Here is a 348,446-nt window from a genome sequence, read left to right as displayed (position 1 = left end):
ATCGTCGTCGCCGCAAACGGCATGCTTAAATCCGGCCAGCCTTGGCAAAAACCCGCTTGACCCAACACAGTCGCCGGCTCTCCGCTGCGCCGCGGCCGGGATGACGGCGGATTGATTGCTCAGCACACACACTGTCGTCACCCCGTCACGGCCCTCCGCCACCATTGGGCCTTCACCCTCCGGAAAAATTCTGCGCTAGACTGAGGCCCATGACCGACGCTGCCGCCCTTCCGAACCCGACTCCGCAACTCGCGCCGCTGGCGCCCGCCGCGCCCGAGATCCCCGTTCCGCAGACCGGCCTTGTGCTCGACGCCGAGCTGATGGCCTCGCCGGAGCGGTTCTTCAACCGCGAGATCTCGTGGCTGGCCTTCAATCAGCGGGTGCTGGAAGAGAGCGGCAATCCGCGCCACCCGCTGCTGGAGCGCCTGCGGTTCCTGTCGATCAGCGCCAACAACCTCGACGAATTCTACATGGTCCGCGTGGCCGGCCTGAAGGGCCAGGTGCGCGAGGGCGTGCGGGTGATCAGCCAGGACGGCCTGACCCCCGGCGAGCAGCTGGCGCGCATCAACGCCTCGGCCGCCGAGCTGATGGGCGAGCAGCAGAAGATCTGGCGTCAGGTCCGCACCGAGCTGCGGGACGAGGGGCTGAAGCTGCTCGACGCCAAGGACATCGAAAGCGCCGACCGGGCCAAGGCCGAGGACATCTTCCTCAGCCAGATCTTCCCGGTGATGACGCCGCTGGCCATCGACCCGGCCCACCCGTTCCCGTTCATTCCGAATCTCGGCTTCTGCCTGGCTTTGAAGCTGCGGCGGATCGCCGACGACAAGCACCTCTACGCCCTGGCGCCGATCCCCTCGCAGGTGCGGCGGTTCTGGGAGCTGTCGTCGGTGGTGACGCGCGGCAAGAAGCGCCAGCGCAAGATCATGGCGCTGGAAAGCTTCATCATCCTGTTCCTGGACCACCTGTTCCCCGGCTACGAGGTCGAGGGCCGGGGCCTGTTCCGCCTGATCCGCGACAGCGATCTGGAGATCGAGGAAGAGGCCGAGGACCTGGTGCGCGAGTTCGAGGCGCGGCTGAAGAAGCGTCGCCTGGGCCGGGTGGTGCGGGTCAAGATCCAGACCACCATGCCGCCAGACCTGCGCGACTTCATCATCGAGGGCCTGCGCGCCGAGCCGGAGGACGTGATCCTGGTCGACGGCAAGCTGGGCCTGGCCCAGATGTCGGAGCTGATCCCGCCGGACCGTCCGGACCTGAAGTTCCCGCCCTACAACGCCCGCTTCCCCGAGCGCGTGCGCGACCACGGCGGCGACTGCTTCGCGGCGATCCGCGAGAAGGACATCCTGGTCCACCACCCGTTCGAGAGCTTCGACGTGGTGGTGCAGTTCATCCGCCAGGCCGCGCGCGATCCGAACGTGCTGGCGATCAAGCAGACCCTGTACCGCACCTCCAAGGACAGCCCGATCGTGGCGGCCCTGATCGAGGCGGCCGACAACGGCAAGAACGTCACGGCCCTGGTCGAGATCAAGGCCCGCTTCGACGAGGAGAATAACCTGAAGTGGGCGCGCGACCTGGAGCGGGCGGGCGTGCACGTGGTGTTCGGCTTCGTCGACTGGAAGACCCACGCCAAGCTGTCGGTGGTGGTGCGCCGCGAGGGCGAGGGCCTGCGCACCTACTGCCACTTCGGCACCGGCAACTATCACCCGCAGACGGCGCGGATCTATACGGACCTGTCGTTGTTCACCTGCGACCCGGCCCTGGGCCGCGACGGGGGCAAGCTGTTCAACTTCATCACCGGCTACGCCCAGCCTGGAAGGCTGGAGAAGCTGTCCTTCTCGCCGATGACGCTGAAGCCGGACCTGCTGAAGATGATCGCGGCCGAGGCCGACAACGCCCGGGCCGGCAAGCCGGCGGGCGTCTGGGCCAAGATGAACGCCGTGGTCGATCCGCAGATCATCGACGCCCTCTACGCCGCCAGCCAGGCGGGCGTGCAGATCGAGCTGGTCGTGCGCGGCATCTGCTGCCTGCGCCCGGGGATCAAGGGGCTGTCGGAGAACATCCGGGTCAAGTCGATCGTCGGCCGCTTCCTGGAGCACTCGCGCGTGGTGGCCTTCGCCAACGGCGCGGCCATGCCCGGCGCACAGACGCGGGTGTTCATCAGCTCGGCCGACTGGATGCCGCGCAACCTGGACCGCCGCGTCGAGACCCTGGTCCCGGTCGAGAACCCGACCGTGCACCAGCAGGTGCTGGACCAGATCATGGTCGCCAACCTTAATGACGAGGCCCAGAGCTGGCGCCTCGACAGCGAGGGCGACTACACCCGCGATCCGGCCTGGAAGACCAAGGGCGCCTTCTCGGCCCACGACTACTTCATGACCAATCCCAGTCTGTCGGGCCGCGGCCACAAGACCAACGACATGCCCCGGGCCTTCGACCACGTCGGCACCAAGCGCAAGCGTTGAGGCTTTCGGCGCTTCTGGTCCTGCCGCTCCTGGGACCGCTGGCCGCGTGCGGACCGGCGCCGGGGCGGCAGGCCGAGATCTGCGCCGTCCAGGCCCTGCCCGCCCGTCCCGGCGTCGACCGCTTCGGCGTCGCGCCGGGCGTCGAGCGCAAGGCCCAGGCGGTGGCCGAGGTCTACGGCCCCGGCTTGCTTAGCGGCTACCACATCCGCTGGTGGGGCCTGTGCGGGCGTAAGGCCGAGACCACCGACATGCTGCTGCTCGGCCCCGCGCCCTGGGCTCTGACCAAGGGCGGTCAGCGCGCCCACGGCCGCCAGGTCAGCTACGGCACCTGCTATCACCGACGCGAGGGCGAGCGCTGGCGCACGGTGGCCTGCCGGATCAATCCCTAGGTCGCGATCGACGCGGCTTCCACGAAGGCGCCCGAAGCCAGGTTCGCCCTCACCACTCGCAGCCTCGCCAGCCCATAGGCCAGCCGTCCTTGCTCCGTCGCCAGCAGCGGCTCGCCCAGCGCCAGGCGCTGGTGGAGGGCGTCGAGGTCCGGACCGTCCAGCCGCTCCGCCCTCGCCCGCCCCGCCACGCCTGCGACGAACACCGCCGCGTGGAAGACGTGGCTGACCTGCCGGAACAGCCACAGCCGCGCCCGCTCGCCGTCCGTCGCCGCGCGCCCGAAATAGGTCCGCAGCAGCAGGGCCTCGCTCTCCGGGTCGGCGGCATAGGTGTTGGCGATCGCGGCCAGATCGACATAGCGGTCGGCCCGGAACGCCGCCTCCCAGTCGACCAGCCAGATGCGCCGGCCGTCATAGACGAGGTTGCCGGGATTGAGGTCGTTGTGGCTGGACACCGGCTGCGGCGCCAGACGCTTGCAGACCTCGCGCAGCCGCGCCCAGTCGTCGAACGCGCCGATCGGGACCACGCCCGCGCGCGCCGCCGCGTCGACCAGGGCGTCGAGGCCGTCCAGATAGTCGACCAGCGGTGGAAAACCCTCGATGGCGTGCAGCGCCCGCGCGGCCTGCGCCAGTTCAACCACGAGGTCGGCGCGGGTCCCGGCATAGTCCAGGGCCAGCGAGCGGGCCTCGATGAAGTCGCTGATCACCACCCCGTCGTCCGGATCGGCGTAGCGCACGCGCGGCGCCAGGCAGGCCCGCGCCGCCAGCTTCAGGCAGGCATAGCCGCGATGCGGGTCGCGCAGGCCGTCACGCCCGGCCTCGATCCGCAGCAGATAGGCGATGCCGCCGACCCGGACCTTGTAGACCCCCGCCCCCGACAGCCCGCCGGACACCGGCGTCCAGCCGTCCAGGGTCTCGGTCCCGAACGTGGCGCGCAGGGCCTTGCGGACGGCGGGGAGCTGGTCGGGGGAAACGGACATCGGCGGAACCTCTTGAAGATCGCCGCCTTATTTACCCGGATAGAATATGAGTCAATATCATCCGGATAATAATAGCGGAAAAGATCAAGGCGTTTTCCGACAAGCCTTTCCGCGCGTTCTTCCTCATCGAAAACGATCGTGACCGCTTCCCCCAACCCGCGAATACGCTAAACCGTCCCCATGCCCTTCCAGGCGCCGCGCGACGCGGCCGTGATCGATATCGGTTCAAACTCGGTCCGCCTGGTGGTGTACCGGCTGGAAGGCCGCGCCATCTGGACCGTCTTCAACGAGAAGGTCCTGGCGGGCCTGGGCCGCGACCTGGCCAAGACCGGCCGCCTGTCGCCCGAGGGCGTCATCCAGACCCTGCAGGCGCTGAAGCGCTTCCGCGCGGTGCTGGAGGCGGTCAATCCCGCCGAGACCTTCGTCGTCGCCACCGCCGCCGCCCGCGACGCCAAGGACGGCCAGGACTTCATCGACCGCGTGCGCGACGAGACCGGCTTCATCGTCCGGGTGCTGTCCGGTGAGGAAGAGGCCCACTACGCCGCCGTCGGCGTGCTGGCCGGCGCGCCCGACGCCGAGGGCGTGGTCGGCGACCTGGGCGGCGCCAGCCTGGAGCTGGTCCGGCTGTCGTCCACCGGCGCGGGCCGGGGCGTGACCCTGCCGCTAGGCCCGTTCAGCCTGGCCGGCCCCAACGGCGCCGCGCATGGCGTCTTCGACGGCGAGCGCGTCCGCCGCCTGGCCCGCGAGCGTCTGGCCCCGGTGGCCGCCGACTTCCGGAGCGACACCTTCCACGCCGTGGGCGGCGCCTGGCGCAATCTCGCCCTGCTGCACATGCGGCTGTCGGGCTACCCGCTGCACGTCGTGCACCAGTACGAGATCAGCGCCGGCGAGGCCCTGGACGCCGCCCGCCTGGTCGCCCACCAGTCGAAGAGCTCGCTGGAGCGCATCGAGGGCATGAGCAAGAAGCGCTCGGAGACCCTGCCCTACGCCGCCGTGGTGCTGGAGGCCCTGATCGAGCAGCTGCATCTCAAGCGCATCGAGATCTCGGCCTATGGCGTGCGCGAGGGCCTGCTATTCGAGGCCATGCCGCCGCGCGTGCGGGGTTTGGACCCGCTGATCGAGGGCTGCTACGCCCTGGGCCACCGCCAGGGCGTCGCCGACGACCTGGGCCCGGCCCTCGACGCCTGGATCGCGCCCGCCTTCCGCACCCTGCCCGCGCTGTTCGGCGAACGCGACGGCATCCTGGTCTCGGCCGCCTGCCGCCTGTCGGACGTCGGCGCGCGCCTGCATCCCGATCATCGCGCCGACCTGGTGTTCGAGCAGGTGCTGCGCGCCCCGATCGCCGGCCAGAACCACGCCGAACGCTGCTTCGTGGCGGTCGCCTCGCACGCCCGTCACGCCACCAACTTCCATCCGCCCGAACTGCCGACCCTGGAGCGCCTGCTGAGCCCCGCCCAGCTGAAGCGGGCCCGCGCCCTGGGGGCCACGATCCGCCTGGCCTGCGACCTCTCGGGCCGCAGCCCCAGCCTGCTGGCCCGCTCGCGCCTGACCCTGGACAAGACGCATCTGATCCTGACGGCGGAGCCCGGCTATGCCAATCTGCTGCTCGGCGAACAGACCAGCAAGCGCGCCAATACCGCCGCGCAACATCTGAATCTGAAGCCAAAGATTATCACGGCGTAAATTCAGGTATAGACGAACCTCTCAACATACTTAACCGGCCATGAACCTCCCCGATACGGGGAAATAGACAAGCTGTCGCAGACTAGCGGCATCGACACTGCACATTTTGTTAGCAATGCTTCCGTAGCTTGACCTCAACGAAATAAACGGAGGTCAGTGATGTTGAAGCGTAAGGTCGACTACCTGGATGCTATCGCTCCGGCTCCCGAGGCCCGCAAGCGTCCCGAGCTGCATGTCGCCAACGATCACGACGCGCCCGTAGCCAGCGCCGCCCGCACCCTGCAATCGGAAATCGGCCGCGTCTTCGCCCAGGAAAACACCTGGTCGGTCCGCCGCACCGTCGCCATCGGCGTCGTCTTCCACCTCGGCGTCTTCTGCGCCCTGGGCCTGGCCGCCGGCGGCGCGTTGAGCCAGTTCGCGCAGCACTAGGGGTTTCTGGGGCGTATACCGTTTCCCTCTCTCTTTGAGAGAGGTTTCGGTAAGCGCATACTCTCAATCCGACAGCGACGCCTCCGCGCCAGGCTGGCCGGAGTCCAGGTCCAGATAGTCCGTGAACGGGATCCGGTAGACGCGGTCGAAGAACTCGCCCTGGAAGCGGAAAGGCAGGTTGGCGTCGCTGTTCCACAGCATGACGATGCCGGTCTTGGTCGCCGGGTCGAACATCATGGTCGAGCGATAACCCGAGACGCCGCCGCTGTGGCCGACCAGGCGATGGCCCTTGTAGGTAAAGCTGCGCATCCCCAGACCATAGGCGGGGTTCTTCAGCTCGCGAGCGATGTTCAGGCGGCCGTAGGGCCGGCCGGTGGCGACGCGGGGACGCTGCACCTCGTCCAGAACCGTAGACGACAGGACGTTGGGCTTGAGCCCCATCTGGGCCTGCATCCAGGTGGCCAGATCCACGATGGTCGAGTTGACGCCGGCCGCGGCGGGCACGTGATAGTAGGCGTCCGACAGCTTCAGCTCCCGGCGAGCGCGGTCGTGGGGCCGGGCCCAATGCGCGGCCGAGGTCAGGCCGGCCATGCCGATCGAGGCCCCGGTCATGCCCAGGGGGCCGAACAGCTTGCGCCGCACGGTCTGCGCGTAGGGCTCGCCGGTCTTGCCCTGGATGACCTCGGTGATCGTGTCGTAGGCGACGTTCTGGTAGCTGTGGCAGGTGCCCGGCGGGCAGACCGGCTTCAGCGCGCCATAGGAGGCTCGGATCTTGGCCGGATCGACGCCGTCCTCCAGCTGGCCGTCATAGGCGTTCTTGCCAAGGCCGGTGCGCTGCGACAGCAGGTCCTCGACCGTCAGGGTGTTCTGCGCGTCGCCCGGCAGGCGCAGGCTGGTGTTGAAGGCCACCAGCGGCTCGGTCAGCGACAAGGCGCCGTCGGCCGCCATCCGGGCGCTGAGGGTCGACGAAACAGTCTTGGACAGCGACGCCCAGCGGAACACGGTGCGGGCGTCGACCTTCGCGCCGCCTTCGGTGGTGCGGCCATAGCCGTGGACGAAGGACAACCGCCCCTTCTCGACGACGGCGACGGCCAGGCCCTCCATGGTCTTGTCGGCGGCCATCGCGGCGATGCGGGCGTTCAGGGCGTCATAGTCGACGTCGCCATGCCAGGCGGACGGCTTTTCGGGCGTGTTCAGCGCCGCCTGCTCGATCGCCTCGGACACCGCCTTGGGCGCTTTCTTCAGGAACGGCAAGGTCGCCAGGCCGCCGACAAGGACGAGGCCCGCCGCGCCGGCGGCGATCCATTTCAGGCGCCGACGCTTTTCCCAGTCGCTTAGCCAGATCCTCGACACGGCGCGTAAACTCTTGAAACTGGATTGGAAACCGATCGCGGCGAGACGCGCGCGGCGACTCATTCGTTGCGCTTCCTTCTAGCGAGAACGCCCGCGATATGCGCCGAAAAAGGGGCGAGGCGGCAGGTTCTAGCCGAACAGGGCCGTGTAGAGATCACGCGGGTTGACCGGCTTTTCCACCCAGCCCGTCATGCCCGCCTCGCGGCAAGCGGCGACTTCGTCGGGCGAGGCGGCGCCGGTGACGGCGATGATCGGCGTCTGGCTATTGGCGCCGTCCTCGCGCAGCCGGCGAGCGGCTTCCAGCCCGTCCATGCCGGGCATGCGCACGTCCATCAGAATGGCGTCGAAGATCTGCCGCTCGGCCGCCAGCAGGGCCGCTTGGGCATCCTCGGCGGTCTCCACCCGGGCGCCGAACGCCTCCAGCATCTGGCGCAGGGCCCGGCGGTTGATGTCATGGTCGTCGACGACCAGAACCACCGGCGCCTCATCGCGCACGGCCAGGGCCTGGACCTCGTCCTCCGCCGGTTCGACCGGCGCGGCGCCGTCGGGCGCGGGCAGGCGCAGGGTGAAGCGCGCGCCGCCTTCCGGAGCGTTGGCCGCCGTCAGCTCGCCGCCCATCAGCCGGGCCAGATCGCGGCTGATCGACAGGCCAAGACCCGTGCCGCCGAAGGCGCGGGCGGTCCCGGCGCCCAGCTGCTCGTAGGGGCTGAACAGGCGCTCGATCTGGTCGTCCTTCAAGCCGGGGCCGGTGTCGCGCACGACGATGGCCACCTGGCGCGGCCGTTCGCGCTCGACGCCGACGTCGACGCTGACCTGGCCCTGACCATCCCCCTTGCTTTCAGGAGTGAACTTGATGGCGTTGCTGAGCAGGTTGTTGAGGATCTGGCGGGTGCGCATCGGGTCGCCTCTCACCCATTGCGGCAGGGTCTCGACGCCGGTCAGGGTCAGCGCGACGCCCTTGGCCGAGGCGGCGCAGCGCCAGAACTCGACGGCGTCGCCGACCACGGCCGGCAGGTCGTAGTCGACCATCTCGACACCCATGCGCCCGGCCTCGATCTTGGAAAGGTCCAGCAGGTCGTTGAGCATGGCGCGCATCATCACCCCGGCGTCGGTGACCAGGGCGGCCGAGCCTTCGCGGTCCAGGGCCGCCGCGCCGTTCAGGATGGCGTTGATCGGGGTGCGCAGCTCGTGGCTGACCATGGCGATGAAGGCCGACTTGGCGGCCGTCTGGCGCTCGGCCGCTCGCCTGGCGGCGCGCTCGGCGACCATGGTCCGCTCCGACCACAGGAAGACTATCGACAGCGTCAGGCAGAAGAGCCCGCAGCCGATCAGGAAGAACACCGTGATCGGATCGCGCGCATCGCCGGCGACCAGCGGCGTGACGAACAGGTAGATGATGTGCGGGGCCGCCGCCGCGATGAAGGCGACCAGGCAGCCCTCCGCGCCCATCAGGGCGGTGAAGATCGAGCCGGACAGCAGCAGCACGGCGCCGGCCGAGCCCATCTGCGTATCCATCGCCCACAGCGGGATGGCCAGCCAGCCGAAGATCGCCGCCATCAGGAAATCGCCGACGAGGTTCAGCGCCACGGCGCGTCCAGGGGCCGGCGCGTTCAGAAAATGGCGCAAGGCCAGGAACTTGGCCGCCTGGACGACGACGAAAACGCCCGACCATGCGAACAGGAAGTGCAGGCTTGGCCACACCAGCGCCATCGCGCAGAGGACCAGCACGACGAAGAGGCGAAGGGGGATCAGGCGTCGCCGCGACACCGCGGCGGGGCGGTAGGCGTCCGCCAGGTTGTCCCAGAATGCACTCAACGCAACCCCCGTACACGGCGCGTTCTACTCCCGGGGGAGCGGCGCGGCGGGGCCTTGTACGCCAGCAACCCCTTGCGCGCACGGGAAAATGGCTCGATCCGAGTAGCAAAGGGGCGCGACAACCTTAGCGGTCGCCGCGCCCTTTGATCCCTTCGGTCGTAAGGCCTACTCGGCCTTCGGAGCCCGTCGGACCTCGACGACGCGGACCTTGGCGCCGTCCAGCACCAGGGCCAGCTCGCCGCGCTTGATCTTCAGGGCGTCGGCCCCGAAGGCGTCGCGGCGCCAACCGGTCAGGGCCGGCGTCATGGCGTTGTCGTCGGCGGCGATCTTCTCCAGGTCCGAGACCGTGGCGATCAGCTTGGAGGCGACGCCCGCCTCTTCCGCCCGCGCCTTCAGCAGCACCTTGAGCAACTCGACCACGGCGCCGGCATTCTGGGGCGGCGGCGGACCGGGCTTGTCGACGGTCGGGGCGTAGCCCTCCGGATCGGCCAGCGCCGCCTTGATCGCGGCCAGCAGGTCCGGCCCGAACTTGCTGCCGCCAAAGCCCTTGGGCACGCCGCGGAGGTTGTTCAGGGCTTCCAGGCTGGTCGGCGCCTGGGTGGCCAGTTCGTCGATGGCCTCGTCCTTGAGGATGCGGCCGCGCGGCTGGTCGCGGCTTTGGGCGGTGCGCTCGCGCCAGGCGGCGACGGCCTTGAACACGGCCAGATACTTGGAAGCCGTCTTGCGCGGACGCAGGCGACGCCAGGCCTTTTCCGGATCGACGTCGTAGGCGGCGGGATCCGAGATGGCGGACATCTCCTCCTCGACCCAGGCCAGGCGACCCGAGGTCTCCAGGCGCTCACGCAGGGTCGGGAACAGGGCCGCCAGGTGGGTGACGTCGGCCAGCGCGTAGGTCAGCTGGGCTTCGGTCAGCGGCCGGCGGGCCCAGTCGGTGAACCGGCTGGACTTGTCGAGCTCGATGCGCAGCATCTGTCGGACCAGGGCGTCATAGGCGATCTGCTCGCCGAAGCCCGCCGCCATGCCCGCCACCTGAGTGTCGAACAACGGCCTCGGCATGGCCTTCAGGTTGTTGAAGATCTCAACGTCCTGACGGGCGGCGTGGAACACCTTGAGGATGCTCTCGTCGCGCATGACGGCCAGCAGCGGCTCGAGGTCGATGCCCTCGGCCAGTGGATCAATGACGGCTTCGTGCGTGGGCGAGGCGACCTGGATCAGGCACAATTTGGGCCAGTAGGTCGTCTCGCGCATGAACTCGGTGTCGACGGCGACGAAAGGCTCGCCCGCGAGCGCATTACAGAACGCCGCCAGCTCGGCGGTGGTGGTGATCGGCTTCATCGGCTGCTAATAGCCTCGCGCCCCCCCGAGTCTGCAAGCGTCAAGACGCGCTTAGCGGCGCCGGGGAGCGAATTTTCCGCGAGTTCGGACGGGTTCACCGCCCTCCGATAGACCAGAGCGAGCGCCAGAGCGACCATGAGCGATCAGCCGAACGGCCTTACCTACGCCCAGGCGGGTGTCGATATCGACGCGGGCAACGCCCTGGTGGACGCCATCAAACCCCTGGCCAAGGCCACCCGCCGCCCCGGCGCGGAAGCCAGCCTGGGCGGCTTCGGGGCCCTGTTCGACCTCAAGGCGGCCGGCTACGAGGACGCCCTGCTGGTCACCACCACCGACGGCGTCGGCACCAAGCTGCGCATCGCCATCGACGCGGGCATGCACGCCACGGTCGGCATCGATCTCGTGGCCATGTGCGTCAACGACCTGCTCGCGCAAGGCGCCGAGCCGCTGATGTTCCTGGACTATTTCGCCACCGGCAAGCTGGACATCGAGGTCGCCAAGAGCGTCGTCGCCGGCATCGCCGAGGGCTGCAAGCTGGCCGGCGCGGCCCTGGTCGGCGGCGAGACCGCCGAGATGCCGGGCATGTACAGCGACGGAGAGTACGATCTCGCGGGCTTCTCCGTTGGAGCCGTCGAACGCGACGGCGTCCTGCCCAAGCTGGACAAGCAGCGCGCCGGCGACATCATCATCGGCCTGGGCTCCTCGGGTCCGCACTCCAACGGCTATTCGCTGGTGCGCCGCGTGGTCGAGCGCTCGGGCCTGGCCTGGGACGCCCCCTGCCCCTTCGAGGACGGCAAGACGCTGGCCGAGGCCCTGATGGCCCCGACCCGCATCTATGTGAAGTCGCTGCTGCCCCTGCTGCAGTCGGGTCGCGTCAAGGGCGGCGCGCACATCACCGGCGGCGGCCTGATCGAGAACCCGCCGCGCGCCATCGCCGAAGGCCTGGCGGCCGAGTTCGACTGGAACGCCTGGGCCCTGCCTCCGGTGTTCGAGTGGATGGCCAAGGTTGGCGGCGTCTCCGAGCACGAGATGCGCCGCACCTTCAACTGCGGGGTGGGCTTCATCATCATCGTGGCGCAAGGCGACGCCGAGCCGGTCCTGGCCGCCCTGCTGAACGCCGGCGAGGACGCCTTCATCTGCGGCCAGCTGGTCAAGACTTGATGCTGAAGAAGACCAAGGTCGCCGTCCTGATCTCGGGCCGGGGCTCCAATATGGAGGCCCTGGTCCGCGCGGCGAAATCGCCGGCCTGCCCGTTCGAGATCGCCCTCGTCCTGGCCAACAAGCCGGACGCCGGCGGCCTGGCCACGGCGGCGGCCGAAGGCGTCGAGGCCCTCTGCGTCGACCAGAAGCCGTTCGGCAAGGACCGCGAGACCCACGAACGCGCCATCGACGCGGCCCTGCGCGAGCGCGGGATCGAGGTGATCGCCCTGGCCGGCTACATGCGGATCCTGACGCCGTTCCTGGTCGACGCCTGGGAAGGCCGGATGCTGAACATCCACCCCTCCCTGCTGCCGGCCTATCCGGGGCTGGACACCCACGCCCGCGCCATCGCGGCCGGCGAGGTCGAGGCGGGCTGCACCGTCCACCTGGTCACGGCCGGCGTCGACGAGGGCCCGATCCTGGGCCAGGCTCGCGTGCCGATCCTGCCCGACGACGACGACCACAGCCTGGCCGCCCGCGTGCTGGAGCAGGAGCACCGGCTCTATGCCCAGACCCTGGCCGAGTTCGTGCGAACCCTCGGGCCAGGCGCCGCGAGCTGATTGCTAATCTCCCGATCTTGATGCTTCATACATCACACGGGACATCCAGATGATCACTGGGCCTCAGATCCGCGCCGCCCGCGCCTTACTCGGCATAGACCAGAAGCAGCTGGCGCGGCTGTCCGGGCTGTCGGTTCCGACCATCCAGCGGATGGAGGCTTGCGAAGGCTCGGTCCGCGCGGTCGTCGACAGCCTGGAGAAGGTCATGAAGGCCCTGGCCTCGGCCGGGATCGAGTTGATCGTCGAGGACGCCCCCAGCCAGGGGGTCGGGCGCGGGGTCCGGCTGCTGGAGAAGCGCTGAGGGTCGAGCCATGGGCCTGAACTGGCGGTTGTTCGAACCCAAGACGGCGACGGTGCTTCGCCAGGGCTACGCGGCCGCCGACTTTCGCGCCGACCTGATCGCGGGCCTCACGGTCGCCATCGTCGCCCTGCCCCTGTCCATGGCCCTGGCCATCGCCTCGGGAACCACGCCGGACCGCGGCCTGGTCACGGCGGTGGTCGCCGGTTTCCTGATCTCGCTGCTAGGCGGCAGCCGTTTCCAGATCGGGGGCCCAACCGGGGCCTTCGTCGTCGTGGTCTACGGGGTGATCGCCCAGCACGGCTATGACGGCCTGCTGATGGCGACCCTGATGGCCGGGGGCATCCTGGTCCTAGCCGGACTGTCGGGCCTGGGAACCTTCATCAAGTACATTCCCGACCCGGTCACCACGGGCTTCACCACCGGCATAGCGGTGATCATCTTCACCAGCCAGATCAAGGACTTCCTGGGTCTGACGGCGGAGAACGTCCCGGCGGACTTCCTGCCGAAGCTCGCGGCCCTGTGGGAAGCCCGCGCCAGCCTCAGTCCGCCCACCATCGTCCTGGCGCTGGCCTGCCTGGCCCTGATCCTGGCCCTGCGTCACTGGGCGCCCAAGGCGCCTGGGTTCCTCGTCGCGACCATCGCCGGGGGTGTTTTCGTCGCCCTGGCCCATCCGCCGATCGAGACCATCGGATCGCGCTTTGGCGGCGTGCCCTCCAGCCTGCCGGCTCCCAGCCTGGCGTTCTGGTCCATGGCCAAGGCCCAGGCGGTGGCGCCCAGCGCCTTCACCATCGCCTTGCTCGCCGGGGTGGAGTCGCTGCTGTCGGCCGTCGTCGCCGACCAGATGACCGGCCGTCGGCACCGGTCGGGCGCAGAGCTGGTCGCCCAGGGCGTGGCCAACATCGGCGCGACCTTGTTTGGCGGCATGCCGGCCACCGGAGCCATCGCCCGCACGGCCACCAACATCCGGGCCGGCGCCCGCTCGCCAGTGGCCGGCATGGCCCACGCCGCCTTCCTGCTGCTGTTCATGCTGCTGGCCGCCCCGCTGATGCGGTTCGTACCGCTGGCGGCCCTGGCGGCGATCCTGATGATCGTGGCCTTTAACATGGCCGAACTGCACCGGTTCGCGGCCCTGCTGCGCGCCTCGAACGGCGAGCGGGCCATCCTGCTGGCCACCTTCGCCCTGACCGTGCTGGTCGACCTGACCCTCGCCATCGAGGTAGGCATGGTGCTGGCCGCCTTCGTGTTCATGCATCGCATGGCCCGGCTGGCAGAGGTGCGGCACGGCGAGGGGCCGATCGCCCTCGACGGCCTGGAGGGTGACTCGCGCGAGCCCTACGCCCCCAATTTCGGCCTGCCCGACGATGTGGCCGTGATCACGTTCCGCGGCGCGCTATTCTTCGGCAGCGCCAGCCTGGTCAAGGACGCACTGGAGGACGTCGCCGGCCGCAAGCGCTGTTACATCCTGCGCCTGGAGGATACGCCGATGGTCGACCCGACCGGTGCCTTCGCCCTGGCCGACCTGCTGCGCCGCACCCTGGCCGACGGCGAGGTGATCCTCTGCGGCGCCTCGCGGCAGGTCTTGCGCGACCTGCTGCGGACGATCGGCGCGCCGCTGCTGCGTCGCACACGCATAGCCGCCGACTTCGACATGGCCAAGCGGATAGCGATGGCGGGCGAGATCGAGAAATCCTAGAGCCCTTTAGCTTTAGATGGAATCATCTAAAGCTAAAGGGCTCTAAACGCTTGATTCTAGAGCCTGTTTATCTCGTTTAGACGGTTCCATCTAAACGAGACAGGCTCTAGACCGACCGCCAGCGCCGCTCGGTCCACAGGGCCGCGCCGGTTAGGATCGCCACGCCAACCCACAAGGACGACGCTCCGATCGTCAGGTAGGTCAGGGCGCCCAGCGCCCCGCCAGCGGTCAGGCCCATCCACAGAAGGACGAACCGCGGCCAGTCGTTCGGCTCGCCGCCGGCCAGGGCGCCAGCGATACGCTGGCCGGCCCGCACAAGAGTGCCAGTCATGTAGGTCAGGCCCACGGCCACGTCGCCGTTGCGCTGGAAGACCGCGTTCTCGGCGCCCATGGCCATGGCGACGCAGGTGACCCCGGCCGTATCGAATCCGGCCGTCAGAAGGCCTGCGCCCACGGCCAGCAGCGCCGCCTCCAAGACCAGCACCGGCGATCGACGATTCTCGCCGAACACGCGGGCCGTCAGCGCCCCCAGCACCACCCCGCCGACGAACGAGCCCACCAGGGTGATCGCCGTCAGGACTCCCTTCCAGTCCATCGTCGCCAGCGCCACGCCCAGCCGCGTGGAGTTGCCGCTCATGAACGAGACGAAGAACCCGCCCAGTTTCAGGAAACCGATCGCATCCACATAGCCGGCCACGCCCGAAAGGGTGATCGCCAGCGCCACTTCGCCGCGCCTGTAGTCTTTCAACGCCAGCCCCGATATTCGATTCAAAAGAAAACGCCCGGATCGTCACCGATCCGGGCGCTTGGCGTCATCCGAAAATGACAGGCTGGATCAGCCGACGATCTGGTCGTCCGTGAAGAACTGGGCGATTTCGATCGCGGCGTTCTCCTGGCTGTCCGAACCGTGGACCGAGTTTTCGCCGATCGACAGGGCGAACTGCTTGCGGATGGTGCCTTCGGCGGCGTCCTTGGGGTTGGTGGCGCCCATGACTTCGCGGTACTTGGCCACGGCGTTGTCGCCTTCCAGCACCTGCACGACGACCGGCTCGGCGGTCATCTGGGCGACGAGTTCGCCGTAGAACGGACGCTCGGCGTGGACTTCGTAGAACTTCTTGGCTTGTTCTTCGGTCAGGCGCACGCGGCGCTGAGCGACGATGCGCAGGCCAGCGGCCTCGATCACCGCGTTGATGGCGCCGGTCAGGTTACGACGGGTGGCGTCCGGCTTGATGATCGAGAAGGTGCGTTCGGTCACGGAGTGATCTCACAGAAAAGTTGTGGATTGGGAGGTTGCGGGCTTATAGCCGGGCGCCTCCTCCCCGCCAACCCCGACGCGTAACCTTCATAAAATGCTTCAGATCCGTGACCTGACCTTCAACGCCTGGGGTCGGAAGTTCTTCGACCACGCCAGCGTCAGCCTGCCGCCGGGTGCCAAGGTCGGTCTGATCGGCCGCAATGGCGTCGGCAAGTCGACCCTGTTCAAGCTGATCCTCGGCCAACTTCACGCCGGCGACGACGAGATCAGCCTGCCCAAGTCCGCGCGGATCGGCTCGGTGGACCAGGAGCACCCGGCCACGCCGTTCACCCTGCTAGATACGGTGCTGGAGGCCGACGAGGAGCGTCACGACCTGCTGACCCGGCTGGAGACGGCCGATCCCGAGGCGATGGGCGAGATCTGGGCCCGGCTGATCGAGATCGATTCCGACGCCGCCCCCGCCAAGGCCTCGGAAATCCTGGTGGGCCTCGGCTTCACGCAAGATGACCTGGCGCGGCCGATGAGCGAGTTCTCCGGCGGCTGGCGGATGCGCGTGGCCCTGGCCGCGGCGCTGTTCGCCGAGCCGGACATGCTGCTGCTGGACGAACCGACCAACTATCTCGACCTGGAAGGCGCGCTCTGGCTGGAAGCGAGGCTCCAGAAGTACCCGCACACCGCCCTGATCGTCAGCCACGACCGCGAGCTGCTCAACAACAGCTGTACGCACATGCTGCACCTGGCCGGCGGCAAGCTGGAACTCTACACCGGCGGCTACGACGACTTCGAGAAGCGCCGCGCCGAGAAAGCCCGCCTGCAGCTGTCGGCCAAGGCCAAGCAGGACGCCGAGCGCGCCCACCTGCAGGCCTTCGTCGACCGCTTCAAGGCCAAGGCCTCCAAAGCGGCGCAAGCGCAGTCCCGCATGAAGCGCCTGGCCAAGATGGAGCCGGTTGCCACCACGATCGAGGAGCGCGTCGCGCCCTTCACCCTGCCCTCGCCGCCGCGCCCGCTGGCGCCGCCGCTGATCCGCCTTGAGCGGGCCAATGTCGGCTATGAGGAAGGCCGCTCGATCCTCAGGAACCTCAACCTGCGCATGGACCTGGACGACCGCATCGGCCTGCTGGGCGTCAACGGCGCGGGCAAGTCGACCTTCGCCAAGATGATCGCCGGCGCGCTGGGCGTGCAGTCGGGCGAGTTCCACCGCGACCGCAAGATGAAGGTCGGCTGGTTCCACCAGCACCAGATCGAGGCGATGGATCCGGTGGACACCCCGCTGGAGATCATCCGCCGGGCCATGCCGGACGCCTCGGAGAGCTCGCGCCGCTCGAAACTGGCCCAGTTCGGCCTCGGCTTCGAGAAGCAGGAGACCACGGTCGCCAACCTGTCGGGCGGCGAGCGGGCCCGCCTGCTGCTCAACATGGTGGCGATGGACGCGCCGCACATGCTGATCCTGGACGAGCCGACCAACCACCTGGACATCGACAGCCGCCGCGCTCTGCTGGACGCGCTGAACGACTATATGGGCGCGGTGATCCTGATCACCCACGACCGCTCGCTGATGGAGCTGGTCGCCGACCGCCTGTGGCTGGCCGCCGACGGCACGGTGAAGCCGTTCGACGGCGACATGGACGACTACGCCAAGTTCGTGCTGGACCGCGCCAAGCAGGCCGTGAAGCCGACCCAGGTCGCCCGCGAGCCCGAGCCAGCGGCTTCGGCGCCGAAGAAGTCCGTCGCCATCGAGCCCCTGAAGCGCAAGATCGAGGCCGCCGAGCAGGTCGTCATGCGCACGACGCGGCAGGTGAACGAGCTGGAAGCCCAGTTGGCCGACCCGCAGCTTTATAAGAATCCCACCAAGGTGGCCGAGCTGACCAAGCGCCGCGACAACGCCAAGGCCAAGCTGGACGACGCCGAGGCGACCTGGATGACCCTGGCCGAGGAACTGGCGGCGGCGGAGGCCTGAGCTTCACCAGAGACATCGAGGGTTTAGGGTAAACCCGCGTGAACCAAGAAGTTTAGCGCTTCCGCGACACCTGTGGGCGCAGGGTGCCCGCCATGAGCACCGCCCATCCTCGCAACCATGTCGTGGCCAATCCGGAAGGTTTGTCCGCGTCCGTCGTCCTGGAAGCGTTCGCCGACTGGGTGAACGCCCGGATCGGCGAGGCCATGCGGATCGAGATGGACCTGGCGTTCCGCGACCGTCCGTTCGACATCGAGGTCGGCCGCGCGCCGCCCCTGGTCGGCTGGGAGCATAGGTTCATCCAGCCCGGCGCGGCCGCGCCGAAGGGCAAGATGTGGACCGTCTACCGCCTGCACGACCAGGAAGGCCGCCCCGCTCACCTGCCCCACTCGGGCGACATGGCCGAGGACCTGACGCCGCTGCTGGGCGAGTTGGGCTATCTGGGCGTGTTCGAGGACGGCGTGGCGATGTTTCCGGGCGTCGGCAAGCGCTAGCCGCCTATTGGTCCCAGGGCGGCGTTCCCTTGAACCTCCACGACAGCCTCGCCTAGACGGTGGCGGGGATCGGTTCGCTCATGGCCTGGGCCAGGGTGGACAGCAGCGACATCACCGTCAGCGGCTTGGGCGTCGCGCCGTCGAACACCGGGTCCAGCGGTCCCGACCGCACATCGGCCGAGAAGGCGATGATCGGCGCGCCGGCGCTGGGCCCCCGCTCGGCCCGGATCCGCTGGGCGGCCGAGACGCCGTCCAGCCGCGGCATGCGCAGATCCATCAGGATGGCGTCGTAGGTCTCCGCGGCCGCCGCGGCGACGCCCTCCTCGCCGTCTCGGGCCTCGGCGACCTCGACCCCGACGGCTTCGAGCACCGAGCGGACCAGTTCGCGGTTGCCGGCGTTGTCATCGACCACCAGCACGCGGCTGCCCGGCGGCGGTAACGGAACGAGGTCGTCATGAGAGGCCTCATCGTCGGTCTGGGCGACATCGGCCGGAATCTCGAACCAGAAGCGCGCGCCCTTGCCCTCCTCGCTCTCGACACCGATCTCGCCGCCCATCAGTTCGACCAGCCCCTTCGAGATAGCGAGGCCCAGGCCTGCGCCGCCGTGCTGGCGGTTCAGGGCCGCGTCGATTTGCGAGAAACGGGCGAACAGCAGCGCCTGGTCCTCGGCCGCCACGCCGCGCCCGGTGTCGACCACGGCGACGCGCAGCCGGTTCTCGTGGTGAAAGGCGGCAAGGCTGACCTTGCCGGCGTCGGTGAACTTCACGGCGTTGCCGACCAGATTGACCAGCACCTGGCGCACGCGCTCGGGGTCGATCATCACCTGGGCCGGCAACGTCGCGAGGCCATCGGCGTCCAGGGTCAGGCCCTTGGCCATCGCCCCGGCGCTCGTCAGCTCCAGCACCTCGGCGACCAGATCGGCGACGCCGGTCGGGCGGACGTTCAGCGCGATGCGTCCGGCCTCCAGCCGCGAGAAGTCGAGGATGTCGTTGATCGTCGTCAGCAGGGTCTGTCCCCCGGCGGCGATGCGGTCGAGGTAGCGCCGGGCGCGCGGCGACAGGTCGGGCTCGTCAGCCGCCAGGTTGGCGAAGCCGATCACGGCGGTCAGCGGCGTGCGCAACTCGTGGCTCATATTGGCCAGGAACTCGCCCTTCACGGCGGCCGCGGTCTCGGCCTCGGCCCGGGCGGCGCGTAGGTCCAGCTCCAGGGTCTTGCGGGCGGTGACGTCGCGGATGATGTCGGTGATGCCGGTGGGGACGCCGGTCAGCGGGTCAAAGGCCAGGGTCGGGCGCGACTCCAGCCAGATCATGTCGCCGTCCTCGCGGAAGGCGCGGTACTCGACGGTGGCGGCCGGAGGGGCCAAGGCCGCGTCGCGGCACTCGCGCTGAACGCGGACCACCTCGCCGATCTTGGCCAGGTCGTCGGGGTGCAGGGTCTTCATATAGCCCGTGCCCAGCAGGTCCTCGGGCGGATAGCCCATGATCGAAAGGGCGGCCGGCGAGATGTAGGTCATCTGCCCGTGCAGGTCGCTGTGGGCGATGATGTCCAGGGCGCTCTCGGCCAGCAGGCGGAACTTGGCCTCGCTGCGTTCGGCCGCGGCGCTGGTCTCGACCAGCTCGGTTATGATCGCGCGGCGCTGGCGCTGGAACGCGGCGACCGGCAGGGCGACGAAGGTCGAGACGGCCAGGAACAGCTGCAGCACGGCCGACTGCGTGGCCGGGCCCGACAGGATCAGGTGGATGGGTCCGTGGCCCGCGATGGTCAAGACGAGCGCGATCGCCGCCACCAGCACCACGCCCAGGACCGCACCCAGCACCTCCTGGCGCCACGCCGCCAGCAACATGACTGGCGGCACCAGGAACAGGAACGGATACTTGGTTTGGCCGAAGACGGCGGCGGTCATCAGGCCGCAGGCGACGATCGACAGCGCCCCGTCGCGGGTCAGGGGGCGCTCGCGCAGATAGAATTTGGCCTTGAACAGGACCAGCAGGCAGGGGCCGACGGTCAACATGCCCAGGATGTCGTTCAGCACCCAGCCGGTGACGTTGCTCAGGAGGTCGCCGCCGCGCAGCAGCGTGTAGATCGACGACGCGGCCCCCCCCACGATCACCGGGGCCATGAACCCGCCCAGCAGGACGAAGGCCAGCATGTCGCGCGGCCGGCCCAGGTCGATCGCCTCGCCCGTCATACGGCGCACGGCGACCGCGGCCAACAGCGCCTCGGAGATGTTCAGCGTCACCAGGATGGCGTTGATCGTCGGGCTGTCGCCCGCGTGGGCGCCGGCCGCCAGGGCGCCCAGAAGCCCGCCGACCACCAGAGCCGGCCAGCGCCGCGAAGGCGACGACAACAGACACGCGGCCAGGAAGCCGTTCGACAGCCAGATCGGCGAGATTTGACTATAAGCGCGGGGAATCTCGACGCAGAGATAGGCCAGGCCGGCAAAGCCAAATGCGACGCCCAAAGCGGCCAGAAGCGTGGCCGCTAAGTCATCGCGAGTCTTGGGCTCGATCGTTGGCTGGTCGACCATGCTCTGAACCGGCCGGTCAGGAATCTCCGGTGGATTCGGTTATTTCATCCGATCCGGGAAAACGCCAGAAAAGCTTGGCACAACGCGATTTCTAACCGCATTTGACCTCTTGGACGACGCCGGTGTCGGCGTTGAATAGGATGTTCAGGCGGTCGGCGCGGTAGTCCATCGTCACCGGGCAGGTCGTGCAGGCCACGCGCCAGCGGGAGGGGTCGACCGGAGCCGGCAGGCTGGTGCGCGACTTGCCGACGAAGGCCTGGGCGTCCTTCAGTCCGCACTGATCCCTGGCGGCCTCGGCGACCGGCGGCTTGGCGGGCAGCGCGATGGCCGGCGGCGCGGTGGGCGTGCTGGGCGGCGGCGGCGGGGCCGGCTCGGGCGCGCTGGAGCACGAGGCCAGGATCAGACCCAGCGCCATCGCCGACAGCACCCGCTTCATGCCTGCTTCTCCCAACCGCGTTCGGCGCCCTGGCGCCAGTAGGACACCGGATGCCCGGCCTTCTTGAAGACGGACCAGCGTCCGCGCGCCATGGCCAGCGCCTGGTCATCCCGGCCGTCGAACAGCAGGATGCAGCGCGACACCCCGGTCAGATCGCCCGGCTCGGCGCCGTCGATCAGGAACAGCGCGTCACCGGCGTTCGGGTTGCCGTCCTCGGCGGTCAGCAGCACCGGCTGGCGCTCGGCCATCGGCTCGCTGGACAGGCCATGCGGCAGGAAGCTGTCCTCGCGCCAGGTCCAGAGGTGCTGGTCCAGCGCCTCGATGCGCCGAGGATCTCCGCCGCGCACCAGCGCCTTCCAGCCCCTGCCCAGCGTCTTTTCCAGAAGCTCGGGCAGCACCGCCTCGAGCGGCGAACGCTCCAGGTGGTAGAACCAGACCTCGCACGGCGCGGCGGTCATGCTCAGCCTTCGTAGGCGTCGGCGACGAGGCGGTTGAGCAAACGAACGCCGTAGCCGGCCGCGCCGTCCGGCACGGTCGGGTCGGTCGAGGGCTTCTTCCAGGCGACCGAGGCGATGTCCAGGTGCGCCCACGGCACGCCGTTGACGAACTTCTGCAGGAACAGGCCCGCCGTGATCGAGCCGGCCGGACGGCCGCCGATGTTCTTCATGTCGGCGATCGGGCTTTCGATCTGCTTCTCGTAGGCGGCCGGCAGCGGCAGACGCCACAGGCTCTCGCGCTCGGCCTTGCCGGCGGCGAGAAGTTTTTCCGACAAGCCATCGTTATTGCTGAACAAACCGGCGTAGTCATGACCCAGCGAGATGATGATCGCGCCGGTCAGGGTGGCTAGGTCGATCATGAACTGCGGCTTGAAGCGGTCCTGGCAGTACCAGAGGGCGTCGGCCAGCACGAGGCGGCCTTCGGCGTCGGTGTTGATGACCTCGATCGTCTGCCCCGACATCGAGGTGACCACGTCCCCGGGACGCTGGGCGTTACCGTCCGGCATGTTCTCGACGAGACCGAGAATACCGATGGCGTTGACCTTGGCCTTGCGGCCGGCCAGGGCGTGCATGACGCCGGTCACGGCGGCCGCGCCGCCCATGTCCCACTTCATGTCTTCCATGCCGTCGGCCGGCTTGATCGAGATGCCGCCGGTGTCGAAGGTGACGCCCTTGCCGACGAAGGCGATCGGCTGGGCCGATTTGTCGGCCGCGCCCGTCCACTTCATGATGACCAGCTGGCTCTCGCGGCGGCTGCCCTGGCCGACGCCCAGCAGGCTGCCCATCCCCAGCTCGGCCATCTGGGCCTCGCCGAGAACCTCGACCTCCAGGCCCAGGCTCTCCAGGCTCTTGGCCCGGGCGGCGAACTCTTCCGGATGCAGGATGTTGGCCGGTTCGGAAACGAGGTCGCGGCTGAAGACGATGGCGTCGGCCAGGGCGGCCAGCGGCTCATAGGCCTTCTGGGCCTTGACCGGATCGGCGGCGGCGACCTTCACCACCTGGACCGAGGGCTTCTTGTCAGCCTTCTCGGTGGTGCGGTACTTGTCGAAGCGATAAGCGGCCAGGCGCGCGCCGAAGGCGGCGCGGGCGGCGCTCTCGGCGTCGGCGCCCAGCTTCAGGACCAGCTCGGTGACGCCCGTGGTCTTGATGGCCTGATAGGCCGAGGCGGCGGCGGTCTCCACCGCTTCCGGCTCCACCGCGCCCGAACCGTCGACGCCGACCAGCACCAGGCGGGCGGCTTCCAGGCCATGAGGCGCGACGACGTCCAGCGTCTGGCCCTTGGCGCCGGTGAAGCGGCCGCCGGCGATGGCGCGCGCCAGGGCGCCGCCAGTCGACTCGTTGGCGGCCTTGGCCTCCGGCGACAGGGCCGCGCCCTCATGGGCCAGGACCGCGATGGCGGCCGTGGCGCCGGCCTGGGTGTCGACGGGGACGAACTCGATACGCATGCCGCGCTCCTGCAGTTGGGCGACTTCCAGGTGGCGCGTCACGACGCGCCGCCACTCAATCTTGAACTAGGCGGCATAGTCCAATGCCGCGCCATAGAAAAGGCTCCGTTGGGCCGCACTCGGCACAGCTAAGTCAGGTCCCCCGTTGTGTCGACGCGAAGCCCCCGTGTAGAACGACCCATCTTCGGGGTTCGTCCCACGAATCCATCCGCCCGAACCCCCACTCGATGCGCCTCATAGAACGCTATCTCTTCCGGCAGTTGCTAGGCCCGACGCTGCTGGCGACGGCGGCCCTGGTGGCGCTCGCGCTGTTGGCGCGCAGCCTGTCGGAGTTCGACGTGCTGGTGGAACAGCGCCAGAGCGCGCTGGTGTTCCTGAAGATCATCGTCCTGGCCCTGCCCCAGCTTCTCGGCATCATGATGCCGCTGGCCCTGTTCGTGGCCGCGCTGGTGGCGCTGAACCGTCTGCATACCGAGCAGGAAATCGTCGTCTGCTTCGCCGGCGGCATGAGCCGCTGGAGCGTCATCTCGCCGGCCATGCGCCTGGCGGTGATCGCGGCCCTGGTGTCGCTGGTCTCGGGCCTGTGGCTGCAGCCCTGGAGCGCCCGCCAGATCCGCGAGACGTCCTTCGACATCAAGACCGATGTCGCCTCGACGCTGGTCCAGCCAGGCCAGTTCACCGAACCGGGTCCGGGCCTGACGGTCTATGCCCAGTCGATCGACCGCGACAACAAGATCCAGAACCTGTTCATCCACCAGGACACGGCCAACGGCGGCGCCTCGACCTATTCGTCGCGCGAAGCCGAGATCGCCACCCGCCGGGGCGAGCCGGTGCTGATCATGCGCCATGGCTCCAACCAGCAGTTCTCGCGCCAGGGCGTGCTGCAGTACACCTCGTTCGACGAGTACACCTTCGACCTCTCCAGCCTGTCGCACACCGACGAGCTGCTGCACTACAAGATCGCCGACCGCTATCCGCACGAGTTGTTCTTTCCCGACCTGACCCAGGACTGGGAGCAGCGGAACAAGGGCAAGCTGCTGGCGGAAGGCCATTCGCGCTTCGCCGCCCCGCTCTACAACATCGCCCTGATGACCATGGCCCTGGCGGCCGTGCTGGGCGGCTCGTTCAGCCGCATGGGCTACGGCAAGCGGATGGCCGCCGTCGGCGCCGCCGCGGCCGTGGTCCGCATCGTCGGCTTCGGCGTGCAGGCCGCGTGCGAGGACAACGCCTGGCTGAACGTCCTGCAGTACATGGCGCCGCTGGCCGCCACGTGGTGGGGCCTGTCGCAGGTCTTCCGCCAGAAGGTCTCGCCGCGCCGCGCCGCCCGGATGGCCAAGGCCGCCCCCGCCCTGTCGGGGGCCGCGTGATGCTGACCATGGGCATGCTGGAACGCTACGTCCTCAAGCGCACCATGAGCGCCCTGGTGGCGGCCCTGGCCGTGCTGGGCGCGATGGTGATGCTGATCGCCTTCGTCGACATCGCCCGCAACGTCGGCACGCGGGCGGACGCCAGTTTTTTCCAGCTTCTGTATCTGACCTTCCTGCAGGCTCCCGCCACCATCCTGGTGCTGGCCCCGTTCGTGTTCCTGTTCGGCACCATGTGGGCCTTCGTCGAGCTGAACCGGCGCAGCGAGCTGATCGCCATGCGCGCGGCCGGGGTCTCGGCCTGGCGGTTCATCATGCCCGCCGCGATGGCCTCGTTCTTCATCGGCCTGCTGAGCATCACCCTGCTCAACCCGCTGACCACGGCCATGACCGCCAAGTTCGAGACCGAGCGCGATCGGGTCATGAACGGCTACCTGAAAGAGGCTCCCAAGGGCACCTGGCTGCGTCAGGGCGACGACAAGACCCAGATCGTCATCCGCGCCCGGGACCGGGACCTGATCGACGGCTCGGTGCGCCTGCGGGGCGTGTCGCTGTTCGTCTACACCCTGAACAACAAGGGCGTGATGGACTTCACCCGCCGCATCGAGGCCAACGAGGCGCGGCTTGAGCCGGGCTTCTGGCGCTTGACCGGCGTGCGCGAGGCCACGCCCGGCGCCGGGGCGATCCGCTCCGACAGCCTGTCGATCCCCTCCAATCTCGACGACCGCACCGCGTCGGAGCGCTTCAATACGCCCCAGGCCGTGGCCCTGTGGCGGCTGCCGGCGACGATCCAGCGAACCGAGGACGCCGGCTTTTCGGCCGCGCCGTTCAAGCTGCGGCTGCAGCAGGACCTGGCCACGCCGATCCTGTTCGCCGCCATGTCGGTGCTGGCGGCGGCCTTTTCGCTTCGCCTGATGCGGCTTGGCGGCCTGGCCGCCCTGGCCGGTTCTGGCGTCGCGCTGGGCTTTGGGTTCTTTTTCTTCAACGAGCTATGCAGCACCTTGGGCAAGGCCGACGTTCTGGCCCCGTTCATCGCCGCATGGACACCGCCAACCGTCGCGCTTTTGGCGGGCTTCACTTTGCTTTGCTATACGGAAGATGGGTGAGTCATTGCTGCCAGGGTCATTCATGACTGAAACGCGTCCCAGCGTCCCGTCCGCCTGCCGCGCGCTGCTGTTCAGCGGCGCGGCCTGGCTGGCGTTCGCCTGCGCGGGCGCGGCCCACGCTCAGCAAAGCCTGGCCACGATCCCGCCGACGCCGGTGGTTCCCGCCGCCCCTTCCGACGGCCTGACGGACGAGGGCTATTACCTCGAATCCGACCTGCTGATCCGGGACGACGTCAACCAGATCATGACGGCGCGCGGCAAGGTGCAGAGCCGCTATCAGGGCCGCACGCTGCGCGCCGACGAGGTGATCTACAACGCCAAGACCGGCGAGATCACGGCCAACGGCCACGTCCAGTTGATCAATCCGGACGGCACCGCCGAGTTCGCCGACCACATGGAAGTCGACAAGGACATGAAGGCGGGCTTCGCCCAGAACTTCGCGGCCCGTCTCGACCAGAACATGAAGATCGCGTCGGTCACGGCCGTGCGGCGCAACGCCAACATCCAGGAACTGAACCGGGCGATCTACACCCCCTGCGAGGTCTGCGCCGAAAAGCCGACGCCGACCTGGTCGGTCTCGGCCGACAAGATCGTGCAGGATAAGCAGAAGCAGCTGATCTACTACAAGAACGCCACCATCCGTCTGTGGGGCGCGCCGATCCTGTACATGCCGCTGTTCTGGCACCCGGATCCTCAAGCCAAGCGCAGCTCGGGCTTCCTGGCGCCGAAGATCGACTTCTCCAAGGGCCGGGGCACCTCGTACAACCAGCCCTACTATTACGTGATCTCGCCGTCGTCGGACGTGATCATCGCCCCGCAGATCAGCACGGGCGTCAATCCGTTCCTGAACGTGAACTACCGCAAGCGCTTCTACTCGGGGGCGATCGAGGCGCGCGGCGGCTTCACCTACGACAAGGATTTCGACATCCACGGCGACCGATTCGGTCAGTCGACCGCCCGCAGCTACATCCTGGCCAACGGCAAGTTCGACATCAACGAGAAGTGGAAGTGGGGTTTCACGGCCGAGCGCGTCTCCGACGCCCTGCTGTTCGACAAGTACAAGATCAACGACGTCTATGTGCAGCGCGGCCTGTTCACGAGCGACGACCACCGTCTGACCTCGCAGATCTACGCCACCCGCCAGGACGCCCGGTCGTGGTTCTCGGTGACAGCCGTCTCGATCCAGGGCCTGCGCGTCGTGGGCATCAATCCGACGACCAACTCGGCGAACGCCTTCGAGAACAGCGGCGCCTTCCCGTTGATCGGCCCGCTGGTCGAAGCCCGCTGGGAACCCGACACCCCCGTCCTGGGCGGTCGTCTGCGCCTGCAAGGCTCGGGCGTCATGCTCAACCGCTCGGAGTCGCAATACGGCGAACCGCCCTACTACCTGCCCGACTACAAGGGCCAGAACGGTGTCGATTCCAGCCGCGCCAGCTTCAAGGCCGACTGGCGCTCCAGCACCATCGTCGGCAACGGCCTGAAGGTCTCGCCCTTCGCCCAGGCCCGCGGTGACGCCTATTCGATCAAATCGTACATCACGCCGGCCGCGGCGGCCTTGGGCGACAGCGACAACGACACCTACACCCGCGCCCTGGGCGTGGGCGGCGTGGACCTGAGCCTGCCGTTCTACAAGCCGCTGAAGAACGGCGGCAACGTCGTGCTGGAGCCCCTGGCTCAGGTGGCCGTGGGTTCGGACAGTTCGCGCGTGCCCACCATCGTGGCCCGCAACGGGACCACGACCTACCTCTACAACGAGGACAGCGCGACGCTGGAGTTCGACGAAACCAACCTTTTCTCGGCCAACAAGTCGCCTGGCTTCGACCTCTATGAGGGCGGCCAGCGCCTGAACCTCGGCGGCCGCGCCACCTACACCCTGCCGGGCGGCCGCAGCGGCAGCATTCTGGTGGGCCGCAGCTTCCGGTCGAAGTTCGATCCCCTCCTGCCGGCCCGCACCGGCCTGCAGGAAAAGTCGTCCGATTGGGTGGTGGCCGCGACGGTCACGCCGGTCCGCGGCATCACCGCCTTCGCCCGCACGCGCCTCGACTCGGACACCCAGGAGATCAAGCGCCTGGAAACCGGCGTCGACGCCTTCACCACCCGTGGCTACGCCTCGGTCCGCTACCTGAAGGACGAGCTCGATTCCAACGGCAGCCGCCAGGAGAGCTTCGAGGCCCGCGGCGAACTGAAGGTGACCAAGCACTGGTCGCTGACCACCTACGGCGCGCGCGACATGGTCGCCGACGTCTGGCGCCGCCGCGACCTGGGCGTCGCCTACCAGGACGACTGCATCCGCATCGACGTGATCTACCAGCAGCAGGACCGCTACGCCTCGACGGCCACCGGTCTGCGCCTGCAGCCTGACCATACGATCGTGTTCAGCCTTTCGTTCGCCACATTGGGCGCAGCAGGATACGTGACCAAATGAGTGAACACGTCTTGGGGGGGCGTGCCGCGTCCGCGCGCGTCCGCCCGGTGTGTCTCGGGGGCGACGACCGCTCGGTCGACCAGGGGGAAACGTCAGATTTGGCGTTCGTCACTTCGGAAAACGTGATAACCGACCGCGCCCGCCGGGTGCGGCCAGGGACTAGAGGAACGACACTATCCATGCGGTCTGCGCGTAGCGTCACGACTTTCGCGGCCGGCGCCGCGTCCATTCTCGCCCTGACCGTGGCGAGCCTCGGCCTGCCCGCGCAAGCTCTTCAGGCGCAAGAGGCGACTCCGCCTCAGGTCGCGGCCCCGCCGGCTCCGGCCGCCGCGCCGCCGGCGCCCACCAACCCGCTGTCGGAAAGCGTGGCGGCGGTCGTCAACGACGAGATCGTCTCCAGCTATGACCTGATGCAGCGCATGCGCCTGCTGATGGCCACCTCGGGCATGCAGGCCACCCCGGAGAACCTGCCGCAGATCGAGCAGGAAGCCCTGCGCTCTCTGATCGACGAGCACCTGCAGATGCAGGAGCTCAAGCGCGTCGAGAAGCAGCAGAAGATCTCGATCATCTCGACCGACAAGGAAGTCGACGAGCAGATCGGCGACATCGCCCAGTCCAACAAGATGACCGCCGAGCAGCTGAAGCAGTCGCTGGTCCAGCAGGGCATCGGCCTGGACACCTGGCGCGCCCAGCTGCGCGCCGACTCTTCGTGGCAGGGCTGGATCCAGGGCCGCTACGGTTCGCGCCTGCGCATCGGCGAAGACCAGATCAAGGCTTATCAGCGCCGCCTGGCCGACGCGGCGGCCAAGCCGCAGTACCAGGTCAGCGAGGTCTTCCTCGACGCCGCCCGCGTCGGCGGGATGGAGGTGGCGACCAACGGCGCCGCCCAGCTGGTCAACCAGATGCAGCAAGGCGCGCCCTTCGCCGCTGTCGCCCGTCAGTTCTCGGCCTCGGCCACGGCGGCCAACGGCGGCGACGTGGGCTGGGTCAGCCCGGGCGAGATGCCGCCGGAAGTCGACGCCGCGCTCGAAGAACTGCGCCCCGGCCAGCTGTCCAAGCCGATCGCGGTCAAGGACGGCGTCTATATCGTCTATCTGCGCGACAAGCGCGCCGGCTCGAAGACCGCGATCGTCGACCTCAAGCAGGTCGCCGCCCCGCTGGCCGCCGACGCCACCGAGGCCCAGGTCGCCGCGGCCACCAAGCTGCTGACCGACCTGAAGCCCAAGATCGCCAACTGCACGAGCCTGGAAGCCACCGCCGGCAAGGTGGACGGCCTGGTCGCCGGCGACCTCGGCGAGGCCGAGATCACCGACCTGGCCCCCGCCTTCCAGGAAGCGGCCAACAAGCTGGACGTCGGCCAGATCTCGGATCCGATCCGCACCGACGCCGGCATGCACCTGATCGCGGTCTGCGGTAAGCGCCAGGGCGGCGCCAACGCCCCGTCGCACGACCAGATCGAGAACCGCCTGCGCGGCCAGCAGTTGGCGCTGATCTCCAAGCGCTACCTGCGCGACCTGCGCAACCAGGCGACCATCGAGACCCGATAGGCCAAAACCCAATGACACTCCGCCCGCTCGCCCTCAGCGCTGGTGATCCCGCCGGCGTCGGCGCGGAGATCATCGCCAAGGCCTGGGCCGCCCTGCGCCAGGACGGTCCGGTCTTCGTGGTGGTGGGTGACGCCCAACTGCTGGCCTCGGCCGGCGGCGGGGTGAAGGTCCGCGCCGTGACGGGTCCCCACGAGGCCGCAGGCGTCTTCGCCGAAGCCCTGCCGGTTATCGACATCCCCCTGCTCTCCCCGGTCGTCTCGGGCCAGCCCTCGCCGACCTATGCGCCGCAGGTGATCCGCTGGATCGAGACCGGCGTGGGCCTGGCCTTGTCCGGCGCCGTCTCGGGCCTGGTCACCGCGCCGATCGCCAAGGCCCCGCTCTACGAGGCCGGCTTCAAGTTACCAGGCCACACCGAGTTCCTGGCCGAGCTGACCGCCGCGGCGACCTTCGACGGCGCGCGCGGCCCGGTGATGATGCTGGCCGCCGGCGACCTGCGGGCGACGCTGGTGACCATCCACACCGCCATCGCCAAGGTCCCGGCCGCCCTGACCGTCGAGAGCATCGTCAACAGCGGCCTCGTCACCGCCCAGGCCCTGCGCCAGGACTTCGGCGTCGAGCGGCCCCGCCTGGCCGTCGCCGCCCTCAACCCGCACGCCGGCGAAGGCGGAGCCCTGGGTCGCGAGGAGATCGAGATCATCGCCCCGGCCGTCCGCACCCTGAAGGACCTGGGCGTCGACGCCTTCGGGCCAGCCCCGGCCGACAGCCTGTTCCACCCGGCCGCCCGCCTCGGCTACGACGGGGTGCTGTGCATGTACCACGACCAGGCCCTGATCCCGGTCAAGATGCTGGACTTCTGGGGCGGCGTGAACATCACCCTGGGGTTGCCGATCGTGCGCACCTCGCCCGACCACGGCACCGGCTTCGACATCGCTGGACGCGGCCTCGCCCGTCCCGATAGCCTGATCGCCGCCATCAAGCTGGCGGCCGACATCGCCGCCCGCCGCGGCGCCTGAAAGATAGAGACGATGAGCCTGGCCGACCTGCCGCCCCTGCGCGAGGCCCTGGAGCGCCACGACCTGCTGGCGCGCAAGAGCTTCGGCCAGCACTTCCTGCTGGACCTGAACATCACCCGCAAGATCGCCCGCCTGGCGCAAATCGGCGAAGGGGATGTCGTGGTCGAGGTCGGTCCGGGCCCCGGCGGCCTGACCCGCGCCCTGCTGGAGACTGGCGCCAGGGTCGTGGCCATCGAGAAGGACAGCCGCTTCCTGCCCCTGCTGTCCGACCTCGCCGAGGTCGCCGACGGCCGCCTGGAGCTGGTCGAGGGCGACGCCCTGAAGGTCGACGCGCTGAAGGCCGCCGGCGGGCCGGCCCACGTCGTCTCCAACCTCCCCTACAACGTCGGCACCCAGCTTCTGATCAACTGGCTCACGGGGCCCTTCAAGCCGCTGTCGATGACCCTGATGTTCCAGAAGGAAGTCGCCGACCGCATCGTCGCGCATACCGACGACGACGCTTACGGCCGCTTGGCCGTGATCTCCCAGGTGCTGTGCGACGCCAAGACGGTCATGGACCTGCCCGCCAAGGCCTTCACCCCGCCGCCCAAGGTCGCCTCGGCCGTGGTCCGCCTTGTGCCCAAGGCCGACCCGCCGCCGGCCGACCTGATCGCCGCCCTCGAACGCGTCACCGCCGCCGCCTTCGGCCAACGCCGCAAGATGCTACGCTCCAGCCTCAAGGGGCTGGGCGGCGGCGAGCTGTGCGAAAAGGCCGGCATCAGCCCCGACGCCCGCGCGGAGGTCATCGACCTGGCCGGCTTCCTGGCGCTGGCGCGGGCGAGCGTGAGCCAAGCTTCAGCTTAGGTTCATCTGGACGGATGCTTCCTGGCTCAACACCGCCAGGGAGGCTCCCATGATCGTCCGCCTGTCCATCGCCTGCGCCCTGCTCGGCTTCTCGGCCCTGGCGATCTTGGTCTAGGCGCCCTCGAACGCCGCGATGATCGGGCACGGGCCAGCGTCGGACGCCGCGCAGGCGCGCGCCAGCTTGTCGAGGGAGGCCCGCGCCGCCCGCAGCTCGGCGATCTTCTCATCCAGCGCCGCGATCCGTTCCCGCGCCATGGCCCTGGCGCGCGCGCGGTCCTCGCCGGAGTCCAGCGCCAGCAGTTCGCCGATCTGTTCCAGCGTGAACCCGGCGCCCTGCGCGGCGCGTATGAACTTCAGCCGCCGCAGGTCCTCGGCGTCGTAGCGCCGGACGCCGCCGGACAGCGCCGAACCGCCGGACTTGTCGGGCGTTCGCAACAGACCCCGCCGCTGGTAGTAGCGCACCGTCTCCACCCCGACTCCGCCTTCGCGCGCCAAGGTCGCGATCGTGTTGGCCATGCCTTGACTCCGTACCATGGTACGGACCCCACATGGGGCGGACCCAGTCGCGCGCCAAGGAGTTCAAGCGATGAGTCCCGTGAAAACCGCCGTGTTGTATCGCATGGTCATGCCAGGGCACGTCTGCCCCTATGGCCTGAAGGCGATGCACCTGCTGAAGGCCAAAGGCTATGTCGTCGAGGATCATTGGCTGAAGACTCGCGCCGAGACCGACGCCTTCAAGGCCGAGCACGACGTCAAGACCACGCCCCAGGCCTTCATCGACGGACAGCGGATCGGCGGCTACGACGATCTGCGCCGGCATTTCGGCGCGAGGGTCCGCGATCCCAAGGCCCTGACCTACACCCCGGTGATCGCCGTCTTCGCCGTCGCCGCCCTGATCGCCCTGGCGGCCAGCCAGGCGGCCTTCCATACGCCCCTGACGGCACGGGCCGCCGAGTGGTTCGTGGCCTTCTCCATGAGCCTGCTGGCCATGCTCAAGCTGCGCGACGTCGAAACCTTCTCGACCATGTTCCTGAACTACGACCTGCTGGCCCGCCGCTGGGTTCCATACGGCTATGTCTATCCTTTCGCCGAGCTGACGGCCGGGGTGTTGATGGCGGCCGGCGTGCTGACGGGATTTGCCGCGCCCTTGGGCCTGTTCATCGGCGGCGTGGGCGCGGTTTCGGTGTTCAAGGCGGTCTATATCGACAAGCGCGAGCTGAAATGCGCCTGCGTTGGCGGAGACACCAACGTGCCGCTGGGCTTCGTGTCCCTGACCGAAAATTTGCTGATGGTGGCGATGGCCCTCTGGATGCTGACCCGTCACCACGGCTAATCTGCCCCGAAGTCTATTGACGGTGGGGCCGGCGCTCTCGAGCCTTGGCCAGGGCGAAGTGGGGCGAATGTGACTATCAAAAGCGCGGTGAAGGCGCCATCGACGGTTGCGCGGCGCTTGCTCTTCATGGCGCTGACCCTCGCGGCCCCCGCCATCCTGCTGATGGGCGCGCTGGCGGCCCAGCAGTATGCGGAGGGTCAGCGCCGCTTTTCCACCCAGTTGATCGCCATGACCCGGGCCCTCTCCCTGGCCACCGATCGCCAGATCGGCCAGGGACAGAGCATTCTGCAAGGCCTGGCCGTCTCGCCCGCCCTGGCCCAAGGCGACCTCGCCACCTTCGAAAAGCAGGCTCGCGAGGCCGTGGAGGGGCGCGAAGGCTGGATCGTGCTGATGACCCACGACGCCCAGTTGATCAACACGCGGATAGCCCCGGGCCGGCCGACGCCCTACGCCCCCGTCTCGCCCACGTCCTGGCGCGAGATGACCACGGGCAAGTCGAACGTCAGCAACCTGATCCCGCGCCGGGGGGCCGGTCCGATCATCGGCGTGAACATGCCCGTCCTGGTCAACGGCAAGCTGCTGGTGCTGGCCTACATGCAGCAACCGGCGGCCTTCCACGCCCTGATGACCGCCCAGACGTTTCCCGAGACCTGGACCGCCAGCATCGTCGACCGCAACGCGGCCCTGGTGGCGCGCTCGCGTGATCAGGAAAGTATGGTGGGCAAACACGCCAGCCTGGACATGCGGCAGGCCATGGCGCGGGCGAACGACGGCGTCGTGCGGACCCACACCCTCGACGGCGTCCAGACCCTGTCGGCCTTCAGCCGCTCGCCGACCTATGGGTGGACCTTCATCGTCGGGGTGCCGCGCGAGGAGCTGAACAGGACGGTGCTGACCTCGCTAGGCCCCGCCATCGCCGGCGCCGCCCTGCTGATCGCCCTGGGCGTGGCGGCGGCGCTCGCCTTTGCCCGCCCCATCTCGCGCGACGTCCGGGGCCTGGTGGCCGAGGCCGAGGCCCTGGCCTCCGGCCGGCCGCTGGATCCGGCCCCCTCGCACCTGCAGGAGATCGCCGAGGTGCGCGGCTCGCTGCGGGCCGCCGCCGCCATCCTGCGGGCGCGTGACGACGACGCCCGCCGCGCCGCCGAGCGCCAGCAGCTGATGATCAACGAGCTGAACCACCGGGTGAAGAACACCCTGGTGGTGGTCCAGTCCCTCGCCCGCCACAGCCTCCGTGAAGGCGACCAGAACGGCCTCGCCCAGTTCAACGATCGCGTCTACGCCCTGGCCTCCGCCCACGACCTGCTCACCCGCCGCAACTGGGAAGGCGCGGACCTGGGCGAGTTGCTGGCCGAGGCGCTGAAACCCTATGCCAGCCAGGTGAGACTGGACGGGCCGCCCCTGCCCCTGGCGCCGAACGCCGCCCTCGCCCTGGCGATGATCTTCCACGAGTTGGCCACGAACGCCTCGAAATACGGCGCGCTGTCGATCGAGACCGGCCAAGTCGCCATATCCTGGAGTCTGGGCGGCCATACCCTGTTGACCGTCGAGTGGCGCGAACGCGGCGGCCCGCTGGTCAGGCCGCCCGAACGCGGCGGGTTCGGCTCGCGCCTGATCGCCGCCAGCCTCAAGGGCGACCTGGCCGGCTCGGCGACCTTCGACTACGCCCCCGAGGGCCTGACCTGCGTGATGAGCATCATCGCGCCCCCCCAGGCCTCTTTGGCGAAAGGCGCCGCCTGAGCGGGCGAAGCCAAGACCGATCGTCGCAGCGCCCCCTTGTCGCCTTGGCTTGGCCACAGCGCGTCTGCAATAGCTCTCTCAATCATCTTTGTTTGACGCGCGATGGCCGCCGAACCCGGCGTCCACTTTCGGCTATCGCGCTCCCGAGGAAGTAGCGATGGACCTGACATTCCTGATCGGAGCCGTTCTGGGCTCGGGGCTCTTCATCGCGTTCGGCCGACCGCCGGCCGAAAAACTGATCGCCCTCGTGCAGGCGCGCATACGCGGGAACTAACGTGACCGTCCGGGACTTGATTGGGCAAGGCCGCACAGGGCGGCCGCTCACGGAGTCCCTACGATGTCCATTCTCGCCTGGCTCCTTCTGGGCCTGATCGCTGGCTTCATCGCCAGCAAGCTCGTCAACCGTTCCGGCAGCGGCGTGCTGCTCGATATCGTGCTCGGCATCGTCGGCGCGTTCGTCGGCGGCTGGCTGTTCAATCAGTTCGGCAATGGCGGCGTGTCGGGTTTCAACCTGTACAGCCTCGCCGTCGCCACGATCGGCGCCGTCGTCATCCTGGCGCTGTACCACCTGATCTTCGGCCGTCGCGCACTTTAGGGCGAACGGCCTCGGCGGCGGGTGAAAGCCCGCCGCCGAGCTTAGATCTCTTCCTTGAGAAGATCGCCCACCAGGTCGCCGATCCACGGGTTGCGGGCCCGCTTCAGACGTTCGGCGTGATAGATGTGGGCCAGGTCCGAATAGGCCCGATCGAAATCCTCGTTGAGAATGACATAGTCGAAGCGTTCCCAGTCGGCGACCTCGTCCTTGGCGCGCGACAGACGGCGATGGATGACTTCCTCGCTGTCCTGGCTGCGCGCGTGCAGGCGGCGGCTCATCTCGGCCAGCGACGGCGGCAGGATATAGACCAGCACGCTGTCTTCCCCGGCCTGGGCATGGACCTTCATGGCGCCCTGGAAATCGATGTCGAACAGGGCGCTTTCGCCCCGCTCCAGGGCCTGCATGATCGGCGGCTTGGGGCTGCCGTAGAAGTTTCCGTAGACCTCGGCCCACTCCAGGAACGCGTCCTGGTCGATCATGGCCTGGAACGCTTCACGGGTGACGAAGTGATAGTCGCGGCCATCGTGCTCGCCCGGCCGCGGCTCGCGCGTGGTGTAGCTGATCGACAGGTGCAGGTCGTTGTGGTCGGCCACCAGGCGGCGGGTCAGCGAGGTCTTGCCGACGCCCGAGGGCGCGACGACCATCAACAGCAGGCCGCGGGTATTGTGGTGGGGCTTATTCAACGTTCTGGACCTGCTCGCGGAACTGTTCGATCACGGCCTTCAGCTCCAGACCGATCGCGGTCAGAGCGGTCAGGGCCGATTTCGAGCAGAGGGTGTTGGATTCTCGCATGAATTCCTGGGAGAGGAAGTCGAGCCTGCGGCCCGACGCGCCCTCGCCCGACAACAGACCGCGCGCGGCGACGATGTGGCTGGCCAGGCGGTCGAGCTCCTCGCGCACGTCGGCCTTCACGGCCTGGACGGCGGCTTCCTGGACGATGCGCTCTTCGGAAGCGGCCTCGCCGATCAGATCTGCCATGCGGCGGGCGAAGCGATCCTTCAGAATGGCGGGCTGACCGGCTGCCTCGTGTTCAGCCTGGCGGGTCAGATCCTCGATTCTGTCGATCAGGCCGTTCAGCACCGGATCGAGGGCCGCGCCTTCCTCCAGGCGGGCGATTTTCAGGCCATCAAGGGCCTGGCCGATCGAGGCGGCCATGCCGGCCTCGACGGCGGCGCGGGTCTCGGCGTCGTCCTCGTCCTCGCGGGCCTCGATGACGCCCTTCAGGGCCAGCAGGCCGTCCAGGGCGGGCTTGGCGACCATGCCGGTGGCCACATAGGGCCCACCGGCGGTCAGATAGCGCTCCAAGACCGCGATATTGACCTGGGTCTCGCCCGAGGTCTCGGCGCGCTTGGCCTGGACGTTGAGCGTCAGCTGGCCACGCTGGAAGCGGCCTTGGGAGCCTTCACGCGCGGCGCGCTCCAGGCTCTCGAAGCCGGGCGGACCGCGAAAGCGGGTCTCGAGATTGCGGCCGTTGACGCTGCGGGCCTCGACCGCCCAGGTCCAGGCGCCGTGGGCGCCTTCGACCCGGGCGAAGCCCGTCATCCCCGAAATCGACATGCCTAGCCCCCCGCCAGCGGCTTGGCGGCCGGCGGGGCCGCAACCACGGGCGCGCCGGCGCCGGCGCGGTTGCGTTCGATCTGGCGCCACTTGGCGACGTTGGCGTTGTGCTGCTCCAGCGTCGAGGCGAACACGTGGCCGCCCGTGCCGTCGGCGACGAAATAGAGGTCGTTGGTCCTGGCCGGGTTCAGCGCCGCCTCCAGGGCCGCGCGGCCTGGGTTGGCGATCGGCGTCGGCGGCAGGCCTTCGATCTTGTAGGTGTTGTAGGGCGTGAACGCATCCAGCTCGGACCGGCGCAGGCCGCGGCCCAGCGGACGGCCGCGCGAGATGCCGTAGATCACGGTCGGGTCGGTATCCAGGCGCATGCCGGTGCGCAGCCGGTTGATGAACACCGCGGCCACCTGCGGCCGCTCCCCCTTCACGCCCGTTTCCTTCTCGACGATCGAGGCCATGATCACGGCCTCGTCCTTCGACTGGTAGGGTAGGCCAGACTGGCGGTTGGCCCACAGCTGGTTCAGCAGCTTGTCACGGTCGTCCATCATCCGCTTGAGCACGGCGGCGCGGTCCTCGCCACGCTGGACCTCGTAGGTCTCGGGCAGGATCGCGCCCTCGGGCGGGGTCGCGGCGCTGCCTTCCAGGATGTCCGACTTGGCCAGGATGTCCATGACCATGTCCGAGGTCAGGCCTTCGGGAATGGTGATCCAGTGACGGACGATACGGCCGTGGCGGACGGCGTCCAGCACCTGGGCCATCGAGGCGCGGCTGGCGAACGCGTATTCGCCGGCCTTCAGCGTCCGGGCCGCGCCCGTGACCTTGGCGGCGGTCATGAAGATCGACGAGGAGCGGATCACCCCGCCCCGCTCCAGGCTGGAGGCGATCTCCGGCAGGCTGGCGCCCTTGCGCAGGACGACGGTGGTCTTGTCGCCGGCCTTGGCGGCGGGACCGGGGCCGTTATAGATCCAGGCCGCGCCGAGCAAGGCGACCATGCCGATCACGACCAAGGTCGCGACGGCGCCGAAGACGGCGCGGATCAGCCGCCGCCCCACGGATGCGGTTTCGCGACGGTTCGTCCGGGGGGACGAACGCTTCGGGGCGCGAGGGGCCCGAGGGGCTGACGGCTTCTTGCTCACGAGACCTTCTTGAACACCACGGTGGCGTTGGTGCCGCCGAAGCCGAAGCTGTTGGACACCGCCACGTCGATCTTCATCGGCACGGCCTTGTTCGGCGCCAGGTTCATGGCGACGTGAACGTCGGGATTGTCGAGGTTGATCGTCGGCGGGGCGATCTGGTCGCGGATCGCCAGGATCGAGAAGATCCCCTCGATCGCGCCGGCCGCGCCCAGCAAGTGGCCCGTCATCGACTTGGTCGAGGACATGACGACATTCTTAGCGTGATCGCCCAGGAAGCGCTCGACGGCGCCGGCTTCCAGGCCGTCGGCCATGGTCGAGGTGCCGTGGGCGTTGATGTAGTCGATGTCCGAGGGCTTGAGGCCCGCGTCCTTGATCGCCGACGCCAGCGCCCGGCCGCCGCCTTCGCCGTCTTCCGACGGCGCGGTGATGTGATGGGCGTCGCCCGACAGGCCATAGCCGACCACTTCGGCGTAGATCTTCGCCCCGCGCGCCTTGGCGTGCTCGTATTCTTCCAGCACGAGGGCGCCGGCGCCCTCGCCCATCACGAAGCCGTCGCGGTCCTTGTCATACGGACGCGAGGCCTTTTCGGGGGTGTCGTTCCAGTCGGTGGAGACGGCGCGGCAGGCTATGAAGCCGGCGATGCCGACCTTGCAGATCGCCGCTTCGGCGCCGCCGGCCACCATCACGTCGGCGTCGCCGTACTTGATCAGGCGCATGGCGTCGCCGATGGCGTGGGCGCCGGTGGCGCAGGCCGTCACGACCGCGTGGTTGGGGCCCTTGAAGCCGTACTTGATCGAGACCTGGCCCGAGATCAGGTTGATCAGGGCCGAGGAGATGAAGAACGGGCTGACCCGGCGGGGCCCCTTGGCTTCCAGCTCGAGCGCGGTGTCGGCGATCGTCGACAGGCCGCCGATCCCCGAACCGAGGATGACGCCCGTGCGCCACCGGTCCTCGTCGGTCTCCGGAACCCAGCCCGAATCCTTGACGGCCTCGTCGGCCGCGGCGATGCCGTACAGGATGAAATCGTCCACGCGCTTCTGGTCGCGCGGGCTCATGGTCAGGTCGGGGTTGAACGAGCCCTCGACATCCGGACCGCCGCCGCCGCGTCCATCGACGCGCGGAACCTCGCAGGCGACCTTGCAGGCATAGTCGGTCGGATCGAAGGCCGTGATGCGGTTGGCGCCGGACTTGCCGGCGAGGATGTTCTTCCAGGTAACGTCAACGCCGTGGCCCAGAGGGGTCAGCAGGCCGATACCCGTGACGACAACTCTACGCATGGATCACTCCCAAACCTTCGATGCGGGACGCGGGATGTGGGGAACTTCCCCTGTCCACGCCAGCCGCGAATCCCTGGCCTAAAGTATTTTGAGCCTCAAACGAAAACCGCCGCGCGCACGATGGCAAGAGCCCGTGCGACGCGGCGGAAATGGTCAGGTTCGACTAGCGAACTCGACGCCTTTTAGGCGGTCTTTTCCGTGATGAACTTCACGGCGTCGCCAACGGTCTGGATGTGCTCGGCGGCGTCGTCCGGGATTTCGATGTCGAACTCTTCTTCGAACGCCATCACCAGCTCAACGTTGTCGAGGCTGTCGGCGCCCAGGTCATCGATGAAGGAAGCCTTCTCGGTGACCTTCTCGGGATCGGCATCCAGGTGTTCGATGACGATCTTACGCACGCGCTCGAGAATGTCGGACATTCTGTTCAGTCCCTCATTATGAAATTTCGGCCCTCGGACATTGAGGCTGCGCCTCGCGATCCGCGGGAAGTGTCGGGCTCCGCCTATCATGTTCCTTTTCGGCTTGCTAGCGGCAGACCGAAGGAGCGACAGCGGTTTTAGATCATGGCCATGCCGCCGTTGACGTGCAAGGTCTGACCGGTGACGTAGCCGGCCTGGTCGCTGGCGAGATAAACGCAAGCCGCCGCGATGTCGCTCCCCTCGCCAAGCTTGCCGGCGGGAATGGTCGCCAGGATGCCGGCCTTCTGCTGCTCGTTCAGCGAGTCGGTCATCGGGCTGGCGATGAAACCGGGGGCCACGCAGTTGACGGTCACGCCGCGGCTGGCCAGTTCCTGGGCCAAGGCCTTGGAAAAGCCGATCATGCCGGCCTTGGAGGCCGCGTAGTTGGTCTGGCCGGCGTTGCCGGTCACGCCGACCACCGAGGTGATGCCGATGATGCGACCAGCGCGGCGCTTCATCATGCCCTTGGCGGCGGCGCGTGAAAGACGGAAATAGCCTTCCAGATTGACCTTGATGACGGTTTCCCAGTCCTCGTCCTTCATGCGGACAAGCAGGCCGTCACGGGTCACGCCGGCGTTGGCGATCAGGATGTCCAGCGGCGCGCCGGCGGCTTCCTCGGCCTTGGCGACCAGACCGTCGACGGCGGCGGAGTCGGAGAGATTCGCCGCCACGAACGACACGCGCTCGCCGAACTGGGCGGCCAGCTCCGACAGAGCCGATTCGCGGGTGCCCGAGAGCACGACATGCGCGCCCTGCTCATGCAGGGCCTTGGCGATGGCGCCGCCGATGCCGCCGGTGGCCCCGGTGACGAGAGCGGTCTTGCCGGTCAGATCGAACATTTGAAGTTCTCCGTGTCGGAGGGAAGTGGGTGAAATCCTCGTCCTTCGACAAGCTCAGGATGAGGATTTCAAACAAGCCGCCGATGCAATCGTCCTCATCCTGAGCCTGTCGAAGGACGAGGACGACGCAATGCGGTTCAGAGCGAGGCCGCGAAGGCTTCGAGATCGGCGGGCGTGTTGAGCGGGGTCGCCTCGGAGTCCGGAGCGATCCGCTTGGCCATGCCCGACAGCACCTTGCCGGCGCCGGCCTCGGCGAAGCGCGTGATACCGCCCTCGGTCGCCAGCCAGGTCATGCTCTCGCGCCAGCGGACGCGGCCGGTGACCTGCTCGACCAGCAGCTTGCGGATGACGTCCGGGTCGTGGACCGGGGCGGCGGTGATGTTGGCGACCAGCGGCGCGCGCGGGGCGATGATGGTGGTCTTTGCGAGAGCCTCGGCCATCTCGTCGGCCGCCGGCTGCATCAGCGGGCAGTGGAACGGCGCCGAGACGTTCAGCGGAATGGCCCGCGCGCCCAGCTCCTTGGCCTTCTCGATGGCCTTGTCGACGGCGGCTTTGGAACCGGAGATCACGACATTGCCGTTGTTATTGTCGTTGGCGACGACGCAGACGCCAACTTCCGCGCCCGCCGCGGCGGCGGCTTCGGCCAGAGCCAGGTCGGTCTTCGGACCGATCAGCGAGGCCATCGCGCCCTCGCCCACCGGCACGGCGCGCTGCATGGCCTGGCCGCGCAATTTCAGCAGGCGGGCGGTGTCGGCCAGGGTGATGGCGCCGGCGGCGGCCAGGGCCGAGTACTCACCCAGCGAGTGGCCGGCCACGAAGGCGGCGCGATCGATCCCGACGCCGAACTCCTTTTCCAGCGTGCGGGTGACCGCGAGGCTGACGGCCATCAGGGCCGGCTGGGCGTTCTCGGTCAGGGTCAGGTCGCCTTCGGGACCGTCCTTCATCAGCGCGAACAACTTCTGGCCCAGGGCGTCGTCGACCTCCTGGAAGACCTCGCGGGCGCTGGCGAAGGCCTCGGCGAGATCGACGCCCATGCCGACCGACTGGCTGCCCTGGCCGGGGAAAATGAAGGCGATGCTCATGGTGGCCCGCTCCGTCTTTGCAGATTCAAGGGCCGGAGGGTTAGGCGAAAGGCCCCATCGGGGCAAGTGCGGCGGGCGGGCGCCCAGTGCTTGCAATTAAGAGGCGGCCACATCCAAAGTGCGCCCGCCAGCGTAGCTGGGCCATCCTTCCTCGGAGTCGCGCCATGAAACTCATCCTCGCCGGCGTCGCCGCGTTCGCCCTCGCCGCCGCTTCGCCCGCCCTCGCCGCCCTCAAGGTCGGCGACAAGGCCCCCGACTTCACCGCCAAGGCCGCCCTGGCCGGCAAGGACTTCGACTTCACGCTGGCCAAGGCCCTGAAGAAGGGCCCCGTGGTGCTGTACTTCTTCCCGGCGGCCTACACCTCGGGCTGCACCGCCGAGGCTCACGAGTTCGCCGAGGCCACGCCGGAATTCGAAAAGCTGGGCGCCACGGTGATCGGCGTCACGGCCGGCAATGTCGACCGTATCAAGGACTTCTCCAAGGAGCACTGCCGCGACAAGTTCGCGGTGGCCGCCGCCGACAAGGCGCTGATCAAGAGCTACGACGTGGCGCTGATGGTGAAGCCGGACTGGTCGAACCGCACGTCCTATGTGATCGCCCCGGACGGCAAGATCCTGATGTCGTACACCGACGGCAACTTCGCCGGCCACGTCACCCAGACCATGGACGCCGTGAAGGCCTACAAGGCCAAGAAGTAGCAGGGCCAGGAAATAACCAGCCTTTTCGGGTTCCGGCCAGCCGCGCGGGTTGAGGCTCGCGCGGTCTGGGGGAGATGATCGGTCGATGATCGACCTCGCCCATATCGACCTTTCCGGCCTCGAGTTGGGGCTGCGCGGCGTCGCCATCGGCGCCTTCGCCGCCACCGGCGTATCCCTGGCCGCCAGCCGCAAGATGACGCCGACGCGCTGGGTCGGCGTGCTGCTGATGGCCTGCGCCATAGCCCACGGCTTCGAGAGCCATTTCTACTACACGACACGCCTGCACTTCAGCCTGCTGACATGGTTCCTGAGTTCGATGGCCGCCGGGGTGCTCTGGCTGTTCTGCTCGGTGCTGTTCGAGGACGAGCCGAAAATCCCGGCCTGGCGCTTAGCCGTGCCCGCGGCGGTCATAGCGCTCTGGATCCCAGGCGCTTTTCTGCCTCCCTCGCACGCCCGCGCGATCGCCTGGTGGATCTTCGCGGCCGCCTCGCTGGCGATCAACGCGCACATCCTGCTGATGACCTGGCGCGGCTGGCGGATCGACCTCGTGGAGCGCCGCCGACATCTGCGCGCGCCGATCGCGGCGGCGGCGACCGGTTACATGCTTGTCCAGACCCTGTGCGACTTCGGCTTGGGCAAGGGACCCGTGCTGCCCAGCCTCATCCAGGCCATCGCCCTGGCCGCCCTGGGCGTCGGCTCGGCCCTGGCCCTGCTGCGCGCCGAGCCGGTGCTGGTCCAGGCCCGGCCCGCGGCCGGCGAGCCGCCCGTGGTCAAGCCCGTCGAGACCCTCGACCTCACCCCCGCCGACCGCCTGGTCCTGGCCCGCCTGGACAAGGCGATGAACGAGAACGAAGTCTGGCGCGGCGAGGACCTGTCGATCGGCGCTCTGGCGGCCCTGGTCGGCGCGCCCGAGCACCGCCTGCGCAAGCTGATCAACGGCACGCTGGGCCACCGAAACTTCGCCGACTACGTCAACGGCCGGCGGATCGAGGCGGCCAAGGTCGCCCTGGCCGATCCGGAGCAGGCGCTGAAGTCGGTGTCGACCATCGCCTACGACCTGGGCTTCGCGTCGCTGGGTCCGTTCAACCGCGCCTTCCGCGCCGCCACCGGCGTCACCCCGACCGCCTGGCGCCAGGACGTCACGCCCGCCCACCCGCGACCGCGGCTGGTCGAAACCGGCGAAGGTCGGTCGAAAAGCGACAAACAGGCCTGATTTCGAGTTCGGCGCGACGGCGCGAGGTTCGGAAGCTTCCTTGGCGAGGTCTTTCGCTCTGGAGCCCGGATAAATGCTCGACACTTTCCTCCCCTTCGCCAGCAATTGGCTGGCCAGCGTGTGGGGCGACGTCACCCGCTACGTGATCTTCTCGGTCGGCGTCTGGCTGGTGCTCTGGGTCGCTCTGGCCGCGCCCCTCGCCAGCCGCAAGATCCGTGAGAACCGCCCGCCTCCGCGCCAGTTGCTGATCGAGTTCGCCGTCTCGATCCGCTCGATCATGATCTTTTCGACCGTGGGCCTGCTGACCTTCGGCCTGTTCCGCGCCGGTTGGCTGCCGGGACCCGATATCGCCAAGCGCTGGGGTCCGGCCTGGTTCTGGACCAGTCTCGTTCTGATGATCGTCGCCCACGACGCCTGGTTCTACTGGACCCACCGGTTGATCCACGACCGCCGCCTGTTCCGGCGCTTCCACCGCCGGCACCATCGCTCGAACAACCCCTCGCCGTTCACCGCCTACAGCTTCGACCTGGGCGAAGCCTTCATCAACGGCGTGTTCGTGCCGCTATGGATGATCCTTGTCCCGACCCAATGGCCGGTGATCGGTCTGTTCATGCTGCACCAGATCGTCCGCAACACGATCGGCCACTCGGGCTACGAGCTGTTCCCCGCCCGCAAGGACGGCCGGCCGCTGTTTCCGTTCCTGACGACCGTGACCCACCACGACCTGCACCACGCCCAGGCGGGGTGGAACTACGGCCTCTACTTCACCTTCTGGGACAAGGTCATGGGCACCGAGCACCCGGAATATCTGAAGCGCTTCGCGGCCGTCACCGCCAAAAAGCCGAAGAACGACGGGGATCGCGAGCTGGAGGCTACCAGCCGACCTTCACCAGCTTGATCATGGCGCGGGCGTCCTGCAGCCGCCAGCTTTCGCGCTGATTGCTGACGCCCCGCACGCTGACGGTGAACTCGGCGGGGATGTCGAACGGCCGGGTCAGGCTGAGGTCGACGCCCTCGTCGCCCGTGGAGCCGCCGCCAAACGCGATCGAGCCGACCGGCTTGCCGTCCAGGGTCAGGGACGAGCGGATATTGGCGCGGGCCACGGGGATCTTGCCGGGCACGGCGATGGCCTGGCTGGCGTCCATGTCCATCGAGACGCGGACATAGTTGGCGCGCGGCAGGAGGCCGAAGCCGAACGCCTTGGACATCGACGAGCGCAGCTTGGCCTCGTTCTCGTTCCACGAGGCGCCCAACGCCACCGACCGCTGGCCAACGCGCTGGTCGTCGGGCTTCTGGGTCAGGTTGAGGTCGAAATCATAGGTCGGGTTCTCGATCATGCCCGAGGACCTGACCGTCAGGGCGACCTTCTCGGTGTCGGTGGACAGATCCAGCGGCAGGGCCGCCGAATAGCCGGCGAACCGGCCTTCGCGCGCCGCGACCGACGTGACGGGCTTCTGAATGATCTCGGCGTGCGCCGTCCCGGCGGCCAAGGCCGCTGCGAATGCCACTAAGAGACGATCACCGATCCCCATGTTCGCCTGCTAGCATAGTTGGGCGCCCGGATGGAACCCGGCCAATGTCAATTATCAGACACTGCCCCGCATCGCCTGGTTCGGCGGCAAACCTCGACGCGGCTTGCCTTCCCGCCCCATCTTCTGTAATAGCGCGCGTTCTCACGGAAGAGCGGTCTTGCACGCACCCATCCGGGACCGGGGATTTCCCCGCTCGGTGTGCAGGAACCATCGTGGTCGACGGACTTCCGCCGACGACCGCGCCGCCTTCCCCAACGGAAGAAGGAAAACATGGCGTTCTACGAACACGTGGTCATCGCGCGGCAGGATATCTCGCCGCAACAGGCCGAAGCTCTGAACGAGCAACTGAAGACCCTCATCGAAGAGAATGGCGGCCACATCGCCAAGATCGAGTACTGGGGCCTTCGCAACCTCACCTACCGCATCAAGAAGAACCGCAAGGGCCACTACTCCCTGCTCGCGATCGACGCCCCGGCGCCGGCCGTGAAGGAAATGGAGCGTCAGCTGCTCATCAACGAAGATGTGCTGCGCTTCATGACCATCCGCGTGGAAGAGCTGGATCTGGAACTGTCGCCGGTTCTCGCCCGTCGTGACCGTGGCGATCGCCCGGAACGTCCGCGCGAAGACTTCGCGCCCCAGGCTCAAGCGTAAGGGAGAGATAGATCATGACCGATACGACCGCTCCCGAAGCCGGCGCTCCGGCCGCCGCCGCTGGCGGCGCTCGCCGCCCGTTCTTCCGTCGCCGCAAGGTTTGCCCGTTCTCGGGCGCCAACGCGCCGAAGATCGACTACAAGGACGTGAAGCTGCTGCAGCGTTACGTTTCCGAACGCGGCAAGATCGTCCCGTCGCGCATCACCGCGGTGTCGGCCAAGAAGCAACGCGAGCTGGCCAAGGCCATCAAGCGCGCCCGCTTCCTGGCTCTGCTCCCCTACGTCGTGAAGTAAGGGAGACACCACGATGAAAGTCATTCTGCTCGAACGCGTTGAAGGCACTGGCGTCCTCGGCGACGTGGTCACCGTGAAGGACGGCTTCGCCCGTAACTTCCTGCTGCCGCGCCACAAGGCTCTGCGCGCCACCAAGGCCAACGAAGCGACCTTCGAAGCGCAACGCGCCGAGATCGAAGCCCGCAACGTCCGCAACCGCGAAGCCGCCGGCAAGAACGGTGAATCGCTGGACGGCACGCAATACGTCCTGATCCGTCAGGCTGGCGAAAGCGGCCAGCTGTACGGTTCGGTCGCGGGCCGCGACGTCGCCGACGCCATCAAGGCCGAAGGCGGCAAGGTCGACCGCTCGATGATCGTGCTGGACAAGCCGATCAAGACGCTGGGCGTCCACGAAGTGAAGGTGAAGCTGCACGCTGAAGTGACCGTCACGGTCACCCTCAACATCGCGCGCAGCCAGGACGAAGCCGATCGCCAAGCGCGCGGCGAAAACGTGATCAACTCGCAATTCGAGGAAGATCGCGCGGCCGAAGCCGAAGCCGCCCAAGATATGGCGGAAGGCGGCGCCGGCTCGTTCGAAGGCGACCACTACGAAGCCTAGTCCCTTCCGGGATCGGAGCTTTTTATCGAGAAACGGCGCGGAGCGATCCGCGCCGTTTTTTTCTGCGCCGCAGCACAGAAATGTTCAGCTTGTGTGCAGAACGCTGAAATCCCATGTTCGGTTTGGGGGCGATCAAGACCCCCGCTTCGGGGCATGAGGACACGCGCCTCATCCCCAGCCAAGACAGGGGATATTCATGCGTTACAGAAGCTTACTGCTGACGGCCGCGTCGCTGACGGCCTTCGCCGCCACCGCCCATGCCCAAACCGCCGCGCCAGCGACCGACAACACCAATGTCGACGAGATCGTCGTCACCGGCACTCGCACCGTCGGCCGCTCGCGCCTGGACACCCTGGCGCCGGTCGACGTCGTCACCGCCAAGACCCTGCAGCAGCGCGGCAGCACCGAGCTGGCCACGGCCCTGGCCGCCACGGTCCCGTCGATCACCTTCCCGCGCCCGTCGAACACCGACGGCACGGACTCGGTCCGCCCGGCCGTGCTGCGCGGCCAAGGTCCCGACCAGACCCTGGTGCTGGTCAACGGCACGCGCCGCCACGCCACGGCGCTGGTGAACCTGAACGGTTCGGTCGGCCGCGGCTCGGCCGCCGTCGACCTCAACGCCATCCCTTCGGTCGCCCTGGACCGCATCGAAGTCCTGCGCGACGGCGCCGCGGCCCAGTACGGCTCTGACGCCATCGCCGGCGTCATCAACCTGCGCCTGCGCGAAGCCGACCACGGCGGCGGCGTCACGGTCACGGCCGGCAAGTACATCACCAGCTTCGACGGCCTGCAGACCGGCGCCAAGCAGAAGCGTCGCGACGGCGCGACCAAGACCGTGGCCGGCTGGCAAGGCTTGAAGCTCGGTTCGGACGGCTTCCTGACGCTGTCGGCCGAGTATGTGGACCGCGACTTCACCAATCGCAGCGACATCGACACTCGCGTCACGCCGCGGCGCGTCACCTCGCGCTTCGGCGATCCCGAGGTCGAACAGGTCAGCTTCTACGCCAACGCCGGCAAGCCGATCGGCGACAACTGGCAGCTCTACGGCTGGTACGGCTATCAGCAGCGCGACAGCGAGGCCTCGGCCACCTACCGCCTGCCGACCGACGCCCAGCAGACCATCACCAGCGTCTATCCCAACGGCTATCTGCCGCTGATCACCACCAACACCGAGGACGTCACCGCGGCCATCGGCCTGCGCGGTGACCTGGCCGGCTGGAAGATCGACACCAACCTGGTCTACGGCAAGAACGACCTCGATTTCGGGGTGAAGAACACCCTCAACCCGTCGTATGGCCCGACCTCGCCGACCAACTTCCAGGCCGGCGGCCTGACCTATGACCAACTGGTCTTCGGCATCGACGCCAGCCAGGAATTCGATGTCGGCCTCGCCGGCCCGCTGAACGTCGCCTTCGGCGTGGAAGCCCGTCGCGAGACCTACAAGATCAACGCCGGCGAAGTGGCGTCCTATGCCCGCGGCACGGTCTCGCCGACCCTGGCCTTCGGTTCGCGCGGCTTCACCGGCTTCACGCCCAGCAACGTCATCGACGTCGATCGCGACGCCGTCGGCGCCTATCTGGACCTGGAAGGCAAGCTGACCGAGAAGCTGACCGCCTCGGCGGCCGTCCGTCGTGAGCACTATTCGGACTTCGGCAACAACACGAGCTGGAAGCTGTCGGGCCGCTACGACTTCACCGACGCCTTCGCCCTCCGCGGCGCGGTCTCGACCGGCTTCCGCGCCCCGAGCCTGCAGCAGCAGTACTTCACCTCGACCTCGATCCTCTACATCAACCAGCTGGTCGGCGGCGTGACCACGGCCGTGCCATTCGAGACCGGCACCTATCCGTCGGTCAGCACGGTCGGCCAGGCCCTGGGCGGCAAGCCGCTGGAGCCGGAGAAGTCCAAGAACTTCTCGCTGGGCGCGGTCTACCACAAGGGTCCGTTCGAACTGACGATCGACGCCTACCAGATCAATGTCGACAACCGCATCGTCCTGTCGGAAACCCTGACGGGCAGCGCCACCGCCGCGGCGGGCACCAACGCCCGGGTGATCTTCGACCTGCTGTCGCGATACGGCGCGTCGGCCGGCCGCATCTTCACCAACGGCGTCGACACCAAGACCAAGGGCGTCGACATCGTGGCCCGCTACCGGATCCTCGACGACCAAGCCGGCACGTTCGACCTGACGGCGGCGGCCAACGTCAACGACTTCAAGGTCAACCGCACGCCGTCCACCACGGTGCTGCCGACCCCGACCACGCTGTTCGGCCGTCAGGCCACGCTGCGCTTCGAGGAAGGCACGCCGCGCAACAAGGTTTCGCTGCAAGGCGACTGGAGCAAGGGCCCCTGGGGCGCGACCCTGCGCACCACCCTCTATGGCAATGTCCTGTCGCCGGGCACCGCCGCCGACGGCAGCGGCGACTGGCACACGGGCTCGCAGGGCATCGTCGACCTGGAGGCCCGCCGTCGATTCGGCGAGCACACCACGGTGTCGCTGGGCGCGGACAACCTGTTCGACCAGTATCCCGACCAGGTGCCGCCGAACCTCAACACCAGCGGCGGCAACCCGTTCTCCAGCTTCTCGCCGTTCGGCTTCAACGGTCGCTTCCTCTACGGGCGTCTGGCGATCAACTGGTAGGCCGAAAACCGCGCAAACGTTTGGGCCCGGAGAGCGATCTCCGGGCCCTTTCTTATGCAAAGGTGCAAGCGCACAGGCCTTGGATAGACGTCCGTTTCTGACGTAAGGCGGTCAGAACATACACAGAATATCCCCATTCATCTGGAGCCGCGCGGCCATCCGACCCGAGCGTCCGAAGCCCCGTGGCGTTAATATCCGTCGATGTCTCTCGTACCCGCGCTCGACCTTGTTCTCCCCGGTCTTCCCGAGCCCACGATCAACGTGGCGCCGCACAACATGGAAGCCGAGCAAGCGCTGCTGGGCATCCTGCTCTACGACAACGCCGCCTACGAACGGTTGAGCGACAACCTGCAGGCCCGCTGCTTCTACGAACCCTTCCACCAGCGCCTATTCCAGTCGATCGAGACCCACGTCCGCAAGGGCCAGCTGGCCGAGCCGATCCTGCTGGCCGACGAGTTCAAGAAGGACCCCGCGTTCGAGGAGCTGGGCGGCCTGCGCTACCTGGCCGACCTCGTCGACCGCGCCCCGCCGGCGGCCAATGTCGGCGACTACGCCCGGGTGATCTTCGACCTGTCGCTGCGTCGCGAACTGATCCGCATCGGCGGCGACATCGCCACGGCCGCGCAAGGCGGCAACGAGGAAAAGCGCACCGCCCGCGACCAGATCGAGTCGGCCGAACAGAGCCTCTACAGCCTGGCCGAAAGCGGCGCGGCCTCATCGGGCTTCGTCAGCTTCGGCGACGCCCTGCGCGGCGCGGTCGAGATGACGGCCGAGGCCTACAGCCGCGAAGGCGGCATGTCGGGCGTCGCGACCGACCTGATCGATCTCGACCAGAAGATCGGCGGTCTGCACCCCTCCGACCTTGTGGTCCTGGCCGGTCGGCCGTCGATGGGCAAGACGGCGCTGGCGACCAACATCGCCTTCAACATCGCCAAAAAATACGCCTACGAGATCCAGCCCGACGGCACCAAGAAGACCGTCCAGGGCGGCGTCGTGGCCTTCTACTCGCTGGAAATGAGCGCCGAACAGCTGGCCCTGCGTATGCTGGCCGACGCTTCGGGCGTGTCGGGCGACCGCCTCCGCAAGGGCGAGATCGACGCCAGCGAGTTCGGCCGGGTCCGCGACGCGGCCATGGAGCTGCAGGAAGCGCCGCTCTACATCGACGCCACCGGCGGTATCTCGATCGCCAAGCTGACCGCCCGGGCCCGCCGCCTGAAGCGCCAGGTCGGCCTTGACCTGGTCGTGGTCGACTATCTTCAGCTGGTCACCGGCTCGGACCTCGGCGCCAACGCCAACCGGGTGCAGGAGGTCTCGCAGATCACCATGGGCCTGAAGGCCCTGGCCAAGGAACTGGCCTGCCCGGTCATCGCCCTCTCACAGCTGTCGCGTCAGGTGGAAGCACGCGACGACAAGCGGCCCCAGCTCTCCGACCTTCGGGAATCGGGCTCGATCGAACAGGACGCCGACATGGTCTGGTTCGTGTATCGCGAGGCCTACTATGTCGGCCGCGCCGAGCCGCGCGAGGGCACGCCCGAGCACCTGACCTGGCAGGAAGAGATGGACCGCCTGCACGGCCTGGCCGAGGTCATCATCGCCAAACAGCGTCACGGCCCCATCGGCACCGTGCGCCTGTCGTTCAACAGCGACACCACCCGCTTCGGCAACCTGGCCAAGGACCACTACTTCGCCCAGGCGCGGAACATTCCGTCGGACGAATAATCTTTATCGCCGATCTCCCCGGGAAGGCCGGGAAGATCGGAATAGGGGGATGGGCATTTGACCTCGCCCCCATGACCGGGCGAGTTTGCCCGCCTCGCCCCCTGTTCCGACGAGTCACATGGACTTCAGCCCCCTGCCCACCTCCAGCCTGGTCGGCGCCTTCCTGCTGGCGTTTCCGGCGCTGTTCTCGATCGTCAATCCGGTCGGGGCCTCGCTGATCTTCGACCAGGCGATGGCGGGCCGGGATCGGTCCGAGCGGTTGCGGCTGGCACGGCTGATCGGACTGTACGCCTTCCTGGTGCTTCTGGGGTCGCTGCTGCTGGGCGGCTATATTCTCAACTTCTTCGGCGTCAGCCTGGGGGCCCTGCGGGTGGCCGGCGGGCTCGTCGTGGCGATCCGCGCCTGGGGCCTGCTGATGGACCCGCAGGAGCACGAGGACCGCAAGACCAGCCAGACCGAGTCGGCCCAGCGCCACGAGGCCAAAGGGCAGGACGATGTCGCGTTCTTCCCGCTGACCATGCCGTTCACCACCGGCCCGGGCTCGATCTCGGTGGCCATCGCCCTGTCGTCCCAGCGCCCGACCGAAGGCAGCGGCGTGGCGCCCTTCTTCATCGGCGCCAGTCTGGCCGCGGCCCTGGTGGCGATCCTGGTCTGGCTGCTCTACAGCGCCTCGGGCCGGGTCATGCGGCTGCTGGGCCCCGGCGGCGCGCGGGTGCTGTCGCGGCTGGTGGCGTTCCTGCTGCTGTGCATCGGCGTGCAGATCATCGCCTCGGGCGCGGAGAACCTGGTGGCGCGGTTCCTGGCCACCCATCACGGTTAAGGCGTTGAACCGCCTGCCCGCGTCCGGTACGTCGGCCTCGTGACCGACTTCACCGACACCCGCATCACCATCGACCTCGACGCCCTGGCCGCGAACCACGCGGCCCTGCGCGCCCGCGCGGGCGGGGCCGAGGTGGCGCCAGCGGTCAAGGCCGACGCCTATGGCCTGGGCGCGGCCCAGGTCGCCGACCGCCTGTGGGCCGAGGGCGCGCGGAGCTTCTATGTCGCCCGCCTGTCCGAGGGCGTGGCCCTGCGCCAGGCGCTGGGCGACCGCGAGGCGATCATCCACGTGCTGGACGGCGTCACGCCCGGCTCCGGCGACACGTTGGAGGGCGCCCGGCTCACGCCCGTGCTCAACAGCCTGCCCCAGGTCGAGGCCTGGAACGCCCAGGCCCGTGCGGGTCGGCTGAAGGCGGCCCTGCACGTCGACACCGGCATGAACCGCCTGGGCCTGCGCCCCGAGGAGCTGAAGGTGCTGGTCAGCGCCTTTGATCGCCTCAAGCGGCTCGACATCGAGCTGGTCGTCAGCCACCTGGCCTGCGCCGACGAGCCGGCCCATCCGCTGAACGCGATCCAGCTGGAACGCTTCCAGGAGGCCGTCGCCCTGCTGCCGAACGCCCGACGCAGCCTGGCCGCCTCGGCGGGCCTGTTCCTGGGCGAGGCCTGGCGCTTCGACCAGGCCCGTCCAGGGATCAGCCTTTATGGCGGCGGGCCCGAGGGCCGGCCGCATCCGGAGATCCGCGCCGTCGCGACGGTAGAGGCGCCGATCCTGCAAGTCCGGGTCGTGCCGCGCGGCGAGAGCATCGGCTACGGCGCCGGCTGGACGGCGACCGAGACCACCCGTGTCGCCATCGTCGCGGCCGGCTACGCGGACGGGATTCCACGCGCCGCCTACCCGCGCGGCGCGGTCTGGTTCGACGGCGCGCGCCGGCCGATGCTGGGCCGCGTCTCCATGGATCTGATCGCGGTCGACATCACCGACTGCGACGCCGCCCGCCCCGGCGCGATGGTCGAGCTGTTCGGTCCGAACCTGCCGATCGACGACGCGGCCGAGGCCGCCGGCACTTCGGCCTACGAGCGGTTGACGCGATTGACGCTCCGCGCGACGCGCCGCTATGTGGGGCTGCGGGGCGGGTGAGGCTCAGCCTGTAATAGAGTTACGCTCGGGGGCGCGTCGATGTCGGACCTGTACGAAGAAGCCAAGCGCGCCTTGCTGACCGCCGCGCGCCAGGAGGCGGGCTGGCGCTGGGTCGCCCTGGCCGTCGTGGTCGCCGCCGTCGGCCTATTCCAACACCTGATCGGCTTCAAGCTGGTCGGCGCCCACGCCGACTTCTGGCGCGCGCCGCACAACGACATGGCCACCATGCTGGCCGGCCAGGAGGCGGTGTTCCGCCAGGCCTGGCGCTTCCCGCTGGTCGTCACCGACCGCCTGCTGTCCCCGGCCCTGCTGTCGGTCGTCTATACCGACAGCATCCCCTGGATGACGGTCGTGCTGAAGGCCACCGGCCTGTGGCATTGGCTGAACGGCCTGGGCCTGTTCTTCCTGATTTCCTACGCCCTGCAGCCGGTGGCGATGATCACCCTGCTGCGCACCCTGGACGTGCGCCAGGTCGTGCTGCTGGCGATGGGCGGTCTGCTGGCCCTGCTCACGCCCGCCTTCCTGATGCGCCACGGCCACGTGGCCCTGAGCGGCCACTGGGTGGTGATCTTCGCCCTGGCCGCCGCGGCCGACAGCATCCGTCACGGCCTGACCCTGCGCCGCGCCGGCGTCTTCGCCGGTCTGGCGGCGCTGGCCATGGGCGTGCACGCCTATCACCTGCCGCCGATCGGCTTCTGCTTCGCCGCCGCCATGGCTTCGGAGATCGCCCAGAAGCGCCCGCGAGCCTGGGCGAACTGCGCCAAGGCCGCGGGCCTGGTGCTACTCTGCATGGCCCTCACCGCCTTCGTGCTGGGCTATGGCGTCGGCCAGGGCGCCGGCGGCGGCAAGAGCCCGATCATCGGCTACTACTCGATGAACATCCTGGGTCCGATCCTGCCCCAGGGCTCGGCGTTGTTCGGCCAGACCTTCGAGGGCGGCTGGTTCAAGCAGACCCTGGACCCCAACGGCGGCCAGTGGTTCGAGGGCTATAACTACCTGGGCGCGGGCGTGCTGTTCACGATCGCCGCCGGCGTCTTCCTGTCGGTGCGCCACGGCTGGCTGCCGACGCCCGCCCGCGTGTGGAGCCGCCGCTGGCTGCCGCTGACCGTGGCCATGGTCGTCCTGACCCTCTGGGCCATCGGTCCCAACCCGTACCTCGCCCAGCGCCTGCTGTTCACCGGTCCGAAGCTGTCGGGCGTGTTCGAGTGGCTGAGCCTGTTCCGCGCCCACGGCCGCCTGTTCTGGGCCGCCGGTTATCTGCTGACCGCCGTCTCGATCGCGCAGATCGGCCGCTACGCACGCCCCATCACCCTGCTGGCTATCGCCGTCATCGCCGTCGGCCTGCAATGGGGCGACAGTCACGAGATGCGGGCCGGCGTGCGCCACACCTTCAGCGAAGGCGCGCCGTCCTATCATCCGGTCAATCTCGAGAAGTCGACGGTGCTGCACAACCGGCCCTGGGTGTTCGCGCCGACCTATTTCTGCGCCAACAACGTCATCGACCAGATGGAGATCTCGCAGCTGACCCTGGCGGCGGTGCGCACCGGCGGTACGTCGAACAGCGCCTCGACGGCCCGCGACCAGGGCATCGCGTGCCAGACGCCGGAAGACCTGTTCAAGGTCGCCGCGCCGAGCGATCCGCGCATCACCGTGGTCATGGAGGAAAGCGCCGGCGCCGAATACGGCCGCTTCACCCAGCGCACCGACTGCCGCCGCTTCCTGCGCGGCCTGATCTGCGGCCAGGGGCTGGACAAGGTTCCGGGCCTGACCGAGATCGCGCCCTATGTCCCGAACGGCAGCCGCGTGCTGGCCCAGGTCAATTTCGACCAGGGTGTCAGCCCGCCAGAGCTGATCTCGGGCTGGTCGGCCGCCGATCCCAAGGGGATCTGGTCCAATGGCCCGCATTCGGTGATGACGATCAACGTCCCCGGCGTCGCGCCCGGAGCGCCGCTGATCGTCGAACTGCACGCCATGAGCTTCAACAAGCCGCCCGAGGTGATGCAGAAGATCGAGGTGTCGGTGAAGGGCCGCAAGCTGGTCACCTGGAACGTCGAGAAGGCCAACTGGCGCCCGTATCGCGTCAGCATCCCGGCCGATCTCGTCACGCCGGGCCAGCCGCTGACGCTGGAGTACACGATCGGCGCCCCCAATCCCCCGACGCCGGAAGACCCGCGCAGCATCGGCCTGGGCGTCGAGAAGGTGATCATCAGCCAGTAGGCGTCGCGCGCTACGGGACGGCCAGGGCCCGCAGCCGCGCGGCGTTGACCGTCTCGACGGCCGCCTTCAGCACGGCCGCGCTGTCGGCGGCGCCGTCGGCGGCGATGCTGTAGCGGTCGGCGGCGACCACGGCGTAGCGGCCGGACTTGGCGGCCTCGTCCCACTGCTCGGTGACGGTGCGACCGCCGGCCGTGGTGACGGTCTCATAGCCGGTGGCCGTCCGGCGCGTACTGTGCGCGCCGACCGCATCGTCGCTGGCCCCGACCGAGCCGATCGCGCCCAGGTCCACGACCTCCAGCGTGAAGGCCGCGCCATCCTTGACGTAGCGGGCGCTGACCTTGGTCATGCCCGGCTCGGTCCCGGCCTGGCTCCGGACATCGGTGCGCGCGAAGCCGCCGACCGTGGCCGGCAGCAGGGCTGGCAGGCTGCCCGGGGTCAGAGGCTTGGTTCCCTTAGCCGCCGCCATCTCTGCGCGCGCGGAATCCTTCCGCAGTTGGCCGACGGTGACTTCGCCGCCATTGACCTCGACGCGGGCGGAGGCGTCCGGGTCCTTGGGCTGGGCGCGACCACAGGCCGTCAGAGCCGCCGTCGCCAGGATCGCCGCCCACCAAGCCTTGTTCATCGTCGCGCTCCTCGACACCTGCCTTGATGCAAACGCATCGGCCCACAGCTTGGCTGCGTCCGGCTTTGGCGCAGCGTCTCGCCAACCTGTAGTCTCCCGCTATCCGAGAATCAGGAGACTCCATGGCCCGCGACGGCGCCGTCTACGCCTGCCAGTCCTGCGGCGCGGTCCAGACCAAATGGTCCGGACAGTGCCCCGCCTGCCAGAGCTGGAACACCCTGGTCGAGGAGGTCGGCGCCAAGCCGCCCGGCGCCCTGGCGACGACCAAGGCCACCCGCGTGCGCGGCTTGCAGTTCACCGGCCTGCAGAGCGACACCGCCCCGCCTCCGCGCATCATGACGGGCGTCGACGAGTTCGACCGGGTCTGCGGCGGCGGCGTGGTGCCCGGCTCGGCCATCCTGATCGGCGGCGACCCGGGCGTCGGCAAGTCCACCCTGCTGCTGCAGGTCTGCGCCAGCGCCGCCCTGCGGGGCGTCTCCTGCGCCTATATCTCCGGCGAGGAAGCCGTCGAGCAGATCCGCGGCCGCGCCGACCGCATGGGCCTCGCCCAAGCCAATGTCAGCCTGGCGGCCGAGACTTCGCTGCGCGACATCCTGGATGGCCTGAAGCGCGACAACTTCGATCTGGTGGTCATCGATTCGATCCAGACGATGTGGAGCGACGCCCACGAGGCCGGGCCCGGCACGGTCACCCAGGTCCGCGCCTGCGCCACCGAGCTGGTGCGCCTGGCCAAGAAGAAGGGCGTGGCGATCCTGCTGGTCGGCCACGTGACCAAGGACGGCCAGATCGCCGGTCCGCGCGTGGTCGAGCACCTGGTCGACGCGGTCCTGGCCTTCGAAGGCGAGCGTGGCTATCCGTTCCGCATCCTGCGCGGGGCCAAGAACCGCTTCGGAGCCACCGACGAGATCGGCGTCTTCGAGATGGGCGATGTCGGCCTGCGCGAGGTCAAGAATCCCTCGGCGCTGTTCCTCAACGAGGGCGGCGAACGCTCGGCCGGCGCGGCGGTGTTCGCCGGCATCGAGGGCTCGCGACCCGTCCTGGTGGAATTCCAGGCCCTGGTCGCGCCTTCCGCGTACGGAACGCCGCGCCGCGCCGTGGTCGGATGGGACTCCGGACGGCTCGCCATGGTGCTGGCGATCCTGGAATCCCGATGCGGCCTTGGTTTTGGCGACAAGGACGTCTATCTGAACGTCGCTGGCGGCCTCCGGATCACGGAGCCGGCGGCGGATCTCGCCGCGGCGGCGGCCCTGGCCTCCTCCGCCCTGGACGTCGCCCTGCCCCAGGACTGCGTCGTGTTCGGCGAACTCAGCCTGTCGGGTGAAGTACGGCCCGTCAGCCGGATGGAGACGCGTTTGAAGGAAGCCGCGAAACTGGGATTTGGCCGGGCGCTCGGACCGCTCTCCGGCCTCCCTGAAGGCGGCGGAGCCTTGCCGGTCGCGGGCGTCGCCCGTGTCGCCGACGCCGTCCGCCGGATCGGCGACGAGATCTGGAGCAGCCTGACGTGACGCCGTTCGACATCATCGCCGGGCTCCTGCTGCTGGTCTCCGGCGTCACCGGGTGGGTGCGCGGCGCGTCGCGCGAGCTGACCTCGGCCCTGTCGTTCATCATCGCCGCCGCCATCTCATTGTTTGGCCTGCGGATCTCCGGCCCGATCTTCCGCAACCTCATGGACCCCGACTGGGCCGCCACGGCGGCGGCCATAGTGGTGGTTTTCGTCGTCTTCTTCCTGATCATCCGCCTGATCGGCGGCCAGCTGACCGCCGGCCTGCACGAGACCTCGGCCGGAACCCTGGACCGCGCGGTCGGCGCGACCTTCGGGGTGATCCGGGCCGTGTTGATTCTGGGCGTCTTCAACCTGCTGCTGCACCTGGCGACGCCGCCGGATCGCATGCCGCACTGGGTCCAGGATTCGATGTTCTATCCCTTGTCCGAAGCCAGCGGCGCGGTGCTCAAGGTCTTCGCCCCGAAGGGCAAGGCCCTGGCCGGCAAGCTGGCCCCGGCGATCAAGGAAGCCGTTCATGAGGGCGGCGACAATACGTCCGGCGAGAAGTCGTCGGATAAAGGCTATGATGATGACCAGCGTCGGAAGCTCGACGACCTGGTGGAGAAATCACGATGACCTTCCTAGGCCAGTCGACCGACCGCTATTCCTCGTCGCCGTGGCGCGATCCCGAGGACGACACCCTGCGCCTGGAGTGCGGCGTGTTCGGCGTCTTCGGCGTCCGTGACGCCGCCGCCATCGCGGCGCTGGGCCTGCACGCCCTGCAGCATCGCGGCCAGGAGGCCTGCGGCATCGCCGCCTTCGACGGCAATCGCTTCCATACCGAACGCCACATGGGCCACGTCGGCGACGCCTTCACCGGGGCCGACCTCGTCCAGCGTCTGCCGGGCGCCCTGGCCATCGGCCACACCCGCTACTCCACGGCCGGCGGCAGCGGCATCCGTAACGTCCAGCCGATGTTCGCCGATCTGGAAACCGGCGGCGTGGCCATCGCCCACAACGGCAACCTGACAAACTTCCTGACCCTGCGCGAGCGTCTGGTGCAGGAAGGCGCGATCTTCCAGTCGACCTCGGACTCCGAAGTCATCCTTCACCTGATCGCCCGTTCGCGGAAGGCCAAGATCGTCGACCGCTTCATCGACGCCGTCGGCCAGATCGAAGGCGGCTACGCCCTGGTGGCCATCACCAACAAGAAGATGATCGGCCTGCGCGACCCGCTGGGCATCCGCCCGCTGGTGCTGGGCGACCTGGAGGGCAAGCCTGTTCTGGCGTCCGAGACCTGCGCCCTCGACATGATCGGCGCCCGCTTCGTCCGCGACATCGAGCACGGCGAGATGGTGGTGATCGAGGAAACCGGCATCACCTCGACCAAGCCCTTCCAGACCCAGGCCGCGCGCCCCTGCGTGTTCGAATATGTCTATTTCGCCCGTCCCGACAGCGTCGTGAACGGCCGCTCGGTCTATGGCGTGCGCAAGCGCATGGGCCGGAACCTGGCCAAGGAAACCGGCGTCGAGGCCGACGTCGTGGTGCCGGTGCCGGACTCGGGCGTGCCCGCGGCCCTGGGCTTCGCCCAGGAGAGCGGCATCCCGTTCGAGATGGGCATCATCCGCAACCACTATGTGGGCCGCACCTTCATCCAGCCGACCCAGGGCGTGCGCGAACTGGGCGTGCGCATGAAGCACAGCCCCAACCGCGCCATCCTGGCCGGCAAGCGCGTCGTCCTGATCGACGACTCGATCGTGCGCGGCACCACCTCGCTGAAGATCGTCCGCATGGTCCGCGAGGCCGGCGCCACGGAAGTCCACCTCCGCTCGGCCAGCCCGCCGATCAAGTGGCCCGACTTCTACGGCATTGACATGCCCGAGCGCGAACAGCTGCTGGCGGCCAACAAGTCGCTGGAAGAGATGGCCAAGTTCCTGGAAGTGGACAGCCTGGGCTTCCTGTCGGTCGAGGGCCTGTACGACGCCCTGGAAGCTGGCCCGCGCGATCCGGCCGCCCCGCAGTTCACCGACCACTACTTCACCGGCGACTATCCGACCCGCCTGACGGACCGCGAGATCGCCGAGGGTCGCAACGAGACCAACGACAAGCAGCTTTCGCTGCTCAGCGCCTAAGTCTTTCCGTGACCCTGAAGAGCGTTCTCGAGAAGCTGAAGCTCGAGCCGTACGTCCTCGCCCTGTTCGGCATGGTCGTGCTGGCCTCGATCCTGCCCGTGCGTGGCGAGGCGGCGCACGGCCTGAACATCGTCGTCAAGCTGGCCATCGCGCTGCTGTTCTTCCTGCACGGGGCCAAGTTGTCGCGCGACAACGTTGTGGCGGGTCTGACCCACTGGCGGCTGCACCTGCTGATCCTGGCCTTCACCTTCGTGATGTTCCCGATCCTGGGCCTGCTGGCCAGCAAGCTCAATTTGTTGCCGCCGACCCTGGCGGCCGGGATTCTGTTCCTGTGCTGCCTGCCCTCCACCGTGCAGTCGTCGATCGCCTTCACCTCGATCGCGCGCGGCAATGTCGCGGCCGCCGTCGTGGCGGCCAGCGCCTCCAACCTGTTCGGCATCTTCATCACCCCGGTCCTGGTCGGCCTGCTGATGCACACCCAGGGCGGCGCGGCGGGCGGCTGGACATCGGTGCGGGACATCGTCGTCCAGCTGCTGCTGCCGTTCATCGCCGGCCAGTTGGCCCGGCCGCTGGTCGCCGGGTGGATCCAGCGGCACAAGTCGCTGATCGGCTATGTCGATCGCGGCTCGATCCTGCTGGTCGTCTACGCCGCCTTCAGCGAGGCCGTGGTCGGCGGCATCTGGCACAAGATCTCGCCGCTGCAGCTGGCGATCCTGCTGGCGGTCTGCGGCGTGCTGCTGGCCGTCGTGCTGGCCGCCACCACCTTCGGGGCGCGGGCGCTGGGCTTCTCGCCCGAGGACGAAAGGGCCATCACCTTCTGCGGCTCCAAGAAGAGCCTGGCCACCGGCGTGCCGATGGCGGGCATCCTGTTCCCCGGTCCGACGGCCGGCATCATCGTGCTGCCGCTGATGATCTTCCACCAGATCCAGCTGATGGCCTGTTCGGTCATCGCCCAGCACTACGCCCGTAAGGCCGCCGAACAGGAGATGGAAGCTTAAGGGCTTGCCCCGGTTTCCGTCCGCCCTCGCCTGTTCTAGAACCCGCCCATGACTTCCGACTCCCAAAAGCCGCTGGCCGGCCGCATCGCCCTCGTCACCGGCGCCACGCGCGGCATCGGCGGGGCGGTCGCCCTGGGCCTGGCCCAGGCCGGCGCCCACGTGATCGCGGTGGGCCGCACGCAAGGCGCCCTCGAGGCCCTGGACGACGCTATCCTGGAGGCCACCGGCGAGCGCGCCACCCTGGTCCCACTGGACCTGCGTGAGCCTGACGGCCTGGACCATCTGGGCGCGGCCATCCATCAGCGTTGGGGCAAGCTGGACATCCTGGTCGGCGCGGCCGGCCTGCTGGGTCCCCTCACCCCGGTGAGCCACCTGGAGCCCAAGGGCTGGGACATGATCCTGTCCACCAACCTGACGGCCAACTGGCGCCTGATCCGCGCCATGGATCCGCTGCTGCGCGCCTCGGACGCCGGCCGGGCGCTGTTCTTCTCCAGCAGCGTCGCCAAGACCCGGCCGGCCTTCTGGGGCGCCTACTCGGCCACCAAGGCGGCCCTCGAGGCCATTGTCGATGTCTATGCCGACGAGATGGAGAACACCGCCGTCCGCGCTCTGTGCGTCGATCCGGGCGCCATGCGCACCCGGATGCGCTCCGGCGCGTTCCCGGGCGAGGATCCCCAGACCGTTCCCGCGCCAGAAACCATCGTGCCGTTCATCATCGACCTGGTCCGCCCCGATCGCGAACCGCCCAAGGGCGTGGTTCGCTTCAAGGATCGGGGCCAGGAAGCGCCCAGCATCGACGCCTAGAAATCCGAGACCGGCAGGCCGAACGGAAAGCTTTCTAACGGCGAAGCTGCTTCAGCAGCAGGTTCGCCGTGGCCGTCGCCGAGCCATCTCCGGTCAGGGCGGCGGCCACGATCGCTTGGTCCCTGACCGAATAGGCCACCACGGCGCTCGCGCCCGGCGTACCGCCCAGATGTCCTAGCCAAAGGCCTTTAGAGCCGTCGGCCTCCGGAACTTCGATGACCATCGCGCCCAGGCCGTAGAAGCTGCCGGCGTCGAACATCGGATAAAGCTGGCCGAACATCGCCGTCAGCGTCTCCTGCTTCAGCAGCTTACCGCCCAGCAGCGCCGCCCAGACCCGAGCCATGTCCTCGGCGGAGCCCACGGCGCCGCCCGCCGCGCCGGCCCAGGCGGGCTCGATCGGGGTTTCCTTGGCCGAGACCAGCTTGGCGACGTCCTCGGCCCTGTCACCGTCAGCCAGCATCCGCAGCGACTTCAGGCCCAGCGGCTTGATGACCCGCGCCTCGACGGCGGCCTGCCACGTCTGACCATCGACCGTCTCGATCACCTTGCCCAGCAGCGCGTAGCCGGTGTTGGAATACCGCCAGCGCTCGCCGGGACACGACATGGCCCCATGGCGAGCGATGATCTTCACATCCTCGTCCAGGGTATGGGCGCGGCGCTCGGCCCGAGCTTTCAGATCCTCGTTGGCGCTGAACAGGCCGCCGGTGTGGGCCAGCAGGTCGCGGAGGGTCACCACGTCGCCGTTGGGCACGCCGGCCACGTATTTCGAGATCGGATCTTCCAGCTTGAGCTTGCCGGCCTCGGCCAGCTGCAGGACGACGATGGCGACCAGGCTCTTGCCGGCGCTGGCCCAGAACAGCATCGGCGGCTGCTCACCACTGTCGGTGCGGCTCCAGGCGCCCCTGCCGGGGATCAGCACGGCGGCGGTCATGGCCGGCGCCTTGGTCGCGGCCTTGGCCTGAACGAACGCCGCCTCCAGCCGCGCGACCGCTTCTGGATCAAGCGCGGCCTTGGGAACCTCGGTCAGCAGCGGCGGCGCGACGGCCGGATGCCACGGCGGGCCGGCATAGGTCACCGCGCTGGTGCAGACCACGGGCTTGTAGTCGGCCGCCGACGCCGCCAACGGCAGCGCCATCAAGATCAAAGCCAGCCCCAAGCCTCGCATCGCCGTCCCTCCACGTTCAGCCCACAAGGCTGAACGCGTATGGCGAAGTTTAGGCTCTCAGCGCCCCTTCGGCTTGCCCGGACCGGTGTTGCCACGCACGGTGCGCGCGCCGGACACCGGACGCTTGGGCCCCGCCGCCTTGCCGCCCGCCGACTTGGCCCCGACCTTGTAGCTGGGCGCGGTCGAGACCTTCTTCTGGACCTTGGGGCCCAGCTTCTTGACCGACTTGACCGCGGCCTTGCCCGGTTCGGCGGCCACGGCGCTTTCGACCGCCGGAGCCGCCTTGGCGGCGGGCGCCTTCTTCTTGACCGGCTTGGCCTCGCGGGGGTCGGGCAGGCCCGCCTCGATCGCGGCCTTGGCGGCGGCTTCGTCGGCCAGGCGCTTGGACTTCTTGACCGTGTTGCGGGAGGCGCGGATGCGTTCCTCCTCGCGTTCGCGGCGTTCGAACTCGCGCTTGCCCCGGCCGCTGTGGCCCTTGGCCTCGCCGTCGGCATAGGGGTTGGCGCCCGACTTGATGGTGATGCGCAGCGGCACCCCCGGCAGGTCGAAGCTCTCGCGCAAGGAGTTGATCAGATAGCGCCGATAGTGGTCGGGCATCTGGTCGGCGCGACTGGAGAACAGCACGAAGGTCGGCGGACGGGCCTTGGTCTGGGCCATGTACTTGGGTTTCACGCGGCGGCCGCTGACGGCGGGCGGCGGGTGGCGCTGCATGGCCATCTGCAGCCAGTCGTTCAGGTCGCGCGTCTTGACCTTGGTCGACCAGTCCTTGTGGATCTTCAGCACGGCCGGCATCAGCTTGTTGACGCCGCTGCCGGTCTCGCCCGACAGCGCCACCACCGGCGCGCCGCGCACCTGGGGCAGCATGCGCTCGGCGTGCTCGCGGAAAGCGGCCAAGGTCGCGGCCTGGTCCTCGACCAGATCCCACTTGGCCAGCACGAACACCAGGGCCCGCCCTTCCCGCTCGCTCAGGTCGGCGATCTGCAGATCCTGGATCTCGAAGGGGTGGGTGGCGTCCATCACCAGCACCACCACCTCGGCGAAGGTGATGGCGCGGATGGTGTCCTGGGTGGAGAGCTTCTCCAGCTTCTCCTGGACCTTGGCCTTCTTGCGCAGGCCGGCGGTGTCGACCAGGCGGACCTTCTTGTCGCCCCATATCCAGTCGACCGAGATCGAGTCGCGGGTGATGCCGGCCTCGGGGCCGGTCAGCAAGCGCTGCTCGCCGATCAGGCGGTTGATTAGGGTGGACTTGCCGGCGTTCGGACGGCCGACGATGGCCAGCCGGATCGGCTTGTCCTCGTCATCCTCGTCGTCGGAATACTGGTCCTCGGGAACGGCTTCCAGCATGGCGGCGTACAGCTCGGCCATGCCTTCGCCGTGCTCGCCCGAGATCGGGATCGGCTCGCCCAGGCCCAGCTTGTAGGCCTCGCCGATGCCCGACTGGCCGGCTTTGCCCTCGGCCTTGTTGGCGGCGATGATCACCGGCTTGCCGCGACGGCGCAGCAGGGCGGCGAACACCTCGTCCAGCGGCGTGACGCCTTCGCGAGCGTCGTAGATGAACAGCGAGAGGTCGGCTTCCTCGATCGCCAGTTCGGTCTGGGCGCGCATGCGCGCTTCCAGGCTCTCGTCGGCGACGTCCTCGAAGCCGGCGGTGTCGATCAGGTGCAGGTCGAGGTCGCCCAGGCGGCCGTCGGCGTAGCGGCGGTCACGGGTGACCCCCGGCTGGTCGTCGACGATGGCCAGCTTCTTGCCAGCCAGACGGTTGAACAGCGTGGACTTGCCCACATTGGGGCGGCCGACGATGGCGAGTTTCAAAGGCATAGGGCGTCCAGTAGTCGATTTTCACGTTTCCCGCAAAAGGCGTTGGAAAAGCGAACGCCCGGGCCAGCTTTCGCGGACCCGGGCTCAAGAGCGTTTCAAGTTGTCGAGCGAGCCCGAAGGCGCACCTTCTTGGCTTAGCGGATGGCGATCAGTTCCGCGTCATCCGTGACGAGGTAGATCATGTCGCCGACCGCGATCGGATTGATCAGCACCGAGGAACCGACCTTGAGGGTCTTTTCCTTGGCGCCGGTCTTGGCGTTCAAGGCGACGGCCTCGCCGGCGCTGGACACCGTGATCAGGCGGCCATTGGCCAGGATCGGGGTCGACCACAGGATAGGATGCTTGGCCCGCTTCTTCTTCTGCTTCTTGGACAGGGCCTCGGTGTTGTTGAGGTCCTGGATCCAATAGACCGAGCCGTTTTCGCGCGAGACGCAGATGACCTGGCCGGCCTTGTCGACGACATAGACCACGTCGCCGGCGACCCACGGGGTGGTGATGGCGGTGACCGGCAGGCTCCAGCGGGCCTGGCCCGAGCGCAGATCGGTGGCGGCGAAGACGCCCGAGTGGCTGACGGCGAAGACGTCGCCCTTGTAGATCACCGGGCGGCCCGGGATATCGCGGATTTCCGACAGCGCGTTGGTGCGGCTGGCGCGGCTGAGGGCCTCGCTCCACAGGTCGTTGCCGTTGGTCGCGCGCAGGGCCACCAGCTCGCCCGAGGCGAAGCCGGCCACGACGGTGTCACCGCTGACGGCGGGGGTCGAGGCGGCCAGGATGCGGGCCGGTTCGCTGAGGGCCTGGTAGGTCCAGCCCGGCGCGCCGGTGGCGGCGTCGAAGGTCAGCAGTTCATTGTCGGTCGAGACCACGAACACGCGGCCGTCGGCGACGGTGGGGGCGGCGTGGATCGGAGTGGTGACCGGCTGCGTCCAGTTCAGATTGCCCGAGGCGGCGTCGATCTGGGCCACCAAGCGGAAGCCCGAGGCGACATAGAGCTTGTTGTCGGCCCCGACGGCGAGGCCGCCACCGAAGCCCGTGCGGTCGTTCTTCTTGGGCAGCAGGCCCATGAAGCCGGCCTTCTTGATCGAACCGGCGGCCGGGCGCAGGTCCTTACGCCAGATCTGCGAACCCGACTTGGCGTCGATCGCCACGACGTCGGCCTCGCCGTCCATCACGAAGATGCGGCCCTCGGCCGAGACCGGCGGCGCGGTGACGTGGAAGGTCTTGCCGCTCTTCTTGCCGAAGCCCTTCTTCCAGGCGATCTGGAAACCCTTGCCGGCGTCGACGTGTTCGATCGACTGCTCGGCGTTGCCGCCCGGCAGGCGCCATTCGGTCTGGACGACCGGCTCGGGCAGGAAGAAGTCCGCGCCCTTCAGCGTCTCGTTGGCCTCGACCTTCTGGTCGAAGGCGATGATCGAGATGCGCTGCCCCTGGCTGGCCGTGGACTTGTTCTTGTCCTTGCCGTGGAACGGATTGAGCTTCGAAACCGTCGAACAGCCGGTGACGGCCATGGACGCCGACATCAGCGCGACCAGGGCGACGGAACGCTTGGAGATCATCAGGCGGCTCATTGGGCGTTAGGGGCGGCTTGCGGAGCGAGGCCCGCGGGCAGTTGGCTCATCGGCGGCATGGGCGGCAGGGCGGCGGCGGCCTTCACGGCGGCGGCCAGGTCCTTGGCGGTGCCCGAGTCGATCAGTTGCATGGCCGCCTGGGCGCGCTGGCGCACCTCTTCGGACGTGCTGCTGTCCAGCGAATTGGCCAGGATCACGAAGTCGGCGCGCGCGCCCTTCAGGTCGCCGGCCTGCAGCTTGGCGAAGGCCAGCGCTTCCTTGGCGTACACGCGGTACGGACTCTTTTCCCCCGCCAAAGGCGTCAACCTCGACTCAAGATCCTTGTAGGGAGCCGTGTCCATCAGGGCGAAGGCGGATTTGAGGCGGGCCAGGTCGCCCAGCAGGGCGTTCGGCGCGGCCTTGGCGGCCTCGTCGAAATAGCCGACGGCCTCCTTGGTCTTGTTTTCTTCCAGACGGATGTCGCCCATCTGCAGCAGGGCCAGGGCCTTGTAGCCCGCGGCGCCGCCGTCGGCGACGGTCTTGAACTGGCCGAAGGCAGCCGCCGGACCCTGCTTCTGAGCGGTTTCCAGCGCGGACTGATAGCCTTCCGAGGCCTTGTTGGCCTGGGTCGTCTGGTACGAGGTCCAGCCCCAGTAGCCGCCGACGCCGATCACCACGGCCACCACGGCCGCCGCCACGAACGGCAGCGATTTCACCGCCAGCGTACGATAGCGCTCGGAGCGAAGCTGTTCTTCGACTTCGTCAAAAACATCGACCACGAAACGAGGCTCCGAAACAGGCGCTAGCCCAGGCACGCCGCCCGCACTGGAGCGACGCCGCTGGGTTGAAGACAGATTGTGGCGGGCGGAGGGCCGCTCGCCGAGGCGGCGAACCTATAGCGTGCCGCGCCGGGCCGCAACGCCCGCTGGAGCGGCGATTTCGATCGTCAGACGACGCTTTCCCGCAACGGGTCGGCGAAGGGCACGTCGATCGCCTCAAATCGCTGTTCAAGCGCCTCGGTTCCGTGTGCTTTCTTGAAATCGACCTCTCGTTCGGTGATTGGCAGCAGCCAGTAGCACCGGGTCGTCTTCAATCCCGCGCGGAAGATCTCCAGCCTGGGCCCGTCGCGATAGGGCAGCGAGATCAGAGCGTGGTCGCACGACGAATTGCCCAACCACCCGCGCCCAAGATTGACCGAATGATGCAGGCCCAACGGCGCGCCGGTCATGTGGTAGTGGGCTGTCACCGTCAGCACCTCGGCGATCTCGGCCGACTCGACTTGGCTGAACATGTGCAGTTCGATTGGGCGGCCCGCACGCAGGCGGGACATTCCCACGGTCGCATAGACCCAAAGACCGTCTGCGCTGCCCGGCGCGAACTTCACGATCGAGAAGGCGCCCGGCATGGAGCTCGTAGGATTGCGCGGCATGACACAGGGCTGCGCCGGACGCCCCCAGACGGCTTCGTAGTGCCGTCGCAGAGCCGCGTCTCGACGCTCGCCCAGTCCGAACATGGCTAGCTCTTCTTGGCGTAATAGGTCTCGGCGTCGCCTGGGAAGCTGCGATCCTTCACGTCACGGGCGAATTCGGCCGCGGCGCGCTCGATCTCGCCCTTCAGGTCGGCGTAGCGGCGGACGAACTTCGGGGTCCAGTCGAACAGGCCCAGCATGTCGTCGACGACCAGCACCTGGCCGTCGCAGCCGGCCGAGGCGCCGATGCCGATGGTGGGGACAGAGACCGCTTCCGTAACCTCGCGGGCCAGGCTCTCGGCCACGCCCTCGACGACGATGGCGAAGGCGCCGGCCTCCGCCGTCAGGCGGGCCTCTTCCAGCACCTTGGCGCGGCCGGCCTCGTCCCGGCCCTTGGCCTTGAAGCCGCCCTCCAGTAGCACGGCCTGGGGGCGCAGGCCGACATGGCCCATGACCGGCACGCCGCGCTGGGTCAGGTAGGCGATGGTCGCCGGCACGGTCAGGCCGCTCTCGACCTTCACGGCCTGGGCGCCGGTCTCCTTCATGATCCGCACGGCGTTGGCGTAGGCCTCTTCGTGCGAGTTCTCGTACGAGCCGAACGGCATGTCGACGACGACCATGGCCTTCTTGGAGCCGCGCATCACCGCCTGGCCATGCAGGATCATCATGTCCAGGGTCACGCCGACGGTGTTGGGCAAGCCGTGGACCACCATGCCCAGCGAATCTCCCACCAGCAGCAGATCGCAGGCGTCGTCGAGCGCGGCGGCGACCGGGGCGGTGTAGGCCGTCAGGCAGACGATCGGTACGCCGCCCTTGCGGGCGGTGATGTCGGGGGCGGCCAGACGGCGGACCGTCTCTTCACGATGGGCGGACACGGCGAGCGCTCCCTAAGCGGCTTCTTCTAGAGCGCCGTTTGTGGGCCGGATCGCGCCGCACCGCAACATGAACGGCGATAACACCGTCAAGGCGGCGCGGCGCGGCGGACCTTCAGTCCGCGGCGTCAGAAGTCCTCGACCGCGCGCGTCACGAAGAACGCCAGCGCCACCACCGCCAGACCCGCGGCCAGCCAGACCGCCTCGGCGCTGGACGGAGTCGCCAGCACCGCGTTGAACTTGGCCACGCCGGCGTTGATCTCGTTCTCCAGCGTGTGGCTGCCATTCTTCGACAGTTGCGCGACTTCGTTGGAGAAGCGGGTCGACAGCAGCTGGAAGGCCGCGATCAGGCCCGCCGCGCCACCGGCCACGGCGATGAACATGCGCCGCATCGCCCATCCGCGGTCCAGCTTGGCCGCGACCTCGGCGTTGAACAGGGCCGCGTCGGGAAACGACGGCGGCTCGGCGAACATGCGGCTTAGTTGGGCTTCGAAATCGGGTTCAGCCATGTGCTTCCCTCCTCGCCCCTTCCTCTGGCCGGGCGAGCCTCGCCCGGAGTTTATCCAAACCACGTTTGACATGGGATTTGACCGTGCCGATCGGGATATTCAAGGCCTCGGCCGCTTCGGCGTGAGACCAGTCGGCGCCGTAGCACAGGGAAACGCACAGGCGCTCCCCGCGTGACAGCGACTTCAGGGCCTCGTCGAGGTCGATGCGGCTGGCCGCGTCCTTCGACGCGTCGCGCACCATGACATCCTCGACCGGCTCGACGGTGTCCGAGAAGATCAGCCGCGCCTCGCGCTTGACCTTCTTCAGGTAGAGCCGCGCGGCGATCCTTCTGATCCAGGCCCCGAAGGTCCCCTCCCCACGGAACTCGGCGGCCTGTTCGAAGCCCGTCATGAAGGCGTCCTGGGCCAGGTCGTCGGCGGTGGCCGAGTCGGCGCCCATGCGTCTCAAGAGACCCCGGACAGCCGAGCCGTGCCTGCGCACCAGCTCCCCGTAGGCCCGGCGGTCGCCCGCCGCCGCTTGCGCGGCGAGCTCGACATCATGGCCAGTTGGTGGGCGTTCCATGCCCATTGGATCAAGCCCCTCCCAAGGCTCGCGAGCCGCCTAGACCCGCTCTTCCTTGTTGGGATTGAAGAAGCTGAGCACGATGAAGGCCACGCCGATCACCACCGGGATGCAGGCGATCCCGAAGCCGTCGAAGTCGTCGCCGCCGTGAATGAAGTCGCCGAAATAGGTGGCGCCGGCGATGCCGATGCCGATCGCCAGCCAGATCACGCCGGTGCGCAGGTCGCGCAGGCGGGTCGGCGGGGTCTTCACGCTGCGGCTCATCGCCTCGATCACCTCGGGCGGGATCGGCTGGCCCTTTTCGATGGCGACACGCAGGGTGCGCTGCATTTCGCGACGCTCGCGGCTCTTGAAGTAGAACGGCAGGCAGACGATGGCGACGATCATGGCGAAGGCGCCGATCGGAACGATGATTTCAGGACCCATTTTAAATCCTCCAACGAGTTGTTTGGACGACGCCCCCGCGCCGCCTTCACTGGTAAGAGGCGTTCACGGTCCTGATTGGAGGCGCCCGCCGGGATGAAACTTTCGTAAGGCCAACAAAAGCTCGACGATCGTGAGGGCCGGACGACGCCATACCGAAGGGCCGCCGACCATCAGGACCGCGGCGCAACGAAACCCCAAGAGCTACGGCAGGCGCCCTCGAAGGCTAGTCGCCGCCGACCGCAGGTCTGGACGCGCCAACGTACGAGATGATTTCGGACATCGTGGCGAACGACACCGTGGGCTGGTGCTGGGCCAGGATCGCGGGCTTGGCGTAGCCCCAGCCGACGGCGCCGCAGTCCAGGCCCACCGCGCGGGCGGCCTCGATGTCGCGGGTCTCGTCGCCGATGCAGATGACCTTGTCGCGGCTGACGCCTCGGGCCGTGACCTGCTTGAACTTGCGGGCCTTGCCGAACAGCGACGCGCCGCAGGCATAGAGACTGATCAGTTCGCCCAACTCCTCGCCCAGTACGCGACGGATCACCGCCTCGCTATTGGAGCTGACCACAGCGATCTTCACGCCCGCCGCGTGCAGGGCGCGCAGCATCCGGGCGGTCTCGGGGAACAGCGGGATGGTGTGAGCGTCGGCGGCCATCAGCTTCTTGCCGGCGCGAGCGATCAAGGGGAGCTTCCAGGGCGAGACGCCCAGATAGCGGATGACCTCGCGGGTGCTGCGGCCGCGCAGCATCTCGATCTCTTCGTTGGTGACGGTCTTGAAGCCGTACCGGCGCGCCATCGGATTGACAGCCCGCATCATCCAGGCCGCGCTGTCGGCCAGCGTGCCGTCGAAGTCAAAGATGACCAGCTCGTATCGCGAGACAGCGTCCCCCACGCGTCAAAAACCCCCTCATGGCTCGCGACAACGCGAGACCTTCCGTCCAGTGATAGACCGATCTCCTGGAAATTGTCGTCTTAAACTTCGCTCGCGGCGCGAGGGAAACGCGGACTAGCCGATCGCGGCTTCGTAGATCTCAGGCTTGAAGCCGACCAGCCGGCGGTCGCCCAGGTCGAGCACCGGGCGTTTGATCATCGAAGGCTGGGCCAGCATCAGGGCGATGGCCTTGTCGGCGTTCAGGTTCTGGCGATCGGCCTCGTCCAGCTTGCGGAAGGTCGTGCCCGCGCGGTTCAGGATCGTCTCCCAGCCGTGCTCCTGGACCCAGCCTTCCAACGTCGCGCGATCGATCCCGACCGCCTTGTAGTCGTGGAAGTCATAGGCCTGGCCGCGCGCTTCCAGCCACTTGCGCGCCTTGGCGACCGTGTCGCAGTTCTTGATGCCGTACATCGTCGGGGTCATGACCGGGCCTCTTGCAGCGAATCTCCGTGATCCTACCCGGTCAGGTCCCAGGCCTGGAGCACGATGTGCTGGGTCTGGCCCAGCTTGCTTTGCACCAGCACGAAGCGATCGACCGTCCAGCGGATCGGGGCGATGGCCTGGGCCGGGACCACCTGGCCGTCGTAGAGCAGCGTGATATGCGGTGTGAAGCTGCTGTCGGGCTTCAGCTTAACCCAAGCCATGGCCTCGCCGAGCGCCTTCTGGAACGCGATCAGATCCCGCACGCCCTCCGCGCCCTGCAGCGTGAAGGGGTTGTTGCCCGGCCGGTTCGCGAAGCTGATGGCCTGGTCGAACGTGACCTCGAACGGCGCGGCCTTCACAGCCGCGCCCGCGTCCTTGCCCTTCGCCGCCACGTCATTGGGCAGCCCGACATAGTCGCCCAGGTGATGCAGGGTGATGTGGAAGCGATCGGTCAGCAGCGGCTGGCCGCGCAGGCCCAGGGCCGCCTTCAGCCGGCGCGCCTTGGTCGCGATCCGCTCGGCCGTCGCGGGGTCCGGATACAGCAGGAACATCAGCCGGTCGGTCGGCGTCGGCGGGTCGAAGCCCGGCAGGCCCATCTGCAATGTCTCGACCATCCGGCCCTCCTGTCTCGCCCGCCAGGGTTAAGCCGCTTCGGCTTCGCGTCCAACCGCTGCATTACAATTCGTTTACGCGCGTAATCGATGGCTTGACTGGAACGTTTACGTGCGTAATCGTTAGACCATGGATACGAACCCGCAACGCATCAGCGCCGCCGAAAGCGAAGTCATGAAGGTGCTTTGGGCCGACAGCCCCAAGCCCGCCGAGGACGTCCTGGCCATCCTGGCCAAGGACCACGGCTGGGCCGAGGGCACGGTGAAGACCCTGCTGAACCGCCTGCTGAAGAAGGGCGTGATCGCCGCCGACAAGGATGGCCGCCGCTTCCTCTACCGTCCGCTGGTCGGCCGCGAGGACTATGTGGATTCCGAGAGCCAGGGCCTGCTGGACCGTCTGTTCGACGGCCGCCTGGCGCCCTTGGTCAGCCACTTCTCCAAGCGCGAGAAGCTGAACCCCGAGGACATCGCGGAACTGCGCCGCCTGCTGGACAAGATCGACGATGACCAGTGACCTGATCCTCTTCCTGGCCAAGGCCAACCTGGCCCTGGCGGCGGCCGTGCTGCTGGCGCTGGTCCTGCGCAAGCCGGTCCGCGCCGCGTTCGGGGCCCGCAGCGCCTACGCGCTGTGGCTGATCGTACCGCTGTCGATCCTGGCCCTACTGATCCCGGCCCGCACTATCACACGGCACGCGCCGGTCATCGCCAGACCGGACGTCGCGACCGCCACGGCGGAAGCCCCGTCGTCGCCCACGACCGCGCCGTCTTCGCCGTCCGCCCCAAACCAAGTCCGCGCCCTGCCGATCACCGAGATCGTGTTGGGCCTCTGGGGCCTCGTCGCCGTGGCCGGCCTGATCGTCCAGGCCGAGCGCCAGCGCCGGTTCGTGCGGTCGCTGGGCCGGCTCAGCGTCACCGACGACGCCAGCCTGTTGCTCGCCGAGCGCCCCGGCGTCGGTCCGGCCGTGATCGGCGCGCTGGCGCCGTGCGTGGTGCTGCCCGCCGACTTCGCCGAGCGCTTCACGCCCGAGGAGCAGGCCCTGATCATCGCCCACGAGCGCAATCACCTGGCCGTCGGCGACGCCCAGATCAACGCCGTGGTCACCGGCCTGCGGTGCCTGTTCTGGGTCAACCCCCTCGTCCATCTCGGCGCGGCCGTGCTGCGGATCGATCAGGAGATCGCCTGCGACGCCGCCGTGCTGGCCCGTCATCCCAAGACCCGCCGCGCCTATGGCGAAGCCATGCTGAAGACCCAGCTGGCCGCCTTCGCCCCGCCGCTGGGCTGCCATTGGCCCGCCTCGGCCAACAACCAACTGAAGGAGCGCTTCACCTTGCTCACCCGTCACCATGCCCATCGCGGCCGCCACCTGGCCGGCGCGGCCGTCGTCGCGGTCCTCGGCCTCTCGGCCGGGGTCGCCGCCTGGGCCGCCCAGCCGGCCCAGGTCGTCCAGCGGAGCCCCGGCCAAGCCAAGGCAGCCGCCGCCCGTCACCTGGGCCAACCGCTGTTCGAGGCCGTGCGCGCCAAGGACATCGCCGCCGTGCGCGAACTGATCGCCCTGGGGGCCGATGTGAACACGGTGGTCGTCGGCGACGGCTCGCCGCTGATCGAAGCCGCCCGTCGCGGCCGCATGGACATCGTCCAGGCCCTGCTGGCGGCCGGCGCCGATCCGAACCTAGCCGTGCGCGGCGACGGCGCCCCGCTGATCCAGGCCTCGCTGTCCGGCCACCTCGACATCGTCCAGGCCCTGGTGGCGCGCGGCGCCAATGTCGAGATCTTCGTCCCCGGCGACGAGACCCCGCTGATCAACGCCGCCCAGGCGGGAAGCCTGCCCATCGTCGCCTATCTGGTCGAGCACGGCGCCGACGTGAACCGCTCGGTCGAGGCCAATGAAGGCGAGATGCGCTCGCCGCTCGGTCAGGCCCGCAAGAACGGCCACGGCGCCGTCGTCGACTACCTGAAGAGCCGGGGCGCGCGGTCCTAAGGGACCGCCCCCAAACTTCCCCAATAAAATCAGCGAGTTTTTCAACGATGGCGATCATCGACGCCCGGACTTTGCCTGACGCCAGCCGGATTGAAGCCGATCTGGTGATCATCGGCGGCGGCCTGGCCGGCATCACCCTGGCCAAGGAGCTGGCCGGCGGTCCGCTGAAGGTCGCGATCCTGGAGAGCGGTGGCCTGGAGATCGACATGGAGAACCAAGCCCTCTACGCCGGCTCCGGCGTCCAGAAAGCGCCCGGCAATCCCGACCGGCCATTCGACAACTATCCGGTCCAGTCCCGCATCAGGGCCCTGGGCGGCTCGGGCCACGTGTGGGGCGGCAAGTGCGGACCGCTGGACCCCGCCGACTTCGCCGAGCGGCCTTGGATCCCCTACAGCGGCTGGCCCGTCACCCGCCCCCAGATGCAGGCCTACTACGACCGGGCCTGCGACCTGCTGGAGATCCCGCGCTTCCCGCTGGAGATGGCCAAGCCGACCGAACCCGATCGCCAGCCCCTGGCGCTGGACCCGGCCGACGGCTTCTTCCCGGCCCCGCGGGTGTTCTCGAAACTCTCCGGCGGCGGCGACAAGGCGGCTTTCGACGCCTGGCGCACGAAGTTCGCCGACGCGCCGAACATCACCGTCTATCTCTACGCCAACGTCGTGAAAATTCGCCGGCAAGGCGCTGAAATCGTTGGCCTGGACGTCGCCTGCCTCAAGGGCTCGCACCACACCGCAAAGGCCAGGCGTTACGTGCTGGCGACCGGCGGCATCGAAAACGTCCGCCTACTGCTGGCCTCCGACGACCTGGGCAACGGCCACGATCTGGTCGGCCGGTTCTTCCAGGGCCACGTCACCTATTCGAACGACGGCGACGCCGAGACCGAAGGCTCGGTCGTGGCCGTCACGCGCGCCACGCCGCTGGAGCTCTATGCGCCGACCAAGCGATTGTCGCCCCACTGCGTGATCGGCTCGGGCCTGAAGGCCCAGGCGCGGATGAAGACCGGCAACTTCACCGCCACGCTCTACAAGGCCACGCCCTCCGGGACCGACACCAAGGTCGGCGCCGACACGCAGGCGATCCGTCGGACCAGCGGCCGCATCGCCGGCCAGGACGAGGCCCAACTGCTGGGCTACTTCGCCATGACCGAGCACTTCCCCAATCCCGACAGCCGCGTGACCCTGGACCCAGAGCACAAGGATCCTTTGGGCATGCCGCGCGTGCGCCTGACCTGGACCTATGGCGAGAAGGACTATGCCGACCTGGAGCTGTCGGTGGCGGGGCTTGCCGACGCGTTCGGGGCCTCGGGCCAGGGCCGGCTGTGCTGGTCGATCCCGCGTGACAAGCTGCTGGCGACGTCCAGCGCCTCGCGTCACCACATGGGCGCGACGCGGATGCACGTCGATCCAAGGAAGGGCGTCGTCGACGCGAACCTGCGCCTGCACGAGGCGAAGAACCTCTACGTCGCCGGCAGCTCGGTCTTCCCGACCTCCGGCATCGTCAACCCGACCCTGACCATCCTGGCGCTGTGCATGCGGCTGGCCGATCACCTGAAGAGCGAGACTGTACAATGACCAGCCGCCGCGACCTCCTGGCCGCACTGGTGGCGCTGGCCGCCACGCCGGCCCTGGCCCGCGCCGCCACGCCCGACGTCCTCGCCGGCCTAGACCCCGCCGCCGTCCAGCGGATCGGCAAGGCCTGGCGCGAGCAGCACCCGACCGTCACCGCCAGCGCCCTCGGCAAGCGCCTCTTCCCGGCCGGACGCGGCCTCGCCGCCCTGCCCCGCCTGCGCGACCAGGCCGCCGCCGATTTCCGCAAGGGCGCGGTCTTCGCCTATCGCGGCTGGCGGCTCTCGGACACCGAGGGGGCGTTGCTGGCGCTACTCTCGTTCGAAGCTTAGCCCGAGGAACTCGGACGGACATGGCCGGTTAGGTCCTCAGCAGAGGAGTTCCGCCATGCCCCAGGGCGACAAGAGCAAGTACACCGACAAGCAGGAACGCAAGGCCGACCACATCGCCGAAGGCTACGAGGCCAAGGGCGTCTCGGAAAAGGAAGCCGAACGCCGGGCCTGGGCCACTGTCAACAAGCAGGACGGCGGCGGCAAGAAACCCGGCGGCTCGGGTCGCCATCCCTGAGCCCGATCAGGACGCCTTGGCCGTACTCGCCGTGGTGGTGTCCACTCGTGTCCAGGTCTGCGACTTGCAGAGGAAGTTGGGCAGCAGACAGCCCTTGGCCTTCAGCGAGGCGCGGTCCAGCAGCTTGACCTGGCCCGAGAAGGTCATATCCAGGTCGGGTACATAGACCCGGCCCTTCCATTCGTTGGGATCGGCGGCGGAAAAATCGCGCAGCAACTGCATGCCGACCAGATCCTGGTTGTTCTTCTTCTTCACGTCGGCGCGCGCGTGCTCATTGGCCCAGACGACGACGCCGCAGGTGCGGGCCTCGCACGGCTTGATCTCGATATGGACGCTGCCCTTGGGATTACGCCAGACACCGTAGATGTCCCCCGGACGCGGCGCGGCGCCGGTCTGGGCGAAGGCGGCTCCGCCCCCAGCCCACAGCGCTAACGCCACAGCCAGTCCACGCGACATGCTTCGGCTCATCACGGCCGTCCTTCTCTCAGCGGCTACGCCAACCCGTACCCCATCGGGGCGCGAAGCTAGCCGCTCGGAAAGACGAGGTGAAGCCGTCAGAATTGAGGCGGGCCCATCCCGGGTCAGCCGGTGCGCCAATCGGCCCCGGTCGCGGCGAACAGGCGGATGGCGTCGACGAGGCGTTGGCCCTGCGCGCGGGCCTGGGCCGAGCGCGCGGCGTTGAGCGTGCGCTGGGCGTCGACGACTTCCAGCAGCGTGCCGCCGCCCTTGTCGAAGGCGACCCTGGCCAGACGCAGGCGTTCGGTCGCCTGCTGCTCGGTGCGGGCGTAGGCGGCGAGCGCCGCTTCATCGGCCGAAAGGGCCGAAAGGGCGTCGGCGACCTGGCCGAAGGCGGTCAGCACGGTCTGCTGATAGCGGGCGCTGGCGGCGCGGGCGGCCTCGCGGGCCTGCTGGCGACGGGCCTTCAGGGCGCCGCCGTCGAAGATCGGCGCGGTCAGGCCGGCCCCGATGTCCCAGCCGCTGGCGTCGTACGAGAAGAGGTCGGCCGGCTTCAGCGCGCCCTGGGTCAGCGACGCGCTCAGCTTGATGTTCGGATAGAGGTCGGCCGTCGTGACGCCGATATCGGCGGTGGCGGCGTGCAACTCGGCCTCGGCGGCCAGGATGTCGGGACGCTTGCGAACCAGTTGCGACGGCAGGGCCACCGGCACGGGGGCGCCGAGCGCCATGGTCGACAGATCGAAGGCCGGGGCGCTCCAGTCGGCCGGGGCCTTGCCGATCAGCACGGCCAGGGCGTGGCGGGCGGCGGCCAGTTCGCCCTGCAGGGCCGGCAGTTGGGCGCGGTCCTCTTCCAGCTGGCTTGCGGCCGAGACCTTGGCCAGGCTGGTCGAGCCGCCCAGGGCGTTGGCCTTGCGGATCAGCTCGATATTGGCCTGGTCGTCGGCGATCATCCGCTCGACACTGGCGATCTGGGCCCGCAGCGTGGCGATGGTCGCCGCCTGAAGGGCGACATTGGCGGTGAGACTGAGATAGGCCGCCTCGGCGCGGCGCCCCTGGGCTTCGACGCGCGCGGCGGCGCCCTCGATGCGGCGTCTATTGCCGCCCCACAGGTCGAGGTCGTAGCTGACCGCGCCGCCGACCGAATAGAGGCTGAAGGTCGGGTTGCTGAGCTTGATGTCGCCAAAGCCCGTGAAGCCGAACGACTGCAGGTTGGCGCGTTCGCGGGCGACGCCGGCGTTGCCTGTGACCTGAGGTCCGGCCACGCCGCGCGCCTGGGCCAGGGCCGATTGGGACTGAGCCAGGGTGGCGTCGGTCTCGGCGAGCGTCGGGCTATCCTTCAGCGCCTGGCGGATGACGGCGTCCAGTTCGGGCGAGTTCAGCGCCGTCCACCACGGACCAGCGTTGGCCGTGTCGGCGTCGAGGCGCGCGGCGGCGGGGACCGTCTCGCCCGCGCCCAGGGTCGAGGCGGCTTTGGGCGCGTCCGGCGCCTGAAAGTTCGGCCCCACGGTCGCGCAGGCGGACAGGCTAGTCGCCGCCAGCAAGGCGGTCAGGAACTTAGTGGTCGGAGACATTGGCGGCCTTCGCCCCGGGCTTCGGGGTACGCATGAGAAGGATGAGCGGCGCGCAGGCGATGGTGATCACCAGCATCAGCCGGAAGTCGTCGAGATAGGACAGCATCGCCGCCTGCCGGCCGATCACGCCGTTGAACGCGGCCATGGCGGCCTCGGTCGAGAACACGTTCGGAGCGTAGGCCTGGTACAGCGGGTTGTCGGGCCGGGCGTGCTCGACCAGCACCGCGTGGTGCTTCTCGATGCCGCTGACGAACAGGGCCTGCATGATCGAGATGCCCGCCGCCGAGCCGATGTTGCGGATCAGGGTGAAGAGCCCCGCCCCTTCCGCCCGATGCTGCGGCATGACCTTGGCGAAGGCGATCGTGCTGAGGGGCACGAAGATCAGGCCGGTGCCGACCCCCGACAGGAAACCCGAAACCACGAGCAGGGTCGTGTCCATCTCCAGATTGTAGTGGCTCATCTGCCAGAGCGAGAGCGCGCTGATCGCCAGGCCGATGCTGAGCAGCAGCTTGATGTTCATCCGCCCCATCAGCTGGCCCACCGCGAACATGGCGATGAAGGAGCCCAGACCTCTAGGCATGGAGACCAGGCCCGTGAAGGCGACCGGATAGCCCAGCAGGGTCTGCATCAGCGGCGGCAGCAAGGCCAGGGTGCTATAGAGCAGGATGCCGATGAAGAAGCCGAACAGGCAGCAGGTGATGAAGTTGCCATCGGCCAGCAGTTCCCGCGCCACGAACGGCTTCTCGGCCGTGGCCAGCTGCACGCCGAACACCCACAGGGCGATGACGGCGACGATCAGCTCGACCCAGATCTCGCGTGAGCCGAACCAGTCCTGGCTGGGGCCGCGGTCCAGCATCAGCTGGAAGGCTCCGATGGCGATGGCCAGGGCCAGAAAGCCCAGGGTGTCGAACTTGCGCTTCTCGCTGCTTCTTTTTTCGGAGAGGAAGAAGAACACGCCGCAGAAGGCCAGGATGCCGATCGGCAGGTTGATGAAGAACACCCATCGCCAGTCGAGATTGTCGGTCAGCCAGCCGCCCAGGCCAGGCCCCAGCAGCGGACCGAGCACCGCGCCCGCGCCCCAGACGGCCATCGCCTGGCCGTGGCGCTCGGGCGGATTGATGTCCAACAGCACGGCCTGGGACAGCGGGATCAGCGCGGCTCCAAACAGACCTTGCAGCAGGCGGAACAGCACGATCTCGACCAGGTTCTGCGCCGCGCCGCACAGCATCGAGGCGGCGGTGAAACCGATGATCGAGACGATCAGCACCATCTTGCGGCCCATCCGCTCGGTCAGGAAGCCGGTCAGCGGCGTCATGATCGTCGAGGCCACGATGTAGGAGGTCAGCACCCAGGTGATCTGGTCGGTCGAGGCCGAGACGCTGCCCTGGATGTGCGGCAGGGCGACGTTGGCGATCGTGGTGTCCAGCGAGATCATGATCGTCGCCAGCATCACCGAGATGGTGATCGGCAAGCGATTGGCGACGTCGCGGGCGTGACCCTCCTGGAGCGCCTTGGGGGTCATCAGCGCTTGCCCGAGCGAATGTCCACCTTCGCCTGGGCGCTGAGCCCCGCCGAGAGGTTGCTGGGCGCGGCGTCGTCCAGGGTCAGGCGCACGGGCACGCGCTGCACGACCTTGACCCAGTTGCCGGTGGCGTTCTCGGCCGGCAGCAGGGCGAAGCTGGCGCCCGTGCCGGGGCTGAAGCTGGCGACATGGGCCTTCAGCGGCTTGTCATAGGCGTCGACCTTGATCGTGGCCGGCTGGCCGACGCGCATATGGGCCAGCTGGTCTTCCTTGAAGTTGGCCTCGATCCAGGGCTTGCCCGAGATCAGGAAGAACAGCGGCCTGGACGCCTCGACCCGCTGGCCGACCTGCAACTGCTCGACCTTGGCGATGACGCCGTCGGTCGGGGCGACCACGGCGGCGTAGGAACGATCCAGCTTGGCGCGCTCGAGCTTGGCGGACGCTTCCAGCACGCCGGGCTGCTGCTCGGTGGCGATGTCGGCGCGACCGCCGAGGTCGGCCAGGGCCGTGGCGATCTGTTGCCGGACGACGGCGACCTGGCGCTGGGCCTGGTCGGCGGCGTGGCGGGCCTCGTCGGCCTGGGCCTTGGTGGCGACGCCGGCGGCGGCGAGGTCCCGCTGGCGGGCGGCCTCGCGCTGCGCATAGCCGGCGGTCTCCTGCACGGCGGCCAGATCGGCCAGGCGCTGGTTATAGACCGCGCGCTTGCCCTGGACGTCGAAGCGGGCCTGTGCCAGGGCGGCCTCGGCCTGAGACACCGCCACCTGGTAGTCGGCCGGATCGAGGCGGAACAGCACCTGCCCCTTGGCCACGCGCTGGTTTTCCTGCACGTCGATCTCGACCACGCGGCCGTCGATGCTGGTGCTGATGCCCGTGCGGCTGGACTGAACGTAGGCGTTGTCGGTGGTCTCTGACTTGCCGCCCGTCAGCACGACGAAGGCGCCGATGCCCGCGAGAACGACCAGCGGCGCGCCGATCATCAGCGGCCAGCGCAGGTGCTGGCCCAGGCTCCGCTCTCGCCGCCTGCTGGCCGCGTTCGCCTCGGCGCCGGCTATAGCCTCGTAACCTTCAGCGTCGCTCACGCGCTGCTCCACGTCTCGATAGGTTTTGGGGAATCGTTGGGTTCGTTCGGGTCGCGAACCTTGGCCCTCAGATAGGGCTCGGCCTGTCATGAGAGAAATGATATATACTCACGACAGCCATGAACGCCGTGAATTTCAGAACCGCCGACCTCAACCTCTTCCGGGTGTTCGTCACCCTGCTGGAAGAGAAGAACGCCACGCGCGCCGGCGAGCGGCTGGGGCTCTCGCAATCCGCTGTGAGCCATTCGCTGCGGCGCCTACGCGAAATGGTCGGAGACGACCTTTTCGTCAGAGGCCAGACAGGCCTGCGGCCGACGCCGCGCGCGCTGGAGATCGCCGACACCGCGCGCACCGCCCTGAAGCTGCTGGAGAGCGCCGTCACCAGCCAGCGGTTCGATCCGGCGGTCGACGCGCATACCTTCAACATCGCGGCCGGGACCTATATTTCCTATGTCCTGGGCCCGCTGATCGCCGAGCGCGTGATCGCCAGCGCGCCAAACGTCCAGATCCATTTCCACAACCTCTATGCGGGCATGACCGAGGACCTCGACACCGGGCGGCTGGACATGGTCGTCGGCTGCTTCGAGGCGATCCCCGGCCGCTTCTCCTATAGTCCGCTGTTCGAGGAGACCGGGGTGTGGGTGCTGCGCGCCGACCACCCGATGGTCGCCAGCGGCGTCGACTACGACGCCCTGGCCCGCCTGCCGCGCCTGGGCGTCTCGGGTGGCGGCAACGATGATCCCGACCGCACCTCGGCCGGGCACCTGGGCCTGCGGCGCGCGACCTCGTGGGGAGACACCTACGCCCTGGGCGACACTCCCTATCAGCCGTTCACGGTGCAGGACTCGTTCAGCGCCATGAACATGGTCGGCCGCTCTGACATGACCTGCATCCTGCCGCGCCGCCTGGCCCAGCTGGCCGCCGACCGCGGCAAGGTGTTCATGGTCGAACCGCCAAGCGCGCCGCCCCCCATGCCGTTCGGCGCGGTGCTACGCGCCAGCGACGCGGCGGACTCGCCCAATGGCTGGCTGCTGGACCTCTGCCGGGAAGCAGCGGCCCAGCTATAACCCTCTATTCGACCTGGCTGACGTCGCGCACCGCGCCGCGGGCGGCGTTGGTGGTCATGGCCGCGTAGGCGCGCAGGGCGGGGCTGACTTCGCGCTTGCGGTCGAGAGGTTTCCAGGCCTTCGACCCACGGGCCAGTTGAGCGTCGCGGCGCTCGGCCAGGACCGCGTCGGAGACTTCGAGCGTGATGCCGCGATTGGGGATGTCGATCAGGATCGAGTCGCCGGTCTCGACCAGGGCGATCAGGCCGCCCTCGCCCGCTTCCGGCGAAACGTGGCCGATCGACAGGCCCGAGGTGCCGCCCGAGAAGCGGCCATCGGTGATCAGGGCGCAGGCCGCGCCCAGGCCCTTCGATTTCAGATAGGTGGTCGGGTACAGCATCTCCTGCATGCCCGGACCGCCCTTGGGTCCTTCGTAGCGGATGACCACGACCTCGCCGGCCACGACCTTGCCGCCCAGGATGCCACTGACCGCCGCCTCCTGGCTCTCGAAGACACGCGCCGTGCCCCGGAAGGTCAGGATGGAGTCGTCGACCCCAGCCGTCTTCACGATACAGCCCTCGGGGGCGAGATTGCCAAACAGCACGGCCAGGCCGCCGTCCTTCGAGAACGGATGCTCGACCGAGCGGATGACGCCCTTCTCGCGGTCCAGGTCCAGGCTCTCCCAGCGGGCGGCCTGGCTGAAGGCGATCTGGGTCGGCTTGCCGCCCGGCGCGGCGCGAAAGAGCTCGTGAGCGACGGCGCTGTTGGTGCGGCCGATGTCCCAACGCGCCAGGGCCTCGGCCATGGTGGTGGCGTGGACGGTCGGCTGGGTCGTGTCGATCAGACCGCCACGCTCCAGTTCGCCCAGGATGGCCATGACGCCGCCGGCCCGGTGGACGTCCTCCATGTGCACGTCGGCCTTGGCCGGGGCCACCTTGGACAGACACGGCACCCGGCGCGACAGGCGGTCGATGTCTTCCATCTTGAAGTCGACCCCGCCCTCCTGGGCGGCGGCCAGAAGGTGCAGCACGGTGTTGGTCGAGCCGCCCATGGCGATGTCCAGGCTCATGGCGTTCTCGAACGCGGCCCGGGTGGCGATGCCGCGCGGCAGGGCCGTGGCGTCGTCCTGCTCGTACCAGCGCTGGCAGAGGTCGACGACCAGGCGGCCGGCCTCCTTGAACAGCGCTTCGCGGTCGGCGTGGGTGGCCAGGACCGAGCCGTTGCCCGGCAGCGACAGACCCAGGGCCTCGGTCAGGCAGTTCATCGAGTTGGCGGTGAACATGCCCGAGCACGAGCCGCAGGTCGGGCACGCGGCCTTCTCGATCGCGTTGACTTCTTCGTCGGTGTATTTGTCGTCGGCGGCGACGACCATGGCGTCGACCAGATCCAGCGCGCGGATCTCGCCCTTCACCCGCACCTTGCCGGCCTCCATCGGACCGCCCGAGACGAAGACCACCGGAATGTTCAGCCGCATGGCGGCCATCAGCATGCCGGGCGTGATCTTGTCGCAGTTGGAGATGCAGACGATGGCGTCGGCGCAGTGGGCGTTGACCATGTACTCGACGCTGTCGGCGATCAGCTCGCGGCTGGGCAGCGAGTACAGCATCCCGCCGTGGCCCATGGCGATGCCGTCGTCGACGGCGATGGTGTTGAACTCCTTGGCCACGCCGCCGGCGGCCTCGATCTCGCGGGCGACCAGTTGGCCCAGGTCCTTCAGGTGCACGTGGCCCGGGACGAACTGGGTGAAGCTGTTGGCCACGGCGATGATCGGCTTGCCGAAGTCCTCGTCCTTCATCCCCGTCGCGCGCCAGAGGCCGCGGGCCCCCGCCATGTTGCGGCCGTGGGTCGAGGTGCGTGAGCGATAAGGAGGCATGGCAAATCTCAATGTCGGCGATGGGGTTATTTAGGGCCGTTTCGCTCGCTCTCAAAATATATTAGTTCAGCCAAATTAGGTCGCTGAGAATATCAATGGACGCTCGCCCGCTCCGCCACTTCGTCGCCGTGGCTCAGACCCTGCACTTCGGCCGCGCGGCGGAGCGGCTGGGCATGACCCAGCCGCCGCTCAGCCAGTCGATCATGAGCCTGGAGCGCGACCTGGGCGCGCCGCTGTTCGAGCGAACCAAGCGCAGCGTCCGCCTGACCGCCCTGGGCGAGCAATGGCTTCCGCATGTTCTGGAAGTCCTGGCGGCGCTTGACGGCCTGCCTGGCCTGGCCCAGCGGATGCGCGATGGACAGACCGGCTATCTGGCGCTGTCGTTCGTCAGCACGGCCGACTACAGCGTCCTGCCGTCGCTGGTGCGGCGCTACTCCCAGGCCTATCCGGACGTCGAGATCCGCCTGTTCGAGGCCACCAGCGATGTGCAGATCCCGGCCATCGTCAGCGGCGAGCGCCATGCCGGCATCATCATCCCGCCCGCCGATCATCCCCTGCCGCCGGCCCTCGCCTACCGCCGCCTGCTGCGCGAGCCGCTGGTCGCCGCCGTGCCCAGCGCCTGGATCGAGGACGGCCGCATCGCCCGCGAGACCGAGATGTCCAGCGCCGAGGTGCTGGCCTCGCCGCTGATCCTGTTCCCCAAGCACGTGGCTCCGGCCTTCCACGACCTGGTCACCGGCTATTTCGCATCGCTGGGCGGGGCGGCTCGGATCATCCAGGAGGCCATCCAGATGCAGACCATGATCAGCCTGGTCTCCAGCGGTCTGGGGATCGCCCTCGTGCCAGCTTCGCTGCGAAACCTGGCGCGAGCGGGGGTCGCCTATGTCCCCCTGGCCGGCGCGGCGCCGATGCTGGAGACCGGCTTGGCCTGGCGGCGCGACGATCTCGCCCCCACCCTGGCCAACGTCCTGGCCCTGCTCGACGAAACCTAGCGAGAACCGCCGGTCAACGCTTGGGCGTAGTGCTGGCGGTCGATGATCGGCCGACAGAAGATCAGCGCGCCGTCGATGACAGCGTCCTCGGTCAGGAGGGTTCTGAACCACGCATTGGCTTCGGCCATGCCGCGATGCAGGGCGATGACCCGGTAGCTGTGCTTGCCGGTCACGGCGGCGGCGGTCGAGACGCATGGGTCGTCCCGCAGCCGCGACTCCAGCCGGTCCAGCGCGCCGCCGTCGGTCAGCCGGGTGCGCAGGTCGGCGATGCAGTGGCAGACATCGGCCGGCAGCCTTACGCGGTCGACCAGCTTCAGCAGGCCGCTCTGCTTGAAGCGGGTGATGATCCTAAAGGCCGTGGTCTGCGAGACCTCCAGCATCTGGGCCAGCTCGACCACGGTCGGCAGCGGCTTGCCCTCCAGCCGGGCCATGATCGCCAGATCGGCCTCCAGGGCGGCGCCCGGCCCGGGCGTCACCCTTAAAGATTGCAGCGACGCGGGTTTGACGTGGTTCACGGCGCGCCCTTGGGCGTGAACAGCAGGTCGTGATAATCCCAGCTGAAGTCGGCGATCGGCGACACCGCCCTCATCGTCACCCGCGTGATCTTGCCGTCGGGGTCGAGGTTGAAGGTGACGTAGGCCGGCTCCAGCGTCTTGTCGTCGAAGCGGGTGACGAAGGTGTCGTACTGCCAGTGCTCCAGCTTGCCGGCCATGCGCGGGGTCGACTTGAAGTCGATGCGCAAGGCCCCGTCGCCCTCGGTTACCGCGATGTCCCCGTACCAGGGGTCGGCATAGGTCCCGGCGTACTTGGCCGCGGGCAGCGAAGGCCCGACGCCGGCCGGCTTGACCTGGACGCCGCCCAGGGTCTTCAGCGCGCCGGCGATCAACTGCTTTTTGTAGGCGATGTAGCGCTCGGTCCACGGCTCGGGCTTGACCCCCAGATAGTGGTCCAGCAGCTCCAGCATCATGCCGCGCGGCAGCTCGCCGTCCTCGCTGTTCAGCTCGATCGAGAAGCCGGCGTTGCGGTCGGGAATCAGCACCACCACCGTCTTGAAGCCCAGCACCGCGCCGCTGTGCCAGACGATCTGAGTTCCGCGGTAGTCCTGAATCTCCCAGCCCAGGCCATAGGCCTGGAAGTTGGGCTTGGTGACCTCCATGCCGGGGGGCGCGGGGTCGATCGGCTCGATAACCGTCGGCTGCCACATGGCCTGACTCTGAGCCTCGCTGAACAGCCGCTTGCCGTCCGGCAGGGCGCCGCGGGCCAGTTGCAGCTTCAGCCACTTGGCCATGTCGTTGGCGCTGACGGCCATGCCGCCGGCCGGGGCGGCGCTGCGCGCCAGCTCGTCGCGCTCGTCGAGGATCTCCTGATCGCCGGCCCCGCGCAGGCCTCCGTTCAGTCGCGCGTGCGGCTGTGCGCGGTTGGGGTTGTCGAAGCGGCGCTCGTCGGTGGTCGAGGCGTTCATGCCGGCCGGGACCAGTACATGATCGCGCGTATAGGCCTCCCAGGTCTGACCGGTCACCGCCTCGATCAGCTGGCCGGCCACCATGTAGAGGACGTTGTCGTAGGCGTAGCCGCTGCGGAAACTGGTGGCGGGCTTCAGATAGCGCAAGCGGCGCACGGCCTCGGCGCGCGGGATGTTGCTGCGTGGCACGAACAGCAGGTCGCCCTGCCCCAGGCCGAGGCCGCTGCGGTGGACCAGCAGGTCGCGCACGGTCAGCTCGCGCGTCACCCACGGGTCGTACATCTGGAAGCCCGGCAGGCGATCGGCGACCTTGTCGTCCCAGGACAGCCTGCCAGCGTCGACCAGGGTGGCCAGGGCCGCCGTGGTGAAGGCCTTGCCGGTCGAGCCGATCATGAACAGCGTATCGGCGTCGACCTTGGCCGGGTCGCCCAGCTTGCGGACGCCATAACCCTTGGCGAGCACGGTTTGCCCCTCGTCGACGATGGTGATCGACAGGCCCGGCGCGCCGACCTTTTGGCGCAGGGCCTCGACATGGGCGTCGAAGCCCTTGGGCGGCTGGACGACGGGGCCGGCGGCAAGCGCCGCGGCGAGAATGAGGCTGATCATGGGACCTCCGGCTGGAAGACGGGACGTCGGGCGAAACGAACAAGGCTGACCAGCGCCAGCGGCGCGACGTAGAGCGCGATCAGGGCGTAGGCCAGCAGGCGATAGCCGCCGGCGATCAGGCTCACCAGCCCGACCCGATCGGCCAGCACCATGCAGAACACGAGCAGCGCCAGGGCGCAGGCGGCGCGGGCGCGGACGCCGAACGGCCGTCCCATCCGGACCTGGAAGGCTACGGCGACGCGCTCATTGATGGCGTGGACCGCGCCCGTACCGCTCTCCAGCAGCGCCGCGAAGACCATGAGTTGGAACAGCGCGCGGAAGACCGGCAGGTTCAGCTTGGCCAGCAGCACGTCCGATGGCAGGGCCGCGCCCGTGACGGCTGGCGCATAGGCGCACATGCAGACGAAGAAGACGAAGGCCGGGATCATCGCCAGAGGCCCGGCGATCAGGCCGGCCGTCACCGCGTCCCGATCACTGAGCAGGCGCCGGGTCACCGGCAGGATGATCACCGCGCCGATGATGTTGTAGCCGGCGTAGGTGGTTCCGCCGATCAGGGCGTCGGCCCCGACCTGGACCGGAACCGCGAAGGCGGCGGCGATGTCGGAGCCGAAGGTCGTCAGGGCCAGAACGAGAAACAAGCCATAGACGCCGTAGAGCAGGATCGAGACCCAGGCGAACAACTGCTCGACCACCTTGCTGCCGAAGGCGACGAACCCGGTGACGCCCAGCAGCAGGGCCAGCATCCCCGCCCACTTCGGCGCGCCGAACACCGCATGGCCGATTTCGCCGGCCGCCGCGCCGAACACGGCCAGCACCAGGACGACAAAGAAGGCGTAGGCCAGCTCGAAGGCGATCCAGCCGCGCCCCAGCAGGGCCTGGAAGAAACTCCGATAGTCCCGCGCCCCGGTCGCTCGCGCGAACAGGAAGGTCAGGACGCACATGCCGCTCCAGATCAGCGTCGCCAGGGCCAGGCCGACGAGGCCGCCCCAGGGACCAGCGGGCAGGAAGAACTCGGCGATCTCGCGGCCGGTGGCGTAGCCGCCGCCGATGACGGCGGCCTTGAACGCCAGGCCTGGCAGCAGCCAGCGGCTGAACCAGCCTGGGGCCGCCTTCCCGCTCATGCGAGGCAGGCGTCCAGCAGCCGCTCGAAGGCCGGGCCTCCCCGCAGCGGGTCGGCGGTCGGCAGGCCCAGGCGCTGAGCCACGGCAGCAATTTCGGCCTGGGCGGTCTCGGGCGACAGCTTGCCGGTGTTGAGGCTGATCCCCGCGCAGCGGATATTCGGATTGGTCACCCGCCCCATCAGGACGGTCGCCTCGATCACCGCCTCGATCGACGGCACGGCGTGACCGGGATAGCCGAGGATCTGGGTGCGGCCCGGCTCGTGACAGACCACGAAGACGTCGGGCTGGCTGCCTTGCAACAGACCCAGCGACACCGCGCCGTAGGCGGGGTGCATCAAGGACCCCTGCCCTTCGATCACGTCGACATGGCTGGCCAGCGCGGCGGGACTGAGCATCTCGGCCGCCCCGGCGATGAAATCGGAGACCACCGCGTCGATCGGTATGCCGGCGCCGGCGATCATGATCCCGGTCTGGCCGGTGGCCCGGAAGTCGACATCGACGCCACGTCCACGCAGTCCTCGGGCGATGGCCAGGGCCGCGTACTTCTTGCCGAGAGCGCAATCGGTGCCGACGGTCAGGATCCGGCGGCCCGAGCGGCGCTTGCCCGAGCCGACGGGAATCCCTGTCGGCGGAGTGCGCACGTCGATCAGCCGGCGGCCGGTCCGCTGGGCGGCGGCCTTCAACTCCGGGATATCTCCCAGCTTGGCGTGCATGCCGGAGATGAGGTCGAGCCCCGCCTCCAGCGCCTCGACCAGACCGGCGATCCAGGCTGGCGGGATGATCCCGCCGGCGTTGGCCACGCCGATCACCATGCCCCGCGCGCCCTCGGCCACGGCCTGGGCCGGCGCCAGGGCTGGCAGGCCGGTGCTGACCCGGGCGCCCGGCAGGACGAACTCGCCGACGCAGCGCTCGCCGACCCAGTCGCGCAGGCCGAACGCGGTCTTGGCGTAGCCGGGCTCGACCGTGTCGCCGAGGAACAGGAGGTAGGGCGACGGCAAGGCGCCCTCCATAGCTTCATCGGCCTTCTCGTCCTGGGCGGTTCTGGCGATAGCGGTCATGTGATCAGAAGCCGGCCGTCAGGCTGAGGCCGATCGTGCGCGGCCGGATCACGCCCGTGCCGATCGCGCCGCCCGGATAGACCGGCAGGCCATTGGCGGTGACCGCGCCGGTCGAGATCTTGCCGTCCGAGTCGAAGGCGTTCTTGACGTACGCCTCCAGGTCCACCTTGCCGAAACTGACCCCAACCCGCAGGTCGACGACCTCGTACGAGGGAAGCTGGCGCTGCTGGCTGTGCGCGGCGCGGTACTCGGCGTCGAACATGCCGCTCTGCTTGCCCATCACTCGCAGCGAGGCGCCGACATAGGCCTGCTTGTCGCCGATCGTCCAAGTATAGTCGCCGTTGAAGCCCAGGCTGAGCTTGGGGGTGAACGGCAGCTGATCGCCCTTCTTGCCGCCGACCAGGGCGCTGGTGTCGCCCGAAAGCTTGGCGTCGGTATAGGCGCCGTTGGCCGATACGGTCAGGCCGCTGGCGAGGCGCGCCGTGGCGGTGAACTCGACGCCATCGCTTTTCGCGTCCGCGCCATTGGTGTTGACGCCGAAATTGTTGACCACGGTCAGCAGTTGGACGCCCTTCCAGTCGATGTGGAAGGCGGCGACGTCCAGGCTGAGGCGACGGTCGGCGCTCTCGCCCTTGAAGCCGGCTTCGTAGCTGGTGACCTTGTCCGGCGCGAAGGTGGCCGGGGTGTCGGCCGGCGCGCTGGGCGGGATCACGTTCGGACCGCCCGGACGATAGCCCTTGGCGACGCGGGCATAGACCGCGCGGCGATCGTCGATCTTGAACTTCGGGGCCAGCGAGTAGGTGAAGACGTTGTCCGACGACTTCAGGCCGCTGTTGATCGGCGTACCGCCGGCCAGCACACCCGTGGCCGACTGCCCGGCGACCTGCTTGTTGTGGCTGTAGCGGCCGCCCAGATCGACATCGACCCGCTCGCCCAGATGCACGGTGGCGTTGGCGAAGCCGGCATATTCCTTGTAGCGCGAATTGAGGTCGAGGTTGGCCAGAAGCGGCAGACCGGTAAGCTGGGTCAGCGTGCCCGGCTGGACGGCGATGTACTCCTGGTGGATCAGGCCCTTCTCGTCGGTGAAATAGCCGCCGACCAGCCACTCGAACGGCGCGCCGGCGTTCGAGGCCAGGCGCACTTCCTCGGTATATTTCCGGTTGTTGGTCTTCTGGCCCAGGTAGAGGTCGTTGGCGGGACCGAACACGCTCTCGATCAGGCCGCTGAGGTTGAAAGAGGCGTCGTCGCGCTTGGTCTGGTTCTGCTTGTTGTAGCTGCTTGACGCGGTCAGCGTGCCAAAACCCAGGTCGTAGTTCACCACCGCGTTGTAGATGCGGTATTCGACGTCCGAGAAGGCCGGCGCGAACTGCGACAGGGTCGGGCCGCCGTGCAGGGTCTTCAGGGTGTCGGGATCGCTCTCGACCACGGTCGGGGCGTCGGCCTTGATGTCCTGCAGCACCGCCGTCAGGCGCAGGTCGAATTTGTCGGTCGGCTTGAACAGCAGCGAGGCGCGGCCGCCATAGACCTTGGCGTCGTTGATGTTCCGCTCGACGTCCGAACCGCCGGTTCCGATCGAATCGATGAAGCCGCCGTCCTTGCGGTAGAAGCCCGAGGCGCGGACCGCGACGGTCTCGCCGAGCGGGATGTTGACCATCGCCGTCGTGCGATACGACATCGCGCCGCCCTTGGTGTCCTCGAGCGCGACGCGGGCGCGAGCGATGAAGCCCTTGGTGTCAGGCGTGTTGGTCACGAACTTCAACAGGCCGCCCATCGAGCTCGCGCCATATAGCGTGCCCTGTGGGCCGCGCAGCACCTCGATGCGGGCGATGTCGAACGTATCGAAGTCGCCGGCCAGCACCGCGCCGTTGACGAGGGCGCTGCTCGAGCCGAACGGGGTCTCGTCCATATAGACGGCCACGGTCGAGGCCACGCCCCCCGTGTTGACGCCCCGCATGACCAGGCGACCCTCGCCGGGCGTGCTCTGGTCCAGCTGCAGGCCCGGAACCAGCTTCAGATAGTCGCTGAAATTGGTCGCCTGGTAGGCTTCCAGCGTGTCCCCCGACACGACCGAGATGGCCTGCGGAATGTCGATCAGGGTCTGTTCCCGCTTCTGGGCGGTGACGACGATCTCTTCGACGGTGGAGACGGGCTTGGGACCTTCGTCGGCCGCGAAGGCCGGAGCCCGCATCATCAGGGCGCCGACGGCGCTGGAGATCAGCAGGGTCGCACGATTGAGCTTCATCCAAATTCCCCCTCGTTAAAGCGCCGGCGGCCCCGGTGAGACATCCCCTCCGCCGCGCGCTGCGGCCGCTCGGATTTTTCCGTGCTCGGCCCGCTTGCCATTACGCAAATGTAATCCTGATTAGGACAATGTTATCCCAATCAGAGAATTGTCAACGGCAATCGTGGGGTCAGCCCGCCTCGGCCTTGCGCGCCCAGGGATCGATCAGACGCAGGAGGATCGCCGCGGTCACGGCCAGCCCCGCCAGCAGCGCGAAATAGGCCGTGTGGCTCACCCGGCTCCACAAAGTGCCGACCAGACCCGCGCTAAGGCTGCCCGCGAAGATGGTCAGGTACCAGGCCGCTACGGTGGTCGCGCCGAACCCGGGCGGAGCCAGGCGGGCGAACAGGCCGAGGCCCGTGGGCAGGATGAAAAGTTCGCCGAAGGTGTAGATCCCGAAGAACGCCACCAGCCACAGCCAGTGCGCCCTGCCCCCGCTGAACGCGTCGACGGCGCACAGCAGCAGGAAGGCTCCCGCCACGATCAGCGCGCCGGTCGCCATCCGCTGGGCCGGCGACGCATCCCGTCCGCCGTCGGCGCGTCTCTTCCAGCCGGCCAGCAGTATCGGCGTCATCGCCATGACCAGCAGAGGGTTCAGGGACTGGAACCAGGTCATCGGCACGCGCCAGGATCCGAGCGTCCGGTCGACGCCGGCGTCGGCCCACAAGGCCACGGTGTTGCCGGCCTGCTCGTAGGCGCCGCGGAAGACGGTGACCGACAGCGCGACGCCGGCCAGGGCCAGCACGGTCGGCAAGCCCATGCGCCCCTTGGCGGCGCCGGGCGCGACGTGGGTCTTCTTCTGCTCGGCCGGCAGGTAGCGCTGGCCCCACAGATAGATCAGCAGGCCCGCCAGCATCCCGAAGCCCGCCACGGCGAAGCCGACGTGCCAGCCGAACAGCTCGCCGAGCGTTCCGCACAGAAGCGGCGCGAGAAAACCGCCGATATTGATGCCCAGATAGTAGACGTTGTAGGCCCAGCCGCGCCGGGGATCCCCCTCCGCATAGAGGTCGTTGATCTGGCTGGGCAGGGTCGGCAGGAACAGGCCGTTGCCCAGGGCGATGGTGGCCAGGGCGACATAGAGCAGGTTCGGAAAACCCATCATGAAATGGCCCAGCGCCATGACACTGGCCCCGATGATGATCGCCCGCCGCTTGCCCAGCAGCCGGTCGGCGATCACCCCGCCGACGATGGGCGTGAAATAGGCGCAGGCCGTGTAGGTCCCGTAGATCAGGGACGAGGTCCCCTGGGCGATCAGCAGCTCCTTGGTCATGTAGTAGACCAGCAGGGCGCGCATGCCGAAATAGGAGAACTGCTCCCACATGTTCGTCAGGAACAGGACGGTCAGGCCGCGCGGCTGACCGAACCATGGCGAGGCGTCGAGCGCCTTGCGGCTCATGCGGCCGCCGCCGCGGTCGGGGCGCCCCAGACGCTTTCGCCAGCCCAGACCGCGCCGTCGCGATAGACCACGCTCGGCGGCCGATCCTTCGCCAGGAAGGTCGGGCCATCCAGGTCGACCAGATCGCAGACCTGGCCCAGCACGAAGCCCGGCCCGGTGGCCAGACTCGTGCCCACCATGGTCCCGACCATGACGCCCAGGCCCAGGCGCCGGGCCTTGGCGGCCATCAGCAGGCCTTCCGTCAGCCCGCCGCACTTGTCGAGCTTGATGTTGATGACCTGGAAGCGGCCCACCGCGGCCGAGACATCGGCCAGCGAGACGCAACTCTCGTCGGCGGCGATCGGGATCGGACTGTGGAAGCCTTCCAGCTCGTGCTCGTGGCCACGCGCCAGGGGTTGCTCCAGCAGAGAGACGCGTTCTTCGACCAGCGTTTCGACCAAGCTCTCCAGGTCGGCGCGGACGAAGCCCTGGTTGCCGTCTACGCCCAGCCAAGCGTCTGGTCGCGCGGCGCGGATGGCCCGCACCCGCGCCTGATCCAGCGGCAGGTCGCCGGTCAGCTTGATCTTGATCGATTTGGCCTGGACGTAAGCCGTCGCGCCCTTGGCCATGGCTTCCGGCGTATCGGCGCCGAGGGTGAAGGTGGTGCGCAACGGCTGAGGCGCGTCCAGTCCCGCCAGCCGCCAGACCGGCAAGCCGGTCCGCGCGGCTTCCAGCTCCCACAGGGCGCAGTCGACGGCGTTACGGGCCCCGCCGGGCGGCAGAATGAAACGCAGCGCCTCCCGCGTCGGCCCGGCCTCGATCGCCTCGCGGACGGCCTCGAGCTGAGCCCGCATGCTGTCGACGGTCTCCTTCAGAAAGAAGACCCCGGACGCTTCTCCCCTACCCTTCTGGCCGGCCTCCGACAGCGTCACGACGATGATGTCGGACGTGTCGAAGACGTGGCCGGCGATGCGGAAGGGCTGAGCCAGCCGGAGCGTCTCGTCGGCGATGTCCAGGGTCAGCCGGCCCATCAGTAGTTCACCGACATGCCCAGGAGGTGGAAAGCCAGGGCGACGTAGAACAGCAGCAGGGTCGAGAGCAGCAGCAGCACGCTCCACAGCTTGCGCGCCCAGCTACGGCCGTCGGTCCAGGTCAGCCAGGCGTTCCAGCCGGCCGTGACAAGCGCCACCGGGAAGATGACCCAGCCCAACCCCTGCAGGAGCAGCATCACGCCGTCCATGGCGCCGGCCAGGGCCGCGGCGCTGGAGGTCAGCTGGATCATGCCCACGACCCAGCCGATCAGCAGGGCCAGCAGCAGGCCGGCGCCGATCCGCGAGGCGCGCGAGGCCGTCAGGGCCTTGCCCGAGATGTCCGGGCTGGCCTTGTAGCGGCGACGCACCAGGGCCACGACCGGCCAGTAGAGGAAGGTCAGGACCAGGACGCCGATGCTGACGAGCATCGCCGGCAGCGCCCAGGTCATGTCGCGGGCGGCCGGGGCGCGGTCGAACACCATGAACGGCGAGCCGAAATCCCAGCTCCAGCGGACCGGCTTGCCGTCCGCCACCTGGGCGGCCAGGCGATCGTGGCCGCCGACCTCGCGCCAGACGTACGGGGCGATCTCGACCCATTCCTTGGGACGGCCATTGGCCCCCAGCACGCTGGGGATGATTAGCTCGCCCTTGGGGCCAACGGCGATCTTGGCCTGACCCACGGCGTAGAACAGCGACAGGAAGCTGCTGTCGGCCCGCCGGCTGGCCCACCATGCGCCGGCCATGGCCTTGGCGTGCTCGGCCGAGACCTTGGCGTCGACCTTGCCGTCGGGGGCGCCGGCATAGGGCAGATAGCGGTCTGAAAAGTCACGGAAGATGGCGGTGCGCAACGTCCCCGCCGCGCCCTCTCGACCGCCGCTGTTCAGCGACAGATAGAGGCCGACGTGCTCGTCCATGTAGAGGTGCAGCGAGGAGTGGAAGCCCTCGGTGTCGCCAAGATGGCCGATAACGTAGCGGCCGTTGATCGAGGTCTGGAAGAAACCCAGCTCCATGCGGTCCAGCGGCGGGATCAGCGACTTGGGATCCACCTTGTCCAGGGGGCTGTAGTGCATCGTGCGGGCCGTCTCGGGCGACAGGATGCGCGCGCCGTCCAGTTCGCCGCCCTGCAGATGGGCGATCATGAAGCGGCCCATGTCCGCGCCCGTTGACGAGGCCGAGCCGGCCGGAGCCGGGCCGACGATCTCGAAGCCCTTCGCGGGCTTGCCAGGCTTTGAATAGCCCTGGGCGTCCGTGCCGGTCAGGTTGGCGGGCAGCGGCTGGCGGAACGTGGTGTTGGCCATCTTCAGCGGGCCGATGACGTGGCGGTCGAGATAGTCGTTGAATGTCTCGCCCGTCACGCGCTCGACGATGTAGGCCGCCAGGGCCGTGCCGTAGTTCGAATAGGCCGGCGTGGTCCCCGCGTCGAAGATACGATGCGGCAGGTGCTTCTTGAGATAGTCGCCCAGCGCCGGCTCGCGCTGACCATAGAAGATGAGCGCCTTGGCGACTTCCTCGAAGCCGGCCGTATGGGTCATCAACTGGCGCGTGGTGATCGGCTTGCCGTGGTAAGGTGGGATTTTGAAGTCGAGGTACTGGTTGACGTCGGCGTCCAGGTCGATCTTGCCGGCCTCGACCTGCTGCATCACCGCCGTCCAGGTGAACAGCTTCGAGATCGAGCCGGGGCGGAACAGGGTCTTGTAGGGATCGACCGCCGTGCGCTTGTCGCGATCGGCATAGCCGAAGCCGCGCGTCGTCAGGATCTGGCCGTCCTTGACCACCGTGACCACCGCGCCGGGAATATCGCCGGTGCGCAGGGCGTAGGGCATGTAGCCGTCCAGCCACAGGTCGACATCGGCCTTGGTCAGGGCGGGCGCTGTCGCCATCGCCACCGGAACCGAGACGGACGGGGTGGCCTTCGCCGGCGCGATCGCCCTGGCGACCGGCGGCGACGCCGTTTCCTGTCGCGTCTGCCCTTGTGCGGAGCCCAGCCCCGCGAGCAGCGCGACGATCGCGACGGCTGCCCCCTTGATCGCCCGCATGCGTTCTCTCCCCTCGCCTGACGGCAGGATTGCCCCCGCACGGCCAAGCCGATAAATTGGAAGCAACAATCCTGATTAGGACAATTGCTATCCTGATTGGAGAATTCGTCAACCGCCTTCGAGGAGTCGCGGCGCGTGCCTGCTAATGTCCACACGCTTGGAACCCTGCTTCGTGGACTGAGAGATCGCGAGGGCTGGACCCTCAAGCAGATGAGCGAGAAGAGCGGTATCCCCGTCTCGACGCTCTCCAAGGTCGAGCACGACCGCCTGACCCTGACCTACGACAAGCTGCAGCAGCTTTCGCAGCGGTTGGGCATGCGCATGTCGGAGCTGTTCGCCGAGGATCAGGCCGCCCCGCCGCCGGCGGTCATGGCGCGCCGCAGCCTGGGCGATATCGAGCGCGCCGTGCGCGTCCAGACCCCTAACTACGACTACTACTACCTGTGCACCGAACTGCGCGGGAAACGGATGATCCCGGTGATCACCAAGATCCGCGCCAAGAGCGCCGAGCAGTTCGGCGACCTCGTGCGTCACGCCGGCGAGGAATACATCTTCGTCCTGAAGGGTCGGATCGTCGTGACCACCGAGTTCTACGACCCCGTGATCCTGGAGGCCGGCCAGTCGATCTATCTCGACTCAGCCATGGGCCACGCCTACCTCGCCGCGGAAGGCTGCGACGAGGCCGAGGTGTTGGGGGTCATGTCCAGCGAAGACGAGGAACTGATGAAAGCGCTCCTCGACATCCACGAGGACCAGAAGCAGGCGCGGCGTTAGGCGGGGCGATCAACCCCGCGGTTGCGTCGTTGGTCACGCCCGCGCCCGCCCGAGGGCGGCGGACGCGACACGGATCTCTCCTGGAGGTTCAAAGGGCCAGATGCAGCGCCTCGCCTTCGGCGGCCGGAACGGCGCAGCAGATCAGCGCCTCGTCCTCGGCGACCGAAGCGGTCGGCGACGTGAGATAGGAGACAGCGCCTTGCAGCACCCTGGTCTTGCATGAACCGCAAGTTCCGGCTCGGCAGCTGAACTCAGGCTGCAGACCCCGCGCCTCGGCCAACTCCAGCAACGTGCCCGAGCCGGGCTCCCAACGGGCCTCCTTGGACGACTCCATGAAGAACACCGGCTTGGAGCTGGTCGCCGGCGGCGGGCCGGCCGTCGCGGGCGCGACGCCAAGGTCCGACGTGCGTTGCAGCGAGGCGGGGCCGAACGCCTCGGCGTGGATGCGCCTGTCGGCGACGTTCAGGCCGCGCAAGCCGTCATAGACCGCCTGCATGAAGCCCGGCGGCCCGCACAGATAGAAGTCGTAGTCGTCGAACGGCAACTCGGCGCGCAGGACGTCCATGTCGAGGCGACCCACCAGGTCGTAGTCGTCGCTCTCCGCGCCTTCCGCATCGCTGAGGATGCGCGTCAGGCGGATCGCCCCCTGCCCCGCCTCGACCAGGGCCGCGAGCTCCTCGTCGAACGCCCGCTCGGCCTTGGTCCGCGCGGTCTGGAAGATCCAGGTCGGCCGCACGCCGCGCGTACGGAAGCCCTCGAACAGGAGGTGTCGGGCCATGGCGATCATCGGGGTGATGCCGACGCCGGCCGCCAACAGCACCGCCGGGCGCTTTTCGCTGGCGTCGATGATGAAGTCGCCGGCCGGGGCGCGGGCCTCGATCAGGTCGCCCTCGCGGATCTGGTCGTGGAGGTATCGGGAGACCGCGCCCTCGCGCTTGACGCTGATCCGGTAGAACGGATCCGACGGCGCGACCGACAGGGTGTAGGTGCGGATGACGGGCCGCCGATCGCCCGGAAGTTGGACGCGGATGGGCAGGTGCTGGCCGGCCAGGTGCGGGATAGCCACCACGCCGTCGGCGGGCTCCAGTTCGAACGAACGGATCGTCGCGCTCTCGCGAGTGATCTTCCTGACCCGGAACGGCCGCCAGCGACCGGCCAGCTCGGCGGCCTTGAGCCGGGCCGCCGTCGCGTCCCAGTCGCCGGTGATCAGGGCGTTGGGCGAGGCGCCGTTCGCACGGTCCGTCCAGCGAACCGGCAGGACGCTCCGACGACGGACAATCGTAGTCGGGCGCACCCGCCACAGACGCTCCGCGCCCTGGAACGCCGCGATCTCGGGCGAGTCCAGCACCACCTCGGCCTCGCCGGTCAGCTGCAGCATGTCGCCCGTCGCGAAATCGACGAACACCAGACCCGCCTTGCCGTTCAGCCGGATGTTGCCCAGCGTGTTGAAGAACAGATTGCCGGCGAAGTCCGGGATGGTCAGGACGCCGTCCTCGCCGATCCGCACGAAGCCGGGCTTGCCGCCCCGGTGCGAGACATCGACCTGCCGGCCGTTCTCGTCGCTGTAGGACGCCACGAAGAAGGCGTCGGCCGCGCCAATCACCCGGCGAGCATCGGCGTCCAGGTCCGCGAAGGTCTCGACCTGGCCGGCAAAGGGCGCGGTCGGATCGCCCGCCACCGCGAAGTCGCGCAGCTGGATGTATTGCGGGCAGTTGCCGTAGCTCTGACCGACCGTGACGTCGAAGCCGTAGGCCTGACGGCGCGCGGTTCCGTTCATGCGGTTACGGCGGCGCGTATGCAGCTCGATGCCCAGCAGGCCAACGGGATCGCCGTCCTCCAAGCCCGCGTCGGCCGGATCGCTGGGTTGGCGCACGGCCTTGATCGCCAGGGTGTGGATGTCAGGCGAGCTGATGAAACCCGGCTGACCGGCGACGATCGTCGCCCAGGGCGCGCCCGCCGGATCGACACCGCCGACCACCAGGAACGGCAGCTGCGGGAAGAACGCGCGGTGCTGGTCCAGCAGGAAGTCGCGGATCACGCGACGGCCGACGTCTTCCATCCGCGCCTCGACGCCGACGCTGCGCTGGATCTCGACCTCGCCGCGATGCCAGGGAGAGGGCTTTTCGGTGGTGGTCATGGCCCGCTCCCCGGCGCCCGACGTTACGCGGCCAGGCCGACGGGCGTCTGGCGGAACGGCACGAAGCCCGGCAGGGCCTCGATGCGCGCCAGCCACGCGCGGACGGCCGGATAGGGCTGAAGGTCGACGTTCCCCTCGGGGGCGCGGGCCGTGTAGCTGTAGAGCGCCACATCCGCGATCGTCGGGCGGCCGGCGACCAGCCAGGCCTGCCCAGCCAGCAGACCTTCCAGTATGGTCAGCAGCGCGGCGCCGCGCCCGATGACCTCGTCGGCGTCGCGCTTGGCCCCGAACACGGTGATCAGGCGAGCGGCGGCGGCGCCGTAGGCCAGTTCGCCGGCGGCCACTGACAGCCAGCGCTGGACCTGGGCGGCCTCGATGACACCCTCCGGCAGCCAGTCCGTCTTGCCGAACTTGCGAGCCAGATAGACCATGATGCCGTTGGAATCCGAGACGATGACGCCGTCGTCGTCCAGCACGGGCACCTGGCCGAACGGGTTCAGCTTCAGGAATTCCGGCGTCTTGTGCGCGCCCGAGGCCAGGTCGACCTCGACCAGCTCGAAGTCCGCGCCGATCAGCGACAGGAACAGGTGGGCCCGGTGAGCGTGGCCCGACAGCGGATGATAGTAGAGGCGCATCGTCGTGTCCTTTGCGGAACGGCTGGACACGGCGTCCATCCGATGAGCCAAGGACACTCCATCTGCCGGGCGGGCTGAAGCCGCGACAGGAGAAAGGCACTGTTGCGCGTAGCGGAATGGTCGGCATTCCGAGAACCGGAACAATCCATTCCTCCGGTTCGCCGTTCTGGCGGCGATGGCCGAGCGCCATCCTCCGAGGAGTTCCCCCGCCTGGAGGCGACGATGAAGAGCGCGCTACTCAATGGCCGGTTTCGCGGGTCAATCGGCGAGACGAAGCCGGCTTCTCGCTTCCGCCTCGGATCATGGAAGCCGGAGGCCAGGCTGCACGACATGTTTCTGAAACTCGGCGAGGGCCAGACTGTCGATGCAATCTCCTGGATGGGCCTGCTCTAGCCTAGTTGATCCGCCGATCCGCCCGCAGCCGCCCGGCCGCGAAGTCGATGAAGGTGCGGACCTTGGCCGGCGCGTGCCGGCCTTCGGGGTGGACGATGTGGACCGGCAGTGGATGCTCCTCATAGGCCGGGAGCACCGTGCGCAGCGCGCCGGACTCCAGCGACGGCGCCGCCTGGTAGGACAGCACGCGCGTCAGGCCAAACCCGTTGATCGCCGCCTGCAGCGCCGCGTCGTTGGTGTTGCAGTAGAGGCGAGGATGAACGTGGACGATGGTCTTCTGATCCTGGCCGAAGCGCCATTCCGTCGAGGCCCAGGCGCTGGTCGCCGCGATCACCGAATGGTTGGCGAGGTCCGCCGGCGTGGCCGGAACGCCATTCTTCTCGAAATAGTCGGGCGAACCGCAAACGACCCGGCGCACCGAGCCGACCCGCAAGGCGCTGAACCCTGAATTGGGAAGGTTGCCGATCCGCACGGCCAGATCCACGCCCTCGTCGACAAGGTTGACCATCCGGTCGACGAACAGGGTGCGGATGCTGACCCCCGGATATTCGGCCAGGTAGTCCATGATGATCGGCAGGATGTACTGTTGGCCGAACATCACCGAGGCGGTGATGGTCAGCGTGCCGCTGGGCGTGGCGAAACTGCCCGCGGCGCTGGCTTCGGCCTCGGAGAGTTCGGCCAGGATCCGCGAGCAGTCGTCGAAGAACCGCGCGCCGGCGTCGGTCAGAGTCACCGAGCGGGTCGTGCGGACCAGCAGGCGCGCGCCGATCGTCTCTTCCAGCGCCGCGACCGCGCGGGTCACGGCGGGCGGACTGATGTGCAGGTGTCGCGCGGCCTCGGCGAAGCCCTTGGTCTCGGCGACCTTCACGAACACTCTCATCGCCTGCCAGCGATCCATGATCGTCCGCCCCTGTTCCCGAGTCCCAGGCATTATATCCGGGACGCGATACCCTAGGCCACGCCTTCGCGGCCGGTCGCCGCTTCGGGATCCGGGCGGGAGGCTTTGCATCGCGCTTCGTCGCCAATGCGCGCAATCTGATCATATCGACTACGATATACGGGAAAGATTTGACCTCGGCGGCGGGGCGCTACAGAACTTCGTTCGCGCAAGATTCCCGCCGTGAGGGGGGTCACGCGAGCGCCTGTGTTGTTGGGCCGTTGGGGAGAAGAAACTTGGATAGACGTCAGTTCCTTGCCGCCTGCGGGATCGGCGCCGGCGGCGTGCTGCTGCCCGGCTTCGGCCGCGCCATCGCCGCCGAACAGCTGGTCGAGACCCTCGACGTGGCCGTCAAGAAGCGCCTGGCCGACGCGGCCATGAGCGCCGCCAAGGCCGCCGGGGCCAGCTATTGCGACGTGCGCGTGGGCCGCTACCTGCGCCAGTTCATCCAGACGCGCGAAGCCAATGTGCAGGGCGTGACCAACACCGAATCCAGCGGCGTCGGCGTGCGCGTCATCGCCGGCGGGGCCTGGGGCTTCGCGGCGACCAACAGCCTCTCGGCGGAGGCCGTGGCCGACACCGCCCGCCTGGCGGTCGCCATCGCCAAGGCCAACGCCAAGAACCAGACCGCGCCAGTGCAGTTAGCCCCGACCAAGGGCGTCGGCGAGGTGAAGTGGGCCACGCCGCTGCGCCGCAACGGCATGGAAGTCTCGCTGCAGGAAAAGGTCGACCTTCTGATGCGCGTCAACGGCGCGGCGATGAAGGCCGGCGCCAACTTCGTCAATTCCAGCCTGTTCCTGATCAACGAGCAAAAGTACTTCGCCAGCACCGACGGCTCGTACATCGACCAGGACGTTCACCGCATCTGGTCGCCGTTCACGGTCACGGCCGTCGACAAGACCACCGGCAAGTTCCGCTCGCGCGAAGGCCTCTCGGCCCCGATGGGCATGGGCTACGAATACCTGGACCCGCAGGCCAAGGATAAGACCCTCTCGCCCAACGGCATCATCAGCTACGGCCGCTCCTACGACATGGTCGAGGACGCCCAGGCCGCCGCCGTGCAGGCGCGCGAGAAGCTGACCGCCAAGTCGGTCAAGCCGGGCCGCTACGACCTGGTGCTGGATCCCAATCACCTGGGCCTGACTATCCACGAGTCGGTCGGCCACCCGCTCGAGCTGGACCGCGTGCTGGGCTACGAGGCCAACTACGCCGGCACCAGCTTCGCCACGCTGGACAAGCGCGCGGCGCACTTCAAGTACGGCAGCGACCTCGTCAACATCATGGCCGACAAGCTGCAGCCGGGCAGCCTCGGGGCCGTGGGCTTCGACGACGAGGGCGTCCAGACCAAGCAGTGGCCGCTGATCCAGGATGGCAAGCTGGTCGACTACCAGGCCACCCGCGACCAGGCCCATATCCTGGGCAAGACCGAGAGCGACGGCTGCTCCTACGCCGACTCCTGGTCGACCGTGCAGTTCCAGCGGATGCCCAACGTCTCGCTGCGGCCGGGCAAGACGCCGCTGAGCCTCAACGACATGATCGCGGGCGTCGAGGATGGCATCTACATCCTGGGCCGCGGCTCGTTCTCGATCGACCAGCAGCGCTACAACGCCCAGTTCGGCGGCACGCTGTTCTACGAGATCAAGAACGGCAAGATCACCCAGCCGCTGGAAGACGTCGCCTACCAGATGCGCACGCCCGAGTTCTGGAACGCCTGCTCGGCGATCTGCGACGAGCGCGACTATCGCCTGTTCGGTTCCTTCTTCGACGGCAAGGGCCAGCCCAGCCAGGTCTCGGCCGTAAGCCACGGCTCATCGACCACGCGGTTCAACGGCATCAACGTCATCAACACCGCGCGTTCGCTCGGTTGATCGGTTCGGGGAAGATTATCCAATGAGCATCATGACCGAAGCCGAGGCCAAGACGATCCTCGCGAAAGTCATCAAGCTGTCGACGGCCGATGAGTGCACCGCGCAGCTGACCGGTTCGATCGAGGGCAATATCCGCTTCGCCCTGAACAACGTCTCCACCAGTGGCGTCGTCAGCAACATCGACCTGGCCGTCACCGTCGCCTTCGGGCGTCGCGTCGGCACGGCGACGATCAACGAGTTCTCGGACTCGGCCCTGGCCCGCGTGGTCAAGCGCGCCGAGGAGCTGGCCAAGCTGGCGCCCGAGAACCCCGAGTTCGTCCCGGCCGTCGAGGCCACGACCTACAAGCCCAGCGACACCTTCAGCCCGGCGACCGCGGCGATCACGCCCGACCAGCGGGCCGAGGTGGCCCGCGCCTCGATCGCCCCGTGCCGCGCCCAGAAGCTGGTCGCCGCCGGCTTCCTGCAGGACGAGCAGAGCTTCGTGGCTTTCGCCAACAGCAAGGGCGCGTTCGGCTATCAGCGCGCCACGGCGATGGACTACACCTGCACCGTGCGCACGGCCGACGGCCGCGGCTCGGGCTGGGTCGCCCGCAACCTGCAGGATTCCAGCGGGTTCAAGCCGGCCAGCGACATCGAGATCGCCATGCGCAAGGCCAGCGCCTCGGCCGAGGCCCAGGCGCTGGAGCCGGGCAAGTATACGGTGATCCTGGAGCCGAACGCGGCCTCGGGCCTGATCTCGTTCATGTTCAACTACTTCGACGCCCGCCAGGCCGACGAAGGCCGCAGCTTCCTGTCCAAGAAGGGCGGCGGCAACAAGCTCGGCGAACAAGTCTTCGATCCGCGCGTCACCTTCATGGCCGACCCGTGGGACAAGGAACTGCCGGTGTTCCCGTGGGACGAACAGGGCCGCCCGCGCGAGCGCATGCCTCTGGTCGAGAACGGCAAGATCGCCAACCTGCTCTACAGCCCCTACTGGGCCCAGAAGCAGGGCAAGAAGGTCACCGGCCGGCCGGGCAACATCGTCATGTCGGGCGGTACGAAATCGACCGCCGACCTGGTGCGCGAGACCGAGCGCGGCATCCTGGTGACCCGCACCTGGTATATCCGCATGGTCGACCCGCAGACCGTGCTGCTGACCGGCCTGACCCGCGACGGCACCTTCTACATCGAGAACGGCCAGCTGAAGCACCCGGTGAAGAACTTCCGCTTCAACGAGTCGCCGGTGATCATGCTGAACAACATCGACGACCTGGGCCGCCCGGTCCGCGTCAGCGAAGGTGGTCGCATGCAGATGATGATCCCCGCCATGCGCCTGCGGGACTTCACCTTCACCTCGCTGTCGGACGCCGTCTGACGTTCGACATGCCGAGTAGAAGCGTAACGCGTACCGAGTGCCTGCGTCTGCTGGCGGGCGGCGCGATGGGAAGCTGGCTCGCCAGCCGCCCGTCGGCCGTCCAGGCCGCGCCGACCTACGACTTCTGGTTCACGCGCCTGCGCTACGATTCCGGCGACTGGGACGTCGACCAGCGGATGCCGTCCAACATCCTGACCTCGCTGGTCGACTACACCAACCTGCGCGTGGACACCGAGGAGCGCGTCGTGCGCCTCTCGGACCCGGCCATGCTGACCGCGCCGTTCTGCTATCTGGCCGGCCACAAGCTGGTCGAATTCAGCCCCGCCGAGGCCGCGAACTTCCAGCGCTACGTCCGCAATGGCGGCTTCGTTCTGGTCGACGACTGCAACCACGACATCGACGGCCTGTTCGCCAAGTCGTTCGAGCGGCAGATGGCCAAGCTGTTCGGCGGCGACGCCCTGAAGAAGCTGCCCAAGGACCACGCGATCTATCGCAGCTTCTTCAAGTTCGACGGCCCGCCCGCCACCAGCTTCGAGCTGAACGGCTGGGGCGACGATCTCGTCCATGACTACCTGAAGGGCATCGAGATCAACGGGCGCCTCGGGGTGCTCTACAGCAACAAGGATTACGGCTGCGAGTGGGATTACGACTGGCGCAACAAGCGCTTCCTGGCCGAGGACAACACCAAGTTCGCGGTCAACATCGTCCTCTACGCCCTGACGGCCTGATCCGCCTTACGACCTGTCCGGAGTTCCGATGAGCGTCACCCCCACCGAAGCCGATATCGCGGAGAAGCTCGAGCGCCTGGGCCAGCTGCGCGCGGCGATCGGCCAGGCCATCATCGGCCAGGACGAGGTCGTCGAGCAGTTGCTGATCGGCCTGCTGGCTGGCGGTCACTGCCTGATCGAGGGCGTGCCGGGCCTGGGCAAGACCCTGCTGGTCCGCACCCTGGGCCAGGCGCTGTCGCTGGACTTCCGCCGCGTGCAGTTCACCCCCGACCTGATGCCCAGCGACATCCTCGGCACCGAGGTGCTGGAAGAGGACCATGGCACCGGCCACCGTCACTTCCGCTTCCAGCCCGGCCCGGTCTTCACCCACCTGCTGCTGGCCGACGAACTGAACCGCACGCCGCCCAAGACCCAGGCCGCCCTGCTGGAGGCCATGCAGGAGCACCAGGTCAGCTACGCCGGCGTCACCCACCGGCTGTCCGAGCCGTTCTTCGTGCTGGCCACCCAGAACCCTCTGGAGCAGGCCGGCACCTACCCCCTGCCCGAGGCCCAGCTCGATCGCTTCCTGCTCAACATCCGGGTCGGCTATCCGACCGCCGAGGAAGAGCGCGCCATCCTGACCCTGACCACCGGCGGCGCCATCGCCGCCCCGGCGGCGGTGATGACGGGTGAAGACATCGTCGAACTTCAGAAGTGGGTGCGCCAGGTGCATGTCAGCGAGGGCCTGCTGACCTGGATCACCGCGCTGGTCCGCGGCACCCGCCCAGGTCCGGACGCCCCCGCCGCCGTCCAAGACTACGTCCGCTGGGGCGCTGGCCCCCGCGCCGGCCAGGCCCTGGTGCTCGCCGCCAAGGCCCGCGCCCTGCTGCACGGACGCCTGGCCGCCACGCGTGAAGACGTCAAGGCCCTGGCCGCGCCGGTCATGCGCCACCGCATCCTCTTGTCCTTCGCCGCGGAGGCCGAACGCAAGTCGACCGACGACGTGGTCGCCGCCCTACTGGCCGCCCTGCCCGCGCCGGCGCGTGACTAGCGGACAATGTCTCCGTTCGACCTGCCCCCGGACCTGCGTAGCCGTCTGCGACGTCTGTCGCTGACGCCGCGCGCGGCCGCGGTGCTGAACGGGGATGGCCACCACGCCAGCCGCAATCGCGGCGGGGCCATGGAGTTCGCCCAGTACCGCGCCTACGAGCGTGGCGACGACCTGCGGCGCATCGACTGGAAACTCTATTCGCGCTCGGACAAGTTCTTCGTCCGCGACGCCGAGCGTGAGAGCCCCGTGGCGATCTGGGTCGTGCTGGACGCCAGCGCCTCCATGGGCCAGGCCGATCTCGCCAAGCCTAGCTGGACGCGCTTCGACGCCGCCCGCCGCCTGACCGCCGCGATCATCGAGGTCGCGCTCCAGCAGAGCGACCGCTTCGGGGTGATCGTCGCCCAGGCCGAGGGCGCGATCGTTCTGCCGCCGTCCAGCGACAGCCGCCATCGCGACCGTATCCGGCTGGCGCTGAGTCCGCTCCATCCCAAGGGCGTCCCCCAATGGGATCGGGACCTGAAGTTGCTGGGCGAACGGATCGCGCCCGGCGACCTGGCGATCTTCATCTCCGACGGCTTCGACGACACCTGTGTCGCGGCCGCCGAACGGCTGGCCGCGTCCGGTCGCGACGTCTCGTTCGTCCAACTCCTGACCGGCGACGAGCGCGACTTCCCGTTCGATCGGAGCCTGCTGTTCCGCGATCCGGAGAGCGACATCGCACTGGCCGGCGACGGCCGCGGCCTGCGCGCCGACTTCCTGACGCGCTTCGCCGAGGCTCGCGCCGCTCTGCGCGCGCGGCTGGAGGCCAAGGGCGCGCGGTTCGTCGAACACTTCAGCGATCGGGATCCTGACCAGCCGATCCAGGATCTCTCCCGCCCGGCGACGCGCGGATGATCCCCGCCCTGCTCGCCCCCGCCGCGCTGGGCGCCCTGCTCGCGGTCCTGGTCCCGCTGGCGATCCACATCGCCCGCCGCACCGAGACGCAAGTCATCGACTTCGCCGCCCTGCGCTGGCTGAACCCGAACCCCAGGCCGGTCCGTCGCCTGCGCCTCGACGAGAGGCTGCTGCTGGCGGTGCGGATCGTGCTGGTGGTCGCCATCGTGCTAGCGCTGGCCGAGCCCGCGCTGCGGCCAACCGGCGATGGCCGCGCCGTGATCGCCGTCTCGCCGGCCGTCGACGCCAGGAGCGTCCCGGACCATGGCGAGCGGCGCGTCTGGCTCGCGCCCGGTTTCCCTAGCCTCGACCGACCCGCGCCCGCGCCATCGGCGGACTTCGCCAGCCTCGTGCGCCAACTGGACGCCGAGACGCCCGGCAGGACGGCGATCACGATCGTCGCGCCGCCGGAACTGACCGGCGACGCTGAACGGCTCTACCTGTCACGCAAGGTGGACTGGCGGGTGGGCGCGGCGGCCGCGCGCGCGAAGACGGTCACCGCGCCCGCGCCGCCCGCGCTGACGGTGCGCTACGCCCCGGGCAAGGAACGCGCCGTCGGCTATTTCCGCGCGGCGGCGACCGCCTACGCCGAGGCCGGCAAGCCGCCCGCCTTCGACGCCGCGCTCGTCGACAGCCCCCCGCCGCGCGATGCGCGCTATCTCGTCTGGCTTTCCGGCGCGCCCATGCCGGCGGCGACGCTCGACTGGATCGAGGCTGGCGGCGTCGCCTTGCTGGCTCACGACGCGCCCTCGCCCGTCGAAGGTTCCCAGCCCACGATCTGGCGCGACGCCGAAGGCGCGCCGCAGGCCACGGCCGGCCGCTTCGGCAAGGGCCGCGTGCTGCGCCTGACCCGCCCCCTCGAACCTAGCGCCATGCCGGTCTTGGTCGAGCCGGACTTCCCCATCCAGCTCTGGACGCTGCTGGCCCCGCCGCCCGCGCCAAGCCGGGTCGCGGCGGTCGACTATGCCCCCGGCGTTCGCCCAGCGGCGGGCGGCGGGACTTACAACCCGCATCCCGTCGGCCTGAGGCCTTGGCTGGCCCTGATCATCGCTCTGATCTTCGCCGTCGAGCGCTGGCTGGCGACGCGACGCGACCGGCCGGTGGCCGCATGATCGCCGCTCTCGCCCATCATCTACGCGCGGCCCGACAACGGAGCGTTCTCGACACGCTGGCCGTCGGCCTGCCCGTCGTCCTGGCAATCGCCGCGCTGGCTCTGCGCGGGTTCGAGGTCGTGGGGGCGGTCGTCGCGCTCGTGATCGGCGCCCTCGTGCTGGGCTGGATCGCCATCCGACGCAGTCGACGCTTCGACCAGGCCTGGCTCATCGCCGCCCTCGACGCCCACGCGCCCGGCCTGGAGGACAGCAGCGCCCTCCTGTTCGAGTCCTCCGTCGACGGCCTGGCCGCCCTGCAGCGCGCCCGCCTGGAGGCCCGCCTCGCCGAAGCCGCCGCCGTGGACCTGCGGCCAGACTGGTCCCGTCGCTGGATCCCCGGGACCGCCGGCTTCGGCGCGCTGGTGATCCTCGCCGCCTTGTTCTGGCCGCCCGCATCGGGCATCGCTCTCGGCCCAGAGGAAGCCGAAACCGCGGCGGTGCCCGGTGCGCCCAGGGTCACCAACGCCAAGCTGCGGGTCACGCCGCCGGCCTATACCGGCCAGCGCCCTTACGACCAGGGCGGCCTGGACGCGCGGGCCCCGGAGGGGTCGCGCATCGAGTGGACGATCACCCTCCGGCCGTATCCCGACGCCGCCAGCCTCAACTTCCCAGGCGAGGCCTCGCTGTCGCTGCGCCGCGACGGCGGACGCTGGCTGGGCGGGCGTGCGTTCGAGCGCTCGGCGCTCTATCGCGTCGAGGCCCCTGGACTGGCCCGCCAGCGCCTGCACCGCCTGGAGATCGTCCCCGACGCTCCGCCGGTCGTCCGCGTCGTGACGCCCGACAGTTCGCTATCCCTCATTGCGCCCGGCCAGAGCCGGTGGGCGCCGGTGTTCGAGGTCCGCGACGACTACGGCGTCGACGGCGCCGCCCAACTGCGCATCACCGTCACTAAGGGCGAGGGTGAGAACATCACCACCACCCAGCGGCTCCAGCCTCTCGCCGGCCAGGGCGCCGCGCGGCTCAAGCGCTTCACCGCTGCCCTCGACCTGGCGCGCGAAGGCCTGGCGCCGGGTGGCGACATGATCGTGCAGCTGGTGGTCAGCGACAATCGCAGCCCGCGCCGCCAGACGGTCGAGAGCCCCAGCGTGATCCTGCGCTGGCCCGCCGCCATGGGCCTGGCCGAGGGTCTGGACGGCATGGCCAAGCAGGTCATGCCCGTCTATTTCCGCAGCCAGCGCCAGATCATCATCGACGCCGAGGCCCTGGTCGCCCAGCGCGGCAAGATCACGCCCGACGCCTTCCTGGACCGCTCGAACAGCCTTGGCGCCGACCAGGCCCAGCTGCGCCTGCGCTACGGCCAGTTCATGGGCGAGAAGGCCGAAGGCGAAAGCGGCGGCGGCGGCCTCGACCTGCCGACCAATGACGCTCCCGCCCTGCCGACCGACGACGCTCCTGCCGCGCCGGCCAAGGCCGAGCATCACGACGACGATGACGGCCACGACCATGGCGGCGGGGCCAATCTCAACGACATGACCGACGTCGTCGCCAAGTACGGCCACGCCCACGACACGGGGGACGCCGCGACGCTGTTCGACCCGGGCACGCGCTCGACCCTAGCCCAGGCGCTGGACGCCATGTGGGATTCCGAGCGCGCCCTGCGCCAGGGCAGGCCGAAGGACGCCTTGCCCCACGCCTACAAGGCCCTGAACCTGCTGAAGACCGCCCAGCAGGCCGGACGCATCTTTCTCGCGCGCACGCCGCCGAAGCTGCCGCCGGTCGACCTGTCCCGCCGCCTGTCCGGCAAGCGCGAGGGCATCGCGCCGGGTCGTTTGGCGCCAGCGACGCGCGATCCCGCCGATGCGCCGGCCGGCGAGGTCTGGCGCGCGCTGGGGGACCGCCCCGACGCACCGCTGCAGCTCGAGGCCCTGGCCCGCTGGGTGAACGCCAACCAAAAGCGCCTGGCCGATCCTCTGGCCCTGTCCGCCGCGATCGATACGGTCCGCAACGAACCCCAGTGCCAGGACTGCCGCCGCAAACTGCGCGCCCTGCTGTGGACCGCGCTGGAGCGCCCGCCCGCCGCCGTCAGCCGCCGCGATCCGGCCGACGCGCGCGGCCGGCGCTATCTGGACGCTTTGCGATGACGGGCGGCTTCGAACTCTGGACGGCGATCCTGATCGCGGTCGCCACGATGGGCGGGATCGCGCGAACGATTCTGCGGCGGAGGTCAACCGACACCCGCGGCCCCGCCTGGCGGTTCGCCGCGCTGATCGCTCTGCAGGTCCTGGGCGGCGCGCTGTTCTACCCGACGCTCTTTCCGCCTTCGGTGGGAGCCGCGCCCGGTCGCCTCGTGGTCGCCACGCACGGCGCGAAGCCGGCGGCGCGCGCCTCGGGCGACGTGCTCGTCGCCCTGCCTGAAGCCGGCCCGCTGCCCGGCGCGGTCCGCCTGCCCGACCTCGGCTCGGCCCTGCGGCTCTATCCCGAGCCTGGCCGCCTTCTGATCGAGGGCGACGGCCTGACGCCGCGCGACCGGATTCCGCTCGACCGCCCCGCCGCGTTCGCGCCTTCGCCGCCCCCGCGCGGCCTTGTCGACCTGATGCCGCCGAAGCCCGTCGCTCCAGGCGCGCGCTTCACGGTCGCCGGACAGGTCGGGGGCGCCGGAACCGTCGAACTGCTCGATCCGTCCGGCGCCGTGGTCGACCAGATCACCGTGACCGCCAACAGCCGCTTCCAGCTGTCGGCCGTCGCCCGCGTGTCCGGCCTGGCCCTGTTCGACCTGCGCCTGAGGGACAGCGCCGGTCGTCTGGTCGAGCACATCGACATCCCGGTCGAGACCCGCGCTCAGCGCCAGCCGCGCGTGCTGGTCCTGGCCGGCGCGCCGAGCGCCGAGACCAAGTATCTGCGCCGCTGGGCCCAGGACGCCGGCGTCGCCCTGAGCCTCGACGTCGACGTTGGCGGCGGCGTGGTCCTGGGCGATCCGCCGACGCCGGTCACGCGCGCGAGCCTGGCCGAGATCGACCTCGTGGTGGTCGACGATCGGCGCTGGGAAAGCCTGTCGCCCGACGCCCGGACCAACCTGACCGCGGCGACGCAGGACGGCCTCGGCCTGCTGCTGCGTCCGACTGGCCCGCTCTCGGCCGCCACCCGACGCGACTGGACGAATCTCGGCATGGCGACCTCGGGCGACGGCGAGGTCCGGGCTTTCCGGCTCGGCGGTCCGACCGACTTGGAACTCAGCCGCTACGACCTGGCGCAAGCCGAACGCGAGGGCGTGCCGTTGATCCGCGACAAGGCCGGCGCGCCGCTGGCCGCCTGGCGGCCGCGCGGCCTGGGCCGCGTGGGCCTCTGGATCGTGGCCGACAGCTACAGTCTTGCCTTGACCGGGCACGCCGATCGCTACGGAGAGCTTTGGAGCGAACTGTTCTCGGCCGTGGCGCGTCCCAGCGATGCCCCGGGCGTGCGCTTGGACGGCATAGCCCGGGCGGGCCAACGCGCGGCGCTCTGCGGCGTCACCGGACCGATCCGAGTCGTCGACCCCGATGGCGTCGAAAGCCGGCCTGTCGTCGATCCGGCGACCGGCCCCTCCGCCTGCGCCGCCTACTGGCCTCGCCAGGCCGGATGGCGCAGGGTCTCGGACGGCGCGAGCTTCTACGTCCATCCCGCCGACGCCGCGCCTTCGCTGGCGCGGGCCGCCGACCGCCAGGCGACGCTCGACGCGGTGGCGGCCAGCGTCACGCGCGACGCCCGCGTCCTCCGCAGGACACCGGGTTCGTCCTGGCCCTGGGCCGTCGGCCTTCTGGCCGTGCTCGGCCTACTATGGTGGCTGGAGCGACGATCACGCGCTTGAGGGGGCTAGCGGCCGACGGCGCGATCGCGTCAAATCGGATCGACGCATCGACGCCCAGACCGTCGAGCAGCCCTGGGGAGCGAACCATGCCGCACTACGGCGACTACCAGACCGAGATCTATTTTCAGGGTCTGCACGGCGTGCTGCCGAAGTATCCCGTCGACTTCGCCGGCCTCCTGGCGCGGGCCCAGGCGGCGATGCCGCCCTCGACCCTGAAATATGTGCAGGGCGGCTGCGGCGACGAGCACACCCAGGACAGCAACGCCTCGGCCTTCAAGCACTGGGGGCTGATCCCGCGGATGATGGTCGACTGCTCGGCGCGCGACCTCTCCATCGACCTGTTCGGCATGAAGCTGGCCAGCCCGCTGTTCATGGCCCCGATCGGCGTGACCGGGCTCTGCACCCAGGACGGTCACGGCGACCTGGCCGCCGCGAGGGCCGCCGCGACCACGGGTGTGCCGCTCGTGGTCTCGACCCTGACCAACGACCCGCTGGAGGACGTCGCCGCCGCCATGGGCGACACGCCCGGGATGTTCCAGCTCTACACGCCCAAGGACCCGGAACTGGCCGCCAGCCTGGTCAGCCGCGCCGAAGCCGCAGGCTATAAGGCCATCGTCGTCACCCTCGACACCTGGGTCACCGGCTGGCGCCCGCGCGACCTTAACGACTCCAACTTCCCGCAACTGCGCGGCGCCGTACTGGCCAACTATTTCTCGGACCCGCGCTTTCGCGCCATGGTCGGCAAGGACCCGAAGTCGGACCTCCAGACCTCGATCATGACCTGGGCGGCGACCTTCGGCAAGGTGCTGACCTGGACCGATCTGCCGTGGCTGCGGTCGCTGACCAAGCTGCCGATCGTGCTGAAGGGCATCTGCCATCCCGACGACGTACGCCGCGCCAAGGACGAGGGCGTCGACGGCGTCTACTGCTCCAACCACGGCGGCCGGCAGGCCAATGGCGGCATCGCCGCGATCGACATGCTGCCGGGCGTGGTCGAGGCGGCGGGCGACACGCCGGTGCTGTTCGACTCCGGCGTCCGCTCGGGCAGCGACGTCGCCAAGGCCCTGGCGATCGGCGCGACAGCGGTCGGCGTCGGCCGTCCGTATTCGTACGGCCTGGCCCTGGGCGGGACCGAAGGCGCGGTCCATGTCCTGCGCTCGCTGCTGGCCGAGGCGGACCTGCTGATGGCGGTCGACGGCTTCCCGACGATCAAGGCCCTGCGCGAGGCCGGAGCGGTGCGCCTGCCGGCATAGCCTCAGGCCTTTCGGCGAGCCGGCCTCGCCTGTCACGCTTTGTCACAATCGCGATGCAGAGCCGCAAGGCGACCTCGCCACTCTCGAACCGTTGAAAGGCCGCACCCGATGGCGCGGCCCCTGTTCGGGAGAACAAGGATGCGCAAGACCCACACCCGCGTGTTGGCCCTGGCCGCCGTCGCAGGACTCGCCGTCGCCGGCGCCGCGAGCGCCGAAACCGTCCGCCTGCCCGCCAAGCAGACCGCCCTGACCGCCGACCACTTCCACGCCCGCGCTCAAGTCATCGACGACCCGTTGGACATCGAGACGGTGATCAGCACCGAGCGCGGCTTCCAGACGGGCAAGGGTGTCTTCAAGTCGCCCAGAAACGACAACCACCTGCGGGCGATCGTCGACAAGCGCTCGGGCGCCACGCGCTTCGAGGTGCGTCAGACCCTGACCTATCCAGGCTCGATCCGCGGCTACAGCGAAGTCTCGCACCAGACGGGCCAATGGCCGGTCGCGGCGCCGCTGACCAAGATCCGTGACAACGCCAGCCACTGCTTCCTGTTCGAAGCGCCGGAAGTCTGCCGCGAGGAGGTCTCGTTCGGCGTCGCCGAGAACGAACTGCGCCGCGCCGCCGCGACGCCGGGCGCCTGGGCCTTCAAGTTCACCTCGGCCAAGGGCTACGAGCACCGTACCGCCATCACCCACGCCGAGATCGAGGGCCTGCTGAAGGCCGTCGACACCTACCGGCGCGCCCTGCCCGCCATCCAGGCGCAAGTCGACACCGCCGCTGGCGGCTGAGTTTCCTCGTTCAAGTTCCCGGAGTCTGTTTCGTATGAAAGTCCTCGCGTCCCTCGGCCTCGCCGCCGCCTGCCTGCTGGCCTCTCCGGCCCTGGCGGGTCCCGCCGGCACCGGTCTGACCTTCACCGAGGAGGTCGCCAAGAAGAACCTCCAGAAGCGCGCCGCCAAGGCCCAGACGGCCCTCGCTTGCGCCAAGCCCAAGGCTCCCGCGACCAACGTCGCGCCCGGAGGAGTCACCCCCGACACCTGCCGCGCCAGCTAGCGCGGCGTACAGAACGGTCGCCGTAGCTTCATCGTCGGCGGCGGCCCGCCCTCGCGTGCTCCCCTACCTGCAAAATGCGCGCGAGGGCCCAGTTTCGCTGGGATGCCAGGGTATCCCCAGTTTAGGCGCGGAGCCGGCGAGAAATCGTCGGCTCCGGCCTTGTTCCCGGCGCCATGGCGCCTAACTAGCCCGAGCATATGGATACTTCAGGCCACGGAATGATCGCGCTGCCGCGCGACTTGGCGACCGCGCCGCTCGCCTCCACGGTGCTCGTTGTCGAGGACGATCCGGCCCTTCGCACGCTGTTGATGCGTCTGCTGCGCGAGGAAGGCTTCCAGCCGCTCAGCGCGTCCCACGGCGCGGAAATGGCCCGGGTTCTGGAAACCAACACGGTCGACCTGATTCTGCTGGACGTCATGCTGCCGGGCAGCAACGGCTTCGATCTTTGCCGCCTGGTGCGCCGCGAGAGCGACGTGCCGATCGTCATGCTCAGCGCCCGCCATGACGAGACCGACCGTCTGATCGGCCTGGAGCTCGGCGCCGACGACTATATCGGCAAGCCCTTCAGCAAGAAGGAGCTGATCGCCCGTATCCGCGCCATCCTGCGCCGGACTCAGGCCGGCTCGCAATCGAGCCAGCCACGCGGCCACCAGCGGATGACGTTCTCAGGCTGGAGCCTGGATCCCGGCCGCCGCGAGCTGCTGTCGCCGGACGGGGCCTTCGTCGACCTGTCGGGCGCCGAGTTCGACCTGCTGCTGGCCTTCGTCAGCTCGCCCCAGCGGGTGATCGGCCGCGAGCGCCTGCTCGAGATGTCCCGCGCCCGTCTTTCCGACGCCTCGGACCGCAGCATCGACGTGCTGGTCAGCCGCCTGCGCCGCAAGCTGGCCGTCGTTGGCCAGTCCGAACCTCTGCTGCGCACCGTGCGCGGCGTCGGCTATATCTTCACCGCCGCCGTCGAGCGCCGATGAAGTCCTGGCGGCTATGGCCGCAGCGTCTTGTCGGCCAGGTCACCCTGGTCCTGATGCTGGCCGTGGCCCTGGAGTTCATCGGCAGTTCGATCCTGTTCGAGAACAGCCGCCTCTATCCCGACCGCGAGAACCAGATCCGACGCGTGGCCGAGCAACTGGTGGCCGCGACGGGCATCCTGGAGTCGTCGTCCCCCGACGAGCGCGGGGTGCGGGCCGCGGTGATTTCCAATCGCGCCACTCAGCTGACCTGGTCGGTCCTGCCCAGTCTGGTCGACGGCGGCAGAGCGGTCGAAAACGACTACCGCGAGGAGTTGTTCGAGGCCGAGCCAAGCCTGCGGGACCGCGATCTGCGCGTCCACGCCGACATCGACCGCGCCCTGCCGCGCGACACGCACCTGAAAGTGGCCGTCAAGTTGCGCGACGGCAGTTGGATGGCGTTGAGCACCAAGATACGCGTCGCGCCCTGGGCCGTGCTGCTGAGCGGCTTCGGCTCGGCCTTTACGTTGGGCCTTGGCGTGATCATCGCCGCGGCGCTGGTGCTGCGCAATCTCAGCCGCCCCTTGCGGGCGCTGGCCGAGGCGGCCGACAAGGTCGGTAAGGGCGCTCAGGTCCGCATCGCCGAGAGCGGGGCCGGCGATCTCAAGCTGGTGGCCAAGGCCTTCAACGCCATGCAGGACCGCATCGCCGGCCTGCTGCAAGCCCGCACCGAGGCCCTGGCCGCGGTCGGCCATGATCTGCGCACGCCTCTGGCCCGCCTGCGGCTGAGGGCCGGTTTCGTGACGGACGCCGACGCTCGCGAAGCCCTGGAGGCCGACGTCGACGAGATGACGTCCATGCTGGACTCCCTGCTGGCCTATCTGGGCGGCCAGGAGGATCCCGAGCCCCGGCGACGGACGGACCTGGCCGCCATCGCCATGACCGTCGTCGACGACGCCGCCGACGCCGAGCGGCCAGCGACCTATGCCGGCCTCGACCACCTGCCCGTGCTGGCCCGGCCGCTGTCGGTGAAACGGGCGATCAGCAACATCGTCGAGAACGCCTTGCACTATGGCGGCGACGCCACGCTGACCCTGACACGCGAGGGCGACGCGGCGGTGCTGGCCATCGAGGACAACGGTCCCGGCATCCCCGAGGCCGAGCTGGCTCATGTGCTGCAGCCGTTCCATCGTCTCGACGACGCCCGGGCCCGCAACACCGGCGGTCTCGGCCTGGGCCTGACCATCGTCCAGCAGATCCTGCAACGCGAGAATGGAACCCTGGCCCTGAAGAACCGCCCTCAAGGCGGACTGCGCGTCGAGATCCGCCTACCCGCGCTTTAGCGCGCCCAAGACGTCCCTCCCAAAGACATCTCCCAAGACATCCTTTGTCACAAAGCCGCTGCACCGCAGCAAAGACCCCAAACGACCTTCGTCGACGCATCCGGCGCTTCTCGCCGTGACGCTCGCCGCGGCGCCCGCCCCCCCTTTTGGGCGTCGCGGCGATCAGTTCATGGAGGTCCCTTGGAACAGTTTCTCGAACGCGCCGCGCTCTTTCGCGGCCAGGTCTTCCCCGCCCAGAGCGCCCTCTACGAACGCCTGGCCAGCCACGGCCAGAGCCCCTCGGCCCTGATGATCTCGTGCGCAGACTCGCGCGTGGTCCCCGAACTGATCACCCAGGCCGCCCCCGGCGACCTGTTCGTCTGCCGCAACGCCGGCAACATCGTTCCGCCGTTCAGCCAAGCCAATGGCGGCGTCTCGTCGGCGGTTGAATACGCCGTCATGGCCCTGGGCGTTCGCGACATCGTCGTCTGCGGCCACTCCGACTGCGGCGCGATGAAGGCGTTCTCGAACCCGGCGGCTCTGGAAAAGATGCCGAACGTGGCCGCCTGGCTGCGCCACGCCCACGCCGCCCACAGCGTCGTCTGCAACGCCTATCACGGCCTGGACGAGCACGGCACGACCCGCGCCCTGTCGCTGGAAAACGTCGTCGTCCAGTTGAACCACCTGCGCACCCACCCGTCGGTGGCGTCGGCCATCGCCCAAGGCAAATTGACCCTGCACGGCTGGTTCTTCGAGATCGAGACCGGCCAGATCCAGGCCTACAATGGCGACACCGGCCAGTTCGAGCAGGTCTACGAAGGCGCTCCGCTGCCCGTCGCCCAGCGCCCCTCGCGCCGCATGGTCGCCGCCGATCACCTGGGCATCGCCGCCGAATGACCCAAGCTGTCGCCTCCTCTCCCCAGGGCGTGAAGCCTGGCTTCTCGACGATCCTGTCGCGTGACTTCATCGCCTCGATAGTCGTCTTCCTCGTGGCGATGCCGCTGTGCATGGGCATCGCCGTCGCCTCGGGCGTCCCGGCCGAGCGCGGCCTCGTCACCGGCATCATCGGCGGCGTCATCGTCGGCGCCCTGGCTGGTTCGCCGCTACAGGTCAGCGGCCCCGCCGCCGGCCTGGCGGTCATCGTCTTCGAGATCGTCGCCAAGCACGGCCTATCCATGCTGGGTCCGATCCTGGTCGTCGCCGGGCTGATCCAGTTGATCGCCGGCGCCGCCAAGCTGGGCAACTGGTTCCGCGCCATCTCGCCCGCCGTCGTGCACGGCATGCTGGCGGGCATCGGCGTGCTGATCGTGGCGGGCCAGTTCCACGTTCTGTTCGGCGACTCGCCCAAGGCCCACGGCCTGCAGAATCTGGCGGCCATCCCGTCGGCCCTGGCCGGCGTTCAGTTCGCCACCCTGACCCAGGTCGAAGCCGCCCTGGCGGTCGGCGTGGTGACCATCGGCTCGATCCTGCTGTGGGAGAAATTCCGCCCCAAGGCGCTGAAGCTGGTCCCGGGCGCCCTGCTGGGCGTCATCGCCAGCACCGTGCTGGCCACGGTCCTGGGCCTGGACGTCCAGAAGATCGTCGTGCCGGAATCGATCGCCGCGGCGATCGCCATTCCTGGCGTCGGCGACTTCGCCCGCATGGCCGATCCGATGCTGCTGGTGACCGCCATCGCGGTGGCCTTCATCGCCTCGGCCGAGACCCTGCTGTCGGCCGCCGCCGTCGATCGCATGCACGACGGCGAGCGCACCAAGTACAACAAGGAGCTGGGCGCCCAGGGCGTCGGCAATATGCTGTGCGGCCTGGTCGGCGCCCTGCCGATGACCGGCGTGATCGTGCGTAGCTCCGCCAACGTCCAGGCCGGCGCCATGACCCGCCTGTCGGCGATCCTGCACGGCGTCTGGATCCTGGCCTTCGTCGCCCTGCTGCCCTGGCTGCTGCGCATGGTGCCCAGCGCGGCCCTCGCCGGCGTGCTGGTCGTCACGGGCTGGAAGCTGGTCAGCCTGGACCATGTCCGCCACCTCTTCGCCCGCTACGGTCTGCTACCGGCGATGATCTGGGCGGCGACCTTCGTGATGGTCGTGGCGACGGACCTCCTGACCGGCGTGCTGGTCGGCATGGGCCTGACGCTGCTTGAGCTGGTCCCCAACCTCAAGAAGATGCGCCTCAGCGTCTCCCAGCACGAACTGGGTCCCGACGAGAGCGAGATCCGACTGGAGGGTGCGGCCACGTTCATTCAGTTGCCGAAGATCGCCAAGGTCCTCGACGGCGCGCCGAACAATGGCCGGGTGAAACTGGACACGCGCGGCCTCACCAGCCTGGACCACACCGTCGCCGAGGCTCTCAGCGACTGGCTGAAAGGCAAGGCGCGCGCCGGGGTGAAGGTCGAGCTGCCGCCAGCCTGCGCCTTCGGCGATCGTCTCCGAGCCGCGGGCGCGCACTGACCCACCGTTCGCCCGCCAACTGACCCAGGGGCGCGATCCCAGCGCCCCTGGGTTTCTTCTCAACGTCCCGAGCTATTCTCATGACCAAGGCCCAGGAACGCGCCGCCGAGATCGCCGCCCAGGTGCTGTGCGCCTATCTCAGCCGCAACACCGTGTCGGCGGACGATCTGCCCGCCCTCAGCGCGCGCACCTACGCCGCGCTTGAAGCCGTCTTCGCCGGCCCGGGGACCATCGCCCCGCCGATCGAGCCGCCGACGCCCGACCAGATCGCCGCCAGCATCACCCCCGACGCCATCGTCAGCTTCGAGAACGGCCGCCGCTATCGTTCGCTGCGCCGGCACCTGAACCAGCTGGGGCTGAGCGAAGAGCAGTACCGCGCCAAGTGGGGCCTGCCCGCCGACTATCCGCTGGTCGCCCAGAGCTTCTCGGACCTGCGCTCTAGCGCCGCCCGCGCCCAGCGCTTCGGCGGCGCGGCGGTGGCGGCCGAGTAACGCCGCCGGGAGCCTAGGCCGCCGGGCGCTCGCCGCGTTCGATCCTGGTCGCGATATCGGCCAGGACGGGCCCTAGCCCGGCGACGCTCTCGACCACGTAGTGGGCGCCGGCGTCGCGCAGGGCCTGAGCGGAGGCTTCGATCCGGGCGGCGCGCTCGGCTTCCGGCAGCAGGTCGAGGTCCTCGCGCGACAGTCCGACACCATTGCCCGAGGCCGACAGGCCCACGGTCCAGGCGCCGACCTCCAGCCCCTCGCCGATGCCGACGACCGCGTCGTCGACCTTGACACAGGTCCGCGCCGGCCAGGCGCCCAGTTCGACCAGGGCCTTCCACATCATCAGGGGCGAAGGCCGTCCCGCCGCCGTCTCGCCAGCGCAGACCACCACTTCGGGCGCATAACCCTGTTCGGCGGCCAGCGGCAGGATGTCGGCCATCATCGGGCGGGTGTAGCCGGTCGTGGAGCCGATCTTCACGCCTCGCGCCCGCAGGTCGGCGACGAGATCGGCCGCGCCGGGGATCAGCCGGGCGCAGTCGCGAGCGGCGGCGCGCATCTTCGGCTCGACGGCGTCGTGCAGGCGGTCGACATCGGCCTCCGTCGAGGCCGCGCCGTGGAGCGTCGTCCAGAGGCTGGCGACGCGCGGCAAGGCCAGCAACGCCCGCACATGATCGCGCTTGGCCTTGCCCATGTCGGCGCGGACGTCCGCCTCCGAGATCTCGATCCCCGCCTCGGCGAAGACCTCGCGCAGGGCCATGACCGGCGCCCGGCAGCCGAAGTCGATCATGGTGCCGGCCCAGTCGAAGATGACGGCCTGGATCGGGCTCATGCGACGGCTCCTTGCCGGGGAAGGTCATAGAGGCCGGCGATCACGTCCTCGGCCAGACCGAAAGCCGTCGAGGCGCCAGTGCCGCCGGTCACGGTCACCAGGCGAACGCGCGGCATCGGGGCCTCGATCAGGCTGTGACCGGCCGCCGACGCGTAGGTGCCGGTCCAGCGCTCCAGAACCGGCGGCGGAGCCTGGCCGAACACCTTGGCGAACTCGTCGAGGATCAGGGCGTCGACGTCGTCCCGGGCGAAGGGATCGGGCGTGGGGGCATAGTGGTGGCTGTCGCCGACCACCAGCGAGCCGTCGGCGCTCTGCGCCACGATCAGGTGGACGCCGTGCTCCAGGTGCGCCGGCTGCTCGGTCTCAAGCCGCGCGCGCAGGGCCGGCGCTTCGGGCAAGGCGGCATAGCCGAGGTAGCGAACCAGACCCAGGTCGGACATGACCGGCCCGGGCAGCCGCCAGCCCGGGGCGGCCAGGCGCAGCATCTGCAGCTTGCAACGCGTCACCTCGGCCTGGGCGAAGGCGTCGGGAAACAGGGTGACGAGATCGTCCCCCGGACAGACCACGATGGTCTCGGCGTGGATCGTCCCGACGGAGGCCTCCAGGCGACCGGTCTCGACGCCGCGCACGGCGACGCCACGCAGGAAGGTCACGCCATGCGCCGCCTCCAGCCAGGCGGCCAGGCGCGGAATGGCGGTGCGGGATTCCACCCGCAGGTCGACCGAACTGGTCAGCGCGCCCAGCACCTCACCCCGAACCGGCAGTCGGTCGTCGAGGTCGCCGGCGTCGCGCCAGGCGCAGCCTTCGGCCATCTCGGTTTTAAGGAAGGCCTCCAGCACAGCCTTGGCCTCGGTCCGGCGGGCGACCATGGTCAGGCCGCGCTGCACGACCTCGATTCCGGCCGGCCCGGCGATCTCGGCCCAGACCCGCGCCGAGCGCCGCGCCCGTCGCCAGACCTCGCCTCGCGCCTGGCCCGTGACGGTCACGAAGCCGAAATTGCGCACCGAGGCGCCGTTGGCCTGGGCGTCGCGGTCGATCACCACGACACGCTTGCCAAGGCGCGCGGCGGCCAGGGCATGGGCTAGGCCGACAATGCCCGCGCCGACAACGGCGAGATCGAAGGGGCGCTCCAAGGTCACGGCTCGACGACCTGACCGGCGGCCGGGAAGGCCACCGCGCCCTGCCCGCTGACGGACGTCTTCCGCCGGCGCAGGAAATAGAGGCCCGCGAACAGCGTGCAGACCGCGCCGACGGCGCTGGTCGCATAGGCGCTGTTGACGAAGAAGCTCAGCCAGTCGAGGTCGACCATGGCGAAGTTGCGCCAGACCAGCAGCGCCACGCTGCCCAGATACCCCGAGGCGTCGGCCACATAGATCAGGAAGCCGGCCGTGCCGACCTGGCCGCTGAAGGCGATCATGCGGTCGAACAGCATGGCGTTGAACGGGGTGTAGGCCATGTACAGCCCCGCGCCGGTGAGGATCATCCAGGTCAGGGGCGTGAGCATGTGCGCCTGAAACGCCAGGGTCGAGCCGCCCAGCACCAGGAAGCCGGCCAGGATCACGCCGTGCATGACCAGCAAGGCCCGCAGGTTGTCGCGCACCAGCATCACCGCGCCCATCACGGCCAGCGAGACGACCGCGACCGGCAGCTCGCTGGCGGTGAACACGCCCGAGGCCTGGCCGAAGCCCAGGGCGGTCCATATCTCGGCGGCGAAGTTGTCGCGGAAGTCGCGCAAGGCCGTCAGCAGGATATAGGCCAGCACCAGCAGCACGATGCCCGGCGCGTAAGAGCCCAGGAAGGCGCGGCGCTGGGCCTTGTCCATCGGCTCCCGGCGCACGCGAGCGGCCTCGTCGGCGGCGCTGGGCGGCGGCATCTGGACCAGCGCCCAGACCGAGATCGCCAGCAGCGGCATGAAGATCGCGCCGGTGGCGGCCGGCATCCAGAACGGTGAAACGTGCAAGTCGACCATCAGCCATTTGCCGACCGACTTCACCACGCCCGACGAAAGGATGAAGCTGGCGCAGAGGATGGCGCCCAGCACCTCCGAGGTGCGGCGCCCCTCCATGAAGCCGAACACCAGGCCCCAGATCATGCCCAGCGGCAGGCCGTTCAGGAACAGCGCCGCGACGTTCCAGGGCGCGGGCACGACCGCGAAGGCCAGCAGCGCCAGCCACGAGAGGCCGATCAGGCCCAGGATGGCGACACCGCGATGGCGGGGCGCGATCTCGGAGATCACCTTGACTCCGATCATCTTGGACAGGGCGTAGCCGGCGACCTGAGCCAGCACGAGAGCGATCTTGTAGTCGACCGCGAAGCTCCAGCCCTCGACCGCGCCGAAGGTCGCCGCCGCGAACGGCTTGCGGAAGGCGTACATCGAGAAATAGGCGCAGAATCCGGCAAGGCCCGCGAACAGGGTGAAGGCCAGCGGATTGGCGCGCTCCAGCCAGCGCTTTGGACCAGTTGTCATGAGACGCCCTCTTTGGAGCGCACTGGTCTAGACCAAGTCCACGACAACTGGATGACGGCCGCGTAGGTCCGGGTTCCCCCGCTTCACGGGTCAGCGCACGCGTATGTCGACGCTGATCTTCAGGGCGTCGTGACGCCAGTGCTCGCGGTCGAACTCGACCACGCGACCTTGCGCGTCGTAACAGGTGCGGACCAGATTAAGCCCTGGCAAACCGGACTTGACCCGCAGGGCCTCGGCCTCCTCGCCAGTCAGGGCGCAAGGTCTCATATCGACCTTGTTGCGCGCCACGCCGATGCCATAGACCGACTTCAGCAAGCTGGTCAGCGAGCCGTTCAGGTCGTGGTCTATAAGACCCTGCGTCAGCGACGCGTCGACGATGATGCTCTCGAACAGCACCGCCCGACCATCGACCGAACGCCGGCGGCGGATCCAGTACATGGGCGCCCCGATCGGGCGCGAAAAGATCTCGGCCAGCACGCCGTCACAGGCGATCTCGATCTTGCTGAGGGTCTCGGTCGACGGCTGCCGCCCCTGCGCCTCGACATAGGACATGAAGCCTTCCCAGCGGGTCGGATCATACACCACCGGCGGCGGCGAGACATACCAGCCGCTGCGCTCCTTGCGGTAGATGACCCCCTCGGCCTCCAGTTGAAAGAGGGCTTCGCGCACGGTGCCGCGAGCGACGCCGCCGCCGATCTGCATCTGGCGCTCGGACGGAAGGCGCTCGCCTGGCTTGAACTCTCCGCCAGCGATGCGCGCGGCGATGTCGTCGCGCACGCCGATATACTGAAGGCTTTCGGGTTGCTGCATCGGGCGACCTGGCCAGCGGTCGAATCCCGCCATGCCGTGAGGATGGGAGGGCGCTCCCCCAGGGTCAAGGAACTGGATCGGACCAACGGTCCCGCAAGCATGACCCGCGCCTTGGTGTCACGAAAGTTTCGCCGAAGCCCCAAACTACCTGGTCTATACCAAAAATCGAATCTCGGGAGATGGGCCGATGACGACCGACCGCCGCTCTTTCCTGCGCGCCGCCGCCACGGCCAGCGCGGCGGCTAGCCTATTGCCGACCACCGTCGCCAGGGCCTTGGCCATCCCCGCGCGCCATCGCACTGGCACGATCATGGATGTCGAGCACGTCGTGATCTTCATGCAGGAGAACCGGTCGTTCGATCACTATTTCGGAGCGCTGAACGGCGTGCGTGGCCTGGGCGATCCGCGTCCGCAGCGCCTGCCCGGCGGCGCCTCGGTGTGGCGACAATCAAGTCAAGAGCATCCCGACGGCTTCGTCGCCCCGTTCCACGGCGACGCCTCGGCGACCAACGCCTACACCGTCGACGGCTCGGACCAGGGCCATCAGGCGGCGATCACCATCGTCAACGGCGGCCGCTACGATCAGTGGGGACACTCGGGCGAGCTGCACAAGCGGATGGTCTACTACAAGGCCTCCGACCTGCCCTTCTACCACGCCCTGGCCAGCGCCTTCACGGTCTGCGACGCCTATCACTGCTCGACCCTGACCCAGACCTACCCGAACCGCCTGCACCTCTGGACGGGCTGCAACGGCGGCGGCAAGGTCGGCGGCGATCCGGAAATGAGCAACTACGGCGAGGACGAGACGCCCAGCGCCGACATGGCCGAAGACAAGGTCATGGCCAAGGGGCCGCACGACTGGACGACCTATGCCGAACGCCTGCAGGCGGCCGGCGTCAGCTGGAAGGTCTACCAGGAGTATGACAATTTCGGCGACAACATCCTGTCGGTGTTCAAGACCTTCCGCCCCTGCGCCAAGGACTCCGAGTTCTACGCGCGCGGCCGCTCCTGGGTGGGCGAAGGCAAGTCCGGCGCCGATCGCAAGCGGTCGGATGGCGAGCAGCTGGTCCAGGCTTTCCGCGCCGACGTCGCCGCCGACCGGTTGCCGCAAGTCTCGTGGATCGTCACCGCCGCCGACCTCTCCGAACATCCCTCGGCCGAGCCGTCCAAGGGCGAGCATGTCTGCGCCGAACTGATCAAGGCCCTGGTCGACCACCCCGAGGTGTTCGCCAAGACGGTCTTCATCGTCAACTACGACGAGGCCGGCGGCTTCTACGACCACATGCAGCCGCCGATGCCGCCACTGACGCCCGAGCAAGGCTGGAGTTCGGTGTCGGTGGCTGGCGAGGCCAAGACCTACGGCCCGGACGCCGAGGGCGCCAACAAGGGCGCCTATCCGCTGGGCCTGGGCATCCGCGTGCCGGCCATCATCGTCTCGCCCTGGAGCCGGGGCGGCTTCGTCTGCTCGGAGGTGTTCGACCACACCTCGACCCTGAAGTTCCTGGAGCGGCGGTTCGGCGTACGCGAGGACAACATCAGCGACTGGCGCCGGACGGTCTGCGGCGACCTGACCTCGGCCTTCGACTTCGCCACGCCGAACCAGGACTGGACGGCCCTGACCCTGCCGGCCACCGCCGACTACATGCAGCGCGTGGCCCACTCCAAGGCGGCGCCGAGCCTGAGGATTCCCCAAACCCAAGGTCCATCGGCCCAGGACGGCCCACAGCGTGGCGCGCGTCCCCTGCCCTACGTCCTGTCGGCCGACGCTCGCGTCTCGGGCGGCGCGCTGTGGATCGACCTGGTCAATGCCGGGCGGGTGGGCGCGGTCTTCCAGGTCTTCGACAACACCGACCGCGAAAGCCCCTGGCGCTTCACCCTGGCGGCCGGCCGGAAATACGCCGCCGGTCACTGGAACAAGGCCGGCCTCCCGCCGGGCCCCTATGACCTGACCGTCCACGGCCCGAACGGCTTCTACCGTCGCTTCGTCGGCGACACGTCACGGCCGCAGCCGGTCGTCACGGTCGCCGCCGACGCCCGCGCGCGCCTGGTCGTCAGCCTGCAAGGCGCCGGCCTGGCGACCCTGCGCATGGCCGAGGACTATCCGCTGGCCGAGGGCGAGGCGCGCCAGACCGTGATGCTGAAGCCCCGGGGCGTCGTCCGCTCGATCTGGGATCTGCGCGGCAGCGACCACTGGTACGACCTGACCCTGACCCTGGCCGACGATCCATCGTTCACCCAGCGCCTGGCCGGGCACCTGGAAACCGGCCGCGCCAGCCGCACCGATCCCGGCATCGGCCGTATGCGCCTCTAAGCCTTCAGTTCACGGATATTCGATGACCTCTCGTCCCGCGGTCGACGCTTTCGTGGCCGAACTGACCGACCTTTTCACGCGCCTGGGCGGCCTGCACTACGGCGAGGGCGTCAGCCAGCTGGAGCACGCGCTGCAGACCGCGCACCATGCCAAGCTGGACGGCGCGCCGCCGGAACTGGTCGCCGCCGCCCTGCTGCACGACGTCGGCCACATGATGCAGAAGGTCGGCGAGAACGCCGCCGACCTCGGCATCGATACCCGGCACGAGCACATCGGCGCCGGCTATCTGGCCCGCGCCTTCAGCCCGGCGGTCACCGAGCCGATCCGCCTGCACGTGGCGGCCAAGCGCTATCGGGTCGCGGTCGATCCGGCCTATCTGGAGAGTCTCAGCCCCGCCTCGCTGCAGAGTCTGGCCTTGCAGGGCGGTCCGTTGTCCGCCGCCGAGATCGAGGACTTTCTGGCAGATCCGGCGGCGCGGCCCGCCCTGCGGCTACGCGGCTATGATGAGGCTGGCAAGGCGCCCGACGCCGAGATCGCGGGCCTGGAGACCTATCAGGGTCTCCTCCGCGACCTGATCGATCGCGCGGACGGGACCTAGTCCACGACGAGGTGCTGCAGCACGCGCTTTTCCAGCACCAGCAAGGCGCTGGCGTCGTTGGTGCGCATCACCAGCCCCTCGGCCAGCGGCCCGGCGGCCTGGCGCACAGCGTCGACCAACCGCTGGAAGTCCTCCAGCCCTCGCCCGCCGACGCCGTGGAGAGCGCACAGCTGGCGCCAGTCGAACATGAAGCTCTCCAGCAGCTTGCCGAACCGCGCGGCGCGCGCCCTGGCGTCGGCGGTGTCGTCGGCGAGCGCCAGCTCCGCGCACAGGTCATCGATCAGCCATTGCGCCTCTGCGGCGGGCATTACGGGGGAGCGCTGGTCGTCCTCGGTGAGCAGGTCCGGAGAGGCGCCGGGATCCCAGGCCACCGTCCGCCATTGCGCGCGCGGCGGCGTCGGCCCGCAGGCGAGCCGCCAGAACGCCGCCGTGCCGGTGGTGTCGGCGACCAGGTGGATACGCTCGGCGTCGGCGTTGTTCTCGACATGGTGCCGGCGCCAGTTGTCGAAGATCCAGGCCTCGCCGGCGCCCATGTGCACCGCCTCGCCGTCGCAATGGAAGCGGACCGCCGGCTGGGTGAAGACCGGAATGTGGACCCGCACGCGCGTGTGCCAGTGGTAGTTGATATCAGCGTGCTCGGGCACGCCCGCGCCAGGCGCCAGGCGCATCAGCCGCGAGCGGCTCCAGACCACGCCGAAGCCCGCCAGGACCTGTTGAAGGTAGGGCATGCTCTGCAGCCAGCGTGTCGGCAGCATCTGTCCGTGCACGGCGTCGGTCTCGCCCCCGCCTGCGCTGATCAGGCGCGCCGCGCTGTTGCCCGGCAGGCGATCCGGATGCGCAACCCAGGCCTCGCCCGGCAACGCCGCGACCTCGGCCTGCAGGCGCGCCACGTCGAAGAGCACGGGAATCTGGAAGAAGGGGCGCGATAGCCGCATCGGATCAGCTCCTGTAGGTCGCCCGGGCGTCGCCCAGCGCATCGGCCAGCGGAGCCAGCCACGGCGCGTAGTGCTCCCACTGGGTCAGTCCGTCCCTGCCGAGGGGCTGGCGCACCTGTTCGGAGCTTGGCGTGCGCACGCTGCGACGGGTTTCGTGGAAGGTCAGGCAGGCCGGTTCGAACGGCAACCCGGCATGGGCCAGCATCCGGCGCACGCCGCCTTCGATATCCTCGATCACGTCCTCGTACGAGACCCTCAGCACCCGGCCCGGCAGCACCGCGTTCCAGTGCCGCATGACGTCGAGATAGGTTCGGTAGTAGCGGGCGATATCGTCGACCCCGTAGGTGAATTCCTGGTTCGTCGTGCCGAACAGCTGCTTGAGATTGCTGAAGCCGCAGGCCATCGGCTCGCGCCGGACGTCGAGGATCGTCGCGCGCGGCAGGATCAGGTGGATCAGGCCGATGTGCCAGAAGTTGTTCGGCATCTTGTCGACGAAGAACGGTCGACCCAGCCGGCGATAGGTCCGCGTCTCGGTCAGAAAGCGCTCGCCCAGCGCCCTCGCTTCTCCGGCCGTCAGGTCCAGCAGCGCCTCTGGCTCCAGCGGCAAGCCGCAATCCGCATCGCGGCCGCAGAGCTCCCCGGCATAGCGGCCGATCTCGGTCAGTTCCTGCGTGCCCTCGACCTGGGAATGGGAGGCCAGGATCTGCTCGATCAGGGTCGAGCCCGAACGCGGCAGGCCCAGGACGAAGATCGGGGCGGGATCGTCCGCCCCCCAGCCGGCGCGTTCGGCGAAGACCTCGGCGGTAAAGACCTTCCTCAGCCGAGCGGCGCAGGCCTCCGCCGCCTCTGGGCGCCACCGAGCGAGGTCGCGACGCACCGCATTTCCGCGCGCGTAGGATCGCCACGAGGCCTCGTAGTCGCCCCGATCTTCCAGCGCCTTGCCCAGGGCGAAGCCCAGATAGACGCGGTCCATGTCCGGGAGATCGTTCCGAGCCTCCAGGGCGCCCATCCGCGCGACCTCGTCGTCGGAGAACCGATAGGTCTTGAGGTTGGCGAGACTGAACCAGGCCACGCCATTGTCCGGCCGCGCCGCCAGCGAAGCCTGGTAGTCGGCGATGGCCTCCTCCCGCCGGCCCGTGACCTTCAACGCGTTGGCCCGCCACAGGCGTAGGTCGGCGACCTCCGGTCCCGTCGGGGGCAGACCGTCCAGCAGCCGCGCATAGAGATCGATCACCGGCTCGTGGTCACCCAGCGCGACGCAGGCCGCGCCGTACTGCTTGAGGTAGTCGCGGTTGTCGGGATCGTCCCGCAGCAGGCGCTCGGCCTCCTGCCGCGCTTGGGCCGGCTTCTGCCGCTGCAGCAGCACCATCCCGTAGTCGAAGCGGGCGGCATGGTAGTCCGGCGCGCGCTCGACGACCGACTGCAGCAGCGCCTCTGCCTCGGCGAGATCGCCACGCTCCAGACGAATTCGGGCGAAGAGGCGCAAGGCGCCGACATTGAGATTGTCCTGGCGCAGGTAGTCGCGCAGCACCGCCTCCGCCGGTTCCAGGTCGCCGTCGGCCAGCAGGCTACTGGCCATCACCACTGCCGGCGGCAGCTGCTTCAAGATCGCCAGATGCTGGGCCGCCGTGGCCGACTGGGCGGCGTCGCCCGCCATGCGGTAGAGCTGCTCCAGCATGTCCCAACTGGCCGGCAGGCTCGGGTTGAGGCGCACGGCCTCATGCAGCGCCGCGATCGCCGCCGGCCCATCGCGCAGCAGGATGTGGCAGTGACCCCGCTCCTGGTGGAGGCGGCTGAACCGGGGATGCAGCGCCTCCAGCCGCGCCAGCGTGGCCAGGGCGTCCGGGACGCGCTGCCCAGCGCGCAGGTGCTGGGCTTCACGCAGCAAGGCGTCGCGTTCCGTCACCGCGGCGCGCTCGCCGCCAGGAACGGCGCCAGCCAGTCAGGGTCAGGCTGGTCGGCGTCGTAATATTCGAAGATCAGGTGGATGCGGTCCGTGGCGCCGTCATTGCGCACCCAGTGGGGGCCGAGGTTGTCGACCTCCACCGCCTCGCCGACCGGAAAATGGCGTTCTTCGCCGCCGAAGAACGACACGACGCCGGGATTGGTCGTCAGCGGCACGTGGATCTTGTGCGGCCATTTCGCGGCGGGGTTGGCGTCGATGTGTGGATGGATCACCCCGCCCGAGGGCACGCGGGCCAGCATCACCCGCGGAAACACCCCGCGCGCATAGCCGTAGTCGCGCACCGCCTGGGCGAGCACCGGCTCCAGCAGGTCGCGCCATGGGGCCCAGGCCCGACGATCATGCGACCCGCGCCAGTCGCGCGGACTGTCGATGAAACGGAAGACGATGTGACGGGTCGCGCCCAACGCCTCGAACCTGTTCGGCTTGGCGGCGTTCTCCGCCGCCCAGATGTCCTCGGGGATCGCCAGCACGGCCGTCCGCAAGGCGGCGATGTCGACGAGGCCGAGCTTGCGGACCGCCGCGGTCTTGCGCGGATTGGCGGCCGGCATGGCGCTCATCGCAGGCCTTCGAAGGTGTAGCCGAACAGCTCAAGATCCTGGGCGTAGCGGGCCGCGACGCCGTCGGTCAGGGCCTGATCGTAGTATTGGCGATAGTCGCCGTGCTGGCTGCCGTTGACGCGCTCGAGCGGCTGGGAGGGAATGCCGATCCGCGCGCAGATGGCGTCGTAGGACCCCTGCATGTCCTCCACGCGACCGACCTCATCAGCCAGCAGGGTGTAGCCATCCGCGTCGACCAGCAGTGAAGCTTGCGGTTGGAACAGGACATGTTGTTCAGGCGGGTCGACGAACAGGAAGTGGCGCATCGCCTCGCGCGGTTGCCGGTCGAAGACGTCGCCACCGCGCAGCATGAAGGCGCAGTACGAGACGAAACGGTCGAATGGATTGCGCACAAAGGCGAACTTGAAATAGTCGCCGAAGGCCGCCTCGCCGACATACGGCCGCACCTGCCGCAGGGACAGGTGACCATGCCGGATCGCCGCCAGGTCCTCCCACGGGAAGCGCTTGTCGACGAAAAGACCCACCTGCTCGACGTCGCCGTCGTCCAGGTGCTCGCGCAGGGCCCGTCGCACGGCATGGGTGCCTGTCTTGGGCACCGCGGCGAAGATGAAGCGATGTCGATGCGAGACAATCACGTTCGAGCCCACGCAAAGGGGCGCCCCTCCCCGCCGGAAAGGCGGGTCGGGGCGCGGTATTGACCAAGTTTAATCGTCTTAGAACTTGTAGCGAAGACCGACCATGTAGGTCGCACCGCTCTGGGTCTGGTTATAGAGATACTCGTTCTGACCCCAGAACTGGGTGTCCTTCTGGTTCGTCAGGTTGATCGCGTTCAGCGTGAGCTGGAGCGCGCTCGAGACGTTGAGGAAGGCCGAGGCGTCCACATAGGTGGATCCCTGGAACCCGCGCGTGCTGGCGCTCATCAGGCTGTCGCTGTGGCCGGTGAACCACTTGTTGCGATGGCTCAAGGAGCCCCGCAGGCCCCAGCGCTCGGTTTCATAGTAGAGCGTGGCGTTATAGCTGGTGTTCGAGATGCCGGTGAGCGCCTCGTCGGCGTCCACATAGGTATAGTTCACCACCGCGCCCAGCTTGTCGAACGGCGCCGGCAGGAACGAGAATTGCCCCTGCGCGGCCAGTTCCACACCCGTCAGTTGCTTCGTACCGGCGATATTGACCGGCATCTCGAACTCTTTGACGATCGTGTTGGCCGTCGCACCCGGGATCGTGGTGTAGGGCACGCCCGTCTGGCTGAACGGGATCTTCTCGAGCGTCTGCGTGCCGATGAAGTTCTTCAGGCTCTTGTGGAACACGCTCGCCGACAGCAACCCGTCCTGGCCGAAGTAGTATTCCGCCGCCAGGTCCAGCGTGCTGTCCTTGTAGGGCTTCAGGTTGGGGTTGCCGCGCGACGCCGTGATATCGCCGCTGTCGGCCTGGAACGCGCTGCCCTTGGCCGCCATCGAGCCCAGACCCGGACGGTTCAGGTTTTGCGTGGCGGAGAAGCGCACCATCACCTGCGGCGTCAGTTCCAGAACCGAGTTCATGGCCGGCAGCACGCCGTCATAGCTGCCCTTCACGTCCGTCGTGCCCAGATAGGCGTAAGCGTCGCCCTGGATCCAGCCGGTGCCGTGAGTGTCGGTCTGATAGCCGCGCAGGCCGATATTGCCGCGGAAGCGCTTGCCGAAAAGGTCGCTGTCCCAGTCCGCCTGCACGTACTCGGACACGGTCGCTTCCGAGGTCTCGTAGACGTTCTCGATGTCCTGCAGCGCGCCGCCCGTGCCGTCCTTGTTGGGGCCGAACCGGTGGTACTCGTTGAACTTGGCGAAGGTCTTGTCATAGTCGCCAACCAGCCACGAACCGAACTCGTTGGTGAAGACGGTGGTGACGTCGGCGACCGACTTGCCGCGCATCTTGGACCGGGTTCCATTGACGTTGTCGTCATAGAACAGGTCCCGGCCGCCTTGCGTGAACTTGTGGTAGGCCACGCCAGCGCGCAGGGTCCACACGTCGTTCAGCGCATACTGGACGTTCAGAACGCCTTCCTTCAGCTCCGACTGGTTGTTGAAGCCGCGATAATAGAAGGAATCCAACGCGTAGTTGGCCGGGTTGGTGGCGTCGAAATTCGGGTAGGAGAACGTCGCCGATTGGCCATCAGCGCCATAGTTGGCGACCATATTGCCTTTGGCGCGCATATACAGCTTGTCGTCATAGGGGGTCTTGTAGGTCGACTTCTCGTAGCCGACGTGACCATCGATCTTGAGGCGATCGGACAGGTCCCACTTGCCGGTCAGCGCGACCTGGTTGAAGCGGTTTTCGTTCAACGACCGGCGATGCTCGCTGCCGAAGGTCGTGCCCGTGACATCGGTCATGGTGACGTAGTTGCTGCTGTCCCACGCCAGGTTGTTGAGCACCGAACCCTTCTGGAACTGCGACGGCCAGACGCCGCCCGCCGGGGTGTCGAACGCGAAGGACTTCGTCCCCGACCCCAGCGGCCGCGTGGCCAGGTGATATTCGTTGCGGTGGGTCGTGAACTCGCCGTGCAACACGTCCAGCGTCAGGAGGAGATTGTCCGCCGGCTTCCACTGCACGGCGCCCGTCAGACCCAGGCGCTCGGCCTTTGAGTTCCAGGAGGAGATGCGGTTGCCGTCCGCGATATACAGGTCGCCGGAAAGGAACTTGCTCTGCTGCGCGGCGGACAGGTGGGAGATGTCCAAGCCGTTGGCGACCAGCTTGCCCATGTCAGAGGCGCTGAGCTTGTCGTAGTTATAGGTGTTGTGACCTTGCTCGGTGGTCTCGCGCTTGCTGTAGGCGACCGACACCGCCACGCCGAACCTGTTGTCCCAGTTGTAGCTGAACAGGCCGGCGACGCGCGGCTGGGTGTCCTTGGTATATTGGTTGGTGCCGGCCTTGACCGAGATGGCGCCCTTGGCGCCGGGCGCGTAGTCGAACGGCTTGCCGGTGAACAGGCCGACCGTGCCGGCCATGCCGCCCTCGTTCTGGGCGGCCTGGAAGGTCTTCTCGACCTCGACCTTCGAGAACAGTTCCGAAGCGAAGATGTTGAAGTCGAAGGCGCGGTCGCGCGAGCGCTGGCCGCGGCTGTCCTGCGCCGAGTCGACATTGCCCAGCACTTCCATGCCGTTCAGCTGCACGCGCGCGAAGTCGGGACCCAGGCCCCGCAGCGAGATGCGGCGACCTTCGCCGGCCTCGCGGGTGATCTGCACGCCCGGCAGGCGCTGCAGCGACTCGGCCAGGTTCAGTTCCGGGAACTTTGCCATGTCCTCGGCGACGATCACGTCCTTCTGGATGACCGAGTCGCGCTTGATGGCGCGCGCGTCGCTCAGCGACTTGCGGAAGCCGGTGACGACGACCGCGTCGACCGTGTCGGCCGAGGCCGATTCATTGGCGGTCTGTTGCGCGAACGCGGCCGATGAATGAGCGCCAACGGCCAGAGCCGCGACGGTCGCCAACAAAAAGCTCTTCAGGTTCGGGCGCGCGGCTCGAACGGGATATAGCGTCGACATGATTGGTTCCCCTGCCCCAACTGGTATGGACCAGAGCGCTTTAAGCGCTTGCCACGACATCAGCGTGACAGTCGGCGTCGAAGCCCCGGAAATTCCGCCCCCCTGGCTGACGCGCCAGTAACGGCCCTTGCCGCAAGCTCAAGCTGAGACCCAGGATCCGATCGAATGGGCCCTCACAGGCGAATTTCATCGCATACGGATGAACACCGCGCCGCGACATCCATGCCCAGGCGACGCCTCCTCCACCAGACATGCTGGCAGGCGCGTGCGCGCTATGCCTCGTCATCTCCGCGAGATCAGCGAGAAACTCTACTTTTGGACTATACCAAATGAGATCAGGGAGCCCTTCCCCGCCGCCGGCGCGTCGGCGGGCGAAGACCGTCGGCCGACTCCGGGCGGCGCGCCCCAGGACGGCGACTTGGCCCGCGCCTGGAGCTCAGCGCGTCGCGACAGGCCGAGCGCCAGGAGTTTGCGATCGTCCAACACTCATGCCCGCCGACCCAGCTTCCGCATGGCGTAGAAGATCAGCAGACTGGTCACCAGCAGCACGGCCGCCAGGGCCAGCATGGGCGCTAGGTTGCTGCCGGTGGCGTCGCGCACCATCGGCACCATGTTCTGGGCGATGAAGCCGCCCAGATTGCCGATCGCGTTGATCGCCGCGATGCCGGCCGCCGCTCTGGGACCGCTGAGGAAGCTCGGCGGCAGGCTCCAGAACACCGGCTGGGCGGCGAAGATGGCCGGCGCGGCGATGCACAACGCGGCGAACTTCAGCACCGGGCCGGGCAGGATCACGCTGAGGACGAGACAGAGGGCGCCCAGCAGAACCGGTCCGGCGATATGCCAGGCGCTGGCCCCATGGCGCGCGGCATGGCGCGGCACCGCCCAAAGCGCCACGGCGACCATCAGCCAGGGAATGACGTTGATCAGACCGTTTGTCGTATTGGAGACGCCGAACGACTTGACGATGGTCGGCAGCCAGTAGCTCAGACCGTAGGCCCCCAGCGGCATGCCGATGTAGAGGCCGGCCAGCAGCAGAACGCGCGGATCGAACATCGCCTTCCAGGCGCCGCGATGGTCGTCGACCACCCCGCCCCGCTCGGTGTCGAGCACCTTGGCGAGCCAAGCCTTCTGGTCGTCCGGCAGCCAACGGGCATGGGCCGGGCCATTGGGCAGCTTCCACAGCACGTAGGGCGTCAGGAGGATCGCCGGCGCGCCGGTGGCCAGGAACACCCACTGCCAGCCGGCCAGTCCCAGCAGGCCGTCCAGATCGAGCAGCAGGCCGCCCACGACCGCGCCGACGGCGTTGGCGATGGCGCTGGCGATCATGAACAGTCCCACCATCCGCGCCCGGTGCGATTGAGGATACCAAAGCGTCAGGACATAGAGCACGCCGGGGAAGAACCCCGCCTCGGTGACCCCGAGCAGGAAGCGCAGCACGTAGAACATCGTCGCGTTCTGGGTGAAGCCCAGGGCCAGAGTGACCAGACCCCACGTGAACATGATCCGCGCGAACCATACCCGCGCTCCCACCTTGGCCAGGATCAGGTTCGACGGCGCCTCGAACAGGAAGTAGCCGATGAAGAACAGAGACGCGCCAAGGCCATAGGAGGCTTCGCTGAGACCCAGGGCCTGAACCATGTCCAGCTTGGCGTAGGAGACGTTCTGCCGGTCGATATAGGCGATCAGGTACATCAGGCAGAACAGCGGCATCAGCCGCGCGGTGACCCGCCGGACGGTCGCGACTTCCAGATCGGGAGACGGATCAGACATTCGAGGGCCTCTTGTCAGGACGTCGGGGAGGAGCGGTAGAGTCCCGCTGGATCAGTACATGGTCCAGCACGTGATCCGCATAGACCTCCGCCGAGGGCGCGGGCGAACGCAACGCGCGCAGCAGAAGATCGAGGGCCACCGCGGCCATCTGGCGGACGGGCTGGCGAATGGTGGTCAGCGGCGGCCACAACGTAGTGGCCACGGTCGTGTCGTCGAACCCGACGATGGTCAGGTCGCCCGGCACGTCCAGGTGTCGGCGGTGAGCGACCGACACGGCCGCGGCGGCCATGTCGTCGTTGCTGGCGAAGATGGCGGTCGGCAGCCGGTCGCCGTCCAGCAGCGCCTCGGCGGCGCGCAGACCCGAGTCGTAGGTGAACGCGCCGTGCGCCAGGACAAGCTCGGCGCCTTCGACGGTCGCGATGGCCGCCCGGGCGCCGTCCAGGCGCGCGGCGCTGGCGGTCTGGTTGGGGTTGCCGACGATGAAGCCGATCCGGCGATGACCCAGATCCAGAAGATGCCGGGTCATGGCCTGGCTAGCCTGACGATCATCGATCCGGACATTGATCGCGTCCATCGGGGGACGGCCCGCGGCGACCACGGCGACGGGCAGATTGGCGGCGCGCAGGACATCCAGCACCACGGCGGACTCGCCGAGCGGCGGCGCCAGCACCACGCCATGAACGCCGCCGTTCAGCAGTGGCCGCAGCTCGTGGAGCGAAGGGACAGCCCCGTTCTCGCCGCGAACCAGGATCAGCCGCGCGCCGGCGCTGGTGGCCTCCTCGAACACACCGACCAGGAAGTCGCTCATGAACGCGGCGCTGGGATTGGAATAGACGACGCCGATGCGCAGCTCGCCGGCCGTGACCAGATTGCGGGCCGCCTGGTTAGGTTGGAAATTCAGGTCGCGGATGGCGTCGAGCACCGCCCGCCGGGTGGCGTCACGGACCTTGGCGCCGTCGTTGATGACCCGTGACACGGTCATCCGCGAGACGCCCGCCCGTTCGGCGACGTCGGCCATGGTGGCGTCCCGGAGGCGGTCCGGCCTGCTCAACGGGCGCCCCCTATGCTGATCTCTCTCGTCACCAGAATCATCAACTCGATCTCCCCGGCTGGGCCGCCTCGGGCGCCCCAGCCGGTTTCAGTCTGTAGCGCAAAGAAAGACGCCCGAGCCACGATCCGGCGCTTGGCCGGATTCGGGCCCGGGCGAGGCCGCCCTGGGGAAGGAGAGGCGGAGACAGGGTCTAGAATGCGTAACGCAGACCGACGTGGTAGAAGCGGCCCAGCAGGTCATAGAGCGCCGGGTTGGCGTCCAGGCCGGTGTTGGTCTGCGGCGACGGCGTCGGATCGCGGTCCAGCAGGTTGTCGACCTTGCCGTAGATCTGCAGCCCCTTGCCGAACTTGTACGAGGCGCTGATGTCGACGTAGGTCGCGCCGCTCATGTGGTTGTAGTCGATGGTCGGGTTGCTGCCGGTCGAGACTGGGCAGCTACCGACCTTGCATTCGACGTAGTCGGTGGTCGTGCCGCCGAACCTGCCGTCGCTGAACCAGCGCTCCTGAACGCTGAAGGCGAAGCGGTCGGTGTCCCAGGACTGAATGGCCAGGAACTTCCAGTCCGGCGTGGCGCCAGAGTTCTGGCCGGCCGAGTCGACGGCGACCGCGCCGGGGATGCCGGGGTTGGTGACGAACTTGTGGGTGTTGGTGGCCAGGCCACGGACCGTGAAGCGGCCCGGAACGCTGGGCAGTTCGAAGCGGTAGCTGCTCTCGATGTCGAAGCCGCTGGTCTTGATCGAAGCCAGATTGAACGTCTGCGAGTTGACGAAGGCCGTCGCGCCGCCAGAGGGGCTGAAATTGAAGGCGCCACAGAACTGGGTCATGCCCGCATAGCAGAAGTTGACGATCTGCTGAGCGCCCAGGCTGGAGATGCCCCCATTGAGGACGATGTTGTACCAGTCGACCGAAACGCTGAAGCCCGGCAGCCATTGCGGGTTCGACAGCACCGCGCCGATGGTCACGTTCTTGGCGATTTCCGGCTTCAGGTCCGGGTTCCCCACCACATTCTGCAGAACCGTCAGCGCGCCGCCCGAGGGCTGGCCGGCTGGGGGCGTGCCGTTTGAGGGGACGGTGAAGTTCGGCAGCGTGGTCGTCACCGGCGCGGCGAACAGTTCCGACAGGTTCGGCGCGCGGACGTCCCGCGAGGTGACGGCCCGCAGGCGGACGCCATCGATCGGCGTATCCCAGGTGGCCCCGACCTTCCAGGTGTAGACGGTGCCGGAGGTGCTGTAGTCGGTCCAGCGGCCGGCCATGTTGAGATTGGCCCTGCCCGCCGCTTCCGAATTGACCAGCGGGATGTTCACTTCGGCATAGGCTTCCTTGACCGAATACTCGCCGGCGCCGGAGTGGTAGTTGCCCGCGAACCAGTTGGAGCCCGACGCGGTCAGGACCGGGTCGGCGGGATAGTCCGCGGTGTTGGGCGAGTCCGTGTTGCCATCGCCGTAGGGGTCGCCTTTGACGTGGTACTGCTCCTTGCGCCACTCGCCGCCGAAGGCCAGCGACACCGGACCGGCCCACAGCGAGAAGGGCTCGCCGCTGAAGTTGATGCTGGCGACGTCCTGTTTCTGCACCGAGTGCTGATACGGGCCGTTCTTGGGCGTGATGTAGGCCAGGGCCGCTTCGCTCGGCGGCTTGCCGCCGAAGATGTTGATCGGCACGCAGCCATTGGCGCGGGCGATCGGGTCGGCGCAGACGATCTGGCCGCCCACCGTCGTGGCCTGGATGGCCGCGCGATAGCGCGGCATCAGCAGGATGTCGCGAACGTGGATGTTCGTCGTGTTCTGGCCGTGGGTGTAATAGGCGTCGTAACGCCATTCCTTGCCCAGGGCGTTGAACTTGCCGTCGGCGCCGATCACCGCCCGGACTTGGGTCCGCGTCGGATGGACCGAGATGTTCCGCGGCAGCAGCGCGTTGCTGGTGCCGAAGTTGAAGGTTGTGACGCCATTGGCCGCGCAGGCGGCCACGACCGAGGCCGGCAGATACGGGTTCGAGCACGACATCGAGAGGTTGGTGGTGGCGGCGCCCGGGTTAGGCTGGTTGCTGCTTTCCACACGGGCGACGTTCAGGGTCGCGTAGATCTCGTTGTTGTCGTCCAGGTCGTAGCCGATGCGACCATAGCTGCCCATCCGCTTGATCCGGGATTGCAGCGAGGTGCCGACGCCGACATTGCCCGACAGGTCGCCGCCAACGCAGAAGCCGCCGTTCGTGTAGCAGCCGCTGACCGCGCCGTTGGCCGCCTTGGACGGCACGCCGCCACCGCCATACTGGAACTGGAACGGATTGCCGGCCTGGTCGAACGCCGTGCCTTGCAGCGGGCCGTTACTGATCAGGCCATATTTGGTGTACTGATAAGCTTGGGCGTGCTCGCGATAGAGGTACTGAGGCGAACCGTCGTTGGTGACCCCACGATTGACCAGGGTGGCGGTCGTGTACCAGTCGCGGCTGCCCGGCGCGTCCTCGCCGAAGCCACCCGCCGGAACGCCTTCTTCCCAGTCATATTCGCCGCTGACCTGCACATGCAGGCGGTCATTCATGAAGTTCTTGCCCGCGGCGACCTGCGCCAGCCACTGGTGGTTGTCGCCATAGGTGGTGACGCCACCCATGACGTTGGCCTTGAAGCCCACGAACTTCTTGTTGGTGATGAAGTTGACCACGCCGCCAACGGCGTCCGAGCCGTAGGAGGCCGAGGCGCCCCCGGTGACCACGTCGACCCGCTCAACCAGCAGCTGGGGGAACAGGCTGATGTCCGGCACGCCGGTGACATTGGCCGGCACGACCCGCTGGCCGTCCAGCAGGGTCAGGGTGCGGATGGTGCCAAGGCCGCGCAGCGAGAACGAGGACAGGCCCTGCTGACCGCTCGAGGTGCTGAACGTGCCGGTGGTGGCGCCGCTGGAGCCCTGCAGAGAGGGCAGCTGGGTGATGGCGGTGAAGATGTTCGGCTGGGCGGCGCGCTCGAGGTCGGCCGTGCCCAGAACCTGGGTCGGAGTCGGCGCGGTGAAGCCGGTCGACCGGATCCGCGTGCCCGTGACGATGATTTCGGTCAGCGCCGTCGAGTCGGACGATCCCCCGGCGGAAGCCGGCGCCGTCTGGGCGTTGGCCGCTCCGGCCGCCAAGACCATCGCGACCGCGCTGGTCGCGAGCAACACGCTCAAAACGGGCGATCGCCCCCGCAGGCTACCGACAGCGCTCATCCTACACCCTCCCATTTTTCATTGAGACCATCGTTCGATGGTCTGATCGGACTATCTCAGACGATGGGACCGCTAACTATACGACCATGGTCGTATGCCCTGCGGGCTGGAGCTTCGGGCCAACGCCAACAGCCCCGCACGCGGCGCGCCCGGGGCTGCTTTGCCGTCCGTCATCGGGGCTTTATCGCGGGCGAACCGCGTAGAGCGCGTGGTGGGTCAGCACGAACAGAGTCTGCTTGTCGGGGCCGCCGAACAGCAGCTGCAGCGGCCGTTCGGGGACGTCGACGCGCCCCAGTTCCTGGCCGTCCGGCGCGTAGACGAATACCTGGCCATTGGCGACATAGACCCGGCCCTGGCCGTCCGTCGCGACGCTCTCGCCGCCCCGGTCGGCGAAGGGTTTCAGGTCGGTGATCGCCCCGCCCTTCCCAACCACGCCGCTGTAGGTCTTGTTCTCGGAGCTGTTGGCCAGGAACACTCGCTGCCCCGGCTTCGCCGTCGTGAAGCCATAGGTGTCCAGCGAGTCGGAGAACCGCAGGCCGCGATAGTCCGGCGGTCCCTGCTGAAAGACGCGGTAGGCCGGCAGCACCAGGCTGCCGTCAGGCGAGACGTATTCGCGCGACTTCGAGCCGGCCATGCCACGGACGAAGAGCTCGGCCAGGGTCGGGTACTGGTAGGTCTCCGGGTCGATCTGGTCCTTGAACTCGCCATTGCTCCACCAGTTGACCGGCAGCACGGTCGCAGCGCCGGTATGGTCGGCGGTCGGCGTCGCGGGGATCACCGTCACCTCGGTGTCCGGGCTGCCCGGCCTGAAGCTATAGACCGAGCCGTTGCGGCCGTCCGACGACAGCACCAGCAAATTGCCCGAGGCGTCGACCGCCAGGTTGACCGGATCCAGCGTGTTGTCGCGCACGATCGACAGCTTGCGGGCGTCCGACCAGCTGTAGATGCGCTGATGTTTGCGATCGGCGAAGTACAGTGTCCCGGCCGCGTCTACGGCCCCGCCGCCCAGCGAGTAGAAACCGTCGGCCAGCTTCTCCACCGTCGCGCCAACCGGGAAAACAGAGGGCGCGACCGGCTTCGAGACCGCCGGCAGGTCCAGCACCGCGAACTGGCGCTCGCGCACCTCCAGGCCGTTGGTGACGTCCTGGATCGCGTTCTCGTAGGGATACTTGGTCAGGCGCAGGAAGGTCGCGCAGCCGTTCTCGTCGCAGGTTCCCAGACCACTCTCGCCATTGACCGCCACGTTACGGAACCGGATGTCGTGCGAGTTATAGACCCGCACCGCCGCCGCCGCCGGCTTGCGCGTCCGGGTGACGCGATAGCCGTGATAGTTGGCCAGCAGGATGTTGTGGGAGTCGCGGATCTCCAGCGAGACGGTGTCCTCGCCCTCCCCGGCCTCCTCTTCGGTCTGCGGGGCCAGGAACTCCCAGTTGGCGACGCGGTTCAGCGTGATCTCGGTGCGCACGTGGTGCTCGACCGACGTCTGGTACACGTGGCCGGGCGTCGTGGTGTCGGAGACGTAGATGCCCGTATAGGCGTAGGTATTGGGGCTCCAGACATTGGAGAACGTCCCGCCGCCGCCATTGGTCACCCACAGACTGGGATACTGACCCGCCCAGCGCTTGGCCGGATCGGCGTCGCCGGTTCCGTTGGCGTTGTAGGGGATGACCCGAGTCCCATCGAACAGGTTGGTGCCGTGGCCGCCCTGGAACTTGACGTCGTTGACCATCGAGGTCGCGCCGGCCGTCCACAGCAGCGCCGTGGCGCGCGGATTGGCGCCGTCGGTGTAGAGGCCCAGGCCGAAAACGATATTGTCGCCCCCCTTCGCCGACTCCACCAGGGCCTTGGGCGCGCCAACGCCCTGATAGCCGGGCGTGCCGTGGGGCAACACGATCTGGGTCAGGCTGGGATGCAGACCGATCAGCACGGTGTCGGGCTTGAGCTTCAGGGTGTCGGTGACGCGGTAGAAGCCTGTCGGGAAATAGACCACGCGATGGGCGTCGATCGCCTTCTGGATGGCGGCGGTGTCGTCGGTGGCGTTGTCGCCCCTGGCGCCCTGTGTCCGGACATTCGTCCAATCGGCGGTCGGCGGCAGCGCCCGGATCGCGGGCGCGTTGGGCTTGGGAAAGGCCTTCAAGGGTTCGGCCTGGAGGTTCGTGCGGTACTCGCCCATCTGGCCGGGCGCCGGCACGGTCAGGCCGTGGTTGAAGGCGGAAACGTGGTAGGTCGCCCCCTTGCCGGCGACCGTCTTGCCGCTGTCGCGGAAGCGGGCGAACACCGGGGTGTTGGACGCCACGGCGTTCTCGAAGCCGACCTGGGTATAGACGTTGCGCTCGTTGGAAATGACGACGCCGGTCTTGGAGACGTTCTCGAAGCGGACGTCCTTGCCCCACAGCCAATCGCCATAGCCCTTGTCGATCTCGATGCCGATCGGCGTGTCGCGCATCGTGACATTGACCAGGGTCAGGCCCGCCTCGTGCTCGCGGATCGCCGCGTCGCGCTGGCCTTCGAAGGTCGAGTCCAGCAGCACGAAGCCCCAGGCCGGCGACGGTTTCTCGGCCAGGATGCCATAGCGACCGCCCTTGAAGTGCAGGTCCTCGGCCTCATTGGCGACGTGGTAGAGACCCGCCAGGCCCGAGCCGATGTCGAACTCCATGTGGGTCAGTACGGCGTGCTGGGCGGCGTGGAAACGGATCGCCGTGGCGGCCGGATTGCCCTTGCCGATCTTGAAGTCGATGTTGCTCATCGCGCTGTAGAAGGTGCCGGGATTGGCATCCGGCACGTTCTTGTCGAACGGCACGCTGCCCGGCGGCGGGAAGGCCACCGGACGGCCCGCCGGGTCGCGCTTGGCGCCGGCGAAGATCACCATGTTAGCGACGCCCTTCTGGAAGCCCGGCGTGGCGTCGGGGAGCTCGATCAGCGGCCGCGTGGCGCCGACGCCGAACACCCGCACGCCCGGCCACAGGAACAAGGTCCTGGTGATCCGATAGCGCCCCGAGGGCAGGAAGACGAGGCCGCCGCCCGGCTTGGCCGCCGCCGCGTCGATCGCCGCCTGGATCGCCGCGCCGTCATCGGTCTTCCCGTCGCCCTTGGCCTTGACCATGATGGCGGCCGGGTCGTCGGGGACCGTGGCCAGGACCGAGGTCGAGGCCCAGGCGGGATCGGTCGCCAAGCTCAACGCGATCGAAGCCGCGCCCAACACAAGCCAATGCTTCATGGCAGCCTCCTTCACCCGCGACCTAAGGGTTCACAGCGTAGAGCGAATGGTGGGTCAGGACGAACAGGGTCTTGCCGCCCTCCCCGCCGAAGATCAGTTGCAGCGGCCGCTCGGGCACGTCGATGCGACCGGCCGGCTGGCCATCGGCGCCGTACTGGAAGATCTGACCATTGGCGACGAACACCCTGCCCTGCCCGTCCACCGCGACGCTCTCGCCGCCGCGATTGGCGAAGACCTTCAGATCGGTCAGCGTCCCCCCGGGACCGACTTGGCCGCTATAGGTCTTGTTCTCCGAGCCGTTGGTGAAGAACAAGCGCTCGCCAACCGCGCCGCCGATCAGGCCGTGGGTCTGCAGGCTGTCGGCCCAGCGCCAGCCGACATGGTCCGGCGGCCCCTGCTGCCAGACCCGGAAGGCCGGCAGTGAGACGCTGCCGTCGGGCGAGACATATTCCTGGGCTTTGGGCGTTCCGACATCGCGGGCGAACATCTGCGCCAGGGTCGTGAACTCGCCCCTGGCCGGGTCGTACTGGTCGCGGAATTCGCCATTGTTCCACCAGTTGACCGGCAGCAGCGTCTTGGTCCCGGCGCACGAGGACACGGCCGTCGGCGCGATCATCGTCATCTGGTCCTTGGGACCGTTCGGATCGATCGAATAGACGCTGGCCTGCGGGCCGTACGAGGACACCACGAGCAGGTTGCCCGAGCGGTCGACGGCCAGGTTCGTCGGGTCCAGCGAGCTGTCGCGGACGATCTCCAGGCCCTTGGCCGCCGTCCAGCGATAGATCCGCTGGAAGCGCTTCTCGACGAAGTACAGCGCCCCGTCCGCGCCCACCGTCGCGCCCGAGATCGACCTGAAACCGGTCTCCAGCTTCTTGACGTTCGGATTGGCCGGAGGCGGCGCCGGCTGGTCATCCTTCACATCCAGCACCGCGAACTCGCGCTCGCGCACCTCCAGCTTGCGGGTCTTGTCCTGGATGGCGTTCTCGAACGGATACTTGCTGGCCCGCAGATACGTGCCGCAGCCTATTGTGTCGCAAAGGGCCACGCCGCTCTCGGCGTTGATGTGAACGTTGCGGAAGCGGATGTCGGTCGAGTTGAACAGCTTCACCGCCGTCTCGGCCGGGTGGTACGACCGCGTCACCCGATAGCCGTGATAGTTAGCGAACAGGATGTTCTTCGAGTTGCGGATCTCCAGCGACACCGCGTCGGGGCCGTCGCCGACCTCCTGCTCGGTCTGCGGCGCGAGGAACTCCCAGTTCTCGACATTGTCGAGCACGAACTCGTTGCGCACGTGGTGCTCGACCGAGACCTCATAGATGTGGCCCGGCGTCTTGGTGTCGCTGATGTAGAACCCGGCCGAGGCGAAGGTGTTCGGACTCCAGACATTGGCGAAGGTGCCGCCGCCACCGTCGGTCACCCAGATGCTGGGGTACTGAGCGTCCCAGCGGCCGTCGGCCACGGGATCGCCGCTGCGGGCCTGGGCCGCGCCCAGCGGCTTGCCGTCGGCGGTGGGCGTGCCGCCGCCGCCCATGATCTTGACGTCCGTGACCAGGGACTTCTCGCCCGACCGCCACAGCAGCGCCGAGGCGCGCGGGTTGATGCGGCCGGTGAAGAGCCCGATGCCGGACAGGATGTTGTCGCCGCCCTTCGGCGTCTCCAGGATCGGCTTCACCGCCCCGACGCCGGCGTGGCGGGAATTGCCGTCCGGGATGACCAGTTGGGTCAGGGCTGGATGCAGGCCGATCAGCACGGTGTCGGCTTTCAGCTTCAGCGTGTCGCTGACCCTGTAGAAGCCGATCGGCAGGTAGAGCACCCGGTGGCTGTCGATGGCCTTCTGAAGCGCGATGGTGTCGTCGGTCACGCCATCGCCCTTGACGCCCAGCGTCTTGACGTTGGTCCACTCGCCGATCGGCGGTGTGGCGCGCAGCGCCGGCGCCGTGACGGCCGGCAGCGCCTTCACCGGCGCGATGTCCGCGATCGTCTTGTACTCGCCCACGTGCCCCAGGCCCGGCAGGGTCAGGCCGTAGGTGAAATTGGCGACCCGATAGGCCTTGCCCTTGCCCGTCACCGTCTTGCCGCTGTCGCGGAAGCGCGCGAACACCGGCGTGTTGGACGCCACGGCATTGTCGAAGCCGACCTGGGTAAAGACGTTGTCCTCCGCCGAGATGACCACGCCGGCCTTGGAGACGTTCTCGAAGCGGACGTTCTTGCCCCAAAGGCTGTCGCTGTAGCCCTTGTCGATCTCGATGCCGACCGGGGTGTTCCTGATCGCGACATTGACCAAGGTCAGGTCGACCTCGTGCTCGCGGATCGCCGCGTCGCGCTGGCCGTCGAAAGTTGAGTCCACCAGGGTGAACTGCCAGGCGGGCGAGGTCTTCTCGGTGACGATGCCGTAGCGGCCGCCGTGGAAGTGCACATCCTCCATGATGTTGCCGGCCTGGTAGACGCCGGCGAAGCCCGAGCCCAGGCGGAAGTCCATGTGGCTGAGGAAGGCGTGCTGGGCCATCCGGAAGCGGACCCCGGCCGCGGCCGGATTGCCGTCGCCGATCTCGATGTCGACATTGCTCATCGACGAATAGAAGGTGCCCGAATTGGCGTCGCGGACCTTGGCGGTCGCGGGCCGAACGGTCGGCACCGGCACGGGGATGTCGCCGACCTGATACTGGTCGCCGCCGGTGAACACGACCATCGTGCCCACGCCCTCCTGGAAGCCCGGCGTGTTAGCGCCGAGCACGAAGGCGGGACGCGTCGGGCCAACGCCGAAAACGCGGACGCCCGGCGGCACCAGCAGGCTTCGGCTGATGCGATAGCGACCCGACGGCAGGAAGACCAGGCCATGACCCGTGCCGTCGCGCGCGGCGTCGATGGCCTTCTGGACGGCGTCGGTGTCGTCGGCCTTGCCGTCGCCCACGCCCTTGACGGTAATCGCCTTGGGATCCTCCGGCGCTTTCGGCAGGAAGGAATTCGAAGCCGCGGCTTCCGCCACGATGGGGCACGCGGCCACCAGGATCGCCGACAACAGGATCGCTCTCATGCCACTCCCCAAATCTACTTTGGGACCAGTGATAGAGCCGTCGGCGTTGGCGACCACCGCGACCATGGTCGTAGTTACGGCCCGTCGAGACGTCGCTAGAACCCCAACCTCGGCGTGTCGATCTCCGACACCTTCGGTCGAGGAAACCGCTTGCCGCCATCGCGCCCAGCACGCTTCGCAGGTTTCGCCGTCGTCGTCATGGGCGTCAGCGGTTGCGGAAAGTCGACCCTGGGCGCCCTGCTGGCCGGCGCGCTGGATTGCCCGTTCCTGGAGGGCGACGAATTCCACGCCGCCAGCGCCGTCGCCAAGATGCGGGCGGGGCAGCCCCTGTCCGATGACGACCGCTGGCCTTGGCTCGACCGGCTGGGCGCGGCCATCGGCGAGTCCTTGGCGACGCAGGGCGGCGTCGTGGCGGCCTGCTCGGCGCTGAAACGCGGCTATCGCGAGCGACTGCGCGAGGCCATAGGCGCGCCCACGCGGTTCATCCTCCTGGACGCACAACCGGACGAGCTCCTGCGCCGCCTCACCCAACGCGCGGACCACTACATGCCAGCCAGCCTGCTGGACAGCCAGTTGGCCACCCTGGAGCGCCCGGACGCCGACGAGACCATCCTCACGCTCGACGCGACCACCTCGCCCGAACGTCTGCGGGAACTGGCGCAGACCTGGCTGGAGACCGTAGCACGGCCCGTCAGCGCCACGCGCCTAGGGCATGAGCCGCTTTCGCCCCCTGGATAGATGCCAGCGCATCGCCAGGGCCGCGCCGTCGCCGTCCTGCGCCCTGATCGCTTCGACGATCATCTCGTGCTCGCGCATCATCTCGGCGATCGCTTCCGGCGGCCTTGACCGCGAGATGTCGACGCCGGCGCGCATGATGCGGTCGACATCGGCCTCCAGCGCCTCGAAGGCGGCAAGGAAGGCCGGGTTGGCGGTCGCCAGCACGATCTCGCGATGCAACGCCATGTCCTCGGCGTGGGCCGGCGCGCTGGACATCAAGGCGCTGCGCAGCTTCGACAGCGCCGCCTCGATCGCCACCATCTCCTCGGCCGAGCGTCGCACCGCCGCCAGCCGCGCGGCCTCGGCCTCCAGCACGAAGCGCACCTCATAGCTGCCCATGGTCGACGGCAACTCGGACAGCGGCATGTAAGCGCCCAGCTTGTCCGACGGCCGGTTCTTGATGAACGACCCCGCGCCGCGCCGCGCCTCGGTGATACTGTCGGCGGCGAGGCGCACAAGGGCTTCGCGCACGACGGTGCGCGACATGCCGAACATCTCGGCCAGCCGCGCCTCGGACGGCAGCCGGTCGCCGACCTCCAGGCCGTCGCTGTTGATCATCTCGACGATGCCCGTATAGGCCCTATCAGCCAGGCGGCCTTCGCTCATCGCTCTCCCCTTTGCTGACGCCACCATCGGGCCATTCGCGTCGCGAGGCCAACCCCAGCGCCCCGTCACCGTGCGTCACCCCAAAACCTGTATGACAGATTTGGAAGATATGACGACACCAACGCGATGTTCACGCTCACATTGCTAAAATCTCTTGAATTGGTCCAACAGATAACGCTAACATCTGAAATAGGCGAACCGGGCCCAGCCGACTCACAGCGGCAGCGAGAAAGCCGGTCGCCGCACCTCCGAACACGGAGGCGCAGGGAAGAGACAGAGGGGTTGACGCATGACCACGATGGACATCCGCGGCGCGGACCAAGGCATCGAGACCGGGCTGGGCGCGCTGACGCCGACCCAGATGAAAGTCCTGGAAGGCGTCAATCTGGGACTGTTGAACAAACAGATCGCCCACGACCTCGGCATTGCCGAGGCCACGGTGAAGGCGCACATGACCGCGCTGATGCGCAAGCTCAACGTCCACAACCGCACCCAGGCCGCCATCGCCGCACAGTCCCTGACTCAAGGCCTGCGGTCCGCCGGACGCTAAGCCCGCGCTTGCCAAGCAGGACGACCTCGCGCTAGCGCAGGGGCATGCCCCTATTCTCGGACATCTGGCGCGTCGGCGTGATCGAAAGCTCCATCCAGGCGGTGGCCGCGGCCGGCGGCCTGCATGCCGCCCCGGTGCGCTGGCTGCCAGAGGAGCCGTCCTACACCTTCCTGGCCGATCCGTTCGGCCTGTGGCGCGACGGCCGCCTGCACCTGTTCGCCGAGGCCTACGACTACCGCACACGGCATGGCGTCATCGATCATCTCGAACTGGACGCCGACTATCGGCCGGTCCGCCGCAGCACGGTGATCCGCGAACCCTGGCACCTCTCGTACCCCATGGTGTTCGAGGCCGACGGCCAGACCTGGATGACGCCAGAGGCCTTCCGGTCCGGGACTTTCACGCTCTATCGCGCCAAGCGCTTCCCCGACGTCTGGGAGCCGGCGGCCAAGATCGCCTTCGACACCCCCGCCATCGACCCGACCTTCTTCCAGTGGGAGGGCCGCTGGTGGTGCGCCTATTCGCCGGACGGCACGCAGCGTGATAAGCAGGGCAAGCTGCATCTGGCCCATGCGGACCGCCTCGAAGGCCCCTGGACGACCCATCCGGGCAATCCGGTGCGGATCGACCTGGCCAGCAGCCGGCCGGGCGGCACGCCCTTCATCCACGAGAGCCGCCTGCATCTGCCGGTCCAGGACTGCACCCGCACCTATGGCGGCGACCTGCGCCTGCTGGTCGTCAACGTCCTGACCCCCGACCGTTTCGAGGCCGAGGCGACGACGCCCCTCAAAGCCCCGCTCGACGCCGGCCGCTACGCCGGCGGACGCCACACCCTGGCCGCCTGCGGGCCTGTGACCCTGTTCGACGCCAAGCGGCTGAAGGCCTCGCCGCGCGGTCTGGCTATCGATATCGTCCGCAAGATCCGCGCGCGGGGGGCGAAGGCCGGGCGCTCCGCCTGACGCTTTTCCCCCTACGGTGAGACCCGGCGAGACGTCGCGGTCACGGTTTTTTTAGGAACCAGTACGGCTTCGCCCGATCGGTGTCGTCTGACTGGTATGCGGATTTGTTTCCTCTTCAATCACGACCAAGTCCATCAGGTGGCGCACAGCCTGCCGATCGCCCTGGCGATGCTGGACGCCAATCTCGACGCCGAGATCATCATCGCGACGTCGAACGCCCGGCTGACCGCCGAAGTGACGCGATTGAGCGCGGGGCGACCCGGCCTGCCCGTCGTGGAACTGGGCCTGACGCGCAGGTCCAGCCAGCTCGCGAACCAGATGCTGGAGCGATTGCTGCCCGCCGGGAAACTGCTGTTCTATCGCGACAACCTCGACTTCTTCCGCTCGGTGGACGTGCTGGTGGTCGCCGAGAAAACCTCGCTGATCCTCAAGACCAAGTTCGGTCTGGATAACCTGAAAATCGTTCACACCCGCCACGGCGCTGGGGACCGGGCCGTCGGCTTCGACCCCGCCAGCGCTCTCTTCGACCATGTGCTGGTCTCGGGTCCGAAGATTCGCGAGCGGCTGGTCAGCGACACCGGCGTGCGCCCCGAGGCGATCTCGGTGGTCGGCTATCCGAAATTCGACCTGGCCTCGGCTCAGCCCACCCGGCCGCTGCCGAACGACGGTCGCCCGCTGGTGCTGTATAACCCGCACGTCTCGCCGCACCTGTCGTCGTGGTTCACCGTCGGCCGTCAGGTTCTCGACTGGTTCGTCGACCACCCCGAGTATCAGCTGATCTTCGCGCCGCATGTCATGCTGTTCGAGCGCCCCTTCGTGATCAGCGTCGACAAGCTGCGCATCGACCGGCCCGGCCGCATGGCGGCGCGACACCTGAACGCGCCGAACATCCATATCGACCTGGGCAGCCGCGCCTCGACGACCATGACCTACACCCAGGCCGCCGATATCTATCTTGGCGACGCCAGCAGCCAGGTCTACGAGTTCCTGCTGCGCTCGCGTCCCTGCATCTTCCTGAACCCGCAGGGCCACGACTGGCAGGACGACAAGAACTTCGGACACTGGAAAATGGGCCGGGTGATCAACGGCGTCGATCAGCTGGGCGGCGCGCTCGAAACGGCCTCGGCCGACCACGCCGCCGGCTATAGCCAGGTCCAGCGCGAGCAGTTCGAGAACAGTTTCGACCTGACCGAAGAGCCCTCGGCCCGTCGCGCGGCTCGGGCCGTGGCGGCGTTCGCGGGCCTGACCGCGCCTCTTCTGCAGCCGATCGCCGAGTTCGCCCGTGTCGCCAATGGCTGAGGATCGCGGCGCGTTGCGCGGCATCTTCGGCAATACCTTGCGTCTCCTGAGCGGCAAGGCCGGGGCCGGGATCATCAGCCTTGTCTATATCGCCCTGGCCGCCCACGCCCTGGGTCCGAAGGACTACGGCATTCTCGTGCTGGTCCACACCTATGTGCTGGCCGTCGGGGGGATTATCGAGTTCCCTGGCTGGCACGCGGTGGTGCGCTATGGCGCGCAGGCTCTGCTGGCCGGCGACGAACAGCGACTGGGCCGCCTTTTGAAACTCGCGACGGCGCTGGAGCTGGTCTGCGGCGTGGTCGCTGTCGGGATCGCCGCGCTGCTGGCCCCATGGGTCGGCGCCAAGCTCGGCTGGTCGCCCCGCGCCATCGAACTGAGTCTGCCCTATAGCCTGGCGGTGCTGGCCACGGTGCGCGCGACGGCCGCCGGCTATCTGCAGGTCACCGGACGCTTCGGCCTGCTGGGCGCCCACAGCCTGGTCCCGCCCGTCGTGCGCCTGATCGGCGCCGTCGTCGCCTGGGCCGGCGGCTGGGGCCTGGTCGGCTTCCTGTGGGCCTGGCTGGCCGCGGCGTTGCTGGAATGGGCGGTCATGTGGATCATGGCCTTCGCCGTCATGCCGAGTTCGCTGCGCAGGCTGGCCGTGACCGCCGACCTTCATGGCGTGCGGGCCGAAAACCCCGGCATCGTCCGCTTCATGCTGGGCGCCAACGCCGACGTGACCTTCGCCGAACTGGCCGCGCGGGCGACGCCCCTGGCCATCGGCTGGCTGGGCGGCCCGACCGCCGCCGGCCTCTTCGCCATCGCCCAGCGCGCCACCACCGTGATCGCCCAACCCGCCCAGAGCCTGGGCCAGGCGGCCTATGCCGAGCTGGCGAAGCTGGCGGCCAAGGGGCAAACGACGCTGGTCATCTCGACGATCGCCCGGGCCAGCGGCGTGACCATGGCTATCGCCGTCCCGGTCTGTGTCCTGTTCGGTCTGTTCGGAGACACATTCGCCCGGCTGATGGGCGGCGACGGGTTCGCCGCGGCCGGCGGGCTGATGCTGTGGCTGGCCATCGCCCGCACCCTGCTGCTTTGCGCCCCACCGCTAAGCGCGGCCCTGACCGCCCTCGGCCGTCCCGGCCTGTCGGCCGGCATGAACCTGGCGGGCAGTTTCAGCCTGGTCGCCATGCTGTCGATCGCCTTGCCCAACTGGGGCCAGGGCGCGATCGGTCCTTGCATCGTCGCGCAGGCGGTGCTGACCATGGCTCTGCTGGCCGCGGCGCTGGCCACCCAGGCTCGCCCGTCCGCGAGCACGCCCCAAACCGCCTAGCCTGGCCGCCTGACATGCGTATCGCCTATGTGATCAACTCCGTCGAAGGCGGCGGCGCTCAATCGCCTGTTCCCGCCATCGCCAGGGTGCTGCGCGACGAAGGCGCGGAGGTCGCGGTGTTCGCGCTCAGCCGCCGCGACGGCCGAGGCGCCGTCGCTATGGAGGCCGCAGGCCTGGACGTGCGCGTCTGTCCGGCCAGTGAAAGGCAGCAGGTCACCGCCCTGCGCTGGCTGCACGCCGAGCTGAAGGCCTGGAAGCCCGATGTCGTCTGGACGTCCCTGACCCGCGCCACCCTGCTGGGCCAGATCGTCGGCGGGTGGCTGGGCAAGCCGGTGGTCAGCTGGCAGCACGCCGCCTTCCTCAAGCCCGCCAACCGCGCGCTGCTGCGCTGGCGTCGCTCAGCCTCGGCGCTGTGGATCGGCGATTCCGAAAGCGTCACCGCCCTGACCGCCGAGCGGATCGCCCCCGATCCGGACAAGCTGGTCTGCTGGCCGATCTTCTCGATGGACGCCAACGCGCCCCAGGCCGCGCCGTGGCGTCCGGGTCAGACCCTGCGCCTCGGCGCGCTGGGCCGGCTGCACCCGGTGAAGGGCTATGACATCCTGCTCGAGGCTCTGGCCCAGTTGAAGACCCGGGGCTTCGCGCCCGCCACGCCGTTCGAGGTGCTGATCGCCGGCGATGGCGGCGAGCTGGAGCGGCTCGAGACGCAGAGGGCGGAAGCCGGTCTCGACAATGTCCGGTTCGTCGGCTTCTGTCAGGATCCGCCCAGCTTCCTGGCGACCTTGCATCTCTACCTGCAGCCGTCACGCTCGGAGGGCCTGTGCGTCGCCGCCCACGAAGCGATGCAGGCGGGCCTGCCGGTGCTGGCCTCGGCGGTCGGCGAGCTGCCCTACAGCATCGTGGACGGCGAGACGGGTTTCCTCGTTCCGCCGCGCGACCCCGCCGCACTGGCCGCCGCCCTCGCCCAGGCGCTGTCGAATCCAGAGCGCTTGGCGCGCATGGGTCAGGCCGCCCGCGCCCGGATCGAGGCGCGCTTCGGCGCCGAACAGTTCGCGGCGCGCGGCGCGGCGATCGTCCAGCGCTTGAAGCGCCTGAGCGCCTGACATGAGAATCCTCGTCGTCCTGCACGACCTGCCCCTAGGCGGCACCGAGCGCGTCGCCCTGCGCCTGACCGCAGCCTGGGCCGAGGCCGGCCATCAGGTCACCCTGCTGTGCGGCTCGGCGACCGGCGCCCAGGCGGGTTTGGTGTCGGAGGCTGTCGAGTTGGTCGAGTGCGCCCCGCCGATTCCGCGCGGCTTCGGCTCACGGATCCGCCTGGGTCGCGCGGTGGCCGAGCATTTGCGCCGCCATCCCGCCGACGTGCTGTTCGTACCGGGAAACTTCCACTGGTCGGTCTGCCGGTCTGTCGCCAAGGGCCTGGGCGACGACCGCCCGGCCGTCGTCGCCCAGGTCAGCTCTCCGATCTTCAAGCGTGGTCGCGACGGCTTGAAGCAATGGGGTTTCGAGGTTGGCGCCCGCCGCCGACTGCGCGACGCCGACGCGATAGTGACGTTGTCACCCCAGACCCTTCCGCAGATCGACCGGCTGCTGGGCCGCCGCATCGCCACGGCCATCCCCCTTCCCGCGCTCGACGACATCGTCCATCCCGCCGAGACGGCCTCGGGTAAGTTGATCGTCGCGGCCGGACGCCTCGCGCTGGAGAAGGGCTACGACATCGCGCTGAAGGCGTTCGCCAAGGTCGCCGATCCGGAAGCCCGCCTGGCCTTCGTCGGTGATGGCCCGCTGCGCTCGCAGCTCGAGGCCCTGGCCGACAGCCTCGGCGTCCGGGAGCGCGTGACCTTCGCCGGCTACGCGCCCGACATCGGGCCATGGCTGGACCGCGCGCGGCTGCTGCTGCTCAGTTCCTGGCACGAAGGCTTCGGCGCGGTCATCGTCGAGGCCCTAGGGCGCGGCCGCCCGGTCGTCGCCACCGACTGCACCCCGGCGGTCCGGGACCTTCTCGACACGCCCGGGCGCGGACGTGTCGCGGCGCCGGGCGATGTGGACGGCCTCGCCAGGGCGCTCGAAGCCGAACTCGTCGCCGCGCCGCCGGAGCCCTCCGCCCTGATCGCCGCGGTTCAGGCCTATCGGATCACGCCGGTGGCGAACGCCTATCTCGCCGTCTTCGAGGCGAGCCGGACGCGGCGTCGGACTTCCGTCGCCTAGGCGCCACCGCCCAAACAAGCGGTTGCGAGCAGCCTGACGAGATCCTCCGCCGCCTTCAGGCGTCGGGGGCGCGCCGCTCCGACCCGCGCCAGAAGCCACGGATCAGATCGACAGCGGAAAGTCCGAGGATGACGGCAAGATGCAGGCCAAGCGTCATGAGCGCCAGCGCCGCCAGCAATACCGCGACCGAGGACTGCGCGCCCAAGAGCAGAAGCATGAGGTTTCCGAACACCAGATCCTTGTTCGAGATCAGCGGGAGGCGCGAAACGAGATAGCGGATCGCCAGCAGGACGAGCCACAGCCCCGGGGCGACGTCCGGCAACGCCATCCGCCAGATCAGAACGATCAGGGCCGTCGACACCACGAGCCGGAGCCCGTGGGCGGCGGCGATATAGGCCAGTTGCCCCAGGCGAAGAGAGAACACCCGGCGCCCGAAGACCAGAAGGCCGACGGAGATCACCACGGGAACAAGCCCCGACCAAAGCGCCGGCCCCAGCCGCTGGGCGAAGTCGAGATCCTGAAGCCGCGTGGCGCTGATCGCCGCCAGGGCCAGGGTCAGGAGATTACCCAGCAGCGCCGAGACGATGTTGGCGTCCTTGATGGCCCCGAAAGGCGCGGCGGCGCCGACCGCGCGCCGCGCCCAAACGTAGAGATAGGCCTCGCCGCTGTAGCCGAGCACGACCTCGTTGATCACGGTCTTGCGTAGCAGGGCCTCGAACCCGGCCAGGGGCAGCCTCCACAGACGCCGGAAGACCGCGAAATCACAAAGTGGCTGCGTCAGGTAGAGCAGCACCAAGACCGGCCAGACGAGGAGCGGGAGCCGATCTATGGTCTTCAGGACGTCCGAGGTCGCGCCGTCCAGCTGCAGGACGATCGCGACGACCAGGCCGACCGACAGGGCGCCGCCCAGCAGAGTCCACCAAGGCGACGCCTTGTTCGTCGCGACCTCCGGGGTGACGCCGGAGGGGGCGCAATCGGCTTGCGTCACGCGAGTCAAGCGCCCGCGCCGACCGCCTGCGGGAGTCGGGGCGCGGGGCGCGGCTCGACCGACCCGCCCCTGTCCGCGACGACTTGATAGTGCTCGAACAGGTCCGCGAAGTGGTCGGTGTCGCGCCGGACCCCAGCGGCCGCCTCGATCGCCGCGGCCTTCAACGCGCCCGGATCGCGCGAGAACAGACGACGGATGGCCGCCGCCGCCGCTTTGGTGTCACCGGAGCGATAGACTTCCGAGGTCGACGGCTGGGCGAGGTCGGCGAAGCCGCCGCGATCCGGCCCCACCAGAGGAAGGCCGCTGGCCATCGCCTCGGCCGGAAGCAGGCCGAAAGTCTCCGAGTCGCAGCCGTGCACCAGCACATCCGCGCTGGCCAGGTGAGCGGCCAGCACGCCCCGGTCGCGGATCGGCGGGATCAGGTGGACGTGAGTCTTTCCGGCGGCCGCGCGCAAGACCCTGACGCGATCGATACCATCGCCCACCACGACGAGGCCGATCGGGACATCGGCGCGGGCTCTTGTCGCGGCCTCGATCACCATCGGCCAGCGCTTTTCCGGATGGAAGCGTCCCACCGCCAGGGCCAGCTTCGCATCGCCGGGGCATGAACAGGCCTTGAGCAGTTCCGACCTCAGACGCGCGTCCCGCAGTCCCGGGGAAAAGGAGCCCCGATCCACGCCGAGCGGGATGCTCGTCACGGCCTGCAGGCCGTGTTGCTCGAAGCGCCGACCGAGCCAATGCCCTCCGGTCACGACGGAGGCGAAGCGTCCCGTCAGCTTGCGAAGATAGCTCCAGAACCAGTCGAAGAGCTGGTCGATCCAAGCCGGGCTGGCGACGGAGGCCAACCACCTTTGGGGATAGATCGCCACCGGGTCGGCGTGCATGAACATGGCGCGGGCGACGGGCGCGGGCCAATTGGCGACGATCCAGGCCCCACGCCAAGGCGAGGACGCCTCGACCAGATCCGGCGACAGCGAATCGAGCCAGCGATGCACCGGCTCCGCCTCCCAGAACATGTGATAGTTCGCGTCGAACGGCAGCCGAGGCGAGCGAACCTGGATCAGACCTCCCGAGGCGCGTGGTTCGAATCCGTCCTCCGGCCCGGGTGCGATGACGAAGAGTTCGTGACCCAACAGGGCGGCCGCCTCGAACTTGCGATCGATATAGGTTCGCACGCCCCCGCCGGTGGGCGAATAGAACTCGGCGACATCCACTACCCGCATCGCGTTTCCCGAAAATAGTCCGCCCTCACCGTTAAAGCATCACCATGACGGTGATGCGGCTGACGACCTTCACAAAAAGACGACGTTAGCGGGTGTAGGTCTCATCGCATTCGAGATTCCTTGTGGTGGTGGGGCAAGCGCGTCGTCGTAGTGGCCGGGGGGCCAGAGCGCGCTCGTGGAAGGACTGATATGGATATCAAGGCGTTGACGCGCACCGATGGTGTGCGCCCGTTGCGGATTGCCTTGTTTTCGGGGAACTACAACTACACCCTCGATGGCGCGAACAAGTCGCTGAACCGGTTGGTCGGCCACCTGCAGAGCACGGTGGATGCGCAGGTGCGGGTCTATTCTCCGACCGGACCGAACCCCGCGTTCGAGCCGATGGGCGAGCTGATCTCGGTGCCGTCGGTGAAGATCCCGTTCCGGCGGGACTATCGCCTGGCCCTGGGCCTGCCGCGCGCTTTGCGACGCGATGTCGAGGCGTTCAAGCCCGACCTGATCCACCTGTCCGCGCCGGACCTTCTGGGTTCGGCGGCCTTGAAGTTGGCGCGCGCCCTGAAGGTCCCGGTGGTCGCCAGCTTGCACACGCTGTTCGACACCTATCTTGACTACTACGGCCTTGGCCGGCTGCGCCCGCTGGTGCGCCGCCAGCTCTGGAACTTCTATGGGGCGTGCGACTATGTCCTGGCCCCGACCGAGGCGATCGGCGACGAGCTTCGCGCCCAGAATCTTCCGGCCCGCATCCGAACCTGGGCGCGCGGCGTCGATCCCGAACTGTTCCATCCCGGACGTCGCAGCGAGGCTTGGCGGCTGAGCCAGGGTTTCGCCCCTGATCGTCCGGTGATCGTCTTTCTGGGGCGGATCGTCATGGAAAAAGGTCTGGCGGCGTTCGCCGAGACCATCGGCCAACTGGAGACGGCGGGTCACGCCCCGCAGGTGGTGGTGATCGGCGACGGTCCCGGCCGGTCGTGGTTCCAGGAGCGGATGCCCTCGGCGGTCTTCACCGGCTTCCTGACCGGAGAGACCCTGGCCACGGCCCTGGCCAGCGGCGACATCTTCCTCAATCCCAGCACCACCGAGACCTTCGGCAACGTCAATCTGGAAGCGATGGCCTGCGGCCTGGCGATGGTCTGCGCCGACGCGCCCAACACGCGCGCGCTGCTGCGCCACGGCCGCAACGCCCTCCTCTGCGCGGATCATCCTTCCGCCTATGCCGACGCCCTGTCGGGCCTGCTCATCCACCCGGAAGAACAACGGCGCCTGGGCGCCGCCGCGCTCGAGCGCAGCGGCGCCTATCGCTGGACGGAGATTCTGGACGAAGTGCTGGACGTCTACGCCGAGGCCCTGGACGCGCGCCCCGCCCTGCAAGCATCCCGCGCGCGCGCGTGGCGCTCGACGGCCACGGTCGAGCCGCGGGCCGCCGGCCTGCCGGCGCTTTGAAGCCCCGCGCGTATCGCCCATGATCCCGACCACGCTCGACCGCTACCTGCTGCGGCGGACCTTGACGCCGATGGCCGCCGTGCTGATCAGCACGATGGTGGCGTTCCTGATGGAGCGTCTGATGCGGTCCTTCCAGTTGCTGTCGCAGACGACGGAGGGTTTCAAGTTCCTGACCGAACTGCTGGTCAATCTCGTCCCGCACTATGTGGGCCTGACCCTGCCCGGGGGCTTCTTCATCGGCTTGTTCGTGGTCGTCAACGGGCTCAACAAGAGTTCGGAGATCGACGCGATCCTGGCCAGCGGCATATCTCTGGGCCGGTTCGCCGCGCCCTTCGTCGGCCTTGGCGTCCTGCTGATGGTCTTCAGCGTGATACTGTTCGGCTTCATCCAGCCCTACAGCCGCTACGCCTATCACGCGGTCCTGCACGCCGCCGAGAACGCCGGTTGGAACGGCGACGTCAGGCCTAAGGCCCTGCTCACCGCTGGCCCCGACGTCTTCCTGACCGCTGATGACGCCGACGCCAGCGGACGCCGGCTCGAGCACGTCTTCATCCGCAAGATCGGCCCCGACGGCCGCGAGGACGTCCTGACGGCGATCTCGGCGGAGGTCAGCAAGGACGCGGGCGATCAAAGCGTGAGGCTGGAACTGCGCGACGGTCGACAGGTCAGCACGACCCGCGACGCCCGGGTCTATGTCGCCAACTTCTCGCGTTTCGCGTTCGACCTTCCCCTGTCGCAATCAGCCAAGCTGCTGCGGCTCCGGGGCGACGAAGTCAGCGAACTGACCCTGATCGAGCTTGCCCAGCAGGGTTTTGGCGCCGCGCGGCCCGCCATCCCCCGACAGACCCTGCTGGCCGAACTCTATGCTCGGTCCTCGCGAGCGCTGATCCTGCCCCTGCTGCCGCTCCTGGCCGTTCCGTTCGGCCTGAGCGCCAAGCGCGCGGGCTCGGGGTCGGCCATGGCCACCGGCGGGATTCTGCTGTTCCTCTTCGAGACCTCGATGATCCTCGGCCAGGCCATGGTGTCGGCGGCTCACCTGCCGGCGGTGGTCACGGTCGGCGGACCGGCCGCGCTTTTCGCGATCATCTGCGTCGCCACCTGGATGGCCAGCCGCCGGCGCCCCGGCGAGAATCCCGTCAGCTGGCTGACCGAGCACGTCGCCGCCGCCTTCGCCGCCGTCGCAAGGGCGCTCCGCATGCGTCGCGTCGCGCCGTAGCCGACCGCCTCCAGGCGCGCCGGAAGAAGGACGCCTCCCCGAACTCTCGCCACTGACGGCGGTCTATCCGCGGCGGTCACGATAGAACGCTGGTCTTGACGGTCCAGCTCAATCGCTCATGGTGATCACGCGAACTTCGGCCATACACACGCTATAATAGCAGTGTCGAGTCGAAGGCGCTTCAGGAGAAAGTGGGCGCATGTCTCTGATCACCTACGACACCTTCCGGAAATTCGTACCCAAGATCGGACCTCAGAGCGCGGAGGCCTGGTTTGCGGCGCTGGCGCGGGCAGGCGATACGTGTGGCGTCACCGGCCGGCGCGCGACCGTTCACTGGCTCGGCCAGATGGCCCACGAGTCCATGGGATTTCGCACGTTCGAGGAGGATCTGTGGTACTCGGCCGCGCAAATTCGCAAGACCTGGCCCGGGCGTTTCAAGACCGTCGACCCCACGCCATTCGCCGGAAACCCAAAGGCGCTCGCCAACAAGGTCTACAACGGCCGCATGGGCAATCGCGAGGGTTCGGACGACGGCTATTACTTCCGAGGCCGGGGCCCCAAGCAACTGACCGGGCGCGACAACTACACGCTCTTTGGCGCCTGGTTGGCGTCTCGACGACCCGATGTTGGCGATATTCGACTGAAGCCTGAGTTGGTCGCCGGCCCGGATATCGGGTCCCTCGCCGCGGCCTGGTTCTGGGACAAGAACCACCTCTCGGAGATCTTGCAGACCGACAGCAACGAAGAAAGCGCGAGCAGGAAGATCACCCAGGCGATCAACAACGGCCAAACCGGCTGGGAGTCGCGATGGACCTGGACCCAAAGGGCCATGACGATCTGGTAGCCCGCGTCCCGTCAACCGCACCGGACGGTCCGAGAGCGGGACCGGTGCACGTCAACGGAGGTCTGCACGCCAGGGTTAAGTATTGTTCCCAATAGTGTGGCTGGGCCGCCCGGCCTTATCCCTGTCATCGATCCGCAGGGAGAGCCACGATGTCGATACACGCCTTACCGAGATCCGCCGCCGCTCCAGCGATGACGTCGCTGTATCCGCCCACGGCCGACATGTTCGGCGACATGGGCGTCAGCATCGCCTATGCCTGCGACGAGGAGATCTACGCCCAGGGCGAAGAGACCGATCTCGTCTATCAGGTGCAGAGCGGCGCGGTGCGCGCCTCGCGCCTGACCAGCGACGGTCGCCGCCAGATCGCCGGCTTCTATTATCCGGGCGATCTCTTCGGCCTGGAAACCGGGCCCGCGCACCTGTCCTCGGCCGAGGCGCTGGGGCCGACCCGGGTCCTGGTCGCTCGGCGCTCAGCTATGCGTCATCACGGCGAGGCCGGCCACAGCCTGGAACGAGCCATCTGGCGGGCCACCGGCTCGGAGCTGGAACGGGCTCACGAACACATGATGCTCCTGGCCCGCAAAAGCGCCTTTGAGAAAGTCGCCGGCTTCCTGTCCGACGTGGCCAAGCGACAGCGGGCCGTCTGGAGCGAGTTGGCGATGAGCCGCCAGGACATCGCCGACCATCTGGGCCTGAGCATCGAGACCGTCTCGCGCATGTTCAGCCAGTTGCAGAGCGAGGGTCTTATCGCCCTGGAAGGCTGCCGACGCTTTCGCGTGATGGCCCCTACCCGGCTGGCCGCCCTCGCCGCGCTCTAGGTATTCTTGGGCCCATGACCCGATGCGGTTCCGCTCTTCCCGCCGTGCGCGCCAAGATGCAGCAGAACCATGCCGGGCGCCATTGGCGTCCACAGGGTTAGCAGGCGCAACAGCACCGTCGAGGCGAACGCCTGCTCCAGTGGCACGCCCAGCAGATGCAGGGTCGCCGTGCAGGTGGCCTCGAAGGCGCCCAGCCCCAACGGGATCGGCCCCAAGGTGGCGACGATCGAAGCCATGATCAGCGCGATGAAGCTCGTGGCCGGCGCCATCCCTCCCCCCAGCGCTAGAAGGCACGCCTGAAGGGTCGCCGCGTCGATCATGAAGACCAGGCCATTGCAGAGCGTCACACGGGCTAGCAGCGCCTTGTCGGCCAGGAGATCCGCGGGCGCTTGCGCCAGGGTGTCGAGCAGAAGACGCACTGGAGCCAGACGCTCAAGGTAAGCTGGCAAGGGCTGACTGCCGCGCCGTCGCAACCACAGGGCCAGCGCCGGTATGGCCAGGGCGACCAGCAGGAAGGTCGTGACCAGCCCCACCATCAGAGGGGTGGCGTGATCGTGCAGCCACAACATGAACAGCATGAGGACGGCGAAGGCGGCATAGGCGGCGTAGTAGCCGATCAGGGACATGATCAGCGCCGCGACCGCCGCGCCCTTCGGAACGCCCAGCCGGACCAGTTGATCGATCAGCACGACATTGCCGCCCAGGCCCGCCGTCGGAACGGCTTGATCGGCGAAGAGCTTGGTCACGGCGATCGGGGCCAGGCGTGAGACCTTCTGTGGCGCCCCGGCGCGGGCCAGCACCAAGGCCCAGCCACCGGCGACGCTGACATAGGTCATGACCTGAAGGCCCAGCGCCGCGGCGAGCCAGAGCGGCCGGGCCCGGGCCAGGAGCTGGCCGAACGCCGCCAACTCGCCGAAGTGAAGAATAGCCCAGACCAGGGCCGCCGCGGTCAGGACGCCGAGCGACCACCGTCGCCAGGCGCCGCCGAGGCCCAGGGACGGGCGCGAGGACGGCGCGAGCTTGGCTTGTGCTGCTTCCCGGAGGTCAGCGTTCGAGGACATAGCGCCCCGGCGCGGGCGCGCGGCTGCCCTTCCCGGGCTGGTCCGCCCGTTCCAGCGTCTGGGCCGGAACGGCCGGACCCGAGCGATCGGCCAGCCACTGCGCCCATTGCGGCCACCAGGATCCCTCCCCCTGCTCGGCCTGACAAAGCCAGGTCTCGGGATCGACATAGCGGCCGTCGGTGGGCCGCGTCCGGCGCCGCCAGCGCCGGCCAGGACGCTGCGGTTCGGAGACGATACCGGCATTGTGTCCGCCACTGGTCAGCAGGAAGGTGACTTCCGCGCCGGTCAGCAGATGGATCTTGAAGACCGAGCGCCACGGCGCGACGTGATCCCATTCAGCGCCGACCGCGAAGATCGGGACCCGGATATCCTCCAGGGCGATGGGGCGCCCCTCGACCAGGAACCGGCCCTCGGCCAGATCGTCGTTCAAGAACAATGAATGAAGATATTGGCTGTGCATCGCGTAGGGCAGTCTGGTGCCATCGCTGTTCCAGGCCATCAGATCGCTCATGGGCGCGCGCTCGCCCATCAGGTAGTCGCGCACCAGGCGCGACCAGACCAGATCGTTGGAGCGCAGGATCTGGAACGCCCCGCTCATCTGACGGGGGTCGAGATAGCCGCGCGACCACATCAGGTCCTCCAGGAACCGCACCTGGCCCGCATCGATGAAGAGACCCAGTTCGCCGGGCTCGCTGAACTCCGTCTGCGCGGCCAGCAGCGTCACGCTCGCCAGTCGCTCATCGCCGTCGCGCGCCATGGCCGCGGCGGCGATGGCGAGCAGGGTGCCGCCCAGGCAGTATCCTACCGCGTGAACGGCGCGGGCTCCGGTCTCCGCGACCACCGCGTCCAGCGCCGCCAGGAAACCTTGACGCCGGTAGTCCTCCAGGTCGCGGCCACGATCCGAAGGGCCAGGATTGCGCCAGGAGATCATGAAGACGCAGAAGCCCTGATCCACCAGCCAACGCACCAGGGAATTTTCGGGCGACAGGTCCAGGATGTAGAACTTCATGATCCAGGCCGGGGTGATCAGCACCGGCTCGGGCCGGACCTGCTCGGTGGCGGGCGCGTAGCGGATCAGCTCGATCAGGTCGTTGCGGAACACCACCTGCCCCGGCGTGATCGCCACCTCGTGGCCGGGACGAAAGGCCTCCGCCCCGGCCGGCGGCTCGCCGGAGAGCGCGCGGCGGACATCGTCGAGGAGATTGGCCGCGCCCTGGGCCAGGCAGACGCCGCCCGTCTTGGCGACCTTGGCTTGGACGACGGGATTGGTGAGCACGAAGTTCGACGGCGCTAGGACATCCAGCATCTGGCGCGCGGCGAAGCGCGCCATCGCCTCGTGCGGCGCGGTGACGCCCGGCACGCCGGTCAAGGCGGCATCCCACCATTGTTGTTGCAGCAGGAAGCCCTGCTCAAGCAGATTGAAGGGCCAGGTTCGCCAAGCCGGATCATCGAACCGGTGGTCCTGGGGCAAGGGCGTGATCGCCGGCGCGGCGGCCGATCCTTCCAGAAGGGCGCGCCCGGTGAAGTCGGCCAAGCGCGACATCTTGCGTCCAGCCTTGACGCCCATGCGCCACTGGCGGCCGGGCGAAAGAGCCAGGTGAGTGGCCCAGTCGGCATAGGCGGACAGGATCGACAGCGGCGAGAGCCCGCCAGTCATCCGCGCCAACCCCGCGCTGGTCAGACGATCCAGACGTTCAGCCCAAGCCTCGGAGGGATCGTCGTCGGCCTCTGCGGCTGGCGAGTGGCGGGTGTCGATCGCAAGAGCGGCGGTCACGGCGGGCTCTCCTCCACCAAGGCGGCGAGCGCTTGACCTACCGCGACGTCGGCTCGGGCGAACCTCGCAAATCTACGTAGCTTTCCCAATTGGGTGCGGCGGTCGCCCCGACCACCCTCTGTCCGTCTGGTTCGCGACCCGTCGACGCTCGTCTGGCGCCGGCGGCGACAGCGGAGGAGAATGGGATGTTCAGGCGCGGAGACGACCCGGACCTTGGCGCGGCCTTGTCGGCGCCGCCTGATCTGGCGAGGGGGTTCATGACCTCTGTCTGGTGCTGGATGGCTGGCGGCGTGCTGATCTCGGCGGGCGCGGCCTGGGGCGCGGCCTATCTGCCGGCCGTTTCGCGGGTCCTGTTCACCGACCAAGGTCTGACGGGCGTCGGCTGGGTGGTGACCCTGGCGCCCCTGCTGATCGTGCTGACCCTCAGCGCCTCGGTCACCCGCCTTTCCCCCACCGCGGCGGCGATCCTGTTCCTGGGCTACGCCGCGCTGGTCGGACTGTCCCTGGGCGGAATGGTGATGGCCTATTCCGGCCATGACCTGGCCCTGGCCCTGGTCGCCGTCGCGGCTGGCTTTGGCGTCATGGCCGCGCTCGGCGCGGTGACACGGATCGATCTTGGCGGCCTGGGCGCCTTCATGACCATGAGCGTCGTTGGCTTGCTCGTGGCCATGCTCGCCAACCTCTTTCTGCGATCTTCGCCGCTGGATCTCGCGATCTGCGCGATGGGCGCCCTGACCTTCGCCGGCCTGACGGCCTTCGATGTCCAGCGTTTGCGGCGCCTCGCCGCCGAAGGCTGGGATGGCGACGCGCGGCCGGCGGTGATGGGCGCCCTGACGCTCTATCTCGATCTGCTGAACCTCTTCCTGTTCGCGCTTCGCCTGACCGGACGTCGGCGGTGAGCGCCAAGCCCCCGCCCTTCTGGCGGCAAGGCGCCGACGTCCTGCTCAAGGCCCTGGGGAGCGATCTCCAGGGTCTTTCAACGCGGGAAGCCCTGCGCCGACTGGCCGTGGACGGTCCCAACGCCATCGCCCAACGCGCCCGTCGCCATCCCCTGACGGAGCTTCTGCGTCGCCTGGCGAACCCGTTGGTGGCCATCCTGCTGGTGGCCGCCGCGATCGCCGGGGCGACGGGCGATTTGCCCAGCTTCGTGATCATTGTCGCCGTCGTCCTGGCCTCCACCGGACTGGACATGATCCAGGAACATCGCGCCCAGGCCAGCGCAGAAGCGTTGCGCCAGACGATCGCGTTGCGCGCCTGCGCCTGGCGAGACGGCAAGGCCGGCGAAGTTCCCGTCGCCCAGCTGGTGGCGGGCGATGTCGTCGACTTGGCGGCCGGCGACCTCGTGCCAGCCGACGGCGTGGTGCTTGCCGTCAACAACGTCCAGGTCAACCAGGCCCTGCTGACCGGCGAGCCCTATCCGGTGGAGAAGGCCGTCGAGCCGGCCGCGACCGAAGCCACCCTGGCGGACGCGCGCAACGCCCTGTTCGAAGGCGCCTCGGTGGTCGCCGGCACGGCCAGGATGCTGGTGACCGCCACCGGCCCGCGCACCCGGCTTGGCGCCATCGCCGGCGCGTTGGGCAAGACGCAGCCGCCCACCGCGTTCGAGCGCGGCGTTCACCAACTGGGCGTCCTGATCGTGCGCCTGACCCTGTTCCTGGTGCTCTTCGTGCTCCTGGCTCACCTGGCGCTCGGCCGACCAGCCTTGCAGTCGTTCCTGTTCGCCATGGCCCTGGCGGTCGGGCTGACGCCCGAACTCCTGCCGATGATCATGACCGTGGCCCTGTCACGCGGCGCCCAGCGCATGGCCGCCGCCAAGGTGGTGGTCAAACGCCTGTCGGCCATCCACGACCTTGGCCAGATGGACATACTGTGCACCGACAAGACGGGCACGCTGACCCAGGCGCGCATCACGCTAGTCGCCCATCCCGGAATCGACGGGGACGACGATGACCAGGTGGCCGAATGGGCGGCGATCAACGCGCGCTTCGAGACTGGTCTGAAGAGCCCTCTGGACGAGGCGTTGCTCCTGCACATGTCCGGCCGCAGCCTCGACGGCTGGCGCAAGCTTGACGAGCGCCCCTTCGATTTCGAACGGCGGCGGGTCTCGGTTCTCGTCGAGCGCGCGGTCGACGGCGTTCGGCTCGAGATCGTCAAGGGCGCGCCCGAAACCCTGTTGACGCTTTGCACGGACGCGCGGGATCGCTCGGGGGTGATCCGGCCGCTCGATGCGGCGCTCCGTCAGCGCCTGACCGACCTCCAGGCCGACCGCGCCGCCCAGGGCCTGCGCCTCTTGGGCGTGGCGTTCAAGCCTGCCACAGGACGCGACACCATCGGCCAGGATGGCGATACCGGCCTTGTGTTCCTAGGCTTCTGCGTCTTCGTCGACCCGCCCAAGGCCAGCGCCACCCAGGCGATCTCGCGGCTCCAGGCGGCCGGTGTGCGGGTCAAGGTGATCTCGGGCGACGCCGCCGCCGTCGTACAGCATCTGGTCGCCACGCTGAACCTGCCGGTCGAGGGCCTGTTGACCGGGGAGATGATCGACAAGCTCGACGACCAAGCCCTGGCCGTCAGGGTCGAGCACGCCGATCTGTTCGCCCGCGTCACGCCCGACCAGAAGACGCGGATCGTCCGCGCCTTGCGCGCGCGCGGCCACACGGTCGGGTTCATCGGCGATGGGATCAACGACGCCCCGGCGATCAAGGCCGCCGATGTCGGCCTGTCGGTCGACGGCGCCACGGACGTGGCGCGCGAGGCGGCCGATATGATCCTGCTAGCGCCGGACCTTTCCGTCCTTGCCGACGGGGTGGCCGAGGGACGGCGCACCTACGCCAACATCATGAAATACGTGCGCATGGGCACCAGCTCCAACTTCGGCAACATGCTGACCATGGCGCTGGCCTCGCTGGTCTTGCCATTCCTGCCGCTGACCGCCGTCCAGGTGCTGCTCAACAACCTGATCTACGATCTGGCGCAGGTCGGCATTCCGTTCGATGGGGCGGACGCTTCGGATCTGGCGCGTCCCAAGGCCTGGGACATGCGCGGCCTCTTGCGGTTCACCGCTATCATGGGACCTCTGTCTTCGGTGTTCGATGTCGCCACCTTCGCCCTGCTGCTGTGGGTGTTCCACGCCGATGTGGCCCAGTTTCGCGCCGCCTGGTTCATCGAATCGATGGCCAGCCAGATCCTGGTGATCTTCGTGATCCGGACGGCGGGTCCGGCCCTGGCGAGCCGCGCGCATCCGGCCCTGACCGCCACGGCGCTCGCCGGCCTGGCCCTCGCCCTGGCCTTGCCGTTCCTGCCATGGGGCGTAGTGCTGGGCTTCGCGCCGCCGACCGGGGCGACCCTGGCGGCCATCGCCGGGCTGGTGGGCGCCTATCTCGTCTGCGCCGAGGGGCTGAAGCGCCTGGCGCTGGGTCAAGCTCGCGGCGGGAGGATCTTCTAGGCCCAGCGCCGGCGTGAGCGCTAAGCTGAACCGAAGGCCCCCGCGACCAGATACCTAGCCAAAGGCGATCCTCGCGCCACCGGCGGCGATCATCAAGGCCAGTCCTCGGCCTTCGAGGCGTAAGCGGATCTCCACACCCTTGCCGTTGCGCAAGATCGCCGCGCCGTGGCCCAGGATCAAGGCGCCGCCCGCCCCCGCGCCCCAATAGACACCCTCGAAATCGGCCAGGGACTTCAAGTTGCGGACCTCGGCGGTTCCTTCGAGACGCTCGGCGCCGAGGCCGACCGCAGCCAGGCCGTTGACGCGAAAGTCATAGCGCCGCCCCCGGAAGGTCAGCCGCCCCGAGCCGGACTGATAGCCGATCACCAAGGCCAGGTTCTCGCCCCTGAATGTGGCTTGCGCCGTATCCGAACGGCCCTGGCCGAAGGCCTTTGGCGCCAGCGGCAGGATCGCGGCCAAGGTCATCAAGGTTCTGCGGGTGAGACATCGGGGCATGGCGGGAGCTTCTCCAGGGCGCGCGGCGGGGTTCGTCAACTTCGCGCCGCCTGGCGCTCGACCGCATGATCTTGATCAATCCCGGCCGCCCCAGCCCGTGTCATCACCCTCCAAGGCCGGCGTCCGGCGGCCTTTTGGATTGGCCCTTGGCCTGATGGACACGCCCCTCCCACGCTCCGCCGCGGCGCCAAAGACGGCCAATCCCGCGCCGGTGGCCGCGCCGATCTCCGCCAAGGCAGGATCGCGCCGGCTATGGGTCTTTGGCGCGTGCCTGCTCGTGCTGATCGCGGCGCTCGCCGCCGCGGCGTTCTATCTGAAGCCGCCGCGGGTCGTCGTCGCTCGAGCCGTCGTGGGCCAGGCCGTCGATGTCGTGTATGCCTCTGGCGTGGTCGACTATGTGCGCCAGGCTCACGTCGCGCCCGTCGTCAGCGCGCCAATCCGCGAGGTCATGGTCGCCGAAGGCCAATGGGTCACAGCGGGCCAACGACTGGCCCAGCTCGAGGATGGTCCGGCGCAAGGTACGGCTCTGCAGTTAGCCGCCCAAGCGGTGCAGGCCCGCATCGTGGCCGGTCGTACGCGACGCCTGCTGGAAGCGGGTTTCGCCGCGCGCGCCGCCGATGACGACGCTCAAGCCCAGGCTCGCGCCGCGGGGGCGGCCGCCGATGGCGCCATGGCCCGCCTGCGCGACTATCGCCTGACCGCGCCGTTCGCCGGCCAGATCCTGAGGCGGGAGGCCGAGCCCGGCGATCTGGCGGCGGTGGGAACGATGCTGTTCCTGCTGGCCGATCCGCGCACCTTGCGCATCACCGCCGATGTCGACGAGCGTGACATCGCCCGCCTGAAGCTAGGCGCCCAGGCCCTGATCCGCGCCGACGCCTTTCCCGGGCGGACATTCCAGGGATCCATCGCTCAGATCACCCCGGCCGGGGACGCCACGGGCCGGGTATTTCGCGTCCGCATCGCCCTGCCCGCCGACTGCCCGCTCTCGCCCGGCATGACCGTCGAGACCAACCTCGTCGCCGCCCGGCGCGAGCATGCGATCCTCGTCCCCGCCACGGCGGTCCAGAACGGCAAGGTGTGGCGCGTGGAAAATGGGCGCGCGCGCCAAGTCCCAGTGGTCGTCGGCGCGATTGGCGCGGCCCAGACCGAACTCAGGTCAGGCGTGGCGGCCGGTGACACCGTCATCGTGGCGCCCGACCGGCTGCGGGACGGTCAACGCGTGAGCGTGGCCGCGCGCCCATGAGTTCGGTCGCCAGCGTTCTGGCCGGGGTCGCCCTGGCGCATGTTCGAGTTCGAGCCCGTCAGACCCTCGTGGCCACCTTGGGCGTGGCGATCGGCGTCGGGTTCTTCCTGGCCGTCTCGGGCATGATGGTTGGCTCCCAGAAGGATTTCATCAAGACGCTGGTGGACTCCGCGCCACACATCATCGTCCGCGACGAGCAGCGTAAGCCGGTTCGACAGCCCGCCCTGGACGCCTTTCCCGGCGCCGCGATCGCCATCCACGGCCTGCGCCCCCAAGAGGAGGTGCGCGGCCTGAAGGATTGGTCCGCCATGCTCGCCGACGCCCGCGCGATCCCCGGCGCCGTGGCCGCCGCGTCGCTGAGCGGCGCGGTGACCATCGCCTACGCCGGCAGGACCGCGGCGGTGGCGCTCAATGGCGTTGACCCACGGCTGGAAGGACGCTTGGCCAAGATCAGCGAAACTCTGGTCGGTGGCGCGCTGACGGATCTGGAGGCTCGACCCGACGGGATCATTATCAGCCGCCCCCTGGCCGAGCGTCTGGGCGCGCGGTTGGGTGACACCCTGGTCGTGACCGCCTCCAGCGGAACCCTCCAGCGCATGCGGATCCTGGCGCTGATCGAGCCCGACGCCCAAGCCGGCTTCTATGCCGGCGACACTGTGGCCTATGGTCTGCTGCGCACCGCCCAGGTCCTGTTCACACGGCCCAATATCGTCAACCAGATCCACATCCGGCTTGCCCGGTCCGACGACGCCCAGGCGCAGGCCAATCGCCTGGAAGGTCGATGGGGCTACAAGTGGGAGTCCTGGCAGGAGCGCTCGGCCGACATCCTCAACCTGCTCGTCGTGCGCAACGTCATCATGTACGCGGTGATCCTGGCCATCCTGATCGTGGCCAGCTTCGGCATCTACACCGCCGTTTCCAACAGCGTCGCCGACAAGCGCCGCGACATCGCCATCCTGCGCGCGATGGGTTTCACGGCCGGCGACATCCAGGCGATCTTCCTGATGGAGGGCCTGCTGGTGGGACTGTTGGGCGCGCTCGTCGGCTTCGCGGTCGGCACGGGCCTTCTGCAGATCCTGGCCAGCCTGCCTTTGACCATGGGCGGCAAGCCGCTCGTGCTACCGCTCGACCGCAGCCTGCCGCAGTATCTCCTGGCCGGCGGCGCGTCGCTCGCCGCGGCCCTGATCGCCGCCTGGCTGCCAGCGCGCAAGGCCGCGCGGGTGGATCCGGTCGCCATCCTCCGAGGGGCGACATGAGCGCCCTGATCGAAGCGCGCGCGGTCACGCGGGTTCTCGCGGATCCCGAGCCCTTCACCCTGGTCGACGCGGCGACCCTGAAGATCGAAGCCGGCGCCCTGGTGGCGATCGTGGGACCGTCCGGGTGCGGCAAGTCTTCGCTGCTCTACCTGCTGGGTCTCCTGGATCGACCCGATCAGGGCGAGGTGCTGATCGCCGGACAGCCGACGACCAATCTGGGCGAAGCGGCCCGCACGCGGCTGCGTCTGGAGCGGATCGGCTATGTCTTCCAGTTCCACTTCCTGCTGCCGGAGCTGACGGCCCACGCCAACGTCGCCCTGCCAATGCGACGCCTGGGACGTCGCAGTCCTCTAGAGATCGATCAGGCCGTCCTTACCCTGCTTGAGAAGCTCGGCTTGGCCCAACAGGCCGGGCGGCGGCCTGACCGCCTCTCGGGCGGTCAGCGGCAGCGCGTAGCGATCGCGCGCGCCTTGGCCAACGACCCGGCCATCGTGCTATGCGATGAGCCGACGGGAAATCTCGACAGCGTCAACACTCGCCTGGTGATCGAGGAGTTCCAGCGTCTAGCCCATGCCGAACAGCGCGCGGTGGTGTGCGTGACCCACGACGAAGGTTTCGCCGAGGCCGCCGATCGCCGTATCCGCATGCTGGACGGCCGGATCGTCGAGGATCGCTAGATCGGGGCAAGGTCGCGTTTGACGCAAAACAACTTGGCCAATACGCCTAGCGTTCGTCGCATGCTGGTCATCGGCGCTTATTGGAGGCGCCATGTGGCGTGATGTTCCCCCCTCCATCGCAGCGACCAACTTGCCCGCCCCCGCCCCCCTTGGCTCGGTCGGGCTGGTCGACACGACGATGCTCTACGCGCCGGCCAGCGGCGGCGTGCGACGCTATCTGAGCGCCAAGACGGACTGGCTGGCCCAGCACCGACCCGGCCTGCGCCATCGGCAGGTGCTGCCTGGGCCGGCCGATCGTGACGAGGCTCACATCGCCTTTGTTCAGTCGGCCAAGCTGCCCTTCACGCACGGCTATCGCTGGCCGATGAACCTGACGGCCTGGACCGAACGCATCGTGCGTGACACGCCCGCCCTGATCGAAGCCGAGGACCCTTACTTACCCGGCAAGGCGGCGCTACGGGCCGGCCAAGTCCTCGGCGTCCCCGTGGTCGGCTTCTGTCACAGCGACGTGGCGGCCCTGACCCGGCTCCTTCTGGAGGGGCGCGGGGCCACCGCGTTTCGCAAGCTTTGGGCGCGCCGTTTTCGCCGCTTTGACCAAGTGCTGGCGCCGAGTCGATACATGGCCCAGATCCTCGGCGAAGCCGGCGTGGAAGATGTCCAGGCCGTGTCGCTGGGCGTCGATACCGACGTCTTCCATCCCTATCCGCAGGCCCGCGCGCCGCTGCGCGCGGCGCTTGGCCTGAGCGCGCGAGAACGGTTGCTGGTCTTCGCCGGAAGGCCCGCGCCAGAGAAGCGACTGGACGTGCTGGTCGAGGCCGTGGAGCGCCTGGGCCCGGACTATCGCCTGCTCCTGATCGGCGGAGGCGCATCGCGCTCTAGGCAGGTGCTGACGCTGCCGTTCCAAAACGACCCTGCAAGGCTGGCCAGGATTCTCTCGGGTTGCGACGCCCTGGTGCATGCCAATCCCTTCGAAACCCTCGGCCTGGTGGTGCTCGAAGCCATGGCCTGCGGCGTGCCGGTGGTGGGGGTCGCCCATGGGGGGGTGGGCGAGACCGTGGACGAGACGTTCGGCCAGTTGGCCGCGCGGGCCACGCCCGAGGCCATGGCCGGCGCGATCACGGCGCTGTTTGATCGCGACCTGTCGGTTCTAGGAGCATGCGCCAGGGCGCGAGCCGTCGAGCGATATCGCTGGGACACCACCTTCGAACACCTGACGCGCCTCTATCAGCGCCTGACAGGACTGCGCGCGTTCACCGCCGGCCCAGGCTAGAGCCTTCTCCGATCCAACCGGATCGGTAAAATGCTCTAGCTTCCTGTTTTTGCGCGTTTTTTTGCCGACGCACCGGCGTCCACTTCGTCGAAAAATGCTCTAGGTTCAATCCACATTCAGGGATTCACGCGGGGCCAGATGCGTGATTCATAGGTTTCCGCTTTTTGCGGAGGTCTAGGTGTGGGTGTGAAGCGCTATGAGTTGACGCAGGCGCAGTGGGAACGGATCGCGCCGCTGCTTCCTGGCAAGGTTGGCGATCCGGGCAGGAGCGGCGCCGACAACCGGTTGTTCGTAAACGGGGTCTTGTGGGTCCTGCGGTCGGGCGCGTTCTGGCAGCACCTGCCGGAACGGTACGGCAAGTGGAAGACCGTTCACGCCCGCTTCACGCGTTGGGCCAGGGCCGGGGTCTGGGAAAAGGTCTTCGAGGACCTGATCAAGGATCGGCGCAACGAATATCTGATGCTCGACTCCACTCTGGTCAGGGCTCATCAGCAGGCGACCACAGGTCGGGGCTCCGGCTCAAAAAAGGGGGTCCCGATCCGGCTGTGGGGCGTTCCCGAGGCGGACTGACCACCAAGGTTCATATGGCTTGCGACAGCTTGGGACGGCCCGTGCGCTTGCTCATCGCGCCAGGCCAGAGCCACGATATACTCGCCGTTCCCGCCCTGCTCGAAGGCCAAGCTCCCAAAGCCGTCCTGGCCGACCGCGCCTATGACACCAACAATTTCAGGCGGCTTCTGGATCGCATCGGGGCCCAGGCCATCATCCCCTCAACCCGCTCGCGCAAGGTTCCCATCCCCCACGATCCAATCATCTACAAACTCAGAAACCGCATCGAGCGCTGCTTCAACAAGCTCAAGCACTTCCGACGCTTCGCGACCCGCTACGACCGCATCGCCACACACTACTTGGCCTTCGCACACCTCGCCGCCATCATGCTCTGGCTGCGGTGAATGTGGATTCGTCCTAGCCCCTGATCGCGAGGACCGCCGCGCCGGTGAAGGCGCCGGCGCGCAAGTCGGCCAGGGCCTTTCCGGCCTGGCGCAACCCGTAGGTCGTGATGTGCGCGCGCACTCCCGCCGCGGCGGCGCGCTTCAGGTAATCCGCGCCATCGGCGCGAGTGAGATTGGCCACCGACAGGACCCGGCGCTCTTCCCACAGGTCGTTATAGTCGAGGGCTGGAATGGTGCTCATGTGGATGCCGGCGCACACCACCGCGCACCCTCGGTCGACCGCGCGCAGCGCCAAGGGGACGAGGGCCCCGTCGGCGGCGAAGATGATCGCCCCGTCCAGCGGCTGAGGCGGCCGCTCGGCGGAAGAGCCGGCCCAGACGCAGCCGAGCGAGCGCGCCAGAGCCTGCGCCGCGGTGTCCCCGGGCCGCGTGAAGGCGTAAACTTCCTGGCCTTCAAAGATCGCCAGCTGCGCCAGGAGATGCGCCGCCGCGCCGAAGCCGTAGAGACCCAGGCGTCGGATGGAGCGCCCCTGGCCAGCCATGCGCCAAGCCCGAAAGCCAATCGCTCCGGCGCAAAGCAGAGGCGCGGCCTCGAGGTCGCTGAACGCGTCGGGCAACGGCAGGCAGAAGGCGGCGTCGGCCAAGACCTGGTCGGCGTAGCCGCCGTCCCGGGTCCATCCGGTGAACTCGGCGCGTTTGCAGAGGTTCTCGAGCCCCTCGCGGCAAAGGTTGCAGCGGCCACAGGCTCTGCCCAGCCAGGACACGCCGACGCGTTGACCGAGCGCCAGCGTCGTGACGCCCTCGCCCAGCGCCGCGACGGTCCCGACGACCTGATGGCCCGGCACGACGGGGCCGGACGTGGAGAGTTCGCCGTCGAGCAGATGCAAATCGGTGCGGCAGACTCCACAGGCGCGGACCTCCAGCCGCACCTGCCCTGCGCCCGGTTCGGGAACCGGGCGCAGGGTCGCCGTCAGCCGACCGTCCTGCAGGACCATGGCCAGCATGGTCAGGCGGCCGGTGAAGCGGCTTGGATGGGGATGGTGCGTCCGGCGTGCCCGTTGGTCTTCGGCGCGACGATAGTCAGCACGCCGTCCTTGAGATTGGCGGTGAAACCCTCGGCGTCGACCGTCCGCGGCAAGGTGACCTGGCGCGTGAATTCGCCGGAGCGCCGTTCGAGCACGCGATAGGTCTTATCGCCGCTCTCGGTCTGATCTGTCTTGTGGCCATGGACGATCAGACGGTCGTCTTCGACCGTCACGGTCAATTCGTCCTCGGTGTAGCCCGGCACATCGAGCTTCAGTTCGATGTCCTTGGCGGTCTCGCTGAAGTCGAGACTGGGAACGGTGAAATTCTCGGCGATGCCGAAGCCTCGGCCGAAATCGCTGAACACGCGATCGATCTCGCGCTGAAGCGGCGCGAAGATGTGGCTGGCCTGTTGTCCGATGGTCGGCAGAGTGGATTTGATCTCAGGCTGGGACATTAGAAAGTTCCTTGCGCAAGACACGCCCAAACGGCGCACGCCAATGATCGCGCTGGCTGGCCGGTGCGGATTGATCCCCGTCAAAACGGTCCTTTTTGAGCGGCGCATCCTGGCCGCCTCAACCCGGAGATAGTCCAATGGCCAAGACCGATACCCCAAAGGTCGCGGAGTCCGTCTTCGACACCGTGATCGCCGCCGCGCAAAACGGCCAAACCCAGATGGCCCGCGACTGGTCGCAAAGTTGCGAACGATACGCGCGTTATTTCGCCAGCCTGGCCAAGGCGCGCGGCCCTGAAGATCTGATGGCCGCCAACGCGGACCTGGTGATCGGAGGGCTGGACGCCGTGGCCCGCCGAACCGCCGTCCTGCCGGGCTTCGACGGGGCGCGCCCGCCGGCCGCTTGACACTGGGTCGACTTGGCCTTGTCAGGACCAACCGCCGCCTGGGATCCGCGGCTCGGCTGAGACGCGGCGTGGCGAACGACCATTCGTCATGATCATCCCTGGCAAGCCAGTTGACGCAGATCAGTTTCACGCGCTCTGGCCGACCTAGGGTTGGTCGTCATCGTCGCGAGGCCCGCCGTGCGCCACTTCATCGATACCCAGGATTTCACCAAGAGCGAGCTGGTCTGGCTCATGGACCTCATCGGGCTGCTGAAAGCGGCCGACCGCGAGCGCGCCCTGCCTCCGCTGCTGGCCGGCGCATCGCTGGGGATGATCTTCGAGGAGCCCTCCACCCGGACGCGGATTTCGTTCGAGGTGGCGATGACCAAGCTTGGCGGGCACGCGCTCTATCTCAAGCCTGGCGAAATCCATCTGGGCGTGCGCGAAAGCATCAAGGATTCCGCGCGCGTGATCAGCCGCATGGTCGACGCCATCGAGGCGCGCACGCTCAAGCACGCCACGGTCACGGAACTCGCCCGCTACGCCGACGTGCCGGTGATCAACGGCCTGACCGACTACAACCATCCCACCCAGGTGCTCTGCGACGTCTTCACCATGCGAGAGCATCGGCCGGCCGGCAAACCGCTCGAGGCGCTCAAGGTCGCCTTCATCGGTGACGCCACCAACGTCTGCTCCTCGTTGATGATGATCTGCACCCAGATGGGCATGGAGTTCGTCCACTGCGCGCCGGCGCGCTACCAGGCGCCCGAGGCCTGGCAGTCGATCGCCCGCGCCAATTGCGCCCAGTCCGGGGGGCGGTTCTCGGTGACCGAGGACCCGGCCCAGGCCGTCGCCGACGCCGACTTCATCTACACCGATCTCTGGTGGTGGGTGGGCCAGGAGGCCGAGATCCCCGAGCGGCAGGCCGCCTTCATGCCGCGCTATCAGGTCAACGAAGCCCTACTGGACAAGGCGCCGTCCCACGCCAAGTTCATGCACTGCCTGCCGGCCTCGCGGGGCGTCGAGGTCACCGACGCCGTCATGGATGGGCCTCGGGCCATCATCTACGATCAGGCTGAGAACCGGCTGCACGCCGAGAAGGCGATCCTCGTGGCCTTCGTGCGGCCGCACCTGAAACTCCCCAGCGCAAAGCGCTCGGCCCGTCACGCACACGCGATCGGGGCCTTCCTTCACGATCATAGACTGGACGGCGCGGCGACGCCCGCCGCCGCTCAGGAGGCTTGAGCCATGGACAAATCCCCCGCCGCCCCCGTCCGCGCGCGCTTCGCCCGCGTCATGGGCCTGCTCGACGTGACCCTGTTCACGGTCTGCGCGATCCTGGTCATCGACACCCTGGCCGCATCAGCGGCGATTGGACCTTCGGCCCTGAGCTGGTGGGTGATCACCTTTGCCCTGTTTTTCATTCCCTACGGCCTGATCACCGCTGAACTCGGCGCGGCCTATCCCGGCGAAGGCGGCATCCAGACCTGGATCCGTCGCGCCTTCGGCGACCGCTGGGCCGCGCGCACCACCTGGTACTATTGGGTCAATGTCGCGCTGTGGATGCCATCGGGCTACATCCTGCTGGCGGGCCTGATCGCGCAGATCGCCGGCGTCGAGATGGGCCTGTGGTCGAAGATCCTGATCGGCGTGGGCGCGACCTGGCTGACCGTGCTGATCGGCGTCACCAGTCTGGCCGCGGCCAAGTGGGTGCCCAATGTCGGCGCCTTCATCAAGGCCGGCATCATGGTGCTGATCGGCGGCGGCGGGATCTACGTCCTCGTCACCCGTGGCGCGGCCAACGACCTGTCCTGGGCCAGCCTGGTCCCGCATTGGAGCGCGGGTTTGGGTTTCCTTCCGGTCATCGTCTATAACTTCATGGGTTTTGAACTGGTCTCCGGCGCTGGCGAAGAGATGCGCAATCCCGCCCGCGACGTGCCCATCGCGGTGATCACCGCTGGCCTGCTGATCTCGGCCTTCTATCTCCTGGCCACGTTCGGCATTCTGGTCGCCCTGCCCGTCAAGGACATCGGCCTGATCAAGGGTCTGCTGGACACCCTGCGCTCGCTGCTGGCCGGCGCGCCTGGCCTGAACATGATCATCATTGTCGTCGGCGTCGGCGCGGTGTTCACGATCCTGGCCAATCTGGTGACCTGGTCGATGGGCGCCAACCGCGCGGCCCAGTCCGCCGCCGCCGACGGCGAACTGCCCAAGGTCTTTGGCTGGCAGCGCAAATCCAACCAGACGCCGATCGGGGCCTACCTGCTCACCGGTCTGGTCTCGACGGTGGTGATCATCGCCTATGGCGTCTTCGCCCGTAGCGCCGAGGATCTGTTCTGGTCGCTGTTCGCCTTCAGTTCGGTGATCTTCCTGCTGCCCTACCTGGTGCTGTTTCCAGCCTTCCTCACCTTGCGACGCAAGGATCCCGCAACGCCACGCCCCTACCGGGTTCCCGGCGGGGCGATCGGCGCCGGAATCCTGGCGAGCGTCTGCACCCTGTTCATCGTCCAGGCGATCGTCTTCTTCCTGTGGGTTCCAGGGGTGGCGATCGACTGGAGCAAGACCGGGCCGATCCTGGGCGGCGTCATTGTCACCCTGGTGCTCGGCGAACTGGTGATCGGGACGATGAAAGCCAATCGCCGCGCGCCCGCGCCGGAGTCGCGCCCGCCCGCCGAACCCGTCAGTCCGCGCTGATTTCTCAGCCCGTCGCTCACTCACATTCGGAAGATCCCGCCATGAGCCGTCTCCTCACCACCACGCCGCGCGCCGACGGCTTCCGCATGCCCGCCGAATGGGAACCCCACGCCGGATGTTGGATGCTGTGGCCCGAACGCTCCGACAACTGGCGCGGCGGCGCCAAGCCGGCCCAGCATGCCTTCGTCGCCGTCGCCGCCGCCATTGCTCAAGGCGAACCGGTCACGGTCTGCGTCTCGCCGGCGCAGTACGTCATCGCCCGTGAAATGCTCGACCCGGCCGTGCGCGTGGTCGAGATGACCAGCAACGACAGCTGGATCCGTGACTGCGGACCGACCTTCGTGGTCAACGCGGCCGGAGAGGTTCGCGGGGTCGACTGGAAGTTCAACGCCTGGGGAGGTCTGATCGGGGGCCTTTATTTCCCGTGGGATCAAGATGACCTGGTCGGCGAGAAAGTCGTCGAGCTGGAGGGTGACGACCGCTACGGCCCGGATTTCATTCTCGAAGGCGGCTCGATCGATGTCGATGGCCAGGGCTCCGTCCTGGCGACCAAGGAGTGCCTGCTCAACCCCAATCGCAACCCCGGCCTTCGTCAGGACGAGATCGAGCAACGGCTGCGCGACTATCTCGGGGTCGAGACTGTGATCTGGCTTGATCAGGGGGTCTATCTCGACGAGACCGACGGCCACGTCGACAACATGTGCCGGTTCGTGGCACCCGGCGAGGTCGTGCTGACCTGGACCGACGACCAAGCCGATCCGCAATATGCCCGCTCGGCCGCCGCGCTCGAGCGACTGACCGCCGCGCGTGACGCTCGCGGCCGCCCCTTGCGGGTCCATAAGCTGCATCAGCCGGCCCCCGTCCTGATCACGGCCGCGGAGGCCGCCGGCGTCGACAAGGTCCCGGGCACCCTGCCCCGCGAGCCCGGCGACCGGATGGCCGCCTCCTACGTCAACTTCTATATCGGCAACGGCGTGGTGGTCGCCCCCGCCTTCGACGACCCGATGGACGCGCCCGCCCAGGCGCTGCTGGCCAAGCTCTTTCCCGGCCGAAAAATCCTGCCGGTTCCGGCCCGCGAAATTCTCCTGGGCGGCGGCAACATCCACTGCATCACTCAGCAGGAGCCGTCGGGACAACGGCCGGCGGCGATCCTGCGGCAGGCCTGATGCGCCAGGTCATCGCCCTTGGCGGCAACGCCCTGCTCAAGCGCGGCGAGGTCGCCTCGGCGGACAATCAACGCCGCAACGTGGCGCGGGCGGCCGCCAGCCTGGCGACGGCCTGCGACGGCGTCCAGACCGTGCTTGTCCACGGCAACGGCCCACAGATCGGCCTGCTCGCGCTGCAAGCGGAGGCTTACGCGGCCGCGCCAGCTTACCCGCTCGACATGCTGGGCGCGGAGTCGCAGGGCATGATCGGCTACGTGCTGGCCCAGGAACTCCGCAACGCGCGGCCCGAGCGTCAGGTCGCGGCCTTGCTGACCCAGACCCTGGTCGATCGCCATGATCCGGCCTTTCAGCGCCCCACCAAACCGATCGGGCCGGTTTACACAGCCGAGCAGGTTCTGGCCTTGGGCGAGACACGCGGCTGGTCCTTTGCCGTGGATGGCGCCGGTCAACGCCGTGTCGTCGCCTCGCCCGCGCCGATCGAGGTCATCGAACAGTCGATCATCGAGCGCCTGATGACCGAAGGAATGCTGGTGATCTGCGCGGGCGGCGGAGGCGTTCCGGTCGCCAGAGACACGGCCGGCCGCTTGATCGGCCTGGAGGCGGTGATCGACAAGGATCTGGTCGCGGCCCTGCTGGCGATAGGGCTGAACGCCGACCGACTTGTCATCCTGACGGACGTGGAGGCGGTCTATCGCGACTGGGGCGGCCCCAACGCGACGCCTCTGAGAATAATCCGCGCCGACGATCCCGCGGGGGAGACCTATGCCGAAGGCTCGATGGGCCCAAAGGTGCGGGCCGCCCGACAGTTCGCGTTGGCGACCGGACGCGAGGCCCTTGTCGGCTCGCTTGATGACGTCTCGGGCCTGCTGGCCGGCGTGAGCGGGACGCGGATCACGCCTTGAGCCGAAAGGGGCGACGGGCCTTCGAGCGAGCCCTTGCAGAAGCGGCTCGAAAGACGAGACGGTGGCGCTCGCTCCCGTCCGAGGCGAGAGGCCAGGACCGCCTGCGCGCCTCTGCTCGGGCGGGACCTAGCGTTGATAGGCCACCTTGCCATCCAACACCGTCATGTCGACCGGAATGTCGGCCAACCTGGCCTTCGGCGCGGTCAGCGGGTCCTGCGCCAGGACCACGAAGTCAGCCAATTTGCCGACCTCGATGCTGCCTTGGGTCTTTTCCATGAAGTTGGCGTAGGCGGCCCAGGCGGTGAACATGCGGATGCCATCCATCACCGAAATCGCCTCTTCGGGCTGGGTGACCGTGCCGTACTTGGTGTCGCGGTTTACCGCACGGGCGATCGAGAACATCGGATAGGTCGCGAAGTTCTGCGTGCCCACGGTGTCGACGCCGCCCGCCGGGTGGAAGCCGCGATCGATCAAGGTCTTCATCGGGAAGAACTTCACGTCCGGCTCCTTGACGTTGACGTCCGTCAGTCGCCACAGGAAAGCCGGCTGCGGCGAGGGAATGACGTGGTCGTCCTTCATCCGCTTCAGCCGCGCCTCGGTCCGTTCCGGGTCCTGGACCAGGAAATGGCCGAAATGTTCGATGCGATAGCGCGGGTCGGGACGCGGGTAGGCCTTCTGCGCGGCCTCGTAGGCCGTCAGAACCATGTCCTGGGCCCTGTCGCCGTTGGCGTGGATCTGCACCTGCCAACCGTCCTTGGCCGCCTCGATCACCGCCGCGGTCATCTCCTCCTGGGTCATGCCGGTTCCGCCGTAATTGTTCGGCGTCCAGGTGGTGCCCGCCCCATTCCAGACCGGCTTGTAGACCGCCGCCGTCGTGCCCCAGACGCCGTCGGCGATGTACTTGATAGCGCCCGCGCGCAGCCAGTCATCGCCCTTGCCGGGCGCGACGCCAGCGGCCCGTAGCGAGGCCAGAGGCGAGACGGACGGATCCGTCGCGGTATTGACGCCGGGAACGCTCTTGAGACCGCGCAGCATGTAGTTCATGCGCACCCGGGTCGGGAGGCGGCCCTCGGCCTTGAGCTCGGCATAGGCCTTGTAGGAGTCCATGTCCGACATGTCCGACACCGTCGTCACGCCGCGCTTGAGGTAGAAGTCGCTGAGGATGTAGCGCACCGCCTCCTTGAGTTCCGCGGGGTTGAAGGCCGGCGACTTGTCCTTGGGCCAGGGCGCGGGCGCGTCGCGGATGATCGCCACCTCGCCCTCGGCGGTGCGCTCGTAGCGCCCCGTCGCGCCGGCCGCAGGATCGGGGAAGGCCTTGCCCATGCCCATCACCATCGCGGCCTTGTGGTTGATCAGGTGGTCGTGGACGCTCCACTGCAGGTCGACAGGATTATCCGGGAACGCCGCGTCGATCTCGGCGCGGGTCGGCATGACCTGGTTGTACGTCCCCTGCCCGGTCAGCCAGGCCCCGGGCGGCAGCTTGGCGGCGACGTCCTTGAGGCGAGCTATGACCGCGGCTCCATCCTTCAGCGGCGGAACCTGGATGTTGATGTAGTGCGCCTCGACATTGGCCATGCCCGCCACATGCGAGTGTGAGTCGATGAACCCCGGCAGCAGCGCCCGACCCTTCAGGTCGATGACCTTGGTCTGGGGACCGCGCCAGGCCGTCACGTCGCCGACCGCGGCGATCTTGTTGCCGACCACCGCGACGCCCGTGGCCACCGTGTCCTTGTCGTCGACCGTGATGACCTTGCCGTTGATGAACATCAGGTCGGCCTTCGGCGCGGCGAACGCCGGCGCGCCAAGGGCCGAGGTCGCCAGCAGGGCGAGGCCCACGAGAACGGATTGGGCTGGACGGCGCACGCGAAGCTCCCCTGATCTTTTCAAATCTATGACGCCGATCATGTCCCGCGCCGCCGCCGAGGCGGAGTTGCCATTCGAGCCATGGGCGGTGTTGTTTCGACACCGCCCATGGCTCGAAGTCGTCACCGCATGGTGGGGATGACGAAACTCTGGTCCAGCACCGCCCCGCCCTTGGGCCAGCGCTGGGTGACGGTCTTGGTCCGCGTATAGAAGCGCACGCCATCCATGCCGTACTGGTTGAGATCGCCGAAGCCCGAGCGCTTCCAGCCGCCGAAGCTGTGATAGGCGACCGGCACCGGGATCGGGACATTGATACCGACCATGCCCACCTCGACCTGGTCGGCGAACTCGCGGGCGGCGTCGCCGTTGCGAGTGAAGATCGCCACGCCGTTGCCATACTGGTGGCGCGAGGCCCGCGCGACGCCTTCGGCCAGACTTTTGGCGCGGACCATCTGCAGCACCGGGCCGAAGATCTCATCTTGGTACGAGCGGCTGGTCGGCTCGACGTGGTCGAACAGGGTCGGGCCGACGAAGAAGCCGTCCTCGTGCCCCTGCAGAGTAAAGCCGCGGCCGTCGACGACCAGCTCCGCGCCCTCGTCGACGCCCATCTGGATGTAGCTTTCGATCCGCGCCTTGTGGGCGGCGCTGACCACCGGGCCATAGTGGGCGTCCTGGTCGGTGCTGACGCCCACGCGCAAGGACCCGATGGCGGCGACCAGCTTCTCGCGCAGAGCCAAGGCGGTCTTCTCCCCGACCGGCACGACCACCGGCAGAGCCATGCAGCGTTCACCGGCCGAACCGTAGGCCGCGCCGATGATGTCGGCCGTCGCCTGGTCGAGGTCGGCGTCGGGCAGGACCAGACCGTGGTTCTTGGCCCCGCCCATGGCCTGGACCCGCTTGCCGGCCGCGCCGGCGCGCTGGAACACCGACTGGGCGATGTCGGAGCTCCCCACGAAGCTGACGGCCTTGATGTCCGGATGGTCGAGAATGCCTTCCACGCAGTCCTTGTCGCCGTGGACGACGTTCAGGATCCCCGGCGGCAGGCCGGCCTCCATCATCAGTTCGGCCAAGCGGACCGGCACGGACGGGTCCCGCTCGGAGGGCTTGAGGATGAACGCGTTCCCGCAGGCGATGGCTGGCCCCATCATCCACATCGGGATCATGGCCGGGAAGTTGAACGGGGTGATCCCCGCCACCACGCCCAGGGCCTGGCGCATCGAATAGACGTCGATGCCTGGGCCCGCGCCCTGGGTGTATTCGCCCTTTAGCAGGTGCGGAATTCCGCAGGCGAATTCAATGACTTCAAGGCCGCGTTGAATGTCACCCTTGCTGTCGGCGACGACCTTGCCGTGTTCGGACGACAGCAGTTCCGCCAATTCGTCCATGTGGACGTCCAGCAGGCGCTTGAACTCGAACATCACCCGGGCGCGGCGCTGCGGATTGGTCGCCGCCCAGGCCGGCTGGGCCGCCTTGGCGTTGGCGATGGCGGAGTCCAGCTCCGAGGCCGAGGCCAGGGCGACGCGCGCCTGGACCTTGCCGGTGTTGGGGTCGAAGACGTCGCCAAAACGGCCGGACGTGCCCTCGACGGCGCTACCGCCGACGAAGTGGGGAATGGTGCGCATGGCGGCTCCTGAGGTTACCCCTCTCGACTAGCCATGCGCACCTGTGCAGCAATAGTGCTCAAAATCGCGTGGCAATCTGCAAAAATGCAAACACTCAATTGGAACGACCTTCGTTTCTTTCTGGCGGCGGCGCGAGGGGGCGGCCTGCTGGCGGCGGCTCGGCGTTTGGGCGTGGATCAGACGACGGTCGCCCGACGTCTATCGGCCTTGGAGGCGGCGGTGGGCGCGCGGCTGGTCGACCGCTCGCCCCGCGGCGTGACCCTGACCGGCCAGGGCCAGGCCTTGGTGGAATATGCCGAGCGCATCGAGGCCGAAACCATCGCGGCGGCCGAGCGACTGGGGATCAAGGGCCAGCCCCTCTCCGGCACGGTGCGCCTGGCCACGCCCGAGGCCTTCGGCGCCTGGCTGGTCGCCCCCGCCGCCAAGGCCTTTCACGACCAGTATCCGGGCCTGCAGTTGGAGCTGGTTCCGGAATCACGGTCGGTGAATCTCTCCCGGCGCGAGGCCGATATCGCCATCATGCTCAGCAGGCCGACCCAGGGCCGCCTGGTCGCCCGGCGGCTGGCGGACTACACCCTGGGCCTCTACGCCTCGCGCAGCTATCTCGAGGCGCACGGCGCCCTCGAAAGCCTCGCCGACCTGCCCGGCCGGCCACTGGTCTGGTATATCGACGAGCTGATCGACGTGCCCGAGCTTCGCTACCTGGACCAGGTCGCCGACGGCGCGCCGACCATGTTCCGGTCCAACTCGATCACCGCTCAGCAGGCGGCGATCGCGTCGGGGCTCGGCTTCGGCGTCCTGCACAAATTTGCGGCATCGCAAGACCCCCGGCTGGTGAGGGTGCTACCAGAGGCCCTCGATCTGAAGCGCAGCTACTGGCTCTGCGCGCACGCCGACCAGGCCAGGATCCCCCGTGTTCGCGCCGTGATGGACTTTCTGGCCGACCAGACAGCCGCGCACCACAGGGACCTGTGACGAATAGAGGCTCCTGAAGATCAGGGGGTTCATCGAACAGTGGTGTCGGTTTGACACCACCGCCGTCCTGTTTCTCACCTTACGCAAAGCGATCTTGCTGGAACTCTCATGGGGACTGAGAGGCGAGCCTTCGTGGGCTTTCCGATGAAGGGCCGAACCCTTCTGGCGCCGGCTCAGCGTTCGCAACTGGCGCATGACAAGGGGGATAGCGATGCTTCGCGACAGAATTTCAAAGCAGGTGCTGCTGTGCGGCGCGGCCGCGGCGATCATCGGCGGCGGACAAGCCATGGCGCAGACGGCTGCGGGAGCCGACAGCATCGAGGAAATCATCGTCACCGCCACCAAGCAAAGCACGGTTCTCTCCAAGACCCCGATCTCGATCGCCGCCTATTCTCAGGAAGCGTTGGACAAGCGCGGCGTTCGCGACATCCGCGACGTGATCAACCAGACTCCGGGCGTCGACATCACCCGCAGCGGCGCGACCCGCGTCACCATTCGCGGCATCGACTCTACGGCCGGCGCGGCGACCTCGGCGATCTATATCGACGACACGCCGATCCAGGCCCGCAACGCCTCCCTGAACTACAACGGCAGCACCCTGCCCTACATCTTCGACCTCGAGCGCGTGGAAGTGCTGCGGGGTCCCCAGGGCACGTTGTTCGGCGCCAGCTCGCAGGGCGGCGCCATCCGCTTCATCACGCCCACGCCCAGCCTGACCAGCTACAGCGGCTATGGCCGCGCCGCCGTCAGCAAGACCAAGAACGGCGGCGAGGGCTATGAACTGGGCGTGGCCGTCGGCGGCCCGATCATTCAGGACAAGGTCGGGGCGCGGATCAGCTTCTACCATCGCGAGGACGCCGGCTGGATCGATCGCCAGAGCTGGCAGAACGCCGCCAGCCGCGACGAGGACGTCAACAGCAGCGCCGCGACCGTCTTCCGCGCCGTTGTGACCATCCAGCCTACCGACTGGTTGACGATCACGCCCAGCGTCTACCACCAGAACAGCAAGTTCGACGACCGCACGGCGCTGACCACGCGGTGCCCAGCAACGACCGGTTCGGTGATCAACCCGACCCTGAACCCCTGCCCGCTCGGCGTCTCTGACCCCGACAACGGCAAGTTCCTCAGCTACGCCTCTATCCCACAGCCCAGCAGCGACCACTTCACGGTGCCGGCGCTGAAGATGGTGGCCGCGACCGACGACCTGAACTTCACCAGCGTCAGCTCGTTCTTCAAGCGCCACGTGAAGGAGACGAACGACGCCACCCACGGCAACGACCGCACCTCGTTCGGCAACGCCTATCTCTATCCTGTCACGCCGGGCTTCCCCCAGTCGATCACCTGGCAGAACCCCAACATTTATCAGAACCTGTTCACCCAAGAGTTTCGGGTCAACAACACCAATCCCGACGCGCGCCTGAAATGGAGCGTAGGCGCCTACTTCTCGCGAAGCTCGCTGCGCTCGGACCTGCCGATCAACGAGCCGCATTACAACGCGCTCTACCTGGTCCGCTATGGGCGCACGCCGCAGGCCGCGGGCGTCTCGCCCCTGGTCAATGGCGTCGCCCGCTACTACGGCAACGAATGGACGGTCGAGAAGACCACCGCCATCTTCGCCAACCTCGACTACAAGATCCTCGACAACCTGACCCTGACCCTGGGGGGCCGGTATTCCAAGGACATCCTCGACTTCGATGTGTTGGAACGCGGGGTTTCTTACGCCGGCGGCGTGTCGCGCGCGTCGGGCTCTATGACCACCAAGCCGTTCACGCCCAAGGTCGCCCTGTCGTGGCAAGCCACGCCGGCGGCGCTCTACTATGCCTCCTATGCTCGCGGCTATCGGACGGGCGGCGTCAACAAGGCGCTGCCGGACGTCTGCGCGGCGGAATCTTCGGCTCTGGGCCTGGGCAAGGCCGCCACCTATCAACCGGACACCACCGACAGCTACGAGATCGGCTCTAAGAACCGGCTCTTCGGCGGCAAGGTCCAGTTCGAGGCCAGCGCCTATTATATCGAATGGAAGAACATCCAGCAGCAACTGCGCCTGACCTGCGCCTTCAGCCTGGTGGCCAACACCGCCAGCGCCACCAGCAAGGGCGTGGACGTCAATCTCAACGTCCGACCGGTCGAGAACCTGCTGCTCGGCCTGGGCCTGGGCTATAACGACGCGACCTACGACAAGACCATCCAGATCGGTACAGCCCCGGTGGTCATCGCCGGCCAGACGCTGGGCCAGACGCCCTGGACGGTCAATCTCAGCGCCGAGTACCGCTTCACGGTCGCCGGCCGCGAGAGCTTCGTACGCGCGCAGTACAACTATCGCAGCGTCAATGACGGACGGTTCCTCTATCAGGTCCCGACCGCGACGACCTACGACCCTCGCCGCCCGCTGCCGTCCGAGCCCACGACCCTGGACCTGCGCGCCGGCGTTGACTTGGGCCGGGTCAACCTCTCCATTTACGGGGAGAACATTCTGAACAATGTCGACTACATCGCCGAGTCGTCGACCTATGTGAACGGTCCGCTCTGGACCGGCGCCACGCTTCGCCCCCGGACGATCGGCCTTCAGGCCATCGCCCGCTACTAGGCAGACGCAGGGGCGCTGGACCGGAGCCTCCTCCCCGGCCCGGTCCAGCGCCCCCGGCCCAAATGCGCCGACACCAAGAGGCCCGAGTGAATACCCAAACCCTTCCTACCCGCCGGACCTTGATGGCGATGAGCGGCGCCGCCTTGGCGCTCAGCGCCTGCGGCCGCAAGCCCGGCGCGCCTGGCGCGCTGGTCGTCGGCTCGACCGCCACCGGCGCTCCGTTCAGCTTCCTGGACCTCAAGACCAACCAGTTGACCGGGGCGATGATCGACATCGCCCACGCGGTCGCGGCCAAGGCCGGACTCGCCATCCGCATCCAGACCACCACCTTCGCGGCGCTGGTGCCGTCGCTGACTGCCCGCAAGATCGACATGGTCGCGGCCGGCATTTTGCGCACGCCGGAACGCGAGAAGGTCGTGGCCTTCACCGATCCCGTCTATGCCTATGGCGGCGGCGTGGTCACGACCCCGGGCCAGACCCGTCCGATCCGCGCGCTGGCGGACCTCAAGGGCCTGACCGTCGGCGCCCAGGTTGGCACCCGTTTCGTCGACCAACTGGCCCAGGCCGGCGTCACCGAGGTCAAGACCTATGACAATCTGGGCGATATCCTGCAGGACCTGGGCAACGGTCGCATCGCGGCCGGCTACGGCGACGCGCCGATCCTGTCCTACCGGTTGCGCACCACGCCCAGCGCCGCGCTGCGCCTGGCCCCGGACTTCACGCCCCCCTCGCGCGAGGACGTCTGCCTGCTGGTGCGCCGCGATGATCCGGCCCTGCTGGCCAAGCTGAACGCCGCCATCGGCCAGATCAAGGCGACGGAAATCGCCGCGATCCTGACCAAGTGGTCCCTCTGATGGACCAGTTCCTCACCGACGCGGTGAAGTTCCTGCCCATCCTGATGTCGGGGCTTGGGGTGACGATCGCCGTCACCCTGGCCGCGCTCGTGATCAGCGTGATCCTGGGCCTGGTCTGGGCCCTGATGGGCATCTCCAGGAATCGCGTGCTGCGCGCGATCAGCCGGGTGGTGATCAACACCGTCCGCGGCGTTCCGATCATCGTGCAGCTGTTCTACGTCTACTTCGTACTGCCGGAGCTGGGCGTCCAGCTGGACGCCTTCGTGGCCGGCGCGATCGGCCTGGGCGTGGCCTACTCCGTCTATCAGGCCGAGAACTTCCGGGCCGGCTTCTCGTCTGTCGATCCGATGTTGATCGAGACCGCCCAGTCCCTGGGCATGAGCGAGCGCAAGATCATGCTGCGCGTGATCATGCCGCTGGCCATCCGCGTCACGCTTCCGCCGTTTGGCAACACCGCGGTGATGCTGCTCAAGGATTCCTCGATCGCCTCGACGATCACCGTCGCCGAACTCACGCGCGCCGGTCAGCTCCTGGCCGTCAGCACCTTCCAGAACATGTCGGTCTACACCCTGATCGCCCTGCTCTACCTGGCCATGAGCCTGCCCTTGACCTACCTCGTCGGCCGCCTCGAACGCAGGTTCGCCCGCAAATGATCAGCCTCAAGAACGTCAGCAAGTCCTTCGGCGACACCCAGGTGCTGAAGGACATCAGCTTCGAGATCCAGCGCGGCGAGGTGGTCTGCCTGATCGGGCCGTCCGGCTCGGGCAAGTCGACCATCCTGCGCTGCATCAACGGCCTGGAGCGGCACGACGGCGGCGAGATCGTGGTCGATGGGTCCGTGCTCGGCGAAAAGTCCCTGCCGGCCATTCGCGCCAAGGTCGCCATGGTGTTCCAGAGGTTCAACCTCTTCCCCCACCGCACGGCCCGGGAAAACGTCGCCGAAGGTCCGATCCATGTCGCCAGCCGGCCGATCGCCGAAGCCATGGCCGAGGCGCGAGACCTGCTCGAACGGGTCGGCCTGGGCGACAAGTGCGACGCCTACCCCGCCAAGCTCTCCGGCGGGCAGCAGCAGCGGGTCGGCATCGCCCGCGCCCTGGCCATGAAGCCGCAAGCGATCCTGTTCGACGAACCGACCTCGGCGCTGGACCCCGAACGGGTCGGCGAGGTGCTGAAGGTGATGCGGACCCTGGCCGACGAGGGCATGACCATGGTCATCGTCACGCACGAGATCGGCTTTGCTCGCGAAGTCGCCGACCGTGTTCTGTTCATGGACGGCGGCCGCATCGTCGAGAGTGGTCCGGCGCGGGAAGTCCTGACCGCGCCCAAGGTCGAGCGCACGCGCGTGTTCCTCGACCGGGTTCTCAATCCGCTCTAGCGCCGGGAGGTCCAGGCATGATCGATCGACGCAAACTGCTGACCGGCGCCATGACCACGGCGGCCCTGGCGCCGATGTCACGCGCCTTGGCCCATCCCGGCGGTGATGAGCAGGATATCTCGCGCGATCCGCTCTGGGCCGTACTGGGCGCCACGACGCTCAGCCAGTCGCCGCCGGACTATGCCTACCGGGCGCGCTATCCCGCGGCCGTCCTGACGATGAGCGGCCGCGAGATCGAGATCTCCGGTTTCATCACGCCCCTGACCATGGAGCGCCAGGCGCGGCAGTTCATCGTCTCGCGCTACTCGATCGAGTGCTGCCCCGAGGGGCGACCCAACGAGATCATCGAGGTCTTCGCCGATGAGCCGGTCCTGCAGCAGAAGAGCCAGGAAATCCGCCTGCGCGGGCGGTTCGATGTGCAGGACAACGGCCAGGTCGGCCTGCTCTTCCGGCTCAGTGGCGCACGCCTGGCTTAATAGCCCGCGCCCCGGTCCACGAGGTCGAGCAGCGCCTCGCCAGCAAGATGCCGGCGAATATTGGCCACGATCGTCGGCCCGGCCGTCCCTGGCGGCGTCAGGGCCGAGGCGTGCGGCGTCACGGCGATGCGGGGGTCCGACCAGAACGGATGACCGGCCGGCAAGGGTTCGGTGGCGAAGACGTCCAGGGTGGCGTTGGACAGGTGGCCGGCGTCGAGCGCGGGGATGAGATCGGCCTCAACCAGATGCGCGCCGCGGCCGACATTGATCAGGCTGGCGCCCGACAGATGCGACAGGGTCCCGGCGTTCAGCACGCCGCGGGTCGCCGGCGTCAGGGGCAGCAGACAGACCACCACCTCACAGGGCTCGAGAAAGGCCTCGATGGGTCCGTCGAACGCGGCGACGCCGGGCAGATCCTTTGGTGTCCGGCTCCAGCCGCGCACGGAAAAGCCGTTGGCGGCCAGGCTGGCGGCGCAGGCTCCGCCCAACTGGCCCAGACCCAGGACGCCGACCGTTCGCTCCCCCGCCAGCGGCGCGGCCAGCTGGCGCCAGACACCCTCGCGCTGCTGGGCCTCATAGGCCGGCATCAGACGGTGATAGTGCAGGACCCGGGCGAGCACGAACTCGACCATGCCCTGGGTGAGTCCCTCATCGCGCATGCGGGCGATCGGCACGTCCGGCAGGTCGCTGTCCTGCAGGATCCGATCCACCCCAGCGCCGATGCACAACACCGCGCGCAGATTGGGAAATTGACGCAGGAAACCGTTAGGCTGGGCCCAGACGACGACGTAATCGACCTCGTCCTTCGCGCCGCTGTCGGGCCAGACGCGCCAGTCGAAGTCCGGCGCGGTCTGATCGAAAGCCGCCAGCCATGGCTCGGGCCGGACGCCGAAGCAGGCGAACAGCACAACCGTCTTGCCCTGAGCGTCCATGGAATCCCCGCCGCCGCGTCTCGGGCCTGCCCTACTGCTTGCTGAGCCGGCGCACCAGGGGGGCGTCAAGCGGCGCGGGACGTTTGGCCTTCATCGCCGCATCCATGCGGGCGAAGCCCTCCTGGACGTAGCGCACGCCCAGCCAGCGCGCCGGCTCGGGCTCCCAGTCGGGCGAGCGGTTCCCGACGCTGGGCAGGAACTCAAAGCCCGTCGGCTTGCCGGTGATCATCCCGGCCAGGATGCGCGCGGAGATGTTCGTCGTCGACACGCCCCGGCCGGTATAGCCGAACAGCTGGCCGATCTTGGTGCGCGGATCGAAGCTGATCGTCGGCGTCCAGTCGCGTGACACCCCCAGATAACCCGCCCAACTATGGGAGAAGGCGACGCCTTCAAGGGTGGGAAACCACTCGACCAGGGTCTCGCGCATGGTCTTGGCCGTGGCCGCGTCCCAGGGCTGATCCATGTTGGAGTTCAGGTGATAGGGCGCGCCGCGGCTGCCGTAGAGAATGCGGCCGTCGGTGGTCTTGGTGAAGTAGTCGACCATGTTGACCTGCGAGCCCAGCCCCTCCCCCTCCGCCCAGCCGATGCTGGCCCACTGCGCGGCGCTCAAAGGCTCGGTCAGCACGATCAGCGACGACATCGGCAGAAGCTTGCGGCGGAAGCGCGGTTGCTGGGTCAGATAGGCTTCGCCCGCCGCGACGATCGCCTTGCGAGCCACCAGCACGCCGCTGTCGGTGTGCAGGCGAGGCGTCTCGCCCGGCTCGAAGCGGGTCACCGGCGATCGCTCGTAGATCACCCCGCCCAGGCGCTCGACCGCTTGGGCGAGACCGCGCACCAGCTTGGCCGGATGCACGGTGGCGCTCTTGGGCGAGAACAGCGCGCCTTCGATCTCGGTGGCGCGCACCTTCTCCCGGGCGGCTTCCGCGCCGAGCAGCAGGTTCTGATCCGCCAGGCCCAGGCGTTCGTAGGCGCGATGGGAGGCTTGGACCGCCGGAAGTTGAGCCTTGCCGCGCGCCAGGCTGAGAATGCCGGTCTGGCGGTACTCCGCGTCGATACCTTCGCGCGCGCAGACGCGCCCGACCTCCTCGACGGCGTCATACATGGCCAGAAGGGTCTTGCGGCCGATCTCGACGCCGTAGCGCCTGGCCAGGGTGCTCGCATCGAGCGGGTAGCGTGACGAGCACCAGCCGCCGTTGCGCCCCGAGGCCCCGTAGCCGCAGACGTCCTTCTCGAGGATCGCGACCTGCAAACCGGGATTGTCGCGCATCAGATAATAGGCGGTCCACAGGCCGGAGAAGCCGCCGCCCAGGATCGCCACATCGACGCTCACCTGGCCCTTGAGCGAGGCGCGGGGCGTCAGATCATCGTTGCAGGTCTCCAGCCAGAAGCTGGTGTCGCGATAGGCCTGCGTTTCCGCGACGGCCGTGAGAGGTTGTGGCCGCATGTTCATCGCGCTTCATCGAAGATGACATAGGCCTTGCGGGCCTTGGTCTCGATCGTCCAGACTCCGGCGGTGTTGGCCGGAAAATAGACCGCCTCGCCCGGGGCGATACGGATCGGCTCCCCCTCGTCCGGCTCGAACACGCACTCGCCTTCGAGAAAGACGCAGAACTCGGCGGCCAGCACCTGCCGGCGCCAGCGTCCCGGACTGCACTCCCAGACGCCGGTGCGCGTGGAGGCGGCGGCCTGCGAGGCGAAGCCGCGCACGGCGATCTGCGAGACCGGATCGCCGATCGGAACCGGCGCGGGATTGGCCGGCGGCATGGCGGCGAAGAGCTCGGCCGGCGCGAATTTGATGATCATGGCCTAGTCCCCCGCAATATCGCTGCACAGAAGTTTGAGTTCGACGAACTCGTCGACGCCGTGGCGAGAACCTTCGCGGCCCAGGCCCGACTCCTTGACCCCGCCAAAGGGCGCGACCTCGGTGGAGATCAGGCCGGTGTTCAGCCCGACCATGCCGTATTCCAGCGCCTCGCCGACCCTCCACGAGCGGTCCAGGTCACGCGTGAAGAGGTACGCCGCCAGGCCGGCGCTGGTGTCGTTGGCGATCGCGACGGCCTCGGCTTCGGTCTCGAACCGGATCAGGCCGGCGACTGGGCCGAAGGTCTCTTCCCTGGCCATGGCCATGTCGCCGGTGACGCCGGTCAGCACGGTTGGCGCATAGAAGAAGCCCGTCCCCGGTAGCGCTTGGCCGCCGGTGCGGACGACCGCGCCGCCCGCTACGGCGTTCTCGACATGGCGACCGACCTTGGCGGCGGCGGCGGCGTTGATCAGCGGCCCCTGGTCGGTAGGACCGGCCAGCCCGTCGCCCACGACCAGCTTTTCGACACGCGCCGTCAGCTTCCGCGCGAAGGCCTCGTAGACGCCGGCCTGCACCAGCAGGCGGTTGGCGCAGACGCAGGTCTGGCCGGTGTTGCGGAACTTCGAGGCCATCGCGCCCTCGACGGCCTTGTCCAGGTCGGCGTCGTCGAAGACGATGAAGGGCGCGTTGCCGCCCAACTCCAGCGACACGCGCTTGACCGTGGCCATGCAGCGGGCGGCCAGCATCTTCCCGACCGGCGTCGACCCTGTGAAGGTGAACTTGCGCACCCGCGGATCGCCGGTCAGCACCTCGCCGATCGGCGCGGCCTGCCCCGTCACGACGTTAAACACGCCCCGCGGCACGCCCGCTTCCTCGCCCAAGGCCGCCAGGGCCAGGGCGGAGAACGGGGTCAGCTCGGACGGCTTGAGCACCACGGTGCAGCCCACCGCGAGGGCGGGCGCGACCTTGCGGGTGATCATCGCCGCCGGAAAGTTCCACGGCGTCACCGCCGCCACCACGCCGATCGGCTGCTTCAGGACCAGCAGGCGCTTGCCGGCGTCATGCCCCGGAATGACATCGCCGTAGACGCGCTTGGCCTCCTCGGAAAACCATTCGAGGAAGCTGGCCGCATAGGCCACCTCACCGCGCGCCTCGGCCAGGGGCTTGCCCTGCTCGGCGGTCATCAGCCGGGCCAGATCCTCCACGTTCTCCAGGATCAGGTCGCGCCAGCGCCGCAGGATGGCGCCCCGCGCCTTAGCGCTCAGCTTGCGCCAAGGCCCGAAGGCGGCTTGGGCCGCGGTCACCGCCCGGGTCGCGGTCTCCGCGCCAAGGTCGGGCACGCCGCCAAGACGTTGACCCGTGGCGGGCGATGTCACGACGATCTCTTCAGGGCCGTCGATCCATTGGCCGTCGACATAGGCGGCCTGGCGCAGCAGGTCGGGCCGTCTCAGCGCCAGGATCGGAAGGTGGGTCGCGCCGTCCATCAGGCGAGGTCCAGGCGCAGGCTGTGCTCGAGGATGTCGAGACCCTCGTCCAATTGCTCAAGGGGGATGGTCAACGGCGCCAGCACTCGGATCGTTTCGCCGCCGACCCCGCAGGTCAGCAGGATCAAGCCGCGCTCCAGGGCTCGCCCCGCCACGGCCCTGGCGCCAGCGCCGTCGGGCCGTCCGTCGGCGGTGACGATGTCGAAGCCGATCATCGCGCCCGGGCCGCGCAGACCACGGGTCGGGATCAGGTCGTTGCGGCCCGCGAAGCCCGCGATGCGCTCACGCAGCCGTGCGCCTATGACGTCGGCGCGCGCGCACAACGCCTCGTCCTCCATCACGTCGAGCACCGCCAGGGCCGCGGCGCAGGCGACCGGGGAACCGCCATAGGTGCCGCCCAGGCCACCGGGTTCGACACCGTCCATCAGCGCCGCCCGTCCGATGACGCCGGACAGGGGAAAGCCGCCCGCCAGCGACTTGGCCACGGTGATGAGGTCGGGCCGCACGCTCCAGTGCTCGGCGCCGAACATCTTGCCCGTACGGCCGAAGCCAGTCTGCACCTCGTCGGCGATCAGCAGGATGCCGTGCGCGTCGCAGATCGCCCGCAGCGCGGTCATCAGAGCGTCGGGCGCGGGGTGGAAACCGCCCTCGCCCTGCACGGGCTCGATGATGATCGCCGCCACGGAACTGGGATGCAGGTCGGCGGCGAACAGGAAGTCGAGGGCCTTCAGGCTATCCTCGACGTCGACGCCGTGCGCCGCGATCGGAAACGGCGCATGGAAGATATTGGCCGGCGCGCCCCCGAACATGCGCTTGTAGGGCGCGACCTTGCCGGTCAGGGCCGAGGACAGGGTCGTGCGGCCGTGGAACGCGCCAGTGAAGGCGATCACCCCAGGCCGGCCGGTCACCGCGCGAGCGATCTTGACCGCGTTCTCGACCGCCTCGGCGCCGCTGGTGAAAAAGATCGTCTTGGCCGGCCCGTCGATCGGGGCCAAGGCGTTCAGGCGCTCGGCCAACGCCACGTAGGGTTCGTAGGCCAGCACTTGGAAAGCCGTGTGGGAAAAACGCTCCAGCTGGTTCTGGACCGCCGCCATCACCCGAGGGTGACGATGACCGACGTTGAGGACGGCGATGCCGCCCGCGAAATCGACGTAGCGACGCCCCTCCACGTCCCAGATCTCGGCATTGAGCGCTCTATCCGCATAGATGGCCGTCGAGCTGGCCACGCCCGAGGACACCGCCGCGCGGCGACGCTCCAGAAGGGATTCGTTGGAGACGGGAGCGGTCGCGAAGGCGGACAAGGCAACTCTCTCAGGAAACAAAACACCTGAGATGATGCTCGGCCACAACCGGCGCGATGCGGAGATGACAACTCCGCTGCGAGTGGTGACGAAACGTCACCGACGTGGGCTACCAGCGCGCCGCTTCCCCGGCGGCCTCGCGCACCAGCCATCGCCGGAAGGCCAGCAGCGCCGGGGTGCGCCAGCGGTCCCGACGGGCCGAAAACATATAGCGCCCCATCACGATCGGCTGCGCGCCGATCAACGCGCCAACATCCACCAATCGGCCAGCCTTGAAATCCTCGCCGACCAGGAAGGCGTTGGCCAGGACCAGGCCCTCCCCGCGACGGGCGGCGTCGACGGCCAAGTGGGCATGCCAGAGCCTGTGCCCGGGCAGATCCGGCTCTGGGATCACGCCGTTGGCCTCGAACCAGGCGGTCCATTGCCGGGCGTTTTCCTCGTGCAGCAACGGCCCCTTCAAGAGATCCGCCGCGGTCGAGGGCTGGCCCAGGGCCTCCAGGCGCGCCGGACTGGCGACGGCCAGAACCGGTGGGCGGGCCAGTTGAACGGATTCGACCTCTCCGGCGGGCGGCTTGTCCGGCGCGGCGTCGATCACGTAGCGGATGTCGCCGTCCATATCGCGGCGGGTGAAGTCCGGGGCGGTGTCCGACGGACGCAGCACCAGTTGGATCTCGGGATGGGATTGGCGAAAGTCGGCCAGGCGCGCCAACAGCCAGTTGGAGGCCAGGCCGGGGATGCAGGAAATCTGCAACGTGCGCTCGTCCGAGCCATGCAGGAGATCGGCGGACGCCGCGGCGATTTCGTTGAGGGCGGAAGTTATGCGGGCGTGAAACTTGGCGCCCTCCGGCGTCAGCTTGCCGCCGTTGGCGCCGCGCTCGACCAGCGGGACGCCGGCCCAGACCTCCAAACCGCGAAGGTGCCGACTGACCGCGGCGTGGTCCAGCTCCAGCACGGCCGCGGCCTTACGGATGCCGCCAAATTCGCCGACGGCCGCGAACGCACGCAAGGCCGTGAAAGGCGGCGTCGAGCGGCGGTTCCAAAAGACCAAGCGGGGATCTTCGGGGGACGTTGCACGCGGCGACATTCGGAACTCCAATACCGCCGTCAGGCTAGGGCAAGCGCCGCGTCATGTCATCTTGAGCGTCCGCGTCGAGCTGAACGTTCCCGAAACCGGTCCCGTGGGCGTCGCCTCCAAAGGGCGTTTGGACCGTAGGCGCGCGAGACCGATGATGTTCTTGCGCTTTCCAAAGACCGGAGCGTTGGTCAATCCGCCGCTGTGTTGGGCGGGGAGCTTTCCTCGACCCTTTCAGTTTCACGCAGCGGAGCGATCGGCTTGAACGGCTCGGCCCGCTCGTCCCCGGATTCGGCGGCTAGGACCTTGTCGCCGCTCTGGGCGCTTCACTCGGCCATTGGTTCGCGGGCATCGTGATCGTGAAGGCTGAAAGGCCGTCACGTCGCTCGTAGGTCGCTCGCCCGCCATGGGCCTCGGCGATGCCGCGCACCACGGCCAGGCCCAGACCCGATCCGCTCTTGAGATCGACGTCGTCTCCGCGCCGGAAAGGCTCGAACGCGCGCTTCGAGAGGCCTTCCGGCATTCCGGGGCCCCTGTCGATGACGCTGATTAGGACCTCAGTGTCCGACACGTGCGTCGCGATTTCCAGGACACAAGGCTCCGCATACTTCAACGCATTGTCGACGAGGGCCAGCACCGCTTGTCGCAGGCGGACGGGATCGGCCACGCACCGGCCGCTCGTAAGGACCATGCGCAGGCCAAAGCCCGCCCTGTCCAGATCACGCTCGACGAGCCGCGCCAGACCTTCCAGTTCCGAGGCCAGGTCGATCTCGACCAGCCGCAGATGCAGGCGGCCGCTGTCCAGCAGGCTGACGACCCGCAGATCCTCGACCAGCCGCGCCAGGGCGTCTGCCTGTTGATGCAGCGATTGGAGAAGCCCCGGTTCGGGTTGGAACACCCCTTCGGCGAGCCCCTGAAGCCGGCCCTTGAGGATCGTGACCGGCGTCCGCAATTCGTGGGCGATCAGGCTGTTCCAGGTGACGATGTCATCGACGGCCTTCTCTAGCCGATCAGCCATGGCGTTGAAGTCGGCGATCATCTGGCTGGCTTCGGTCGGGGCCGGGGCGGTCAAGTTCGCCCGCGCCGCCAGGTCTCCCCCGGCGATCTGGCGAGCGGCCTGCGCCAGCGCCTCGAGCGGTTCGACCATCCGTCGAGCGACCCGCGTCGCGACGACGCTGGCGGCGATGCTGCCCAGCACGATGCAGACCGAGTACATCGCCCACTCCACGGGGCCGGGCAGGATCGCGTCCTCGGCCGACAGCAGCTTGGGCGCGAACTCGAAGAGCAGACCGTAGGCGAAGGCGATGAAGATTAGACTGAGGATCAAGGTCGCCAGGGTGATGCCGACGACGGCGAGGTTCAGGCGCTGCGAAAGGCTCTGGGCTTTCATTGGTCCCCCAGCAGGCGATAGCCGAGGCCTCGGACATTGCCGAGCATGCCGGGCGCGCCCGCCACCTCGAGCTTCTTACGCAGCTTGCTCAGATGGCTGTCGACCGTCCGTTCCAGCGCGTCGCCGCCGGAGAGGCAGGCGTCCAGCAGCTCGGCCCGCGTGTAGAGGCGCATCGGCGCCTGGGCCATGTGGAGGAGCAGTCTGAACTCGGTCAGGGTCAGGGTCAGCCGGCGCGGCCCCTCCGGTGTATTCACCGTCGCGATGTGGTTGACGGGATCGACGTCAAGCGGTCCTGAGCGCGCCACCGACGCCGCGTCCCTTCCCGTGGCGCGACGCAACACGGCCTTGGCGCGGGCGGCGACCTCCAGCGGGTTGAAGGGCTTGACGACATAGTCGTCCGCGCCGATCCGCAACGCTTGCAGCTTGTCCAGGTCCTGGTCCAAGGCCGTCAGCATGATGACGGGCGTCGCACCGCGCCTGCGCAGTTGCGCCAGGACCTCCCAGCCATCCAGCTTGGGCAGACCCACGTCCAGCAAGACGATATCGGGCCGAAGCGCCTGATGCAGCTCGACCGCGGTCTGACCATCCCGCGCCGTGACGGTCCTGAACCCCTCGCGTTCAAGATAGCCCACGAGGATTTCCGCGATCTCGGACTCGTCCTCGACGATCAGAACTAAGGCGTTCACGGGATCTCCAATGCGGCCGCGACCGGATCGCCAAGGCAATAATCATCCTTCCGCGGGCGACGCCAGGGCCCTCCACGAAGTCGCAACATTCGCTCCACGATCGCGCAACCGCGCTCGGGCATAGCCGCCCAGCGCCCCAAAAGGCGCGACTTTGGGAGCTTGATTTTCATGGACCGCCACCGTCGTCGCATCGCCGCGGCTCTCCTGCTGGGGAGCACGATGCTGGCCGCTTGCCGTCATCCCGAGGTCGCCGCCGCCCCGCCGCCGCCCGAGGTTGCGGTGGCGACCGCCGAGGCGGCCACGGTCACGCCCGTGGATGAGCTGCCAGCGCGCGTCGTGGCGTTCCGAACCGCCGAGATCCGCCCCCAGGTGTCGGGCGTCGTAACCCGTCGGCTCTTCACCCAGGGGGGTGATGTCACGGCCGGCCAGCCCCTGTTCCAGATCGATCCCACGCCCTATCGGGCCGAAGCCGCCGGAGCCCAGGCGGCGCTATCGCGCGCGATCGCCGTCGCCGAACGCGCCAGGGCCCAGGTGACGCGCCTGGCCCCGCTGGTAGAGGCCGACGCCATCAGCCGCCAGAGCTATGATGACGCGGTCTCGGCCAAGGCGCAGGCGGAGGCGGATCTGGCCGAAGCGCGCGCGACCCTGCGCCGCCGTGGGATCGAGCTGAGTTTCGCGACGGTCACGGCGCCGATCTCCGGCCGGATCGGCGAGGCCCAGGTCACGGAGGGGGCCCTGGTCGCCGTCGGCGGCGTGGGTCCGATGGCGACCATCCAGCAGATCGACCGAGTCTATATCGACGTCCGTCAGCCGACCGCGCGCCTTGAAGCCTTGCGCGCCATGGCGGGCGGCGGCGCCGGCCGCGAGGTCGAGATCCTGACGCCGTCCGGCGCGCCCTATCCCCGCAAAGGGAAGATCTTGTTCTCGGGCGTGGCGGTCGATCCCGCGACGGGCGACGCGGTCGCGCGCGTCGAGATCGACAATCCTGACCGCGCGCTTCTGCCCGGCATGTTCGTCCGCGCCCGCCTGCCGCGCGCCCCGATCCATGGCGCGGTCATGACCCCTCAGCAGGCCGTGCTGCGCGACAGCGGCGGCAAACCGATCGTCAGCCTGGTGAACGCCAAGGGCGTGGTCGAGACCCGCGCCGTCGAGGTCGGCGACGTGGTGGACGGCCGCTACGTGGTGACTCGCGGCTTGAAGGTCGGCGAGCGCGTCATCGTCGAGGGCCAGGACCGCGTCAGGGCCGGCGCCGGGGTCAAAACCGTTCCGTTCCAGATGGGAGCGCGCTAGTCGGATGCCCAAGTTCTTCATCGAGCGGCCGATCTTCGCCTGGGTCATCGCCATCGCCATCGTTCTGGCGGGCCTGATGGCCATCCCCCGCATGCCGGTGGCGCGCTATCCCGTCGTCGCCCCTCCCACGGTCAGCATCTACGCCAGCTATCCCGGCGCCACGCCGCAGGCCATGAACGACTCGGTCGTGAGCCTGATCGAGCGTGAGCTCTCTAGCGTCAAGAACCTGCTCTACTTCGAGTCCTCGACCGACACCTCGGGCTCGGCCACGATCACGGCGACCTTCAAGCCGGGCACGAATCCGGAGCTTGCCCAGGTCGACGTCCAGAACCGCCTGAAGACCATCGAGCCTCGCCTGCCCCAGACCGTGCGGCAGACCGGCGTCGGCGTCGAGAGCGCCGCGTCCAACTTCCTGCTGATGGTCAGCCTGCGGAGCGTCGACGGACGGGACGACGAAGTGGCGCTCAGCGACTACATGGTCCGCAACATCGCCGACGAGCTCAAGCGCATTCCAGGCGTGGGGCGCGTGCAGATGTTCGGCTCCGAGCGCGCGATGCGGATCTGGGTCGATCCCAACAAGCTCACGGGCTTCAACTTGACGCTGAGCGACGTCACCGGAGCGATCGCGGCGCAGAACCAGCAGTTGGCCCCCGGCGCCCTGGGCGGCGAGCCCACGATCGAGGACCAGCGCGTAACCGTGCCGCTGACCGCCGACGGCCAATTGCGGACCGTCGAACAGTTCGCCGCCATTTTGCTGCGCGCCAACACCTCGGGCTCGCGCGTCACCTTGGGCGACGTCGCCCGCCTCGAACTGAACTCGGCCAATTTCAACTTCACGACCCGCGAGAACGGTCAGGCGGCGACGGCCCTGGGCGTCCAGCTGTCGCCCGGCGGCAACGCGGTGCGGACCGCCGCCGCGATCCAGACCCGTCTCGACGAGCTGCAGAAAGCCGCGCCGCCCGGGATGCAATTGGGCGTCCCGTTCAATACCGCGCCATTCGTCCGCGTCTCGATCGAGAAGGTCGTCCAGACCCTGGTCGAGGCCATGGCGCTGGTGTTCCTGGTGATGTTCCTGTTCCTGCAGAAGATCCGCTACACGCTGATTCCCGCCATCGTCGCGCCGATCGCCTTGATGGGCACGTTCACCGTGATGCTGGCCGCGGGCTTCTCGATCAACGTGCTGACCATGTTCGGCATGGTGCTGGCGATCGGCATCATCGTTGACGACGCCATTGTCGTAGTCGAGGCGGTGGAACGGATCATGGCGACCGAGGGACTTTCTCCCAAGGACGCGACTCGCAAGGCCATGTCTGAGATGACCAGCGCGATCATCGGCATCACCGCCGTGCTGGCGGCGGTGTTCATTCCCATGGCCCTGGCGGATGGCTCGGTCGGCGCGATCTATCGCCAGTTCACCCTGTCCATGGCCGTCTCGATCCTGTTCTCGGCTTTCCTAGCCCTGTCCTTGACGCCGGCCCTGTGCGCCACCTTGCTGAAGCCCATCGACGCCCACACGCCGAAAAAGGGCTTCTTCGCCTGGTTCGACCAGCGCTTCGACCGCCTCACCGAGGGCTACACCCGCCTGCTGGGCGCGGTGTTGCGACGCGGCGGTCGCGCCATGGCCGCCTTCGGCGTGGTCGTCGCGATCGTGGCGGCAGCGTTCATGCTCCTGCCCTCGGCCTTCCTTCCCGAGGAGGACCAGGGCTACTTCATGACCTCTTTCCAATTGCCCGCCGACGCCACGGCGCAGCGCACCAGCGAAGCGGTCTCGCGCTTCGAGCACTACGCGCGCACGCGCCCCGCCATCGATACCACCCAGGCGGTCACCGGCTTCAGCTTCGCCGGCCAGGGACCCAACGCGGCCATCATCTTCACGATGCTCAAGGACTGGAACAAGCGCGACGGCGCGACGAGCGCCAGCGAGGTCCAGGCCGCGACCGAGGCCATGGGAGCTCAGCGCGAGGGCGAGATCATGTCGGTGATGCCGCCTTCGATCGACGAGCTGGGCAATTCCTCGGGCTTCACCCTGGCGCTTCAGGACCACGCCAATCGCGGCCCGGAGGCCCTGATCGCGGCCCAGACGCGACTGCTGGAACTGGCCGCGCTGAGCAAGCAGGTGACGGGCGTCTATCCCGATGGCCTGCCCCCCGGCTCGACGGTGCGGCTGGATATCGACCGCCAGAAGGCCCAAGCCCTGGGCGTCTCCTTCGCGGCGATCGGCGACACCCTGTCGACCGCCCTGGGATCCAGCTACGTCAACGACTTCGTCAACGCCGGCCGCCTGCAGCAGGTGATCGTTCAGGCCGACGCGCCCTTCCGGATGCAGCTCGGCGACGTGCTGAAGCTCTACGTCCGCAACGAGACCGGAGGCATGGTCGCGCTCTCTGAAGTTGTCACGCCGGTCTGGACCCGGGCGCCGGCCCAGATGATGCGATTCAACGGCTATCCGTCGGTTCGCCTCACGGGGTCGGCCGCGCCCGGCGTTTCGAGCGGCCAGGCCATGGCCGAGATGGAGCGTCTGGCGGCGCAGCTTCCACAGGGTTACGCCGTCGCGTGGACCGGGCAGTCGCTGCAGGAAAAACTGGCGGGTACCCAAGCCCCCGCGCTGCTCGCCTTGTCGATGCTGGTCGTCTTCCTGGTGCTGGCGGCGCTTTATGAGAGCTGGTCGATCCCGCTGTCGGTCATGCTGGCCATTCCGCTCGGCCTGATCGGCGCCTTGGCGGCGGTGCTGCTGCGAGGCCTGCCCAACGACGTTTTCTTCAAGGTCGGACTGATCACCATCATCGGCCTGTCGGCCAAGAACGCCATCCTGATCGTCGAGTTCGCCAAGGCCAATCGAGCGAACGGTATGAGCCTGACGGAGGCGGCCCTACACGCGGCCAAGCTGCGCCTGCGCCCCATCCTGATGACGAGTCTGGCCTTCACGCTGGGGGTCGTCCCGCTGGTGATCGCGTCCGGCGCCAGCGCCGAGACCCAGCACGCCATCGGCACCGGCGTGTTCGGCGGGATGATCACCGGCACCCTGCTCGCGATCATCCTGGTTCCCACCTTCTTCGTCCTGGTCGTCGGCGCGGCGGAGCGCCTGTCCAGACGGAACAAAGCCACGCCTGAGATGGAGGCCTGATTCATGCGTCGTCTGATCCTCTGCGGCGCCGCGCTGCTCGGCGCGTGTTCCGTCACGCCGCGTCTGGACCTTCCAGCGGCTCCAGTGGCGGCGGCCTATCCCGTCGTCGAAGGCGGCGTGGCGGCGGACATGCCCATGGCCAGGTCGCTTGCCTGGAAGCAGGTCTATACCGATCCCAGGCTGGCGGCCCTCATCGACCAGGCGCTGGACCAGAGCCGCGATCTTCGCGCCGCCCTGCTGAACGTCGAGGCCGCCCGCGCGGAGAACCGGATCGCGCGCGGCGCGCTGGGGCCAAGCCTCGACGCCAATCTTTCTCGGACCCAAGAGCGCTCGCTGGCCCAGGGGCGGTCCGAGACATACGCGGCCAATCTTGGGCTCACCGCCTTCGAACTGGACGTGTTCGGACGGCTCCGGGCGCAGTCCAGCGCGGCCTATGAGCGCTATCTGGCCAGCGAGACCGGCGCGCGCGCCGCCCGGATCGCGTTGATCTCGGCCGTCGCCACGGCCTATCTCGACGAGCGGCTCGCCGAGGAGCAGTTGGCGTTGAGCGAAGCGACGCTGTCGGACTGGCGGGCCTCTCTCGACATCGCCCAACGGCTCAAGGCGGCCTCGCAAGCCGGCGGCCTCGACATCGCCCAGGCGGAGGGCCTGGTTCGCCAGGCGGAGGCCGATCGCGAGGCGGGCCGGCGCGGGCTCGCCCAGGCGCGCAACGCCCTTGAGCTCATTGTCGGCGGGCCGGAACCAGCTTCGCTGCCTCCGCCGATCCCCCTCGCCGGTCAGCCGCTTCCGACGCAGCTTGAGCCGGGCTTGCCGGCCGAGCTGCTGACCCTGCGCCCCGACATCGCCCAGGCCGAGCATGTCCTGCGCGCCGCCAACGCCGACATCGGCGCCGCGCGCGCGGCCTTCCTGCCCAGGGTTACGCTTAGCGGCGCGATCGGCGGCGCCAGTCCGGACCTCGGCGCACTGTTCGACCGAGGCAGCAAAGCCTGGACGTTCATGCCGCAGATCACCCAACCGATCTTTCGGAGCGGCCAGTTGAGGGGCGCTCTGGCGCTAAGCGAGGCGCGCAAATCGCTCGCCGTCGCGGCCTACGAACGCCAGATCCAGATCGCCTTCCGCGAGGTCGCCGACGGCTTGGCCGCGCAGGCCACTTTCGCCAGCCAGATCCATGTTCAGGAAGGTGTGGCCGAGGCCGCGCGCCGGCGCTTCCGGCTATCGGATCTGCGTTACCGCGCCGGGCTCGACGGGCGGCTGGAACGCCTCGACGCGCAACGCGCCGACTACGCCGCCCGTCAGGTTCTGCTGTCGCTCAGGCGCGACCAACTGGCGGCCATGGTAGCGCTCTACGCCGCGCTCGGCGGCGGTCTGGAGGCGACGTCGTGATGGAGAAGCTGATATCGAAGGACGGAATTCAATGACGCCGCCCCCCCTGCACGGACACTCCAAGCGATGCATTAGAGCGATGTGTCCACACCGCTCGGCCTTGAAGTGACGATCAATCGGCTTAGGCGTCGCCTTGGGACATGTCTCCATCGAAGACATTGGCCGGCAAGGGCAAGGCGGCGCCCATCACCGGTCCTGTCGCGTGGCGAATTTAGCCGCCAACCATCCGAAGGTGAGACCTTGGGCCAGGACCGAGAAGATCACGACCGCGAAGGTCGTCGATAGGATCAAGGACCGAGCCTCACCCGGCGGCAAGGTTAGCGCGAGCGCCAGGGACAAGGCGCCATGAAGTCCGCCCCACCCCAGCAGCAGACTGGCGCCGCGTTGCTGTTCCCGGCGGCGGAAGAAGGCGCCCCAGGGCGCGACGACGATCAATCGCGCCAGGATCACCAGCAGGATGGCCACCAGCCAGAGGCCCGCCATCCTCGAATCGAACGGCACCACCACCAATTCCAGGCCCAGCAGAAGGAAGAGCAAGGCGTTGAGGATTTCGTCGACCAGGGTCCAAAAGCCGTGCACGTGCCTCTGGGTCATGTCGCTCATGGCCGTGCGCATGCCCAGATTGCCGACCATCAGGCCCGCGACGACCACCGCGATCGGACCGCTCACGTGCAGCGCGTCGGCCAGGGCGTAGACGCCAACCGCCAGCGCGATGGAGAGCCCGACCTCGACCGCGTAGTCGTCGATGGCCCTCATGCCGGCGATGACCAAGAGCGAAGCGGCCAACCCTAGGGCCAGGCCGCCGATCGCCTCGACGGCGACCTGACCGATGGCCTGCAGTGGGTGGAGCTCTCCCCCTCCACTGGCGATCGCGACCGCGGCGGTAAACACCACGATGCCGATCCCGTCATTGAACAAGGCCTCGCCCTGCAGCACCGCCTCCAGGGTCTTTGACAGACTGCCCTGTCGCACCGCCGCCAGCACGGCGATCGGATCGGTCGGGCTAATGAGGGCGCCGAACACGAACGCCCAAGGCAAAGTCAGCGGCAAGTCGAGCAGACGCGCGGTCAGCCAGAGGCCGCCGCCGACGATCAAGGTCGAGGCCAGCACGCCGACGGTGGCCAGGCTGCCGATGGCCAGCAGTCGCTTGCGAAGCTCGGCGAGACTGACCTGCATGGCGCCGGCGAACAGCAGGAAGGCCAGCATGTAGCCCAGCACGGTCTTGGGAAAATCCACCCCCGCGATCGCGCTAACGAGCTGCCCCGCGGCGTTGGGGCCGGGAAGCCAGGCCCGCGCGGCGAGCAATAGGCCCGCGCCGGCAAGACCGGCCAGGACCATCGCCGTGGCGGTCGGCAAGTGGAAGAACCGGACGTTCAACCAGCCAACCAGCCAACCAGCCCCACCAGGGCCAGGAAAATCGCGGCAAGATCGAAGGCGGTCATGGGGACCTCGTAAAGTCTACGGCCTCGAGGAGAATGGTCGGAGCGGCGCGTTGGGTCTTATCGAAGGTCCAGTTGCCCGTCGTCCGCCAGGGTTGCGGCGTGACGTTCGCTTTCGGGCGCATCGGACTTGGAAACTCGCAGGATCAGCATGCCGAGCAAAGCCGAGGCCAGGGAGCCGGCCAGCACGCCGATCTTCGTCTCATCGACCAGATGGTCTTGCCGAAAGGCCAGGTTGCCGATGAACAGGCTCATGGTGAAGCCTATGCCGCAAAGCACAGCCACGCCGTAGAGCTGGCCGGTCGAGGCGTATTTGGGCATGTCGGCCCAGCCCAGCCGCACGATCGTCCAGGCGGTGAGGAACACGCCCAGTTGCTTGCCGACGAAGAGACCCAAGGCCACCCCGAGCGGAACCGGGTCCAGCAGATTGGCCAGGCTGACGCCCGTGAAGGACAGGCCCGCATTGGCGAAACCAAACAGTGGGACGATCACGAACGCCACCGGCTTGTGGAGGGCGTGCTCGAGCCGATGCAAGGGTGAGGTCACGTCGTCGGGACAGGCCGGGCTCCTGCGCAGCGGGATGACCATGGCCAGCGCCACCCCGGCGAGGGTCGCGTGCACGCCCGACTCCAAAACGAAGAACCATAGAAGAAGCCCGCCCAGCAGATAGGGCCAAAGCGCCTTCACACCGAGACGGTTGAGGAGGATCAGAACCGCCAGGATGCCGGCCGACACCGCCAAGGCGCCCAGGTGAAGCTGGGCGGTGTAAAAGATGGCGATAATCACAATGGCGGCCAGGTCGTCCATGATGGCGATGGCGGTCAGGAAGATCTTCAGCGAGGTCGGCACGCGGGGACCTAGCAAGGCCAGAACGCCGAGCGCGAAGGCGATGTCGGTCGCCGAGGGAATGGCCCAGCCCGACCGGGTATCGGGATTGGCGGCGTTGAACACCAGATAGATCAGGGCCGGCGCGGCGACCCCGCCAAGAGCGGCCAGCCCCGGCAGGATGATGCGCGACGGTCGCGAGAGCTGTCCGTCGAGGACCTCGCGCTTGATCTCCAATCCGACCAGCAGGAAGAAGACGGCCATCAGGCCGTCATTGATCCAATGCAGCACGCTCTCGTCGAGCGACACCGGGCCCAATGAAAAGCCCAGGTGATGGCCCAGCACCGAGAAATAGGCGTCGGCCAGGGGCGTATTGGCGACAATGAGCGCCAGCGCGGCGGCCGCCATCAAGACATAGCCGCCCGACGCCTCGTGCTGGAGAAAAGCGCGCAGCGCCGACATGGGGCGAGCCCGGTCCGTCTGGAAAGGGGTCATGGCGTCAGGCCTCCGAAATAGGAAACGAGGGCGCAAGGCGGCCATCCGTCATTCGGCTTCTAAGGGCCAAGAGGTGCTTCAAGATGGATCGTGCAAGGGTCAGGTGTTCTGCCACGGCGGCCTCCAGACTGGATCGAGCTGTCGTGGCGTCAGGTTATCGACGGACGCCGGACCGTATTCGCCCGAAGGCGCGGCCTGGCCGCAACCGCAGCCTGATATCTGGCCGGAAACTTGTCGCAACCTCCGCCAAGGTCAAGCAAAACCGGCTTCGGGTGGTTCGTTTTGCCTGCGCCGGCCACTTTGCGCACCCCCGCCAAAAGCACTTACATCGTGTCGCGATCTTTTTTGGCGCCGCTTGGCGGTCTCACGCATTGTCTGTGGTGCGCGGCCGCTCAACGTCGCTCGCGCCCTTTGCCGCGTCCTAGATTCCAGTCGGAACGTCCCATGACGAACACCTCCAAGACCTTGGTCCAAGGCCACGCCTGGTTCGCACGCACCGTGGGCGTCATCCTGGTGTTGATCGGCGCGATCTTGTCGGCGGGCGGCCTTTGGCTCGCGCTCGTGCGGGGATCGCCCTACTATCTGCTGGCCGGACTGGGCTTGGTCGGCTCCGGCGCGCTGATGGTCCGCCGGCGCGTCCGGGGCGCCTGGCTCTATGCCGGGGTCTTCGCCGCGACCCTGGTCTGGGCGCTCTGGGAATCGGGACTCAACGGGTGGGCGCTAACCCCAAGGCTTGTGGGGCCCTTCATTCTGCTGCTGCTGGTCATGGCCAGCGTGCCCAACCTGACGCGGGACCGCACGCCCCGGCAGGTGAGTCTGGGGGTTGCGGTCGGGGCCAGCGCGCTAATGGCCGTGCTGGTGATCGCCGTGCTCCTGGCGGGGCGTCCCCCCGCCCCTGGAACGCCGACGCTCGGTCCAGGCCCGCTGGCGGCGGGATCGGCCGGCGCCGACTGGCCCGCCTATGGCGGTACTTACGGCGCCCAACGCTACTCGACCCTCTCCCAGATCACGCCGGCCAATGTCGGCAAGCTCGAGCGCGCCTGGCTGATCCACACGGGCGACCTACCAGCCTCCGCCCAGGCGCGGTCGCAATACGGCGCGGAGACCACGCCGTTGAAGGTGGGCGACAGCCTCTATCTCTGCACGCCAAAAAACATCCTGATGTCCCTCGACGCGGCCACCGGCAGGACGCGCTGGCGCTTCGACCCCAAGGTCGCCGACATCCACATCCCCTATACCGCCGCCTGCCGCGGGGTGGCCTACTACGCCGTGCCCGGCGCCAAGTCCGGCGAGGTCTGCGCCACCCGGATCATCGAAGGCGCCTTGGATGCGCGGTTGATCGCGGTCGACGCGGCCACCGGCCGCCCCTGCCCCGACTTCGGGTTCGGCGGCCAGGTCGATACGACCCAAGGGATCGGCCAGCACGTGCCGGGCATGTTCTCCATCACCTCGGCGCCCACCATCGTGCGTGGCGTGGTGGTCACGGGCCATCAGGTGCTCGATGGGCAAAAGCGCGACGCGCCATCCGGTGTGATCCAGGGCTATGACGCCGTCACCGGCAAGCTGGCCTGGGCCTGGGACATGGTGCGGCCCGAGCGGACCGGCGCGCCGCCTCCCGGCGAGACCTACACCCGCGGAACCCCCAATATGTGGACGACGGCGACGGCTGACGAGGCCCTTGGCCTGGTCTATCTGCCGCTCGGCAATTCGGCGGTCGACTATTGGAGCGGGCTGCGCACCTCGCGTGAAAAGGCCCATTCCACCTCCCTGGTGGCCCTGGACGCGGCGACTGGACGCAAGGTCTGGTCGTTCCAAGCCGTGCGCAACGACGTCTGGGACTATGACCTTGGATCGCAAGCCACCCTGGTGGACTTCCCAACCCGGCAGGGCTCGGTTCCGGCCCTGATCCTCCCCAGCAAACAGGGCGACATCTATGTCCTGAACCGTCGCACCGGCGCGCCCCTGACAGGCGTAGCCGAGCGACGCGTGCCCACGGGCGGCGTCGAGCCTCAGGAGCGCTCGGCCACCCAACCGTTTTCGCTCTATCACACCCTGCGCAAGCCCGACCTGACCGAACGGTCGATGTGGGGCATGTCGCCGATCGACCAGATGATCTGCCGGATCCAGTTCCGGTTGGCCACCTACAAGGGCTTCTACACCCCGCCCGAGACCAAGAGCCGCTACGTCGAATATCCTGGCTACAACGGCGGCTCGGACTGGGGCGGCGTCGCCGTCGATCCCGTTCACGGCGTCATCGTCGCCAACTACAACGACATGCCCAACTACAATCGTCTGGTGCCGCGCGCCGAAGCCGACAAAAAGGGCTGGGCGCCGCGCGGCCAGGAACGCGGCGGCTCGATGAAGAAGGGCGCCGAGGGCGCGGGCGATCCGCAGGCCGGCACGCCCTACGCCATCGACGTCAACGCCGGCTGGCGCCTGCCGCTCACGGGCCTTTTGTGCAAGCAACCGCCCTATGGCGGCCTGCGGGCCATCGACCTGCTCAGCGGCAAGACTCTATGGGATCGTCCTCTGGGCACGGCGCGCACCAACGGTCCGTTCGGCATCCCCTCGCACCTGCCCTTGACCATCGGCACACCCAACAATGGCGGTTCGGTCGTCACGGCCGGCGGAGTGATCTTCATCGCCGCGACCACCGACAATCTGATCCGAGCGGTCGATCTGAAGACCGGCCGCACTCTGTGGCAGGACGTGTTGCCGGCCGGCGGCCAGGCCACGCCGATGACCTATGAGGTCGGCGGCAAGCAATATCTGGTGATCATGGCCGGCGGCCACCACTTCATGGAAACCCCGATCGGCGACGCCCTGGTCGCCTACGCCCTGCCCGGCCCGGCGTCGTCGAGCGCGAAAGGCGCCAACCCATGACCCGCAAAGCTGGCCTGGCCCTCTTGCTTGTTCTGCCGCTCTTGGCGAGCGGAGCCCGCGCCCAGAGCGCGCCTTTCGAGCAACAGGGCGGCGCAGCTCTGGCTGGCGCGGCGCCCCTGGGCCTGACCGGCGTCCAGGCCCTCATTGGTCAAGAGCTGCCATCGCTGGCGCGCGCGCCTCTGGTCTGTGGCGCGCCGCGGCCCGATGGCGCCAAGGCCTGCCGCGTGGCGCGTCGCTACGGCCAATATGTGATCGACGACCCAGCGCCGCTCACGGCCAAGGTGCGACTAGACCGCCTCACCCTGATTGTTCGTGGACAGATCGTCGAGGCGGTCGCGCTCGAAACCTCGCCTGACAATTTCCATGCGGTGACGCACCTGCTCACGACGCGGCTTGGCGCGCCGGCGCGGACAAAAAGCGCTCGGGTGCGCCTTTCGGCCAGTTTCCAGCCGCGCGTGACCATGACCTGGCGGGCCGATGGCGCGGTGGTCAGCCTGACCGACCCCACGCCGCACCAGACCCTGTCGGTCCTCATCGGCCATGATGACGCCGCCGCCAAGACCGCCAGCGGCGCCTGAGCGACCCAGCGACCGCCTAGCCAGTCAAGAGATCGTGAGGCGCGCGCGGAACGGGGCCGGGCCGGGCCGGGCCGCCAGGAATTGGAAAAGGGGAAAGAAAGGCTGTTCACATGCAACGCCCCCACCCTTTTCAGGCCCTCGGGCCCTTCGATCATCCTGGCCAGGATCGCCGCGGGCGCAGGCGCGGGCCTCTTGCTGGGCCTGGCGTCCGCCGCCAGCGCCGCAGGCGACGACCAGACACTCAGGACCGGCGCGCAGGTCAGCCGCGACAGCCGGCGGCGCGGTTTGTGAACAGGCCACGGATTCATCTTAGGTCCGCCCCAAGGGTTCGTGAACACGAAAACATCGTGTAGCGATATTTTTGTCCCAAATCTTCAGATCACGTTAACTAGGCTGCCGGCGACATGGGCCACACCTTCTTGCCCAGTTCAGGGACCGCCGCCCGGCAGACTGCCCATGATTTTGTCGTCGCGCTTGCGCCTTGCGCTGATCAAGCTCCTGGCCGCCATGGTCGTGATGGTCTGCGCCCCAGCCCAAGCGATGGCCGACAGCCCGGTCGAGCAACGCTTCGCGGCGATCGTCATCGATGCGCAGACCGGCGAGACGCTTTATGCCCGCCACGCCGACGCGCGACGCTACCCAGCCTCGCTGACGAAGGTGATGACGCTCTATCTGGCGTTCGACGCTCTGGACGCCGGTCGCGTCAAATCGGCCGATCCGGTGGTCATTTCGCGGCGCGCCGCCGCCCGCCCCCCTTCGCGGCTTGGCCTGCGGGCCGGAGAGCGCCTGAGCATGCGGGAGGCCATGGACGTGCTGGTCGTCAAGTCAGCCAATGATGTCGCCACGGCCCTGGCCGAGCATTTGGCCGGCAACGAGGCCGCCTTCGCGCGCGCGATGACCGCCAAGGCCAAAAGCCTTGGCCTGGAGCATACCCGATTTCTCAACGCCTCGGGCTTGCCCCAAGCGGGCCATTTCAGCACCGCGCGGGATCTGGCGCTGCTGGGCCGGGCTTTTCTGCGCGACCATCCCGACGACTACGCCATTTTCGACCAGGAGCAGACGGTGTTCCGCGGACGGCTGATCCAGGGGCACAATCGCCTGCTGTCCCGCCCGGGCATCGACGGCTTCAAGACCGGCTTCGTCAACGCCTCCGGCTACAATCTGCTGACCTCTGGCGTGCGCGACGGTCGGCGGGTGATCGCCGTGGTGCTGGGCGGTCGCTCGGCGCGGTCGCGCGACGCGTTCATGGCCAAACTGGTCCAGGCCAGCTTTTCCAGCCTCGCGATCCGCTCGGCCGGCTTCGAGCTGACGGTCGCGGACCTGATGGCCCAACCCGCCGCGCCTCTTTCGTATGCCTCGGTCGCTTCGGACGAGGTCGCCTCGCGGCCCGTCATCCAGGCGGCCCTGACCCAGGCCGAACCGACGACGGCCCAGGGCGACGCCTCGCCGCCGTCTCGCCTTTGGGTGCAGGTTGGCGCGTTCCGCTCCAAGGCGCGCGGCCAGGCGCGCCTGGCCGATGTCGTCAAACGTCATCCCCGCCGTTTCGGGAGCGGTCGCGGGACGTAGCCCGGATCGGCGGCCTCTTCGCGGCGCGCTTTGCGGCCCGCACCGCCGAGGGCGCCGACGCGGCCTGCGCCCTCCTGGCCGCCGAGGGCGAGGATTGCCGGGTGCTGACGGAATGAGCCCGCCTGATGCATCGTCCTTAAGGTTCGCGCGCTTGAACCGCGATCCTTGGCGCGCTGGAGGCAGCCTGATGCGGCCCTGGCGAGGATGACATGACCCAGATCGTCACCGATGCGACCGACAGCCATGCCGCGCCGTCGGCCGAACGCTTCTGGCCCCTGGCCTTGGGCGCCATCGGGGTCGTCTTCGGCGACATTGGGACAAGCCCGCTTTACGCGATGCGCGAAGCCCTGGCCCATTCGCGTTCGGGCGGGACCGCGCCCCTGGCGGTGCTGGGGGTGGTGTCTTTGGTGACCTGGGCGCTCATCCTCGTGGTGACGCTCAAATATGTCGTCTTCCTGATGCGCGCCGACAACAAGGGCGAAGGCGGCACCCTGGCCCTGATGGCCCTGGCCCAGCGCGCCTTGGCCAAGACCCCGGGGCGGCGGCGCTCGTTCGCGGTCTTGGTCCTGGGCATTTTGGGCGCCGCCTTTTTCTACGCCGACGGCATCATCACGCCCGCCGTGTCGGTGCTCGGCGCGATGGAAGGTTTGCGGGAGGTCCCCAAGTTCGGACGTACCTTGTCATTCCTGATCATGCCCTTGACGATTGGCGTCCTGGTCAGTCTGTTCATGGTCCAGTCGCGCGGCACCGCCAGCGTCGCCCGGCTGTTTGGGCCCGTCACCGCGCTTTGGTTCCTGACCTTGGCCGGGCTTGGCCTGCTCCACATCCGGGACGACCCGGGCATTCTGCGCGGCCTGTCACCCCACTACGGCGCGCTGTTCCTGCTCGACAACGGCCTGCTTGGCTTTGCTATTCTCGGCAGCGTCTTCCTGGCCGTGACCGGAGCCGAGGCGCTCTACGCCGACATGGGGCATTTTGGCAAAACGCCGATCCGGATCGCATGGCTGGCCTTCGTCCTACCCTGCCTACTGCTCAACTATCTTGGCCAGGGCGCCTTCGTGCTGAGCCACCCGGAGGCCCGCACCAACCCGTTCTTCCAGATGATCCCGCACGCGGTCTATTGGCCCGTCTGGCTGCTGTCGATCGCCGCGACGGTGATCGCCAGCCAGGCGGTGATCACCGGGGCGTTCTCGATGACCCAACAGGCGGTTCAGCTGGGTCTGTTGCCCCGTATCGTCATCCGGCGCACCAGCGAGACCCAGGCGGGGCAGATCTTCGTGCCGGGCGTCAACACCCTGCTGCTGATCGGGGTTCTGATGTTGCTGGTGATGTTCAAGACCTCATCGAACCTGGCCGCAGCCTACGGCATCGCGGTGACTGGCGCGATGCTGATCGACAGCCTGTTGTTCTTCGTCATCATCCGCCGGCTGTGGGACCGCCCGCTCTGGAACGCCGTCGCCGCCTTGGTGGTGTTTGGCGGGCTGGACGTGGTGTTCGTCGGCGCCAATCTGCTGAAGATCCCGCAAGGGGCTTGGTTGCCGTTGCTGCTGGCCGGCGGCTTGGTGACGGCAATGCTGACCTGGGCGCGCGGCGCGCGACGCTTGGCGCTGCGCGCCCAGCAGGAAACCCTCCCCCTGACCGCGCTGGCCAAGAGCCTCGCGGCCAAGCCGCCGCACCGCACCGCCGGCACCGCGATCTTCCTGACCTCCGAGCCCGACCAAGCGCCCTTGGCGCTGTTGCACAACCTCAAGCACAACAGAGTGCTTCACGCCCAGAATGTCATCCTGACGGTGCGCACGGCCGCCATGCCACGGGTCGATGACGCCGCGCGCCTGCGTCTTGAGCCCGTCAATGACGACTTCAAGAGGCTCATCGTCACCTACGGTTTCATGGAGAGCCCCAACCTCCCCCAAGCGCTCAACCAAAGCCGCCGATTGGGTTTGAAGTTCGACATCATGGAAACGAGCTTCTTCCTGGGCCGGCGCACCATCATCCCCTCGCCCAAGGGCATGCCCATCTGGCAGGATAAGCTCTTCGCGTTCATGATGGGCGTGGCCGCTAATCCCACCAGCTTCTTTCGGATCCCGCCGGGCCGTGTCGTTGAGATGGGAACCCAGACCACCGTCTAGGCCACACCGTGCTTTTGAGCTGGGGCCGGGAAATATATCGCTCCACGATCATTGAGCCAGGGCGCGGTCCGCGCCAAAGCCTGGAGGGAGCCATGAGCCATCTGCGTTTCGCGGCGATGGTCGCGACCTCGACGGTGCTGATGTACGGCCTGATGTATCTGAACACCTACAGCCTCGATCACGTCGCCTTCAGCCAGACCCGGGCCTGGATGGCTGTGGTGATGGGCGCGGCCATGGCGATCGTCATGCTGCTGTTCATGCGCAAGATGTATTCCAACCGGCGCCTGAACGCGGCCATATCCGCGATCCCCGCGTGCGCCAACTGGCCGATGGGATCCTCACCGCCCAAGTGCGCGAGATCGGGCGGATGAAGGCGTTGGTCAGAGATCCGCAGAGCCATCCGACGCCAAGGGGCGCGCCGGATCTGCCCCCGCCTCCAGCCCGGTGAGCCCACGCTCGTACGGGGCGAGCTCGGGGTGACCCGGCGGCCGTGGCGGCAGCGTTCCGGCGACGCGTCGCAAGCCCGCCACGACGAAGGCCAGCACCGCGACGGCGGCGACCACGGCGCTGAAGACGCCAGCGATGTGGCTCGCCATCAACCAAGCGTCATGGGTCATGACACTGACGCCGATCGCTCCGATCATGATCAAGGCGCTGGCGCACAGGAGCCTTCGCGCCAGGTGAAGAAGGCTCATGCCGCGCCGTCTCCCGGAGGAAGCGCCGGGCCGCCCGCAGGCGTGGCCTGGGCCGCGCGACGGCGCGGCCCCGTCCAGGCTCGGGCCAGGGCGTGGTAAAGCGGGGTCGGGGCCACCGCTTCTGAGCAGCGCCGGGCGATCAGGGTGCAAAGCAGCAGCGGCCCGACGAGGCCCGGATCGCGGGTCATCTCCATCAGGATCACCGCGCTGGTCAGCGGCGCCTGGACGACGCCGGCGAGGTAGCCGGCCATACCCAAGGTGACGGCCTCGCGGCCGCCGGCCCAGGGCGCCAGGTGCGCGAACAGCGCCCCGATCCCCGCGCCCGTGGCCAGAGACGGCGCGAAGATCCCGCCTGGCGCGCCGCTGGCCGCCGCCGAAAGGGTCGCCAGCCACTTGCCGGCCGCCAGATCCCAGCCCGAAGCGAAGCGACCAAACAGCAGCGACTTGGCTTCGGCATAGCCGGCGCCGTAGGTGACGCCGCCGCTCAGGACCGCCGCAGCGGCCGCCGCCACGCCACAAAGGGCGGCGAAGCGCACGGGTCGAGCATCCTTCCACCGGCGCACGGGATTGTCGCCGACCAGTATGGCGGCCATCAACCGCGAGAACAGGCCTCCGGCCAGCCCCGACACCACGCCGATCAGCGCCGCGCTGAACCACGCCTTCCAGCCGGCCGCGCCCGACATGTCGCCGAAGTAGGCGTAGTTGCCGCCGAGCGCGTAGGCCGCCACCCCCGCCGACACCACGGCCAGGATGACCACGGTGTTGGCGCGCTTGTCGAAACCGCGGGCCAGTTCCTCGACGGCGAAGACGATGCCCGCGATGGGCGTGTTGAAAGCGGCCGAGACTCCCGCCGCGCCCCCGGCGATCAGCAGGGTGCGCCGCCCGGGGCCGCCGCGCAGCCAGCTGGTCAGGAACACCATGACCGCGGCGACGACCTGCACGGTGGGTCCTTCGCGCCCGATCGAGCCGCCGCAAACCAGCAGCAAGGCCGCCAGCACGATCTTGACCAGGGCGGTGCGCATGGAAACGCGGTCATCATGGATCTTCTCGCCGTCGAGACCCCGTCCCCGGCCGATTTCGCCGGCGGCGATCACCTGGGGAATGCCGCTGCCGGCGGCGGCGGGCGCCAGGCGGCGCATCAGCCAGACGCACAGCGGCAAACCCACGATCAGGAGCGCGGGGCCAAGCCAGGGCCAGGCCGCGACGAGATGAGCATGGGCGGCCATGGCCGCATCGCAGAGCTTGGCGAATCCGACGGCGGCGGCGCCCGCCACCACGGCGGCGGCCACCACCGCCCCGGTACGCATCGAGCGCCGGGCGCGCAGGCTCACGAGCTTGCGCTGACGATCGAGCCTTTCGAGCGGCGAGGGTTTTAACACGGACGTTTCGCTGCCTGGCGCGAGGAATAGAGCATTGGCGACGATTGCATCGCCATACGATGTTTATGCCCTAGGGGCGCCCGGCGTCGGGGTCAAGCCGGCAGGCCTACAGCCGGCGCCGGGGCGGCAAGTTCTTGATGAGGATGGCCGCGACGACCCCTTGGCGAAGCCCGGACTTCCCGAACGCGGCCTCTAAAGCCCCGCTCCGTCGCCGGCTCTTGGCAATCTACGCGAACCGCCCGTCCTATGACCCGCTCAAATCCATGCCCAAGGTGGGGCCGATCCCGTCGGGATGATCCCCGAACGGATTGGCCGGCGCGCGGCGACGGGCTAGGTCGTCCAGTCGCGCCCTCAAGCTGGCGTCGAGCCCGGCCGTGGCGTCGGCTTGGGCCCCACCGTCGTGCCCCACGGCCGGAGCGCCGGCCAACACGCGAAAGAGCGCCTGATCGAATCGCTTACCGTCCTCGGTATCCGCGTCGGGGGGCGACTCCAGGAAACCCACGACGATTTCGAGCGCATCTTCCCAGTCAAGATGAGTCATGCGACGTCTACTCCAATCCTGTTTTGCAGCGCTCTTAACCCGCCAGGCGCAGCGACATCGCCGCCAGGCACCCCACTGCGGCCAAGGCCACGATAATCACCTCAAGCGGAACACCGCCGTTGCGCTTCATGAGCGTTTCCTCCCGACTGGCGACACTGACGGTCGCCTTTTTCGATTTAGGATCGATCAGTACATCGTATCACGATGCTTTTCGACTGTCGCCGTGCTCTTGATCGCCATCGGCCTTTCCCCGGTCGAGCGCGTTGACGTAGGCGTCGCGCCAGGCCGCCACGTCATCGCGCGACACCCCGTCCATCAACCGCCGCCAGCGGGCGATCCGCTCGGCGCGGGACATGGCCAGGGCCTGGCCGAGCGCCTCGGAGGTCTCCTCGCGGCTGAACGGATTGATGATCAGGGCGTCCTGCATCTGCTCGGCCGCCCCAGCGTAGCGTGACAGCACCAGGACCCCGGGGTCATCGGGGTCCTGGGCGGCGACATATTCCTTGGCCACCAGGTTCATCCCGTCGCGCAAGGGCGTGACCAGGCCGACATGGGCGGCGCGATAAATACCCGCCAGTTCGTCGCGGCGATGGGCGCGGTTGACGTAGCGGATCGGCACCCAGTCGACCGTGGCGTAGGCGCCGTTGATGCGCCCCGACACCCCGTCCAGGCGAGCGCGGATTTCCTGATAGGCCTCCACCGCGTCCCGACTAGGGGTGGCGATCTGCAGCAGGAACACGCGCTCGGCCCAATCGGGATGGTCGGCCAGAAGCTGCTCATAGGCCAGGAAACGCTCTTCGAGACCTTTGGAATAGTCGAGCCGGTCGACGCCCAGGATCATCTTGCGCCCGGTCTGGCTCACCCGCACCCGCTCGAACGCCGCTTGCGCGGTGTCCCCGCACGCCAGCTGCGCGAAGGCGTCGCCCTCGATGCCGATCGGAAACGCCCCGATCCGCGTGGAGCGGCCTTCGGCCGCGATCACGCCGTCCGCGATCGTCAGGTTCAGGTCGCGTTCGACATAGTCGCTGAACGCCTCCAGAGCGTCCCGCGTCTGGAAGCCCACCAGATCGTAGGCCAGCAGAGATTCCACCAGCTCCCGGTGTTGGGGCAAGGTCGTCAGCAGCCGCCGGCTCGGCCAGGGTATGTGCAGGAAAAAGCCGATCCGATTGGCCACGCCCAGACGACGCAGCTCCTGGGCCAGGGGGATCAGGTGATAGTCGTGGATCCACACCCGGTCGCCCGGTCCGATCAGCGGCGCCAGGGTCTCGGCGAACCGGCGATTGACCCGCTGATAGCCTTCCCCGAACGAACGCTCATAGGCGGCCAGATCGGTCCGCGAATGAAAGATCGGCCACAGCGTGCGGTTGGCGTAGCCGTCGTAATATTCCTCCCGGTCCTGCTCCTCCAGATCGAGGAGCGCCACGGTGACTCCGCCGACCTTCTGCATGGAGATCTGGCCGGTGAAGCTCTCGGTCGTCTCACCGCTCCAGCCGAACCAGACGCCGGAATATTCGCGCAGCGCCGCCGCCAGGGCCATGGCTAGACCGCCCGCGGTGCCCACGCCCTCGTCGCTGGGCGGATTGACCCGGTTGGAGACCACGATGAGCCGGCTCATGCGACACCTCCGGGAATGGCCGCCTCCAACCAGTCCAACACGGCGGGGACGTCCGGCAGACGATGACGCGCCAGGGTCTGGCGGCTGGAGGGACCGACCAGCACGCCGAAGCCGCCCGCGGCCTCGGCGGCCATGAACCCATCCTCGTCGGTGAGGTCATCGCCCACGAAGATCGGCCGCGCGCCTTGGAACGGCCATTCGCCCAGGAAGGCTCGCACCGCCTGGCCCTTGTCGGCGCCGGCCGTTCGCAGTTCGGCGACCATGTCGCCTTCCTGCAGGACCAGGCCGGTGGCCGCCTCCAGGCGCCGCGCGGCCTCGCGCACCGCCTCGCAGGCGCTGGGACAGGCGCGGTAGTGCAGCGCCACGCTCAGGCCTTTCTCTTCGACCAACAAGAGCGGCTGGGCCCGGGCCAGCGCCCTGAACACCGCCGCGGCGTCGGCCAGATCGGCGTCGGGCAGCGCGGCGATCTCGTCGCCTAAGACCGTGCGTCTCTGTAAGCCGTGAACGCCGGCGACAGCCGCGACGGCGTCCTCGGTGATCGCGGAGACCTCGGCGACGGTGCGCCCGCTAACGATGGCGAGCCGTCGCTGCAGGCGCTCGGCCAGACGGCGCAGGATGAAGGTCCTTCGCGGGTCGGGTCCGACGTCCTGGGGCCTATCGACGATCGGGGCCAGCACGCCGTCAAGATCCAGAAACAAGGCGCAACCGGTGGTATTCAACGGCGGCGGCGGCGGCAAGGGGTCGGGAAAGGTGATGATTTGGGCCGTCATGGCGAGCTCCATGGCAGGCGCCGGAATGGTCAAATTCGGACGCAAGAACGCCGGCGCGCCGGTGGAGACCGACGGCGGCTCAGGGGGCGGCGCGCAAGCGCGCCGAGCGATCGAAAGGCCTAAGGCTTGGGCGACTGGCCGGCGGGGCGCGACGAGGCGCGGCGGCGGGCGAGCGGAAGGCGTGGTTCGCCTGGCGAGATCGATGATGGCATGACGGGCCCCTTGTGAATGCGAGCGCCGTGCGCGGCGCGGTGGTTCTCCAACGATGAGGGATCGGCCGAGCGGGCAGGCGATCCTGTCGCACGATGCGACGAAAGCGTGACAGGTCCCGACCTAAGCGTCAGGACCCGCCGCAGCCTAACAGGCAGGGTGGCGAATGGGAGACGGGTCACGGGATAGTGACGCTGGCTTTACCGCCCTGCCCGGGCAGCACGCGCAGATGCGGTCCGCGAGGCGGTCGCAATTCTAGATCGTCCAGGCCAAGCCGGGCGCCAGCCCAAGCGCCCGCGGCCGCCATCAGGACGGCCCCGACCAAGGCGATCATCAGGCGTTTGCCCCGAAACGCCGATGCGAACCAGACCATGAACGTCCGCCTCGGCGCCCCCGTGACCGAGTCGCTCTGGGGTGTGCGATCAATCATGGCTCATGAATATCGTGCCACGATGTGATGTCAAATCGAGGGCCCGCCCCCTCTCCCGCGACTCGGCAGGCATGCTAAAAAGCCCAGCGCGACGCGAGTGTTTCGCGCGCCAGGACCTTGCCCGTGACCGCGCCCGACCAGCCCGCCTTCCCTCCTGTCGATAGCCCCGTCGATAGCAATGCAGAAGGCGAGCCGAGCCAGCCTCTCACCGCCGATGACTATCAAGCCTTGGGAGAGTTTCGCCGGGCCATCCGCCAGTTCCTGGCGTTCAGTGAAGAAGGCGCGCGGGCCTATGGCCTGACCAGTCAGCAGCATCAGGCTTTGCTCGCCATCAAGGCCCATCGTGGCCCCGATCCCATCTCGATCGGCGAACTAGCCCAGTGTCTGTTGATCAAGAACCACAGCGCCGTCGAACTGGTCGCGCGTCTGATTGAACGAGACCTCGTCTCGCGACGCGATGACGACGCCGATCGCCGCCGGGTGGTTCTGGCGCTGCGACCGCGCGGCGCGGACATCCTGGAAACCATCTCCAGGCGCAATCTGGGCCAACTGCGGCAAGGCGCCGACATCCTGGCCGAAATCATCGAGGCGGCTCACCGCGCCGCGCCGGCCGCGCGGTAATCCAAGACGAGCAACTCTATCGCGGCCAATCGGCCAGGACCGCTCCGTCCCTGTCCTCGAAGGCGACGCGATCGAGATCGATCGCAAAGAGGCACACGGGCCGATGCTCGGCCGACTCGCTCCAGCAATGGGCCGCCGCGCCATCGGCGAAGCCGGATATCCGCCCCTCCAGGACCAGCTCGAACACCCGGCCCTGGGCTGTGCTGTCGGGCGGCAGTTTCAGGACATGCTCATAGGGGCGCTGGCCTCGACGCTCGGTCCGGGCGGCGTCCTGACCATGCAGGACCGCCAAGCCAAGGCTTGGCTGCTCGACCGGCGTGGGCGTGGCGGGCGGCGCGACCTCTCGCCGCTTGGGGCACTGGTCGCCCGTCAGCCACGGGCGCGGAATCCAGAACCCTTCGACGGTCTCGGTGCCCGCCGGCGTGGGCGCGGCGCGGACGAGCGGCAGGTCCGTCCAGATCGAAGGCCTGGCGACGAGACGCAGGGACGAAGCCTTGGCGTCGACCTGGTAGTAGGCCTGGGCGGGGCCGGGATCGGCGAGAGGGCCAGCGCAACCAAACGCCAGACGCACGGAAAACCGTCGGCCGATCAGATCGGCGCCCTGGCTGGGCGCTCCCGAGGCGTAGGCGTCGGCGGCCTTGGCCGCCGCCTGGATAAGGTCGGCGCGAGAGACGACCGCGGCGGGCGCGACCTTGGCCGGCGGCGCGGCGACCACGGGCGGCGGCGGCTCAGGAGCCGGCGGCGCGGGCGCGGGGCGCGTCAGCACCAGGACCAGCACGACGATCGCCGCGGCCCCGATGGCCAGGGGCGCGATCAGGGCGAACTTGCGGTCCGGGGACCTCTGTCTATTGTCGCTCATGGCTTGAGCCTAGCAGAAGACAAGGTCCCGATTGCAATCGCCTTCGCCCCGGTTCGCGCCTGACGTCCTCTCCGCCGGGTCCGCGCGCCGGCCATGACGCCTGGTCAGATCATCGCCCTGGCCGTGTTGGCGGCGGTCGTGGCCGGCCTCATTCACGGTAAGCTGCGCTCGGACGTCGTGGCCCTGGCCGGGGCGGCGGTGCTGTTGGGCACGCGGACCGTGCGTCCGGTCGAGGTGCAGGCCGCCTTCGCCAGTCCGGCCATCCTGGCCTTGGCGTCGTTGTTCGTCATCGCCTACGCCATGGAGCTGTCGGGTTTGCTGGGCTTGGTGATCCGCAGGGCGACGCGGCTGTGCGCGCACCTGGGCGCCACAGGCCTGTGGCTGGTGATCGTGCTTTGCGGTCTGGCCTCGGCGTTCCTGAACAATACTCCAATCGTCGTGCTGGGCGCGCCGGTGGTGCGCGATGTCGCCCGGTCGATGAACCTGTCGCCCAAACGGTTCCTGATCCCGCTGTCCTACGCCACGATCCTGGGCGGGGCCTGCACGCTGATCGGCACCTCGACCAATCTCCTGGTCAACGACATGGCCCGTAACGCCGGCCAGCCGACGTTCAGCCTGTTCGAGGTCACCCCCGTGGCCTTGATCATCGCCGCCGTCGCCGGCGTCTACATGGTGGTGTTCGGTCCTCGGCTGCTGTCGGCCGCGCCCTCCCCCAACGCGCAGGACGCCCCCGCCCCGCTCGCGGGGATCAATCCCCTCGCCGGTGAAGACCCCGCCCTCTATCCGGTCGACGCGCCGTTCGATCCCTTGCGGGCCGGCGCGGCCTTGGGCGTCTTCGTCCTGGTCGTCACGGTCGCGGCCCTGGGCCTGCTGCCGATCGCGGCGGCGGCGTTCGCGGGGGCCGTGCTGCTGGTGGTCACCGGCATGATCGGCGTCGACGACGCCTATAAGGGCCTGCGGCCCGAGATCCTGTTGCTGATCGCCGGCATGGTCGTGGTGGGCCTGTCGATGGAGGTCACCGGCCTTGCGGCCCTGGCCACCGACGCGCTGGTCGGCTGGCTGCGGCAACTGGGGCCGCTCTACGCCCTGGCCCTGATCTATGGCGCGACCCTGCTGCTGACCGAGATCCTCTCCAACGCGGCGGTGGCGGTGCTGTTGACGCCCATCGCCGTGGCCTTGGCCGAGAGCCTGGGCGTCAGCCCTCGTCCCTTCCTGGTGGCGGTGATGATGGCCGCCAGCGCCGCCTTCGCCACGCCGTTCGGCTACCAGACCAACGTCTTGGTCTACCAGATGGGCGGTTATCGCTATCTGGATTTCGTACGCATCGGCGCGCCGCTCAATCTGATCACCTGGGCGGTGGGGCTGGCTGTGATCCCGATGTTCTTTCCGTTCTGACCGCCAAGGTTCCCGGCCAAAGCCTCACAATATTGTCAGGCCATCGTGTTTCCGCGCCCGATTAGATCGCTCTACGATGCTTCTTGACCGCAACCGGCTGGAGGGAACATGGACGATCCTATCAACGAAACCATTCTGCTGATCTGCGACGACGAGGATCGCGCCACACGTCTGATGGCCGCCCTCGACGAGGCGCAGGTGAGCGTCATCGGCCCCTTCACCACCGCGGGCCTGGCCTTGGCGGTGACGGCCCACACCGGTCCCACCGTGGCGCTGCTGGCCAGCCAGACCACCGGCCAGCGCAGCGCCGAGCAGCTGGCTCAGACCCTGAACGACAATTGGGGGGTCCGCTCGATGCTGCTGGACGAGACCGCCCACGCCGCGGTCGAAACGGTGGGGTGGCGGGCGCCCGACGAGCAGGTGGCGCGCGTGCGCCGAGCGCTGGCCAAAGCGTTCGCGCCGGCCTGACCCGGCCCGCCAATCACACACCCTGCAAGGAGACCCGCTCCCGATGACGGCCAGCGAACGCATCCTGGCGGCCTTGACCGGCCTGCTGTCCCATTTCGCCCAGCTCAGCGCCTTGGCCTGGGCGCTCAATCTGCTTCTGACCCTGCTCGTCGTCGGCCTGTCGATCGCGGCCGGACGTTTGGCCAGGCGTATCGCCAAGGTCGGCGCCCACCGCCTGCCCGGGCCCGCCGACGCGGAGATGACCGTCCGCGCCAACCGCCTGGCGCGGCTGGCCGGCTGGATCGTCCAGGCCCTCGCCGGGGTCGCCGCCGTGCTGGTCATCGCCGACATCTGGGGCTTCAACCTGCTGGCCTGGACCGCGACGCCGCTGGGGGCGCGGATGTTGGCCGGCGTGATCCGCCTGGGGCTCTTGCTGATCGCGACGGTGGCGGTGTTCGAGGTGGTCAGCCTGGCGATCGGGCGGGGCATGGAGGGCTTCGCCGACCATGCGGTGGAACCGCGCCGGCGCGCCCAACTGGCCACGCTCGCGCCCCTGCTGCGGGGCGTGGCCCAAACGGCGATAGTCATCGTGGCGATCCTGATGGCCCTGAGCGAGTTGGGCGTGAAGATCGGCCCGCTTCTGGCCGGGGCCGGCGTCGTCGGCGTGGCCCTGGGCTTTGGCGCCCAGACCCTGGTCAAGGACTTCCTGACCGGCATCTTCCTGATCGTCGAGGACATCGTCTCGGTCGGCGACATCATTCGCATCGGCGACAGCGGCGGGCTGGTCGAGCAGATGACCTTGCGCACCATCCGGCTGCGGGACTTCGACGGCACCGTGCACGTCTTTCCCTATAGCGAGGCGCAGGTGCTGCATAACCTGACCAAGAGCTTCTCCTACTACGTCTTCGACCTGCAGGTATCCTATGGCTCGGACTTGGACGCGGCCCTGGCGATCATGAAGCGGGTTGGGGCGCGCCTGAAATCCGATCCTGACTTCGCAGACAAGATCCTCGAGCCCATCGAGGTCGTCGGGGTCGACAGCCTGGCCGACAGCGGCGTGGTGCTCAAGGCGCGGATCAAGACCCAGCCCCTCCAACAGTGGAACGTCGGGCGCGAGTACAACCGCCGGATCAAGCTGGCCTTCGACGAGGCCGGGGTCGAGATCCCCTTCCCGCACCTGAAAGTGGTGATGCCCGAGCGCCAAGTCTCGGAACTCGCTGGCTTGCGGGCCGCGGCCAACTGACGGGCGTCCCGCGCCGGGGTCGAGCGGATCTCGGGGCGCGCGCCATCACTCAAGCCGGCGAGCGCGCCGTGGGTCGGCCCCGCGGGCGATTCGCCGACGGAACCTCGGCCCTATTGCGACGCTCTCGTCCGACAGCCCCGGGAGCCAGGCCCATGACCTCAGAAACACCTTCGCGCAGCGAGGGCGCGCGCCGCACGATCTCGACGGGCACGCTCGTCCGCGCCGCCGTGGCGCTGGTCGTCACCTATGGCCTAGCCCATATCGCGGCGAAGCTGGCCAACTTGTGGATCCTGATCTTCGGCTCGATCGTGGTCGCGGTGGTCCTGCGGTCCATCGCTGATCCGTTGGTCAAGCGGCTGAGATTGCCAAGCGGACTCGCGGTCGGCCTGGCCGTTCTGATCGTCCTGTCGATCTTGAGCGGGATCGGCTTTCTGTTTGGCCGCCAGATCTTCAATCAGGTGGAGGATCTTTCCACGACCCTGCCCCGCGCCTGGGCGACGGTGCAGGCGCGGTGGGCGGCTTGGCCCTTCGCGAGCGTGGTGCTCGACCAATTGAAGGGCCTGGGGGCCGAGGTCGGGCCCGCGTTGGCGCGCGCCCCCGGGGTCGCCCTGGCGATGGTCTCCGGCTTTGCGACGCTGCTGCTGGTCCTGGTGGCGGGGGTGTTCCTCGCCGTCCATCCCCAAGCCAGCCGCGAGGGTGTGCTGGCCATGATTCCCATGGCGCGCCGAGCCCGGCTGCGCGCGGTGCTGAACGCATGCGGCGCGGCCCTGAACGGCTGGCTGCGGGCCCAATTGGCGTCGATGACGCTTGTCGGCGGGCTCGTGGGCCTTGGGCTTTGGGCGATCGGCGTGCCCGCGCCGGTGGCGCTTGGCCTGATCACCGGCGTCGCCCAGTTCGTGCCGATCGTGGGGCCCATCGCCTCGGCCGCGCCAGCCTTGATCCTGGCCGCGATGCAAGGCGGCCAGACCTTCTGGCTGACCCTGGCCCTTTATGCCGGGGTGTCGCAACTGGAGGCCAATGTCATCACACCGATGGTGCAGAAGAACCTGGCGTCCCTTCCGGTCGTGCTCGGCATCTTCGCGGTCGTGGGTTTGGGTATTGTCTTCGGGCCGCTCGGGGTGCTGTTCGCCACGCCGCTGTGCCTCGTGGCCTACACCGTCATCACCATGCTCTACCGGCAGGACGTCTTGCATGACAAGGACGCCCACGCCCCCGGCCAGGCCAAACCCTAGTTGGCTGCTCAAGACTCGATGCCCGCCGAAGCCGGACGGAGCAGGCCAAGCGTGCAGCATCTTCCCGCTCCAAGCGTTGCCTTCCCAGGAGCGCGCCACGTCCCGCCACACGCCCAGGAGTCCGGCCCATGAGATCCAAATTGCTCAAGCTGGTCGACGACCTGCAGGGCAGCTACTGGTTCTTGCCCTCGATCATGGTCCTGGCCGCTATCGGCCTTGCCAGTGGGATGATCTTCGCCGACACCCACGCTGGATCGGGCTGGATGGACGGGTTGCCCTGGCTCTACGCCGCGCGCCCCAACGGCGCGCGACAGGTGCTCTCGGTGATCAGCAGTTCGATGATCACCGTGGCCGGGACGGTGTTTTCGGTGACCATCGCCGCGGTCGTCTACGCCTCGGGTCAATATGGCCCCCGACTGCTCAGCAACTTCATGAGCGATCGCGGCAACCAAGTCACCCTGGGCACCTTCATCGCGACCTTCGTCTATTGCCTGCTGATCCTGCGGACGATCCGTTCGGCCGACGAGGCCGGCGCTCAAGGCGACTTCGTCCCGAACCTCGCCCTTCTGGTCGGGGTGGCCCTGGCCCTCTGTTCGATCGCTGTCCTGATCTTCTTTATCCACCATGTGCCGCGCCAACTGCATATCAACCACGTCGTCGAGGACGTTGGCGACCGCCTGCTCGCGAGTATCGGCCGCAGCTATCCTGGGGTCGTCGGCGCCCCGGCTCCCGCGCACGCCGCCGACAACGCGCCGCCGTCCATTCCCGCCGCGTTCCGGCCGGACGCCAGCGTGGCCGACGCCGCCAACCGAGCCCTGATCGCCGCCCCAAGCACCGGCTACCTGCAGGTGGTGGAGGACGAGACCCTGATGGCTTTCGCCCGCCAGCACGATCTGGTGCTGCGCCTGCAGCATCAGCCGGGCGATTTCGTCCAGGAGGGTCGTACGATCGTGGAGGCCTGGCCACCGGAACGCTACGACGAGGCCTGCGCCGGGTCGGTGACCCAAGCTTTCGCGGTCGGCTCCAGGCGCACGGCGCTGCAGGATCTGCGGTTCCTGATCGACGAACTCGTCGAGATCGCCGGCCGTGCGCTGTCGCCGGGCGTCAATGACCCGTTCACGGCCCTGACCTGCCTGGACTGGCTGGGAGCGGCCTGCTCGGATTTGGCGCAACGGCGACTGCCGTCACCGCTGAGAGTGGATGAGGACGGCGCGTTACGGGTGATCACCCATCCCATAACCTTCGAGACCTACATGGAGCGCGGCTTCGGAGCCCTGGCCCAGTACTGCGCCGGGGACATGGTCGCCGCGCTCGGCTTCCTCCGGGCGTTGGGCGCGGTGTCGCTCGGCTGCGATGACCCCGCCCGGCTCAAGGGGAGCGCGTAGCCTGCTCCGATTGCACATACGCAGCCGATGTCTCGCGCCCGTGGCGACCGGCCAGTTCATCACTTCCACGAGCAATGTCCTTCGCGCCTATCCCGACGGCAAGGTTAGGGTGCAATCGAAGGGGCCGCTGCTGGGCGTCGATGGTCGGCGGTCGATCCCTGACCCCGTCAACCTTGGCTGAGAGGACTTAAATCTCACCGACTGCGGGATCCGCCTCGGCGAGTTGTTGCCGACGCCAGAAAGCGGCCCCTTCAAAGAGCCATCGATGAGTCAGGCGCGGTAGCCCCTCCTGACTCATCGATCTCGATCTCCCAGCGGTCGTCGCCGGAGCCGCCCATGTAAGTGTGAGACGCCGGATGCAAATCCAGCGAATACGGCATTATATTACCGTCACTCCCACTCAATCATGATTTTAAGCCCAGTGAATTGAAATCACTGGGCTTTTTTAATAACGCGTTTGTGTTTACCCGTGATCAATACCGGTAAATAATAGCGTTTTGATTTTAAATAGGAATTTCTACATTTGACAAATACACATCACTATGATCGCGCACTTTAGTTTCGCCTACAAGCTGGCTCCGCCTATGCGCGTTTACTTTCAAGAACGTTCGCTGACATTCGCCAGCCAGCACGCCATGCTGATCTGATCAGGCAGCCGTCCCCAGGTACTCGCCGTTAGCGAGAATTGGGATCGACGGACGTGAAAAGCCCTTGTGCAAATTGCGTTGCGGATCAGCTTCCAACTTGATCAGTAGCGCTTGAAATTCCTCAAGCGAGCGTACCGCCAGTACGGGAGCAAGACGGGCGAAGAAGGCGGCGGATTCAGCCCGGCTGAAGAGCGCGAAGGGGTGACGACGACGTGAGGCGTAAACCAGAGTCTCGGGATGCCAACTCCCCCATTGGGAGCGCGGTCGCTGGGTGGCGTTGGACCGCAGATAGATCACGAACTCTGCCTGCATGATGTCTTCGAAACTGATCGCATGGCCTTCATAGTCCTCGCGGTAGAGATCGGCGCGGGGGTCGGCGCTGCCAAGGTTCAAGACCGCGTTGCGTCGCTCCAGCATCATCGAATGGCGTTGGAATCCCGTGAAGTCGTGCGCCGAGCGTCCAACGCCATAGTCGGCGTCACGCATCAGATAGGAACGCGACAAAGCGCGCTCGACCAGATCGAAGCGTTCTTCGCGCAGACCAAGGGCGATGGTGGTCAGGAAGAGTTCGCCGACGACGATCTTATGGGCGTCTTGGTCCTCGTCGGAAAACGCGCCGGGGCGGTCCGGTCGCGCCATCAAGTCAGCGAGAACCTCCAGACCGCGCAGTAACTCGTCGGCCAAACGGATGTCGTTGGTGAAGCGCATCACGGCCAGGGCCACGTCCTGGGCCTGCCGCACATACGGACGCATCAGGCCAACGGCCTCCAGGATGTCGTCCCCTCGTGCCTGACCTTCCTTTTCGACGGGCTGGATCAGTGCCAGTTCGTCCCTCAAGCCTTCATAAAATTCACGCAAGAGGCCCAGGGCATGGGGTCGCTCGTTGCGAACGGCATCCTCCAGTCGCTTGGCTCGAGAAGCCAGGGCTGAAGCGATCGGCGCGTTGGCGGCGATGTGGGCCGGCAGCTTGCCGAGCTTGGGTTTCACATATTGTGGTTTGTCGACCAGCCAGCGCAGCAGTTCCTCATAGGCGGTCTCGAAGAGGTCATCCGACTGGAAATTGAAATAGATGCGGCCGCCATAAAACACCGGGACATAGGCCTTGCCGTCGGGGTCCAACTCCCTGATCACCGCGGCGTATTTGTCCTGGGCACTCCGCCCATAAAGTTCAGGGGAGATGATTTGGCTTTCGACGCCGACGCCGCCGGACCGGCCGTTGGCCTTTTCGGCGTAGATCCTGTCGCAGACCATGACCACCTTCCGGATGGTCTTGTCCGTGACCATCTGCTCCATAAAGGCATAGGCGTCGTGGCCCGGCTTGAGGTCCCATTTGTCCACGATGACATCGACGCCGTCTTCTCGCAGTCGCGTCGCCAGGGCCAGGACCCACGAGGAATGCATGGCCGACGACCAAGAGTAGGAGATGAAGGCGCGGGCGGGCGCCTCGGCGTCTTGGTCGGTCATCTTTGGGCCCACCCTAAGGATTCGCCCCCAAGCTTAACGATGAAACCCGGGTGGACCAGAGCAAGCCGAGCTCTCCAACCCTATGGCGCCGTGGGTCGAAGCCGGTCCACCGTTCCCAGCAGGACGAAGACGCTGGCCGCAGACGCGAAGCACGATAAAGCGGACCCATGCCTGCTCCCCTGCTCCTCGCCGCCGCCATCATCGCCTGCAACGCGCCCAAGGTTCATGATGGCGATACGCTGCGCTGCGGATCGGAAAGCGTCCGGCTGTTCGGCGTCGACGCCCCGGAAGTCCGCCGCGGCGCGACACCGGCCGAACCCCTGGCCTACGAGGCCCGCGACGAACTCGTGCGCCTGACGCGAGGACGGGTCGGTTGCCGCTTCGTGGACCGGGACCGCTACGGCCGGTTCGTAGGCCGCTGTTGGTCGGACGCTTCGCCCGACCTGAACGCGGCGCTGATCCGCTCTGGCTTGGCCACGGAATACCGCCGCTACAGCAAGGGCCTCTATGCGGCGGCGGAGGCCAAGGCCCGCGCCGAGGGCCGCGGCGCATGGGCCGCCCCAACGCCCGTCCCGTTGAAATCGCCCGCCACGCCCTGACCCACGAATTCGTGAGGATGACGGCCGCCGACCAATCCGGACCCGAGGCGTTATCGACCGCGAGACTGGACGAGGACGGGAGACCCAGCATGATCGAGCGGACCTTCGAGCCCGGAGAACAGGTGCTGCGCACGGGCGCGGACCTGCCCCATCTCGGCGTTTTCAACGGCCAAGTTTACGAGGTCGAGGACTTCGCGCGCCACCATGCCGAAGGCCTCTATGTCCGGGGCGTGCCCGAGGGCCTGGACCCGGCCTGTTTCCAGCCGCACGAACTCTAGCGTTCGCGGCCCCGGGGGCCTTCGCTAGGAACGCTTGGCGAGTCCCGGGCGGCGAGCCCCGCCGTTGTCGGTCAGCACAGGCAGGATGTCGGCGCGCCGCATCGCCTCGGCGCGAACAGCTTTGACATGCCGGGTGTGGGCCTCGCACGGATTGTCCCTGACGTTCAACGGCAAGGGCAGGCCCGAGGCGAGGATGCGCCGCTCCAGCAGCCAGGGCTGATCGGTCTCCTGCCAGGTCACGAAGGCATGCTGGTCCATCCAGCGATCCAGGACCTGTTCGCCGGCATTGCCGAAGGTGTAGCGCTCGCCCGACCCGACGCGCCGCAAGGCGATGCCGAGGGTGTCGCCGAGCAGGCAGCCCAGCGTCTTGCGCAAGGTCGAGCCGGCGGCGTTGCCCGCATAGTGGGTGCGCAGCCGCTGGCGCAGGGTCGATCGGGACGGCGCCCGGCCGTTGGCCGGCGGTTCCTTGGGCGAGATGCCGACATAGAGCAGGCAGAGATCGCCATCCTGGTGGCAGCCGGTCCGATCGACCGCACCTAGAGGGCCATCGAAGTACCAGGCGTAGACACCTGCCGCCGCCGGCGCGAGGGATGGCCTTGCGAGGACGTCCTGGCGCGACCACAGCCGCGCGCCGGCGCCGACACCGGGAAAGGTCGCCAGGTTCAGCACCGATCCGAGAACCGGTCATAGGCTTCGATCCGCCGGCTGAGCAGCTCGATCTCCCCGCGATAGATCTCCTTCTGTAGAAACGACAGTTCCTCGTCCTTTTGCGCGTCGGCCACGTCGATGTACCAGCAGCGCGGCGGCACGCCATCGTCGCCATTCCAGCGATAGCCGCGAGCCTTGAGCAGGTCCTTCATCGCGAATGGCGAGTTCTCGGCCCAGATGCGCCAGGTGGGCGTGCGCGCGGTTTCGAGAAGCTTGGCCAGCGCTGGAACGCCACTCTTGGGCAGGTCGATGGCCAGCAGTTCGATCGCCGCCGCGCAGTCGTTGACCGCCCGGTGGCGGTCGTAGAAGAAGCCAGCCCCGGCGGCGAGGTAGCCGAGTTTCACCCCCTCGTGACCCTCGGCGCTCCAGTCGACCTGGGTCATCGAGCAGGCCCAGGGCTTGGTCCGGAACACCTCGCAGAACCGCTCCAGGAAGCGGCGGTCGAAGGCGGCGTTGTGGGCGATGACCAGGGCGGCCGGCGCCGCCGCGGCGGTCACGGCGTCCGGGTCGATGGACTTGCCCGCCACCATGGCGTCGTCGATGCCGGTCAGGGCGGTGATTTCCGCAGGGATCGGCTCGGCCGGCTGGCGAAAACCGTGGAAGGGCTCGCCGGTCTCGTAGATCCGGCCGTCGAGACCGTAGCGGAACGGGACCATGGCCAGTTCGATGATCTCGTCGCGGCGCGGATCCAACCCCGTGGTCTCGACGTCGACGAACAGGCCCCAGCGGGTGGCGATCCCATCGGGAACGACGATCGGCGGCCTTGGACCCAGCCGGCGCAGCACCCGGTATTCGCCGCTGGCCCGCAGGGCCGCCGCCATCGCCTCCAGATCCAAGTCCTGCTCCGCCATCTCCTCCGCATATCACCGCTGACGCGGGCCAGACCAGCCGCGCGCCGCCCCCGCCAGCCGAGGTTTCGCGCTCCGGTCGATTGACTCCGCTCGATCATTTGGAACATTTAGAGAACATTCTGGAAATCCGCCATGTCCCCTCCCCTTCGCCGTGGGCGCCTCGCCGCGCCCACCGGCCAGCCACCTCGCGTCTGGCGCCGCTGCATCGAGATGCTGACCCGCCAGCGCGAGCGAACGGGCGATCTTTCGAGCCGAACGCTCTATTTCACCTTCCCGGGCGCCAACGGCCATGCCCGCAGCCGCGTGACGTTCGTCTCGCCCGAGCACGTCCCCGATTTCGCCGGCGAGACGGCTTGGTTCGAGATGGAACTGACGGCCGGGGTTCCCTGGTCCTATTGGCGCGCCGCGCGCCAAGTCGATCCGCCCGCGTCCTCGTCGACCGCGAAACGCGAGGCTCCCTGATGAGCCTTCAGCCCAGTCTCTTTGACCTGCCGCCGCCTCCGCCCAAGGCCATGCCCGCGGGCTTCCGATACCAGCCCGACCTGATCACCGCCGAGGAGGAAGGCGACCTGGCGCGGCGGTTCGCGGCCCTGGACTTCAAGCCCTACGAACATCTGGGTTATCTCGGACACCGGCGCATCGCCGCGTTCGGCTGGCGACGCGACGCCGGTGGCGCCCTGGTCGAGACCGGCGAGGCCCTGCCTGATTTCCTCATGCTCCTGTTGGACCGGGTCGCGGCGTTCACGGGCCTGGCCCGCGAGACCTTCCGGCACGCCCTGATCACCGAATATGCGCCGGGGGCCGGGATCGGCTGGCATCGCGACCGCGCCCCGGCCGTCGCCATCGCCGGCGTCTCGCTGCTGTCGCCCTGTACCTTCCGCCTGCGCCGCAAGACCGGCGACAAATGGCACCGCGCCTCGATCCTCGCCGCACCGCGTTCGGCCTATCTGATGAGCGGGCCATCCCGCAGCGACTGGCAGCACAGCATCCCGCCAGTCGAGGCCCTGCGCTATTCGGTGACCTTCCGGACGGTTCGCGCCTGAGGCAAACCGCTCAAGCATGGTCCCCTTTCGTTCGGACACCGCTACACTCGCCATCATGGCCGGCGACGGGATTCGCAAGATCATTCATATCGACATGGACGCCTTCTATGCGTCGGTCGAACAGCGCGACGATCCCAGCCTGAAAGGGCGACCGCTGGCGGTCGGCCATGGCGCCCGGCGCGGCGTGGTCGCCGCCGCCAGCTACGAGGCCCGCAAGTTCGGTGTCCGCTCGGCCATGCCCTCGACGACCGCCCTGGCCAAGTGTCCGGACCTGGTGTTCGTGCCGCCGCGCTTCGAGGTCTACAAGGCCGTCTCGCGCCAGATCCACGCGATCTTCGCCGACTACACCGACCTGATCGAGCCGCTGTCGCTGGACGAGGCCTATCTCGACGTCACCGAAAACCGCCGCGGCCTGACGACCGCCACCGACACCGCCCAGGAGATCCGGGCGCGGATCCTGGCCGAGACCGGCCTGACCGCCTCGGCAGGGATCTCCTACAACAAGTTCCTGGCCAAGCTGGCCTCGGACCAGCGCAAGCCCAACGGCCAGTTCGTCGTGCCCCCGGGCAAGGGCGAGACCTTCGTCCAGTCCCTGCCGATCGGCCGATTCCACGGGGTCGGCGCGGTGACCGAGGCCAAGATGAAGCGGCTGGGCGTCCACACCGGCGAGGACCTGCATCGCCAGAGCCTGGCCTTCCTGCAGCATCATTTCGGCAAGTCGGGGCCTTGGTACTACGGCATCGCGCGCGGCGAGGACCATCGCGCCGTCAATCCCGACCGGGTGCGCAAGTCGTCGGGTTCGGAGACCACCTTCGACCAGGACCACACCGAACCCGAACCCATCGAGGCCGGCGTCCTAGCCATGGCCGACGACGTCTGGGCCTGGTGCGAGAAGACCGGCGCCCGGGCCCGAACGGTCACGGTGAAGATCAAATGGGCCGATTTCCAGCAGGCGACCCGCAGCCGCTCCCTGCCCTCGCCCGTCGCCGACCGCCAGACTCTGCGTCAGGCGAGCCTGGACCTGATCCGCTCGGTCTATCCGCCCCGCCTGGGCATCCGCCTGGTCGGGGTCACCCTGTCGAACTTCGATCAGGAGATTGCCCTTCGGGACGAGCAACTGGGGCTGGGCTTCGACGCGGCCTGCGTCAATCAGCCCGCAGCGCGGGTCGCCCACCATGCTTAAGGTTCAAACCATGCCGCCAAGACGCCGCCCGACCGCCCGCCTGCTCACGCCCGTCGGCTTGGCGGGCCTGCTGGCGGCCGCCGCCCTGGCCGCCGTCATCGGCCTGGGCCTGATGGTCGTCTTCCAGCCGCGCTAGCCGAAATCCGACATGCGGCGCGCGGCGCTCAACGGATCGACCAGGGTTTGACCGCCGCCAGCATCAGGCCCAGCGACACCGCATAGGCGACCGCGACGACACCCGGCGGCGCCTGGTTGAACACCAGGGTCCAGCCGCCGACGATCACCCCGGCCGGCAGGACGGCGACTAGCAGGCAGCCGATCCAGATCATCGGCGGGATAGCCCACGCCGGCAGCCAAGCCGCTTCCTCGTCGTCATACCAGCCCATGGCCGCCCCCGGATCCACAACCCGGAAGAATAATACACGCTTGAGGCGACCTGAACATCACCTCACGACCCGGCGTGAACCCGGCCCCGCCGAAGCGGGGCCGAACCGTTCAATAGTCCTGCGCCAACATGATCGTCAGCACCCGGCGCGTCACCGCCGGATCGGCCGGATCGGGCGAGCCGAACGCCAGGGCCAGATCGTAATAGTCGATCTTCCAGAACAGCGCCTGGCCCTCGACCGTCACCGCGCCGAAGTCGTGCTCGCCATAGGGGTCGTTCCCGGCGTCGAAGCGGTCCTGGGCCCGCACGGCCCGCACCGCCGCGCCGATGAAGGCCAGGCCCAGGGCGTGGACCCCAGCCGTCATGACCCAGCCCGGACCCGGCTGGCGGCGGAAGGCGTCGTTGAGGGCGGCGATGGCCTTGGACTTGGCGTCGGCGGCTTGGGGATCGGCGGACATGGCTTGCGCTCCTTTCGGGCGCGCCCCTGCGGCGCGCCGGACGCAAGCGGGTCCGGCCGGCAAAGCCGGCGCCGGCCAGGCCGGGCCGAAGGCCCGCCGCGCAGCGGGGCGCGCTGCACGCAGCGAAGCGAAGGAAGCAAGCCGCCTTGCGGGCGCCGGCGCCGCCGGCCAGGGACCAGCGTCCGGCGCGCCGCAGGGGCAAGTCCCGCGCGCGCACCCTTCGCCAAAGCCCTGGATCGCCGACGCCGCCGAAGTGTCCTAGACCGGCTTGGCTAGACCGGCTTGGCGCCGGGCGTGCCGCACTTGGCGAACTTGCCCTTGGCGTCGCGACATTGGGCGGCAAAGGACGGACTGGAGACAGCCAAGGTCAGTAAGGCAGCTGCGGCCAGGGCGAGAGTACGGCGCATCGATCAGTCTCCGGTCGGGGGATCCGACATCGGAGGCCGACCCAGGTTCGATGACGCTTTCGAGGCGCAACTCGCCGCATCCGTGCGTTTTCGAATTGAGTCCCGCCCAGATCGGAATAGCGTCGCCGTGCCGACACCAGATCGGCTCGGGGAAACGTCATGAAGCTGATCGTCGCCGCCACGCTAGTCGCCTTGGTCGCCACGCAAGGGAACGCCTCCTTTCTCGCGCGGTACAAAAATCGTCTCGCAGGTCGAACTCTTTTGGTATGACGCTGGAAGGTTTTGCGGCCCAGCCTAGGATGCAAGATGATCGCAGTCAGGTCGTTACGCGCGAAACTCTCTCGCTTCGTGCATGGCTAGGCGCCAGGGAAACGCGACATGGCTTATGACATCAGCATCGACAAGTCCGACAACCTTGGTGACATCGAGACCAAGCTCGGACAAGCCAAAGCGCAAGCTGGCGCGACATCGCAGATGTTTCGCGCCCGAGTTCCCAGCGACCATAGGTCGGCCTTTTTCAAGGACATCTGGACGGCTACGGCAGTGGCCTCGGGAATGAACGGCCATTCCGCCGCCGAATTGGTCGCCTGGGGCTTGAAAGACTGGTCCAATCAGGACGACGAGGAGGGCTTCGCGCTTTCCTATCCGTGCCTTATCGCGCTGCAACGCGGCGCGCGGGTGATCGCGGACGCAAAATCACACCCGGAGCTCGATGGCCTGCATGTCAAACGCTCCATCAGCCGCCTGGGCGGTGTGATCGGCGCGGGCGCTCGTCAGCGCACAGTTGTGGAACTTGATCCCGACTTTCCCAGCGCGGCGCGACTGACCAGCGGTCCTAGACGTCGCGACGTCTTTTTTGAGTTCGTTCGGGGCGTTCTGGTGGACTTGGAAATCGGCCCCATGGCGCGCAAACCTTTTGCGCCCACCGCACGGGAAAACCCCGCCAAGGGTACTATCCTTGAGTTTCTGTATGAGTTGCACGCCAACGCCTCCGAACACGGCCGGGCAAGTTCGAACGCCCGCTTCTTGCGTTTGCAGAAGCACCAATACCCACATCGTGATGTGGCGATGTCGCGCGCGCCCCATTTCGAGGAGCTGACGGCCTATCTGGCGTCTCAGCCGGCCAAGCCCTCCAATGGAATGTTCAACCTCGTCGAGGCCAGTGTCTCGGATTTTGGCCCTGGGATCGTCGACGGTTTCCTTCCGAGTTTCGCCGGCGGCGGGCATCGGCAACGCCGCCGAGAAGACGTGCTGGAAGATCTCCTCCACAAGCAGCTCAGCAGCAAAAGCAGCGACCCCAATGCCGGCCTAGGCATCGGGCAGGCCTTGGCCGCGGCGCGCGAAATGGACGCCTTCGTGTCCTTGAGGACGGGCGAGTTCTGGCTGACGATGCAAGGCCGGGCGAGCGATGGCGCACGACTGAAGTTCCGTCCAGGTCCGTTCCCACAGGTCGTCGGCACGCACTGGCAATTGCTCTTGCCAGACCGGTCCGCCGGCGCGGACCGTGCATAGCTTCACCTTACATTTCGACGGCGACGACGATGCGCTTGTCGAGGCCCAGGTGGTGCAAGCCCACAAGGGCATGTCACTGCGCACGGTCTTCGACGAGATCTACGATCTCAATCTCGATGGCCGCCTCCGCACGGAGATGCTCATCGTGCGCCTTCCGGTCGACGAGCAGTGGACATTGAGCGATCTCGAGGCCCTCGACGACGAGCGCACAAAGGTCTTGTTCGAGGGACGAGAGGCGGATGTCTTCAGCCGCATTCGTGATCGCGCGGTGCATATTCTGATGTCGCACGGCGGGCACCATGCCCTGACGGGCAATCTCAATCCCCATTGGACCGACGATCCGCTGGCGACATACGGCATTATCCCCGCAGACGCGCTCACGGCTATCCGCAAGGCTGAGTTCGAACACATCCTGGAGCGATCGCGCGCCATCCTCACGGGACCATCGGGATCTCGATTTCGAGCGCCCAGCGGCCGGCTGCTCAAGAGTTTCGTGCGCGTGGGCAACATCCAGTACGATCGCGACGCCGTTGACGCGATCTTCTTTTGGATGCTGCCCCATATGGAGGGCGTCGGCGCCATTCTCACCGACACTTGGTCCATCTCCTCAATCGGCTTCAACTTGGCTCGACTGGCGAGTGTCTATTTCGGCGGACCGCCGCGCGTAGTCGAAATGCTGCCCAGCTACAATGACGGTTCCGATGCGGCGAAGCTGAGAGCCCGCGCCGTGATCGAACGCCTGGACGCGGACTATGTCGCGACGGGATCGGATCTCAGCACTGTGCTCTGTGTCATTAGCGCGACCCAGACCGGCAGCCTGGAACGGCACCTGACCAACATCTTCAGTACCTCCGAGCATGTCTTGGAACCACGGTTTGTCGCCATTTTCGCTCTTGGCGATACGAACCTGCCCAGCCTGCACGACCTGCATCTCGATCCACGCTTCACCGTGCTGGAAGAGGAAAAGGAGCTTCCGAGCGCGCCGGTCGCCATAGACCCGCAAGTCTATTTCCCCCTGCAATTCGAAGACACGATCATCGACATCAACAAGGCAATTGCCGACAAGTCCCGAGATTTCTTCGATCGATACGTGGGCGCTGGATTGATCGAGGTGCACCGCACGCATGAGGAAATCAGCCGGTCACGACACCATGCGATCCACCTGGCGACGGAACGCCTCCTGAACGTCACCGAGTTTGTTACGCTCTACGAGGCCGAGCTCGCCAAATTGCCGAGCCCGCCTCGCCTGATCATCAGCCCGCCGCACCCGGCGGGCTGCGCGCTCGCCAGTCATGCCCAAGACTATTTCAAGCGCCACGGGACCGACGTCGATCGATACGAGCACCCCAATCTCTACTTCCCGCAGGATCATTTGACGGAGGAGGATACGGCTCTTCGCGCGTTCCTCGCCGACGCCACCCCGGATGACGCCCTGTTGATCGTGGACGACGTCTGCATCACTGGCACCCGTTTGTCACAGTATCAGCGCTATATCCGGACCGAAGGCTATCGCGGACGCATCGACTACCTGGTGGGCGTGTCTCGCCCTGCGCACCCCGATGCCTGGAACAACCTGCAACGCTGCTTGCGCTTCAGGCCAGATGGCCTGCCGCGGCATACCGTTAGCAGCGTCGACACCGTCCTTCTGCCCGACTGGCGCGACGACGAGTGTCCCTGGTGCCGAGAAAGACGCCTCTATGAATCCTGGAATGCCAAGGCAGCGCTGCCGGAGGCTTTGCTCGAGCGTCTTGAAGCTTTGTCGCTGGGCGCCGCAACCGGCCTCACCGAAGACCTCTACCTGAGACTTCCCGGCCTTGAGCCTCTGACGCTGGGCCCTCAATCCTTGTTTGCCAACGAGGGCGCGGCCCAGGCGGAAGTGTTCACTGCCATCGCCGCAGCCCTCCAGCATCTCCGCTCGTCGCCACCCGCCGATCGCCTGCCGCTGGGACCACGCCGCTTCCCCGTTTCGACGGTTCTGGATCACAGCGACTACCTGACGAAGAAGTGGACCGACTCCATCCTCCGGGCGACGATGCTGCGCGCCGCGACGGCCGACGAACTGGTGTATGCCTCGAACGCCACCGAGGCGGAGCGCACCAAGGCTCTAACCGATCTCGTCATCGCGCCAGGTCAAGGTGAGCACGAGATCGCACTGGAAGTCCTGCTGGCGGCCAACCTCGGAAAATGCCAGCTGGATGTCGACGGCAACATGATCGCCGCAGTGGGCAGATTTGGTTCCGCAGATGTCACGTCCTACCTGTTTGCGCGACTGGGGAGCGAACAGTGAGCCCTGTCGATGGGCTCAGCTTGCCAAGACCCCATAGACTTCCTAGCGTCCCACCCTATGGCCCTATCCGCTCCCCCCGACGACACCGCCAAGGCGGAACCTGTCTTCCAGACGCGGCGTGCGACCGTGCCTGCGATGGAGGCGTTGCTCTTCGAGACGCTTCCGGTGCTGGATCACGGCTTCCTGCGGGTCATCGACTATATGGGCGACGACAACGCGATCGTTCAGGCCGCGCGAGTGTCCTATGGCCGCGGAACGAAGGCGACTCGCGAGGACCGCGGCCTCATTCGCTACCTGATGCGTCACTGGCACACGACGCCGTTCGAGATGTGCGAAATCAAGCTGCACGTGAAGCTGCCGATCTTCGTGGCCAGGCAGTGGATTCGGCATCGCACCGCGAACGTAAACGAGTATTCGGCGCGTTATTCCGTGCTCGACAAGGAATTCTATATCCCCGCCCCAGAGCATCTGGCGGCGCAATCGACCGGTAACCGGCAGGGTCGCAGCGCGATCCTCAGTGGAAATGAGGCCGACCAAGTGGTCCGTCTCCTTCGGGAGGACTCTGAGCGAAGCTACGAGAGCTACCAGTGGCTTCTCAATGATGGTGACGAAGGGGGTTCCGCCGACCCCGACAGGCTGGGACTGACGCGCGAATTGGCGCGGATCGGACTTTCACTCAACACCTACACCCAATGGTATTGGAAGACCGATCTCCACAACCTGCTTCACTTCCTGAGACTAAGGGCGGATCCGCACGCACAGTACGAAATTCGAGCTTACGCCGACTCTCTTCTCGATGTTGTGCGCCAGTGGGTCCCCCACACGTATGAAGCCTTCCAGGACTACCAACTCAACGCTGCGACTCTATCGTCGATGGCCCTGGAGCTGGTGCGCCGCCGCTTGCGAGGCGAAACCGTCACCTTCGAAAACTCTGGGCTCTCCAAGCGGGAATGGGATGAATTTCTAGTGCTGTTCGATTTCGCCCCGACCGCGTGACGCCGTCCTGGACCGGCGCACGCAAACGTCCCAGAGCCGTCATATCTCACCCGTCCCCTCCACGCTCGCCGCCACGGATCGGTCCAGCGACGCCGCCGAGATGATCGCCCGGAATTCGTCGAGGATCTCCGGATGCCGCGAGCGCAAATAGCGCTCGATCTCCTCGTTGTTGACCAGCCTGGCCAGATAGCCCGACGCGATGACCAGATGCAGAACGTCGTCGCCGTAGGAGGCTTCCAGCGCCTTGAAGTCCTGGGTCAGGGACGACATCTCCCGCTCCATCCGCGCCATCTGCTCGGAGGTCATGCCGCCGATCTTCTTAGGTCTGTCCGGGTTCACCAGATCGAGCTGACGCGTCGCGGCCAACAGGGCCTTGGCATAGGCGGAGGTGAAGTTCCCGGCCGAGATCATCAGTTCGGCGACCTCGATCTGGCGCATGGCCTTCATCTTGCGCAGCACCTCGAAGGTCACCGGATTGACCAACCGGTCCTTGAGGAGTTCGATCACCTCGGGCGCGACGCCGTCAAGCAGGGTTCGACGACGCTTGATGGACCGGACATCAACGTCCAGGGCGCGGGCCAGCTTCTCCTCGGAGACCCCGCGCTCCAGCGCCCTGACGATCATGTAGTGCTCCTGGATGGTCGCCAGGCGGTTGACGCGCTTGTTGTAGGTGAAGGCCTCGTCGTCGGCCGCCAGCAGGCAACGGGTCTCCCGTTCGCCAAGGTCGCGCAGGATGGCGTGGCGAACATGGCCGTCGAGCAGCATGTAGGGCCCGCCGCCCGGCGAGCGGACGACGACCAGCGGCTCGATGACCCCGACCTCGGCGACCGACTGGGCGATGCGCCGATACTTGACCGAGGCCCTGACCTTGTCGGCGAGCTTGCGCATCGGCAGGATTTCATCGAGCGGGATGGTGAGCAGATCCCGCTCGAAGGCGACCTTGACCTCGTCCATCGTCAAGCCCCGGCCACGCCGAGCCGCTCGGCCAGTGGTTTGGGCAGGGTGTGCATGGCCTCGGCGCGCAGCAGAGTGACGAAGTGCTCGTCGCCGAGCAGGCGACGCAGGCCGTTGACCACGAACAGCAGCCGGCTCTGGGCCAGAGCGGCCTTCTTGACCAACAGCTTCTGGCGATCGGTTTCCTTGCGATAGGCGCGGACCAGAGAGTCGGCCGTCACCCGCACCCGCAGCCCGCCGCCCCGCGAGCCGCTGTGGCCGGCCTTGCCGCTGGTCTTGCGCTGCTCGATGATCCGGCGGATCGCCAACACCTGATTGCCCGGCAGCGCCTTGTTCTCATAGGCCTCAGTCAAGGCGCCCTGCACCTCGGCGTCCCCGGCCTTGGCGATCTCCATGGCGACGCTGTGCGGGATCAGGCCGCGTTCGACGGCGTTGATCAGCCGCTCCTCGCCGTTCTCCAGCAGAAAGCAGATGGCCCAGATATATTCGGGACTGAAGTCAGTCTTGCGTGCGATCTCCGCCGTCGAGTAGCCGCGCTCCTTGAGGGCGCCGATCTCGCGAACCAGTTCCAGGGGCGTGTGCTGGCGCCTGGCGAGGTTCTCCACCAGGCTCATCACGAAGCAGTCCTCCTCGGAGGCCTCCGTGACGATCGCCGGGATATGCGACTGGCCCAGCGCCAGGAAGGCCTCCAGCCGCCCCTGACCGCAGATCAGGTCATAGCCCGAGCCGTCTGGCCGCTGGCTGACGGTGATCGGCTTCTTCAGGCCCAGATTGGCGATGCTGGTGACCAGTTCCTGGAACACCCGCTTGTTGCGCGAGCGCGGATTGAGAACGGTGATGTCGGCGATAGCGATCGATTGGATTTCGGGGGCGTGGTCGCTCATGCCGCGCTCCTCAGGCTGGCGCGGCGCGTCAGGTCAAAGAAGGGGTCGAGGTCGTCGAAGCGATAGGCGTCAAGGAAGACGCCGTTCTCCTCGCTGAGCCGCAACTTGGCCGCTGCGCCCAGATCGATCCACGGCAGCAGATAGTAGTCTTGGACGGCGGCGTTCTCGCCATCCATGCGCGCGACGATGGTGATGTCGGGCTTGAGGCTGGTGTCGAGCCGGATCTTCCATCGCGAATGGCCCGCCGCGGTGCGGGCGCAGCGCACGATGGCCAGGGAGGCCGAAAACTCCTCGTTGATGGTCAGAAGATCGGTGACGGGATCGACGCGAACGCTGGCCCCGAGCGCCTCGATGCTGGCGATGGTCCGCTCGACGACCTGCGGATGCAGCAGGCGCAGGGCCCGGTTGGTCTCCAGATAGCGATAGTCGCGGCTCGTGGCGTAGCCGACCATCTGATAGGCGCGCACCAGACTGCCGAAGCGGTGGCGATAGGTCGAACTGGACGGCATGTCCTCCAACTCGTCGATGATCAGGCCGGAAAGGCACCCTCGCTGCGCCAGCAGCCCGGTCAGACGTTCCAGAAGCTCGGCGTCGGTGAACCGGCGGCTGCGCTCCTCGATGATCCGGCGGGCGGCGATGAAGAAGTCCGGATCGACGATGCCCTCGAACGCGGCCTCGGCCCGGATCCATTGCTCCGGCTCGTTGACCACCCGCCGCTTCTTCAGCTTGAAGGAGACGCGGTTGTAGACGTTGTTGCCGACATATTTTTCGTTGGTCAGGACCTGATGGACGGTGCCGCGCGTCCAGGGCCGTTCAAGATCGGTCAGGACGCCCTCCCCGTTCAGCAACAGGGCGATCTCGCGCTCGGACCGACGGTGCAGCACGAACATCCGGTAGATGCGCTGGACGACCTCGATCTCTTCGGCCGGACCGGGCACGAGCACGACCCGATCGGTCTGCAGGCTCTTGTGCTCGCCGCGATCCAGCAACGCCTTGGGTCGGCGGTGCTCGTCGACCAGCTGCCGGCGCAAACCAAAGCCGGCGGGCCCGCCCTGACGGAAGCCGAGATTGATCAGCCGGCACTGACCGGTGAAGACCTTCACCGACAGTTCGCGGCTGTACTCGCCGGCCATGGCCCGCTTCATGCTTTTGATGATCGTGGCGCTGAGGCTGCCGTCGTTCTCGAACTGCTCGGCGCAGTAGTGGACGGTGATCCCCGCCTCGCGGCACAGGAACTCGTAATAGGCGCCCTCATCGGCGTCCTGGAACCGTCCCCAGCGGCTGACGTCATAGACGAGGATGGCGGAGAAGTCGGCGCGGCCGGCCTGGACGTCGGCGATCAGCCGTTGGAGCGCCTCGCGGCCATCGAGCCGCAGACCGCTCTTGCCCTCGTCGGCATAGGTCTTGACGATCTCGAACCCTCGGGTCTCGGCATAGCGCTCGATGATCTGGGCCTGGTTCTCCGTCGAATACTTCTGATGTTCGGTGCTCATCCGGACGTACTGGGCGGCGCGCGCACGCCCCCCGCCCGGCAGATCACCGCTCAGCTCACTTTTCATGTCCCAACACCACCTGGTTTGCTCGTCACCCGATCGGAGCACATCGGCTCCGGTCGAACCGTAGGTTGGTAGGCGTGGGTATGTCGCGTTCGCAGAAGGACCGAAAACTTCGGTCAGATTCGGGAAAAACTTTTCCGCCGAGCCCTCAGTCGGCTCACGGTTTCGACTTCGTGGAGGCCATCGCCCAGGCCTTGCGGCGCGAGTTCGGCGGCAGTCCGGCGGCGGTGAAGGTCGTGGTGCGGCTGACCCGCGCCAACCCCCGCGCGGTGCGCAACTGGTTCGCCGCCAACAACGGTCCCAGCGGCGAAAACCTGGTCGTGCTCCTGCGTCACTCCGAGGAAGTGCTTGAGACCGTCCTGTTCCTGGCCGGCCGCCACGACCTGATCACGGCCCGCAAGCTGGCCGGGGCCCGAGAGAAGCTGCGGGAGATGATCGAGATGATCGACGATCTCCAGGCCGGATGAGGCGGCAGCACATGCAAAGCCAACATCGCCTGCCTGGTGCATGGACTTGGAAACTTCACGCCAGCCGCTACCAGACGCCCCCGTCTCGTCCGTCAGCCAGGGACGAACAAACGGAGCGCCCGCACCTTGGCCAACCCCACACCCCACCCCGTCGACCTGCATGTCGGGTCGCGCATCCGCCTGCGCCGCAAGATGGCTGGCATCAGCCAGAGCCAGCTTGGCGAGGCGCTGGGCCTGACCTTCCAGCAATTGCAGAAATACGAGCGCGGCTCCAACCGGATCAGCGCCTCCAAGCTGCATGCCGTGGCGCTGCACCTGCAGACGCCCATCGCCTGGTTCTTCGAGGGTCTGGCCGATCCGGCGACCGACGACGAAGCCGGCCAGCGCCTGGCCGACATGCACGGCTTCCTGAACAGCCCCGAGGGCGCCGAACTGGCCGTGGCGCTTCCGCGCCTGCCGCCCCGCCAGCGCCGCCAGGTCCTGGCCCTGGTCAAGAGCCTGGCCGGCCTGGACGATCTGGCGCAAAGCGCCTGATCTTCAGGCCTTGCGGGTCTTGCGCCCTCGGGTGAAGCCCCGGTCGGTCTCCATGAACCGCGCCAGCATCGGCACGATCAGCTTGACGGGTTCTGCGACCTTGGTCCCGGTCTCGGCGGCCAGCACCTTGCCGTAATCGACAAGGTCGCGATGGATGGCGGCCGGCAGGTCGAGGGTGATCTTGACCGGCGCGTCGTCCTCGATGGGACCCAGCTTCAATGTCATGGGGCGGTCCTTTCCGCATAGGGTTCGAGCACCAGGTCGCGGGTCAACAGCACGCGTAGCGGCGCGCCGGGCCGGATCGTCAAGGTCGGGGCGCGGGCCAGGCTTGAGCCGACCATCTGGCGGCCGACATCGCCGGCCGCGTCCGAGACGCCCCGCCGCACGGCGCGGGCCAGGTCGGACTCGTCCGACGCCCCCGCCTCGGCTCCGACGGCCAGCAGGGTGCTCAGGGCGGCGGCCGCCAGCACGTCGCGGCCATGGCGATCGACGCCGTCCTGCAGGCCGGTCATGCCCTGGAGGTCGGCGGCCGGCAGCTTGTCGAGCAGGATCGATCGGCCCGAGGGCAGGATCAGCCGCGTCCAGACCACGCCCAGCCGGCTCTGGCCGGCGGCCAGGCCGCTGTCGTATTCGCCCAGCAGCCGCGCCCCGGCCGGGATCAACAGCACCCCGCCGCCCAGACTGTCGAACACGTCCTGAGTGACTTGAGCAATGGCCGGCCCCTTGATGTCGGACCGCAAGCCCGTGACCAGGGCGGCGGGAATGATCGCCCCGGCCTGCAGCACATAGGGCGAAGCCGGGGCTTGCAGCCGCTCGGCGCTGACCATCCTCGGATCGAACGCCGAGGCGACCTCCGTCCCCGGCAGGGGCGAGACGATCGCTCCGCCGGCCCCGTCACGCCGCACGCCGCCGGCGGTGAACAGTCCGCTGCCGGCCGCCGCCACGCGCGCGGCCCGCGCGGCCGCCACGTCCGGATCGATCCTCCGGGACGGCTGCGCGGCCTCGACACCGACCGGGGCCGCCGTCGGCGCGTCATCGCGCCGCGCGACCTGGCTGGCCAGCATCGGTCGCCCCAGATCCCCGGGCAGCGGCGGCCCCAGCACCGGCGCGCCGGCCGGTCCGGCATAGCCGCGCGGCGCATTGACCACCGGCTCCGGCGGCGGCGCGGCCGGCGCATAGGCCGGCTCGGGCGGGGCCTTGTGGCGCTCGACCAGCGACCAGCCCAGCGCCCCGGCCAGGCCCAGGCCCAGCACCGCCCCGCCGACCACCAGGGCCCGGCGCGAGACCTGGGCGACCGGCGGCGGCGAGGCCCGCAGGCGCAAGGTCTGGGCGATGGCCTTTTCCTCCTCGTCGATCGGCCCGCTCATCGGCCCGCCTCCCGCAGGATGCGGACCCGGCGCGCCCAACGCCCCTGGCCCAGGCGCAGTTCGGCCCGATCGAGGATGCGGTCCACGACGATCCGCCGGCCGACGACGCGATAATTGATCAGCTCGGAGGTCTTGCCGTCGGCGCCCGCCACGAACAGCGGCGGCAGGTCGCCCAGCGCCACGCTCGGCCCGAACTCAACATAGGTCCGCCGGCCGTCGTCGAAGACCCGCAGCGGCCGCCAGGCGACGCGCGGCCCCTTGATCCGATAGGCCAGGTTCAGCTGCGCCAGGTCCGGCTCGGCCGCGACGACCGGGGCGGCCGGCGGCGCGGCGACCAGGACGATCGGCGGCGCGGCATAGCGCCAGCGCACCTCGGTGTCGGCCCCGCGCGCGACGGCGCGAAGATCCAGGTGATAGGTGCGCAGCGCGGTGTTGATGATCAGGTTGGTCGCCAGGCCCAGGGCCGAGGGCTTGACCAGCACATGGACCCGCTGCTCGGCCCCGGTCCCGCTGACCGTGTCACCAATGATCCACCGGGCGGTGTCGCCGGCCGCCAGGGCGCCGGATCCGACCAGCCGCTCGCCAGGCTGCAGGACCAGATCGGTGATTCGGCCGGGACTGGCCAGCACCGGATAGACCGCGCCGTCCTCGTAAGGATAGGTCCGCCGCGCCGTCGCGACCGGCCCCGAGACCGCCGGCTCCCCGACGCCGAACGCCAAGGCCGACCCAGGCGAACCCAGACCTAGAAGGACCATCGCCAGGGCCAAGCGCCGCGCCGTCATGACGTGAACTCCTTGGACCAGGCTATTGAATGGATGAAGATTCCCAGTGGATTTTTGCGCAAGCCCTCGATCGCGCGCGGCGGCCGCAGGGCCAGGGTGAGGATGCCGCTCCAGCGTTCGGTGGCGGCCAGTTGGCCGTTCTCGTAGCGCCGCTCGATCCAGGCGATGCGGAAGCTGTCGGGCGAGGCCCGCACAACGCTGGAGACCTCGACGGTGACCTGGACCTTGCCGACCTGGTCGAAGGGATCGGCGCCGCGCGCGTGATCCGACAGGGCGATGGCCCCGGCGTCATCGACGAAGTCATAGGCCCGCCGCCAGGCCTCGCCCAGCACGACCGGATCGGCCGGCAGCGACCGGACGCCTTCGATCCAGCGGGCCAGGCTCCAGGCGATCATTGGATCGGTCGGCCGCACGCCCTGGGCGGCCGGCGCAACGACGCGCGGCTCGCCGAGATGATCGACCTGGACGACCCAGGGCGTCACCGAGCCGCGCGTCGCCAGCCAGGCCAGGCTGCCGCAAAGCGCGGTGTTGGCCATCAGCAGGCCAACGGCCATCAGCCGCCAGCCGGCCGCCTGGGCGCGCCAGGTCCCCAGGCGCTCGTCCCAGGCCTGGCCGGCCCGCTGATAGGGGGTTTGGGGAACGGGCGTCGCGCCAAGGCGCGGCGAGCCCTTGAACGGGTTCATCAGCGATCCTCCGAGAGAGATGGACTGGCGCCGGCGCTGTGGTCGTCGCCGCTGCCGGCGGCGTGCAGGACCAGGCCCGCGCCATGAGCCAAGGCCTGGCGATGTTGCAGATCGCGAGCCCAAGCCGGCGGCGCGCCGCCCCGCCCGCCCTCGTCCGAGTCGCCGGACGAACCGTTGCTCGAACCGCCCGAAGGGTTCGAGGCGGGCGTCGGCGCGGCCGACCCGCCGCCCGGCGCGGGTCCCGGACTGGGCCCGGAGCCTTGGGGTCCTGACGGCGGCCGCAGATCCCCGCCGCCGCCCGACGGCCCAGGCCGCCCGCCCGCCGCCCCGGCGGCCCCAGCGGCCAGGCTCGCGCCGCCGCCGGCCACCAGCTGGGCGGCAGCGGCGCCGGCCATCGCCATGCCCCCGACCATCAGGCCGGTCCCGACCGCGGCGCCGGCGCCCAGTTGCGGCGCGCCCGAGACCAGGCCCGAGGCGATCCCCGGTCCGAAGATCGACAGGCCCAGCAGGGTCAGGGACGCCAAAGCCAGGGCGAGGACGGTCTCGAGATTGGGCTGGCCTGGCCCGATGGCGGCGGTGAACTCGGAAAACAGCGACGAACCGATGCCGGTGATCACCGCCAGCACCAGGACCTTGACCCCGGCGGCGATGACATTGCCCAGCACGCGTTCGGCCAGGAAGGCGGTGCGGCCAAACAGGCCGAACGGGACGAGCACGAAGCCCGCCAGGGTCGTCAGCTTGAATTCCAGAATACAAACAAAGATCTGGACAGAAATTACAAAGAAGGCGACCACGACCAGCAGCCAGCCGATCAGCAGCACGACGACCTGGACGATGTTCTCGAAGAAGGCCGGAAAGCCGCTCAGCTCGGCAGCGGCCTCCAGCATCGGCTTGGCCGCCGAGATGCCGGCCGCCGCCACCCGGCCCGGTCGCAGAAAGTCCTCGGCCGACAGGCCGCCGCCGGCCGCCTTCAGGCCCAGGCCCGAGAAGCTGGCCAGGATGATGGTCGAGAGCGCCTGGAAGTTGCCGATGATGAAGGCGAAGAACCCGACATAGAGGGTCTTCTTGATCAGCCGAGCCAGGACGTCCTCGCCCGGGGCCCAGGCCCAGAACAGCGCGGCCAGGGTGACGTCGATGGCCACCAGGGTGGTCGACAGGAAGGCGACCTCGCCGCCGAGCAGGCCGAAGCCTGAATCGATGTAGCGGCTGAAGACCTGAAAGAAGCGGTCGATGACGCCGGTGTCGTTCATGACCCGGCCTCCGGCGACGTGCCGAAGAACCGGGCCCGCGCCGCGTCCCACACCTTCCGGCAGGCCGGGTCGTCCAGGGCCGCCTCCCCGGCCGCCCGGCAGCGCGCCAGGGCCGGATCCCCTGACGGTGTCGCCGTCAGGACCGGAGTGGGTTTCGGCGCGGCCCGACCCGCCAGGATCGCAGCGCCGAAGATGATGATCAGTGCGGTCCCCCAAACGAGGGCCCGAGGGAAGGCAGAATGCGTCATGGCTGGGGTGAAGCCTCCGGCGCACGGCCCATGAACTTGGCGAACCGCGCCCTGGCGTCGGCGCGGGCCGCAGCGCGGTCGGCCGCCTCCAGCGCGTCGGCCCGGCCCTGCGCCGCGACCAGGGCGGTCAGGGCCGAGAGCTGCTGGGCCTGGAGCGCCAGGAGCTGATTGCCGGCCTGGGCGGCCTGCAGGGCGCCGCTGGCCCCCTGGCTGGCCGAGACCAGGGCCTGCATCTCGCCGCGCCCCGTCTCCAGCCCGCCGATCACCCCGGCCTGGACCTTCAGGGCGTCTTCGAACCCGGCCACCGAGGTGGCCCAGCGCTGATCGGCGCGCGCGGTCAGATCAAGATCGCTGGCGTTCAGCGGGACCGCGCCATAGCGACCCTTGAACGCCTCCTGGATCTGGCCGACGTCATAGGCCAGGCCCCGCGCCTGGCCGATCAGGGCCTGGGTCTCACGCACCTGGGCCTGCAAGGCGGCCAGGGACGAATAGGGCAGACCCGCCAGGTTGCGCGCCTGACCGATCAGCATCTGGGCCTGGTTCTGCAGCGAGGCGATCTGGTTGTTGACGCTCTGCAAGGCGCGCGCCGCCTGCAGGACGTTCTGGGCGTAGTTGCTGGGATCATAGACGGCGACCTGGGCCAGGGCCGGCGGCGCGGCCGCCAGGCCTAGCATCAGGGCCGCCGCCAGACGGCGTCGGGTCAGGGTCATCACAGGGTCTCCGGAAAGAAGGGCGTGTCGGCGCCGGGCTGGCCCGGCAGCAGGTCGGCGGCCCAGCCAAGGCCGCGATGAACCAGCCAGGCCCGCGCGAAGCCGGCCGCGCCGTGCTCGGCGAACAGAGCGGCGATGGCGGCCTGGTCGGGCTTGGAGGCGGCCGCGCAGAAGGCCAGGGCCACCGGGCCCAGATCGAGTTCGAACAGGCGATCACCAGCGGCGGTGCGCAGGTAGTAGTCGCGCTTGGGCGTGGCTCGCGCCAGGATCTCGATCTGGCGGTCGTTGAAGCCGAACCGCCGATAGGTCGCCGCCCCCTGCGGATCCATGGCCCAGGCGTTGGGCAGGAAGATCCGGGTCAGGCACAGCTCGGCGATCGACGAGGCGATGGCGCTCTTCTCGACCTGGGCCAGCGACAGGGTCGACAGCACCACCGAGCCGTTCTTCTTGCGGACCGTGCCCAGCCAGGTTTCCAGCTGCGCGCCGAAGGCCGGGTCATCCAGGGCCAGCCAGGCCTCGTCGACCAGGATCAGGGCGGGCCGACCGTCGAGCCGGCGCGCCACGCGGTGAAAGAGGTAGGCCAGGACGGCGGGCGCGGCGGCCGTTCCCAGCAAGCCCTCGGTCTCGAAAGCCTGGACGTCGTCGGTCCCGACGCTCTCATGGTCGCCGTCGAGCAGACCGCCCCAGGGTCCGCCCAGGCCATAGGGGGCCAGGGCCGCCTTCAGCTCGCGCGAGGCCAGCAAGGCGATCAGGCCGCTGATCGTCCGCTCATGGACCGGGGCCGAACCCAGGCTGGCCAGGGCCGACCAGACGTGATCGCGCACGGCCGGGGTAATGGCGACGCCTTCGCGCGCCAGGATGGCGACCAGCCAGTCGACCGCCCAGGTCCGCTCGGCTGCCTCGTCGATCCGGGCCAGGGGCTGGAGCGCCACCGCCCCGCCCTGCCCGGCCAAGACGCCGCCGAGGTCATGGAAGGCGCCGCCCATCCCCAAGGCCGCCGCCCGGATCGAGCCGCCGAAGTCGAAGGCGAAAATCCGCGCCCCGGCATAGCGCCGAAACGACAGGACGATCAGGGCCAGCAGCACGCTCTTGCCGGCCCCGGTCGGCCCGACCACCAGGGCGTGGCCGACATCGCCGACATGCAGGCTCAATCGAAACGGCGTCGAACCCTCGGTGCGGGCCATCAGCAAGGGCGGCCCGCCCAGATGGGCGTTCTCGCGCGGTCCGGCCCAGACCGCCGACAGCGGCGCGATATGGGCCAGGTTCAGGGTCGAGAGCGGCGGCTGGCGGACATTGGCGTAGACCTGCCCCGGAACGGTCCCGAGCCAGGCCTCCACGGCGTTGATCCGCTCGGCGATCACCGTGAAGTCACGCCCCTGGATGACCTTTTCGGCCAGGGCCAGCTTGGCGTCGGCGATGGCCGGATCGGCGTCCCAGACCACCAGGCTGGCGGTGACATAGGCATAGGCGACCGCGTCGCCGCCGAGATCCTGCAGGGCCAGGTCGGCCTCGCCGGCCTTGTTGGCCGCGTCGCTGTCGATCAGGGCCGAAGGCTCCTGGGTCAGGGCCTCCTTCAGCAGGGCCGCGATCGACTTGCGCTTGGCGAACCACTGGCGCCGGATCCGTCCCAGCAGGGCCGCGGCGGCCGGCTTGTCCAGGCAGATGGCGCGGGTGGTCCAGCGATAGGCGAAGGCCAGGCGGTTGAGCTCGTCGAGCACGCCCGGAACCGTCTGGGTGGGTAATCCCACGAGGGTCAGGACCCGCAGGTGGGCCCCGCCCAGACGTGGCTCCAGCCCGCCGTCCAAGGCTTGCGTGGCCAGCAGGGCGTCCAGTTGCATGGGCGTCTCGGGCAGGCGCACTCGCTGGCGGACCGTGGAGATCGAGCCGTGCAGGAAGCTCAGGGTCGCCGCGTCATCCAGCCAGGCGGCCAGGGGCATCAATCCCTCGATCAGGGCCAACAATCGGTCGGAGCGATCGACGAAGCCCTCAAGCTCGCCGCGCCAATCGATCCGGCTGGAAGCCCGCCCCTCGACGAACAGGCCCTCCAGCCTGCCGGTCCGCTCGGCCGGCGGCAGATAGACCAAGGTCAGGAAATAGCGGCTCTCGAAGTGCGCCCCGGCGCGCCGGAACCGCGCCTTGCGTTCCTCGTCGACCAGGGCCGAGACCGGATCGGCGAAGGCGCTGTCGGGATAGGCCATGGCCGGATCGCGGCGGGCCTCGACGAACAGGGCCCAGCCCGAACCCAGCCGCCGCAACGCCCCGTTCAGCCGCGCGGCCACGGCGGCGACCTCGGCCGAACTGGCCGAAGCCAGGTCCGGGCCTCGGAACTCGGCGGTGCGCTGGAAGGCCCCGTCCTTGTTGAGCACCACGCTCGGCGCGACGAGGGCCGCCCAGGGCAGGTAGTCGACGAGCGCCTTGCCGCGCCGCTGATAGTCGCGAAGGTCGAGCACGGCTCAGACCTCCAGCCGGGCCGGCAGGCGGACATGCCGCCGGCCGACCTCGAAGATCAGGGGGTCGCGGCGCGCGGCCCAGACCGCCAGGCCGTGGCCGACGATCCAGACGCCGATCCCGACCAGCCACAGCCGCAGGCCCACGCCGAGGGCCGCGGCCAGGGTGCCGTTGACCAGGGCGATGGCGCGCGGCGCCCCGGCCAGCAGCATCGGCTCGATCAGGGCCCGATGGACCGGCGCGGCGAAACCGGGAATCTGATCGGTCATCAGACCAGCGCCCCGCCGCCGAACGAGAAGAACGACAGGAAGAAGGAACTGGCGGCGAAGGCGATCGACAGCCCGAACACGATCTGGATCAGCTTGCGCGAGCCGCCCGAGGTGTCGCCGAAAGCCAGGGTCAGGCCGGTGACGATGATGATGATCACCGCGATGATCTTGGCGACCGGCCCCTCGATCGACTCCAGGATCCGTTGCAGCGGCTCCTCCCAGGGCATGGACGAGCCGGCGGCCTGGGCCTTGGTGGCCAGCAGCGCGGCGATCGCCAGGGGCGTGAAGCGGGCGACGTGGCCGAGCGGGTCGAGCATCGAACCCGACAGCAGGCGTTGGCGCAGCGACGGAATACGGGCGGCAAGGGGCATCGGGTCTCTCCAAGGATCAGGGGTTCAGGGTGGGGGTGAGCCGGTAGGCGCCGTCGGCGGCGAGGCCCGTCAGGCGCGAGAGTTCGACCAGGCGGCGCTGGCGGCCACGACCGGCCAGGACAGCGATCAGATCGACGGTGTCGGCGATCAGGGCGCGCGGCACGGTGACCACCGCCTCCTGGATCAGCTGTTCGAGGCGCAGCAGCGCGCCCAGGCTCGATCCGGCGTGCAGCGTGCCGACCCCGCCCGGATGGCCCGTGCCCCAGGCCTTGATCAGGTCCAGAGCCTCGGCCCCCCGCACCTCGCCGATGATGATGCGGTCGGGCCGCAGGCGTAGGGCCGAGCGGACCAGTTCACCAAGGGTCGCCGTCCCCTCTCCGGTTCGCAGCGCCACGAGATTGGGCGCGGCGCATTGCAGTTCGCGCACGTCCTCGATCATCACCACCCGGTCGCCGCCGGCCGCGACTTCGGCGAGCAGCGCATTGACCAGGGTGGTCTTGCCGCTGGAGGTCGGCCCGACCACCAGGATGTTCATCCGATCGCGAACGGCCCCGGCCAGCAACTCGGCCTGCTCGGCGCTCATCACGCCGGCGGCGACGTAGTCCGGAAGCGGAAAGACCCGGCTGGCGGGCTTGCGCAGGGAAAAGGCCGGCCCCGCCACCAGGGGCGGCATCAGCCCCTCGAAACGCTCACCGGTCCCGGGCAGTTCGGCGGCCAGGCGCGGCCGGCCGGCATGGACCTCGGCGCCGACATGGTGGGCGACCAGGCGCAGAATCCGCTCGCCGTCGGCGGCCGACAGCACCAGGCCAGCGTCGGCCAGACCACCCTCGAAGCGATCGACCCAGACCCGGCCGTCCGGATTCAGCATCACCTCGGCGACGCCGGGATCCTCGAGCCTGGCCAGTAGCAGCGGCCCCAGGGCGGTGCGCAGCATCTTGCGGCTGCGCGACAGTTCGATTTCAGGCTGGGAGGGTTCCACGGTCATCCCCATTGCTCACGGGGATGAGTAAGAAGACCGCGTTCAGGCCGATCTCAACAGCCAAATCGGCGCGTCGTACTGTGGCGCGGAAAGGCAGGCGCGGTGCGGCGACGGCCTGTCGCGCGCCAATTCCAGACTCTCGCACCGTTCCAGAAACACGATGGCTGGTCGCGGGCCACGCCCTCATGCAGATCCTTGAGCCGCGGTCGCGGGCGTCTCGCGCTAGGCGCCGGTTGATGTCCCCGTCAGGCCTTTCGCTGGTGCGAATGGCCCCCAATTTACGTGTGGCACCGCCAGCTCCCCGTCGCGATCGGGATCTGCAGCTTGGGCCCCGTCCGGCGCAAAGACGGTAGGATGCTCCGCAATGCCGCCTCAAAAATCCTGCTCGCGAAGCAGAACACTGAACTCACGAAAGTTCGGGGTTCATTGTACGAGTCGATCCACGAGACCATTCGAGTGATGATTTCGACGTCGCACCGCTATTATCGTGCCTTCCCAATCTTACTGGTACTGCTTCTATGAAGCGCAGGGGCAGTATCTTGGCCGGGATTCTCAGAACTATCTCGTGTTCGGCGCGCTGAATTCAGGACGGCTCTGGGCCGTTCCGGGCGCGCAAATAGGCCCCTTGGTTGACGCGATGAGAGTTACGACGCGGCCGAACGCGTCAGGTCTATCGGCACATCTGAGCAAGCTGATGGGCGAGCGGTGCATCGTAAAGGCCGGAAACCGCGAGTTTGAGGAATTAGAGCATGAGATGCGGGCATCGTTGGCTATCATCTTGAGATGGCCGCGCCGACGAATCATGATCCGACACCTCCCGCCGCCGGATCTCTTATGGCGCGCGTCAGAAATGCGATCGTCGAGCGCGGTACGACGGAGAGGGCCGCCGCCGCTGAGATCGGTGTCGGTGTAGCGACCCTGCAGATACACCTTGCTGGCGAGCATGTTCGCAGCGATTCTGCTCGGAAATACGAAGACTGGCTGGCAGGAAGACGCGCGGCATCAAACGTGTTCGTTCTGCAGAAGCAGGATGCGGACGAAGAACCGGAGACGGATCGCGAAGCGCCACCGCCCTCGCCCGCCAAGCCACGTCTGGTCGTTGATATTTTCTCTGGCTGCGGTGGCTTGAGCCTGGGCTTTGATCTGTTCGGCGCTGGCGAACACTTCCGCACGATCCTGGCGCTCGACATCCAGCCCGCGCCTATCGCCACGCTCAATCGCAACGCCGAGCTGATGGGCCATGGCGACCACCCAGTCGGCCGAACCACGGATCTGACGGAGTTCATGAACGAGGCCGAGTTCCTGGCCTTCTATCTGCAGCATGCAGGCGGAGCGCTTGGCGACAACGATCTGCTCGCTTCGCTTAAGAACCTGCAGAGTGGCGCCTTCCCAGCGTTCCTGGACGCGGTTGCGCGGGCCGATCAGATCTTCCTCGAGGAACTCAACGAGGTTCGGGCCGGGTCCGACTGGCGGGACGCCTACGAAAACATTGACCAGCAGGCGCTGAGCCAGACCTCGGTCACCAATTTTCACGACCAGCTCCGCCTGCCGCGGCCCTCATCTAAGGTGGCGGCCATGCCCACGATCTTGTGGGGTGAGCTATCGGGGGATCTAGGGAAGGTCAGAGCGCCCAAGCCGACGATCGACATGCCGCGACTTCAGCAGGCGGAGTGGGAATGGAACGATCAGGTCGCGAACGTGTCCCTGAAGCGGGAGGCTAGCGGGCGCGGCCAGCTAAACGCTTCAGCGCGCCGGGTCTCGAGCTTCGTCAGATTCCTCGAAACGCCCGGCATGCAGGCCGTGCGAAAGGTTTGGGTTCGCTGGCGCGCGCGACGTCTGGTGCTGCGCAGCCAGCTTTTCGAGAATGAAGCGTTCGGCCTCGGCCTGCGGGATCTCTATCTGAAAACCTCAAAGGTCTCTGTGCTTGTCGGCGGTCCGCCTTGCCAGGGGTTCAGTCGGATCGGTCGTGGCAAAATTCGCAGCCTGCGTGACGCTCGCGTGCATGCGCATGGCAGCGCCGAGGCGGGCGACGCCAGGAATCTTCTCTTCCAGCAATATGTAATGGTGTTGGGCGCATTGCGCCCTGACGTCTTCGTTTTTGAAAACGTTCAGCATTTTCAATCTGTTGTAAAAGCGGACGGGGTTGAGTTCCAGGCTACGGATGTTCTGGCCGAAGCGATCGCCAATGTGTCCGATGGCGAGGCCAACTACCGCGTTTCTTCCGACGTACTCGACGCCTCCAAGTATGGCGTGCCGCAGAACCGCCAGCGATACTTCATGACCGGCGTCCTCGCCCGGACCGACGGGAACGCCGCCAGCACGGATGCCATCAGCTGTCTGAATCTGCGCCGGGATCGCGAAGCGCCTTTATCGCTGGCGCTGGCCGGTCTGCCGGCGCCAGCCGCGGGCGGAAGCGTGATCAAGAGCAGCTCCGTCATGTCCGAGCGCGTACTGGTCGATGAAACCGCGCTGGGCGAGCATCCCTTTTCGAAATGGATCCGCCAGCCACGACCTGGAACTGCGGCCCCGCCGACCTGGGTCGACGCGCATGCGGCCCGAGCGCCCAGAGCCGACGACGCGGCCTTCTTTGCTCTGATGGGGCCCGGCAAGCGCTGGATGGATTATCGCGCGGATGATTCTGAAACCATCGGCCAGCTCGCGGCCGTCATCCGCTCTCTCCTGGCCTTGTCGGACGGTCACTATGAGCAGCTTGCGAAGGTGACCGCCAGGGCGGGGGAACCCATGCCGAATCGGGACGGATTGCGAGATCTGCAGAGGCACATCAATGGGTCGTTGCCGCTACGCCTCCTGCTGGAGCAGGCGGGAGAGAAGCTCGGCGCGCCGCACCATCTCCTGGGCGAGGGCTATCTCGCCAAGCGGGAGGGTAACCACGGCGACTGGGTGTCGCGCATGGACGCTTCTCGCCCGGCCAAGACGATGGTTAGCCACATGAACAAGGACACCTACGCCTATGTTCATCCGTCGGCACCTCGAACCATTTCCGTGCGCGAAGCTGCTCGCATCCAAAGCTTTCCGGACTGGTTTTCCTTTGGTGACGCGGCGCTGACAGACGCGTTCAAGATGATCGGCAACGCCGTGCCGCCGATGCTCAGCCATGCGATCGCTGGCCGGGTGGCCCAGGTCCTGAGCCGACGTGAGGCGATCGGGAAGCGGCGCAAGGCCTGATTGCGCCAGGAGGCAACCCCGGCAGGGAGCGCAGGAACGACGATGGCGGAAAAGGTCAACAGGCGAACCGCGCAAAACCCCGATCCGCTGACTCCTGAACAGCGTCGCCGAAACATGTCGCGGATCAGGGCGCGTGACACAAAGCCCGAGCTGCTGTTGAGAAGAGGTCTGCATGCGGCGGGACTTCGATATCGGCTACACGACGCCCGCCTAGCCGGCAGGCCCGACATCGTTATGTCCGGGCGACGCGTAGCGATCTTCGTGCACGGATGCTTCTGGCACGGGCACGGCTGTCCCAAGGGCGTCACGCCGGGTGTCAATACCGCTTTCTGGAGCGACAAGTTCGCGCGCAACCAGGCTCGTGACGCCGCCGCCGCGCTCGCGCTAGAACGCGCCGGCTGGCGGGTGCTCACGGTCTGGGAGTGCGCTTTGGTCGGCAGAGCCAGAAGGGATTTGGCAGACGTCGTCGGCGAAATTCGCGTGTGGCTTGCCGACAAAATATCATCGCACGAGATCGCAGGCCGCTGGTGAACTGCGGCCCTGCGGGCACGGAGAGTCTGCGACATGACCATTTTGGGAGTGACCGTCGCTATCCGCAGCTTGACTGCAAACCCGCGCGGCAGTCTCTTCAACCGAGGGGCTAGTGACCGTCGGTGTTCGCGGCGGGCCGGGGGGCGGAATTGGTTTGAATTCGTCGGGAGACATTACCAGCGGCCTTGCGCTGGGACCGGTCGGAAGCCGCGCGGCACCGCTACCGCAGTGGATTGGCCTGCTCACCGACGCTGCCTGCGCGCCGCCACAGGCCCCACTGGCGCTGCTTCTGCCGGAGACCCGGCTGGCAGTCGAGACCGTCGCCCTGCTGTGCGCGCGGCATCTGGCGGCCAGTTCGGTTTCCTCATCCGATCTCATCCTTGACGGACTGAAGGTCGGCAGCCGCGTCAGAGTGCTTCCGGACGAGGGCGTCTACGGGTTCGATGGCTGCGAAAACGGCGGGTTCTGGCTGCGCCTGCTGGAGCAGGCCAGCGGCCGCAGTGACGGCCGCTTCTGGGCGCCGGCCCGCGATGCGATCCGCATCGAGCCGACGCTGCGCAAACGTCCGCACGGCACAGGAAACCGGGCCGGCTGGGCCAAGCCCCCGCCGACCATGTGGGATCTCTTCTCTGGGTCCCGGCTGGGCGGCAACGCCATGCTCGCCCGCACGAGGGTGGTGCTGATCGGCTCGCAGAAGGAGTTCCGGCGCGCGACGCAGACCCTCGGCTTCGCCAGCGTTGTCGGAGACCCGAGCCTGGCCGTCGCGGTCGGGCTGCCGTGGGGCGTGGTCGAGGACGACGGCGAGCTGCGCCTGATCGAACCGGCCGGCTCGCTGGGCCAGCCGATGATCGTGGTGGCCCGCGATCACGCCAGCGCCCGCCGTCTGGCGGTCCAATCCGAGCCGGGCTCGCTCACTTTCGTCTCGGCGCGCCCTGAAGACGCCCTAGCCGACCGCACGAGCGTGGGAGTGATCGCCGATCGGCACTCCCTTCTGATTATCGCACCGGGGCGCCTGCGCGAGGCTTTCGCCCCGACCCGTTCGCAGGGGTGGCAGGTCTCAGAGCTCAGCGGCTCGCCGGCCCTGAGCGCGGCCGCCACCGGCGTGCCGGACATCGATCGGATAGCCGAGACCTCGGCCTGGGTCGGTCGTCATCCGTCGGTCATGGCGCAGCCCAATCCGGAGCTGGAAGAGGCCTTCCGGCTCCTCAATGTGTTTTCGGGCGCGGTGGGTGAGCATCTCGAGGAAGACGACATCGCCGAGGCCGACGCGCTGCTGCGGCAGTGCTTCTTCGAAGCCTCAGACTGGCTGGGCGCGCCCGATGCTCAGGATCTGGAGGACCTGCGCCACGCCGGGGGGCGGCTCACCGAGCTGGCGCGAATGATCCGTTCGGTGGCGGGGACGACCGCCGGCCAGGCGGCCACGGGCCTGATCGCTAGGCTCAACGATTTCAGCACCCGTGCGATCAGCGCGGGCATGACACCCAAGGGCGACTGCGTGCTGCGCCTGGCCCGGGCTGCGGCCGCCGCGCCGACCTATCGGCAGGCCCTGGTGGTGGGTCATCGGCGGGTCGCGGTTCTGGTGGAGCGGTTCTTGGTCGGTGCCGGATCGCCGATGACCTGCGTCACCCCCGGAGAACTGCCGGGCTTGGGGCCGATTGAACGAGTGAATGTGCTTTCGGTGATGCGGCGCGAGGCCTTCATGCGCCTGATCGATCCCGGCGCGGCGGGCCAGATCATGTTCGTGGGCTATCAGCACGAGGTTGAGATCTATCAGCGCCGGGTCCGTATTAGGCAGAAGCTGATCGAGGGACTGCGCCCGGACGCGGCGCTGCTGGAGCGTCTTCCGCAGTTGCGCATCGCCGCGTCGGCGCCGGGGACGCCGCGTCCCGATCCCGCTGCCCCGATGGAGCCCGATCCGCTGACGACCGCGGGCCGTCCCATGCGGCGGCCGCCGGTGCTCCGGCCCGGTGAACAAGGACGCCCAGCGCGCTTCTGCCGGTTTTCGGGCCGCTCATGGATGGCCCTGACTGACGACCACAGCGTCGCGCGGGTGGTTCCCGGCGCGGACGGAAAGGCGCAGGTGCACACCGTGCTCTGCCGCGATCTGCAGAACGGGGACCTGATTCTCGTGCGGGACGGCGCCGATCGCGACATCGTGCGCGACATGGCCGAGCAGGTGCTTGGACGTGAGGTCTATGCGCGTCGGCGGCAGGACGCCGAGTACTGGCGACGCGCTCTGTTAGGCCTTGGTCTTGCTCCTGACAAGCTCCGCCGCAGGCTTAGTGAGGAAGGCCTCGACCGCGGCCTGCAGTCGCTTCGCCAGTGGCTGTCGGACGAAGGCCCCATCGGCCCGAGCGAACCCGAACATTCCCTGCCGATGATCGCTGCGGCGGTCGGCGAGGCCTTCACCATCACGAACTGGCAGAACTGCCTAGAGGGCGTGCAGGCCGTGCGGCGGGCCCACGTTCACGCTGGCTTTCGGCTGACCCAGATGCTGATGGCCGAATGTGGTGCGTCGATCCTTGAACACTCCGAGCACGAGACGCCCTTCGAGCTTGATCTGGGCACGGTCTGGCTGCTGGAGATCGATCAGATCGACACCGAGCGGCGGGATTGGCCCTACACCCGGATCAACCGGCTGACCTGGGACTCGGAGACCTGGAAGCAGCGGCTGCTGCGCCGCCGCTCGCCGACGCCCGGGAGCGCCGCGCGAGCTGAGATCGACGCCCTGCTCGACGAGCTCCTGGCGAAGGAGGAGGTCGACGCATGGCCCGAATGATTCCCGACGTGGTCGACCCGGCCACCCCCTCCTCCGAGCGCAGGGTGTTCGAGCTCCTGCGGCATGACCCGGCGACGGCGGGCTGGACGGTCTATCATTCGGTGGGTCTTTCGAGCGCCTATACCGGTGTCTACGGCGAGATCGACTTCGTGGCGCTCATCCCGGAACTGGGCCTGCTCTGCATCGAGGTCAAGGGCGGACGCGTCGAGTGCCAGGAAGGTGTATGGACGACAACCAATCGTCACGGCGACACCGCCAGCTACCAGCGCAGCCCGTTCGTCCAGGCACGTGAGGGCATGTTCAAGCTGCTTGCGGCGATAAAGGCTACGTTCGGCAACGGCGCGGCCGAGGCCCGCTGTCCCATGGGCTGGACGGTGATCTTCACCGATACCTTCGCACCGCCGGCCTCGCCCGATTTCGTGCGCGCCGAACTGATCGATCAGCTAGACCTGGCCAGACAGCCCTTGGTGCGGCTTCAGAACGCCCCTTCCCTTCAGGCGGCGGTCGGGCGCCTTGGCGCGCCGACCGGCGAGACCCTCGCCTCGCTCGGCCGGTTCCTCCGTCCTGATTTCGACAGGGTGGCCTCGCTGACCAGCACCCTCTGGGACGCGGAGCGGCAGCTGATAGTGCTGACCGAGGACCAGTATGCGGTGCTCGACAATGTCGCTGGCAACGAGTTCAGCCTGGTCACCGGCGGTGCGGGTACGGGCAAGACGATGCTGGCGGTCGAGCTGGCCCGTCGCGCGGCGGCCGCCGGCCGTAGGGTGCTGCTGACCTGCTTCAACCGCGAGCTGGGCGCCTGGCTTGAGGAACGGGCCGCAGAGCTGGGCGATCTGGTGACGGCGGGAAATCTGCACCGACTGCTGCGGCCGCGGATCGAAGCGGCCGGTCTGATGGGCGCGGCCGACGAGCATGACCTCTCAGACTGGCTTGAAGCGGCGGCCATGGCGATCGAAGCCTCCGGGGAGCGGTTTGATCTGATCATCGTCGATGAGGCCCAGGACTTTGCGGCCGAAAGGCTCGTGCCGCTGGTGCGGGCCTGGCTGGCGTCCGAAGAGGCGTGCCCGGCGCTGTGCCTGTTCGGGGACTTCTCCCGCCAGGCTCTCTACTCGGCGCCGGAAGCCAATCTGGCGACGCTGCGCAGGATGCTTCGGCCCGCAACGCTGCCGCTGCGCCGCAACTGCCGCAACACCCGCAAGATCGCCACCGAGACCCAGGCGATTATCGGCGCTTTCGATGTCCTGACCTCGGAGCACCAGCCGGTCGGTCCCGCCGTGGAGCGCATCTTCTTCGCCGACGCCGAAGGGCAGCTGGCCGCTGTCGACAGGGCCCTTTCGACCCTTTCACGGGAGGGCTTCAACGCTCGGGACATCGTCATTCTGGGGCCGCGGCGGCGCGAGCGTTCGGTGCTGGCGGGAGTCACGACCTGCGGCGGCTTGCGCATCGTCGACCGGGAAAACCGCAAGGGTGCGGCCGGCGTAACCTGCACCACCATCCAGGCCTTCAAGGGTCTTGAGAGCCCGGCGGTGATCTTGGTGGACCTCGAACCGGGTCCCGGGCATGAAACGGACGCCCTGCTCTATGTCGGCATGACGCGGGCGCGCACCCGTCTGGTGATGATCCTGCCGCAGACCTCGCGGCCCGAGATCGCCCGACGCGAAAAGCAAAATCTCGTTGCAGCCCTGTCGGGAGGATGACCGTGTCCGAGACGCTCTTCGTACGTGATCACCTGATCGACAGCCTGCGCCGGGAGCTGGTCGGCCCCGATCCCGGGCCGCCCCTAGTTCAGTGGGGCGGGCCGGGCTCGCCGCTGAACGGCGAGGAGATCCTGCGCCCGCAGGACCGCCCCCGGGTTCGCTACGGCGCGGGCATCCTCTTCCCCAACGGCATGACCTATTCGGGGCTGCTGGATGCGGGCCAGGACCGCCCCCCTGCCGACGAGGAAGATCCCGAAGGAGAGACGCCTCTCGACGAACCGATGGGCGGCGACAGCGAAGACGAGCCCGACGATGATGACGAGGTTCCGGTTCTCAATTCCTTCGTCCCCAGCAGCCTGGGCGTCAGCTTCCTGGCCGACACGCGCGAAGGCCTGGTGATCGAGGCTCGCTGGGCGACCTATTCGCCTGAGCACGTCGCCGGCTGGCCCTCCCGTCCCGGCGAGGACGATCATCTCTGGTTCCGCCGTCCCGCCGTCGAAACCGTTGCGATCGCGCCTGGCGGCCGACCGGTGGTCACTCAGAACGAGACTCCCCTGGGCAAGGGTGCGGGCCCGCATCTGGCCGTCATCGAGCGTCCGTGGGGGGATGGACGCAGGCTGATCACCGCTACCCTGATCAACCGCCGCACCGCCAAGGGCGGCGGCGACGACATCGAATGCTTCTTTCAGTGCGAGCTATACATCCGGCCCGAAGGGACAAGCCGCATCCTGCCCTACCCTTCACGGCGCGAGGAGGATCTGGACGACGAAGAGCTGAAGCTGGCGCTGCTCTACAGGCACCGGCCGGCCTATGCGGTGGGCCATGGCTGCGCCGCCGACTGGACCGAAGCCGATGGCAGGATCACGCAGGTCCGGTCCGAGACCCTGCCGGTTTTCACGCAACATCCAATCCTGCCGCGCGACAAGCTCAGCGGCGTCAGTCTGTCGATGCTCGATATGGCCGGCGCACCGGAGGCCGAGGTGCTCGGCGTCTGCCGCCGGCTAACCGACGCCTATGACCAGTGGATCGGCGAGCAGCGCAGAGCCGTCGTGACGGAAGGCCTGTCACTGCATCTGCAGCGCGTGGCGGGCGAGCACCTGGCCCGGTGCGACGAGAGCCTGGCGCGCATGCGCCGTGGGATCCGGGTGCTGGAGGATGACGGCGACGCCATGAAGGCGTTCCGATGGATGAATCTGGCGATGGTTCAGCAGCGCAGCCACTACGGCCTTTCGGCGGATAAGGAAAAGCGCCGAAGCTGGGTTGAAACCTCCACCGGTCCTGCGCCCGAGCGGCCCTTTGCGACCCCGCAGTATCCGCAATCCGTCTCCTGGCGTCCGTTTCAGTTGGCCTTCATCCTGATGAACCTGACGGGCATGGCCGGCGATGGCGACGAGGCCCGCGCCGAGCGTGATCTGGTCGACGTCATCTGGTTCCCGACCGGTGGCGGCAAGACCGAGGCCTATCTGGGCCTGGCGGCCTGGTCAATGCTGCACCGCCGACTGATCGATCCAGCCAACGGCGGGGTCAGCGTGCTGATGCGCTACACGCTGCGGTTGCTGACGGCGCAGCAGTTCCAGCGCGCCTCCTCCCTTGTCTGCGCACTAGAGCTTCTGCGCCGCGACAACACCGCACGGCTCGGAGCCGAGCCCTTCACCATCGGTCTGTGGGTCGGGCGGGGCGTGACGCCCAACCGCGACGCCGATGCGATCACCAGGCTGGCGGATCTGGACTCAGGCGAGGGCAAGAACCCGTTCGTGGTGCTGTCCTGCCCCTGGTGCGGCATCGAGATGGGCCGACGCCAGGTCGGCCATAGCCACAGAGTGTTCGGCTATCAGAAGGTGCGCGACCCGCAGGCCTCGGTCCGGCTGGTTTGCGAGGACCCGGGCTGTCCGTTCAACACCGGACTGCCACTTGAGGTGATCGACGACCGCATCTACCGACGCCTGCCAACGCTGCTGATCGGCACGGTCGACAAGTTCGCCATGATCGCCTGGACGCCGGAGGCCCGGAAGATCTTCGGCATCGATAACGGAACGGCCGGCGCTCCGGACCTGATCATTCAGGACGAGCTGCATCTGATCTCTGGGCCGCTGGGCTCGATGGTCGGTCACTATGAGACGCTGATTGACGAGCTCTGCGCGCGGGAGGTCGATGGCCGCCGCATAACCCCCAAGATCGTCGCGTCGACCGCAACCATCGCCCGCGCCGATGAGCAGGTCGAAGCACTGTATGCCCGCAAGGCGAGACTTTTCCCGCCCCAGGCCCTGAAGGCCGGAGACTCGTTCTTCGCCGAGGAGCGCAGCGAGATTCCCGGCCGCACCTATGTCGGCGTCCTGGGCTCGGGCCTGTCATCGCATGTGGTGGCCCAGATCCGCACGATCGCCGCCCTGGTCCAGGCCCCGGCCGGTCTGCGCGGCCAGGTCAGCCCCGCCGCGCTCGACCCCTACTGGTCGCTGGTGGCTTATTTCAACAGCCTGCGTGAGCTTGGCCGGGCCTCGACCCTGATCCAGGCCGACATCCGCGAATATCTGAACTGGATCTGGCAGCGGGCCGGCATCAGCGACAGCCGTGGACAGGCCGTTGACCTGCGGCGGTTCATCAATGAGCCGGTGGAGCTGACCAGTCGTGTACCCAGCGCCGAGATCCCCGAGGTTCTGGAACAGATGTTCACCGCCCTGCCAGATAAGGCCGTGGTGGATGTCTGCTTCGCGACCAACATGATCCAAGTCGGCCTTGATGTTCCGCGCCTGAGCCTGATGACCATTGTGGGTCAGCCCAAGGGGGCCTCGGAGTACATCCAGGCCTCCAGCCGTGTTGGCCGCGACACCTCAAAGCCAGGCCTGGTGGTGACCAACTACAACCCCTTCAAGCCGCGCGACCGCTCTCACTTCGAGACCTTCCGCCCCTATCACGAGGCGATCTACCGTCACGTGGAGCCCACCAGCGTCACGCCGTTCGCCCTGCCGGTTTCGGAACGGGCAATCCACGCCCTGGCCATCGCTCTGATCCGCTGCCTGGAGCCGGCCCTGCGCGACAGTCCCGGCCAGGGACCACCTGAAGCGCTGCGCGCCAGGATCCGGGAGATCATCGCACGACGCATCGCCACGGTCGCTGGCGACGAGGCCGATCGGTCGGGCAAGGTACTGGACGCCTTCTTCCGCAACTGGGAGCGGATCCTGCCTCCACGCTACGGGGACTTCTTCAACACCTCCGAAGACCGTCCGCTGATGGTGCCTGCGGGACGGATCTGGATGGACGGGGAAGCCCCCATTCCGCGTTCGACGCCGACCTCGATGCGAAATGTCGACGCTGAGAGCGAGGCGCGCCTTATCCATGCCCTGGCCGGCGAAGGAGGCTGAACGATGGTCCGATCGGTCCGGGGGAAAACAGCCGGCAAGGTGCCCAGGAAGAAGCCCAAGGAGCGGCCGCTGCGCCGCTCCCAACTGATCAGCCCGTTCGGCGTGGGCGCGATCAGCGACTTCCGCGGCGACGAGGCCCTGATGTGCGCGGGGCTGGAGGAGTGGTTCGCCTATGAGAGCGACATTCCCGCCCATCTTCGCCTTGAGGAACCGCGCCTGCAGCGCAGGCTCGGACGCGGCTTCTTCGTGCGCCCCCCGGAGTTCAAGGGGCCCGACGAAAAGCAACGCAAGGTTCCGTTCCTGCGGTTTCCGCTCTGGCACTACTGCCCTCAGTGCTTCCGCATGCAGAAGGCGAGCTACTTCCAAGACCAACCCTATTGCGATCCGTGCAAGTCGGGTCGCCGGCAGATGATCCCCGTCCGGATCGTGGCGGCCTGCGAGGGCGGTCATATCGAGGACTTCCCGTTCCGCCAGTGGATCCGCTGCACCTGCGCAAGTGACGCCGGCGCCCGGTTGATGTTCCGCGCCGGCCGCAGCTCGGCGGGCCTGGGCGGGATCTTCGTCAGCTGCGAGGCCTGCGGCAAGGTCCGCTCCCTGCAGGGCGCGATGAGCGCCGACACCCTGAAGAACGCCGGATGCAGCTGCCAAGGCGGACGCCCCTGGTTCGCCGAGGAGGTGACAAGCTGCGGCCGCGACATCCAAGGCGTCCAGCGCGGCGGATCAAACGTCTATTTCCCTGTGATCGTCAGCTCTATCTATGTGCCCGACGAACAGGCGGGCGTCGACGAGCGCATCCTGGCGGTCTTGGACAACCCTGACCTCTGGGATGTCCTCACCTCCTCGGTGGAGGACGGCCGCATCGACCCCACCCGCTGCGAGGTGGTGGCGGCGATGAAGAAGGTCGACGCCGCGCGTCTGCTGGTCCTGGCCCAGCGCAAGCTCGACGGCGAGACGGCTGCCGACGACGGCCCGCTGAGCGAGGAGCAGTACCGCCAGCAGGAATATGCGCTTCTCAGGAAGTCGCTGACCAATCCGGACGCCGAGCTCGTCACCGATTGGCTGGAAGGCGCGCAGTTCGGGGACTTCGGCCGCTACATCAAAGGGGTCGGCCTGGTGCGCAAGCTGCGCGAAACCCGGGTGCTTTGCGGGTTTTCGCGGCTGAAGCCGGTCGCCGATCCCGACGACGCCGACGTCCAGCCTGTCGCTCGCACCGGCGAGGTCAACTGGCTGCCCGGCATCGATGTCTACGGGGAGGGCATTTTCATCGAGTTTGATCGCGACCAGCTGGAAACGTGGGCCGCCTCGCCTGCGGTGACGGCGCGCTTGCAAAAGCCCCTGCAGCGGTTTGAACAGATCAGGCTGCAGCGCGGTCAGCAGGCCTTCGGGGCTCATCCGCGCTTCGTGTTCCTGCACAGCTTTGCTCATGCGCTGATCAAAGAGCTGACCTTCACCTGCGGCTATGGCTCTTCGTCGCTGCGTGAGCGACTTTACGCCGACATCGAGGATCCGCAGTCCCCGATGGCCGGCGTGTTGATCTACACTGCCTCGGGGGACGCCGACGGCACGCTAGGCGGTCTTGTCGCGCAAGGCGCACCCGCACGCTTGCCTCGCATTGTCACCGAGGCGCTGCGCCGCTCGACTTGGTGCTCGAACGATCCGGTCTGCATGGAGGGGGCAGGACGTCAACCGGACACAGGCAACCTGGCCGCGTGCCACAGTTGCGGCTTGGTTCCGGAGACCAGTTGCGAACAGGGAAACCGAATGCTCGATCGGGCGACTCTGGTGGGCGCCGTTGATGACGCGGCCGTCGGCTTCCTCAGCGCGCTAACGCCGGGGGCAGGTGAGCTGGTGACGCCGCCCTAGCAGGCTGCCCCGGCAGGGCTTTGCGGTCTGAGCCTCGAAACGTGCAGTTAAGTGGAGGGAATTCCTCATCCTAAGGCAAGCTCCCTATAGTCGCCAGGTTTGCGCCAAGAACATACGGATTTCTTTACGAAATGAACCATCAATAGTATGGATGAAATATCCTCAAGGTACAGATATCAAGTTCCGCTGGATAATTACTGAGCGTAGTGAATAAGTTTTTATAGAACAGGATCGCATTGACGGTCCGAAGCACCGTAATACCGCACCTTGATTAAAATGATCTCGACACTCTTGACAGAGACCACGGGAGACGCCTTTGGCCAGGACGCTATCGAACGCCGGAAGCGGTCGTCCCGACCGGACCAATTTCGCAAGATTTGTGGCCGCCTTGCCGGAATCGAATTTCCGCCTCGGACTGACTCACGTAACGACCGGCTATTTCCTGCGCGATATCCTAGACACCAAGACGATCACGCCCGTCGAAGACTGCCCTGTTCTCAAGAAGCCACTCGTCTATGCGTTCTATGGACGCCCAGCCTACCGAAACAGGTCAGACGATACACCAACGGATCTGGCTTTCCTTTTTCCCGTGGTGATGCTGCTCAATCCCGATAAGGCACCCAAGCCTGCACATGTCTTCGGCTTCGACACGGGGGCGTTCATGGCAGGCCTGATGGATGACTACCTTGATCCGCACATGCCGCTCTTCGACTTCCACTTAGAGCCGGATATCGGATCGGCCGCGCGGCTTGCTCAGGCGTTTTTTGGCTCGCCCAAGGCTTTCCTAGATGGTGATGCGGCCCCCAATATGAAGGTGCCCAGCGGCGAGTTCGAGGCGGTGAGCTATAGCAAGATGGTCGCCTCGGGCGGGCGAGGAACCAACAAACTCGACGATCGCATTTCGACGCCGGAAATCATCTTTACCGAGATCCCGATCGAGGACTGCGTCGAGGCGGTCATCCTGCCCGACATCCTTGCTTCGGATCCGACGATTGGCGGCCGCATTGGGGCAATGGGAGTGAAGGTTCGAGAGTACGAGTGGTCGTCGGGAGCTTCCCGCCCATCGGAGTATCACCGGGTGATCCGCCAGATCGCGCATGGGGTATTCAGGGATCTCGGATGGCTTTGAGTAATGGGGACCTGTTCACACCCGGCGCATGGCCAGTTCCTGCTGAGGCCGCCGTTCGGTTCGTCGCGGCGGCGACCCAGGTAAGGCCCTGCTTCGCCGTTCCCTTGGTCAGCTTCCACGCCGGCGCCAACACCCTCTATCTCCAGGATATCGATCCTCATGATCGGATCGCCGCCTTCAACGCGGTCGATCTTCGAGCGGAAGAGTTGATAGCGCTCTCCCCCGAAGTCAGCGGCCTGGACTACGGCCGTATGGCCGTGCATGCCATCCTGGCGCCGGACGGTCAGCCTTTGGCCGGCACGCGGGAGGAGCTCTGGCCGTCGCTGGCGCAGTGGGTAGACGAGATCACCTGGCCAGTAACGCGCCTGGCGTTCGCCGACTTCATGGATGATGACACGGCGATCATAAGCGCAGCGGACGCAGCGCTCAGCCAGATGGCGAGCTCGGAAGGTGATCGCGCTGCTGCTGCCTGGTTCGGCAATGCCGTGGTTTTTCGTCGGCTTCAGCGCGGCGCTCTTATGGCGGCGACTACCCCGGCGAGGCTCTCGGAACTTGAACGAGGGCTTGAGCAGGCCAGGATCGAAGTATGCGATGGCGAGCTCGTCGCCCACCTGCCAGATGTATTGATGGACCTCTTCGATGGCGCGAACGCCAGAGCCCTTCCATGCCTGTCCATGGCGTCGAGACTGGCCGCTTTGGTGTCACCATCCGGGCTCTCACTCGTGCGGATGGCTCCAAGGCCGCCCGAAGAGAGGCGCGAATCCCCCCGCAATTCGAAGCCCGCCGATACCGCTTTCTCCGACGCTGGCGGGAATTCGGCGGCGCGCTCGCCGCCCGAGGTCGCTGGGCAGTCTGACGATGCAGTTCCTACCAATCAACAGACGGCCAGAATGCTCCGCGATCTTGCCGTTGAACGGCTATCTGCGAAGCTGAACGTCAAACTCAACAGAGTACGGGGCTCCCTGTACCAGTCCTCGGATGGAACCGTCCGAGCGATGATCTCGACATCGCGCCGCTATCATCGGTCCTATCAGTCCTACTGGTACTGCTTCTACAACTCTCAGAGGCAATATCTTGGACAGGATCCCGCGAGCTACCTCGTTCTTGGCGCACTGGATTCAGGACGGCTTTGGGCTGTGCCCGTTCCGGAAATCGGACCTTTGATCGACGAGATGACGGCTACGACCCGGCCGAATGGTCAGGTCTATAAACACATCCTAAGCAAGCTGGAGGGAGAGCGCTGTATCCTGAAAACCGTAGCCAAGGACTTCGATCTCTCACCATTTGAGCTGTGATCCCTAGGTCAAGCTCGTGGACAACCGCCGGAACTTCTCCGAGAGGCCCTTGACCCGGAGAGTCCTTTCGGTCACGGATTTGGCAAAAATGAAAAACCAACGTTCTTCGTGATGGAATTATTGCTGCGACTCTGTTCGCTTTAGCTAGAACGGCTTCGAGCAGGCAGCATGAAATTCCGATAAGATGGACGACCGAGTATTGACGGCGGAGAAGACGACTTCGTTTCTCGCCGACATCGCGCGCCCGGACGCGCCCGGTCCAAAGCCCTCCAATTCGATGCCGGTCTCCTCTCCTCGTCGCCCGAAGGGAATCGACCTCTTCGCGGGCGCGGGCGGCTTTTCGCTCGGCGCGATCGAGGCCGGGATCGATATCGTCGGCGCGTTGGAAATTCAAAAGAACGCGGCGTTGACCTATGAGGCCAATATCCGCAACGCCGACGGAACGCGGGTTGACCTCATCCAAGACGACATTCTCGATATCGCCCCACAGTCCGCCATGGAGCGCTGGGGCATCGGGGCGGGTGAGATCGACATCGTCATGGGTGGGCCGCCCTGCCAAGGCTTTTCCAGTCACCGCATCAACGACGCTGGCGTTGATGATCCCAGGAATAAGCTCCTAGGTCGCTACTTCGAATACGTTGAGGCTATTAGGCCGCGCGTATTTATCGTCGAGAACGTGCCCGGGCTCCTGTGGGATCGCCACAAGGCGTACCTGAAGGCGTTTTACAAACGTGGCGAGGAGGCCGACTACGACGTTCGCCCGGCCGAAACGATTAATGCCCGAGACTTCGGCGTGCCGCAAAATCGGCGTCGCGTTTTCATCCTCGGAATCGACAAGCGTCGCCCGCTCGACTTGATATGGCCGCCGACGTCCACGTACGTATCCCCAGCAACGGTAGAACCCGAACGGCAAGGACGCCAGAGTTGGCGCACCGCCGAAGATGTATTCGATCCTGCGGCACCCGATGATCCGAACGACGTGCACATGCAGCACTCCGCCGCTCTCGTGGAGCTTTTCAAGAACACGCCACACAATGGCGGTAGCCGCTCCCAGTCGGGTCGCGTCTTAGAGTGCCACAAGAATTACAACGGCCACAGCGACGTCTATGGGCGCATCGACCCCAAGCGCCCTGGTCCGACGATGACGACGGCCTGCATCAACCCTTCGAAGGGTCGCTTCGTTCATCCGACAGAGGACCACGGCATAACGTTGCGCCAAGCCGCGCGCCTTCAAACCTTCCCAGAGACGTTCATTTTTCAGGGCGGATTGATGTCGGGAGGCGAGCAAATTGGAAACGCCGTTCCCATGGTTCTTGCGGTCGCTCTGCTGAAGCCATTCGTTCATACGCTGGCGGCCACGGAAGCGACCGTCTCCGACTAGGCCTGATTGGCTGGCGGCTTGGGCAGATTAAAGAAATCGACGCCAATGCGGGAACGCTGCTGGCCAGATTGCGTCAGCAGCCGATTGGCGTAGTCCGGCCGAAGCTTGGCAAGCACGCGGAAGTCGACGACAGCGAAGACGGGTCGCCCCCCCTCGCCCAAGTCGACGACGTGTCCGCGGAACGCGCCTTCAACGATCCGCCCATCGTTCTCCAGCAGGACCGTTTCCAGCTCCATTTGCCTGGAGTTTTCCTCCGCGACCTCGAAGGCCAACGTCCTATCATCGACAAGGAGGAAGATGTGCCTGCCGATGGTGGCCTGTTCCAAAGCCTTCGTTATCGCCGCCGTCGCGCGGACGGGCTTCAATCGAGTAACCGACACGGGCCTTAGGGGCGTCAAATCGCCATCCCATCCGCGCAGATTCTGGCCCGGCACGAGATCGCATGCCGGCGACGTGCAGAGCCAATACTGTTCCCGGTCGCCTCGCAGCCCCTTGAAGATCACGCCCGTTGTCATCAGTCCATCGGGGCACACGTCCGACGAGATGTGCTCGTTCAAAGCATGGTAGACTTGGTCGGCGCCGAGGTTGTGAACGGCGCCCGCCAAAATCTTGGCGCGCGCCACTGGATCCTCGCCCTGTTCGGAGGTGATGAGGCGAACGCCGAAATCGACGATTGACGGCTCAACCTTGTGCGCGAGCCGCTCGAATAAGCGGCCATATAGTTCGCCGACGATGTCGCGGCGCTCCATCTCGGTCTTACCCAGCAAAATGCGCAGCAGCCAACCGGCCTGAAGCCTCGGTGCCTCCAGCACGGTTTGGTCGGCGAGGCTGCCGGCCTTCTCCATCGCTGCACGGGCGTGCATCATCATCACGCGGAGTGGGCTGGGATCCCAGGCTTCCAGCGCCTCCATGAGACGATCGAGCAGAGCGGCCTCTTCCTCCCGCTTGTTTACGATCGTGACGAAGACATTGTCCTGCGTCACCCAGTGGGGAGCTCCCAACCGTCCCAAGCTGCTGTCGATCGATCGGTTGGGTCGCCTCGCCGCCAAGACCTCGGGCTTCACCCGTCGACGCATGCGCTCCCGAGCCATGCGCGTCACGACCTTGGCTTGATCGCCATTCCCCACGCCTGCGGCGCCCAGTTGGGCACGAAGGTCAGCAGCGCTGATGCGCGGATTCAGATCGCGAAGATAGTCATCGATCGTCACCCAACTCAGGGCCTGCTCGATTGCCTCAACACCATCGTCCAACTCCTCCCAAATTTCCAGCGCCGCTGTCTCGTCGGCCTGACTCAGATCACGGCCGCCCCCCAAAGCGAAAGCTATGTCGCGGGCCACCAAGATGGGATCCGCATTGGTGTAGACGATCACAAGGTTGAAATGATCCGACGCCGCCAACCGCTGGATAATTCTAAGCGCGGCGGTCGGATCGTCCTGATCCAGGGGATCAAGATTGAAGTCCAGGATCAGTAGGTCAGACTGGTGGAGGTGCTTGTTGACCTCGAACTCTTCAGCCACGGCTCCGCGATTATCGATATCGCAGAGCCATCCGCGTCCTCGGCAGAGATCGAAAAGCGCCCTGGCGCGCGCGTTGTCCAAAGCACCGTCGAACTGATTGTCGGCCAACGCCGGATAGGTCGGGAACTTATCGTCAAGAAGCAGCGCGAACCGGATCGGTTCGATAAAGGCTTCCCGGAGCAACGCGCTCGCGACCTTAGCCATCGAAGCCGTTCCTCAGCGTGATAATGAAGCTCGCGCCCTGCTTGGATTTGCCCGCAGGGTCGGCAGCGACGTACTCGATCCGATGACCACCAGCGGCCAGAGTTTGCCGGCAGAGGTAGAGGCCAACGCCCCGCCCACGCACACGGCGCGTGAAGAAGAGTTCGAACAGGTTGGATTGATCGTCGGGATCCACGCCCGGCCCGGTATCGGAAATCTTGAGGAGACCGTCACCAGCGTCAAGAATGATACGGCGATCGGGGCGCCCCGCCAGCCAGTAGACGGAATTGTTCACCAGATTGATGAAGACGGGAAATATACGCGACGGGAATTCCTGGAACGCGGCTTTCCTGAATGCTGGCGTCGCCTCAAGCTCAATACCCCGCTCCTCCAGCAGGTTCCTGAAGAAGGTGCCGAGATAGGCTTCGATATCCTGGCCGGTGATCCGTTGACGCGTATCGCCGCCGGAAACCTGCACCTGTGACAGGAAGCGCAGCCGTTCCACGAGCTCGGCGCCTGCGCGTTGCGCTTCGCGCATCGCGGGCGTCTCCTCCATCGAGGCGGCCAAGGTCGACAGCCCCGAGGTAAGCCTTCGCTCAAGCGTGTTGAGTTCGTGGCTCAAGATCTCGACGCTGATACCGATCTGGGCGAGACCTTGAATCTGTTCGAGACGACGCTCCAACGTCGCTTCACGGGCCCCCGCGTAGGCGAATGCTCCCTCCAGATCGACGCCGTCCGAGAGTTGCGTCAGCGCCCGCAGATAGGGATCATAAACCTCCGTGAACTGCCTGGTGAGGCGGTCCCTGACCTCGTCCATTTCGTCCAGCGCCGCGCGCAATCCCATGCGCCCGGTCTCGACCTCGTCCAGCAGCGGCGAGACGAGCTTGTAGAACTCCTTGAGATCCAAATCGACCTGAGCGTCGATACGGGCAGACTCGTCCCTGAGGAGCTCTCCGATTGATCGACGCCAGCGGGTCAACCGATCAGTGACGGCCTTTTGGTCTCTGCCGAGCTGAGACCGCGCGACGTCTATCGCCGGCCGGGCCTGCAGCTTCTCGCTCTGGGCCGTCCATTGGAGCCGAATGTCGTCGACGCGCGCCGCTAGGGACACGTAACGGTCGCGATACTCCCGATAGCGATCCTCGAAGGTGCCGAGATTGCGCGGCTTGGGCGGAAGCCGAAGATCCGCGCGCCAAGTTACGGCTTCATCGACGCGTGACGCCAGCTGCCAGATCGCATCGGGATCCTGACTCTTGGCGGCGGCCTCGAGATCACCCCACAGCGCCTCGACCTTTTCAGCGGCCTGCTCCAACAGCGTTGCTTGTTCGCGCACGAGCTTGCGAAACGCGCCGAGCTGCCGCGTTCGAGCCACCTTGGACTTAGCAGCGGCGGCGTCGTTCTCGGCCTCGACTCCCGGCAGAAGTTCAGCGCGATAGGTGGACTCGCCACCGTAGTATCGCCGCGCCGTGGTCCGTAGCAGATCCTTGACAAGGATCTGTATCGCCCGGCTTGCGGAGTTGTCGATCAGTCCCTCACGGCCGGCTTTGTCCCGGAGGTTGGGGTTATCATCGCGGCTGATCGCGATACGGCCGAAAAGACGACGGCTGGCCCAGAACTCGCGGCCGGCATGCATCTGTCGACGTTCCTCGATTTTGAAGAAGTCGTTCTCCGGACGACCGTAAGGCATGACCCGCAAGCCGTCCCTGTAGATCGCGAGACCGGAATGCGTCTGCGCCCGCTCGGAAACCTGCCGGTGCACGTCGGGATCGAGAATCGAAGAGCGCGCGATTGGTTCGAATGCGCCGATGGCGATCGAGAAGCGTCCGATGCGGTCGCGCGGCGCCGTCGGCGGTGCCTGGGCCGGAATGAGCTCGACGTCCCCAAGATCGTGACCGAATGCTCGAATCCGGCCCCGGAAGATTCCCTGCTCGTCGATCTCGCCCTCGAAGCAGTGATCAAGGGTACGGAGGAAATCTAGGCCATAGCCGTCCTCGCGGCTGACGACGCTGATATCTCCCTGGCGCGTGTGATTGACAACCCCATAGTCCATCGCGTTGTCGGACTCGTCCGCGTATGGGTCCGAAAAGCCCGTGAGGGTGCGAACTAGAGAGTCCCTGATCGACGAAGCCTCCTCGCGATCGCTCGCCTCGCCTTCGAGCGTCCAAGCCAGAAGCGCGCTGTTGAGCTCCGACATCACCAACGCTGTACCGCTCGCGTGACGCCCGCTCCAAACAGGCCAATCCGCCAGATAGGACTCGTTCGGTATCTTGGTTTCCGCCGCCCGCTTAATGGCGGCCGAAGTGGTGATGTTCGCAGCTTGGCTCGTTTCCACCCCGTCAAAGGCGATCCAAGCGGCGGCGAGGCGATCCGCGCGCCCCTGATCCACCGCAGAGCCCGTGAAATTTTCGAGCACCCCATTTCTCAGATCAGAGAGACGATCGACCAGTTCACCCCTGCTTTGGAACTCGACGACCGGAAGCCGAATATCGTGCAGATAGAGGAACGGGTTTTCGAATAGTCGCCAGTCGATCAGGCAGGCGACAAAGGGGCTGTCCGCTCGCTTGGAGACGACAAGCACGGTCGATCCGAGCGCGGCCACGGACAACCGCCCGATACCTTTCTGCCCCTGCTTCGGACGCGGCTTGAGCCCTTGACGTTGGTCTGCCGGCAGATCGTCGAGGCCCACCTTGGATTCCGTGCCCACGACTAGCCAGCGGTTCACGAACTGGTCCCGGCTCATTCCCGTGCCGTCGTCAAAAATGGCGGCGGCGGGCTGCCCCTTTCCGTAGATGTGCAGGCTGACGCTCCTGGCGTAGGCGTCGTAGGCGTTCTTCCAGAGTTCGCTCACGGCGGTCGGAACGTCGGCGATCTGTTCCCGACCAAGGTGATCGATCGTCCGCGCACGCGTCTGGAAGGAAACTGAATCCGTCATCGGGCTTTGTATGTTCTCGTCGGGGCTTGGCTCGCGATTAGGCCATCAAGCTCATGAAGGCCAATGGCTAGTTCGCTCCCCCTACATATTCTTGCTTCGCATCGTCGATTCCTCCCCCAGGAACAGGCGCCATCACGAAGCATCCTTCCATTCACGGCAGGCCACAGGTCACTCTCGCGAATGGCGAAGCTTCACCGAGCGCAATCTGCATTGCAAGCGATTGAACTAACAAACTTGTCCCCAAGGCTGGCCTTGGTCTGCATCCAAGATGCGGACATTCCCAACTTCGGCCGCAAGTCAGGCCTGCACATTCCCTGGCAGCGATTCGCCCTCTGCCGAATGGTCGACCGCTACGTCATCGCGCAGGAGTTTGCCGGTAGAAAGCCGTTTGGCCAGGGTGTCGACGAACCGCGCATACCGCTCCCGCCCAACATCGGCAGCCGCCTGATCATCAGCGGAATTCATCGCCGGCGCATTGCGCAGCCAGGTCCGCACGAACAACGCCACCGCCTCATTCGAAATCGTCACGTCCCACTCCAGCCGCTCGATCTGCCGACTCATCCGATCCAGGCGCCGCGTCACCGCCGCCTCCATCGCCTCGGCGCTGTCTGGCGACAGGTAGCTCGCCAGCGCCGCGACCATGATCTCGGACTTGGATCGCCGCGTTCGCCGCGCGGTCTCATCCAAGGCACGGGCGACATCGCCGGGGAGAAAGACCTTGGCCTGAACCTTCATCGCCTCGGCCTCACAGCGGAATGCCGTCGTCAGGATCAAGCGCCGCTTGGCGCGCCGCGCTCCTGAATCGGCGCTGCACCTCCGCCGCCTGCTGAGTTTCGTCCCCCTCTCCATCCAGATCTAGATCGACCCGCGGTTCTGGCGTCGGCGCGGGCTTCGGCTCCTGACCCGCCAGTTCAGGCTCGATCCGATGGCCGCCTTCGTCGGCGGTCGCCGCCCGATCGGCGCCGCCGTCGGAGGTGGCCGACAGAGCCGTAGCCCAATCGTCGCCCGTACTCGCGGCGGGCAAACGCATTCGGCTCGTGGGCGGCGGCCCTACCCTGCCCGCCAGTCGCCGGTCCAAATAGTACCGCACCTTGCGCGCCCTGATTGGCGGCGCCCCCGACACCTGAACCACTTCCTCGTCCGGCGGCAGCTGCATCACCTCGCCTGGCGTCAGCAGCGGCCGCGCCGTTTCCTGACGACTGACCATCAGATGGCTGAGCCATGGCGCCAGTCGGTTTCCGGCATAATTCTTCATCGCCCGCAGCTCGGTGGCGGTGCCCAGGCTGTCGCTGATCCGGCGCGCGGTGCGCTCGTCATTGGTCGAGAACGCGACGCGGACATGGCAGTTGTCGAGAATAGCGTTGTTGGGGCCATAGGCCGCCTCGATCTGGTTGAGGCTCTGCACAATCAGGAAGGCCTTGATCCGGTATCCGGCCATGAAGGCCAGGGCCTGTTCGAAGAACTCCAGCCGCCCGAGCGCCCGAAACTCGTCGAGCATCAGCAGCAGCCGGCGCCGTGATCGTGACGCCTCCAGGCCTTCGGTCAGCCGCCGGCCGATCTGGTTGAGGATCAGGCGGATCAATGGCTTGGTGCGGCTGATGTCGGACGGCGGCACGACCAGATAGAGACTGACGGGTCGATCGGCCTCGACCAGATCGGCGATGCGCCAGTCGCAGCGGCTCGTGACCTCGGCCACCACCGGATCCCGGTAGAGTCCCAGAAAGCTCATCGCCGTCGACAGCACCCCTGAGCGCTCGTTGTCGCTCTTGTTGAGCAGTTCCCGCGCGGCGCTGGCGACCACGGGATGGACCCGGTCGCCCAGGTGCCTGGTGGTCATCATGGCCCGCAGGGTGGCCTCAATGGTTCGCTGGGGATCGGCCAGGAAGCTGGCGACGCCGGCCAGGGTCTTGTCGGCCTCGGCATAGAGGACGTGCAGGATCACCCCGACCAGCAGGCTGTGACTGGTCTTCTCCCAGTGGTTTCGCCGCTCAAGCGCCCCTTCGATCTCGGCACCAACTGGAAGAAGGTCAGCAAAGACGAGGCGGACTACATCTCGATCGAACTGGACGATCCGAGCCTCGGCAAGGCGACGAACACCGCCTGATGGCGACCTCCGACAGCTACGCCCAGGTCTGGTCGAGACCCAAGGCCAGGACGGCGGAGACCGAAGAGGACTGACCGGCTGGGCCGCTGCGCCGAAAGGCGGGGCGGTCTTCGCCGTCCAGCGGTCATCCCGAGATCCGACGCACGCGCCGCAAGGCCCGCCCCCGGTTTCAGGCCGGTTCCGGGGCCCGAACGCGCTTGGGAAAGATGGCTCCCCTTTTGGCGAACTCGTCCTCGCCTCGGTGATCCAGGCCGGGATTCTCCCCGAACCGCGCGCCTTCTAAGTCGGCGTTGTCGAACGCCTCCTTGCGGATGGCGCATCCGAAGAAGTTGCTCTCCGCCAGGCGCGCGTAGTCGAAGTGACAGGTCGTCAAATCCAGGCCGCTCAGATCGCAGGACGTCATGATCGACGCATCAAAGCGCACGTCCCGCAGGCTCATGCCCGTGAAAACCGTCCGCGAAATCTCGGCCGTGGCGAACTGTGTGCCGACGATCTGCCCCCCGCGAAATTCGGAGGTGTTCAGGTAGGCCTCCCGAAAGTCCATAGCCAGAAGCGCGGAGTTGTAGATCCTGGCACCATGCAGCTGGGTTCCGCGGAAATCGCAGTCGTGGATGTTGCTGTCGGTGACGGTCAGATTGTCGAACTGGGTTTGGGCGAAAACGCTGTCGCGGACGGTGGCGGCGGCGAAGCGGGTCGAACGCCCCCTGGCATCCGAAAACCGGCACGTCCGAAGCTCGCTTTCCAGGAACTCGGTGTTGTTCAACAGGGTATGGGTGAAGTTGACTTCGGCGATGTCACAGGCGTCGAAGGAAAAGCCCGACACGTCGTTGGCTCCGAAGTCGCGTGCATGCAGTTCCGCTCCGCGAAAAATATCGCGATCGATACCGCAGGCGTTGACCATGGCGATCAGCGACAGCCCTTCGGGCAGGTCGAGGATCCGCAGGAGCTGAAGGAACTCCGCATCGGCCTTGCTCGTGCTCAGTTCAAGCTGTTTGACGAGCTGGGCCCTGACCGCAAAATCACTCATTGCCACCCTCCCTGATCGCGCGCTGGTCGGTGATGACGGCCTGCTCGCCCGTGGCGGCCTGATCGGCGGTGTCGATCACGATCAGCGTCTGGCTTTCGCAGATCTCCCGGATGAGCGGGATGATGTTCAGCTCGATCAGCGAAAGGTGCTTCTTCCAGTCGAGGAAACGCAGCGCGTACTGGCGGATCAAGAAGGCCTTGTCCGGCGACACGGTCGCCGGCCAGATGCCGCCGACGCCGCTGATCATTATGTCCTTCTGGGAGACCTTGAGGGCGGCTGTGATCCGGCCGGCCCCTGGCCCCAGAACAACCCTGCACCAGTCCTCCGGCGATACGCGCCCCCTGAGCGGCGCGGTCGGCAGCGGCGGGTCGAAGGAGAAGCGCAGGTAGTCGTCGCCGCCTCCGACGACCACGTTGGCGAAGCTGTCCTTGGTCGCAAGCTTGTGGCGTTCTCCTCCGATGGTCGTCAGGCTCTGGGTGTTCTTTGACGACGCCGTCAGCTTGCTCGGGCTCGCCGTAGCCGCTTCGAGCGCCGTGCCGTCCTCCCTGCCTTTCTGGGTGGTGCTCGAGCCGGTGTATTCGAACTCGTGCTCCTGGAAGGACTCCAGCTTGATCTCGGAATCCAGGGCGGCGTTGACGTCGCCGGCGCTGCATCCGTCGAAATTGATCTGCACCGTCGCGCGGCGGAGATGGTAGCGAACCGAGCCGAAGAGATTATCGCACTCTTCTTCGTTGAAGCGGACCTTGAGGATCAAGCTGCCCCGGTCGCCGCCATCCTCCAACCGCAGATCCATCTTCATATTGGCCAGGCCCGGGTGCTTTTGCACCCGCCGTCCCTGGCTCACCTGAAATTCCATTCGCGCCCCCTGATCGGCCAACGGAACTCGAAACGCAGGGCGCCGCCGCCATGCACACGCATTCATATGACGCGCTGGCAAGCGCAACCACAAGTCACGATCGACATCTCGCCTCGCGTCGCGCTCAAGGCGCCCGCGCCTTAAGCGCGAACCTAGCGACCGCGTGGCGTCTTGAGGTTCGGCCCCATTGCCTTCGGACGCGACCGAACCTTCGCAGGCTCTGCCGCCTTCGTCTTACGGATCAGCGGCCGCTTCAGATTGAGCTTGGGCTTGGCCTTGGCCAAGCACCCCAGCCGCGCTAGGCCGTCGAGGGCGGCCGCGTCCAGGCCCTTGAGGAAGACGTTGGGGCCGTCCTTGGCCAAGCGGGGACCGAAGAACTTCTCGTAAGTGGCGCGCGTGCGCTCGGCGACCTCCTCGTCGCCGCCGGTGACCAGGACGATGTTGGGACGGCTGGTGCGGCTTCGCTCGACGCGCTTGAGCAGCAGCTTGAACTCGTAGTCGGCGGCCGGCAGCGAGTAGCCGATGAAGATCCAGTTCCTGGCCCCGTAAAGCAGCTCCTCGGCCGTCTGCCAGGTGCGGGCGTGCATGGGGAAGTCGAGCGCCTTGCGATAGCTGAAGGTGGCGATCCGGGTGCCCAGGGCGTCGGCCTCGCAGGTGGGACAGTTCACGGACGGGTCGGCCTTCGAGGTGAGGCCCGTAGCCTTGCGCACGGTTTCCCAGTCGCGCTCGCGGAAGAGCTGGCCAGCCACCTTGAACGTCTGGTCGGGCGGCGCCCAAAAGACGTGGCGACAGGCGTCGCAATAGAGCCAGTTGATCGAGCCATGCGGCTTGAGGATCGTGCCCAGCTGACCCGCCTGGGGGCGAAGCGACAGGCCCCTGGCCGTGAACTTTGCGGCCTGGGCCGCGCAGCCGTAGTCGAAGGCCTGGATGCCATGGGCGTCGCCCAGGCCGCGCTCGATGACCATGTCCCAGTTCATGCTGAGGAAGGCGCAGGCCGATGGCTCGACGCGGCCGAAGAACTTGCGAAGCGCCAACAGCGGCTCTTCTTCGAGCCGCTGGGCGGTGGCGTAGCGCTGGGAGAGCATGCGCACGGTGCGCACGATCAGCGCCCGGCGGACAGTCCGCAGGACGGCCGGCGGGAAATCGGGTCCCAGATGGTGGCCGGTGTTGGCCGACAGGTCGATGGTGGTGAAGAGGTCTTCGAGTTCAGGCCAGTCCTGCGGGGCCGGATCGTCAGGGTGATGAAAACCCTTCTCGACGAACCGACGGATCATGGCCACCAGCCCCTGGCTGGGCGTCCCCTTCTTCATGTGTTCCACCGCCAGGAGCTGACGCGTGAAATCGAAGGCCAGCGGCAGGCCGGCATTGGCCGAGAACCCCGCCCCGACGATGAAGATATTGGCCGGCGTGTCGCCCGCCCCCGCTCTCGTAGCCGCAGCCATCTTCCGCCCCCTGTTTCCGCCCGGAGCCAAGGTTCAGCCGGAAGACCGTCCGCTCAAGTACAAAAACGCCCATTTCCCGAGAGACCGAAGCGGACCAGAACGCAAGGAAGCGGCCGATCCCAAAGGATCGGCCGCCCCAACGCCCGCTTGAGCAGCCGGATGCGGGGTGGCTATCGCCGCCCCGCCCTGGCGCTACTCGGCCGCCACCTCCCCGGCGATCACCGCCTCAGGCTCTGGAGACGCCGCCGCGCCGCCGTCCAGGCCCTCGACCTCTTCGCCATCGCCGCCGTCCTCCCCTGCTTCATCGGCCGGGGCCGCCTCCTTGCCGGCCTGGACCGGGACGAAAGCCGGAAGGCCGGGCGTGCGCAGCAGGGCCGGAAGCCAGCGGGCAGCCACCAGCTGGGGCTCGGCCGCCTGGGTCATCTCCGTCTTTTTGAGCTTGGCCAGACGTACGGCGGCTTCGGGAGACACCGCCTCGGCCACGGCCGCCAAGATGTGGCCCTTGGTGGCCCCGCCGAGGTAGTGCTTGGCGGTCGGGGTCCACCAGTCGGCCATGTCCAGGCTGAGCGCGGCGGCCATCTGGTCGGCGTGCGCCCAGGGACCGGGACGGCGCTCCCAGCCGTGGACGGCGTTCAGCGACAGTCCCACGCAGTGGGCCAGCAGCGACAGGCGGCTGTCGCCGTCCATCCCGACCACGAAGTCCCAGAGGTCGCCGGGGTAGCGCGGCATCTGCGCGGCCCAGGCGGCATGGCGCTCGGCGTTAGCGACCCCGGCCGGGCTGTCCTCGATCCCCTGGCCGTCGGCATTCAGGTCATGGGGATAGATGCGCACGTCCAAGCAGGAGGGGACGGCGCTGGTCGCGCCGAAGACGCGGCAGACCAGGACATGCAGGAGACCGACTAGAGCGAGATCGGGGTCTTGCGCGAGCGCCAGACGCAGGGCGGCGGTGCGATGGGCGGTGAGGTCGGATTTCAGCCAGGCCGACAGGGGCGCGGTCGGGTCGGCCACGGCCTCCGCCTCGTCATCGTCGTCCTGATCGCCGGCCTCGCCGGGAACCTCGCCGTCCGAGGCCGAAGCCTCATCCTCGCCGCCCTTTCCGGCCTCGTCGCTGGCCTCTTCCTCGGCCTCCTCCTCGACCGGGACCTCTTCGGGCCGCACAAAGCCACGCTCGATGCGGACCTCGCCATCGTGACCCAGGACCACGAGCGCCCCGGCGAAGGCCTTTTCGGCCGGGTCGAAACCGTAGCTTTCGGCCAGCTCGTCGAGGTCGGCGTCGATGCGGGAAAGGCGCGCCTCGTCGTCCGCCGGTAGGTCGTCGAGATCGGGCCAACGCTCGATCAGGGCCTCGCGCTCGGCGAGAAGCGCCGCGCGCCGGGCGGCCTCCTCGTCCGGGAGCGGCAGGGTCTTTTCCCAGATGCGGGAAAGACCCAGGCCGTGCGGATAGTCGATGTAGGCCGCCGTCCACTTCCAGCCCTCGGCCTCGCGCAGGCCGGTGGCCAATGCCGCCAGCTTTTCGGCCGCTAGCCGGTCGAGCAGACCCACATCTTCCAGCCAGCCCTCGCCGGCCTCGGTGAAGAGATCGCGCAAGACCGGGCCGCCGGCCGCGACATAGGCGTCGAGACCAACAAACGCCGCCCGGCGGTCGGCGGCGGCGACCTTGTCCTCGACCATGGCTCGCCGGATGGCGTGGGTCGCACGCTGATAGGGGAGCAGTTGGGCGAAGACCTGCATCTGGCGCTCGACATCAGGATTGACCGCGAAGGCGATCACCTGTTCGAGCGTCAGGCCGCCCTCGCGGTAGAGGTCGAGCAGGGCGGGCGCCACCGCGCCCAGGCGAAGACGCTGGCGCACGATGTCAGGCTTGACCCCGAAGCGCGCGCCGATCTCCTCGGCGCTCCAACCGCGCCGCTCGGACAGGTCTCGAAACGCCTCGAAGGCGTCGGCCGGGTGCATGCCCTCGCGGCTGACGTTCTCGTCGAGCGAGATTTCGGCCGGGTCGTTGGTGGTGTCGACCACGCAGCGCACGGGCGTGGTCTTGGGCAGGAGCTTGCGCTTGGCCAGGAGCCGCAGGGCCTGACGCCGGCCTTCGCCGATGCTGACCAAGAAGCTTCCAGTTTCGCGACCATTCTTGACCTCGGGCTCGACGACGAGCGGCTGAAGGACGCCCTTGGCCCTGATCGAGGCGGCGCGAGCCTCGATGACCTCCGCCGGATGGCCGACGCGCCGCGCGTTGCGCGGCGAGGCCTTGAGGCGGTTGAGGGGGATTTCTCGCACCTCGCCGACCTGAGCGGCGAGGACTGGGGCGGCGAGGACAGCAGCGACGTCGCCGGCGGCGACGGCGGTTTCTGAGTTGGCAGTCATGATCTCCTCCATGGGAAGACGGGTTCAGGCGCAGAAGGCGCGCCTGAACCCGGCGCCCGTCGGCGAGACCGGGGGTGCAAGCGGAGCGGCCGGCTTCGCGGGGACCCGGCTGCAGGGCGCGGCACGCGCCCGAAGCTGGGCGGAAGCCGGTCCGAAGCGCGCCGGGGGCGGAGCCCCAAGCCACGCGGCCGCGGCAGCGGCCGGAGAGGAGGAAGATCGTTTCGCCGTGACCTGACGGCCCCCTGGGATAGTGGATCCATGAATCGATAGCCGGGCGCGCCGCCGCCCAAAGCGGCGGCGCGCGGCCTAGAGCTTGACCATGAGGCCTGACCGGCGGGCGCCGCCGGACCGGAAAGGGATGCTCCTTGCCCCGGCCCGGCCATGCAGGTCAGCGCGCCCAGAACACGTGAACCTCGTCATGGGCGGTTTCGAGGGTGAAGATGTCGCCGCTCATCCGGGCGTTCTCGCCCATCGCCTCGTAGTCGATGTAGAGGCGAAGGGACTCGGGGATCTCGACCGTCTCCTCGGTCAGCTCTTGGAAGCAGTCGGCCAGGCGCTCGAAAACGCCGCGATACTGCTCATCCAAGGCGGTTCCCGCCGCGTCTAGGTTGCCCCCGAAGTGATCCAGCACCAGCGCGCCCAGCCTGCCGCGCTCACGCACGAAGGCGGCAATCTCCACCACCTTGGCGATGCCGGCATATTCGGCGATCTCCACACCTCCAAACCCCTCGTAGTCGTGGATGGCGTGTTCCTCGGCCCCGGCCACGGGCGAGGCCTTCAGCATCGCGGCGATCTGCGCCCACACGGCGTCGGCGTCGTCCCCGACATCGATCCAGGCGCCATGCAGCCAACCGTTGTTGTAGGCGGCCAGGCAGGCGACATAGATGCGCGGTTCGAACTTTTCAGCGGCTTGTCCCATCGTCCTCCTCCTTGAGGCAGGGGTTCGTCATCGAACCCTTGCCCGTCGGCGAGACCGGGGGTGCAAGCGGAGGTGCCGGCTTCGCGGGGACCCGGCTGCAGGGCGCGGCACGCGCCCGAAGCTGGGCGGAAGCCGGTCCGAAGCGCGCCCGGGGCGGAGCCCCAAGCACGCGGCCATTAGGCCGCCAACAAGAATGAAGCCTGCACAGGAGCCCGCGCGAAGCGCGTGGCGGGAGGCGGCGTCGAGCGGCCGGCGGCGCCCCAAAGGCGCCCGCCAGGCGTCGCGCCCGTAGGAGCGGCGAAAGCCGCGGGACCGAGCGTGACCGCCGGCCGCTCTCCCGATCGGGTGGAGCCGGACGCGAAAGCGTCCGGTGGGAACCCTTCGGCGACGATCGCCCTGTCACCCAAGCGGCGGCCAAAGGGCGCGCTCCGGCTATCAAGGTGGCCCGACGTTTCTCAAGCCGCCGGGCCTGTCTCCGACCGTTCTCAAGCCGTCAGCGACACGGCAACAGTTCCCCAACCGGGGCCCCGGCGCAATACCGGAGAAATACGGGGTCATGCGACGAAGCCGCGCCCTCGTCGGCACGTGCTGACCAACGACAAACCGCCGTTCGCCTGCCTTTGCGCGCCATTGCCGCATGCGGCGAGCTGCCCCCTTCACCAGCCGACCGGGAGAGGCTTAGGTCGAGGCGAAGGAGCAAACCCATGTCCGCCACCGCCTCCGACACGACCCGGCGCCACCCCGACTCCATGCCGACCCGCGCGATCCGGCGCGGCCAGCTGCGCCAGATCGTGCCGCTGGCCGACACCACGATCTACGAGATGGAGCGACGTGGGGAGTTCCCGCGCCGCTTTGCCCTCACCCGCCGCTGTGTGGTCTGGGACCTCGCCGAGGTCGAGACCTGGCTGGCCGAACGCAAGCGCGACGCGGAAGCTGGCGTCCAAGACCGCGCGCCCCTGCCTGACGTCCGAGACCGCAAGACCCGCCCTGTAATTCGGTGAGAGGCCGCCTGATCGGCTCGCCGGTAGAGCGTCTCGTTTACACCGAGAGGTTCGGGGCGCCGATCCGCGCGCTCAAGCACGCGGATCCAAAGTGACCCCATGCAACTCGGCGGGCCGAAGGGTCGGGACATGCCGCTCTCCCCTCACCCAGGCGTCGATCATGTCCGCCCACTCCTGGAGCATGTGCCGACGCTGATGGGCGTATTCGGCGACATTGTAGACCCGACGCGAGGTCCGGCGATCGACGTGGGCAAGGCACTTCTCGATCCAGTCGCTTTCGAACCCGATCTCGTTAAGCAGGGTCGAGCCCGTCCGGCGCAGGTCGTGGACGGTGAAGGGCGCGATGGGCAGTCCTTGTTCCTTGGCGCGCTCGGCGATGCTCATGGTCACGCGGTTGAACGTCGCGCGCGACATCGGCTGATCGGGCTCATAGCGCGACGGGAGCAGGTACGGCGAGTTCCCCGCACAGGTCTTCAGGGCGATCATGATGTCGAGCGCCTGGGTCGACAGGTAGACGTTATGAGGCCGTCCGGCCTTCATCCGAGCGGCGGGGATACACCAGACCGCGTTGACGAAGTCGACCTCGTCCCAGGTGGCGTCCTGCAGCTCGCTCTTGCGGACCAGGGTCAGCAGGATGAGCTTCATGCCCAGTCTGATGGTCGGCAGCGTCGGCACCTGCTCCAGGAGCGGATAGAACAGCCGGATCTCCTTGGCCGACAGGGCCCGTTCGCGCGGCACGAACGACCAGATCGACGACGGGCTGACGTCGCTGGCCGGGTTCTCCACCTTCTCGCCATGCAAGCGGGCGAAGGCGAAGATCAGGTTGACCTGGTCGCGGATATGGATCGCGGTCGCGGGCGCGCCCCGGCCCTTCACCGTCTGGCATAGAGCCCGGATATCGGCCGGCTCGATCTCGGTCAGCAACCGGTTCTTGAAAGCCGGTTCGACGTCGCGCTCGTAGATAGAGCGCCGCATGGCCCGGGTGCTTTCGGCCATCCGGGCTTCCTCCAGCCACTTGCGGCCAAAGTCGCCGAAGGTCTTGGCGGCCTTGATGCGGGCCTTGTCCCGCTGCTTCTCGATGGCGGGCGAGATCCCTTCCCTCACCTTGCGGCGGGCCTCCATGCCCAGCTCGCGCGCGGCGAGCAGGCTGATGCCGTCCCGACCATAGCGGCCGAGGGTCAGGGTCTCTCGCCGGTTGTTGATCCGGTAGTCGAGACGGAAGGAGATGGACCCGGCGGGAGAGACCACCACATAGATACCGTCACGGTCCGCAACCTTGTACGGTTTCTTCTTTGGTTTCAAAAACTTGAGTGCGGCGTCAGTGAGCATGAACGGCCTCCTGCGCACCCCGAAAACCGCGAAAAAGGCCGCAAAATACCGTCATGCCGAAAACGGCATGATGGAAATGCCTTTTCCTGAGTAAATTCAGGGGCTTGATGCTGGAAAAAGTACCGTCAGGCCTGACTTGCCGTGACGGTATCAGCCGCTCGCCCTCGCGAGCAAGGTCGTGAGCTTACCGTCAGCCACGCGAAAAGTGAACTGGCTCCCCCTGATCGTCGCCGATCGCCGGGGAGACAGAACACAAATTATTTCAATGATTTAGGCGATATTCGCGATAGTCCGCGAAGGTCCCGAAAGGACCCTGAATCATTCCCACTCGATGGTGCCAGGCGGCTTGCTGGTCACGTCGTAGACCACCCGGTTGACCCCTCGGACCTCATTGATGATCCGCGTGGCCGTCTTGCCCAGGATCGGCCAGGGGAACTCGAAGAAGTCGGCGGTCATGCCGTCGGTCGAGGTCACCGCGCGCAGGGCCAGGACGTTCTCGTAGGTGCGCGCGTCGCCCATGACGCCGACCGTCTTGACCGGCAGCAACACGGCGAAGGCCTGCCAGATCTGGTCGTAGAGGCCGGCGTTGCGGATCTCCTCCAGATAGATGGCGTCGGCGTCCTGCAGGACCTTGACCTTCTCGGGCGTGATCTCGCCGGGGATGCGGATGGCCAGGCCCGGGCCGGGGAACGGGTGACGACCGACGAAGGCCGGGGCCAGGCCCAGCTCGACGCCCAGGGCGCGCACCTCGTCCTTGAACAGCTCGCGCAGCGGCTCGACCAGCTTGAGCTTCATATAGTCCGGCAGACCGCCGACATTGTGGTGGCTCTTGATCACCGCCGAGGGACCGCCGCGGGCCGAGACGCTCTCGACCACGTCGGGATAGAGCGTGCCCTGGGCCAGGAACTCGGCGCCGTCGATCTTGGCGGCTTCCTTGTCGAAGACGTCGATGAACAGGCGGCCGATGGTCTTGCGCTTGGTCTCGGGGTCGCTGACGCCGGCCAGCTCGCCCAGGAACAGGTCGCCGGCGTCCACGTGGACCAGCGGGATGTTGTAGTGGTCGCGGAACAGGGTGACGACCTGGTCGGCCTCGTTCTTGCGCAGCAGGCCGGTGTCGACGAACACGCAGGTCAGCTGGTCGCCGATCGCCTCGTGGATCAGGACGGCGGCCACCGAGCTGTCGACGCCGCCCGAAAGGCCGCAGATCACCCTGCCGGTCCCGACTTGGTCGCGGATCCTCGTGACCATCTCCTGGCGGAAGGCCGCCATGGTCCAGTCGCCCTTCAGCCCGGCCAGGGCCAGGAAGTTCTTGTAGATCTTCGAGCCGTTGACGGTGTGGACCACCTCGGGGTGGAACTGGACCGCGTAGATCTTCTTCTCGTCATTGGCGATGGCCGCGAACGGGGCCCCGGTCGAGGTGGCGATGACTTCGAAGCCCTCGGGGATGGCGGTGACGCGGTCGCCGTGGCTCATCCAGACGGTTTCCAGCTCGCCAATGCCCGCCAGGCCCTGGAACAGCGGACTGTGCTTGCCGATGGTCAGGTCCGCGCGGCCGAACTCGCCCGCGTGGCCGCCCTCGACCCTGCCGCCCAGCACGTCGCACAGCAGCTGCTGGCCGTAGCAGATGGCCAGCATCGGCAAACCGAGGTCGAACAACTTGCGGCCGATACGGGGGCTGTCGTCCTCGAGCACGCTGGCGGGGCCGCCCGACAGGATGATGGCGGCGGGTTTGTAGTCGTCGACCAGGGCCTCGACCTTGTCGAACGGATGGATCTCGCAATAGACGCCGGCCTCGCGCACCCGGCGCGCGATCAGCTGGGTCACCTGGCTGCCGAAGTCGACGATCAGGACGCGCTGGTGTTCGGTTTCGGTGGTCATCGGCGGGTCTCCAGCGGTCTTCGTTTCAATCAGGGCGTCAGGTCAGGGCGTGTACGAGGATCGCTCCAACACGGCGGCGAAGAAGCCGTCCGTCCCGGCGCGATGAGGGGTCAGGCGTAGATAGCCTTCGGGCGTGACGTGCTCGACGCCCTCCAGGGCGATCGGCTTCACGGTGAATTCGGGGTGGCGTTCAAGGAAGCCGGCGACACGGTCCTCGTTCTCGTCGACCAGCAGCGAGCAAGTCACATAGACCATGCGTCCTCCGGCCTTCACGAAGGTCGAGGCGTCCTCCAGCACGCTGTCCTGCTCGATCTGGCGCTTGACCAGCTGGTCGGGAGACAGGCGCCACTTGGCGTCGGGGTGGCGGCGCCAGGTGCCCGCCCCGGTGCAGGGGGCGTCGACGAAGACGACATCGATCTTGCCTTCCAGGCCCTTCAGCGGCGTGGCCTCGATCGGCGAGCGGATCTGCAGGTTGCGAACCCCTGCCCTCTGGCCGCGCCGGATGCAGTCGGCCAGACGCCGGGCGTCGCTGTCATGGGCGAAGATCTGGCCGGTGTTGCCCATGGCGGCGGCGAGCGCGAGGGTCTTGCCGCCCCCGCCGGCGCAGAAGTCCAGCACCTGCTTGCCCTTGACCTCGCCGGCCACGGCGGCGGCGATCTGGGAGCCGAGGTCCTGGACCTCGAACCAGCCCTTGGAGAAGGCCGGCACCGCCTCGACCGACGGCGCGCGGTCGGCGGCGGCGGGCGCGGGGATGCGGAAAGCGTTGGGCAGGACGCCAGCTGGCGCGGCGTGGATCGGGGCCAGGGCCTTGGCGGCGCGATCAGCGTCGGTCTTCAGAGTGTTGACCCGCAGGTCGACCGGGGCGCGTTCGGCCAGGGCTTGCATCTCGACCGCCTGGTCGGCGCCGAAGGCCCGCACCAGACGCTCTTCCAGCCAGTCGGGATAGTCGCCCGCCACCGGGGCCGGAGCCGCGTCCAGCGAGATCGGGTGAGCCAGACGTTCACGCTCGCCATCGGTCAGGGCGCCGAAGCCGTGCTCTTCCGAGGCCGCCTCGGCGATGCGGTCAGGCGTCCATTTCCAGGTGAAGGCCAGCACACCCAGCACCGCCCCACGCGCGCTCGCATCGCCCATCATCCAGCCCAATGAACGCTTGCGGCGAAGGGCGTCCAGGACCAGGCCCGAAACGAAGGCGCGGTCCTTGGAACCGGCGTAGCGCGCGGTCTCGCCCCAGCGCTTCAAGGCCATCTTCGAGGGAAAATGCCGCGTCTCGATCTCGGTCAAAACCTCGATCGCCGCCGAAACCCGTCCGCCGTCGCGCATCAGACCACCAGGGCCGCGAGCAGCATCAAGATCCCGACCATCGAGGCGACCCAGGTCAAGCTGCGCACATAGGGCACGCCGAAGGCATAGAGCGGGATATAGACGGCGCGCGCCGCCACATAGATCAGCGCGCCCAGCGAGGTGAGCTCGCCCAGGCGACCGCCGAGATAGTCGACCAGCACCAAGACCGCGAAGAATGGAAATGTCTCGCGGAAGTTGGCGAAGGCGCGTTCCAGACGCCCCGCGACGCCGGTCAGCACGACCGGCTCGTCGCGGGGGCCCGCATTCCACTTCAAGCCGCGCTGGGGCTGGGCGGCCGCGGCCGCCCACAGCAGGTGGACGATCCCGATCAGGACCGCCGCCGCCAGCATCTGAAGCTCGAAGGCCATCCGCATCGCCTAGACCGCGCTCGGATAGTTCGGGGCTTCGCGGGTGATCATCACGTCGTGGACGTGGCTTTCACGCAAGCCCGCGCCCGTGATGCGCACGAACTTGGCGCGCGCCTGCAACTCGGGGATGGTCGGCGCGCCGACATAGCCCATCGCCGCGCGCAGCCCGCCGACCAGTTGGTGCAGCACTGGCGAGATCGGCCCCTTGAACGGGGTCTGGCCCTCGATGCCTTCCGGCACGAGCTTGAAGCTGTCCGTCACTTCCTTCTGGAAATAACGGTCGGCCGAGCCGCGGGCCATGGCGCCCACCGAGCCCATGCCGCGATAGCTCTTGTACGAGCGGCCCTGGTAGAGGAACACCTCGCCCGGCGCCTCTTCGGTTCCGGCGAACATCGAGCCCAGCATGGCGGTCGAGGCCCCGGCCGCGATGGCCTTGGCCAGGTCGCCCGAGTACTTGATACCGCCGTCGGCGATGATCGGGGTGTTGCTCTCGCGACCGGCGCGCACGGCTTCCATGATCGCGGTCAGCTGCGGCACGCCCACGCCCGCGACGATGCGGGTGGTGCAGATCGAGCCCGGGCCGATGCCCACCTTCACCGCGTCGGCGCCGGCGTCGATCAGGGCGCGGGCGGCGTCGTAGGTGGCGATGTTGCCGGCCACGATCTGGACGCGGTTGGCTTCGCGCTTCAGGCGGCTGACGGCTTGAGCGACCTGGCTGGAGTGGCCGTGCGCGGTGTCGATGACGACGACGTCGACGCCGGCGTCCACCAGGCCCATCGAACGCTCGAAGCCGGCGTCGCCCACGGTCGAGGCCGCGCCGACTAGCAGGCGGCCCTTGTCGTCCTTGGCGGCCAGGGGGTGAGCCTGGGCCTTCTCGATGTCCTTCACCGTGATCAGGCCGACAGCGCGATAGGCCTCGTCGACGACGATCAGGCGTTCGATCTTGTGCTTGCGGAGCAGCTCGCGCGCCTCGCGGTGATCGATCCCCTCGCCCACCGTGATCAGGTCCTCGCGGGTCATCAGCGCCGAGGCCGGGACCTTGTCGTCGCCCTCGAAGCGCATGTCGCGGTTGGTCAGGATGCCGACCAGCTTGCCCGAGCCGCGCTCGACCACCGGGAAGCCCGAGATCTTGCGGCGGGCCTTGATCTCGCGGATCTCGGCCAGGGTGGTGTCGGGATGGATGGTCAGCGGATTGATGACCATGCCACTTTCGTAACGCTTGACCTCGCGCACCTGATCCGCCTGCTCCTCGTTGGTGAGGTTGCGGTGCAGGATGCCCAGGCCGCCGGCTTGCGCCATGGCGATGGCGAGGCGGCTTTCGGTCACCGTGTCCATGGCGGCGGACACGAGCGGTATGTTCAGACTGATTTCACGCGTGAACCGGGTCTCGGTCGTCACCTGGGTCGGCATGACGTCGGACGGGCCGGGTTCGAGCAAAACGTCGTCGAAGGTGAGCCCTTCGCGAATCTCCATCGGAGTCTCCATTTTGCGGCGCGTATGTAGCCGCGAGGCCGCCGGTTGTCGACCCGCCGCGAAGGCGAAATGGGGATCATTTTTTCCAAGGCCAGGCGAACCCTCGCGCCAGACCCGCCCAACGGGGCCTCTGACGCCCCAGGACGCCGTCGATGTCAGGTTTCCATCGTCGGCAGTCCCAGCCGTCCCAGCTTCGAGACGACCGCCACGCCATCGCCAGCGTGAATCACCTCGTCGGGCTTCGGCCCATCGATGACCCGGCCATCGCTTCGATCGAGGCGGACGACGAGCAGGCCTCCCCCCCGTCGTTCGAAATCGCCGACCGTTACGCGGCGCGCCGCGAACGACGCCGGGGCGGTGACCACGCTGAGGTCGAGACCGAGCGCGGCGAGGTCCTCCTCTCGCGCGCCCGTGTCGGACCGCCCCTCGCGCAGGAAATTGGCCAGCCGGGGGTAGAGGATGATCTCGGCGATCCGCTCGGCGCCGATATGGGCCGGCATAACCACCTTGTCCGCGCCCGCCTGGATCAGCTTGCGCTCGGTGCTGGGCCGCTCGCCGCGGGCGATGATCTCCAGCTTGGGATTCAGGCTGCGCGCCGACAGGGTGATGTAGACGTTGGCCGCGTCGTCGGGCAGCACGGTCGCCAGGACCTTGGCCCGCTCCACATGCATGGCCCGCAGCACGTCCTCGTCGGTGGCGTCGGCGTGGCGACACAGGAAGCCCAGCGCCCTCGCCTCGCGGCAGCGCTCTTCGTCACGCTCCACGATCACGAAAGTCTCGCCCGCGGCGCTCAGTTCGCTGGCCAGCATCAGCCCAATGCGACCGAAGCCGCAGATGACGATGTGACCCTCCAGCTTGTCGATGTCGCGTTCCACGCGCTTTCCAAAGAAATGTTCGAGTTGCGATTGGGTCAGGGCCTGAACCAGGGCGCCGGTGACGATAATGACTCCGGTGCACCCGAACACCATCGTGGCCATGGTGACGCCGTGCAAGTAATCAGTGTTGATCGGCCTGACCTCGCCATAACCCACCGTGAAGATGGTCAGGGTCACCATGTAGAGGGCTTCATCGAACGACCAGCCCGCCCGCATGTAGGCCAATATCGCGCACGCGGCGACGATCAGGACGAAAACTACCGCCAGACCCAGATTGCGGAAGGGCCGCGCGATCAGCTTCTCAATCACGCCGCTCTGGCCGTTCACCGTCCCTTGAACCCCGTCGCGACCAGGAAGACCTCCGAGCTGTCGGCGCGGCTGGCCTTGGGCTTGAAGTGCTGGACCTTGTCGAAGTGGCGCTTGAGGCGACCAATGACCTCGGCGGTCTCGCCGCCCTGGAAGGCCTTGGCGACGAAAGCGCCGCCCGGCTTCAGCACGTCGATGGCGAACTCCGCCGCGATCTCGATCAGGCCGACGATGCGCAGGTGATCGGTCTCGCGGTGGCCGACGGTGTTGGGCGCCATGTCGGACAGCACGATGTCCGGCGGGCCGTCCAGCAACTCCAGAAGCTTGCCCGGCGCGTCGTCGGCGGTGAAGTCCATCTCCAGGATGTGGGCCGGCGCCACCGGGTCGACGGGCAGAAGATCGATTCCCGCCAGTTGAGTCACCCCGCGCTCGACGGCGATCTGCAGCCAGCCGCCCGGCGCGCAGCCCAGGTCGATGACCTTCGCGCCCTTATGGAAGAAGCGGAACTTGTCGTCGATCTCGCTGATCTTGAAGGCCGCGCGGCTGCGATAGCCGAGGGCGCGGGCCTTGGCCGAGAACGGGTCGTTGATCTGGCGCTCCAGCCAGGCCTGCTGGCTGGGCGTGCGGCCATAGGCCGTCTTCAGGCGCGCGGGCTTGGCGCGGCCGCCTTCGGTGCCTCCGGCCGGCGGCTTGACCATGCGCTTGCGGGGAGGCTCTTCATCGCTCATGCGGCTACCGGCTTCTTGGACGATCCGCCGCGACGACGCCGACGCGGGCGCTTCTGCTGGTCGGACATCAGGGACATCAGAAGCCCCTCTCTAAGCCCTCGGTCGGCGACACGCACGCGCGAACATGGCCACAGCTCCTGAACGGCCTGGAGAATGGCCGCGCCGGCAAGGACGAGATCGGCTCGATCCGCGCCGATACACGGCTCCAGGGCCCGCTCGGCCGCCGTCAGTCCCTGCAGGCGTTCAGACGCGACGTCGCAGTCGGCGCGGTCCATCCAGAGGCCGTCGACGATGTTGCGGTCATAGCGCGGCAGGCCAAGATGCAGACCCGCCAGGCTGGTGATCGCGCCGGACGTGCCGATCAGGTGGGCCCTGCCCTCGGCGAAGATCTCGCGCATCGGCTCTGCGTGCGGGAAAGCCTCGATCCGGACCTTGACGTCGTCGACCATGGCCCGGAACCAGCCTTCCTCGGCGCGCTCGCCCTCGGGGAAGCGCTCGGCCAGGGTGACGACGCCCACGGGAATCGACAGCCAGGCCTTGATCGGCAGCTTCCACGCGGCGAACTGGCGCGGCTTGGCGTCGAGGCCGCCGCCCTTCAGGTCGACCCATGACAGCTCGGTCGAACCACCGCCGACATCGACCACCAGGGCCGCATCCTGCTCGCGGTCGAACAGGCTCATGCAGCCGGCGACCGAAAGCTGAGCCTCCTCGCGTGGGCTGATGATCTGCAGCTTGAGGCCGGTTTCCTCCTGCACGCGCCTGACGAAGTCGGGACCATTTGTCGCACCCCGGCAGGCCTGGGTGGCCACGGCCTTCACGCGGATCGCCTTGCGGCGACGGATCTTCTCGGCGCAGACCTTAAGCGCCGCCAGCGAGCGTTCCATGGCCGCCTCGGACAGTTGGCCGGTCTGCGACAGCCCTTCGCCAAGACGCACGATGCGGGAATAGGCCTCGACGACGCGAAACCCGCGCGGCGTGGGCGTGGCCACCAGAAGGCGGCAGTTGTTGGTCCCCAGGTCGAGCGCCGCGTAGCAAGCGACGGACTCATCCTGAGACCTCCGGCGCCGGCCGTGTGGCGCGCCGGGCGCGCGCGGCGCCTCCGACATGGTCTCTACTACCTGTCTCGCAGGCCTTCGCGAACGGTCGCGAAGCCTCACTTCGAGTCGACCATAGCACGGCGCTCGCCTCTCGAAAGGCGCCCGCTTGTGTTCCGCGTTCTGACCTCTACGTTCAGGATTCAGTCAGGTCCGCCCGGCTATCCTTAACGCCATGAACTCGAGACTCGCCAAATTCGCGATCGGACAGGTCGTCAGGCACCGCATCTTCCCGTTCCGGGGCGTGGTGTTCGACGTCGACCCTGTGTTCGCCAATACCGAGGAGTGGTGGCAGTCCATCCCGGAAGACATCCGGCCGACCAAGGACCAGCCTTTCTACCACCTGCTCGCCGAGAACGAGGACAACAGCTACGTCGCCTATGTGTCCGAGCAGAACCTGCTGCCCGACGACAGCGGCGAGCCCGTCGGCCACCCGCAGACGGCGGTGATCTTCGAGTCGTTCGATCACGGGCTTTACAAGCTTCGTCCCCGAATTTCCCACTAGGCGGCACGCTTCTCCGCCGAACACGGTTCTGGGCGCAAACTCCGAACAGCATTTGCCAAATACGGGGCGTAGCGTCGTCGCATGAGCGGAGATGGCTTTAGCAAGGGACCGCCCCCGGGCGCCCGTCCCGACTGGACGATCGATCAAGGCTGGGAAACCTATTCTCAGGCCGAGCACGACGTCTGGATCACCCTGTATGAGCGTCAGGCCGACATGCTGCACGGCCGCGCCTGTGACGCGTTCATGCGCGGCCTCGACGCGCTGGACCTGCACCGCACGGGCATCCCTGACTTCAATCGTATCAACGAGGAGCTCCAGCGCCTGACCGGGTGGAGCGTGGTCGCCGTGCCGGGCCTGGTGCCCGACGACGTCTTCTTCGACCACCTGGCCAATCGGCGCTTCCCGGCCGGCCAGTTTATCCGCAAGCCGCATGAGCTGGACTATCTGCAGGAGCCGGACATCTTCCACGATGTTTTCGGCCACGTGCCGATGCTGACCGATCCGGTCTTCGCCGACTACATGCAGGCCTATGGCCAAGGCGGCCAGCGGGCGGTGGGCCTGGGTCGCCTGACCAATCTCGCCCGTCTCTATTGGTACACGGTGGAGTTTGGCCTGATGAAGACGCCGGCGGGTCTGCGGATCTACGGGGCCGGCATCGTCTCGTCGCGGGCGGAGTCGATCTTCGCCCTGGACGATCCCTCGCCCAACCGCATCGGTTTCGACCTGGAGCGGGTGATGCGCACCAACTATCGGATCGACGACTTCCAGCAGGCCTATTTCGTGATCGACTCGATCCAGACCTTGCAGGAAGTCACGCTGCGCGACTTCAGCGCCCTCTATGAGCGCTTGGCGGGCGCCAGCGAAATTGGTGTCGCCGAGATCCTCCCCGGCGACACCGTCATTACGCGCGGCACGCAGGCCTATGCGAAAGCCGGCGGGCGCTTGGCTTCGGCCGCGGCCGGCTGACCCTTCAGGCCGAACAGTATCCGCACGCCCGGAATGCGCCGCACGATCTCGTAGGTGGCGAAACAGCCGGCGAACGTCGCCACGATCAGGATCGCGCCCTCCAGCCCCTGGGGCAGGCCCAGCTTGGCCAGATGGTAGGCCATGACCACGATCAGGGTCTGGTGGACCAGGTAGAAGGGGAAGACGCCCAGGGTCAGGTAGCGTAGCGCCGGGCCGCCCTTGTTGGCCAGATGCTTGGCCCCGAAGCCCAGGATGGCGACGATGGCGCACCAGGTGTCGGCGGCGAAGACGAAGCGCATGACCAGCTTCAGCTGCGGCGGGGGAACCGCCGTGTCGCTGCGATAGGTCCAGACATAGACGCTCCAGGCCGCCCAGGCCGCGACAGCCAGCGCCAGCGCCGGCCAGCGCATGGCGGTCAGGCGATCGCGCAGCACCTCGGACTTGGCCAGGCCGAAGCCCAGCAGGAAGGCGCTGAACGAGACCGCGTGGACATAGTGGTCGCCGACCAGGGCGTGGGTCTCGCCATACTTGGCGTAGAGCGTGGCGCGCAGCATCCCCAGGAACAGGATCGGCCAGCCGAACAGACCCACGCCCTTCAGCGTCCACTCGGCGGCCGTCTGGATGTGCTGGCCGGCCTTCTTCCAGACCAGCAGCATGACGGCCAGGACCAGGGTGTAGAACAGCAGATAGGCCACGAACCACATGTGGTTCCAGGTCGGTGTGGTCAGGCACTCGCCGTCGGTCCCGCACCAGTGGCCCGAGGCGGTGGCGTAGCGGATCCAGAAGTTGTCGACCGTCAGACCGCTGTTCGGATGCAAGGCGATGTACTCGACCACCTGGTAGTAGGACTGCGGTGGCACGATCACGAACATCGCGAACAGCAGCGGCGGCAGCAGGCGGGCGACCCGGGCCCAGGTCAGCTTCCCGACCGGCGCCTTGTCCGCCATGAACCGCGTCGCCGCGCCGGAGACCAGGAACAGCAGGGTCAGGCGCCACGGATTGGTCAGCAACATGAAGGGCATCAGCCCCTCGACCACGCGCGGCGACTTCACGTGCCATTCCCACGGCACGTAGAACATGCCGGTATGGTAGAGGATCAGCAGGAAGAACGCGCCGACCCGAATCCAGTCGAGGTCGTAGCGCCGGTCGAGGGGTAAGGCAGTCGTGGTCATGAAGAGGCGTCCGGCTTGAAAAGCGATGCCAAGGACCTGACGCAGCGCGCCCCGGCCAGCCAAGCGTCCGGGGATCAGCGGTCGCTGGCTGGGACGACCGGAAAGGCTTCAGGGACCAGCGGCGGGCTTTTCGGGATGACCGGCGAGGAACGCCTGTGGCTAACCCGCGCCTGGATTCTTGGAGCCTGCCTGATCGCGGCGATCACGGTGGTCAACGTCCTCACCATCCAGCACGACGCGCCGAGACTGGGCGTGATCCGGCCGGCGATCTGGGAGGTGAGCAGCGCGCTGGTCACCATGGTCATCTTCGGCATTCCGGCGGCCATGGCCCTCTGGATGGTGCGCAAGCAGCCGCGCTGGTGGCAGGCCGTCCCGGCGCACCTCGTCGCCGTGTTCGTCTATTCGGTCCTGCACGTCTCCAGTTTCGTGGCTCTGCGCAAGCTCGGTCACGCCGTCATTCTGCACGAGGGCTACGACTTCGGGCCGCTCTCGACCGAGTTCCCGTACGAGTTCCGCAAGGACATGATGTCCTACGGCCTGGCGACGATCATCTACTGGCTGGCCCTGCGGCGCAGCGCCCAGAAGCCCCCAGAGGCTCATGTCCCCGCCCCGCCCGCCACGTTCGACATCCAGGACGGCGCGCGGCTGATCCGCGTTCCCGTCGCCGACATCCTGGCCGTGCGTTCGGCGGGCAACTATGTTGAATTCGTCCTCGCCCACGACCGACGACCGCTGATGCGCTCGTCGCTGAGCGCCGTGCTGGAGAAACTGGCCCCGCGGGGCTTCGTGCGCACCCACAAGTCCTGGCTGGTCAACACGGCCCGCGTGACGGGTCTAAAGCCGGAAGGCTCTGGCGACTACGCCGTCGAGCTCGATGGCCTGGAGGCTCCGCTATCGCGGCGCTTCCCCGAGGCCTTGGCGGCGCTACGGCGCTAAAGTAGCATTCCCATCAGGATGTCGTCCTCGAAGCGGCCGTCGGGATAGAGACCGCGCTTGGCCTGACGCCCCTCCTGCTGGAAGCCCAGGCGCTCGTAGAGACGGATGGCGTCCGGATTGCCCGCCCCGGCCGCCAGCTCGATGCGCAGCACCGGCGGGCTCATGGTGCGCGCCTCGGCGATCAGCGCCATGAAGAGCTTGGAGCCGATGCCTCGCCCTTGGTGATCCGGCTGGACCGCGACCGTCACCCCGCCCAGCACGTGGGCGAAGAGCGCGATATGCTCACGGCGCGCATGAATCTCGCCGCAGATGCTCCCCTCTTGATCGACCGCCACGAGGCAAACGCCGCCTGGCGTCTCGATCACGCCGCGAACATAGGCCTCCGTGATTTCCTCGGGCGTGCGCGCCAGCCGCCCCGGCTGAACCGCCGCGGCCTTGTGCGTGGCCAAGATCCCGGAAAGGTCGTCGAGGCTCGCCTGCCGGATAGTGACGCTCATGACGCTCTCTGAAATGGATAGAAGTCTCCGCCAAGGTCTAGGATCTGGCTGAGTTCGTCCAGAGCCTCCCGACACTCTGTCAACAGGTCGGGGTCGGCCAGGTCCGCCGGGGCCAGGCGGTCGCGATAGCGGCGCCGCACCCAGTCGGCCAAGGTGGCGTGCAGAGCCGGCGTGAACCGCTGGGCGGGATTCGTCGCCGACAGCTCGGCGTCGGTCAGGACCACCCGCAAACGCAAGCAGGCCGGGCCGCCGCCGTTGCGCATACTTTGGCGGACGTCGACATACTCCACGCGGCCGATCGGACCGTTGGACGAGGCCAGGCTCTCAGCGACCGCGAAGGCGCGCGGGTTGTCGCGTGTCTCGGCCGGGGCCAGCAGCACCAGGCGGTCCTCCCCCGGGATCACCAGAAGCTGCGAATTGAACAGATAGCTAGCCACGAGATCGGCCATCGGCAGGTCAGCCTCCGAAACCTCGACGAAGGCCGGCTCGAACAGCCCCTCGGCGGCGTCGCGAATATCTCGCTCCATCCCGGCGCGATCCTCGAAGGCGCGTTCGTGGAAGAACAGGCACTCCCGCGTGCCGACGCAGACCACGTCGTTGTGGAACGCCCCGCCCTCGATCGCCGCGCGGCCCTGCTGCGGAAACACCGCCCGCGCCGCGCCATGGCGGCGCTGGATGGCCTCGAAGGCCTCGCGAGTCTGGCGGGCCGGGAACCTGCCGTCCCAATGGCCCCAGGCCTCGCGCCCCCAGACGAACAGGTTGACGCCCGGCGCGCCATGATCGGCGCAGAGCCGGACGTGGTTGGCCGCGCCCTCGTCGGCGAAGTGCGGCTGGGCCGGCAGCGGGTCGTGGACGGCGAAACGGGCTTCGTCGGGAAACAGACGACGCAGGGCGCGCGTGGTCTGCGGGCCTTCCAGGCTGCGATGCAGGTTGGTCAGCAGGTTGGCCGGCGTGAAATGGACACGGCCGTCAGCCGTATCGGCGCTGGGCGTCACCGTCGCGGCGTTGGCGGCCCACATCGGCGAAGCAGAACATGCGGCGGCGGCCAGCGCCGGCGCATCCTTCCAGGCCTGTTCGATCACCGCCGCTTCCGAACCGGAAAAGCCAAGGGATTTCAAGAGACTTACAGCCGGCCGCTCATGCGGCGGCAACACGAACTGCGGGATCCCCAGATCCGCCAGGCGGCGCATCTTGCCAAGCCCTTCCAGCGCCGCGCCCCGCGGGTTCGACGCCTCGCCGGCGTTCCTCTGGCTGGCCAGGTTCCCCGGCGAGAGACCGACGTAGGAGTGGGTCGGCCCGACCAGGCCGTCGCAATTGGCCTCGACCGCGCTGCTCATCCGCGCAGGCCCTTGATGTCCTTCAGGGTGTCGGTGATGGACGGAGCCTCGAAACTGGCGACCGGATAGGCGCAGTAGTCGGCGGCGTAATAGGCGCTGGGCCGATGGTTGCCAGAGGCGCCCAGGCCGCCGAACGGCATCGACCCCGCGGCGCCCGTCGTCGGCCGGTTCCAGTTCACCACCCCGGCGCGAATTCGGTTCAGGAACTGATCCCAACGCCTTGACTCGTTGGAGATAAGCCCCGCCGAGAGACCGTAGCGCGTGGCGTTGGCGGCTTTCAGCGCGTCGTCGTAGCTGGCCACGCGGCGCACCTGCAGCCACGGGGCGAACAGCTCCTCGTCGGGCGTGTCGACGCCGGTGACGTCGACGATCCCGGGCGTCACGAAGGCCTCGCTGAGGCCCTCGACCGACCTTAGCGAACGGATGCGCTCACCGCCCATGGTGTCAGCGATGGCGCGAGCGGCCTCGGCGGCGCGGGCCGAGATCAGCGGACCCATGAAGGTCTCGCCTTCCCCGTTCCAGGGCCCGATCGAGAGCCGGTCGGCCAGAGCCGCCGTCGCCTCGATCACCTTCCGGCCAAAGGCGTCGTCCGGCACGATCAGCCGCCGCGCGCACGAGCAGCGCTGGCCTGTGGTGATGAAGGCCGACTGCACGACCAGCGCCGCCACGGCCTCGGCGTCGTCGGCGTCCCAGACCACCAGCGGATTGTTGCCGCCCAGCTCCAGGGCCAGGATCACATCGGGTCGGTCGGCGAAGTGGCGGCGGAAGAAGGTTCCGGCCGCCGCCGAGCCGGTGAACAGCAAGCCGTCGATCGCCTGGTTGATCAACGCCTGACCGGTCTCACGGTCACCTTGGACGAGGTTGACGACGCCCGCCGGCGCGCCAGCCGCCTCCAAGGCCTCGATCATCAGCTGACCCGCCAGAGGCGTCTCCTCCGACGGCTTGAACACCACGGTGTCGCCCGCCAGCAGGGCCGGCACTATGTGGCCGTTGGGCAGGTGGCCGGGAAAGTTGAACGGCCCCAGCACCGCCATGACGCCATGGGCCCGATGACGTAGCACGGCGCGGCCGAACGGCATGGCGTTCTCAGTGACGCCCGTACGCTCGTCATAGGCCTTGATCGACAGGTCGACCTTGCCGGCCATGGAGCCCAGTTCGGCCTTGGTTTCCCACAGAGCCTTGCCAGTCTCGCGGCTCAGGGCCTCGGCGAAGGCGGCGGTGCGCTCGACCAGAATCTCCTTGTAACGGCGCAGGACAGCGATGCGCGCCTCGCGCGGCTGGTCGGCCCAGGCGGGGAAGGCCCGGTGCGCCGCGGCCACGGCCTCGGCGACATCGGCCTCGGTGGCGGCCGCCTCGCGCCACACCGCCTCGCCGGTCGCCGGGTCGGTCGAGACCAGCTCCGGACCGCGCCCCGAACGCCACTTCCCGTCGATGAACAAGCCGCTCATGCCTTCACCCGCACCATGTCGCCTTCGCCTACGCCCAGAGCCTGGGCCGTCTCTCGTCCCAGGATCGCGTTCTCGCCGTCGATCAGCACGGGCGCTCGCGCCGCCCGGAACCGGGCCAGGGCGCCGCTGGAGACCAAGGCCTCCTCGCCGAACGCGTCCTCGCCAATCTTCACCCGCAGGCTGCGCGCATCCCGCACCGTCTTGATGTCGTCGCGGCGCGCGGCGACGGTCGGCCCGGCGTCGAAGATGTCGATCAACCCCTGATAGCGAAAGCCCTCGGCCTCCAGCATGGCCCGCGCCGCCTCGCCCTCGCGGTGGACACGGCCCAGCACCTCGCTGGCTTCCTGGGGCAGCAACTCGGCATAGATCGGATGGCGCGGCGCCAGGTCGAGGATGAACTGGCCATCGGTCGATGCGCTCATCATGTCGGCCTCGTCGAACTCCAGGCGGAAGAACTTGCTGGCCACGTGGTCCCAGAACGGGCACCCGCCATCCTCGTCGAACCAGCCGCGCAGTTCGGCCAGCACCATTTCGGCGAAGCGCTGGGGCTCCAGGCCGATCAGCATGTAGCGCGACTGGGCCAGCAGGCGCCCCGCCCCGCCCTTGCGGCGCTCGGGCCGCAGGAACAACGAGCCGACCTCCGACCAGCCGGCGCACTCGTTGACCAGCACCAGGGCCCGGTGATCGAAGCGCTTCGCCAGGGTCGGCGACGATTGGGCCAGGGTGACCACCCGGAAGGAGAAGTGCGGCCGCTTCAGCCCCACGCCCGCCTTGACCCCGGCGACGCCGATCACGTCATTGGCCTCCAGGTCCTCCAGCATCAGGGTGTACCAGGCCTCGGGCGGGGCGACGCCGGACTGGAAGCTGGCTTCCGACAGCGCCAGGCGGGCGCGCAAGGTGGGCTCATCCTCGGGCAGGCTGGTGAAGCCGCGCCCGGACAGCACGGCCAGTTCCATCAGGGCGTCGAAGTCGGCGGAGCCGGCGGGACGGACGACAAGCATTCAGAAACTCCCCATGGCCGCGCGGAGCGCTCTGGCGTCGATCTCGCCGCTGGCCAGTTTCATCAGGATCAGCGCCGAGAGCTGCGCGCGCTCGACGAAGCTTTCCGGAAAGGCGTGCTCGGCCTCGCTGTGGATATCGCCGCCGCGCACACCCAGGGTGTCGACGTTCGGCAGACCCGAAGCGAACAAATTGTTGCCCTCGCAGACGCCGCCCGACGGCTTCCAGGCGATGTCCTGCCCGAGCAGCGCGCCGACGTCCTTCACCGCCCCGAACAGCTGTTGCTGGGCGGCGTTGAACGGCTTGGCGCCGCGGGTGATCAGGCCGTGCAGATGGGCGTGCAGGTCATCGCCGATCTCGCCGACGATGCTGGCCACCTCGGCCTCGAACCAGGCGGCGGCCTGCGCTTCCGGGAAGCGGACGTTGAAGCGGACCACCGCCACGTCCGGCACCATGTTCAGCGGCGCGCCGCCGTCGATGCGGGCGACATTGACCGTGACGCCGTCGCGCTGGCCGTTCAGGCCGTGCAGCTTTTCGGCCACGCGCGCCGCGCCGATGATGGCGTTGCGGCCGGCGGCGAAGTCACGGCCGGCATGGGCCGCGCGGCCGTGGATGACGATGTGGAAGTTGCCCGAGCCCTTGCGCGCCGAGGCCAGGGCCCCATCCGCGAGGGCCGGCTCATAGGTCAGGCCGACATGGCCGCGCCGCGCGAAATCCGCCAGCACCGGCCCCGAGGCGATCGAGCCGATCTCCTCGTCCGGCGACAGCAGCACGCGGTAGCCGACATTGTGCGAGGCAGGGTGAGCTTCGAACCCTTCCAGCGCCGCCAGCATGACCGAGATGCCGCCCTTCATGTCGGCGATGCCCGGACCGTGCAGCGCGCCGTCGGGACGCGTGCGAACGACCTGGAACGGGCTCGTCTCGGGATAGACGGTGTCATAGTGGCCGGTCAGCACGACCTGGACCGGGGCCTCGGGACGCACCACGACAGCCAGGGACGGCGGGTGATGAAACTCGGTCTCGCGGCCGTCGGCGGCGATCTCCCGCGACGGCGACAGCGGCGTCTCGATCGGCGCGGCGGGCAGGCGCGCGGCCGCGTCGAGCAGAATTTGCCTCTGGCGCTCCAGCCCGGCCAAGTGCCGGCTGCCGGAGTTGATGGCGCACCAGTCCACGGCGCGGTCGACGATCAGGCCGCCATCGCGCGCGATGTGATCCAGAACCGCACGATCTTCTGAATTGAGTCGCATGAAAAGCCTGTCCTCCCTCAGTCAAGATAACCAAGGGCCGCGGGCAAATCGTTGTCACCTCCGAGGAGGTAACCGGTCGCCCGCGCAACAGCCTTGCGTCTCTAATAGTCTTTTCTCCAGCGGACGGAAAGCTTGGCGTCGTTCTGGCCGCCAATGCGCGAGACCAGCGACAGCGTCCGACGGACGCGCCACTCGACCTGGGCGGCGGGCCCCTCCCGGCCGCCGCCGATAATCTCGACATAGACGTCGTCGGTTACGTACTTACCGCCCGACACCGTCATGCCCGTGGCGCTTTCGGCGAAGGCCAGGCGATCGAGGCGCGCGAAGCTGCGCAGGTTGCCGATCACGTCGAAGCCCCCGCCGCCGGCCAGCGAGGCGAGCGCGGACGCCAGCTGAGCCGCCTCGATCGGCGACAGCTGGGCGGCCGAGGCGCCGAACAGCACCTGGCTGAGCACCTCGTCGCTGGGCAGCTCGGGCTTGGAGGTCAGGGTGATCTCGGGCTTGGCGGCCGTGCCCTTGATGCGGACCACCGCCGTCAGGGAGGTGTCCTGGCGTGTCGCTGAAAGGTCCAGGCGGATGCGGTCCAGTTGACTGGACAGATAGACCACGCCGTCGTCGTCGAACTCGAACCGCTTGCCGGCGAAGTCGTACTCACCCCGCACCATGCGCGCCACGCCCGAGAGCTGTGGGGCCAGGGAGGTGCCGCCGACATGGGCGTCCAGCGACAGCTCGACGTCCAGGCCGCGACCGCGCACGAACACCCGGCGCGGCGCCTTCAGGTCCAGGTCCAGAATCATACCGCCCGTGTTCGGGCGGCGCTGCAGGCCCTGGTCGAGATCCTGAGGGCGGTTGCGCTCGATCACGTCCATGGCCACGACGCCGGCCGGTGTCTTGCTCTGGGCCGAGACATCGGCGCGGTCGAGGGTCACCGCCCCCGTCAACTTGATCTTGCCGTCGGCTGAACGGTTCACCGAAGCCTGCCCACTGGCGACCGCCGAAGCCAGGTCGTTGTCGATCAGGCGGAAGCTCTTCATGTCGAGCTTGAAGTTGCCGACGCCGTCGCGCGCCAGGCTGATCCGCCCCTGGCCCGAGATCGTACCGCCCTGCCCGTCCTCGCCAATGGCCTGGCTGACGTCGATGGCGTTGTCGGCCAGGGCCGTTCGAAGGACGACGTTGCGCAGACGCAGGCCGGTCTGGCCGTCCTCGAAGCCGCCATTGTCCAGGGTCGCCGAACCCAGCAGGCGCGGGTCGGCGAGCGTGCCGCCGATGCTGCCCTGCAGATTGATGCGCCCCGACAGCGAGCGGTCGGCGCCCATCAGCAGGTTCCACAGCGGCTTGATCTCGCCCTTGGCCGAGAACTGCCCCTGCACGCCGCGCTTCTTGTCGATCACCAGACGCAGCGGTCGAGCCGAGGCCTCGACCGGCAGGACGAGGTTAGCGTCGGCCTTCAGGCCCTGGCTGTTGTCGCCGTCGGCGACGATGGTCAGGTGGCTGTCGGTCAGGTCGCCGTGGACCTTGGCGTTGAGCGACTGCTCGATCTTGGCGCCGCGTTCGCGGGCGTTCGAAAGGCGCATGGTGAAGTCGCCGCCCAGGGCCTCGCCCTGCCCGCGCAGATTGAACGAGCCGTCGATGTCGCCGTCGAGATCGGGGTTGAAGGCGGTGATCGCCACGCCCGCCAGTTCAGCCTTCAGCATGGCCGTGGCGCCGCCCAGGTCGGCGTCGATGTCGGCGCGTCCCTTGTCGATGGCCAGGCGTAGGCGAGCCTGGGTCGGGCCGTCGCCGAAACGCACCTTGGCCGTCTCGCGGGTCTTGATCTCGGTGCGGCCCATGCGGCCAGCGGCGTCGAGGCTGAGGTCATAGATCTTGCCGTTCTGCGCCAGGTCGCCCGTGCCGCCGATGCGCCAGCGGCCGCCGGGAGCCTCGCCGCGCGCATCGATCGACAGCGGCAGGCGCGCCAAGGGGCCGTCTGCCTTGATGCGCGCAGAACGGACCTTCCAGGCTCCGGTCGCGACGTCCTCGGCGGTCAGGTCCAGGGTCGCGCTGGCGCCGCCGCCACCGGGCGCGTCGACCAGCTTGGCCGCGCCCCTGACCTGGCCCTGAGGCAGGAAGGCGCCCGGGCCAATGGCGACGGTCAGGTCGGCCGTGGCCGGCAGGCCGTCACGCAGGCTCATCGCCCCCTTGGCCTTGGCGCCGCCGGCGTCGACGTCCAGTTCGCTCAGTTCGATGCCGCCTGGCGAGAAGCGGAAGGCCGTGCGGCCGCGCGCCGGACCATAGCCGCTGTCGGCTTGCAGCGCCGCGACACCATCGGTGGCGTTGGGGCCACGCGCGAAGGTCAGCGTCAGATGCGCCTTGGTCAGGGGCAGCATGGGAAGGTTAACGCGGTCGAAATCGGCGTTCAGCTCGGCCTTCGGGGCGGCCAGCGTGCCGCCGATGTGGCCGTCCCCCGCCGCCTTGCCGGCGACTTCGACCGGACCGGCGCGGAACGGGCCCGTCGCGGTCCAGTCCAGCTTGAAGTCGAGTTCCAGAGCCTTGGCGACCGTCATCTTTCCGGAGGATTGCAGGCTGGCGTTGGCTCCTTCCAGCTTGGCGTCCGCGACGGCCAGGACGCCGTCGTTCCAGCTGGCCTTGCCATTCAGGCGGGGCGTTGCGCCCAGCAGGCGGTCGATCTCGGGATAGCCGGTGGCGAAACCCGCCGCGCGACTGTCGACCGTGAAGCTCCAGGGCCGGTTGGCGAAGCTGTTGGCCGTCCATTTGGCGGTGACCGAACCCTTCGCGCCCGGCCGCACCGGCCCCATGCTGGCTACCTTCATGTCGCCGTCGAATGACAGGCCGCCGAGCGGTCCGCGTTCGCCCTTGCCGGTGACGATCAGGTTCGGGGCGTCGATCCGGGCCGACTTGATCAGGAACCGACCACCCTTGACCCGCGCTCCTTCGAACGAGGCCTTGGGGCTGGGGCCGAGCAGGGCCAGAATGCCCGTGCCGCCGCCGCCCGACGAGGTCGCCGCAGCCTTGATCTCCAGCTCGCCCTTGGCCCAGCGCACCTTGGCCGGTCCCTTGGCGCGCTTGAGGCGATAGCCCAGCAATTCCAGGTCGGCGACGTCGACATCACCCTCGACCGAGAAGCCGCCCTCCTCCAGTCGGAAGACGCCGTCGGCCAGGCCGCGCCCCATCTGCGGGATGGTCACGATCCGCTTCAAGGCGCCGATCTGGGCGCTGAACGCGACGCCGTCCGGCCCCGTCCGCTTCTTGGCCAGATCCGCCAGGCCGTGGCCGTGAAGGGTCAGGTTCTGGGCCATGATCGCCAGGTTCAGGTCCGACAGACCGTCCTGGGCCGTTTTCTTGCCATCGATCGTGAAATTGGCTTCCGGCCCGAACATGTGGGCCAGACGTTGGGTCAAGGTCGAGGCCGTGAGATCGATGCGGCCTCGGGCCGAACCGCCTTGCTCGGTCCAGGCGCCGTCGGCCTGCAGCGGCGTCGCCTGACCCGAGCGCGCCAAGACGTTGAACGCCGCGCGGCTGGTCGTGCCGTCGGCTTTGGCCTTCAGATCGAAGGTGCGGTTGGCCGGCAAGCCCAGCGCGCCAGCGATCGCGCCGCCATTGGCCTCGGTCGCGTCGGCGATCAGGTGCAGGCTCTTGGAGCGACCCAGGTCGAAATCGAGGTTCAGGTGATCGCCGACATGGAGGCGCGAGGCGACGCCCAGCTTGCCCTTCTGCCCGCCCTGGCGCGCCATTTCGTAGGCGCCCGCGACGTCGAAGTCGCCGTCCTTGCCGCTAAAGGCCGGGCGGGTGATCAGGCGGAACCTAAAGGCGTCGAGATCGACCGACACGGGCGCGGCGCTGGACTTGGGTCCCTTGGGCTCCATGGTCGGGCGTCGCAGCACGATGACATCGCGCGCGTCGATGCTCTCGGCGTGGAAACGACGGCCGAACAGCTCGGTCGGCCGCCAGGCCACGCGCAGGTCGTGCGCCTCCAGCCAGATCCCCTTCTCATCGGAGATGGTCAGGCGGCGGACGCCGAAGTTCTTCCAGATGTCCCCCGACAGGCCTTCGATATGCAGCCTGCCGATGCGGCCCAGCTTGAGCCCCGAGGCGCGAGCCTCCAGGAACATCCGGCCCTGCGGGGTGATGGGGGCCAGGCGCAGGCCGCCCGCCATGACAATCAGGATGCCGGCCAGGATCGCCGCGGCGATCAGCACCACGCCGCCCCAGCCGATCTTCCTCGAGACCTTCACGGCGGCCTCGCCCGCCGCCTCGGCGGCGTGGGCGACGGTCTCCGTCAGGTCAGGCTTGTCGTGCTCCGCGCTCAAAAGCTTTGACCGATGCTGAGATAGACTTGGAAGGCGGGATCGCCCTTGCGGCGGCCCATGGGCACGGCGACGTCGGCGCGGATCGGGCCAAAGCCCAGGTCGTAGCGGACACCAAAACCCGCACCGGCCCGGAAGTCCTCGCGTTGCGGCGTGTTGTGCGTGCCGATGGCGCCGGTGTCGATGAAGGCCACGCCGCTCCATTTCGAGGTGATCTTCTGGCGCAGCTCGATCGAGGTCTCGACCAGCGAGATGCCGCCCTGCGGGGTGTTGTCGGTCAGGCGCGGCCCGATGGCCTGGTAGGAATAGCCTCGCACCGAACCGCCGCCACCGGCATAAAAGCGCCGCGAGGCCGGAACGTCCTGGACGCCGCCGCCGACGATCGCGCCCAGCTTAAGGCGTCCGGCCAGCACAGTGCTGGCCTGCCGGCCGAACGGGATATAGGCCGAGCCCTGGGTGGTCAGTTTCAGGTAGGGAACGGTCGTGTCGCCGACCACGTAGGTCGGCTCGCCCCGGGCCTCCAGACGCCAGCCACGCTTGGGATCAAGGATGTTGTCCGAGAAGTCCCAGGCATAGGCCGCCAGGCCCGCGAAGGTCGCCAGGTTCAGCTTGCGGCCCGCCACCAGGCCGTTTCGGCTCACCTGTTCCTTGGTCTGGGAGATATCGAGCGAGACGCCGAAGGTGCGATAGGCGGTCGTCTGCCGTCGCTTGGTCAGGTCCACCCCGACCGTGGCGCCGGTTTCGTTATAGGCGTCGGTGTCGTTGCGGAATACGGCGGTGTTCAGCTTCAGCGTCTGCTGGGGCCGGCGCCAGTGCGGCAGCGAGATCTCGGCCCCCAGGCGTTGCTCCAACTTGGCGAAACGCAGGGCGTAGGTCGTGGTGTCGGCGCGCTTCAGCCGGTTGTAGCGGATCCAGCGCGCGTCGACGCCTGCGCCCTCGTTGGTCGAATAGCCCGCGCCCAGTTCGATGGTGCGCGACTTGCGATCCGCCAGGGTGACGACGACGGGACGATACCCCTCGGCCGTGGCCTTGTCCGTGCCCGCCAGCGAGACCGAGATCGAATCATAGACGCTGGTGTCGCGCAGGCGGCGCTCCAGCTCGGCCACGTCCTCGGGATCGTAGACGTCGCCGGACACCCAGGGGGCCAAGCGGCTGACCCAGGCGGCGTTGGTGCGCCCTTTGGTCACGACCTCGATGCCGTCGAGGTGAACCAGTTCGCCGGCCGCGATCTTGAAGGCCGGCCGGACCGTGTGGTCGGCGTGGTCGACAATGACCTCGCGCGGCTCGGCGGCCGCGTCGGCATAGCCGAGCTTGGCCACCTGGGCGACGACACGCCCCTCGGCGCCCACTACGTCCGCCGAACGGCCCGGCTCGCCCTCGGTCAGGCGCATGGCGGTGGCGGCGCGCTGGCGGGTGCCCTCATCCGGCGGCGCGCCGGACCAGTCGATGCGTGGATCGGCGATCAGGAAGACGGGACCGGGCGTGATCTTGACCACCGCGCGCGGCGGCTCGCCGTCCATGACGTCGGGTTCGACGGTGTAGCCATAATAGCCCTCGGCACGCAGAACGGCGATGGCGTCCTCGCCGGCCTGACGAGCGCGGCGACGGGCTTCGGCGCGGCTTTGGGCGGAAGTCTTGGACTGGGTCAGAGCGCGCTGGATAGCGTCGCGCAGGTATTTGTCCTCGACACCTTGGATCTGGGCCATCGGCTCGTCGGCAAGCGCGGCCGAGGCGATCAGCCAAATCACCGCCGTTAACGCGAGGGTAGTCCGCCCAAGCACCAAATCACGTTCCCCGCGCGAAGCGCCCCCGGGCCCTGCTGTAGTCCGGGGTGGCGCCGCTGTCACGACAGGAAATGCAACGAACCTTGCCCGAGCGGCGCTTCTCAAAGCGGGCGAATGGCGCCCAAATGATAAGCAGTCATGCGCATCCACGTGGCGGACGTCGAATCCGGCGCGCATGGTGGTCGCTACACTCTAGAGTCGGGGACGGCGCGGGCTCACCGGTCCGCGCCCAAGGTTGTGAGAAACGTGGATAAAAGCGTGGCGGCGAAGACCCAAACCCTCGTGAACGCACCGACCCTGCCGATGACGGAGGCGGCGTACCTGCCGGGGATCGCCTACGACGAGATGTTCACGCCCGAGGGTGAGGTCCGGCCGCACTACGATCCGCTGCATGGCCGCATGTCGACCCTTGGCGCCGAGGAACTGGCGGGGCGTCAGCGGACGCTGGAACGTTCGTTCCTGCTGCAGGGCATCACCTTCACCGTCTATGGAGCCGACAACACCACCGAGCGGGTCATGCCGACCGACCTGTTCCCACGCATCATCCCCGCGGCGGAATGGTCGAAGATCGAGGCGGGCCTAGCCCAGAGACTGCAGGCGCTGAACCTGTTCCTGGCCGATATCTATGGCGATCAGCAGATCCTAATGGACGGCGTGGTTCCGCGCGAGCTCGTGCTGGGCGCGCCGTCGTATCGCCGCGAGATGCAGCACGTCTATGTACCGCACAAGGCCTACGCCAATGTCTGCGGCAGCGACCTGATCCGCTGCCAGGACGGCCAGTTCGCGGTGCTGGAGGACAATCTTCGGGTCCCGTCCGGCGTCTCGTACATGCTGGCCAATCGCGACGCGGCCAAGCGGACCTTCCCCGGCACCTATCGCGCCGCCGGCGTACGGCCGGTCGAGCGCTATCCCGACCTGCTGCTGGCCACGCTGAAGAGCATGGCCGCCGACTGGCGCGGCGATCCGCAGGTCGTGGTGCTGACGCCCGGCGTCTATAACAGCGCCTACTATGAGCACGCCTATCTGGCCCGTCTGATGGGCGTGCCGCTGGTCGAGGGCCGTGACCTCGTTGTGCACGAAAACATGGTCTATATGCGCACCACGACCGGCATCCGCCGGGTGGACGTGATCTATCGCCGGGTCGACGACGACTTCATCGACCCCCTCACCTTCCGGCGCGACAGCTCGCTGGGCGCGGCCGGTCTGTTCAACGCCTATCGCGCCGGCAATGTGGTGATCTGCAACGCGCCGGGCACCGGCGTCGCCGACGACAAGGCCGTCTACGCTTATGTCCCCGATATCATCCGCTACTATCTGGGCGAGGACGCCATCCTGCCCAATATCGAGACCTTCCTTTGCCGCGAACCGCGCCAGTTGGGCCACGTGCTCGACAATCTCGACAAGTACGTGGTCAAGGCCGTCGGCGCCTCGGGCGGCTACGGCATGCTGGTCGGTCCGCACGCCAGCCAGAAGGAGCGCGACGACTTCGCCCAGGCGATCAAGGCCGATCCGGACAACTACATCGCTCAGCCGACCATCCAGCTGTCGACCGCGCCCTGCCTGGTCGACGGACGCATCGAGCCTCGCCACGTTGACCTGCGCCCCTTCATCCTGTCGGGCGAGAAGACCATCGTCACGCCCGGCGCCCTGACCCGGGTGGCGCTGAAGCGCGGCTCGCTGGTGGTCAATTCCAGCCAGGGCGGCGGCTCCAAGGACACCTGGGTGCTGGCCGAGGAGAACGGCCAGACCAATGGCCACGGCAACGGGAGCGCCCGCCCATGATGCTCGCGCGCGTGGCTGACAGCCTCTACTGGCTGGGCCGATACATCGAACGGGCCGAGCACCTTTCGCGCCTCTCCAGCGTCATGTTGAACGCGACCCTGGACCAGACCGACTCCGGCGCCCACGCGGTGCGGATCGCCATGGCCGCCGTGGGCGATCCCGCCGATGGTGTGGACGTCGGCTCCTTCGAGGCCGCCGAGGCCCTGGTGCTGGATCGCAGCGACACCAATTCGGTCGTCTCGTCCCTGGCCCGGGCGCGCGAGAACGCCCGCCAGGTCCGCGACCAGATCACCACGGAGACCTGGGAGCGGCTCAACCTGCTCTATCTGAAGGTCACGGACGACAAGGCCGCCAAGGAATTCTCGGACGGCTCGGCCAACTTCCTGCACGACGTCATCGCCGATCTGCACCTGTTCAAGGGCGCGGCCGACACCACCATGAGCCACGGCGAGAGCTGGCGGTTCATGATGCTGGGAATCTATATGGAGCGCGCCCAGCTGGTCTCGCGACTGCTGGAAGTGTGCTTCGCGGAGAGCCCCGTGCACGGCCACGTCGACGACCACGTGGCCCTGGTCAGCGTGCTGCGCATGGCCTGCGCGCTGGAGCCGTATCTGCGGGTCTACACCGCCGAGATCGAGCCGCGGCACATCCTGGAATTCCTGGTCTTCGACGAGGACTTCCCGCGCTCGATCCGCTTCGCCACAGCCCAGATCGAACAGCACCTGTCGGCCATGGCTCGCAACGCCTTCACTGGCGAGCGCCCGGGTCCCGAGCGCCTCGCGGGCCGCCTCAAGGCCCGCCTGCAGTTCGCCGATGTCGACGAGCTGGAAGCCGTTGGGGCCGGACCGCTGCTGACCACCGTCGTCAACGAATGCGCGCGCATCCACGAAGCGATCTACGAGACCTTCGTGGCCTATCCGCTCGAAACGCGCCTTCCGGCCTAGGATCCAAGATCGTGCTGCTCGAAATCCGCCACGTCACCCAGTACCACTACGAGAAGCCCGTGCGGGAGAGCCTGATGGAGCTGTGGATGCAGCCTCAGAAGACGGCCCGCCAGCGCCTGGTCAGCTTCGAGCTGGACCTGGAGCCAGCCGCCCAGGTGTTCTCCTACGCCGACAGCTTCGGCAACGCCGTCTACCACTTCGACGTGCCCCAGCCGCACGACAAGCTGACCATCGTCGCCCGCTCGGCCGTCGAGACCGAGCCGACCGGCGAGCGTCCAGACCACTTGGATATGGGCGAATGGGACCGCATGCGCAGCGAGTTCGTGCGGGGCGAATGCTTCGACTTCCTGCGCCCCCATGGCTTTGTCCGGACCACTGACGCCCTGCGGACCTTCATCTACGAGCACGACCTGGACACCCTAAGGCGCAAGGACCCGCTGACGGCGGTCCGCATGCTGTCCGAGACCATCTACAGGGCGTTCGAATACCAACCCGGCGTCACCGACGCCGACAGCCCGATCGACCTGGCCCTGAGCGCCGGGCGCGGGGTCTGTCAGGACTTCGCGCACATCATGCTGGCCATCTGCCGCGAGTGGGGCATCCCGGCCCGCTACGTCTCCGGCTACCTGTTCACCGATCGCGACGCCGGCGACCGCTCCGACCCGGACGCCACCCACGCCTGGGTCGAGGTGTTCCTGCCCAGCCTTCGCTGGGTCGGCCTGGACCCGACCAACAACATGATGACCAGTGAGCGCCACGTCGGCGTGGCGGTCGGCCGCGACTATGCGGACGTCACCCCGTCGCGCGGGGTCTACAAGGGCGATGCCGAAAGCCAATTGGCCGTGGGGGTCACCGTCCGCCGCGCGCGGGCCGCCCTGGCCGAGCCGGAATTCCTGCGCATGGCCCGCCCAAGCTTCGCCGGCGGCCGTCGCCGTCCCGACGCGGCCTTGAAGCAGGAACTGCACCAGCAGCAACAACAACAGCAGCAGCAGCAGTGATCTACTGAAGGATCGACCCTACTGAAGGATCTCCGGCGGCAGGGTGGCCGCGAACCGACGGGCGATATCCAACGCCCCGGCAGCGCCGCCCGCGCGAGGCCCCATGCGCTCGGTCTGCAGGAACTGTACGCCCACTTCGGCGCCCGAACGCCACACGACATGCGCCAGGTGCACCCGGCGCCCGCCGGCGTCGACGAAAATGAACTTGTCCGGCGGCGAGGTGATGCCGGCCGTCGACAGTCGCGCGCCCTTCTCGGCTACATCCAGCAGCGAGCATTTCCACGAGCGCGGATCGTCGACGATGTAGATCTTGCGCGCCGCCGGCATCCGAGGATGCGCGCGGCGTTCAGCGCCCGAGGGCTCGACCATGACCATGCGACCTTAGAACTCCCGTCGAGTCGTCGACGACCTTAGCGCAGACGACGACGCTACGCGCCAACGCTGAACGTCGTTCATCCGATCTCGGTCTAACGGGTAGAACCTTAGGCAGCGTAAACGTGGGCCTTGCGAGCGACGATCTTCACCGTGCCCTGAAAACGGGGGGCTTCGGCGCGCGAGGCGCTGATCTCGATCGGACGGCCGTCGGCGGCGGTGGCGCTGACCGTGGTCAGAGCCCCCTGCACGTGGGCGCGATCGACCCGCACCTCGAAGCCGGCGTCGTCCAGCACGAAGTCGTGCGGCCGGACATAGGCGGTGGCCGAACCCTCGCGAACGCCGCCGGCCGGCAGGCGCAGCGCGCCGGCGCTGAACTGGCCGCCGCCGACCTGCCCCTCGAAGCAGTTGGCCTCGCCAACGAAGCCGCAGACGAAGGCGGTCTCGGGCTGGTCATGGACCTGATCGGGCGTGCCGATCTGCTCGATCGAGCCCTTGTTCAGGATGGCCACGCGGTCGGCCAGCTCCAGGGCCTCCTCCTGATCATGGGTGACGAAGATGGTGGTGACGCCCGTGGCGTCGTGCACGCGGCGCAGCTCCTTGCGCAGCGACTTGCGGACCGTGGCGTCCAAGGCGCCGAACGGCTCGTCCAGCAAGAGCACGCTGGGCTGCACGGCCAGCGCCCGTGACAGGGCCACGCGTTGGCGCTGGCCGCCCGAAAGCTGCGAGGGGTAGCGCTTGCCCAGGCCGTCCAGCTCGACCAGCTTCAGCAGGTCCTCGACCCGCTGGGCGATCTCGGCCTTGGACGGCTTGTCCTTGCCCTTCCGGACATCGAGGCCGAACGCGATGTTCTTGGCCACGGTCATGTGCTTGAACAGCGCGTACTGCTGGAAGACGAAACCCACGCGGCGATCGGCGGCCGAGGCGAAGGTCACGTCCTCGCCATCGAACAGCACCTGGCCGGCGTCGGGGAATTCCAGGCCGGCGATCGTGCGCAGCAGCGTGGTCTTGCCCGAGCCCGAGGGGCCCAACAGGGCCAGCAGTTCGCCGTCGTCGATCTCGAGATCGACCTTGCTGAGCGCCGGATAGCGTTCGAACTTCTTGTCGACGGAGCGGATGGAGATGGTCATGTGACTGTTAGGTCCGTTCAGTGTCCGCCGCGGCCGCGCCCAAACCCGCTATTGCCGGGTTGGACGACTTCCAGCGCCGTCTTCAGCACCAGGGTCACCACGGCCAGAAGGCAAAGCAAGGCCGCGACGGCGAAGGCGCCGACGAAGTCGTACTCGTTGTAGAGGATCTCGACGTGCAGCGGCATGGTGTTGGTCAGGCCGCGGATATGGCCGCTGACCACCGACACCGCGCCGAACTCGCCCATGGCGCGGGCGTTGCACAGCAGCACGCCATACATCAGCCCCCAGCGGACGTTCGGCGCGGTCACCCGCCAGAAGGTTGTCAGCCCGCTCGCCCCCATCGAAACCGCGGCCTCCTCCTCGGCGGTTCCCTGTTCCTGCATCAGCGGGATCAGCTCTCGGGCCACGAAGGGGAAAGTGACGAAGACGGTCGCCAGCACGATGCCGGGCACGGCGAAGATGATCTTGATGTCGTTGTCGACCAGATAGTCGCCGAACCATCCCTGCAGGCCGAAGATCAGCACGTAGATCAAGCCCGCCACCACCGGCGACACGGAGAACGGCAGGTCGATCAGCGTGATCAGCAGCGCCTTGCCCTTGAAGTCGTGCTTGGCGATCGCCCAGCTCGCGCACAGACCGAAGGCCGCATTGAACGGCACCGCGATCGCCGCCGTGATCAGGGTCAGCTTCACGGCCGCCAGGGCGTCGGCGTTGTTGATCGCCAGCAGCGCCGCGTCGAGACCTTTGCGCAGCGCCTCGGCGAACACGGCGGCCAGTGGCAGGATCAGGACCAGCGCCAGGAAGGCCATGACCGTTCCGATCACCAGGACCTTGGCCCAGAGCGGATCGTCGGTGGCTCGGCGACGCCCTTCCAGAGAGTTTTTGGCGGCGGCCATCAGTCGAACCTCCGCGCCCAGGCCTGGATGCCGTTGATGATCAGCAGCATCGTGAACGAGACCGTCAGCATCACCACCGCGATGGTGGCGGCGCGCGCATATTCGAACTGCTCCAGCTGGATGATGATCAGCAGCGGCGCAATCTCGGACTTGTAGGGCATGTTGCCGGCGATGAAGATCACCGAGCCGTACTCGCCGACCCCGCGCGCGAAGGCCATGGCGAAGCCGGTCAGCCAGGCAGGGGCCAGGGCCGGAAGGACGATGCGCAGGATGGTGTCGATCCGGTTCGCGCCCAGACTGGCGGCAGCCTCCTCGACGTCCTCGGCGGCGTCCCGCAGCACCGGCTCAATGGTGCGGACCACGAACGGCAGGCCGATGAAGATCAAGGCGATGGTCACCCCCACCGGGTTGTAGGCGGCCTTGATACCCAGCGGAGTCAGGAACTGCCCGACCCAGCCGTTGGGCGAATAGAGCGTCGCCAAGGCGATGCCCGCCACGGCGGTCGGCAGGGCGAACGGCAGGTCGACCAGGGCGTTGACCAGGGTCTTGCCGGGAAAGTCGTAGCGCACCAGCGCCCAGGCGGTCAGCACGCCGAACACGCCGTTGATCACGGCCGCCACGAACGCCGCGCCGAAGCTCAGGCGGTAGGCTGCCAATGATCGCTGCGATGTCGCCACGGCCCAGAACTCGGCCGGCGACTGCTGCGCGGCCTTCAGGACCACGGCGCTCAGGGGGATCAGAACGATCAGCGACAGCACGGTCAGCGTCACGCCCATGGTCAGGCCGAAGCCCGGGATGGCGGACCGCCGCCGGAACAAAGGCCGCTTGCTCGGCGGCGCGGGCGGCCGGCGGGCGGCGGTCTCGGCGGTCATCGTCTGATCGTCGTCCAGGGTCCGGGCTCGCCACATGGCTCTAGGCAAAGGCTGAACGCGCGGAGCCCCATCGGGGTCCAGCGACGTCGTTGAAACTGAGCCGCTTAAATCTCTACCTCGACAATGGGGCAAACGAGAAACCCCAACTTAAGACGCAGAAAAACTACCAGCTACGCTATGCCCAGCGATCGGCGAGCCAGTGACTCGGCCCGGCGCCAAAAGCTTGAGCGACATAGTCGCGAACGGCCTCACGGGCTCCCCCCCCTGTTGGTCGAAGCCGCCATTGACCAGCGGCAAACCCGAAAAGCAGATGTTGACCGGCTGATCGTTGGCGTGCTCGCCGCGCACCAGGATGCGGGCGGAAGGGTGCATCTCGCAGAAGCGGCCGATCTCGCCAACCTTTCCCGCCTCGCCGGCAGGCACCAGCATCAGGTTGTTGACGCACGGCAGCGATCCAGCGCCGATGTCCACATAGGCCCCCGGCGTGCAGTAGAACCGGATGTCGTAATGACCCAGGAACGTCAGCACCCTGTTCCAAGGCGTTGCATCGGGCGGAAGATTCACGGTGATGGGAGCCGACCAGTTCATTGGAACTGGCTATCAGAACACCCGAGCTCCGCAAACGATCACGCGACGCCCGGCGTCGCAAAGACGCTCCGAAATCCTTGAAGATCAGAAGATTGAATTGGTAGGCCGGGTGGGGTTCGAACCCACGACCATTCGATTAAAAGTCGAATGCTCTACCACTGAGCTACCGGCCCGCTAACGTCCGGCGGGAGCCGGTTGGAAGCGGCGCGGACCATAGGCGGGGGACTTCCGTGTCGCAAGCATGGTTTCGCCGTTTTTCCGACGGATGACGGCAAAGCTGTGGGCGGGTTAGGGTGAGTCATGCGTGGAACCTTGCTTTTGGCGGTCTTTTGCGGCGCGGCGCTGGCGGGAACGGTCCATGCGCGCCAGCGACAGGAAGCGCCGCCGCTGTTGGGCGCTGCTCCCCCGCAGCAGGAAACGCCGGTCGAGCCTACCGACGACGGACGAATCAGGTCGACGTCCGAGGCGAACCGGGAGGGCATCTCCGGCGCCATGAGCGCGCCGCTGCGCGATGTGAACATCGTCCGCACCAAGATCCCGCGCGTGCTGCTGGAGGCGATGGACGATCCCTATCAGCGCCCCGCTCGCGCCGATTGCGTCAGCCTGATCGCCCTCGTCACGCCGCTCGACAGCGCCCTGGGCGAGGACATCGACCGCAATCCGCCGGTCGACGGCGAGGATCTGATGGATCGGGGACGCAAGGCGGCCGGCCAGGCGGCGCTGGGCGCGCTCGCCAGCACGGCCCAGGACATGATTCCGATGCGCGGCTGGGTGCGGAAACTGACCGGGGCCGAGCGTCACGACCGCCTGGTCCAGAGCGCCATCACCTCGGGCAATGTCCGCCGGGCCTATCTGAAGGGCCTGGGCGAGGCGCGCGGCTGCAATCCGCCGGCCACGCCGCAGCACAAGCCGCCGACCGCGCCCGTGGTCGTCGATCCGGGCATGCCGCCGCCGCGCGATCCTTACGGCCCGCTCAAACCCCGCTTCCCGATCGTCAAGGAAGAGGCGCCCACGGTTCCGCAAGGCCCCCGAGACTAGGCTCCAGCGCCGAACCGGGCGGCTAGCCTTCGCTCAGATGGCGGGCGCGGAAGTCGCGGCGGAACTGTTCGAAGCGCCCCTCGGCGATCGCGGCGCGCATGGCCGCCGTCAGCGCCTGGAAGAAGGCGATGTTGTGCCAGGACAGCAGCACCTGGCCCAGGATCTCCTCGGCCTTGAACAGGTGGCGCAGATAGGCCTTCGAATAGTCGCGGCTGGCCGGGCAGTCGCTGTCCGGGTCGAGCGGCGTCTCGTCCTCGGCGAACTTGGCGTTCTTCAGGTTGATGGCGCCGTCCCAGGTCCAGGCCTGGCCGTGACGGCCGGAGCGTGTCGGCAGCACGCAGTCGAACATGTCGACGCCGCGCGCCACGGCCTCGACCAGGTCGATCGGCTTGCCGACCCCCATCAGGTAGCGCGGACGATCCTGCGGCAACAGCCCCGGGGCGTAGTCCAGCACCTCGCACATGGCTTCGTGCCCCTCGCCCACGGCCAGGCCGCCGATGGCGTAGCCGTCGAAGCCGATCTCGCGCAGACGGTCCGACGACTCGCGGCGCAGGTTTTCGAAGGTCGAGCCCTGCTGGATGCCGAACAGCACCTGGCTGTCGCGCGTCCCGAAGGCGTCCTTCGAGCGCTGGGCCCAGCGGGCGGAGAGCTCCATGCCCTTGCGCGCCCTCGCCTCCTCGGCCGGCCAGGCGACGCACTCGTCCAGTTGCATGACGATGTCGCTGCCCAGCAGGTCGGCCTGGATCTCGATCGAGCGCTCGGGGGTCAGCACGTGCTTGGAGCCGTCGACGTGGCTGGAGAAGGTCACCGCCTCCTCGGTCAGCTTGCTGATCCCCGACAGCGACATGACCTGGAAGCCGCCGCTGTCGGTCAGGATCGGCTTGTCCCAGCGCATGAACTTGTGCAGGCCGCCCAGGCGCGCCACCCGCTCGGCCGAGGGCCGCAGCATCAGGTGGTAGGTATTGCCCAGGATGATGTCGGCGCCGGTGTCCTTGACCTGGTCGACGGTCAGGGCCTTGACGGTCGCGGCGGTGCCCACAGGCATGAAGGCGGGCGTGCGGATGTCGCCGCGCGGAGTCTTGAGAACACCCGTGCGCGCCTTGCCGTCGGTGGCGTTGATCTCGAAGGGAAACGCCATCAGCGGGCCTCGTCCTTGAACAGCAGGCTGCCATCCCCGTAGGAATAGAAGCGGTAGCCCGTGGATATGGCGTGTTCGTAGGCCGCGCGCATGGTCACCTGGCCGGCGAAGGCGCTGACCAGCATGAACAAGGTCGATCTGGGCAGGTGGAAGTTGGTCATCAGCACGTCGGCGGCGCGAAAGCGGTATCCCGGCGTGATGAAGATGGCCGTCTCGTCGGAAAACGGCCGCACGATCCCGTCCTCGCCAGTGGCGCTCTCCAGCAGGCGCAGGGACGTCGTGCCGACACAGATGATGCGGCCGCCAGCGGCATGAACGGCGTTCAGAGCGTCGGCGACCTGAGCGCTCACCTCGCCGAACTCGGCGTGCATCTTGTGCTCGGAAACGTCGTCGGTCTTGACCGGCAGGAAGGTCCCCGCGCCCACGTGCAGGGTCACGAAGTGCAGCGAGACGCCCTTTTCCTTCAGCCTTTCAAGCAGGTCGGGCGTGAAGTGCAGGCCAGCGGTCGGGGCGGCCACCGAACCGTCCTCGCGAGCATAGACGGTCTGGTAGTCGGCGCGATCGCGCTCGTCCTCGCCCCGCTTGGCGGCGATGTAAGGCGGCAGCGGCATGTCGCCGTGCTTGGCGATGCCAATATCCAGGTCCGGGCCGGAGATGTCGAAGGCCAGCACGACCTCGCCGCCCTCGTGCTTTTCGGCGACGGTGGCGTCGAGGCGATCACCCTCGCAGGCGCGGTCTTCCTGGGAACCAAACGCCACACGGTCGCCGATCTTCAGCCGCTTGCCCGGGCGCATAAAGGCGCTCCAGCGGCTGGGCGAGACACGGCGGTGCAGAGTCGCCTCGACGGCCACGGGCGTGCCGTCCGCCCCCCCCGTCGTCCGGCCTTCGCGCAGGCCGGACAGACGCGCGGGGATCACGCGAGTGTCGTTGAAGACCAGGGCGTCGCCAGGGCGCAGGAAGTCGGGCAATTCGCGGACAATGTGGTCGGCGAGCTCTTCCCCCGGACGGACCACCAGCAGGCGCGCGGCGTCACGCGGCTCGGCCGGACGCAGGGCGATATGGTTCTCGGGCAGGTCGAAATCGAAGTCGGAAAGGCGCATGGGCGGGCTTCAAGCGCACGATGGATCGGCAAGGTCAAGACATACGCGATTTCGAACACGGCTTCTTCTACCCTTCCGGCGCGTAGGGCGAAGCATCCATGGCAGAGCCGTGCTATGGGCGACCCATGCGCCTGATCGTTCAGCTTCTCAGCCTTCTCGTCCGCGGCACGGCCTTGATGTTGGGCCTCGTCGGCTTGGGTTTCGCGGGTGCGTGCCTGGGCGGCGCCTGGAGCGATCGGCTGGACGCCTTCACCCATGCCGCCCCGCTGTGGCTGATGATGGGCGTCGGCGCGGTGGTGCTGGGCGGGATCTTCGCGCGCGGCGGCGAGCGCTGGGTGATGCTCGGTCTGGGGGTGGCGACGCTGCTAGCCTGCTCGGTGCTGATGCTGCCCGAGCTGTGGGCTTCGTGGCGCTTCAAGCCGGCGACCCCGGCCGCGAGCGACCTGAAGATCGTGCAGTTCAACATCTGGCACGATAACAAGACGCCCGAAAAGAGCCTCGCCTGGGTCATGGCCCAGGACGCCGACGTCGTGATCGTCGAGGAAGGCGCCGGCGACGCCTGGCCCGCCATCCAGGCGCTGAAGACCGCTTACCCGTTCGCCTCGTGCGACAAGGTCTCCAAGTGCGAGACCTGGATATTCTCGCGCAAGAAGATGATCGCGCGTGGCGGCATGCCGACGGATCGCCCCTATCTCTCGGGCGCCTGGGCGACTCTGGCCGACGCCAAGGGGCCGTTCACGGTCGTGGGCGTCCACTACACATGGCCCGTACCGGCCGGCATCCAGCAGAACCAGAGCCGCAAGCTGGTCAGGTTCGCCTCCGACTTCGACAAGAAGAGCACGATCATCACGGGGGACTTCAACTCGACACCCTGGTCGTTCACCCTTAAGCGTCAGGACAAGGCCCTGGGCCTGCGCCGCTGGACCCGCGCCATACCCTCGTGGCCGGCCAGCAAGTTCTCGCGGGTCATGGTCGCCCCCGCCCCGTTCCTGCCCATCGATCATGTCTATGCCGGCGGCGAGTGGTACGCGGTGAATGTCGAGCGCGGCCCGGCCCTGGGTTCCGACCACCGGCCTATCCTGATCACCCTGCGCCGCGGCCCGAAATAGAAACGGCCCCGGACGAGGTCCGAGGCCGTTTCTTCAGGTTCTGCAAGCGAGCCTTAGGCGTCCGCGGCGATCTTGGCGCTGATGATCTTGCCCGGGGCGCGCGGCGGCTCGCCCTTCGGCAGGGCGTCGACATGTTCCATGCCTTCAACCACTTGGCCCCAGACGGTGTATTGCTTGTCCAGGAAGGTGGCGTCGTCGAACACGATGAAGAACTGGCTGTTGGCCGAGTCCGGGTTCGGGGTGCGGGCCATCGAGACCACGCCGCGCACGTGCGGCTCGTCATTGAACTCGGCCTTCAGGTCCGGCTTGTCCGAACCGCCGCGGCCGGTGCCCGACGGATCGCCGCCCTGGGCCATGAAGCCCGGGATCACGCGGTGGAAGACGACGCCGTCATAGAAACCTTCGCGCACCAGCTCCTTGATCCGCGCCACGTGGCCCGGGGCCAGGTCGGGACGAAGCTTGATCGTGACCGGACCGCTCTCGAGGGTCAGGATCAGGGTATTTTCGAGATCGGCCGACATGGTCTTCCCTTGGATGACAAGTGTTGTGAACGCGCTTCTAGCGCGGTTCACGCCCACCTGTGAACCAAGTTGAGCCCAGAAACCGGTAAGGCCTCAGCGAACCTCGACCGGAAGATCAATGTCGCAGACCGAAAAATCGGCGCCCTTTAGCGCGCGAAGACGTTTGGTCTCGGCGGCGAACCAGGCGCCCTTCGGGTCGATCACCCGCACCTGGGGCCGCTGGTTTTCGGGAATGTCCGACAGCAGACGAACCTTCTGCATCTGGTCCTGCGGGGCCGGAACGGGCTCCCTGGTCTTGATGGCGCGCACGGCTTCGAGGCCGCTGATCACGCGGCCGAAGGCGGTGTAGCGCTTGTCCAGCGACGGATAGGGCTGGCGCATCAGGAAGAACTGGCTGTTGGCCGAGTTGTTGTCCTCGTCGCGGGCCATGCCGATCACGCCGGGACAGTAGGTTCCCCAGGCCGAGACCTTCTTGTCGGCGGTCATGTCGCTCCAGGTCCAGGCCTGGCTGACGACCGGCAGCGATTTCAGGTAGCCGACCTCCAGGCCCGCCGGCGCGGCCATCGCCACGAATGGCGTCTCGCCGCCGCGGCGGAAGGTGAATTCGGCCTTCAGGTTCGGCTTGTCGGAGCCGCCCTCGCCCGTATTGGTCGGGTCGCCCGTCTGGGCCATGAACCTGTCGATGACCCGGAAGAAGGTGCGGCCGTCATAGACACCCGCCCGGGTCAGCTCCTGCAGGCGCGCCACGTGGTTCGGAGCGACATCCGGGACCAGCTCGACCAGCACGCGCCCTTTGTTGGTGTCGATCACCATCACCGTGTCCAGAGCCGGCGTCCGCCAGTCTTGCTCGGAAGGCTTGGCCGAAGCCGAGGGCGTCGCCGCCAGGGCCGGACCGGTGATCGCCGCCAGGCAGAGCCCGGCCAGGAGCGTGCGCGAGAAGATCATGTCACTTAATTTGCACGGGGACGTCGACGTCGCAATTGGTGAAGCTAGGGCCCATCTCGGCCTGACGCTTGGTCACCAGAGCCTTGAAGGCGGCGCCACGGGTATCCATCACCTGGATCGAAGGACGCTTGTCGGCCGGCAGGTCGGCCAGCATCTTCACGCTGATCATCTTGTCCTGCGGATCCGGCACAGGCTCGCCGGCCTTGATGCTACGCACGACGTCCAGGCCCGACAGCACCCGACCGAAGGCGGTGTAGGTCTTGTCCAGCGAGGCGTTGGGCTGGCGCATGAAGAAGAACTGACTGTTGGCGCTGTTGGGATCGCCGGCGCGAGCCATGCCCAGCACGCCCGAGCAGAAATTCCCCCAGCTGGCCACCTTGCGGTCGGCGGTCATCACGGCCAGGGCCGAGTTCTGGCTGGACACCGGCATCGCGCCGATCCAGCCCAGTTCGCCGCTGCCGACCTTGAAGCCCGCGGCCAGCGGCAGGTCCATGCCGCGGCGGAAGGTGAACTCGGCCGTCAGGTTGGGCAGGTCCGAGCCGCCCTCGCCCGTATTCTTGGGGTCACCCGTCTGGGCCATGAAGTCGCTGATAACCCTGAAGAAGGTCAGGCCGTCATAGAAGCCGCTCTTTACCAGGCCACGCACACGCTCGACATGGTTGGGCGCGGCGATCGGATCGAGCTCGGCGATGATCCGCCCCTTGTTGGTCTCGACGACGATAACGTTGTTCGGATCAGGCGTGCGCCAGTCGGCGGTCTGCGCCGAGGCCGCCGAAACAGAGGCCGTCGTAGCGACAAGCGCCAGGGCGGCGGCGGTCATGGCGAGCTTCATAGAAATCCCCGAACAGAATAGTCGGGGGTCGGCGTAGAACGCCACGGTCGCCCCGACAAGTGCGGCGACTGTTCAACCGCACGATTCCGGCCGGAACGGGGCGACGGCTACGCTTCCGGACGCGGCTCTGAAGACCGCAAGCTGGTCGTCGAAGGCGCGTTGGAAGGCGGGACGGGCCTCGGCCCGGGCGACATAGGCCAGGAGGCTCGGATAGTCGTTCAGGATCCCGGACGCGCCCAGCCGGCGCAGCACCACCACCATCATCAGGTCGCCGACGCTGAAGTCACCGTCCAGCCAATCGGCCTGGCCGAGACGATTGGCGAGCTGGTCCAGACGGGTGCGGACGGCCTGTTCCAGCATCGGTTGGCGCGCCTCGAACCAGGGCTTGTCGCGCTCCAGGATCGTGGCCATGCCGAACTCCACGATCGGCGGTTGCACGGTGCTGACCGCGGCGAACATCCAGGTCAAAGCCCGCGCCCGGGCGTTGGCGTCGTCCGGCAGCAAGCCGGCATGGCGCTCGGCGATGTGGAAGACGATAGCGCCGGATTCGAACAGGACCAGATCGCCGTCCTCATAGGTCGGGATCTGGCCGAAGGGCTGCACCGCCAGATGGTCGGGCGCCTTCATCTGGGGAAAGGTGACCAGGCGGACGTCGTAGGGCTGGCCCACTTCCTCCAGCGCCCAGCGGACCGCCATGTCGCGCGCCAAGCCTCTGCCGCGATCGGGCGATTGCTTGAAGGCGGTGATGGTCGGGCTCATGGGGCGGCCTCCGGGCTGTCGCTGTCCCGAGGAACGAACGGCCGGGCGTCGTTCCGACACCGCCCGGCCGAAAATCGTCGATCAGGCCCTGCCGACCTTGGCCAGCAGTTGCTCGGCCACGCCCGCCGGCACGAACTTGGTGATATCGCCGCCCAGGGCCGCGATCTCCTTGACCAGACGCGAGGCGATCGCCTGGTGGCGCGGGTCGGCCATCAGGAAGACGGTCTCGATCTCGCGATCCAGCTGCTGGTTCATCGCCGTCATCTGGAATTCGTATTCGAAGTCAGCCACGGCCCGCAGGCCGCGCACGATCATCTGAGCATGCACGTCGCGGGCGAAGTGCATCAGCAGGCTCTCGAACGGCCGGACCTCGATCTGGGCGATCTTGGTCAGGTGCGCCGTTTCCTTCTCCAGAATGGCGACCCGCTCATCCAGCGAGAACAGCGGCCCCTTGCCGATGTTCACCGCCACGCCGATCACCAGCTTGTCGACCAGCTTCACGGCCCGACCGATGATGTCGAGGTGACCGTTGGTGACCGGATCGAAGGTCCCCGGATAAAGCCCAACCCGCATGCAGCCCCCTTACTCTAAGGGTTCGAGGGTTTACGGGGTCTCATCCGCCCCGCTGTCCTCGCCCTGATTGTCGTCTCCGCCGGAATCGGCAAGGCGCTCGACGCTGACGACATGCTCGTCCTGCGCGGTGCGGAAGATGGTTACGCCCTGAGTATTCCGCGCTGCAACACGAATTTGCGAGACGGGCACCCGGATAAGCTGACCCTGGTCGGTCACCAGCAGGATCTGGTCGCTCTCATCGATCGGGAACGAACCCACCAAACGGCCGCCACGCTTGCTGAGATCCTGCGCGGCCAGACCCTGGCCGCCGCGGCCGGTGCGGCGGAAGTCATAGGCGCTGGTGCGCTTGCCGAAGCCTTCCGACGACACGGTCAGCAGGATTTCCTCGGCCGCGCCCAGTTCGGCGATGCGTTCCGGCGTCAGGGAGGCTTCCCCGACCTCGTCCTCGCCGTCCTCGACCGGCGCCGAGGCGTCTTCCCCTTCGTCGCCATCGGCGGCGCGCAGCATGGCGCGCTGGTGCTTGAGATAGGCGGCGCGTTCGGCGGGTGTGGCGTCGACGCTGCGCAGGACGGCCATCGAGATGACGGTGTCGTCGCCGGCCAGCTTAACGCCGCGCACGCCGGTCGAATCGCGGCTGGCGAACACGCGCACCTCGTCGACCGAGAAGCGGATGCAGCGGCCGGCCGCCGTGGTCAGCAGCACGTCCTGGTCGCTGTTGCAGACGGCGACGCCGACGATGCCGTCGCCTTCGTCCAGCTTCATGGCGATCTTGCCGTTGCGGCGGACGTCCACGAAGTCGCTGAGCTTGTTGCGGCGCACGCTGCCCGAACGGGTGGCGAACATCACGTCCAGGCCGCCCCAGGTGGCCTCGTCCTCCGGCAGGGTCAGGATCGAGGTGATCGTCTCGCCCGGTTCGATTGGCAGCAGGTTGACGAACGCCTTGCCGCGCGAGTTGGCGGCGCCTTGCGGCAGGCGCCACACCTTCATCTTGTAGACCTTGCCGCCCGAGGTGAAGAACAGCAGCGGCGCGTGGGTCGAGGCCGAGAACACGCGCGTGACGGCGTCCTCGGTCTTGGTCGCCATACCCGACTTGCCTTTGCCGCCCCGGTGCTGGGTGCGGTAGTTCGCCAGCGGCGTGCGCTTGACGTAGCCGCTCATGGTGACGGTGATGACCATGTCCTCGCGGACGATCAGATCCTCGTCTTCCATGTCGGCGTCGCCGTCGACGATCTGGCAGCGGCGCGGAATGGCGAATTTCTCGCGGACCTCAACCAGTTCCTCGCGGACCACGGCCATGATGTTGGCGCGGTCGGACAGCAAATCGAGATAGCCGCGGATGGCTTCGGCCAGGGCGGCGGCTTCGTTGCCGATTTCCTCGCGGCCCAGACCCGTCAGGCGCGACAGCGTCAAAGCCAGGATGGCGCGGGCCTGCTCGTCGGTCAGGCGGATCAGGCCGCCATCTTCCTGCAGGGTGCGAGGATCCGCGATCAGTTCGACCAGGGGCAGCATGTCGCCGGCCGGCCACGCCTTGGCCACCAGGCGTTCGCGGGCCTCGGTCGGGTCCTTGGACGAGCGGATGATGTGAATGAACTCGTCGATATTGGCGACGGCGATGGTCAGGCCGACCAGCACGTGGCCACGATCGCGGGCCTTGCCCAGTTCGAACTTCGTCCGACGGACGACGACTTCCTCGCGGAAAGTGACGAACAGCTGCAGCAGCTTGTGCAGGCCCATCTGCTCGGGGCGGCCGCGGTTCAGGGCCAGCATGTTGACGCCGAACGAGCTCTGCAGCGCCGTGAAGCGGTACAGCTGATTCAGGATCACCTCGCCCGAGGCGTCGCGCTTCAGCTCGACCACGATGCGCATCCCGTCGCGGTTCGACTCGTCGCGGATGTCGGCGACGCCCTCGATCCGCTTATCGCGGACCATTTCGGCGATGTACTCGACGAGGTTGGACTTGTTCACCTGATAGGGAATGGCGGTGATGACGATGGCTTCGCGGCCGGCGCGGATCTCTTCCACCGTGGCTAGGCCGCGCATGATGACCGAGCCACGGCCCGTCAGCAGCGCCTGGCGCGGGCCCGCGCGACCGATGATCTCGCCGCCGGTCGGGAAGTCGGGACCAGGCACCAGGTCCAGCAGTTGGTCGGTGGTGACGTCCGGCTCGTCGATCAGCAACAGGCAGGCGTCGATGATTTCGCCGAGGTTGTGCGGCGGGATGTTGGTCGCCATGCCGACGGCGATGCCGCCCGCGCCATTGACCAGCAGGTTCGGGATCCGCGACGGCAGAACGGTCGGTTCCTGCTCCTTGCCGTCGTAGTTGTCGGCGAAGTCGACCGTGTCCTTGTCCAGGTCGGCCAGCAGCGACATGGCCGGCGGGGCCATGCGGCATTCCGTGTAACGCATGGCGGCGGGCATATCGCCGTCGACCGAACCGAAGTTGCCCTGACCGTCGATCAGCACCAGGCCCATCGAGAAGGACTGGGTCATGCGGACCAGGGTGAAGTAGATCGAGGCGTCGCCGTGCGGGTGATACTTACCCATCACGTCACCGACCACGCGGGCGGACTTGACGTACGGACGGTCCGGAGTCTGACCCTGCTCATGCATCGAGAACAGCACGCGGCGGTGCACGGGCTTTAGACCATCGCGCGCGTCCGGCAGGGCGCGGCTGACAATCACGCTCATCGCATAGTCGAGATACGAACGACGCAGTTCGTCTTCGATGTTGATGGGCGCTACGTCCCCGCCCGAAGCATCAGGGGGGAGAGTTTTTTGATCGTCGCTCAAGGGGATTTTTCGCCGTCAGAATCGGACACGGAACCGTCGAAAACAGTTAGCATTCGGATGGGGAAGGCGCCACCTTTCCGGGCGCTGCATCCCGTCCGTTTGCTTGAATCCGAAGGAAAAACGCATGATCCGCCTCCCCGCCGCGACCACCCTCGCCCTCGCCGCTCTGATCGCCGCTTCGTCCGGCGTCGGCGCCGCTTGGGCCCAGACCGCCGCGACCGCCGTGGTGAAGACCGGTGACGGCAAGGACGCCGGCGTGGTCACGCTGACCGAGGCCCCGCACGGGGTGCTGCTGAAGCTGGAACTGAAGGGCCTGACGCCAGGCTGGCATGCGGTGCACTTCCACGAAAAGGGCGACTGCGGCGCACCGGACTTCAAGTCGGCCGGCGCCCACGTCCACACCTCCGCCACCACGATCCACGGCCTGTTGAACCCGGACGCCAACGACGGCGGCGACCTGCCGAACGTCTTCGCCAACGCGGACGGCTCGGCCACGACCGAGGCCTATTCGACCCTGGTGTCGCTCAAGGGCGCCGGCGGCCGCCCCGCCCTGCTGGATGCCGACGGCTCGTCGATCGTCGTCCACGCCAGCCCGGATGACCACAAGAGCCAACCGATCGGCGGCGCCGGCGCGCGCGCGGCTTGCGGCGTGTTCAAGTAAAGCTGTAGAGCGTGGCAGCCGAAAGTGTGAGCGGTTTCGGCGCCTGCCACGCTCTAAGTACTTGAGATAGAGCCTGTTTATCCATTTCTGATGCTTCCATCAGAAACGGACAGGCTCTAGGCTTCCGCCACGTTTCTGTTCGTGGCGGGAAATCCCATGCGTATCTGGCGGCTGTCGCTTCTCGCCGTTCTGCTGGCCGCGACGGCCGCCTGCCACGACTCCAAGACGTCCAAGGAGGCCAAGCCGCCGGAAAAAGCGGCCGCCGCCACGCCCTCGCCATCGACACAGCTCGTCTCACTGGCCTGGAGGCCGACGAATGGCGACCAGAACCTCCAGTCCTTCGAGCTTCGACTGACGGGCGCCGAGATCGTCTCCGTCTGCAACAAGCCGCCCGGATGGATCCTCGAAGGCGCGGGCGACAAGATCAAAGGCTACGCCACGGTCGGCGCGGGCTTCGTCGGCGTCGATCATCTGGACGACCTCGACGGCCTTTTCCTGATCCAGACCCATGCCGGCGAGACGCTGGGCGTCAGCGGCAAGCTGCTGACGGGTGTCTATGCCGACGACGGCGGCCAGAGCGAGATCGCGGCGACATCGGCGCTCCTGAGGCGCGAACCCGCCGCCGAATGTCCGCCCCCTAGGGATTAGCGCTTTCGACCAGGGCCTCGGCGGCCTTGGCGCGCTTCTCGGTCAGGGCCACCAGGGCCACGCCGACCATGGTCGCGCCGCCGCCGATCAGCAGCTGGGCCGTCAGCTTGTCGCCCAGGAAGAGCACGCCGATCGAGCACGAGACCAATGGCGTCAGCAGGAAGTATGGCGTAACCCGCCCGGCCTCGCGGCGCTGGACCAGCCAGAACAGCAGGGCGCTGGCCCCGATGGTCGAGACCACGCCGGCGAACAGCACGCACAGCCAGGCGATCGGCGGCGCGGTCTGCATCCTTGCGACCTGGTTCGTCTCGAACAGGGCCGACAGGATCAGCAGCACGGGCGCGGCGACCAGCGCCGTCATGCCCTGCAGCTTCAACGGCTTGATGCCGGGCGTCTTGCGCACCAGCACAGTAGCCACGGCCCAGCAGGCGCTGGAGAAAACGATCAGCAGGATCGCCGGCAGGTCTCCCGCCCCGTGCGGATCCAGGCTCATCCACGCCACGCCGATGAACGCCACCGCCAGGCCCGCCACGGCCGGCGCTCGCATCGTCTCGCCTAGCATCCGCCAGGCGAAGATGGCGGTGAACGGGATCCAGAGCTGGCTGGCCACGACCAGCGGGCTCAGAGCGTCGGCCATGCTGAAGGCGATATAGATCACGCCGAAATGGATCGGCCCCGTCAGCAGTACGATGGTCAGCAGCTTCCTCGGCTCGGGAAACGGCGGCTTGATGAACGGGAACAGGAAGGCCAGCGCCGAGGCGAACCTCAGCCCGCCCATCAGCATCGGCGGCAGGTAGTGCGTCGCCACCTTGGCGGCGGCGTTGTTGATCCCCCAGGTCAGGATGATCCCCAGTATCGCGAGGTATTCCAGACCGGTCAGTGGGGACGACTTGGAGGACATGAGGGGCTTGGACCAGACCAGGCCCTCCGGGTCAATAAACGCCGACCACCTCGCGGACGGCCGAGGTCAACCGCTCGAGATCCCCGTCCGGCGTGGTGAAGGCCGGCGTGAGATAGACGACCTTGCCCATCGGCCGGATCCAGACGCCCAGCTCGGCGAAGCGCGCGCAGAGATCACCGACCGCCACCGGCGCGTCGAACTCGACCACGCCGATCGCCCCCAGGATCCGGACATCGACGACGCCACGCTTCGCTCGGCAAGGCTCCAGCCCGTCGGCCAAGGCCGTGGAAACCCGCGCCACATTGGCCGCCCAGGACCCATCCTCGAACAGGTCCAGCGAGGCATTAGCCGCCGCGCAGGCCAGCGGATTGGCCATGTAGGTCGGTCCGTGCATCAGGGCCGCGCCCGGATCATCGGACCAGAAGGCCTCGAACACCTTGCGCGAGGCCACCGCCGCCGACAGCGGCAAAGTTCCGCCGGTAAGCGCCTTGGAGAGGGTGACGATGTCCGGCTCGATCCCCGCCGCCTGCATGGCGAACAGGGGCCCGGTTCGGCCAAAGCCCGTGAATATCTCGTCGAAGATCAGCAGCACGCCGTGCTTGTCAGCCAGCCGACGCAGGGTCCGCAGCACGTTCGGCGAATGCAGCAACATGCCACCCGCGCCCTGGACCAACGGCTCGACCAGGATCGCCGCGATCTCGTGGCCGCGCCGGGTCAGCAGGGCGTCGAGCGCCGCCTCGCTGGCCGCATCGCGCGGCAGATCGGCGATCACCTGTTCGGGCATGACGCCGGCGAACAGGCTGTGCATCCCCTCCTCCGGGTCGCAGACCGTCATCGTCGCCAGGGTGTCGCCGTGATAGCCGCCGCGGAAGGCCAGGAACTTGGTGCGACCTCGAACGCCGCGATTGATCTGGAACTGCAGCGCCATCTTCATGGCGATCTCGACCGAGACCGAACCGCTTTCGGCGAAGAATACGTGGTCCAGCTCGCCCGGCAGCAGCCGGGCCAGCCGCGCCGCCAGGCGATAGGCCGGCTCGTGCGCCAGGCCCCCGAACATCACGTGCGGCATGGCCTCGACCTGCGTCCGCAACGCGTCGGCGATATGCGGATGGTTGTAGCCGTGACAGGCCGTCCACCAGGAGGCCAAGCCGTCGACCAGCTCTCGCCCATCGGCCAGCACCAGCCGCGAGCCCCGCGTGGCCACCACCGGCAGCGGCGGCCGCGCCGTCTTCATCTGGCAGTACGGACGCCAGACGTGCGGCGCGCCAGCGGTCAGCCAGGCTGGATCGGACATGACGGTTTCCGTTTGCGGACTCGGGGCGCTCTGCCTATTCCCGCCCACCAGCCACGGCAAAGAGAAACGACATGCAGAGCCTCGACGCCTTCGCTGGCGAGAAGCTGGCCGCCCTGGACGCCAAGAGCCTGCGCCGCCGCCTCAAGCCCACCCGCCGCCATGACGGCGCCGTGGTCGAGCGCGATGGCAAGCGGCTGATCTCGTTCTCGTGCAACGACTATCTGGGCTTGTCACAACATCCTCTCGTTCGCGCGGCGGCGGCCGAAGCGGCGCTGAACTACGGCGCCGGCGCCGCGGCCTCCCGCCTAGTGACCGGCGATCATCCGCTGCTGAGTGATCTTGAAAAGCGCCTGGCTCGCCTGAAGGGAACGGAGGCCGCCTGCGTGTTCGGCTCGGGCTATCTGGCCAATACCGGCACGATCCCGACCCTGGTCGGTCCCGGCGACGCGGTTTTCGTCGACGCCCTGGCCCACGCCTGCATCTGGAGCGGCGCGCAGCTGTCCGGCGCCAAGATCGTCAAGTTCGCCCACAACGACGTCGAGGACCTGGCGCGCCTGCTGAAAGCCGAACGCCCCCTCGCCCGCAGCGCCCTGGTCGCGACCGATGGCGTGTTCTCGATGGACGGTGACATCGCGCCGCTCGATCAGTTGTCCGCGCTGTGCGCCGAGCACGACGTCTGGCTGCTCAGCGACGACGCCCACGGAGTCGGGGTGTTGGCGCAAGGCCAAGGTTCGGCGGCGCTGTTCCCGGATGCGGACATCCCCTTGCAGATGGGAACCCTGTCAAAGGCCCTGGGCTCTTACGGCGGCTATGTCTGCGGCTCCCAGGCGGTGATCGACCTGCTGAAGACCCGCGCCCGCACGCTGGTCTACGCCACCGGCCTGCCGCCGGCCTCGGCCGCCGCGGCCCTGGCGGCGCTGGACATCATCGAGAGCGAGCCAGAACTGACCGAGCGCCCCCTCGCCAAGGCCCGCCTGTTCACCCAGCATCTAGGCCTGCCCAACGCCCAGAGCCCGATCGTGCCGGTGATCATGGGCGGCGCCGAGGCCGCCCTCACCGCCTCGACCGCGCTGGAAGCTCAGGGTTTCCTGGTTGTCGCCATCCGCCCGCCGACGGTGCCCGAAGGCACGGCCCGCCTGCGCGTGGCCTTCAGCGCCGAGCACGACGACGCCGACGTGATCCGCCTGGCCGACGCCGTGGCGGCGCTGCGATGAAAGCCCTTTTTGTCGCCGGAACGGGAACCGACCTCGGCAAGACCCATGTCGCGTGCGCCCTGCTCCGGGCCGCTCGGGCGCGCGGCCTCCGCGTCGACGCCTTCAAGCCCGTCGTCAGCGGCTTCGATCCCGAAGCGCCCGAGACCAGCGATCCCGCCCGTCTCGCCATCGCGATCGGCCGTCCCGAGGCCTGGGCCGAGATCTCGCCCCGCCGCTATCGCGCACCGCTGGCCCCGAACCTGGCGGCGAGATTGGAGGGCGCCCCCCTGGTCATGGCCGACCTGGTCGCCGACTGCCGAACCTGGCTGGACGGCCGCGACACCGACCTTGCCCTCGTCGAAGGCGCTGGCGGGGTGATGTCACCGATGACCGACGACGCCACAAATCTCGACCTGATGGTCGCGCTAGGCTTGCCCGTCCTGCTGGTCGCCGGCAGCTATCTCGGCACGGCCAGCCACCTGTTGACGGCTCTGGAGGTGCTGCGGGCGCGGGACCTGACGGTAACCGCGATCGTGGTCAGCGAGAGCCTCGACGCCCCCGATCTTGATCAGACCGTCGAGATGACGCGGGCCTTTGAGCAGACCGCCCCGATCGTGGTCGCGCCACGCGATCCGGACTGGAGCGCGGCCGAACTCGCCGACCTACTTCTCTAGCCGCGCGACCAGGCTGGACGTGTCCCAGCGGTTGCCGCCCATGGCCTGCACCTCGGCGTAGAACTGGTCGATCAGGGCGGTGGCCGGCAGCTGGGCGCCGTTCGAGCGGGCTTCGTCCAGGGCGATGCCGAGGTCCTTGCGCATCCAGTCGACCGCGAAGCCGAAGTCGAACTTGCCTTCGGACATGGTCGGCCAACGGTTCTCCATCTGCCACGACTGGGCCGCGCCCTTGGAGATGGCGGCCAGCACGTCCTCGGTCGGCAGGCCCGAGCGCTTGGCGAAGTGCAGCGCCTCGGCCACGCCCTGGACGACGCCGGCGATGGCGATCTGGTTGCACATCTTGGTCAGTTGTCCCGATCCGACCTCGCCCATCCGGCGGACGGCCTTGGCGTAGACCTCGATCACCGGCAGAACGTGGTCATAGGACGCCTGGTCGGCGCCGACCATGATGGTCAGTTGGCCGTTCTCGGCCCCGGCCTGGCCGCCCGAGACCGGAGCGTCGACGAAGGCGCAACCTTTCGAAGCCAGCAGTTCGGCCATCTCGCGAGCGACCTTGGCCGATGTGGTCGTGTGGTCGACGACCGTTACGCCTTTCTCGAGCGCCGGAAGGGCCTGCGCCACGACGTCGCGGAGGTCGTCGTCGTTGCCGACGCAGAGCAGCACAATCTCGGCGCCTGTCACGGCTTCGGAAATGGTCTCGAAGGCCGCTCCGCCGTGCTTTTCCGCCCACCGGCGGGCCTTTTCGGCGGTGCGGTTGTAGACGGCGACCTCGTGACCGGCGGCCTTCAGGTGGCCCGCCATCGGAAAGCCCATCACACCCAGACCGATAAACGCCGTCTTCATGCCGCTGCTCCACTTAGTAGAGGCCGGGATTACGCGCCCGACGGCGGCTTCGGCAACCCCATCTTAACGTCCTTTGGGCACGTTGCGGCGCATGGTTAAGCAGGCTTAAGCACGATGGCGGTCAACAGCGAACAGCCGATCATCATCAAGAAGGTCAAGAAGGGCGGCGGTCACGGGCACCACGGCGGCGCCTGGAAGGTCGCCTATGCCGACTTCGTGACGGCCATGATGGCCTTCTTCCTGCTGATGTGGCTGCTGAACACGACCAGCCCCGAGCAGAAGCAGGGCATCGCCGACTATTTCGCGCCGGCCTCGATCTCGTCAACGACCAGCGGGTCAGGCGGCATCCTGGGCGGCACCTCGCTGGGCGACGACGGCGCCAAGGCCGACGGCAAGTTGTCGGTCATTCAGCAAATGGCGCCCGAAGCCCCCGATAATGTCAGCAAGGATGGCCAGAGCTCGGAACAGGCCTCCCTCGCCTCCGCCAGCGAGCAGGCCCTGCGCGACGCCCTGGCCAAGAAGGAACAGGACGCCTTCGCCTCGGCCGCCCAGTCCCTGCGCCAGTCGCTGCAGGACATGCCCGAACTGGCCGAGCTGTCGAAGCAGATCATGATCGACCAGACCCCGGAAGGCCTGCGCATCCAGCTGGTCGACCAGGAAGGTCGGTCGATGTTCAAGGAAAACTCCCGCGAACCGAACGACCGCGCCAGGATCCTGCTGCGCGCCGTGGCCAAGGTGATCAACCAACTGCCCAACCGCGTGACCATCTCGGGCCACACCAGCGCCAACGCCTATGGCAAGAAGCAGGACGGCGACTGGGCGCTCTCGGCCGAGCGCGCCGACGCCTCGCGCGTGGTGCTGCGCGGCGCCGGAGTCGACGACGACCGGATCTATCAGGTGTCGGGCAAGGCCAATTCCGAACCGCTGTACGCCGACGACCCGACCTTGGCGGGCAACCGACGCATCTCGATCATCCTGCTGCGTGAAAAGCCGGTCCTGCCGGACAACCTGTGACCGTTCGACGCGCAAGCGCTCCGTGAAGCTTGCGCAACTGAACTCTATGCCCCCTAATCCCGTTCTGGGCGGCAGACACGCTGAAGGGGACAGGGCCTACAAGTGACGCAGCATTTTCCGACGCGACAGCTTCGGTTCTTTCTGACGGCGCCCACGCCTTGCCCGTACCTGCCCGGCCGCGAGGAACGGAAGGTGTTCGCCCACCTGCCCCTGTCCGACGGCCCGACGGTCAATGACAGCCTGACTCAGGTCGGCTTCCGTCGCTCGCAGAACATCGCCTACCGTCCCGCTTGCGAGACCTGCCGCGCCTGCCAGTCGGCTCGCGCGCCCGCCGCCGACTACGTGCTGTCGCGTTCGGAGCGGAAGGTCCTGAACCGTAACGACGACCTCGAGCGCCATCTGGTCGAGGCCGAGGCGACTCTGGAGCAGTTCGAACTGCTGCGCCGCTATTTGCTGGCTCGCCACGCCGACGGCGGCATGGCAGAGATGACCTGGCCCGATTACGTGGCCATGGTCGAGGACACCGCCGTCCGCACCCACCTGATCGAATATCGCCGCAAGTCACAGGACCGCGGCCCGGGCGACCTGATCGCCTGCGTGCTGGTCGACGTGCTCGCCGACGGCCTGTCGCTGGTCTACAGCTTCTACAATCCCGATCTCGACCGTCGGAGCCTGGGCTCCTTCGTCATCCTGGACCACATCGTCCAGGCCCAGCAGGGCGGCCTCCCCTACGTCTATCTGGGCTACTGGGTCCCGGGCAGCGAGAAGATGGCCTACAAGGCGCGCTACTCGCCGCTGGAAATCCTGAAGCCCGGCGGCTGGTCGCTGATGTCGGCCCGCGAACGCGGCGCTCGTCCGCCCAGTTCGCGACCCAACTCACATGACACCTGCGACCTCGACCTCAGCGACGCCGAGCCGGCTTCGCTGGACGACCTGCCGTAACGGAACGTTTCCGAAGACACCTCGGAATACACGTCTCCCAACGGCAATAACCTCAAGACACGCAAAAGTGGAACGTGTGAACTTGGCAAGAATGTCAAAAGATCGCGGTCAGAGGAATTGAATCTGCACCTTGGTTAACACCCAAGAAACCACTTCATCCCAAATTTAGTGAAACGCTTCGGTGCACGCGGCGACAGTTAGGGGGATGTGGATTATGTTTTTCTCGGAACGCAAGACGGGCGAGATCAATCTCCTCAAGAAGCAACTGGCGGACCTGAAGGAACGATCCGAACTGCTGGATCAGGCCTGTGGCATCGGCCTGTGGGAAGCCGTGCTGCATGACGCCGACGCCCTGCACCCCAAGAGCGTCTGGACCTGGTCGCCGGAATTTCGCCGGCTGATCGGCTACACCAGCGAGGCCGACTTTCCGAATGTCTGCCGCTCCTGGTCGGACAAGCTGCACCCCGACGATGTGGAACCCACGTTCGCCGCCTTCGCCGCCCACCTGACCGACAAGACCGGCGCCGCGCGATACAATGTCACCTATCGCCTGATGACCCGGCAGGGCGTCTATCGCTGGTACCGCGCCACCGGGGGGTGCATTCACATAGAAGGCGGCCTGATCCGCGCATGCGGCTCGCTGACCGATATTCACGAGCAGACGCTGATCGAGCAAAAGGCGCGCGACGAAGCCGCCGAGAACCAAATCGCGCTGGACGCCCTAGCGGACGGCCTAAAGGCCCTGGCCGAGGGAGACCTGACCCACAAGATCGATGCGGCCTTCTCGGCCAGGGCCCAGCCGGTCAAGGACAATTTCAACCACTCCGTAAGCCGCCTGCGCGACGCGCTCGTCAACATCGCCTCGACCGCGGGCTCCATCCGGGGAGGCTCGGCCGAAATCGCCAGCGCGTCTGACGACCTGTCGCATCGCACGGAGCAGCAGGCCGCCAGTCTGGAAGAGACCGCCGCGGCCCTCGACCAGATCACCTCGACGGTCAATCGCAGCGCGGAGGGCGCCATCCAGGCCTCGAACGCCGCCGCCTCGGCGAAAATCGACGCCGAGCGTTCGGGCGAAGTGGTGCGCGACGCGGTCGCGGCCATGGGGGAGATCGAACAGAGCTCGGGGCAGATCACCCAGATCATCGGCGTTATCGACGAGATCGCCTTCCAGACCAACCTTCTGGCCCTGAACGCCGGGGTCGAAGCGGCCCGGGCGGGCGAGGCCGGCCGGGGCTTCGCGGTCGTGGCGCAAGAGGTGCGGGCCTTGGCTCAGCGCTCGGCCGACGCCGCCAAGGAGATCAAGACGCTGATCGCCAGCAGCACCGCCCAGGTCGAGCGCGGCGTTAAGCTGGTCGGTCAGACCGGCGAGGCCCTCAGCGGCATCGTCGGCAAGGTGACCGAGATCACCGACCAGATCACCGAAATCGCCCGCTCGTCGCGCGAACAGGCCACCGGTCTCAACCAGGTCAACACCGCGGTCAATCAAATGGACCAGGTCACCCAGCAGAACGCCGCGATGGTCGAGGAAGCCACCGCCGCGGCCAGCAATCTGCGCGGCGAGGCCAATGAATTGACGCGGCTGGTCGGCCGTTTCCGCATCGGAGATGACCAGAACCCGTCGGTCGCCCGGGCGGCCTAGCCTCCGCCATCGCCCCCAGGTCCCGGAAGCCTCGCGAAGGCTCTCCCGGGACCTGGGGCCAGCGCGGCGCGGTTGATCTCAAGCCCCGCGCGGCCGCTTCGCCCCGGCCGGTAGACCGGCCTTGGCGTTTCTGACGGAATGGATCTCCTAACGCGCGAAGCTGACCCCGCCGTCCACCGTGACAGCGCCGCCCATCACATAGTCCCCGGCCCGCGAGGCCAGGTAGATGGCCGCGCCGGCCATGTCCTCTTCCGAACCGATACGGCCGGCCGGGATGGCCTTCGACACCGCGTCGGCGTGGTCGCGGGCGACCTTGTTCATGTCCGAGGCGAAGGCGCCGGGCGCGATGGCGCTGACGGCGATGTTGTCGGTCGCCAGGCGCAGGGCCATGCGCTTGGTCATGTGCAGCAGGCCGGCCTTCGACGCGCCGTAGGGATAGGTCTCTTCCTTGCTCACCGACTGGCCGTCGATCGAGCAGATGTTGATGACCTTGGCGACGCGATCCTTGGCGGCGGCGCGCAGCGGGCCGATCAGGGCCTGGGTCAGGAAGAACGGCGTCTTCATGTTGAGGTCGACGGTCTTGTCCCAGCCGCTTTCCGGGAACTCGTCGAAGGCCGCCCCCCAGGCCGCGCCGGCGTTGTTGACCAGGATGTCGAGCTTTTCCTCGCGTTCCTTGATCCGATCGGCCAGGCCCTGAATGCCTTCCATGGTCGAGATGTCGCCCGGCAGCGAGACGCACTCGCCGTACTGGCTGAGCGCCTCGGCGGCGGCGTCGCAGGCGGCGGCCTTGCGGGCGGTGATGTAGACGCGCTTGGCGCCGTAGGTCAGGAAGCCCTTGACGATCATCGCGCCAATGCCGCGCGAACCGCCGGTGACCAGGGCCACGCGGCCCTCGAGGGAAAACAGGTCTTGCATTTTGTAGCTCCTAGAAGGCGCGGGCGGCGGCCAAAGCCCCCAGCCGGCCAGTGATGTCGTGGAATTGGGCGACGGTCTCGTCGATGATCTGCTGGGCGGTCTTGATCTCGTCGATCAGACCCACGGTCTGGCCGGCCAAGGCGGGCGCGGCCTCCATGTCACCGCCGAAATAGACGTCGAGGATGTTCTTCAGCACATCGGGCGGCATGACCCCCGCGTCGTAGATCTCTTTGGTAAGGTCAGACTTGATGGCGCGGATGCAGGGGCTGGCCTTTTTGTTCAGCACCCAGGTGCCGGTCTCCTTGGCCCCGGTGATCGCCGCCTTGTAGTTGGCGTGGACCGGGCTCTCGGCCGAACTGACGAAGCGAGTGCCCATCTGAACCGCCTCGGCGCCCAGGGCGAACGCCGCCGCCATGCCGCGCCCATCGCAGATGCCGCCGGCGGCGACGATGGGCACGTCGACCCGCGCGCGGATCGCTTGCAGCAGGACCAGGGTCGACACCTCCTCCGGATTCTTGAAGCCGCCGCCCTCGGCGCCCTCGACCACCAGGCCGTCGACACCCGCCTCGACGCATTTGACCGCCGCGTCCACCGTCGGCACGGCGTGGTAGACGACGATGCCGGCGTCCTTCAGCGGCCCGACGAACTTGGCCGGGCTGCCGGCCGAGGTGGTGACGAACTTGACCCCGCTCTCGCAGACAAAGCGCAGCATGGCGTCGTCGCGCAGAAACATGATCGGCAGGTTCACCCCGAACGGCAGGCCGCTGGCCGCCATCTTGGTGATCTCGGCCTTGCAGGTCTCGGTCTCGCCGGACGAAGTCTCGATGACGCCAAGCCCGCCAGCCCTGGAGACAGCCGAGGCTAGCGGAAAGCGAGCGATCCAGCCCATCGGAGCCTGGATGATCGGATATTTCGCGCCCGTATGGGCCAGGACACGGTTGGTCATTCTGGTCATCAGGGGATCAGCAGCACGCGGCCGACAGCCTGGCGACTTTCAATATAGGCGTGGGCGGCGGCGGCTTCGGACAGCGGGAAGGTCCTGTCGATCACGACCTCAAGCTCGCCCTTGGCGGCCCGGTCGATCATCTCCTGAATCATGTCGTGGACGCGGTCGGTCATGATCTCCGCGCCGAGGAAGACGCCGGTCAGAGAGCGATTTCCGCCCATCAGCGACGACACGTCCACCTTCATCGGCTCGCGCCCGGCGTTGCCGACCAGCGAGATGCGTCCACGATAGCCCAGGGCGCCGAGGCTGCTCTGCAGGGTCGCGCCGCCGACCGGGTCGACCACCAGGTCGACGCCCTTGCCGCCGGTCAGCTTCATCACCTGCTCTACCAAGTCGTCACGGCTGTAGTTGACGCCGTGATCCATGCCGAACGCCTTCAGGCGCTCCAGTCGCTCGTCGCTGGAGGCCGAGGCCAGCACCGTCGCGCCGGCCTGCTTGGCCAATTGGATAGCGGCCAGGCCCACGGCGCCCGCTCCGGCCTGGACCAGGACGGTTTCGCCCGCCTTCAGGCGGCCCGCGCCGAACAGGCACTCGTGCGCCGTGCCGAACGGCACCGGAATGGCCGAAGCCTTCCGGATGTCGAAGCCGTCGGGGATCGGCCAGGCGTTGCGGGCCGGAACGGCGCGCAGCTCGGCGTGCGAACCGAAGGCGTTCACGGTGACCACCCTCGTCCCGACCTTCAGGTGAGAGACCTCGGCGCCGACTTCGATGATCTCGCCGGCGGCCTGGTAGCCCACGATGTGCGGGCTGCCCGCCATCTGGCCGCCGCCGCGATTGAGGGTGTCGCCGCCCTCGATGCTGACCGCCTCGACGCGGATCACCACGCCCTGCGGATGGCAGACGGGGTCGGGAACGTCCTCGTAGCGAAAGACGTCCGGCGCCCCTGTCTCATAATAGACGGCGGCCTTCATGGCGTTCTCCCTGTTGTTGTTCTTGGCTCTTGAAGGAGCGTTATTTCTTAGGGTCGATCAGGGCGTCGTAGACCAGCTTGGCGCTGTCATCATCGATGTCCTTGATGGTCGGATCGCCGCCCTTGTTGAGGATGTGGATCATGCCCAGGAAGAAGAGATCGTTGGTTGGGTCGATCCAGAACCAGGTGCCGGCCGCGCCGCCCCAGCTGTAGGTCCCCTGCCCGTACGGCCCTGCCTTGGCGCTATCCAGCACCACCGCGAAATCGAGGCCGAAGCCCTTGCCCGCAGCCGTATTGAACGGCGGATCGTTGGAATTCATGATCGTGTCGCTGAGCATGTTGGTGCGCATCAGCTTGACGGTCTCTGGCTTGATGATGCGCTTGCCGTCCAACGCGCCGCCATTCAACAGCATCTGGGCAAAGCGGGCGTAGTCGGCGTTGGTCGAGACCAAGCCGCCGCCGCCCGAGGCCGCGACCGGCGGCTTGGTGATGTCCAGCACCATGAATCCGGTCGCCGGAACCAGCTTCTGTTCCTTGGGTCCCCAAAGATAGAGCGAAGCCAGACGATCCATCTTCTCCGGCGGAAGCCAGAAGGCGGTGTCGACCATCTTCAAGGGCCCGAAGATCCGCTGCTGCATGAAGTCGCCCAGCGACATGCCGGTCAGCTTCTCGATGATCAGGCCCTGGATGTCGACCGAGACGCTGTACTTCCAGCGCGCGCCCGGCTGGGCCACCAGCGGCAGGGCGGCGACCTTCTGGACGAACTCCTCGCGCGACTTGGCGCTCAGGACGCCGGTCGAGACATAGGCCTTGTCGATGGGGTTGTCGGGAACCAAGCCATAGGCGAAGCCGCCCGAGTGGCTCATGAGTTCGCGCATGGTCGGCGGGCGGTCGGCCGGGACGGTGTCGAACGAACCGTCGGGATTGACGCCCTTGAAGACGCGCAGGGAGGCGAACTCGGGGATGTACTTGCTGACCGGATCGTCCAGCTTCCACTTGCCCTCTTCGAAGAGGATCATCATGGCGACGCCGGTGACCGGCTTGGACTGGGAATAGATGCGGAAGACGGTGTCCTTGGTCATCGGCGGACCGTCGAAGCCCTTCCTGCCGTGCGCCTCGTAGTTCACGACCTTGCCGTGACGGACCAGCATGGTGGTGACGCCCGGCAGGTGGCCGGTGTCGACTAAGTTCTGCATATGGGCGTCCAGCTTCTTCAGGCCTTCGGCCGAGAAGCCGACGCTTTCCGGCGCGGCGGGGGCGATGGCGGGCGTGCTGGACGCTGCCCCCAGGGGAGCAGCCAGAGTCGCGGTGGAGCCGCCGCCGAGCAGCGTCGCGGCCAGCGCGGCCGCGATGAACTTCCGAAACGCCAAGGCGTCCTCCCCGAACAGATGTTTGACGCGACCTTAGAGCGGGCGCATCCGCGTTGAAACCCGCTTTTTCAACGTCCGGATGACAGGCGATCCGTCACGCCCAAGGTTAAGGTTATTTCATCAAGAACCGGGTTGTTCGAACGTCGTTCATGTATATTTTTTACTGCACGAGGGATTACGATATTTTAAGGCGACGCTGGCGATGGCCACCCTGGACAACCTGATCACGATCTACCGCAATATCCACCGCTTGCCGACGCAGGCGGAACTTCCCCTTTCGGCCTCGGCACAGCTGACCATGATGGCGCAAGGCATCGACGCCGACAGAGGCGGCATGGTCGGGGACCTCTGGAGCTATGCCTCCGCTGTGCGCTGGATCCAGGACAGCGCCAAGTCCACGACCGAGGTGGCGGTGATGGCTTACGGTTTCCTTGCCGACATAAGCCTGGGCACGCAGGGGCTGGACTATCTGCTCTCGCCGGTCGGCGGGAATGCGAACAATCTGAGCAGCGCTTATTACGCGCAGTTCAATCTCGTGAACCGCTACATCAATTTCGCGATCAACCTGGCCAAGTTCGGTGAAGGTCGGGAGAACTTCATCAAGAGCTACGGCGAAAACGGAACGATGTATTCGACGTTCCAGAAGGCCTATCTGAAGCTCTTCGGCGTCGAGCGCACCTATGACGAAATCCTGACTTATCTCGACGCGGAGGTGCCGAACGGTCGCGGAGGGACCTACACCCGGGGCGAATATTTCGCCGAATTGGGCGGCGACGGCGGTAACGGCGTCGGGACGCGCGCGGCCATGGTCGGCGCGCTGATGGCCGAGGCCATGACAAGCAGCCAGGGCCCGTACGCGGACGCCGTCCGCGCCTTTCTCGCCGACGTCGCAATAGACGGTAAGACGAACCCGCTGTCGGTGTTCTTCTCGGTCTACGGCAAGGGCGGACACCACGCGGCCGGCGGCCCCGACGACCCGGGACTGCCCGGCGAAAGCGCGCGTTTCGCCCACGACTGGAACGTCGACGTCTACAACCGGGAGCCCGACGACAACACCCACGTCCTGGCCAGCGACGGCAACGACGTCATCAAGCCGATCATCACCGATGGCCCCGGCGGACTGGACGCGGGCAGGCACATCAACACCGGAGGCGGCAACGACATCGTCTTTGTCGACAACGGGATCATGCGCGGACGTATCGACACGGGAACCGGCAATGACCAGATCTTTGTCGAAAAGTTGGACGGCGGCGTCACCACCGGCTCGGGCTACGACTCCGTGGACATCGGCGGCTTCGCCGGCCTGCACCTGGTGAACGGCAAGGTCACCGACATCGCCGTGATCGACGACTTCAAGAAGGGCTTCGATATCCTCAGCTTCCCGAGCCTGGTCGGGCCAGGCGAGAAGAAACAGCTCTATTTCGTCGCCAACGCCACCTTCGATGACGCGCTGAACGCCTATGCGAGCATCACGGCCGCCAACAGCAACACCGTCTTCGAGTGGAACGGCGACACCTATGTCTTCCACCAGAACGGCGCCACCGGCGTCGATGCGGGGGACGGCCTGATCAAGCTGGCTGGCGTCACCGGCCTTGTGGTCGGCGGCGTCACTCAAGCGGTCGATATCCTGTTCGCGGCTTAGTTTTCAGCTCACCAAGCCGCAAACAAGCTCCCTCCGCCCCCGCGGAGGGAGCTTTCCTGCTTCTAACGGGCGGTGGTCGCCCTGGCGGAGGGTCTGGCGGGCTGCTGCCCCAGCGCGATCTCCGTCGGGCGTTCGATCGCCTGGTACACCAGGGCGCGCGACTGGGCGTCCAACCCGGGGCCGACGCCGCCAAGCCGCTGGATCATGCCGACGAAGAACAGGTCGTTGGCCGGGTCGATCCAGAACCAGGTGCCGGCGCTGCCGCCCCAGCTGACCGTCCCCGGCCCTACAGGCGCGCCCGAGGCGGCCGGATCGACGGCCACGGCCATGTCGATGCCGTAGCCCATGCCCGCCGCGAACGGGAACGGCTTAGGTCCGGGATTGAGCACGCCCGTCGTGCCGTTGGTCGTGACCACGAAGCCGGGCGGCAGATGGTTCTGGGTCATCAGCGCCACGGTCTCGGGCTTGAGAATCCGTACGCCGTCCAGCACGCCCTTGTTCAGGATCATCTGGGCGAAGCGGGCGAAGTCGCCGGCCGTCGAGACGAGGCCGCCCCCGCCCAACGGCGCGGCCGGCGGCTTGCTGACGTCGCGCCAGGCGCCTTCCATGGCCGGCGCTAGCGCACCCGTCGCCGGATCTCCGTCATAGAGCGCGGCCAGGCGGGGCTGCTTCTGGGCCGGCACGTAGAAGGCGGTGTCCTTCATCTTCAACGGCGCGAAGATGTGCTCCTCCATGAAGACCGGCAAGGTCTCGCCCGACAGCTTCTCGACGATGTAGCCCTGGATGTCGGCCGCCACGCTGTAGCGCCACAATCGCCCTGGCTCGGAAAACAGTGGCAGGGCCGAGACCTTCTGAACCAGTTCGCTCAGCGAGCCGGACTGTAACACGCCGGCGCGGTAGTAGGCTTGGTCGGCCGGACTGCTGGGATCGTCGGCGATACCGTAGGCGAAGCCGGCTGTATGGGTCATCAGCTCGCGCATGGTCGGCGGGCGGGTGATCGGCGCCAGGATGGGCTGGCCCGCCGCGTCGACGCCCGTGGCGATGCGGAGATTGGCGAACTCCGGCACGAACTTGCTGATCGGGTCGTCCAGGTTCCACAGACCCTGTTCGTACAGGATCATCATCGCCACGCCGGTGACCGGTTTGGTCTCCGAGCGGATGCGGAAGATGGCGTTGATCGGCATCGGATCGCCGCCCAGGGCGCGATGGCCGAAGGCCCTGGCGTGGACGACGCGGCCGTGGCGGGCCAGCAGGGTCACGCCGCCGGCGATCTGGCCGCGGTCGACCATGGCCTGCATGTGGTCGTCGAGCTTCTTCAGCCGCTCGGCGCTGAAGCCCTGCTCTTCCGGCTTACCCCTGGGCAGGGGCAAGGCCAGGGCCGGAGTCGCGGCGACAGCCGCGCAACCGAAGACGCTGGCCAGCAAGCTCAGCGCGCGGCGACGCAGCCGTCCCCTGCTCATTTCGGCTTGAACCGCTTATTGGTCGCGAAGCCCTTGGGCGCCAGCTTGCCGGCCCCGGCCCGGCGACCGATCCATTCCTTCCACTCCGCCCAGTCGCGGCGGCGGCCGGCGGTGTCGATCCAGTAGGCGCCGGTCTCGGCGTTGAACGACAGGCCGTCGCGCAAACCGCCTTCGCGATAGGCCTGCAGCTTGACGCCCTTGCCGCGCGGCATTTCCGGCAGCTCCTCGATCGGGAAGATCAGGATCTTGCCGTTGTCGCCGATCACCGCGAACTGATCGCCCACGGCTTCCAGGCAGAAGGCGGCGCCCGCGGCGTCGACATTCAGGACCTGCTTGCCGGCCTTGCGGTTCGCGAGCGCTTCTTCCTCGGGCATCAGGAAGCCGTAGCCCAGCTTCGAGGCCAGAATGCGTTTGCGGCCGGCCTTGAACGGGAAGACGTCGATGATCTTCACCTTGTCGTCCAGCTCGATCATCATCCGCACCGGCTCGCCATGGCCCCGCGCGCTGGGAAGCTTGTCGCAGCCCAGGGTGAAGAAGCGGCCGTCGCTTGAGAAGATCAGCAGCTTGTCGGTGGTCTCGGCCGGGACCAGGAAGCCCAGCTTGTCGCCGTCCTTGAACTTCAGCTCGGACGGATCCTCGACCTTGCCCTTGGCGGCGCGGATCCAGCCGCGCTCCGACAGGATGATGGTGATCGGTTCACGGACGATCATCGCCTCGATGGCGGCGTCGGCGTCGACCACCGGCGCGTCGGCGAAGATCGAACGGCCGATGACGCCCGTCGCTCGACCGGCCTTGTCCAGCGGATGCTTGATCTTCAGCAGCGTGGCGCGGACATCCGACAGGCCCTTGCCGACCAGCTTCCACTGCTTGGCCTCGCTGGCCAGCATGGCCAGGATGCCGTCGCGTTCCTCGACCAGCTCGGCGTGCTCGCGGCGGATCTCCATCTCCTCCAGCTTGGCCAGCTGGCGCAGGCGGGTGTTGAGGATGGCGTCGGCCTGGATATCCGAGAGCCCGAAGGTCTCGATCAGCTTTTCCTTCGGCTTGTCCTCGTAGCGGACGATCCGAATGACCTCGTCGAGATTGAGGTAGGCGATCAGCAGGCCGTCCAGGATGTGTAGACGGGCTTCGATCTTGGCCAGGCGGTGACGGGCTCGACGGGTCAGCACCTCGCGGCGGTGGGCCAGAAAGGCCATCAGCGCCGGCTTGATGCCCATCACGCCCGGCGTGCCGCGGGCGTCCAGCACGTTGATATTAACCGGGAAGCGAGCCTCCAGCGCCGAGAGCTTGAACAGGCTCTCCATCAGCACTTCGGGTTCGACGTTCTTGGACTTGGGCTCCAGCACCAGGCGAATGTCCTCGGCGCTCTCGTCGCGGACGTCGCCCAGCAGGGCGGCTTTCTTGCTCTCGATCAGATCGGCCAGTTGCTCGACCAGATCGGACTTCTTCACCTGATACGGGATCTCGGTGACGACGATCTGGTAGGTGCCGCGACCGGTGTCCTCCTTTTCCCACTTGGCCCGCACGCGCACGCCGCCACGGCCGGTCTCATAGGTTTCCAGCAGGGAGGCGCGGGGCTCGACGATGACGCCGCCGGTCGGGAAGTCGGGTCCAGGGACCTTTTCGAGGATGTCCTCGGTCGTCGCGTCGGGATTGGCCAGCAGCAGTTGGCAGGCGTCGATCAGCTCGGCGGCGTTGTGCGGCGGGATCGAGGTGGCCATGCCGACCGCGATGCCCGACGAGCCGTTGGCCAGCAGGTTCGGGAAGCCCGACGGCAGAACGTAAGGCTCCTCGTCCTGGCCGTCATAGGTCGGCTTGAAATCGACCGCGTCCTCGTCGATGCCGTCCAGCAGAAGCGTCGCCGCTTCCGTCATCTTGCACTCGGTGTAGCGCATGGCCGCGGCGCTATCGCCGTCGATATTGCCGAAGTTGCCCTGCCCTTCGACCAGCGGGATGCGCTGGCTGAACTCCTGGGCCAGGCGCACAAGGGCGTCGTAGATCGACTGGTCGCCGTGCGGGTGGAAGTTACCCATGACCTCGCCGACCACCTTGGCGCACTTGCGCGCCGCGGCGTCGGGGTTCAGGCGCATGTTGCTCATCGCGTACAGCACGCGACGGTGCACGGGCTTGAGGCCATCGCGCACGTCGGGCAGCGCCCGCGAGCCGATGGTCGAGAGCGCATAGGCCAGATAGCGGCGCGACAGGGCTTCCGTTAGCGGCTCGTCGAGGATGCGGTCGCCGTCGTCAGGACCGCCGGGAGGAAGGACAGGCTTGTTCATCGAGGGGATTCGTTACTCCGGGTAGCGATCCTAGCAGACATCGCCGCGATGATTCGACCGGTTAGGCCTGAACGATCCCCGGTTTTCCGGCTTCCAGCGCGGATGGCGACCGAATTCGCGCGGAAAGCGTCGGAACGGCGCTCACAGTCGGCCGGCCTCCGTCAGGCGATCGATCAGCCACATGCGCGGCGCGGGCAGCGGCCGGTTCAGCGGACCGAAGACGAACTGTTCGAGAAAGTGACCGGTGATGTCCAGGCCCGCCTTCACATCGCCCTCGGCCAGGCCGCCCTGCGAGGACAGCATGAACGGCGGCAGCGGCAGCAGCTTGTCATGGTATGGCGCGCCCGCCCCTCGGCTGACGGCGCGACCGGTGCGCGGGCTGACATAGACCAGATCGTCGAAGCTGCCGGTCGCCGCGCACTTGGAGAGGTCCAGGCCAAAGCCCAGCTCCTGCAAGAGGCCCGCCTCGTAGCGCACATAGACGGCCGGCCAGATGTCGGGGATCTCCAGCACGCGGATCAGGGCTTCCAGCGCATGGAAGGCGCCCGGATGGGCCTCGCGCTCCGGCAGGGCCGACGCGGCGATCGCGGCTGCGGACGACAGGCCCGCCAGCGCCAGGCTGTCGTCGAACAGGCTGGAAGGCCCCTCGCCCATCGGCTCCAGCGTGGCCGAGCCCAGTTGGTCCGCGACCCGGGCGCGATAGCGGGCGATGACCCGCGCGCCGGGCTGCAGAAACGGCTTCATCCGCCGCGAGGCCGCGCCGGCCACGTGGGCGGCGAACTTGCCGTGGCCTTCCGTCAAGAGCTCGACGATGGCCCCCGTCTCGCCGTGCGAGCGGGCCGAGAGGACGTAGGCTTCGTCCTCCCATTCGGTGGTCAAGCGGGGGTCCCCCAGGCGACGACCTTCTCCAGCACGTCGCGCCATTCAGGCTCGACCGGCAGGCCGATGACGTCGCGCAGGGTCGCTTCCAACTCGTCGATGGTGAGGTCCCGCTGCTCGACCACGGCGCCGGTGACGTCGCGATGGGTGAAGCGGTTGTTCTTCAGGGCGTAGCGGGCGGTCGGCGTCGTGCGGCCTACGGTCATGCTCCAGGTGAAGTGCGAGCTGGGGTGTGTATAGGTGTAGAAATTGACCTGCTCGTAGTCGATGTCGGCCCAGGCGCCCTGGGCCACCTGATAGAGCGGCGCCCACTTGCCCGAGAGATTGGCCTGCACCTGGCGCTCGGCCACGCCGCCGTGCTCGACATCGACGATCCGGAACGCACCGTGCGGCGTGTCCTGGATGTCGTTCGAGAACAGACGAAGCGGTCCGGTCAGCACGCAGCCGCCAAAGCCGCTGTCGGCCAACCAGGTCTCGCCGTCCAGCATCACGCCCAGCACCATGTGCGAGCGCGGCCGGGCCGGCGCGCCTTCGGCGACCATCCACTGCACGCGCGCCATCAGGCCCTCGACCTGGAAGCCCAGGGCCGTCAGCACGCGCTTCAGCAGGCCGTTCTGCTCGTAGCAGTAGCCGCCCCGTCCGGCGCCGATCAGCTTGGCGTCGATGTCGGCCGGAACGATGCTGATCCCGCGCCCCAAGAGGACGTCGAGATTCTCGAACGGGATGGCGTCCGGGTGCTTCAGCGTGAGGGCGCGCAGGGTCGCCAGGGTCGGCTCGCGCGGACCGTCGTAGCCGATGCGCCGGAAGTAGGCGTCCAGATCGACGGCCGCCGCGGGCGCATCAAACATCGAAATCCAGTCCGATATCGCTGAACAGGCCCCGCTCCTCGGCCCAGTTCTCCTTGACCTTCACGTGCAGGAACAGGTGAACCTTGCGGTCGAGGATGTCGCACAGCTCCTCGCGCGAGGCCTGGCCGATCCACTTCAGGGTCTGGCCGCCCTTGCCGATCACGATGATCCTCTGGCCTTCGCGCTCGACCAGGATGGTCTGCTCGATGCGCACCGAGCCGTCCTTGCGCTCCTCGAACGCCGTGGTCTCGACCATGGCGGCGTAGGGCAGTTCATCGTGGACGCGGAGGTAGACCTTCTCGCGGGTGATCTCCGACGCCAGCAGGCGCGCCGGCAGGTCGGCGGTCTGGTCCGCCGGATAGAGCCACGGCCCTTCCGGCATCATCGAGACCAGCTTGGCGGTCAGGTCCTCGACGCCGGCGCCGGTCGCGGCGCTGATCATGAAGACGTCGGTGTAGACGCCGGTGTCGAAGAATTCCTTGGCCACCTGCAGCAGGGTGTCGCGCTTGACGCCGTCGATCTTGTTCAGGGCCAGGATGACTTTGCGGTTCGCGGCCTTCAGGCCCTCGATAATGGTCTGGACGTCCTGGACCGAACGGTATTCGCCGGGCGTGGCCTTGTCTTCGCGGCTGGCCAGTTCGGCCTGAACGTCGACCAGGTGGACGGTGGCCTCGGCGTCTTCCGAGCCGGCCCAGGCCGAGCGGACCATGGCGCGGTCCAGGCGACGGCGCGGGCTGAAGATCCCGGGGGTGTCGACGAGCACGATCTGGGTGTCGCCCGCGATGGCGACGCCGCGCACGGGGAAGCGGGTGGTCTGGACCTTCTGGGTCACGATCGAGACCTTGGCCCCGACCATGCGGTTGACCAGGGTGGACTTGCCGGCGTTCGGCGCGCCGATGATCGCCGCGAAACCGGCGCGAGTCTGAGCGGGGGCTTGGGCGGGTGTTTGGGAGGTGGTGTCAGTCATTGCGCGTGCGTGTAGCACAGCAAGGCCGGAATTCCTCCCCCTGAGGACTAAAGGCCTTTCCGCGCCTGTCCATAGATCTCGACCGGCTGCCCTTCATCGTTGGTCTCGGTCCGCATCCAGCCCGAGCCGATGCGCTCGGCGACGGCGATCGAGGCCGCATTGCCCGGATCGATCCGATGGCGGGCCTCGCTCCAGCCCAGGTGCGTGAAGGTCCAGTCAACGGCGGCCGCGGCCGCTTCGCTCGCATAGCCACGTCCCCAGAAGGCCGGCAGGATCGCCCAGCCGACTTCCGCGCGGCCGGGGGCTTCAGGAACCCATGGCCCGACGCGACCGACCCAGCGCCCCGTCTCCGCCTCGAACACCGAGAACAGTCCGCAGCCGCGCAGCGACCACATGCCGGCGGCAAGGGCCAGGCCGTCCCAGGCCGTCTCGCGCGACTTCGGACCGCCGAAAAATCGGGTCGCCAAAGGATCACCGTCGAAGGCCGCCCAACCGTCGAGATCAGCCTGAACCGGCGGGCGCATCTTGAGGCGGGCGGTCACGAGCTCCAAGGTCATGACCGCGCTCGCGCTCACTTGCCCGCGTTTTCAATCGCCGCGTCGATCTCGGCCAGGGCGTGGTAGCCCGGCTCCATCTTGCGGCCATTGATCTCGAAGGTCGGCGTCGAGCCGACATCGTGTTCCTTGGCGTTCCGCGTCACGCGGTCGTTCAGCGCCTTGACCTGCGCCTCGTCGCGAACGCACTTGTCGAACTGCTCTTCGTTCATGCCCGCCGACTTGGCGATGTCCAGCAAGGTATCGCGGGGCGAATAGAACACGCCCGGCTGGGCGGCGAAGACGGCGTCGTTGATCTGGAAGTACTTGTCCTTGCCCGCGCAGCGGGCCAGCAGGAAGCCGGCCGATGCCACCGTGACCTCCGCGTCGCCGCCCACCAGCATCTCGCGGAACACGTAGTGGACCTTGCCGCTATCAACGTACTTGGCCTTGAAGGCCGGATAGACCTCCGCCTGCCACTTCGCGCAGACCGGGCAGCCGACCGAGGCATATTCGACGACCGTGATCTTGGCGTCCTTGTTGCCCAGGCTCATGTCGTCGGGCAACGCCTGGAAGGACTGGCCCTTGCCGCAGGCGGCCAGACCTAGGGTCATCAGCAGGGCGACGACGAGACGGCGCATGGGAAGTTCTCCGGGAATCGCGGACGCGAGACAGCATGAAAGGGGTTCGGCGTGACGGCGGTCAAGGTGCGGGCCTGTAAGGACGCACAGCGCCTCGACTTCACGCGGCGCGGCCGCTGAAGGTGTGTGGGGAGGCGACGGAGCGGCCGGGCGAACCCGGGGACCGTAGGGTTTGTTTGTGTTTCGGCTCGCTGACCGCTCCGCCAGGCTGTTCTTGCCCGTGAGGATGGGGGGCGTGAGCGTCTTTCAGCTC

The 348,446-nt window shown here is 67.8% G+C and carries 301 protein-coding genes, 1 tRNA gene and 2 pseudogenes; 143 read left to right on the top strand and 161 right to left on the bottom strand.

Going from position 1 to position 348,446, the window contains the following annotated elements; translation table 11 throughout:
* Positions 1-320 precede the first annotated feature (320 nt).
* Positions 321-2,459, top strand: coding sequence for an RNA degradosome polyphosphate kinase (locus tag AC07R7_RS19415; RefSeq protein ID WP_492885502.1), 2,139 nt, complete (start codon positions 321-323; stop codon positions 2,457-2,459).
* Positions 2,456-2,848 carry a hypothetical protein gene (locus AC07R7_RS19410; RefSeq protein WP_494636328.1) on the top strand — a complete coding sequence of 131 codons (393 nt, stop codon included), beginning with the start codon at positions 2,456-2,458 and terminating at the stop codon, positions 2,846-2,848. Before AC07R7_RS19415 ends, AC07R7_RS19410 begins: the two co-directional genes overlap by 4 nt.
* Here AC07R7_RS19410 and AC07R7_RS19405 read toward each other — a convergent pair.
* On the bottom strand, positions 2,845-3,825 hold the full coding sequence (locus tag AC07R7_RS19405; protein WP_494636327.1) for a phosphotransferase: 981 nt from the start codon (positions 3,823-3,825) through the stop codon (positions 2,845-2,847). The genes AC07R7_RS19410 and AC07R7_RS19405 overlap by 4 nt on opposite strands.
* 180 nt (positions 3,826-4,005) lie before the next feature.
* On the opposite strand from AC07R7_RS19405, the gene AC07R7_RS19400 reads away from it, so the two are divergent.
* On the top strand, positions 4,006-5,508 hold the full coding sequence (locus AC07R7_RS19400) for a Ppx/GppA phosphatase family protein (RefSeq protein WP_494636326.1): 1,503 nt from the start codon (positions 4,006-4,008) through the stop codon (positions 5,506-5,508).
* A 156-nt stretch (positions 5,509-5,664) separates the two neighbouring features.
* Positions 5,665-5,937, top strand: a complete 273-nt coding sequence (locus AC07R7_RS19395; RefSeq protein WP_492884970.1) for a hypothetical protein — start codon at positions 5,665-5,667, stop codon at positions 5,935-5,937.
* 63 nt (positions 5,938-6,000) lie between these two features.
* Here the strand turns inward: AC07R7_RS19395 and AC07R7_RS19390 are convergent, their stop codons facing one another.
* From AC07R7_RS19390 to rnd, 3 genes are all read right to left on the bottom strand, one after another.
* Positions 6,001-7,290, bottom strand: a complete 1,290-nt coding sequence (locus AC07R7_RS19390; RefSeq protein WP_494636325.1) for a serine hydrolase domain-containing protein — start codon at positions 7,288-7,290, stop codon at positions 6,001-6,003.
* 129 nt (positions 7,291-7,419) lie between these two features.
* The gene (locus AC07R7_RS19385; protein ID WP_492884967.1) at positions 7,420-9,105 is read right to left on the bottom strand and encodes a response regulator; all 1,686 of its coding nucleotides are present in this window, start codon (positions 9,103-9,105) and stop codon (positions 7,420-7,422) included.
* A 165-nt stretch (positions 9,106-9,270) separates the two neighbouring features.
* On the bottom strand, positions 9,271-10,440 hold the full coding sequence (gene rnd / locus AC07R7_RS19380) for a ribonuclease D (RefSeq protein WP_492838669.1): 1,170 nt from the start codon (positions 10,438-10,440) through the stop codon (positions 9,271-9,273).
* A gap of 135 nt (positions 10,441-10,575) precedes the next feature.
* On the opposite strand from rnd, the gene purM reads away from it, so the two are divergent.
* The 4 genes from purM to AC07R7_RS19360 are packed head-to-tail and all read left to right on the top strand — an operon-like array spanning position 10,576 to position 14,194.
* Complete coding sequence (purM, locus tag AC07R7_RS19375; RefSeq protein ID WP_494636324.1) at positions 10,576-11,601, top strand: phosphoribosylformylglycinamidine cyclo-ligase; 1,026 nt, start codon at positions 10,576-10,578, stop codon at positions 11,599-11,601.
* On the top strand, positions 11,601-12,200 hold the full coding sequence (purN, locus tag AC07R7_RS19370) for a phosphoribosylglycinamide formyltransferase (RefSeq protein WP_494636323.1): 600 nt from the start codon (positions 11,601-11,603) through the stop codon (positions 12,198-12,200). The genes purM and purN overlap by 1 nt, the downstream gene beginning before the upstream one ends.
* Before the next feature lie 49 nt (positions 12,201-12,249).
* Entirely contained in the window at positions 12,250-12,501 is a 252-nt protein-coding gene (locus AC07R7_RS19365; protein WP_494636322.1) for a helix-turn-helix domain-containing protein, read from the top strand.
* Between the two features lie 10 nt (positions 12,502-12,511).
* Complete coding sequence (locus AC07R7_RS19360) at positions 12,512-14,194, top strand: SulP family inorganic anion transporter (RefSeq protein ID WP_494636321.1); 1,683 nt, start codon at positions 12,512-12,514, stop codon at positions 14,192-14,194.
* A 106-nt stretch (positions 14,195-14,300) separates the two neighbouring features.
* On the opposite strand, the gene AC07R7_RS19355 is transcribed toward AC07R7_RS19360, so the two are convergent.
* Positions 14,301-14,942 (bottom strand): YoaK family protein, encoded by a 642-nt coding sequence (locus tag AC07R7_RS19355; protein WP_492884957.1) that lies wholly within the window; start codon positions 14,940-14,942, stop codon positions 14,301-14,303.
* Between the two features lie 87 nt (positions 14,943-15,029).
* Complete coding sequence (gene ndk, locus AC07R7_RS19350; protein WP_492884955.1) at positions 15,030-15,449, bottom strand: nucleoside-diphosphate kinase; 420 nt, start codon at positions 15,447-15,449, stop codon at positions 15,030-15,032.
* 94 nt (positions 15,450-15,543) lie between these two features.
* Here ndk and AC07R7_RS19345 point away from each other — a divergent pair, with 94 nt between their 5' ends.
* Entirely contained in the window at positions 15,544-17,406 is a 1,863-nt protein-coding gene (locus AC07R7_RS19345) for an ABC-F family ATP-binding cassette domain-containing protein (protein WP_494636320.1), read from the top strand.
* Between the two features lie 92 nt (positions 17,407-17,498).
* Positions 17,499-17,897 (top strand): hypothetical protein, encoded by a 399-nt coding sequence (locus AC07R7_RS19340; protein ID WP_492838687.1) that lies wholly within the window; start codon positions 17,499-17,501, stop codon positions 17,895-17,897.
* Between the two features lie 52 nt (positions 17,898-17,949).
* Here the strand turns inward: AC07R7_RS19340 and AC07R7_RS19335 are convergent, their stop codons facing one another.
* The 4 genes from AC07R7_RS19335 to AC07R7_RS19320 all read right to left on the bottom strand — a co-directional run bounded on the left by AC07R7_RS19335 (position 17,950) and on the right by AC07R7_RS19320 (position 22,802).
* Entirely contained in the window at positions 17,950-20,424 is a 2,475-nt protein-coding gene (locus AC07R7_RS19335; protein ID WP_494636319.1) for an MASE1 domain-containing protein, read from the bottom strand.
* Positions 20,425-20,515: 91 nt separating this feature from the next.
* Entirely contained in the window at positions 20,516-20,860 is a 345-nt protein-coding gene (locus AC07R7_RS19330) for a peptidase inhibitor I78 (protein ID WP_494636318.1), read from the bottom strand.
* A complete protein-coding gene (locus AC07R7_RS19325; RefSeq protein ID WP_492884947.1) occupies positions 20,857-21,318 on the bottom strand; it encodes a DNA polymerase III subunit chi in 462 nt (153 codons plus the stop codon). Before AC07R7_RS19325 ends, AC07R7_RS19330 begins: the two co-directional genes overlap by 4 nt.
* Before the next feature lie 2 nt (positions 21,319-21,320).
* Positions 21,321-22,802 (bottom strand): leucyl aminopeptidase, encoded by a 1,482-nt coding sequence (locus AC07R7_RS19320; RefSeq protein WP_494636333.1) that lies wholly within the window; start codon positions 22,800-22,802, stop codon positions 21,321-21,323.
* 227 nt (positions 22,803-23,029) lie between these two features.
* On the opposite strand from AC07R7_RS19320, the gene lptF reads away from it, so the two are divergent.
* The 6 genes from lptF (at position 23,030) to rsmA (ending at position 31,100) form a co-directional block, all read left to right on the top strand.
* Positions 23,030-24,169: an LPS export ABC transporter permease LptF gene (gene lptF, locus AC07R7_RS19315; protein WP_492838697.1), complete on the top strand. Its 1,140-nt coding sequence runs from the start codon at positions 23,030-23,032 to the stop codon at positions 24,167-24,169.
* On the top strand, positions 24,166-25,272 hold the full coding sequence (gene lptG, locus AC07R7_RS19310; protein WP_492838699.1) for an LPS export ABC transporter permease LptG: 1,107 nt from the start codon (positions 24,166-24,168) through the stop codon (positions 25,270-25,272). Before lptF ends, lptG begins: the two co-directional genes overlap by 4 nt.
* On the top strand, positions 25,265-27,697 hold the full coding sequence (locus AC07R7_RS19305) for an LPS assembly protein LptD (protein ID WP_492884945.1): 2,433 nt from the start codon (positions 25,265-25,267) through the stop codon (positions 27,695-27,697). The genes lptG and AC07R7_RS19305 overlap by 8 nt, the downstream gene beginning before the upstream one ends.
* A gap of 179 nt (positions 27,698-27,876) precedes the next feature.
* Complete coding sequence (locus AC07R7_RS19300; RefSeq protein ID WP_494636317.1) at positions 27,877-29,244, top strand: peptidylprolyl isomerase; 1,368 nt, start codon at positions 27,877-27,879, stop codon at positions 29,242-29,244.
* 11 nt (positions 29,245-29,255) lie between these two features.
* On the top strand, positions 29,256-30,257 hold the full coding sequence (gene pdxA / locus AC07R7_RS19295) for a 4-hydroxythreonine-4-phosphate dehydrogenase PdxA (RefSeq protein ID WP_494636316.1): 1,002 nt from the start codon (positions 29,256-29,258) through the stop codon (positions 30,255-30,257).
* A 12-nt stretch (positions 30,258-30,269) separates the two neighbouring features.
* Positions 30,270-31,100, top strand: coding sequence for a 16S rRNA (adenine(1518)-N(6)/adenine(1519)-N(6))-dimethyltransferase RsmA (gene rsmA / locus AC07R7_RS19290; RefSeq protein WP_494636315.1), 831 nt, complete (start codon positions 30,270-30,272; stop codon positions 31,098-31,100).
* 111 nt (positions 31,101-31,211) lie between these two features.
* Here the strand turns inward: rsmA and AC07R7_RS19285 are convergent, their stop codons facing one another.
* A complete protein-coding gene (locus tag AC07R7_RS19285; RefSeq protein WP_494636314.1) occupies positions 31,212-31,616 on the bottom strand; it encodes a MerR family DNA-binding protein in 405 nt (134 codons plus the stop codon).
* 70 nt (positions 31,617-31,686) lie between these two features.
* Between AC07R7_RS19285 and AC07R7_RS19280 the strand changes: the two genes are divergently transcribed.
* The 3 genes from AC07R7_RS19280 to AC07R7_RS19270 all read left to right on the top strand — a co-directional run bounded on the left by AC07R7_RS19280 (position 31,687) and on the right by AC07R7_RS19270 (position 34,765).
* Positions 31,687-32,433: a MauE/DoxX family redox-associated membrane protein gene (locus AC07R7_RS19280; RefSeq protein WP_494636313.1), complete on the top strand. Its 747-nt coding sequence runs from the start codon at positions 31,687-31,689 to the stop codon at positions 32,431-32,433.
* Between the two features lie 69 nt (positions 32,434-32,502).
* Positions 32,503-34,170 (top strand): sensor histidine kinase, encoded by a 1,668-nt coding sequence (locus tag AC07R7_RS19275; protein ID WP_494636312.1) that lies wholly within the window; start codon positions 32,503-32,505, stop codon positions 34,168-34,170.
* Positions 34,171-34,507: 337 nt separating this feature from the next.
* Complete coding sequence (locus AC07R7_RS19270) at positions 34,508-34,765, top strand: GlsB/YeaQ/YmgE family stress response membrane protein (RefSeq protein ID WP_099577473.1); 258 nt, start codon at positions 34,508-34,510, stop codon at positions 34,763-34,765.
* A gap of 41 nt (positions 34,766-34,806) precedes the next feature.
* On the opposite strand, the gene gmk is transcribed toward AC07R7_RS19270, so the two are convergent.
* The 7 genes from gmk to fabD form a co-directional block, all read right to left on the bottom strand.
* Positions 34,807-35,448: a guanylate kinase gene (gene gmk / locus AC07R7_RS19265; RefSeq protein ID WP_494636311.1), complete on the bottom strand. Its 642-nt coding sequence runs from the start codon at positions 35,446-35,448 to the stop codon at positions 34,807-34,809.
* Complete coding sequence (locus AC07R7_RS19260; RefSeq protein WP_494636310.1) at positions 35,441-36,322, bottom strand: YicC/YloC family endoribonuclease; 882 nt, start codon at positions 36,320-36,322, stop codon at positions 35,441-35,443. Before AC07R7_RS19260 ends, gmk begins: the two co-directional genes overlap by 8 nt.
* Before the next feature lie 2 nt (positions 36,323-36,324).
* A complete protein-coding gene (gene mltG / locus AC07R7_RS19255; RefSeq protein ID WP_494636309.1) occupies positions 36,325-37,452 on the bottom strand; it encodes an endolytic transglycosylase MltG in 1,128 nt (375 codons plus the stop codon).
* A complete protein-coding gene (gene fabF / locus AC07R7_RS19250; RefSeq protein ID WP_492884929.1) occupies positions 37,449-38,729 on the bottom strand; it encodes a beta-ketoacyl-ACP synthase II in 1,281 nt (426 codons plus the stop codon). The genes mltG and fabF overlap by 4 nt, the downstream gene beginning before the upstream one ends.
* A gap of 182 nt (positions 38,730-38,911) precedes the next feature.
* Positions 38,912-39,148: an acyl carrier protein gene (locus AC07R7_RS19245; protein WP_004615098.1), complete on the bottom strand. Its 237-nt coding sequence runs from the start codon at positions 39,146-39,148 to the stop codon at positions 38,912-38,914.
* Between the two features lie 137 nt (positions 39,149-39,285).
* Complete coding sequence (gene fabG / locus AC07R7_RS19240; RefSeq protein WP_492838095.1) at positions 39,286-40,026, bottom strand: 3-oxoacyl-[acyl-carrier-protein] reductase; 741 nt, start codon at positions 40,024-40,026, stop codon at positions 39,286-39,288.
* A 137-nt stretch (positions 40,027-40,163) separates the two neighbouring features.
* Positions 40,164-41,108, bottom strand: a complete 945-nt coding sequence (fabD, locus tag AC07R7_RS19235; protein ID WP_494636308.1) for an ACP S-malonyltransferase — start codon at positions 41,106-41,108, stop codon at positions 40,164-40,166.
* Between the two features lie 164 nt (positions 41,109-41,272).
* Between fabD and AC07R7_RS19230 the strand changes: the two genes are divergently transcribed.
* The 3 genes from AC07R7_RS19230 to AC07R7_RS19220 all read left to right on the top strand — a co-directional run bounded on the left by AC07R7_RS19230 (position 41,273) and on the right by AC07R7_RS19220 (position 43,917).
* On the top strand, positions 41,273-41,806 hold the full coding sequence (locus AC07R7_RS19230; protein WP_494636307.1) for a peroxiredoxin: 534 nt from the start codon (positions 41,273-41,275) through the stop codon (positions 41,804-41,806).
* Positions 41,807-41,891: 85 nt separating this feature from the next.
* On the top strand, positions 41,892-43,019 hold the full coding sequence (locus AC07R7_RS19225) for a helix-turn-helix domain-containing protein (RefSeq protein ID WP_494636306.1): 1,128 nt from the start codon (positions 41,892-41,894) through the stop codon (positions 43,017-43,019).
* A gap of 73 nt (positions 43,020-43,092) precedes the next feature.
* Positions 43,093-43,917 carry a sterol desaturase family protein gene (locus AC07R7_RS19220; protein ID WP_494636305.1) on the top strand — a complete coding sequence of 275 codons (825 nt, stop codon included), beginning with the start codon at positions 43,093-43,095 and terminating at the stop codon, positions 43,915-43,917.
* Here the strand turns inward: AC07R7_RS19220 and AC07R7_RS19215 are convergent.
* A complete protein-coding gene (locus tag AC07R7_RS19215; RefSeq protein WP_494636304.1) occupies positions 43,892-44,551 on the bottom strand; it encodes a hypothetical protein in 660 nt (219 codons plus the stop codon). The two genes, AC07R7_RS19220 and AC07R7_RS19215, sit on opposite strands and share 26 nt — an antisense overlap.
* Before the next feature lie 270 nt (positions 44,552-44,821).
* Between AC07R7_RS19215 and rpsF the strand changes: the two genes are divergently transcribed.
* The 8 genes from rpsF to AC07R7_RS19175 all read left to right on the top strand — a co-directional run bounded on the left by rpsF (position 44,822) and on the right by AC07R7_RS19175 (position 54,624).
* Entirely contained in the window at positions 44,822-45,202 is a 381-nt protein-coding gene (gene rpsF, locus AC07R7_RS19210; protein ID WP_099577449.1) for a 30S ribosomal protein S6, read from the top strand.
* Between the two features lie 14 nt (positions 45,203-45,216).
* Positions 45,217-45,495 (top strand): 30S ribosomal protein S18, encoded by a 279-nt coding sequence (rpsR, locus tag AC07R7_RS19205; protein WP_004615089.1) that lies wholly within the window; start codon positions 45,217-45,219, stop codon positions 45,493-45,495.
* 13 nt (positions 45,496-45,508) lie between these two features.
* Complete coding sequence (gene rplI / locus AC07R7_RS19200) at positions 45,509-46,093, top strand: 50S ribosomal protein L9 (protein ID WP_492838101.1); 585 nt, start codon at positions 45,509-45,511, stop codon at positions 46,091-46,093.
* Between the two features lie 196 nt (positions 46,094-46,289).
* Entirely contained in the window at positions 46,290-48,731 is a 2,442-nt protein-coding gene (locus AC07R7_RS19195) for a TonB-dependent receptor plug domain-containing protein (protein WP_494636303.1), read from the top strand.
* 201 nt (positions 48,732-48,932) lie between these two features.
* On the top strand, positions 48,933-50,450 hold the full coding sequence (locus AC07R7_RS19190; RefSeq protein ID WP_492884912.1) for a replicative DNA helicase: 1,518 nt from the start codon (positions 48,933-48,935) through the stop codon (positions 50,448-50,450).
* A 118-nt stretch (positions 50,451-50,568) separates the two neighbouring features.
* On the top strand, positions 50,569-51,270 hold the full coding sequence (locus AC07R7_RS19185) for a MarC family protein (protein WP_494636302.1): 702 nt from the start codon (positions 50,569-50,571) through the stop codon (positions 51,268-51,270).
* 39 nt (positions 51,271-51,309) lie between these two features.
* Entirely contained in the window at positions 51,310-52,407 is a 1,098-nt protein-coding gene (gene alr, locus AC07R7_RS19180; RefSeq protein WP_494636301.1) for an alanine racemase, read from the top strand.
* A gap of 39 nt (positions 52,408-52,446) precedes the next feature.
* Positions 52,447-54,624 carry a DUF6311 domain-containing protein gene (locus AC07R7_RS19175; protein ID WP_494636300.1) on the top strand — a complete coding sequence of 726 codons (2,178 nt, stop codon included), beginning with the start codon at positions 52,447-52,449 and terminating at the stop codon, positions 54,622-54,624.
* Positions 54,625-54,634: 10 nt separating this feature from the next.
* Here AC07R7_RS19175 and AC07R7_RS19170 read toward each other — a convergent pair whose 3' ends face one another.
* Positions 54,635-55,246, bottom strand: a complete 612-nt coding sequence (locus tag AC07R7_RS19170) for a hypothetical protein (RefSeq protein ID WP_494636299.1) — start codon at positions 55,244-55,246, stop codon at positions 54,635-54,637.
* Between the two features lie 122 nt (positions 55,247-55,368).
* On the opposite strand from AC07R7_RS19170, the gene radA reads away from it, so the two are divergent.
* From radA to AC07R7_RS19145, 5 genes are read left to right on the top strand one after another with little or no spacing between them, the layout of a single operon-like run.
* Complete coding sequence (gene radA, locus AC07R7_RS19165) at positions 55,369-56,751, top strand: DNA repair protein RadA (protein ID WP_492838108.1); 1,383 nt, start codon at positions 55,369-55,371, stop codon at positions 56,749-56,751.
* Positions 56,748-57,365, top strand: coding sequence for a CvpA family protein (locus AC07R7_RS19160; RefSeq protein WP_492884900.1), 618 nt, complete (start codon positions 56,748-56,750; stop codon positions 57,363-57,365). The genes radA and AC07R7_RS19160 overlap by 4 nt, the downstream gene beginning before the upstream one ends.
* A complete protein-coding gene (gene purF, locus AC07R7_RS19155) occupies positions 57,362-58,861 on the top strand; it encodes an amidophosphoribosyltransferase (RefSeq protein WP_492884898.1) in 1,500 nt (499 codons plus the stop codon). The genes AC07R7_RS19160 and purF overlap by 4 nt, the downstream gene beginning before the upstream one ends.
* A gap of 8 nt (positions 58,862-58,869) precedes the next feature.
* Entirely contained in the window at positions 58,870-59,859 is a 990-nt protein-coding gene (locus tag AC07R7_RS19150) for a bile acid:sodium symporter family protein (protein WP_494636298.1), read from the top strand.
* Between the two features lie 48 nt (positions 59,860-59,907).
* A complete protein-coding gene (locus AC07R7_RS19145) occupies positions 59,908-60,663 on the top strand; it encodes an SDR family NAD(P)-dependent oxidoreductase (protein ID WP_494636297.1) in 756 nt (251 codons plus the stop codon).
* 34 nt (positions 60,664-60,697) lie between these two features.
* On the opposite strand, the gene AC07R7_RS19140 is transcribed toward AC07R7_RS19145, so the two are convergent.
* The 12 genes from AC07R7_RS19140 to AC07R7_RS19085 form a co-directional block, all read right to left on the bottom strand.
* A complete protein-coding gene (locus AC07R7_RS19140) occupies positions 60,698-61,798 on the bottom strand; it encodes a serine hydrolase domain-containing protein (RefSeq protein ID WP_494636296.1) in 1,101 nt (366 codons plus the stop codon).
* An 87-nt stretch (positions 61,799-61,885) separates the two neighbouring features.
* Positions 61,886-63,646: a ribosome biogenesis GTPase Der gene (gene der / locus AC07R7_RS19135; protein WP_494636295.1), complete on the bottom strand. Its 1,761-nt coding sequence runs from the start codon at positions 63,644-63,646 to the stop codon at positions 61,886-61,888.
* A 134-nt stretch (positions 63,647-63,780) separates the two neighbouring features.
* Complete coding sequence (locus AC07R7_RS19130) at positions 63,781-65,211, bottom strand: PQQ-like beta-propeller repeat protein (protein WP_494636294.1); 1,431 nt, start codon at positions 65,209-65,211, stop codon at positions 63,781-63,783.
* Positions 65,208-65,969: a tetratricopeptide repeat protein gene (locus AC07R7_RS19125; protein ID WP_492884890.1), complete on the bottom strand. Its 762-nt coding sequence runs from the start codon at positions 65,967-65,969 to the stop codon at positions 65,208-65,210. The genes AC07R7_RS19130 and AC07R7_RS19125 overlap by 4 nt, the downstream gene beginning before the upstream one ends.
* A gap of 167 nt (positions 65,970-66,136) precedes the next feature.
* On the bottom strand, positions 66,137-66,703 hold the full coding sequence (locus AC07R7_RS19120; RefSeq protein ID WP_494636293.1) for a suppressor of fused domain protein: 567 nt from the start codon (positions 66,701-66,703) through the stop codon (positions 66,137-66,139).
* 2 nt (positions 66,704-66,705) lie between these two features.
* Positions 66,706-67,533: a 3-methyl-2-oxobutanoate hydroxymethyltransferase gene (panB, locus tag AC07R7_RS19115; RefSeq protein WP_494636292.1), complete on the bottom strand. Its 828-nt coding sequence runs from the start codon at positions 67,531-67,533 to the stop codon at positions 66,706-66,708.
* 125 nt (positions 67,534-67,658) lie between these two features.
* Positions 67,659-68,039, bottom strand: a complete 381-nt coding sequence (locus AC07R7_RS19110) for a hypothetical protein (protein ID WP_492884886.1) — start codon at positions 68,037-68,039, stop codon at positions 67,659-67,661.
* Entirely contained in the window at positions 68,032-68,607 is a 576-nt protein-coding gene (locus AC07R7_RS19105) for an RNA polymerase sigma factor (protein WP_494636291.1), read from the bottom strand. Before AC07R7_RS19105 ends, AC07R7_RS19110 begins: the two co-directional genes overlap by 8 nt.
* A gap of 33 nt (positions 68,608-68,640) precedes the next feature.
* Positions 68,641-69,027, bottom strand: coding sequence for a DUF6249 domain-containing protein (locus tag AC07R7_RS19100; protein ID WP_492838126.1), 387 nt, complete (start codon positions 69,025-69,027; stop codon positions 68,641-68,643).
* 223 nt (positions 69,028-69,250) lie between these two features.
* On the bottom strand, positions 69,251-69,916 hold the full coding sequence (locus AC07R7_RS19095; RefSeq protein WP_492838128.1) for an HAD family hydrolase: 666 nt from the start codon (positions 69,914-69,916) through the stop codon (positions 69,251-69,253).
* Between the two features lie 114 nt (positions 69,917-70,030).
* On the bottom strand, positions 70,031-70,378 hold the full coding sequence (locus tag AC07R7_RS19090) for an ArsC family reductase (RefSeq protein WP_492884881.1): 348 nt from the start codon (positions 70,376-70,378) through the stop codon (positions 70,031-70,033).
* Between the two features lie 32 nt (positions 70,379-70,410).
* Positions 70,411-70,992 (bottom strand): 2'-5' RNA ligase family protein, encoded by a 582-nt coding sequence (locus AC07R7_RS19085; RefSeq protein ID WP_494636290.1) that lies wholly within the window; start codon positions 70,990-70,992, stop codon positions 70,411-70,413.
* A 127-nt stretch (positions 70,993-71,119) separates the two neighbouring features.
* Between AC07R7_RS19085 and AC07R7_RS19080 the strand changes: the two genes are divergently transcribed.
* Genes AC07R7_RS19080 through AC07R7_RS19060 form a run of 5 tightly spaced genes read left to right on the top strand, consistent with a single transcriptional unit; the run spans position 71,120 to position 75,100 of the window.
* Positions 71,120-71,503 (top strand): BlaI/MecI/CopY family transcriptional regulator, encoded by a 384-nt coding sequence (locus AC07R7_RS19080; protein WP_492838409.1) that lies wholly within the window; start codon positions 71,120-71,122, stop codon positions 71,501-71,503.
* Positions 71,493-72,968 carry a M56 family metallopeptidase gene (locus tag AC07R7_RS19075; RefSeq protein WP_494636289.1) on the top strand — a complete coding sequence of 492 codons (1,476 nt, stop codon included), beginning with the start codon at positions 71,493-71,495 and terminating at the stop codon, positions 72,966-72,968. The genes AC07R7_RS19080 and AC07R7_RS19075 overlap by 11 nt, the downstream gene beginning before the upstream one ends.
* A gap of 47 nt (positions 72,969-73,015) precedes the next feature.
* Positions 73,016-74,539: an FAD-dependent oxidoreductase gene (locus AC07R7_RS19070; protein WP_494636288.1), complete on the top strand. Its 1,524-nt coding sequence runs from the start codon at positions 73,016-73,018 to the stop codon at positions 74,537-74,539.
* Positions 74,536-74,865 (top strand): hypothetical protein, encoded by a 330-nt coding sequence (locus tag AC07R7_RS19065; RefSeq protein WP_494636287.1) that lies wholly within the window; start codon positions 74,536-74,538, stop codon positions 74,863-74,865. Before AC07R7_RS19070 ends, AC07R7_RS19065 begins: the two co-directional genes overlap by 4 nt.
* Before the next feature lie 55 nt (positions 74,866-74,920).
* The gene (locus tag AC07R7_RS19060; RefSeq protein WP_494636286.1) at positions 74,921-75,100 is read left to right on the top strand and encodes a hypothetical protein; all 180 of its coding nucleotides are present in this window, start codon (positions 74,921-74,923) and stop codon (positions 75,098-75,100) included.
* 6 nt (positions 75,101-75,106) lie between these two features.
* On the opposite strand, the gene AC07R7_RS19055 is transcribed toward AC07R7_RS19060, so the two are convergent.
* The 4 genes from AC07R7_RS19055 to AC07R7_RS19040 all read right to left on the bottom strand — a co-directional run bounded on the left by AC07R7_RS19055 (position 75,107) and on the right by AC07R7_RS19040 (position 79,728).
* The gene (locus AC07R7_RS19055) at positions 75,107-75,556 is read right to left on the bottom strand and encodes a DUF2147 domain-containing protein (RefSeq protein ID WP_494636285.1); all 450 of its coding nucleotides are present in this window, start codon (positions 75,554-75,556) and stop codon (positions 75,107-75,109) included.
* Positions 75,557-75,681: 125 nt separating this feature from the next.
* The gene (locus tag AC07R7_RS19050; RefSeq protein ID WP_494636284.1) at positions 75,682-77,127 is read right to left on the bottom strand and encodes an efflux transporter outer membrane subunit; all 1,446 of its coding nucleotides are present in this window, start codon (positions 77,125-77,127) and stop codon (positions 75,682-75,684) included.
* Complete coding sequence (locus tag AC07R7_RS19045; RefSeq protein WP_492884868.1) at positions 77,111-78,649, bottom strand: DHA2 family efflux MFS transporter permease subunit; 1,539 nt, start codon at positions 78,647-78,649, stop codon at positions 77,111-77,113. Before AC07R7_RS19045 ends, AC07R7_RS19050 begins: the two co-directional genes overlap by 17 nt.
* Positions 78,649-79,728, bottom strand: a complete 1,080-nt coding sequence (locus AC07R7_RS19040) for an HlyD family secretion protein (protein WP_494636283.1) — start codon at positions 79,726-79,728, stop codon at positions 78,649-78,651. Before AC07R7_RS19040 ends, AC07R7_RS19045 begins: the two co-directional genes overlap by 1 nt.
* A gap of 119 nt (positions 79,729-79,847) precedes the next feature.
* Between AC07R7_RS19040 and AC07R7_RS19035 the strand changes: the two genes are divergently transcribed.
* Positions 79,848-80,795 carry a LysR family transcriptional regulator gene (locus tag AC07R7_RS19035; protein ID WP_492884864.1) on the top strand — a complete coding sequence of 316 codons (948 nt, stop codon included), beginning with the start codon at positions 79,848-79,850 and terminating at the stop codon, positions 80,793-80,795.
* A 4-nt stretch (positions 80,796-80,799) separates the two neighbouring features.
* Here AC07R7_RS19035 and ilvD read toward each other — a convergent pair whose 3' ends face one another.
* Positions 80,800-82,647: a dihydroxy-acid dehydratase gene (gene ilvD / locus AC07R7_RS19030; protein ID WP_494636282.1), complete on the bottom strand. Its 1,848-nt coding sequence runs from the start codon at positions 82,645-82,647 to the stop codon at positions 80,800-80,802.
* A 95-nt stretch (positions 82,648-82,742) separates the two neighbouring features.
* Between ilvD and AC07R7_RS19025 the strand changes: the two genes are divergently transcribed.
* Positions 82,743-83,639: a LysR family transcriptional regulator gene (locus tag AC07R7_RS19025; RefSeq protein ID WP_494636281.1), complete on the top strand. Its 897-nt coding sequence runs from the start codon at positions 82,743-82,745 to the stop codon at positions 83,637-83,639.
* Here AC07R7_RS19025 and AC07R7_RS19020 read toward each other — a convergent pair.
* The 8 genes from AC07R7_RS19020 to AC07R7_RS18985 form a co-directional block, all read right to left on the bottom strand.
* Positions 83,636-84,154 carry a MarR family transcriptional regulator gene (locus tag AC07R7_RS19020; RefSeq protein ID WP_494636280.1) on the bottom strand — a complete coding sequence of 173 codons (519 nt, stop codon included), beginning with the start codon at positions 84,152-84,154 and terminating at the stop codon, positions 83,636-83,638. The genes AC07R7_RS19025 and AC07R7_RS19020 overlap by 4 nt on opposite strands.
* On the bottom strand, positions 84,151-85,707 hold the full coding sequence (locus AC07R7_RS19015; protein ID WP_494636279.1) for a serine hydrolase: 1,557 nt from the start codon (positions 85,705-85,707) through the stop codon (positions 84,151-84,153). The genes AC07R7_RS19020 and AC07R7_RS19015 overlap by 4 nt, the downstream gene beginning before the upstream one ends.
* Positions 85,704-86,828, bottom strand: a complete 1,125-nt coding sequence (locus AC07R7_RS19010; protein ID WP_494636278.1) for a YkvI family membrane protein — start codon at positions 86,826-86,828, stop codon at positions 85,704-85,706. Before AC07R7_RS19010 ends, AC07R7_RS19015 begins: the two co-directional genes overlap by 4 nt.
* Positions 86,825-87,886 (bottom strand): N-acetyltransferase DgcN family protein, encoded by a 1,062-nt coding sequence (locus AC07R7_RS19005; protein ID WP_494636277.1) that lies wholly within the window; start codon positions 87,884-87,886, stop codon positions 86,825-86,827. The genes AC07R7_RS19010 and AC07R7_RS19005 overlap by 4 nt, the downstream gene beginning before the upstream one ends.
* A gap of 4 nt (positions 87,887-87,890) precedes the next feature.
* Positions 87,891-90,128, bottom strand: a complete 2,238-nt coding sequence (locus AC07R7_RS19000) for a TonB-dependent receptor (RefSeq protein ID WP_494636276.1) — start codon at positions 90,126-90,128, stop codon at positions 87,891-87,893.
* Positions 90,129-90,297: 169 nt separating this feature from the next.
* Positions 90,298-91,563 (bottom strand): peptide MFS transporter, encoded by a 1,266-nt coding sequence (locus AC07R7_RS18995; protein ID WP_494636275.1) that lies wholly within the window; start codon positions 91,561-91,563, stop codon positions 90,298-90,300.
* A complete protein-coding gene (locus tag AC07R7_RS18990) occupies positions 91,560-92,573 on the bottom strand; it encodes a dipeptide epimerase (protein WP_494636274.1) in 1,014 nt (337 codons plus the stop codon). Before AC07R7_RS18990 ends, AC07R7_RS18995 begins: the two co-directional genes overlap by 4 nt.
* Positions 92,573-94,609 (bottom strand): serine hydrolase domain-containing protein, encoded by a 2,037-nt coding sequence (locus AC07R7_RS18985; protein WP_494636273.1) that lies wholly within the window; start codon positions 94,607-94,609, stop codon positions 92,573-92,575. The genes AC07R7_RS18990 and AC07R7_RS18985 overlap by 1 nt, the downstream gene beginning before the upstream one ends.
* 135 nt (positions 94,610-94,744) lie before the next feature.
* Between AC07R7_RS18985 and AC07R7_RS18980 the strand changes: the two genes are divergently transcribed.
* A complete protein-coding gene (locus tag AC07R7_RS18980) occupies positions 94,745-95,383 on the top strand; it encodes a helix-turn-helix domain-containing protein (RefSeq protein WP_492884844.1) in 639 nt (212 codons plus the stop codon).
* A gap of 88 nt (positions 95,384-95,471) precedes the next feature.
* On the opposite strand, the gene AC07R7_RS18975 is transcribed toward AC07R7_RS18980, so the two are convergent.
* Complete coding sequence (locus AC07R7_RS18975; protein ID WP_494636272.1) at positions 95,472-97,520, bottom strand: 2Fe-2S iron-sulfur cluster-binding protein; 2,049 nt, start codon at positions 97,518-97,520, stop codon at positions 95,472-95,474.
* A 23-nt stretch (positions 97,521-97,543) separates the two neighbouring features.
* The gene (locus AC07R7_RS18970; RefSeq protein ID WP_494636271.1) at positions 97,544-98,185 is read right to left on the bottom strand and encodes a glutathione S-transferase family protein; all 642 of its coding nucleotides are present in this window, start codon (positions 98,183-98,185) and stop codon (positions 97,544-97,546) included.
* A 192-nt stretch (positions 98,186-98,377) separates the two neighbouring features.
* Here AC07R7_RS18970 and AC07R7_RS18965 point away from each other — a divergent pair, with 192 nt between their 5' ends.
* On the top strand, positions 98,378-98,548 hold the full coding sequence (locus tag AC07R7_RS18965) for a hypothetical protein (RefSeq protein WP_494636270.1): 171 nt from the start codon (positions 98,378-98,380) through the stop codon (positions 98,546-98,548).
* Between the two features lies 1 nt (position 98,549).
* Here the strand turns inward: AC07R7_RS18965 and AC07R7_RS18960 are convergent, their stop codons facing one another.
* On the bottom strand, positions 98,550-99,446 hold the full coding sequence (locus tag AC07R7_RS18960; RefSeq protein ID WP_492884836.1) for a LysR family transcriptional regulator: 897 nt from the start codon (positions 99,444-99,446) through the stop codon (positions 98,550-98,552).
* Positions 99,447-99,721: 275 nt separating this feature from the next.
* On the opposite strand from AC07R7_RS18960, the gene AC07R7_RS18955 reads away from it, so the two are divergent.
* The 16 genes from AC07R7_RS18955 (at position 99,722) to AC07R7_RS18880 (ending at position 117,835) form a co-directional block, all read left to right on the top strand.
* Positions 99,722-101,353, top strand: a complete 1,632-nt coding sequence (locus tag AC07R7_RS18955) for a TldD/PmbA family protein (protein WP_494636269.1) — start codon at positions 99,722-99,724, stop codon at positions 101,351-101,353.
* Between the two features lie 22 nt (positions 101,354-101,375).
* Positions 101,376-102,707, top strand: a complete 1,332-nt coding sequence (locus AC07R7_RS18950) for a TldD/PmbA family protein (RefSeq protein WP_494636268.1) — start codon at positions 101,376-101,378, stop codon at positions 102,705-102,707.
* An 8-nt stretch (positions 102,708-102,715) separates the two neighbouring features.
* Positions 102,716-103,435: a DUF4159 domain-containing protein gene (locus AC07R7_RS18945; protein WP_494636267.1), complete on the top strand. Its 720-nt coding sequence runs from the start codon at positions 102,716-102,718 to the stop codon at positions 103,433-103,435.
* Between the two features lie 28 nt (positions 103,436-103,463).
* The gene (locus AC07R7_RS18940; protein ID WP_494636266.1) at positions 103,464-104,465 is read left to right on the top strand and encodes an AAA family ATPase; all 1,002 of its coding nucleotides are present in this window, start codon (positions 103,464-103,466) and stop codon (positions 104,463-104,465) included.
* 6 nt (positions 104,466-104,471) lie between these two features.
* Complete coding sequence (locus AC07R7_RS18935) at positions 104,472-105,359, top strand: DUF58 domain-containing protein (RefSeq protein WP_494636265.1); 888 nt, start codon at positions 104,472-104,474, stop codon at positions 105,357-105,359.
* Positions 105,356-106,510 (top strand): BatA domain-containing protein, encoded by a 1,155-nt coding sequence (locus AC07R7_RS18930; RefSeq protein ID WP_494636264.1) that lies wholly within the window; start codon positions 105,356-105,358, stop codon positions 106,508-106,510. Before AC07R7_RS18935 ends, AC07R7_RS18930 begins: the two co-directional genes overlap by 4 nt.
* The gene (locus AC07R7_RS18925) at positions 106,507-108,630 is read left to right on the top strand and encodes a DUF4175 family protein (protein WP_494636263.1); all 2,124 of its coding nucleotides are present in this window, start codon (positions 106,507-106,509) and stop codon (positions 108,628-108,630) included. Before AC07R7_RS18930 ends, AC07R7_RS18925 begins: the two co-directional genes overlap by 4 nt.
* Positions 108,627-110,333, top strand: coding sequence for a hypothetical protein (locus tag AC07R7_RS18920; protein WP_494636262.1), 1,707 nt, complete (start codon positions 108,627-108,629; stop codon positions 110,331-110,333). Before AC07R7_RS18925 ends, AC07R7_RS18920 begins: the two co-directional genes overlap by 4 nt.
* A gap of 86 nt (positions 110,334-110,419) precedes the next feature.
* Positions 110,420-111,586: an alpha-hydroxy-acid oxidizing protein gene (locus tag AC07R7_RS18915; protein ID WP_494636261.1), complete on the top strand. Its 1,167-nt coding sequence runs from the start codon at positions 110,420-110,422 to the stop codon at positions 111,584-111,586.
* A gap of 138 nt (positions 111,587-111,724) precedes the next feature.
* Positions 111,725-112,372, top strand: a complete 648-nt coding sequence (locus AC07R7_RS18910; protein WP_494636260.1) for a hypothetical protein — start codon at positions 111,725-111,727, stop codon at positions 112,370-112,372.
* 34 nt (positions 112,373-112,406) lie between these two features.
* Positions 112,407-112,634 carry a hypothetical protein gene (locus tag AC07R7_RS18905; protein ID WP_494636259.1) on the top strand — a complete coding sequence of 76 codons (228 nt, stop codon included), beginning with the start codon at positions 112,407-112,409 and terminating at the stop codon, positions 112,632-112,634.
* A 218-nt stretch (positions 112,635-112,852) separates the two neighbouring features.
* Positions 112,853-113,602 carry a response regulator gene (locus AC07R7_RS18900; RefSeq protein ID WP_494636258.1) on the top strand — a complete coding sequence of 250 codons (750 nt, stop codon included), beginning with the start codon at positions 112,853-112,855 and terminating at the stop codon, positions 113,600-113,602.
* On the top strand, positions 113,599-114,921 hold the full coding sequence (locus AC07R7_RS18895) for an ATP-binding protein (RefSeq protein WP_494636257.1): 1,323 nt from the start codon (positions 113,599-113,601) through the stop codon (positions 114,919-114,921). Before AC07R7_RS18900 ends, AC07R7_RS18895 begins: the two co-directional genes overlap by 4 nt.
* A 180-nt stretch (positions 114,922-115,101) precedes the next feature.
* The gene (locus AC07R7_RS18890; protein WP_125157796.1) at positions 115,102-115,797 is read left to right on the top strand and encodes a carbonic anhydrase; all 696 of its coding nucleotides are present in this window, start codon (positions 115,102-115,104) and stop codon (positions 115,795-115,797) included.
* Complete coding sequence (locus AC07R7_RS18885; protein ID WP_494636256.1) at positions 115,794-117,344, top strand: SulP family inorganic anion transporter; 1,551 nt, start codon at positions 115,794-115,796, stop codon at positions 117,342-117,344. Before AC07R7_RS18890 ends, AC07R7_RS18885 begins: the two co-directional genes overlap by 4 nt.
* Before the next feature lie 80 nt (positions 117,345-117,424).
* Positions 117,425-117,835 carry a Ros/MucR family transcriptional regulator gene (locus AC07R7_RS18880; RefSeq protein WP_492884812.1) on the top strand — a complete coding sequence of 137 codons (411 nt, stop codon included), beginning with the start codon at positions 117,425-117,427 and terminating at the stop codon, positions 117,833-117,835.
* Positions 117,836-117,848: 13 nt separating this feature from the next.
* Here the strand turns inward: AC07R7_RS18880 and phnX are convergent, their stop codons facing one another.
* The 4 genes from phnX to AC07R7_RS18860 all read right to left on the bottom strand — a co-directional run bounded on the left by phnX (position 117,849) and on the right by AC07R7_RS18860 (position 121,935).
* Positions 117,849-118,658 carry a phosphonoacetaldehyde hydrolase gene (gene phnX, locus AC07R7_RS18875; RefSeq protein WP_494636255.1) on the bottom strand — a complete coding sequence of 270 codons (810 nt, stop codon included), beginning with the start codon at positions 118,656-118,658 and terminating at the stop codon, positions 117,849-117,851.
* Positions 118,655-119,791, bottom strand: coding sequence for a TIGR03364 family FAD-dependent oxidoreductase (locus AC07R7_RS18870; protein ID WP_494636254.1), 1,137 nt, complete (start codon positions 119,789-119,791; stop codon positions 118,655-118,657). The genes phnX and AC07R7_RS18870 overlap by 4 nt, the downstream gene beginning before the upstream one ends.
* 2 nt (positions 119,792-119,793) lie before the next feature.
* Complete coding sequence (locus AC07R7_RS18865; protein ID WP_494636253.1) at positions 119,794-121,125, bottom strand: DUF5690 family protein; 1,332 nt, start codon at positions 121,123-121,125, stop codon at positions 119,794-119,796.
* Positions 121,126-121,215: 90 nt separating this feature from the next.
* Positions 121,216-121,935 (bottom strand): UTRA domain-containing protein, encoded by a 720-nt coding sequence (locus AC07R7_RS18860; RefSeq protein WP_494636252.1) that lies wholly within the window; start codon positions 121,933-121,935, stop codon positions 121,216-121,218.
* 187 nt (positions 121,936-122,122) lie between these two features.
* Here AC07R7_RS18860 and AC07R7_RS18855 point away from each other — a divergent pair, with 187 nt between their 5' ends.
* Together AC07R7_RS18855 and AC07R7_RS18850 are read left to right on the top strand one after the other, a co-directional pair.
* Positions 122,123-124,246 carry a phosphocholine-specific phospholipase C gene (locus AC07R7_RS18855; protein ID WP_494636251.1) on the top strand — a complete coding sequence of 708 codons (2,124 nt, stop codon included), beginning with the start codon at positions 122,123-122,125 and terminating at the stop codon, positions 124,244-124,246.
* 22 nt (positions 124,247-124,268) lie between these two features.
* Positions 124,269-124,844, top strand: coding sequence for an HD domain-containing protein (locus AC07R7_RS18850; protein WP_494636250.1), 576 nt, complete (start codon positions 124,269-124,271; stop codon positions 124,842-124,844).
* On the opposite strand, the gene AC07R7_RS18845 is transcribed toward AC07R7_RS18850, so the two are convergent.
* From AC07R7_RS18845 to AC07R7_RS18800, 10 genes are all read right to left on the bottom strand, one after another.
* Entirely contained in the window at positions 124,841-125,779 is a 939-nt protein-coding gene (locus AC07R7_RS18845) for an aspartyl/asparaginyl beta-hydroxylase domain-containing protein (RefSeq protein ID WP_494636249.1), read from the bottom strand. The genes AC07R7_RS18850 and AC07R7_RS18845 overlap by 4 nt on opposite strands.
* A gap of 4 nt (positions 125,780-125,783) precedes the next feature.
* Positions 125,784-127,685 carry a sulfotransferase gene (locus AC07R7_RS18840; protein ID WP_494636248.1) on the bottom strand — a complete coding sequence of 634 codons (1,902 nt, stop codon included), beginning with the start codon at positions 127,683-127,685 and terminating at the stop codon, positions 125,784-125,786.
* Entirely contained in the window at positions 127,682-128,302 is a 621-nt protein-coding gene (locus AC07R7_RS18835) for an aspartyl/asparaginyl beta-hydroxylase domain-containing protein (protein ID WP_494636247.1), read from the bottom strand. The genes AC07R7_RS18840 and AC07R7_RS18835 overlap by 4 nt, the downstream gene beginning before the upstream one ends.
* On the bottom strand, positions 128,299-128,937 hold the full coding sequence (locus tag AC07R7_RS18830; protein ID WP_494636246.1) for a sulfotransferase family 2 domain-containing protein: 639 nt from the start codon (positions 128,935-128,937) through the stop codon (positions 128,299-128,301). The genes AC07R7_RS18835 and AC07R7_RS18830 overlap by 4 nt, the downstream gene beginning before the upstream one ends.
* 78 nt (positions 128,938-129,015) lie before the next feature.
* Positions 129,016-131,817 (bottom strand): TonB-dependent receptor, encoded by a 2,802-nt coding sequence (locus AC07R7_RS18825; protein ID WP_492884793.1) that lies wholly within the window; start codon positions 131,815-131,817, stop codon positions 129,016-129,018.
* A gap of 486 nt (positions 131,818-132,303) precedes the next feature.
* A complete protein-coding gene (locus AC07R7_RS18820; RefSeq protein WP_492884791.1) occupies positions 132,304-133,587 on the bottom strand; it encodes an MFS transporter in 1,284 nt (427 codons plus the stop codon).
* Positions 133,580-134,638, bottom strand: a complete 1,059-nt coding sequence (locus AC07R7_RS18815; protein ID WP_494636245.1) for a LacI family DNA-binding transcriptional regulator — start codon at positions 134,636-134,638, stop codon at positions 133,580-133,582. Before AC07R7_RS18815 ends, AC07R7_RS18820 begins: the two co-directional genes overlap by 8 nt.
* 190 nt (positions 134,639-134,828) lie before the next feature.
* A complete protein-coding gene (locus tag AC07R7_RS18810; RefSeq protein ID WP_494636244.1) occupies positions 134,829-137,828 on the bottom strand; it encodes a TonB-dependent receptor plug domain-containing protein in 3,000 nt (999 codons plus the stop codon).
* A 181-nt stretch (positions 137,829-138,009) separates the two neighbouring features.
* The gene (locus tag AC07R7_RS18805) at positions 138,010-141,045 is read right to left on the bottom strand and encodes a glycosyl hydrolase family 28-related protein (protein WP_494636243.1); all 3,036 of its coding nucleotides are present in this window, start codon (positions 141,043-141,045) and stop codon (positions 138,010-138,012) included.
* Between the two features lie 22 nt (positions 141,046-141,067).
* Positions 141,068-144,079 carry a glycosyl hydrolase family 28-related protein gene (locus AC07R7_RS18800; protein ID WP_494636242.1) on the bottom strand — a complete coding sequence of 1,004 codons (3,012 nt, stop codon included), beginning with the start codon at positions 144,077-144,079 and terminating at the stop codon, positions 141,068-141,070.
* A 150-nt stretch (positions 144,080-144,229) separates the two neighbouring features.
* On the opposite strand from AC07R7_RS18800, the gene AC07R7_RS18795 reads away from it, so the two are divergent.
* On the top strand, positions 144,230-144,817 hold the full coding sequence (locus AC07R7_RS18795) for a gluconokinase (protein ID WP_494636241.1): 588 nt from the start codon (positions 144,230-144,232) through the stop codon (positions 144,815-144,817).
* Here AC07R7_RS18795 and AC07R7_RS18790 read toward each other — a convergent pair.
* Complete coding sequence (locus AC07R7_RS18790; protein WP_494636240.1) at positions 144,785-145,462, bottom strand: FadR/GntR family transcriptional regulator; 678 nt, start codon at positions 145,460-145,462, stop codon at positions 144,785-144,787. The genes AC07R7_RS18795 and AC07R7_RS18790 overlap by 33 nt on opposite strands.
* 289 nt (positions 145,463-145,751) lie before the next feature.
* Here AC07R7_RS18790 and AC07R7_RS18785 point away from each other — a divergent pair, with 289 nt between their 5' ends.
* From AC07R7_RS18785 to AC07R7_RS18760, 6 genes are all read left to right on the top strand, one after another.
* On the top strand, positions 145,752-146,012 hold the full coding sequence (locus AC07R7_RS18785) for a response regulator transcription factor (protein ID WP_492838246.1): 261 nt from the start codon (positions 145,752-145,754) through the stop codon (positions 146,010-146,012).
* Positions 146,013-146,056: 44 nt separating this feature from the next.
* Positions 146,057-146,971, top strand: a complete 915-nt coding sequence (locus AC07R7_RS18780) for a glucosamine inositolphosphorylceramide transferase family protein (RefSeq protein WP_494636239.1) — start codon at positions 146,057-146,059, stop codon at positions 146,969-146,971.
* A gap of 138 nt (positions 146,972-147,109) precedes the next feature.
* Complete coding sequence (locus AC07R7_RS18775; protein ID WP_494636238.1) at positions 147,110-148,270, top strand: CDP-glycerol glycerophosphotransferase family protein; 1,161 nt, start codon at positions 147,110-147,112, stop codon at positions 148,268-148,270.
* Positions 148,263-149,582, top strand: coding sequence for a lipopolysaccharide biosynthesis protein (locus tag AC07R7_RS18770; protein WP_494636237.1), 1,320 nt, complete (start codon positions 148,263-148,265; stop codon positions 149,580-149,582). Before AC07R7_RS18775 ends, AC07R7_RS18770 begins: the two co-directional genes overlap by 8 nt.
* A 14-nt stretch (positions 149,583-149,596) precedes the next feature.
* Complete coding sequence (locus AC07R7_RS18765; protein WP_494636236.1) at positions 149,597-150,685, top strand: glycosyltransferase; 1,089 nt, start codon at positions 149,597-149,599, stop codon at positions 150,683-150,685.
* A 1-nt stretch (position 150,686) separates the two neighbouring features.
* Positions 150,687-151,787 carry a glycosyltransferase gene (locus AC07R7_RS18760; RefSeq protein WP_494636235.1) on the top strand — a complete coding sequence of 367 codons (1,101 nt, stop codon included), beginning with the start codon at positions 150,687-150,689 and terminating at the stop codon, positions 151,785-151,787.
* Between the two features lie 55 nt (positions 151,788-151,842).
* On the opposite strand, the gene AC07R7_RS18755 is transcribed toward AC07R7_RS18760, so the two are convergent.
* Entirely contained in the window at positions 151,843-152,775 is a 933-nt protein-coding gene (locus AC07R7_RS18755) for a hypothetical protein (RefSeq protein ID WP_494636234.1), read from the bottom strand.
* A 5-nt stretch (positions 152,776-152,780) separates the two neighbouring features.
* Positions 152,781-153,998, bottom strand: coding sequence for a glycosyltransferase (locus AC07R7_RS18750; protein WP_494636233.1), 1,218 nt, complete (start codon positions 153,996-153,998; stop codon positions 152,781-152,783).
* 204 nt (positions 153,999-154,202) lie between these two features.
* Here AC07R7_RS18750 and AC07R7_RS18745 point away from each other — a divergent pair, with 204 nt between their 5' ends.
* The 4 genes from AC07R7_RS18745 (at position 154,203) to AC07R7_RS18730 (ending at position 158,316) form a co-directional block, all read left to right on the top strand.
* A complete protein-coding gene (locus tag AC07R7_RS18745; protein WP_494636232.1) occupies positions 154,203-155,438 on the top strand; it encodes a glycosyltransferase family 4 protein in 1,236 nt (411 codons plus the stop codon).
* 19 nt (positions 155,439-155,457) lie between these two features.
* On the top strand, positions 155,458-156,654 hold the full coding sequence (locus AC07R7_RS18740) for an LptF/LptG family permease (protein WP_494636231.1): 1,197 nt from the start codon (positions 155,458-155,460) through the stop codon (positions 156,652-156,654).
* A 199-nt stretch (positions 156,655-156,853) separates the two neighbouring features.
* Positions 156,854-157,498 (top strand): glycoside hydrolase family 19 protein, encoded by a 645-nt coding sequence (locus AC07R7_RS18735; RefSeq protein ID WP_494636230.1) that lies wholly within the window; start codon positions 156,854-156,856, stop codon positions 157,496-157,498.
* Positions 157,499-157,647: 149 nt separating this feature from the next.
* Entirely contained in the window at positions 157,648-158,316 is a 669-nt protein-coding gene (locus AC07R7_RS18730; protein ID WP_492884763.1) for a helix-turn-helix domain-containing protein, read from the top strand.
* On the opposite strand, the gene AC07R7_RS18725 is transcribed toward AC07R7_RS18730, so the two are convergent.
* Both AC07R7_RS18725 and AC07R7_RS18720 read right to left on the bottom strand, forming a co-directional pair.
* Positions 158,313-159,377 (bottom strand): lysylphosphatidylglycerol synthase transmembrane domain-containing protein, encoded by a 1,065-nt coding sequence (locus tag AC07R7_RS18725; RefSeq protein ID WP_492884761.1) that lies wholly within the window; start codon positions 159,375-159,377, stop codon positions 158,313-158,315. The two genes, AC07R7_RS18730 and AC07R7_RS18725, sit on opposite strands and share 4 nt — an antisense overlap.
* Complete coding sequence (locus AC07R7_RS18720) at positions 159,361-161,151, bottom strand: PHA/PHB synthase family protein (protein WP_492884759.1); 1,791 nt, start codon at positions 161,149-161,151, stop codon at positions 159,361-159,363. Before AC07R7_RS18720 ends, AC07R7_RS18725 begins: the two co-directional genes overlap by 17 nt.
* Before the next feature lie 257 nt (positions 161,152-161,408).
* Between AC07R7_RS18720 and AC07R7_RS18715 the strand changes: the two genes are divergently transcribed.
* Positions 161,409-162,050: a Bax inhibitor-1/YccA family protein gene (locus AC07R7_RS18715; RefSeq protein WP_492884757.1), complete on the top strand. Its 642-nt coding sequence runs from the start codon at positions 161,409-161,411 to the stop codon at positions 162,048-162,050.
* Positions 162,047-164,593 carry a magnesium-translocating P-type ATPase gene (mgtA, locus tag AC07R7_RS18710; RefSeq protein WP_494636229.1) on the top strand — a complete coding sequence of 849 codons (2,547 nt, stop codon included), beginning with the start codon at positions 162,047-162,049 and terminating at the stop codon, positions 164,591-164,593. The genes AC07R7_RS18715 and mgtA overlap by 4 nt, the downstream gene beginning before the upstream one ends.
* 54 nt (positions 164,594-164,647) lie before the next feature.
* On the opposite strand, the gene AC07R7_RS18705 is transcribed toward mgtA, so the two are convergent.
* Positions 164,648-165,058, bottom strand: coding sequence for a hypothetical protein (locus AC07R7_RS18705; protein ID WP_494636228.1), 411 nt, complete (start codon positions 165,056-165,058; stop codon positions 164,648-164,650).
* A gap of 184 nt (positions 165,059-165,242) precedes the next feature.
* On the opposite strand from AC07R7_RS18705, the gene AC07R7_RS18700 reads away from it, so the two are divergent.
* From AC07R7_RS18700 to AC07R7_RS18680, 5 genes are all read left to right on the top strand, one after another.
* A complete protein-coding gene (locus AC07R7_RS18700; RefSeq protein ID WP_494636227.1) occupies positions 165,243-166,331 on the top strand; it encodes an efflux RND transporter periplasmic adaptor subunit in 1,089 nt (362 codons plus the stop codon).
* Positions 166,328-167,587 (top strand): ABC transporter permease, encoded by a 1,260-nt coding sequence (locus AC07R7_RS18695; protein WP_494636226.1) that lies wholly within the window; start codon positions 166,328-166,330, stop codon positions 167,585-167,587. Before AC07R7_RS18700 ends, AC07R7_RS18695 begins: the two co-directional genes overlap by 4 nt.
* Positions 167,584-168,264 (top strand): ABC transporter ATP-binding protein, encoded by a 681-nt coding sequence (locus tag AC07R7_RS18690; RefSeq protein ID WP_494636225.1) that lies wholly within the window; start codon positions 167,584-167,586, stop codon positions 168,262-168,264. The genes AC07R7_RS18695 and AC07R7_RS18690 overlap by 4 nt, the downstream gene beginning before the upstream one ends.
* Before the next feature lie 130 nt (positions 168,265-168,394).
* Complete coding sequence (locus AC07R7_RS18685) at positions 168,395-169,534, top strand: glycosyltransferase (RefSeq protein WP_492884746.1); 1,140 nt, start codon at positions 168,395-168,397, stop codon at positions 169,532-169,534.
* Positions 169,535-169,714: 180 nt separating this feature from the next.
* A protein-coding gene (locus AC07R7_RS18680) for an IS5 family transposase (protein ID WP_494636224.1) occupies positions 169,715-170,487 on the top strand; the annotation gives its coding sequence in 2 pieces (ribosomal slippage) (positions 169,715-170,072 and positions 170,072-170,487; 774 coding nt in all).
* Between the two features lie 13 nt (positions 170,488-170,500).
* On the opposite strand, the gene AC07R7_RS18675 is transcribed toward AC07R7_RS18680, so the two are convergent.
* Together AC07R7_RS18675 and AC07R7_RS18670 are read right to left on the bottom strand one after the other, a co-directional pair.
* Positions 170,501-171,490 (bottom strand): zinc-binding alcohol dehydrogenase family protein, encoded by a 990-nt coding sequence (locus AC07R7_RS18675; RefSeq protein WP_494636223.1) that lies wholly within the window; start codon positions 171,488-171,490, stop codon positions 170,501-170,503.
* Positions 171,491-171,492: 2 nt separating this feature from the next.
* On the bottom strand, positions 171,493-172,074 hold the full coding sequence (locus AC07R7_RS18670) for an Hsp20/alpha crystallin family protein (RefSeq protein WP_494636222.1): 582 nt from the start codon (positions 172,072-172,074) through the stop codon (positions 171,493-171,495).
* 29 nt (positions 172,075-172,103) lie between these two features.
* On the opposite strand from AC07R7_RS18670, the gene AC07R7_RS18665 reads away from it, so the two are divergent.
* The 5 genes from AC07R7_RS18665 (at position 172,104) to AC07R7_RS18645 (ending at position 177,111) form a co-directional block, all read left to right on the top strand.
* Positions 172,104-172,370 carry a hypothetical protein gene (locus AC07R7_RS18665; protein WP_492884742.1) on the top strand — a complete coding sequence of 89 codons (267 nt, stop codon included), beginning with the start codon at positions 172,104-172,106 and terminating at the stop codon, positions 172,368-172,370.
* Positions 172,371-172,547: 177 nt separating this feature from the next.
* A complete protein-coding gene (gene ptcA / locus AC07R7_RS18660; RefSeq protein ID WP_494636221.1) occupies positions 172,548-173,594 on the top strand; it encodes a putrescine carbamoyltransferase in 1,047 nt (348 codons plus the stop codon).
* A gap of 3 nt (positions 173,595-173,597) precedes the next feature.
* The gene (locus AC07R7_RS18655; protein WP_492884738.1) at positions 173,598-175,043 is read left to right on the top strand and encodes an APC family permease; all 1,446 of its coding nucleotides are present in this window, start codon (positions 173,598-173,600) and stop codon (positions 175,041-175,043) included.
* A 41-nt stretch (positions 175,044-175,084) separates the two neighbouring features.
* Entirely contained in the window at positions 175,085-176,209 is a 1,125-nt protein-coding gene (aguA, locus tag AC07R7_RS18650; RefSeq protein ID WP_494636220.1) for an agmatine deiminase, read from the top strand.
* Positions 176,209-177,111, top strand: a complete 903-nt coding sequence (locus tag AC07R7_RS18645) for a carbamate kinase (protein ID WP_494636219.1) — start codon at positions 176,209-176,211, stop codon at positions 177,109-177,111. Before aguA ends, AC07R7_RS18645 begins: the two co-directional genes overlap by 1 nt.
* 126 nt (positions 177,112-177,237) lie before the next feature.
* Here AC07R7_RS18645 and AC07R7_RS18640 read toward each other — a convergent pair whose 3' ends face one another.
* Both AC07R7_RS18640 and AC07R7_RS18635 read right to left on the bottom strand, forming a co-directional pair.
* The gene (locus AC07R7_RS18640; protein WP_494636218.1) at positions 177,238-178,974 is read right to left on the bottom strand and encodes an amidohydrolase; all 1,737 of its coding nucleotides are present in this window, start codon (positions 178,972-178,974) and stop codon (positions 177,238-177,240) included.
* 122 nt (positions 178,975-179,096) lie between these two features.
* Positions 179,097-180,596, bottom strand: coding sequence for a CoA-acylating methylmalonate-semialdehyde dehydrogenase (locus AC07R7_RS18635; protein WP_494636217.1), 1,500 nt, complete (start codon positions 180,594-180,596; stop codon positions 179,097-179,099).
* Positions 180,597-180,629: 33 nt separating this feature from the next.
* On the opposite strand from AC07R7_RS18635, the gene AC07R7_RS18630 reads away from it, so the two are divergent.
* From AC07R7_RS18630 to AC07R7_RS18605, 6 genes are all read left to right on the top strand, one after another.
* Positions 180,630-181,571: a LysR family transcriptional regulator gene (locus AC07R7_RS18630; RefSeq protein ID WP_494636216.1), complete on the top strand. Its 942-nt coding sequence runs from the start codon at positions 180,630-180,632 to the stop codon at positions 181,569-181,571.
* 211 nt (positions 181,572-181,782) lie between these two features.
* Positions 181,783-184,158 (top strand): TonB-dependent receptor, encoded by a 2,376-nt coding sequence (locus AC07R7_RS18625; RefSeq protein WP_494636215.1) that lies wholly within the window; start codon positions 181,783-181,785, stop codon positions 184,156-184,158.
* 86 nt (positions 184,159-184,244) lie between these two features.
* Positions 184,245-185,012 carry a substrate-binding periplasmic protein gene (locus AC07R7_RS18620; RefSeq protein ID WP_494636214.1) on the top strand — a complete coding sequence of 256 codons (768 nt, stop codon included), beginning with the start codon at positions 184,245-184,247 and terminating at the stop codon, positions 185,010-185,012.
* A complete protein-coding gene (locus AC07R7_RS18615) occupies positions 185,012-185,665 on the top strand; it encodes an amino acid ABC transporter permease (RefSeq protein WP_492884722.1) in 654 nt (217 codons plus the stop codon). The genes AC07R7_RS18620 and AC07R7_RS18615 overlap by 1 nt, the downstream gene beginning before the upstream one ends.
* Entirely contained in the window at positions 185,662-186,387 is a 726-nt protein-coding gene (locus tag AC07R7_RS18610; protein WP_494636213.1) for an amino acid ABC transporter ATP-binding protein, read from the top strand. The genes AC07R7_RS18615 and AC07R7_RS18610 overlap by 4 nt, the downstream gene beginning before the upstream one ends.
* Before the next feature lie 17 nt (positions 186,388-186,404).
* On the top strand, positions 186,405-186,863 hold the full coding sequence (locus tag AC07R7_RS18605; protein WP_494636212.1) for a hypothetical protein: 459 nt from the start codon (positions 186,405-186,407) through the stop codon (positions 186,861-186,863).
* Here AC07R7_RS18605 and AC07R7_RS18600 read toward each other — a convergent pair.
* From AC07R7_RS18600 to AC07R7_RS18565, 8 genes are all read right to left on the bottom strand, one after another.
* Complete coding sequence (locus tag AC07R7_RS18600) at positions 186,860-187,795, bottom strand: 2-hydroxyacid dehydrogenase (protein ID WP_494636211.1); 936 nt, start codon at positions 187,793-187,795, stop codon at positions 186,860-186,862. The two genes, AC07R7_RS18605 and AC07R7_RS18600, sit on opposite strands and share 4 nt — an antisense overlap.
* A 31-nt stretch (positions 187,796-187,826) precedes the next feature.
* Entirely contained in the window at positions 187,827-189,239 is a 1,413-nt protein-coding gene (locus AC07R7_RS18595) for an NAD(P)/FAD-dependent oxidoreductase (protein ID WP_494636210.1), read from the bottom strand.
* Between the two features lie 2 nt (positions 189,240-189,241).
* The gene (locus AC07R7_RS18590; RefSeq protein WP_494636209.1) at positions 189,242-189,598 is read right to left on the bottom strand and encodes a cupin domain-containing protein; all 357 of its coding nucleotides are present in this window, start codon (positions 189,596-189,598) and stop codon (positions 189,242-189,244) included.
* A 3-nt stretch (positions 189,599-189,601) separates the two neighbouring features.
* Positions 189,602-191,080 (bottom strand): NAD-dependent succinate-semialdehyde dehydrogenase, encoded by a 1,479-nt coding sequence (locus AC07R7_RS18585; RefSeq protein ID WP_494636208.1) that lies wholly within the window; start codon positions 191,078-191,080, stop codon positions 189,602-189,604.
* Positions 191,080-192,381, bottom strand: a complete 1,302-nt coding sequence (gabT, locus tag AC07R7_RS18580; protein ID WP_492884710.1) for a 4-aminobutyrate--2-oxoglutarate transaminase — start codon at positions 192,379-192,381, stop codon at positions 191,080-191,082. The genes AC07R7_RS18585 and gabT overlap by 1 nt, the downstream gene beginning before the upstream one ends.
* Positions 192,382-192,490: 109 nt before the next feature.
* Positions 192,491-193,429 carry a LysR substrate-binding domain-containing protein gene (locus AC07R7_RS18575; RefSeq protein ID WP_494636207.1) on the bottom strand — a complete coding sequence of 313 codons (939 nt, stop codon included), beginning with the start codon at positions 193,427-193,429 and terminating at the stop codon, positions 192,491-192,493.
* Positions 193,430-193,751: 322 nt separating this feature from the next.
* The gene (locus tag AC07R7_RS18570) at positions 193,752-194,843 is read right to left on the bottom strand and encodes an ATP-binding protein (protein ID WP_494636206.1); all 1,092 of its coding nucleotides are present in this window, start codon (positions 194,841-194,843) and stop codon (positions 193,752-193,754) included.
* Positions 194,840-195,529, bottom strand: a complete 690-nt coding sequence (locus AC07R7_RS18565) for a response regulator (RefSeq protein WP_492884706.1) — start codon at positions 195,527-195,529, stop codon at positions 194,840-194,842. Before AC07R7_RS18565 ends, AC07R7_RS18570 begins: the two co-directional genes overlap by 4 nt.
* Positions 195,530-195,697: 168 nt before the next feature.
* Between AC07R7_RS18565 and AC07R7_RS18560 the strand changes: the two genes are divergently transcribed.
* From AC07R7_RS18560 to AC07R7_RS18550, 3 genes are read left to right on the top strand one after another with little or no spacing between them, the layout of a single operon-like run.
* Positions 195,698-196,819, top strand: a complete 1,122-nt coding sequence (locus tag AC07R7_RS18560; RefSeq protein ID WP_494636205.1) for an efflux RND transporter periplasmic adaptor subunit — start codon at positions 195,698-195,700, stop codon at positions 196,817-196,819.
* A 4-nt stretch (positions 196,820-196,823) separates the two neighbouring features.
* Positions 196,824-199,943, top strand: coding sequence for a multidrug efflux RND transporter permease subunit (locus AC07R7_RS18555; RefSeq protein WP_494636204.1), 3,120 nt, complete (start codon positions 196,824-196,826; stop codon positions 199,941-199,943).
* Between the two features lie 3 nt (positions 199,944-199,946).
* A complete protein-coding gene (locus AC07R7_RS18550) occupies positions 199,947-201,326 on the top strand; it encodes an efflux transporter outer membrane subunit (protein WP_492884702.1) in 1,380 nt (459 codons plus the stop codon).
* A gap of 186 nt (positions 201,327-201,512) precedes the next feature.
* On the opposite strand, the gene AC07R7_RS18545 is transcribed toward AC07R7_RS18550, so the two are convergent.
* Positions 201,513-202,703: a cation:proton antiporter gene (locus AC07R7_RS18545; RefSeq protein WP_494636203.1), complete on the bottom strand. Its 1,191-nt coding sequence runs from the start codon at positions 202,701-202,703 to the stop codon at positions 201,513-201,515.
* A gap of 122 nt (positions 202,704-202,825) precedes the next feature.
* Positions 202,826-204,085, bottom strand: a complete 1,260-nt coding sequence (nhaA, locus tag AC07R7_RS18540; RefSeq protein ID WP_492884698.1) for a Na+/H+ antiporter NhaA — start codon at positions 204,083-204,085, stop codon at positions 202,826-202,828.
* Positions 204,086-204,529: 444 nt separating this feature from the next.
* Here nhaA and AC07R7_RS18535 point away from each other — a divergent pair, with 444 nt between their 5' ends.
* From AC07R7_RS18535 to AC07R7_RS18515, 5 genes are all read left to right on the top strand, one after another.
* Positions 204,530-206,968, top strand: coding sequence for a membrane-bound PQQ-dependent dehydrogenase, glucose/quinate/shikimate family (locus AC07R7_RS18535; RefSeq protein WP_494636202.1), 2,439 nt, complete (start codon positions 204,530-204,532; stop codon positions 206,966-206,968).
* A complete protein-coding gene (locus AC07R7_RS18530) occupies positions 206,965-207,546 on the top strand; it encodes a hypothetical protein (protein ID WP_494636201.1) in 582 nt (193 codons plus the stop codon). Before AC07R7_RS18535 ends, AC07R7_RS18530 begins: the two co-directional genes overlap by 4 nt.
* 456 nt (positions 207,547-208,002) lie before the next feature.
* A complete protein-coding gene (locus tag AC07R7_RS18525; protein ID WP_494636200.1) occupies positions 208,003-209,112 on the top strand; it encodes a D-alanyl-D-alanine carboxypeptidase family protein in 1,110 nt (369 codons plus the stop codon).
* Positions 209,113-209,321: 209 nt separating this feature from the next.
* Positions 209,322-211,241 carry a potassium transporter Kup gene (locus AC07R7_RS18520; RefSeq protein WP_494636199.1) on the top strand — a complete coding sequence of 640 codons (1,920 nt, stop codon included), beginning with the start codon at positions 209,322-209,324 and terminating at the stop codon, positions 211,239-211,241.
* A gap of 92 nt (positions 211,242-211,333) precedes the next feature.
* Positions 211,334-211,612, top strand: coding sequence for a hypothetical protein (locus AC07R7_RS18515; protein ID WP_494636198.1), 279 nt, complete (start codon positions 211,334-211,336; stop codon positions 211,610-211,612).
* A gap of 9 nt (positions 211,613-211,621) precedes the next feature.
* Here AC07R7_RS18515 and AC07R7_RS18510 read toward each other — a convergent pair whose 3' ends face one another.
* From AC07R7_RS18510 to otsB, 5 genes are all read right to left on the bottom strand, one after another.
* Positions 211,622-211,936 carry a hypothetical protein gene (locus tag AC07R7_RS18510; RefSeq protein WP_492884686.1) on the bottom strand — a complete coding sequence of 105 codons (315 nt, stop codon included), beginning with the start codon at positions 211,934-211,936 and terminating at the stop codon, positions 211,622-211,624.
* Positions 211,933-213,267 (bottom strand): chloride channel protein, encoded by a 1,335-nt coding sequence (locus AC07R7_RS18505; protein ID WP_492884684.1) that lies wholly within the window; start codon positions 213,265-213,267, stop codon positions 211,933-211,935. The genes AC07R7_RS18510 and AC07R7_RS18505 overlap by 4 nt, the downstream gene beginning before the upstream one ends.
* Positions 213,268-213,559: 292 nt before the next feature.
* On the bottom strand, positions 213,560-213,856 hold the full coding sequence (locus AC07R7_RS18500) for a hypothetical protein (protein WP_492884682.1): 297 nt from the start codon (positions 213,854-213,856) through the stop codon (positions 213,560-213,562).
* 199 nt (positions 213,857-214,055) lie between these two features.
* Complete coding sequence (otsA, locus tag AC07R7_RS18495; RefSeq protein ID WP_492884680.1) at positions 214,056-215,471, bottom strand: alpha,alpha-trehalose-phosphate synthase (UDP-forming); 1,416 nt, start codon at positions 215,469-215,471, stop codon at positions 214,056-214,058.
* The gene (gene otsB / locus AC07R7_RS18490) at positions 215,468-216,241 is read right to left on the bottom strand and encodes a trehalose-phosphatase (protein ID WP_494636197.1); all 774 of its coding nucleotides are present in this window, start codon (positions 216,239-216,241) and stop codon (positions 215,468-215,470) included. The genes otsA and otsB overlap by 4 nt, the downstream gene beginning before the upstream one ends.
* A 763-nt stretch (positions 216,242-217,004) precedes the next feature.
* On the opposite strand from otsB, the gene AC07R7_RS18485 reads away from it, so the two are divergent.
* Positions 217,005-217,502, top strand: a complete 498-nt coding sequence (locus AC07R7_RS18485; protein ID WP_494636196.1) for a MarR family winged helix-turn-helix transcriptional regulator — start codon at positions 217,005-217,007, stop codon at positions 217,500-217,502.
* 16 nt (positions 217,503-217,518) lie between these two features.
* On the opposite strand, the gene AC07R7_RS18480 is transcribed toward AC07R7_RS18485, so the two are convergent.
* Positions 217,519-218,361, bottom strand: coding sequence for a hypothetical protein (locus AC07R7_RS18480; protein WP_494636195.1), 843 nt, complete (start codon positions 218,359-218,361; stop codon positions 217,519-217,521).
* A 93-nt stretch (positions 218,362-218,454) separates the two neighbouring features.
* Between AC07R7_RS18480 and AC07R7_RS18475 the strand changes: the two genes are divergently transcribed.
* The 5 genes from AC07R7_RS18475 to AC07R7_RS18455 all read left to right on the top strand — a co-directional run bounded on the left by AC07R7_RS18475 (position 218,455) and on the right by AC07R7_RS18455 (position 224,063).
* Positions 218,455-219,756: an SLC13 family permease gene (locus tag AC07R7_RS18475; RefSeq protein ID WP_494636194.1), complete on the top strand. Its 1,302-nt coding sequence runs from the start codon at positions 218,455-218,457 to the stop codon at positions 219,754-219,756.
* A gap of 108 nt (positions 219,757-219,864) precedes the next feature.
* Positions 219,865-220,224, top strand: coding sequence for a hypothetical protein (locus AC07R7_RS18470; RefSeq protein ID WP_492838330.1), 360 nt, complete (start codon positions 219,865-219,867; stop codon positions 220,222-220,224).
* 43 nt (positions 220,225-220,267) lie between these two features.
* Entirely contained in the window at positions 220,268-221,446 is a 1,179-nt protein-coding gene (locus AC07R7_RS18465) for a mechanosensitive ion channel family protein (protein WP_492884672.1), read from the top strand.
* A 152-nt stretch (positions 221,447-221,598) separates the two neighbouring features.
* Positions 221,599-222,678 carry an AI-2E family transporter gene (locus AC07R7_RS18460; protein WP_494636193.1) on the top strand — a complete coding sequence of 360 codons (1,080 nt, stop codon included), beginning with the start codon at positions 221,599-221,601 and terminating at the stop codon, positions 222,676-222,678.
* A 128-nt stretch (positions 222,679-222,806) separates the two neighbouring features.
* On the top strand, positions 222,807-224,063 hold the full coding sequence (locus AC07R7_RS18455) for a DUF2254 domain-containing protein (protein WP_492884668.1): 1,257 nt from the start codon (positions 222,807-222,809) through the stop codon (positions 224,061-224,063).
* Between the two features lie 647 nt (positions 224,064-224,710).
* Here AC07R7_RS18455 and AC07R7_RS18450 read toward each other — a convergent pair.
* Positions 224,711-226,174, bottom strand: coding sequence for an SEFIR domain-containing protein (locus AC07R7_RS18450; RefSeq protein WP_494636192.1), 1,464 nt, complete (start codon positions 226,172-226,174; stop codon positions 224,711-224,713).
* Between the two features lie 167 nt (positions 226,175-226,341).
* Here AC07R7_RS18450 and AC07R7_RS18445 point away from each other — a divergent pair, with 167 nt between their 5' ends.
* Both AC07R7_RS18445 and AC07R7_RS18440 read left to right on the top strand, forming a co-directional pair.
* Complete coding sequence (locus AC07R7_RS18445) at positions 226,342-226,773, top strand: thermonuclease family protein (RefSeq protein ID WP_494636191.1); 432 nt, start codon at positions 226,342-226,344, stop codon at positions 226,771-226,773.
* 89 nt (positions 226,774-226,862) lie between these two features.
* Positions 226,863-227,051 carry a hypothetical protein gene (locus AC07R7_RS18440; RefSeq protein ID WP_163230752.1) on the top strand — a complete coding sequence of 63 codons (189 nt, stop codon included), beginning with the start codon at positions 226,863-226,865 and terminating at the stop codon, positions 227,049-227,051.
* 24 nt (positions 227,052-227,075) lie between these two features.
* On the opposite strand, the gene AC07R7_RS18435 is transcribed toward AC07R7_RS18440, so the two are convergent.
* Together AC07R7_RS18435 and AC07R7_RS18430 are read right to left on the bottom strand one after the other, a co-directional pair.
* Complete coding sequence (locus tag AC07R7_RS18435; protein WP_494636190.1) at positions 227,076-227,720, bottom strand: GIY-YIG nuclease family protein; 645 nt, start codon at positions 227,718-227,720, stop codon at positions 227,076-227,078.
* Entirely contained in the window at positions 227,714-228,610 is an 897-nt protein-coding gene (locus AC07R7_RS18430; RefSeq protein ID WP_494636189.1) for a 3'-5' exonuclease, read from the bottom strand. The genes AC07R7_RS18435 and AC07R7_RS18430 overlap by 7 nt, the downstream gene beginning before the upstream one ends.
* A 132-nt stretch (positions 228,611-228,742) precedes the next feature.
* Here AC07R7_RS18430 and AC07R7_RS18425 point away from each other — a divergent pair, with 132 nt between their 5' ends.
* From AC07R7_RS18425 to AC07R7_RS18410, 4 genes are read left to right on the top strand one after another with little or no spacing between them, the layout of a single operon-like run.
* Positions 228,743-229,072 carry a hypothetical protein gene (locus tag AC07R7_RS18425; RefSeq protein WP_494636188.1) on the top strand — a complete coding sequence of 110 codons (330 nt, stop codon included), beginning with the start codon at positions 228,743-228,745 and terminating at the stop codon, positions 229,070-229,072.
* Positions 229,072-229,653 carry an alpha-ketoglutarate-dependent dioxygenase AlkB gene (locus tag AC07R7_RS18420; protein WP_494636187.1) on the top strand — a complete coding sequence of 194 codons (582 nt, stop codon included), beginning with the start codon at positions 229,072-229,074 and terminating at the stop codon, positions 229,651-229,653. The genes AC07R7_RS18425 and AC07R7_RS18420 overlap by 1 nt, the downstream gene beginning before the upstream one ends.
* Before the next feature lie 55 nt (positions 229,654-229,708).
* The gene (gene dinB / locus AC07R7_RS18415) at positions 229,709-230,836 is read left to right on the top strand and encodes a DNA polymerase IV (protein ID WP_494636332.1); all 1,128 of its coding nucleotides are present in this window, start codon (positions 229,709-229,711) and stop codon (positions 230,834-230,836) included.
* Entirely contained in the window at positions 230,829-230,972 is a 144-nt protein-coding gene (locus tag AC07R7_RS18410) for a hypothetical protein (RefSeq protein WP_494636186.1), read from the top strand. The genes dinB and AC07R7_RS18410 overlap by 8 nt, the downstream gene beginning before the upstream one ends.
* A 28-nt stretch (positions 230,973-231,000) precedes the next feature.
* Here AC07R7_RS18410 and AC07R7_RS18405 read toward each other — a convergent pair whose 3' ends face one another.
* The 3 genes from AC07R7_RS18405 to AC07R7_RS18395 all read right to left on the bottom strand — a co-directional run bounded on the left by AC07R7_RS18405 (position 231,001) and on the right by AC07R7_RS18395 (position 232,086).
* Complete coding sequence (locus AC07R7_RS18405) at positions 231,001-231,222, bottom strand: hypothetical protein (protein ID WP_494636185.1); 222 nt, start codon at positions 231,220-231,222, stop codon at positions 231,001-231,003.
* Between the two features lie 109 nt (positions 231,223-231,331).
* Positions 231,332-231,679: a DUF3768 domain-containing protein gene (locus AC07R7_RS18400; RefSeq protein ID WP_494636184.1), complete on the bottom strand. Its 348-nt coding sequence runs from the start codon at positions 231,677-231,679 to the stop codon at positions 231,332-231,334.
* Positions 231,680-231,951: 272 nt separating this feature from the next.
* The gene (locus tag AC07R7_RS18395) at positions 231,952-232,086 is read right to left on the bottom strand and encodes a hypothetical protein (protein WP_494636183.1); all 135 of its coding nucleotides are present in this window, start codon (positions 232,084-232,086) and stop codon (positions 231,952-231,954) included.
* Positions 232,087-232,464: 378 nt separating this feature from the next.
* On the opposite strand from AC07R7_RS18395, the gene AC07R7_RS18390 reads away from it, so the two are divergent.
* From AC07R7_RS18390 to thyX, 3 genes are read left to right on the top strand one after another with little or no spacing between them, the layout of a single operon-like run.
* Positions 232,465-233,598, top strand: a complete 1,134-nt coding sequence (locus tag AC07R7_RS18390; RefSeq protein ID WP_494636182.1) for a hypothetical protein — start codon at positions 232,465-232,467, stop codon at positions 233,596-233,598.
* A complete protein-coding gene (locus tag AC07R7_RS18385) occupies positions 233,591-235,885 on the top strand; it encodes a ubiquitin family protein (protein ID WP_494636181.1) in 2,295 nt (764 codons plus the stop codon). Before AC07R7_RS18390 ends, AC07R7_RS18385 begins: the two co-directional genes overlap by 8 nt.
* A 57-nt stretch (positions 235,886-235,942) precedes the next feature.
* Positions 235,943-236,881 carry an FAD-dependent thymidylate synthase gene (gene thyX, locus AC07R7_RS18380; RefSeq protein ID WP_494636180.1) on the top strand — a complete coding sequence of 313 codons (939 nt, stop codon included), beginning with the start codon at positions 235,943-235,945 and terminating at the stop codon, positions 236,879-236,881.
* Between the two features lie 39 nt (positions 236,882-236,920).
* On the opposite strand, the gene AC07R7_RS18375 is transcribed toward thyX, so the two are convergent.
* From AC07R7_RS18375 to AC07R7_RS18365, 3 genes are read right to left on the bottom strand one after another with little or no spacing between them, the layout of a single operon-like run.
* Entirely contained in the window at positions 236,921-237,835 is a 915-nt protein-coding gene (locus AC07R7_RS18375; protein ID WP_494636179.1) for a plasmid partitioning protein RepB C-terminal domain-containing protein, read from the bottom strand.
* Positions 237,836-237,837: 2 nt separating this feature from the next.
* On the bottom strand, positions 237,838-238,719 hold the full coding sequence (locus tag AC07R7_RS18370; RefSeq protein ID WP_494636178.1) for a plasmid partitioning protein RepB C-terminal domain-containing protein: 882 nt from the start codon (positions 238,717-238,719) through the stop codon (positions 237,838-237,840).
* On the bottom strand, positions 238,716-240,278 hold the full coding sequence (locus tag AC07R7_RS18365; protein WP_494636177.1) for a recombinase family protein: 1,563 nt from the start codon (positions 240,276-240,278) through the stop codon (positions 238,716-238,718). Before AC07R7_RS18365 ends, AC07R7_RS18370 begins: the two co-directional genes overlap by 4 nt.
* A gap of 170 nt (positions 240,279-240,448) precedes the next feature.
* Between AC07R7_RS18365 and AC07R7_RS18360 the strand changes: the two genes are divergently transcribed.
* The gene (locus AC07R7_RS18360) at positions 240,449-240,742 is read left to right on the top strand and encodes a hypothetical protein (RefSeq protein WP_494636176.1); all 294 of its coding nucleotides are present in this window, start codon (positions 240,449-240,451) and stop codon (positions 240,740-240,742) included.
* Positions 240,743-240,868: 126 nt separating this feature from the next.
* Positions 240,869-241,276 (top strand): helix-turn-helix domain-containing protein, encoded by a 408-nt coding sequence (locus tag AC07R7_RS18355; protein WP_494636175.1) that lies wholly within the window; start codon positions 240,869-240,871, stop codon positions 241,274-241,276.
* A gap of 3 nt (positions 241,277-241,279) precedes the next feature.
* On the opposite strand, the gene AC07R7_RS18350 is transcribed toward AC07R7_RS18355, so the two are convergent.
* From AC07R7_RS18350 to trbB, 11 genes are all read right to left on the bottom strand, one after another.
* Positions 241,280-241,501, bottom strand: a complete 222-nt coding sequence (locus tag AC07R7_RS18350) for a DUF2274 domain-containing protein (protein ID WP_494636174.1) — start codon at positions 241,499-241,501, stop codon at positions 241,280-241,282.
* Positions 241,498-242,643, bottom strand: coding sequence for a TraB/TrbI/VirB10 family type IV secretion system protein (locus tag AC07R7_RS18345; RefSeq protein WP_494636173.1), 1,146 nt, complete (start codon positions 242,641-242,643; stop codon positions 241,498-241,500). The genes AC07R7_RS18350 and AC07R7_RS18345 overlap by 4 nt, the downstream gene beginning before the upstream one ends.
* Complete coding sequence (gene trbG, locus AC07R7_RS18340) at positions 242,640-243,425, bottom strand: P-type conjugative transfer protein TrbG (protein ID WP_494636172.1); 786 nt, start codon at positions 243,423-243,425, stop codon at positions 242,640-242,642. The genes AC07R7_RS18345 and trbG overlap by 4 nt, the downstream gene beginning before the upstream one ends.
* Positions 243,422-244,108, bottom strand: coding sequence for a conjugal transfer protein TrbF (gene trbF / locus AC07R7_RS18335; protein ID WP_494636171.1), 687 nt, complete (start codon positions 244,106-244,108; stop codon positions 243,422-243,424). Before trbF ends, trbG begins: the two co-directional genes overlap by 4 nt.
* Complete coding sequence (gene trbL / locus AC07R7_RS18330) at positions 244,108-245,358, bottom strand: P-type conjugative transfer protein TrbL (protein ID WP_494636170.1); 1,251 nt, start codon at positions 245,356-245,358, stop codon at positions 244,108-244,110. Before trbL ends, trbF begins: the two co-directional genes overlap by 1 nt.
* On the bottom strand, positions 245,355-245,606 hold the full coding sequence (gene trbK-alt / locus AC07R7_RS18325) for a putative entry exclusion protein TrbK-alt (protein WP_494636169.1): 252 nt from the start codon (positions 245,604-245,606) through the stop codon (positions 245,355-245,357). Before trbK-alt ends, trbL begins: the two co-directional genes overlap by 4 nt.
* On the bottom strand, positions 245,603-246,316 hold the full coding sequence (gene trbJ / locus AC07R7_RS18320; protein WP_494636168.1) for a P-type conjugative transfer protein TrbJ: 714 nt from the start codon (positions 246,314-246,316) through the stop codon (positions 245,603-245,605). The genes trbK-alt and trbJ overlap by 4 nt, the downstream gene beginning before the upstream one ends.
* Positions 246,316-248,766 carry a conjugal transfer protein TrbE gene (gene trbE, locus AC07R7_RS18315; protein WP_494636167.1) on the bottom strand — a complete coding sequence of 817 codons (2,451 nt, stop codon included), beginning with the start codon at positions 248,764-248,766 and terminating at the stop codon, positions 246,316-246,318. Before trbE ends, trbJ begins: the two co-directional genes overlap by 1 nt.
* A 3-nt stretch (positions 248,767-248,769) precedes the next feature.
* On the bottom strand, positions 248,770-249,033 hold the full coding sequence (locus AC07R7_RS18310; protein WP_494636166.1) for a VirB3 family type IV secretion system protein: 264 nt from the start codon (positions 249,031-249,033) through the stop codon (positions 248,770-248,772).
* The gene (locus tag AC07R7_RS18305; protein ID WP_494636331.1) at positions 249,033-249,350 is read right to left on the bottom strand and encodes a TrbC/VirB2 family type IV secretion system protein; all 318 of its coding nucleotides are present in this window, start codon (positions 249,348-249,350) and stop codon (positions 249,033-249,035) included. The genes AC07R7_RS18310 and AC07R7_RS18305 overlap by 1 nt, the downstream gene beginning before the upstream one ends.
* A 70-nt stretch (positions 249,351-249,420) precedes the next feature.
* Positions 249,421-250,389 (bottom strand): P-type conjugative transfer ATPase TrbB, encoded by a 969-nt coding sequence (gene trbB / locus AC07R7_RS18300; RefSeq protein ID WP_494636165.1) that lies wholly within the window; start codon positions 250,387-250,389, stop codon positions 249,421-249,423.
* Between the two features lie 777 nt (positions 250,390-251,166).
* Between trbB and AC07R7_RS18295 the strand changes: the two genes are divergently transcribed.
* From AC07R7_RS18295 to AC07R7_RS18255, 9 genes are all read left to right on the top strand, one after another.
* On the top strand, positions 251,167-253,569 hold the full coding sequence (locus AC07R7_RS18295; RefSeq protein ID WP_494636164.1) for a DNA cytosine methyltransferase: 2,403 nt from the start codon (positions 251,167-251,169) through the stop codon (positions 253,567-253,569).
* Between the two features lie 42 nt (positions 253,570-253,611).
* The gene (locus AC07R7_RS18290) at positions 253,612-254,100 is read left to right on the top strand and encodes a very short patch repair endonuclease (RefSeq protein ID WP_494636163.1); all 489 of its coding nucleotides are present in this window, start codon (positions 253,612-253,614) and stop codon (positions 254,098-254,100) included.
* A gap of 112 nt (positions 254,101-254,212) precedes the next feature.
* A complete protein-coding gene (locus tag AC07R7_RS18285) occupies positions 254,213-256,879 on the top strand; it encodes a DISARM anti-phage system protein DrmE domain-containing protein (protein ID WP_494636162.1) in 2,667 nt (888 codons plus the stop codon).
* The gene (locus AC07R7_RS18280) at positions 256,867-258,576 is read left to right on the top strand and encodes an AAA family ATPase (protein WP_494636161.1); all 1,710 of its coding nucleotides are present in this window, start codon (positions 256,867-256,869) and stop codon (positions 258,574-258,576) included. Before AC07R7_RS18285 ends, AC07R7_RS18280 begins: the two co-directional genes overlap by 13 nt.
* Positions 258,577-258,578: 2 nt before the next feature.
* Positions 258,579-261,935: a helicase-related protein gene (locus AC07R7_RS18275; protein ID WP_494636160.1), complete on the top strand. Its 3,357-nt coding sequence runs from the start codon at positions 258,579-258,581 to the stop codon at positions 261,933-261,935.
* Positions 261,936-261,938: 3 nt separating this feature from the next.
* Positions 261,939-263,798 (top strand): DrmB family protein, encoded by a 1,860-nt coding sequence (drmB, locus tag AC07R7_RS18270; protein ID WP_494636159.1) that lies wholly within the window; start codon positions 261,939-261,941, stop codon positions 263,796-263,798.
* 316 nt (positions 263,799-264,114) lie between these two features.
* On the top strand, positions 264,115-264,927 hold the full coding sequence (locus AC07R7_RS18265; protein WP_494636158.1) for a hypothetical protein: 813 nt from the start codon (positions 264,115-264,117) through the stop codon (positions 264,925-264,927).
* Entirely contained in the window at positions 264,918-266,222 is a 1,305-nt protein-coding gene (locus AC07R7_RS18260; protein WP_494636157.1) for a hypothetical protein, read from the top strand. Before AC07R7_RS18265 ends, AC07R7_RS18260 begins: the two co-directional genes overlap by 10 nt.
* 184 nt (positions 266,223-266,406) lie before the next feature.
* Entirely contained in the window at positions 266,407-267,603 is a 1,197-nt protein-coding gene (locus tag AC07R7_RS18255; protein ID WP_494636156.1) for a DNA cytosine methyltransferase, read from the top strand.
* On the opposite strand, the gene AC07R7_RS18250 is transcribed toward AC07R7_RS18255, so the two are convergent.
* The 4 genes and pseudogenes from AC07R7_RS18250 to traG form a co-directional block, all read right to left on the bottom strand.
* The gene (locus tag AC07R7_RS18250) at positions 267,600-269,324 is read right to left on the bottom strand and encodes a response regulator receiver domain (RefSeq protein WP_494636155.1); all 1,725 of its coding nucleotides are present in this window, start codon (positions 269,322-269,324) and stop codon (positions 267,600-267,602) included. The genes AC07R7_RS18255 and AC07R7_RS18250 overlap by 4 nt on opposite strands.
* Entirely contained in the window at positions 269,317-272,253 is a 2,937-nt protein-coding gene (locus AC07R7_RS18245) for an ATP-binding protein (protein ID WP_494636154.1), read from the bottom strand. Before AC07R7_RS18245 ends, AC07R7_RS18250 begins: the two co-directional genes overlap by 8 nt.
* 297 nt (positions 272,254-272,550) lie before the next feature.
* Positions 272,551-273,027, bottom strand: coding sequence for a ribbon-helix-helix protein, CopG family (locus AC07R7_RS18240; protein ID WP_494636153.1), 477 nt, complete (start codon positions 273,025-273,027; stop codon positions 272,551-272,553).
* Positions 272,999-274,258: pseudogene (traG, locus tag AC07R7_RS18235) on the bottom strand (IncP-type conjugal transfer protein TraG); the annotation flags it as partial. The pseudogene traG and the gene AC07R7_RS18240, both read right to left, overlap by 29 nt.
* On the opposite strand from traG, the gene AC07R7_RS18230 reads away from it, so the two are divergent.
* On the top strand, positions 274,184-274,357 hold the full coding sequence (locus AC07R7_RS18230) for a DUF736 family protein (RefSeq protein ID WP_494636330.1): 174 nt from the start codon (positions 274,184-274,186) through the stop codon (positions 274,355-274,357). The pseudogene traG and the gene AC07R7_RS18230 overlap by 75 nt on opposite strands.
* Positions 274,358-274,526: 169 nt before the next feature.
* Here the strand turns inward: AC07R7_RS18230 and AC07R7_RS18225 are convergent, their stop codons facing one another.
* The 5 genes from AC07R7_RS18225 to AC07R7_RS18205 form a co-directional block, all read right to left on the bottom strand.
* Positions 274,527-275,384: a pentapeptide repeat-containing protein gene (locus tag AC07R7_RS18225; protein ID WP_494636152.1), complete on the bottom strand. Its 858-nt coding sequence runs from the start codon at positions 275,382-275,384 to the stop codon at positions 274,527-274,529.
* Complete coding sequence (locus AC07R7_RS18220) at positions 275,377-276,240, bottom strand: hypothetical protein (protein ID WP_494636151.1); 864 nt, start codon at positions 276,238-276,240, stop codon at positions 275,377-275,379. Before AC07R7_RS18220 ends, AC07R7_RS18225 begins: the two co-directional genes overlap by 8 nt.
* A 152-nt stretch (positions 276,241-276,392) precedes the next feature.
* Positions 276,393-277,682 (bottom strand): hypothetical protein, encoded by a 1,290-nt coding sequence (locus AC07R7_RS18215; RefSeq protein WP_494636150.1) that lies wholly within the window; start codon positions 277,680-277,682, stop codon positions 276,393-276,395.
* A 192-nt stretch (positions 277,683-277,874) separates the two neighbouring features.
* Positions 277,875-280,043 carry a ParB/RepB/Spo0J family partition protein gene (locus AC07R7_RS18210; RefSeq protein ID WP_494636149.1) on the bottom strand — a complete coding sequence of 723 codons (2,169 nt, stop codon included), beginning with the start codon at positions 280,041-280,043 and terminating at the stop codon, positions 277,875-277,877.
* A gap of 388 nt (positions 280,044-280,431) precedes the next feature.
* Entirely contained in the window at positions 280,432-280,962 is a 531-nt protein-coding gene (locus tag AC07R7_RS18205; RefSeq protein WP_494636148.1) for an antirestriction protein ArdA, read from the bottom strand.
* 704 nt (positions 280,963-281,666) lie between these two features.
* On the opposite strand from AC07R7_RS18205, the gene AC07R7_RS18200 reads away from it, so the two are divergent.
* A complete protein-coding gene (locus AC07R7_RS18200) occupies positions 281,667-281,963 on the top strand; it encodes a helix-turn-helix transcriptional regulator (protein WP_116566930.1) in 297 nt (98 codons plus the stop codon).
* 72 nt (positions 281,964-282,035) lie between these two features.
* Here AC07R7_RS18200 and AC07R7_RS18195 read toward each other — a convergent pair whose 3' ends face one another.
* The 8 genes from AC07R7_RS18195 to AC07R7_RS18160 all read right to left on the bottom strand — a co-directional run bounded on the left by AC07R7_RS18195 (position 282,036) and on the right by AC07R7_RS18160 (position 291,367).
* A complete protein-coding gene (locus AC07R7_RS18195) occupies positions 282,036-283,292 on the bottom strand; it encodes a tyrosine-type recombinase/integrase (RefSeq protein ID WP_494636147.1) in 1,257 nt (418 codons plus the stop codon).
* A gap of 318 nt (positions 283,293-283,610) precedes the next feature.
* A complete protein-coding gene (guaA, locus tag AC07R7_RS18190; protein ID WP_494636146.1) occupies positions 283,611-285,170 on the bottom strand; it encodes a glutamine-hydrolyzing GMP synthase in 1,560 nt (519 codons plus the stop codon).
* 42 nt (positions 285,171-285,212) lie between these two features.
* Entirely contained in the window at positions 285,213-286,490 is a 1,278-nt protein-coding gene (locus AC07R7_RS18185) for an RsmB/NOP family class I SAM-dependent RNA methyltransferase (RefSeq protein ID WP_494636145.1), read from the bottom strand.
* Complete coding sequence (locus AC07R7_RS18180; RefSeq protein ID WP_492838377.1) at positions 286,490-286,885, bottom strand: MAPEG family protein; 396 nt, start codon at positions 286,883-286,885, stop codon at positions 286,490-286,492. Before AC07R7_RS18180 ends, AC07R7_RS18185 begins: the two co-directional genes overlap by 1 nt.
* A gap of 3 nt (positions 286,886-286,888) precedes the next feature.
* Positions 286,889-288,352, bottom strand: a complete 1,464-nt coding sequence (guaB, locus tag AC07R7_RS18175; RefSeq protein WP_492884662.1) for an IMP dehydrogenase — start codon at positions 288,350-288,352, stop codon at positions 286,889-286,891.
* Between the two features lie 155 nt (positions 288,353-288,507).
* The gene (locus AC07R7_RS18170; protein ID WP_492884660.1) at positions 288,508-289,554 is read right to left on the bottom strand and encodes a potassium channel family protein; all 1,047 of its coding nucleotides are present in this window, start codon (positions 289,552-289,554) and stop codon (positions 288,508-288,510) included.
* Complete coding sequence (locus AC07R7_RS18165; RefSeq protein WP_125157503.1) at positions 289,551-290,261, bottom strand: RlmE family RNA methyltransferase; 711 nt, start codon at positions 290,259-290,261, stop codon at positions 289,551-289,553. The genes AC07R7_RS18170 and AC07R7_RS18165 overlap by 4 nt, the downstream gene beginning before the upstream one ends.
* Complete coding sequence (locus tag AC07R7_RS18160; protein WP_492884658.1) at positions 290,258-291,367, bottom strand: Ppx/GppA phosphatase family protein; 1,110 nt, start codon at positions 291,365-291,367, stop codon at positions 290,258-290,260. Before AC07R7_RS18160 ends, AC07R7_RS18165 begins: the two co-directional genes overlap by 4 nt.
* 163 nt (positions 291,368-291,530) lie before the next feature.
* Here AC07R7_RS18160 and hspQ point away from each other — a divergent pair, with 163 nt between their 5' ends.
* Together hspQ and phhA are read left to right on the top strand one after the other, a co-directional pair.
* Complete coding sequence (hspQ, locus tag AC07R7_RS18155; protein WP_125157501.1) at positions 291,531-291,860, top strand: heat shock protein HspQ; 330 nt, start codon at positions 291,531-291,533, stop codon at positions 291,858-291,860.
* Between the two features lie 81 nt (positions 291,861-291,941).
* Entirely contained in the window at positions 291,942-292,826 is an 885-nt protein-coding gene (phhA, locus tag AC07R7_RS18150) for a phenylalanine 4-monooxygenase (protein ID WP_492884656.1), read from the top strand.
* Here the strand turns inward: phhA and AC07R7_RS18145 are convergent.
* Positions 292,781-293,998 carry an acyltransferase family protein gene (locus AC07R7_RS18145; protein WP_494636144.1) on the bottom strand — a complete coding sequence of 406 codons (1,218 nt, stop codon included), beginning with the start codon at positions 293,996-293,998 and terminating at the stop codon, positions 292,781-292,783. The genes phhA and AC07R7_RS18145 overlap by 46 nt on opposite strands.
* Before the next feature lie 15 nt (positions 293,999-294,013).
* Here AC07R7_RS18145 and AC07R7_RS18140 point away from each other — a divergent pair, with 15 nt between their 5' ends.
* Positions 294,014-294,934 (top strand): LytTR family DNA-binding domain-containing protein, encoded by a 921-nt coding sequence (locus tag AC07R7_RS18140; RefSeq protein WP_494636143.1) that lies wholly within the window; start codon positions 294,014-294,016, stop codon positions 294,932-294,934.
* Here AC07R7_RS18140 and AC07R7_RS18135 read toward each other — a convergent pair.
* The 7 genes from AC07R7_RS18135 to AC07R7_RS18105 all read right to left on the bottom strand — a co-directional run bounded on the left by AC07R7_RS18135 (position 294,931) and on the right by AC07R7_RS18105 (position 306,550).
* Positions 294,931-295,431 (bottom strand): GNAT family N-acetyltransferase, encoded by a 501-nt coding sequence (locus tag AC07R7_RS18135; RefSeq protein ID WP_395443981.1) that lies wholly within the window; start codon positions 295,429-295,431, stop codon positions 294,931-294,933. The genes AC07R7_RS18140 and AC07R7_RS18135 overlap by 4 nt on opposite strands.
* Positions 295,428-296,768, bottom strand: a complete 1,341-nt coding sequence (astB, locus tag AC07R7_RS18130; RefSeq protein WP_494636142.1) for an N-succinylarginine dihydrolase — start codon at positions 296,766-296,768, stop codon at positions 295,428-295,430. Before astB ends, AC07R7_RS18135 begins: the two co-directional genes overlap by 4 nt.
* Complete coding sequence (astD, locus tag AC07R7_RS18125; protein ID WP_494636141.1) at positions 296,765-298,216, bottom strand: succinylglutamate-semialdehyde dehydrogenase; 1,452 nt, start codon at positions 298,214-298,216, stop codon at positions 296,765-296,767. The genes astB and astD overlap by 4 nt, the downstream gene beginning before the upstream one ends.
* Positions 298,213-299,217: an arginine N-succinyltransferase gene (locus AC07R7_RS18120; protein WP_494636140.1), complete on the bottom strand. Its 1,005-nt coding sequence runs from the start codon at positions 299,215-299,217 to the stop codon at positions 298,213-298,215. Before AC07R7_RS18120 ends, astD begins: the two co-directional genes overlap by 4 nt.
* Entirely contained in the window at positions 299,218-300,462 is a 1,245-nt protein-coding gene (locus AC07R7_RS18115) for a hydrolase (RefSeq protein ID WP_494636139.1), read from the bottom strand.
* Positions 300,463-300,563: 101 nt separating this feature from the next.
* Positions 300,564-304,694, bottom strand: a complete 4,131-nt coding sequence (locus AC07R7_RS18110) for a translocation/assembly module TamB domain-containing protein (protein WP_494636329.1) — start codon at positions 304,692-304,694, stop codon at positions 300,564-300,566.
* 71 nt (positions 304,695-304,765) lie between these two features.
* Complete coding sequence (locus AC07R7_RS18105; protein ID WP_492884641.1) at positions 304,766-306,550, bottom strand: autotransporter assembly complex protein TamA; 1,785 nt, start codon at positions 306,548-306,550, stop codon at positions 304,766-304,768.
* Positions 306,551-306,808: 258 nt separating this feature from the next.
* Here AC07R7_RS18105 and AC07R7_RS18100 point away from each other — a divergent pair, with 258 nt between their 5' ends.
* From AC07R7_RS18100 to AC07R7_RS18090, 3 genes are read left to right on the top strand one after another with little or no spacing between them, the layout of a single operon-like run.
* On the top strand, positions 306,809-308,332 hold the full coding sequence (locus AC07R7_RS18100; protein ID WP_492884639.1) for a circularly permuted type 2 ATP-grasp protein: 1,524 nt from the start codon (positions 306,809-306,811) through the stop codon (positions 308,330-308,332).
* The gene (locus tag AC07R7_RS18095; protein WP_492884637.1) at positions 308,329-309,276 is read left to right on the top strand and encodes an alpha-E domain-containing protein; all 948 of its coding nucleotides are present in this window, start codon (positions 308,329-308,331) and stop codon (positions 309,274-309,276) included. The genes AC07R7_RS18100 and AC07R7_RS18095 overlap by 4 nt, the downstream gene beginning before the upstream one ends.
* Positions 309,277-309,287: 11 nt before the next feature.
* Complete coding sequence (locus tag AC07R7_RS18090) at positions 309,288-310,274, top strand: transglutaminase family protein (RefSeq protein WP_492884635.1); 987 nt, start codon at positions 309,288-309,290, stop codon at positions 310,272-310,274.
* Between the two features lie 18 nt (positions 310,275-310,292).
* Here AC07R7_RS18090 and AC07R7_RS18085 read toward each other — a convergent pair whose 3' ends face one another.
* The 6 genes from AC07R7_RS18085 to AC07R7_RS18060 all read right to left on the bottom strand — a co-directional run bounded on the left by AC07R7_RS18085 (position 310,293) and on the right by AC07R7_RS18060 (position 314,305).
* Positions 310,293-310,649 (bottom strand): PilZ domain-containing protein, encoded by a 357-nt coding sequence (locus AC07R7_RS18085; protein ID WP_492884633.1) that lies wholly within the window; start codon positions 310,647-310,649, stop codon positions 310,293-310,295.
* A 107-nt stretch (positions 310,650-310,756) separates the two neighbouring features.
* Positions 310,757-311,776: a sulfate/molybdate ABC transporter ATP-binding protein gene (locus tag AC07R7_RS18080; RefSeq protein WP_492884631.1), complete on the bottom strand. Its 1,020-nt coding sequence runs from the start codon at positions 311,774-311,776 to the stop codon at positions 310,757-310,759.
* 17 nt (positions 311,777-311,793) lie between these two features.
* Positions 311,794-312,672 (bottom strand): sulfate ABC transporter permease subunit CysW, encoded by an 879-nt coding sequence (cysW, locus tag AC07R7_RS18075; RefSeq protein WP_492838402.1) that lies wholly within the window; start codon positions 312,670-312,672, stop codon positions 311,794-311,796.
* Complete coding sequence (gene cysT / locus AC07R7_RS18070) at positions 312,672-313,544, bottom strand: sulfate ABC transporter permease subunit CysT (protein ID WP_492884629.1); 873 nt, start codon at positions 313,542-313,544, stop codon at positions 312,672-312,674. Before cysT ends, cysW begins: the two co-directional genes overlap by 1 nt.
* A 147-nt stretch (positions 313,545-313,691) precedes the next feature.
* Positions 313,692-314,132 carry a hypothetical protein gene (locus tag AC07R7_RS18065; protein WP_492884627.1) on the bottom strand — a complete coding sequence of 147 codons (441 nt, stop codon included), beginning with the start codon at positions 314,130-314,132 and terminating at the stop codon, positions 313,692-313,694.
* A gap of 98 nt (positions 314,133-314,230) precedes the next feature.
* Positions 314,231-314,305, bottom strand: a tRNA-Lys gene (locus tag AC07R7_RS18060).
* A gap of 127 nt (positions 314,306-314,432) precedes the next feature.
* On the opposite strand from AC07R7_RS18060, the gene AC07R7_RS18055 reads away from it, so the two are divergent.
* Entirely contained in the window at positions 314,433-315,170 is a 738-nt protein-coding gene (locus tag AC07R7_RS18055; RefSeq protein ID WP_492884625.1) for a hypothetical protein, read from the top strand.
* Between the two features lie 22 nt (positions 315,171-315,192).
* Here the strand turns inward: AC07R7_RS18055 and tgt are convergent, their stop codons facing one another.
* Both tgt and queA read right to left on the bottom strand, forming a co-directional pair.
* Entirely contained in the window at positions 315,193-316,311 is a 1,119-nt protein-coding gene (gene tgt / locus AC07R7_RS18050) for a tRNA guanosine(34) transglycosylase Tgt (RefSeq protein ID WP_492885492.1), read from the bottom strand.
* Positions 316,308-317,408, bottom strand: a complete 1,101-nt coding sequence (queA, locus tag AC07R7_RS18045) for a tRNA preQ1(34) S-adenosylmethionine ribosyltransferase-isomerase QueA (protein ID WP_494636138.1) — start codon at positions 317,406-317,408, stop codon at positions 316,308-316,310. The genes tgt and queA overlap by 4 nt, the downstream gene beginning before the upstream one ends.
* 125 nt (positions 317,409-317,533) lie before the next feature.
* Here queA and AC07R7_RS18040 point away from each other — a divergent pair, with 125 nt between their 5' ends.
* The gene (locus AC07R7_RS18040; protein ID WP_494636137.1) at positions 317,534-318,517 is read left to right on the top strand and encodes an endonuclease/exonuclease/phosphatase family protein; all 984 of its coding nucleotides are present in this window, start codon (positions 317,534-317,536) and stop codon (positions 318,515-318,517) included.
* A gap of 53 nt (positions 318,518-318,570) precedes the next feature.
* Here AC07R7_RS18040 and AC07R7_RS18035 read toward each other — a convergent pair whose 3' ends face one another.
* From AC07R7_RS18035 to gyrA, 6 genes are all read right to left on the bottom strand, one after another.
* Entirely contained in the window at positions 318,571-319,038 is a 468-nt protein-coding gene (locus tag AC07R7_RS18035; RefSeq protein ID WP_492839687.1) for a peptidylprolyl isomerase, read from the bottom strand.
* 93 nt (positions 319,039-319,131) lie between these two features.
* Positions 319,132-319,983: a peptidylprolyl isomerase gene (locus tag AC07R7_RS18030; protein WP_494636136.1), complete on the bottom strand. Its 852-nt coding sequence runs from the start codon at positions 319,981-319,983 to the stop codon at positions 319,132-319,134.
* A 1-nt stretch (position 319,984) separates the two neighbouring features.
* Positions 319,985-320,815, bottom strand: a complete 831-nt coding sequence (locus AC07R7_RS18025) for a peptidylprolyl isomerase (RefSeq protein ID WP_494636135.1) — start codon at positions 320,813-320,815, stop codon at positions 319,985-319,987.
* Positions 320,816-320,887: 72 nt separating this feature from the next.
* The gene (locus AC07R7_RS18020) at positions 320,888-321,574 is read right to left on the bottom strand and encodes a glutathione S-transferase family protein (RefSeq protein ID WP_494636134.1); all 687 of its coding nucleotides are present in this window, start codon (positions 321,572-321,574) and stop codon (positions 320,888-320,890) included.
* Between the two features lie 81 nt (positions 321,575-321,655).
* Positions 321,656-322,147, bottom strand: coding sequence for a pantetheine-phosphate adenylyltransferase (gene coaD / locus AC07R7_RS18015; protein WP_125157476.1), 492 nt, complete (start codon positions 322,145-322,147; stop codon positions 321,656-321,658).
* Between the two features lie 30 nt (positions 322,148-322,177).
* Entirely contained in the window at positions 322,178-324,937 is a 2,760-nt protein-coding gene (gene gyrA, locus AC07R7_RS18010) for a DNA gyrase subunit A (protein WP_494636133.1), read from the bottom strand.
* Positions 324,938-325,061: 124 nt separating this feature from the next.
* Here gyrA and sodC point away from each other — a divergent pair, with 124 nt between their 5' ends.
* A complete protein-coding gene (gene sodC / locus AC07R7_RS18005) occupies positions 325,062-325,598 on the top strand; it encodes a superoxide dismutase[Cu-Zn] (protein WP_494636132.1) in 537 nt (178 codons plus the stop codon).
* Between the two features lie 156 nt (positions 325,599-325,754).
* Complete coding sequence (locus tag AC07R7_RS18000; RefSeq protein WP_494636131.1) at positions 325,755-326,246, top strand: hypothetical protein; 492 nt, start codon at positions 325,755-325,757, stop codon at positions 326,244-326,246.
* Here the strand turns inward: AC07R7_RS18000 and AC07R7_RS17995 are convergent.
* Positions 326,236-327,182 (bottom strand): annotated as a pseudogene (locus tag AC07R7_RS17995) (DMT family transporter). The gene AC07R7_RS18000 and the pseudogene AC07R7_RS17995 sit on opposite strands and share 11 nt — an antisense overlap.
* Positions 327,179-328,441 carry an adenosylmethionine--8-amino-7-oxononanoate transaminase gene (locus AC07R7_RS17990; RefSeq protein WP_494636130.1) on the bottom strand — a complete coding sequence of 421 codons (1,263 nt, stop codon included), beginning with the start codon at positions 328,439-328,441 and terminating at the stop codon, positions 327,179-327,181. Before AC07R7_RS17990 ends, AC07R7_RS17995 begins: the two are co-directional and overlap by 4 nt.
* 71 nt (positions 328,442-328,512) lie before the next feature.
* On the opposite strand from AC07R7_RS17990, the gene bioF reads away from it, so the two are divergent.
* Positions 328,513-329,655 (top strand): 8-amino-7-oxononanoate synthase, encoded by a 1,143-nt coding sequence (gene bioF / locus AC07R7_RS17985; RefSeq protein ID WP_494636129.1) that lies wholly within the window; start codon positions 328,513-328,515, stop codon positions 329,653-329,655.
* Positions 329,652-330,308 carry a dethiobiotin synthase gene (bioD, locus tag AC07R7_RS17980; RefSeq protein ID WP_494636128.1) on the top strand — a complete coding sequence of 219 codons (657 nt, stop codon included), beginning with the start codon at positions 329,652-329,654 and terminating at the stop codon, positions 330,306-330,308. Before bioF ends, bioD begins: the two co-directional genes overlap by 4 nt.
* Here bioD and AC07R7_RS17975 read toward each other — a convergent pair.
* Entirely contained in the window at positions 330,297-331,151 is an 855-nt protein-coding gene (locus AC07R7_RS17975) for an NAD(P)-dependent oxidoreductase (RefSeq protein WP_494636127.1), read from the bottom strand. The genes bioD and AC07R7_RS17975 overlap by 12 nt on opposite strands.
* Positions 331,152-331,265: 114 nt before the next feature.
* On the opposite strand from AC07R7_RS17975, the gene AC07R7_RS17970 reads away from it, so the two are divergent.
* From AC07R7_RS17970 to AC07R7_RS17960, 3 genes are all read left to right on the top strand, one after another.
* Complete coding sequence (locus AC07R7_RS17970) at positions 331,266-332,165, top strand: flagellar motor protein MotB (RefSeq protein WP_492884597.1); 900 nt, start codon at positions 331,266-331,268, stop codon at positions 332,163-332,165.
* 102 nt (positions 332,166-332,267) lie between these two features.
* Entirely contained in the window at positions 332,268-333,107 is an 840-nt protein-coding gene (locus AC07R7_RS17965; protein WP_492839676.1) for an arginyltransferase, read from the top strand.
* Positions 333,108-333,312: 205 nt separating this feature from the next.
* Complete coding sequence (locus tag AC07R7_RS17960; protein WP_494636126.1) at positions 333,313-334,746, top strand: methyl-accepting chemotaxis protein; 1,434 nt, start codon at positions 333,313-333,315, stop codon at positions 334,744-334,746.
* Positions 334,747-334,893: 147 nt separating this feature from the next.
* On the opposite strand, the gene AC07R7_RS17955 is transcribed toward AC07R7_RS17960, so the two are convergent.
* The 4 genes from AC07R7_RS17955 to AC07R7_RS17940 are packed head-to-tail and all read right to left on the bottom strand — an operon-like array spanning position 334,894 to position 338,947.
* A complete protein-coding gene (locus tag AC07R7_RS17955; protein ID WP_494636125.1) occupies positions 334,894-335,661 on the bottom strand; it encodes an SDR family NAD(P)-dependent oxidoreductase in 768 nt (255 codons plus the stop codon).
* Between the two features lie 10 nt (positions 335,662-335,671).
* Entirely contained in the window at positions 335,672-336,607 is a 936-nt protein-coding gene (locus AC07R7_RS17950; RefSeq protein WP_492839673.1) for an NAD(P)H-dependent flavin oxidoreductase, read from the bottom strand.
* Between the two features lie 8 nt (positions 336,608-336,615).
* The gene (locus tag AC07R7_RS17945) at positions 336,616-337,578 is read right to left on the bottom strand and encodes a quinone oxidoreductase family protein (protein ID WP_494636124.1); all 963 of its coding nucleotides are present in this window, start codon (positions 337,576-337,578) and stop codon (positions 336,616-336,618) included.
* A 40-nt stretch (positions 337,579-337,618) separates the two neighbouring features.
* The gene (locus AC07R7_RS17940; RefSeq protein ID WP_494636123.1) at positions 337,619-338,947 is read right to left on the bottom strand and encodes a serine hydrolase domain-containing protein; all 1,329 of its coding nucleotides are present in this window, start codon (positions 338,945-338,947) and stop codon (positions 337,619-337,621) included.
* A 202-nt stretch (positions 338,948-339,149) separates the two neighbouring features.
* On the opposite strand from AC07R7_RS17940, the gene AC07R7_RS17935 reads away from it, so the two are divergent.
* Complete coding sequence (locus AC07R7_RS17935) at positions 339,150-340,589, top strand: hypothetical protein (RefSeq protein WP_494636122.1); 1,440 nt, start codon at positions 339,150-339,152, stop codon at positions 340,587-340,589.
* 62 nt (positions 340,590-340,651) lie between these two features.
* On the opposite strand, the gene AC07R7_RS17930 is transcribed toward AC07R7_RS17935, so the two are convergent.
* The 7 genes from AC07R7_RS17930 to AC07R7_RS17900 all read right to left on the bottom strand — a co-directional run bounded on the left by AC07R7_RS17930 (position 340,652) and on the right by AC07R7_RS17900 (position 348,193).
* The gene (locus AC07R7_RS17930; protein WP_494636121.1) at positions 340,652-342,049 is read right to left on the bottom strand and encodes a serine hydrolase domain-containing protein; all 1,398 of its coding nucleotides are present in this window, start codon (positions 342,047-342,049) and stop codon (positions 340,652-340,654) included.
* A complete protein-coding gene (gene parC, locus AC07R7_RS17925) occupies positions 342,046-344,325 on the bottom strand; it encodes a DNA topoisomerase IV subunit A (RefSeq protein ID WP_494636120.1) in 2,280 nt (759 codons plus the stop codon). Before parC ends, AC07R7_RS17930 begins: the two co-directional genes overlap by 4 nt.
* 141 nt (positions 344,326-344,466) lie before the next feature.
* Entirely contained in the window at positions 344,467-345,249 is a 783-nt protein-coding gene (recO, locus tag AC07R7_RS17920; RefSeq protein WP_492839667.1) for a DNA repair protein RecO, read from the bottom strand.
* The gene (locus AC07R7_RS17915) at positions 345,201-346,052 is read right to left on the bottom strand and encodes an arylamine N-acetyltransferase family protein (protein ID WP_494636119.1); all 852 of its coding nucleotides are present in this window, start codon (positions 346,050-346,052) and stop codon (positions 345,201-345,203) included. Before AC07R7_RS17915 ends, recO begins: the two co-directional genes overlap by 49 nt.
* Positions 346,045-347,019 (bottom strand): GTPase Era, encoded by a 975-nt coding sequence (gene era / locus AC07R7_RS17910; RefSeq protein ID WP_492884575.1) that lies wholly within the window; start codon positions 347,017-347,019, stop codon positions 346,045-346,047. The genes AC07R7_RS17915 and era overlap by 8 nt, the downstream gene beginning before the upstream one ends.
* A 47-nt stretch (positions 347,020-347,066) precedes the next feature.
* Positions 347,067-347,576, bottom strand: coding sequence for a GNAT family N-acetyltransferase (locus AC07R7_RS17905; protein ID WP_494636118.1), 510 nt, complete (start codon positions 347,574-347,576; stop codon positions 347,067-347,069).
* Positions 347,577-347,590: 14 nt separating this feature from the next.
* Positions 347,591-348,193 (bottom strand): thioredoxin domain-containing protein, encoded by a 603-nt coding sequence (locus AC07R7_RS17900; RefSeq protein WP_492884571.1) that lies wholly within the window; start codon positions 348,191-348,193, stop codon positions 347,591-347,593.
* Positions 348,194-348,446 lie beyond the last annotated feature (253 nt).

It is taken from the genome of Caulobacter sp. GW821-FHT05F04 (assembly GCF_059419665.1).
Note: the sequence above shows the minus strand (reverse complement) of the source record. Positions and strands in the feature narration are given on the sequence as shown.

Excerpts from the sequence above, each read along its gene's own strand:
- AC07R7_RS19415 (WP_492885502.1), top strand. The coding sequence starts at position 321 with ATGGCCTCGCCGGAGCGGTTCTTCAACCGCGAGATCTCGTGGCTGGCC.
- AC07R7_RS19405 (WP_494636327.1), bottom strand. The coding sequence starts at position 3,825 with ATGTCCGTTTCCCCCGACCAGCTCCCCGCCGTCCGCAAGGCCCTGCGC.
- AC07R7_RS19400 (WP_494636326.1), top strand. The coding sequence starts at position 4,006 with ATGCCCTTCCAGGCGCCGCGCGACGCGGCCGTGATCGATATCGGTTCA.
- rnd (WP_492838669.1), bottom strand. The coding sequence starts at position 10,440 with ATGAAGCCGATCACCACCACCGCCGAGCTGGCGGCGTTCTGTAATGCG.
- purM (WP_494636324.1), top strand. The coding sequence starts at position 10,576 with ATGAGCGATCAGCCGAACGGCCTTACCTACGCCCAGGCGGGTGTCGAT.
- purN (WP_494636323.1), top strand. The coding sequence starts at position 11,601 with ATGCTGAAGAAGACCAAGGTCGCCGTCCTGATCTCGGGCCGGGGCTCC.
- AC07R7_RS19365 (WP_494636322.1), top strand. The coding sequence starts at position 12,250 with ATGATCACTGGGCCTCAGATCCGCGCCGCCCGCGCCTTACTCGGCATA.
- AC07R7_RS19360 (WP_494636321.1), top strand. The coding sequence starts at position 12,512 with ATGGGCCTGAACTGGCGGTTGTTCGAACCCAAGACGGCGACGGTGCTT.
- AC07R7_RS19345 (WP_494636320.1), top strand. The coding sequence starts at position 15,544 with ATGCTTCAGATCCGTGACCTGACCTTCAACGCCTGGGGTCGGAAGTTC.
- AC07R7_RS19340 (WP_492838687.1), top strand. The coding sequence starts at position 17,499 with ATGAGCACCGCCCATCCTCGCAACCATGTCGTGGCCAATCCGGAAGGT.
- AC07R7_RS19335 (WP_494636319.1), bottom strand. The coding sequence starts at position 20,424 with ATGGTCGACCAGCCAACGATCGAGCCCAAGACTCGCGATGACTTAGCG.
- AC07R7_RS19330 (WP_494636318.1), bottom strand. The coding sequence starts at position 20,860 with ATGAAGCGGGTGCTGTCGGCGATGGCGCTGGGTCTGATCCTGGCCTCG.
- AC07R7_RS19325 (WP_492884947.1), bottom strand. The coding sequence starts at position 21,318 with ATGACCGCCGCGCCGTGCGAGGTCTGGTTCTACCACCTGGAGCGTTCG.
- AC07R7_RS19320 (WP_494636333.1), bottom strand. The coding sequence starts at position 22,802 with ATGCGTATCGAGTTCGTCCCCGTCGACACCCAGGCCGGCGCCACGGCC.
- lptF (WP_492838697.1), top strand. The coding sequence starts at position 23,030 with ATGCGCCTCATAGAACGCTATCTCTTCCGGCAGTTGCTAGGCCCGACG.
- AC07R7_RS19305 (WP_492884945.1), top strand. The coding sequence starts at position 25,265 with ATGGGTGAGTCATTGCTGCCAGGGTCATTCATGACTGAAACGCGTCCC.
- AC07R7_RS19300 (WP_494636317.1), top strand. The coding sequence starts at position 27,877 with ATGCGGTCTGCGCGTAGCGTCACGACTTTCGCGGCCGGCGCCGCGTCC.
- pdxA (WP_494636316.1), top strand. The coding sequence starts at position 29,256 with ATGACACTCCGCCCGCTCGCCCTCAGCGCTGGTGATCCCGCCGGCGTC.
- rsmA (WP_494636315.1), top strand. The coding sequence starts at position 30,270 with ATGAGCCTGGCCGACCTGCCGCCCCTGCGCGAGGCCCTGGAGCGCCAC.
- AC07R7_RS19285 (WP_494636314.1), bottom strand. The coding sequence starts at position 31,616 with ATGGCCAACACGATCGCGACCTTGGCGCGCGAAGGCGGAGTCGGGGTG.
- AC07R7_RS19280 (WP_494636313.1), top strand. The coding sequence starts at position 31,687 with ATGAGTCCCGTGAAAACCGCCGTGTTGTATCGCATGGTCATGCCAGGG.
- AC07R7_RS19270 (WP_099577473.1), top strand. The coding sequence starts at position 34,508 with ATGTCCATTCTCGCCTGGCTCCTTCTGGGCCTGATCGCTGGCTTCATC.
- AC07R7_RS19260 (WP_494636310.1), bottom strand. The coding sequence starts at position 36,322 with ATGTCGATTTCGGGGATGACGGGCTTCGCCCGGGTCGAAGGCGCCCAC.
- fabF (WP_492884929.1), bottom strand. The coding sequence starts at position 38,729 with ATGCGTAGAGTTGTCGTCACGGGTATCGGCCTGCTGACCCCTCTGGGC.
- AC07R7_RS19245 (WP_004615098.1), bottom strand. The coding sequence starts at position 39,148 with ATGTCCGACATTCTCGAGCGCGTGCGTAAGATCGTCATCGAACACCTG.
- fabG (WP_492838095.1), bottom strand. The coding sequence starts at position 40,026 with ATGTTCGATCTGACCGGCAAGACCGCTCTCGTCACCGGGGCCACCGGC.
- fabD (WP_494636308.1), bottom strand. The coding sequence starts at position 41,108 with ATGAGCATCGCCTTCATTTTCCCCGGCCAGGGCAGCCAGTCGGTCGGC.
- AC07R7_RS19230 (WP_494636307.1), top strand. The coding sequence starts at position 41,273 with ATGAAACTCATCCTCGCCGGCGTCGCCGCGTTCGCCCTCGCCGCCGCT.
- AC07R7_RS19225 (WP_494636306.1), top strand. The coding sequence starts at position 41,892 with ATGATCGACCTCGCCCATATCGACCTTTCCGGCCTCGAGTTGGGGCTG.
- AC07R7_RS19220 (WP_494636305.1), top strand. The coding sequence starts at position 43,093 with ATGCTCGACACTTTCCTCCCCTTCGCCAGCAATTGGCTGGCCAGCGTG.
- AC07R7_RS19215 (WP_494636304.1), bottom strand. The coding sequence starts at position 44,551 with ATGGGGATCGGTGATCGTCTCTTAGTGGCATTCGCAGCGGCCTTGGCC.
- rpsF (WP_099577449.1), top strand. The coding sequence starts at position 44,822 with ATGGCGTTCTACGAACACGTGGTCATCGCGCGGCAGGATATCTCGCCG.
- rpsR (WP_004615089.1), top strand. The coding sequence starts at position 45,217 with ATGACCGATACGACCGCTCCCGAAGCCGGCGCTCCGGCCGCCGCCGCT.
- rplI (WP_492838101.1), top strand. The coding sequence starts at position 45,509 with ATGAAAGTCATTCTGCTCGAACGCGTTGAAGGCACTGGCGTCCTCGGC.
- AC07R7_RS19195 (WP_494636303.1), top strand. The coding sequence starts at position 46,290 with ATGCGTTACAGAAGCTTACTGCTGACGGCCGCGTCGCTGACGGCCTTC.
- AC07R7_RS19190 (WP_492884912.1), top strand. The coding sequence starts at position 48,933 with ATGTCTCTCGTACCCGCGCTCGACCTTGTTCTCCCCGGTCTTCCCGAG.
- AC07R7_RS19185 (WP_494636302.1), top strand. The coding sequence starts at position 50,569 with ATGGACTTCAGCCCCCTGCCCACCTCCAGCCTGGTCGGCGCCTTCCTG.
- AC07R7_RS19175 (WP_494636300.1), top strand. The coding sequence starts at position 52,447 with ATGTCGGACCTGTACGAAGAAGCCAAGCGCGCCTTGCTGACCGCCGCG.
- AC07R7_RS19170 (WP_494636299.1), bottom strand. The coding sequence starts at position 55,246 with ATGAACAAGGCTTGGTGGGCGGCGATCCTGGCGACGGCGGCTCTGACG.
- radA (WP_492838108.1), top strand. The coding sequence starts at position 55,369 with ATGGCCCGCGACGGCGCCGTCTACGCCTGCCAGTCCTGCGGCGCGGTC.
- purF (WP_492884898.1), top strand. The coding sequence starts at position 57,362 with ATGACCTTCCTAGGCCAGTCGACCGACCGCTATTCCTCGTCGCCGTGG.
- AC07R7_RS19145 (WP_494636297.1), top strand. The coding sequence starts at position 59,908 with ATGACTTCCGACTCCCAAAAGCCGCTGGCCGGCCGCATCGCCCTCGTC.
- AC07R7_RS19140 (WP_494636296.1), bottom strand. The coding sequence starts at position 61,798 with ATGGCGCTGCCGTTGGCGGCGTCGGCGGCCGACTACAAGCCCGTGGTC.
- der (WP_494636295.1), bottom strand. The coding sequence starts at position 63,646 with ATGCCTTTGAAACTCGCCATCGTCGGCCGCCCCAATGTGGGCAAGTCC.
- AC07R7_RS19130 (WP_494636294.1), bottom strand. The coding sequence starts at position 65,211 with ATGAGCCGCCTGATGATCTCCAAGCGTTCCGTCGCCCTGGTCGCGCTG.
- AC07R7_RS19120 (WP_494636293.1), bottom strand. The coding sequence starts at position 66,703 with ATGTTCGGACTGGGCGAGCGTCGAGACGCGGCTCTGCGACGGCACTAC.
- AC07R7_RS19110 (WP_492884886.1), bottom strand. The coding sequence starts at position 68,039 with ATGGCTGAACCCGATTTCGAAGCCCAACTAAGCCGCATGTTCGCCGAG.
- AC07R7_RS19105 (WP_494636291.1), bottom strand. The coding sequence starts at position 68,607 with ATGGGCATGGAACGCCCACCAACTGGCCATGATGTCGAGCTCGCCGCG.
- AC07R7_RS19100 (WP_492838126.1), bottom strand. The coding sequence starts at position 69,027 with ATGGGTCCTGAAATCATCGTTCCGATCGGCGCCTTCGCCATGATCGTC.
- AC07R7_RS19090 (WP_492884881.1), bottom strand. The coding sequence starts at position 70,378 with ATGACCCCGACGATGTACGGCATCAAGAACTGCGACACGGTCGCCAAG.
- AC07R7_RS19085 (WP_494636290.1), bottom strand. The coding sequence starts at position 70,992 with ATGGTCGAGACATTGCAGATGGGCCTGCCGGGCTTCGACCCGCCGACG.
- AC07R7_RS19080 (WP_492838409.1), top strand. The coding sequence starts at position 71,120 with ATGGATACGAACCCGCAACGCATCAGCGCCGCCGAAAGCGAAGTCATG.
- AC07R7_RS19075 (WP_494636289.1), top strand. The coding sequence starts at position 71,493 with ATGACCAGTGACCTGATCCTCTTCCTGGCCAAGGCCAACCTGGCCCTG.
- AC07R7_RS19070 (WP_494636288.1), top strand. The coding sequence starts at position 73,016 with ATGGCGATCATCGACGCCCGGACTTTGCCTGACGCCAGCCGGATTGAA.
- AC07R7_RS19065 (WP_494636287.1), top strand. The coding sequence starts at position 74,536 with ATGACCAGCCGCCGCGACCTCCTGGCCGCACTGGTGGCGCTGGCCGCC.
- AC07R7_RS19060 (WP_494636286.1), top strand. The coding sequence starts at position 74,921 with ATGCCCCAGGGCGACAAGAGCAAGTACACCGACAAGCAGGAACGCAAG.
- AC07R7_RS19055 (WP_494636285.1), bottom strand. The coding sequence starts at position 75,556 with ATGTCGCGTGGACTGGCTGTGGCGTTAGCGCTGTGGGCTGGGGGCGGA.
- AC07R7_RS19050 (WP_494636284.1), bottom strand. The coding sequence starts at position 77,127 with ATGTCTCCGACCACTAAGTTCCTGACCGCCTTGCTGGCGGCGACTAGC.
- AC07R7_RS19045 (WP_492884868.1), bottom strand. The coding sequence starts at position 78,649 with ATGACCCCCAAGGCGCTCCAGGAGGGTCACGCCCGCGACGTCGCCAAT.
- AC07R7_RS19035 (WP_492884864.1), top strand. The coding sequence starts at position 79,848 with ATGAACGCCGTGAATTTCAGAACCGCCGACCTCAACCTCTTCCGGGTG.
- ilvD (WP_494636282.1), bottom strand. The coding sequence starts at position 82,647 with ATGCCTCCTTATCGCTCACGCACCTCGACCCACGGCCGCAACATGGCG.
- AC07R7_RS19025 (WP_494636281.1), top strand. The coding sequence starts at position 82,743 with ATGGACGCTCGCCCGCTCCGCCACTTCGTCGCCGTGGCTCAGACCCTG.
- AC07R7_RS19015 (WP_494636279.1), bottom strand. The coding sequence starts at position 85,707 with ATGATCAGCCTCATTCTCGCCGCGGCGCTTGCCGCCGGCCCCGTCGTC.
- AC07R7_RS19010 (WP_494636278.1), bottom strand. The coding sequence starts at position 86,828 with ATGAGCGGGAAGGCGGCCCCAGGCTGGTTCAGCCGCTGGCTGCTGCCA.
- AC07R7_RS19005 (WP_494636277.1), bottom strand. The coding sequence starts at position 87,886 with ATGACCGCTATCGCCAGAACCGCCCAGGACGAGAAGGCCGATGAAGCT.
- AC07R7_RS19000 (WP_494636276.1), bottom strand. The coding sequence starts at position 90,128 with ATGAAGCTCAATCGTGCGACCCTGCTGATCTCCAGCGCCGTCGGCGCC.
- AC07R7_RS18995 (WP_494636275.1), bottom strand. The coding sequence starts at position 91,563 with ATGAGCCGCAAGGCGCTCGACGCCTCGCCATGGTTCGGTCAGCCGCGC.
- AC07R7_RS18990 (WP_494636274.1), bottom strand. The coding sequence starts at position 92,573 with ATGGGCCGGCTGACCCTGGACATCGCCGACGAGACGCTCCGGCTGGCT.
- AC07R7_RS18985 (WP_494636273.1), bottom strand. The coding sequence starts at position 94,609 with ATGCGGGCGATCAAGGGGGCAGCCGTCGCGATCGTCGCGCTGCTCGCG.
- AC07R7_RS18975 (WP_494636272.1), bottom strand. The coding sequence starts at position 97,520 with ATGACCACCACCGAAAAGCCCTCTCCCTGGCATCGCGGCGAGGTCGAG.
- AC07R7_RS18965 (WP_494636270.1), top strand. The coding sequence starts at position 98,378 with ATGAAGAGCGCGCTACTCAATGGCCGGTTTCGCGGGTCAATCGGCGAG.
- AC07R7_RS18960 (WP_492884836.1), bottom strand. The coding sequence starts at position 99,446 with ATGGATCGCTGGCAGGCGATGAGAGTGTTCGTGAAGGTCGCCGAGACC.
- AC07R7_RS18950 (WP_494636268.1), top strand. The coding sequence starts at position 101,376 with ATGAGCATCATGACCGAAGCCGAGGCCAAGACGATCCTCGCGAAAGTC.
- AC07R7_RS18945 (WP_494636267.1), top strand. The coding sequence starts at position 102,716 with ATGCCGAGTAGAAGCGTAACGCGTACCGAGTGCCTGCGTCTGCTGGCG.
- AC07R7_RS18940 (WP_494636266.1), top strand. The coding sequence starts at position 103,464 with ATGAGCGTCACCCCCACCGAAGCCGATATCGCGGAGAAGCTCGAGCGC.
- AC07R7_RS18935 (WP_494636265.1), top strand. The coding sequence starts at position 104,472 with ATGTCTCCGTTCGACCTGCCCCCGGACCTGCGTAGCCGTCTGCGACGT.
- AC07R7_RS18930 (WP_494636264.1), top strand. The coding sequence starts at position 105,356 with ATGATCCCCGCCCTGCTCGCCCCCGCCGCGCTGGGCGCCCTGCTCGCG.
- AC07R7_RS18925 (WP_494636263.1), top strand. The coding sequence starts at position 106,507 with ATGATCGCCGCTCTCGCCCATCATCTACGCGCGGCCCGACAACGGAGC.
- AC07R7_RS18920 (WP_494636262.1), top strand. The coding sequence starts at position 108,627 with ATGACGGGCGGCTTCGAACTCTGGACGGCGATCCTGATCGCGGTCGCC.
- AC07R7_RS18915 (WP_494636261.1), top strand. The coding sequence starts at position 110,420 with ATGCCGCACTACGGCGACTACCAGACCGAGATCTATTTTCAGGGTCTG.
- AC07R7_RS18910 (WP_494636260.1), top strand. The coding sequence starts at position 111,725 with ATGCGCAAGACCCACACCCGCGTGTTGGCCCTGGCCGCCGTCGCAGGA.
- AC07R7_RS18905 (WP_494636259.1), top strand. The coding sequence starts at position 112,407 with ATGAAAGTCCTCGCGTCCCTCGGCCTCGCCGCCGCCTGCCTGCTGGCC.
- AC07R7_RS18900 (WP_494636258.1), top strand. The coding sequence starts at position 112,853 with ATGATCGCGCTGCCGCGCGACTTGGCGACCGCGCCGCTCGCCTCCACG.
- AC07R7_RS18895 (WP_494636257.1), top strand. The coding sequence starts at position 113,599 with ATGAAGTCCTGGCGGCTATGGCCGCAGCGTCTTGTCGGCCAGGTCACC.
- AC07R7_RS18885 (WP_494636256.1), top strand. The coding sequence starts at position 115,794 with ATGACCCAAGCTGTCGCCTCCTCTCCCCAGGGCGTGAAGCCTGGCTTC.
- AC07R7_RS18880 (WP_492884812.1), top strand. The coding sequence starts at position 117,425 with ATGACCAAGGCCCAGGAACGCGCCGCCGAGATCGCCGCCCAGGTGCTG.
- phnX (WP_494636255.1), bottom strand. The coding sequence starts at position 118,658 with ATGAGCCCGATCCAGGCCGTCATCTTCGACTGGGCCGGCACCATGATC.
- AC07R7_RS18865 (WP_494636253.1), bottom strand. The coding sequence starts at position 121,125 with ATGACAACTGGTCCAAAGCGCTGGCTGGAGCGCGCCAATCCGCTGGCC.
- AC07R7_RS18860 (WP_494636252.1), bottom strand. The coding sequence starts at position 121,935 with ATGCAGCAACCCGAAAGCCTTCAGTATATCGGCGTGCGCGACGACATC.
- AC07R7_RS18855 (WP_494636251.1), top strand. The coding sequence starts at position 122,123 with ATGACGACCGACCGCCGCTCTTTCCTGCGCGCCGCCGCCACGGCCAGC.
- AC07R7_RS18850 (WP_494636250.1), top strand. The coding sequence starts at position 124,269 with ATGACCTCTCGTCCCGCGGTCGACGCTTTCGTGGCCGAACTGACCGAC.
- AC07R7_RS18845 (WP_494636249.1), bottom strand. The coding sequence starts at position 125,779 with ATGCGGCTATCGCGCCCCTTCTTCCAGATTCCCGTGCTCTTCGACGTG.
- AC07R7_RS18835 (WP_494636247.1), bottom strand. The coding sequence starts at position 128,302 with ATGAGCGCCATGCCGGCCGCCAATCCGCGCAAGACCGCGGCGGTCCGC.
- AC07R7_RS18825 (WP_492884793.1), bottom strand. The coding sequence starts at position 131,817 with ATGTCGACGCTATATCCCGTTCGAGCCGCGCGCCCGAACCTGAAGAGC.
- AC07R7_RS18820 (WP_492884791.1), bottom strand. The coding sequence starts at position 133,587 with ATGTCTGATCCGTCTCCCGATCTGGAAGTCGCGACCGTCCGGCGGGTC.
- AC07R7_RS18810 (WP_494636244.1), bottom strand. The coding sequence starts at position 137,828 with ATGAGCGCTGTCGGTAGCCTGCGGGGGCGATCGCCCGTTTTGAGCGTG.
- AC07R7_RS18805 (WP_494636243.1), bottom strand. The coding sequence starts at position 141,045 with ATGAAGCATTGGCTTGTGTTGGGCGCGGCTTCGATCGCGTTGAGCTTG.
- AC07R7_RS18800 (WP_494636242.1), bottom strand. The coding sequence starts at position 144,079 with ATGAGAGCGATCCTGTTGTCGGCGATCCTGGTGGCCGCGTGCCCCATC.
- AC07R7_RS18790 (WP_494636240.1), bottom strand. The coding sequence starts at position 145,462 with ATGAGCGAAGGCCGCCTGGCTGATAGGGCCTATACGGGCATCGTCGAG.
- AC07R7_RS18785 (WP_492838246.1), top strand. The coding sequence starts at position 145,752 with ATGACCACGATGGACATCCGCGGCGCGGACCAAGGCATCGAGACCGGG.
- AC07R7_RS18780 (WP_494636239.1), top strand. The coding sequence starts at position 146,057 with ATGCCCCTATTCTCGGACATCTGGCGCGTCGGCGTGATCGAAAGCTCC.
- AC07R7_RS18770 (WP_494636237.1), top strand. The coding sequence starts at position 148,263 with ATGGCTGAGGATCGCGGCGCGTTGCGCGGCATCTTCGGCAATACCTTG.
- AC07R7_RS18765 (WP_494636236.1), top strand. The coding sequence starts at position 149,597 with ATGCGTATCGCCTATGTGATCAACTCCGTCGAAGGCGGCGGCGCTCAA.
- AC07R7_RS18760 (WP_494636235.1), top strand. The coding sequence starts at position 150,687 with ATGAGAATCCTCGTCGTCCTGCACGACCTGCCCCTAGGCGGCACCGAG.
- AC07R7_RS18750 (WP_494636233.1), bottom strand. The coding sequence starts at position 153,998 with ATGCGGGTAGTGGATGTCGCCGAGTTCTATTCGCCCACCGGCGGGGGC.
- AC07R7_RS18740 (WP_494636231.1), top strand. The coding sequence starts at position 155,458 with ATGATCCCGACCACGCTCGACCGCTACCTGCTGCGGCGGACCTTGACG.
- AC07R7_RS18735 (WP_494636230.1), top strand. The coding sequence starts at position 156,854 with ATGTCTCTGATCACCTACGACACCTTCCGGAAATTCGTACCCAAGATC.
- AC07R7_RS18730 (WP_492884763.1), top strand. The coding sequence starts at position 157,648 with ATGTCGATACACGCCTTACCGAGATCCGCCGCCGCTCCAGCGATGACG.
- AC07R7_RS18725 (WP_492884761.1), bottom strand. The coding sequence starts at position 159,377 with ATGTCCTCGAACGCTGACCTCCGGGAAGCAGCACAAGCCAAGCTCGCG.
- AC07R7_RS18715 (WP_492884757.1), top strand. The coding sequence starts at position 161,409 with ATGACCTCTGTCTGGTGCTGGATGGCTGGCGGCGTGCTGATCTCGGCG.
- AC07R7_RS18705 (WP_494636228.1), bottom strand. The coding sequence starts at position 165,058 with ATGACCTTGGCCGCGATCCTGCCGCTGGCGCCAAAGGCCTTCGGCCAG.
- AC07R7_RS18700 (WP_494636227.1), top strand. The coding sequence starts at position 165,243 with ATGGACACGCCCCTCCCACGCTCCGCCGCGGCGCCAAAGACGGCCAAT.
- AC07R7_RS18695 (WP_494636226.1), top strand. The coding sequence starts at position 166,328 with ATGAGTTCGGTCGCCAGCGTTCTGGCCGGGGTCGCCCTGGCGCATGTT.
- AC07R7_RS18690 (WP_494636225.1), top strand. The coding sequence starts at position 167,584 with ATGAGCGCCCTGATCGAAGCGCGCGCGGTCACGCGGGTTCTCGCGGAT.
- AC07R7_RS18675 (WP_494636223.1), bottom strand. The coding sequence starts at position 171,490 with ATGCTGGCCATGGTCCTGCAGGACGGTCGGCTGACGGCGACCCTGCGC.
- AC07R7_RS18670 (WP_494636222.1), bottom strand. The coding sequence starts at position 172,074 with ATGCGCCGCTCAAAAAGGACCGTTTTGACGGGGATCAATCCGCACCGG.
- AC07R7_RS18665 (WP_492884742.1), top strand. The coding sequence starts at position 172,104 with ATGGCCAAGACCGATACCCCAAAGGTCGCGGAGTCCGTCTTCGACACC.
- AC07R7_RS18655 (WP_492884738.1), top strand. The coding sequence starts at position 173,598 with ATGGACAAATCCCCCGCCGCCCCCGTCCGCGCGCGCTTCGCCCGCGTC.
- aguA (WP_494636220.1), top strand. The coding sequence starts at position 175,085 with ATGAGCCGTCTCCTCACCACCACGCCGCGCGCCGACGGCTTCCGCATG.
- AC07R7_RS18645 (WP_494636219.1), top strand. The coding sequence starts at position 176,209 with ATGCGCCAGGTCATCGCCCTTGGCGGCAACGCCCTGCTCAAGCGCGGC.
- AC07R7_RS18635 (WP_494636217.1), bottom strand. The coding sequence starts at position 180,596 with ATGCGCACCATTCCCCACTTCGTCGGCGGTAGCGCCGTCGAGGGCACG.
- AC07R7_RS18630 (WP_494636216.1), top strand. The coding sequence starts at position 180,630 with ATGCGCACCTGTGCAGCAATAGTGCTCAAAATCGCGTGGCAATCTGCA.
- AC07R7_RS18625 (WP_494636215.1), top strand. The coding sequence starts at position 181,783 with ATGCTTCGCGACAGAATTTCAAAGCAGGTGCTGCTGTGCGGCGCGGCC.
- AC07R7_RS18615 (WP_492884722.1), top strand. The coding sequence starts at position 185,012 with ATGGACCAGTTCCTCACCGACGCGGTGAAGTTCCTGCCCATCCTGATG.
- AC07R7_RS18610 (WP_494636213.1), top strand. The coding sequence starts at position 185,662 with ATGATCAGCCTCAAGAACGTCAGCAAGTCCTTCGGCGACACCCAGGTG.
- AC07R7_RS18605 (WP_494636212.1), top strand. The coding sequence starts at position 186,405 with ATGATCGATCGACGCAAACTGCTGACCGGCGCCATGACCACGGCGGCC.
- AC07R7_RS18600 (WP_494636211.1), bottom strand. The coding sequence starts at position 187,795 with ATGGACGCTCAGGGCAAGACGGTTGTGCTGTTCGCCTGCTTCGGCGTC.
- AC07R7_RS18595 (WP_494636210.1), bottom strand. The coding sequence starts at position 189,239 with ATGCGGCCACAACCTCTCACGGCCGTCGCGGAAACGCAGGCCTATCGC.
- AC07R7_RS18590 (WP_494636209.1), bottom strand. The coding sequence starts at position 189,598 with ATGATCATCAAATTCGCGCCGGCCGAGCTCTTCGCCGCCATGCCGCCG.
- AC07R7_RS18585 (WP_494636208.1), bottom strand. The coding sequence starts at position 191,080 with ATGGACGGCGCGACCCACCTTCCGATCCTGGCGCTGAGACGGCCCGAC.
- AC07R7_RS18570 (WP_494636206.1), bottom strand. The coding sequence starts at position 194,843 with ATGAAAGCCCAGAGCCTTTCGCAGCGCCTGAACCTCGCCGTCGTCGGC.
- AC07R7_RS18560 (WP_494636205.1), top strand. The coding sequence starts at position 195,698 with ATGGACCGCCACCGTCGTCGCATCGCCGCGGCTCTCCTGCTGGGGAGC.
- AC07R7_RS18555 (WP_494636204.1), top strand. The coding sequence starts at position 196,824 with ATGCCCAAGTTCTTCATCGAGCGGCCGATCTTCGCCTGGGTCATCGCC.
- AC07R7_RS18550 (WP_492884702.1), top strand. The coding sequence starts at position 199,947 with ATGCGTCGTCTGATCCTCTGCGGCGCCGCGCTGCTCGGCGCGTGTTCC.
- nhaA (WP_492884698.1), bottom strand. The coding sequence starts at position 204,085 with ATGACCCCTTTCCAGACGGACCGGGCTCGCCCCATGTCGGCGCTGCGC.
- AC07R7_RS18535 (WP_494636202.1), top strand. The coding sequence starts at position 204,530 with ATGACGAACACCTCCAAGACCTTGGTCCAAGGCCACGCCTGGTTCGCA.
- AC07R7_RS18530 (WP_494636201.1), top strand. The coding sequence starts at position 206,965 with ATGACCCGCAAAGCTGGCCTGGCCCTCTTGCTTGTTCTGCCGCTCTTG.
- AC07R7_RS18525 (WP_494636200.1), top strand. The coding sequence starts at position 208,003 with ATGATTTTGTCGTCGCGCTTGCGCCTTGCGCTGATCAAGCTCCTGGCC.
- AC07R7_RS18520 (WP_494636199.1), top strand. The coding sequence starts at position 209,322 with ATGACCCAGATCGTCACCGATGCGACCGACAGCCATGCCGCGCCGTCG.
- AC07R7_RS18515 (WP_494636198.1), top strand. The coding sequence starts at position 211,334 with ATGAGCCATCTGCGTTTCGCGGCGATGGTCGCGACCTCGACGGTGCTG.
- AC07R7_RS18510 (WP_492884686.1), bottom strand. The coding sequence starts at position 211,936 with ATGAGCCTTCTTCACCTGGCGCGAAGGCTCCTGTGCGCCAGCGCCTTG.
- AC07R7_RS18500 (WP_492884682.1), bottom strand. The coding sequence starts at position 213,856 with ATGACTCATCTTGACTGGGAAGATGCGCTCGAAATCGTCGTGGGTTTC.
- otsA (WP_492884680.1), bottom strand. The coding sequence starts at position 215,471 with ATGAGCCGGCTCATCGTGGTCTCCAACCGGGTCAATCCGCCCAGCGAC.
- otsB (WP_494636197.1), bottom strand. The coding sequence starts at position 216,241 with ATGACGGCCCAAATCATCACCTTTCCCGACCCCTTGCCGCCGCCGCCG.
- AC07R7_RS18480 (WP_494636195.1), bottom strand. The coding sequence starts at position 218,361 with ATGAGCGACAATAGACAGAGGTCCCCGGACCGCAAGTTCGCCCTGATC.
- AC07R7_RS18475 (WP_494636194.1), top strand. The coding sequence starts at position 218,455 with ATGACGCCTGGTCAGATCATCGCCCTGGCCGTGTTGGCGGCGGTCGTG.
- AC07R7_RS18470 (WP_492838330.1), top strand. The coding sequence starts at position 219,865 with ATGGACGATCCTATCAACGAAACCATTCTGCTGATCTGCGACGACGAG.
- AC07R7_RS18465 (WP_492884672.1), top strand. The coding sequence starts at position 220,268 with ATGACGGCCAGCGAACGCATCCTGGCGGCCTTGACCGGCCTGCTGTCC.
- AC07R7_RS18460 (WP_494636193.1), top strand. The coding sequence starts at position 221,599 with ATGACCTCAGAAACACCTTCGCGCAGCGAGGGCGCGCGCCGCACGATC.
- AC07R7_RS18455 (WP_492884668.1), top strand. The coding sequence starts at position 222,807 with ATGAGATCCAAATTGCTCAAGCTGGTCGACGACCTGCAGGGCAGCTAC.
- AC07R7_RS18450 (WP_494636192.1), bottom strand. The coding sequence starts at position 226,174 with ATGACCGACCAAGACGCCGAGGCGCCCGCCCGCGCCTTCATCTCCTAC.
- AC07R7_RS18445 (WP_494636191.1), top strand. The coding sequence starts at position 226,342 with ATGCCTGCTCCCCTGCTCCTCGCCGCCGCCATCATCGCCTGCAACGCG.
- AC07R7_RS18440 (WP_163230752.1), top strand. The coding sequence starts at position 226,863 with ATGATCGAGCGGACCTTCGAGCCCGGAGAACAGGTGCTGCGCACGGGC.
- AC07R7_RS18430 (WP_494636189.1), bottom strand. The coding sequence starts at position 228,610 with ATGGCGGAGCAGGACTTGGATCTGGAGGCGATGGCGGCGGCCCTGCGG.
- AC07R7_RS18425 (WP_494636188.1), top strand. The coding sequence starts at position 228,743 with ATGTCCCCTCCCCTTCGCCGTGGGCGCCTCGCCGCGCCCACCGGCCAG.
- AC07R7_RS18420 (WP_494636187.1), top strand. The coding sequence starts at position 229,072 with ATGAGCCTTCAGCCCAGTCTCTTTGACCTGCCGCCGCCTCCGCCCAAG.
- dinB (WP_494636332.1), top strand. The coding sequence starts at position 229,709 with ATGGCCGGCGACGGGATTCGCAAGATCATTCATATCGACATGGACGCC.
- AC07R7_RS18410 (WP_494636186.1), top strand. The coding sequence starts at position 230,829 with ATGCTTAAGGTTCAAACCATGCCGCCAAGACGCCGCCCGACCGCCCGC.
- AC07R7_RS18405 (WP_494636185.1), bottom strand. The coding sequence starts at position 231,222 with ATGGGCTGGTATGACGACGAGGAAGCGGCTTGGCTGCCGGCGTGGGCT.
- AC07R7_RS18400 (WP_494636184.1), bottom strand. The coding sequence starts at position 231,679 with ATGTCCGCCGATCCCCAAGCCGCCGACGCCAAGTCCAAGGCCATCGCC.
- AC07R7_RS18395 (WP_494636183.1), bottom strand. The coding sequence starts at position 232,086 with ATGCGCCGTACTCTCGCCCTGGCCGCAGCTGCCTTACTGACCTTGGCT.
- AC07R7_RS18390 (WP_494636182.1), top strand. The coding sequence starts at position 232,465 with ATGGCTTATGACATCAGCATCGACAAGTCCGACAACCTTGGTGACATC.
- thyX (WP_494636180.1), top strand. The coding sequence starts at position 235,943 with ATGGCCCTATCCGCTCCCCCCGACGACACCGCCAAGGCGGAACCTGTC.
- AC07R7_RS18375 (WP_494636179.1), bottom strand. The coding sequence starts at position 237,835 with ATGGACGAGGTCAAGGTCGCCTTCGAGCGGGATCTGCTCACCATCCCG.
- AC07R7_RS18370 (WP_494636178.1), bottom strand. The coding sequence starts at position 238,719 with ATGAGCGACCACGCCCCCGAAATCCAATCGATCGCTATCGCCGACATC.
- AC07R7_RS18365 (WP_494636177.1), bottom strand. The coding sequence starts at position 240,278 with ATGAAAAGTGAGCTGAGCGGTGATCTGCCGGGCGGGGGGCGTGCGCGC.
- AC07R7_RS18350 (WP_494636174.1), bottom strand. The coding sequence starts at position 241,501 with ATGACATTGAAGCTGGGTCCCATCGAGGACGACGCGCCGGTCAAGATC.
- AC07R7_RS18345 (WP_494636173.1), bottom strand. The coding sequence starts at position 242,643 with ATGAGCGGGCCGATCGACGAGGAGGAAAAGGCCATCGCCCAGACCTTG.
- trbG (WP_494636172.1), bottom strand. The coding sequence starts at position 243,425 with ATGACGGCGCGGCGCTTGGCCCTGGCGATGGTCCTTCTAGGTCTGGGT.
- trbF (WP_494636171.1), bottom strand. The coding sequence starts at position 244,108 with ATGAACCCGTTCAAGGGCTCGCCGCGCCTTGGCGCGACGCCCGTTCCC.
- trbL (WP_494636170.1), bottom strand. The coding sequence starts at position 245,358 with ATGAACGACACCGGCGTCATCGACCGCTTCTTTCAGGTCTTCAGCCGC.
- trbK-alt (WP_494636169.1), bottom strand. The coding sequence starts at position 245,606 with ATGACGCATTCTGCCTTCCCTCGGGCCCTCGTTTGGGGGACCGCACTG.
- trbJ (WP_494636168.1), bottom strand. The coding sequence starts at position 246,316 with ATGACCCTGACCCGACGCCGTCTGGCGGCGGCCCTGATGCTAGGCCTG.
- AC07R7_RS18310 (WP_494636166.1), bottom strand. The coding sequence starts at position 249,033 with ATGACCGATCAGATTCCCGGTTTCGCCGCGCCGGTCCATCGGGCCCTG.
- AC07R7_RS18305 (WP_494636331.1), bottom strand. The coding sequence starts at position 249,350 with ATGCTCGACCCGCTCGGCCACGTCGCCCGCTTCACGCCCCTGGCGATC.
- trbB (WP_494636165.1), bottom strand. The coding sequence starts at position 250,389 with ATGACCGTGGAACCCTCCCAGCCTGAAATCGAACTGTCGCGCAGCCGC.
- AC07R7_RS18295 (WP_494636164.1), top strand. The coding sequence starts at position 251,167 with ATGGCCGCGCCGACGAATCATGATCCGACACCTCCCGCCGCCGGATCT.
- AC07R7_RS18290 (WP_494636163.1), top strand. The coding sequence starts at position 253,612 with ATGGCGGAAAAGGTCAACAGGCGAACCGCGCAAAACCCCGATCCGCTG.
- AC07R7_RS18280 (WP_494636161.1), top strand. The coding sequence starts at position 256,867 with ATGGCCCGAATGATTCCCGACGTGGTCGACCCGGCCACCCCCTCCTCC.
- drmB (WP_494636159.1), top strand. The coding sequence starts at position 261,939 with ATGGTCCGATCGGTCCGGGGGAAAACAGCCGGCAAGGTGCCCAGGAAG.
- AC07R7_RS18260 (WP_494636157.1), top strand. The coding sequence starts at position 264,918 with ATGGCTTTGAGTAATGGGGACCTGTTCACACCCGGCGCATGGCCAGTT.
- AC07R7_RS18255 (WP_494636156.1), top strand. The coding sequence starts at position 266,407 with ATGGACGACCGAGTATTGACGGCGGAGAAGACGACTTCGTTTCTCGCC.
- AC07R7_RS18250 (WP_494636155.1), bottom strand. The coding sequence starts at position 269,324 with ATGGCTAAGGTCGCGAGCGCGTTGCTCCGGGAAGCCTTTATCGAACCG.
- AC07R7_RS18245 (WP_494636154.1), bottom strand. The coding sequence starts at position 272,253 with ATGACGGATTCAGTTTCCTTCCAGACGCGTGCGCGGACGATCGATCAC.
- AC07R7_RS18225 (WP_494636152.1), bottom strand. The coding sequence starts at position 275,384 with ATGAGTGATTTTGCGGTCAGGGCCCAGCTCGTCAAACAGCTTGAACTG.
- AC07R7_RS18220 (WP_494636151.1), bottom strand. The coding sequence starts at position 276,240 with ATGGAATTTCAGGTGAGCCAGGGACGGCGGGTGCAAAAGCACCCGGGC.
- AC07R7_RS18215 (WP_494636150.1), bottom strand. The coding sequence starts at position 277,682 with ATGGCTGCGGCTACGAGAGCGGGGGCGGGCGACACGCCGGCCAATATC.
- AC07R7_RS18210 (WP_494636149.1), bottom strand. The coding sequence starts at position 280,043 with ATGACTGCCAACTCAGAAACCGCCGTCGCCGCCGGCGACGTCGCTGCT.
- AC07R7_RS18205 (WP_494636148.1), bottom strand. The coding sequence starts at position 280,962 with ATGGGACAAGCCGCTGAAAAGTTCGAACCGCGCATCTATGTCGCCTGC.
- AC07R7_RS18200 (WP_116566930.1), top strand. The coding sequence starts at position 281,667 with ATGTCCGCCACCGCCTCCGACACGACCCGGCGCCACCCCGACTCCATG.
- AC07R7_RS18195 (WP_494636147.1), bottom strand. The coding sequence starts at position 283,292 with ATGCTCACTGACGCCGCACTCAAGTTTTTGAAACCAAAGAAGAAACCG.
- guaA (WP_494636146.1), bottom strand. The coding sequence starts at position 285,170 with ATGACCACCGAAACCGAACACCAGCGCGTCCTGATCGTCGACTTCGGC.
- AC07R7_RS18185 (WP_494636145.1), bottom strand. The coding sequence starts at position 286,490 with ATGCGCGACGGCGGACGGGTTTCGGCGGCGATCGAGGTTTTGACCGAG.
- AC07R7_RS18180 (WP_492838377.1), bottom strand. The coding sequence starts at position 286,885 with ATGCGGATGGCCTTCGAGCTTCAGATGCTGGCGGCGGCGGTCCTGATC.
- guaB (WP_492884662.1), bottom strand. The coding sequence starts at position 288,352 with ATGGAGATTCGCGAAGGGCTCACCTTCGACGACGTTTTGCTCGAACCC.
- AC07R7_RS18165 (WP_125157503.1), bottom strand. The coding sequence starts at position 290,261 with ATGAGCGATGAAGAGCCTCCCCGCAAGCGCATGGTCAAGCCGCCGGCC.
- AC07R7_RS18160 (WP_492884658.1), bottom strand. The coding sequence starts at position 291,367 with ATGTCGGAGGCGCCGCGCGCGCCCGGCGCGCCACACGGCCGGCGCCGG.
- hspQ (WP_125157501.1), top strand. The coding sequence starts at position 291,531 with ATGAACTCGAGACTCGCCAAATTCGCGATCGGACAGGTCGTCAGGCAC.
- phhA (WP_492884656.1), top strand. The coding sequence starts at position 291,942 with ATGAGCGGAGATGGCTTTAGCAAGGGACCGCCCCCGGGCGCCCGTCCC.
- AC07R7_RS18145 (WP_494636144.1), bottom strand. The coding sequence starts at position 293,998 with ATGACCACGACTGCCTTACCCCTCGACCGGCGCTACGACCTCGACTGG.
- AC07R7_RS18135 (WP_395443981.1), bottom strand. The coding sequence starts at position 295,431 with ATGAGCGTCACTATCCGGCAGGCGAGCCTCGACGACCTTTCCGGGATC.
- astB (WP_494636142.1), bottom strand. The coding sequence starts at position 296,768 with ATGAGCAGCGCGGTCGAGGCCAATTGCGACGGCCTGGTCGGGCCGACC.
- astD (WP_494636141.1), bottom strand. The coding sequence starts at position 298,216 with ATGAGCGGCTTGTTCATCGACGGGAAGTGGCGTTCGGGGCGCGGTCCG.
- AC07R7_RS18120 (WP_494636140.1), bottom strand. The coding sequence starts at position 299,217 with ATGCTTGTCGTCCGTCCCGCCGGCTCCGCCGACTTCGACGCCCTGATG.
- AC07R7_RS18115 (WP_494636139.1), bottom strand. The coding sequence starts at position 300,462 with ATGCGACTCAATTCAGAAGATCGTGCGGTTCTGGATCACATCGCGCGC.
- AC07R7_RS18095 (WP_492884637.1), top strand. The coding sequence starts at position 308,329 with ATGATGCTCGCGCGCGTGGCTGACAGCCTCTACTGGCTGGGCCGATAC.
- AC07R7_RS18085 (WP_492884633.1), bottom strand. The coding sequence starts at position 310,649 with ATGGTCATGGTCGAGCCCTCGGGCGCTGAACGCCGCGCGCATCCTCGG.
- AC07R7_RS18080 (WP_492884631.1), bottom strand. The coding sequence starts at position 311,776 with ATGACCATCTCCATCCGCTCCGTCGACAAGAAGTTCGAACGCTATCCG.
- cysW (WP_492838402.1), bottom strand. The coding sequence starts at position 312,672 with ATGGCCGCCGCCAAAAACTCTCTGGAAGGGCGTCGCCGAGCCACCGAC.
- cysT (WP_492884629.1), bottom strand. The coding sequence starts at position 313,544 with ATGACCGCCGAGACCGCCGCCCGCCGGCCGCCCGCGCCGCCGAGCAAG.
- AC07R7_RS18065 (WP_492884627.1), bottom strand. The coding sequence starts at position 314,132 with ATGAACTGGTCGGCTCCCATCACCGTGAATCTTCCGCCCGATGCAACG.
- AC07R7_RS18055 (WP_492884625.1), top strand. The coding sequence starts at position 314,433 with ATGCGTGGAACCTTGCTTTTGGCGGTCTTTTGCGGCGCGGCGCTGGCG.
- queA (WP_494636138.1), bottom strand. The coding sequence starts at position 317,408 with ATGCGCCTTTCCGACTTCGATTTCGACCTGCCCGAGAACCATATCGCC.
- AC07R7_RS18040 (WP_494636137.1), top strand. The coding sequence starts at position 317,534 with ATGCGCCTGATCGTTCAGCTTCTCAGCCTTCTCGTCCGCGGCACGGCC.
- AC07R7_RS18035 (WP_492839687.1), bottom strand. The coding sequence starts at position 319,038 with ATGTCGGCCGATCTCGAAAATACCCTGATCCTGACCCTCGAGAGCGGT.
- AC07R7_RS18030 (WP_494636136.1), bottom strand. The coding sequence starts at position 319,983 with ATGATCTTCTCGCGCACGCTCCTGGCCGGGCTCTGCCTGGCGGCGATC.
- AC07R7_RS18025 (WP_494636135.1), bottom strand. The coding sequence starts at position 320,815 with ATGAAGCTCGCCATGACCGCCGCCGCCCTGGCGCTTGTCGCTACGACG.
- AC07R7_RS18020 (WP_494636134.1), bottom strand. The coding sequence starts at position 321,574 with ATGAGCCCGACCATCACCGCCTTCAAGCAATCGCCCGATCGCGGCAGA.
- coaD (WP_125157476.1), bottom strand. The coding sequence starts at position 322,147 with ATGCGGGTTGGGCTTTATCCGGGGACCTTCGATCCGGTCACCAACGGT.
- sodC (WP_494636132.1), top strand. The coding sequence starts at position 325,062 with ATGATCCGCCTCCCCGCCGCGACCACCCTCGCCCTCGCCGCTCTGATC.
- AC07R7_RS18000 (WP_494636131.1), top strand. The coding sequence starts at position 325,755 with ATGCGTATCTGGCGGCTGTCGCTTCTCGCCGTTCTGCTGGCCGCGACG.
- AC07R7_RS17990 (WP_494636130.1), bottom strand. The coding sequence starts at position 328,441 with ATGTCCGATCCAGCCTGGCTGACCGCTGGCGCGCCGCACGTCTGGCGT.
- bioF (WP_494636129.1), top strand. The coding sequence starts at position 328,513 with ATGCAGAGCCTCGACGCCTTCGCTGGCGAGAAGCTGGCCGCCCTGGAC.
- bioD (WP_494636128.1), top strand. The coding sequence starts at position 329,652 with ATGAAAGCCCTTTTTGTCGCCGGAACGGGAACCGACCTCGGCAAGACC.
- AC07R7_RS17975 (WP_494636127.1), bottom strand. The coding sequence starts at position 331,151 with ATGAAGACGGCGTTTATCGGTCTGGGTGTGATGGGCTTTCCGATGGCG.
- AC07R7_RS17970 (WP_492884597.1), top strand. The coding sequence starts at position 331,266 with ATGGCGGTCAACAGCGAACAGCCGATCATCATCAAGAAGGTCAAGAAG.
- AC07R7_RS17960 (WP_494636126.1), top strand. The coding sequence starts at position 333,313 with ATGTGGATTATGTTTTTCTCGGAACGCAAGACGGGCGAGATCAATCTC.
- AC07R7_RS17955 (WP_494636125.1), bottom strand. The coding sequence starts at position 335,661 with ATGCAAGACCTGTTTTCCCTCGAGGGCCGCGTGGCCCTGGTCACCGGC.
- AC07R7_RS17950 (WP_492839673.1), bottom strand. The coding sequence starts at position 336,607 with ATGACCAACCGTGTCCTGGCCCATACGGGCGCGAAATATCCGATCATC.
- AC07R7_RS17945 (WP_494636124.1), bottom strand. The coding sequence starts at position 337,578 with ATGAAGGCCGCCGTCTATTATGAGACAGGGGCGCCGGACGTCTTTCGC.
- AC07R7_RS17935 (WP_494636122.1), top strand. The coding sequence starts at position 339,150 with ATGGCCACCCTGGACAACCTGATCACGATCTACCGCAATATCCACCGC.
- AC07R7_RS17930 (WP_494636121.1), bottom strand. The coding sequence starts at position 342,049 with ATGAGCAGGGGACGGCTGCGTCGCCGCGCGCTGAGCTTGCTGGCCAGC.
- parC (WP_494636120.1), bottom strand. The coding sequence starts at position 344,325 with ATGAACAAGCCTGTCCTTCCTCCCGGCGGTCCTGACGACGGCGACCGC.
- recO (WP_492839667.1), bottom strand. The coding sequence starts at position 345,249 with ATGGCGCGACGTGCTGGAGAAGGTCGTCGCCTGGGGGACCCCCGCTTG.
- AC07R7_RS17915 (WP_494636119.1), bottom strand. The coding sequence starts at position 346,052 with ATGTTTGATGCGCCCGCGGCGGCCGTCGATCTGGACGCCTACTTCCGG.
- era (WP_492884575.1), bottom strand. The coding sequence starts at position 347,019 with ATGACTGACACCACCTCCCAAACACCCGCCCAAGCCCCCGCTCAGACT.
- AC07R7_RS17905 (WP_494636118.1), bottom strand. The coding sequence starts at position 347,576 with ATGACCTTGGAGCTCGTGACCGCCCGCCTCAAGATGCGCCCGCCGGTT.
- AC07R7_RS17900 (WP_492884571.1), bottom strand. The coding sequence starts at position 348,193 with ATGCGCCGTCTCGTCGTCGCCCTGCTGATGACCCTAGGTCTGGCCGCC.